Genomic DNA, 452,817 nt, shown 5'->3' with positions numbered 1-452,817 from the left:
GCGTGGCGGTCAGCCCGAACATGGCCATGCCCACGGCGCGCTTCGATGGTGGCAGCTTGGTCATCACCAAGGTCAGGGCCATGGGGATCAGCGCCCCCCCGGTGAACCCCTGCATCATGCGGAACACGATCATGCTCGGCAGGTTCCAGGCCGCGCCGCACAGGGTTGAGCAAACAAGGAACAGCGCCGTGGTGCCGACCATGTAGGTGCGCAGGCCCAGCACACGCGCCATCAAGCCGGTCAAGGGGATGACGACGATCTCGGCGCACAGGTAGGCCGTAGAGATCCACGAACCTTCCTCTTGCGTGGCCGACAGCGAGCCCAGGATGTCCTTCAGCGATGAGTTCGTGATCTGGATGTCCAGCACCGCCATGAAGGCACCGAGCAGGCCGGCCGCCACGGCGAACCAGGTTCGCAGGTCGATGCGCTGGCTCGGATCCGCCAGGGCGGGCACGAAGGGCGCTGGGGGTGATGCGGCGCGCGACATGGTGCGCAGCTCAGCGTTGCGCGTCAGGCGACTGGCGCAGGTCCACTTCGGCCAGGGCCGACATGCCGGGGGCCAAGCGGCCGGCCAGGCGCTGCAGGTCCGCGTCGGCCAAGGTCAGCTTGACGGGCACACGCTGCACGATCTTGGTGAAGTTGCCAGTGGCGTTGTCAGCCGGCAGCAGGGCGAACTGGTTGCCCGAGGCGGGCGAGAAGCTGTCCAGCCTGGCCTTCAGGTGCTGGCCAGGCAAGGCGTCGATGACCACATCCACTTCCTGACCAGGCTTGAGGCCCGCCAGTTGTGTTTCCTTGAAGTTGGCCGTGACCCACACCTTGTCTTCCACGATGGCGGCCAGTTGCTGGCCCGCTTGCACGCGCGCGCCGACTTCGACATTGCGCTTGCCCAGGCGGCCACTGACGGGCGCCACGATGCGGTTGTAAGTCACTTGCAGTTGGGCATCCTTGGCCTGCGCCTGCAGCACCTTGATCTGAGCCTTGAGCACCTCGCGCGCCGCCTGGGCCGCGCCCACCTGCGCCTGGGCGGCCAGGGCCGCGTCCTTGCGGGCAGCGACATCGGCCAGGGCACCCGTGCGGGCCGCGTTGGCCGCGTCCAGCTCGGACTTGGCCACGGCCTTCATCTGCGTGTTGTAGAGCTGGCCATAGCGCTCGGCATCCTGCTGGGCGCGCAAGGACAGTGCTTGCGCTTGGGCCACCTGGGCCTGCGCGGCACTGGCCGAGGCGCGTGCCTGCGCTGTCTGAGCATCGGCCTGCAACACCTGTTGCTCGACCGAGGCGATCTGTGCGCGGATCTGTTCCAGCTTCACGCCTTGGTCGGCCGGGTCGAGTTCGGCGATCACCTGGCCCTCTTTCACGATCTGGTTGTCATCGACCAGCACCTTGGTGACCACGCCCGAGATCCGCGCCGAGATGGGATGCACGTGGCCAGCCACGTAGGCGTTCTCGGTCTCGACAAAGTTCTGGCTGCGCCAGTACATGCGACCACCGAAACCCAGGCCGGCCAGGATCAGCACGCCCAGTACACCAAAAACGCGCACCTTGGAGGGCGGCTTCTCGGCGGGCTGCACAGCCGCGGAGCCGGCCGGGTTGGTGGCAACGAGGGTGACGGGTTCGGTCTTGGCCGGGTTTTGCATGGCGCGCACTCTCTGGCAATGAAATGGAGTCAGCGCATTATTTGCCTCGCCCTGCCCACTGTCAAGAAATGAAACGCTTTCATTTCATTAAATTGTTGGGTAAAGTGCGGGACATGTCCAAAATGACCGATTCCCCCAGGCCACGCCCCGCCTCCGCCGCCAAGAAGGTGCCCAGCAAGGGCGCGGGCCGCCCGCGCGCCGCCGAGGTGGAAGCGCGTTTGCACGACCTCAAGCAGACCGCTGGCCGGCTTTTCCTCGACAAGGGCTACGGCAATGTGAGCCTGGAAATGATCGCCCGCGAAGCGCGCGTGGCCGTGCGCACCATCTACATCAAGTTCGGCGGCAAGAACGGCCTGTTGAGCGCCCTGCTCCAGGACAAGCGTGCGCAGTTTTTCGCCGACATGGACCTGGACAAGGACCAGCGCCCCATCCGCGAGGTGCTCGACGATTTGGCGACCCGGCTTTACAGCCTCTTGACCTCGCCCGAGGCCGTGGGCCTGCAGCGCATGTTGGCCGCCGAGGCGCGCAGCAATCCCCAGTTGGTCGACACCTTCTTTGCGATGGGTCCGAACGTCACGCGCGATGCCATCGCGCGCTTCCTGAAACGCCCGGACGTGCGTGACCAATTGCTCGATGATCTGCCCGAAGACCAGCTGCCCGTGCACCTGATCAACTGCGTCTTGGGCGACCAGCTCTCGCGCGTGCTGCGCGGCCAACCGGAAGGCACGCCCGAGCAATGCACCGCAGCACGGCGCAAGCGGATGGAGCTGTTCTACCGAAGCGTGCTGCGCTGAGCCCTCAGGCAGCTTGCCCGCAATCGTTGCAACCCGCACTGTGCACATGGTTTGACAAGGCGGGGTTGATGGCCGCCCCGGTCCGCGGCGCCAGGCGCAACCAGGCGTCATCGCCCTGCTCGCCAATCTTCAGGCGCAGGGCCTTCGCCGCCTTGACCATGTTGGACAGGGCCGCCTCGGTCTCGATCCAGCCACGGGTCTTCAAACCACAATCGGGGTTCACCCAAAGGCGTTGCGGGGGGATGACTTCGCAGGCTCGCTCCAACAGCTTGAGCATCGCCTCCACCCCCGGCACACGCGGCGAATGGATGTCGTACACGCCCGGCCCGATCTCATTGGGGTAGTCGAAGGCGCCAAAGCCATCCAGCAACTCCATGGCCGAGCGCGAGGTCTCGATGGTGATCACATCGGCGTCCATGGCCGCGATGGACGGCAGGATGTCATTGAACTCGGCGTAGCACATGTGGGTGTGGATCTGCGTTTCGTCTTTTACGCTGGCGGCCGAGATCTTGAAGGCGCGCACGGCCCACTCCAGGTAGGCGGCCCAATCGCGCTGGCGCAAGGGCAGCCCTTCGCGGATGGCGGGCTCGTCGATCTGGATCACCTTGATGCCGGCCTTCTCCAGGTCGCTCACCTCGTCGCGGATGGCCAGGGCCAATTGCAGCGCGGTGGTCTCGCGCGGCTGGTCATCGCGCACAAAAGACCACTGCAGCATCGTCACGGGGCCGGTGAGCATGCCCTTCATCAGGCGATCGGTGAGCGACTGGGCATAGCGCGTGGTCTCCACCGTCATGGGTTCGGGACGGAACACATCGCCATAGATGATCGGCGGCTTGACGCAGCGTGAGCCATAGCTTTGCACCCAGCCGTTCTCGGTGAAGGCGTAACCCCACAGCTGCTCGCCAAAATACTCGACCATGTCGTTGCGCTCGGCCTCGCCATGCACCAGCACGTCCAGGCCCAGATCCTCTTGCTTGCGCACAGCCAGCTCGATCTCACTGCGGATGCGTTGCAGGTAATCCAGCGCGCTCAGCTCGCCGCGCTTGTGCGCCGCGCGGGTCTGGCGGATGGCCGCGGTTTGCGGGAAGGAGCCGATGGTGGTGGTGGGCAACGGCGGCAGCTGCAAGGTCTGGCGTTGCTTTTCGATGCGCTGGGTAAATGGGCTGGCGCGGTGGGCCATGCTGGTGGTGACCGCCGCCAGGCGCTTTTGCACCAGGGCATTGACCACGCGCCCTGACTGCCGGCGCGAGGCTTGCGCCGCATCCGAGGCGGCCAGCTCGGCGGCCACGGCGGCCTCGCCTTCGTTCAAGGCCCGGCCCAGCACCGTCAACTCGTGCAGCTTTTCGGTGGCAAAGGCCAGCCATGACTTGATCTCGGCATCCAGCTTCTGTTCGCTGGCCAGCGACACCGGCGTGTGCAACAAGGAACACGATGGGGCCACCCAGAGGCGGTCGCCCAGCTCGGCGTGCAGAGGCTGCAACAAGGCGAGCACGCGGCGCAGGTCGGTGCGCCAGATGTTGCGGCCATCGACCACGCCCACCGACAGCACCGCATCCTTGGGCAGCACCTGGCGCCAGGCATCGAGCTGCTGCGGCGCCCGCACCAGGTCAATGTGGAAACCCTGCACCGGCAACTGCGCCGCCAGCACCGCGTGGTCGGCGGCCGTGTCGAAGTAGGTGGCCAACAAGAGCTTGACGCCCGTCCCTGCCAGATCGGCATAGGCGGGTGCGAAGGCTGCGCGCCAGTGGGCGTCCAGGTCCAGGCACAGCGCGGGCTCGTCAATCTGCACCCAGGCAATGCCCCGGTCGGCCAGGCGAGCGAGGATGCGCTGGTAGGCCGCCACGATCTTGGGCAACAGGCTCAAGCGGTCAAAGCCCGCCACGTGCGACTTGGCCAACCACAGGTAAGTGATCGGGCCGATCAACACGGGCTTGACGGGCAGGCCTTGCGACAAGGCTTCGTCGATGTCGTCAAAGAGCCAATCCACGCCACCATCAAAGGTGGTTTGCGCATCAAGCTCGGGCACCAGGTAGTGGTAGTTGGTGTCAAACCACTTGGTCATCTCCATCGCGGGTTGGGCTGTGTTGCCGCGTGCGAGTTCAAAGTACTGGCCGAGGCTCAGGGCCTTGGCATCAAAACCAAAGCGCGAGGGCAGGCAGCCCAGCAAGGCGGAGGTCGACAGCATCTGGTCGTACCAGGCAAAGTCGCCGGCGGCCACGGCGTTCAGGCCGGCGACTTTTTGTGCCTGCCAGTGGCGTTGGCGAAGTTGCACGCCCACCTGGCGCAAGGCAGCTTCGCTCAACTCACCGCGCCAGAAAGACTCTTGCGCGGTCTTGAGTTCGCGTTGGGCGCCAATGCGCGGAAAGCCAAGGATGTGGATGCGGGCCATGAAAGCTCTCTGAAGAATGAGTGGGAATGCCACGCAGTCTGCGCAAGGCCTGCATTTGAATCAAGCGATGAGTTTTCACTTTGACATGAATATCATTCATGTCAATGCGAATTCAGGGTCCGGTCGATTGTGCTGCAGCATTTGCTGACCATGATGGGAAAGTTACCCAAAGGCCATTGCTCAAGCGTGAGCCGTGGGAACGCGCATTGCCACTGCGTAAGGGTCCCATCAACTACCTGAGGAACATACCATGAGCAAACTGAGCAAAGGCTTGACCATCACCGCCGTGAGCGCTGCTTTGGCCGGCAGCATTGGCTTCGCGTACGCACAATCTTCATCCACGGGCCAAGGCTCCGCGGCCAACCCCAGCGCCACCACCAATGGCACCGTGAGCACGCCACCGGCCTCGGGCATGAGCACCACCACCGACACCACGCGCTCGGCCCCAATGAACACGCAGAACAACAGCACCGGCACCACCTCCAGCCCCAACCTGGAACGCGGCACGGGCGCCAACGCCAATGACGGGCTGAACACCATGCCTGCCACGGGCGCCGGCAATGAAACCTCGGCACCCGCCCCTGTCAGCCCTGACCGCCCTCCTCGTGCTGACCGCAACTGAGTGAGTAAGCAAGTGAAGTGACCGCCTCGGTGGTCACTGCGGCAAACCGGGTCACGAGCCCGGTTTGTTCGTTTTCAGGGCAGAAAACACATCACGTCCGGACGGCGTTTCTGGCAACACGTACATCACACCGCGGCGAGCCTGGAAGGTGAGTTTCACCACCGTGTCAAAAAATGCCACCGGCACATTGATGCAGCCATACGAGATGCGGTTGTCGGCAGGCGTGGCCGTGGCCAGCCGCTCCAGGCGGCGCTCCTTGGGGTTGGTGGCCCGCACGCGGTGCATCGAGACCGCCGCGTCATAGTCGATCCAGAAGATGTCTTCACCTTGGGCATTGCGGCCAGGCTCAATGGCAAACCGTCCGGCTGGCGTGGTGCGCTCGTCGGGCCGGATGTCGGCGATCTTGCGCTGCCCGATGCCAGGCACCGAGGCATCGCCCCGCGCACTGCCCAACAGGACGGGCGAAGACCCCTGCACCCGCCCGTCGGGCTGGAACACGAACAGGCGTGCCCGGGCCTTGTCGATGATGGCAAAAGGTTGGCCCTGGGTGTCCCGTGTCTGCGCCACCGAATCGGCCAACTGCTGAACAGGGTCTGCGCTGGCGGCTGCACTGCCGATGGCCGGGATCAAGGCCAACGTGCAGGCCAGCCCGCACAACAATGTGTGGGTTTTGGTCATGCCCGCCACGAGCAATTGGCGCTCCCAGCCAAGCCAGTGCACCGGCACATTGTTCAGAAAAAAATCCCGATCGGCAGCCAACTGCCAATGTGGCCTCGGGTACGCCGATTGCTCTTGCAGTGCAACACCAAGAAAAAACCATGGAGCGCACCCCAACGTGTTGACCGACCAAGATCTGTACCTGTTTGGCGAAGGCACCCACGCACGCTTGCACGACCAGATGGGCTGCCATCTGACAGGCGGGCAAGAAGGCGCGCATTTCAGAGTTTGGGCGCCCAATGCGATCAGCGTGTCGGTCATCGGCGACTGGAACCACTGGGATCCCCACGCCAACCCCATGCAACTGCGCCACGACCACAGCGGCGTTTGGGAGGGGCAGGTGCCGCAGGCACGTCATGGCCACGCCTACAAGTACCGGGTGCATGGCCACGGCGGCTTGTACGTGGCCGACAAAGCCGATCCCTTTGCCGTGCATGCCGAGGTCTCACCCGCCAAAGGCAGCCGCGTCTGGTCGCTGGAGCACGAATGGCAGGACGGCGAATGGATGCAAACACGCCACGTCAAGAATGCGCTGGATGCCCCCATGTCCATCTACGAGTTCCATGTGGGCTCATGGCGGCGTGGCGGCCAAGGCCCTGTGAACTACCGGGAACTGGCGCATGATCTGGCCGACTACGTGGTACAGATGGGCTTCACCCATGTGGAGCTGATGCCCATCACCGAACACCCCTTCTATGGTTCATGGGGCTACCAGACCACGGGGTATTTCGCGCCCACATCGCGCTACGGCACGCCCCAGGATTTCATGCATTTCGTGGACCACCTGCACCAGCGCGGCATTGGCGTGATCCTGGATTGGGTGCCCTCGCACTTTCCGACCGACGAGCACGGTCTGCAGTACTTCGACGGCACCCACCTGTTCGAACACGCCGACCCACGCCAGGGCTTTCACCCCGAGTGGAGCTCCAGCATCTTCAACTACGGGCGCGGCGAGGTGCGCAGCTTTCTCATCTCATCGGCCATTTTCTGGCTGGAGAAATACCACATTGACGGCCTGCGCGTGGATGCCGTGGCCTCCATGCTTTATCTGGACTATGCGCGCAAGCACGGCGAGTGGATTCCCAACAAACATGGCGGCAAGGAAAACCTGGAGGCGGTTGACTTCCTGCGCAAGCTCAACGAAGCCGTGTACCGCGAGCACCCTGACGTGGTCACGATTGCCGAAGAATCCACCGCCTGGCCCATGGTCTCGCGGCCCACATCGATGGGCGGCCTGGGTTTTGGCATGAAGTGGAACATGGGCTGGATGCACGACACGCTGGCCTTCATGCACGAAGACCCGGTCCACCGCAAATACCACCTGGGCAAGCTGACCTTCTCACTCGTCTACGCCTTCAACGAAAACTTCGTGCTGCCCTTGTCGCACGACGAGGTCGTCTATGGCAAAGGCTCGCTGCTGGGCAAGATGCCAGGAGACCAGTGGCAACGCTTTGCCAACCTTCGCGCCATGTACGGCCTGATGTGGACACACCCCGGCAAGAAACTGATGTTCATGGGTGGCGAGTTCGCGCAGGTGCGCGAATGGACGCACGAAGGGCAACTGGACTGGGGACTGACGCAGGAGCCGGCACACCTGGGCGTGCAACGCATGGTCAGCGAACTCAACCGCATCTACCGCGAAGAGCCGGCCTTGCACCAGATCGACTTCACCGAGGCAGGGTTCGAGTGGATCGAAGGCAATGACGTGAGCACCACCGTGGTGGCTTTTCTGCGCAAGGGCCGACCAGGCACTGCGCCCCTGCTGGTGGCCGTCAACCTCACCCCTTTGCCCCGCGAGCACTACCGCACCGGCGTGCCCCTGGCCGGCCATTGGCGCGAGGTTTTCAACAGCGATGCCAAGGAGTTTGGCGGCTCTGGCTGGGGCAATTTGGGCGGCGTTGACTCTTTGCCTGAAGAATCACACGGCCGGCCCCATTCCCTTCAACTGATCCTGCCTCCCTTGTCCACCATCATCCTCAAACTGGAAACGCATGGCCACACGGACACCCTCTGACGTCGATGGCCTGCAACGCGCGGTGATCGATGCGGTGCTGCCCGTGGTGGACGGCGGCCGCTTTGCCGTCAAGGCCATCGCGGGCGAGCCCATGCGCATCCAGGCCCACTGCTTCACTGACGGCCACGACGTGCTGCGCGTAATGCTGCGCTGGCGGACCGAGGGCGACACCGCCGTGCAAGAGGTGGAGATGGCCCTTGAGGGCAATGACGAATGGTCCGCGGCTTTCACGCCCCCGGTGCCTGGCCGTTACTTCTACACCGTGGTGGCCTGGGTCGACCACTTCGAATCCTGGCGCCACGAGTTGACGCGCCGTGTCGATGACGACGACATCCGCATTGCCGCCCTCGTGGGGGCGGAGCTGATCGAAGACGCCGCCAAACGCGCCAAGGCCGCTGACCGAATCCAGCTCGCGGCCTGGGCGAAACAGTTGCGCAAGCACCAGGGTGATGCACCCGCGCTGAAGGCCCTGGCCCTGGACGAAGTCCCGGCGGCCCTGGCCCGGCGCTACCCCGACCGCCAACGGGCCACCTCGTTTGCCACCGAACTGCCCCTGGTGGCCGACCGCGAACGCGCCCGCTTCAGCACCTGGTACGAACTCTTTCCCCGCTCGGCTTCAGACCAGCCGGGAAAGCACGGCACCTTCAAGGACGTCGAGCAACGCCTGCCCTACATCGCCGAGATGGGCTTTGACGTGCTGTACTTTCCGCCCATCCACCCCATCGGCCGCGTCAAGCGCAAGGGCCGCAACAACGCCTTGACCGCCGAGCCCGGTGATGTGGGCAGCCCCTGGGCCATCGGCGCGGCAGAAGGCGGCCACAAGGACATCCTGCCCGAGCTGGGCACGCCCGAAGACTTCCGTGCCTTGGTGCTCAAGGCCCGCGAGCTGGGCCTTGAAATCGCGATGGACATCGCCTTCCAGTGCGCGCCCGACCACCCTTATGTCCAGGCCCACCCGGAGTGGTTCCGCTGGCGCCCGGACGGCACGGTGCAATACGCCGAGAACCCACCCAAGAAGTACCAGGACATCTACCCCTTCAACTTCGAGACCGAAGACTGGCGCGCCTTGTGGCAAGAGCTCAAAAGCGTGTTCGACCATTGGATCGGCCAAGGCGTGACCATTTTCCGCGTCGACAACCCGCACACCAAGGCCTTCCCTTTTTGGGAATGGGCCATCACCGCCATCAAGCGCGAGCACCCCGAGGTGCTGTTCCTGGCCGAGGCCTTCACGCGCCCGAAGGTCATGCATCGACTGGCCAAGTTGGGCTACTCGCAGTCCTACACCTACTTCACCTGGCGCAACACCAAGCAAGAGTTGACGGAGTACTTCACGGAGCTGTCGCAAGGCCCAGGCAAGGATTACTTCCGCCCCAACGCCTGGCCCAACACGCCCGACATCCTGAGCGAGCATCTGCATGCGGGTGGCCGCCCCATCTTCGCCTTGCGCCTGGTGCTGGCCGCCACCCTGTCGTCCAACTATGGCCTGTATGGCCCGGCCTACGAGCTGCTGGACAACGCCCCCCGCAGCCCCGGCAGCGAGGAATACCTCAACTCCGAGAAATACCAACTGCGCCATTGGGGCGAGTGGGACGTGGCGCGGCCCGACAGCCTGGCCCAGTTCATCGCCAAGATCAACGGCATCCGCCGGGACAACCCCGCCTTGCAGTCCAACCACAGCCTGCGCTTCGTGGGCACCGACAACGACCAGCTCATCGCCTACGCCAAACAAACCGCCGATGGCGACAACCTCATCCTGAGCATCGTCAACCTGGACCCGCACAACACGCAATCCGGCTGGGTCACGCTGGACGCCAGCATCTTGAGCCTCAACCAAGAATCACAGTACGAAGTGCACGACCTGCTGAGCGACCAACGCTTCACCTGGCAAGGTTGGCGCAACTTCGTCATACTCGATCCACGGCAATCACCGGCCCATGTTTTCCGTGTGCGCCGCCGGCAGCACAACGAGCAAAGCTTTGACAACTTCGCCTGAGAGCGCCTTGATGAACGCACCGCGAACACCGCACCTGGAAGAAGCCGAACAAGGCGCCACCACCCCGGTGACCGACGCCGCCCTTTGGTACAAAGACGCGGTCATCTACCAGCTCAACGTCAAGGCCTTCTTTGACAGCAATGACGATGGCATGGGCGACTTCAAAGGCGTGGCCGCCAAGCTGGATTACGTGAAGGACCTGGGCGTCAACACCATCTGGCTGATGCCTTTCTACCCCTCGCCCTTGCGCGACGATGGCTACGACATCTCGGGCTACGACGATGTGCACCCGCAGTACGGCACGCTGGACGACTTCAAGCTCATGCTCGATGAGGCCCACAAGCGCGACCTCAAGGTCATCACCGAGCTGGTCATCAACCACACCTCCGACCTGCACCCCTGGTTCCAGGCTGCGCGCAAAGCGCCGCCTGGCTCGCCCGAGCGCGACTTCTACGTGTGGAGCGACACCGACCAGAAGTACCTCGGCACCCGCATCATCTTCACCGACACCGAGACCTCGAACTGGACTTGGGACCCGATCGCCAAGGCCTACTACTGGCACCGTTTCTTCAGCCACCAGCCTGATCTGAACTTCGACAACCCGCTGGTGCTGGAGGCCATTTTCAAGACCATGCGCTTCTGGCTGGACATGGGCGTCGATGGCTTCCGCCTGGACGCCATCCCCTACCTGATCGAGCGCGACGGCACCAACAACGAGAACCTGCCCGAGACGCACAACATCATCAAGCAGTTGCGCGCCGCCATCGACGCCAGCTACAAAAACCGCTTCTTGCTGGCCGAAGCCAACCAGTGGCCTGAAGACGTGCGCGAGTACTTCGGCGATGGCGACGAATGCCACGCCGCTTACCACTTCCCCCTGATGCCGCGCATCTACATGGCCATCGCCCAGGAAGACCGCTTCCCGGTGACCGAGATCATGCAGCAGACGCCGGACATCCCCGACAGCTGCCAGTGGGCGATCTTCTTGCGCAACCACGACGAGCTCACGCTGGAGATGGTGACCAGCAAAGAGCGCGACTACATGTACAACACCTACGCGGCCGACCCGCGTGCGCGCATCAACCTGGGCATCCGCAGGCGCCTGGCGCCGCTGATGGAAAACAACATCGACACCATCAAGCTGATGAACAGCCTGCTGCTGTCGATGCGCGGCTCGCCCATCATCTATTACGGCGACGAGCTGGGCATGGGCGACAACGTCTTCATCGGTGACCGAAACGGTGTGCGCACGCCCATGCAATGGAGCCCCGACCGAAACGCCGGCTTCTCGCGCGCCGACCCGCAACGCCTCTACCTGCCGCCCATCATGGACGCGGTGTATGGCTACCAGGCCGTCAACGTCGAGTCGCAGATGCGCGATCCCTCGTCGCTGCTCAACTGGATGCGCCGCATGCTGGCCGTGCGCCAGACCAGCCAGGCCTTCGGCCGCGGCGAGCTCAACTTCCTCAAGCCCGGCAACCGCAAGGTGCTGGCCTACCTGCGCGAGCACGGCGACGACGCCATCCTGTGCGTGGCCAACCTCAGCCGCTCGGCCCAGCCTGTCGAGCTGGACCTGTCCCGCTTCAAGGGCCGTGTGCCGGTCGAGATGCTGGGCCGCACCGCCTTCCCTCCCATCGGCGAGTTGCCCTACCTGCTCACCATTCCCGCCCACGGCTTCTACTGGTTCAAGCTGAGCACCGATGTGAGCGTGCCCAGTTGGCACCGCGAGCAAACGCCGGCCGAAGAGTTGCCCGTGCTGGTGCTGTTCGATGGCTGGCTCAGCCTGTTCCGAGACCAGGTGGTGCCCTGGCGCATTGGCCTGGCCGTCAAGACCCGCGCGCAGTTCGAGAACCAGATGCTGCCGCGCTACATCGAGACACAACGCTGGTATGCCGCCAAAGGCGCTGCCATCAAGAGCGCGGTCATCGTGGACTCGGCCGTGTGGGAAGAAGGCCGCCACAGCTGGTTGCTGCCCGTGGTGGACATCGACGGGGCGGGCCAGGACGGCTCCGCCTACTTCCTGCCCTTGGCCATGGCCTGGGAGGACAAGGACGAAGAACGCATGCGCGGCCTGGCCGTGTCCGCCGTGGCACGGGTTCGCCAGCAAGCCAGCGTGGGCCTGATGGCCGATGCATTCGCGGACGAAGTTTTCTGCCGCGCCCTGCTGCAAGCCATCGCCACCAACAAGACCTTGGAGACCGACAAGGGCCAGCTGCGCTTTCGCGCCACGGCGGTGTTCCATGCCCTGGTCGGTGATGAGCTCGCCACCCTGGCCATCGGCAAACCACAGGCGCAAAGCAGCAACACGATCGTCACGGTGAACGAGCGTCTGTTCCTCAAAGGCTACCGCCGCGTGCGGGCAGGCCTGAACCCGGAAGTCGAGATCGGCCGGCACCTGACCGAGGTGGTCAAGTTCCCGCATTGCGTGCCCGTGGCCGGTTTGCTGGAGTACGCCGCCAACGATGGCACGGTCATGACCTTGTCGATCGTGCAAGGCTATGTGCCCAACCAGGGCGATGGCTGGGCCTACACCACCGGCTACCTGCAGCGCTACCTGGAGATGCGCCGCACCAGCCTCGAGTCGGTGCCCGAAGGGGTGCACGGCGCTTACCTGGCCCTGGTTGAAACCCTGGGCCTGCGCACCGCCCAACTGCACCTGGCCCTGGCCCAGCGCACGGGCAATCCCGCCTTCGAGCCCGAGCCTCTGACCCCGATCGACCTGCAGGCCTACCGCCAGCACGTCAGCACCGATGCGCGGTCCGTGCTCATGCTGCTGGAAAACAGCCTGGGCCAGTTGGACAGCGTTGAAGCGCAGGCAGAAGCGCACCAGGTGCTGGCCGCGCGTCACGAGATCCAGCAGCGCATTGAACGCTTCACCACTGGCACGCCCCATGCCCTCAAGACGCGTTTCCATGGTGACTACCACCTCGCGCAGGTCTTGCTCACCAAGAACGACTTCGTCATCATCGACTTCGAAGGTGAACCGGGCCGCGGTTTCGAAGAGCGGCGTGTCAAGCAATCCCCCCTGCGCGACGTGGCCGGCATGCTGCGATCCTTCAGCTATGCCAGGGTGAGCGCCCTGCGCGGCTCGGCCGTGAACGATGAAGAGCTGAACACCCTTGCCCCCTTTGCCACCGAGTGGGAGACCCAGGCCCGAGCCGCCTTCCTGACGGCGTATGCGCAAGCCACCCAGGGGGCGGGCCTTCATGAAGCCCTTGAGGCGGGCCAAGGATTGTTAGGTTTGTTCGAACTTGAAAAAGCGCTGTACGAATTGCGCTATGAGCTGAACAATCGCCCCGACTGGGTGCGCATCCCGCTGCAGGGCATCCTCGGCATCCTCAAAATGCCAGGCTAGGAGAACAAATCCATGGAAAGAGTCGACGTGTACCTGGAACCCGTCCGGGCCTTCCTGTTCGAGCTGGGGGCCTTCGTGCCCCGGCTGGGCGTGGCCATCGTGGTCATGCTGCTGGGCATCTTGCTGGCCAAGGCCGCGCGTTTTGCCATCCAGCGCGGTCTGCGCGCCATCAATTTCCACATCCTCACCAAACGATCGGGCATGGACAGCTTCCTGAAAAAAGGCGGTACCCTGATCGACACGGTGGACTTGTTCGGCCTGCTGGCTTACTGGCTGGTCATCCTGATCGCGCTGGTGGTGGCCTTCAATGGCCTGGGCCTGACCCACGTGACCGAATTGCTGGGCCGCGTGATGTGGTTCGTGCCCAAGGTGATCGTGGCGCTGCTGATCCTGGCGTTTGGTGCCTACTTCGCGCGCTTTGTGGCCAATGCCGTGTACACCTATTGCGAGAACGCCGGTATCCGGGATGGCGATTCGCTGTCCCGCCTGGCCCGATACGCCATCATGGCCTTCGTGGTGATGATCGCGCTGGACCAGATGGAGGTGGGCGGCACCATCATCCGCGATGCCTTCCTCATCGTCTTGGGTGGCATCGTCCTGGCCATCGCCCTGGCTTTTGGCCTGGGGGGCCGGGAATGGGCCGCTGCGCGCCTGGAAGAATGGTGGCCCACCAGCAAGCGTGACAAGATCCCCTGATCGCCGGGTGTTCCGGAGAACGGCCTGGCGCGATTGGTGTCAACATGCCGTCAGATGTTGCGATGGAGACCGCCATGAACAACCACGCCGCCCTCGTTGAAGAATCGCTGGTCCAGCTCTGCACCACCGAATCCCTCGAACTGTTGCGCCGCAATCTGACGCCCCGCGGCATCCTGGCGGCCAGCCGCACCGATGCCGCAGAAGCCCGCAGCTACACCCGCGTGTTTGGCCGCGATGCCGCCATTTGCGTGCTGGCCATGGCCGGCAGTGGCGACGCGGCGCTGGAACAAGGCGCGGTGGACAGCCTCGACTCCCTGGCCAATCTGCAAGCCCGCAACGGCCAGATCCCCAAGTACGTGGACCCTGAAGGGCAAGACGCCGACTTCTGGTACCTGGGCTGCATCGATGCCACGCTGTGGTGGCTGATCGCCGTGGACCACGTGCGGCGCCACGGCCGGGTGCCTGGCATGGCCGAGCGCTGGCAGCCCCAGGTCGATCTGGCCATCAACTGGCTGATGGCGCAAGAGCACCAGAAGTTCTTTCTGCTGCAGCAAAACGAGGCCAGCGACTGGGCCGACATCATGCCGCGCTCAGGCTTCGTGCTGTACACCAATGCGCTGTGGTACCGCGTCAAGCTGCTGTTCGAGCTGCCCTGCCTGGAAGAGACGCACTACCACTTCAACCACCTGTTCCACCCCTTCAAGCGCGACCTGCCCGAGTACCGGCGCGGCCGCCTGCTGAGCCACTACGCGCGGCGCGGCCAGCGCAACCCCGGCCTGTACCTCAGTTTCGTCAACCTGTCGTTCGTGGGCGACGAGGGCGATGTGTTCGGCAACGTGCTGGCACTGCTGTATGGCTTGGCCAACGACTCGATGGCGAAGGACGTCATGAAGACGCTGCAGACGGCGGAGGTGGCCAACCCCTACCCGGTGCGCGCCGTGACCACACCCATCGACGTCGACCATGAGCTCTGGCGCGCCTACATGGGGCGCCACCAGCAGAACCACCCACACCAGTACCACAATGGCGGCATCTGGCCCTTCATCGGCGGTTTCTGGGCCCTGGCCCTGGCCAAGCTGGGCAAGAAGGCCCAGGCCGAGCAGGAGCTGGCCAAGCTGGCACATGTCAACAGCCTGGATGATTGGCGCTTCACCGAGTGGTTCCACGGGCAGACACTCAAACCCATGGGCATGGCGGGGCAGAGCTGGAACGCGGCGGCGTACCTGATGGCGCAGAAGGCTTTGAACGGGGCGTAAGGCCGCAAAAGGACTTGCCCTCGTGTGGCCGGCTGGTCAGGGGCGTCCGCCTCGAATACGAACCGTCATCCGGCTGGTCCATAATCCAGCCCGATACCCATTTCTCGGGCGCAGCCTGCCAAAAATGGCTGCCCGCCATCTTCATCCCAAGGATTCACCATGACCGACCAAGCCAACAACGGCCAACCCTCCTTCAACATCCAGCGCATCTACCTGAAGGACCTGTCGCTGGAGCAGCCCAACGCGCCCGCCATCCTGCTGGAGCAAGGCCAGCCGCAAGTTGACGTTCAGCTCAACCTGAACGCCGAAGAAGTCAAGGACGGCCTGTTCGAGATCACCGTCACCGCCACCGTGACCACCAAGGTCAACGACAAGGTGCTATTCCTGGTCGAAGCCAAGCAAGCCGGCCTGTTCGAGATCCGCAACGTGCCGCAAGAGCAGATGCAGCCCATCGTGGCCATCGCCTGCCCGCAGATCGTGTACCCCTACCTGCGCGCCACCGTGGCCGACATCATCAACCGCACCGGCTTCCCGCCCGTGCACCTGACCGAAGTCAACTTCCAGGCCATGTACGAAGCCCAGTTGCAGCAAGCGCAAGCCGGCGCTGGCCAAACCCTGAACTCCTGATCTCGGTTTTACCCGCATGAACCTGACGGTTCTGGGCGCGGGCGCCTGGGGCACGGCGCTGGCCATCAGCGCCGCCCGCCACAACCCCCACGTGCTGCTCTGGGCTCGCGACGAGTCCCAGGCGCGCGACATGCAGGCCGCGCGGCGCAATGACCGCTACCTGCCCCATTCGCCTTTCCCCGACGCCCTGCGCATCACCCACGACCTGAACGAGGCGGTGGCGCATTCGCGTGCGCAAGGTACCCAGGGTGGCCTGGTCATCATCGGCACGCCCATGGCGGCCCTGGACGGCGTGCTGCAGTCCCTGCCTGAAGACGTGGCCGCGCTGTGGCTGTGCAAGGGCTTTGAAAAAGGCACCGGTCGGCTGGGTCACGAGATCGCCCTGGCCTTGCGCCCGCATGCGCGCTGCGGTGTGTTGTCGGGCCCCAGCTTCGCCAACGAAGTCGCGGCCAATCAGCCCACGGCGCTGGTGGCGGCCAGTTTCGACACCACCCTGGGCGACCAGGCGGTGGCGGCCTTCCACAGCGACACCTTGCGCGTGTACACCTCCAACGACCCGATTGGCGTGGAAGTGGGCGGCGCTGTCAAGAACGTGCTCGCCATTGCCACCGGCATCGTCGACGGCATGCAACTCGGCCTGAATGCGCGCGCCGCGCTGATCACCCGAGGCTTGGCCGAGATGACGCGCCTGGGCGTGGCCCTGGGCGCGCAAGCCGACACCTTCATGGGCCTGTCAGGGTTGGGCGACCTGGTGCTGACCGCCACGGGCAACCTGTCACGCAACCGCACGGTGGGGCTGAAGCTGGCCGAAGGGCTGCCGCTGGCGCAGATCCTGACCGAGCTGGGCCACGTGGCCGAGGGCGTGTACAGCGCAGCCACGGTGCTGCAACGGGCCAAGGCCCTGGACGTGGCCATGCCCATCACCGAAGCCGTGGTGGCCGTGCTGGAAGGCCGCATCACGCCGGCCAAGGCCGTGGGTGCGCTGATGAGTCGCGAGGCCAAGGCCGAGATCGACGGCGCACGCGTTCAGACCCCGTTCGAATAACCGTTCTGGCGCCAGGCTTCGAACACGGCCACGGCCACGGCATTGCTGAGGTTGAGGCTGCGTTGCTCCGGCAACATGGGCAGCCGCACGCGTTGATCCGAGGGGAATTGCTCGCGCAGCGCAGGATCAAGGCCGCGCGTCTCGCAGCCAAATACCAGCCAGTCGCCAGGCTGCCATTGCAAGTCACCCAACAGGCGGCTGCCGCGCGTGGTGAAGGCAAACATGCGCGAACGATCAGGCTGCACGGCATCGACGAAGGCCTGCCAGTTGGCATGGCGGCGCACTGGCGCGTGCTCGTGGTAATCCAGGCCGGCGCGGCGCAGCAGCTTGTCGTCCATAGAAAAACCCAGGGGCTCGATGAGGTGCAACTCGCAGCCGGTGTTGGCCGCCAGGCGGATCACGTTGCCGGTGTTGGGCGGGATTTCAGGTTCGACGAGGACGATGCGGAACATATGCCCGCGATTATCCCCCGGTCGTTTGCTTGAAGGCCATCACGGCCTGGTTGCGCAGGGTGCGCAGCAGCGACAGGTCTTTCTCGCTGATCTGGAGGCTGCCGGCCTGGGCCTTGTCGGCGTAGATCAGGCCCAGCACCATGTCCTTGCCCTGGTGTTTCATGGTCATCGGCAACAGCAAAAACGTGGGCGCCTGAACGCGGTCGCGGAACCAAACGGGCAGGCGGCTCAGGATGGGCTCGGCACTGGCATCCGAGATGAGCGTGTCGGCGCCCTTGAGGCTGACGGCGGTGAACAGGTCGGCCTGCGCGCCAGGGGCCAGCTTCAAGGGGATCTGGAAAGCGGCCTTCATGCCATCGGCGCCGTGGCCGAGGCCAATGCGGCCAATGAGCTGCATGGTCTTGGCATCGCGCATGCAGAAGATCACGCGGCGGCAATCGAGCGCGCGGTAGATGGTCTCCAGGATCATGCGCAGGATGTCGTTCAGCTTGAAGGAATCAACCATGGTGTTGGTGATGTCCTGGATGCCACTGGTGAGCACATCGGCAGAGTTGGTCGCCATCACCACCTGGTCGCGGTCCAGCTCGCCGTCGGAGTCCGTGTGGGCCAGGCCCAAGGCCTCGGGGCCGGGGCCTTCGGTCTGGCCAGCGTTGGGCGCGTCCACGTAGAAGTGGTCCAGCAGGCGCTCGGCCTGGGCGTTCTTGGGCAAATCCAGCTTGAGGGCCTTGGTCAGCTCGGTCAGGCGTTTGCGGGCGCGCGCCGCTGCCTCTTGCACGGCGTCGGGCTTGAGCTCCAGCGAGGCGGTGTATTTCTGGTTGAGCACGGCCAGGCGCTTGCCCAGCTCTTCGGGGGGCGAGAACAGCATGGCGTCGGCCGCCGCGTTGGCCAACGTGGCCAGCCAGGCCTGGTGCTCGGGCTTGCCCAGCATTGATCGGTTGGGCACGGTGCCCGTGGGCGCCTTCATGGTGTTCAGCAGGCGATCGGGCAAGGCCCAGGTCTGGCCCACGGCCTGGCCCAGGTCCTCGAACGGCATGCCCAGCACCTGGGCGGAGGCCGCGGCCTCGGTCATGCCGGCGGGGGTGCCATCGGGCGCCGGGCGGGCCAATTCACGCACCTCCACGGCCTCGTCGGGCAGGTAGAACTCGGCCAGCAAGCGGCCCAGATTGCGGAACAGTGAGCCGATGAACGCGTCCTCGGCCTCGCGCGAGCTGGTGCACAACTCACTGGCCAGGGTACCCGCCATCACGGTGCGCAAGAACTCTTCCTTGAGCTGCTGCGCGTGCTTCTTGTCCTCCATGTGCTCGACCAGCATCAGGGACAGCGCCAGGTTGCGCACGCCCGCCAGGCCGATCAGCGACACCGCGCGCGAGACGGTGCTGATGGCATCGCCACCCCCACGCCGGTAGTGCGGCGTGTTGATCAGGCGCAGCAGCTTCTGGGTGAGCGCGACGTCCTTGAGGATCTCGTCGCACAGGCCGCCCAAGCTTTCGTTTTCGGATTCGGACAAGGACTGGATGCGCGACACCGACGCCGACAAGGTCGGGAAATCGCTTTTGTGGCGCATGCGCCGCAGCAGGTAGTCCAGGGTGACTGCGGGATTTTCACCAGAGACTTCAGGGGCAGACGGGGTGGCCGACATGGGTGCGCGCAATCTTCAAGAGGATTTGCCTCATTGGACCCCAGCGCGGCCGACGCTAAACCTTGAAATATCGGACAGCCGGGGGCTTATTTCGCATCTACCCCATGACTTGACCTGAGCGCCGCCTTGCCGTCAAGTGCAAGGCGGCGGATCCTCACGCCGCTGTGGCAGTCAGGTGCGCGCCGTGCAGTTCCTGGGCGCGCAGGCCCAGCATGGCGCGGGCTTCCTGGGGCGACGCCACCTCGCGGCCAGCGCGCTTGGCGCAGGCCGCCAGGGCTTCGATCAGCGGGCCATTGCCGGTGGTGCGCTCACCGCCAGGCAGGTAGAAGGTGTCTTCCACGCCAGTACGCAGCATGCCGCCCAGGTCGGCGGTGGCCTGGTGAACGGCCCAGATTTCTTCGCGGCCAATCAGCGTGGTCTGCCAGACGGTGCCGGGCTCGCGGTACTTGACCAGCAGGGCCAGCAGCTCGGCATCCACCGGCATGCCCGAGGCCACGCCCATCACGAAGTTGTACTCCAGGTGGTCGGTCATGCCGGCCTTGCGGAACATGCCCACCGACCGCACGATGCCCACGTCGAAGCACTCGAACTCAGGCCGGGTGTGCGTTTCATGCATGACATCGAGCATGCCCTTGACCTTGTCGACCGTGTTGTCGAAGAGCATGGGCGGCCAGGCCCACTGCCCGTTCTCCTTGATCTTCAGGTAGTTCAGGCTGCCAGCGTTGCAGGCCGCGATCTCGGGGCGCACGCGGCGGATGCAGGCCACCGGGCCGGAGATGTCTTGCCCGACCACGCCAGTGGTCAGGTTGATGATGACGCCAGGGCAGGCCTCGCGGATGGCCGTGTCGATCTCGGCGGCCACTTCTGGGTCCCACGAGGGGAAGCGGCCCATGCCGGGCGTCTGCTGGCGCAAGTGCACGTGCATGATCGAGGCACCCGCATCGAAGGCCTCGCGAGCGGCCGCGGCCATCTCAGAGGCTGTGACGGGCACAGGGTGTTGCGCGGGGTCGGTCAGCACGCCGGTCAGCGCGCAGGTGAGGATGGCTTTGTCCATCATGATTCCTTTGAAGGGGTAACGGTCAGGTCCAGCTCACCGAGTTCGAGCTCGATCAACAGGGCCTGGGATTGCACTTGCTCGCCCACGGCAACGTGGACGGCCTTGACCACGCCCGGCGCCTGGGCGTTGAGCCACATTTCCATCTTCATGGCCTCGACGCTGAGCAGCGGCTGGCCCTCGGCGACGGTGTCCCCGGGCTTGACCAGCACCTGGGCCACCACACCGGCCACGGGCGAGACCGCGCGGCTGGGGTCATGGGCCGAGTCCTTGCTGGGCCAGGGTGACACCTCGGCAAACACGAAGGTCGCGGCCTGGATGACGAGGTGCAGGGCACTGTCCACCCACACCGCGAGCACACACTTGCGCACGCCGTCGATCTCGTAGCGCAGGACACCATCGGTGTGGGCAATGACGCGCAGGCTGTGCTCGGCGGGGTCCTTGTCAATGTTCAGCGTGATGGCGCCTTGGGCACCGGGGCGGACGTGCAGGCAATGCTGCAGGCCATCGCAGACCAATTTCAGTTCGTAATCGGTGACGCTGGCTGAACGCAGGGTCCTGGCAACGGCATCGTCGCGGCCTTTCAGGGCATGTGCGGCGGCGGCAATCAGCCAGGCCTCGGTGCTGGCCAAAGGCCGGTCCAGGATGGGCTGCTTGTCCAGGCCCCATTGGTCGATCAGGGCCGTGGTCATGGCGCCGTCGCGGAAGGCTTGGCTGTCAATCAGGTCACGCAGAAAGCGGCTGTTGTTGCGCAGGCCCAGCAGGGGCGCGTCGTCCAGCGTGGCGATCAGGCGGCGGATGGCGTCATCGCGGTCTCGGCCATGCACGATGAGCTTGGCCACCATGGGGTCGTAGAAGGGTGTGACTTCGCCGCCTTCGCGGATGCCGCCATCGATGCGCACACCTTCGTGCAAAGCGCGCTCGGGCCGCCACCAGCGGATCGGGCCGGTCTGCGGCGCAAAGTCGGCGTAGGGGTCTTCGGTGTACAGGCGGGCTTCGATGGCGTGACCCCTGAGTGTGATCTGCTCTTGCTTGAGCGGCAAGGGGTGGCCCGCGGCCACGCGCAGTTGCCATTCCACCAGGTCCAGACCCGAGATCATTTCGGTGACCGGGTGCTCGACCTGCAAGCGCGTGTTCATCTCCAGGAAGTAGTAGTTCAGGTCGGCATCGACGATGAACTCGATGGTGCCGGCGCCCCGGTAGCCGATGGCCAGCGCCGCAGCCACGGCATCGCGGCCCATGCTCGCGCGCATGGCCGGGCTCACGATGGGCGATGGCGCCTCTTCAATCACCTTTTGGCGGCGGCGTTGCGCGCTGCAATCGCGCTCGCCGATGTAGACGGCGTTGCCGTGCGCATCGGCAAACACCTGGATCTCGATGTGGCGACCATTCTCGATCAGGCGCTCCAGCATCAGCGTGCCATCGCCAAAGGCGCTTTGCGCTTCGCGGCGGGCGCTGACGATGGCTTGCGCGAGCTCATCCTTGGCGTGGACCAGGCGCATGCCCCGGCCACCGCCGCCGCTCACGGCCTTGACCAGCAGCGGGTAGCCCAGCGTCTCGGCTTCGTTGATGAGGTGCTGGTCGTCCTGGTTCTCACCGAGGTAGCCGGGGGCGGTCGGCACTTTGGCCTCGATCATCAGCTTCTTGGCGCGCGCCTTGTCGCCCATGGCGTGGATGGCCGATGCCGGTGGGCCGATGAAGGTCACATTCGCATCAAGGCAGGCCTGTGCGAAGGCCTCGTTCTCGGACAGGAAGCCATAGCCAGGGTGGATGGCATCAGCGCCGGTTTTCTTTGCAGCATCCAGGATGGCATCGATGCGCAAATAGGATTCGCTGGCGGCCGAGCCCCCGATGTGCACGGCCTCGTCGGCCAGGTCCACATGGGGCGCTTGCGCGTCGGCATCGCTGTAGACGGCCACGGTGCGGTAGCCCAGCTTGCGCGCGGTGCGGATCACGCGGCAGGCGATTTCCCCGCGGTTGGCGATGAGGATCTTATTCAGCATGGTGTCCTCGCGGGGAATTCGCCTGCAGCTCGCTGCGCGAGCCCATTCGATTTGGCTTCGCCGCAAGGCCTGCGGCCTTGCCTCCGCGGTTGGCGATGAGGATCTTATTCAGCATGGTGTCTCGATCGATGACCTGTTCAACTCGCTTGCGGAACCCAGCTGGGCTTGCGTTTGTGGATGAAGGCGGTCGTGCCTTCCACGCCCTCGGGCCCTTGCACGGCGCGCGAGAACATCGCGGCAGCGTCCTGGATCAGGTCCTGTGGGGGTTCGAAACGCGTGCGGGCCAGCAAGACCTTGGTGGCCGCGATGGCACTCGGCGCGCAACCCATGATGCGGTCGATGACCTGGCGCAAGGCCGCGTCCAGCGAGGCGGCGTCGCCATGCACCTCGTGCACCAGGCGGATCGCCAAGGCTTCAGCGGCTTCGACCTTGCCGCCGGTCACCGACAGTCGCTTGGCCTCGGCATAGCCGATGCGCTCGACCAGGAAAGGCGCGATCTGCGCGGGAATCACGCCCAGCGAGGTCTCGGGCAAACGGAACACCGCGTTGCCCAAGGCCAGGGTCACATCGGACACGCAAGCCAGGCCAAAGCCACCGCCCATCACGGTACCCTCCAGCACAGTGATGATGGGCAGGCTGGAGCGCGCATAGGCCAGGCACAAACGCCCGAACTGCGCGTTGACCTCGGCAGCGGCGTCCACGCCTGGCTGAGGCAAGGCCATGCGGGCCTTGGCCATGTCTTGCAGGTCACCGCCGGCGCAGAAGTGGCCGCCCGCACCGCGCAGCACCACCACACGCACGCCAGTGTCACGCTCGGCCTGGGCCAGTGTCTGGATCAACTCGTTCACCATCGCCATAGACATGGCATTGCGCACTTCGGGCCGGTTGAGCGTGATGCTCAGCACGCCGCCCGATTGCTGCAACAGCAAGGTGTTCATCGTGGATGAAGACGTCATGGCTTACTTGGCCTTCTTGGGCAAGGTGCCTTCAAGCTTGGCGATGATGCCCAGCATGATTTCGTCGGCGCCGCCACCGATGGACACCAGACGGCCATCGCGGTAAGCCTGCGAGACCGGGTTGTCCCAGGTGAAGCCCATGCCACCCCAGTACTGCAGGCAGCTGTCGGCCACTTCGCGGATCAAGCGGCCGCACTTGAGCTTGGCCATCGAGGCCAGGCGCGTCACGTCCTTGCCCTCGATGTACTCGTCCACGGCGCGGTAGGTGAGCGAACGCAGGCATTCAACTTCCGTGCGCAGCTCGGCCAGGCGGAAATGGATGACCTGGTTGTCGATCAGGGGCTTGCCAAAGGTGTTGCGCTCCTTGCAGTACTCGATGGTCTGGTCGATCAGCTTGTCCAGCATCTTCAGAGAGTTGGCGGCGCCATACAAGCGCTCCTCCTGGAACTGCAGCATCTGCATCATGAAGCCCGTGCCTTCCACGCCGATCAGGTTGCGCTTGGGCACGCGCACGTTGTCGAAGAAGATCTGCGCGGTGTCGGACGAGTTCATGCCGATCTTCTTGATCTTCTGCTTGTCGATGCCCTTGGCGTCCATCGGCACGATGATCAGCGACTTGTTGGCGTGGACCTTGCCCTCGGAGGTGTTGGCCAGCAAGCAGCACCAGTCGGCCTGCATGGCGTTGGTGATCCACATCTTGCTGCCATTGATGACGTAGTCATCGCCATCGCTGCGGGCCGTGGTCTTCAGGGCCGCCACGTCGGAGCCGCCACCGGCTTCGCTGACGCCAATGCAGCCCACCATGTCGCCTGCAATCGCAGGGGCCAGGTATTCCTTCTTCAACTCGTCAGAGCCGAAGCGGGCCAGGGCCGGGGTGCACATGTCTGTCTGCACGCCAATGGCCATGGGCACGCCCCCGCAAGGGATCTCGCCCAAGGTCTCGGCCACCACCATCGAGTATGAGAAGTCCAGCCCCATGCCGCCATAGGCCGGGTCGTACTTCACGCCCAGCAGACCCAGCTTGCCCATCTTCTTGAAGACCTCGTGCGCCGGGAAGATCTCGGCGGCCTCCCATTCTTTGACGTGGGGGTTGATCTCTTGCTCGCAGAAGCGTTTGACGGTGTCGGCCAGCTGGATGTGTTCGGGGGTGAATTTCATGGTGGGTCTTTCGTTTTAAAGGCGTGCCACGCCAAAGGTGTTCGAGTTCAAAGTGCGTTGCGCGGCTTCCTTGACCAGGTCCAGGCACATCGACAGCACGCGGCGTGTATCGCGTGGATCGATGATCCCGTCGTCCCACAAGCGGGCCGTGCCGAACAGGGCGGCCGATTCCTCGTCCAGCCGGTCGCGCAGGACATCGGACATGCCCTTGAGCATGTCTTCGTTGACCGGGTGGCCGGCGCGTTCCAGCTTGCTGCGCGTCAGGATGTCCATCACTTTGGCGGCCTGTGCGCCGCCCATCACCGCCGTGCGCGCCGATGGCCACGAGAAGATGAAGCGCGGATCAAAGCCCCGCCCGCACATGCCGTAGTTGCCCGCGCCAAACGAGCCACCCAGCACGATGGTCAGCTTGGCCACGCGCGCATTGGCCACCGCCTGGATCATCTTGGCGCCGTGCTTGATGGCACCGGCGCGCTCGGCCGCCGAGCCCACCATGTAGCCGGTGGTGTTCTGCAAGAAGAGCAAAGGCGTGCCGCTCTGGTCGCACAGCTGGATGAACTGCGCGGCCTTGGTCGAACCATTGGGTTGAATGGGGCCGTTGTTGCCCAGGATGCCCACCAGGTGACCATGGATGCGGGCATGGCCGCACAAGGTCTCGGGCGCCAAATTGGCTTTGAATTCCAGGAAGTCGGAGCCATCGACGATGCGGGCGATGACCTCGCGCGTGTCGAAGGGCTCGCGGTCGTCGGCGGGGATGCAGCCCAGCAGCTCTTCTTCGTCGAACAAGGGCGCGGGCACCGCAACGGCAGCAGGGACCGTGTCCCACTGCAGCTTGTCGACCAGCTCGCGGCACAGGGCCAGCGCGTGCGCATCATCCTCGCTCAGGTACTCGCCCAGGCCCGTCACCTCGGCATGCATCTGCGCGCCACCCAAAGCCTCGTCGGTCGTGTCTTCGCCAATGGCCGCCTTCACCAGCGGCGGCCCCGCCAGGTAGATGCTGGAGCGATCACGCACCAGGATCACATAGTCCGACAAGCCCGGCAGGTAAGCACCGCCCGCCGTGGAAGAACCATGTACCACGGCGATCTGCGGGATGCCCATGGCCGACAAACGTGCCTGGTTGGCGAAACTGCGCCCGCCTTCCACAAAGATCTCGCTCTGGTACATCAGGTTGGCACCGCCGCTTTCCACCAGGCAGATGATGGGCAGCTTGTTCTCGCGGGCGATTTCTTGCGCGCGCAGCGCCTTCTTCAAACCCATGGGCGAGATCGTGCCGCCCTTGAGCGCGCTGTCGCTGGCGCTGACCAGACAGCGCTTGCCGCCCACCACACCAATGCCAATGATGGTGCCGCCACCCAGCACATTCTTCTTGCCGTCGTCGTCGTGCATGCGCAGGCCGGCGAGCGTGCTCAACTCCAGGAATGGCGAATCACGGTCAAGCAAGCGCGCCACGCGCTCACGCGGCAGCAACTGCCCGCGCTTGTCGAACTTGTCGCGCTTGGCGGCCGATTCGCGGCGCACCTGCGCTTCCAGCGCCTGCACCTCGGCCAGGCGCTCGCTCATCCGCTTCACATTGTTCTGAAAGGCCTCGGACTTGGAGTTCAAGGCGGAACGCAGAGCTGGCATGTCAGGCTTTCCCGTTCTTGGATTGATCTTGGGCGTCTTGCGCGGCGATGTCCTGCAGCACCTTGGGCACGCTGGACCGGTGGAAGCCATCGAAGGCCGGTGCCGGCTGGCCGCCCATGGAGGGCCAGGTGGCACTGTGCAAGGGCGCACCACCATCGATCGGCAAGGTGATGCCCGTGATGAAGGTGGAGCCCGGGCTCAGCAAAAAACAGATGGCCGCGCTGACCTCGGCCTCCAGGCCCATGCGGCGCATCGGCAGGTTGTCTTTCAGGCCACGGATGACGGGCGCCATGGCCGGACCATACGCGTCCATGCCGCTCGATGCAATCCAGCCTGGCGCCACGGCATTGACGCGCACCCGCGCGCCCGCCCATTCAAAAGCCGCCGTTTTGGTCAGGTTGACCATGCCCGCGCGCGCCGCGCCCGAGTGCGCCATGCCGGGCATGCCGTTCCACATGTCGGCGGTCATGTTGACGATGGCCCCACCGTGCTTCTGCATGGATTGCAGATACACCTCGCGCGCCATCAAAAAGCCGCCGGTCAGGTTGTTGGCCACCACCGCCTCGAAGCCGCGCTTGGAGATCGCCTCCATGGGAGAAGGGAACTGCCCGCCCGCGTTGTTGACCAGTCCATGGATGCGGCCATGCTTGGCCACGATCTCTTTCACCGCGGCCTTCACGGCCTCGTCGTCACGGATGTCAAAAGCGATGGAATCGACCTTGCCGCCGTCTTCCAGGATCTCGGCCGTGACCTTGGCCAGCTTTTCAGGGCTGCGGCCCGTGATGACCACGGTGGCGCCCAAGGCCGCCAACTCGTGCGCCACACAGCGCCCGATGCCGCTGCCGCCCCCGGTGACGATGTGCACCTCGCCCTGGAACAAACCAGGCTTGAGAACGCTGTCGTAATGAGAGGACTTGGAAGAAGGGGCTTCAGCGGATGGCGTCATGACCTGAGCGGATGTTGAAAGATCAACACAAACTGTAGGCCAACATGACGTTAACGTCAACCAATTACACCTTTGGGTAATCCCTCGAACCCATGGGGAAAGCATCATCCATAATGCGCGGATGACGGAAGACAAGACCCCTGGCGACAGCGAGGCCCTCATGGGCATCGCCGAGATGTGCGCGGCCTTCGAGGTTTCGCCCCGCACACTGCGCTTTTACGAAACCAAGGGCTTGCTGGCGCCGCGCCGCCTCAATGGCACGCGGGTGTATTCCAAGGTGGATCGGGCCCGTTTGTCGCGCATCCTGCGCGCCAAATCACTGGGCATGCCATTGTCTGAGGTCAAGGCCTACCTGGACATGTATGGCGACCAGGGCGAAGGCCGCGTCCAGCAACTCACCTACGTGATCGAGACCACGGATGCCGCCATCCGGGACCTGGAAGCCAAGCGTGCGCAGATCGACACGTCCTTGGCTGAACTGCGGCTCATCAACGAGCGCAGCCGCCAGATGCTGGACAGCAAGCGCTCGTCAAAAACCAAGCCGCGCTGATCATCCCGATCAGCAGCCTTCAGAGCACCGCGCCCGGGCCAGGATGGTGCGGGCCATCACTTCGGCATCCGAGCTGGCTTGCAAAGGCGAGCGGCACAGGCCGGCGCGCTCGTAATTCACGTTCTCGTACAGCTCGGCCGTGGCGGGAAAAGCGTCCAGCAGGGGTTGCAAAGACACGCCTGGCCCCACGGTGCGCAAGGCCTCGCTCAAACGCGCCGTCAATTGGCGGTATTGCAGCGGGCTGACCGAACTGAAGCCGCGCTCGACGCGCTCCAGGGCATAAGCCAATGTTTCGATGATGGACAGCTGGGCAGAGCCGGCCTGGGGAGAGGATTGAGTCATGACGGGCAACTCCTGTTCACTGACAACTTGCGAAGGCACCACCAGCATATAGGGACGGGTGGCCCAGGATCAAGACCCCAGCGCCACCCGTAAACCCGTGTGTAAATGATGCAGATCCGGCATGCTCAGTACGCCTTCACATCGAAAGCCTTCACCGTGGTGAAGGGGACCTTGGGCGCCGCCTGGAATTTCCAGACCGCATCTGGCTCGATGTTGCTGGCGCGCGTCTCGGCGTTGCCCACCAGATTGCCCTGCGCGTCGTACAGGTTGAACTGAATCACCGCCTCTTTGATGACGCGGCCTGCGACGTTGCGCGCCTCACCGGTGAATGAACTGGTGGGCGCGCCCTGGATCACGTCAAGTGACCGGATTTGCAAGGACTCGTTGCTTTGCGATATCGCGGCCATCGTGGTCAGGGCGAGCGTTGCGATGGCCATCCTGCTTTTCATCATCATGATTGACCTCGTCAATTGCTGTGATGAACTTGCAGCGCAATCCACGTGCCCGCCCTGGTTCGCCGGTCAAGGCAGGGTGTAGATCGAGTCGGTGTACGCCTTTTCAAGCACGCCCTTGGCACCGCCGCCGCCCGTGATGTTCGAGTTCAGGAACAGCACACCCGGCAAGCGAGGACCGACCACCGGACCAAACAAGGCCACCGACGTGCTGATGTTGTCGCACACATTGGCGCCATTGCAGTTGGCACCCCAGCCACCGTTCTTCTCCAGCTCGGTGTTCAACACCACATCCCAGCCCAGGCCGCGCTTGCGCATCGTGTCGAACAAATCCTTGGTCGGCGTGGCCGCCAGGATCTTGCCGTCCTTGGCATTCAGGCTCAGCATCACCTTGGCCAAGTCTTCAGTCGACAGGTACCAACCCGCGGCACCGCAGATCAGCGAGACATCGCCAAAGTCGGTGCCCGCCACGTTGAGGCCCGCGCTCTTGTAAGCATAAGCATGGTTGTTGGAAACGGGCGGCTTGCAGGTCACGCCCGTTTGGCCCACGCGGTCAAACACATTCTGCTGCACCAGCTTCACGTACTGGTTGGCCAGGGTCAATGGGCGTGTCAGCAGGTTGATGTCCTCCGCGTAACCCGCCACCTTGGGCAACAACACCCGCATGATGGCGAAGTTGTAGTTGCTGTAGCACCAGCCCATGTCTGTCATGTTGATCGGGTTGGCTGGGTTGACCACGCCTGAACCTTGGCAGGTGGTCGCGCCCTTGGGGTTCACGCTCGCCGTGAAAAACTTCTTCAGTTGTGCATAGTCTTGCGAGACATTGCCATAGTCCTTGATGCCGCTGCGTTGACCCAGCAGTTGCGAGAAGGTGATGTTCTTGACATAGTTGCTGGCCGATGACCAGTCTGCTGGCAGGTAAGGCCCGATCGGCGCGTCCAGGCTGACACCGGCCTGGTCCAGGATGCGAACCGCCGCCACCGCCGTCACGAACTTGCTGACACTGGCCACCGTGATCTTGGTGGACGAAGTGAAAGGCAATGCACCATCCGCCGTGACACGTGCCTGGCCCCCGCTGCCGAACTTGGGGTAGTTGCCCACGAAGAAGGAGTAGCCAGTGACCTTGCCATCCAGCTGGGCACGCAGCTTCTTGTCGATCTCGCAGACCGAGACGCAAGCCTTGCCATTGCAGACAGGCACGCTGGGTGGCACCTTGGCATAGTCGCTCCAGCCCTCTTTGACCAACAGCGATTCCAGGTGCTCACCAATCGGCGTGTCCGCCACCGGGCCGCGCCAATCCAGCACGCTGCGCAGTTGGATGCCGCAGGCCGCGCGGTACTGCTGATTCCACAACGAGTACTGCTGGTCTTGAGGCAATTGCGATTGGGCCGGTGGCAACACCGCGTCCAGGTGCACTGAGACGGTTTGCGAAGTCCACGGCGCCAGCGCGGGGATGGCGATGCTCGACGTGGTCTGCCGCATCAGCACATTGAAGTCCTTCAAGGACAACCACATCGGATCGGTGGCTTGATTGGTCTTGTTGCTCACCCGCAAGGTCACGTCGGCACCGGCATAGTGGATCTGCGTGAGCGGCACCACGCCGATCTTCTCGTCGTAGTTGATGATCTCGACCTTGGGAAACTTGGCCACATCACCCAAGACGATGGGCGGCTGGCTCACATCAGGCACCTCGGTGACCATGACGGTGGGCGAGGCCGAGCCCAAGGGTGCATTGGCCGCGTTGTGCGGGGTGATCTTGATGTAGAACTTGGTGGGCGCGGCCACCGTGGGCGAGACCAGGAAGGCCGTGGCTGGCAGGCTGAAGCGCTGGAAGTGCCCGGCCGTGGGCGCCACAGACTCACCACTGGCCACGACCTGGCTGGCCGCGTTGGTGACTTGCCAGGTGCCGCCGGTGGCCACCTGGTCAGTGGTCCACTGCAGCGTCACGATCTGGGGCTTGACCACGGTGATCGCGCTCTGCAGGAACTGGAACTCACCGCTGCCTTCCACAATTTGCAGGGTGGCGGCCGCGATGGCGCTGGTGGGGATGAGGGCGGCGGCCAGGCCGCTGACGAGGAAGGCGCCTGCACCGAGCAGGGCGTGTGATGCTGATTTCATGGGATGTCCAATCAAAGGTGGAAGAAAAAACTGGGCGGTGTGTGTTCCGATGAAATGAAGTTTGCGCAAGCCTCGTTTCAACAGCGCTTCAACCCAGGTCCGCCTTTGTTGCAATTGTTTCGAGCCCGAAGAAGGCGGGCTTCATGCTTAAACTGGCGCTCGTCATCCACCACAAAGAGGATTCGCATGAACAAGCTTCTTGGCGTGCTGCTGAGCACCCTGGCCATCGGGGGGGCAGCCTCGGCCGCCCCGGTCAACTACACCATTGACCCCACCCACACTTTCCCCAGCTTCGAGGCCGACCACATGGGCATCTCGGTCTGGCGCGGCAAGTTCAACAAGACCAGCGGCCAGGTCACCCTGGACAGGGCGGCGGGCGCGGGCACGGTTGATGTGGTCATTGATGCCGACAGCGTGGACTTTGGCCTGGGCATCATGAATGACAAGGCCAAGAGCGCGGAGTTGTTCGACACGGCCAAATACCCCCAGGCCCGCTACAAAGGCAAGCTGGATGCTTTCGTCAATGGCGCGCCCACCCAAGTGGTCGGCGAGTTGACGCTGCATGGCGTGACCAAGCCGGTGGTGCTCAAGGTCAACAGCTTCAAGTGCATCCCGCACCCCATGCTCAAGCGCGAGCTTTGCGGTGCCGATGCTGCAGCGACCATCAACCGCGATGAATTCGGCATCGATGCCGGCAAGCCCTATGGCTTCAAGATGGACGTGACTCTGCGCATCCAGGTGGAAGCGGTTCAAACGCCCTGACGGCCAAGCTCACACTGGCTCGGTCGACGACTGGGCCAGGTAATGCAGGATCAGCCTGTCGCGCTGCGACACGGTCTTGAACGACATGCCCACGTGGACCCCGTCGCCCGCCTCGGCCTTGTGGCTGTGGCACAAGGCGGCAGGGATCTCCAGATTCACCGGCTCCCCCTCGAAGTCCACCGTCACCGCCAGGTTGACAAGGTCGCCAATCGCCCCCACGGTGCTGGGCGCGTGCACCATGGCCCCAAAGGGGCTCACATCGACCAACGTGGCACCGATGGCACTGCTGCCACCCGGCAAGGACACCTTGGCCGGCAGGGATGTTTTCATGCGCAACGAGCGCCGCACCTGGCGCGCCTGGACCACCTTGGGATAAACCAGCAGCGCGTACACGAAAGGCACCTCGAAGGTCTGGATGACCTGGGCCTTGAACGAGAAGTCGTGCTGGCCTGTGAAACCCTGCACGGTGTACTCATCGCCCGCCTTCAAGGGCGACTTGCCACTGGACGCGGCATGCGGCCCCACCATCACGCCCTTGCCTTCAATGGCGGCCAGGAACTGCGCCTCCAGCTTGGGCGAACCAGGCTTGACACCTTGCGTCTGCAAGGCCACGCCGGGGCGCAGCTTGAGTGATCGCAAGCCCACCTCAGTGACGGGGGCGTGTTGGGTGTCGTTTGGCATAAGCCCTCTCTCAGTATTGAAACCGCCGGTTGGCATCGGGCTTATTTTGGGCGCATTGACCCAAGTGGTGTGTTGTATGTCAGCGCAACACCTTCATGCGCCAATGGTGGAAGCCGAAGTCTCAGGCGCCGCCACCCAGCAGGTGCTGGACCAGGGCCATGGCATCAGCGCCCTTCTCGGTGAAGATCAGGCCGATGCGAAAACACTTGGGCCCGCTGTAAGAGGAGTAGACCGCCTTGGCGGCAATCTCGACCGACTTGGGTGCCGCACCCGTGACCCACTCCACCCGCACCTGGCATTTGCTGCCGGGGGCGATCGGCTTGTCCGTGGTCAGCGACAAGCCCAACTGGCTGACATCGACCGTGGTGCCAGAACGGACACGGCCGTCGCTCATGGTCAGCGAAACCGGCCGCCTGACCGCCAAGCGGGCATGGGTGCGGCGACTGGCTCCCGAACCAGTGTCTTCGGTTGAGTCAGAGGTGTCATTGGCCAGATGGGGCAAGCGACTCATGGGTTGACCCTTTAAAGCGAAGGCAAGCACTCACATTTTATTCATGAAACGCCCGGCTTGACGAGTCCCCAGCGCTCACGGTCACCTCGACCAGGAAAAGTACCGCCGCCGGGCCCCTACTCAGGCAGCGACATCGCCCGCCACAAGATGTTGAAAAGCTCGTCGAACTGATCGATCAGGGAGCGATCCTCGCGCCGCACGATGTGCATCAGCACCACGCGGCCGACGATGCCCATGAACACGTCCAGCAGGATCTTGCTGGACACCCGATTGTTGAGCACCCCGCGCTGCTGGCCATCCTTGAACACCCCCAGGAAGGCGCTCATCAGCTCGGGGCTTTCGTAGATGCGGATGTTGCGGTGCCGCGAAACCGGCACGGCGGTGAACAGCAACAGCATCACGGCCGGGTGCTTGTCCATGTAGTCCAGCGTGACCCAGCAGGTCTTGCGCAGGCGCTCGCGTGCGTCGTCGATGCCCTGCAGGTGGTCAATCATGCGCTCGGCCAGGCGGCCCAGCATCACATCCAGCATGGCGTAGACCAGGGTTTCCTTGCTGCCAAAGTACTTGTAGATGGTCTGCAGCGACACATTGGCGGCCTTGGCCACATCCAGCAGGCTCACGTCGTGAAAATCCTGCAGCGAAAACAGGTCGAGCACGGCTTTCTCGATGCGCTTGAGCGTGTCAGGCCGCATGGTGGCCAGGATCGCCTGGCGGTCGTCGGCAGCGGGGTTGCGGGCGGGCGAAATGGCGGTTGAACTCATGGATCAGGCGGTTTCCAGCATGGAAATAAATATTACCAAATGATGCCTGAATGAGGCTGCAAAGTCACTTTTACTTGCCAATGCAGCGCCATCCCGCCAATATCTCCCGACTTTGCGCGCATCACCAACTACGGTAATTTAAATTACCTTTTTGTCTGACCAAATGCCGCAGCGCAGCAATTTGGCAAGAGAGATACCGAGGACACACACGATGGCGATTCAAAACTTCCCTGCGACCTGGATGACCGACGAACACAAAATGGTGTTCGAGTCGGCCAAGCGTTTCATGACAGAACAGTGGGGCCCCAAGGACGAAGCCTGGCGACATGCCGGCGTGATGGACCACCAGGCCTGGCGCGATGCCGGCGCCAACGGCTTCCTGTGCGCCTCGACACCTGAACAGTATGGCGGCGGCGGTGGCGACTTCGGCCACGAAGCGGCCTTGGTGCTGGCCCAGGGCGAGGCCTGCATCGGCGGCTTTGGCGGCTCGCTGCACTCGGGCATCGTCGCGCCTTACATCTTCCACTACGGCACCGAGGAGCAAAAGAAGCGCTGGCTGCCGCGCCTGGCCACTGGCGAGCTCATCAGCGCCATCGCCATGACCGAACCCGGCACCGGCTCCGACCTGCAGGGCGTTCGCACCCTGGCCCTGAAAGAAGGCGACACCTACAAGATCAACGGCAGCAAGACCTTCATCACCAATGGCCAGTTGGCCAACCTGGTGATCGTGGTCGCCAAGACCGACAAGGACAAGGGCGCGCAAGGCATCTCGCTGTTCGTGGTCGAAACCGACGAGGCGCCAGGCTTCCGCCGTGGCCGCAACCTCGACAAGATCGGCATGGACGCACAGGACACCTCCGAGCTGTTCTTCGACGATGTGATCGTGCCCGCCTCCAACCTGATCGGCGGCGTCGAGGGCATGGGCTTCTTCCAGCTGATGGAACAGCTGCCGCAAGAGCGCATGCTGGTGGCCCTGGCCGGCATCGCCGCGATGGAGCTGGCCATGAAGGTCACGCTGGAGTACACGAAGGAGCGCAAGGCCTTCGGCAAGCCGATCTTCCAGTTCCAGAACACGCGCTTCAAGCTGGCCGAATGCCAGGCCCTGCTGCTGGCCTCCCGCGCCCTGGTCGATGCCGCGATGGTGGAGCACCTGCAAGGCAAGCTGGGCGTGGACCGCGCCGCGTTGATCAAGTACTGGATCACCGACAACCAGTGCAAGCTGGTCGACGAATGCCTGCAGCTCTTCGGTGGCTATGGCTACATGAAGGAATACCCGATCGCCCGCCTGTGGGCCGATTCGCGCGTGCAACGCATCTACGGTGGCACCAATGAAATCATGAAAGAGCTGGCTTCGCGCTTCCTCTGACCCTCACTCATTTTTCTCAAGGAGCTTCCCCATGACCGAAGCCTACATTTTCGACACCGTGCGCACACCGCGCGGCAAAGGCAAGAAAGACGGCAGCCTGCACCAGGCCACGCCCGTTTGGCTGCTGCGCACCCTGCTGCAGGCGCTGCAAAGCCGCAATCAGCTGGACACCTCGCTGGTCGATGACCTGGTGCTGGGTTGCGTGACGCCCGTGGGCGAACAAGGCGCCGACATCGCGCGCACCGCCGTGCTGGATGCCGGCTGGGCCCAGTCCGTCTCGGGCGTGACGCTGTCGCGCTTCTGCGCCTCAGGCCTCGAAGCCGTCAACCAGGCGGCCCAACGCATTGGCTCCGGCATGGAAGACATGATCGTGGCCGGCGGCGTTGAATCCATGAGCCGCTGGCCCATGGGCAGCGACGGCGGTGCCTGGGTCATGGACCCGCGCATCAACAGCGGCACTGCTTTCGTGCCACAAGGCATCAGCGCCGACCTGATCGCCACGCTGGAAGGCTTCAGCCGCGCCGACCTGGACGCCTACGCGTCCGAGTCGCACCGCCGTGCCGCCCTGGCGCAGGCCGAGGGCCGCTTCGACAAGTCCATCGTGCCGGTGAAGGACCTGAATGGTTTGCTGATGCTGGGCCGCGATGAAACCGTGCGCCCTGGCACTTCCGTGGAATCGCTGGCCAAGCTGATGCCCTCGTTCGAGATGATGGGCACCATGGGCTTCGACGCCACCGCGCTCGACAAGTACACCACCATCGAGAAGGTGATCCACAGCCACCACGCCGGCAACTCGTCCGGCATCGTCGACGGCGCCGCCCTGGTGCTGCTGGGCAGCAAGGAAGCGGGCATCAAAGCTGGCCTCAAGCCACGGGCGCGGGTGCGCATGTGCTCGGTCATCGGCTCCGAGCCCACCATCATGCTGACAGGCCCCACACCGGCCTGCGTGAAAGCCCTGAACAAGCTGGGCATGACCGCGGGTGACATCGACCTGTGGGAAATCAACGAGGCCTTCGCCACCGTGCCCATGAAGACAGCCCGCGACCTGGGCGTGCCCCTGGACCGCGTGAACGTCAACGGCGGCGCCATCGCCCTGGGCCACCCGCTGGGCGCCACCGGCGCCATCATCCTGGGCACCGCCCTGGACGAACTGGAGCGCACCGGCAAGTCCACCGCGCTGGCCACCTTGTGCATCGGTGCCGGCATGGGCATCGCCACCATCATCGAACGCGTCTGATCACGGAGGCACACACCATGACTCAATCACAAGCCTTCACATTCGACATCGACGCCGACGGCATCGGCCTGGTCACCATCGACATGCCCGGCCGCGCGATGAATGTGCTCAACCCGACCTTGGTCGAGCCCTTCGCGGCCTTGGTGCAGCAACTGGAAACGGATGCGAACCTCAAAGGCCTGGTCATCACCTCGGGCAAGCCGACCTTCATCGTCGGCGCCGACATCGACCAGCTCACACAGATCACCAGCGCTGAAGAAGCCTTCAAGCTGTGCGAAGACCTCAAGGGCATGCTGCGCCGCATGGAAAAATGCGGCAAGCCCGTGGTGGCTGCGCTCAATGGCACGGCCCTGGGTGGCGGCCTGGAGCTGGCCCTGGCCTGCCATGCCCGCATTGCGCTGGATGATCCCAAGCTCAAGCTGGGCCTGCCCGAAGTCAAGTTGGGCCTGCTGCCCGGCGGTGGCGGCACGCAACGCCTGCCACGCATGATCGGCATCCAGAAGAGCTTCGAGCTGATCACGCAAGGCAAGGAGCTGACCGCCGCCAAGGCCAAGGAGATGGGCCTGGTGACCGAACTGGCATCCAGTCGCGACGAGCTGCTGGCCAAGGCGCGTGCCTGGTGCGCCGCCAACCCAAAGGCCTCGCAGCCCTGGGACAACAAGGGCTTCCGCATCCCCGGCGGCGACAGCAAGAGCCCGGCCGTGGTGCAGGTGCTGGCCATCGCGCCGTCCATGGCCAATGCCAAGGCGCATGGCAACTACCCCGCCATCACGCACATCATGAGCTGCCTGTTCGAAGGCTGCCTGCTGGACTTCGACGCCGGCTCGCAGGTCGAGTCGCGTTACTTCGCCGCTTGCGTTGTGTCGCAGACCTCGAAGAACATGATCGGCACGCTTTGGCACCAGCTCAACGCCATCAAGAAGGGCCAATCGCGCCCCAAGGGCGTGGCCGAGACCAAGGTCAAGAAGGTTGGCATCCTGGGCGCCGGCATGATGGGCGCGGGCATCGCTTATGTGTCGGCCAAGGTCGGCATCGATGTCGTGCTGCTGGACACCACGCAAGACAACGCCGACAAGGGCAAGGCCTATTCGCAAGGCCTGTTGGACAAGGCCGTGGCCCGTGGCCGCAGCACGCCGGACAAGCGCGACGCGCTGCTGGCCCGCATCAAGCCCACCACCTCGTATGACGACCTGGCCGGTTGCGACCTGGTGATCGAAGCCGTGTTCGAAGACCGCGCCATCAAGGCCGTGTGCACACAGAAGGCCGAGGCGGTGATCCCCGCCAGCGCCGTGTACGCGTCCAACACCTCCACCTTGCCCATCACCGGCCTGGCCACGGCCAGCGCCCGCCCGCAGAACTTCATCGGCTTGCACTTCTTCTCACCGGTGGACAAGATGCCCTTGGTCGAGATCATCGTCGGCAAGGAAACGTCTGATGAAACCCTGGCGCGCGGCTTCGACTACGTGCTGCAGATCGGCAAGACGCCCATCGTGGTCAACGACAAGCGCGGCTTCTACACCTCGCGCGTGTTCACGACCTACATCATGGAAGGCATGGCGATGCTGGCCGAAGGCGTGCACCCACGCTCCATCGAAGTGGCCGGCATGAAGGCGGGCATGCCCATGCCGCCGCTGGCTTTGCAGGATGAGGTCTCGCTGAGCCTGTCGCTCTACATCGCCGAGACAACGAAGAAGGACTTGATCGCCGAAGGCGGCCCGTTGCCCGCCGTGCACCCAGGCTTTGCCGTGGTGCAGAAGATCGGAGGCGAGCACGAGCGCATCGGCAAGAAGGCCGGCAAAGGCTTCTACGACTACAACGGCAAGGAGAAGTCGCTGTGGCCGGGCCTGCTGGAGGTCTACCCGCCCGTGGCCAATCAGCCTTCGCAGCAAGAGCTGGTGGACCGCATGCTGTACGCGCAAGCCAACGAAGCGGCCCGCTGTTATGAAGAGAAGGTCGTGCGTTCGGTGGCCGACACCAACATCGGCTCGATCTTCGGATGGGGCTTCGCACCCAACCAAGGTGGCGCCTTGCAGTTCATCAATGCGGTCGGTGCCAAGCAATTCGTCGAGCGCGCACGTGAGTTGGCCGCGAAGTATGGCCCGCGCTTCGAGCCCGCGGCCATCGTGGTCAAGCAGGCGCAAGAAGGCGGTCGCTTCGAAGACGCCAGCGCATGATCGGCACCACGCTGCTGAAAGGCTTGCGCGTGATCGACATCACGCGCAACCTGCCCGGTCCCTTCGCCACGCGCATGCTGGCGGACCTGGGGGCCGAGGTGATCAAGGTTGAGCCGCCCGAAGGCGATCCGGCGCGCGCACTCGGGCCCTTGTTCAAATCATTGAACGATGGCAAAGAGTGCCGCACGCTGAATTTCAAGTCTGACGCCGATCTCGCGCAGTTGCGCGATTGGTTGACGAACGCCGACGTGCTGCTCGAAGGCTTCCGCCCCGGCATCATGGCCAGCATGGGCCTGGATTTCGACAGCCTGAAGGCATTGAACCCCCGCCTGGTGATGTGCTCGATCACGGGCTATGGCCAGCAAGGCCTGTGGTCCCACCGAGCAGGCCATGACCTGAACTACATGGCCATGTCCGGTGCGCTGGACCAGATGCGCAGCGCACAGGGTGAAGCCACCCTGTCCAATATCCAGTGGGGCGACCTGGCTGGCGGCAGCGCCATGGCCTGCATCGCCACGCTGGCAGCGGTGTTCAGTGCCAGGCAAAGCGGCGCAGGCTGCCATGTCGATGTCAGCATGACCCACGGCCTGTGGGCGCACCAGGTCATGCCGCAGGCCACTGGCGCCATGCTCGCGCCCATGCTGGGCAAGCTGCCCGGCGCGCGCGAAGACCTGCTCAACGGCGCCCTGCCCTGCTACAACCTCTACACCACGCAAGATGGCCGATCGCTGGCCATCGGCTCGCTGGAACACAAGTTCTGGAAAGCCACCTGCGACGTGCTGGGCCGACCCGCCTGGGTCATGCAGCACTGGCAACGCGGCCTCATGCCCAACTCGCCCGAATCCAACGCACTGCGCGATCAGGTCGCGGCCCTCATCGCCACGCAACCCTTGTCACAGTGGGCCGACCGCTTTGCCGAGGTGGATGCCTGCGTCACCCCCGTGCTGACCCTGGCCGAAGCGCAACAACACCCATTGTTCACTGGCAACCAAACCCGCCAGCCCTGGACCATCACACCATGACCGCAGACTCTTCCCTGTTCGTCGATTACTTCAACGACACGCACCGCCAGGCCCGCGAAGCCACCAAGCGCTTCGTCGACCAGGCCATCAAGCCGCACATCAATGACTGGGAAGAAGCCGGCACCTTCCCGCGCCAGTTGTACAAGCAACTGGCCGAGTTGGGCATCCTGAGCATTGGGCACCCCGAAGTCTGGGGTGGCGCTGGAGAGCACGATGTTTTCCTCAAGCTCGCGGTCAGCGAAGAGCTGATGCGCAGCGGCTCCGGCGGCCTGGTCGCCAGCCTGGGCTCGCTCGACATCGGCCTCCCCCCTGTGTGGCGCGTGGGGTCGAAAGAACTGCAGCAGCGCGTCGTGCCCAGCGTGCTCAGCGGCAACAGGATCGCCGCCCTGGCCATCACCGAACCCAGCGGCGGCTCCGACGTGGCCAACCTGCGCACCCGCGCCGTCAAGGATGGCGACCACTACATCGTCAACGGCGCCAAGACCTTCATCACCTCGGGCACGCGCGCCGACCACTACACCGTGGCCGTGCGGACCGGCGAGGCCGGCTACGCGGGCGTCTCGTTGCTGCTGATCGACCGCGACACGCCCGGCTTCACCGTGGGCCAGCCGCTCAAGAAGATGGGCTGGTGGGCCTCCGACACGGCCGAGCTGTTCTTCAGCGATTGCCGCGTGCCCGTGGGCAACTTGCTGGGGCCCGAGAATTCCGGCTTCTTCACCATCATGATGAACTTCCAGGCCGAGCGTTTGGCGCTGGCCGTGATGGCCTACATGACCGCGCAACTGGCCTTCGAAGAATGCATGGCCTACGTCAAGACACGCGAGACCTTCGGCAAGCCCCTGGCCAAGCACCAGGTCATCCGCCACAAGCTGGCCGAGATGGCCACGCGCATCAACGTCGCCCGTGAATACGCGTACCGCTGCGCCGCGCAGATGCAGGCGGGCAAGCCGGCCATCACCGAAGTGTCCATGGCCAAGAACTTCGCCACCGACACGGCCGACTTCGTCACGTACGAAGCCGTGCAAATCTTCGGCGGCATGGGCTACATGCGCGAGTCACTGGTTGAGCGCCTGTACCGCGACAATCGCATCCTGTCCATCGGCGGCGGCACGCACGAGATCATGAACGAGATCATCGCCAAGCAACTGGGCCTGTGATGATGAACACCGCCACCGAACACCCCATCGTTCCGCGCGAAAACCTCGACTTCGGGCTCGAGGGCGACATCCCCCGCTTCTGGCTCGACAACGACCCCTTCAAGTCGCGCTTCTTCGACGCCATGTCCACATTCTTCCCCGAAGGGGAGCGCTTCTTCATCTCCTGCGTGCGCGATTTCCGCGACCAGATCACCGACCCCAAGCTGCTGGCCGAGGTCAAGGATTTCACGCGCCAGGAAGGCCAGCACGGCATCGTGCACCGCCAATTCAACAACCGCGTCAAGGCGCAAGGCGTGGACGTTGACTTGATCGAAAAGCTGACCGTGTTCGTGCTGTTCAAGGTCTTGCGGCAATACCTGCCCAAGTCGCACACCCTGGCACTGACCGCCGCTTTCGAGCACATGACCGCGCTGATGGCTCACGGCTTCGAAGCCGCCAAAGTCATGGCCAAAGCCGACCCACGCATCCGCGCCATGTACACCTGGCACGCGATCGAAGAGGTGGAGCACAAGGCCGTGGCCTTCGACGTGATGCAGAAGGTCGCCAAGGTGGGCTATGTGCACCGCGTCTTCGCGCTGATCCTGGCCACCATCGGTTTTCCGATCGGCACTTTCCTGGTCATCAACCGCATGCTCAAGGCCGATGGCTTCGGCATCTTCAAGCGCGCTGGCCTGATGGCCAAGGGCCTGTGGTGGCTGTACAAGCCAGGCGGTTTGTACATGCCCATCCTGGGCCACTTCATGGCCTACTTCAAACCTGGCTTCCACCCCTGGCAAACCGGCCAGATGGCGGGCTACGCGGTCTGGCTGGACACGTTCAACCGCACCGGTGACCCGATCGCCGCAGGCAACGCGTCCATCCAGGCGCAGCGCTGAGCGCGCGCATCGTGCCCAAGGCGGGCTCGCGCTTCAGCGCCCGCCGACGAACATCTTCCAGCGGCGCTCGTTCTGCTTCTTGGCGTCATACAGCGCCTGATCAGCCTGCGCCAGCAAAGACCTCACCGACTCCACCGAGTCGTTGTAAGCCGCGATGCCCACCGATATGCCCACCCCCACCGCGTCGCCCGTGGGCAAGGTGATGGGCTGGCACACCGATCGCACGATGCGCTTGGCCAGCACCTCGGCCGAATCCTGGGCGCCATGGCGCATCACCACACCGAATTCATCGCTGCCCAGCCGGGCCAGCACATCGCCCAGGCGCACTTGCTGGCCCAAACGGCGCGACACCTCGCACAGCACCGCATCGCCCGCCGCGTGGCCAAAGCCATCGACGATTTCCTTGAAGCCGTCCAGGTCCATGCACAGCACCGTGAACGGCTCACCCGTGCGCATGGAATGGCGCATCTCCACGTCCAGCGCCAGGTCGAACTGGGCGCGGTTGGCCACGCCCGTGAGGTGATCCGTCTTGGCCAGGTGACTGAGTTGGCGCGCATGTTGGCGCCCCAGCAGCAAAGCCATGGCCAAGGAGGCCAAGTCTTGCAAGGCGGTTTGCTGCGCCTCGGACCAAGAACGCACCTGCGTGTCGCCCACCGCCACGGTGCCGAGCACATGGCCCTGCGCGTCGACGATGGGGGCACTGGCTTGAAAGCACAGCCCGGGCTCGCTGGCGCTCAGGTCCAGGTCGCGAGGCCACTCGGCGTCTTCCAGGCCCACGCTGGCTTTGCACCAGACGCGGCCTGTGTCCACGAAGCCCACCCAGGCCAGCGGGGTGCCACACAAGCGGGCCGCCAGGCGGGCCACGGCGTCGAATTCAGCCTCGGGCGCCGTGTCCAGCACTTCATGGGCGCGCAGCGCAGCCACGCGTTCGGTTTCTTCGCTCGACATCACATCACCTTCATCCACATGAAAGGGATATCGGATGGTTTGGCGAAATATCGAGGCCCCTCAGATGGGGTGGGCCGAATCCGCCTTCACGCCGGGCCGTCGGCGCCCCCACAGACCCAGCATCGCCAGGCCGGCCAGCGCCAAGGCCAGGCTCTCCGGTTCGGGCACCGGGATCAGCAAGTAACCATGCGCGTGATTTGTCGCGGCATTGAAGGAGTCGCCCACGATCCAGCCCTGCGCGTTGATGGCATTGGCCCTCAGCAAGGTCCAGTCCGTGCCCGTCGCGAAGGTGTCCAGGTCGATCACATTGGTGCCGTCCCACAAGGTCGCGTGGGTCTCGTCGGAGGCAGGGTCAAGTTCGCTAAACCCCACCACCAGGCCAGCGCCGTTGATGTCGAGGGCCCGGCTGTCCACCCCGCCCAAGGTCCCCAGATCGATCGGGGACGCCCCGTTCCACAACGTGGCGTGAACGGCCCCGGAAGGCCCGGCGACGTCACTGTGCCCCACGATGTGCCCAGCGTTGTTGATGCTGCGGGCCTCGCTGCCGGCCCCACCCAAGGTGCCCAGATCAATGGTATTGCCCCCACTCCACAAAGTGGCCTGTGGTCCGGCAGCCCCTTCGACGTACCCCACCACCTGCCCCGCATCATTGATGCCGTGAGCGTAGCTGGCCACATCGGGCGAACCCAGCGTGCTCGCTGTGCCACCGGTCCACACCGTGGCCTGCGGAGGGCCGCTCGACGAGCCTGCGCCATACCCCACCACCTGCCCCGACTGGTTGATGCCCGTGGCGAAGTTGCTCCTGGCCGACGAGTACAGGAAGGTCGCGGTGCCGCCGGTCCACACGGTGACCGTGCCACCGACATTGCCGGCGACCTGCCCGGCATCGTTGATACTGACGGCTGTGCCATCGCCAAAGGGCGTGGTCAACCTGACAAGACCACCATTGCTCCACACCGTCACCGGCGTACTGGGATTGCCTGCCGCGGTGATGACACCCAGCACCTCCCCCACGTTGTTGACGTCCACGGCGGAGCTGTAAGTGCCGCCCAACGTGCCCAAGTCAAAAAAGCGATAGCCCGGGGCGGCCGCACTGGCGTTCGCCCCCAACAGGCCAGAAGAAACGACCAACACCGAAGACACGAGCAGCCCGAGCGGGCGCAACCGATGTGCCGATTTCATGACATTCCCCTTGATTTGATTGAAGGGGAACGATTTCAACACCGGGGCAGAAACCTCGTCAAATCGCCCGATGTTCTCCTCCAGACACACTGGTCATTCAGAGAAGCGGGTGGTGCGCCCGGCTGGGATCGAACCAGCAACCCCTGCCTTCGGAGGGCAGTACTCTATCCATTGAGCTACGGGCGCAACGCAGGGGCAGATTCTAACAGTGGCCCAACGGCAAGCCCCCCTATAATCCGGCCTTTGTGGCAGGATTTTCTGCCATGTCCAGCAGCCGCAAGGCCTGCGCCCACGATAACAGTGCCCCTGAGGATCCCATGAGCCAAGCGCCCAATTCTCACGACAACGATCACGAAGGTCCGATCAAGACGCCCAAGCAACTGGCCGTGGCCGTGGGGCTGGCCTTTGTCGTGCCGGTCATCATCATCATCCTGTTGGTGTCCTTCGTGGCGTCTGGCGGCACCGGCTCTTCGGGCAGCGATGCCCTGTCCGAGCAGGCCACGGCCCAACGCATCAAACCGGTGGCCTCGGTCGAGGTCAAGATGGTCTCGGCCAATGCAGGCCCACGCTCTGGCGAAGAGGTCTTCAAGGCCCAGTGCGCCACCTGCCACGCCTCCGGCGCCCTGGGCGCGCCCAAGCTGGGCGATGCCGCGGCCTGGGGCCCACGCATTGCCACCGGTCTGGCTTCTTTGATCCAGTCGGCCCTGAAAGGCAAGAACGCCATGCCGCCACAAGCGGGTGGCGAATTCAGCGACCTGGAAGTCAGCCGTGCCGCGGCTTACCTGGCCAATGCCGGCGGTGCCAAATTCACGGAACCTGCGGCACCTGCCGCCGCGGCCTCAGAAGCATCCGCACCAGCCAGCGACGCCAAGTAAGTAAAAAGCACGCCAAGCGTGGCTCCCATCAAAAAGCCGGCCCTGTAGCCGGCTTTTTTCATGCCTGAGCGGCTGCAGCCGGCCGAGGGTGCAAGCAATAGGCAAACCGTTGCGGCAACTCCGCGAACGCGATGTCCTGCGGATCCCACACCCCGGCCTCGACCGCGCTGGCCGCCGCGTCCATGTCCATCGAGCGCACCACCCCCAACCCCAGCTCCGTTTCCAGGAACAGGCGCCCCTGCTCGTCCAACCAGGCACCGCGCACCTCGCTGACCACCTGGCGAGTGTGCGTGTCCACCTTGAACGACTCGCCCTCGCGCTGCACGCCCAGCACCCAAGGCGCGGCCTCCAGCTCCAGATACACCCGCTGCGGGCCATTCTGGAAGAACCAGGCCCCGTGCTCGTCGGCCTCGTAATTGCGGTTGATGAAGTCGATCAACTTGCCATGCGTGATGCGGCTGCCCTTGACTTGCGGAAATGGCCCGGCCGCCTGGGCCTGGTCATCGCGCATGTACCAGTCACCCCGGGCATCCAGACCCAGCCAGCCGTGGCAGTTGGGCACATTGGGCCATTTCTTCAAAGCGGCCTTGACGATGTCGTCCATGCGATCCCCTGTTGGTCGGTCAAAGATGCTGCGCCAGCCAGGGCCCGACAGCCTCGGGCAAGGTGGTCACGTGGCCGGGCATGGGCCCAGCCGGAAAGCCCACATGGCCTCCCTCTTGAGGCTGCCACAAAGTCACCCATTTGCCCACCTCATCGGGCCGCGGCAAGCTGGCGCCGGGGATGAAAGGATCATTGCGGGCATTGAGCACCAGGGCAGGCACGCCTGTGATCAACTTCAAACGCGGCTGAGCAGAGCACCGTGCCCAATAGTCCGGCGTCCCCGTGAAACCGTGCAAAGGCGCCGTGAACACATTGTCGAACTCGAACAGATCCCGAGACGCCCGAAGGGCCTGCTCATCGAACAAGCCCGGAAACTGCGCCAGCTTGGCCATGGCTTTGGGCTTCATCGAGTTGAGGAACATGCGTGTGTAAACCTGCCGGTTGAAACCTCGCCCAATGGCCTCGCCCGCGGCCGCCAGGTCCAGGGGGGACGACACCGCCGCCACCGCCTTGGCCACTTTCACGGCTTCCGTGCCCGACTCCTGGGCCCACCGCAGCAAGGCATTGCCGCCCATCGAAATGCCCACAGCCACCATCGGGGCACCATGGGTGGCCAGCAGGCGCCGCAAGATCCAGTCGATCTCCACGAAATCACCCGAATGGTAAGAACGCGGCCCCAGGTTTAACTCGCCAGAGCATCCCCTGAAATGCGGCACCGCGTATGACCAGCCCCGCGCCCGGGCCCAATGGGCAAACGCCAGCGCATAGTGGCTGCGCGATGAGCCTTCCAGCCCATGGAACAGCACCAGCAAGGGCGAGGCTTCAGCGCCAACACTGGGCGCGGGCAGCAAGTCCACATCGATGAAGTCTCCGTCGGGCGTGTCCCAGCGCTGCCTTTGGTAAGGCACATTCGAGGGTGTCGGGCTGGTGTGTGGCCGCGAAAACAGCGCGGGCCAGATGGTCTGCACATTGCCGCCCCAACTGCCTTGCCCTGCCAACCAACGCGGCGCCCTGTATGACTGCATGGTGTTGCTGACCCGGGTCAATGCAAGGTGGCAGCCGGCTCGGCCAGCTCCTGCAGCTCGTGGGCCTGACCCGGGCTGGCATGGTGCAAGACCATGCGCCACCCCAACGTGGTCCGCATGTACACATTCGTGGCCAGAACAAAGGCGGTTTGCAAGCCCTCCGGGGTCAAGGCCTGCACTTTTTCCAGCACGTGGTGGACTTCGCAATGGTCGCTTTCAAGGCGCCGCACCTGCTGCAAGCTGACTTGCACAGGGCCATTCGCGAAGATGGCTTCGAAGGTGCCACGGATGGCCACCTCGCCCACCACGCGGGGCCCTCCCGGGTGCACACAAGCGATTTCGTCATCGTCGGACCACACCGACATCAAACGTTCCAGGTCGCCTTGCTGCAAGGCCTCGTAAAAGGTGGCTTCCGTGTCGTCCGCCGACGCCATGAGCGCGGCCTGAGAAGCTTTGCGGGCACGGGGATCACTCATGGTTGTCAAGCGTCAAACAGGGTTGAACACAACGATTCAGGGCTCAACGAAACACCACCGTCTTGTGGCCATTCATCAGCACCCGGTGCTCCACATGCCACTTCACGGCACGCGCCAACACCACGCATTCCACATCTCGGCCAACGGCGGTGAAATCCTCGGGGCTCAAGGTGTGGTCCACACGTTCCACATCCTGCTCGATGATCGGACCCTCGTCCAGATCCGCCGTCACGTAATGCGCCGTTGCCCCGATCAGCTTCACACCCCGATCATGCGCCTGATAGTAGGGCTTGGCCCCTTTGAAGCTGGGTAAAAAGCTGTGGTGGATGTTGATGGCCCGCCCCTTGAGGAAGGCGCAGAACTCGGGGCTCAGGATTTGCATGTAGCGCGCCAGCACCACCAGGTCAACGCCCTCTTGTTCGACCAGCGCCTCCACCTGTTGCTCTTGGGCGCGTTTCACCTCGGGGCCCGCCCCGGTGGGCAATGGCAGGTGGTGAAACGCAATGCCATAGCTGGCGGCCAGCTCGGCATAGTCGGGGTGGTTCGACACGATGGTTGGGATCTCCACCGGCAACTGCCCAGACTTCCACCTGAACAGCAAATCATTCAGGCAGTGCCCATGTTTGCTGACCATGATCATCACGCGTGGTTTGCGCGACTGCACGCGAATCGTCGCCGTCATCGCGAATTGCTCGCGCACATGGCCAAACAGGTTGGCCAACGTGGCTTCATCCGCCAAGTGCTCGGGCGCCTCGAAATGCACGCGCATGAAGAACAGACCCGTGCTGTCTTCGTTCTGCACATCGCCAAATTGCTGCGAGTCGATGATGTTGCACCCGGCCTGGTAAAGCAGGCCGGCCACGGCATGGACGATGCCCTTCGTGTCGCGGCACGACAGGGTCAGGACGAATTCGCGCTTGATATTCATGATGGCCGGGATTGTAGGGGGCGGCCACCGGTCTGGGTGAAAGCATTCCCAGAATGCAGCATCCAAACAGGAGGCACAGCCTCAAGCCAGGGACATTTTGCAAGAGGTCTGCACAACGTGAGCGGTCAGCGCAGAACTTCAACCCCGCTCCATCCAGGGCCCTTGGGCCGCAAGCCAGCAGCGCACGGGCGCTCCGACAGGCCGACCATCTCCGCGGGCCAGAGCAACCCAGAAGTCAGCGCTGGCGCGGTCGATCAATGGCCGTGGCCAACTTTCTCACCGGCTTTAAGCTTGTAGACCGTGCCGCAATAGGGGCACCGTCCACCTTCGGCTGCCGCCGTGACCACATCAATGTAGACACGGGGGTGGTTGCTCCACAAAGGCATCTTGGGGTTGGGGCAGAACACCACCCCCGGGCCTTGCAACTCATGCGCGGTCACCTCAACCAAGGCTTGGGCTTGTGCAGTCGTGCTCATGGCGTGTTGCTCCTCAGACCTTGGTCAGCCACTCGGCGTACTTGGGGTTGCGGCCGTTGACAATGTCGAAGAACGCGCTCTGGATTTTCTCGGTGATGGGCCCACGCGAGCCCTCACCGATCTCGATGCGGTCCAGTTCGCGGATGGGCGTCACTTCGGCGGCGGTGCCCGTGAAGAAGGCCTCGTCGCAGATGTAGACCTCGTCGCGCGTGATGCGCTTCTCGCGAATTTCCAGACCCAGGTCCTGGCAAATCGCGAAGATCGTGTTGCGGGTGATGCCATTGAGCGCGCCGGCCGACAGGTCGGGCGTGTACAGCTTGCCGTTCTTCACAATGAAGATGTTCTCACCGGCGCCTTCGCTGACAAAGCCGCTCGAGTCGAGCAGCAGGGCCTCGTCGTAGCCCTCGTCGGTGACTTCCAGATTGGCCAGGATCGAGTTGGTGTAGTTGCTCACCGCCTTGGCCTGCGTCATCGTGATGTTGACGTGGTGGCGCGTGTAGCTGGAAGTTTTGACGCGGATGCCGCGCTTGAGACCATCCTCGCCCAAATAAGCACCCCAAGGCCAGGCTGCCACCATCAGGTGTACCTTGGCACCCTTAGGGCTCACGCCCATCTTCTCGGACCCCAGCCATGCCAGCGGACGCAGGTAGCAGCTCTCCAGCTTGTTCTCGCGGACCACGTCCAATTGCGCCTTGACCACCTCGTCGAAGCTGAAGGGGATCTTCATGCGCAGGATCTTGGCGCTGTTGAACAAGCGCTCGGTGTGCTCCCGAATGCGGAAGATCGCCGGCCCTTGGGTGGTGTTGTAGGCACGCACGCCTTCGAACACGCCGCAGCCGTAGTGCAGGGTGTGGGTCAACACATGGATCTTGGCATCGCGCCACTCCACCATCTGGCCATCCATCCAGATTTTGCCGTCGCGATCGTCCATCGACATGGGAAGTCCTTTCGGGGAATTGTCTAAATTATTCGTTTTGCAGCCAGCCCTGCGACACCAGGCATGGTGCCACCGCCGGAAAACCTTCGATTGTAATCGCGCGGCGTTTGATTTGGCTCGGGCTGCACCCTGCCCGGCGCATGAAGCCACAAAGACAAAAGCCGACCCTTGGGTCGGCTTTTGCTTCTTATTTTGGTTGCGGGGGCAGGATTTGAACCTACGACCTTTGGGTTATGAGCCCAACGAGCTACCAGACTGCTCCACCCCGCGACAGAGAATTAGACTATAGCACGCTTTTTATATTTGTCACGCTTTTTGTGCAGATCGTGCACCACTGGCTCCAACATGCACCGACAGAAGGCAATGCGTGCTTACCAAACGGGTCATGCGCCCGGAATGCAAAAGGGCCAGCAATGCCGGCCCTTTGTTTGCAACCGCCGCGTGAACGGCGTTTGGTGGCAAATGCTTACGCGTTATTGCCTTGGTCGTCGGCAACCGCATCGGCTGCTTCAGTGCGCTCAACCAGCTCAACGTAAGCCATGGGGGCGTTGTCGCCCACGCGGAAGCCCATTTTCAGGATCCGGGTGTAACCACCGGGACGCGCAGCGAAACGAGGGCCCAGCACGTTGAACAGTTTGACCACATTGTCGCGGTCGCGCAGGCGGTCAAACGCCAGGCGCTTGTTTGCCAAGGTAGGGTTCTTGGCCAGGGTGATCAGGGGCTCGACCACGCGGCGCAATTCCTTGGCCTTGGGGACGGTGGTCTTGATGGCCTCGTGCTGGATCAGCGAGTTGGCCATGTTGCGCAGCATCGCCAAACGGTGTGACGAGGTGCGGTTCAGTTTACGGAGTCCGTGTCCGTGACGCATGGTGCTTTCCTTTCTTACTTTATAAAAACCGGCGGCCGGTTCAAGGTACCGCCGGGTGCACCGGGCAGCGGTCTGGTGCCAGACTCACCACCCATTTCTTCTTCAATCAATCAACGCTTGTCGAGACCTTGGGGAGGCCAGCTTTCCAGGCGCGAACCCAGAGCCAGACCACGCGAAGCCAGGACTTCCTTGATTTCGTTCAGCGACTTGCGACCCAGATTCGGGGTCTTGAGCAGCTCGGTCTCGGTGCGCTGGATCAGATCGCCGATGTAGTAGATGTTTTCGGCCTTCAGGCAGTTGGCCGAACGCACGGTCAGCTCCAGCTCGTCGACAGGGCGCAGCAGGATCGGATCGAAGTTCTGAGCCGACTTGGCGGGCGCATCGAACGCGGCGATCTCGCTGCCTTCCAGTTGCGCGAACACCGCGAGCTGCTCCACCAGGATCTTGGCCGAAGCACGGATCGCTTCCTCGGGCGAAATGGCGCCATTGGTTTCGATTTCCATGACCAGCTTGTCCAGGTCGGTACGCTGTTCAACACGGGCGCTTTCGACCGTGTAGCTCACGCGGCGAACCGGCGAGAACGACGCGTCCAGCACAATGCGGCCGATGGCCTTGGTGCTTTCGTCGCCATAGCGGCGGATGTTGCCAGGCACATAGCCACGGCCCTTTTCCACCTTGATCTGCATGTCCAGCTTGCCGCCGTGCGACAGGTGAGCGATCACGTGGTTGGGGTTGACGATCTCAACGTCGTGGGGGGTCTGGATGTCAGCAGCGGTGACAGGGCCTTCGCCGTCCTTGCGCAGCACCAGGGTCACTTCGTCGCGGTTGTGCAGACGGAAGACCACGCCCTTGAGGTTCAACATGATGTGAACGACGTCTTCTTGAACGCCGTCAACGGTCGAGTACTCGTGCAGCACGCCCGCGATGGTCACTTCTGTTGGAGCAAAACCCACCATTGAAGACAACAGGACGCGGCGCAAGGCGTTGCCCAGGGTATGGCCATAGCCACGCTCGAACGGCTCGAGGGTCACTTTGGCACGGTGGCCGCCCAAGGGCTCCACCTGAATGGCTTTGGGTTTCAGCAAATTGGTTTGCATGAGCTCTTCCTGTCAATACCCTCGGCTCGTTACACCGATAAGGCTGCTGGACCAACCGGAGCAACATGCTCCGGTCTTGAAAACAAAACGCACAAAGCCGCGCGACACGACCCAAGGCCGTGAAGCGCAGCTGATGTGCGAATCAACGCGAATACAGTTCGACGATCAACGATTCGTTGATGTCGGCGCCGAATTCATCGCGGTCCGGGGTCTTCTTGAAAACACCTTCCAGCTTGGTGTTGTCCACTTGCACCCAAGCTGGCATGCCGATGGACTCGGCCAGCTTCAGTGCCTCCAGAACGCGAACCTGCTTCTTGGCTTTTTCGCGCACGCCCACCACATCGCCGGTCTTCACGTTGTACGAGGGAATGTTCACCACTTGACCGTTCACGGTCACACCCTTGTGCGACGTCAATTGACGTGCTTCGGCGCGGGTGGAGGCAAAGCCCATGCGGTAAACGACATTGTCCAGGCGCGATTCCAGCAGGAACAACAGGTTCGAGCCCGTGTTGCCCTTGCGGCGATCGGCTTCGGCGAAGTAGCGGCGGAACTGACGCTCCAGCACGCCGTACATGCGCTTGACTTTTTGCTTTTCGCGCAGTTGCAGACCGAAGTCCGAGGTGCGCGAACCAGACGTGCGGCCGTGTTGGCCGGGTTTGGTGTCGAATTTAGCCTTGTCGCTGATGGGGCGACGAGCGCTCTTCAAAAACAGGTCGGTGCCTTCACGGCGGGCCAGTTTGGCCTTGGGTCCGAGGTAACGTGCCACGTGCTTTTCCTTGGGGTCTGTCTGACGTCAGTTTGAGGACCGGAAGTCCATCAATGGCCGACGCGAGTCTGGCGGATATTGTTCGAATCGCTCAGACGGTGGGCTTCGATAACCTGCCTGCGCACGCCTACGTGCCAAGGACCTTGATGGCCCACCAACACAAAGCGCACCCAGTCAGGTGCAGAGAACTCGCGAGTATAACAGTTGCAAAAAAATACTCAAGAAGCTGCGAACAGTTTCATTGAGCATTTTCTGCAACATTGCTTGGGGTGAACGCCCCAAACAATGAGACCTCGGCCGCGCCCTGTGAACAGGACACGCACGAGGCCCGATGTCACATCAGATACGACGACGCTTCTGAGGACGGCAGCCGTTGTGGGGCACTGGCGTCACGTCAGAGATCATGTTGATCCGGATGCCGAGAGCGGCCAAAGCGCGGACCGAGGATTCGCGACCAGGACCGGGGCCCTTGATCTCGACGTCCAGGTTCTTGATGCCTTGTTCTTGGGCAGCACGACCAGCCACTTCAGCGGCCACCTGGGCAGCGAAAGGAGTGGACTTGCGCGAGCCCTTGAAACCCTGACCACCACTCGACGCCCACGCCAGGGAATTACCTTGGCGGTCGGTGATCGTGATGATCGTGTTGTTGAACGACGCATGCACGTGAGCGATGCCGTCCGCGATGTTCTTGCGGACCTTCTTGCTCACACGACGTGCTGCCGTGTTGGCAGGTGCTTTAGCCATGGTTATCTTCTCTCATCTTAATGAACGGCGACACCCAGACGATCACTTCTTACCAGCGATCGACTTGCGCGGGCCCTTGCGGGTACGTGCATTGGTGCGGGTGCGTTGACCGCGCATGGGCAAGCCACGACGGTGACGGAAGCCGCGGTAGCAGCCCAAGTCCATCAAACGCTTGATGTTGATCGAGATTTCGCGACGCAGGTCACCTTCAATGGTGATCTTTGCCACTTCGTCCCGGATTTTTTCCAAATCGCCGTCCGTCAGGTCTTTGATCTTCTTGTTGAACGGGATGCCGCTCACCGTGCAGATTTTCTGCGCAGTGGTGCGACCGATGCCGTAAATAGAAGTCAAACCGATTTCGGTGTGCTTATGCGGCGGAATGTTGATGCCAGCAATACGTGCCATAACTGTCCTCTGAAGGCGTGTGTCGTCGCTAAACCAGGATCAACCCTGGCGTTGCTTGTGGCGGGGATCCGTGCAAATCACACGAACCACACCCTTGCGACGGATGATTTTGCAATTGCGGCACATCACTTTGACGGAAGCCGAAACTTTCATGATCTTCTCCTGGACCGTTGAAACTCAACGGAAATTCGCCCACGTTTCCGGGGTCAACAAAAACTCAACTCACTTCGCCCGGAATACGATGCGAGCACGACTCAAATCATAGGGCGTGAGCTCCACGGTCACTTTATCGCCTGGCAGGATGCGGATGTAGTGCATGCGCATTTTGCCGGAAATGTGACCGAGAACCACGTGCCCGTTCTCAAGCTTCACGCGAAAGGTGGCATTCGGGAGATTTTCCAGAATTTCACCCTGCATCTGGATGACGTCGTCTTTCGACATGTTTTCCTAAGTTGCATTGACCTGCGTCACCGCGATCAGCTCGATTTAAAGTTTGCCTTTTTCAGCAGCGATTCATACTGCTGAGACATCAGATAAGACTGAACCTGGGCCCAGAAGTCCATCGTGACCACCACGATGATCAAGAGCGAGGTCCCGCCGAAGTAGAAAGGGACGTTGTACTTGAGCACGAGGAACTCGGGCAACAGGCACACGGCCGTGATGTAAACCGCACCCACCAGGGTCAAACGCGCAAGAATCTTGTCGATGTAACGCGCCGTTTGATCACCCGGGCGGATACCGGGAATGAATGCACCACTCTTCTTCAGGTTGTCTGCAGTTTCACGGCTGTTGAACACCAGGGCCGTGTAGAAGAAGCAGAAGAAGACGATGGCGACAGAATACAAAATCACGTAGATCGGTTGACCAGGTGACAACATGCCAGCCAGGTCCTTCAACCAACGCATGCTTTCACCAGTGGCGAACCAACCCACTGCCGTGGTGGGCAGCAAGATGATCGACGAAGCGAAAATCGGTGGAATCACACCGGCCATGTTGACCTTCAACGGCAGGTGCGACGACTGTCCACCGTAAACGCGATTGCCGACTTGACGCTTGGCGTAGTTCACCAGGATCTTGCGTTGACCACGTTCAACGAAAACCACGAAATAAGTCACCAGGACGATCAGCAGCACGATGAAGATCGCCGCAGGGATGCTCATCGCACCGTTGCCAACCAATCCGAACAAACCAGCGATGGCGCCAGGCAAGCCTGCAGCGATACCGCCAAAAATCAGTATCGAGATACCGTTGCCCAGACCGCGCTCGGTGATCTGCTCACCCAGCCACATCAGGAACATCGTGCCTGCTGTCAGACTCATCATCGTGGTGAAACGGAACCCCATGCCTGGACTGATGACCAGGCCAGCGGTTCCTTCCAAAGCCACGGCAATGCCGAAAGACTGGAACAAGGCCAAACCAAGGGTGGCGTAGCGTGTGTACTGCGTCGTCTTGCGCCGACCAGCCTCGCCTTCCTTTTTCAAGGCTTCGAGGGCGGGCACCACGTAGCCCATCATCTGCATGATGATGGACGCCGAGATGTAGGGCATGATGCCCAGCGCAAAGACGGTGAAGCGCGACAACGCACCGCCCGAAAACATGTTGAACAGACTCAGGATGCCGCCTTGCTGGCCCTTGAACAACTGTTGCAACTGGGCCGGGTCGATACCAGGCACGGGGATGTGCGCCCCGATGCGGTAAACGACCAGCGCCAGCAGCAGGAAAACCAGACGACGTTGAAGGTCGCCGAATTTTCCGCTTTGAGCCAGTTGATTGGGAGAAGTCGCCACGCTTGAATCCGTTCAGTCAGCCAACATCACTCGGCGATCGCGCCACCAGCAGCCTCGATGGCCACCTTTGCAGCTGCAGTCGCGCCGATGCCCTTGAGGGACACCTTCTTGGTGAGTTCGCCAGTCTTGATCACCTTCACGACCTTGGCAATTTGCGGCACCAGACCGGCTTGCTTCAGGGTGAGGATGTCAACTTCGCCGACGCTCAGCAGTTCCAGATCGGTCAAAGTGATCTGCGCGTTGTACTTCAGCAGATGCGACTTGAAACCGCGCTTGGGCAGGCGACGTTGCAAAGGCATTTGACCGCCTTCGAAACCAACCTTGTGGTAGCCACCCGAACGCGACTTTTGACCTTTGTGACCGCGACCTGCGGTCTTGCCCAGACCCGAACCGATCCCGCGGCCGACACGGCGCTTGGAATGCTTCGAACCCGAGGCGGGCTTGATGGTATTGAGTTCCATTAGATCACCTGAATCAGATAGCTGACCTTGTTGATCATGCCGCGAACGGCAGCGGTGTCCTCAAGAACAGCGGTGCTGTTCAAGCGACGCAGACCCAAGCCGCGCACGGTGTCACGGTGATCCTGACGGGTACCGATGACGCTGCGAACCAGCTTGACTGTGACTGTTTTCTTTTCGCTCATGACAGTTCTCCGGCGATCAGTTGAAGATGTCTTCAACCGACAGGCCACGCTTTGCAGCGACATTGGCCGGGGTGGTCGACTTGTTCAAGGCGTCAAACGTGGCGCGAACCATGTTGTAAGGGTTGCTCGAACCGAAGCTCTTGGCCACGATGTCGGTCACACCCATCATCTCGAACACAGCACGCATGGGGCCACCAGCGATGATGCCGGTACCAGCAGGCGCGGGAGCCAACATGACGCGAGCCGCGCCGTGTTCGCCGAACACCGTGTGGTAGACCGAACCATTCTTCAGGTTGACCTTGACCATGTTGCGGCGAGCTTGTTCCATCGCCTTGGACACGGCCAATGGCACTTCACGCGCCTTGCCTTTGCCCATGCCGACTTTGCCGTCGCCATCACCGACCACGGTCAACGCGGCGAAACCCATGATCCGACCGCCCTTGACCACTTTGGTCACGCGGTTCACCTGGATCATCTTTTCTTTTAAACCGTCGTCACGACCTTCGTCAGCGACCTTGGGTTGAAACTTAGCCATTTGAATTCCTTCCGGTTGCCAGACGCGGCTTAGAACTGAAGACCGGCTTCGCGAGCCGCTTCAGCCAATGCCTTGACACGGCCGTGGTAGGCGAAGCCCGCACGGTCGAAAGCCACCTTCTCGACGCCAGCAGCTTTCGCCTTTTCGGCGATGCGCTTGCCAATCAGCGTGGCGGCGTCCACATTGCCACCCTTGCCAGTCGCGCCCAGTTGAGTGCGGATTTCTTTTTCGGCGGTTGAGGCCGAAGCGATGACGGTGTTGCCGTCGCCGGAGATCACGCTGGCGTAAATGTGCAGGTTGGTGCGGAACACCGTGAGACGCACGGCGCCCTGGAGCGCGATGCGTGCACGGGTTTGACGCGAGCGACGCAGGCGCTGTTCTTTCTTGTTGGTAGACATGAATCAGCTCCTTACTTCTTCTTGGTCTCTTTCAAGACCACGCGCTCGTCGGCATAACGAATGCCCTTGCCCTTGTAGGGCTCGGGCGGACGGAAGGCACGCACTTCTGCGGCGATCTGGCCGACGACCTGACGATCCACACCCTTGATCAGCACTTCGGTCTGAGACGGGGTCTCGACCTTGATGCCTTCGGGCATGTCCTTGACGACTGGGTGAGAGAACCCGATTTGCAGGTTCAGCTTCTGGCCTTGGGCTTGGGCACGGAAGCCCACACCGACCAGGGTCAGCTTTTTCTCAAAGCCCTTGCTCACGCCGTTGACCATGTTGTTCAACAGGGCGCGAATGGTACCCGACATGGCATCAGCTTCAGTGCTGCTGTCAGCCGGGGACACCGACAACACACCGGCGTCGTTCTTGACGGCGACCAGGCGGTGCTGAGGGCGGCTCAAGGTGCCCAGGGCGCCCTTGACGGTGATTTGTTCTGCAGAGATCTGCACGTCCACACCCTTTGGGACGGCGATCGGCATTTTTCCTACGCGGGACATTGCGATGCTCCTAAGGGTTAGGCGACGTAGCAGAGCACTTCGCCACCGATACCGGCAGCACGTGCTTTGCGATCGGTCATCACACCCTTGGGCGTCGTCACGATGGCAACACCCAGGCCGTTTTGGACCTGAGGGATGTCGTGGCGACCCTTGTAGATGCGAAGGCCGGGACGGCTGACTCGCTCGATGCGCTCGATGACCGGGCGACCGGCGTAATACTTCAGCGAAATTTCAAGCGCAGGCTTGGTAGCCTCGCCTGCAACGACGTAAGAGTCGATGTAACCTTCGTCCTTCAGGACCTGGGCGATCGCGACTTTTAACTTTGATGACGGCATCGTGACGCTGGTCTTTTGGACCATTTGTGCGTTGCGAATGCGAGTCAGCATGTCGGCGATGGGATCACTCATGCTCATGGAATAACTCCTGTTCGTGCCCTAGCCGATTACCAGCTTGCCTTGGTGACACCGGGGATGTCGCCAGCGAAAGCCAATTCACGGATCTTGGAACGACCCAAGCCAAATTGGCGGAACGTACCGCGTGGACGACCAGTCAGACCGCAACGATTGCGCAGACGGGTCGGGTTTGCATTGCGGGGCAACTTTTGCAGCTCAAGACGAGCGGCATAGCGCTCTTCGTCGGACTTCTTGGCATCGTTGATGATGCCCTTCAGTTCGGCGTACTTCTTGGCGTATTGCGCCACCAGCTTTTCGCGCTTTTCTTCGCGTTGCTTCAGAGACAGTTTTGCCACGGTCTACCTCAGTTCTTGAAGGGGAACTTGAATGCCGTCAACAGGGCCTTGGCCTCGTCGTCGGTATTCGCGCTGGTGGTGATGCTGATGTTCAGACCACGGATCGCGTCGATCTTGTCGTACTCGATTTCCGGGAAAATGATCTGTTCTTTCACACCGACGTTGTAGTTGCCACGGCCATCGAATGAACGACCCGAGATACCGCGGAAGTCACGGACGCGGGGCAGCGACACAGTGACGAAGCGGTCCAGGAACTCGTACATGCGGACACCACGCAGGGTGACCATGCAGCCGATGGGCATGTTTTCGCGGATCTTGAAACCGGCGATGGCCTTGCGCGACATGGTGACCACGGGCTTTTGGCCGGCGATCTTGGTGAGGTCGCTGACAGCGTGTTCCATCACCTTCTTGTCGGACACCGCTTCCGAGACACCCATGTTCAGGGTGATCTTGGTCAGGCGGGGCACTTCCATCACGGACTTGTAGCCAAACTTTTCAACGAGAGCCGGAACGACCGTCTCGCGGTAAAAGTCTTGCAGGCGTGCAGTTTGTTGAGTCATCGTGAACCTCAAGCCTTGATTTCTTCGCCGCTGGACTTGAAGACGCGAACTTTCTTGCCGTCTGCCAGGAGCTTGATGCCAACGCGATCAGCCTTGCCGGTGGCGGCATTGAAGATGGCAATGTTGGACTGATGAATGGGCATGGTTTTGTCAACGATGCCACCGGTGGTGCCCTTCATGGGGTTGGGGCGAACGTGCTTTTTAACCACGTTCACGCCATCGACCACCAGATGGCTGTCGTCAACGCGGACCGAAACGGTGCCGCGTTTACCTTTGTCACGACCGGCCAAAACGATGACCTGGTCGCCTGTGCGAATCTTGTTCATGGGCTGTGTGTCCTTTGCGGTTGCGCCGGAGGTTCAGAGAACTTCAGGAGCCAGGGACACGATCTTCATGAAGCGCTCGGTACGCAGTTCACGCGTCACGGGGCCGAAGATGCGGGTGCCGATGGGCTCCAGCTTGGCATTCAACAGCACAGCTGCATTGCCATCAAACTTGATGAGCGAACCGTCTTGACGACGAACACCCTTGGCGGTGCGGACGACCACAGCGCTGTAGACTTCGCCTTTTTTGACGCGACCACGAGGAGCAGCTTCTTTGATGCTGACCTTGATGATGTCGCCAATACCGGCGTAACGACGCTTGGAGCCACCGAGCACCTTGATGCACATGACGCTCTTGGCACCCGTGTTGTCAGCGACGTCAAGTCGCGATTGCATTTGAATCATGGTGTACTTACCCCAACTTGGCTTTTCGGCTGCGCAAAAGCTGCACAACAACGAACAGTCAGTCTTGGGCCCGTAGAACGGGCGGATCTGAAATAAAGCCTGAGCCCTTGATTTACCCGCCGCAGCAACCGAACCCGATCTGCATCAGGTCAATCGAGGGACTTGGGCTGGAACTCAAACCTTGTTTCAGCGAAGAAATCGATTATGCACCTGTTTTGGCACCAACGTCAACCTTTGCGTGATTTTTTCTTCAGAACCAGGCCCAACCCTGCCAGCCCGAACAACCAGAAGGTCGATGGCTCCGGCACCGCACCCACATCTCCATCTCGAACCAGCCAAGCGTATGAGCCGTCCCAGCGTGGACCATCGTTCGGGCCCAGGGCAAATTGGCCATCGTCTTCGAAATCAAAGACCCAGTGGGCGCCGGGCTCCGGCTCGAAGGCCTGCGCCGCCCAGTACTCGCCGTGCACGGGCCCCAAGTTACGGATGAAACCACCAGGCACCTGGTTCAGTGCCAGCGCGCTCACCCCTTGCGGACGACCGAAGCCCGACTGCTCTTGACCTTGCTCATCGTAATAAGACAGCAAACCCAGGTTCTCGTAGAACATGTAGCTCATCTCGTTGCGAGGGCTGCGGATGCCATAGCCCAGGTCGGAGCTGCCATCGTAGGCACCACGGTAGTCGTAGCTCTGCCCGTGGATGGGCAACACATTGGGCAGGCGCCAACCCGAAAGACCAAGAACCGTGACATTGGCCGCCCACGCTGAAGCATCCTCCCAAGTCATCTGACCACTTGCACTGTGGCCAGAGGTCTTGGCAAAGTTGGCATCGGCCAACCAGGTGATGTTCAACACGGTGTCGTAGAAGGCCTCATAGCCATCGACGGCGGCGTCAAGATCCCGGCCTTGCAACTCGGCGTGAGCCAGGGAAGCAGACAAGGCTACGCACGCAGCCAGGGCGGCCATGGTCAGGCGGGTGAACAATTTCTTCAAAGGCATGCGCCACTCCCTGTGTTTTTTGAACAAGCAGTGAGCTTATCCAAAATCCAGGGGACGCTGCCCCCTCGATCAGGCGGTGCCGCCGACCGTCAATCCATCGATGCGCAAAGTGGGCTGCCCCACGCCGACGGGCACGCTCTGACCCTCTTTGCCACAGGTGCCCACGCCGCTGTCCAACTCGAGGTCATTGCCAATCATGCTGATGCGGGTGAGCGCGTCAGGGCCATTGCCGATCAGGGTCGCGCCCTTGACCGGGTACTGGATCTTGCCATCCTCGACCCAATACGCCTCAGAGGCCGAGAAAACGAATTTGCCGCTGGTGATGTCGACCTGCCCTCCGCCGAAGTTGACGGCATACAGACCACGCTTGATGGAGGAGACGATTTCTTGCGGGTCTTTGTCGCCAGCCAGCATGTAGGTGTTGGTCATGCGGGGCATGGGGACGTGGGCGTAGCTTTCGCGGCGGCCGTTGCCCGTGGGCTTGGTCTTCATGAGGCGCGCGTTGGTGGCGTCTTGGATGTAGCCACGCAGGATACCGTCTTCGATGAGGACGGTGCGCTCGGTGGCGCAGCCTTCGTCATCCACGTTCAAGGAGCCGCGGCGGTCCGGGATGGTGCCATCGTCGAGCACTGTGACGCCCTTGGCGGCCACGCGCTGGCCAATGCGGCCCGAGAACACGCTGGAGCCCTTGCGGTTGAAATCGCCTTCGAGGCCATGGCCGACGGCTTCGTGCAGGAGGATGCCGGGCCAGCCATTGCCCAGGACCACGGTCATTTCGCCCGCGGGGGCGGGGCGGGCTTCCAGGTTGACGGAAGCCGCGTGCACGGCTTGGTCGACGTAGCGTTGGAGCATGTCGTCGGTGAAATAGGCCAGGCCGAAGCGGCCGCCACCGCCAGAGGAGCCGACTTCACGGCGGCCGTTTTGCTCGGCGATGACGGTGAGTGACAGGCGCACCAGTGGGCGCACGTCGGCGGCCAGGGTGCCGTCGGCGCGGGCCACCATCACGACGTCGTATTCGCAGCCCAGGCCGGCCATGACCTGCACGACGCGCGGGTCCTTGGCGCGGGCACGCTTTTCGATGTTCTCAAGCAGGGCGACCTTGGCGGCGCTGTCGAGCGAGGCGATGGGGTCGAAGGCGGGGTAGAGGCTGCGACCGCCTGCCACGGAGTGGGCTCCGACCTTGACGCGGCGGCTTTGCCCGGCTGCGGCGATGGTGCGCACCGTGCGAGCCGCGTCAAGCAAGGCGGCCTCCGAGATGTCGTCGGAATAGGCGAAGGCGGTTTTCTCGCCTGAGACGGCGCGCACGCCCACGCCCTGGTCGATACCGAAGCTGCCGGATTTGACGATGCCTTCTTCGAGGCTCCAACCTTCAGAGCGGGTGTATTGGAAGTACAGGTCCGCGTCGTCGACACGGTGCTCGGTGATGACCTTGAGGGCCTTGAGCAAGGTGGATTCGTCCAGACCGTAGGGTGCGAGCAGCAGTTCGCGGGCGGTGTGGAGGCGTTCGATGGTGGCGTCAACAGCAATCATGGGGTCATTGTAGGAGTCTTGCCAGAGGCCATGTGGTCACAGGTGCAATCACAGATGCAAAAGGGCCTGCACGCGAAGTTGTTCATCGGCCGGGAAATTGGACTTGACGTAGGCGCTCATCTCGGCCTTGCGCTGGGCGTCGGACAGGTTGGTGGCCTTTTGCAGGCGCTCCCATTCGACTTTGGCGGCGCTCAGGCGGCGCTCCCAGTCGGCCCATTCAGCATCGGCCTTGTCCAGGCGGTCGGCGGCGGCCTCTCCATAACGCGCCACGCGCTCGGCGCGAACGGCGGCAGGATCTTTGCCTGGGGCCATTTGGGGCACAGGCTCGCCAGGATCAGGCGGGGGCGGCTGGCCGGATTCAAGTTGGGCGTAGTACTCCTGGAAATGCTGCTCGTCTTCCTTGAAGAAGGCTTCGGCCCACGGCTGGCCGAGGATTTGCCGGCGCACGGAGCGCTGCTCTTCGAACACGGGCATCCAGGTGCTGCGGTCAGCCTGGACGAACTTGTGGCGCCACGCGTAGGTGCGGACCTGCCAGTACTTGTCCCAGATGGCCATGATCTGCGCGGCCATCGCATCGCCGTTGGCGCGCTTGGCTTCGTCCTGGATCAGGCCGCGGATTTCCTCGATGGTGACCTCGCCAAGGCCGAGCACGTAGTACTCGAAGCGGCTGCGCAGCTCCGGACAAGGCTTGAGTTTCTGCTCGCTGACGCACCAGTTGCCAGCCGGCTCGGTCCCGGCGAAAGAGCCCTCTTTGAACAGGCGCACGCGCACCTGGTCGGGGGTGCGCACCTGCGCCGCGACGGCCGCACCGCTGGCGGGCGCCTCTTTGGCGCCGCCGATGAAGCCCCAGCCCTTGGTTTCAGGCGTGGCGCCCGGCTGCCCGGACGCCGAGGTGTCGTTGGACGAGCGCTGCCAGAGCACGACGCTGCCCACCCCAATGACGACGGCCAACAGCCCCGTCGCCCACATTCCACGCACTTGCATCACACATGTCCTGTCAAAGCCAATGGAATTCCCCGGCTGCCCGCATTATTCGGGCAAGTCGTGCGCACCGCACCCGGGAAACCTATGACGCCAAACGGCAACAAGGGTCGACCTCTTGTGGAGGCGACCCTTGTGCAACCCCTGGGCTGAAGTGCGCAAGCCCAGAGTATCAACCCATCACAGGAATGCCCACTTCAGGCGGTTGGCGTGCTGCTTGTAGAAGGCCGCGGGTTCCGGGGCACCCTTGCCAATGCCACCCAAAACCTGGTTGATTTCGTCCAGGTGATTCCAGGGGTAGTTGTCTTTGACCACCTTGCCCCAATGGCTGGAACAGCGCGAAACCAGGCCGTCGTTGGCCTCGCCCTTGAAGTAATCGCCGGTGTAGGCCAGCAGCGCGTCGGAGATGTCGCTGGAGTTGGTCTTGAGCGAGGTGCCCGAGAAGGAGTAGAAGAGGATGCTGTTGCCAGCCACCTTGGCGCTGCTGGGGCCTTGACCGCAGACAGTGGTGGGGGCGCCAGCGGGGTACTTGGCGTTGAAGGCGGCGGCACCAGGGGCGCTCAGGGCGTTCAAGGCGGTCAGCAAGTCGGTGTCGCTGGTGGTCTTGTTGCCGGTCAGCCAGGAGATCAGCTTCAGGCCAGCTGTGGCCGTCTGGTCAAAGGTGCCACCGGGGGTGGTGCCAGCCAGGATGTCATCGGCGACCTTGCTACCAAAGTGCGTGCCAGCCACAGTGGACACGCTGGCCACCATGTTGGGCACGGTGCCGGCGGCGTAGCGCACGGTCGGGCCGCCATGGCTGTGGCCAATCAGGTTGAATTTCGTGACGCCGTCTTTGGCGGCCCATTGCTTCATCTGCTGGATCAGTTCTTCACCACGGAACTCGGTGGTTTGCGAAGGGTTGACCGAGGCGATGTAGACGGTGGCGCCGTCATCGCGCAGGGCGCCAGGGATGGTGTAGAAATACTGGATGCCCAGGATGTTGTCGAAGCCGATGAAGCCGTGGACCAGCACCAAGGGGTATTTGGTCTTGGAGGCCGTGCCGGCGTGGGCAGCGGGGGCCATGACAGCACCTGTCAGGGCCAAGGCGGCGCACACGGCGCGCAAGGTGAATCCGAATTTCATGCAAATCTCCTTTGGAAATCACTCGCACCGTGATGCGGTGCAGTCAAGTTATGACGCAAATCGTTATATGAACGATGGCGCGAGTATTCCGTTAAAAATTTGGCAAGTTGCCCGGGTTAGCCCTTGAAACCGGGGTTTGCCCGCCCCGCGAAAACAGTGTTCTGGGAATAAACGCTGTCAGGACTGCTCGTCAGCCTGGCGCCAGCTCAGGGCTTTCTCGTAGAGCGCCTTGCGGGGCAGGCGCGTGACATCGGCCACCAGGCCGGCCGCCTGTTTGATGGGCAGGTGTGAAGACAGCGCCTGGAGCAGGGCCAGCACTTCGGTCGAGAACTCGTCCGAGGCGGCCACCGCACCAGCGGCGTGAACGACCACAACAAACTCCCCTCGGTCACGGTGCGGCTGAGCCTTGATCCACTCCGGCAACTGGGCCACGCCCAAGGTGGCGATTTCTTCGAATTGCTTGGTCAACTCACGGCACAAGGTGACCTGGCGATGCGCGGCATGGGCTTGCAGGTCGCGGGCGAGGTCATCGATGCGGTGGGGGGCCTCGAACAGGACCAGGCTGCCGGGCCAGGCCAGGGCCTCGTCCAAAGCCGTGGCGCGTGCGGCGCCTTTGGCCGGCAAAAAGCCCATGAAATGGAAGCCGGTGCTGGCGGTGTCGCCCGCGACGCTGAGCGCGGTGGTGACGCTGCTCACTCCGGGGATGGGCACGGCGCGCAGGCCGGCGGCCTGAACGCGGGACACCAATTGCGCGCCAGGGTCGGACACGGCGGGCGTGCCGGCGTCACTGACGTAGGCGACGCGCTGGCCTTGCTGCAATGCTTCGATCACCTGGTGGGCCGCGGCGGCTTCGTTGTGCTGGTGGACAGCCATCAGGCGCTTGTCCAGGCCCAGGTGCCGCATCAGGCCGCCGGTGACGCGGGTGTCTTCGCAGGCCACGACGTCGACCAAGGACAGGACCTGGATGGCGCGCAGGGTCATGTCGGCCAGGTTGCCGATGGGGGTGGCGACCAGGTAGAGCGCCCCTTTGGGATACTGCTGACCGGCGGCGGCATGAGAAGCGGCCTGGAGCAGCACATTGGCATCGAAGGTCACGACGAAATCCCGGGGAGATGAGGCGGAGGGCCGCGCCCTGGCCTATTTGCAGGCGCAGGGTCTGGAGCTGGTTGAGCGCAATTATCGGGTCGCACGGGGCCCGTCGGCACGCGGCGCAGAAGTGGACCTGATCATGCGCGACAAGGACGGCACTTTGGTGTTCGTGGAAGTGCGGCAGCGCAGCAGTGCGGACCATGGCGGTGCGGCGGCCAGCATCGGGCGCGGCAAACAGCAGCGTTGTATCCGGGGCGCAAGGCATTACCTGCTGCAACTGAATCCCTGGCCGCCCTGCCGCTTCGACGTGGTCGCGATTGATGGCGATGCGCTGGAATGGATCGTGGCCGCCTTTGACACCTCGGCATAGCCCTTATCATCGACCTTCATGTCGGACCCTCAATTTCAACAGCCCTTTTCGCAGCAGCCCTTTCTGGAAACCGCCGATGTGCTGTACCAGTCGGCGGATCGCCTGGCGCTGCACCTGCACTACGCCGCCCAGGCCATCACGCACGCGCTGACCGCTGGTGGCAAGGTGCTGTGCGCAGGTGTGGCCGAGGCCGAATGGCTGGCGCAGCAGACCGCTTCCCTGCTGGTCCAGGGCGTGAGCCGCGAACGGCCACCGCTGGCCGCCCTGGCCTTGCCGGGCAAAGACGACAACCTGGTCGCGCAGGTGCGCGCCTTGGGTCACCCTGGCGACATCTGGCTGGCGTTTTCGCTGGAACGCGATGAGCCCGCGCTGGTGGCGGCCACCGAGGCGGCACGCGAACAAGATCTGACTTTGGTGCTTTTCACGGGCGAGGCCGCTTCGGTGCTGGGCCCGTTGCTGAGAGACACCGATGTCTGGGTACCCTTGCCCGGACACCAGGCGGCCCGGCTTTTTGCCGTGGCCTGGCTGGCCTTGCACAGCCTGTGCGAGGCCGTGGACACCCATTTGCTAGGAGACGTGGCTTGAAAAAGAAAATCAACACATTGCAGAACCTGGGACGCTTGGGCCGCTGGACGGCGCTCGCGCTGGCCTTGAACCTGACGGCCGGCTGCGCGCCGCTGGTGCTGGGCTCGGCCATTGGCGGGGCCTTCATGGCTTCGGACCGCCGCACTTCGGGCACGCAGCTTGAAGACCAGGGCATCGAGATCAAGGCCTCATCGCGCATCCGCGACTTGGTGGGCGAGAGCGGCCACGTCAACGCGACGTCCTACAACCGTCTGGTGTTGCTGACGGGCGAAGTGGCCTCCGAGGCGGACCGCACTGCCGTCGAGCAAGCCGTGGCGCGCGTTGACAACGTGCAATCCGTGGTCAATGAACTGGCGGTGATGGGGGCCAGTTCGCTGGGATCACGCTCCAGCGACGTGCTGATCAAGGGCAAGATCAAGGCGAGTTTCGTGGACGCGCGCGACATGTTTTCCAACGCCTTCAAGATCGTGGTCGAGCGTGGCGACGTCTACCTGATGGGCTTGGTGACCGAACGCGAAGCCAACCGCGCGGCCGAGCTGGCCTCGGGTGTCAGTGGCGTGACCAAGGTGATCAAGGTGTTCCAACTGATGTCGGAAGACGAGTTGGCGCGCAAGTTGCCGCCACCCAAGCCAACTGAACCCGCGGCTTCCAACCCTTGAGGATTGACCGCGCCAGAGTCAGCGCAGACGGCGGATGAGGCTGGAGGTGTCCCAGCGGCCGCCGCCCATGCCCTGCACATCGGCGTAGAACTGGTCGATCAAGGCCGTGGCAGGCAGACGGGCGCCCAGGCGCCTGGCCTCGTCCAGGCACAGGCCCAGGTCCTTGCGCATCAGGTCAACGGCGAAACCGAAATCGAACAGGTCGTTGACCATGGTGGGGCCACGGTTCTGCATTTGCCAGCTGCCGGCCGCACCTTGCGTGATGACACCGAGCACGGCCTGCATGTCCAGGCCCGCAGTCTGGCCGAAAGCCAAGGCTTCAGACAGGCCTTGCAACACCCCGGCCACGCAGATCTGGTTGACCATTTTGGCCAACTGGCCAGAGCCGCTGGCGCCCAAGTGGGTGGCCGCGCGGGCATAGGCCTGCATGACGGGCTGAACGCGGCTGAACGCGTCGGCGTCGCCACCGCACATGATGGTCAGCACGCCGTTGATGGCGCCCAGATTGCCGCCTGAAACAGGCGCATCGATGAAATGCAGGCCTTGGTCTCGGGCGATTTGAGCGAGTTCGCGGGCAACCTCGGCCGAGGTGGTGGTGTGGTCCACCAGCACGCTGCCGTCCGGCATGGCCCCGAAGGCGCCTTGGGGCCCCACGGTGACGCTGCGCAGGTCCTCGTCATCGCCGACGCAGGTGAACACGATCTGGGCTTCACGCACCGCCTCGCGCGGTGAGACCGCCCAGGCGCCGCCATGCTCGGCCACCCAATCCAGGGCCTTGGACTGCGTCCGGTTGTAGACGGTGACCTCGTGACCGGCCTTGAGCAGGTGGGCCGCCATCGGCGCGCCCATGGTGCCCAAGCCCAGGAAGGCCACTTTGCACGGCGCCACGGCCTCGTAGGTTTTGCTCACGGTCATCAGACGATCTTGAAGTGCTCGGTGCCGGAGGCCAGGTCAAGGCTGCGCGCGCGCTGGCTGTGCAGCTTGATCTGCAGGCGCAGGTCGTTGACCGAATCGGCGTTGCGCAGCGCGTCCTCAAAGGTGATGTCGTTGTTCTCGAACAGGTCGAACAGGGCCTGGTCGAAAGTCTGCATGCCCAGCTCGCGCGACTTCTTCATGATCTCCTTGATCTCGCCGACCTCGCCCTTGAAGATCATGTCGGAGATCAAGGGGGTGTTGAGCAGGATTTCTACCGCGGCCGCGCGGCCCTTGCCTTCCTGGCGGGGCAGCAGGCGTTGCGACACCAGCGCCTTCAGGTTGAGCGACAAGTCCATCAGCAGTTGCGTGCGGCGCTCTTCGGGGAAGAAGTTGATGATCCGGTCCAGCGCCTGGTTGGCGCTGTTGGCGTGCAAGGTGGCCATGCACAAGTGGCCGGTTTCGGCGAAGGCCACGGCGTGTTCCATGGTCTCGCGGTCGCGGATTTCGCCCATCAGGATCACATCAGGGGCTTGGCGCAAGGTGTTCTTCAGCGCCATTTCCCAGCCGTCGGTGTCGATGCCGACCTCACGCTGCGTGACGATGCAGTTCTTGTGCGGGTGCACGAATTCGACCGGGTCTTCAATCGTGATGATGTGCCCGTAGGTGTTCTCGTTGCGGTGGTCGACCATGGCCGCCAGCGTCGTCGATTTGCCCGACCCCGTGCCACCCACCAGGATGACCAGGCCGCGCTTGTTCATGGCCACTTCTTTGAGGATCTGGGGCAGGCCCATGGCGTCGACCGTGGGCAGTTGCTGGGGAATGGTCCGAAGCACCATGCCCACGAAGCTTTGCTGCACGAACACGTTCACACGGAAGCGCCCCACCCCGCCTGGCGAGATGGCGAAGTTGCACTCCTTGGTGCGCTCGAATTCGGCGGCCTGCTTGTCGTTCATGATCGAACGGGCCAGGGCCATGGTGTGCTGTGCCGTCAGGGGCTGGGGCGACACCTTGGTGACCTTGCCATCGACCTTGATGGCCGGCGGGAATTCGGCCGTGAGGAACAAGTCGGAGCCCCCACGCGCGATCATCAGCTTGAGCAGATCGTTGATGAATTTGGAGGCCTGATCGCGTTCCATGGCGTGAATCCCAGTGAATGTTTTGAACGTGTGTGTGGACTGTAAATCAACCAGCCGTGAGCAGGGCGCCCAGGCGTGCGCTGAGTTGGCGCATGCGCAGCGACAGGCGGCGGGCCACGCCCGCCATCAGCGCAAAGCCCAGCCGAGGCTCTTCAATGGCGAACTCGTCGAGCGCGCTGCGCGTGATGATGGCGAGAGAGCAGCGGCTCAGCGTCTGGCAGGACGCAAAACGCGCCCCGGCATCCAGCAAAGACATTTCACCCAAGACATCCCCTTCGCGCAATTCGGCCAGGCGGGCACGCTCGCCCGTGGGCTGCACGCGGTCGACCGCCACCAGGCCTTCGAGTATCACCAAGGCATAGTCGCCTTTTTCGTCCTGGACGATCAACTCTCTTCCGGCCGGAACCGTGACGAATTCGAGGTGAGTGCGCAGTTTCTCGTGCTCGGCCTCGCCCAGCAGGGTGGTGAAGGTGTCGTCGTGCCAGGCTTTGAGCAACAACTCAACGCCCATCGCGGGATCAAGGCCCTGGGCGCCCACGGCCAGCGCACGCGACGTCCAGGCCGAAGCGGCCCGGGACAGCTCGGGGCGTTCCATGAACTGGGTGGAGAAGAACCCCTCGTCGTCGGCCTCGCGCTCCTCGGTGGCGTTGTCGCCCGGGCCTGCGATCTTGAATCGGTCCAGCAAACGTCTCATGTCAGCCCGGGAAGTTTTCGGGCGACTTCGCCCTGGAGCGGGCTTCAGCGGGCGAGATCAGGTTGCGGCGGACCAGGTCGGACAGGTTCTGGTCGAGCGTCTGCATGCCGGCGTTGTTGCCGGTCTGGATGGCGGAGTACATCTGGGCGATCTTGTTTTCGCGGATCAGATTTCGGATGGCGGCATTGGCGACCATGATTTCATGGGCGGCCACGCGACCCGAGCCGTCTTTCAGCTTGCACAGCGACTGCGAGATCACGGCCACCAGCGATTCGGACAACATGGCGCGGACCATGTCTTTTTCAGCGGCCGGGAAGACGTCGACCACCCGGTCGATGGTCTTGGCGGCGCTGGACGTGTGCAGGGTGCCGAAGACCAAGTGGCCGGTTTCAGCGGCGGTCAGGGCCAGGCGGATGGTTTCCAGATCGCGCATTTCGCCCACCAGGATGCAGTCCGGGTCTTCACGAAGCGCCGAGCGCAACGCGTTCGAGAAGCTCATGGTGTGCGGCCCGACTTCGCGCTGGTTGATCAGGCATTTTTTCGACTCATGCACGAATTCGATCGGGTCTTCGACCGTCAGGATGTGGCCGTATTCGGACTCGTTCAGGTGGTTGACCATGCCGGCCAGCGTGGTCGACTTGCCCGAACCGGTCGGGCCGGTGACCAGCACCAGGCCGCGCGGACGCAGCGCCAGGTCGGCGAAGATCTTGGGCGCGTTGAGCTGCTCCAGCGTCAGGATCTTGGACGGAATGGTCCGGAACACAGCGCCGGCGCCCCGGTTCTGGTTGAAAGCGTTGACCCGGAAACGCGCCAGGCCCTGGATCTCGAACGAGAAGTCGCACTCCAGCGTTTCTTCGTACATCTTGCGCTGGGCGTCGTTCATGATGTCGTACACCATGTCGTGGACCTGCTTGTGGTCCAGTGCATCGACGTTGATGCGCCGCACGTCCCCGTGAACCCGGATCATGGGGGGCAAACCCGCCGACAAGTGCAGGTCAGACGCTTTGTTCTTGACCGAGAAGGCGAGAAGTTGGGTGATATCCATGGATGATTGGGGCCGGGATTTCTTGACAGACCATTATGGCGACGATCACCAGCAAGCTACAACTCGTGCAAAGCCGAATAGAGCAGGCGTGTTCAAAAGTGGACCGTCCGGCCAATGGTGTCACATTGCTGGCGGTCAGCAAGACCTTTCCGGCGGCCGATGTGCGCGAGGCCTTTCAGGCCGGACAGCACCGCTTTGGTGAAAACTACGTGCAGGAGGCCGTGGACAAGATGGCCGAGTTGGCCGATTTGCGCGCTCAGATCGAATGGCATTTGATTGGCCCGCTCCAGAGCAACAAGACCCGCGTGGTGGCCGAGAACTTCGATTGGGTTCACACGGTAGACCGCCTGAAAATTGCCCAACGCCTGAGCGAGCAACGGCCAGCGCACTTGCCACCCTTGCAGGTGTGCATCCAGGTCAACACCAGCGGCGAGGACAGCAAAAGCGGCGTCGAGCCGGCGGGTGCCTTGGCCTTGGCGCAGGCGGTGGCCCACCTGCCCCACCTGCAACTGAGGGGGGTGATGGCGCTGCCCGCCCCCAGCAACGACGCATGCACCCAACACCAGGCCCTCAAAAAAATACGAGAAGTGTTTGATGATCTGCGTGATCACGGGTTAACACTGGATACTTTGTCCATGGGCATGAGCGCCGACCTCGAAATGGCCGTGGAACAAGGGTCAACCATGGTACGAATCGGGTCCGCCATCTTTGGACAACGCTGACGGCCCAGATAAGATCACGCCCTGAAGAAGGCGCCATGGATCACCAATCTCCGCATTACCTGTTAGTTGATGATCACAGCCTCATCCGGGAAGGGATGATGCACGCCATCCGCAGCCTGCAACCGCTGGCGCGCTTCTCGCAGGCCAACACCTGCCGCAGCGCGCTGTCGCACTTGGCCAGCTCGGCCGCCGACCCGATCGACGCCGTCTTGCTGGACCTGGGCCTGCCAGACAGCAGTGGCGTGGACACGCTCAAGCACGTGCGCCAGGTGGCCACCACCCAGCGCATCGGCATCATCACCGGCAGCACCGACGCGCAGCTGGCGTTGGAATGCATTCACCACGGCGCCTCCTGCTTCATCCCCAAGCTGGGCGAACTGGACGGCTTCATGACGGCGCTGCAAGCCCTGGTCGAAGGGCGCCTGCATTTCCCGGCCGACCTGTTGTCCAGCCCGGCGGCCACCCTGCCCGATTCTTCCGACTTGCTGCCCAGCACCAAGCTCACACCCCGCCAGAAGGACGTGCTGACCTGGATCACGCGTGGTTGCTCCAACCCGGTGATCGCCACCGCGCTGGGCATCAGCCCCGAGACCGTGAAGCTGCACGTCAGCGCCATCTTCCGGGCCTACAAGGTGCACAGCCGCACGCAGTTGGTCTTGCTGTGCTCACGCCAGTTGCCCGCCGAGGAGCAGCTACCGTGAGTTGGTGGCGCGGCTCCCTCAAGGGGCTGGCGCCCATTGAGTCCCGGATCGATCTGCAATTGCTTCAAGACAGCTGGCGCATCACGCCCGGCTCCGTTTTGCCGCAAATCCCCGCGCTGCTCCTGCTGGCCTGGATGGTGAAGGATTCGCCCTTGCCACGCTGGCACTGGGTGACCCCGGCCATTGGCCTGCTCCTGCTTTGGGCCACCGTGGGCTTGATGAGCCGGCGTTTTCAGCGCTTTGGCATCGCTGCTTCGGGCTACCGCACGTGGCGCGCGAGCCTGGTGGGCTGGCATTTGCTGCAAAGCTTGTTCTGGGGTTTGATGGGCGTGGCGCTGCTGAGCGTGGCCACCGCTGGCTGGAAGATGAGCCTGGTGGCGGCCGTCGTGGTCTACGGCTACACACTGATGCTGGTGCTGGTGCATGACTGGATCGTCGGCTTCTTTGGCAGTTTTCCGCTGCTGCTGTTGATCAGCGCGCGCCTGCTGGTCGACAACGAAGACAGCTCGGTCTACCTGGCCGTGGTGCTGATGTTGTCCATGGTCACCTGCATGTTCATCTCGTCAGGCATCAGCCGGCGATTGCGCGAAGGCGCCTTGCTGCGCCACGAAAACGCCGCCTTGGTGCTGCAACTTCGCCACGAGATCAACCAGGTCACCCTGGCCAAGGCCCTGGCCGAAGGCGCCGACCGGCAAAAGAGCGAGTTCTTCGCCGCCGCCAGCCACGACCTGCGTCAGCCCTTGCACGTGATGATGCTGCTGACCAATGCGCTCAACCCGTGGGTGACCCAGGCCGAGGGGCAGGACTTGCTGTCCAAGATCAGCACCTCGCTGCGTTCGCTGAGCACCTTGTTCGAGCGCATGTTCGACGTGGCCAGCATCGACGCCGAGCGGGTGGAGCATCAGCCCCAGGCGCTGGCCTTGTCGACCTTGTACCGTCGCCTGGAGCACGAATTCGCGGTGCTGTGCGCCAACAAGGGCCTGAGCTGGCAGGTGGATGCCACCGACGCCTGGGTGCAGGCCGATCCGCACATCACCGAACGCATCTTGCGTAATTTGCTCAACAACGCGGTGCGCTACACCCACCAGGGCCAGGTCCGACTGCGCGCCCGGGTACGGGGCCGTTGGGTCATCTGCCAGGTGTGGGACAGTGGCGTGGGCGTGGCCCCTGAGCACCGCGAACGCATCTTTGACGACTACTTTCAGGCGCACAGCACGGCACGCCGCTCAGGCGAAGGCCTTGGGTTGGGGCTGGCGGTGGTGCGCCGCCTGGCCCGCCTGGGCCGGGTTCAGGTCACCGTGAGGTCCAGACTGGGGCGCGGCTCGTGCTTTTCATTGCGGCTGCCACTGCGCGAGGCCATCGCCGCACCATCGCCCAACGCCGGGACCCTCAATCAGGATGATCACAAAGACCCGCATCAACGTGGCGTGGTGGTGGTGATCGACGACGAGCCCCAGGTGCTGGACAGCATGGCGCTGGTACTGCGCCAGAATGGCTGGCAAGCGGCCACCGGGCACACCCCGGAAATCGCGGTGGAGGCCGTGGCCGCCCTGCAGACCAGTGGCGAGATGCCTTTGGGCGACCTGCCCGTGGCCGTGATCAGCGACTACCGCCTGGGCTTGAGCATCACCGGGCTGGAAGCCATTGCCCAGTTGCGCTACGAGTTTGGAGAAGACCTGCCCGCCTTCTTGCTGACCGCCGATGCCACAGCCGACTTGGGTTCGCGCGCGGCCGGGGTGGGCGTCACGCTGCTGCGCAAGCCACTGAACCCCAGCGAGCTGATCCGCATCCTGAATGCGGCATGATCACGCCCCATGAGCACCCCATCTTTTGACATCGCATTCATTGGCGGCGGCAACATGGCCACCGCCATCATTGGCGGCCTGTTGCGGCAAGGCCGCGCGGCCAGCAGCATCCTGGTCATCGACCCCAGCGAAGACCAACGCTTGCGCCTTCAGCAAACCTTGGGCGTGACCGCCCTGCCCTCGCCCGATGCGGCGTTGACCACCGTGTCCACGGTGGTCTGGGCGGTCAAGCCGCAGCAGTTCAAGGACGCGGCCGCGGTCTGCGCCACCCACACGGGCCAAGCCTTGCATTACAGCGTGATGGCCGGCCTGCGCACCACGGACATGGCCCGCTTGCTGGGCACCCCGCGTGTGGTGCGCGCCATGCCCAACACCCCGGCTTTGGTTGGCCAAGGCATCACGGGGCTGTTTGCCCGGCCTGAGGTCAGCGAGACGGAAAAACAAGCCGTGCAGGACATGGTGGCCACCACAGGACAGTGGCTGTGGGTGAAACAGGAAAGCGACCTGGATGCCGTGACCGCACTGTCGGGCTCGGGCCCGGCTTACGTGTTCTATTTCATCGAGGCCATGGTGCAGGCTGCGGCAGACATGGGCCTGGACGCCGAGCAGGGTCGCGCCCTGGCCTTGGCCACGTTCGCGGGGGCCACGACTTTGGCGGCGCAATCGACCGAAGCGCCATCGGTGCTGCGTGAGCGGGTTACGTCCAAAGGGGGCACCACGTATGCGGCGTTGAGCAGCTTGGAAGCCAGTGGTGTGAAAGCCGCCTTTGTGTCGGCCATGCGTGCTGCGCAAAAGCGAGCAGGCGAGCTGGGCGACGAATTCGGGCGCTGAGGTCCGAGGGGGCTCACAGCGTTCACTTTTTGGAAGCAGCGCGGGGCGAGGGCTGGGTCAGCATCCATAGGGGCTTCAGCTTGGTGGTCCCGCTTTTCAAGCGGGACCACCAAGCCAGGTGCCCCGCCGGATGCCGCCCCAGCCCTTGTTTCGCCCCGCTGGTGGCGCAGCACGGTTCTTTTTCGTGGCACGCCACCAGCGAGGCGATCAGGGATGAGGCGGAGGCTGGCAGGGCGACTTCGGGGGCGTCGAGGAGCGCAGCCTGGGGCGGAAAAAGGATCGTCCGTTGTTTGAGCCGAAGGCGAGTTTCGGACGATCCCCGCCCCGGGCGAGCACCGCAGAGCAGTCCGCCGCAACGCGGTGGACCGACACCATAGGAGCCCTGCCAGCCACCGGCTCATCCCCGCCTCGCGCTCCCAGCCAAAGCTCTCCAACTCAGCCTGCCAGCGCAGTGTCCAGCACCAACCCCAAGAACACGCTCAAACCCAACCAGTGGTTCAGCCGGAAGGCCTTGAAGCAACCATCGCGGTCACGCCGGCGGATCAACCAACTGTGCCAAAGAGCCTGCATACCCGCCGCCGCCAAGCCCGCGAAATACCAGACGCCGCGCCCCGCTTCATGCCCCACCATGGCCCAGCAGGCGATGCACAGCGCATAAAAGCCCATCACGCCGATGACGTCAAAGCGGCCCAGCGTGATGGCCGACGTGCGGATGCCGATCTTGAGGTCATCATTGCGGTCGACCATGGCGTACTCGGTGTCGTAGGCCAACACCCAGCCCAGGTTGCCCAGCACCAACCACCAGGCCTGTGCCGGCACATGGTTGCTGACAGCCGCATAAGCCATGGGGATGCCGAAGCTGAAGGCCACGCCCAGCACCGCCTGCGGCATCGACACAAAACGCTTGGTGAAGGGGTAGATCACCGTGACGGCCAGCGCCGCGAAAGACATCGCGATGGTCAGTGCATTGGTGGTGAGCACCAAGGCGAATGCGACCAGCGCCAGCACCGCGCCCACGGCCAACGCTTCCTTCACCGACAGCTGCCCGCTGGTCACCGGCCGCTGGGCGGTGCGTTGCACGTGGCGGTCAAAATCCTTGTCGGCCACGTCATTGACGGCGCAGCCAGCGCTGCGCATCAGGACGGTGCCCGCGGTGAACACCAGCAGCAGATGCCAGCCTGGGAAACCGCCGGCGGCCAGCCACAAGGCGGCCAAGGTGGGCCACAGCAGCAGCAGCCAACCCTGGGGGCGATTCCAGCGGATCAGGTCCAGGTAGAGCGACAAGCGCGACCGGTGAAGGGGCAGTGCAGGGGTGTTCACGGATTGGGATTATCGCGACACTTGGCCGTCATTGAAACTGCCCATAATCGGCCATGGGCTGATCCTGGCCCCACGGAAAGGGATGTGCCATGAAAACTTTGTTGATGTACGACAAGCTGGTGCCGGTCAACCGAGAACAACACCGCCAGTTGCGCGTCAAGGCCAGCGACAAGAAGCTGAACTTTGCGCGTGAAACCAATTCGGTATTGCTGGCCGCGACCGAGCTGCCCTTGGCTGCCCTGGATTTTCCGTGCGTGTTCGTGGCCTCGGGCGACCAGCACACCCTGGTGTCGGTGGTGGGCCTGCGCGACAAGGAAAACCTGCTGGTCGACGACCATGGTGGCTGGGACACGCACTGCTATGTGCCCGCCTTCATCCGGCGCTACCCATTTGTGCTGGCCGAACAACCGGGCAGCACGCAGTTGACGGTGTGCGTGGACGAAGCCTTTGACGGCCTGAACGCCAGCGACGGCGAGGCCTTGTTCGATGCCGAAGGCAAGGACACGGCCTACCTGCAGCAGTTGCAAAAGTTCTTGCTGGATTTCCACAACGACATGCAGCGCACCACGGCCTTTGCCAAACGCCTGGTCGAGCTGGACCTGCTGGTGGACCGCAACATCGACTTCAAGCTGGCGGATCAGCACATCACGCTGAACGGCTTCAAGGTGGTCGACGAAGAAAAGCTGCACAAGCTGGCGCCAGAGGCTGTGCAGGAGTTGTTCAGCACCGGCGCACTGGGCTGGATCCACGCCCACTTGCTGTCCTTGAACAACGTCAACAAGCTGGGCGCGCGGCTGATCCGGAAGTTAACGAACTGACGCCGTCGTCTCCGGTGGCGTCCAGCCACCGCCCAGCGCCTTGTACAGCGTGATGTGCGCCTGCTGGCGCGCCAGTTGCGCCGAGATCAAGGCCTGCTGTGAAGCGAACAGGCTGCGTTGCGCGTCCAGCAAATCCAGCTGGCTGGCCACACCACTGCTGTAGCGCAAGGTGGCCAGTCGCAGGCGTGCCGCTTCGGCATCCGTCTGGTTCTGCTGGGCTTGTGCCTGGTCTGCAAAGCTGCTGCGCGCCACCAGGGCATCGGCCACTTCACGGAAAGCGCTTTGCAGCGCTTTTTCGTACTGGGCCACGGCGATGTCGCGCTTGACCTTCGAACTCTCGACCAAGGCCAGGTTACGACCAGCGTCAAAAATCGGGAGGACGACCTGGGGCGCGAAACTCCAGGCGCTGCGCCCATCGCTGAACAGGCCCGACAACGAATCGCTGACCACGCCCGCGCTGGCCGTCAGGCTGATGCGCGGGAACATGTTGGCCCGGGCCGCACCAATGTTGGCGTTGGCAGAGATCAGCTGTTGCTCGGCCTGCGCGATGTCAGGCCGCTTGAGCAAAGCCTCGGAGGGCAGGCCCACGGGCAGCTCGCTCAGGCCTGGCCACAAGGCATCGCGCACCAGGGCGGACACGGCTTGCGGATCCTGCATGGCACTGGCGGTGGGCAGCACCGGCGCGGGCGGCAAGAGGTCGGCCGGCGCGGTCTCGCCCAGCAACAGGTTGAGGGCATTGGTGTCCTGCGCCAGCTGACGCTGCGCCTGTGCCCGGCTGATGCGTGCTGCTTCCAGCACCGATTGCGTCGAACGCAAATCGAGTTCGTTGAGCACGCCGTTGTCGAACTTGAGCTGCTGCAAGTTCATCGAACCCTGGCGCGCCTGCAAGGTTTGCTCGGCCAAGGCCAGTTGCCAGCGGTCGGCCCAAATGGCGTAGTAGGTGTTGGCCACCGCAGCCACCAGGCTGATGTGCGCGGACTTGCGAGCCTCTTCCGTGGCCAGCAGTTGTGCGCTGGCCGCGTCGCTGAGGGCACGAAGGCGACCGAACAAATCGAGTTCGAACGCCGTGATCGTGATGCCCCCCTGTGCCACCGTGGTGACCTCGTTGGGCGGGATGCTGGATGGCCCCCGCGTGCCGCTGATCGCTGCATTGACGGTGGGGAACTGGTCAGCACGCGTGACGCGGTACTGGGCCCGCACCTGCTCGATGTTGAGCACCGCCACGCGCAGGTCCCGGTTGTTGTCCAGCGACTTGCGGATCAGGCCCTGCAAACGGGCATCGGGGAAATAAGTGGCCCAGGGCAACTCCGCCGCATTGGCGGAGTTGGCCGACGACGCCGCGGAGGCTGCCGAGCTCGGCGCCTGAGGCCAGTCGGTGGCCACGGGCGCAACAGGGCGCTGGTAGTTGGGTGTCAGCGAGCAGGCACCCAGGGCCAGGATGGCCGCCAGGGCCACGGTGGATTTGACAGCAGTGAATTTAGTCATGAGAGACGACCTCTGCCTCGGAGGCGTTGGGGGTCTGGGGGCGTGCAGGGCCTTTGTGAAGCCACTTCATCACCACCACGAAAAACACCGGCACGAAGAACACCGCCAGCAACGTGGCCGCGATCATGCCACTCATCACGCCAGTGCCAATCGCGCGCTGCGCGGCCGACCCGGCACCGTTGGCCAGCACCAGGGGCAGAACGCCCAGGATGAAGGCCAGCGAGGTCATGATGATGGGCCGGAAACGCAAGTGACAGGCTTGCAGCGTGGCCTCGATCAGGCCCATGCCCTTCTCGTGCAACTCCTTGGCGAACTCGATGATCAGGATCGCGTTCTTGGCCGACAAGCCCATGATCGTGATCAGGCCCACCTTGAAGTACACGTCGTTGGGCAGATCGCGGAACGATGCGCCCAGCAACGAGCCCAGCAGGCCCAAGGGCACCACCAGCAACACGGCCAAGGGGATGGCCCAGCTTTCGTACAAAGCGGCCAGGCACAGGAACACCGCCAGCAGCGAGAAGCCCAGCAGCAGGGTCGCTTGCGAGCCCGACAGCTTCTCTTCGCGCGACAAGCCGGTCCACTCGATGCCGATGCCTTCGGGCAACTGCTTGGCCAACGTCTCGATCTCTTCCATGGCCTGGCCAGTGCTGAAGCCCTTGCCGGCATCGCCCGAGATGCGCATGGCGGGGTAGCCGTTGTAGCGCACCGCCTGCATCTGGCCGGTGATCCAGCGCGTGCTGGCGAACGACGACAGCGGCACGCTCTGCCCTTGGTTGTTGGTCACGTTGAGCTGCAGGATCTGGTCGGCCTGCATGCGGTCCTTGGCCTCGGCCTGCACCACCACGCGCTGCAGACGCCCTTGGTTGGGGAAGTCATTGATGTAGCTGGAGCCCAGGGCCGTCGACAAGGTGGCGCTGATCGCATCGAAGCTGATGCCCAGGGCATTGGCCTTGTCGCGGTCGATGTCCACCTGCAATTGCGGCGCGTCTTCCAGGCCATCAGGGCGGGCCCCGGTGACCTTGGCGTTCTGCGCCAGCATGCCCAGCATCTGGTTGCGCGCGGCCAGCAAGGCGGCAGGGCCCAGGCCGGCGCGGTCTTGCAGACGCAGCGAGAAGCCGGTGGCATTGCCCAACTCGCGGATCGGAGGCGGGTTGAGCGGATAGATGAAGGCGTCGCGGATGCCCATCAACGCGCCAAACCCCTTGCCCGCCAGGTCTTGCGCCGAGTGCCCCGCACCCTTGCGCTCATCCCAATCCTTCAGGGTCACGAAAGCCAGGGCGGCGTTCTGGCCCGAGCCCGAGAAGCTGAAGCCCACCACGCCCACCACCGATTGCACCTCGGGTTGTTTGAGGAAGTAGTTCTCGACCTGCGCGATCACGGCCTCGGTGCGGTTGGAGGTGGCACCCGGGGGCAACTGCACGTTGACGATCAGGTTGCCCTGGTCTTCGCTGGGCAGGAAGGACGAGGGCATGCGCACATACAACCAGCCCACCACACCCACCAGAACCGCATAGACGATCAGCATGCGGCCACCACGCTTGACCAGCTTGGCGATCGAGCTTTCGTAGCCGTGCGTGGTGGCGGTGAAGCGGCGGTTGAACCAGCCAAAGAAGCCGCGCTTTTCATGGTGCCCTTCGGGGATGGGCTTGAGCAGCGTGGCGCACAAGGCCGGCGTCAGCGACAAGGCCAGGAAGGCCGAGAACAGCATCGACGACACCATCGACAGCGAGAACTGGCGGTAGATGTTGCCCACCGACCCACTGAAGAAAGCCATGGGGATGAACACCGACACCAGCACCACGGTGATGCCGACGATGGCACCACTGATCTGGCCCATGGCCTTGCGCGTGGCCTCCAAGGGTGACAGACCTTCCTGCGCCATCAGGCGTTCGACGTTCTCGACCACCACGATGGCATCGTCCACCAGGATGCCGATGGCCAGCACCATGCCGAACATGGTCAGCACGTTGATCGAAAAGCCCGCCACCGACATCACCCCGAAGGTGCCCAGCAGCGCCACGGGCACCACCAAAGTCGGGATCAGGGTGTAGCGCAGGTTCTGCAAGAAGATGAACATCACCACGAACACCAGCGCCACGGCTTCGATCAGCGTTTCAACCACCTGACTGATGGAGATCTTGACGAAGCCCGAGGTGTCGTAAGGGATGGAGAAGTCCACGCCCTTGGGGAAATACTGCTTGAGCTCGGCCATGCGCTTGCGAACGGCCTCGGCGGTTTGCAGGGCATTGCCGGTGGGCGAGAGTTGCAGGCCGATGCCGCTGGCGGGCTTGCCGTTCAGTCGGGCATAGGTGCCATAGGTTTGCGCACCCAGCTCGATGCGGGCCACGTCGCGCATGCGCACCACCGAGCCATCCGTCTTGGCGCGCAGCACGATGTTGCCGAACTGCTCGACATTGGCCAGCTGGCCGGTGACCACCACGGTGGCCGCCACGGTTTGCTCAACGATGTTGGGCCGGTCGCCAATGCCGCCCGCGGGCACCAGGGCGTTCTGCGCCCTGATGGCGTTGTTGACATCGGCCGCGGTCAGGCCAAAGGACACCAGCTTGGCCGGGTCCACCCAGATGCGCATGGCACGCTCGGTGCCGAATAGCTGCGCCTGGCCGATGCCGGGCACGCGTTGCAACTCGGGAATCACGTTGCGCGAAGCGTAGTCACCCAGGAAGACGGGGTCCAGTTCCGGATTGGTGGACGACAACATCACGAACATCAAGAAATTGCTGCGCGATTTGTCGACCTTCACACCCTGCTGCGTCACGGCCGCGGGCAAACGCGGCGAGGCGCGCGACAGGCGGTTTTGCAACTCGACCTGGGCCAGGTCGATGTTGGTACCGGGCTCGAAGGTCACGGTGATGGAGCCCGTGCCATTGGCCTGACTGACCGATTCCATGTAGGCCAGGCCGGGCGCGCCATTGAGCTCCTGCTCGATGACGCTGACCACGCTGTCGTCCAGCGTCTTGGCCGAGGCCCCTGGGTAAGTGGCGCTGATCACGATGGACGGCGGTGCCACCGTGGGGTACTGGGCAATGGGCAACTGGGTGATGGCCACGCCACCAAACACCAGGATGAACAAGGCGATCACCCACGCGAAGATGGGCCGGTCGATGAAGAAGCGAGGCATGTCAGGCTCCTTCAGCGCGAAGCGGCTGCATCAGGCGCGGCAGCGGGGGCCGAGGCCGGCCCGGACGCAGCCGTGGGCTGCCAGGGAACGGCCTTGACCGGCGCCTTGGGGTTCATCATCTTCTGGAACCCATCCACCATGACTTGCTCGCCCGACTTCAGGCCGCCCAGCACCACCCACTGGTTGCCCCTGGCACCGCCCAGCTTGACGGGACGAGGCTTGACCATCCCATCGGCGCCCACCACCATGACGGTGTCGCCTTGTGTCGATCGGGTCACGGCCTGCTGAGGCAACAAGATGCCGCCATCGACCTGGGCTTGTTCCAGGCGCACGCGCACATACAGTCCGGGCATCAAGGCCCCATCCGGGTTGGGCACTTCGGCGCGCAACGAGACCTGGCCCGAGGTGCTGTCCACGCTCAGGTCAGAGAACAGCAGCTTGCCGGGCAGCGGGTACTCGGTGCCATCGTCCAGCAGCACGCGCACACTGGCGGCCTGCCCACCGGCGCGCTTGAGCTTGCCCTGCGCCATGGCCTGCCGGAGCTTGAGCACCTCGGCCGCCGACTGCGTGAAGTTGACGTACAGCAGGTTGGTTTGCTGGATCAGCGCCAGTTGCGTGGCATCGCCCTGCCCCACCAGCGCACCTTCGGTGACCAGCGCCCGGCCGATGCGGCCAGAGATGGGCGCGGTGACCGTGGCATAGCCCAGGTTGATGCGCGCGGTTTGCACTGCGGCCTTGGCAGCGGCCACATCGGCTTGCGCCTGGCTTTGCGCCACCTGCGCGTTCAAGAACTCTTGCGGGCTGATGGCCTTGGCCGCCTGCAAAGGTTGATAGCGGTTGACCAATGCGGATGCCTGGTTCAGATTGGCTTCAGCCTTGGCCTGCGACGCCAGGGCACTGTCCAGCGCTGCCTTGAAGCTGCTGGGATCGATCTGGAACAAGACCTGCCCGGCCTTCACATCGGAGCCTTCCACGAAGTTGCGTTGCTGCACGATGCCCGCCACCCGGGCGCGCACCTGCGCGATGCGCGACGCTTCAAGGCGACCTGGCAGCTCGGTGATGATGGGCACCGTTTGCGGCTGCACCGTGACCACGCCCACTTGCGCGGGGGGCATGCCACCGCCAGGCGCGGCAGCCGGCGCCGCGGCCTTCGGCCCGCAAGCGGCCAGCAGGGAGGCGGTCAAGGCCAGCACGGCCCATGCGCTGTGTCGCGAAATCATTCCCTTGTCATGGCTGGCCATGGATCACCTCTTCAAAAATACTTGTCTGGTCAATCAATTTGGCAACTATACATACATTCCTGTATGTATGAAATGAAATCGGTGACAATCAGGCACATTGACCCGATCGACCTGATGAAACCGGACATCCTCCATGCGCCGCACCAAAGAAGACGCCCTGTTGACGCGAGAGCTGCTGCTGGATGCCGCCGAGCTGGTCTTTTCAGACAAAGGCGTGTCGCGGACCTCCCTGCAAGACATCGCCCAGGCGGCGGGCATGACCCGTGGCGCCATCTACTGGCACTTCAAGGACAAAGCCAGTCTTTTTAACGCGATGATGGACAGGAGCACCTCGCCCATTGAAGAGACCATCGGCCGAGTAGGACAAGAAGCGAGCGACGACCCGCTGGCCCAGGTTCGCGCGGCCATGATGGACGCCCTGACCCGCATCGCCACCGAGCCGCGCACTCGCCGCGTGATCGGCATCGCGGTCAACAAGGTCGAGTACGTGGACGAGCTGAGCGATGTGCGCGCACGCCACATCAGCGTGCACCTGAACTGCCAGGCCCACCTCGAAAAAGCCTTGAAGCGTGCGCAGAAGCTGGGCCTGGTGGCCAGCCAACCCAGCGCCCGGGTGATGACGGTGGGTTTGCAGGCATTGGTGAGCGGCCTGATCAACACCTGGATGCTGGACGACAAGCTCTTCCACTTGACGCGCACCGGGGCCCAGGCCATCGACCTTTACTTGTCCGGGCTCAAGGCCACGTCGCCATCGCTGGTCTCGTCCAGGCTCACGTCATCGTCCAGATGCCGCGTGTCGGCCCAGCCCAGCAGGCTGAAACCTTCGGGGCTGTAAAGCAGCCGGTTGATGCTGACATTGCCGATGGTCCAGGTGCGTGGCGCCTGCAAGGGAATGTGGTTGGCGGCGCGGTAAAAACAATCGAGCACGCCGCCATGGGCCACCAGGGCCACGGTCTGCCCAGGATGCAATTGGGCCAGGCGCTCGGCGGTGTCCACGCAGCGTTGGTAGAACGACTGCAAGGTCTCGCCCTCTTCCGGGCCATAGGTGGGATCGCGCTCGCGCCAGCGACGGCCTTCCTCGGGCCACTGCAAAGCGACCTGGTTCTGGGTCATGCCCTCCAGGCGCCCAAAGTTGCGCTCACGCAGGCCCTGGTCCAGCTGCAGCGTCAGGCCGGTGGCGCGGGCCACGGCCTGGGCGGTGTCGCGCGCACGCTGCAGGTCGCTGGTGTAGATCGCGTCCAACCCTTCATCAGCCAAGGCCAGAGCCAGGCGCTCGGCCTGCCAGCGGCCATGCTCGTTCAAAGGAATGTCGGTGTGGCCCTGGATGCGCGCCTCCAGGTTCCAGGCCGTTTCGCCATGGCGAATGACCAGCAGGCGGGTGATGTGATCGCTCATGCCACCCATGATGCCTGAGTTGGCCGCTCAAACACCCCAGACGATGGGCTCCTTCGCCGCCTGCGCAGTTTCGATCATCTGGATGAGGGGCCAGGCGCGGCGGCGCAGGTCCACCGCATTGACGTCGGGCTGCTGGTCATCGTCGTCTTTGGCCGCGGCCACGTCCTCCGCCACGGGCTCATCACCAGGCAGGGATCGAAGCGCCGCCAACGCAGCCGGCATGTCCTCCGGCGTCAGGATGCCCTTGGGGTCGGGCGATTTACCGATGTGGTGCAGCAAGGCGTGCGCGTGCGCGGTCAACATCAACAGCTCGCCCGTGGCTTGGGATTTGAATTTGAATGTCATGGGATACCTCCGGCTTCATTGTGCGCCCCACCGACAAAAACCCTGGCGGGCACATGCCGACGCAAGCCATAAATCTCCATCGCCTTGATGAAAGATTCGGCGCTGCGCTCAATCAGGAAGCGCTGGTTGAAGCACGCCGACGCGTCCCGCTTCATTTGCGCCCAGACCGTCGGATCGGCCTGGACCCACCGGTCCAGCAGCCGCTGGGTGCCGGGCAGGTCGTCGGAATCCACCCAACCCGCCCCGGCCTGCTGCACTTCACGCCAGATGTTGACCTGGTTGGACATCAGCACCGGCACAGAGCAGGCCAGCGCCTCGGCCACGGCAATGCCAAAGTTCTCCTGGTGCGAGGGCAGGATGAAGGCATCGGCGCTGTGGAATGCGCCCCACTTGAGGTCGCCAGACACCATGCCTGTCCAGGTGATGTGGCGCTGCAAGCCCAGTGAGGTGGCCAGGGCTTTCATCTCCGCCCCATAAGCATCATCGGCAGGGCCGGCCATGACGACATGCAGGTTCCCGGCCTGCTCGGCAGGCAGGCGTTTGAGCAAGGCGGCAAAGGCGTTCAGCAGGAGGTCGGGGCCCTTTTTGACATGCACCCGTCCCAGGAATAACAGGCAACGTTTGCCCGCCAAGTGCGGAAAGCGTTGGAGGAACACCCGGCGTTGCGCCTCGGCATCACCCACAGGGGCGCTGGTGCCGTAATTCACCACGTACTCGTCGCACTTGTAGAGCCAGAAGGACTGGCGGGCCAGGCGCCGCTCGTCTTCGCAGGTGAAAAGCACCGCAGTGGCATCGCGCAGCACGCGGTACTCGGCCCAGGGCCAATAGAGCCACTTCTTCAAATGCTTGAGCGGGTAGGTGCGCTTGAACCAGGGGTCCAGCATGCCGTGGGTGTACACGAAGTAAGGCGTGGGCGAACCCCGCAGTGCCCGCCAGGCGCCAAAGGAGTGGTACTCCCAGATGCCATTGATGATGACCACGTCGTAGTCGCTGCGGTGCTGGCGCAACCAGGGCACCAGCTTGGAGGTGTAGCGGTAGCGCACGGTTGGCGGCCCCATGGCGTGGCACTTGATGGGGCAGCTCTTGACCCAGGGGCTGTCGGGGTCGTCGAGCGAGACCACCTCCACGGTGTGGCCCTGGCGCTGGTTGACGGCGGACAACTGCTTGACGCCTTCAATGGGCCCGCCACCAACGGGGTTGACCGATGAAATGCAATGAAGGATGCGGAACGACATGAAGCAAAAGCCAGTTGTCAGCGATGGGAGGTGCGATCGGTGAAGCCTGCCATGGCGTAACTCTCGCGGGCACAGTCAGGACAGACCTTGGGCATGGGCGGCGTGCCCGCGTGCTCGCAGAGGTAGCTTTCAAGCCTGTGCCAATGACCGTCTTTGGCCGCGATTCGGTGGCATTGGGTGCACACAGGCCAGGGCCTGGTCAATGTCCCCCAGCGCCGGGATTCGGCACCCAGCGCCGCGCGCGCGTAGTGAAAGCCCAGCGCCACACACAGGAAGAAGACGAATCGATGCAGCGCGTTCCAGTAAACCACCCACCACTGCCCATAGAGGTGGCCGGCCACCACATCGGCGGCGATCCACACCGCCGAGCACAAGAGCGCCGACAGGCACCCGCCCATGAGCCCAAAAGACCGCGTGCTCAAGATGAGCGGCAAGGCATACACGGCGAACACGGACACCTCGTAACCGGTGACGTAATCCACCCACCCGCAGAAAGCCGTGGCGGCCAGCACCAGCAGCAACTGGCCCATCCGCGATGAGTGATGGACCGATGGGGAAGTGGGACCGTGTGACATGGACACCAAGCCTATCCGCCAACTGTGACAACACGGTGATCCGTCCCGGCGTCCTCAGCGACCAAAACCAGAAGAACTGTCACAGAAGATTTCTAAACTCCGCCCGACCACTTCGATTGATTGCCATCCATGCCGCACGCCGCCTCTCTCGTGATCATTGGAGCCACCAATGACATTTGAGCAAATCTTTGCCATCCTGAAAGCACGCTGGATCATCGCCTTGAGCGTGTTCGTGGTGGTGCTGGGCGCGGTCACCGCCAAGACCCTGCTCAAGGCCAAGGACTACACAGCCGAGGGCTCGGTGATCGTTGACATCAAGTCCCCCGATCCCATCGCCGGCATGGTGCTGGCGGGCGCCGCATCCCCCAGCTACCTCATGACCCAGATCGACGTCATGACCAGCCAGCGGGTGGCCTTGAAAGTGGTGTCCGACCTGAAGCTCTATGAGGTTTCGTCTTTGCGCGAGAACTGGATGAAGTCCACCAAAGGCGTGGGCGATTTCAGAGGCTGGCTGGCCGACATGTTCCGCCACTCATTGCAAGTGCACCCATCGCGCGGGTCCAACGTGATCAATGTGGCCTTCACCGGCGCAGACCCTCAATTTGCCGCGGCCATCACCAACGCCTTCATCAAGGCCTATCTGGATGTGAACTTGCAGTTGCGCACCGAGCCGGCCAAGCAGTACACCCGATTTTTCACCAGCAACGGCAAGCAACTGCGCGAAGACTTCGAGGTGGCGCAGGCCAAGTTGTCGAAGTTCCAGCAAGACCAGGGACTGGTGGTCACTGATGAGCGGCTGGACGTCGAAATGGCCCGCTTGACGGAGCTGTCTTCACAGCAAGTGCAGATGCAAGCCGCCGTGGCCGATTCAGGCAGCCGGCAGGCCGCCGTCAACGCACAGGGTGACAAAACCCAGGACGTGATGATGAACCCGCTCGTCAGCGCGCTCAAGACCAATCTGACCCAGCAAGAGAACCAGCTGCAGTTGCTCACCACCAAGCTGGGCGATGAACATCCTCAGGTGAAGGAGCTGGCCAACAGCATCGCCGACATGCGCAAGAAGCTCGACATGGAAGTGCAGCGTGTCAGCAAGAGCTTTGGCATCAGCAACTCGGTGAATGTGTCCAGGGAGAGCCAGGTCCGCCAGGCGCTGGAGGCCCAACGCCGCAAGGTGCTTCAGATGAAGGCCGTGCGCGACCAGGCCGCCATGCTGCAGCGCGACGCGGACAACGCGCAACGCGTCTACGAGCAAGTGGTGCTTCGCCAGAACACCACCAACCTGGAAAGCCAGGCCTTCTTGGACAACGTGGCGGCCCTGGAATACGCGACGGCACCTTCCGTTCCCTCGGGCCCGCGCATCCTCAACAACATCGGCCTGGGCGGTCTGGCGGGCGCCCTGCTGGCCTTGACGGCCGCGCTGCTGATGGAGCGCAAGGACAGGCGCCTGCGCACACTCAACGAGATCGAGGCGCTCACGAACCTGCCCGCGGTGGGATCGATCCCTGCCTTCAAGAGCCGAAAAAAGGCCACGGCCTTGCCACGTCGACTCCACCTGCCGCACGTGTCCACACCATGAATGCACCTGAACGCGAAGTCAAAGTTGAGGCCTCACTGGGTGACATCCTGCGCACGACCAAGGGGCTCACGACCAGCCAGCTCACCCGGGCACTGGACTATCAGCACGAGCACAAAATTCGCTTTGGCGATGCCGTCGTCGCCTTGGGCATGGCCCGACCAGAGGACATCGCCTGGGCCTTGTCCCAGCAGTTTCACTACCCGTACAGCCCGACCAAGGAGCAGGCCCTCAACGACGAACTGGTCGTGGCCAACGACCCGTTCAGCGAAGAGGTCGAGTCTTTCCGAGACTTGCGATCACAGCTTCTGATGTCGGTGATGAGTGGGCAGAACGCACGCAGCGCCCTGGCCCTGGTCAGCCCCGATGTGGGCGACGGCAAGTCCTTCATCGCCGCCAACCTGGCCGTCGCGTTCAGCCAACTGCCCGGGCGCACCTTGCTGGTCGACGCCGACTTGCGGGCAGCCCGCCTTCACAAGCTCTTCGGTGTGGAGTCCGGCTCTGGATTGACCAGCATCCTGGCGGGCCGTGCCGAACCCAATGTGATCAAGCCCGTGGGCCACCTGCCCAACCTCTACTTGCTGCCAGCAGGCGTGGGTGCGCCCAACCCTGTCGAACTGTTGCAACAATCGGCCTTTAGCCTCTTGCTCTGCGATCTGCAAGAGAAGTTTGACCACGTGCTGGTCGATACCCCGGCAGCCTCGCACGGGTCTGACGCACGAATCATTGCCACGCACTGTGGATCCGCTTTGGTCATCGGGCGGAGGAACCGAAGCTCCGCCCCGCACTTGCAGAAGTTGGTCAAGCAGCTCACCAAGGGATCGGTGCAGCTCGCTGGCGTTTTGATGAACGAGTTTTGAATGATGAGCACCATGGTCCCCAAAAAACGCGTTGCACTGATCACTGGCGTCACCGGCCAGGACGGTTCTTATCTGGCTGAGTTCTTGTTGAAGAAGGGCTACGAGGTGCACGGCATCAAGCGCCGCTCCAGCCTGTTCAACACCGACCGCATCGATCACCTGTACCAGGATCCGCATGTTGACAACCGCAACTTCATCCTGCACTACGGCGACCTGACCGATTCCACCAGCCTGGTGCGCATCATGCAAAAGGTGCAGCCCGACGAGGTTTACAACCTGGCCGCGCAGTCGCATGTGGCCGTGAGCTTTGAAGAGCCCGAGTACACGGCCAATGCCGATGGCATCGGGGCACTGCGCCTGCTGGAGGCCATCCGCATCCTGGGGCTGGAAAAGAAAACGCGCTTTTACCAGGCCTCGACCTCCGAGCTGTATGGCCTAGTGCAAGAGATTCCGCAAAAGGAAACCACGCCTTTCTACCCCCGCAGCCCTTACGCGGTGGCCAAGTTGTATGCCTACTGGATCACGGTGAACTACCGCGAGGCTTATGGCATGTACGCCTGCAATGGCGTGCTGTTCAACCATGAAAGCCCGGTGCGTGGCGAGACGTTCGTGACGCGCAAGATCACGCGCGCCATCAGCCGCATCGCGCTGGGCCTGCAAGAGTGCCTGTTCCTGGGCAACATGAGCGCGCTGCGCGATTGGGGCCACGCGCGCGACTATGTCGAGATGCAATGGCTGATGCTGCAGCAGGAGGTGGCCGAGGACTTCGTCATCGCCACTGGCGTGCAGTACAGCGTGCGCCAGTTTGTGGAGTTCTCGGCCAAGGAGCTGGGCATCACGCTGGCTTTTGAGGGTGATGGTGAACGCGAGATTGGGGTGGTGGTCAATGTGCAGCCGGTTCACGGTCACATGTTGGCCTCTTGCAAACCTGGCCAAGTCGTGGTCAAGGTGGACCCGCGCTACTACCGTCCCACGGAAGTCGAGACCTTGTTGGGCGACCCCTCCAAGGCCAAGGACAAGCTGGGCTGGACGCCTCAAACCACGCTGATGGACATGGTGGGCGAGATGGTGCGCAGCGATTATGAATCGGCCAGAAGGGACAGCCTGGTCAGATCAGCCGGCTTTCAAACCTATGACTACCACGAGTAGCCCGCCTGCCGGCGGCCACCATGCCACCTCGGGCATTTCGCTGTCCATGCCACAGGACCTGCTGGTGCTGAGTCTGGGCCTGCTGGCCATGTTCACCCTGACCTTGTGGGACCTGCTGCAGGACAACGAAGCAGGCCTGTGGGCCAAGGGTGAACACAGCCACGGCCCGATCATGCTCAGCATGGCGCTGTGGCTGTTGGTCACCCGTTGGCGCGAGCACACCGCACCGCCCGGCACGCCGCCGCGCCAAGGCTGGTGCTGGCCAGCCTTCGCCGCGGGCTGCCTGTTCTACGTGGCAGGACGAGCACTGGGCATCATCTACTTCGAGGTTTTCGCCTTCATCCCCATGATGATCGGCGTGGTCCTGCTGGCGGGTGGCACGCCTTTGCTCAATCGGCTCAAGTTCCCGCTGTTCTTTCTGCTGTTCATGGTGCCCATCCCTGGGTTCCTGCTCGACCCGATCAGCCAGTTCATCAAGCTGCACATCTCGATCGCGGTGACCAATGTGCTGTGGGCCATGGGCTACCCCATCACCCACACCGGCGTGGTCATCAACATCGGCCAGTACCAGTTGCTGGTGGCCGACGCCTGCGCCGGCATGCGCACCTTGTTCATGCTCGAAGCCATGGGCATCTTCTACCTCAACGTCGCGCGCCACTCCTCCTTGCTGCGCAATATCACCTTGGGCTTGCTGATCCTGCCGATCTCGTTCACCGCCAACATGATCCGCGTCATCTTCCTGGCCCTGCTCACCTACCACTTCGGCGACGAAGTCGGCCAGGGATTCCTGCACGGGTTCGCGGGGGCGGTGCTGTTCCTGGTGGCCTTGGTCCTGATTGTTTCCATCGATGGCTTGATGCGCTGGACTGCGTCCCGCCTGCCATCTTCCACCAGGTGAACGCATGTTGCTCAGCCCCCCTCACATCAAGATCAGAACCCTGTTGTTGGCGGTGACCATCATGGTGGGCTCGGTGGTCGCGGCCGAGCTTCTCAAGCCGCGCAAACCCTGGGCCGATGTCATTGGTGAACCTCACTACGCCGCGTTGGTTCCCGCGCATTTTGGTGACTGGCAAGAACTGCCCTACGCGCAGAAATCGGTGGTCAACCCCGTGCAGGAAGAGAACTTGATGCGCCTGTACAGCGAGACCTTCGCACGCTCCTATCTGCACCGGCCCACCGGGCGCCGGATCATGCTGTCGATTGCCTATGGGCGCGAGCAGTCGAACGACACTCAGCTGCACACCCCCGAGGCCTGCTATCCCTCGCAAGGTTTCAAGGTCGAAGCCCGGACCGAGCACACGGTCAGCTCGCCGTTCGGCGGCATTGATTCCGTGCGGATGATGACCACGCTGGGGCCCAAGCGCACCGAACCCCTGACCTACTTTGTCCGCGTGGGCGATGGCGTGGCACGAGGATCCCGAGACCGCAACATGGCCCGCGTGATGATGGCGTTGCGGGGTTATCGGGTCGACGGCATGCTGTTCCGCATCTCCGAGATCACGCGGCGAAGCGATCCCTTTGAGCTGCAAGACCGCTTTATCCAGGATCTTTTGAATGCGCTGGGCCCGCAAGCCCGCCGCAGCCTCATTGGCAGCAAGAGCGCGGTGTGAGCCCCTTGCTTCAACGGATCATGGCGGCGCTGGGAGCCAATGCTTTCGGCCAGGTCACCAACATCGTCATCCAACTGGCCTCATTGCCACTGTTCCTGCACCGCTGGGATGTGGCCACTTACGGCACCTGGCTGATGTTGTCCGCCATTCCAGCCTATCTGTCGATGGCCGATGTGGGCATGGTGGCCACCGCCGGCAACCGCATGACCATGGCCATCGGGCGGGGTGATGCCCGGCAGGCCAACGCCATCTTTCAAAGTGCCCTGTTGTTCATGCTGCTGGCCTGCGGTGGTCTCGCGGCCATCGCATTGCCCGTGGTACTTTGGGCGCCCGTCCCAGGCCTGGTTGGATGGGACGAACGCCTGGCCTTGGCCGCCCTGGTCTTGACCGTGCTGCTGGCCTTGTTTGGCGGACTGGCCGAGGCCATCTTCAAATCGACCGGCCGATACGCGCAAGGCACCATGCTGGCCAATGGCCTTCGGCTGGCTGAATGGCTGGGCGGGATGATCGGCTTGTTTGCCGGAGGAAGTTTCGCGGCCGTCGCGATCGCGGCGCTGCTGGTTCGTGCCGCGGGCATCTTCTGGATGATCTGGTGGTCGGGCCAAGGCCCGCATCCCTTTTCCTGGGGTCTGAGAGCAGCGCACACGGCCGAGGTCCGCGCCATGGCCACGCCAGCGGTTTCCTTCATGGCCTTTCCCTTGGCCAATGCTTTGAGCTTTCAAGGCATCACCCTGGTGGTGGGCCACCTGTTTGGTCCAGCCATGGTCGCGGTGTTCAACACCTACCGCACCCTGGCCCGCGTGGCGGTCCAGGTCACCGGCACCTTTGGGCACGCCCTGTGGGCCGAGCTGTCACAGCTGTATGGACGAGGTGGCGCCCAAGCGGTGGCGGGGCTTTACCGGCGTTCCGCCTGGATCGGCGCAGCGCTGTCCGTGGGGCTGAGCCTGATTCTGTACCTGCTGGCGCCGTGGCTATTGCAGCTGTGGACCCATGGCCGCATCGGCGTTCAACCCGCCCTGATCGGGATCTTGCTGGTGTACGCGGCCGCAGGCGGCGTGTGGCATGTTCCCAGGGTGCTGCTCATGGCCACCAATCAGCACGTGGGCCTGGCGCAATGGACTTTGCTGGCCGCCACCGGGTCCTTGGGTCTGTCCTGGGTGTTGGGCCAGTGGCTTGGCTTGGAAGGCGCAGCGCTGGCCATGCTGCTGTCCGAGCTGGGCATTGCCGGGGTCTGCCTGGTTCTGGCCCAAAGAATGACCTCGCCTCACAACCCCACCCCACAGCCCATTGCATCATGAAAATCGCGCTGTCCACCATGGGGACGTTCCACGCTTTTGACCTGGCTCGGGAGCTTCACACCAGCCAGTCATTGGCCGCCATCTTCACGGGCTACCCGCGATTCAAGCTGAAGACCAGGCAACTGCCCCCCCAGCTGATTCGGACTTTCCCGTGGATCCACACCCCCTACATGGCCTTCAAGCGCAAGGATGCCTTGGGGGCCAGTGTCGTGCGCGCCTGGGAACACCTGGACCGCACCACCTTTGACCGGCATGTGGTGCACAACCTGCCCGACTGCGATGTGTTCGTGGGCATGTCCGGCTCGGCGCTCCACAGTGGCCAGGCCGCCAAACGCCGAGGCGCGCGCTATGTGTGCGACCGAGGCTCGTCACACATCCGCGTGCAAGACCGCCTGCTGCGCGAGGAAGCCGACCGCTGGGGGCTGGCTTTCGATGGCATTGACCCACGCGTCATCGAGCGCGAAGAGGCCGAATACAGCGAGTCAGACTGCATCACGGTGCCTTCCAGCTTCAGCCTGGAGTCCTTTGTTCAACGTGGCGTGCCCAGGCAGAAGATGCGCCTGCTGCCCTATGGCGTCAACCTCGATCTGTTCAAGCCCCATGGCCAACCGATGCCCGGGCGGTTCGATGTGCTTTACGTGGGGGGCATGAACCTCAACAAGGGCATCCCTTACCTGCTGCAGGCCTACCGCGCCTTCCAGCATCCCCGCAAATCGCTCAGCATGGCGGGCACACCCTCTCCGGATTTCATCGCCAAGATGAAGCGGCATGGCTTGTGGGACGACTCCATCCGCGTCATGGGCCACGTGCCACAGACGGAACTCACATCGCTGATGAGCCGCAGCCATGCCATGGTGCTGGCCAGCGTGCAAGAGGGCTTGGCACTGGTGCAAGCGCAAGCCCTGGCCAGCGGCTGCGTCGTGATCGGCACCGAGAACACCGGTGCGCGCGATCTGTTCAATGAGGGGCAGGAAGGCTTCATCGTGCCCATTCGCGACCCTGCGGCCATCACCGCGCGATTGCAACAACTCGCCGACGCTCCCCTGTTGCGGGCCGAGATGAGCCGCAGTGCCGTCGTTCGCGTGCAGAGCGCGGGCGGCTGGCGCGACTATGGCGTGAAAGCGCAGGCCATCTATCGGGAGTTGATGGCGTGAGCCGTTTGCGCATCCTGTACCTCGGCACGGTCAGCGGAACTTGCCTGGACCGAGCCCATGCCTACCGCCGCCTGGGACATGAAGTCGTCCACTGGGACATGCGCCAGTGGTTGCCCCGAACCGGCTGGGTGGACAGGGTCACGTGGCGCATCGGGGGCCATGCATTTGCGCCTTGGCTGGCGCACCGCATGAAAGCCGAGCTGCGCGGCCTGCACTTCGATCTTTGCCATGTCGACAATGGCGAATGGGTGACCCCGGCCATCATCGCGGCACTCAAGGCGCACTGCCGGCACGTGATCAACTACAACATCGATGACCCGACCGGACCACGTGACCGCAGGCGCTTTTCGGCCTACCGCATGTCCGCGCCACACTACGATTTGCTGGCCGTGGTGAGGCAGGAGAACGTGGCCGAATGCCTGGCGCTGGGGGCTCGCCGGGTGACCCGCGTTTGGCGGTCTGCCGATGAGCTGGCCCACGCGCCACGCGCCATCACGCCGGACCTGGCATCGCAATGGCGATCCCAAGTGCTTTTTCTGGGCACCTGGATGCCTGAAAGAGGCCCCTTCCTGCTGGAGTTGATCCAGCGCGGCGTGCCGGTGTCGATCCGTGGAGCGAACTGGCACAAGGCGCCCGAGTGGCGCCAGCTCCAACCTCATTGGAAAGGCGGCGCCATTGGCGGCCACGACTATGCCCATGCCATCCAATGCGCCAGCATCAACATCGGCATGCTGTCCAAGGGCAACCGAGACTTGCACACCACCAGGTCATTGGAGATCCCAGCCTTGGGGGGCCTGTTCTGCGCCGAACGCACGACAGAGCACAGCGCCATCTACCAGGAGGGGGTCGAGGCGATTTTCTGGCGCGATGCCCAGGAGTGCGCGGACCAATGCCTCGCATTGCTCGCTCAGCCCGACAAAGCGGCCGCCATTGCCGCCGCCGGACACCGCCGCTTCCAGGCCAACCGGCACGGCAATGAAGACATCCTCAAGGCGGTGCTGAACCAGGCCACATCGGGCACCACACCATGACCAGGTTTCAACTGTTTGCACGGGCCATGCAGTTGGCTTGCGTGGTTTGCGGCCTGCTGCAACTGGTCATTGACCGCTCCCATGACAACGGCCTCTCGGTCCTGCTCATCGTGGCGTCGACCCTGTTGATCTACCAATACCTGGACCGCAGCCGGGCCACGGTGGACTACCCGGTGTCGTCCCTGGCCATCATCGGTTTCAACGTGACCTCGTCACTGGCTTCGCTGGTGGCGCAGACCACGTCCTGGGTCCCGGTGTCTCAGTTGCTGCGGGCGCCCGTTCTCACCTTCTCTGTTCTGGCGGCCGTGTCGATCATCGCGGTGTTGGTCCATTGGATATACCGCCACCTGGCCGCGACCGTCAGCCTGCGCGACGGCTTGGCCATGCACGTGTTCAGGCCCTTGGGGGTGCTGGACGCACCGCCCATCGCCACCTTGTGGGCCATGGCGATGCTGGGCGCCTTGTCCACCCTGCAAGGTGGCGCCGCGTTTGGCGACGCTGGTGGAAAGTTCTTTCAAGCCCTGAGCTTCTTGCAGTGGCTGCCCTTTGCCATCCCGTTGTACTACAAGAAGTATGGCCACCGGTATTGCGACATCAAGAAGCAGATCCCTTTGCTGATCGCTTTCACGATCGTCTTGATGGGGATTGGCCTGCTGCGCAATGCCCGTCAGCTCATGCTGATCGGCCCGGTGCAAGCGGCCCTGGTCTATTTCATCTGGGCCATGCAAGACCCCAGCGCCGTGCGCAAAAGCACCTTCGTGAAAGCCGGCGCTGGATTGGTGGCGGTGCTCCTGGGCATCACCTTGTTCACCGATGTGGCGGTGGCCATGGCCTTGGCGCGGGACAAGCGGGAGACCCTGACACCTTGGCAAATGGCCCAAGAGACCTACCAGCTGCTGGGTGAACGCGACAAGCTGGCTGAATACCGCATGAACGGAACGCTGGACGCCAGCCTGAAGACTTACGACGAGGCCTACCTCAGCAACCCGCTTCTGGCGCGGTTCTCAGAGACCAAGTTCCACGACAACATGCTCAACTTTGCGTTCAGCTTCAATGCCAAGCAGCGGGGTGAAGTGCTCGACACCAACGTGGACAAGCTGCTGATGACCTTGCCCCAGCCGGTACTGGACATGCTGGAGATCAAGCTGGACAAGCAACGCAACGCCTACTCCATGGGCGATTTCTACCGGTACCAGAACGAGGGATCGCAGCCTTTGGGGGGCTTTGCCACCGGGTCCATGTGGGCCGATGTCATCGTCATTGGCCAGGATTTCAGCCCTTTCCTGGTGGCCATCCTGTTCCTGCTCTTGTTCCTGTGCTTTGACTCGCTGTCGCTGCGGGGCGAGATCTTCATGGTGTCGCCCATCATGCTCGGCGGCACCTGGGGCATCCTGTTGTACGGGCTGGGCAGCGAATCGCTGGCCTCCAAGCTGGCCTTCCTGCTGCGGGACATGCCGCAGAAGGTGCTGATCTACGCGGCGCTGGCGTTCATGCTCAACATGGTGTTCAAACGCACGCCAGGTGGCCCGCTCAGCCGTTCTTGACGGCAGGCAAGCCCTGTTCGGTCACTTTCAGCACGATCATGTATTCATAAATGGCACGCAGCACCGCATAGACGAAACCAGCCCGTCCATCCAGAAAGCCGCGCTTGCCCACATACAAGCCCAGAAACATCACCAAAGGGCGCAAGGGCAGCTGGTAGTAAATGCCCTTCTGGTGCATGCGGCGCTCGTTGATGTCCTTGGCGAACAAGGCTTTGGCCCAGCTGAACTTTTGATCGCTCAAGCGCTTGCTCACAATGTGCTTGGCCTCGAAGGTGCTGTAGTCGTTGTGTTTGGCAAACCAGTGACTCATGCCCTTGCTGAACGGGAAGTGGTCAAAGTGGGCGTCCATTTCACCCACCGCACCATCCACCACCGTGATGGGGTTGATGATCCGCTCATAGTGCACCGCAGCCGGCTTGATCAGGCGAATGTTGAAGGGTGACGGCGTCACGTGCTTGATCCAGGTACCCAGGAAGTAGTCACGCCGGTGAACCCGGTAGGCGGCGCAATGGCCTGGGGCCGACAACATGGCCTGGATGCTGGCGACCAGCTCGGGGGTGGCCCGCTCGTCGGCATCCAGGAGCAGCAACCACTGGTGCTTGAAGGCAATGTTGCGCAGCCCCCAGTTGCGGTGCGCGGCTTCATCGCCCCCAAAGGGCGCGGCGCTGCCTGGGTAGCTGCGCACCGTCACCGTCGCGCCTTGCGCCTGGGCCAATGCCACCGTGCTATCGGTGCTGCCGGAATCGAGCACATGCACGTCGTCGCTCCAACCCACACTGTGCAGGCAGCCCGGAAGATCGTGTTGCTCGTTCTTGGTGAGGATGAGCACGGAGACATTCGTGCTGCCCTGGATCACGGCGTGTCCTTCCGCGCCATGGTGCGGTCTTTGATGCGGACGCACGGATTCCCGGCATACACCGACCACGGGATGTCCAGGCTTTTGCTGACCACCGATCGAGCTCCCACCACCACGCCATCGGCCACCGACACGCCGGGGCAGACGAACACGCCCGCCGCCACCCAGCTTCCGCTGCCAATGCGGATGGGGCTGTAGACCAAGGGCATGCTGGGCTGGCTGAAATCGTGCGATCCCGTGCACAGGTGCGTGTCCTGAGACACCACCGTCTGACGGCGAATTTCGACCAGGGCGAAGTTATAGATATCGACCCCGCGCCCAATGGCCACGTGGTCTTCCAAATGCAAGTTCCAGGGCATCAAGACCTTGATGCCAGGCATCAGCAGGCAATGGGGCCCGACGCTGGCGCCCATCAGCCGCAGCGCCATCACGCGCACAGGACTGCAGGGCTTGGGCAACCAGCGAACCAGCGGCTCCAAGCCCCACGTCCACAGAACCCGACGCAGCTTGATGCTGTTGGACCATTCGGTCTTGCTGGCCGCCAGGTCGATCATGCGGCCACTCGAAAGCGCAACCAGCGGTAGACGCCCGGAAAGTGGTCATTGAGCACCGACGTCAACAAGTAGGTCAGGCGCGTGGCCACGCGTCTGACCAGCGGCACGCCCAGCACATCCCGCTGGACCTGCCAGTTCTCGGTGCGGCCTCTTGCCTTGTTCTGAACCGAGGTGCCCGTCAGGTCAAAGATGCTCAGCGCGGTGTCCAGCCTGACGATGCGCGCGGTCTTCCTGAGGAAGCGCGAGGTGAACTCGTAGTCGCCAGCAATTTTGAACGCTGGGTTGAACCGCATGCTGCCAATCAAGGCGCGGCGGTAGTACATGGAGGGGTGGCAGGCGAACATGCCGTAACCCAATTTGAGGTGCCCTCGGGCGACCTTGTGGATCAAGTGGTCACCGGCGTATTGCTGGAGCGTGTCCCCATAGAGAAAGTCCACCACGCCGGATCGCAAGGCCTTGGCCACCGTTTCGAGGGTGTGCTCATCCTTGAAGGTGTCGCCAGCGTTCAGGAACACGACAAACTCTCCTTGTGCCCGGCCCAGGCCCTTGTTCATGGCATCAAAGATGCCTTTGTCAGGCTCGCTGACGACGCTGGTGCGGGGTCCGACCAGCGCGAGCGCGTGGCCGGCGGTGCCATCCGTCGAGGCACCGTCCACGATGATCCAATCGTGGTCTTTGCAATGCTGGCTGAGCACACTGGCGTGCGTCTTCCTCAAGCCGTTCAGGTCATTGCGGACAATCGTGATGATCGATACCAAGGCCATGGGGCCACACTCCGGAGCTCATTCACCGGCGATTGAACCTCTGGCGTGTGTCATGCGCGTGGCAAAGCGGAACACCCCCATGAATTGGGGGTCAGGCTTTTCTCAGGCCTTCATGAATCCCAGGTCCGCCTGGCCCGAAAAGTTGACCAGGTTGGGAAAGACCTCCCCGAGTTGCGTCGGGCTCAGCCCGAACCAACGCCCCAAGGTCGCCCCATATTGGTCCACCGAAATCCTGGGCAGCAAGATGCCGTTGTGGATCTGGTCGGGGCTGCCATCAAAGCCGTTGTCTCGGCTGTTCTTGCGGGCCAGCACGGGGAAGGCACCATGGACATCGCCCCCCTGAACCGCGCCCCCCATGACCAGGTGATGACCACCCCAGCCGTGGTCGGACCCATCACCATTGCTGGTGAACGAGCGCCCGAAGTCGGACGCGGTGAAGGTGGTGACGTTTTGCGCCATCCCCATCGCCGACAAGGTGGAGTCGAAGTACTGCAAGGCATGGTTGAGCTTGGCCATGAGATCGGCGTGGGCCAGGTTCTGCTTGTTGTGGGTGTCGAAGCCCCCCAGGCCCACGAAGAACACCTGGCGCTTGACCCCCAGCTTGCCCTGCGCCGCGATGGTCCTGGCCACCACTTGCAACTGCTGAGCCAATGGGTTTTGCGCGCGCGCCCCGGCCACGGTGGTGTATTGCAGGACCGAGGCTGGCCCAAACGGTGCCACGGCGTCGCTCGGCAAAGCCGCGGACAAAATGCGCTCGGCCTGGATGCTGCGTTGGTTCGTGGCGGCCATGTCCAGCGCCATGACATGGGGACTGCGCGAGCCGGTCACGATGCGTTCAAGGGCCGCCCCGACCACGTCGGAGCCATACACCCGGCTGACGCCCAGGGAGTCCGGCTCGGTGCCCATGCGCACTGGCCCGGACGGGCTGACTTGGTACTGCCGCACGGTTTTGCCGGTGAGCCACACGGACTCTCCGCTGGCCGAAATGGCAGTGAACAGGCTGCTGTTGTCGGCCGAGACCAAGGCATCGGCCAGTCGCCCACCCCATCCCATGGCGGTGCCTTCCGGGGCCAGGGCCATCCAGGTGCTTTGCTGGTCGTTGTGCGAAAACAGCTTCTTGGGTTTGCGCTTCAGGTTCTGCAGGTAGTCGGTCTTGCTCAAGGGCTCGGTCAGCGCTCCCACATTGGCCACCACCGCCATTCGTCGGCTGGTGTTGAACAGGCCTTGAAGCCCACCAAGCATCGGGTGCATCGCGAAGCTGCGCCCGGTTTGGGTGGACGCTGCCGAGATCGGCAGCACGCCCCCCAACCACTCGGGCGATCCCACCCTGGCACTGCGGTTGGGCGCCACGTTGCGCAACAGCGCAATCGACTCCGGCTGCTGATTGCGCACCGCCGTGTAGTTGGACCAGGAGGGATCATCGGTCGCGAGCACGGTGTTGAAGGCGTCGTTGCCGCCATACAGGAACACGCAGACCAGGGCCCGGTAGTCGGCGGCAGCGGGTGCGGCCAAAGCGCTGGCGGCGGCCAGGTTCATGGCCAGGGGCGCGGCGGCCCCCATAATCGAAAACGCACCGGATTGTTTCAAGAACAAACGGCGAGAAGCGTTGTTGCCGTGATCACGCATGATGCCGCTCACTTCTGTACCTGGAATTCGGGGGAGGCCACGGTCAGCAGCAAGGCCGACCACAAGCGGTATTTGCGGGTGCCCGCGATCTGGTCAGCGGTGGGGGTGGGCTTGGCCCGGAAGTCCACCGCCATCACGGCCTGTGTGATCTCTGTCTTCAGCGCCGCAGGCATCGTGCCGTACATCAGCCTTTGGTTGAGCTCCTCCACCAGCGTCGTTGGCTCATCTGCCCTGGCCAGCCAGGGGCTGTTGGGGTTGACGTTGAAATCAAGCTGCACATCGCCCCGGGTGCCTTTGTTGTCCAGGCCTGCACGGCCGGTTCCGGCCCAGATGAAGCTGGTCATGAAGTTGACATACGCGGCGGCGGTGGTCTCGGTGGCGATCTGCAACTCGGGCGTCACCAGCTTCGCCGCCGCAGACGACGAGCCGGGCTTGACATAACCGGGCCGAAAGAAATTGAACACCGAGGGAGAGGCCAAGGCCGATTGGCCCAGGGACTCGGCCGTCGAGTTGATCAGGTACAGCCCGCTGTCAGAGCGTGCATCCATGGCGCGCAACAGGGCCGAGAAACGCAAAATGGGCTCGCGCACTTTGCCAAAGGTGCTGCTGTTCAGCGCTGCTGTGTTCCGCGCCTCGGTGTCCAGCAAGATGGCCGACACCGTGGTGCGCAAACTGCCCCCTGAGGCCTTGAAGGCCGACGCCACCCGGGCCACGTAGGCGGGGCTGGGATTGCTGGTCACCAGGCGCTGGATCAATTGCTTGCCAATGAACGGCCCCACATTGGGATGGCTGGACAAGGTATCGAGCGCCGCCTTCAAGTCCGCCTCGGGCGTCGACAGCAGGTTGGCCGGCACCACGGTCCCCAGAAAACTTTTCTCGGCGGTGGAGTGGTACAGCGCAAAGCCACGCATGTCCGCGGTGAACTGCTCCGGAATGCTGGGGTTGGAGAAGAAGCAACTGGCCGTGAACCCTGTCGAGCAGTTCAGGCCCCAGCCTGTGAAGACCTTGGCCAGGTCGGACACATCGGCCGCCGTGTAGGTTTCCAATGGTTGCTGCCTGGCATCGGTCTTGACGCTGCCATCCAGGTTGAGCTGATACAGGCCAATTGAAAACAGCTGCATGACCTCGCGTGCAAAGTTCTCGTCGGGCACCCGCCCGGTGCTCAGGTCTTCTTTCTGGTTTTGAAAGTACGACAGGTAGCAACCCATCACCGGATGCAAAGCCACGGACTCCAGCAGCTCGCGGTAGCTGCCGAACGCCTGGCGTCCCAACATGTCCAGGTAGCCGGCGGCGCCCCGGCTGTAGGCGTTGCTGCCACAGCTGTCGGCGGTGGACACCACGAAGATCTCCGACAAGGCCAGGGCGACACGCTGCCTCAACTGGTCAGGTCCGGTCACCGCCTGGCGCCAGAAGCTGCTGGTCACCTCACCACTGCTGGCCCGTTGTCCCGCGTCGATCTTCATGATGGCGGCGTTGCTGGCATCCCAGGCGGCCACGTGCGATGTCGATGACATGGGCACGGCGAATTGTTCGTCCAGCCAGGTCTGGTAGCCCACCGCCATCAGGTGATCGACCTCCGCCTGCGTGGGCCCAAAGGTGGCTTGCGTCAGGAACCGAGTGGCCTGCTGGCGCGTGATGGGAGCGCTGGTCGACAAGCCATTGCTCTGCGCCAGCAGCTCACTGGTCGTGACTTGCTGAGCAGGCTCGGCAGGTGGCGCGCTCACCACACAACCGTCACAAGCGCCACCACCGCCACACGCGGCCATGGACCAGGTCGCGACGGCCGCCAATGCCATGCTCCGCACACTGGCCAGGATCGACAAGCAGCATCTCTTCCACATGCTCAGTTCCATTGACAACCACGCACCCACTTTTGAACAACATCCATGATCAGGCCTGGCCCTGCGGTGAGGAAAGGAGAAAAGGCACAGCCGGCCAGGCTATTACGCCTGCTTACGCAGATGTCCGCGTCGTCATGGCGTCACATGCCTTGTTCAAAATCAGGCGGCATGAAGCTTGTGTTTTTCTGCCACCCCTCGTTCATGCGCTCGCAAAGCATGCCGCGCTTTGCCAGGATGATTGGCGGCGCCATGCAGGCCAAAGGGTGCGACGTGGCTTACTGGGCACCGCAGGCGTGGGTCCATGCCTTGTTCGACAACACCCGGCTGGCCAAATGGGCCGGCTATGTGGACCAGTACCTGCTCTTTCCCCTGCAGGTGAAAGCCCGTCTGCGAAGGCAGCCACCGGGCACCTTGTTCGTGTTTTGCGACCAGGCCCTCGGCCCATGGGTTCCCCTGGTCAAGCACCTGCCTCATGTGGTCCACGCCCATGACCTTCTGGCACTGCGCTCGGCCCTCGGGCACATCCCCCAAAACCCGACATCCAGCACAGGCCGGATCTACCAACGCTACATTCGGCGCGGCTTCAGGCAGGCCCGGCATTTCATCTCGGTGTCCAAACGCACCCAGAGCGATCTGGTGGAGCACGGCCAAGTTCAGCCCCAGACGTCGTGCGTGGTCTACAACGGCTTGAACTACCCCTACAAGCCCATGCCCCGCGCCCGGGCCTTTCAGAAGCTGAGCATGGCGGGCCTGCCTGCCAATGACGATGGCATGGTCCTGCATGTGGGCGGCGGCCAATGGTACAAAAACACCGCCGGCATCATCCACCTGTATGCACGGTACGCCGCCCGGCACGAGCACCCGCTGCCACTTTGGATGATCAGCCCCCACCCGTCCAACCCTGAGGTTGTTGATGCTTTGAAGCAAGTGCCCGCGCAAGGCCGCGTCTTGTTCTACCAGGGCATTGACAATGTGGCGCTGGAAGCGGCGTATTCAGTCGCACGGGCATTCTTGTTCCCCAGCCTGGCCGAAGGCTTTGGTTGGCCCATCGTGGAGGCCCAGGCCTGCGGCTGCCCGGTCATCACCACCGATGACTCGCCCATGAACGAGATTGCCGGACCGCTGGCCAGCTACCTGCCCATTCTTCAACCGGGTGAGGACATCAGCGCGTGGGCCGAGCAAGGTGCTGATGTGCTGGAGGCGGTGCTTCAAGCCGATGCGAACGAACAGGTCGCTCAGCGCCAACGGCGAATGGCCTGGGCGGCGCAGTTCACCACGCAAAAAGCCATTGAAGGCTACCTCTCAATTTACCGCACGGTGCTCGCACTGGACTCTTGAGTTGCAAGCTTGACCGACACCCTGGCGCGGCATTCGGCACTCCCCCGGTTCACGAAGGTGACAACTTGAAACGTCACCATTCGTTCAGAACTCAGGGCGCTTAGCGACACAGCCCCAAGAGTCAATAGACCTCCAACACCGACAGATGCATCGCGTGATCCATGCGGATCACGCGGCGGCCTTGTCACGCCTGTTGGATTCACCAGAACAGTTGCCAGCGCTGAAGAAAGAACACGCGTGAAGATCCTCATTTACAGCGCCAATTTCGCCCCCGAGCCCACAGGCATTGGCAAGTACTCTGGCGAGATGGCGGAGTGGCTGGTGTCGGAAGGGCACGAGGTTCGCGTGGTGGCCGCACCACCTTACTACCCAGACTGGAAGATTGCCGAAGGCCACGTGTGGCCACCTTATCGCCAAGAGGTCTGGAAAGGCGCACGCGTTTGGCGCGCCCCGCTGTGGGTGCCGGCCAAGCCCAGCGGGCTCAAGCGCATCTTGCACCTGCTGACCTTCGCGGCCTCTTCATTGCCCGTGATGCTGCGGCAAGTGGGCTGGCGGCCCGACGTGGTGTTGACGGTGGCACCCGCCTTTGTGTGCGCACCCGCGGGTTGGCTGACCGCCCGGTTGTCAGGCGCCCAGGCCTGGTTGCATGTGCAGGACTTCGAGATCGACGTGGCCTTCAAGATGGGCCTGATGGAAGGCCGCCGGGCGCGCCAGGCCCTGCTGTGGCTGGAGCGCCGCATGCTCCGACGCTTTGACGTGGTGTCGTCCATCTCGGTGCGCATGGTGGAGCGCTTGCGCAACAAGGGCGTGGACGGCGATTGCGTCCGGCACTTCCCCAACTGGGTGGATGTGGACAAAGTGCGCCCGCTGGGCCATGTGAGCGCCTACCGCGAAGAACTGGGCATCTCCCAAAGTTCCATGGTGGTCTTGTTCTCGGGCACGCTGGGCAGCAAGCAGGGTTTGATGATGATCCCGGAAGCCGCCAGGTTGCTGGCGCACCGCACAGACGTTGAATTCGTGATCTGCGGTGATGGGGTGATGAAGCCACAGCTTGAAGCCGCCTGCATGGACTTGGACAATGTGCGCTTGTTGCCTTTGCAACCCGTCGAACGCCTTGGTGAGTTGCTGGGCCTGGCCGACATCCACTTGCTGCCGCAATGCCCCCAGGCCGAAGACCTGGTGCTGCCCTCCAAGCTGTCGGGCATGCTGTCCAGCGGCCGGCCCGTGGTGGCCACCTGCCACGAGGGCACGGAGATGGCGCATGTGGTGTCCCGCTGCGGCATCGTGGTGCCGCCCAACGACCACCCGGCTTTGGCCGATGCCATCGAATCATTGGCCAATCAACCGGATGCCCGCCATGAGCTGGGCCTGCTGGCACGCAGGTTTGCGGAAGACCACCTTGCGCAGAAGTCAGTTCTGGGCAAGTGGATTCAGCAACTGGATGAATTGCTGGCGCCGGATCCGATCACCATTGACTCCTGACCCTACTCTTTGAAGCGCGCTTCCTCCAGCCTGTCCAACCAGGCTTCTGCCATGTTTTCCAGGGTGACCTCGCCCATGCCCAATACGGGCACTTGGCGCGCCAAGGTATCGGCTGGCTTGCGGCTGCGGTACATCTCCACCACCGACACTCCGACTTGGTAGAGCTGCTGGTTGCGCACCTCCAACACCCTCTGGGCCTGGGTACTGCGCTCCAACAGGGCCGTGACGGCCGCCACGCGTGACTGGCTTTCCTGAAGCTTTCGACTTTGCTCCTCGTGCTGCGTCTTGAGCGTGTCCAACTCGGCCTTGGCGGTGGCGAGTTCGGACTCCAGCTGAGCTGATCGCGTCTGCGCCGCACGGGCCTCCGCTTGGGCGGAACTCACCTTGGACGCCGTGCGCTTGAGCTCGCCATCCAGCCTGCCCATGTCCTGAGACAGGCTGTCCTTCTCAGCGGCCAGCTTGGCCTTGTCTCGCTGCAAGGTGCTTTGCTCATCCTGAGCGGCGCGCAGTGCTTGCTGAACGCGTCGCAAAGCCTCGCGCTCCCGGCTGGCCTTGTCCTGCGCTTGTGCCGGAAAGACCGCGGCCGCGAGGGCCAGGGTCAACGCCACCATCACTGGGGTGCTCTTGTTCAACAGCTGATTCATGGTCGTGTCCTTGGTTTGCCGGTTCACTCAAAAGCGTGAGTTCAACTCCAACTGGATCACGTCGATTTTCAAGGGGGCGCTGCTCACATTGGGCACGCCACCGATCAAGGCACCGTCCTCCAGGTTGCGGGTGCTGGTCACGCGCAAGCCAGCCGACGTGCGGGGCCCCACGTAATAGGCTCCGCCGATGGACCACCCCGAGTAGTTGGTGCCACCGAGGTGCCAGGTCGTGTCGGTGAACGCATCCACCCACGCATCGCGCTCGAACTTGCGCCAGGCGGCGTATGCCATCCAGTCACCGCGCAACTCCTGCTTGGGGCTGCCAAGCTGTGCCCGCACTTGCAGGGCCGTGGTTTTCTCGGCCAAGGAAATTGGGGCGGCCGTTCGGCGGTTGATCTCGGCCAAGTCAAAGCCGGTGTTCTTGATCAGGTCCAGAGATGTCTTGAAGGTCACCGATTCCATGGCAGTGGTTTGGTAGCCCAGGTTCAACACCAGGGGTCGGAACTTGGAAGCCAAGCCCCAGACAGGCGCAGGCAATCCGGTCGATGTGTTCAATCGGATGAGGGTGTTGCCCTTCTGCCTGACCGAAGTGGGGTACTGCGAATTCAAGTAGCCACCGCTCTTGGCCACTGCGCCCGTCGGGGCCGGATCGGCACCGTCGTAGACGCCCTCCACGCCTTTGAAGTCATACAAGGCCAAACCCAGGCTGAACTTGTTCTTCGGATCCAGGTCCAGGTTGGCGCCCATCTGCACGCCATACAACCACTTGTCGGTGCTGGCCACCTCGAACTCCTGCAAAGGGAAGGCTCCCGCGGTTGCATAGACCCGGTTGGTGTCATTGAGCTTGAGCTGGTAACGGGCCGACACACCATCAAAGTTCAGATCGTCCGGCCAGGCCAGGTCAGAACCCGCGAATGGATTGGCCATGCGCCCTGCGGTCAAAGTCACATCCGGCGTGTTGGCATCCCATTGCAAAGAGGCGCGGTCTACCCACACCGCGTATTTGCTGAAGTTGCCGTCGCTGCCGCCCAGGGTCTGCGATGTGGACACAGGCCCTGCATTGCCGGTGCTCAGGCGCAAAGCCGTCTTGAAGCCGAACTTGAGGTCGCTGGTGATGCCGAGGCGGGCGCGCAGGGTCAAGCGGTTGCGGTTGCCGGTCGTGTTGACCAGATCCGGCGCCCAGGCCGGCGAATCGGCCTGCGAGTAGAAGGTGAACGGCGAGGCATTGTCATTGGCCCAGTCTTCGTACTGCCAGCGCACCCGCACGTCGCCCTCCAGGGCAATGCGGTTCAGCCACGACGGCAGGGCGCCGGGCTCCCCCCAGCGCTCGGTACGAGCCTGGGCCAGCACTTCGCGCTTGACCTCTTCACGCATTTCGGCCTTCAAGGATTCAGGCACATAAGGCACGCGGATGACCGAGCGCTTGGCGCCCTCTGCGACGGCAGCCGTGCCCCCAGGGGTCACCGATTGGGCGGGCGCGGCCTGGGCCTGCTGCTTGGCGGCCAGCAGCAAGGCATCGGCCTTCTCCTTGGTGAGCAGGCCAGCGTCGATCAAGGCCTGGATCAGGCCATAAGTGGTATTGCGCAACTGCTCAAGCTGCGCCCTCTCGTCCGTGTTGGACTGGGCTTGCGCGGTGCCCATCGAGCAGGTCAAAGCCAAGGCGATCATTGCTGCCACGGACGACCGAGGGAGGGGGCAGATTGGGAAAACGTTCATGAAAATTCTCTGATTAGTGCAAAGTGAGTCAGGCCTGGATCAACCGCCTTGCGGCATCACGGTCATGCTCAAGTTGATGGGTTGCGGCATGCCCGTCGGTGGGCGGCTGCGCAAGCTGGCTTTGGCTTTGTCCAGCGATTCGCGGACCTCGCGGTCAAGCTCCGGGCGGCTGAGGCCGCTCATCTCATAGCGGGAAATCTCGCCAGAAGCGTCCAGCCAGAGCTGGAGGGAGAGCTTCATTCTTGGCAACTCCGAGCCGCCCAGATGCCGCTCCAACTCCGACTGCAGCCGGCGTGTCAAGCCATCGGCAAACAAGCGGAACTTCTGGCGGTCCACTGGTGCCGAGGGCGCGCTGGCGCCGCCGCCACCCGGTTTGCCCTCCGTGTAGTCTTTGCTCACACTGCCGGCCGCGAACGGACTGCCGCCCTCGCCTGCCGCACCTTCGGCCTTGAGCTGCTGCCCAGGTGGCGCCGGGGTGGGCGTGGGCTGTGGCCGGTTGAGCTGCACGGTCTCCTTGGGCTCTTCTTTGGGTGGCTCTTTCTTGGGCTCTTCCTTGGGGGGCGGTGGTGGGGTGTCGGGCATCAGGGCCACTTTGGCGGTCTGCCGCTTGGGGGCTCCATGGCCAGACCCCGCCTGGCCCATGCCCCACCACACCAAGGCGGCCAAGGCCAACAGCACTGCCAGCCCGATGACGATGGTTCGCCAGTCTCGGGTGGACGACACCGTGGCGGCCGCCTCGAAATGCGGACTTTTGAGTGTGGACTCGTTCATGCTGGCCTCACTCACGTGCCGATGCGGGTGGTCACCAACGCCATGTTGACCTCCAGCTTGTTGCACAGGTCGATCACCGCCACCACCTTGTCGTAGTGCGCCTTGGCGTCACCTTTGATGGCCACCGTCATCTTGGGGTCGGCCGCCTTGGCCTGGCCCAACTGGCCTTCCAGCTCGGACAGGCTCACGCCCACGCCATTGACCGTGACGCCACCATCCGCCAGCACTTGCACGATCCGCAGGTCGTGCTGTTCAGTGACGGGCTTGTTGCTGGGCTTGGGCATGCTCACGTTCAAACCTTGCACGGACGCCGTGGTCATCAGGATGAACACCACCAGCAGCACATACGCCAGGTCCAGCATGGGCGTGACGTTGATCGTGTCGTAAGGTTTGGTTTCGTCTTGAACTTTCATCGCCTGCGCTCCTTACTGCGCGCGCTTGGTGACCAAGCCGATTTCGGTGATGTCCAGGCTTTTGGCCACGTTCAACACGTCCATCACCTTCTCGTACTGGGCCGAGGCGTCGGCCTTCAACACGACGGGCAGGTTGGGATTGGCTGCCTTGTACTGGGCCAGACTGCTGCGCAGCTGGTCCATGGTCACGGGATACGCGTCCAGGTAGACCTGCCCATCGGTGGTGATGGTGATCCCGCGTGTTTGCGGCTTGGCCAGGTTGTTGGCGGCCTGCGTGACGGGCGACTTCACCTTCACGCCTTGCACCGAGGCCGTGGTCATGATGATGAAGGTGACCAACAGCACATACGCCAAGTCCAACATCGGTGTGATGTTGATGTCGTCGTAGGCCTGCAGATCGCCCTTGATGTCAGCAGACATCAGCGCGCTCCGTGCACTTCGGCCACGCGGGTCACGAACTCATCGATGAAGATCTGCATGTCGGATGAGATGTTCTTGATGCGCGAGGCCAGGTAGTTGTAGCCGAACAAGGCCGGGATGGCCACGGCCAGGCCCGCCACGGTGGCCAGCAAGGCCGACGCGATGCCTGGGGCAATCGCGTTGACGTTCACATCGCCCGCCGCCGCGATGGCCGCGAAGGTGATCATCACGCCCACCACGGTGCCCAGCAGACCCAGGAAGGGCCCACCGGCGATGGCGATGGTCAGCAGCACGATGCCCGAGTTCAACTCCTGGCTTTCGCGGACCAGGTCGGCATCGATGGCGGCCTTCACCGCATCGATCGAGGCACCAGACAAGGGCTTGGCCTCGGCCTGGCCCACATCGCGCTTCTTCAACTCATGCAAGCCAGCAGCGTACAAGCGGGCCAGCGACGAGTGCTGGTAGGCGCCGTGCACTGCCATCACATCCTTGGCTTCGCGGAACTTCAGCAAGAAGGCGCGGTTGCCTTTGTCGGTGCGTCCCACCAACATGGATTTGCTGATCATCACCCAGAACGCCAACACCATCATGATGCCCAGGATGGCAATCACCACCCAGGCATCGACGGTGAGGTTGCTCACCAGGATGCCCATGTGGCTGGGCTCTCCACCCTCTCCAGATTCCGCGGTTTCGGCGGTCTCAGTTTTGGTGGCGACCAACTTTGCATCGGCGCTTTGGGCGGCATGGGCCAGCTTGACCCATTCAGCGCTGCGCACGGTGGTGTGCACCTGTACCTCGTCCACCAAGCCCTGCAAACCAGCGCCCACAGCCACATCGCCTTCGATGGCGGCCATGCTTGCTGCGGCATCAACTTGGGCCGCCTGGGCGCCATTGACGTACAAGGTCCACTTGCCACCGCCCAAGGTGGCGGCAATGTGGGCCCAGGCGTCCACCGGCACTTGGCCGCCGGATGCCTGCACATTGCCGACCGAGGCCTGCACCTGCCCATTGGCCAGCGCCACCTTGACGGGGCCCTGCTGGAACAGCACACCATTGGCATTGGAGGCCTTGACCCACAGGCTCACGCTCCAGGGACCGGCCGCTGGCGCGCGGGTCTTGTCTGAGGCGGGCCACAGCAGGGCCTTGCCGCTCAGGCGAGCCGCCGAAGCCATCAAGCCATTGGGATCGCGGTCAGCGGAAGCGGCGGGACCATCTTTCTCAGAGAAGTGCACCGCCAGGGCGGTCGATGCGTCCAGCAAATCGGCACCACTGGATTCGGCGGCGGCTTTCTCGTTGCCCGCATAGACGTGAATCTCGTTCTTGTCGGTGCCCGGCAGGATGGAGGGCACTTGCACCCAGACCAAGGCCAGCTCGTTGGTGCCGTCGAAGCGCTCCACCCAGAACTTCAAAGGTGTCTTGTCGTCGCCCGCCACCACGCGCAGGTCGCTGCCATCGGGCTTGGCCGCCAGGAAGTCGAAGTTGCCAGAATGCAGGCGCACCGGCACCACCGTGGCCGTCACGGCCTCCTTGGTCTCCACGCCCTGCGCAGTGGTGTTGAGGGTGACGCGCGTGCGTTGGGTCCAGTCAGGGTTCCACCAGGCGTGGGCAGTTTGCGGTAACAAGGCTGGCGCCAGGGCCGCCCAAGCCAGGGCCATCGTCAATTTGCGCATGGTCATTTCAATCAATCATCAAATCAAAAGGAGAGAAGTCGGCGATGAGCCGATTGGCTCACTTCGCAGAGTCAGCACAATCGCCCTTTTGCGTGACACCATCACGACAACCGGCCGCTGGATCGGGTAGTTCGCCACCGAAACCCAACAACTCCAGCAGAACCTGGCGTCGGTTGCGTCGTTTGGAGGCGCTGTTTTCGCCAGCGTCGTTGCCAGCCGCGGTGGCGGATTGACCCAGGGAGCCAACGTTGGTGGCGGCGTTGCCGACGGGAGGGGCTGCAGGCACGCCGATGGACGGGCCGCCTGCGGCAATGTTGTCGGCACCGACAACGCGGATGGCGCCGAGGGTCAAAGCGCCATTGGCCTTGATGCCGGCATCGCCCGCGTTGATCTCACCGCGCGGTGCAAACAGATCAAGCGCGCTGTCTTTGTCCAATGCGGCAATGCCACTGCCCGAGAACGATCCAGAGGTGTCCACCACGAAGTTCCCGCCTTCCAGCCGGAAGACCGGCGGCGGTGCCCCCGTCACGGTCTTGGCACCACGACCCGCGTCAATGTTGCCCTTGGAAGACCACAGCAACAAATCGCCCTTGGCCACCGTGAAGATGCGGGATTGATTGATGTCGATGTTGTCACGCGCCAAGGTCGTGATGTTGCCGCCCGAGGTGGTGACGATGCCCAGTTCAGCCGCTGCGCTCAAGTCGCTGCCGCTCAATTGCCCGACGTTGACGCCGCCGCCGGGCGTCATCACCGTGACCGTGCTGTTCTGCAAGGTCTTGACCTGACTGGCGCCCATCATCAGATTGGCCGTGGCCTTGCCATCGGTCAACCCCGGGAACACGGCCTCGATGGCCTGGTAGGCCGGCGCATAGGCCAATTCCTTGGCCGATGCCGTGGCCGCCACCGCAGCGGTGCGCCCCGCTTGGCGCACGTCGGTTGTCAGCTTGCGGTTGATGAACAGCAGCTTCTGCTCCACTGGCATGGCATCGAAAGCCACCAAGGCCTCGGCCAGTGTCGGTGCCCCTGCCAGCGTCAGCCGGTGTTGGACAAAGGCCCGCAGTTCGGCACCGTCCAGGCCCTTCTCCGCTGCCATGGCCAAGGCCTGCGTTCGCCGCTCTTCAGCCGTTCCCGACAGCTTGCCGATGCCGGCCACGCCCAGCAATTCGTAGTGGTCTTGCGCGGCCTTGCCGTAGTTCTGCGCGGAGGCCAAGTCCACCCCGGCGAGCAAGGTGAGGTTGGCACTGCCTTCGGGCAGCAAATCGTTCTCGCGGTTGCCCAGGGCGGTGATGCCCGGCACCGTGAGCACGTTCAGGTTCCGGCCTGCGGCCACGACCACGTCACCTGGGCCATGCGTCTTCAAGCCCGTCACGCTGGTGATGAGGTTGACATCACGTCCGGCCTGGATCAATGACAGCTCCAGATCCGATTGATGCTGCAAGACCACCGACCCTGCGGTGATGTCTTTGGCGGCCACCACCCGGACCGGGTTGCTCACCAGCGCCTCGTTCAAGGACACGGACCCGGTCTCGGACAGGATCCTTACCGGCTCTCTCGACCCGAGCTCGAATGCCTTCTGCAGGAACACCGAGGTCAGATCGGAAGGGCCATTGCCATCTTTTACGTTTCGCACAAGGAGGACGATCGGCGCAGCGCCAGAATCAAGGACCTTGACCCGCAGCTTGTCTACCTGAAGCGCCCCCTGCGCCAACAGACTCAAGTCGGCGCCCGTGCCGCTGGCCTGGTTCAACGTGGCCACTTGCAAGGCGCCCTCGGGCGCGGCCACCTGAGTGACCTTGGGGAACAGGTGCGCCACGCCAAGGTCCGTGCTCTGCATTACCTCGTCGTTGGCCGGCAGTTCAGCACTCAACAAGACATCTCCGCCAGAAGACAGCACGGCCATGCTGGCATTCGGCGCCAGGCCCACCACTTGAGAGCTCGCCTTGGACTTGTTCTGCCTGGCCGCGTTCACGGAGCCCACCTCGGTGATCGCGCCCAGCTTCAACATCTGACGAGACCAGATGCTGGCCGAGGTGTCCTGATAGTGGATTTGTGGTGCCGCCCGCGTCGGGCTGGCTTTGATGTCCCGACCTGCGGCCACGTTCAGGCTGGCCCCACCGGCGTGGATGAACACGCCTTCGACGTCGTCGGCGGCCTTGATCGCCACCGCGCCACCTGCAAACTGCGTGGTGGTGCCAGTTGCAGCGCTCACGTAGCCGCTGCTGGCCGACGACACCCCGATGTTCCTGACACTGCCACCCGCCTGCACACGAACATCACCGCCGCCGAAGCTGGCGATGCCTTGCTGGAACTTGTCGTAGCGGCTGAACCAGGTCAAGTCGAATTTCTCGTCCACAGTGCCACCGGCGCGCCACCACCATTCGGTGCCGTATTGGGCCGCGCCCGTCGCCAACGATTCAACATCGCTGCCCGCCGTGAGCTGCACGCTGCCGGCATCCGTCAGGTACAGGCCCTGGCGCACCAGGTTGAAGCCTGAGCCTTCACCGATGAACAAGCCATTGTTGAGCGAACTCACCGGCGGCGCGACCGGGCTGCCCACTTCGGCGTCCGTAGCCACACGGCCCGTGGTGTAGACCACCGCCCGGTCGTTGAGCAGTTGCACCTTCTGGCTCGCGGCCACCACGATGTCCCCGGTGGTGGTGCGAACCAGCACGTCCTTGTTGGTCGCACCGATGATGACGTTGCCCTTGGCATTGGTGGCATCGTCCCCCGTCAAAACAGGCTGGGTGGCGGTGACGTCGGATGAACCCAAGTCCGCACCAGCCACCAAGGTCAGGTCGGCGCCATCGCCAGGGGTGATCAACCCCAAAGGGGCCACCTTGGCCGCCGCCGTGGCACTGGTGCCCGATGAGCGGAAGCCATCGCTCAAGCTGGCCTGAACCTTCAGATCACCCTGCGCCCGCAAGGTCAGGTTCATGGGTTGGCCGTTGCCAGTGGGCTTGACGGTGCCATTGGCATTGAAGCTCAGCAGATTCCAATCGGCCGAAACGGTCATGTCGCCCGTGCTGCGCACCTCGGCGCCTGATCGCACCGCGAGCTTGCTGGCCAGGTCATGGTTGACCGAAGCCAGACGGTCCACGATCTTGCTGGCGTTCTGGCCCGTGGCACCGATGAACAAGGTGTTGTCGGCTTTGACCTTGTCGATGAAGGTCTGGTTGATCGTGCTTTGCTGGTAGACCTTGACGCCTTCCACCGTGATGCGGTCAACACCCGTCATCTGGCTCGCGATGGCTTCGATGGGCACCTCGTTGCCCGCTGTGCGCACGGCCCGCAAATCCAACTGACCACCCTGGCCCGCTGCACCGCCGCTCAGGTTCACCCCGGCGTCCTCACGAAGGCCAATCGACCCACCATCGCTGTGAATGGTCAGCTGGCCACCTTTGGCGCCAGCCTGCGTGGCGTTCGCCTTGATGGCAGCCAGTTGGCCCTCGCTGCCGGCCAGGATCACGTCGCCCTTGGCCGCCAGCTTGATCGATCCGGCCTGGGCGCCACTGGCGTCCAATTGCCCGTTGATGGTCAAGGCACCGCCATCGCTGACCAGTTTGATGTCCGCCGCCTGGAGGGTGGTGCCCGAGCCCACCGTCATGTCGCCAGCGCGCTGCCGCACGCTCAAGGCCTGGCTGAAATTGCGCTGCTGGGCTGTTTGCTGCGCCGCGATGCTACTGGCCAGTTTGGCCAGGTCCACGGCCTCCAGGCTGTCAATCGACAAGCTGCCACCGGTTTGCCCCACCCCTGCCAAGGCCTTGATGGTTCCGTCCAGGCTGACCTGTCCTGTGGGCGCGCTCAGGTTAACGCTGCCGGCGCTGATGCCTGCAGCACCACCCCCTGCAGAGACATCGATCACGCTGCCTTCGTTCAAGCGGATGTGCCCCGCGGCCGCCGTGGCGCTCAAGTCCCCGCCGGGCGTGGCCACCGTGATGCCGTCCATCACCTTGCTGCGCCCCGCCAGGTTGGTGATGGATCCAGCTCCAAAGGTGATGGCATCTTGGCCGTCGGCGCCACCGGCTTGCAAACGCAAGGCCCCTGATGACAGCTCGACCGTGCCCGCTTGCTCAATGCTTTGGCCTTTGAGGGTCAGTCGCCCTCCCGAGCCAGCAGTGGCCGCCAGCTTGCCCGCGGCATCACCAGGTCGCTCAATCCGCAAAGCCCCCTGGGCCGCGATCTCACCGTTGTCACCCGTGCGCGTGGTGATGGACTTCGCCTGCAAGGTGAGGTTACCCGTGCTGCTGAGCTGCGTGACCACCGGCGTGGTGGAGACCACCTGATCTTGCGCGTTGGTCACCGCCTGGCGCCGGCTTTGCAGCACGACGCTGCCTGCCGCTTCAATGCGGTTGGTTTCAGCGCCCGACATGGCCAGCGTACCGCTGCCCAAACGCACATGGCCATCGGCACCACCGGCGCCAGTGGCTGACAGTGTCAAGCGGCTGCCCCCGGTGGCCGCATCTGCCGCGACTGCGTTGCTGCCGCTGGTATTGGTCCAACTGACACTGCCGGCCTGGACATGTGCCACCGAAGGCTGACCACTGGGGCCATCCAGCACGCGCAAGGCGGCCGAATCCAGGGTCAGACGGCTTTGATTCGCACTTCCCAACTGAGCCTGCCCGATGAAGTCGATGCCATCGAAGCTGCGCAAGGTCAACGCTTTGGCCTGGGCCAACTGTGCGGCCAAAGTCGGGTTCAACAGCAATGTGCTGGTATCGCCAGCATCGGCCAGCGACTGCGCCGCGCCACCGCCCACCGCCATGCGGCCGGCCCCCAAGGTCACGCTGTCACCCGCGAGCTTGGCGGTACCGGCCACCTCTGTGCGTTGGGTCGCCTCCACGGTCACGGCCCCACCTGTCAGGACGGCGCCCTCACCCAGCACCACCTCGCCTTTTTCGCGGAGGGTGTTGGTGCGTGCGCTGATGGCGGAACTGTCCGCGCTGACGCGAACCAAGGCACCGTCGCCATCAAAGGCCAGGGCTTCCGAAGTCCCAGCACCCTTGGCTTCGATCTGGGCGCCATCCGCCACCAAAACCCTGCCGTTGGCGGCCAGGATGATGTCCGCGCCCGCATGCAAACTCACGTTCTGGTCAATGACCACGTCCGAGGCGGACACCAAGGTCTGGCGCGCCCCGCCCGAGGCATCGCCGCTGGCCACCGTGGTGCTCTGCCCTTGGCGCGTGCCGCCCAGCATCAGCGAACCGACACCGGTGGCATTGAGTTGATCCGCAGTCAGGATCAGCGCATCGGGGTGATCGGCGGTGGCCGCGCTGGCCGCTGCGCCATCGCTCACCACGCGAATCTTGTCCGAGGCAATGTTCAACTCCCCACCGCTCTTGAAGAGCGCGCGGCCCTCCAGGCTCAAGCGCGTGGCTGCCAGGTTGAGCGTGCCGCCTTGGGCCGTGCCCCGCGGTGCGGCCTGGTCAGCGGCCGCCGCCTTGCCCGCGAAGAAGGTGTCGGCACTGGCTTCGCGCACCTCGCTGGAACGTCTGGCCACGGCTTGGGACATGACCTCGTAGGTGGTGGCCGGGGCTGAAGAGGCCCCGACGCCCAGGGTGCTCAGTGTCGCGCCCACCAAGGTCGAGCCGATGGGCTGCGCCACGCTCTGCCCCACGGCCAGGTTGGCTTTGCTGCTCGGCTTGATCAGGAAGGCCCCCGGCAGCAAGGCGTAGCGAGCGGGCAGGACGGTGTAAGTGCCCGCCGGCAAAGGCCCACCAGCCCCAAAAGTGATCTGGCGCGCGGTGTTGAAGCCCAGCAAATCGTTGACCCCGGCGGTGTCGCTCAGCAGTTGGGCGTCGACCGGGGCGTAGCCCTTGACCGTCGGCACCACGGCAAAGGTGCCGGTGGTGTCGAAGCTGCCCGTGAAGACATCCTTGGAGCCGTTGGGCCCGGCCACGAACTCCCACGCGACAACTTTGCCGCCGGCGGAGAGGTCCAGCGTGGACCCCGCCTTCAACTCCACCAGCTGACCGGGCGCCTCCACGGTGATGGTTTTCTCGGGCAAGCGGTCAATGGTCTGACCGTTGACCTGCCAGGTGTCCTGGCCGCCCGTGGTGCTGCCGTAGGGTGCGGTGATCCCATCGCCCGACACCGAGGTCACGCTGCCTTCGTGCAAGGTCACACGCTCAGTGGCGCTCAAGGTGATCTGGCCGAAGGGCGCCTGGATGGTGCCTTTCTGATCGATGGTGGCGGCCTTGAACGTCAGGCTCGCCCCCACGGACAAGGGCGCCGCGGCCGTCGAACGGCCACCGTCGATGGTCAGGTCATGGCCCGATGCATCCAAGGTGTAGTTGACGCCGGTGCTGCCTGCCACTTGCTGGGTCAGGATCGTCACATCAGCAGCCGTGCTCAGTCCACCATTCGTCAACCCAGCTCCCGATGGCCGCAAGCGGACCTCTTCGTCGCCTATCAAGATTAGCTGACTGACACCATCCGTCGCCACGTGACCCGACAAGTCCAGCAGGGAGCCCTGCAACGCCAGTTGGGCCCCCGATCCTTCACCGGCCGCTGGCTGCCCGCTACTGACGTTGGTGTTGGTCCAGGACAGCACCGAGGCCGCCTTCAACAAGGATTGACCGGCATCCTTGGCCATCAGCACTGGCGCATCAAGCACCAGGTTGCGGCGCATCGTCAGATCAACGCGGCCCTTCAGTTCGATGTGATCCTTCGCCTGAAGCTTGAGGTCGGCAAAACCACCCTCCCTAACCATGTCGGCCGACACCGCGATGACGCCCAAATCTGGCGACTGTTGGCCATCAACCAGACCGGTTTGAAGGCGCACGGTCTCCGTGCTGCTCACCGACAGGGCGCCGCCCATGGCAGTGGCGCCACCCGCCTTGGCTTGCAGATCGCCAGCCAACACGCCTCCGCCGATGCCGGCGGTCACGCTGATGGCGCCACCATCGCTGGCCACAATCTGCCGCTGGGTGACAGTGCCCCCGCTCATCGAAGGCAATGTCACGTCCAGGCCGTCTACCGCTCCATTGGCCTTGAGCTTCGCACCCTCGGCCACAATCACGACACTGCCCGTGCCGGTGGTGAGGCCCAAGCCGATGCTGCCTCCGTTCAGGACCTCCCCTTGGCGCAACCCGCTGCTGGAGGGCTTGAGCACCGTCGCACCCGAGACATCAAGGCTGGCTTTGCTGCCGACCTGATACCGCCCGACATATTCCACGGGTCTGGTGAGGGTCTCATTGGGCAGTCCAGCCAGATCCAAGGCGATCTTTCCACCCGCCGAATGCACGCTGCCATTGACGAGCAACTCGTTGCCCCCTGTCAGCATGACCACGCTCTTGGGCCCAAGCTTGATCTGGCTGCCAGCGTTCAACCTCAAGCTGCCATTGTTCTGCATGCCGGTCGCATTGTTGTTCAGGTAGCCCCTGGACATCAAATTGAGGTTGACGGACGGAATTTGACCCTGTGGATCTACCACCGAGCTCGCCACGTTGTTCATGGAGCTGCCGGTGGCGGCCCAAGCGGCGCTGGCCTTGGGCGTCCACTGTCTGACCCGCGGCTCAATGACGGCGTTGCCCGCCACATCCAGATTCTTCACACCTTCCAGGTCGAAGTTCCGGAAGCCGCCCTGCGAGAACAGGTCCGTGGTGACGGTCACGCCATCCTTGCTCACACCTCCACGGATGGTGGCAGGACCACCATCGGCCGCAATCACCCGAATGTCGCCCACCTTGATGCGCAGCTTGCCGCTGCCCGCATCGCTGCGGCCAGCATCGTTCAAGGACTTGGCCGTGTTGACCATTTGCTGGCCCTGCAGGGTAGCCCCAAGATGGACATCACTGAACACGCCCTGCTGCGGGCCAACGGAATTCTGCGATTCCAGCACGATGGCACCCGCGCGGGTGCCGGTCATCGCACCTGCGGACGACACCGTGGCCCCCCCCGACACGTTGATGGCACTGCCATCCTGGAGGTTCAAACCGCCCGACGAGGCCAGCGTGACATTCCCGCCCGCCCAGGCGGCCTGCTGGCTCGCACCACCGACCTGGCGGTTGACGAAGTTGCCGGAAACGTCGATGGCTTTGCCCGCCTTGAGCGTGATACCGCCCAAGGGCATCACGCCCCCCTCCAGCGCGGACACCGCGGCGGCCGTGCTGACGTGAACATTGGCACCATGCCCCGTGATGTGCCCCCCCAGGACGATGCCATCGCCGAGGTCCACCGCCCTGGAACGCAAGGTCAACTGGGCCGCATCGGCCAGATGCAAATCGGTGCCATCGGCAACGGTGATGCTCCCCTCCGAGGCCACTTCGATGAGACCCGCGGCACTGGCATTGAGCGCCGAGGCCGACACGCGATTACCACCGGTGATGCTGCCCTCTATCGCGTCCTTCCAGAAGTCAGGAGACAAGGCCTGCGCATCCTTGCTGATGGTCATGCCCCGCAAGATGGCATCGCCAACACCCAGGGTCGCCATCTTGAGAGAGCCCAGCCTGATCGCCGATGCTGTAGCCAGCTTGTCCTGACCACGGATTTGGCGCTCACCAGCCACAGTGTCCGCCTTGACGTGCCCGAGGGCCACGACCGTGGGCGCATAGACGGCAAATTCACCACCGGCGCGACCCTCGACATAGCCAGCCTCAAGCCGCCCCTGCAAGCTGGTGCCCGGGGCCACGACCGTGCCAAAGCGCGTATCGTCGGCGTCGGCCTTGCTGAGCACCTTGGTGATCAGCACATCCTTGGAAGCCGTGTTGGCGGTGTAGACCTTGCCATCAGCACCCAGCAACTGCGTGGGCTTGACCACGGCACTGGTGTAGTTGACCTGGCCACCTGACACGTTGACCAAGCTGTCCTGGTGCGTGACCACAGCCCCCGTCGAAGCCAGGATGACGCTGCCCGCATCCGCCAGGCGTTCGCCCGCCGTCTTCTTCACACCAAGCAGGTAACTGCTGCCGACATCGTCCTTGGTGTGGCCGATCACAGCGGCCGATTCGCGAATGTCGAAGGTGAGTTTGGTTTGCGCCTGTCCGGGGTAGAGCGCTCCGCCCTTTTGCAGAGGTGCATCCTTCAGGTCCGTGGCACCGAGCAACTCGGTGGTCACGAAGTTGCGGTCCACGCCCACGGTGGTACCCTTGGTGCCGGACACGTCGATCAACACGTCCTTGCCCAACACGATGCGGGCGGTGGTTGAAGGAGCGGCCCCCGCGCCGATGAACGGATCAGCCCCGTCATCTCCCAACGCGCCTTGGAACGCGATGGATCTGTTGGAATAGCTTGGCCTGTCCTCAGCACGCACGTCGACGATGCCTCCCTGGGCCACGATGGCGCTCCCTTGCTCCAGAGAGATGGTCTGGCCAGACAGGTGAACGCGCGATTTGGTGAAGGTGCTGTTGCTGTCGTAGGCCTCACTGTTGTCGGGGGTGATCTCGATGCGGCTGCCTTCCGCCAAGGTCAATTGCCCACCCTGGTTTGCCATCACCGGCTTGTTGGCCGCGGGCGTTTCGGTCACCCGACGTGCTTGCAGAAACACCGACCCGTTGGACGTGGCCGAGGTAGTGGCCTGCAACTTGCCCGCATTGCGCACGGCATAGCCCACCAAAGTGATGTTGCCTTTCTCGGCCAGGATCTTGCCCAGGTTGCTGGCACTGCCCGCGCCAGACACTTCCACCAACAAGCCGCGCGTGGCCGTGAACTTGGGATTAGCCTCCGATGCGTAAATGGCGTCACGGTCGGGCGACTTCAGCCAGACCTTCTCCCCCCCCGCCAGCACGGTCTGCCCACCCGGCGTGGTGATCTCTCCCTCGTTCTCAACCTTGGGCGCCATCAGGAACACCCGCCCCCCGGACGCCGTGGTGATCTCCGCACCCGCTTCTACCCTCACAAAGTTGTCCTCTGGCGCATAGGTGGCCACGCCCTCGGCATCCTTCCACTCAAAGGTCGGGCTGGTGGTGTCGATGGTCGTCAGTCCTCCCAGGAACACGTCGTCATTGATGTCCAGCGTCGATGCGATCAAGCCCTGCACATTGACCTGCGCCGTCTTGCCAAAGATGATCCCGTTGCGGTTGATCAGCAGCACCTCGCCATTGGCATTGAGCTTGCCGAAGATCTGGCTGGGGTTCTGATCGTGGATGCGGTTCAAGGCGCTGGAGCCGGCCCCGCCCTGCATGTCGAAGTTGACGGTGGCATTGGCGCCGATGTTGAACGACTTCCAGTTGTAGATGGCGCGTCTGCTCGTTTGCTGTACCGTGGCCGTCACCGAATTGAGGCCCTGGTTCACCACATAGCTGCCGGCACCTTGCCCAGGCTTGATCCAGACATCGGACTTCACTGGGATGTCCAGTGCGCCGGGCGCAGCCCCCCACGCCGAACCCATCAAGACCGCTGCGGCCCAGGCCAACGGACGCAGGCGAGGCAAGGTGGCGGGCTGGGTACCAGGGCGAAGGCGGCGTGAGGTGGTCATGGCAAATCTCTGGTCAACGGCAAACAACGGGCAAACTGCGGAGAGGCTTAGAAATCGAGGCCCAAACGGGCATGAACACGGGGATCGTTCTTCTGCGTGGCGTCGGTGGCGCGCAGCGGCCAGGCCACGTCCACCTGGGCGTTGAAAACCTTGCGGGCCCTGAACTTGAAGCCCACCCCGGCCGAGGCCAAGCCGGTTCGCGCCCTGGCAAACCCCGGGTTGAAGGTGCGCACCAAGCCCCCTTCCACAAAAGCCAGGCCCTGCAACTCGTCCAGGTCGCTGAGCCCATACCCCTCTCGCTTGGCCACATTGGGCGTGCGCAACTCAACACCCGTGTGCACCCCCACGTCGCCAATGGCCTCGGCCTCGTAGTAGCCGCGCACCGAGTCCGTGCCACCAATCGAGAACTGCTCGCCACCCACCAGCGGCTGGCTGGTGATCTGGGCACCCAGTCGCCACCGGGTCTGCCAGCCTTCCAGCGCCCCACGCCACAAGGGGCGAGTGTGGGTCGCATCAATCGTCATGGCCGCAAAGCTGCCATCCCCACCTTCGCGCTTGCAGGCGAACTGGTCCACCGCGCCCGTGTCGGCGCAATCCAGGGACTGCCGCACCACACCGCGCAAGGCAAACACCCCGCCCAAGGACAAGGTCGAGCTGGTGTCCTCGGTTTGCACGTTGGCGTTGTAATCCAGCTTGATTGGCACATAGCGCAATGGGCTGGACAACTCGCTGCCATCAGCCTTGATGCGCTCTTGCGAGTCTTTGTAATCGACCCCGAAGGCCAGTGTGTGTTGCAAGGTGCTGCTGCCCGGCAAGCCCCAGATGCGTTTCACGCCCAGCACAAAGCCCTTGCCCACCACATTGGCCGAGCCCAGCGGCTCGACCAGGCTGTCGGACAGCACGGCGTAACCCAGCCAGGCGTCGCTGCCTTGCAAAGGGATGGTGTACGACGTTGCCAACACCTTGCTTTGGTCAAGGTTCTGAGGGGTGGTGATGGCCGTGATCGACAGCGAATGGTCGGCCTGCCACAGGTTGTTGTAGCGTGCCGTGGCCTGCAAGCGCCAGGGCTCGGTGAACTGCACTTGGCGGTTGTTCAACTCCACATTGAACTGCATGGGCAACTGGTCGATCACCTGCAACTCGATGTCCACCGTTTCGGGCACCTGGCCCGGCTTGACCACGGGTTGAACACGCCGCTCTTCAGTGCGGTTCAGATCAGCCAATTGCGCCTGGGCCAGCGTGAAGTTGGGCACCTTGCCGGGCTCCATCTCAGGCACCTTGTCGCGGATGTAAGCCTGGCTGTGATAGCGCGATCCGCTGACCTTGACGCGGCCAATCGTGCCTTCCACCACCCTCAAGCGCACGATGCCGTCTTCCGGGATGCGGCCACTGGCCTCCTCCACATAGACGGAGATGTAGCCGGTGTCCTGGTACAGCTTTTCCAGCGCAGCACGGGCGCCTTCCATGTCTGCCAGGGCTTTGTCGGGCCCCAAAAATGGCTGAACGGCCTTTTCAACCAAGGTGACGGGCAAGACGCTGTTGCCCTCGATCTCGAACTCCTGGATGTCGAAACGACTGGCCTGGATAACGTCGGGCTCTGCGGCCTGAACCAAAGGCACACAGCACAAGGCCAAGGCAGCGCAAAGCGGCTTTAGACGAAAGAGCACGTTAGGGAAAATGGACTTCATGGTGGCCGCGAGTCTGACCAACGGCGATGAAACTTCCACGCGCCAACATGAGCCGTACGGCTCATGCGTGTCGCAATGCGGCAGGCGCCCCGCGAATGGGTGTCACGAAAATGTCATGATTGCATTCAACCATTCAATTATTATTGAATAGTATCCAACACGGAGTGCGTCATGAACGACAAGCCATACAACGTTCTTTTCATCTGCACGGGCAATTCTGCCCGGTCCATCCTGGCAGAAGGCCTGCTCAACGACATGCGGCAGGGCCGCTTCAAGGCTTACTCGGCCGGCAGCCACCCCAAGGGTGAAGTCCATCCTTTGGCACTTCAAACCCTGCAGCACTGGAAGCTGCCCACCGATGGCTACCGAAGCAAAAACTGGGATGAATTTGCCCTGGCTGGGGCACCTTTGCTGGACTTCGTGTTCACGGTCTGCGACAACGCAGCGGGAGAAGCCTGCCCCGTCTGGCCCGGCCAACCCATGACGGCCCATTGGGGCGTCTACGACCCCGCCGCCGTGGAAGGCCCCGAGGACAAGCAACGCGCGGCCTTCATGGATGTCGCCATCATCCTGAAGCGCCGTATCGAGCTGATGCTGTCGCTGCCCGACAAGAGCTTGAACTCACTGTCGATTCAAAGCGACCTCAACACCATCGGCAAAGCCTGAGGCCACCATGACCACCAACGTCCTGATCCTGTGCACCCACAACTCCGCCCGCAGCGTGCTGAGCGAGGGCATGCTCAACCACTGGGCCCGAAAGCTGGGGTGCGATGTGCGCGCCTACAGCGCGGGCAGCGCGCCCAGCGGCCACCTCAATCCCTTTGCGCTAGAGGCGCTCACCAACGCCGGGATCGACACCACCGGCTACCGCAGCAAAAGCTGGGACGAGTTCGTGGCCGATGGCGCCCCCGAGGTGCACGTGGTCATCACCGTGTGCGACAGCGCTGCGGCAGAAACCTGCCCCTACTGGCCAGGCAGTCCGGTCAAGGTGCATTGGGGCTACGCCGATCCATCCAATGCGCCAGGTGGCGACGAGGGCAAGCGCCTGGCCTTTGAGCTGACACGACAAGCCATTGGCTACCGCATGCTGCAACTGCTTCAGCTGCCACTGGGCACGATGAGCCATGACGAGTTGCAACGCGCGCTGACCGACATCAGCCAGAACTGAGCACCAAGAAAAAGCCCCGCAGGACCGTGAGGCACTGCGGGGCTTGGCTTCAAGCTTGCATTGGCCCCCATACAGGGCCAATCAGTCATTAACGGAAGATGACCAGCACGTCGTCGACGCCAGGGCGGCTGACGCGTGAGCAGAACTTCTCGGCGGTGGAGCCAGGAGCGTAGCTGCCAAAGTCAGCGGCGGCGCAATCGGTCGCGGTGGGCAGTGCCATCACGCCATTTTGTGCAGCAACAGACAGCGAGCTCAGGTTGACCGACTTCTTGGAAGCATCGATCATGGCGTTCAGAAAGCTCTTCTGCGTGGCGGCAGCGGCATTGTTGATTTGCATGGTCGATTCAAACGCGTAGTGGTAGTGGCCCTTCTTGGCGTTGTCCCGGCTTGGAACGGCGCCGTCAACGGCTGCGAACTTCCACTTGGCGGTTTCAGCATTTTCCAGCGAGATGTGGCCAATGGCGAACGACGAGGTGTCGTTGGCCTTGTCCAGGCAGGAACGCACGTTGCCCGACGACGAACCTTCGTACACCATGATGGTGCCGGCGGAGCCGATGTTGGCCAAGTCGTTGGGGAACTCGGAGTTGTCGGCGTTGGTGGCGGGGATCAGGGCGTAGGCGCTGCGTGGATACTCAAGGAAGAAGGCGTTGGCCGAGGTTTGCGTACCAGAGCCGTTCACGCGGCGGCAGATGTTGATCTGCTGCACATTGACCGCTGGGCTGTTGGGCAGCAATGCCTTCCAGCTGATGCTGGGGTCAAACGCGTTGGACAGCATCGAAGCGATGACGGCCTTGGGCACGGTGGGACGAACGGTAGAAGCCAGACCTTGGTCAGCTTGCAGTGCGGCGTACAAAGGGGCACTGACAGCCAGACCGAACACGGTGTTCACCACGCCATCAACGCGGGCGAAGTTGGTGTTGGACACGTTGGGGAACAGGCTGGTGTTCGTGAAGTCCACGGGCACGGCAGGACGGTTCTTCTCGGGGTTGAAAGACGAGGGTGCCACGTCAGACACGCCGCCATCTGGCGCCTTGGAGAAACCATTGCTCTTGCAAACCAGACCGACGCAGTTGGCGGCCGTCAGGTTCAAAAATGGCAGTGCCTTGTTGTAGGCGACGGGGAACACGCCATTGCCCGAACCACCCTGGTCAGACTTCTGGAAAACCACGTATTTGCCGCTGAAAGCAGCACCAAAGTCATTCTTGACTGTGGCGGTGTCAACGATGATGCGGCAGCTGTAGGCCTTGACGGATTGGCCGTTGGCGGTGTCGCCAGCGAATGCTGCGTCGGTGAAGTCGCTCACATAGGTGTCGAGTGTGCCAGCCACGCAGTTTTGCGTGAACAGGCCACCGATGACGGCAGACAGGGCCGAAGCACCAGCGAAGTCGATTTCGATCAGCTTGTCAGGATTGGTGGTTGGCAAGGCACGCTTGGTGGCGATGTCTGCAATGGTCAGGGCTTGGGCTTGGCCAGCGATGACGGCCAGAGCGGCCAGGGTAACGATGCGCAGTTTCATGGTGGAATCCTTGAAAATTTCAGCGAGGGGGCGTGTTCAAGCAACCCCCCGAGCCAAAAAGGCCCAGGAGGTTGAGTCACGGATGCGAGTGGAGCAACAGGCCTGAAACGGCCTGTCAGGATTACTTGGCGCGGCGACGACGAGCGATCAGGCCCAGGCCACCCAGACCAACCAGGGCCAAGGCCATGCTGGTGGGCTCGGGGACAGCAGCCGCTGGGGTGCTGAAAGCAACGCTGTACTGGGTGTCGTTCAGCTGGCTGACCGTGAACGTGCCAATCTTGGTTTCGATGGCATCACCGCCCAGCGAAGTGCTGGAACGAACAAAGCTGTACACGTCCAGGCTGGTGCCCACGAGACCGTCGTTGCCGATGGGGAACTTGGTGAGCATCGTGGGCTTGTCATTCACATAGTAGTGGCCGGCGCCTTCAGACTGGGTGAAGTAGCTGGAACCGTTGGTGACCAGGCCTTGCTTGCCGTTCACGATGGCGATGTAGTTGCCCATCTGATTCATGCTGTCCACCATGTTGCCATTGGTGATGACGGAAGCATCGCCACCAGCGCGCACGGTGGAGACCATGCTGCGAGCAGCTGCAGTCACGCCACTGTTGTCGCCGCCCCAGAAGGCGAAGCTCAGGTCGGAAGCAGAACCAGCCACAGCCAGGAACGAGGCAAAAGCCGTGTCCGTCGCGGTGTCGAGTGTGGTGTTCCAGGTGTAAGGCGTGGTGGAAGGAGCTGCCTTGGCCAGCGCGGCCAAGTTGAAGTCCTTGAACAGAACGCCAGAGTCGAGCTGGTAGGTGACTTCAGCGGATTGGCTGAACAGGTGCAAGGACATTTCGCCGCCGTCGGTGGTGGCGGTGGGGCTGCCGATGCTGGCGAAGGCGGAACCAGTGACGGCAAAGGCAGCAGCAGCCACCAGGGTCTTGATCTTCATCATGCTTGTTTCTCCAAAAGGGTAGGGATAGGAAAGGTTGTGAACAACCGCCTGGTCGCGACCACTGGCAAGCGAAGCCCCCCCGTGTGAGGTCTTGTGCGGTGATGTCGTTGGGCGGCTTGCCCGCCAGGGCAAACTCATCAAAGAACGCGTGAAATTCAACTTCTTGTTAATTTCTCAACAACTCGGATTGTTCGATACGCAAGTGACACGCCATGCCGATTTCGGGGGTTGGTTCGTAGTCCGTTCGGACTATTTTTCAAGCAGCGGACAACAAGATCGCACTCAGTCGGCACGTCGGCGGTCCGCCAACGCACCAAAGGCCACCAGGCCGATCAGGGCCAGCACCATGCTGGAAGGCTCCGGTGCCTCCGAAGTGAGGGGGCGGAAGCCAAAATCAACGTCGTACTGATCGCGGCTGACTTGTCGAACATCCAGGAAACCCAACAGCGCTTCATTGGCGTCACCCAACGAACCCGTGCTGGACCGGGTGAACTGGTAAACCGCCGTCAGGGTGCCAAGTCGGTTGTCATTGCCAATGGCGAGATTGCCGCTCAGCGTATCGGTTTGCGCTGTGTAGTAGTGGCCATTGCCTTCGGCCTGGGTGAAGAAGCTGGACCCGTTGGAAAGCATGCCCGCCGGGTGCTTGCTGTTCACTCCGCTGATGCCATCCAGGTAGTTGGTCGTCATGGCCGACATGCCATTCACCAAGTTGCCATTGGTGATGGAATCAACATCACCGCCATGTCGCACCGTGGTGATCAATGACCGCGAAGCAGCTGTGACACCACTGTTGTCGCCCCCCATCAGCGAGAAACTGATGTCACTGGCCGGGCCCGTGGCTACCAGAAAGGCTGCGAAAGCAGCATCATTGGTCGCGTCAAGGCTGAATCGCCATAAAGTCCCAAACGAGTTGTTGGCCAGGGCGGGGAAGTCCATGACCAGAACACCGGTGTCCAACTGGTAGGTGGTTCCGGCACTTTGGCTGAACAGGCTGAAAAACATCTCGCCGCCGTCATGTGTTTCAACGGGCGTGCCAATTTTTGCAAATGCCGTGCCGGCCATGGCGATGGTGGCCGTGGCCAAGAAAGCGATCGATTTCATGTTCAATTCCTCCCAGAATTTTTTCTGATCCGATCGGAGTTGACGATCACGTCGTCCACTGCACCACGGGGGTTGAAGATGCCGCCTCTTGGCCCGACCCGAACAAGTTCATGGACATGGCCTTGGCCACCGCCTGCGCGCGGTTGGCGGCCGTGAGCTTGCGCAAGATCTTTTGAATGTGGTTCTTGACCGTGAGCGCGCTGATGTTGAGTTCTTCAGCAATGGCCTGGTTGCTTTTGCCATCTCGCACCCAACGCAAAATCTCGCGTTCGCGCTCCGTGATGGAGACCGCCGAGCGGGCACGGCCGGGTTCGGAGAACCCCCCACGCCCGGCCCGGCCTGGCACGGCCATCTCACGCTCAGTGGTGTGCACGCGCAGGTAAGTGGCGTGCAGGTAGGGCATCATGATGTTCAGCGCGTAGGCCGATTGCTCATCGGGCTTGGCACCCGGCAGACCAAACACAAAAAAGCTTTCCATGTCGTTGGGACGCCCGGGCCGGCTGGCGCCGTGGGTCAGCAAGCAACGGTAGCCGATGTCACACAAACCCGCGGCCACGGCGTCCAGCGCCGCGAAGTCGGTCAGGTCGATCCAGCATGCTTGCTGGCGTGACTTTCCCCACTCGGTCAACAAATAGGTCATGACAGGGGAATGCCCATCGGCCAAGGCCGCGATCAGCTCGGGGGGCAGCACCACGCTGTTGAGCACGTCAAAGGCCAGTTCGCGCATGCCAATGTCATAGGCACCGCAACTGGACAGCTTGTGCTGCATCAAGCGCTGCAGATCGCCTTGCGTCCACAAGTAGAACTGATAGCGTCGCGAAACCTGCACCGATGCCTCGATCAGGCGCAGCAAAGATTCGGATTGTTCAGGCGCAAGGGATTGGAGGCTCATGGGGTGGCGATGCTAGGCACATCCGGTGACGGTTTGTTGACGGTTGATTCATCTGCTTCAAATCGCCACTCCCGGTAACTGCTGATGCCCTGAGGTGCACGCAAGGGCTGCCTGTCTGATGTGCTGTACACACCTCGGATGAACCCGCCCTCGCGCACCAAACCCCAGGTCGTGGAACCCGTGATGGGGTCGGGCCACAGGTGCCGCAAATGGCGCTTGATGTCCGGGCCCCGCTGGTCCTCAATCAAATCCTCCAGGCGTGTGGGAAAAGTCTTGGGCAGCGTGGGCGAGGCCTCCTGGTAGGACAACAAGGCCGCCTTGATCTGCTCGCCGCGAAACACCAGTTCCATTTCACGCTGGCGACGCGCCTCAATGGCCCAGCTCTGGCCCAAAGCCGCCAGCAACACGCTGCTGACGGCCACCCACCACAGCAACATCAAGTAGGTGAACCCTGCGATGGAACGGGCTTGCCGGGGCACGGGCATGGTGCTCACCAATCGCTGTAAGGCGTGCCATCCTGGCCTTTGCCCGTGGCGCCGCTGCGCACATCGGCCATGCCGCCTTGCAAGGTGCTGTCGACCGGTGGTGGCAGCATTTGCCAGCTGTCGGGCCGCCCCGTGACGGGGTCTTGCGGAATCTGGCGGATGTAGCCGCGTTGCACCAGGTCGTCCAATGAGGCGGGGTAGGTGCCGCGGTCACCCAGGTATTTGTCGATGGCATCGCGCATCACGTTGAGGGAAGTTCTCAAGCTGGCCTCGCGGGCGTTCTCCACCGACCTGAAGTAGCGTGGGGCCGTGATGCTGGCCAACAGTGCGATGATGGCCAGCACCACGATCAGTTCGATCAAGGTGAATCCGCGTGCTGGCTTCATGGCATCTCGCTCACCAATCGCGGTAGGACGTGCCATCCATGGCCGTCCCGTCGCGCAAGGGATAGACATCGAACACGTCCTTGCCGGGTGCTGGCGCATCGGGCGGACTGGCGTAGCTGCGCAGTCCCCATGTGGCGGCTGCCGGCAGGCTGGGGTCGTCGGAGAATGGATCGCGGGGCAGGCGGCGCAAAAAGTAAATGCGCTCACCATTGGGGGCGGTGGCATCTGGAACGCCCTGCACCAGCACCTCCAGGTTGGGCGGGTAGCCGGTTTCATCGGCTTTCTTCTCGATGCGCCCTTGGTCCCAAGCGCGCTTGTAATCGTCAATGGCGGTGCGCACGGTGCGCAGGGCCAGGTGGAGTTCGGCCTCCTGGGTGCGGCGTTTGTGCAAGGCCGCCAGGGGCATGGCTGCGCTGGCCAGGATGCCCACCATCATCACCACCACGACCATCTCGATCAGGGTGAAGCCACGTTGCCGATGGGATTGCCGCGTGCCCATGTCAGCGGTCCGGGGTGGGGGCAGCCGGGGCCTCGGCTTCAGGCATGGCCTCGGCACCAGCAGGGCGGATGCGCAGCGACAAGGCCCCACCGCCGCTGGCCAGGCTCAGCGATGCCTCGCCCGGGGTGCGGGAAGGTTTGGCCGACAAGGTGAGCACCTGGCTGCCCTGCGGCGGGACCTCGATCGGGACACCGCCCTCGGCGCCGCCGGGCCCGACGAGCCACTGCGCGTCAAACAGCACGGTCGTCTGCAAAGCCTGGTCCGTGGGGTTGCGCACCGTGACCTGGAAGCTCGCACCAGGCATGACCTCTTCAGGCCCCGTGATCTCGGGCTGGGGTTGGGCCTTGGCGGCCGACGCTCCAGGCCGAAAGCGGTTCGGCACCACAGGGCGCGAGCCGGCCGACGAGCCCTGGCCAGCACCCGTGCCTGCCGTGCCCTCCTTGATCAGCAAGCGCGCCGCCCCCGGCTGGGCCTCGGTGCCCGACGGCATGGCCGACCCGGCGGTGTCGGGCTGCGGCAGGTTGCGCACGATGTGCGGCGTGACCAGCAGCACGATCTCGGTCTTGTTGTGCTCGTCCTTGGTGGTGCCGAACAGGCGCCCTGCGATGGGCAAGTCGTGCAGCCCTGGGATGCCGGCGGAGTTGCGGGTTTCATCGTCGTTGATCAGGCCGGCCAGGATCTGGGTCTCGCCATCCTTTAGTCGCAAGGTGGTGGTGGCCTGGCGCGTGCCCACCTGGTAAGCCGACGAGCCCGAGCCAGCGGGGCCCTCGACCCGGCCGGTGACGGTGCTCACCTCCAGCGCGATCTTGATCGTGACGTCATTGTCCAGTTGCACCTGGGGTTCGATGTCCAGCTTCAGGCCCACGTCCAGGTAAGTGATGGTGGTGGATGCGCCGCCACCCGTGCCCGCCACCAGGTTGGAGGTGAACACCGGCAGCTTCTCGCCCAGCATGATCTTGGCCTTCTCGCGGTTTCGGGCACGGATCTTGGGGTTGGCCAGCATGTTGGTGCTGCCGCTGGTGCCCCGCAAGGTCGCGATGGCCAGTGGGTTGGTCGTGCTCCACTGCAAGCCTTTGAGCGAGGTCAGCGTGTTGATGGTGCTGGGCAGCGCGCCATAGCTGGCCTTGTCGACCGGGGTGATGCCGATCTCGGTGAGCTTCTTGCTGGAGACCTCCATCACCTCGACCTCGAGCATGACCTCGGGGTCGGCCAGGTCCACGCTTTGCACCAGCCGCTCGACCAGTCGGATGACCTCGGGCGTGTCGCGCACGATCACCAGGTTGAGCCGATCGTCCACATAGACATCGCGGGACTTGGCCACCGAGCGGATCAGGGTCTGGACCTGCTTGGGGTCAGCGTTGACCAGGTAGAAACTGCGCGTGACCGTGTCCAGCAGATCGCGCTGCTTTTGCGAGGTGTTGGGGAACACCAGCATGGTGTTGTCATTGAGCAGTTTGGAGCCCAGTTGCTGCGTGCTCAGGATCACGCGCATGGCCTCGTCCACCGTGGTGTTGCGCAAGAAGAGGGTGACCTTGGCATCACCGCGCACATCCTTGTCGAACACGAAGTTGACGTTGGCGGCCCTGGCCAATGATTCAAAAACGGTGCGCAGGCTGGCCTCGCGGAATTCCAGCGTGATCGGCTTGCCCGCCGTGGCCAGTTGCACCGTGCTGACCTGGCGCGTCTGGTTGGCCCGCAGTTCTTCCACGCGTGTGAGCATGCTGCGGGCGGATGTGTTGCCCAGGTCTTCACTCAGGATGGCTCGCAAGGCGACCTCGGCGCGCTCGTAAGCGCCCGCATCAAAGGATTGCTGGGCTTCGCTCAAGAGCCGTTGGTGCCGCTTGAGCCGGTCCACCTCGCTGCGCAGCCACACGGTGCGCGGGTGTTCCGGCGCGGCAGCCTCCAGCCGCTTGAGCACGGCCTCGACCTCGTCCAGGCGCCCTGCAGCGCGGGCCCCATCGGCCTGGTAGATCAGGTAGGCCACGGTGGTGTCGATCTGCTTGAGCACGGCAATGCGCAACTCGCGATCGTCCTGCTTCAGCTTGAGGGCGGACTGCAACTGCGCCAGGGCTGCCTCGTGTTGCCCGGCCTGGCTCAAGGCCTGGGCATCGCGCAAAGCCGGGTTGGCGCAGGCGCTCAGCAGCAAGGCTGCCACGCAAGCCAGCGTTGGTAGGAAGTACTTCATGGTGCTTTCATGGCAACGGTCTGGTGCTGCTGCAGGGGCAGATATGTCAGGCTCATCTGTCGTTCTTGGATCTGGTCGACGCGCCACTGGCCATCGATGACGTCGCCCACGGCCACCACCCAGGTTGCATCCATGCCGGCGACGATGGCCCGGTTGGCCGAATCATTGAAACGGCCAACCCACGCGTGGGGGAATGGTGGCGCCATGGGAGGAGGCGGGGCGGCCGACACGGTGTCGACAGGCGGCGGTGGCGGCGGCCGTTGCGAGGCCCACGGCCCGGCGGTGTCCGTCGTCAAGGGCGGCAGAGGTTGGCGAGACTGCCATTGCGCCACGCTCCTCACCAGCCTCTGCGCCTGGTCATCATCCACTTTCATGGAGCGCTTGGCGGCAGGTGCACCGCCTCGGCGATCAGGGCCGGCGCCCTGGCGCGCGGGCTCCACAGTGCCATCGTCGCCTTGCAAGGCCACCCAGGCGGTCAATGCCAGGGCCAGGATCAAGCCGATCAACATGGGTGGACGCATCAGCGCACCGCCTTTGCAGGCAAAGGGGCCTGATGCCACCACAGCGACACACTCACCTTGGCTTTGACGGTGTCGCTCATCACATCGGTGCGCTGGATGTCCAGGGCATCCAGGCTCAAGGCGGGTTCGCCCAGCAACTGACCCAGCCACGACCGCACATCGGCGTAGCGGCCCTCAACAGGCAGGATCAAGCGCTGGCGCCACAAGCCCGTGGTGCCTTGTGCGGCGCCATTGAACTGCGCCGTCGTCAGGACCAAGCCACGCTCGCGGGCCGAGGCCATCACGCTGGCTTGCAAGGGTGTGCGCTGCGCCGCATCGGGCAGGCTTTGCCACAAGGTCTGCCAGGCCTGGGCAGGCGTCAGTGCGCTGGCTGCGCCCTCAGCCGCCTGGCCGGCCTTCAGCAGCTCGTGCCGAAGCTGGCGCGCTTTCGAGGCTTGCGCCTCGGCCTGCTCGCGCTGGCGGGGCAACCAGTCCCACTGGCACCAGGCCGCACCAGCCAGCAATAAGGTGCCGAGCAGTCCGGGCAGGCCCAGGCGTTTCAACAAAGTGCTTGCGGTCATGGCGCCGCCCCGGCGGGCCAGACGGCCTCTGCACGCAGGGCATAGTGGCCCGTCATGGTCTCGAAGGGCGCGCTCAAGGCGCTGCGTCCCAGCATCTGCGCGCCTTCACCATGCGCGGCCACCCACCGCAATGCCGAGGCATCGTCGCGCAGCGCGGCCTGCAAGCGGACGGGCGGAGGCGCATCAAGCTTGGCGCCAAGGCTGCCGATGTCCAGACTGAAGCCGGTCAACACCGCTTGCTCCTGCTGCGCCGATTGCTCCACTTTGGCGATGACCTCTGACCACGGGTAGGCCAGCCATTGCGCCACCTGGACGGCTTGGCGCGTGGATGCTTCGTCCAGCTTCTGGCTTGTGGGCTGGCTGGGCGCCGAGGCAGAGCGCGGTGCGGCGCGCGCCATGGTCAGCTGGTGCCTGGCACGTTCAAGCCGGTGCAGCGTGGCCTGGGCCTCGGCCTGGGCCACCACCCCCTGCTGCGCGCGCTCGGCCACGGCCATGCTGGCCGCCACGCCGATGATCAACAGCACCCAGGACCACAGCGCAGTGCGGACACGCGGCCCGACGAAATCCAAGGCATCCGCCCAACCGGGTTGCCAGGTTTTTGAACCCGGGTTGGGCCAATTGGCCAGCAACGTCTCAGCCGAAATCTCGATCGTGGATACCTTGGCATCCGTGGGGCCGCTGGCCTCTGAAACTTCGGACCAAACCTGGCGCAGGCAAAGCTGGCCTTGCTCGTCATGCCCCGCCGTGAGGTAGATGCACAAGCCCGGCTCCATGGCCTGCAGGGTTTGGTCATCCACGGACGAGTCTGACGCCTTGGCCAGTGCTGCCAGCCACCGCTGCGCATCGCGTGCCCACCAAGGTCCCACCCACCGCAGTTTCACCGAGTGCTCACGGGCCGTCTTCTGCAGGCCATCCACCAGCGCGCGGGGCGCGGCGCAACTGAGGTGCAAAGCCTTGGCCGGCACTGATCGCAGCACCCAGGCCTGGTCCAGCGCCGCCGCACTCAAACCCAGGTAGTGATCCCATTGCGCCAAGGCCTGCTCCGGCTCACCGGCACAGGTGATCAACCAGTGGCCTGACAAAGCCAGCTCACAATGGCTGCCCGTGTTGTGCTCGCACCATTGCGCCCAGGCTTTCAGCGCGGCCTCATGCCCTTCTTGCGCGCTCATGGGGCGTAGAAAAACCTGGTGGGGACGCCAGCTCGTCGTCAAGCGCATCATTCCGCCAAGGTCACGCGGTTGAGTTCGTCCAGCGTGGACTCGCCGCGCAGCACACAGGCCAGGGCCGATTCGCGCAAGAGGCGTGTGCCGCTGGAGCGGGCATGCGCCTTGATCTTGATGAGCGAGGCCCGGCTCACGATCAGGTCTCGCAGGGTGTCGTCCATCAGCAGGATCTCGGAGATGGCTTTGCGGCCGCGGTAGCCGGTGCCCCGGCATTGCGGGCAGCCCACGGCTTGGCGAAAGTGCCCATGCGTATCCAGCGGCAGCATGGCGGCCTTCAGGTCAGTGGCCTGCGGTTGCCACGGCCGCGCGCAATGGGTGCACAGCTTGCGCATCAGGCGCTGGGCCACCACGCCGTTCAGGGCCGACACCACGTTGTACAAATCCAGCCCCATGTGCATGAAGCGGCCCACCACATCGAACACATTGTTGGCGTGGATGGTGGACAGCACCAGGTGGCCCGTCAGCGCGGCTTGCGAGGCGATCTGCGCGGTCTCGGCATCGCGGATCTCGCCCACCATGACGCGGTCCGGATCGTGGCGCAAGATGGAGCGCAGGCCACGCGCGAAGGTCAAGCCTTTTTTCTCATTGACGGGGATCTGCACCACACCGCCCAGTTGGTATTCCACCGGGTCTTCGATGGTGATGATCTTGTCGCGGCCATCGTTGATCTCTTGCACCACGGCGTACAGGGTGGTGGTCTTGCCGCTGCCGGTGGGGCCGGTGACCAGCAGCATGCCGTAAGGCTTGCCCGCCAGGCGGCGCACCACCGCGCTGTCGTCGGCGTCGAAGCCCAGGCCTTCCAGGCTCAAGGCCTCGGCCTCGGTCGACAGGCGCGATCGGTCCAGAATGCGCAGCACCGCGTCTTCGCCAAAGCTGGAGGGCATGATGGACACGCGGAAGTCGACGTCGCGCAAGCCGCTGTCGGTGCTTTGCTGCACGCGCAGCTTGAAGCGACCATCCTGGGGCAAACGGCGTTCGCCAATGTCCAGCTCTGCCATCACCTTCAAGCGCGACACCAGTTGCTCGGCCACCTCGCGCGAGCCCACGTCGCCCACCTTCACCATCACGCCGTCCAGGCGGTGGCGGATCACCATGCCAGTGGCGGTTGATTCGAGGTGCAGGTCGCTGGCCTGGGCCTTGAGCGCGTCGAACAAGGTGGCGTCTAGCAAGCGCACCACCGGGCTGCTCTGGCGGCTGATGGTGTCCACCGACAGCGCATGGCCGGCGTCTTCCGCCCCCGGCTCATCGTGGCCCACATGGGCAAAGGTGCCACGGGCTTCGAAGCCCGCTTCACCCAGGGCCAGCAAGCCCGACAAGACCTCGTTGCTGACCTGCCGCCATCGCAATGATTGGGCCACTTGGCGGCCAACGGTATCGCGCAGCATCACATCATCGGGCGTGGGACTCAAGGCCCACAGGACCTGGTTCGCATCGCGGGCCACCACCACGCGCAAGCGCATGGCCTGCGCCAAGGACCAGCGGGACCAATCCGGCTGGTGATCCTGCGCAGGCACGGGCTCAGGCGCTTGATGGGGCACCGACTGCAAGACCGCACTCATTGAATCTGCTCCGCCACCTGGAAGATGGGCAGGTACATCAGCACCACGATGCCGCCAATCAACACACCCATGATCAGCATCAGCACCGGGCTGACCACGCGCCCAACCCAGTCGGTGAAACGGGCCAGCTCTTCGTCGTAGAAGGTGGCGGCCCGGTCCAGCATGGGCCCCAACTCGCCGGTGTGCTCGCCCACGCGCATCATGCGCAATGACACCGGCGTGGTCAGTTGGTGCTGGTGCAGGCAGTCGGACAAACGCGCGCCCTCGCGCACCCGCTGCGTGGCCAAGGCCAACGCTGGGCGCAATGAGGGGCTGACCAGTTCGGCAGAGACCTCCAGGGCCGCGACCACCGCCACACCGGCTTGCAGCAGCAAGCCCAGGGTGCGGTACAGCGCGGCCAGCTCGACCAGGCGCAGGCGCTCGCCCACATAGGGCACCTGCCACAAGTAATCAGCCACCGCTGCACGCACTGCGGGCGCGCGCCACGCAGCCGCCGCGGTAGCCACCAAGGCACCCAAGCCCATCAGCACCAACCAGGGGTGCTCACCCACGGCCTTTCCGGTGCTGAGCAACACGCCCGACAACCACGGCAGCTCGCCGCCCATGCCTTCGTAGATGTCGGCAAAGCGCGGCACCACGAACACGGTCAGGAATGTGATCACCAGAAAGCTGGCACTGATCAGAATGGCCGGGTAGATGGCCGCGCCCACCAGCTTGTCGCGCAAGCCACTCAACCAGGCCAGGTAGACCGCGTGCTGGCGCAAAGCCTCGGGTGTCTGGCCGGTGCGTTGGCTGGCTTCAATGGAGGCGATCAGCAACGAACTGAACGCCACCGGGGTCAGGCGCATGGCCTGCGACAAGGTCTTGCCCTCGGACAAGGCTTCGATGAGAGAACTGAGCACCTGGACCACCGGCTTGGCGGCCTCTTTCTCGCGCAGCGTGATCAAGGATTCCAACAAAGGGATGCCCGCATCCAGCAGCACGGCCAGCTCCTGGCAGAACAGACGACGCGGGAAGTCCTTGGCCCGCAGGGCAGGCGTGCGCGGGGCGAACAAGGCATTGAGTGAAAGGCGGCTCATCGTGGGGGCCCTGCATCACCAATTGGTGATGTCCTGGTCTTCGCCCTCACCGCCTTCGCGGCCGTCCTTGCCCAGCGAGAACACGTCGTAGTCGCCATGCTCGCCGGGTGCTCGGTATTGGTACTCACGCCCCCAGGGATCCTTGGGCGGGGCCTTGCGCAGGTAGGGCCCCCACCAACGTGTTTCGTCACCGGGTTTGACCCACAAGGCGCCCAGGCCCTGTTCGGTCGCAGGGTAATGGCCGGTGTCCAGGCGGTATTGGTCCAGGGCCTTGCCCAGCGCATCCAGCTGCGCAGCCGCCGTCTTCACTTCAGACTTGCCGATCTGGGCAAAAAACTTGGGGCCGACGTAGCCGGCCAGCAAGCCAATGATGACCAGCACCACCAGCAACTCGAGCAAGGTGAAGCCCGAGTGGCGATGCGTGGGGACGAGCTCGATCAACACCCTGCTTCGGGGCGTTTGGCACTTGTTCATCGGGGGGATCCTTCATGCCCCGCCAGACCTCGCGACGGGGAGAGCCATGATCCTATCGGGCCATTGCTGACAGCTTTGTGACAAGCCCTTTCAGCGAGCCGATTGTCTTCATGCTGACACGTGCCCTCCTTATCCTGCGCTCCACTCACATCCCCTGAACAGCCGGAGACGCAGCATGAAAGGCATCAACCACCCGACCAATGACCTGACACTCAACCCGTCAGGCAACGAGTCGATCCTGGACGTGGCCCAACGTGCCCACGCCAGCCGCCGCACCTTCATCAAGGGGGCTGCCTCGGCCTCCATGCTGAGCGCCGCCGGTGGCCTGACTTTGTCGGGCCTGGCTGGCACCGTTCAAGCCGCGGGCACATGCGGCGTGGCCAGCACCACCGTGGGCATCGGCTTTGACAACCTCTCGCCAGCCCTGGCCCCCGTGGTGGATGCCGTGCGCGTGGCCACCGGCCACCAGGCCGCCTTGCTGGTGGCCTGGGGCGACCCGATCATGCCCGGCGGCAACGCGTTCCGTGGCGACGCCTCCGAGACCGCCGCAGAACAGCTCAAGCAGTTTGGCGCGCACAACGACGGGATGCACTACTTCGGCTTCAACTCGCGTGGTGTCGAATCAAGCGAGCGCGGCCTGCTGTGCGTGAACAATGAATACACGCACGAAGCCGTTCTGCACAGCGATGGCTTGAACGCCAGCAACCAGACCGTCGCCAAGGCTCGCAAGTCACAGGCCGCGCACGGCGTCTCGATCGTTGAAGTGAGCAAAGCCTCTGGACGCTGGTCCGTGGTGGCCAACTCGGTCTATGGCCGCCGCCTGTCCGCCAACACACCCATGCGCATCTCGGGCCCAGCCGCCGGCCATGCCCTGCTCAAGTCCAAGAAGTTCGACATCTCCGCCAACGCTTCCACCGAGATCGGCCTGAACAACGGCTTCGAAGCCAACGGCACCATCAACAACTGCGCCAACGGCTACACGCCCTGGGGCACCTACCTGACCTGCGAAGAAAACTGGAACGGCAACTTTGGCAGCGACACCCCCTTGCCCGCCACCAGCACCGAGATCGGCAAGCTGCACAACCGCTATGGGGTGGTCGCCGCTGGCTTCAGCTACTTCTGGCACAAGGTCGACCCACGCTTCGATGCCGCCAGCAACCCGCTGGAACCCAACCTGTTTGGCTGGGTGGTCGAGGTCGATCCCTTTGACCCCTACAGCGTGCCCGTCAAACGCACGGCGCTTGGCCGCATCAAACACGAGAGTGCCCAATACGTGCTGGGCCCCAACAACGAGTTGGCCGTGTACATGGGCGACGACGAGCGCAACGAGTACATCTACAAGTTCGTGGCCCAAGGCCGCTACAACCCCACCAACCGCGGCGCCAACCGCAACCTGCTGGACAGCGGCGTGCTGTACGTGGCCAAGTTCCTGGACACGGGCATGGGCCAGTGGCTGCCTTTGCTGCCGGGCTCCATCGGCGTGGGTGGCGTGGCCCTGCGCGACAACCCCAACTTTGCCGGCGCCAATGACGTCGAGGTCTTGGCCAAGATCCTGATCAAGACCCGCATGGCCGCCGACGCCCTGGGCGCCACCATGATGGACCGCCCCGAATGGACCGGCGCCCGCCCCAAGGTGTGTGGCTTCGACGAGATCGAGGTGTACTGCACGCTGACCAACAACAACCGCCGCGGTTCGTCGGCCACGCCCAGCAGCAACAACCCCGATGGCTCGACCACCGCGGCCAGCGCCCGCCCCGCCGTGGACGCTGCCAACCCCCGCGCCGACAACATCTACGGCCACATCATCCGCTGGCGCGAAACCGGCAAGAACGTCACCGCCACCACCTTCGCGTGGGACTTGTTCGTGCAATGCGGCGACACGGCCACGGCCAAGACACCGGCCACGCGCTACGTCGGTAACATCAACGACACACCGAATGGCACCGCCGATTTCGGCGCCCCCGATGGCCTGTGGTTCGACCAGTTCGGCCGCTTGTGGGTGCAGACCGACCAGGTTGGCACGGCCACCGGCGATTGGGTCAACATCGGCGCCAACAGCATGGTCTGCGCCGATCCGGCCACGGGCGCCATCAAGCGCTTCCTGACCGGCCCGGTGCAGTCTGAAGTCACCGGAATCGCCATGACCCCGGACGGCAAGAGCATGTTCGTGGGCCTGCAACACCCCGGCGAAGAAGCCGCCAACCCCGCCAACCCCACGCAGTTCTCGAGCTGGCCCGCCAGCCAGTTCGCCACCAATTCAGCGGGCCAGACCGTGGTTGGCGGCCGCCCCCGCTCAGGCGTGGTGGTCATCACCAAGGCCAACGGCGGCATCGTCGGCAGCTGATTGATCCGCACCCTTCAAGGAGTATCCACCACATGCGTCATATTTTCACCATCGCCGCCCTGGGGTTGGCCTCGGTGGCCTTCCAGGCCCAAGCCGCGCTCATCAACCAGACCAGCCAGCTGCCCGCCCCCGCGCAAATCATCGACTTCAATGCGGAAGATGGCCTGTTCATCGGCATCGGCTCGTCTTACAGCACCAACCTTCCGCCCGTCACGCTCAGTTCGCTGGACGGCGACTTCACCGTCGGGCAGCGCATTGCCACCGATCTGGGCATCAATGGCAGCTGGGGTGCAGGCAAGTCCTTCCTGTCGTTCGACAAGATTGGCGACATGACCCTGCGCATCGACTTCAATGGCTTGAAGACCCGCGCCTTCCTGGCCGACTGGAGCATGTACGAAGAAGCCGGTGACGACCGCCTGACCACGGTCACGGCCTATGGTATCGACGGCAGCTCGGAAACCTTCACCCTGGGATCGTTCGCGACCTCGCTGGATGGCGTGGACCTGGATGACAGCCAGTTGATCTATTCCACCAACTTCTCGGTGACGCAAGGCATCCGCCTGGCCCATGCCGACATCGCCTACATCACCGTGCAAGGTGACGGCGTGGTGATAGACAACTTCGCCTACACGCAGGCCGTGCCCGAACCCGAAAGCATCCTGCTGGCAGCCCTGGGCCTGGGCACCACTGCCTTGCTGCGCCGCCGTCGCCAGGCATGACCCGACCCGCGTGTTGACCCACGCGCGGCTTGGCGGACTTGCAAGCATGCGTCTTGCTTAACCCGGCAGGTGTTCCCGGACACCTGCTGGGAATGCGCCACCATGCTTCTTCATTCACCCAATGCACTGGAGTAATGAACATGACCCTGCAAGTCTCTTCTTCACGCACCAATGTTGTCTACCGCCGCACCCAAAAAGGGCAAGCGGCGGCCATGCCATCGGTGACGCCCACCATGAACGACGAGCACCGCCGCCTGTTGCTGCTCGTCAATGGCTTCACGCCGCTGGACGCCCTGGCCCGCGTCTGCAAGTTCCAGCAAGGCCCGCAGGACATGGCGGACACCCTGCAATCGTCTGGCCTGATCGAAGAAGCCCGAGAGCGACGACACGAAGACGGCATGCGGGCGCCGTGGCTAACCACCGAACAGCCTCAGTGAGGGCCCGCTTCAGCGGCCCATGATCCCTCCGGCTGGCCACTGTCGCCGCCCTGTCAAACAAGGTTCCCATACTTGCCTGGCGCCAAAGCGATGCCCGCTTTGGCGCACTGTCAGCCAGCAAGGAAGGAAACGACATGGGCCGCCCACAACGCCAAACGCCACGCCCCCAAGGCACCAATCGCCGCGAGTTTTTCAAGCGTTCCGGATCGGCCGCCATGATCCTGGCCACGGCGCCAGCGCTGCCCATCAGCCAAGCCCTGGCTGCCACCAACGCCGGACCGCTGTTTCAGCATGGTGTGGCCAGCGGTGACCCACTGGCCGACCGCGTGATCTTGTGGACCCGGGTGTCATCCCCTCGCAACGCGGCGATCACCGTGAACTACACCGTGGCCACCGACCCGGCCTTGACACAGGTCGTGCTGCGCGGCAGCACCAAAACCAATCCGACCCGCGACTTCACCGTCAAGGTCGACGCCGGCCCGCTCAAGCCCAACACCACCTACTACTACCGCTTCAGCGCCGAAGGCAGCAGCTCGCCCATTGGCCGCACCAAGACCTTGCCCGTGGGCACTACCCACCGTCTGCGCATGGCCGTGGCCAGTTGCTCCAACCATGCCTACGGCTACTTCAATGCCTACCGCCACATCGCCGAACGCGCCGACCTGGACCTGGTCATGCACCTGGGCGACTACCTCTACGAATATGGCAACGGCCAGTACGGCAACGTGCGCCCCACCGAGCCCGCCACCGAGATCATCACCCTGAGCGACTACCGTGCACGGCACGCCCAATACAAGCGCGATGCCGACCTGCAGGAAGCCCACCGGCAGCACCCCTGGGTCATCATCTGGGACGACCACGAAACCGCCAACGACGCCTACAAGGACGGCGCGCAGAACCACACCGAAGGCGCCGAGGGCACCTGGATTGGCCGCCGCAACGCCGCCTTGCAGGCCTACTACGAATGGATGCCCGTGCGGCCGGTGGACACCTCGGACCTGACCCGCAACAACCGCGCGTTCCAATACGGCGACCTGGTCGACCTGGTGATGTTGGAAGAGCGCCTGAGCGCCCGTTCGCAACAACTTCAGGCCACGATCCCCGTGCCCGGCCTGGGCAACCTTTTCACACAGACCGGCGGCTTTACCGACCCCGCCCGAACTTTGCTTGGCACCACACAGGAAGCCTGGCTGGCCCAGCGCCTGCGCGGTGCAGCCACCCGCTGGCGCTTCCTGGGCCAGGGCGTGATGTTCGCCCAGCTCAAAGGCGTCGCGGCGGCCAATGCTGCGGGTGGCGGCCTGTTCCTGAACGCCGACCAATGGGATGGCTACCAGCCCGCCCGCAACCGCGTCTACGACATCCTCAAGGGTGCCAACGGGCTGGCCCCCGTCAATAACGTGGTCGTGCTCACAGGCGACATCCACAGCTCCTGGGCTGCCGACCTGAGCCAGGACCCCAACAACCCCATCGTGGCCGCCGGGGGCTACAACCCCTTGACGGGCGAAGGCTCGCACGCGGTCGAGTTCGTCGGCACCTCCATCACCTCACCCGGCATCCCCGACCCCACGGGCAGCACGGCCGCCTTCCTGCGTGGCGTCAATCCGCACTTCAAATACATCGACTTGAACCAGCGAGGCTACATGCTCATCGACGCCAACCCCAACCGCGTGGTGGCCGAGTGGTGGTACGTGGACACGGTGGCCAGCATCAGCCATGTGCAGACTTTTGGCACTGCATTCGAAGTGCAGAACGGCAGCAACCGCCTGGCGCCATCGACGCAGACCACGCCAAGCACCAACGCGCCGGCCCTGGCGCCTTGACCCACATCGGCCACCAGCCCAACCGACCCAAGGACAAGATGATGCAAGCCCTGTCACCATTCATTCGCTCTGCGACCATCGCCGCCGCGCTGACCTTCGGCAGCCTGCATGCCCAGGCCGCCAACTTCAGCTTCGCTGGCGACCTGTCCTACAACACCGACGTGGTCCATGTGGCCTTCAGCCTGCAGGCCGACAGCAGCCAGGTCCGCCTTTGGACCGACTCGTGGACCGACGGACTGAACTTCGACCCGACCCTGACCTTGTGGGTCAAAGAGGGCGGCAGCTACAGCTGGGTCGGCGACAACGACGATGACCACACCATCGACCCAGCTCAAGGCTTTTACGATGCCGGCTTGTCGCTGTCCAACCTGACTGCGGGCCAGTACCTGATCACCTTGGGTGCGGCACCCAACTACGCCAACGGCCCACAGTTGTCCCAAGGCTTCGCCTTTGACGGCAGCACACCCACCTTGATCACGCAATGGAACCAGCCCAGTTACAACATCAACGCCAATGACCAGAAAGGCACGTTCTGGCGCCTGAACCTGGCGAACGTGGACACGGCAGCCACCGTCCCCGAGCCAGCCAGCGCCGCGCTGATCTTGGCCGGCTTGAGCGCGATGTCGTTGTCGCGCCGACGCCGCTGAAGGGATCAACGCCCGAAGGCTTTCAACGTCTTCGTCGTGTTCTCCCGCTGCAGTGCTTTTCGGCGTGGCGTTGGGTGTCCAGCTCGGCTGAGCCTTGATCCGTTCAACCCACGTCCTTTGAACGAAGCGCGTCAGCGCCTGACACAAGCACCCGCAACACTGCTGCTTGTCGTCAACCACCCGAGATCCCTCACATGTCAGTTGCTGCCTCCTCGCGCGCCGTGCACCTGCTGAGCGCCGTCGCGCTCGCCACCTCCACCCTCATGGCGCAGGCTTCCACCAGTGGCGTGGTGATCAGCCAGGTCTACGGCGGGGGCGGCAACAATGGTGCCACCTACACGCACGACTTCATCGAGCTGTTCAATGCCGGCTCGGCGCCGGTCAGCCTCAATGGCTGGTCGGTGCAGTACGCCTCGTCTGGCGGCACCTCCTGGCAGAAGACGACCCTGGGCAACGTGACCTTGAACCCCGGCCAGTACTACCTGGTGCAGGAAGCCCAGGGCGCGGGCGGCAGCACGCCCTTGCCCGCGCCTGACGTGACGACCGTCAGCCCCAACTGGATCGCCCTGAGCGGCACGGCCGGCAAGGTCGCGCTGGTCAGTAACAACACCGCCTTGAGCAGCAGCGCCACGCCCACCAGCGCTGGCGTCGTCGACTACGTGGGCTTCGGCACCGCCGCCAGCGCCTTCGAAGGCGCCGGCCCCACCGCCACCCTGACGAATGCCACCGCGGCGATCCGCATCAACGCCGGTTGCACCGACACCAACAGCAACAGCGCCGACTTCAGCACGGGCGCGCCCACACCCCGCAACACCGCCAGCACCCTGAACGCCTGCAACGGCAACGGTGGTGGCAACCCAGGTGGCGGCAGCAACGGCGGCACCGTCAAGATCCACGACATCCAGGGCACGGGCCACACCAGCCCATTGGTCAATGCCGACGTGGTCACCACCGGCGTGGTCACCAAGGTCATCAACAACGGCTTCTACTTGCAAGACCCGGTGGGCGACAACAACCCGCTGACCTCGGACGGCATCCTGGTGTTCACCAGCACGGCACCCACGGTCAGCGCAGGCCAATCGGTGCAAGTCAGTGGCAAGGTCGTCGAATTCAACGTGGGCGCGGCCGGCAATGCCGAGACGGTGGCCCACACCGTGACCGAGATCACCGCGCCCACCATCACCGTGCTGGGCAGCGGCCAGAGCATCCTCCCCACGCCCATCACCCTGCCCGTGGCCAGCGATGCCGAGCTGGAAAGCCTGGAAGGCATGCTGGTCACCATCAACAGCCAGCTCACCGCCTCGCAGAACTACTTCCAGGGCCGCTACGGCCAGGTCACCTTGTCGGCCAACGGCCGCCTTGAGATCCCCACGAACCGCGTCCGACCCGGCTCTGGCGCACAGGCCCTGGCTGAGCAAAATGCACTGCGCAGCATCTTGCTGGACGATGGCACCTCAGTACAGAACCCCAGCCCCACGCCTTACTTCGCCGCCGACAACACCCTGCGCGCAGGCGACACGGTCGATGCCATCACCGGTGTGATCGACTACGGCTTGGCCACGGCCAGCAACACCGGCATCGCCGACTACAAGATCCACCCAACGCAACCGGTCACCTTCACCCGCGTCAATGAACGCACCACCGTGCCGGAAGCCGTGGGCGGCAACATCAAGGTGGCCAGCGCGAACGTGCTGAACTTCTTCACCACCTTCCTGGATGGCAACACCGCCGCCGGCCAGAGCGGACAAGGCTGCACCCTGGGTGGCGCGGTCTCGGCTTCGAACTGCCGGGGTGCCAACAACCTGGCCGAGTTCAACCGCCAGCGCGTCAAGATCGTCGAAGCCATCGCTGGCACCGGCGGCGACGTGGTCGGCCTGATGGAGATCCAGAACAACGTGCCCAACCCTGGTGGTTCGGGCGTCAACCCCGATGCGGCCGTCCAGAACCTGGTCACCGCCCTCAACGCCAAGCTGGGCGCCGGCACCTACGCCGTCGTGCCCGCTCCCGCAGCCGGCACGGGCACCGATGCGATCCGCGTGGCCCTGATCTACAAGCCTGCGAAGCTGAGCTTGTCGGGCACCGCGCTGTCCGACACCCACGCCATCAACAACCGCCCCCCGCTGGCCCAGACCTTTGCCGCACCCAATGGCGAGAAGTTCTCGGTCGTGGTCAACCACCTGAAGTCCAAGGGCAGCTGCCCCAGCAGCGCTGCTGATCCTGATGCCGACCAGGGCGACCTGCAAGGCTGCTGGAACGACACGCGCGTGCAGCAAGCCGCCCGTCTGCGCAGCTTCGTGACCACCGTGCAGACCGCCAGCGGCAGCGACGACGCTCTCCTGATCGGCGACTTCAACGCCTACGCCCAGGAAGACCCGATCGAAGAGCTGACCAGCCACGGCTACGTGGACCAGATCGGCCGCTTCAACACCTTCGGCTACTCCTACGTGTTCGACGGCGCGGCCGGCCGCCTGGACCACGCCATCACCACGCCCTCGCTGTCCACCAAGGTGACCCGCGCCATCGAATGGCACATCAATGCGGACGAGCCTTCGGTGATCGACTACAACACCGAGTTCAAGCAACCCGCCTGCGCCGCCTGCGGCCCCGACTACTACAGCGCCTCGCCCTATCGCTCGTCCGACCATGACCCGGTCATCGTGGGCCTGAACCTGCTCAAATCAGTCAACGGCACACCGGGCCGCGACACCATCACCGGCACGGCCGGCGACGACGTCATCACCGGCGGCGAAGGCAGCGACACCATCACCACCGGCGCGGGCCGCGACGTGCTGGTCTACACCAGCCTGCGTGATGGCCTGGACACCGTCACCGACTTCACGCCGGGCAGCGACCGCATCGACCTGAGCAGCCTGCTGGCCTCGCTGGGCATCTCATCCGCTCAAGCCATCAGCGGCGGCTTCGTGCGCATCGTCGACAGCGGCACTGGCGTGCAAGTGCAGATCGACACGGATGGCAGCGCCGGCACCACCACCTCCAAGGCCCTGGTCGTGCTGCGTGGCGTGAGCGCCAGCCAGTTGCAGGCGGCCCGCGACCTGGCCCTGTGATTCACCGAAGTACCCAAGGAAACCATTCATGCACGCAAGCTACACACGCCTCGCCCGCACCGCCGTTCTGGTGGCCGGCTTGATGGCGGGCTCCCTGGCCCACGCCAACATTGCCAACGGCAACTTCTCGGCCGGCCTCGCCGGCTGGCAGACCTTCGGCGACGTGGCCGCGCTGAGCAGCAGCCCTGCCGGCCTGGCACTGCCCATCAGCAGCAGCACCTTGGTGTTGAGCACCGCCACCCTGGGCTTTGACGACTACCCGCTGACCAGCGGCCACTACAACGTGTCTGGCCAGGAAGCTGGCGCCATCGGCAGCGCTGGCGGCCTGGAAGACTTCGTGGGCGTGACCATCGGCTCGCTGCACCCGGACCCGGTCAACTTCACCAGCATCCTGGCGGAAGGCTCGGGCGCCCGTCAGAGCTTCACCGTGCAGGCCGGCGACACACTGAGCTTCACCTGGAACCTGCTGAGCGCCGACCGCGATTTCGCCGACCGCGCTTTCGTGGTCATCGACACCCACACAGTCAATGGCCTGCAGGTGCTGGCCCTGGGCGATGCGGCCCAGGCCACTCAGTCGGTCAACGGCAACGGCCAATTGCTGCAGACCGGATCGAACAGCTTCAGCCACACCTTCACGAGCGCCGGCACGGTGACCCTGTCGCTGGCGGTGGCCGACCTGGACGCGGCCGACCAGACCTCGCTGCTGACGGTGAACGACGTGGCGCTGACAGCGGCCGTGCCCGAGCCCAGCACCGCGGTGTTTGCCCTGCTGGGCTTGGCCGCTGGCGGCGTGTTCATGCGCCGCCGCCAAGGCGGCCCGGCCCAAACTTCATTCACGTGAAATGACGATTCAACTAAGGTAAACCCCTCATTCGCGGGGTTGCGAATCGGCGCATGCTGGGGTGCTCACGAACAGGAGGCCCCATGTTGACCATTGCACTGATGTCTTTCGCCATGATCACCGCCGTCAGCCACCTGGCTGCGCGCAACCGGCAGCGCATGGCCCGGCTGTCAAGGCAGCGGCGCCACTGAGCACCCAGGCGCGGCCGCAGCTGTCATAGTGCAGGCCCATGACCACCACGCACCTGCTCTACCTGCACGGCTTTCGCTCCTCTCCGCGCTCCACCAAGGCGCAACAGATGGCCGCCATCGTTGATGCCTTGAACGCCCCAGGCCAGAGCGTCACCTGGGCCTGCCCTCAGTTGCCACCATCCCCGGCGCAGGCCTGGGCCGACATCCAGACGCAGGTGGCCGACTGGCCCCGAGACAGCATGGCCGTGATGGGCTCGTCCCTCGGCGGCTTCTACGCCACGGTGCTGGCCGAGCAGTTGGGCTGCCGCGCGGTGCTCATCAACCCCGCCGTGGCGCCCGCCCGTGATCTGGCCCGCTACATTGGCGAGTTGAGCAATTTCCACGACCCGGACGCCAAGTTCTTCTTCCGCCCTGAGTTCATCGACGAATTCAAGGCCATCTCGCCCTACCCCATCACCCGGCCCGAACGCTATCTGCCCGTCATCGCCAAAGGCGACGAAGTGCTGGACTGGCGCGAAATGGTGGCGCACTACCCCGGCACGCGGCTGACGCTCCTGGAAGGCGGCGACCACGCCTTGACTGATTTCGCGCCCCAATTGCCTCAGGTTTTGTGGTTTCTGGGCCTGAGCCAGCAGCCGTAGGACAATACGCGCTGCCCTTCTTCCTACCGAACCCTCATTGATGTTTGCCCTTTTTGACGACGCCGGAAAATTCCAGGCTGGCCGTGTGATGTCCGAAGCCGACAGCTCGATGCAAATCGAGCTTGATTCGGGCAAGCGCGTGAAGGCGAAAACCGCCAACGTGCTGATCAAGTTCGCCAAGCCCAACCCGGCCGAGGTGCTGACGCAGGGCGCGGCCCAGGCGCTTGAGATCGACCTGGACCTGGTCTGGGAGGTCGCGCCGGAAGACGAGTTCGGCTTCGAAGACCTGGCCAAGGAATACTTCAGCGACAAGGCCGACGCCATCCAGCAGGCAGCCATGCTGTTCCGCCTGTACGACGCGCCGCACTATTTCCACCGCCGTGGCAAGGGGCGCTTTCGCAAGGCGCCGGAAGACATCCTCAAGCAAGCCTTGCTCGCCATCGAGCGCAAGAAGCAAGTCGCCGCCCAGATCGAATCGTGGACCGAAGACCTGGTCAAAGGCAGCTGCCCCGCGCCCATCCGCGAACAGCTCTACAAGATCCTCTTCAAGCCCGACAAAAATGGTGCCGAATACAAGGCCGTGGTCGAAGCCTCCAAGCGCTCGCAACGCGCACCGCTCGACCTGCTGAAAGACGCCGGCGCCATCGACAGCCCCTACCAGTTCCACTGGCGGCGCTTTTTGTTCGAGAACTTCCCCAAGGGCACCGGCTTCCCTGCGCTCGACGCGCCGCCCATCAAGGACGAGCTGCCTCTGGCGCCCGTGCAGGCCTTCTCGATCGACGATTCCAGCACCACCGAGATCGACGATGCCCTGTCGGTGCAAGGCCTGGGCAGCGGCACCGTCATCTACGGCATCCACATCGCCGCGCCGGGCCTGGCGATCGCGCCCGGCACGCCGGTCGATGTGGTGGCGCGCAACCGCATGTCCACCGTCTACATGCCCGGCCACAAGCTGACCATGCTGCCCGACGAGGTGGTGCAGCGCTACACCTTGCAAGAAGGCCGCCACTGCCCCGCCGTGTCGCTCTACGTCACGTACGACGAGGCCACGCTGGAAGTCAAAGGCAGCGAGACGCGCCTGGAAACCGTGCCCATCGCCGCCAACCTGCGCCACGACAAGCTCGACGGCATCGTCACCGAAGCCACGCTCAATGGCGAGGCCGAAGCAACGTACGCTTTCGGCCCCGAGCTGACCTTCGCCTTCCGCCTGGCCAAGCATTTGAAGGCCCAGCGCGAAGTCGTGCGCGGCAAGCCCGAGAACTTCAACCGCCCCGACTACACCTTCAAGCTGGTCGAACCCGACGGCAGCGAGAACACCACGGAAGACCGCCAGGAACCCAGCGGCACCGAGCAGGTCGTCATCGGCACACGCCAGCGCGGCTCGCCGCTCGACCTGATCGTCGCCGAGGCCATGATTTTGGCCAACAGTACCTGGGGCGGCTGGCTGAACGACTTCGGCCTGCCCGGCATCTACCGCAGCCAGGCCAGCCTGCAACCCGGCATCAAGGTGCGCATGGGCACCAAGGCCCTGCCGCACGCCGGCATGGGCGTGGCGCAGTACACCTGGGCCACCTCGCCGCTGCGCCGCTATGTCGACCTGGTCAACCAGTGGCAGATCATCGCCGTGGCCAAGCATGGCCGCACGGCCGCCCTGGTCGCACCCTTCAAGCCGAAGGATGCCGACCTGTTCTCGATCATCTCCAATTTTGATGCCGCCTACAGCACCTACAACGGCTTCCAGTCCAGCCTGGAACGCTATTGGACGCTGCGCTACCTGGGCCAGCAGAACATCACCGAACTCGATTGCGCCGTGATGATCAACGGCCTGGTCCGCGCCGACAACCTGCCTTTGGTGTTCCGAGCCATCGGCGCCGACAGCCTGCCGCGCAACGCCCGCGTGCGCGTGCGCGTGACAGGCGTCGATGAGCTGACCCTGGACGTGCACGCCAGCGTCGTCGCCCGCATTGATGAAACCGCCAGCGCGGCCACGGATCAGGGTGATGCCGAGGGTGATGAGGCCGACGAAGCACTGGACAATGCGGGACCGCTGACCCTGGCCATCGACGTGACCGATGCCGATGCGCCGCCCCCGGCCAGCCCCGAGGCCTGATCACTTCCTTCAACCCATCCCCATGCTGCAACGCCTGCGCGCGGCCCTGAGCCACCTCACCCTGCTGCACAAAACGCTGATCGTCTCCGTGGCGGTCCACGCGGTGCTGATCACCGTGCGCTTCGTCGACCCCGAAGGCTTCAACCGCGTCTTCAAGGACACGCCGCTGGAGGTGATCCTCGTCAACGCCGGCAGCGAGCAGCGGCCTGAGAAGGCGCAGGCGCTGGCGCAGCACAACCTGCAAGGCGGTGGCGAAGGCGAAGGCCGGGCCACCTCGCCCCTGCCACCCGCCTTTCAAACCGAGGTGGGCGAGGCGCTCGACGAATCGCAGCGCATGGTCGAGATGATGCAGGTCGAGCAGCAGCAACTGCTCACCCAGATCCAGAACGAGTTGTCGAGCCTGCCGCCACCCCAACCGCGCCAAAAGCTGGAAAGCGCCCAGAACCGCGCCGACGAAGAGCGCCGCCGTCAGCTCACCGAACTGCTGGCCGAGATCGACAAGCGCATCCGGGCCGAGAACTCGCGGCCCAAGAAGCGCTACCTCAGCCCCGCCACGCTGAGGTCGAGCGATGCGATGTACTACAGCCACTTCCGCACCATCATCGAGCGGGCTGGCACCGAGCACTTCCCCACCGGCAACAATGGCAAGAAACTGTATGGCGAGCTGGTCATGGAGGTGTGGATCGACCGCAAAGGCCAGGTCATCGAAGCCATCGTGACCCAAAGCTCGGGCAACAAGCAGCTGGACAAGCGTGCACAGTCCATCGTCAAGAAGGCCGGCCCCTTTGGCGCCGTGCCTTTGGAAGTGAGCCAGGGCCGCGATTTGCTGCTGGTGTCGTCCCGATTCCGTTTCACCCGCGACGCCTCCCTCGAAGCCTCGACCCAGGCCGTCATGCCCAACGGAGAAAGCGCCCCATGATTGACCGCTACGCCGTGGCCGGCAACCCGGTGGAGCACAGCCGCTCACCCACCATCCACCAGCAGTTCGCCCAACAGACGGGGCAGCACCTGGACTACGGGCGCCTGCTGTGCCCCCTGGATGGTTTCAAGGCCACCTTGCAAGCCTTTGCCGACCATGGCGCACGCGGCTGCAACGTCACCGTGCCTTTCAAGTTCGAAGCTTTCGAGATGGCCGCGCGCCGCACGCCTCGGGCAGAACTGGCGCAAGCGGCCAACACCCTGCGCTTTGACGCCCCCTCGGAAGGCGGCTGGCTGGCCGACAACACCGATGGCGTGGGCCTGGTGCGCGACATCACCGTCAACGCCGGCGTGGCCCTGAGCGGCCAGCGCGTGCTGTTGCTGGGCGCCGGCGGTGCCAGCGCGGGCGTGCTCGGGCCCTTGATCGAGGCGCGCCCCGCAGAGATCGTGCTGGCCAACCGCAGCTTTGACAAGGCCCAGGCCCTGGTTGACCGGCACGCCGATTGGGCCGCAGAACACCAGGTGCGCCTCACCGCCCGATCGCTGGACAACGCCGGCCAGGCCTACGACGTCTTCATCAACGGCACGGCGGCCAGCTTGTCAGGCGGTGGCGTGCCCGTGGGCCCCGGCGTGCTGCGCCCCGGCACCCTGGCCCTGGACATGATGTATGGCCCCGCCGCGCAGCCCTTCCTGCAATGGGCGCGCGACCACCACGCCCTGGCCCGCGATGGCCTGGGCATGCTGGTGGAGCAAGCCGCCGAAAGCTTCGCCGTGTGGCGTGGCATCCGGCCTGACACGGCCCCGGTGCTGGCGTCCTTGCGTGCTCAGCTTGACGCACCCCTCAACCGCACACCTTCCCCCTGATGCGACACTTTTGGCGGATCATCGTTTTGACCGTGCTGGGCGGTCTGTCCCTGCAACTCTACTTCGCGGCGCGCATCGCCCTGATGGCCGTGGTCGATCCGCAGTCCACCACCTTCCAGCGCAGCGAGGTGTTCCGGTTGGCCCGAGACAAGCACGAGGTGCTGTGGAGCCAGGAGTGGCGGCCCTATGCCGAGATCTCCGACAACCTCAAGCGCGCCGTGATCGCCTCAGAGGATGCCAACTTCGCGGACCACAGCGGCGTCGAATGGGATGCCCTGGAAAACGCCTGGAAACGCAACAACCAGGCCCAGGCCAAGATGGACAAGGCCCGCGCGCAAGCCCAGGCCCGCTATGAACGCGCGGTGGCTCGGGCCCAATCACGCGGACGCAAACCGCCTGAGGCGCCAGCGCGTGCCCTGAGCGCCACGCCCAAGGTCATCGGCGGCTCGACCATCACCCAGCAACTGGCCAAGAACCTGTTCTTGAGTGGCGAGCGCAACTTCCTGCGCAAAGGCCAGGAGTTTGTGATCACCTTCATGCTGGAAGGCCTGCTGAGCAAGGAGCGCATCCTGTGCATCTACCTCAACAATGTGGAATGGGGCGAAGGCATCTTTGGTGCACAGGCGGCCGCGCGCCATTATTTCCGGGTTGATGCCAGCCAGCTCAGTGCCACGCCCGCGGGCAGGTTGGCGGTGATGCTGCCGGCCCCCAAGCGCTTCGAGAAGAACCCCCATTCGGCCTATGTGTCGGGCCGGGGCGCCACCATCGCCGCGCGCTTGCAGGGCGTCGAGTTGCCCTGATCAGCGCCGCCGCAAGAATGGCAGCCAACGCGGCATCAGCCAGGCGTCCAGCGCCAGCCGGCCCGGCCCGAACAGCACCAAGGCCAAGCTCAGCACGGCCCACAGCACGTGGTCCTTCAAGCCCGCGACGCTGATGTCCGGGTAGCTGCAGGCCGCCACGGCATTCAGGAAGAACACGCCCAAGGCAGCAGGGCGGCTGAACAATCCCACGGCCAGCAACACCGAGAAGGCCAGTTCGCCCCCCGTGCCCAACCAGGCGGCCAACTCGGGTGGCAAAACCGGCACGTGGTATTCCTCGGCGAACAGGAAGAGCGTCGCGTCCCAATCCTGCAGCTTGGTCAGGCCCGATTTGAAAAACACGTCCAGCAGGTACAAGCGCGCAGCCAGCAGGGCCAGGGATTGCGCCCAAGGCTCGGCCCGCTGGGCCTGTTGCGCGGCTGGTTCGATCCAGCGTTCGATGAGAGAGGTCATGGCAAGCTCCTGATGATCTTGTTCATGAGTCGCCCGGACCGGCGAGTTCTTACACTCGGCCCATCGGGGGATCCTCGTCATCGTCGTGGCGCTGCGCGAAGGCGGCCATGGCCTGGCGCAAAAATCCCACCTGCCTTTTGAAGTTGCGGCAACCCACGCAGGTCCAGGTGTGGACCTCCAGGACGGTGCGCTCACCGGCCGTCAGCAGGCGGTCCTGCGACTCGGAGATCAGTCGGGTGGCTCGATCGCAATTCATCGACGTCCCTTCTTCTTTGGCGCATCGGCGGCGTCGAACCAACGCTGGCCCAGGCACTCTTGCAAGCGCAGGCGCGCCCGGTGCAGCATCACGAACAGGTTGGCCGAGGTGATTCCCACCGTCACGCAGATCTCGTCGGTTTCAAAGCCCATGAACTCGCGCATCATGAACACGCGCGAATGCTGGGCCGGCACGCCATCCAGGCAGGCCTCGAACACCAACCAGAACTGCTGTTGCGCCAGGCAGGCCTGCGGATCGTCCCAGGCGGTGGGACGGCTGTCTGCCAACCAGTGACCACGCTGGTCGAACAATTCATGGGTCGCGTCTTCTTCGTTTTCCTTGCACAGGCTGCTGGCGTCCACCATGCGCTGCTTGTGGCGCAAGACATCGGCTACTTTGTTTTTGAGGATGGCGAACACCCAGGTCTTGAGGGCGGCACGGCCCGCGAAGCGCTCGGCGCCCACCAAGGCACCGGCCAGGGCTTCCTGCACGGCATCTTCGGCCAGGTGCGCATCGCCCAGGTGCAGGTGGGCGAACTTCACCATCTGCTGCCGCAGCACGCTCAGGTAGCCCGAATCGAGCAGGTCGTCATCCGGGACTGCGGCGGCGGAAGTCATGGTGGGCGCAGGTCTGAAAACCCGAGGGGTGGCGTCAAACCACCACTTTACAAGCAGATCAGGTGTCCAGCACCTCGAAGTCAACCCCCAAGCGCTTCAAGAAGAACCCCCATTCGGCCTATCAGGCCTTGCGACTGGACCTTCGGCGCCGCACCAGCGCTGCCGCCACCAAGCAGGGCAGGCCACCGGCCAGTTCCATGAGCAGGATGTTGGCCTCGGGCACCGCACTGCTGATCGAACCACCACCCACATTGGTCGTCATGCGGTCCACGCTGGCATGGATATAGGTACCCAGGTTGTCCAGGCCACTGCCCACGAAGCCGAATTGGACAGGGCTGAACGACAAAGCACCTGCCTTGATGGCGGCGTTGGCGGACCACAGCGGCGGTTCACCGCGAGGAGAGCTGGGGATGTTTCCGGCGAAATGCCACGCATGGGCCACGCCCGGGGTTTGCGCATCGCCGCCCTGCAAGGCGCCGTAGCCATAACCCAGATCCAGCCCTCCCAGCCCGACCGTGATGCCATTGCCGATGAAGCCGAGTTGGTAGGTCAATCCGGCCTGCTTGAACTGGATGCTGCTGTCCCGGGCGTACGCGAATTGAGACCCCTCATCCGACACGGCATCCAGGTCGACCTTGAAGGTGGCCACGTAGTCCTGTCCAACCGCGAACTTCTCCCACAGATCGGCGAAACTGGGGTCCGCCGAGACGTCGATGCTGGTGATGTGCCCCTCGATCTTCCAGACGGCGGGATGACCCGCGTGAGCCAAACCACCCAGGCCCATGGCCAGGACCACCAGTGTGTTCTTGAACGCTGACATGCTCGCTGCCTCTCGGTGTGCATGCCCACGGCATGCGGCGCCTGCCAACTTCCAGGCCATTTCATTCTGCGAGAAATCGATGGCATTGTGTGTAAGCGTAAATCCCTGCCCAAGCCTGCACGCCAGAGCTCGGCTCAGTTTTCCAGCACCTCGAAGTCAACCTTGTCGCGCACGGCGCACGAAGGGCAAGACCAGTCGTCCGGGATCAGTGACCAGGCTGTGCCGGGCGGAAACCCCTCGTGGGGCTCGCCTTTGTCTTCGTCGTACACATGGTCGCAGTTGGGGCAGCGGTATCGCATAGTTTCACTCACGCCTGCTCAGGCACCGGCCTGCTGGCCAGCCTCATGGTAGCGCGCCAGCAACTCGGCGCGCTTGGAGGGCTGCAGGTTCATCAGGCTCATGTCGCCTTTGTAATGCGCCAGCACACGCTTGTTCATCACCGCAAACCACAGGGGTGGGATGTAGGCCAGCACGATCATGCCGGCATAGCCTGAAGGCAGTTGCGGGCTGTTGTCGAAGTGACGCAGGGACTGGTAATGCCGGGTGGGATTGGCATGGTGATCAGAGTGGCGCTGCAGGTGGTACAGGAACAGGTTGGTGACGATGTGGTTGCTGTTCCAGGAATGCTCGGGCTCGCAGCGCACAAAGCGGCCATCCTTGCCCTTCTGGCGCAGCAGGCCGTAATGCTCCAGGTAGTTCACCACCTCCAGCAATGAGAAACCATACACCGCCTGGATGATCAGGAAAGGCAGCACGGCCCAGCCCAGCACGGCCACCATCGCGCCGAACAGCACCACCGACATCGCCCAGGACTGCAAGTTCTCGTTCTGCCAGCTCCACACACTTTTGCCCAGGCGCCCCAGGCGCTCGGCCTCCAGTTGCCAGGCCGAGCGGAAGCTGCCAATCACGGTGCGGGGCAGGAAGGCATAGAACGACTCGCCAAAGCGCGAGCTGGCGGGGTCGTCTGGCGTGGCCACGTTCTTATGGTGTCCACGGTTGTGCTCGACAAAGAAGTGCCCATACAAGGTGGGTGCCAACGCGACGCGGGCCAGCCAGCGGTCGAACTTGGATTTTTTGTGGCCGAGCTCATGGGCTGTGTTGATGCCGATGCCATTGATGATGCCCACGCTCAGGCTCAGGCCCAGCAGGTGGTACCACGGCAGATCGTGGGTCACCGCCAGCCAGCCACCCAGGCAAAGCGTGGCCATCTGCATCGGCACGAAAGCGTAGGTGACCCAGCTGTAATAGCGGTCAGCCTCCAGTGCGGCCAAAGCCTCGGCGGGTGGGTTGTGGCGGTCTTCGCCAATGAGCCAGTCCAGTGCCGGGATCAGGCCATACAAGACCGCAAAGCCAATCCACAGCAACCAGGTCTGCTCGTACTTCCAGAAGCCCAGCAGGCCCGCGCCCGCGATCAGGGTGACGGCCGGGCTGAGCAGCCACAAGTAGCGTTTGGAATCGACCCAGGGGGTCGCAAGGGTGGTGGGCTGTTGCACGGTGAACTCCTGTGAGGATGAGCGCAGTGTCAAACGAAGCGACCTCGGCGTGAAGCGCCAGAAAGCCGCGTCACTTCACTGATACGCCGCCCACGAACCCACGTTAACCCTGAGCCTCACCAAGGCAGGTGGATCACACCAACTTGGCGGCGGATCACCACTTGCAGAACATGGCATGCTGACGCCATGGACCCACTCAGCCTGATCCTCGACGACATGCATTTCAACGGTGTCGTGTTCGCGTACACCGAGTTGACCGCGCCCTGGTCACTGCACATGCACACCCCAGGCCTGGCGGCCTTTCACACGGTGGGCGCTGGCCAATGCTGGCTGATCCGCGAGGGTGAAGAGCCTTTGCTGATGCAAACCGGCGATCTGCTGGTGCTGCCGGCCGGCAGTGCGCACAAGGTGCAGGACAAACCCCATACCATGGCGCAGACGGAAGACCTCCTGCCCCACCTGAGCACCTCCGACCTTGATGCGCTCAAGCTCGGTGGCGGTGGCCCCGTGTGCCGCCTGATCAGTGGGCATGCGCGCTTTGACATCGACATGGCCGCCCCCTTGATCGCGGCTTTGCCCCCCTTGATGCACCTGCGCGGCTTGGGCGAGGCACCGCCGCTGTGGCTGGGCATCGGGCTGCAGTTCCTGGCGCAGGAAGTGTCGGCCCGCCGGCCCGCGCAACAAGCCATCATCAACCGCCTGGGCGACATCCTCTTCATGGAATGCCTGCGGGACTACGTGGAATCGATCCCCGAGGATTCGGGCAACTGGCTGGCCGCCTTGAAGGACCGGGCCTTGTCGGTGGCCCTGGCCCAGATGCACCAGAACCCGCGCCACAACTGGACCGTGCCTGAGCTGGCGCAGCATGCCTGCCTGTCCCGATCAGCCTTCGCCGATCGCTTCAGCCAGGCCCTGGGCGAGCCGCCCTTGACCTACCTGACACGCCACCGCATGCGGCTGGCCGCGCGGCAACTGGGCAACCACGGCGGTTTGTCGATCAGCCGCGTGGCCGACCAGGTGGGCTACGCCTCGGAGGCGGCATTCAGCCAGGCCTTCAAGCGCGAATACGGGGTGTCGCCCTCGGTGTGGCGACAGCAGCGCAACCGCGCCCTGTCGCCCGAGGAGCCATCAGCGGCAGAGTGAGCCGGGGCCGCCCAGCAAGGCCGCGACCTTGCGCTTGGGCTTGATGAAACGCGACACGCTGCTGGTGCCGCCGGCCGGCGTGGCGCTCTTGTCTTCCCAGACAGGATCGGCGTTGGCGGCGGGCTCGTAGGGCTTGTTGAAGAATGGGTCGACGGGCTCGGACCGGCGGTAGGCCGGACGCACAGGACGCGCGGCGGAACGGCCCGCATCACGGTCACGCGACGAGACATCACGGTCGCCAAACGACGATGCCGGCGACGCGACCGATGAAGAAGGCTCGGAACGCTCTTCGCGGTCTTCGCTGTAACGCGATTCGCGGCGTGGACGCCGATCGTCTTGCAGCTCGAACGACTCGACCTCGATCTTCTTCTTGATCAGCTTCTCGATGTCGGCCATCAGACGTGTGTCGGATGACGTCACCAGTGACACGGCCAGGCCAGAGGCGCCTGCGCGGCCGGTGCGGCCGATGCGGTGCACGTAGTCTTCGGCGCCAAACGGGATGTCGAAGTTGAACACCGCCGGCAGGGCCGCGATGTCGATGCCGCGCGCGGCCACGTCGGTGGCCACCAGCAGTTCGATCTCACCGGCCTTGAAGGCGGCCAGCGCTTTCAGGCGTTCGTCTTGCGACTTGTCGCCGTGCAGGGCCGAGGTCTTCAGGCCATCGCGCTCGAACGAACGGGCCAGGCGGGACGCGCCCAGCTTGGAGTTCACAAAGACGATGCTCTGCGTGATGTTGCGTTCGCGCAGGATCTGGCGGATCACATTGCGCTTGTCGTCATCGGTGGTGCGGTAAAAGCGCTGCTCGACATTGGTCGCGGTTTCGTTCGGGCGGGCCGTCTCGACCAGGATCGGGTCTTGCAGGTAGCTTTGCGCCAGCTTCTTGATCTCGGGCGAGAAGGTCGCCGAGAACAACAGCGTCTGGCGCTGCTTGGGCAGGTAGCTCAGGATGCGCTGCAGATCGGGCAGGAAGCCGATGTCCAGCATGCGGTCGGCTTCGTCCAGCACCACGTATTCAACCTGACCGAGGTTGCAGTTCTTGGCCTCGATGTGGTCCAGCAGGCGGCCCGGGGTGGCGATCAGCACCTCGACGCCGGCTTTCAGCTCAACCGTTTGTTCTTTCATGTTCATGCCACCGAACACCACGGCCACGCGCAGATTGGTCTGCTTGGCGTAGTTGGTGACATTGGCGGCGACCTGCACGGCCAGCTCACGCGTGGGGGCCAGCACGATGGCGCGCACCGGGTGGCGGGCGGGCGACATGCTGGGGTTCTCGTGCTTGAGCATCTTCTGCAGCAGCGGGATCGAGAACGCGGCCGTCTTGCCGGTGCCGGTCTGGGCAGCGCCCATCACGTCACGGCCTTGCAGCACCAGGGGAATCGCCTTGGCCTGGATGGGCGTCATGGACAGGTAACCCTGCGTCACGATGGCGCGCAGCAGTTTCGGGTCCAGGGGCAGCGTGTCGAACCGTTGTGGCTCTTCGGGTGCCACCTCGGCGGGCAATGCGCTGGGGATGGAAGCGGCCTCTGCGGAAACTGTCTCTGGGACGGTCGAGGGCGTGGGCGGCAACTCAGCCGCAAGGGGGGTGTTTTGATTCATCAAGTCGAACATTATCCCCTCTGCGTACCCCCAGCGCAAGCCAGCGGCTAGAAGGTGTAACCCACGGTTCTCTGGATGCCCATGGTGCTGGCCTCAGCCGCTTCCAGAAGCTTGGCCAATGGACCCAATCCTTGATAGCGAGTACACACTTTGTGGGCGTGCGTCCAGACGCGGGGGATGTCAGCCAAATACCCCTGTTTACCGTCGCGCAAGGCCAGGCGGGCAAAGATGCCCAGCACTTTGAGGTGGCGCTGCAACCCCATCCAGTCCAGATCACGCCAGAAATCGCCGAAGTCGGCGGGCACAGGCAGGCCCTGTTTGCGGGCCCGCTCCCAGTAGCGCACAGCGTGGTCCAGCTGGGTTTCTTCATCCCAGAACACGTAGGCGTCGCGCAGCAGGGACACCAGGTCATAGGTCAGGGGGCCAACCACGGCGTCCTGGAAATCGATGACGCCAGGCCGGGCCTGGGTGTCGTCAACGTTCACCATGAGGTTGCGGCTGTGGTAATCACGGTGGACCAGCACCGTGGCTTGCCCCAGCACTTGCGACTTGATCAGGCCGAACGTCTTGGCCAGCATGGCCTGCTGGATTTCGTCAAGCTTCTGGCCGCGCAACTGCGTGAGGTACCAGTCGGGGAACAGGTCCATCTCGCGTTGCAGCAGGGCGTCGTCGTAAAGCGGCGTGCCTTCTGCGGGCTTGACCGCCTGCAGCAGCAGCAACTCGTCCAGGGCCGCCACATAGCGCGCCCGGCTGTCGGGGGTCTCCAGGTTGCCCACTTCCACGCCAGCGTTCAGCGTGGACAGCAGGGTGTGCTCGCCCAGGTCGGTCAGCAGCATGAAGCCTTGCGCTTCGTCCCAAGCCAGCACCTCGGGCACGTTCACGCCACCGGCATGCAGCAGGCGCGCGATCGACACGAAGGGGCGGCAATCTTCCTTGGCCGGTGGCGCGTCCATGACGATGAAAGACGCTGATGCACCCTGCGCGTCAACCCGGAAATAGCGGCGAAAGCTGGCATCGGCGCTGGCCGAACGCAAGGTCTCGGGCAACAGGCCGTGGGCGGGCACCAGCCCGTTCAACCATTGGTGAAACGCCGTTTGGCGATCGGCTTCAAGCCAGACAATGGAGTCAAAAGAAGGCATGGGTGTGAGCGCGTGAAATAATCCCCCGATTGTAGGCAAGGCCGCTGCCAAAGCGGCGCCCCTTTCACCCAGGACAGCGCCCGCCCCACACCGTGACCCGATCCACCGCCCGCCCCCTGTCCGCCCGCTGGACCCCGATTGCCCTGGCCGCCGCCCTGGTGGCTGCCCCGCTGGGTTTCTCAACCACCGCGCATGCGCAGGCGGCACCGGCGAACGCGCCCCCCGCTTCGGCGCCCGATCCGCTGCGCTTTTCCTTCAACCTGGACGTGCCCATTGCCGGCCCGGGCAACCCCGCCCTGCCGCTGTTTTTCGAAGCCGACCACCTGGAGGGCCAGCCCGACGACCGCATGCGGGCCACCGGCTCGGTGCGGCTCAAGCAAGGCGACCTGGTCGTGCGCGCGGACGAAGTCACCCACACCTACGCCGACAACACGGCCAAGGCGCTGGGCAATGTGCGCATCACCCGGCGCGGCGATTTCTACAGCGGCCCCGAGCTCACGCTCAAGCTGGACACGTTGGAAGGCGAGTTCATCAACCCCAACTACCGTTTCGCCCGCACCAACGCCGGCGGGCACGCCGATCTGGTGGAGTTCCTGGGCAACAACCGCCTGCGCGCCACCAACGCCACTTACAGCAGCTGCACCCCCGAGAACACGGCCGATGGCAGCCCGGGCGAGCCCGATTGGGTGCTGAGCACGCGCAAGGTGACGATGGACATCGACGCCAACGAGGGCCGCGCCGAAGGGGCCGTCATCCGTTTCCTGGGCGTGCCCATCCTGGGGGCGCCCGTGCTCACTTTCCCCTTGTCGGACGCGCGCAAATCCGGCTGGCTGCCGCCCAGTTTCGATGTGGACAACAAGAGCGGCTTCGAGCTGGCCGAGCCTTACTACTGGAACATCGCGCCCAACCAGGACGCCACCCTGACACCCACCCTGTCGACGCGACGGGGCGCGGGGCTGGACACCGAATACCGCTACCTGCTGCGCGGCGATTCGGGCACCCTGCACGCCTACATGCTGCCCCACGATGACGTGGCGGGCCGATCGCGCGGCCTGGTCGATTTCAGGCACCAGGGCGACCTGAACACCAGCGGCAACCCGACGGTGACCAACTACGAACTGCGCTGGCGCCGAGTCTCGGACGACGACTACTGGAAAGACTTCCCACGCAACCTGCCCTCGCTGACCCCGCGCCTGTACGACAGCCACGCCAGCATCGAACGCCAGCTCAACACGCGCAACTGGGGCCTGGGCAACAGTCAGACCTCGCTGTACGCCAATGTGCAGACCTGGCAAACGCTGCGCGACCTGTCGTCCACCGCCGACGCCGCCACCCAGGTGATCTCGCCCTACCGCCGCGAACCGCAGCTGGGTGTGCACAGCCGCAGCACCTCCGAGACCGGCTGGGCCTGGAGCATGACCGGCGAGTTCAACCGCTTCACCAATGAAGACCGCACCCGAATCAGCGGCGACCGCGTGCACGCCATCGCCAAGCTGGAGCGCCCCATGGGCGACAGCGGCATCGCCATCACGCCCCGGCTCACGCTGCACGCGGTCAGCTATTCGCTGGACCGCACCTTGGCGACGGGCCAGAAAGAAGCGTCCCGCTTCATCCCCACCTTCAGCATCGACAGCAGCGCCACGCTGGAGCGTCAGGCCAACTATTTCGGGCAGGACCTGATCCAGACCCTCGAGCCGCGGGTGGAGTATGTCTACACGCCCTACCGCAACCAGTCGGACCTGCCCTTGTTCGACAGCGCGCCGCGTGACTTCAACCAATACTCCAGCTTCGACGAGAACGCCTTCACAGGCGTGGACCGGATCTCCGACGCCAACAAGGTCAACCTGGGCCTGACCACCAGGCTGGTGAACCCGCTGACTGGCGCCGAAGCCCTGCGCCTGGGCGTGGTGCAAGGCGTGCTGTTCTCCACCCAGCGCATCACCCCCAATGACGAGGCCCCCGTCCGGCAAAAGCTGTCGGACCTGCTGGTGCTGGGTTCCACCACCGTGGCACCCCACTGGACCTTGGGCGGCACCGCGCAGTTCAGCGCGCAAGGGCACCGCAACGAACGCTCGGTGATCGGTGTGCGCTATTCGCCCGGTGCCTGGCGCACCATCAGCGCCGACTACCGCTACACCCGCGACAGCAGCGAACAACTCGCGATTGGCTGGCAATGGCCCATCTTTGGCAAGAAGCCACCGATGGACGACTCCATGGCCCGCCAGGCCATCGCCCAGACCACCGCCCTCAACTTCGACAAGCCCACCTCAGGCGGGTCCAGCTGCAAAGGCACCTGGTATTCCGTGGGCCGACTCAACTACAGCTTGCGTGACAGCCGTTTCGCCGACACCCTGTACGGTTTCGAATACGACGCTGGCTGCTGGATCGGCCGGATCGTGGCCGAACGCCTGTCGGTGGGCCGCGACCAGGCCAGTACCCGTTTCATGTTCCAACTCGAATTGGTCGGCCTGTCTCGCCTGGGTTCCAGCCCGCTGCGCGCCTTGAAGGACAATATCCCTGGCTACCGGCTGCTGCGCGAAGACAACAGTGTGCTGACGGCCCCGAGCTCCTTGCCCACCTCCTCTGATGACTGACCACTCCACGCACCCCTTCCGCACAGCCCCCCGCCAGCCCCGTCGCCACCGGCTTGTTCCAGGGCTGTGCCTGGCCTTGGCCCTGCTGACGGCCGGCTCCCAAACCCAGGCCCAGGGATTCAAGCGCAGCGACGCCCCCTCGGTGTCGCCCCGCATCTTGGGCAACCGGGGCCTGAGTACCGAGCTCAAGCTGGCTGGCGTGCAAAGCACCGCCGACTACATCGTGGCCGTGGTCAACCAGGAGCCCATCACCCACCTGGAAGTGGAAAAACGCGTCAGCCGCATCCAGGAGTCGGCCCCCGCTGGCGCCCGTCTGCCATCGGGCGAGGCACTGCGCCAACAGGTGCTGGATGCCCTCATCAACGAGAAGGTGCAGTTGTCGTTCGCCAGAACCTCCGGCATGGATGTGCCCGAGGCCGAACTGGACGCGGCGATCGAAAACATCGCCACGCAGAACAAGATCACCGTGGCCGACCTGAAAGACCGCATGCGCGCCGACGGCCTGGATTACCAGCGTTACCGCGACAGCCTGCGCGAGCAGATCCTGCTGGAGCGGGTGCGTCAGCGCGAAGTCAACGCGCGCATCCAGGTCAGCGATGCCGATGTGGCCGAGTTCTACGCCAAGGGCGCCGAGGGCCTGGGCGAGACTTCCTACAACATCGCTCACCTGCTGATCGCCGTGCCCGAAGGCAGCAGCCCGACCCAGGTGCAGGCCCTTCAAGCCAAGGCCCTGGAGCTGCAACAGCGCGCCAGCAAGGGCGAGAACTTCGCGCAACTGGTCAAGGCCAATTCGGCCGACACCAACACGCGCGACCAAGGTGGCACCGTGGGCATGCGCCCGGCCAGCCGCCTGCCCGACCTGTTCGTCGATGCCGTCAAAAACCTGCCAGTGGGCAAAGTGGCCCCCTTGGTCCGCTCAGGCGCCGGCTTCCACGTGGTCAAGCTGATCGAGCGTGAAAACTCGGGCAAGGCCACCTACACCCAGCAACGGGCCCGCCACATCCTGATCCGCACCACGCCGCAGCTCGACGCCCGGGCCGCTGCCAAGCGCATGGACGACATCCGCAAGCAGATCGTGGGCGGACAGGCCAGCTTCGCCCAGATGGCCCGCCAGTACTCTGAAGACGGCAGCGCCATGCGCGGTGGCGACCTGGGCTGGACAGCGCCCGGCCAGTTCGTGCCCGAGTTCGAGAAAGCCTTGCTGGCCCTGCAACCCGGCCAGGTCTCCGAGCCCGTGGTGACCCGCTTTGGCGTGCACTTGATCCAGCTGATCGAGCGCAAGGAAGTCGAGTTGAGCGAACAGCAAAAGAAGGAAGCAGCCCGCAGCGTGCTGCGCGAACAGCAGTTCGAAGCCGCCTACGAAGAGTGGGCCAAGGAACTGCGCGCGGCCGCTTACGTGGAATTGCGCGATGCCCCCTGATCGCAAGAGCAGCCACAAGGGCCACTTCGCGCGCAAGCGCTTTGGCCAGCACTTCCTGGCCGATGTCGGCGTGATCGAAGACATCGTGCGCGCCATCAAGCCCAAGCCCGGCCAGGCCCTGGTTGAAATCGGCCCCGGCCTGGGCGCCATGACGGACCCGGTCGTGGCCGAGTGCGAACACCTCACCGTGATCGAACTGGACCGTGACCTGGTGCAGCGCCTGCGACAGCGCCCCGAGCTCACCGTCATCGAGTCTGACGTGCTCAAGGTCGATTTTGGGGCGCTGGCATTGGAACGCGCGCCGCGAAAGCTGCGCGTGATCGGCAACCTGCCGTACAACATCTCCACGCCGATCCTGTTCCACCTGCTGCCCTGGGCCGACCACGTGGAAGACCAGCACTTCATGCTGCAAAAGGAAGTCGTGGACCGCATGGTGGCCGGGCCAGGGTGCAAGGACTACGGCCGACTGAGTGTGATGCTGCAGTGGCGTTACCACATGGAATCGGTGGTGGACGTGCCGCCCACCGCCTTTGACCCGCCGCCCCGCGTGGATTCAGCGGTGGTGCGCATGGTGCCCTTGCCGCCCCCGGAAGGCATCAACCAGAAGCTGTTGGGCGAGATCGTGACCGTGGCGTTTTCTCAGCGGCGCAAACTGCTGCGCCACACGCTGGGCGCCTGGCTGACCACGCGCGGCGTCGACGTTGACTTCAACGTCACCCGCCGCGCCGAAGAGGTGCCCGTGGCCGAGTACCTGGCCTTGGCCAAACACTGTCAGGCCTGAACGGCCTGACAGTGTTCAGCGTTCGTCGTTGTCACCGCTGCGGCGACGGCGCATCAACGTGCCAATCGCCCCCAGCCCGGCAAGCGCCAAGGCATAGCTTTGCGGCTCCGGCACGGGCGACAGGTACCAGTTCACAGAGTACAAGCCTGAGCCGCTGCCAGCCACTTGGAAACTGTAGTCGTTGCCTGCCGCCAAGCTCAAGCCCGAGAAACTGATGCCCGGCCCAGCCAACAGAGTGCCCCCTTTGTAGATGGACAGCGACAAGGATCCCGCGGCCGGGATGATGTAGCCCAGGTTCAGCGTCTGACCCTGCACGGCAAATGCGGCCATGGTGGGCGCCGACAGTGAGAAGCCGATGGTGTCGTTGAACGAGAACTGGCCCAGAAACATCGCACTGCCTGGACTCACCTGCGCTTGCAGGTCACCAATCGAAGTGGTGAAGGCATGGGCGGAAGAACACACTGCCAGGGCCGCCATCGCGCCCACCACCGTTGACCGGATTCGCACTGGAACTTTGAGAGTTGTTGTCATGACAGACCCCTTTGAAGACGACGGACCAAACTACAGTGCTAACCCTTAGGCATGAAGTGTGCCAAGCGCCCGGGGGCCCTTGAGCCCTGAAAGGGGCCCGATGCGCACTGCGATGGCACACCTGCTCCCCAAATGGCGCCCACTCCGCACCACCTGCGTTCAGGCGCTCGCCCAAAGCTGTGCGGTCCGCGCCGATACACTGCACCCATGAAGCGCTTTTTAGTGGGTGGTGCCGTTCGCGATCGTCTCCTGGGCCGGCCTGCCGGCGACCGGGACTGGGTGGTGGTGGGCGCCAGCCCCGATGAATTGGTCAAGCTGGGCTACACCCCGGTGGGCCGCGATTTCCCCGTGTTTCTGCACCCTGAGACCAAAGAAGAATGCGCGCTGGCCCGCACCGAGCGCAAGACCGCGCCAGGCTACCGGGGCTTCGTCGTCCACGCCGCCCCGGATGTCACGCTCGAAGAAGACTTGGCCCGGCGAGACCTGACCATCAACGCCATCGCCCAGGACGAATCCGGGCAGTTGACGGACCCTCACGGTGGTCAACGCGATCTGAATGACAAGGTGCTGCGCCACGTCTCGCCCGCCTTTTCCGAAGACCCGGTGCGCATCCTGCGCCTGGCCCGCTTTGCCGCTCGCTTTGACGACTTCACCGTGGCCCCCGAAACCCTGGCCCTGATGCGGGACATGGCTGAGGCGGGCGAGGTGGACCACCTTGTTCCCGAGCGCGTGTGGCAGGAATTGTCGCGCGGGCTGATGGAAAGCAAGCCTTCGCGCATGTTCGAGGTGCTGCGTGACTGTGGCGCATTGGCCCGCTTGCTGCCTGAAGTGGAGCGCCTGTGGGGCGTGCCGCAGCGCGCCGACCACCACCCCGAGGTCGACACCGGCGTGCACCTGATGATGGTGCTGGACATGAGCGCCCGCCTGAACGCCGACCTGCCTGTGCGCTACGCCTGCCTGTGCCACGACTTGGGCAAGGGCACCACGCCCGAACACGTGCTGCCACGCCACATCGGGCACGAGGAGCGCAGCGCCCGGCTGCTCAAAGGCATGAGCGAACGCCTGCGTGCCCCTGTGGATTGCCGCGAGCTGGCCGACGTGGTGGCGCGCGAGCACGGCAACATCCACCGCAGCGGGGATCTGAAAGCGGCGCCCACCGTGCGGCTGCTGGAACGCTGCGATGCCATCCGCAAGCCCCAGCGGTTCAAGCAAGTGTTGCTGGCCTGCGAGTGCGATGCACGCGGCCGCTTGGGGATGGACGAGCAGCCTTACCCTCAGGCCGTGCGCCTGCAGGCGGCACTGGACATCGCTCTGAGCGTGGACACGGCCAAGGTGGCCAAAAAATGCATGGAGGCGGGCAAGCAGGGACCGGCCGTTGGCAAGGCGATCCAGGATGCGCGCGTCACGGCCATCGAGATCGCGTGGGCGAAATCCCGGGCTGAAAACGACCAATGATTCGGTGCGCCATGGACTCAAGGCGCCCTGCACATTCGCAGGGCGCCTTGGAGTTCACTGGACTTCGGTACGACTGACTATCTAAGCAACGTAGAGATCAGTCCGCCTGCTTGCGCAGGAAAGCGGGGATCTCGATCTCGTCCATGCCATTGCTGGCCAGGGCATCCACCTTCGCAGCCGCCTGGGTGCGACCCGAGCGCCACACGCTGGGCGTGTTCAGACCGCTGAAGTCGTTGTGGCCCGAGGTGGCGCCCATGCCCAGGCCGGACGAGCCACCATGCACCTGGTGGTTCAGCACCGGCAGGTTGTCCGTGCCCGTGCGGGCAAAGACCTGGCCATGCGCTTGCGCGGCGCTGTGCACCACCGACATCGGCGCCTGCTGGCGGCGGCCGGCGCTCAGGCCCGTGGCGATCACGGTCACGCGCAGTTGGTCGCCCAGGCTTTCGTCGTAGGCGGTGCCGTAGATGACATGGGCCTCTTCCGCGGCATAGCGGCGGATGGTGTTCATGGCATTGCGCGATTCACTCAGCTTGAAGTTGCTCTTGCCCGCGGCAATCAGCACCAGCACGCCACGCGCGCCCGACAGGTCGATGCCTTCCAGCAGTGGGCAGGCCACGGCCGATTCAGCCGCCTTGGTGGCGCGGTCCGGACCCGACGCGGTGGCCGTGCCCATCATGGCCTTGCCAGGCTCGCTCATCACCGTCTTGACGTCTTCGAAGTCGACGTTGACCAGGCCGGGAATGTGGATGATGTCGCTGATGCCGCCGACGGCGTTCTTCAGCACATCGTTGGCCTGCTTGAAGGCTTCTTCCTGGGTGATGTCATCGCCCAGGACTTCCAGCAGCTTCTCGTTCAGCACCACGATCAACGAGTCGACGTTGGCTTCCAGCTCGGCCAGGCCAGCGTCGGCCTGCTTCATGCGGCGGCCACCTTCGAACTCGAAAGGCTTGGTCACCACACCAACGGTGAGGATGCCCATCTCCTTGGCCACGCGCGCGATCACAGGCGCCGCGCCCGTGCCCGTGCCACCGCCCATGCCGGCGGTGATGAAGACCATGTGCGCGCCATCGAGGGCAGTGCGGATCTGGTCCACGGCTTCTTCAGCCGCCACGCGTCCGGCTTCCGGCTTGGAGCCGGCGCCCAGGCCACTGTTGCCCAGCTGCATCTGCATGTCCGCGCTGGAGCGGTTCAATGCCTGTGCATCCGTGTTGGCGCAGATGAACTGCACACCCTGAACACCCTGGGCGATCATGTGGTCGACCGCGTTGCCGCCGCCACCACCCACCCCGATCACCTTGATCTGGGTTCCCAGGTCGAAGTTTTCAATCATTTCGATTGCCATGTCGTACCTCCAAATATTTCAAGCAGTTGCCAGTGAATAAGAAAAGTCGAGCCAGTGAAGCTCTTCAGAAATTACCAATGAACCAATCACGCACGCGTCCGAACAAGGTCGTGACCGACCCTGCCTTCTGCGCCGCTTTCATCCCGCGCGTTCGCGCGAGTCTTGCCTCTTCGAGCAAGCCCATGACGGTGGCCGAGCGCGGGCTGGCCACCATGTCGTGCAGTGCACCCGAGTACAAGGGGATGCCCTTGCGCACGGGTTTCAAGAAGATGTCTTCGGCCAGCTCCACCATGCCCGGCATGACCGCCGAGCCGCCGGTGAGCACGATGCCCGATGACAGCAGTTCCTCGTATCCAGACTCGCGGATCACCTGGTGGACCAGCGAGAAAATCTCCTCCACCCGCGGCTCGATCACGCCGGCCAAAGCCTGGCGCGAGAGCATGCGCGGGGCGCGGTCGCCCAGGCCGGGCACCTCGACCTGTTCGTTCGGATCGGCCAGCATCTGCTTGGCCACGCCGTGGTCGACCTTGATGTCTTCAGCGTCTTTCGTGGGCGTGCGCAGGGCCATCGCGATGTCGCTGGTGATCAGGTCGCCAGCGATGGGGATGACGGCGGTGTGGCGCACCGAGCCATCGGTGAAGATGGACACGTCGGTGGTGCCGGCGCCAATGTCGATCAGGGCCACGCCCAGTGATTTTTCGTCTTCGGTCAGCACGGCGGCGCTGGACGCGCTGGGATTGAGCACCAGTTGCTCGGCTTCCAGGCCGCAGCGGCGCACGCACTTGACGATGTTCTCGGCCGCGCTTTGCGCACCGGTCACGATGTGGACCTTGACTTCCAGGCGGCCACCGCTCATGCCGATGGGCTCTTTCACCTCGTGTCCATCGATGATGAACTCTTGCGGCTCGACCAGCAGCAAGCGCTGATCATTAGGGATGTTGATGGCTTTGGCGGTTTCCACCACGCGCTGCACGTCGATGGGCGCCACTTCCTTGTCACGCACGATGACCATGCCGGTGCTGTTCTGGCCACGGATGTGGCTGCCGGTGATGCCGGTCCAGACGCGGCTGATCTTGCAGTCGGCCATCAGTTCGGCTTCTTTCAAAGCCTGCTGGATGGACTGCACCGTGGCGTCGATGTTGACGACCACGCCGCGCTTGAGGCCATGGCTGGGCGCCACGCCCAGACCGGCCAGACGCAGCTCGCCACCGGGCATGACTTCGGCCACCACCGCCATCACTTTGGCGGTGCCGATGTCGAGTCCGACAACCAGATCCTTGTATTCCTTGGGCATGGTGTGTGCTGTGTTCGGTTAACGTTGTGGTTGCTGCTGCTGTTGGCGTTGGCGCGCGGCCCAGGCCGCGTTTTGTGCCGCCAGCTTGGCCTTGAGCGCCGCCTTGCTGGCCGCCTCCTGCAGGGTGGACACGCCGCGCAGCTTGACGGCGTAGCCTTCGGGATAACGCAGGTCGGCCTGCTGCAATGGGGCGGGGTATTGGCGGTGCAGTTCGGGCACCGTGCGCACGAAACGCTCCAGGCGCTCGGCCACTTCATCCTCGGTGCCACGGCCCAATTCGATGTCGGCGCCGCTGTCCAGCTCCAGGCTCCACGAGCCGCGGTCGGTCAGGCGCAGGGTCTCGATCTCGCCTTGCAGTGGCGCCACCAGCGGTTGCAGGCGGCGCAGCATGTCCAGCATCACACGGGCCTGGTCGGGCGCGGGGTGGGCCGGGGCCGACAAGGTGGGCAAGGGCTCGTCCTCCACGTCGCCCAGGTTGGCGTCGAAGACCTCGCCAAAGGTGTTGACCAGTTGATCATCGCGGTCTTCGTGACGCCAATAAGCGGCAGGGCGGTGTTCTTCCAGGGTCACGCGCAACTGGTTGGGCCACACCCGGCGCACCACCGCACGGCGCACCCAGGGCACGGCTTCAAAGGCATCGCGGGCCTTGAACAAGTCTTGGTTGAAGAAGCCGCCGCTGAGGTGGGGCAAGGCGTTGGCGCGCACCGTGGCCAGGTTATTGCGCTGCAGCTCGCCATCGATCTGCAGTTGGTTGATGTTGAAGAAGGGCAGGCGCGACAGCTTGACCAGGCCGGAAGCCAGCACCACGGCCAGCGCCAACCCTGCCAGCGCGGCGGTCGCGGCATTCATCCAGCGGATGTCTTGCGGCATCTCGCTGGTGTGGGGGTTGAGGGCGGCGTTGGCCAACATGGTCAGGTCTTGGTCTTCAGCGGGCGGAATCCAGCGTGGCCGAGGCCAGCAGGGTCAGGCAAAGTTGTTCGTAGCTCAGGCCGGCCGCCTGGGCCGACATCGGCACGAGGGAGTGGCTGGTCATGCCGGGCGAGGTGTTGATCTCGAGCAGGAAGGGCTGGCGGTCGGTGTGGCGGATCATCACGTCGGCGCGCGCCCAGCCCCGGCAACCCAGGGTCTTGAAGGCGCGCAAGACCTGGTGGCGGATCTCGACTTCTTCGTCCGCGCCAAGCTGGCTGGGGCAAAGGTATTTCACTTCGTCGGTGAAATACTTGTTCTGGTAGTCGTAATTGCCACCCGGCGCCACGATGCGGATCACTGGCAGCGCCTGGGCCTGGCCTTGCACGAACAGCACCGGGCAGGTGGTTTCTTCGCCTTCGATGAACTGCTCGCACAGCACTTCGGGGTCGTGTTGAGCGGCGGCAGCGTAGGCGGCAGCGCACTGCCCAGGGTCGGTCACCTTGGTCAAGCCGATGGACGAACCTTCCCGCGAAGGTTTGACGATCATGGGCGCGCCCAGCACGGCCAGTGCTTGCGAACATTCTTCGGCACTGGAGACCATGCGCCAGTCGGGCGTGGGCAAGCCTTCGAAGCGCCAGATGCGCTTGGTCATGATCTTGTCCATGGCGATGCTGGAGGCCATCACGCCGGAGCCGGTGTAAGGGATGCCGAGCAACTCAAGTGCGCCCTGCACCGTGCCATCTTCACCACCGCGCCCGTGCAGGGCGATGAAGCAACGGTCAAAGCCCTCGGCCTTCAGGTCTTGCAAAGGCCGCTTGGCAGGGTCAAAGGCGTGCGCGTCCACACCTTGCGATTGCAAGGCCTTGAGCACGCCCGAGCCGGACATGATGGAGATGTCGCGCTCGGCCGAGGTGCCGCCGAACAACACGGCGACCTTGCCCAGCGACTTGACGTCGATGGTGGGGGTGGGCAGGCTCATCAGGCTCATGTCGTCTTCCTCAATCCTTCAGCAGTTCAACGACCTTGGCCGGCACGCCGCCCATGGAGCCCGCGCCCATGCAGATCACCACATCACCGCCGCGCGTGCTTTGCGCGATGGCGGCGGGCAACTCGGCCATGTCGTCGATGAACTGGGGTTCGACCTTGCCGGCCACGCGCACGGCGCGGGTCAAGGCGCGGCCATCGGCGGCCACGATGGGTTGCTCGCCAGCGGCATAGACCTCGGTCAGCAGGACGGCGTCGGCCGTGCCCAGCACTTTGACGAAGTCTTCGAAGCAATCGCGCGTGCGGGTGTAGCGGTGTGGCTGGAAAGCCAGCACCAGGCGCTGGCCGGGGAAGGCCCCGCGCGCGGCGCTGATCACAGCGGCCATCTCGACCGGGTGGTGGCCGTAGTCGTCGATCAAGGTGAACTGGCCACCATCGGCAGCGCGCCAGTCGCCATAGCGCTGGAAGCGGCGGCCCACACCGGTGAACTCGGACAAGGCCTTGGCGATGGGCTCGTCGGGCAGCTCGATCTCGGTGGCCACGGCGATGGCTGCCAGGGCGTTGAGCACGTTGTGCACGCCAGGCAGGTTCAAGGTCACGGGCAGATCAGGCATGACAGTGCCGTTGCGGCGCTGCACGGTGAAGCGCATCTGCCCGCCAGGCAAGGCCTCGACATCGACCGCGCGCACTTGTGCGTCTTCGCCGAAGCCATAGCTGATGACGGGGCGAGAGATCAGCGGGATGATCGAGCGCACACCCGGATCATCGGCACACAGGATGGCCGCGCCGTAGAAAGGCATGCGGTGCAGGAAGTCGACGAAGGCCTGCTTCAGCTTGGCGAAGTCATGGCCATACGTGTCCATGTGGTCGGCGTCGATGTTGGTGACGACCGACAGGATGGGCAGCAGGTTCAGGAAAGAGGCGTCTGATTCGTCGGCCTCGACCACGATGTAGTCGCCCTTGCCCAGAGCCGAGTTGGCGCCGGCGCTGTTCAGCTTGCCGCCGATCACGAAGGTCGGGTCGACCCCGGCCTCGGCCAGGATGCAGGTGACCAGCGAGGTGGTCGTGGTCTTGCCGTGCGTGCCGGCAATCGCAATGCCGCGCTTGAGGCGCATCAGCTCGGCCAGCATCACCGCGCGCGGCACCACGGGGATGCGTTTGGCGCGCGCGGCGATGACTTCGGGGTTGTCGCCCTTCACGGCGGTCGACGTGACCACGGCTTCGGCGCCCACCACGTGCTCGGCATCGTGCCCGATGAACACCTTGATGCCGAGGGAGGCCAGACGGCGCGAAGTGGCGCTGTCGCTCTGATCGGAGCCCGACACCGTGTAGCCCAGGTTGTGCAGGATCTCGGCAATGCCGCTCATGCCTGCCCCGCCAACGCCAACGAAGTGGATGTGTTTGACGGCGTGCTTCATGCGGACGCCCTTTTCTTCGAACTGGTGGTCACAAGTTTCTCGATTTCATTGGCGACGGCGGCAGCGGCGTTCGGTCGGGCCAGGGCCCGGGCCCGGGTGGCCATGTCCTGCAGGCCTTGGCGTGTCAAGGCCTGCAGGTGCTGGGCCAGGGAGTCGGCCGTCAGCTCGGATTGCGGCAAGTGCACGGCCGCGCCATGCTCGGCCATGTAGGCGGCGTTGTCGCGTTGGTGCGAGGTGGTCGACACCACCAGTGGCACCAGGATGCTGGCCACGCCCGCGGCGCACAACTCGCTCACGGTGATGGCGCCAGCGCGGCACACCAGCACATCGCATTCGGCCAGCCGCTGCGCCATGTTGTTGATGAAGGGCACGACCTCGACGTCGCGCACGGTGTCGATGCCCAAAGCCGCGTAGTCGGCCTTGACGTCGTCGAAGTTGGCCATGCCGGTCTGGTGCGTGACCTTGGGGCGTTGATCGGCCGGGATCTTGGCCAGCGCTTGCGGCAGCACCTTGTTGAGCGTGACCGCACCCAGGCTGCCGCCGACCATCAGCACGCGCAACGGGCCGGCGCGGCCCCGGAAACGTTCGGCCGGCACGGGGATGGCTTCGATCTCCGCGCGCACGGGATTGCCGGTGACGCGCGCCAGCTTGGTCGAGTTGGCAGCCGGGCCATCGAAACCGAAGGCGACGATGTCGGCCACGGGCAGCAAGGCACGGTTGCTCATCAGCATGGCCGCGTCGGCGTTGACCAGCACCAGAGGCAAGCCGCGCGCCGACGCCATCATGCCGCCAGGGAAGCACACATAGCCGCCCATGCCCAGCACGGCATCGGCCTGGCGCTTGCCCAGGATGTTGAAACATTCGGCGAAGGCCTTGAGCAGGCGCATGCCGCCAGTCATGGTGTGCAGCATGCCTTTGCCGCGCAAGCCGTTGAAAGCGATGGTGTCGAGCGGGATGCCGGTGGGCGGCACCAGGCGGTTTTCCATGCCGCCTTCTGTGCCCAGCCAACTGACGGTCCAGCCACGTTGCTGCAACTCCTTGGCCACCGCCAGGCCGGGCATGATGTGCCCACCCGTGCCGGCCGCCATGATCACGAGGTGGCTCATGCGCGGCCTCCGCGCATCAACTGCCTGTTTTCGATGTCCACCCGCAGCACGATCGCGAGCGCGATGCAATTGAGCATCACGCCCGAACCACCGTAGCTCATCAACGGCAAGGTCAGGCCCTTGGTGGGCAACACACCCAGGTTCACGCCCATGTTGATGAAGGCCTGGCCACCCATCCACACGCCCACGCCCTGCGCCACCAGGCCCGAGAACACCCGGTCAAGCGCGATGGCTTGGCGGCCGATGTGGAACAGGCGGCGCACCAGCCAGAAGAAGGCGCCGATGACGATGGCCACCCCCACGAAGCCCAGCTCTTCGCCGATCACGGCCAACAGGAAATCGGTGTGGGCTTCGGGCAGGTAGTGCAGCTTTTCAAGGCTGGAACCCAGGCCTTCGCCGAAGATCTCGCCACGTCCGAAGGCGATCAGGGAGTGCGTCAACTGGTAGGCCTTGCCCAGGGCATTCTTCTCGTCCCACGGGTCCAGGTAAGCAAAGATGCGCTCGCGGCGCCAAGGGCTGAGCGACACCATCAGCGTGAAGGCGCCGATCAGCACGGCCGTGATCAGGAAGAACATGCGCCCGTTGACACCGCCCAGGAAGAGGATGCTCATGGCGATCACGGCGATCACCATGAAGGCGCCCATGTCAGGTTCGGCCAGCAGCAGCAAGCCCACCACAGCCACGGCCACCGCCATCGGCGCCACGGCGCGGAAGAAGCGCTCTTTCACTTCCATCTTGCGGACCATGTAGTCGGCCGCGTACAGCGTGATGGCCAGCTTGGCCAGTTCAGACGGCTGGAAGTTCATGATGCCCAATGGCAACCAGCGGCGCGCGCCGTTGACGCCCTTGCCCACGTGCGGGATCAGTACCAGCATCAGCAGCAGCAGCGACAGCACGAACAACCAGGGCGCCACGCGCTCCCAGGTCGACAGCGGGATCTGCGTGACCACGGCCCCGACCATGATCGACAGGATCAGGAAGAACAGGTGCCGGTTGAAGAAATAGGTGGGCGTGTACTTGGCGAACTTGGGGCTGTCGGGCAAGGCGATCGAAGCAGAATAGACCATGATCAGGCCCAGGGCCAGCAGCGCCAGCACCACCCACACCAGCGACTGGTCAAAGCCCATCACCTTGGAGGGCTGAGCCAGGATGTTGATGCGGTCGCGCACCGGCAAGGCGCCATGGCCATCGCCGCCTTGGCCACGCCAGTTCGACACGCGATCGCGCAGGCCGCCCAGCCAGGACATCGGATTGAAGGCGCTGGCGTTCATGCGACCTCTCCCCGCTCGATGGCCAGTTCGCGCACGGTGTCGATGAACACCTGGGCGCGGTGGCCGTAGTTGCGGAACATGTCCAGGCTGGCGCAGGCGGGGCTGAGCAGCACGGCATCGCCAGGCCGGGCCTGCTCGAAAGCCCAACGTGTGGCCGCTTCCAGGCTGTCGTGGCCTTGCAAAGGCAGGGGCTCGCCGTTGGCACCGCCCACGCTGGACAGGACCTCTTGCAAGGCGGGACCATCGCGGCCAATCAATGCCACGGCGCGCGCGTAGTGGCCCACAGGGTCGACCAAGGGCGCGAAGTCCTGCCCCTTGCCATCGCCGCCCAGGATGAGCACGAGCTTGCCCGGCGACAGGTCGGAGCCCAGGCCGTGCAGCGCGGCCACGGTGGCACCCACGTTGGTGCCCTTGCTGTCGTCGATGGCGTCGATGCCACCGACGCTGGCCACATGCTCAACACGGTGAGGTTCGCCCCGGTATTCGCGCAGGCCATGCAGCATGGGCGCCAAGGGACACCCGACCGCCGTGGCCAGGGCCAGGGCTGCCAGGGCGTTGGAGGCGTTGTGGCGGCCGCGGATGCGCAAAGCATCGGCCGGCATCAAGCGCTGGAGGATGATCTCTTCCTCGTCACCCTTCTTGCGCTTGATGGTGGGGTCGGCCTCCAAGGCGCGCACCAGCCAGGCCATGCCGCTTTCCGTGACCAGGCCGAAATCACCCGGGCGCCGTGGTGCATCCAGGCCGAAATACACCAAATCGCGGTGCACGACCTTGGCCGGGCGGCCGCGGACACCGGACTTGATCACCTCGGGCTCGGGCACCATGGCCAGCACGGCCGGGTCATCGCGGTTGATGACCATGGTGGTGGTCTTCTTGCCGTAGATGCGGGCCTTGGCATCGGCATAAGCTTTCATCGTGCCGTGCCAGTCAAGGTGGTCCTGGGTGATGTTCAGCACCACGGCCGCGCTGGGCTCGAAGTTGCTCACGCCATCCAGCTGGAAGCTGGACAACTCCAGCACCCAGACTTCGGGCAACACCTCGAACACGGGAGCGGGTGGTGGGGGCGGGATCAGGGCGATGAGGGGCGCGTCGGCATCGTCGGGGATGGCGGTGGGCGCGGGCTCTTCGGGGGCGACCTCAAGGGCAAGGTCTTCGGTGGCGTCATCCACAGGAAGCTCGCCCGACAGGGCCTCGTCCGCGGCGACCACATCGTCCGCAGGCACAGCTTCTGGTACATCCTCTTCGGCTTCGACCACACGCTCGGGCTCCAGGTCCAGCGCGGTGCTCAAGGTGTCCAGCAAGGTCGGGCCGATGTTGCCGGCCAACCCCACGCGTTTGCCGGCCCGTTCGATCAACTGCGCGGTCAGGGAGGTGGTGGTGGTCTTGCCATTGGTGCCGGTGATGGCGATCACCTTGGGCACGTAACCCCGGTCGGCCTTCAGATCGGCCAGGGCCGAGGCAAACAACGACAGCTCGCCGCGCACGGGAATGCCCAGTTCATCGGCTTTGTCGATCAGCGCGGCCACGTCAGACGAGGTCGGCGCCAGGCCCGGGCTCTTCAGCACCAGGTTCACGCCGTCCAGCAAGTCCAGACGCAAGCCCACGTGCAAGGTTGCGCCTGGCACATCCTTCGCCAGCGTGGCGGCTTGAGGCGGCGCCTCGCGCGTGTCGGCCACACGCACGGTGGCCCCGCAGCGTGCACTCCAGCGCGCCATGGCCAGGCCGGAGTCGCCCAGACCCAGGATCAGCACGGTGATGTCGCGGAGGTAGTGCATGTGGTCGTATTGGCGCGGCTCAGCGCAGCTTCAAGGAGGACAGGCCCAGCAGGCACAAGAGCATGGTGATGATCCAGAAGCGGACCACGACCTGCGTTTCTTTCCAGCCGGATTTTTCAAAGTGGTGGTGCAAGGGCGCCATGAGCAGGATGCGGCGGCCCTCGCCAAATTTCTTCTTGGTGTATTTGAAGTAGCCGACCTGCACCATGACCGACAGCGCTTCGAGCACGAAGACGCCACCCATCACGGCCAGCACGATCTCTTGCCGCACGATCACGGCGATGGTGCCCAACGCGCCACCCAAAGCCAATGCCCCGACGTCGCCCATGAAGACCTCGGCCGGGTAGGCGTTGAACCACAGGAAGGCCAACCCCGCCCCCGCCATCGCGGCGCAGAAGATCATCAACTCGCCCGCCCCGGGAATGTGTGGCAGCAGCAGGTATTTGGAGAACACCGCGTTGCCCGTGACGTAGCAGAAGATGCCCATCACCGAGCCCACCATCACGACCGGCATGATGGCCAGGCCGTCCAGACCATCGGTCAGGTTGACCGCATTGCTGGTGCCCACGATCACGATGTAGCTCAGCACGATGAAGCCCCACACGCCCAACGGGTAGCTCACCGTCTTGAAGAAGGGCACGATCAGGTCGGCCTTGGGCGGCAGGTCGTTCGAGAAGCCCGACCCGATCCAGCGGAAAAACAACTCGAGCACGCGCAGGTTGTTGGTCTCGGACACGCTGAAGGCCAGGTACAAGGCCGCAATCAGGCCAATGATCGATTGCCAGAAATACTTCTCGCGCGAGGGCATGCCTTCGGGGTCTTTGTGGACCACCTTGCGCCAGTCATCCACCCAACCAATGGCGCCAAAGCCCGTGGTCACGATCATCACGATCCACACGAAGCGGTTGGACCAGTCAAACCACAACAGGGTTGACACGCCGATGGCCAGCAGGATCAAGGCGCCGCCCATGGTGGGGGTGCCGCGCTTGGTCAGGTGGCTCTGCATCGCGTAGTCACGGATGGGCTGGCCGATCTTGAGCTCGGTGAGCTTGCGGATCAGCGTCGGGCCCAGGGCCAGGCCGATCAGCAAGGCGGTCATGGCCGCCATCACGGCACGGAAGGTCAGGTACTGGAAGACGCGCAAGAAGCCCCATTCGGGGTGCAGCACTTGCAGCCACTCGGTCAGGCTAAGCAGCATGGGCACCTCCCAACAGCACGGCAACCACTTGTTCCATCTTCATGAAGCGAGACCCCTTGACCAGGACCGAGGCGGCTTCAGGCACCCCGGTCTTTGTGTTGAGCGCGGCCACGATGTCGGCGGCGCTGTTGAAATGGCGGGCGTTGGCCCCAAAGGCCTGGGCCGCGTGCGCGCACAAGGTGCCTGCCGCCCAGAACTGTTCAATGCCACGCTCACGGGCGTAATGGCCGACCTCATCGTGGAAGGCCGGGCCTTGATTGCCCACCTCGCCCATGTCGCCCAGCACCAGCCAGTGCGGGCCCGGCAGGCCGGCCAGCATGTCGATGGCGGCGCGCACCGAATCCGGGTTGGCGTTGTAGCTGTCGTCGATCAAGGTGACAGCGCGGCCTTGGCGCTGGATGCCATGCAGTTGTGAGCGGCCTTTGACCGGCTCGAAGGCCTGCAGGCCAGCCACCACCGCCGTCAGCGGCACACCGGCCGCCAATGCGGAAGCGGTGGCGGCCAGCGCGTTGCGCACGTTGTGGGCACCGGCCATGGGCAGCTTGACGCTGGCCTGGCCCGCTGGCGTGTTCAGCGCGATCACCCAATGCGGCGAGGGCTGCCCCTGCCAGGTGGCTTGACCGGTCACAGCCGCGGGGCCTTCAGTGGCAAAATCAATCACGCGGCAGCCATTGGCCAGCTTGCGCCAGATGGGCGCATGTTCGTCGTCGGCCGGGAAAACCGCTACGCCGCCGCGCGACAAGGCCTGCAGCACCGCACCGTTCTCGCGCGCCACGGCCTCGACCGTGTGCATGAACTCCTGGTGTTCGCGCTGAGCGTTGTTGACCAGGGCCACGGTGGGCGCCGCGATGGCGGACAGCTGCGCGATCTCGCCGGAGTGGTTCATGCCCAACTCGACCACGGCGCAGCGGTGCTGGCCTTCGCGCAGGCGCAGCAGCGTCAGCGGCACGCCGATCTCGTTGTTGTAATTGCCCTGTGTGGACAAGGCTGCTTCGGGCAGACCTTGTTCGGTCACCCAGGCCCGCAGGATCGAGGCAATCATCTGCGTGACCGTGGTCTTGCCATTGCTGCCCGTGACCGCGATCAGCGGGATGTTGAACCGCGAACGCCAGCCAGAAGCCAACCAGCCCAGCGCCGCGCGCGTGTCGCTGACGGTCAGGCCAGGCAGGCCCGAGCTGTCGAGGCCTCGCTGAACCAGGGCCGCCACGGCACCCGATTCCTTGGCCTGCGGCAGGAAATCATGCGCATCGAAACGCTCACCGCGCAGGGCCACGAACAGGTCGCCCCGTTGCAAGGTGCGGGTGTCGGTGTGGGCGCGCAGCAATGGCGTGGCCGGATCGCCCGACAAAGTCGAGCCGGGCAAAAGCTGGTGAGCCAGCCCCAGGGTCATCATGGGTGTGTTGCCTTGAACAGCTGCGCCAAAACGGCGCTCCAGGGCCTGAATGGCCTGCTCGGTGTCGGAAAACGGCGTCTTGACGCCGGCCACTTCCTGGGTGGTTTCGTGGCCTTTGCCAGCGATCAGCACCACATCACGGGGGTCGCAGCGCGAGATCGCATCGGCGATGGCTGCGGCGCGGTCGTCCAGCACGTCGACGTCGTCGTGGCGCGCGATGCCCGCCATGATCTGCGACAGGATGAAGCAAGGCTTTTCATCGCGCGGGTTGTCGCTGGTCAGCACAAGGTGGTCGGCGAACTGCTCGGCGATTGCGCCCATCAGTGGGCGCTTGATGGGATCGCGGTTACCGCCGCAACCGAACACGCACCATAGCTGGCCACCACGGGCCTTGGCCAAGGGTGACAAGGCGCACAGCGCTTTTTTCAAGGCATCGGGTGTGTGCGCGTAGTCCACCACCACCACCGGCTGGCCTTCGGGCGCCAGGTGAGGCAAGGCCACCCGCTGCATCCGGCCGGGCACGGGCGTGAGACCCTCGCAAGCGGCCACAGCCTGGCTCAAGGGCACACCCAGAGCGCGCAAGGCACCGATCACCGCCAGCAGGTTGGATGCGTTGAAGTCACCCACCAGATGGGTGTTGACTTCAACGTGGTCGAGCGTGGCGTCCAGGTCGGCATCGCGCTCGACCAGGGTGAAGCCCATGCCATCGGCGTGGTGCGTCAGGCCCGTGGCCTGCAGGCGCGCGGTGTGGACCAAGCCGTAGGTCCACAGGTCCAGGCCGCGTGCGCTCACGCCGTCGGCCAGCGAACCGCCCACGGGGTCGTCCAGGTTGACCACCGCAGCACGCAAACCGGGCCAATCGAACAGGGCCCGCTTGGCTTCCCAGTAGGCGGCCATGCTGCCGTGGTAATCCAGGTGGTCCTGCGTGAAGTTGGTGAACTGCGCCACGTTGATGCGCGTGGCTCCCAGGCGTTGCTCTTCGATACCGATGGACGAGGCTTCGATCGCGGCGGCCTGGCAGCCTTCATCCACAAAGCGACGGAAGGTGGCGTGCAAAGTGATGGGATCGGGCGTGGTCAAGCCGGTGGGGACGAAGTCGCCCGCGCCTGGCTGACCGACCCCGAGGGTGCCAATGACACCGCAGGTCCGGCCCACGGCGCTCAAGGCCTGCGCAGTCCACCACGAGGTCGAGGTCTTGCCATTGGTGCCCGTGACGGCCACCACATCCAGTTGCGCGCTGGGCTCGTCAAAGAAGCCATGGGCGATCTCGGCGCTGGCGGCTTTCAAACCCTTGAACGCGGCCACGCGGGCATCGCCGAAGCCAAAGGCCTGAACACCATCGGCCTCGACCAAGCAGGCACGGGCGCCGTCCTGCAAGGCTTGTGTCACGAAAGCCCGGCCATCACGCGCCGCACCAGGCCAGGCAATGAAGCCCACGCCTTGCCGGGCTTGTTCGGCCACCGCGCGGCTATTCACGGTGAGCGACTTGACGCCCTGCTGGCGCAGCCACGCCAAGGCCTCATCCACGGAATTGAGGATCAGCAATGAGGCGCCCATCAGAAGCTCTCCTCCACGCTTTGCATGGCCGTGATGTCGGGACGCACGTCCAGGTCGGGCATCACGCCCAGGCGGTTCAAGGTTTGCTCGACCACCTGGCTGAACACGGGCGCGGCCACATCACCGCCAAAGTAAACCCCGTTGCCCGGCTCGTCCACCATCACCGCGACCACGATGCGGGGATGGCTGATGGGCGCGATGCCCACGAACCACGAGCGGTATTTGTTGCCGGAATAGCCCTTGCCTTCTTGCTTGTGCGCGGTACCGGTCTTGCCGCCCACGCTGTAGCCCATGGCCTGGGCCTTGGGTGCGGTGCCTCCGTTGGCCGTGACCATGGCCAGCATCTTGCGGACTTCGCGCGCGGTCTCGGGCGAGAACACGCGCGTGCCACGCACAGGCACCATGTCGTCGGTCGACGCGCCCAGGCCCGGCTTGTAGTCGGTGCGCAGAGCAAGCTTTTTGGGCGTGGCGGTTTCATCGCCGTCATCGCGCTTGAGCAGCGTGATCGGGATCAGCTCGCCATCGCGCGCGAACACGGTGTAGGCCTGCGCCAACTGCAGCAGGCTGGCCGACAAGCCATAGCCATAGCTCATGGTGACCTGCTCGATGCGGCGCCAGCTTTTGTAAGGACGCAAGCGGCCCGTGACCACGCCGGGAAAACCGATCTGCGGCTTCTGGCCCATGCCCACCGCCGTGTACAGCTCCCACATCTCCTTGGGCTGGAACTGCAGCGCCAGTTTGGCCGTGCCGATGTTGCTCGATTTTTGAACGACCTGCTCGACCGTCAGGTCGCCATGCGGGTGCGAATCGGTGATGGTGGCGCCGTCGATGGTCATGCGCCCATTGCCGGTGGAGATGACCGTGTCGGGCTTGACGCGGTTGGTCTCCAGTGCCCACGAAATGATGAAAGGCTTCATCGTCGAGCCGGGCTCGAAGGTGTCGGTCAGGGCGCGATTGCGCAGTTGCGCGCCCGTCAGGTTGCGCCGATCCGAGGGCGTGTAGCTGGGCACGTTGGCCAGGGCCAAAATCTCACCCGTCTGTGCGTCCAGCACCACCACGCTGCCGGCCTTGGCCTTCTGCGCGGCCACCGCATCGCGGATGCGCTGGTAGGCGTAGAACTGGATCTTGGCGTCGATCGACAGGCGGATTTCGCGGCCGTCATCGGCGGGGACCAAATCACCCACGGATTCGACCACGCGGCCCAGGCGGTCCTTGATGACGTGGCGCACGCCATCGCGGCCAATCAACTGCTTCTGGTAAGCCAGCTCGATGCCTTCCTGGCCTTCATCTTCGATGTTGGTGAAGCCGACGATGTGCGCGGCCGCTTCACCTTCAGGGTACTGGCGCTTGGTTTCCTTGATCTCGTGCACACCCTTGATGTCGAGCGCGGCCACTTGCTGGGCCACGCTGTCGTCCACCTGCCGGCGCAGCCAGGCAAAGTTCTGGTTGCCATCCAGGCGTTTTTTAAGCTCGGCCGATTTCATGTTCAGCAGCTTGGCCAGAGCCTTGAACTGCGCGGGCGTGGCTTCGAAGTCCTTGGGGATGACCCACAGCGAGGGCGAGGGAACGCTGGACGCCAGCAATTCGCCATTGCGGTCCAGGATGCGGCCGCGGTTGGCTGGCAGCTCGATGCGGCGCTCGTAGCGGCTGGCGCCTTGCTGCAAATAGAAATCGTTGTGGATGATTTGAATCCACGCAGCGCGACCGACCAGCACGGCAAAGCCCAGGCCGATGGCGCCGATCAGGAACTTCACGCGCCACGGTGGCGTGCGTGAGGCCAGCAGGGGGCTGGTGGCGTAGCGCACCGTGGGCATGGCCGAAGCGTTTTGGCGGCGCGGCAGGCGGCGCAGCTTGCGGATCAGGTCACCCACGCGGCTCATGGCGCGACCCCCGTCGGCGCCGAGGCCGCTTCGTTCACATAGTGCGTGACGGCGGGGGTGGCGCTGAACATGCGCAGCTTTTCGCGCGCGAGTTTTTCAACGCGCAAAGGCGTGGCCTGCGCACGCTTGTCCAACAGCAGCCGCTCGCGGTCGCTTTGCAATTCATGCTCACGGTTCTGGGCCTTTTCAAGCTCAACGAACAAATGCCGCGACTCGTAGCTGGAGCGGATCAGCCAGACGCAGCTGAACAGCAGCATCGCCACGAGGAGCAGGTTGAGCCGGGCCATCACTTGCGCCCACCCTTGTCGCGCTTGCCACGCGCCTTGGCCGCGCCTTCAGGCTGCGCCAGCTCGTGCGACCAGGGCACCTCAGAGCGCTCAGCCACGCGCAGCACGGCGGACCGCGAGCGCGGGTTGCCATCGACCTCGTCGTACGAGGGTTTGATGCGGCCCAGCGAATGCAGCAACTTGGCCTTGGGCGGCGCGAAGGGCGCGCGGCGATCGACCTCATCGCGGCTGTGCTTGGCGATGAAGGTCTTGACGATGCGGTCTTCCAGCGAATGGAAGCTGATCACCGCCAGGCGACCGCCAGGGGCCAGCATCTTCAAGGCTGCCTCCAGCGCGTCCTGCAATTCCCCAAGCTCGCGGTTGACGTGAATCCGTAGAGCTTGAAAGGTGCGCGTGGCGGGGTTTTGGCCGGCTTCACGCGTTTTGACCGCACCAGCCACGACGTTGGACAGCTCGGCCGTGGTTCGCACGGGCTGTCCTGCCTCGCGGCGAGCCACAAGCGCCTTTGCAATCGGGCGAGCAAACCGTTCTTCTCCATAGGTCTGAATCACCTCTGCCAGTTCATCAATGGAAGCGTGGGCCAGGTAGTCGGCCACGCTCTCGCCCTGGGTGGTGTCCATGCGCATGTCCAGCGGCGCATCGAAGCGGAAGCTGAACCCGCGCTCCGGGTTGTCGATCTGCGGAGAGGACACGCCGATGTCCATCAGCAAACCATGCACCGGACCCAGCCCCAACTCGCTGACCACTTCGCCCCAACGGGAGAAGGCCGCATGCTCGATGCGAAAGCGCGGGTCGCTGATGGCCTGGGGGCCGGTGGTGGCATGGGCGATCGCATCCGGGTCGCGGTCCAGCGCCAGCAAACGGGCCTGCGGCCCCAGCCTGGACAGAATCAGGCGAGAGTGGCCACCACGCCCAAAGGTGGCATCCACATACAAACCTTGCGGATGCGGGCCCACCTCGGGATCCCACAAGGCATCGACCGCCTCGGTCAGCAGGACGGTGGTGTGCTGCCAAGGTGTTTGCTCCTGGTGCATCGCGGTCAGAAGGTGAAGTCTTGCAGGGCGTCGGGCATGGCCTGGGCCATGACTTCAGCCTCGTGCGCGGCGTAGCGCTGGGCATCCCACAGTTCAAAATGGCTGCCCATGCCCAGCAACATCACTTCCTTGCTCAAACCGGCGGCGGCGCGCAGTTCTGGCGAGACCAGGAAGCGCGAAGCGCCGTCGATCTCGACGTCCATGGCGTTGCCCAAGAAGATGCGCTTCCAGCCGGAGGCGGACATGGGCAAGGCGGCGACCTTGTCGCGGAAGGTTTCCCACGCAGGACGCGGGAACACCATCAGGCAGCCCTCAGGGTGCTTGGTCAGGGTGAGCTGCCCTTCACACAGCGCCTGCAAGACGTCACGATGCCGCGCAGGCACGGCCAACCGTCCCTTCGCATCCAACGCCAACGCTGAGGCACCCTGAAAGACCAGACTCACACAAAACTCCACAAAAGTGCACTAAATCCCACTTTAACCGATCACCTCCCCCGAAACAAGGGGAGAAGTGAAAAAATCTTCAATGAAATCAAAGACTTAGGAAGCTTTTGAGAGACAAGGCTCAGAAAAAAAGTCCTTATGAAATAAGGACTTGCAGAGGGGTGTGGAAGTGAAGAATGAAGAATTTCCCCAGAATGGGTGGGGTTTCCACGTTCTGACACACATTGGGGCTTGTTCGGCCGAATCGATGTTTTCTAAGATGCGACGGCCCGTTCAACGGGACCCGCTCCACAACCACTGAGGAATTTGCCATGCTGAACAAACTCGCTTCATCCACCTTGGCCTGCCTGGTGCTGAGCGGCACCGCCCTGGCCCAATCGGGCCCCATCATCAGCCCGAATCTCTTTTCCAGTCACTACATCGTGACGCGCCCTGATCTGCGCAAATGCGCCTATCCGGTGTGCGGAGGCTATTTCGTCAAGGCCGTGAACCGCGCCTTGACGCGCTGTGCCAATGGCAGCCTGCAAAAGGATTGCCATGTGGCGACCCTGGATGACCGCGCCCTGGGCTGGTCGAGCGAAGACCGAGCCGCCTTTGAGCAATCGTTCCTTCCTGGCCAGGCGCTGGCCGGCGGCAAATTGATGGCCGTGAGCAGCGGCGCCACCAAAGTCGACACCCTGGTGCTCAGCCAAGCCTGGGTGGGCCAAGCCCAAAGCAAACCAACTGGCGTGTTTTACGCCTTGAAGAACAACGGCACCGTGTGCATCACCACCCCCTGCCCCTCCATCCAGGAGACGGTGCTCAATTACCCCATCAGCCGCAACATCCACGGACTGGACCTGAGCACCTCCGGAGCCAAACCGGACCGGGTGGATGCCGGCTTGCAGGCCTTGGGCGGCACGGGCCTGCTGGCGGCGGGCGACCACAAGACCATCACCGGGCCTGCTGGCAAAGGCCAGCAACTGGTGGCCACCGAGTTCTATTTGCCGTTCACGCCGGCCAAGGCGCGCTGAGCGCCTTGGCCGGCGAAGGGCAGTTATCCCGTCAGAAAAACTGGCGGGGTTTCACCCACACCGTGGGTTTTCCAACCCCCAGAATCAAGGGGGCCACCCACCCCAGGTGCGGTTTTTGGCGGAAAACCCTTTGGAAAACTGCTTGGTCTCTTTGTCAGACTACATGAATGCATTAACCGATTCTTGATAACCGGATCGCGTTTTTTGCTACCGATTCCCTGACAGACCCTGGAGAGACCATGAATTACACCTTTTTGCGCCAATCGGCCATGACCCTGCCGCTGGCCGCTTTGACCATCGCCATGACGGCCGCCCACGCCGCGCCCACCGTGGGCCCCGCTGGCATCGCCTTCTACACCGCCCCGTCGTCCGCCACGAGCGGCGTCCATGGTGACCTGATTTCCTACCGCACCACCACGGTCAACCTGGGCGCCAACGCCCCGGCCACCAAGGCCTGGGCCGTGATGTACAAATCGACCGACTCCCTGGGCGCTGCCAATGTGGTCACGGGCACTGTGCTGGTGCCCACCACCGCCTGGAGCGGCACGGGCACACGCCCCACCGTCTCCTACGCCGTCGGCACACACGGTCTGGCCCAAAATTGCGCACCTTCGCTGCAAATGGTGGGTGGCAGTGACTACGAGGCCGCCAACATCGCCGCCGCCTTGAAAGCCGGCTACGCCGTGCTGGTGTCCGACTACCAGGGCTACACGACAGGCAGCACGCCGACCTACCTGGCCGGCGCTTCGCAAGGCAATGCTGTGCTGGACATCGTGCGCGCCGCCACCCAGATCCCGTTTGGCGGCATCAGCGCCACCACGCAAACCGCCGTTTGGGGTTACTCGCAGGGTGGCCAAAGCGCCGCCTGGGCTGCCCAACGCCACGCCAGCTACGCACCCACCGTGAACCTGGTGGGCGTGGCCGCCGGCGGTGTTCCCGCCGACTTCCTGCGCACGGCCAAGTACCTCGACGGCAGCGCAGGTGCTTCCTTCCTGTTCGGCGGCGTGATTGGCCTGGCCCAACAGTACCCCACCGCCATCCCGCTGGACACCCTGGCCAACGCTGCGGGCCAAGCTGCGATCGCCAAGGGCAAGACGCAGTGCGTGTTCGAGTCCCTGTTCGAGCTGATGAACGACAACTTGTCCGAGTACACGACGGGCAACCAGACGCTGGACCAGTTGACGGCCATCCCCGCCATCAACGCCACCCTGAAAGCGCAAGATCTGGGCGGCGACAAGGTCTCTGTGCCGCTGTACCAGTACCACGGCAAGGCTGACGAGTTCATCCCGATCGACCAAGCCGTCGTGCTCAAGAAGGCTTACTGCAGCAAGTTCTCGAACGTCAGTTTTGACGTGTACCCCAGCGAGCACATCGTGACCCAATTCCAGGCCGCACCGACCGTGCTGACTTGGCTGGGCGAGCGCTTCGCGGGCAAGGCTGCCACCAGCACCTGCAACACCTTGTCGGCCGAGCCACAATCCACCGCCAACCCAGGTGGCGGCAACTTCGTGGTCACGCTGGACAAATGGCCACTGACCGCCACCGTGGGCCTGAAGACCCTGGCACAAACCGTGACCTTGCCGGCGACGTCGACCTTCTCGGCCAACGCCGACATCACGGCCAAGCGCCTGACGGGTGACCTGGTCGTGCCCGACTTCAAGCAATCGCTGAAGATCCTGGGCATTGGCTCGGCCGTCGGTCTGCGGATCACGCCCGTGGGTCAAGCCACAGGTACTGTCGCTCTGGACAACAACGGTCAGCTGAACATTGACGGCGTCGTCTACGCCGACATCACCGTGACATCACTGTCGGGCATCTCGTTCGGCGAGTGCAAGACCGTCACGCCAGTGGCCTTCCCCATCAAGTTCACAGGCCCCGTCTCGTCGCTGGGCAATGGTGGACTGAGCTTCACTGGCACGACGACTTTCCCGCAGATCAAGGGTTGTGGCATCTCGGCCATCCTGTCGGCCTTCATGTCCGGCCCTGGCCAGACCTACTCGTTCGCCGTGAAGCCTCCTGCTCCCGTGAAGTATTGATCTCTTGACGACCTCTTGCTGACTTAGCCGTCGGCCCTGGCCCCTCCGTGATGGAGGGGCTTTTTTTTGGGGCTCATGCCGATTTGACGGCCGACAGCAAGCGGCGAATGGTTTGCAGCAACTGCGGCGTTTCCACCGGCTTGACCAGGCGCTCCCGGAAACCGGCTTGCAGGGCACGGGCCAGGTCCGACTCGGCGCCGTAGCCCGTCACCGCGATCAGGGGAATGTGGCGCGTGCGCTCGTCCGCTTGCAAGCGGCTGGCCAGCTCGTAGCCATCCATCGAGGGCAAGCCGATGTCGAGCATGGCCAACTCGGGCACAAACTCGTCCAGCACGGCCAAGGCGGCCAGGCCATCGTGCGCAGTGCGAACTTCGTAGCCCACGTCGCGTAAAACGAGCGCGACGGTTTCAGCGGCATCCTGGTTGTCGTCGACCACCAGGATGCGCTCCTGGCCTTGCAGGGCCGCATCACGCACATCGTCCGCCTGCGACCAGGCGATGATGGCATCCAGAGGCAACAAGCTGATCGTGAAGGTGCTGCCCAGACCAGGCCCCGGGCTGACCACGCTCACGCGACCACCGTGCAACTGCACCATGGTCTTGACGATGGCCAGGCCCAGCCCCAATCCGCCCGATCCGCGGTGGATGGCCTGCTTGCCTTGCGTGAAAAGGTCAAACACCTGTGGCAGCAACTCTGGTGCGATGCCATTGCCCTCGTCGCGAACCGACAGCTCCACGGCATCCGGGCCTTGGGACAAGCTCACCTCGATCAGGCCATCGGGCGGGGTGAACTTGGCGGCGTTGCTGAGCAGGTTACCCACCACCTGCACCAGGCGGATCCAGTCCCCCCAGACCATCACGGGCCGCTCAGGCATGTTGAATTGAACTGGCCGCGCGCGCGAATCCAGCAATGGCTTTGTGAGCTCCACGGCCTGGTCCACCACGGCTTTCAGATCCACCGCCTCGCGCCGCAGCTCGATCTTGCCCTGGGTGATGCGCGAGACATCCAGCAGGTCGTCCACCAGCCGGACCATGTGCTTGACCTGGCGCTCGATGATGCGCCTTTCGAACTCGTGGGCGTGCGCATCGCGGCGCGACATCAGGTGCAGCGCGGTGACGATGGGCGACAGCGGATTGCGCAACTCGTGGCCCAGCATGGCCAGGAACTCGTCCTTGGCCTGGTTGGCCGTTTGCGCCTGCAGCATCGCCGACTGGGCCTCGGCGTGGGCCACCCGTTCGGCGGCGAGCAGGCGTTCGCGCTCGGCCTCGCTGTGGGCGCGCTGATGGGCGGCGTCAAACAAGGCATCGCCCACCTCCTGGATCTCGCTGATGTCGCCTTGAGGCACCTGCACCGCCTGACCCATGCCCAGCGCCTGCGCCGCGTCACGCAATTGCCCCATCGGCTCGTTGATGCGCCGGGCCATGGCCAAGGCGGCCACCAGGCCAATCACCACCGACAGAACCACCCCGCCGCCATAGGCCAGCAGCGATTGGGTGGCGCCCACGGCCATCTCGCTGGCGGGCACAGCGACCGACACCGTCCAGCCGAACTCGCGCTGGTGCGTGAACGCGGTGTAGACGTCTTCGCTTTCCAGGGTGTGGGTGGGCCCGATGCCTTCGGAGCCGCCTTTGGCGAGCAACACCTGCAAGGTGGGCGATGGCGGCGAGCCGAGGAATTTTTCGTGGGCACGTGAACGGGCCACGCGCTTGCTCTGGGCATCCCACACCGACACCAACCAGTTGGGAGGCACCTGCTGGCGTTCGATCAAGGCCCTCAAGGCCTCTGGTTGCAACACGGCGGTCAACACGAAGAGCAATTGGCCATCGCGCATGACCGGCACGCGCACCGGCACGCCCCAACGGTCCCCATAGCCCTTGGTGAGGTAACCCACGACGGGCTGGCGGTTGTCCACCAACCATTGAAAACTGCGCGGCTCGGCGGTTTTGAGCTCGGACAGTGCCTGCGCAGACGGCTGCGGTTTGCCCAAGGCCACCACCGCGCCATCCGGCCGGGCCAGCATGATTTGCAGCCATTCGGGCCGAGTTTTCAGAACCTCGCGGGCCACGGCCTCGAAGCTGGGGGCATCAAGCTGCGGGCCCAAGCCCGTTGTCGTGGCCAAAGTTTCAAGGGCTGAAATGCTGAGGCGCAACTCACCGCCCACGGCAATGCTCAGGGCGCGTGCCAGATCAATGCTGGCACGCTCGGCTTGCAAACGTTGCTGGGTGACCAGCGCCTGCAAGCCGATGCCCGAAGCCACGGCCAGGGGCAAGATGGCCCCCAGGGCCAGCAAAAAGAGGCGTCGCTGAAGCGGAACGCGGCGTGCCGGGTCGACCGGGGGCATGGAAAGTGGCTTGGAAGGGTCGTGACAACTGTGTGCACGCATGATAGTCAACTTTGCATCGGCCCGGCTGAACCACAATGCACCACGGGCACTCTAATTGCCCACCGAAGCACTCATCCCATGGGAAACCAACGCTGACATGAATTCACCACTGCGCCAGACCCTGATCTGGCTGATGTTGGCCACCACGGCCCTGGCCGTCGCGGCGGCCGTGTTCGTGGGCTACCAGGTCACGCAGGCGCCCGCCGTCACCGAACTCAAAACCACCCAGGTGCCGCAACCCAGCGTGATCCTGTCGGCCGATGGCAAGACCATCGGGCGCTTCCAGGAGCAAAGGCTGCAGCCCGTGACGCTGGCCCAGGTCTCGCCCTATGTGACGCAAGCCCTGATCGCCACCGAGGACCACCGCTTCCGCGAACACCACGGCGTGGACTGGCTGCGCAGCATCAAGGCCATTTTTCGCACGGCCACCGGCCGCATGGAAGGCGGCTCCACCCTCACGCAGCAACTGGTGCGCAATCTTTTCCCGGAAGACATTGGCCGATCGCGCAACTTGGGCCGCAAGGTCAAGGAAATCGTCACCGCGCTGCGCATCGAGCGCATCTACACCAAGGACCAGATCCTGGAGGCCTACCTCAACACGGTGCCTTTTTTGTACAACGCCGTGGGCATCGAGGCCGCCGCCCACACCTATTTCGACAAGCCCGCCATCGAGCTGGACGCGGCCGAAAGTGCCACGCTGGTCGGCATGCTGAAAGGCACCAACTACTACAACCCGGTTCTGCACCCTCAGCGCGCCAAGGCCCGGCGCAACCTGGTGCTGGCGCAGATGCTCAAGCGGGGCGTGCTGTCACAAGCAGATCACGACGCGGCCAGGCAGGAAGACCTTCAAGTCAGCCTCACCCACCAGGCGGTGGACCTGGACCTGGCGCCGCACTTCGCCGCCCAGGTGCGCCGGTGGCTGGACGATTGGGCCGACCAGAACGACCGCGACCTGTCGCGCGAAGGGCTGATCATCCACACCACGCTCGATTCGCGCCTGCAGGAAGCCGCCGTGAAAGCCGTGGAGCGCCAAACTGAATCCCTGCAGCATGTGGCCGACGTGGAGTGGAGCGCGGCAGCGATGCCGGTCGTCTCCCGCTCGCTGGACAGTTACGCGCAAGCCAGCAAGGCCAAGGCCTTTGAGCACTTCTGGCGCCAACACCCCAAGCTGCTGGCCGAGGCCGCGCGCCGAACGCCCGACTACCGCAAGCTGGTCAAATCGGGCCAGCCCCCGGCCCAGGCCTTGAAGACCGTGATGGGCGATGCCGAGTTGATGGCCAAGGTGCGTGCCGACAAGACCCGCCTTGAAGCCGGCTTCGTGGCCATGGACCCGCGCAGCGGCGCGATCAAGGCCTGGGTGGGCAGCCGCGACTTTGGCGATGAGCAGTTCGACCACGTGGGCCAGGCCGCGCGCCAGCCGGGCTCCACCTTCAAGCCCATCGTGTATGCGGCCGCCCTGGAGGCCGGCATCCTGCCCACCCGCACCTACGTGGACACGCCCATTGAAGTTCGCCTGGGCAATGGCAAGGTCTGGCGACCCACCGACATGTCGGGCAGCACGGGCGAGTCCATGACCATGTGGCAAGGCCTGGTCTTGTCCAAGAACACCATCACCACGCAGGTGATGCAGGACGCCGGCCTGCCGCGCATCACCGCCCTGGCCAAGACCATGGGCATCACCGACAGCAAGTTGGACCCCGTGCCCTCGATGGCCCTGGGCACCAGCCCCGTCACCCTGCTGGAGATGGCCACGGTGTATGCCACCATCGCCAGCGGTGGCGAGCACAAGCAGCCCTACTTCGTCGAACGCATCACCGACAAGCAGGGCAAGGAGGTGGCGGTCTTCGGCCCCAACAAAGTGGACCGTGCCCTGAGCGTGGACACCGTCAACAACCTGATCGACATGATGCGCGGCGTGGTCACCTACGGCACCGGCACCATGCTGCGCACGCGCTTTGTGCCCGAAGGGGATCTGGCCGGCAAGACCGGCACCACGCAGAACAACACCGATGGCTGGTTCATGGTGATGCACCCGCAGCTGGTGACCGGCGCCTGGGTGGGTTTCAACGACCAGCACGTCACCATGCGCGGCAGTTATTGGGGCCAGGGTGGGCACAGTGCCTTGCTGCTGGTGGGCGACTTCTTGCGCACCGCTTTCAAGCAAAAACTGATGGATGTCCAGGCCTCGTTCCCCAGCCCAAGGCGCCCTCCGGTGACCGGGAACGGTGAATGGAGCCCCACCAACGACGAGGTCGATGAAAGCGCGCCACTGCTGGATTCGGAAGGCAACCCGATCACGGCCGATCCGGCCGGCGAGCAGCCGCGCAACCCCGCCATGGACGAGGGCGAGGCCGACACGGACGCCCCCAAGACCTCGGACGAATTGGACCAACTGGTGAACAGGCTCGGACGCTCGTCGGACAACCGGCCGGCCATCAGTCCGCCACCCTTTCCAGAGCGGCCCCAGGAGCCTGCCAGGCCCTGACAGCGATGGGCCTGATGCCCAAACTTGCAGAGGCGGCTTGGTGACTGTATATTTATACAGTGATTATCCAGCAAAAACTCACCATCCTGGCCGACGCCGCCAAGTACGACGCCTCGTGTTCGTCCAGCGGCACCAGCCAGCGTGATTCGGTCAGCGGGCGCGGCATCGGCTCGACCGAAGGCGCCGGCATTTGCCACAGCTACGCGCCCGATGGCCGCTGCATCTCGCTGCTCAAGATCCTGCTGACCAACTATTGCCAGTACGACTGCCTGTACTGCGTCAACCGCGTGACCAGCAATGTGCCGCGCGCCCGCTTCACTGTCGACGAAGTGGTGCGGCTCACACTGGATTTTTACCGCCGCAATTGCATCGAGGGCCTGTTCCTCAGCTCAGGCATCATCCGCAACCCTGACTACACGATGGAGCAGGTGGTGCAGGTGGCCCGCGTGCTGCGCGAAGAGCACGATTTCCGCGGCTACATCCACCTCAAGACCATCCCCGATGCCAGCCCCGAATTGCTGGCCCAGGCGGGCCGGTTCGCCGACCGCCTGAGCATCAACATCGAGCTGCCCACGGTCGAAGGCCTGCAAACCCTGGCCCCTGAGAAAGATGGCGCCGCCATCCGCCGGTCCATGGCGCGCCTGCGCGTGCACATCGACGAGGCCAAGGAGGCTTCAGCGCCCTCGCCCATCATTTCGCGGCCACGCTCGGCACCGCTGGTGGCCTTGCCACCGCGCTTCGCGCCCGGCGGCCAAAGCACCCAGATGATCGTGGGTGCTGACGCCACCAGCGACCGGGCCATCCTGGGCACCAGCGCCACGCTCTACGGTTCATACCAGTTGCGCCGCGTGTACTACTCGGCCTTCAGCCCCATCCCCGACGCGCCACGTGCCCTGCCTTCGCAAGCGCCGCCCCTGATGCGCGAACACCGCCTTTACCAGGCCGACTGGCTGATGCGCTTTTACGGCTTCGCGCACGACGAGATCGTGCCGCCAGGCGACGGCATGCTGTCGCTCGATCTCGATCCCAAACTGGCCTGGGCGCTGGCACACCGCGAACGCTTCCCTGTCGACCTGAACCGTGCGCCGCGCGAGATGCTGCTGCGCGTGCCCGGCCTGGGCGTCAAGACCATCGAGCGCCTGCTGCAGACCCGCCGAGCACGCCGAGTGCGTTGCAGCGATCTGGCGGTGCTGCGCGTTTCGCTCAAGAAAGTGCTGCCCTTCGTCATCGTGGCCGACCACCACCCCGGCCGCCGCCTCGATGCACTCGACCTGGCCCAGCAACTGCGGACCCAACCCCCGTTGCAAACCGACCTGTTCAACCCCGCGACATGCTGAGCCGCACCACCGAGCTGGCCAGCCCCACCGACCTGGCTGGTTTCAGGCAGGCCGCGCGCCACCTGCTGGCAGCGCAAGTCCCGCCCGAAGCCGTGACCTGGACACTGGCCTATGCCCGCGACGGCGACCTGTTCGCGCAAGACATCACGGCGCCGGCTCAGACCACGCCCTGCCCGCCGCCCCAGGTGCCTGCCTTCTTCCCGCCCTTGTGCCAGACCGCCATCCTGCACCGCGAGCCCCGCCGTTTCGCCTTGATGTACCGGCTGCTGTGGCGCCTCCAGCACCAGCCGCAGTTGCGCCACGACACCCTCGACCCCGACCGTAGCGCGCTGGAAGACCTGGCCCGCGTCGTGCGCCGCGACATGCACAAGATGACCGCCTTCGTGCGCTTTCGCCCGGTGGCCGATGGGCAGGGGCCCACGCCATTGCACATCGCCTGGTTCGAGCCTGACCACCACATCGTCGAAGCCACCGCGCCGTTCTTTCAGCGCCGCTTCACCAACATGCGCTGGGCCATCCTCACGCCCGACCGCTGCGTGCAGTGGGATGGCACCCGGCTCACTTTCCAGCCTGGGGCGCATCGCGACGACGCGCCGCCGGCCGATGCCGGCGAACCGCTGTGGCTCACCTATTACGAGCACATCTTCAACCCGGCGCGGCTCAAGGTGAAGATGATGGAGCGCGAGATGCCCCGGCGCTATTGGCACAATTTGCCCGAGGCCGCCCTGATCGCGCCGCTCGTGGCGGCGGCCCACCAACGCAGCGGCGCCATGATCGAACAAGGCCCCCAAGACATGGCCAAACGCTTGCCCAAGTCCCTGCCTCTGAAGGTGTCCGCGCCCGGCCCTGAACACCACATGGCCGAGTCGCGCGCCACGATGAGCTTGCCGCAACTGCGCGCCGCCTGCCAGCATTGCCGCGACTGCCCCATCGGCGAACACGCCACCCAGGCCGTCTTCGGCGAAGGCCCGGCGCACGCGGCGCTGATGGTGGTGGGCGAACAACCTGGCGACCAGGAAGACCTGCGAGGCCACCCTTTCGTCGGCCCGGCCGGCCAGTTGTTCAACCGCGCGGTGGCCGAGCTCGGCTGGGACCGGCAGCAGTTCTACGTCACCAACGCGGTCAAGCACTTCAAGTACGAGGTGCGCGGCAAACGCCGCATGCACAAGACCGCCTCGCAGGCCGAGGCCGATGCCTGCCTGCCCTGGCTGCAAGCCGAGATCGCCCAGGTCAAGCCCAAGGCCATCATTGCGCTGGGCGCCACCGCCGCACGCCAGCTGATGGGCCGGCCCGTGTCCGTCACCAAAATGCATGGCCAGTGGCTGCGCCGCGACGAAGATGGTCTGCCGGTGCTCATCACCCTGCACCCCTCCGCCTTGCTACGCGCGCAGGACGACGCCCGTGCTGCTGCCTACAAACAATGGCTGGCCGATCTGAGCCACGCCACCGAGCACATCCCCGCTTGAGCTGGCGCTGTAGGCCGCAGCCTACGCCCGCGCTTCCGCTTCACCGATGGACGGCGTCACCCTGCCCTCCGACACTGAAGGCCTGTCCCTGCAGTCATGATCGGATTCAGCCATGCTGAAGCAATGGTTCAAGCTTGTGGCCCTGCTGGGCCTGTTGGCCGCCCTGGCTGGCTGCTCGGCCACCCGTGCCATCAATGCCCTGGTGCCCAGTGACACCTACCGGCTCACGCCTGATGTGGCCTATGGCCCGCAAGCGCGCCAGTTGCTGGATGTGTACCAGCCCAAGGGTGAACCGCCCGAAGGCGGCTTCCCGGTGGTGGTGTTTTTGTATGGCGGCAACTGGCACATGGGCGAACGCCACCAGTACCGCTTCATGGGCGAAGCCCTGGCCGCCCACGGTATGGTCGCCATGGTGGCCGACTACCGCCTTTATCCGCAAGTCAGCTACCCCGATTTCCTGCCCGACTGCGCCAAAGCCGTGGCCTACGCCCTGAGCGAATCCGCGCGCTTCAGTGGCAACCCACGCCGCGTGGTCGTCATGGGCCACAGCGCCGGCGCCTACAACGCCGCGATGATCGCGCTGGACCCACGCTGGCTGGACCAGCAAGGCCACCGCGTGTCGGAGCTCGCCGGCTGGGTGGGCCTGGCGGGGCCTTATGACTTCATCCCCATCATCAACCCACAAACGCGCGAAACCTTCGGCCACCCCAACGTGCCGCTGGAGTCGCAACCCATCGAGCATGTCAGCGCCAAAGCGCCCCGCACCTTTTTAGGCGTGGCCAAGGAAGACAAGGAAGTCGATCCCAAACGCAACAGCGCGCGCCTGGCCGAGCGGCTGCAAGCCGCGGGCGTGCCGGTGGAGTTCAAGCGCTATGACCACGTGGGCCACGTGTCCCTGGTGGGCTCTTTCGCGCAACCCTTGCGGTGGTTGTCACCCGCCCTCAAAGACGTGAGCGCCTTTGTCAAAGGCTTGCCGCCAGTGCCCGCCAAAAATCATGTGAACGTCACACCCGACGCGGGACCACCATCTTGACCACCAGCACCTGCACCGCATCGCCGTGCTGGTTGAGCGTTTCACCGCGCACCGTCATCATCCCCTGCTGAGGTTTGGAACGCGAGGGGGTGATCGACACCACCTCGCTTTCCACGCGCAGCACATCGCCCGGGCGGGTCGGCTTGGGCCAGCTGATGTCGCCGCCGGCGCCGATGAGCCCGCCTTCCACCGGCATCCCGCCTTGCACCATCAGCCGCATGGTGATGGCCGCGGTGTGCCAGCCACTGGCCGCCAGGCCGCGGAACAAGGTGGATTGGGCCGCGTCATCGTCCAGGTGAAACGGCTGCGGATCGAACTGCGACGCGAAGGCCTTGATCTGCGCCTCGTCGATCAGGTGCTCGCCGCTCACGAAGCGCTGGCCCACGGTGAAGTCGTCCAGGAAAAGGTTCTCGCTCATCGTCGTCTCTCTTCGATCACACGCGTTCCAGGATGGTGGCGATGCCTTGACCGCCACCAATGCATTGGGTGGACAAAGCATAGCGCCCGTTCTCGCGCACCAGCAAGGCCGCTGCCTTGCCGGTGATGCGCGCGCCCGTGGCGCCCAGCGGGTGGCCAATCGCCAGGCCACCACCGTCCAGGTTCACCGTGGCGGGGTTCAGGCCCAGGTCGCGGATGCAGGCCAGGGCTTGCGACCCGAAGGCCTCGTTGATCTCGACCACGTCCAGGTCGGCCACTTGCAACCCCGCACGGGCCAGGGCCTTGCGTGTGGCCGGGACCGGACCGATGCCCATCACGGCCGGGTCCACGCCCACCGAGGCAAAAGACTTGATGCGGGCCGTGGCCTTCAGGCCATGCCGAGCCGCGAACTCATCGCTGGTCACCAGCACCACCGAGGCGCCATCGGTCAGCGGCGACGAGGTGCCCGCCGTGACCACGCCCGTGGGGCGGAACACCGGACGCAGCGCGGCCAAGGCCTCCAATGACGTTGAAGGCCGGATGCAACCATCGGCCTCGATCAGCTCGCCCGAGGCCGTGCGGATGGCGATGATCTCGTCCTTCAAACGCCCGCCTTCACGCGCGGCGGCGGCCTTCTGGTGCGACTGCATGGCCAGCAACTCCTGATCGGCACGCGCCACGTTCCAGCGCTCGGCCACGTTCTCGGCCGTCTCGCCCATGGTGATGTAGGCGTCCGAATGCTCGAACAACTCGGGGCTGGGTGAGAAGTTGAAGCCCCCCTGCGGCACCATCGTCATCGACTCCACGCCCACGCACAAGAAGGCCTCGCCCATGCCTGCCTCGATCTGCGCGGCCGCGATGTGGATGGCCTGCATGGACGAGCCGCAGAAGCGGTTCACCGTCATGCCCGGCACCTCGTGCGGCAAGCCGGCCAGCAGCCCCACGATGCGCGCCAGGTTGTTGCCTTGCGAAGACTCGGGATAAGCGCAACCCAGGATCACGTCCTCCAGCAAGGCCGGGTCCAGGTCGGTGCGTTGCAGCAGCCCCTGGACCACCTGGGCGGCCAGGTCGTCGGGGCGCACCTTGGCCAGCGCGCCCTTGTTGGCGAAGTGGAAGGGTGAGCGGGCGTAGCCAGCGATGACGGCTTTCATGACAATCTCCTTCTACCATCCAGTAGGTAGTTTTCAGGGGCAAAAAAAGGGCTGGCCTATTCCGGCAAGCCCAACAGCGCAAAGGCGGGCGCCACCGCTTGGTCAAAATCCGTGGCCTGCCCAGTGGCCCGGGCGGCGATCAAGGCCCCCTGTCCCAAGGCGAAGACATGGGCTGCGATGCCATCGGGCGAGGCCACCTGGGGCATCAGCCGCAGTATGCCCGTCAACCACTGCACCTGCCCGGCGCGCAACTGGCGCACGGCCTCGCGCATCTCTTCGTTCATGCAATCCCATCCGGGCACCACAGAACCGGCGGGGCAGACGCGCGAACCCGCGCCCAGGCCATTGCGCAGCATCTTGAAGTAGGACTTCAGTTGGCGCTCAGGGGGGCCTTCGCGGGTCGCGGCCCAATCGCGGAAACCTTGCGTGGCCTCCACCAGCACCGCCACACCCAGCGACTCTTTCGAGGGGAAGTGGTGGTACAGGCTGGCTTTGCGGATGCCCACGCGCTCGGCGATATCCTGGAAGCTGAAGCCCAGGTAGGAGCGCGTCTGCATCAATTCACGCGCCACTTGAAGGATGTGGCTGCGGGTGCTGACTTCGGCGGTGAGGGTGGGGGCGCTCATGACTACCTACCATAAGGTAGTTTAAAAGCTTTGTCAAGGAGGCGACGAAGCGACACCTGTCACGTGCACAGCCAAGCCGCCCAACTGCTTCGATGCCTCAACCTGCACCTCCAGGCGGTGCGCCTGGGCAATGCGCTGAACAATGGACCAGCCCAGTCCACTGCCACTTTCCTGGTTGCCCGGCACCCTGAAAAACCGTTCACCCAGGCGTTGGCGATCGGCCTCGGCCAAGCCAGGACCACTGTCCTCCACGCTCAGCACCACGCGCCCGGCCGCTTGACGCAAGGCCACGGCGACGCGTGCCGACGGCGGGCTGTACCGCACCGCGTTGTCGACCAGGTTGCGCAGCAACACCGCCAGCAGCGTCTCATTGCCGGGCAGAAAGCAGGGTTCGGGCGACTCAAACTCCAAGATCTGGTGCTTGCCCAGCGCCTTGGGGGCCAGTTCGGCCAACACGCTTTGGGTCAATGCGCGCAGCTCCACCACCTCAAGCGCCGTGGCATCGGCCGCCTCCAAGCGGGACAAGGTCAGCAACTGATCCACCAGGCGGGTGGCCCGGTCACAACCCTGAACGGTGTTGAGCAGCGCATGACGCCGAGCCAGCTCGTCGGCCTCGGCCAAGGCCACCTGCGCCTGGGCTCGGATCGCGGCGATCGGGGTGCGCAGCTCGTGGGCAGCGTCCGCGGTGAAGCGTCGTTCCGAGGCCAGCAGTTGGTCGATGCGCGCGAACAAGGCGTTCAAGGCTTCGATCATCGGCAACATCTCCAGCGTCGCCCCCGCCACCGCCACGGGATGCAGGGCCTGCGGCTCGCGCTGCGCCAGCACCAGGCCCAAACGGCGCATGGGCGACACGCCCAGACGCACAGCCCACCACACCGCCAACGCCAACAGCGGCAGCGCCACGGCCATGGGCCACAAGGTGCTGCGCAAAACGGCCCACAGGATCTCCAAACGCGAGCTCATCTGCTCACCCACGTAGACCCGCACATCCTGCTCACCGCCCTCGGCGGCGAAGACCCGCCAGCTCAGGCCATCGATCTGCACGGTGTCAAAACCCGTGCGGAAGGACTGCCCTGGCGCCGCCAGGGGCACGGCGGGCGCGTTGGCCGAACGCAGCGCCAGGCGCCCCTCATGGAACACCTGGAAGGCCACTTTGGGCGCATAGCGGTGCAAGGTGGGTGCGTCAAGGTCATGGCGATCGTCTTCGATCTCGCCTTGCTGCTGCACCACCAGCAAGGCCGCGGCCTGCGCCAGGTGGCCATCGAGCAACTCCTCCAGCTCATGACGCGCGTCAAACCAGGTGATGACCGCGGTGCTCAGCCACACGGCCACGACCATCCCCAGCACCCACGCCAACAAACGCCCCTGGATGGAACGCGGTGCGCTGATCATGGCGAGGTGGGCGCTTCGCGCAGCAACAAGTAGCCCACGCCCCGCACGGTCTGGATCAGACTGCTGCCCAGCTTGCGGCGCAGGTGGTGGATGTGGACTTCGACCGCATTGCTGTCGACCTCATGCCCCCAGCTGTAGAGGTGCTGCTCGATCTGCTCGCGAGACAGCACCCGGCCCGCGTTGAGCATCAAAGCCTGCAGCAAGTCGAACTCGCGCGTCGACAAGGTGACCAAGGTGCCCGCCTGCCTCACCGTGCGGGCGGCCGGGTCCAGCACCACGTCCTGGGCCTGCAGACATTCCTGAGGCTGGCCATGGGCACGGCGCACCAGGGCGCGCAGGCGGGCCGCCAGCTCTTGCAGGTCCACCGGCTTGACCACGTAGTCGTCGGCCCCCACGTCCAGCCCCTGGATGCGGTCGGGCACCGCGTCACGCGCGGTCAGCACCAGCACCGGCGCCGAGATGCCATCACGGCGAACCGCGGCCAGCACCGCCAAGCCGTCCTTCAAGGGCAAGCCCAGGTCCAGCACGGCCACCGCGTAGGCCTGGGTGCGCAGCTCGCGCTCGGCAGCCAGGCCATCTCGCACCCAATCGACCTGGAAGCCCAGTTGCCGCAGGCCAGCCTGCAAGCCATCGCCCAGCAGGGGGTCATCCTCGGCAAGCAGAAGGCGCATGGCACAGGGGGCTTTCAATCGTCGTCATGGTCGGCCTGGCGCTCATGGTGGGACAGGGTTGGGTTGGCGTCGGAGGGAGAAGCACCGGGTGCCCCGTTCCATTGCCAGAGCCAGAATGCCACAACCGCGCCGACCAGGGCGAGTGCCAGCCAACCATGGTTGCGCGGAGCCACATCGGCGCCGGGGCCTGGCCCGCGGCCGGTGAGCATGGGCAAGGCCTGGTTCTGGCGACGCCACAGGCTCAGCAGCACAATCAGCCCGATATGCAGCAGCACGACGGCCAGCAGGGCATTGCCGAAGAACTCATGCACCTCCTCCAGCCATTCGCCGCCCCATTCGTCCCACACGGCATAGCCGCTCAAGGTCAAAGGCAGGATCAGGCTCAGGATGAGCGCCACCGCCAAGGCCATCAGCACGTTTTGCCCCAAACGGGCGTTGGTGGGCGCGGCCAGCCAGGTGGGCAGGCTGCGCAGCTTGCGCCACAGCACCGACAAGCGCACCTGGCGTGGCCCGAACAGCCCCCACAGCAAGCGGGCCACCAACAGACCGCCCAGGGTGTAGCCCAGCGCGACGTGCACCAGGCGCCAACGCTCGCCATCGGCGGTGAGGTAAGCGCCGGTGAAGCTCAGCGCCATCAACCAGTGCAAGGCGCGGGTGGTGGCATCCACCATGCGCCGACGGGCGGGCGCGGTGGTGGGCCGGGAAGAACTCAATGGCGTGGTGGTCATGATGGTCTCACTTGGGGATGCGGATTCGGTCTTCGTCGAATTCGCCCCGGTTGGCGCCCGCATGGCAGGCCATGCAGTTGGCCGGGCTCTTGATGGCAGGGCGGCGCCAGGTGGCCGCGGGCACCTCGTCGTGCTCCCTCAGGAACCAGGCCGAGCGCGTGATGCGGTCTTGCGCTGGCTCCTCGCGCACGCGGCGGTGGCTGCCCGCATTCGCCGTGAGCCAGTCGGCCAATTGCTTGACCGTGGCCGGGTCCAGCGAGGCATCGGTGCCGAAGTGCTTGGGCAGGCCGTTCATCAAGCGCCGCCACGACGCCGCTGGCAGCATCCCCGGCGGGTAGGCCAGGTGGCAAGCGGCGCATTCCTGCTGGTACTTGGGCAACAAGGGAACGCGCTTCATGCGTTCGCCGTCGTCGTCGGCGATGGCCGCTTGCAGGCAACACAGGGCGATGAGCAGCCCCCACAGAACTCGGATTGACGTCATGATTTCTCCTGGTCAGGGTTTGAGCGTGATCAACCAGCCCAGCACATCCGCTTTTTCAGCGGCGCTGCATTCGCGGCCCAGCACATCGTTGCAATTGCGGCGAAACCACTTCTCGGTCTTGGCCGGGTCCGTGAAGCGTTCCGGATTGAAGGCAGGGGCCAGTGGCTGGATGACCTTGCCGGTCGAGGCATGCCGTGCGGCCTGGGTGGGCACGGCGCCATGGCACGAGGCGCAACTCCATTCACGCCCGTGGCGGGCCGTGAAAAACGCCTGCCCGCGACTGGGCACGGCCGGTGCCCCCGCCTGGGCGGTGTAGCCGGCCAGTTGATCGGCGGGCGTGGCCGCCAGCGCCGGATTCATGACCAGGCACGCCGCCACCCCGGCCGCGCAGGCGGTCATCAGTACACGGAAGGGCATCTGGAACGCAGCGGACAAGTTCATGGGTGACTCCTTGGAACTCATGATGCCGGCGGCGTCTTAGGGCTTTCTTAAGCCATGGCTAAGATGCGCCCATGAACTTCAATGACCTTGCCGACGACTCCGAAGACGACCAGCACAGCCCGGCGGAGCGCGCCGCCGCGGCCTCGCGCAGCACCTGGGTCAGCGTGGGCGTCAACCTGGTGCTCACCACGGCCCAGATCGCGGTCGGCATCCTGGCCAAGTCCCAGGGCCTGATCGCCGATGGCGTGCATTCGCTGTCCGACCTGGTGGCCGATTTCGTCGTGCTGTTCGCCAACCACCACAGCCAGAAAGACGCCGACGAAGACCACCCCTATGGCCACCAGCGTTTCGAAACCGCCGCCTCATTGATCCTCGGAGCCTTGCTGCTGGCCGTGGGCGTGGGCATGCTGTGGTCCGCCGCCCTCAAGCTGCAGTCACCCGAGACGGTGCAGACCGTGCACGTGGTGGCGCTGTGGGCAGCGGGCGCAGCCCTCATCGCCAAGGAGCTGCTGTTCCGCTACATGCTGGCGGTGGCCAAACGCGTCAAATCCAGCATGCTGGTGGCCAATGCCTGGCACGCCCGCTCGGACGCGGCCTCTTCGCTGGTCGTGGGGCTGGGCATCGTGGGCAACCTGGCCGGCTACCCCATCCTGGACCCGATCGCCGCGCTCATCGTCGGCTTCATGGTGGCGCGCATGGGGTGGGGTTTCGGCTGGGACGCCTTGCATGACCTGGTCGACCGCTCGGTGGACGAGGCCGAAGTGCAGGCCATCCGCCAGACCCTGATGGACACGCCCGGCGTGAGCAATGTCCACGATGTGCGCACCCGCAAGATGGGCGACATGATCATCGTGGACGCGCACATCGAGGTCGATGCCCTGATCACCGTGGAAGCCGGCCACGACATCGCCGTTGAAGCCCGCCAGCGGGTGCTGCAACGCCACCGCGTGCTCAACCTGATGACCCATGTGGACCCCTGGCGCCGCCCTGACCTGGACCACCCCGCGCTTGAAACCGCGCCCGGCGGCCCCAACTGCTGAGCCAGACCCGCCAGGCCGAAGGAGGCCCCCTTGCCCATGCTCATCGTCACCGTCCTGGGCCTCATGCTGGTTGCGTGGTTCATCGGACAACCTTGGCTGACCGAGCAACGTCGGCGCCGATGGCGCGCCCAGCCCTTTCCGCCCGCCTGGCGCGCCATCCTGAAAAAGCGCGTGCCCTACCTGCGCGCCTTGCCAGCCGACCTGCAGCTTCAGCTCAAGCAACACATCCAGGTCTTCGTGGCTGAAAAGGCCTTCATCGGGTGCGCGGGGCTGGTCATCACCGACGAGATCCGCATCACCATCGCCGCGCAGGCCTGCCTGCTCATCCTCAACCGGCCCCACACCGACTACTACCCCGAGCTGCGCCAGATCCTGGTCTACCCCGGCGCCTTCATCGTCGACAAGGTGCACACCGATGAGACCGGCGTGCTGCAAGACCACCAGCGGCAGGTGTTGTCGGGCGAGTCGTGGTCGCAGGGCCAGGTGATCCTGTCGTGGCAGGACACGGTGGAGGGCGCCGCGATCCCGGACGATGCAAACAACGTGGTCATCCACGAATTCGCGCATCAACTCGATCAGGAAACAGGCCTGGCCAACGGTGCGCCCAACCTGCCTGGCCCCGCACGCTACCGGCGCTGGTCGCGCGTCATGCACGAAGCCTTTGAAGAGTTGCAAAACCAGGCCGACCGCGGCGAGGCCTCGCTGTTCGACCACTATGGCGCCACCAATCCCGCCGAGTTTTTCGCGGTGGCCTCCGAGACCTTTTTTGAACGCCCCCACCCTTTGGCCGAGCAGCACCCCACCCTGTACCATGAGCTGTGCGACTTCTACCGCGTCAACCCCTTGAGCTGGTGATGGATTGGGCCCTCGAACTCCAAGGCAGCGAAGTGCAGTTCACCGAGGTGCTGGGCGAGCACCTGTGCCTGCGTTTTTCAGCCGCGCTGGTGCGCCAAGGCAGCAACGCTCTTCATGCCGAAGTAGGCCATGTCAAAGGCGTGGAGTTGCGGCTCATGCAAGCCATGTGGGTCGGCGAGCTTGCGCTGTGCACCGGGGCGCTGTCAGACAGCTTGGTGATCGTGGACGGTGTGGTGCGCCGCGAGCTGCCCGTGGGCTGGTCAGCCCATGGTGACATCCAGGCCGAGCTCAACTTCCGATCTGGCACGACGCTGACGGTGTCGGCCCAAGCCGTGCATTGCGAGGCCCCCGCCGATCCCCACTTCCAGACCTCGTACGCCTGTTAAGGCGGACATTCAGTACGGGCGCTTGGCCGGCAGCTCGATGCGTTCCTGGTCATCGCCCGGCACGCTCTTGAACAGGCCGTTCTCCCAATCCTGGGCGGCCTGCGTGATGCGCTCTTTCTGGCTGGACGCGAAGTTCCACCACATGAAGCGGTGGCCATCCAAAGGCGCTCCGCCAATGATCACCAGGCGCACTTCGGTGTCGGCGCCATTGGCCAGCACACCGCCGTCATCCAGCACCACCATGGTGTGGGCCGCCACCACCTCGCCATCGAGGGTCAAAGCCTGGTCCACGGCGTAGAGCGCCGCCTCTTCGGCCAGCTTGGGCAAGGTCAGGCTTTGCCCGGCCGCCAACCTGATGTCCAGGTACAGGGTGGGCGACAAAGGCTGCACCGGCGAAGTCACGCCCCAGGCCGACCCCACCAGCACGCGGATGGCCGCGCCTTGCTCCGTCACCTCGGGGATGTCGGCGGCGGGGGTGTGGGCAAAGGTGGGCGCGGATTCCTCGCGCGCTTGCGGCAGGGCCACCCACAACTGCAAACCATGTGTGCGGCGGTCCGCGTGTTTCAAGTCATCGGGGGTGCGCTCGGAGTGGACGATGCCGCGCCCCGCGCTCATCCAGTTGATGGCGCCCGGCTCGATGCGCTGCACCGTGCCCAGGCTGTCGCGGTGCATCATGGCGCCCTCGTACAGGTAGGTGACCGTGGCCAACCCGATGTGTGGGTGCGGCCGCACATCGCTGTTCATGCTGGGTGTCTGCACCACCGGTCCAAAGTGGTCAAAGAAGATGAACGGCCCGACCGACTGCCGCGCTGCCGCCGGCAACATGCGGCGTACCACGAAGCCGCCACCCAGATCGGTCTGGTGGCCTGTCAATGTCAGTGTGATTCCCATGGCACTTGTTCCCTCAATCCAGTTCTCATTGTGACCTGACTCGGCAAAAAAAATGACCCGGCCAGGTTGCCCTGGCCGGGTCAGAGTCAAAGCTCAATCAGAAAGCTTGTCGCCGATCAGCGGGGCGAACCCACGGCTTCGATGATCACGCGGCGATCAGGTGCCAGGCACTCGATCAGCTTCTTGTTCTTGCTGTTGTCCTTGCCTTGGCAATCGGTGCCGGTCACGGGCTGGCTTTCACCACGGCCTTCGATGTAGACGCGGTCAGCCGGCACACCCTGGCCCACCAGGAAGTCCTTGACGGACTGCGCACGGCGTTCCGACAGCTTCTGGTTGTATGCCTCGGAACCGATGCGGTCGGTGTGACCCACGGCCACCACGGCTTCCAGATTCAGCGTCTTCACCTTCTCGGCAAAGTCGGTGAGCTTTTCCTTGCCTGAGGCCGACAAAGCGGACTTGTCGAACTGGAACAAGGCATCGGCCGGGATCGTCACCTTTTGCGAGGTGGGCACAGGGGCCGGCGGCGGGGCCACGGGCTCAGGCGGCGGCGTCACCACCGCCACAGGCTTGGGCTCGCAAACTGCTTTGGGCATCAGGGGCTTGTCGCAAATGCAACCGGCGGGGAACTCGCTGCCTTCCACGGGCGTGCTCTGGGCCAGCTCCACCGACCAGTAACCGGTGCGCCAGCACTCACCCGTCGAATTGCGCACGATCATCCGCTGCGAATCGAGCAGGTAAGGTGTATTGGTGGACGCGGGCGGTACCGTGATCGACGGCAAGCTCTGTGCGCGGGCACCGTTCGTTGCACCAAACGCGGCACACACCACCAGTGCAGCCACCATCAATTTGCGATTCATGATCAATTCCTTTCAACACTAAAAACCGAGACATTTGCAGCGATTGTGTCGATGAGGGCGGGCACGCTCTGTCGGGCATGCCCTAGAACCCTGTAGGACGATGCCGATATGCGTGTCAGCGGACGCCGACTTTTGCTCACTGCATGAACCAGCCATGGCTGACCACCAGCGACTGGCCGGTCAGCGCATTGGTGGGGAAAGCGGCGAACATCAAGGCCACCTGGGCCACGTCCTGCGTGGTGGTGAACTCGCCATCCACCGTCTCCTTGAGCATCACGTTCTTGATGACCTCTTCTTCGGTGATGCCCAGGGTCTTGGCTTGTTCGGGGATCTGCTTGTCCACCAAAGGCGTGCGCACAAAGCCGGGGCAGATCACGTTGGCACGCACCTGGTGCTTGGCCCCCTCTTTCGCCACGACCTTGGCCAGGCCGACCAGGCCATGCTTGGCCGTGACATAAGGCGCCTTCAACATCGAAGCCTCCTTGGAATGCACCGAACCCATGTAGATGACCGAGCCGCCACGGCCGGCCGCGTACATGTGCTTCAGGCACGCCTTGGTGGTCAGGAAGGCGCCGTCCAGGTGGATGGCCAGCATCTTCTTCCAATCGGCGAACTCGAACTCCTCGACCGGGTGCACGATCTGCACACCCGCGTTGCTGATGAGGATGTCCACCGCGCCGAATCGGTCCACCGTGGCTTGCACGGCCTGGTTGACCTGGTCTTCCTGGGTCACGTCCACGGCCACGCCGATGGCCTGCGCCCCACTGGCCACCAACTCGGCGGCCGTCGCATCGGCCGCCGCCTTGTTCAGGTCCGCGATCACGACCTTGGCGCCTTCTTTGGCAAACAAGGTGGCGATCTCTTTGCCAATGCCACTGGCCGATCCGGTGATGAAGGCTGTCTTGTCTTTGAGCAACATGTGAGTGTCCCGTGAAGAGTGAGGTTGAAGCAGGTGCACAACAGATTAATCCCCTTTGAATACCCAACCTGTCGGCGTTGTCTGACAACAGGCTGTGGCGTTGACTGATGCCGGCCCGCCATACCCCCACCTATTCTGAGATCACCGGTTGACACCTCCAGTCGTCAAACCCTCAGACCCATTGAACACGGAAGGAACGCCCATGAACCACCAACTCATCCTGATCGCCCCACTGACCGCCGGCCTGCTGGCCCTGGCGGCTTGCGACAACAAAACGCCCACCACCGAAACGGCGGGGCAGAAGCTGGACGGCGCCATTGCCACCACTGAACAGAAGACCGACCAGCTCAGGGCCGACGCCAAGGTGAACGCGGCCGAAGCCAAAAAGGACACCTCTGAGGCCCTGAGCGACGCTGCCATCACCACCCGCGTGAATGCGCAGCTGGCGGCCGACCCCGCGCTCAGCGCCATCAAGATCGACGTGGACACCAGCAATGGCCGCGTCCGCTTGAGCGGCACCGCACCCGATGACCAAGCGCGCGACCGCGCCACCACCATGGCCTCCGCCGTCAGTGGTGTGGTCAGCGTGGACAACCAATTGAAGGTCGAGAAGAAGTCCTGATCCCTCATTGACCGCAGCCCACACCGCTGCACAACCAGGAGCACCTCATGCTGCACTACGCCGTTGTCTTTTTCGTGATCGCAATCATCGCGGCCCTGTTTGGTTTTGGTGGCATTGCCGCCAGCGCTGCAGGGATCGCCAAATTGCTGTTCGTGGTTTTTGCCGTGCTGGCCGTGGCCAGCTTCCTCGTCAGCCTGATCAAGAAAACCTGACCCCCGTCAGTTGACCTTGCATTGCTGTTGATAACCCTGAAAGGAACTTCCCATGACTACCATCAAGTCCGTCCAACAAAGCGCCTCGCAAGCGGCTGACAACGCCACCCAAACTGCTGACGACGCCATCAAGTCCACGCAGCGCGCCGCCAACAATGCACTCGACAACCTGTCTGACAAAGTGCATCAAGCCAGCGAACAAGCTGCGCCGCTGATTGGCCGTCTGAGCGCCCAAGCTGAAGCACTGAGTCGCAAAACGGTGGACGCTGTGCGCGAGGGCTCCAAGCGCGCTCGCCTGCAGGCCACCAACGCGGCCAACTCCACGGTCAGCTACATCAAGGAAGAGCCCGTCAAGTCGGTCCTGATCGCCGCCGCCGCTGGCGCCGCGCTGTTCGCCATCGCCAGACTGGTGAGCCGCAACCGCGACCGCGTGTAAGCAAAAAGCATGAAACCAGGCCCTGAGGAGTTGTCCACATGATGCGTCCAATTCTTCAACTGATGGCCACCGAGCCAGAGCTGCTGACCGACCATTTGCAGTCGTACGCGGAGTTGTTGGGCGAAGAGGTGGGCAGCTTCCAGGGCCAGTTCAAACGCCACTGGATCATGTTCGCGGTGCTGGCCTTGCTGGCCACCGTGACCTTGATCCTTGGGGGCGTTGCACTCATGCTGTGGCTGGTCACACCCCATGCCCAATTGCAGCAGCTTCAAGTGCCCTGGGCACTGTGGCTGGTGCCATTGGGCATGGGGGCGTTTTGCGCCATCATTGCCGTGATCATGAAACAAGAAGAGCGCACACCCGGCTTCCAGGTGCTGCGCCAGCAAATCGCGGCCGACTTGGCCATGCTCAAGCAAGCGACCTCCTCATGAGCAAACAAGCCCGTCCACCCTTGCCGGCCGAAATCCGCCTGGCACAGTCTCGCGAACGCATCCGCCTGTGGCTGACGCCGCCTGAGGATGACGACACCGACGATGAGGCATCGTCTGGCAGTGCTCTGCCCGAACAACTTCAGGCCTGGATGCGCGAGTTGCGCGAACACCCCATTTTCTCGTCCACCTTCAACGCCTTGCATGGCTGGTGGGAAAGCCACCCCTGGCGGCCCGCCACCCATCTGGCAGGCGGCTTGTTCAAGGAAGCGCTCCAGCCCCTGGCCTCCAAACATCCTCTGGGCTTGGTGCTGGTGGCTGCCGCGATCGGTGGCTCGCTGGTCTGGTTCCGACCAGGACGCGGCTTGGTCAAATCACTGCTGCTCAAGGGCGTGGTTTCGCAATCCGTGTTGGGCCTGGCCAAGCAACCCTTTGTGGGCACACTGGCCAACAGCGTGATCAGCTGGATGCACCAGCTGTCCACCCCCCGTCAACGCTCTTCTTCCTGAACAAGCAAAGCAAAGCGCCTGCACCATTCAAACGGTGCAGGCGCTTTGCTTTGCCTGGCCGGGGAGGCCCCGAAGGGGCCGCCTCACTTACTTCTTGTAGTGAGCCTTGGCGTTGTCCATGCAGGCGGACTTGGCATCACCCGACAGGGCATCGCACTTTTCCTTGGCCACCTTGTAATCGGCGCCCATCTTGTCTTCAACGGCATCCTTGGAAGCATCGCCCACTTCCTTGTTCAGCTTGGCTTCGGCCTTGGCCTTCGTTTCAACGGCCTTGGCTTCCTTCACGCAGACGTCCTTGTCATTGCCAGTCTTGTCATCGCACTTTTCCTTGGCCACGTCGTAAGCTGTTTCAGCCTTCACGTCGGCCAGGTGCTTGCGATCGCTGGCCTTGCCGGTGTAGTTGTATTCCAGCTCAGCCTTGGTGACCTTTTCCTTGGCCTTCGCTTCGGCCACGCAGATGTCCTTGGCGTTGTCGGTCATCTTGTCACAGGCTTCCTTGTCGGCCTTGTAGGTGGCGGTGGCGGCGTCCTTGCCAGCACGGTAGTCGGCCTTGGTGATCGTGCCGGCTGCGTTCGCATACGACACAGCGCTCAGACAGGCGGCCAGAACAGCGGCTTGGATGGTGGTGGTTTTAGACATGGTGAATTCCTTGCGAGTAGTTAAGTTATGACCCGCCGTTTCCGACAGGCTGAACGCCAGTGTCCAAAAGTGGCCGCATTTCCCCAACCGGACGGTGCCGCAAGCTCGCGTAGTTTTTGTCCTACGCAAACGGAGACCTGGGTGACCTCGTCTTGAAGCTGTAGGTGGGCTCCTACAAACAGCTAGGAGATCTTCCAATGGCGCGCCCCATGGGCAAGGGCGATAATTCAAAACAACGGAAGGTCTCTCGAGGTGGCGTGCACACGAGTTTCATCACCCGTGCTGAGACGACACTTCACACACCGCACCCACAGACCGAGCAGTCCATGACGCCCCTGAAAGCCTTCATTGTTGAAGACAGCCCGGTGATTCGCGAAAACCTCATCGCGACACTGGAAGAGATGGTGTCGCTGCAAGTGGTGGGCACGGCCGAAGACGAGGCCCATGCTGTGGCCTGGCTCAACGACGGCAACAATGCTTGCGACCTGGTCATTGTCGACATCTTCATCAAACGGGGATCAGGGCTGGGCGTGTTGCAAAAAGCCGGTTCAGGGCGCTCGGCGCGCAAGCACGTGGTGCTCAGCAACTACGCCACGCCCGACATGCGCCAACGCTGCCTGGAACTGGGCGCCGACCAGGTCTTTGACAAATCGAACGAGATCGACCACCTGATCGACTACTGCGTGGCCTTGGTCAACCGCGACGCTCACTGACACCGATCACTGGATCAAGCCGTTCTTGAGCGCGTAATAGGTCAGGTCGCTGTTCGAGGCCAGGTTCATTTTTTCCATGACACGCGAGCGGTAAGTGCTCACGGTCTTCACGCTCAGGGACATGCTGTCGGCCATGTGGCCAATGGTTTCGCCCTTGGCCAGCCGCAAGAACACCTGGAACTCGCGTTCAGACAGCTGTTCATGCAGTGATTTCTCAGGGTCACCGCCCAGGCCATCGGCCAGCATCTCGGCCACGCCCGCGGTGATGTACTTGCGGCCACGGAACACGGTGCGGATGGCCTTGACGATCTCTTCGGGGTCGCACTCTTTGTTGAGGTAACCACTGGCGCCCTGCCGCAGCAGGGTCAAAGCGTAATGCTCTTCGGGGAAGCCACTGAGGATCAGCACTGGCAGGTCGGGCGCGCGAGCACGGATGGCGGCCAGCGCATCGACGCCGCTCTGGTCGGGCATGGACAGGTCCATCACCAGCACGTCGACGTCGCCCGCGCGCACCAGCTCCAGGGCCTCCCGGCCTGTGGAGGCTTCGCCCGTCACCTTCAGGTCGACCTGATCGGAGAAGAACTGGCGCAGTCCGGCGCGAACGATGGCGTGGTCGTCAATGATGGCAATTCGAATCATGGTCGACGGTCGATCAGTTGGAAGTAGGATGTCCATGATGATAAGCCTGACACAGATCAAACGCAGCGCCTACGCTTTTCCCTTGGCGGCATTGGCCGCGCTGGCGATGCTGTTCATCAGCGAGACCTCATATTGGCAGGCCACGGACTCGATGGACGACATGGGCATGATGGCCCAGGCTCGCACACAGATCAACACCTTGCTGCGCCGGCTGGTGGATGCAGAAACCAGCCAGCGCGGCTACCTGCTGACCAGCCGCAAGGAATACCTGACCCCGCTGAACGGCGCCATCGATGACAGCAACGCCGCCCTCAAATGGCTGGTGCAGTACTACGCCAAAGACGCAGCCAACCAGAAAAGTGCCCAGGAGCTGCAAGTCCTGACGCAACGCAAGCTGGGCGAGGTGGCCATCACCCTGCGCCTGCACGACGAAGGCAAGGAAGAGGCCTGGCGGGCCATGGTGCTGTCCAACATCGGCCAGCAGGACATGGAGTCAGTGCGTTCCGTGGCCACGCGCTTGCTGCAAGGCGAAACCACCAAGGTCACCGCCGGGCGCGAAGACGTGCACAACACCTTGATGCTCAACCGCATCGGCGTGGCCGCCATGACTGCCATCAGCTTCCTGGCCCTGACCATGTTCCTGGCACAGACCAACGCGCTCAATGCCCAGCGCCTGGCCCAGAGCCAGGCCATCCAGGCCGAGCGCGACCAGCTGGAGTTCGAGGTCAAGCGGCGCACCATGCACCTGACTGACCTGACCCGCTATTTGCAGACCATCCGCGAGGACGAGCGAGGCCGCCTGGCCCGCGAACTGCACGACGAGCTGGGCGCCCTGCTGACCGCCGCCAAGCTGGACGCCGCCCGCATCAAGTCACGTCTGGGGCCGGAGCTCACGCCCGAGTTGGCCGAGCGCATTGCACACCTCAACGACAACCTCAACGAAGTGATCGCGCTCAAGCGCCGCATTGTGGAAGACCTGTGCCCCTCATCCTTGAGCACCCTGGGCCTGGTGGCCGCCCTGGAGATCCAGTCGCGCGAGTTCGCCACGCGCTCGGGCCTGCAGGTCGATTGCCATCTCAACGCCGTGAGCCTGAGCCCCTCGGCCGCGCTGACGGTGTACCGCCTGGTGCAAGAGGCCTTCACCAACATCGCCAAATACGCCAAGGCCAAAACAGTGACCGTGGACCTGGACACCCAGGACGGCCGGGCCTGCGTCACCGTCAGGGATGACGGCGTGGGGTTCGACCCTTCGCAGCAACCCAGCTCGGCTCATGGCCTGCTGGGCATGCGCTACCGCGTCGAGGCCGAAGGCGGTGAGCTGGTGCTCGAGTCATCGCCCGGACAAGGCACGCGCATCGGCGCCACGGTGCCCCTGGCCCAAACCAGCTGAAATCAGCTGAACACCCCCTTCGACGACAGTTCGACGGGGCGTCGTCCTACATGGGAATGCGCGGAACGCTGATGTCTGCCTTGATCGTGGAAACCTAAAGTTTCTACATCGACAGACCTCAATTTCCTGGAGATTGCCATGCTGAAGTGGGCACTGATCTTTGCACTGATTGCCTTGGTGGCCGGCCTGTTCGGGTTCACCGGCATCGCCGCCAGCGCCGCCGGGATCGCCAAGTTCTTGTTCGTGCTGTTCCTCGTCTTGTTCATTGTCGTCGTCGGCCTGGCCTTGCTGGGCATCGGCGCGGTCAAGAAATAGCCAAGACGATTCAATTTTGTTTCCAGTCCCAAAAAGGAGAATTTCCATGTTTTTCAACAAACGCACCGCCGCTGTCCTGGCTCTGGCCGCCTCTTCCCTGATCATCATCCCCGGTTGCGCCGTGACGCGCGACCAGTCCACGATGGGCGAGTACATCGATGACGCCGCCATCACCACCAAGATCAAGGCCAAGTTCGTGGACGCCAAGTCGGTGGACGCTGCCTCGATCAAGGTCGAAACCTTGAACGGCACCGTGATGTTGTCCGGCTTCGCCAAGAGCCAGAACGAGAAGGATTCCGCCGCCGCCATCGCCCGCGATGTCAAGGGCGTGAAGTCGGTCAAGAACGAAATCGCTGTTCGTCCTTGATTTGAAAACCTGAAGAAACGTGGCGTCATCCTGACCAGCTTCAGGGTGACGCCGCCATGACAGGGAGGATGCCCATGCAATCGAACCCCCACGACCTGGACGGTGTCGACTTGTGGTTTTTCGGTGGCACACCGGGGCCCGATGACCTGGACGAGGCCTGCACCCTCGGCCAACGCTGCAACACGCCGATTGATGAAGATGACACCAGGATCGCTTCATTTGCGCACCGATGTCATTGCGGCCAGCGCGCTTCGCGATTCGCCCGCGCCGCCAAGGTGATTCAACCGCCGTCCATCCAAGAACAGGATTGCCTGATGGCAGTTCATGTTTGAGCTGCGTCAAACCGTGCAAGAAAAGAAGTTGCGAATCGTTCGCATTTGAATCTAGAATGGGCAGATGAACGCTGCTCACGCCACACCTGCCTCTTCGTCCCTCACCCTGGACACGCTGCCTGTGCGTGCGGTGGCCATCATCCGTGACATCCGCACCGCCACCAAAGATGGCGCCGCCCTCAAGCGTCGCCTGATGGAACTGGGCTTCGTGCCCGGCGAGCGGGTTGAGGTTTTGCGACGCGTCTTCGCTGGCAGCGGCCCACTGGCGGTTCGCGTGGGCACCAGCACCTTTGCCATGCGCACCCTCGAATCCTCTCTGATCGAAGTGGTCCAGGCCTGATCTTCGAACCGGCAGTTCCGTCATGTCCGATGCGGCCTTTGCGCCTGTCCCCACCTCTCCCTTGACCGCCCCGCTGATTGCCCTGGTGGGCAATCCCAATTGCGGCAAGACCGCCCTGTTCAATCGGCTGACCGGTGCGCGCCAGAAGGTCGGCAACTACGCAGGCGTGACGGTGGAGCGCAAGGAAGGCCAGTTCGTGTCGCCCGCCGGCCAGACCTGGCGCGTGCTCGACCTGCCCGGCGCCTACAGCCTGCTGCCTGCCACCCCTGACGAAGCCATCACCCGCGACGTGATCGCCGGCACGCGGGCGGGCGAGGCCAGCCCGGTCGGCCTGGTCTGCGTGGTCGATGCCACCAACCTGCGCTTGAACCTGCGCATGGTGCTGGAGCTGCAATCGCTTGACGCGCCCATGGTCCTGGTCATCAACATGATGGACCTGGCCCGCAAACGCGGCATCCACATTGATGTGGCCAGGCTGCAGGATGAATTGGGCGTGCCCGTGATCGAAGCCGTGGCCGTGAAGGCTGGCGGCGAGCAAGCCTTGCTGACGCAGCTGGACCGGCTGGACTGGACCCGCCTGCCCAGCCAGCCCGCCATCCGCCCGGTGGAGCGCATCGCCGCCATCCCGGTTGAAGCCACCCACCAGCGCGTGAGCGAGTTGCTGTCGCGTTGCGTGGTGATGCCCGCCGCCGGCCCCAGCCTCACGGCCCGGCTGGACCACTATGCCTTGCACCCGGTGCTGGGCCCCGTGATCCTGGCCGTGTTGATGTTCCTGGTCTTCCAGGCCGTGTTCAGCTGGGCCGCCACCCCCATGGAACTGATCGACACCAGCGTGGGTGCGCTGGGTGAATGGGTGGGCGCCCACATGGGCGAAGGCATGCTGCGCGGCCTGCTGGTCGACGGCATCATCAGCGGCGCAGGCAGCGTGCTGGTGTTCCTGCCCCAGATCCTGATCCTGTTTTTCTTCATCCTGGCCCTGGAAGACTCTGGCTACCTGCCCCGCGCCGCCTTTCTGCTGGACCGGGTCATGGGCAGCGTCGGCTTGTCAGGCCGCGCCTTCATCCCCTTGCTGTCCAGCTTTGCCTGCGCCATCCCCGGCATCATGGCCACGCGCACCATTGCCAACCCGCGCGACCGCCTGGTCACCATCCTGATCGCCCCCTTGATGACCTGCTCGGCCCGACTGCCGGTGTATGCGCTGCTGATCGCCGCTTTCATCCCCAGCCGGACCGTGGGCGGCATCTTCAACCTGCAGGGCCTGGTGCTGTTTGCACTTTACGCCGCGGGCATCCTGGCCGGCTTGATCGTGGCGCTGGTGCTCAAGCTGTTCATGCGCCAGTCGCATGCGCAACCCTTGCTGATGGAATTGCCGGACTACCACTGGCCGCACCTGCGCAACCTGGCCTTGGGTTTGTGGGAGCGGGCGCAGATTTTCATATCGCGCGTGGGCACCATCATCCTGGCGCTGATGGTGATCCTGTGGTTCCTGTCCACCTACCCGGCCCCGCCGCTGGACGCCACCGGCCCCGCCATCGAATACAGCCTGGCGGGTATGGCTGGGCGCGCGCTGCAGGTGATTTTTGAGCCCATCGGTTTCAACTGGCAGATCTGCATCGCGCTGGTGCCAGGCCTGGCCGCGCGCGAAGTGGCGGTCAGCGCCCTGGGCACGGTCTACGCCATGTCGCAAACCGGCGATGCCCTGTCGGGCGCCCTGACCACCGTGATCGGTCAGGCTTGGTCGCTGCCCACAGCCCTGTCGCTGATGACCTGGTATGTGTTCGCGCCGCAATGCTTGTCCACCATGATCGTGGTCAAGCGTGAAACCAACGGCTGGGCCGTGCCACTGGCCATGACCGCCTACCTGTTCGTGCTGGCCTACGCCGCGTGCTGGGTGGTCTACCGCCTGGCGCTGGCCTGGGGAGCCTGAGACATGAACGGCAGCCCGCTCTGGCAGGAACTGGTGGCCTTGGGCGCCGTGCTGGCGGCCGCCATCTACCTGGGGCGCCGTTGGTGGCCCGCCCTGGCCTCGCTGCTGGGCCTCAAAACCAAGGCTGGCACCACAAAGGCCGCCTGCGGCCAGGGGGGCGGGGCGTGCAAGCAATGCGGGTCAGCGGGCGCCACGCCCCAACGAGACCACCGCATCACCATCGTCCGACGCCGCCAATAACCCCCGCCGGGGCATGGCAACCCCCTGCCTTAGGGGTGTGCATACCTTGCAATGGGGGGTGACAGCCCGACAAAGCGGGCTATACACTTGGCTCCAACAACTTCATATCAGGTTTTCTACCAATCCTATGCGCCCCCTGTTTGCCATCGCACCACTGGCTCTGGCGTTCGTCCTCCTCGGGCCGACCACAACAGACGCCTCGTCCGCCGCCAGCCCCTCGCTGGCCGCGAAGGTGTGGCAACTGATTTTTGACCGGGATGTCACTCCCGCCCAGGTCAAACCAGCGGGCAACCTGGCCACGACGACCTCGGCCCTGGCCCAGTAAGCCAACTTGGCACTACACTAGGCCCTGCTCCGGGGTGTGCCTCGCGATGAAACTCTGTTCGTCGCGCTGCGCTGAGATGGTCCAAGACCGAACCCGCTGAACTTGATCCGGCTCATACCGGCGAAAGAAGAGCTGTACCTGATGAGGACCTCGCCTGCCAAGGCCCAGGGTCCCCGACGATGGAAGCATTCCGTCTCGCCCAGGCACCCCTCGGAGCATGTGATCACCACTGCCACCCGAGGACCCGCCCATGAACGCTCCCGATCCTGCTGTCACCCTGGCCAGCTTCAGCGAACTCACGCGCCTGACGCGCGAACCCCTGCCCGCGTCCCGCAAGATCTACGTGGAAGGCAGCCAGCCTGGCGTGCGCGTGCCCATGCGCGAGGTCTCGCTGACCAATGGCGAAGCGGTCACCTTGTACGACTGCTCCGGTCCTTACTCCGACCCCACCGTCGAGATCGATGTGACGCGCGGCCTGCCCCCCGTGCGCGAGGCCGCCATCCTGGCGCGTGGCGACACCGAGCCTTACCCCGGCCGCAGCATCCAGGCCGTGGACGATGGCCTCAAGCCCGATGAGCGACACGACGAACGCATGGCCGCCCTGCGCCAAGCCGCCGCCGCTTTGCAACGCACACCGCGCCGCGCCAAGTCCGGCCACAACGTCACGCAGATGCACTATGCACGCAAGGGCATCATCACCCCTGAGATGGAATACGTGGCCATCCGCGAGAACCAGCGCCGCCTGGAGATGGCCGATGGCGTGGGTGATTGGCGCACCGCGTACAGCCAGGATGCCGAGCGCGAAACGCGCCTGCGCGGCAACCCCATGGGCGCCATGATCCCGCGCGAGATCACGCCCGAGTTCGTGCGCTCGGAAGTGGCTAGAGGCCGCGCCATCATCCCGGCCAACATCAACCACACCGAGCTGGAACCGATGGCCATTGGCCGCAACTTCCTGGTCAAGATCAACGCCAACATCGGCAACTCGGCGGTCACGTCGAGCATTGAAGAAGAGGTTGAAAAACTGGTGTGGGCGATCCGCTGGGGCGCCGACAACGTGATGGACCTGTCCACCGGCAAGCACATCCACACCACGCGCGACTGGATCGTGCGCAACAGCCCCGTGCCCATCGGCACCGTGCCCATCTACCAGGCATTGGAAAAGGTGGGCGGCGTGGCCGAGGACCTGACCTGGGCCATCTACCGCGATACGCTGATCGAGCAGGCCGAACAAGGCGTGGACTACTTCACCATCCACGCCGGTGTGCGTTTGCCCTTCATCCACCTGACGGCGGGGCGGCGCACGGGCATCGTGTCGCGCGGGGGCTCGATCCTGGCCAAGTGGTGCATCTCGCACCACAAAGAGAACTTCCTGTACACGCACTTCGAAGAGATCTGCGAGATCATGAAGGCCTACGACGTGAGCTTCTCGCTGGGCGATGGCCTGCGCCCGGGCTCGTTGAGCGATGCCAATGACGAAGCGCAATTCGCCGAGCTGCGCACCCTGGGCGAGCTGACGCAGATCGCCTGGAAGCACGATGTGCAGACCATGATCGAAGGCCCCGGCCACGTGCCCATGCACCTGATCCAGGCCAACATGGACGAGCAGCTCAAGACCTGCCACGAAGCGCCTTTCTACACGCTGGGCCCGTTGACCATCGACATCGCGCCAGGTTATGACCACATCGCTTCGGCCATCGGTGCCGCGATGATCGGCTGGATGGGCACGGCCATGCTCTGCTACGTGACACCCAAGGAGCACCTGGGCCTGCCCAACCGCGACGACGTCAAGCAGGGCCTGATCGCCTACAAGATCGCCGCCCACGCGGCGGATGTGGCCAAGGGGCACCCGGGCTCGCGGGCCCGTGACGATGCGCTTTCGCAAGCACGCTTCGACTTTCGCTGGCAGGACCAGTTCAACCTGGGCCTGGACCCGGAAACGGCGCGCGATTTCCACGACGAGACCTTGCCCAAGGACGCCTCCAAGGTAGCGCACTTCTGCTCGATGTGCGGCCCCAAGTTCTGCTCGATGAAAATCACGCAGGAGGTGCGCGAGTTCGCGGCGGCACAAGGTGTGGCCGACGGCGATGCCATCACCCAGGGCATGCAGGCCAAGTCCGCTGAGTTCAAGCAGGTGGGTGGCGAGCTGTACATCCCCATCAAGTCCGTGGCACCACAGGCCTGAAGGGCACCCGCACCATGCAAAGCTTGAGCATCGGCATCGCAGGCGCGGGCCTGCTGGGCCGGCTGGTGGCCTGGACGCTGGCGCATGCCGGCCACCGGGTCAGCGTGTTCGACCCGGCGGCGGGCCCTGCTCCCAGCTTTGATGGCCAAGGCGCGGCCGGCTTCACCGCGGCTGGCATGCTCAGCCCGCTGGCCGAGCGCGAGACTGCCGATGCCGACCTGGCCCAACGCGGTTGGCAATCCATCGACCGCTGGCAAGCCATCACTGATCGGCTCGGCCAAGCCCAGCCAGGTCAGCCCAAGTTGTTTGAGCGGCAAGGCAGCTTGCTGGTGGCCCACGGCAGTGACCAGGGCGCGGCCCGCCGGGTGCTGGCCCGACTGGTCGATGGGACGACATCGCCTTCAAGCCCCGAGGCGCAACCCCAGGCCCTGGACATCGCCGCCCTGGTGCAACTTGAGCCCTCGCTGCACAGCACCATGGGCCGCCTGCACGCCTGGCTGCTGGCCGGCGAAGCCCACATCGACACGGTGCGCACCTTGCAGTGCCTGCACGATGATGCCCCGGCCGTGACCTGGCATTGGGCGCAAGCCGTGTCAAACATCACCCCTGGTCACCTGGACGGCCGGCCGTTCGACTGGGTGTTCGACCTTCGCGGCGTGGGCGCCAAGACCACTTGCGCAGTGCGTGGCGTGCGCGGCGAGATGGTCTGGCTGCACGCCCCCGGCCTGGGCTTGAAGCGACCCGTGCGCCTGCTGCACCCGCGCCACCGCGTCTATGTCGTGCCGCGCCCGGGCGACGTGGTGCTTGTGGGCGCCAGCGAGATCGAGACCGAAGACCGCTCGCCCATGTCCTTGCGCAGCGCGGTCGAACTGATGGCCGCCGCCCACAGCGTGCTGCCCGCCCTGGCCGAAAGCCGCATCGTGCGCCTGGATGTCAACCTGCGCCCCGCCCTGCCCGACCACCGGCCCGAGTGCCATGTCGAGCCTGGCCTGGTCCGCATCAACGGCCTGTACCGGCATGGCTGGTTGCTGGGCCCGTCCCTGGTGGACGAGGCCTTGGGCCAGACTGGCCTGCTGACGCCCACACCCATTGAAGGATGAACCAAGCATGAGCTTCATCACCGTGCACACCGACCAAGGCGCCCAGCAGTTGCCCACCGGCAGCACCGTGGCCGACCTGCTGGCCCACCTCCACCAGTCACACCGCCTGGACGACAACGCTGTGGCCACCGCCGTCAACGGCGAGTTCGTGCCGCGCAGCGAACGCGCGCAACACGCCTTGCACGACGGCGATGCGGTGCTGTGCTTCACCGCCATCACAGGAGGCTAGAGATGGAACCCCCACGCTCATTGCATTCGCTGCCTGCCGCCACCTGGCGCATTGGCGACACACCACTCACCAGCCGCTTCCTGCTGGGCACCGCCGGCTACCCGTCGCCCCAAACCTTGCGCGAAGCCATCGTCGCCAGCGGCAGCCAGGTGCTCACGCTGGGCCTCAAGCGCACCCTGGCCGTGCAGGGTGGCGATGACAACGGCTTCGTCGACATCATCAAAACCACGGCCCGCGAGCAAGGTGCCCACCTCTTGCCCAACACCGCCGGCTGCCGCAGCGCCCGTGAGGCCATCACCCTGGCGCACATGGCGCGCGAGCTGCTGGGCACCCACTGGGTCAAGCTGGAAGTGGTGGGCGACGAGCAGACCCTGCAGCCCGACCCGTTCGAGCTGGTCGCTGCCGCGCGCCAACTGGTCAGCGATGGCTTTGAGGTGCTGCCTTACTGCACGGATGACCTGGTCACCTGCCAACGCCTGGTCGATGCGGGCTGCCGCGTGCTGATGCCCTGGGGTGCCCCGATCGGATCGGGCCTGGGCCTGCTCAACCCCTGGGCCTTGCGGACTTTGCGCGCACGCCTGCCCCACACCACCCTGATCGTCGATGCTGGCCTGGGTGCCCCCTCGCACGCCACGGCCGCGATGGAGCTGGGCATGGACGCCGTCCTGCTGAACTCGGCGGTGGCGCACGCGGTGGACCCGGTGCGCATGGCCACGGCGTTTCGCCACGCGGTCCAGGCCGGACGCACCGGCTTTGAAGCTGGCCTGATGCCCACCAGCGATGTGGCCGTGGCCACCACGCCCGTGGGCGGACAACCCTTCGTGCTCTTGTGATGCCCATGACCGACCACCCGCCCATCATCTGGAGCATCGCCGGCCATGACAGCAGCGGCGGCGCCGGCCTGAGCGCCGACCAACGCGCGGCCGATGCCTTCGGGGTGCACCTGTGCCCGGTGGTCGCCGCCGTGACAGCGCAAAACTCGCAAGGCGTGCAGGCCGTGGTGCCGGTGGATGCCAGCACCCTCGAGGCCCAGCTCGCGGCGCTGGCCTTGGACCTGCCACCCCGCGTCATCAAGACCGGCCTGCTGGGCAGCGTGGCTGCAATCAAAGCGGTGGCACGCTGGGTCGATCACTTGCGCGCCGCCACGCCATCAGGCCAAGACCCCCACCGGCAACTGGCCTTGGTCGTTGATCCCGTGCTGGGCGCCTCGGCGGGCGGGGCCGCCTTCGCCGATCCGGCCCTACTGACCGCCTACCGCAAGTTCCTGATCCCCCGTGCCACGGTGATCACGCCCAATCGCCTGGAAGCTGCGCGCCTGCTGGCCTGGCCTCAGGCCAGCCACGGTGTGGACACCGGCCACGTGCCCGACATGGCCCGGCAGTTGCAACAACTTGGCGCACGCGGCATCGTCATCACCGGTGGCGATGCCTCGGCCCTCGGGGCGACCGCATCCACCATGGGCCAGGTGATTGATTGGCTGCTGGCGCCACAAGCCACGGGCTGGTTGTCGGCCACCCGGGTCGACACCATGCACGGCCACGGCACCGGTTGCACCTTCGCCAGCGGGGTGGCGGCCGCCTTGGCCCTGGGCCATGTCGAGGCCGATGCCGTGGTGCTGGCCAAGATGCTCACGCACCATGCGCTGGGCCGTGGGCGTGCCGCCGGGCAAGGCGCGGGGCCGGTGGTGGCGGGCCCGGGCTTCGCCGCTGGCCCTCGCCACGGCGGTGCGCCCTTGCCCTGGCTGGGCCTGGACGAGCAACTGCCCTGGGCACTGCAAGGCACGCGCTTTGCGCCTTTCACCGCGCCGGCCGATGGCCTGTACGGCATCGTCGACAGCGCCGACCGCATCAAGGACGGTGTGAGCGCCGGCCTGCGCCTGCTGCAGTTGCGCCGCAAGCTGAAGGGGGCTGATCTAGGCCAGCAACTGGCCAGCAGCCTGGATGCCTGTGCATCGGCACAAGCCACGCTTTACGTCAACGACCACTGGCGCGAGACCCTGGCCTTGAACGTGCGGCCCGACGTGTCGCTGGGCCTGCACCTGGGCCAGGAAGACCTGCTGGCACTGAGCCCGCCAGACCAGGCCTTGCTGCGCCAGCACAGCGGGCGCTTGCAACTGGGTCTCAGCTCGCACAGCCTGTGGGAACTGGCGCGCGCGGCCGGTTGCGGCGCCAGCCTGATCGCCTGTGGGCCGGTCTTGCCCACCACCACCAAGGACATGCCCTGGCGACCGCAAGGCCCTGACAACCTGTGTTGGTGGGTGGCTTACAGCCCCGCGCCCGTGGTGGCGATTGGCGGCCTGCTGACCGCGGAAAATGTTGAGCAGGCGGCCCGTTGTGGCCCCGCCGCCGTGTGCGTGGTGCGTGGCCTGGGCAGCACTCTGGCACAAACGCAAGCCGCTTTGCCAGCCTTGCAAAAGGCGGTGGCCGCAGGGCGGCAGACACAGCAAAACCACGCCCTGCCCCTGCCCCACCCGGTGCTTTAACTCAAACCCGCTCCAGCACCACCGCGATGCCTTGGCCCACGCCAATGCACATGGTGACCAGGGCATGGCGCCCGCCAATGCGGTGCAACTGGTTCACCGCCGTCAGGGCCAGCCGCGCCCCCGAAGCGCCCAAGGGGTGCCCCAGCGCGATGGCCCCGCCATTTGGATTGACGCGCGGATCGCCATCGTGCAGGCCCCACTGGCGCATCACCGCCAGGCCCTGCGCGGCAAAGGCTTCGTTCAATTCGATCACGTCCATCTGGTCGATGCTCATGCCCAGCCGGGACAGCAGCTTGAGCGAGGCAGGTGCCGGGCCGATGCCCATGATGCGCGGCGGCACACCGGCCACACCCATGCCCACGATGCGCGCCAGCGGCGTCAGGTGGTGCTCGCGCGCGGCCACCTCCGAGGCCACCAGCAAGGCGCAGGCACCGTCGTTGATGCCCGAGGCATTGCCCGCCGTCACAGTGCCATCGGGCGTGACCACGGGCTTGAGCCTGGCCAGCGATTCAAGGGTGGTCTCGCGCGGGTGCTCGTCTTTCGACACCACGAGGGCATCGCCCTTTTTTTGCGCGATGCTGACCGGTGTGATCTCGGTGTCGAAGAAGCCCGCCAGCTGCGCCGCCACCGCCTTGCGTTGCGAAGCCAACGCGAACAAATCCTGGTCTTCACGGCTCACGGCAAACTCGCGCGCCACGTTCTCGGCCGTCTCGGGCATGGAGTCGATGCCGTGTCTGGCCTGCATCAGCGGGTTCACGAAACGCCAGCCGATGGTGGTGTCAAACGTGGCCACGTTGCGGCTGAAAGCGCTGTCGGCCTTGGCCGTCACGAAAGGCGCGCGGCTCATGTTTTCCACCCCCCCGGCGATCACCAGGTGCGCCTCGCCCGAGCGGATGGCGCGCGCAGCCGTGCCCAGCGCGTCCAGGCCCGAACCGCACAGGCGGTTGATGGTGGCCCCCGGCACATCCATCGGCAGGCCGGCCAGCAAAGCCGCCATGCGGGCCACGTTGCGGTTGTCTTCGCCAGCCTGGTTGGCGCAGCCATAAAGCACGTCGTCGATCAGGGCCGGGTCCAGGTTGGCGTGGCGCGCCAGCAAGGCCCGCAGAGGCACCGCCGCCAGATCGTCGGCACGCACCGACGACAAGGCCCCGCCGTAGCGGCCAAAAGGCGTGCGCAGGCCGTCGCAGATGAAAGCGTCGTTCCGCATCGTTCGTCTCTCCTACAGTTCCTACAGTCCTTCGTCTACCAACCACTGGCGCAGCGTGCGCACCATGTCGCGGTCGTTGTGCAGCCAGGCGTTGTGGCGGTACTCATTGAAGTAGGCCTCTTCGGCCGACAGCTCGCTCAGGCTTTCATACACAAAGCGCAGCACCATCTGGCCGGCCTGGGGCTCTTCGATCGTGATCGTCAGGCGGATGGGGGTGGTGTCGCCATGGGGTTGGGGCGTGAATTCCAGCTTCTGAAAAGCCTCGGTCTGCACCTCGTCCTTCATGGCATTGGCGCCAAAGTTCACGGTGCGTTGGATCACGCCTGGCTCGACCTCGCGCCAGGCGCAGCTGTCCGGCCCCAAGGGAAAGCGCTGCGGCGTGTGCACACGGGCCATCAGGCCGCGCCAAAGCTGTTCGCGCGTGAATGGTGGCACCACGGTCTGGGTGGCCACGCTGGCGGCATTGATCTCGATCAGGTGTTCAAAACGCATGGCCTGAGCTTAGCGCAATGGCCATTCCCGACGCGCCGCTGATCTGACGCAAAAATCGCTGGCGTCAGCCCCTGCCAGTGGTCGATTTTCAGGGCAACCGCCTCTGGCGGGCCGCTTGGCGCTCTCGCCGGGTCTGGCCTACACTGGGGCCTGTTTTGACCGTTTTCGAACTGCTTTGTCCGCAGTCCAGCCCATGCCTTCCAGCACCCTTGCCAACCCCTCGCCCACCCAGACCACCAGCCAGCCGGTTCAATGGCTGCCCAAGGCCGTGCTCAACGCCCATGGCTGCGGCGGCGACTGCACCACGCCGGAAGACGACGCCAACGCCCGCTGGCCCCGCGCCGAGGTGCTGGCCCTGTTCAACCTGCCCTTCAACGACCTGATGTGGCAGGCCCAGCAGGTGCACCGCCAGCATTGGGACGCCAACGAGGTCGAGCACGCCACGCTGCTGTCGGTCAAGACCGGTGGCTGCGAAGAAGACTGCGGCTACTGCCCGCAAGCCGCCCGCTACGACACCGGCGTCAAGGCCAGCAAGCTGATGTCGCCCGAGCAGGTGCGCGATGCCGTCGTGGCTGCCAAGGAAGCCGGTGCCAGCCGCTTCTGCATGGGCGCCGCCTGGCGCGCCCCCAAAGACCGCGACATCGAGAAAGTGGCCGAACTGATCGGCGTGATCAAGGAAGAAGGCCTGGAGGCCTGTTGCACCTTGGGCATGCTGACCGCCCCGCAGGCCGAGTCGCTCAAGAACGCAGGCCTGGACTACTACAACCACAACCTGGACACCGCCCCCGAGCTGTACGGCGACATCATCACCACCCGCGACATGCAGGACCGCCTGGACACGCTCTCGCATGTGCGCTCGGCCAGCATCAAGGTGTGCAGTGGCGGCATCGTCGGCATGGGCGAAACGCGCGAAGGCCGCGCCGGCCTGATCGCCCAACTGGCCAACCTGCCCACGCACCCCGAGTCGGTGCCCATCAACGACCTGGTGCGCGTGCCCGGCACGCCCCTGGCCGACACACCGCCGCTCGACCCGCTGGAGTTCGTGCGCACCATCGCCGTGGCCCGCATCACCATGCCCACGGCGCGCGTGCGCCTGTCGGCCGGCCGCCAACAGATGAGCGAGGCCGTGCAGGCCATGTGCTTCCTGGCCGGCGCCAACTCCATCTTCTATGGCGACAAGCTGCTGACCACCGGCAACCCCGAGGTCGAGCGTGACCGCGCCCTGCTGACCAAGCTGGGCCTGCGCAGCGGCAAGGCCGTCACGGCGCGCATCGAAGCGGCTTGAGGGCATCGGCGGCGGGGGTGACCGCAGCGCCACACCACGCGCGAACTTTCACGCACGGCATGGACCGCGGCACCATAATCACCTGAGCCCCACAGGGTGGTGCAGGAGCGCATTGATGCCGATTTCCCGTCGGAAGCGATTCAGCCTTTGGGCGACGCTGGGTTACGCCGTGTTCGCGGCGTTGTGGATATTCCTGTCTGACCGGGTACTGGCCACCTTCAGTGACGTGACCTCCATCACGCACTACTCCACCCTCAAAGGCTTTCTCTTCATCCTGCTGAGCGCGTTGATGCTCTGGTTCACGCTGCAGCATGTGCCGGACGATACCGAGGCCAGCCTGTACGATCAACCGCCGCCCAAAGGTCCCTTGGCCAGTGTGCTTTGCGGCCTGGCCACGCCCCTGGTGGCCGCCACCATCCAGTGGGCCTTCTGGTCAGCCATCCAGCCCATCGCCCTGCTGCTGTTTTACCCGGCCGTGTTCGCGGCATCGTGGATCGGGGGCGGACTGGCGGGCCTGGTGGCCACCGCGCTGTCGGCCGCGCTGGCCTGGTTCGTCTTCATGTCGGCGCAGAACACCTCGGTGGTGGCCATCGGGGTGTTTTTCGTCATGGGCATCCTCATGAGCCGGGTCATCGAATGGCTGCGGCAAGCGGAGCAGCAGGTGGGCAACAACCGCTTCAAGGCCCTGGTCGAGCAATCGCTGGCCGGCATCTACATTGTTCAAGGCGAGCACCTGCGTTACGCCAACCCCGAGTTCGCGCGGATGATGGGCTATGACCACCCCGAGCAGCTCATGAACAAGGTGCCTTGGCGTGACCTGGTGATGCCCGAAGACCAAGCTGAGGTGGTCAAGCAAATGCAAAGCCGCCTGGATGGCCTGGACCAGGAGTTGCGTCAGGCCTTTTCAGGGCGCCGCCGCGATGGCAGCGCGGTGCAGTTGGAGATCCATGGCCGGGGCGTGCCCACGCCCACCGGCACCGTGGTGATCGGCCTGGCCCTGGACGTGAGCGAGCGGCACCGCACCGAGGCGGCCTTGCTGCGCAGCGAGCAACTGCTGCGCGCCGTGATCGACGGCACCACCGACGCCATTTTCGTCAAGGACCAACGCGGCCGTTACCTCATGGTCAACCAATCGGCCGCCAACTTCCTGGGCCGACCCATCGACCAGACCATCGGCCGCACCGACCACGACCTGTTCTCGCCCGAGTCCGCCGCGCTGATCCTGGCGGGCGACGAAGAGATCAGGCGAAATGGCGTGACCGTCACCACGGAAGACCCTCTGACGATGCGCGACGGGCGCCGATTGACCTTCCTGGTCACCAAGGGCCCTTTGTTCGATGCGCAGGGCCAGACGGCCGGCATGTTTGGCATCGCCCGCGACATCACTGCCAACGTGGCCGTCCAAGAAGCCCTGCGCGAGAAGCAGGCCTTGCTGGACCGCATGAGCACCCTGGCCAAGGTGGGCGGATGGAGCATCGATGTCACCACCATGCAGGGCACGCGCACCGATGGCGCAGCGCGCATCCTGGACCTGGACCCCAGCCTGCCCGAATCGATGTCCATCACGGATGGCCTGCGCTACTTCCAGGGCGACGAGCGCCGCAAGATTTCCGAGACAATGCGCCGCGCTGTCGATCTCTGCCAGTCCTACACCCTGGAGCTGGAACTGGTCAGCGACAAGGGCGTGCGCAAATGGATCCGCAGCCAGGGCGAGCCCATTTTGGAGAATGGCAAGGTGGTTCGCGTGGAAGGCGCCATCCAGGACATCAGCGAAGTGCAGCAGGCCCGGCTGGCCTTGCAGGCGCACCAGGAGCACCTGGAGCAAACCGTGCGGCAGCGCACGGTGGAGCTGGAAACCGCGCGCCAGGAGGCCGAACGCCTGAGCCAGATCAAGAGCGAGTTCCTGGCCAACATGAGCCACGAGATCCGCACGCCGCTCAATGGGGTGCTGGGCCTGGCGCAGATCGGCCACCGCGACCACGGCGGATCGGCCCACCAGATCTTTGCGCAGATCATCGACTCGGGGCGCTTGTTGCTGGGCATCATCAACGACATCCTCGACTTCTCGAAGATCGAGGCGGGCAAGTTGCACATCGAGACCCTGCCGGTCAACCTCAAGGAGTTGCTGTCGCGCGCCACCGCGCAGTTCCAGGACCGCGCGCAGGCCAAGGGCATTGGCTTGCACACGCACTTGAGCCCCGAGCTGCCCGTGCTGTGCAACAGCGACCCTTTGCGGCTGGAGCAGATCCTGTTGAACCTGCTGTCCAACGCGGTCAAGTTCACGATGCAGGGCGAGGTGAGCGTGTCAGCCTCGGCGCGGGATGGGCAATTGGTGCTGACCGTGGCCGACACCGGCATTGGCATGAGCGCCCAGCAATTGAGCGAACTGTTCCGGCCTTTCGAGCAGGCCGATGGGTCCACCACGCGCCAGTACGGTGGCACGGGGCTGGGCTTGTCGATCACCAAGCGGTTGGTGGAAATGCTGGGCGGTGAAGTCCACGCGCGCAGCGAACCCGGGCAAGGCACGCAGTTCGAGGTGGTGCTGCCACTGACTGCCGCGCCCCCTGCTGGGCTGCGCACCCTGTCGGCCAACGAGGGTGCGCCTGCCAGGCCCGACGAAGAACGGGCCGTGCCGCAGGTCGGGCAACGGCTGGCGGGCTTGCGGGTGCTGGCGGCTGAAGACAATCAGGTCAACCAATGGGTGCTGAACGAGTTGCTGCAGATCGAGGGGACGCTGGTCACGATGGTGGACAGTGGTCAGGATGCCTTGGCGTGCCTGGCGAAGAATGGAGAGCAGGCTTTTGACGTGGTGTTGATGGACATCCAGATGCCGGGCATGGACGGCTACGAGACCACGCGCCGCATCAAGGCGATGGCGCCAGATCTGCCGGTGATCGGCCAGACGGCGCACGCCATGGCGGAAGAGCGCGGCAAATGCATGGCAGCGGGGATGGCGGACCTGGTGGTCAAGCCCATCAACCTGGAGGACCTGGTGAAGACGGTTGGGCGCCATGCCAGGGCGCGCGGCGCGACTTAGTGTGCTTTTGGGGGAGCGCGGGGCGAGGGCTGGGCGGGTCTCCGGCAGGGCTTCGTGTTGGCAGTCCCGCTTTTCAAGCGGGACTGCCTTGCGGTGCTCGCGCCGAGGTGATGTCGCCGAAACTCACTTCGCGCCTTCCAGGCGCTGCGTTCAAACATCGGCGACAAGTCAGTTGACGATGCGCGCTTCGCGCGCCCACCTCGCCGCTCCGCTCCTCAGCACCAACAAGCGCCCTGCCGGAGACCCACCCAGCCCTTGTTTCGCCCCGCTGGTGGCCTGCCACGGCCCCATTTCGTGCTGCGCCGCCAGCGGGGTGGATCAACGCTTCTTCGGCACCCAAGCCCAAACCATCTCGCACTGAATCGGCTCACCGCCCGACTCGTCCGTGATGCTGACCGGCACCGTGACTTCACCCTTGTCCTGCGTGCGGATCTGCTGGATCTGATCAGGCCGCAACTGGGCCACGGCCTTCATGTCACCCTGCGCGCGCTTGAGGTAGTCCACCTTCATGGTCTTGATCAGGGGCAGCTTGTCGTCGGGCACATTCATGCCCACGCAAAAGCCGGTGGCGGTCTCGGCCAGCAAGGCCATGGCCGCCGCGTGCAAGCCCTTGATGTGGTTCTGCACCTTGCGCCGATTGCGGATGGTGACCACCACGCGCTCGTTCGATATCTCCTCGAAACGCAGGCCGGCCGAGCCAACCATGGGGACCACATTGCCAAGCATGAAGCTGGTCAGCCAGGGGCGCAAACCGGCGGGCAAGCGCTGGAAGCGGGCGATGTTGCGGCTGAGTTGATTAGGCTTGGTGCTGCTGCTCATGCGGACTCCAGGTGAACACGAGGCCGCATGGTAGCCGCATCAAGGTGCTGCGGCATCAAGCGGTGAGCAGGCTTGACAGCGTGCCGGCGTTGAAAGCACCCAGGCCAGGATTGATCGTATTGAGGTCAGTGGACGACACCCCCATCCAGCGGCCCAGCGCACCCGCCAACTGCTGCACGCCCATCGTGGGCAGCAAGCGACCCTGGCCGGTGTCGTTCTCGCCGCCCAGGCCCGCGCTGGGCAACTGCCCGTACAGGCTGGCGCCACGCACGGCGCCGCCCATGACCAGGTGGTGCCCGCCCCAGCCGTGGTCCGAGCCATCGCCATTGCTGCTGAGCGTGCGGCCAAAGTCACTCGCGGTGAAGGTGGTCACGTTGGGCGCCACGTTCAACTCGTCCAGCGCCCCCTGGAAGCTCACCAGCGCCGAGGCGAGCTGGCCCAGCAAAAGGGCGTGACGGCTGAGCAGGTTGTCGTGCAGGTCAAAGCCGGACAGCGACACGAAGAAGACCTGGCGGCGCATGCCCAGGCGGCTGCGCGCGGCGATCAACTGGGCCACCATGCGCAGCTGTTGGGCCAAGGGGTTGGCCACATCAAAAGCCGTGGCCAAGGCAGGCGTGGCGGCCAGGGCCGTCTGAAGCTGGGCATTGACCTCGATGGCGCGGGCCATGACGCGGGCGTGCTCGCTGGCCATCACATGCGCTTGCGAGGTCTGGGTGACCAGCTGCCGGAAAGCGGCCTCGCACGCGGCCGATCCGAACAGGCCGCCATTGAGCGCGTAGAGCGAAGGCACCCCTGCCGGGTTGACCATGTAAGGCACGGCCGAGCGGCCCGACAAATAGACCGCGTTGCCCGCCGTGTTGATGCAGGTCAGCGATGCCCGGCCATTGCCCGACATCACCGCATCGCTGGACAGCCCACCCCAGCCTGCCAACGTGCCCTCAGGCCCGTAGGATTGCCAGGCCGATTGCTGGTCGTTGTGCGAGAACAGCTTGGCGGGCAAGGGCACGGACCGGGCCTGGTACTGCGCCAGCGTGGTCGGCTGCACCAAAGGGCCGATGTTGAGCAACCAGGCCAGGCGGCCCGATTCGTACAAGGGCTTGAGGGGCGCCAGGCTGGGCGCCATGGCCAATTGCCGTCCGCCCAGCGTGGTGGACAAGGCCGTGGCGGCCAGCCCTTCACGCGCCAGGGCGACACCGCCCCGTGCCGCGGCATAGCCCGCGTAGCTGCCGTCGTCGAAAGGGATCAGCGTGTTCCCATGGTCATTGCCGCCTTGCAGGAAGACGCAGACCAGGGCCTTGTAATCGGCGCCGCCAGAGGTTTGCGCGGCGGCTTCGGCCAGGGTGGCCAGGTTGAGGGCGAAAGGCGCGGCGGTGCCGGCCAGCGACAAGGCGGCACCACGTTGCAGGAAAGCGCGGCGGCTGATGGAATCGGAAGTCATGGTCACACCGTTCAGCGCTGCACGAGGTATTCGGGGCAGCACATGATGAGGAAAAACGCGGCCACCACGCGGTTGAGCCGTTCATTGGGCGAGGTGCCGAGGATCGAGTTGACGCCCACCACCACCGTGTCCACCGTGGTGGGCGACAGCACACGCCCGGTCAGGTGCAGGTTGAGCTGGTCCACCAGGCGGGCGGGTTGGTCGGCCATGGCCAGCCAGGTGTCGTAGTTGGGCAAGATGCCGTTGCCGCCGAAGGGCATGATGCGCAACAGGAAATTGGCATAGCCCATCACGCTGGATTCGTTGGTGACCTGGAACTCAGGCGCGACCAGGCCCTTGGCGGCCATGGCGGTGTTGGGCGGCACGTAGCCAGGGCGGAAGAAGTTGAAGACCGAAGGCGAACGCAGCGGGGCCTGGCCCAGCTGGTCGCTGCCCGACAGGTCCGGGAAGCGCCATTGCCCATCGGTGGACGTGACGTTCACCAGGCGCAGCCATTGCAACAGGCGCAGCACGGGCTCGCGCAACTTGCCATCGGTCTGGGTCGGCTGGGTGGGGGCGGGCTGGCTGGCCGCGGGCAGGATGATCTCGGGCCGGGCTTCAGGGTCGGCCAGCACGGCGCGCACCACGGCGGCCATGTCACCGCGCACGGGCATGGGCGCCCCATTGCTGTTGAAGGCCATGGCCACCCGCCAGACGTAGTCCTTGCTGGGGTTGCTGGTCACCAGGCGCTGGATGAGCTGGCGCGCGATGAAGAAGCCCACATTGGGGTGGTTGAACACCGCGTCCAGCGCCAGGCGCATGGACTCCGGCCCGGGCGTCTGGCCGGGGATGTTGACGCCCAGCACACTCTTGTCGGTGTCGGCGTGGCGATCGGCGTGGAAGCCCATGGGCACACGCAAGTAGTCGAAAGGGCCTTCGGGATCGAAGGGGTTGAAGCCATCGACGTCCCAGCCGGTGAACACCTTGGCCAGTTGCGAGACCGTGTGCCCGTCGTAGGTGTCTTTGGGTGGCACCGTGGGTGAGCCATCGGGCTGCAAGGTGTTCAGGCCGATGGTGAACAGCTGCAGCAACTCGCGCGCATAGTTCTCGTCAGGGTGGCGGCCACGGCCGTCGTCCTTGCTGCTGCCGCGCATGCTGAGGTACACGCCCATGGCGGGCGACAAGGTGATGTGCGTGAGCAGATCGCGGAAGTTGCCAAAGCAATGCTGCTCCAGCAGCTCCCACCAGGCCAGGCAGGCAAACTGCTTGTAATAGGCCACCATGTTCAAAGGCGAGACCACGAAGATCTCGCTGAGCGCGAGGACCACCCGCTGGCGCAGCACATCCTTGGCCGTGCACAGGCGCCACCACAAAGCCTGGTCCAGGCCGAAGTCGCCTCGCGCATAGGCGCGGTTGTCAAAGCCTTGCGCGCGCGCCCAGTCCCACACGGAAGGCGACAGGGGCATGGCCAACTGGGCCGTCACCCAGGCATCGGCGCCATCGCGCACCAACACCGCCACTTGTTCGGGGGTGGACCCCAACCCGCCCTGGTTGAGCAAGCGGGCCGCGCGGGCCTCGGTCATGGGTTCGAAAGGTTGCGCACCGCCCCCGCAGGCCACCAGCGATGCCGAGGCGGCCACTGACAGCGCCAAACCGGCGCCGCGCCAATCAGGTGCTGAAGGAAGAACGGTGGAATCGCAGGGTTCAACTTCTAGGGCGGCCATCAAATGTCTTGTATCGAATGCGGAAAGACAATGTATCGGGATGCGGGCCCATAACTCAACGTGCGTTACCTCTCGCAATCTTTGACACCGCTTGCTTCGATAAAGATCTCACCAAGCGTCCACAAATGGGCGTTTTCGTCCGGCACGGTGCGGGGTGGCGGGCATGGCGGCCAGCCCACGCACCAACCAGCGGCGTGTGTCGGCCGGATCGATGACGTCGTCCAACTCCAGGTGACTGGCCATGTTCAGGCCTTTGCCACGCTGGTAGGCGGCGGCCACCAACTGGTCGAAAGCTTGCTGGCGTTGCGCAGGGTCTTCAATGCTGGCGAGTTGCTTGCCAAAGCCCAGGTGCACCGCACCTTCAATGCCCATGGGGCCAAACTCGCCAGTGGGCCACGAGACGGTGAAGTCCGGCGCCAGCAAACTGCCCGCCGTCATGGCCTGTGCGCCCAGCCCATAGCCCTTGCGAAGAACCACGGTGAAGAAAGGCACCGTCATGCTGGCCGCCATCAGGAACATGCGCGAGAAGTGGCGCACCGTGGCGGTCTGCTCGGCATCGGGTCCCACCATGAAGCCGGGCGTGTCGCACAGCGACACCAAAGGCACGTCGAAGGCATCGCACAGCTGCATGAAACGCGCGGCCTTGTCGGCGCCGTCCGCATCGATGGCCCCGCCCAGATGCCGAGGGTCGTTGGCGATCACCCCCATGGGCCGGCCTTCCACGCGCACCAGCGCGGTGACCATGCCGGGCGCGAAATCGCGGCGCAACTCCAGCACTGAATCGGTGTCAAACAAAGTGTGGATGGCCGCCCGCATGTCATAGACACGGGTGCGTTTTTCAGGAACCACGTGGCGCAGCAGGCGCTGATCGGCACATTGCCACTCGGTGGTCTTGCCTTGGAAGTAAGACAGGTATTGGCGCGCCACGCGCACGGCGTGCGCCTCGTCGTCCACCACCACGTCGATGACGCCATTGGGTGCCTGCATGCTGACCGGGCCCACCTCTTCCGGCGTGAACTTGCCCAGGCCGCCACCTTCGATCATGGCGGGGCCGGCCATGCCGATGCTGGTGTCCTTCGTGGCGATGATGACGTCGCAGCAACCGGCCAGCGAGGCATTGCCCGCGAAGCAGCGGCCATTGACGATGGCCACCAACGGCACCAGGCCGCTCAGGCGCGCCAGGCCCAGGAAGGTCATGTTGTCCAGCAGGCTCACGCCGGGGTACTCGTCGTTGGGCCGGCCACCGCCACCTTCGGCCCACAGCACCAGCGGCAGCTCGCGCTGCAAGGCCAGGTGCAGCATGCGGTCGGTCTTCTTGTGGTTGATGATGCCCTGCGTGCCGGCGAACACGGTGTAGTCGTAGGCCAGCACCATGCAGCGCGCGGCCTGCTCGCCGAACTGCGCGGCATTGACGGTGCCCAGGCCAGCGATCAAGCCATCGGCGGGACTGCGTGCGATCAGCTCAGGCTCTTTCAAGCGGATGCGCTGAGAGGCCAAGGCCAGACCGCCGTATTCCAGGAAGCTGCCTTCGTCCAGAAAGTCGTCGACGTTTTCTCGGGCGGTGCGGTGGCCCTTGGCGTGGCGCCTGGCGACGGCATCGGAGCGCCGGGCATCGAGCGTGACGGCATGGCGCTCGATCACTTCGGCCAGGTCGGGACGGATGTGGTCCAGGTCGAGCGTGTGGTCGGTGGTGGCGTGGGCCTGGCCATCGTCGCCAGCAGGGTCCAGGGCCAACAGCGCCTGGCCCTCGGCCACCACATGGCCCACTTCGGCCAACACCGCCGCCACCCGGCCGCCTTGTGTGGCGTTGATCTCGAACTCCATCTTCATGGCCTCGATCACGGCCACGCGTTGGCCGGCCCGCACGGTGTCGCCAGGCTGGACGTGCAGGCTCACCAGCGAGCCAGGCACGGAGGCGCTCACCGAAATGCAGCCCTCGGGAACGCCCGCCAGCTTGACTGCAGGGCCAGCATGTTGATCCCCATGCACCAGCTCGCGCGGCCGGTGTTGCTGCGGCATGGCCGCCAGCAAGGCAGCCACGTGCAGTTGCAACCAACGGGTGTTCACCTGGTAGGCCGCCAGGTCGGGATGGCCCAGCAGGGCCTGCAGAAAGGCGATGTCGCTGTCGACCCCGTCCAGCCTGAACTCGCCCAGCGCCCGGCGGCTGCGCTGCAAGGCCAAATCAAAGCCCGCCGGGTGGTGCACGATGAGCTTGGCCAGCAAGGTGTCGAAACCAGGGTGTGGCCGCAGGCCGATGTGGCCATGGCCATCCACACGGATGCCCGGCCCGCCCGGTGGTTCGTATGCACGCACGGTGCCGCCTGCCGGCATGGCACGGCCATCGGGCCCCATGCGCTCGACATTCACGCGCACCTGGATGGCAGTGCCGCGGGGTGGCGCGATGTCGATCTGGGTCGCGTGCAACTCGGCCAGCGTGGCGCCTTGCGACAAACGCAATTGCAGTTGCACCAGGTCCAGGCCGGTCACGGCCTCGGTCACCGTGTGCTCGACCTGCAAGCGCGGGTTGGCTTCCATGAAAAAGTAGCGGCCAGGGTGGTCCAGGTCAAGCAGGAACTCGAAGGTGCACAAACCGCGCAGCTTCACCGCTTGCGCCAGCGTGAGGGCGTCGTCCAGCAGGCGCTGTCGCACAGTAACGTTAAGGTTCGGCGCGGGGGCGATCTCGACCAGCTTCTGGTGGTTGCGCTGCACGGTGCAATCGCGCTCCCAGGCATGGCTGACCGTGCCGCTGCCGTCGCCCAAGGCCTGCACCTCGATGTGGCGCGCGCGGCGCACCAGTTGTTCCACATAGACATCGGCACGCCCAAAGGCGGCCTGGGCCTCGGACCGACAACGCTCGAAGGCAGCCGGGATGTCTTGCTCGGCTTCAACGACACGCATGCCACGGCCACCGCCGCCGGCCAGCGCCTTGATCATCATGGCGCCGCCCTGCCCCAGCTCCGCGAAAAAGGCCTGCGCCTCGGCCAGGGACACGCCATGGTCGATGCCCTGGGTCACTGGCACGCCGCAGCGCTGTGCCAAGGCGCGGGCTTGCGCCTTGTCGCCCAACAGGTCCAGCACCTCGGGGGTGGGGCCCACGAATGTCAAGCCCGCAGTGGTGCAGGCGCGGGCAAAATCGGCGTTCTCGCTCAACAGGCCGTAACCGGGGTGCACATGGGTGCAGCCCTCGGCCTGGGCCGCTGAGACCACGTGGTCAATGCTCAGGTAGGCCGGCACGCCCTTGCCAGGCAAGACCTGAAGCGCATCCACGTGGAAGGCGTGCTGCGCCGATTGATCGTCTTCGGCCACCACACCGATGGTGCGCCAGCCCAGTTCACTGGCAGCACGCGCAATGCGGATGGCGATCTCGCCGCGGTTGGCGATGAGGAGGACCGGCTGGACGGTTGGCGGCATGGCGCAAGAGGATGAGAAAGCCGAAGATCGGCGAATCCTGCATCCTAGCGGCTAGGCCTTGGGCACCACCAGGCGAAGGTCGAACTCGCGCAGCATCACCGGCTCGATCGACCCCTGTGCCACCCGACGCCGCACCACCTCATCAATGTCGGCCGAGTGGCTTTTATAGGTTTCCAGGGGATCTTCACCACGGCCATCGGGCCGATACCGGTGATGCAAGGCTTCACGGCTGACGCTGGCCCCCACCAATGCGTTGTTCACCATGACCCAGAACCTGACGGCCCCGGTCGCTTCGTGGAAAAAGGGGGGTTGCGACATAGGGACTCCAAAGGATGAAGCCAGAGTATCCGCCTAATCGGCCGGAAAGCGCTCGGCGAAGGCCTGGCAAAAGGCAGCGCCGCCGCTGAGTAGCAAGGTCACCGTGTGCAGCGTGGTGGACTCCTGCTGCACTTGCAGGTCATGGTCCCATTCGAAGCCTTGGTCCAAGGGGCCATGGGCGTCGGTGAAGGTGGCAAAGGCCCAGGCCAACACTGATGTCACTTCGGCATGGACCGCATCCAGGCGGTCCGCCGTGACCGAGGCCATGGCCTCGAAGGTGCCGATGCCCTCGGTGTCCTCACTGTGGTCAAAAATCAGGTAGTCCAAAGCCATGGCCGGCCTCCGCGCATCAGGCCATCAGCTCGGCGATCCGGACCTTGAGCATGGCGTTCTCAGTGGTGAGTTCAGCCACGGTTTTCTTCAGGCGGGCGATCATGGCATCAGGTGATTCAGAAGCCTCGCCTTCGTCCGTGGATGTGTCGGCTGGCGCATTCGCCGCACGTGCTTGGGCCTTGGCTTCGCGCACCTGCCGGGCCGCCTGGCGCAACTCCTTCTTGCCGCCAGCCACGGCGGCCACTTGCTCGTCCACCGGCAGCGAAGCCACGGCCGCGGCCGCATTGATGGAGATGTCACCGGCCTTCACGGCCGCCACCAGTTCGGGCGCGGCCTCCTTCTGGATCTTCTCGATCTGGCTGACTGTGCTGCTGCTGATGCGCGCGGCCCTGGCGATGGCCTCGCGGGTGGGCAAAGGGTCGACATCCCAAGGGGGCGTCGAAGCCTGATCAGCAGCGGCCGCATCGCCAGGCGCAGCAGGCTCCGGTGAGGCGGCCTTGCTGGCCTGCACCCGGGCGCTCATGATGTCTTTCTTGCGCAAGGCCAGCACGCCGCGCTGAAAGTCTGAAACGCTGCGCCGCCCCAGGTGCTGGTCGATCATCCAAAGGTGCACATCATCCATCGACTTGAAGCTGGCGTTCTGCACGGTATTGAAGGGGATACCGTGCTTTTGGCAGATGCCGTGGCGGTTGTGGCCATCGACGAGCACATCGCCCCACAATACCAGCGCGTCACGGCAACCTTCGGCCAGGATGCTGCGCTCCAGCGCGTCGTGTTCGTCCGGGGTCAGTGGGTCGATGTAGACGCGCAGTTCTTCTTTGACGGTGATGTTCATCGGGGCGGGCACTGCAGAATAAAGCGAAGCGGGGCGCCATTCTAGGCGCCACCGGTTTACTTCAGTTCTGCCGAACTCTTGCCCAGCAAGCGCCGCGCGATGATCAACAGCTGGATCTGCTGCGTGCCTTCGAAGATGTCCAAGATCTTGGCATCGCGAGACCACTTCTCGAGCAACGAGGTCTCGGTGTAGCCAATGCTGCCGGCCAGCTCCACGCACTTCAGGGCCACATCCACGCAGGTGCGGCCAGCCTTGGCCTTGGCCAGCGAAGCTTCCAGCGAATTGGGCCGCGCGTTGTCGGCCATCCAGGCGGCTTGCAGCGTCAGCAAGCGTGCAGCCTCGTAGTCGGCCTGCATGCGCACGAAGTCGGCCACGGCCGAAGGCTGGCGGTGCAGGGGACGGCTGTAGTCCACGGTCAAGCCGCAGTCCTTCAGGATCTGACCCATCTCTTCAATGCAGGCGCGCGTCAGGCCCACGGCCATCGAGGCCACCAGCGGGCGCGTGTTGTCGAAGGTCTGCATCACGCCGGCAAAGCTCTTCTCGGGGTTCACCTCGGGGTCGCCCAGCAGGTTCTCCTTGGGCACGCGGCAGTTGGTGATCATGAAGTGCGCGGTGTCGGAGGCCCGGATGCCCAGCTTGTGCTCCAGGCGCACCAGCTCGAAGCCGGGTGTGCCTTTTTCGACCACGAAGGACTTGATGGCAGCGCGGCCCAGACTTTTGTCCAGCGTGGCCCACACGACCACCAGGTCGGCGCGGTCCCCAGCGGTCACATAGATCTTCTCGCCATTGAGCACGTAGTGGTCGCCATCGAGCTTCGCGCTGGTTTTGATGGCAGCCGAATCAGAGCCGCAGCCCGGTTCGGTGATGGCCATGGCGGCCCAGCGGCCCTTGAAGCGTTTGAGCTGCTCGTCGTTGGCGACGGACGCGATGGCCGCATTGCCCAGGCCTTGGCGCGGCATCGACAGCAGCATGCCCACGTCGCCCCAGCACAGTTCCATGATGGACAGGCAGGTGGAGATGTTGGTGCCATTGCGGTTGCCTTGGGCACCATCGGCCGCATCACGGCGCACGCCCGTGGCGCCCGTGCCGCCCACATCGCTGTTGCCTTCGTTCATGCCGTCGATCACGGCGGCCATCATGTCGAGCTCGACCGGGCGGCTGTGTTCGGCGCGGTCGTACTTGCGCGAGATGGGGCGCAGCACTTCGGCGGCGGTTTCGTGGGCCTGGCGCACCAGGGGCTTGAACTTGCGGGGGATTTCGAGGTTGATCATTGCGTGAATCTCATCAGTAAGCCAGTCTCATCCAGCGAACACCGTGGATCCGGCTTTGCCGGGCCGCTGGTGTTGCCCCCTTGAGGGGGCGCGCGAAGCGCGCAGGGGGTGGGTCAAATCAGCAGCCCACCCTCCATCACGCCCACAGCGCGCAGATCGCGGTACCAACGCTCCACCGGGTATTCGGTGACGAAGCCATGCCCGCCCAGCAATTGCACGCCGTCGCTGCCGATCTGCATGCCCTTGTCGGTGCACAGCCGGCGCGCCAAGGCGGCTGCCTCGAAGAAGTCCACATCGGCATCGACCAGGCTGGCCGCGCGCCACGTCAACAAGCGCATCGCATTCAGTTCGATCGACATGTTGGACACGGCAAACGCCACCGATTGCCGGTGGCTGATCGGCTCGCCAAAGGCCTGGCGCTCGTTCACATACGGCACGATGAAATCGAGCACGCCTTGCGCGCAACCCGTGGCCAAGGCACACCAGGCCAGGCGTGACAGCTGGATGCATTCGCGGTAAACCTCCGCAGCACCCTCGGCCAGCAAGGCCTTGGCGGACACCGACACCGCGTCCAGCTTCAAGCGCGCAGTGCCGGCGGCGCGCAGCCCCATCGCGCGGTCTTCCTCGATCGACAGGCCCTTGGTGGACGACTCGATCACGAACAGCGCCGGGCCCTTGCCCTCGATGTGCGCGGCCACAATGAACAGCTCGGCGCTGGCGGCCAAGGGCACCATCGACTTCACGCCGTTGATCACATAGCCGCCGCTTTGCGCCACCGCGCGCGTCTTCAGTTCAAACGGGTCGAACAAAGGCGTGGGCTCCTGGATGGCCAGGGCCGCCGCCGGCACGTTCTCGCCGGTGAAGGCGCCCAGGTAGTCGGCCTGCTGCTCGGCATTGCCCCACAACACCAAGGCCGTGCTCACGGCCGAGGGCGCCAGCGCGGCAAAGGCCAGGCCCATGTCGCCTTCGGCCATGGCTTCGGCGATCAGCACGTTCGTCACGGCCGAGCGCTCAGTGCCCATGCCGCCGAGCGCCTCGGGGATGCCCAGCGACGTGATGCCCAGTTCGGCGCATTGCGCCAGCAGCTCAGGCGGCGCGGCATAGGCCATGTCGGCCTTGCCGGCGGCCTCGCGCAACTGCTCCATGGCGAAGGTGCGCGCAGCTTCCTGCAGCATCTGCTGATCTTCGGTGGGCGCCAGGTCGAAAAGATCGCCCGTGCCGCGCTTGGGCAGGCGCTGCGGCGAGCCCAGGTTCTTCACCGATTTGAAAGCCCGGTTGGCCGCCGTCACGGCCTTGAAGCCTGCTTTGGTGCCGTGGTACAGGACCTGCTCGGTCGGTTTGCGCAGTTTGAGGGCGTCCAGCTTGGTCGAGCCCGCCATGCGGCTCAAGGTCCGCAGTCCGATTCGTGTGAGCGATGTCATGTGGCCACCTGAAGTGAGCGTGAAAAGAGGAATCCGCCCATCTTGCGCCCCCGCCGTCGCCGATACTTGCCCTTTTGCGCCAATCGACTTGACCCCGTCTGCCTCGCCCCGCCCCTTGCATGAGCTCCCTGCCCCCCTTGACCCCGCCTGCCTCTGACGCCTCGGCCCTGCGCAGTTGGCTGCTGGCCGCCAAAAGCGCGGTGGAGCGGCGCGGTGTGGACGCCGACGCCCTGCTGCGCGAGGTGGGCCTGGACCTGTCGACCCTGAGCGACCCCATGGCGCGCTATCCCGCCCACCTGGGCCTGGCTTTCTGGCAGAAAGCCCTTCAGGCCACGGGCGAAGAGCTGTTGGGCGTGGACCTGGCCCTGCAGTTCATGCCCCTGAACTTCAGCGCCCTGGGTTACGCCCTGATGGCCTCTGACAACCTGGCCCAGATGTACTTGCGTCTTGCCCGCTACGCCCACGTGGTCACCGACGCCGCCGACGTGCGCTTTCAATTGGACGACGGCGCCGGCCGCCTCACCATCACGGGCGACCAGGCCCTGCTGGGCACCGCCGAGCCGGCCACCGTCTGGAGCATCTACGACTACGCCATGCTGACCCTGGTGCGCGGCTCGCGCATGCTCTATGGCCGCGACTTCATGCCACTGGAACTGCGCCTGCAACGCCAGCGCCCCAAGGACCACGCCAAGTTCGAAAAGGTGTTTCGCTGCACGCCCGTCTACGGTTGCGAGGACAACGCGCTGGTGGTCGACCACGTCACGCTGCACAAGCCTCTGTCCTTCGCCAACCTGGAAGTTGTCAAGGCCAGTGAAGAGGCCATGGACCGCTACCGCTCGCACTGGCCCGACCGCGGCCTGCCGCAGCAACTGGCCGCCGTGCTGAAAGAAATGCTGCCCAGTGGCGAACCCCGCCAGGAAGACGTCACCCGCCGCCTGGGCACGACCCTGCGCACCCTGCAACGCCGCCTGGCCGACCAGGGCACCAGTTACCGCGACGTGCTCAACCAGACGCGCCACCAGCTCGCCTTGGATTACCTCACTTCTGCGCGGTACTCCGTCGGCGAGATCTCTTTCCTGCTGGGTTTCTCGGAGGTCAGCGCCTTCACCCGCGCCTTCAAGCGCTGGACGGGCTCATCGCCCAGCACCTGGCGGCAGGCCGCGCCTACACTGCCACCCCATGCGCATTGACGACATCCGCCAGCGTTTGCGTGCCCACGGCGCCAAGCCCTGCCACGAAGACAAGATCCTGCGGCTGTGGTCGCAGGCCTTGCCCATGGACAGCGGCAAGCGCCGCCCGGAAGACTTCCTGCCGCTTGGCGTGCGCAACGTCCTGCCCGCCTTGCTCGCCGACCTGAACGCCCTGGCCCACGTGCGCTCCGAGCACCCCGGCGAAGACGGCTCGTCCCGCCTGCTGATCGGCCTGAACGATGGCCAGACGGTGGAAAGCGTGCTGCTGCCCCGCGATGGCCTGTGCGTGTCGTCCCAGGTGGGGTGCGCCGTCGGCTGCGTCTTCTGCATGACCGGCAAAGATGGCCTGCTGCGCCAGGTCGGCAGCGCCGAGATCGTCGCGCAAGTGGCACTGGCCAGAGCCCGACGCCGCGTCACCAAGGTCGTGTTCATGGGCATGGGCGAGCCTTCGCACAACCTCGACAACGTGCTCGAAGCCATCGAACTGCTGGGCACCTGCGGCGGCATCGGCCACAAGAATTTGGTCTTCTCGACCGTGGGCGACCCGCGCGCCTTCGAGCGCCTGCCTCAGGGCGAGGTCAAGCCTGCACTGGCCCTGTCATTGCACTCCACCAAGCCCGAACTGCGCGCGCAACTGCTGCCCCGCGCCCCGCGCATCGACCCGGCCGACTTGGTCGAGATGGGCGAGCACTACGCCCGCAGCACCGGCTACCCCATCCAGTACCAATGGACGTTGATCGATGGCCTCAACGACAGCGAGGAAGAGCTCGACGGCATCGTGCGTCTGCTCAAGGGCAAGTACGCGCTGATGAACATGATCCCGTACAACACGGTCGACGAACTCGACTTCAAGCGCCCATCGTGGGAGCGCGCCACCGAAATCGCGCGCAGCCTGCACCGGCGCGGCATTTTGACCAAGCTGCGCCAATCGGCCGGACAGGATGTGGACGCCGGCTGCGGCCAACTGCGCGCCCGCGATGCCGCCGCCGTGCTCAACAAACCCAAGCCCGTGCGCATCGTGCGGCCATGATCGAAGTCCGCCACCTGAAATCCCTGGTCGCCATCGCCGACACCGGCAAGCTGGCCACCGCCGCGGAGCGCGTGCACCTCAGCCAGTCCGCCCTGTCGCACCAGATCCGCGCCCTGGAAGAACACCACGGCCTGGCCCTCTTCGAGCGCACCCGCCAGGGCCTGCGCTTCACCCCCGCGGGCGATCGGCTGCTGGCCCTGGCCCGCACCGTGCTCGCCGACATCGGCGCCGCCGAACGCGACCTGCAGCGCCTGCAAGGCGGCGCCAAGGGCGAGCTGCGCATCGTGCTCGAATGCCACACCTGCTTCGACTGGCTGATGCCCGTCATGCACGAGTTCCGCCAGCGCTGGCCCGAGGTCGAGGTCGACTTGGTGGCCGGCTTCCACGCCGACCCGCTGGCCCTGCTGAAAGAGGGCCGTGCCGACCTGGTCATTGGCTCCAAGCCCAAAACCCAGCGCCCCTGGTCGGTCTCGCCCTTGTTCCGCTTCGAGATCCTGGCCGTGGTCGCCAACGAGCACAAGCTGCGCCACAAGCGCCACCTCAGCGCGCAAGATTTCGATGGCGAAACCTTGATCACCTACCCCGTGCCCGAACAGCGCATCGACCTGATCCGCGAAGTCCTCAAGCCTGCGGGCATCGAACCTGCGCGCCGCACCGCCGAGCTCACGGTGGCCATCGTGCAACTGGTGGCCAGCCGCCGGGGCATCGCCGCCCTGCCCAGTTGGGGCCTGCAAAGCTACCTGGAGCACGACTACGTCAAGGCCGTGCCCATCGGCCCCAAGGGCCTGTGGAGCGAGCTGCACGCCATCTGCCCCAAGGCCCTGGCCACGCAGCCCTACATGCAGGACATGGCCGAGATCATGCGCCAGCAGTGCGCCAAGCTGCCCGGCATCGAGTGGCTGGCCTGAAGCACACGCCAAGGGTCAACCCGTGGCGTTAAACGCGCGAACCGTCAGGCGATTGACAGTTGGCGACCCCTGATTCCAGGGGGGCGGCGAGCACCCAAGGGGAATGCCCAAGGCTTGAAAAAACACCGTGTTTCAAACTCCATGTCATTGGAAGACACCTTTCATCCACGGAGCGTTGACATGAATTTGAAATCACTGATGGTGGCCACGGCAAAGGCCGTTGGCGTCACCTTGCTGACCAGCCTGGCCGCGCACGCCGCCTACTTCAAGTGGGAAATGGTTGAGCTGCCCGCGTCCAGCGGCGCCACCTGCGGCAACGGCACGCCTTACCGTTTCTTCGTCAACCGCACGCCCTTCAACAGCAAGGCCGTGGTCATGTTCGAAGGCGGCGGCGCCTGCTGGGACCAGGCGGCGTGCAAGGGCGGCTCGCTGCTCAACGCCGTCAACCCCGATGGCATCCCCACCAACTACATGAGCGACTGGAACCGCCAGGCCCACCTCGGCCTGGTGACCCCCTTCACCGCCCGCATCCATCCCCTGCAAGCCGTGCAGACCCAAAGCTGGAACATCGTCTACCTGACGTATTGCACCGGCGACGTGCACACCGGCAACAAGGTCAACGTGTACAACAACACCGACCCGGCCAACCCCATGACCTACTTCCACCGCGGCGCCATCAACGCGCAAGCCGTGGCGAACTGGATGGCCAAGAACATGCCCCAGCCCGACCACCTGCTGCTGACCGGCTTCTCGGCCGGCGGCGTGGGTTCCACAGCCAACTACGCCGCCTTCCGCACCACGCTCAAGCCCAAGAAGATGGCCCTGGCCGCCGACTCCGGCCCGCTGTTCAACGTGCCGCGCACAGCCACACCCGAGCAAGCCCCGTCCGTGCTGCTGCACAACAAGATCCGCGAAGTTTGGGGGCTGGACGGCCCTGACGGCCTGGTCACCCAGTTGATCACCAAATACCCTGGCGCTGGCGATGCGAACAACATGGGCTCGATCACCGCCGGCCTGGGCAAGATCTTCCCGAATGACCGCATCGGCTACACGATGTTCCAGGAAGACACCAACTTCTCGGCCTTCTCGTACCAGAAGTTCTACCCCGAGATCGCCAACGCCGCCACCAACGAAGAGCGCCTGAAAATGCTGAACGTGAAGTGGCGCCAGGAGATCGAGCCTTGGATTGCCCAGATGACACCGACCAATGTGGGCTACTACATCCCCAACAAGCGTGACATCAACGGCTCGCATTGCACCACCATCGTCACCTTCGGTGGCACCAGCATCGTCGAGAAGAAGCTCAACCACGTGGGCGAGTTCGTCGACAACCTGCTGGACGGCAGGGGCCCGGTCATGCGCGCCTACGAAACCAAGCCCACCACCCAGCGCGTCTTGCTGAGCGACATGTTCGCCGACTGGCTGGCGCCCCTGATCCCCTGACAAGCTGAGACCCAATGAAAAAGCGCCCCGAGGGGCGCTTTCTTTTTAACCAGTCTGCTGAAAAATCAGACCGCTTGGCGGCGACGAGCCACCAGGCCCACCACACCCAGACCTGCGAAGATCAGGGCCAGGGATTCTGGCTCAGGCACAGCGGAAGGCGTGGAATACACACTGCCGATGTAGGTGTAGATGCTTGGGAAAGCGCCTTCCACCTTCAGGGTGTGTGAACCCGACGACAAACCGGTGAAGCTGAACCCGTAGCCCGTCGTGGTCGACGTCAACGAAGTGGCCACACCATCGATCAGCACGGAACTGAAGGTGGCGCCATAGCCACCAATCGAACCGATCAGATCGCTGTTGCCGCCCACCGAGAAGGTGTACGTGTCAGCGATCGTGCCGCCAGTGGCGAATGCACCAGTGCCCAGGAACAGAGCGGGCGTGGGTGTCAGAGCACCCAGATCGCCGCCGGGCAAAGCTGGCGCACCAGCCATTGCCGAACCTGCCACCACGAGGGAAGCAGCAGCTACCAACATTTTCAATTTCATAAGCAACCTCCAATAGTTATCTAACGGATCGCTGACCCAAAAAGCTTCAGGACCGCGACCGCTCTTTTATATGTCCATGTGCTGGCATGTCATACCCCCTGTCTTGGGGGGTAAAGGTAACAACCCTAGGTCACTGGGGTTACAAATGGAGTAAATGGCGCACGGCGCGTGTCACAGAAACGAAAAAATGGCCCCGAAGGGCCATTTTTCTCGTCAGCCAAAAAATCAGGCGGCCAGGCGCTGCTCGATCTTGGCTTTGGTGGCGGGCATCTCGGCCGGCAGGTGGTACGACAATTGTTGGAACAACTCGTCGTGCAACTTCAGCTCTTGCTGCCAGGCGGCGGTGTCGATGCCGATCACCGACTGGAACTGCTCCTTGGTGAAGTTCAGGCCGTTCCAGTTGATGTCTTCGTAGGTGGGGCTCAGGCCAAAGGCGTTTTCCACGCCTTTGGTGGTGCCGGCGATGCGGCCCAGGATCCATTCCAGCACCCGCATGTTCTCGCCGTAACCAGGCCACACGAACTTGCCGTCGGCACCCTTGCGGAACCAGTTCACGCAGTAAACCGGCGGCACCTTGTGGCCAGCGGCTTGCAGCTTGGCGCCCACGTTCAACCAGTGCTGGAAGTAGTCGCTCATGTTGTAGCCCATGAAAGGCAGCATGGCGAAAGGATCGCGGCGCACCACGCCTTGCTGGCCGAAGGCCGCGGCGGTGGTCTCGGAACCCATCGTGGCGGCCATGTAGACACCTTCGGTCCAGTCACGGGCTTCGGTCACCAGGGGCACGGTGGTGGAGCGGCGGCCGCCGAAGATGAAGGCATCGATGGCGACGCCAGCGGGATTGTCCCACTCGGGGTCGAGCGCCGGGTTGTTGGTCGCGGCCACGGTGAAGCGGGCGTTGGGGTGGGCAGCCTTGGCGCCGGTTTCTTTGGCGATCTGGGGCGTCCAGTCCTTGCCTTGCCAGTCGATGAGGTGGGCCGGGGGCGTGTCGGTCATGCCTTCCCACCACACGTCGCCATCGTCGGTCAGGGCGACGTTGGTGAAAATGGTGTCGCGCAGCACCGATTGCATGCAGTTGTGGTTGGTCAGGTCGTTGGTGCCGGGTGCCACGCCAAAGTAGCCGGCTTCTGGGTTGATGGCGTACAGGCGGCCATCGGCTCCGGGCTTGATCCAGGCGATGTCGTCACCGATGGTGGTGACCTTCCAGCCCTTGTAGCCCTCAGGCGGGATCAGCATCGAGAAGTTGGTTTTGCCGCAGGCGCTGGGGAAAGCCGCCGCGATGTGCGACTTCTTGCCATTCGGGTCGGTCACGCCCAAGAGCAGCATGTGCTCGGCCAGCCAGCCTTGGTCGCGGCCCATGGTGGAAGCAATGCGCAGGGCGAAGCACTTCTTGCCCAGCAGCGCATTGCCGCCGTAGCCGGAGCCGTAGGACCAGATTTCGCGCGTGGCGGGGTAGTGAACGATGTACTTGACGGTGGGGTTGCAAGGCCAGACGCTGTCCTTTTGGCCCGCTTCGAGCGGGGCGCCCACGGTGTGCACGCAAGGCACGAATTCGCCATCGGCGCCCAGCACGTCGATCACGCCCTTGCCCATGCGGGTCATGAGCTTCATGTTGACGGCCACGTATGCGCTGTCGGACAGCTCAACGCCGATGTGGGCGATGGGCGAGCCCAGAGGGCCCATGCTGAAAGGCACCACGTACATGGTGCGGCCCTTCATGCAGCCCTTGAACAGGGCGCCTTCGCCGGTTTGCAGCTTGGCGCGCATCTCAGCGGGCTCGCACCAGTTGTTGGTGGGGCCGGCGTCTTCCTTGCGGTCGGAGCAGATGAAGGTGCGGTCTTCCACGCGGGCCACGTCCGACGGGTCGGTCACGGCCAAGTAGCTGTTGGGGCGCAGTTCGGGGTTCAGCTTCTTGAAGCTGCCGGCTGCAACCAATTGGTTGCAGAAGCGGTTGTATTCTTCTTCAGTGCCATCGCACCAGTAGATGTCCTTGGCTTGCGTCAGGGCGGCGATTTCGGCCACCCAGGCGATCAGCTTGGCATTCTTGACGTAAGCGGGGGTATTCAAAGGTACCCCCTGCGAGACGGTTTGGTTCATGACAATGGCTCCAAAAGTAAAAAACAGGGTCTCGACAGCGCGGCAACAGCTTGCGGGCTGCGCTCTCGACACCCTGCCGGTTGGCACGAAAGCCAAACAGCGAAACCTCGTAGTTTAGTCCAGCACTTTCGGTTTGAGTTCCCCCCCTTTCCGAGGGGTTTCCGCCAGGGTGCCAACTCCATCACACAGCAAACACCGCGCCAGCCCGATGGCAAGCCCTGGATTCCACTACGCGACAATAGGCCAGGCCCTTGATAAGGTGGAACGATGAATCGACGGGATTGGATGGGATGGACCGCCGCATGGCTGAGCTTGCCGGGGTCGGTGTGGGCACAGACCGCCGAGCCGGTGCGCCTGGGGGTCGATGGCCTGCTGCAGGACACCGGCTTGGCGGTGCGCTGGAAAGCCGCCATGGGCCGCGACCTGGGCCTCGCCGCCAATTGGGTTCGCGAACCGTCCGGCACCATTTTGCGGCAGCTGGAATCTGGCGAGTTGCCCATCGGGCTGTTCCTGAGCCACCCGCTGGCCGATCGCCTCGAACAGCAAGGCCTGATCCATGACCGCCACACGCTGGCCCGCACCCAGGTCCTGCTGGTAGGGCCGGCCTCCGACCCGGCTGGCGTGCGGGGCGAGCGCGACGTGGTCCGCGCCTTGCATCAGATCCTGGCCGGCCAGGCGGCGGGCGCTTGCCGTTGGTCACCCGCACCCAAGGATTCGGCATTGGCCGGCCTGAGCGACACCCTGACCAGCACCCTGGGCGCCCAGCATCTGCCTGCCCGCGCCGCCAGCACGGGCACGTCGTCGGCGAGCGCCGCACCACTTCCCTATCAATGGTTGACCTTGGCTGATTGGCAAAAAATGTCCCGCGCTGAACGCAATGCCCGCAAGGTCCTGGTTGACCAGGATCCTCGCCTTTGGCTGAACTGCCAGGTGGCCCGTTCGTTCAAGACGCCCCACCCCGCTGGCAAGCTGCTGGTGAAGTGGCTGCAAGGTCCGTTGGGGCGACAAGCCGTCACCGCCCCCGGATCCGTGTGGCAAAAAGCGCAGGGCTGAGGCCGTGAGCGCCTGGGAGCTCGACGCCATCTGGCTGAGCGGGCAGATTGCCCTGCTCACGCTGTTGGTCAGCACCCCGCCCGCGGTGGTGCTGGCCTCGGTGATGGCCAAGGCCAGGTGGCATGGCCACTGGCTGCTGAACACGGTCGTGCTGCTGCCCATGGCTTTGCCGCCCGCAGTGGTCGGTTTCGCCTTGCTGATGGGCCTGAGCGACGATGGCGAGCTGGGCAACCAGATCGGACACCTGACTGGCTGGACCCTGAGCTTCTTCCCCAGCGGCGCGGTGCTGGCTGCCACCTTGGTCACCGTGCCCCTGATGGTGCGGGTGCTGCGGCCCGCGTTCGAGGCCATTGACCCCATGATGGCACCCCTGGCACAGACGTTGGGCGCCTCGCCCTGGAGTGCCTGGTGGAGCATCACCTTGCCCCTGGCCACCCCGGCCGTGCTGTCGGCCATGGCCCTGGGGCTGGCGGCGGCCTGGGGCGAGACCGGCGCCACCTTGGTGCTGTCAGCGGCCTTGCAGCCCAATCCCCGCGTGGGCCACCCAGAGCACAGCGTGCCCCTGGCGCTGATCCAGGCCTTGCGCTCGCCCGACAACCTGGGCGCCGCCACCCGCCTGGCCCTGGTCTCGGTGGGCGTCGCCGTGGTGGCGGTTTTGCTGAGCGAAGCCGGACGCCGCCACTGGCAAGGCCGCTGGACGGCCACCACCCAGCAGCCCCGGGGATCGCGCCCATGAACGACACAAGCAAGCCGCCCAAGGCCCTGCCCTCGCCCCTGAGCGTGGAATTGCGCGTGCAGCAACCCGGCTTGGACATCCAGGCCCAGTTCCGCGTCCTGCCGGGGCGTGTGTGCGCCATCGTGGGGCGTGGTGGGGCGGGCAAATCGGCCTTGCTGAAAGCCGCGGCCGGGCTTCACCCCGCCCTGGGTGGGCGGGTCGCGCTGGGCCACCAGGCCATCTACGACTCGTCATCGGGCGTGAACCTGCCGCCGCACCAACGCCGCCTGGCTTGGCTGGACGGCCACGCCCACCTGTTTCCCCACCTGAGCGTGCAGGGCAACCTGGAATACGGTCTGGCCCGCGCGCCCAAACCCGTGAACGGCCCCACCTTCGACGCCGTGACCCAGTGGCTGGACCTGCGCTCGCTGTTCAAGGCCCGTCCAGCGCGCCTGACGCCATCGCAACGCTTCAAGGTGGCCTTGGGCCGGGCACTGCTGTCGGCGCCCCGGGCCATCCTGCTGGACGACCCCTTGAGCGGAGTGCCCGAACACGACCAGCCCCCTTTGCTGGACTTGCTGGCCCAGATCCCCACGCGCTCCAAACTCCCGGTGGTGCTGATCAGCCCGCGCATGAACGAGGTGATCCGCATGGCCGACGACGTGATCGTGCTGCACGAAGGGCGCATGACCAGTGGCGGCACCGTCTCCCAGATCTTGTCGGACGTGTCCCTGTCCACCTTCCTGGAGGGCCTGAACGCGGGCAGCGTGATCGAGGGCGAAGTCAAGCGGCATGACATCGAATGGCTGCTCAGCGAGGTTGACGTGGCCGGCCAGCGCGTGACGGTGCCCGCCGCGCTGCACGCCGTCGGCCGCAAGGTGCGCCTGAAGATCCGCGCCCGCGACATCAGCCTGCACCCCGACGTCCTGGAGGGCAGCAGCGCCAGCAACCAGCTGCGTGGCCGCATCACCCAGATCATGCTGGCCGGCGAGAACGGCTCTTACGGCGCCGTGGGGGTCGAGCTGGACCACGTGCGCGAAACCGGCGATTTCTCCATCCAGCCCGGTGTGCAGATCTGGGCCTTGCTCACCCGGCGCTCCATCCAGCAGATGGACCTGGCGCCGGGCCAGCCTTGCGTGGCCAGCTTCAAGGCCATGTCCGTGGCGGTCTCTTCCTGGCGCTGAAGTTGATATGCTTGGATGGCTCACATCACTTTGCCACCCTCCAGGAGTCACCCATGTCTGCCGTTGTTGATCGCCGTGTCTTGTCCGTCAACACCGCGCAGGCCCAACCCCTTCTCATTGACGGCAAGTCCGTGCTCACGGCCATTGGCAAGCGGTCGGTCAGCTCGCTGGCCTCACCCCAGCGCATCGAGGTCAAGGCCATGGGCCTGCACCTGGACGAGCAAGCCGACCCCACCGTGCATGGTGGCCTGTCCAAAGCAGTCTACGCCTACCCTCACGAGCACTACCCCTTCTGGCAAACCGTGCGCGCCCAGGCCCAATCGCAAACCTGGGACGAGACCCTGCCCCACGGCATGCTGGGCGAGAACCTCACCATCACCGGCCTGCTTGAAAGCGACGCCTACATTGGCGATGTGCTGAAGTTTCCGGATTGCACCTTGGCCATCAGCGAGCCGCGCCACCCTTGCTTCAAGTTCGCGGCGGTGATGGGCTTCAACCAGGCGGTCAAGATGATGGCGCAGTCTGGTTATTGCGGCTTCTACCTGGCCGTGCGGGCGCCCGGCACCATCGCGGCGGGTGAAGGCTATGAGCTGATCCCCGGCCCACGCCAGGTCAGCATCGCCGAGCTGTTCAAGTCCCACATGCGGCGCAAGTCCTGATCAACCCAGGGTCTCGATGATGGCGTTGGACACGCCACTCATCACATGGCCAGCAGGCACATGGGGCGCCGCCCCGTCCACATGACCAGTCTGGTCGTCGAAGAAGAAATCGGGCTCGAACTCGCGCAAGAACTCGCCCTTGGGCAAGCCGCCCAGGAACATCGCCTCGTCCACTTCGATGTCCCAGTCCATCAAGGTACGGATGGCGCGCTCGTGCGCCGGTGCGCTGCGCGCGGTGACCAGGGCGGTGCGGATGCGCATGCCGCCCTGGTCTTCCAAAACCTGACCGCGTTGCTGCAAATCATGCAAAGCCTGCAAAAGCGGCTTGAAGGGCCCGGCCGGCAAAGGCTTGGCGGCGCGCTCCTGCTCGTGCAACTGGAAAGCATCCAGGCCCGAGCTTTGGTACACCTGCTCAGCCTCGTCCGAGAACAGCACCGCGTCACCGTCAAAGGCAATGCGCACCTCCCGCGGGTGGGCTTCGCCAGCATGGGCTGAATGGGGCAGCACGCGCGCGGCGGGCACGCCTTCCAGCAAGGCCGAGCGCACATCGGCCTCGTTGGCCGAGAGGAACAGATGCGCCCGCAACGGCCGCAAATAGCGGTAAGGTGATTCGCCCCGCGTGAACACCCCGCGCTGGATCGGCAAGCCATAGTGCCGCGCCGAGCGGAACACCCGCATGCCCGACACCGGGTCGTTGCGCGACAGGATGACCACCTCGACGCGCGGTTGATCAGGCGAATTGAAAGCCAGCAGCTTGCGCACCAGCGAGAAGGCCACGCCAGGCTTGGCGGGCTCGTCGAGGCGCTTGAGCTGGTGTTTCATGTAGGCGCGGTCGCCCGCGCCCTGGTCGAACAGCAGGTTCTCCTGCTCGAAATCGAACAGCGCACGCGATGAAATCGCCACCACCAACTGCCCTGACAAACTGACGGCCATCTGGATGCACCCTTGCAATCATTGGAATTGAAGGGCCCAGTATCGCCGAGCGGCGCGCCATCAGCTTGTCGTCAGTGCACCGTCACTGCGTGAACCCCATCGGCGTGCGGCGACCCTGTGCATCGGGCAGGTCGCGCGTTTCCAGGCGGTGCCGGCCATCCAGCTTGGCATTGCCGAACGCCGTCATCAAGGCGCGGCGCATCTCACGCGGCGCCAGGTGGCTCAGGCTGGCCAGCACGGCCTCGCTCAAGTCGGGGTCAAACCGCTGCCCCCAATCATGGTCGGCGCGGATGCTGCGGTACAGCTTCGACGCGATCTTGCGCGCCGCCTCTTCGCTGGGCATCTCGATCTCGAACACGTTCATGCGGTTCAGGATGGGATCGGGGATGCCGCGCGCCTCGTTGGCCGTGGCCACCCAGATCACCTGGCTGGCATCGATGGGCACTTCGGCGAACTCGTCGGTGAAGTGGCCGGCGGTGTCGTGCTCCAGCAGGCTGTAAAGCGAGCCCAGCGGATCATAGGCGTGCTCGCCTCCGCTCTTGTCGATCTCGTCGACCACCATGACCGGGTTGGCGTACTGGCCCTCGACCAGGGTTTCAAAAACCTTGCCGGGCCGCGCGCCCTTCCACTGACTGGACGAGCCCGACAGCACCCAGCCCGCCGTCATGGAACTCATGGACACGAAGCCCATGCCAGTGCCCAGCAGCTGCGACACTTCACGCGCGAAGTGCGTCTTGCCCACACCGGGTGGCCCCAGCAACAACATGGGCGTGATCTCGAGCGCGTCGCGGCTGTCGGCGCACAAAGCCAGTTGGCGCTTCAGGTCATCCAGCGCTTCGTGAAAATTGGGAAGGTCTTCGTACAGGTAGTCCATCGCTGGCAACCCGGAGGGCTTGACCTGGAAGCGGTCAGGTCCCATCTCCAGCATGCGCTCATAGGTGGCGCGCAGGGTTTCGTGTTCGCGGGGCGGCAGCTTGCCCAAACGTTTTTCGACTTCGGCAAGCCGATAGACATGGCGCATGTGCGCGATCGGGATGCGCGGACGCGCTCCCTCGTTTTGCACCGTGACCAGTTCACAACCAGTGTTCATGCTCAACCTCCGACAACGAAGACGCTGAGCCCATCATGCAACAAACGCACCCGCTTGCGAGGCCCCGAACAAGGGGTATCCCCAGCCGTATATCGTGTTTACTTCACCCAGGTGTTCATTTGCATGATCGGCATCATGACGGACATGACGATGAGCATCACCATCAGGCCCATGAACACGATCAGCAAGGGCTCGAGCACCGTCGCAATGGCCAGGGCCTTGCGCTGCACCTCGGTGCTGAGCTGCTTGGCCGCGCGTTGCAGCATCACCGGCAACTGCCCGGTCTGCTCGCCCAGGCGCGCAAACATCGACAGCAAACCCGGAAAGCGCTTCTTGGCGGCCAGGGCCGAAGCCAGCGGCGCACCCTCGCGCACCTGCACCAGGGCTTCCATGGCATCAGCCCGCATGGCGCGGTTGGACAAGGTTTCAGCGGCCGCCTGCAAGGCTTTCAAGATGGGCACGCCCGATCCGGCCAGCATGGCCAAAGTGCCGGCAAACCGCGCGGCGTTGTAGCCACGGATCAGCCGCCCGATCACGGGCACGCCCAGGGTGAAGCTGTCGAACTTGCGGCGGAAGGCCTCACCGCGCAAGGCAAACACCAGGGAGGTGAAGCCACCGATCATCAGCAAGATGAGCAGCCAGCCCCATTCGCGCATGAAGGCGCTCAGGCCCAGCATGACGCGGGTGAGGATGGGCAAGGCCCGCTTGCTGCTGCTGAACACCTGGGCCACCTGCGGCACCACGAACACCAGCAAGGCCACCACCACCACGATGGCGAACACCGACACCACCGCCGGGTACAGCGTGGCGCCAATCAGCTTGGATTTGAGAGCGCCCTGCTCTTCCAGGTCGTCGGCCAGCTTTTCAAGCACGGTGCCCAACTGGCCACTTTGCTCGCCGGCCGCCACCACACCTCGGTAGACCTCGTCGAACTCTTTGGGCGAGCCTGACAGCGCACGCGCAAAGGGCGAGCCGGCATTCACCTCGGAGCGCAGGTGCGCCACCAATTCGCGCTGCTGCGGGTCTTCGGACTCATCGGCCAGGGCCGTGAGCGCACGCTCCAGCGGCAAGCCCGCCGACACCAGGCCCGACAGCTGCCGCGTCCAGATCGCCAGCGAGGTCGAGTTGAAGGCCCGCCGCGTGAACATGCTGCGCTGCTGGCCTTGCTCTTCGGTGACCTGCACCGGCTCGATCTTCAGCGGCACCAACTGTTGCGAGCGCAATTGCGCGCGCGCGGTCTTGGGGTTGTCGGAGTCGACCAGACCGGTGACGGTCTTGCCACTGGTCTCCAAGGCTTCAAAACGGAAGGCGGGCATGGTGCGGTCTCTTCGGCCTTATTCGCGCGTGACGCGCAACACTTCTTCCAGCGAGGTGACGCCTTCGGCCACCAGGCGGTCACCGTCTTCGCGCATGACCTTCATGCCGTTCTTGGCCGCGGCCTCGAACAACTGGGCTTCGGAAGCCTGGGCGTGGATCAAGGCGCGGATGTTGTCGTCGGCCACCAGCAACTCGTACACGCCGGTGCGGCCCTTGTAGCCAGTCATGCCGCAAGCGGCGCAACCCACGGGGTGCCAGCGGTGGTATTCGTCTTCGCGCTTGCAATGCACGCACAGCTTGCGCACCAGGCGCTGCGCCATCACGCCCAGCAAGCTGGAACTGAGCAGGAAGGGCTCGATGCCCATGTCGGTCAAACGCGTGACGGCACTGGCCGCGTCATTGGTGTGCAGGGTGGCCAGCACCAAGTGACCCGTCAGCGAAGCCTGCACGGCGATCTGCGCAGTCTCGAAGTCGCGGATTTCACCGATCATGATCACGTCCGGGTCTTGCCGCAGGATGGCGCGCAAGGCCTTGGCGAAGGTCAAATCAATGCGGGCGTTGACCTGTGTTTGGCCGATGCCATGCAGCTCGTATTCGACCGGGTCTTCCACCGTCAGCACATTGGTGGTGGTGGCGTCCAGCGTGCTCAAGCCCGCGTACAGCGTGGTCGTCTTACCCGAGCCGGTGGGGCCGGTGACCAGCACGATGCCGTGCGGCTGGCGCAGCAGGCGTTTGAAACGGTCCAGCGACTCGCCGCTCATGCCCAAGGATTCGAGCGTGAACTTGTTGGCGTCACCCTTGTCGAGCAGACGCAGCACGGCGCGCTCGCCATGGGCCGAGGGCAAAGTGGACACCCGCACGTCGACGGCGCGGCCGCCAATGCGCAACGAGATGCGGCCGTCTTGCGGCATGCGCTTCTCGGAGATGTCCAGCTCGGCCATGATCTTCAGGCGCGAGATCAAAGCGGCGTGCAGGGCCTTGTTGGGCTGCACCACTTCGCGCAGCGTGCCGTCCACGCGGAAGCGCACGGCCGATGAGCGTTCATACGGTTCAATGTGGATGTCGGAGGCACCATCCTTGGCCGCCTGTGTCAGCAGCGCGTTCAGCATCCGGATGATGGGCGCGTCGTTCGAGGCTTCCAGCAAGTCCTCGACCGCCGGCAGGTCCTGCATCATGCGCGACAGGTCGACGGCGTTTTCCACCTCGCCCACCACAGCGGCAGCACTGCCCTCGCCACCCGCGTAGGCTGCCGCGATGCGCTGGCCCAGCGACTCGGCGGGCTCACGCTCCAGGGTGTCGATCACGAACAGCCGCATCACCTCCGACAAGGCCGAGCGCGACACCTGTTCACTGGCCCACAAGGTGGCACGGTCGCCATCGCTTTCCAGCAACAGGCTGTGCGCCTTGGCGAAGGCGTAGGGCAGGGGATGGCGGACGGCCATGGCTCAGTTCTCCACGCCGCTGGCAGCGGGCTTGGCGGGTGACAGCTTGGGGGCAAAGCCGGATTCAGCGGGCATCACCACCGTGGGCGCAGGCGCATTGGCATCATCCAATGGCTGTCGCACCGAAGGCATCGTCAAGTTGTTGGACAGCTTGAGCGGGTCCAGCACGGGCACTTCGTTGATGCGCATCAAGGAGCTTTGAGGCGGCGTGCTCTCGATCTGCTTGTTGCGCATGTAGTCGTAGCGGTCCAGGGTGAAGGCGTTGGCGGCCTCCTGGGTGCGCATCACGATGGGCCGCAAGAACACCATCAGGTTGGTCTTCTTGCGGGTGCGTTCCTGGCTCTTGAACAGGTTGCCCAAGTAAGGGATGTCACCCAGCAAAGGCACCTTGCTCGCGTTGTCGGAATACTCGTCCTTGATCAGGCCGCCCAGAACCAGCACCTGTCCATCGTCGACCACCACAGTGGTTTCAATGGAGCTTTTCGCGGTGGTGGGGCCACTGGTGCCGCTGGTGGACTTGACGCTGGAGTCTTCCTGGAACACCGTCATGCGGACAGTGCCGCCCTCGCCCACTTGCGGGCGAACGCGCAAGGTCAGGCCCACGTCCTTGCGGTCGATGGTCTGGAAAGGGTTCACGGTGCCACTGGAACTGGTCGTGGCATTCGAGTAAGAGCCCGTCACGAAGGGCACGTTCTCACCCACCACGATCTTGGCTTCTTCGTTGTCCAGCGCCACCATGTTGGGCGTGGACAGCACATTGCCGCCCAGCTCGGTTTCGAGGAAGGTGGCCAGCGCGGCCAGGTTGTAGCGGCCGTTACCCAGGGCACGTGCAAAACCAATGTTCAAGCCACTGGCCAAGCTGGAGATGCCATCGCTGCCCAACAGGCTCACCAGCCCTGGCGACGAAGTGGTGGGCAGGTTGGTGCCCGCCCCAACAATGTTCTTGGTGCCCGTGGCGCCCGCCCATTGCACGCCCATCTGGGCAGCCTTTTCGGCATCGACCTTCACGATCATCGACTCGATGTAGATCTGCGCACGGCGACCATCCAGCTGGTCAATCACAGCACGCAGTTGCCTGTACAGGGCATCGGTCGCTGTGATGATGAGCGAATTGGTGCTGGGGTCAGCCTGGATGAAGCCGCCCGTGGAGGGCTGAGCCGACCCGGCCACCGGGGTGGTGGATTGGGTGGAGGCCGTGCCGCTGGAGCTGCTGTTTTGGCTGCTGGGCGCGGTTGGGATGGGCGAAGCACTGGCGGAACTGCCACTGCTGGACGAGGACGAGCCGCCACCCGACGAGCCACCCGCCCCAGGGAAGGAGGCGCGCAACACCTGGGCCAGCTTCACGGCATCGGCATTCTTCAGGTAGATCACGTGGATGCCGCTGCCACCCAGACCGGCCGTGCCGGGCCGGTCAAGGCGCTGGATCAGCGTGCGCACCAGCGCCAGTCGCGCAGGATTGGGTGCGCGGACCATCAAGGTGTTGGTGCGCGGATCGGCCATGACGATGGTGGCCTGACCGCCACCCACGCCAGGAACCGACGCGCCGCCACCGCCATCGGCCATGCGCTGCACCATGGGCGCCAGATCAGACGCGATGGCGTATTGCAAGGGCATGGCCTCCATGTCGGTTGACGAGGGCACGTCCATGGCCGCGATCATCTGGCCGATGCGCTTGAGGTTGTCCGCGTAGTCCGTGATCACCAGGGTGTTGGTGCCCGGATTGGCGTTGATGGTGTTGTTGGGGCTGATCAGCGGCCGCAGCACCGTCACCAGGCTGTTGACGTTTTCATACTGCAGGCGAAAGATCTGCGTCAGGATCTGGTCACCCGAGCGCTTGACCGCACTGCCCACCTCCACCGTGCCGGTTTGCAACTTGGCATCGGCTTCAGGCACCACCTTGAGCAGGCCGGCCACTTCAACCATCGCAAAGCCCTGGCCACGCAAGGCCGCCAGGAAGTTCAGGTAAGCCTCGCGCGGCGTCAGCGGCTGCTCGCTGTACAGCGTGATGGTGCCCTTGACGCGTGGATCGACCAGGATCTGCTGGTCGACGATGGCCGCCATGGCCCGCGCCACGCCTTCAATCTCGGCATTGACGAAGTTGAGCGTGACGGTGGGACCGCCCTTCTTGACGGGCGCCGCCTGGGCCGCACCGGCCAGCGCCGAAGGCATCAGACAACCCGGACCGAAGGTGAAGGCCAAAGCCGTGGCCAGCGCAACTGCGCGGGGACGAGACAACAGAGGATGGGTCGTCATGACTTATCCGATCGAGATTACGGAACGGTCGCCCATGCGACGACCGATGATGTTCAGGAAACTGTCGAGCGCACCGCGCTCGCTTTCATTGGCCCGCGCTTCACCCCGGAAGCGCAAACCATTCAAACCCATTTGCCCTTGACCAGACAGCTGCAAGGCGCCATCCAAGGTCATCAGCGACACATTCACGCGCCCTTGCGGGTCGCCCAGCAAATCAAGCCGGTAGGACCCCAGTCGGTCCAGCGTCGTGACGCTGGAGGACACATCGTTGAAATCGACTTGCGCCTGCCCTTCGAAGCGAACCCTGCCATGAACCCATTCGACCACCAAGGCGTTGCTGCTCACGCGCACCACACCGCCCAGTTGCAAGGTGTTCCAGGGCGTGCCCAAACCGGTCAACCAGGCCGCTGGCCAGTGGCCGATCGGCCCCGTGGGCAACAAAGGCGCCGAAGCACTGCTTTGGCTGAACACCGCGATCCGCGCGCGGCCAAACCCTGGTTGCACATGAACCACCACCGGTGTGGGCATGCAGCAGTCCTGCTGCACCGTCAGGCTCAGACCCGTCAGGCGCGGCCGCAGCTTCCAGGCCAGACGGCCTGGCAAGGCCCGGGCGTCCCGGCTTCCGGGCCCGCCGGTCAGCACCACCACGGCGTCACCATTCCACACGGTACCCTGAGATTCGGCCAACAACAAGCGGCCTTCGCTCAGCACCACCACGCCCTGGGCCAGCCAACTGGCCGGCGCATACAAGATGAAGCCCAGCAAGGTGCCCAAAACCGCGCCCCACCAACCCCAACGCCGCCCGGCCTTGCGCATGTTTTCCCAGCGCGCGACCTCCAGCGTGGATTCCATCCAGCGCGTGGTCGCGGCCATGCCGCCAGACCACCAGGCGGCGGGGGATTTCAGGTTGGCGAGGATCGACATGCGCGGCGTGTTCCTGCTCAGCGAGGCGAAGCCTGCCCGGGGGCCAGACCCAGCACCACGGTGCCCGAATAATGGCCTGGTTCCGATTGCGCCAAATTGGCCTCAAGGGGCCTGGCGCGGGCGGCCACACGGACCTCGGCCAGCCAATCGGCCAACGCCCCGCCACTCACTTTGGTGAATTCGACCGTGGCCCGATCAGCCTGCAAGCTCATCCGGGCGCCCGTGCCCAGGCGCTCGGTGGCCGCCTTCAAGGCGGCTTCGGCCTGCACGGGCGGCACGGGGGGTTGCTGGCGCAGAACCTGGGCCTCGTCCGCCAAGGCGCGCATGCGGCCCACCTGGGTGCTGATTTCGCGCAATTGCACCGGCGTTTGCTGCATGCTTTTCAAGGCAGGGCGGATGAACACCAGCACCAGCACAGTCAGCAACACCAGGGCCGCGGCCGCCTGCGCCATCTGGCGTTCACGCGGCGCCATCGCGGTCCAACGCGCCAGCCACTGCTGCCGCAGGACGTTGAAGGAGGTGGCTTCTGATTCAGTGCTCATAGGTCTGTGTCAATGTCGATCGGCTCAACCGCGGGAGCCGCGGCGCACGTTCAGGCGGCCATCGGCCACCTCCACCTGGGCGCCCGTGGCCGACAGCTTGCTGCGGAACTGGTCGATGTCTGCGGGACCCCAGGCCGGCGGAGGCGCCAGGGTCAGGCTGGTGCCGTCGTATTGCAGGTTGGTGGAAGGCATCTCGTTGGGCCAGGCGCTGGCCACGAGAGACATCAAGCCCTCCAGGTCGTTGTCGCCCGGCTGCCCCGCGACGGCGCGCAAGGCTTCGGTCTCGCGCTGCATCTGAACGGCCGGGTCCAGGATCACGGTGACCTGCGGGTAGGCCTGCTTCAGAATCGTGGTCATCTCGGCCTTCTTGAGCTTGAGCTGCCGCTCCTGCTGCAAGGCCCACAGGTTCAAGCCCAGAAGCTGGACCACCACCAAGGCCGCCATGCCCACCCGCACCGGGCGCCACTGCGGGCTCAGGAACTGGCGCCACCGGTCGGAGACCGCGTTGAAGCCTTTGCTGTTGGGGGTGAGGTCAAATTGCAACAGGTTCCACAGCGAGCGGTTGGCCTGCAGCAAATGCTCAGACTGCGTTTGCACAGTCACGGCCTGGCCTAACCAGCGCTCAGCGGGCGAAGCCACCTGCGGTGTGGCAAAGAAACGGGTTTGTGGCGGCAAGGCTTCGGGCACCAGGGCGCGCGACAAGCCGCCGGTCAATGGCCAACTGGCCACGCCGTCCAGGGTCGACCAGGTCAGGACGATTTCCAGGCCGCGATCGGGCGCGGCACCGCTGCCGGCTTCGTGAACTTCATGGAAATAACCCGTGGCGGGCTCATCGGGCCACACGGCAGGGACCACGCGGTCCACGCGCAGTTTGGCTTTTTCCAGCAGCATCAACTGGCTGGTGAGCCAGGTCAGGTCGCAGGCCGCGATCCAGGCGGGCTGGCCGGCCTTGGCACCGGGCGCCAGGGCCAGGTGCATGTCTTCGGGGTCGGTCAGCATGGCCTCTTCCAGCATGCTGGCCAGGGCGGCGCGCAGGCGCGCGGCCGGGGCCTTCGGCACCGTCAGGCGGTGCCAGCTGATGTCGGTCGGCGCCAACACCGCCACCACCGTGTCGGCGCGCGGCACCATGGACAAGGCACAACGCCCTTGCCGCGCCACAGTCTGCCCATCGGCGCTCAAAACGTACGCGTATTCCTTGGTCGCCTGCGCGGCAGACGAGGTCGGCTCCGCCACGGCCAGGTCGGCATTCAGGCGCGAACGCGCGGGTAATTGAAGGATGAGGATGCTCATGCCCGGCAGTCAAAGGGGTCGAAAAGGGAACAGCACATCAAGGGTAGATGCCTTGGCATTGTAGGAGGCGCGAAATAAGACACGTTTAAGGATAGATACTGTCTTGTCAGTTGCCAGGATCAACGCCGGAAAAGCGCTCCTGATTCATCACAATCACGTCAATTTGCCTGGCTTGGCCTGAGCGCTTGACCAGGTGCCGGTTCTTCATGATCTGGTTTTCGAGGCGCAGTATGCCGGTCACCTCGAAGTACTCGGAGGTCACCTGGATGGCGTCGGCGGGGATGGGCACGATGGGCACTTGCTTCTGGGCCTCGGCCACGTCTTCAAAATAGTGGCTTTGCCGGGTCCGCACGATGCGCTCGGCAGTGGCGGTGTCGATGCCCCACACCGCCGCGATGACTTCCTTGGGGGCGGTGTTGACATTGATGGCCGTGATGCCCCCCTGCGGCACGTTCAGGTAAGGCAACAACGCCACGTAGGGGCGCATGCGCTCCACGGTGTCCGCGCCCAGCTTGGGCAACAGCCAGGTCAATTGATCCAGGCGCTGGGGCATCAACGGCGCGGCTGCCCGGCCAGACTCCCCACCCAAGGCCGCGAAGGATTGCGTCGTGTCCATGGCGGCCAAGGTCGCTTTTCTCAGGGCTTCGGCGATCTGCGGCGCCAAATCGGGCGGCAAATTGATGTTGGTGAACAAGTCGCGCAGCACCTTCACCTGCTGCGGATCCACATCCACCAAGCCTGGGTTGGGACTGATCAGCAGCAAATTGCGCAGGTTGTAGCGCGCATTTATGTCCGACACCTTGCCCGACAGAAACGCGTCAGGCGCATCGTCGGTGTTGTCCTTGTCCACAGCCAGAAAAGTGGACAAGCGCATTTCCTTCAAATCCTGAGCCCACTGCTGCGCCAAATGGGTCGGTTCTGGCTGCCCCCCCGTCTGCACGCGGCGCCCGTCTTCCTTCAGCACCAGTCGCGCAAAGTCGAGGGCGCCCACCAGCAGCCATTCCGATTGTTGGCGACCGCGCTCGGCCGACTCTACCTGAACCGCGCGCCATTGCTGCCACACCATCGACGAGGCGATGGTGGCCACCACGGTCACGATGACCATGGCCATCAACAAGGCCGCGCCGCGTTGTCGCACCAGCAGCCTGGAAGGTTGGGAGCGCTTCATGTCATCGCCTCAATGAGCAGCCAGGAAGGTGTCGCGCATGGCCACGCCCTCAAAGCCACTGGCCGGTCCCAAGGTCAGGATTGAACGCACGGCCACGGGCAGCTGGTTGTTGCCTGTGGACTGCGGGTTGGTGGGTTCGAGCCTACTGCCGCTCACCCCAATGTAGTAGTACATCTGCCACTGCAGAGCGCCTTTGAGCATGGTCAAGGTGCCCGGCTCGGTGCCTTTCAACTGATCGGCCTGCGTCCACTGGGCCTCAAGTTGACCCACTGTGGAAACGGGTGGGCCAGCCCAACGCTCCCACCGCCCATCGCGCAAGCTCCACGCCACCACCTGCACGCCACCCGGCGCCTGCCGGGTCAAGCGCAGGTAACTGCCATTGAACAAGAACGACCTTTGCCCCTGAATAGCGCCGGTCTTCAGGGTGGGGATGTCGATCACCGAGGCCATGTCGGCATCCCATTGGGTCATGACCGACTGCAAACGCAGGGTGCGCTTGAGTTTGCCCTCGGCCACCTCGCGGGCCCGGCTGATGCTGTCCATGCCCTTGAAAGCCGTGGCTGCCATGACCGACAGGATCACCAGGGCCACGAGCACCTCGATGAGCGTGAAGCCTGTGCTGATGCGAAGGCGCTTCATGGCCTAGGCAGCACGGTGATCACCTTGACCACCGACTGCCCCTCCTCGTCCAGCACCTGCACTTCAACGCGCCTGAAGTTGGCCGCATTGACGGTGGGCCGCACGGATTGCTTGCCCTTGAACTCACGCCCCAATTGCTGGCACTTGAACTCGCTGTCGCCCACGTCCGGGAAGGTGGCGCTTGCCTTCAAGACGAACAACTGGTTTTCGATGCACCACTGGCCCACGGTCAGATCGGTCACGCGCTGGGCGTTCAATGTCAAGCCGCCCGCGGCCTTGATACCAGCCGACAAGGTGATCGCCACGATCGCCAGGGCGACCAGCACTTCGATCAGCGTCATGCCGCCCATGGACTGCGGCTCATCAAGCTGGCGCACGGTCACCCCCCTCCTGATCGGCCTCGCCGGGCGCACCCGTGATCACGTCAAAGGGATTGAGCCCATCGGTGCCAATGATGATCTGCCGATCTTCCAGGCGCAAGATGATGCTTTGGGCACCGATCACGGGCTCGGGCCCCAGGACGATGCTTTTCTTCATGCCGATGCCGATGCCGCCGTTCACCACTTCGGCCTTGATCTCGCGCGCATCCCATTTCAGTGGGGGCATGAAGGCCTCGGGCAAGCCGATGAACTGGTAGTCGTCGCCCTTGCCGTTGGGCTCGGGCACCCAGCGGATGGTCATGGCGCCGGCACGCGCCTGCACCCGCGCCGATTCCAGGATGGCGGTCAGGCGCGCGGCCTCGCGCTCCAGGCGGGTGGACGAGGGATCAGGGACCGCGAAAGCCACGACGGCCGTGGTGATCGCGATCAACGCGACCACGACCATGAGTTCGAGCAGCGTGAAGCCGCGCGCCGATGGGGGCCGGTAGGGCAACTTACTGCCAGGATCCGATGTCGGCATCCTTGCCTTCACCACCGCTTTGGCCGTCGGCGCCAAAACTGAAAACATCGACCGTGCCTTTCACGCCCGGGTTGACATACTGGTAGTTTGCGCCCCAAGGGTCGTTGGGGAGCTTTTCGAGGTAAGGCTTCCAGTTGGACGGAACAGGGGCGGCGGTGGGCTTGGTCACCAGGGCCTGCAGGCCTTGTTCGCCCGTGGGGTAGCGCTGGTTGTCCAGGCGGTACAGCTTCAGCGCCTGCATCAGGTTGCTCACGTCGGTTTTGGCGGCCGTGACGCGGGCGTCATCGGCGCGCTCCAGCACATTGGGCACGATCAGGGCGGCCAGCAGGCCGATGATCACCAGCACGACCATCAGTTCGATCAGGGTGAAGCCCCGCGACAGGGCCCGGGCCGCGCCCCGGAGGTGGTGCTGGGTGGGTCGAGCAAACATCTTCATGCGGAGATCCGTGTGGTGACTTGACTGAGAGATTAGAGCCCAGAACGCCAGGGAGGTTCCCCGGCGCGGACGAGGTCGCAAGCATGCCCGAGCTTGAGGAGCATCCTATGCGGGATCAACCCGAGGTCTTGGGCCCTGTTTTCACGCCTCGGACTGATCAACAACGATGATAATGGCCGGAATATGGCATCTCGCATCCTAGCCCTCCTCATTTGGGCCGCCGTCGCGGCCAGCCTGGCCTATTGGGGCCTGCGCTGGCTGGCGCAGCCCACGGCCGTTCCGACCAACGCCACCGCGGTGTCCCTCGACAACGCGGCCCGTGGCGACATGCGCAAACTGCTGACCGGCCCTGCCGCGGCGGCCGACCCTGGGCAACCCGATCCCACCGCCGCCTCCATGTTGGCTGAGCGCATCAAGTTGCTGGGCGTGGTCGCTCCGCGCCACGATGGCGACAAGGGCGGCCTGGCCTTGCTGTCCGTGGACGGTAAACCTGCACGCGCCGTGCGCGCTGGCGGCTCCGTCGATGGCGACATGGTCCTGCTCACCGTCAACCAGCGCGGCGCCGAAATCGGCCCTGCCGCGGGGCCTGCCACTGTCAGGCTCGATCTACCCTTGCTGCCTGCCGCCGCCACCGGATCCTTGCCACCCCCCACCGGGTTCACGGCCGAAGCGCCAGCGCCACAGCAGATGCCAGGCGCGCGGCCCGACATCAACTCCGGCATGGCGGGCGCCCCCGAAGGCATGCCCATGCCATCGCAAGACCAGCCCCAGATGAACAACAACGGCGGCAACCGCCCGGTTCGTCCAGGCGGCAACCGCCCGCTCTGATCGCTCAGCGCAGGAACAAGCGGTAGACCGGGTTGCGCGTCTCGTCCGCGTAAACATAGCCCAGCGCGTCCAGCAAAGGCTTGATGGCCTTGGTGTCCTGCTTGGGCACCTGCAAACCCACCAGGATGCGGCCAAAATCGGCGCCCTGGTTGCGGTAATGGAACAGGCTGATGTTCCAGCCCGGTGGCAAACTGGTCAGAAACTTCATCAGGGCGCCCGGGCGCTCCGGAAATTCGAAGCGGAACAGGCGCTCGCCTTCGGCCAGGCTTGAACGCCCCCCCACCATGTGGCGGATGTGCGTCTTGGCCAGCTCATCCTGCGTCAAATCGACCGCGGCAAAACCGTGGGATTCAAACTCGTGCGCCAGGCGGCTTGATTCGCCCTTGCCTTTGACGCTGACCCCCAGGAACACATGCGCCTCCTGTTCGTCCGAAATTCTGTAGTTGAACTCGGTCACGCTGCGTGGGCCAATCAGCTCGCAAAAGCGCTTGAACGAGCCACGTTCTTCAGGGATGGTGACCGCCAACAGGGCCTCGCGTTGCTCGCCCACTTCGGCACGCTCGGCCACGAAGCGCAGGCGGTCGAAGTTCATGTTGGCGCCGCAGTTGATGGCCACGTAGGTGCGCCCCTGGCCGCCGTGGCGCGCCGCGTATTGCTTGAGGCCCGCCACGCCCATCGCCCCTGAGGGCTCCACGATCGAGCGGGTATCCTGGTAAATGTCCTTGATGGCCGCGCACACCTCGTCCGTCGTCACAACGACAAACTCGTCGACCAGCTCGCGGGTCAGACGCAAGGTTTCCTCGCCCACCAGTTTGACCGCGGTGCCATCGGCGAACAGGCCCACGTCGGCCAGCGTGATGCGCTTGCCCGACTTGACCGAGCGCGTCATCGCATCCGAATCGTTGGTCTGCACACCGATGACTTTGATCTCCGGCCGCACCGCCTTGATGTAGGCGGCCACGCCGCTGATCAAGCCGCCGCCGCCAATGGCCACGAAGACCGCGTCAATGGGGCCGGAATGCTGGCGCAGGATCTCCATGGCCACGGTGCCCTGGCCTGCGATCACGTCCGGGTCGTCGAAGGGGTGGACAAAGGTCAGACCCTTTTTCTGCTCCAGCGCCTTGGCGTGCAGGGCCGCGTCGGAGTAGCTCTCGCCATGCAGCACGATCTGGACGTTGTCGCCGCCAAAGCGCGCCACCGCATCGATCTTGACTTGCGGAGTGGTCACCGGCATCACGATGATGGCCTGGCAACCCAGGCGCCGGGCCCCCATGGCCACGCCCTGCGCGTGGTTGCCCGCCGAGGCACAGATCACGCCCTTGGCCAGGGCCTTGGGATCGAGCTTGGCCATTTTGTTGTAGGCGCCCCGCAGCTTGAAGCTGAACACCGGCTGCTTGTCTTCGCGCTTGAAGAACACGTGGTGCCCCAGGCGCAACGACAAGCCGCGCGCCTCGTCCAGCGGGCTTTCAATGGCCACGTCGTACACCCGGCTGGTCAGGATCTTTTGAAGGTAGTCCTGAATGCTCAAGGGCGCGGCGGTTTTCTTCGAGGGGGTCTTCTTGACGCTGGACTTGGTGGCGGCGGGGCGCGCGGTGGACATCGTGGGGTCTCCGTGGGATAGCCCTACAGTCTAGGGCAATGCTCCCGCGGCTGGTCACCACCCATTTCCTGGCGCCAGTAGGCCAACTGCGTTCGCCGAATGCGGGCGGCCCGTTCACCCAGCGATCCAGGCAGCAGGCGCGGCAGCCCCGATACAACCAACAGAGGCAGGAACGTCAGCAGCGGGTACCAGGGCAAGACCACGGGCAAGCCCAGGTGCCCCATGCCCTCACGGCTCACGAACCAACGGATCAGGCTGAGGTGGCGCGCCTTGTCGAAGTGCCCCCGCCAGGCACGTCCCCAGGCATAGTGCCGTTGCAAGGGCTCGTCCATCAAGGCCCGACCCAAGGCCACGCTGCTGGCATCAGGGGGTGCCTGGCTGATGACATTGTGGTACAGCTGAATGCGCCCCTTCATTTCGTCATCGCAGAGCCAGGCCTCGTCCACCCCCATCAGCCAGCCGATGTAACGCCACAAGTGCATGACGGCGCGCGCATCCGACTTCGTCACCACGAAGCCCGTGGTGCGCAAGGCCAGCAACTGCACCACACTGAACGCCAGGTAGGTGGCCTGCAGGTCAAGCTGGTTGATGGGCAGGCCCAAACTGGCGGCATCCCAGGTGGGACGCTGGCGCACATTCTGGCGCACCAGCGCGTGCATCACGCGCACATGCATCGTGGCCTTCCAGCCTGGGCCATGGGGTGCCAACCCGCCATCGGCGGTGCAGTCGAGCCACCACGACGTGGTCTCGGACACCCGCTTTTGCGCGCCCCGGCTCAAGGCCCCGGTCTGCACCAGGGTCTGGTTGATGGCCGAGGCCTGGTAGCCGGCCATCAGACCCGCGTCGCGCAGAACGCGCATGCCGTGCAAACCGGTGCTTTGCAAGAACCGCGCGCCCTGCGCCATCAACACCGGATCCACCCAATCCGGCACGGTCTGAACCTGCTCGATCAGGCGCCGCAAGGCGGGCGGCGTGCCATCGCCTTCGGACACGCCTTGTGCCATGGCGCGCTGCAACTGCCCGCGCCCTTCGTTCATGCCTACCTCGTGCAACCACCGCGCCACGTCATCGGCCAGCGGATCGCCGCGCCACAAGGCCGCGCCCATGGCGGCCCATTCAGCCTCGCTTGGCTCGCAAGGCCCGGAAATCGTCATCTTCAAACGCGCAGCCATGCGGCGGCTGACGGCCAGGTCTGCCCCATGGCGGCTGGGGGGCTGGACTGGCAAAGGCGAAGCGGACAGGGACTGCGGAGACGACATCATCGGGTAGACCTTGGGGCGTGAAACTGTCTCTGGATGTTGATGCGGCAACGCCAGCCCGTCACTGACCGCAGACACCACCGCAGTGGCCGCACAAGCCGCCACGACCCGCTAACATCGGCAACCCATGAGCACCGCAGTCACCCCTTCTTTGATCCCTGGCAGCTCGACCGGGTCCGGCTTCAGCGCGTCGTTTGTGCGCGTGTTGGCGGACTACATGCAGGCGCAGGGCCAGGATGCCCAGGCCATCCTTGACATCCTGGCACTGCCCAGCTCGCCCGCCCAGGACGAGGGGCGGCGTGTGCCCGCATGGCGTTTGAGCCAGGCCCTGGCCAAGGCGTCCCAACGGCTGAGCGATGACCACGTTGGACTGCATGTGGCCAGCCTGGTGCGTCCCACCCATCTCGGATCACTGGGCTACGCCCTCATGAGCTGCAAGCTCGGTGGCGATGGTCTGGCCTTGTTCGAGCAATTGCAAAGCCTGCTGTGCACCGAATTGCGTGGCCACTTCAGCGTGGCCGGATCCCACCTGGAGGCGCGCCACGAGCCATTGGGGCCCTTGCCCGATGACTACCATTTCTGGTCTTTTTTCACTGCCTCGCGCTTGGGCTTCGCTCGCTGGGTGTCTGGCCGCGAGCTGGTGCCGGCGCTGGTCGAACTGCCCTGCGAGCCGCCAGCGAACGTCCGCCCATTCCAGGACTTCATTGGCGGCCCCGTGAATTTCCGCGCCGCCCAGTGCCGGGAGTTGATGCCCGCCGATTGGCTGGGCTGGGTCAACCCGAACGCCGACCCGCCGATCCACGACCTCATGAGCACCATGGCACGGCGGCAGTGGCAGGCCCGCACCCAGGATGCAGATGCCCTGAAAGCCTGGGTTCAGCAGGCCATCTTGCTGGCGCTGGACCGCGGTGAAAGCCCCACCCTGGACCTCATTTGCACGGGGCTGCACGAAAACGGACTCAGCCCGGGCCCGGCCAGGCATGTGCAGCGGCAGTTGGCCGCTCAGGGACTGAACTTCAAAGGCCTGGTGGAAGAGGCACGCAAGGAGCGCGCCTTGATGCAACTGCGCTTGACCGACCTGCCCCTGGCCCGCATCGCGGCCGAGGCCGGCTACGCCGAGACCAGCTCTTTCCACCGCGCCGTGCGCCGCTGGACGGGCATGACGGCCATGGCCGTTCGCGAAGCCGGCAACGGTGCTTCCAGCAAGCCCCCGCGCCCATGAAAAAAGCCCGCACAGTGGCGGGCTTTTGGCGGGCAATGTAGCGCTTTTTCAGATCACTTCTTGCGCAGGCGCTGAAGGGCCGCCAACTGGGCAATCATGATCTGCAATTCGCTCTGGGCCTTGGCCAGGTCCAGGTCGCCCTTGGCGTTCTGAACGGCTTCTTGCGCCAGGCGCTTGGCTTCGTTGGCCTTGGACTCGTCGAGGTCCTTGCCGCGGATGGCCGTGTCGGCCAACACCGTCACGGTGCCAGGCTGCACTTCCAGGATGCCGCCAGCCACGAAGACAAATTCTTCTTCGTTGTTGTCGGCGCGCTGGATGCGCACGGCGCCTGCCTTGATGCGGGTGATCAAAGGCGTGTGACGGGGCAGGATGCCAAGCTCGCCGGACTCACCGGGCAGCGACACCAACGTGGCTTCGCCAGAGAAGATGGACTCTTCTGCCGAAACAACGTCAACGTGAATGGTGGACATAACGGGCTTTCTCGAAGGGGTGAAGCGGATCAGGACCGGAGATCAATCACTGAATGCCCTTGGCCTTTTCAACGGCTTCGTCGATGGTGCCAACCATGTAGAACGCTTGTTCCGGCAGGCTGTCGTATTCGCCAGCCACGATGCCCTTGAAACCACGGATGGTTTCAGACAGGGGCACGTACTTGCCAGGCGAGCCCGTGAACACTTCAGCGACATGGAAAGGCTGCGACAGGAAGCGCTGGATCTTGCGAGCACGCGAGACGATCAGCTTGTCTTCAGGGGCCAGCTCGTCCATGCCCAGAATGGCGATGATGTCGCGCAGTTCCTTGTAGCGCTGCAGCGTGCCTTGCACGGCGCGGGCCACGTTGTAGTGCTCTTCACCCACCACGTTCGGGTCCAGCTGACGCGAGGTCGAGTCCAGCGGGTCCACGGCGGGGTAGATGCCCAGCGAAGCGATGTCACGCGACAGCACCACGGTGGAGTCCAAGTGGGCGAAGGTCGTGGCAGGCGATGGGTCGGTCAAGTCATCCGCTGGCACGTAGACGGCCTGGATGGAGGTGATCGAACCGACCTTGGTCGAGGTGATGCGCTCTTGCAGGCGGCCCATTTCTTCGGCCAGCGTGGGCTGGTAACCCACGGCGGAAGGCATGCGGCCCAGCAGTGCGGACACTTCGGTGCCGGCCAGGGTGTAGCGGTAGATGTTGTCCACGAAGAACAGCACGTCCTTGCCTTCGTCGCGGAACGACTCGGCGATGGTCAGGCCGGTCAGGGCCACGCGCAAACGGTTGCCCGGGGGTTCGTTCATCTGGCCGTAGACCATGGCGACCTTGGACTCGCCCAGGTTCTCCAGGTTCACGACGCCCGAATCGGCCATCTCGTGATAGAAGTCGTTCCCTTCACGGGTACGCTCACCCACACCAGCGAACACCGACAGACCGCTGTGGGCCTTGGCGATGTTGTTGATGAGCTCCATCATGTTCACGGTCTTGCCCACACCGGCGCCACCGAACAGACCCACCTTGCCGCCCTTGGCGAACGGGCAGACCAAGTCGATCACCTTGATGCCGGTTTCCAGCAGCTCTTGCGATGGCGACAGTTCGTCGTACGCAGGGGCCTTGCGGTGGATGGAGGCGGTTTGAGCCTGGTCCACGGGACCACGTTCGTCGATGGGCGCGCCCAGCACGTCCATGATGCGGCCCAGGGTCGCAGGACCCACGGGCACGGTGATCGCTGCATTGGTGTTGAACACCGTGATGCCGCGGCGCAGGCCGTCGGACGAGCCCAGCGCAATGGTACGCACCACGCCGTCGCCCAGCAGCTGCTGGACTTCCAGGGTCAGTGCCGAACCGTCCATCTTCAAGGCGTCATACACCTTGGGCATCTGGTTGCGTGGGAACTCCACGTCCACCACGGCGCCAATGCACTGAACGACCTTACCTACAGCTTGAGTGTCAGCCATTTTGGTTCCTTCAATCAATTAAATCTGGGTCAGACCGCAGCCGCACCGGCCACGATTTCGGACAATTCTTTGGTGATCGCCGCCTGGCGGGTCTTGTTGTAGATGAGCTTGAGCTCAGCGATCACAGAACCAGCGTTGTCGGTTGCGGACTTCATGGCCACCATGCGCGCCGATTGCTCGGACGCCATGTTCTCGGCCACAGCCTGGTAGATCAGTGCCTCGACGTAGCGCAACAACAGGTCATCGATCACCGACTTGGCGTCGGGTTCATAGATGTAGTCCCATTGGTGGGCAGGCGCGGACGCCAGCGTCTCGGCCTTCAAAGGCAGCAACTGCTCGACCAGGGCTTCCTGCTTCATCGTGTTGATGAAACGGGTGTAGCAGATCTGTACCGAGGCCAGCTCGCCCGCCGCATACGCGTCGAGCAGCACCTTGACGGGGCCGATCAGCTTTTCAAGGTGAGGCGTGTCACCCAACTGGGTCACGTGCGCCACCACCTTGGCACCGATGCGGTTGGCAAAGCCGAAGCCCTTGTTGCCGATCGCCACGATCTCCGCGGTATTGCCCTGAGCGTCGAGCTCTTTCAGCGTTGTCGTCACACCACGCAGCACGTTGGTATTGAGACCACCGCACAGGCCTTTGTCCGTGGTCACCACGATCAGCCCGACCTTCTTGGCGCCAGTGTTGGCGACCAGGAAGGGGTGGACGTACTCGGGGTTGGCCTTGGACAGGTGAGCCGCGATGTTGCGCACCTTTTCAGCGTAAGGGCGGGCGGAACGCATGCGTTCCTGCGCCTTGCGCATCTTCGAAGCCGCGACCATTTCCATGGCCTTGGTGATCTTCTTGGTGTTCTCTACGCTCTTGATCTTGCCGCGTATTTCCTTGCCTGCCGCCATGACGTGCTCCTGATCAGGCGAACGACTTCTTGAACGCCACGATGGCCGACTGAAGCTCGGCTTCAGCGTCCTTGTCGAGCGCCTTGGTCTGTTCGAGTTTGGCCAACAGCGGGGCGTGGCTGGTCTTGAGGAACTGGTGCAGACCAGATTCAAAAGCCAGGACCTTCTTGACGTCGATGCTGTCCATGAAGCCCTTGTTCACGGCGAACAAAGTGGCACCCATCAGCGAGATCGGCAGCGGCGAGTACTGAGCCTGCTTGAGCAGTTCAGTCACGCGGGCACCACGGTCCAGCTGTTTGCGGGTGGCTTCGTCCAGGTCGGAGGCGAACTGCGCGAAGGCGGCCAGTTCACGGTACTGGGCCAAGTCGGTACGGATACCACCGGACAGGTTCTTGATCAGCTTGGTCTGGGCAGCACCACCGACGCGCGACACCGAGATACCGGCGTTGATGGCGGGGCGGATACCGGCGTTGAACAGGCTGGTTTCCAGGAAGATCTGGCCGTCGGTGATCGAGATCACGTTGGTGGGCACGAAGGCCGACACGTCACCGGCTTGTGTTTCGATGATGGGCAGTGCCGTCAGCGAACCCGTCTTGCCCTTGACTTCGCCCTTGGTGAAGGCTTCAACGTAATCGGCGTTCACGCGGGCTGCACGTTCCAGCAGGCGCGAGTGGATGTAGAACACATCGCCAGGGAAAGCTTCGCGGCCTGGAGGACGGCGCAGCAGCAGCGACACTTGGCGGTAAGCCACGGCTTGCTTGGACAGGTCGTCGTACACGATCAGGGCGTCTTCGCCACGGTCGCGGAAGTACTCGCCCATGGCGCAACCCGAGTAGGGCGACACGAACTGCATGGCGGCCGATTCGGAAGCCGAAGCAGCGACAACGATGGTGTATTCCATCGCGCCAGCGTTTTCCAGTGCGCGCACGACGTTCTTGATCGACGAGGCCTTCTGGCCGATCGCGACGTAGATACAGGTGACGCCTTGGCCCTTCTGGCTGATGATGGCGTCGATCGCGACGGCCGTCTTGCCGGTCTGGCGGTCACCAATGATCAGCTCGCGCTGGCCACGGCCCACGGGCACCATCGAGTCGATGGACTTCAGGCCGGTTTGCAGAGGCTGCGACACCGACTCACGGGCGATCACGCCAGGGGCGATCTTCTCGATGGGCGAGCTGATCTTGGCGTTGATGGGGCCCTTGCCGTCGATCGGTTGACCCAGCGCGTTGACCACGCGGCCAACCAGCTCGGGGCCCACAGGCACTTCCAGAATGCGGCCCGTGCACTTCACGGTGTCGCCTTCGGAGATGTGTTCGTACTCGCCCAGGATCACGGCGCCGACGGAGTCGCGCTCGAGATTCAGGGCCAGACCGAAGGTCGGGGTGCCAGCGGCGGTGGAAGGAAATTCCAGCATTTCGCCCTGCATCACGTTGGACAAGCCATGGACGCGGACGATACCGTCGGTCACCGACAGAACGGTGCCTTGGTTGCGGAGGTCCGCCGATGCGCTCAGGCCCTCGATGCGGCTTTTGATCAGTTCAGAAATTTCGGCGGGATTCAATTGCATGCTTAGCTCCCAGTTGGGTCAATCTGTCTCAAGTGCACACCTGAGACAACCCGACGGATAAGGTCGATCCAGTTGTGTCGATGCGGCGCAGTCATCAGTCAATCAGACGCAATCAGGCGATCAATGCAGCCTTCATGCGTTCCAGTCGGGCTTTGACCGAGGTGTCCAGTGCTTCGTCACCGACGACCACACGGATGCCACCGATCAATTCGGGCTCGACTTCCACGGTGGCGACCAGCTTGCGGCCAAAGCGCTTTTCGAGCGCGCTGACCACGTTGGTGAGCTGAGCCTGATCCAGCGGGTAAGCGCTGAAGATCTTGGCGTCGGACACACCGGAACTGGCGTTCACCAAGGCGTGAAACTGCCCGATGATTTCAGGCAACGCGGCCAGCCGGCCGTTGTCGATCACGACACGCAGGAAGTTCTGCATGTGGGGATCGAACGACTGGTTGGCAGCGGCCGTCAACACATCGAACACCTGCGCGGGCAGGGTCTTGGGGTTGTCAGCGAACTCTCGCAGCTGAGGATCAGCCGCGACGTTGGCCAGCGCCTCCACCTGCCCAGACCAGCTCTTCACGTCGCCTTGTTGGGCGACCTTGAAGAGGGCTTCGGCATAGGGGCGCGCGATGGTTGCCAGCTCAGCCATGTCAGAGCTCCGTCTGGAGACGGTTCAACAACTCGGCGTGAACGCCAGCGTTGACTTCTCTTTGCAGGATTTGCTCAGCGCCCTTGACAGCCAGTGTGGCCACTTGCTCACGCAGCGATTCACGGGCCCGGACCACTTGCTGTTCGGCATCAGCCTTGGCAGCAGCGATGATCTTGGCGCCTTCGTCTTCGGCACGCTTTTTGGCGTCTTCGACGATGGCCTGGGCACGCTTTTCAGCGTCAGCAATGCGCTTGGTGCTTTCTTCGCGGGTCTGGGCGAGCTGCTCTTCGACACGCTTGTTGGTCACGGCCAATTCGGACTTGGCCTTGTCGGCCGCAGCCAGACCGTCAGCGATCTTGCGAGCACGTTCGTCCAGGGCCTTGGTCAAAGGCGGCCAGATGAAGCGCGTGGTAAACCACACCAGGATCGCAAAAACGATGGCCTGGAGGAAGAGTGTTGCGTTGATATTCACGGCGCGAGCCTTTCAGTCGTGAAAGGTTCGGGGTGACTCAAGCCAGCACGAACGGGTTGGCGAAAGCAAACAGCAGGGCAATGGCCACGCCGATCAGGAAGGCCGCGTCGATCAGACCAGCCAAAATGAACATCTTGGTTTGCAGTTCGTTGATCAGCTCAGGTTGACGAGCCGACGACTCGAGGAACTTGCCGCCCATCAAAGCGATACCGATCGAAGCGCCGATAGCGCCCAGACCAACGATGATGCCGCAGGCCAGTGCCACGAGACCGAGAACATGTTCCATGATGACTCCTAAGTAGAAAAATGAAAGAGAACGAAAGGGAAAGGGAAAACCGAAATACCGCTGACAGATCGATCAGTGATGATCGTGCGCCTGACCCACGTAGATCAGCGTCAGCATCATGAAGATGAAGGCTTGCAGCGTGATCACGAGGATGTGGAACAAGGTCCAGATGGTGCCGGCGGCCACGTGGCCGATGCCCAACCAGAAATAACCTTCAGTGGGGTTGAACTGCCAGGACCAGACACCACCCATCAAAGCGATCAGCATGAACACCAGCTCGCCAGCGAACATGTTGCCGAACAACCGCATGCCGTGCGAAACGGTCTTGGCGGTGAACTCGATGAGCTGCATCAGGAAGTTGATGGGGTAGAGCAGGAAGTGGTCGCCGAAAGGCGCGGCCACGAGTTCGTGGGACCAGCCGCCCACGCCCTTGATCTTGATGTTGTAGAACAGACAGATCAGCAGCACGCTGGTGGACAGACCCAGGGTGGTGGACAGGTCGGCCGTGGGCACGACGCGGAAATACTGGTCATAGCCCAGCGCAGGACCAGCGTGGTGCCAGGCTTGCGGCAGCAGGTCGACTGGCAGCATGTCCATGAAGTTCATCAGGAAGATCCAGACGAACACGGTCAAGGCCAGCGGCGCAACGATCTTGCGGCTGTTGGCGTTCTTGATGATGCCCTTGGCCTGGTTGTCGACCATCTCGAACAGCATTTCAATGGCGGCCTGCGCACGACCGGGCACACCCGATGTGGCGCGACGCGCGATCGACCACAGCACAAACGAACCGATCACACCGATGATCAGCGACCAGAACAGGGAGTCGATGTTGAAGACCGTGAAGTCAACAATCTTGGCCTGCTTGACGTTCGCCCAGTCAAAGTTCTTTTGCAAGTGCTGCAAGTGGTGCGTGATGTAACCACTGGCGGTCAGGGCGTGCTCTTCTTGTCCTTCAGCTGCCATCGTTGATCTCAGTTAGCGGTTGTCGCTCGCGACGTTTTTCTTCACCCGACCTTGCATGAACAAGGCCAGCCAATTCAGCTTGATGCACACCACCAGCGCCACCAGAAAGGCAGGCCAACTCAGTTGCGGCACCACTTTGATGGCAGCCACCAACATGATGACTGCCACACCAATCTTCACAAACTCCCACAGCATGAAGCCGAAGACGGCCACACCGGGATTGATTGCAGACACCTGCCGGCTCATTCCGTAGGCGAACAGCGCACCAGGCACCACCACACAGGCCGCACCGTATAACGCTGACCAAACCACATTGCTGCGGTACCCACCAAGCCACCAGGACACCAAAGCGAGCAGCAAGCCCATCAGCGCCTGGATTGCAAGCACCCGCCACAAGGACACCGCGGGCTGCCGGGCCTTCAGGGCCACGACTTCATCGCGCGTCCATTGCCTGATCGGAGGTTCCGAATCCTCGGTGGAGTCTTCAAAGACGTCCTCGATTTTCCGGTTGTCATCCAAGGCTGACGGGTTCATGGTGTCGACAAAACCTAAAGATTATACGCGCTTACTTATGTCGAATCCAGTCTTACGTCATACACAAGACAAGAACCCCTCAAGCGCGGGTCGAAGCACACCAGGAGATTGCAGACTCAGTAGCGGCTGACGACGCCGTCCAGATCTGCGCGGAAGTAATGGGCACCTGGCAGTGGATTGAAGTAGTAGGGCTCCGTGGGCTCAAAGCCCAGGCTGGTGTACAGCTCGCGGGCCGCCTCCATGTCGCTCAAGGTGTCCACGAACATGGTGCCGAAGCCGGACTCACGGGCGCGCTGCATCAAGGTTTCGACCAACATGCGGCCCAAGCCAAAGCCACGGAAAGCGGGGCGCACATACAAGCGCTTCATTTCACAGGCGTTGGCTTCGCTCGCATCCAGCAGGGAGCGCAAGGCGCAACAGCCCGCGACAGCGTCATCGACCGTGGCCAACAAGAAAACCTCGCCGCCGCCAGCGTAGGCCGCCGCCGGGTCAGCCCGCTCCCAGTCGAACGCCTGGAACGACAAGTCCACACCCAGTGAATCACCGTACTCGGCAAGGATGGCCGCAGCCTGCTCCCAGTCTTGCGGCGCCTGCGCCACGCACAGCGAAATCGAAGGGGTGTAGTCGTCCATGTGTGATGGTCAGTGTATATCGGCACACCCCCTGATTGGGGGGGCTCCTCGGGCAAGCCCCATGCTCGATTTTGGACAAGACCGGCATCCTGATCAACAGGCAAGTAATTGCAACATTTTGTTTTTCAGCCAACCCATTCAACGCTCCCCATTTCGGAGGGTTGCCGGGTTTGTTGTCCAGGCCTTGGGCGCCCCGGTGGAGTATTTTTATGTCTGCAACTAGCAAAAAAGAGAAGGTGAGCACCTTCTTCCGGCCCATCAGCTCCGTGACGGTCACCAACATCAAGCAGATGTATGACTTGTACGCCAAGTATTACGAAAACACCTCGCTGGACATCTTCCTGACCGACCTGTCGAAAAAGTCTGGCGTGATCCTGGTGACCCGCGCAGTGGACGACCAGATCGTGGGCTTTTCGACGCAAACGTTTTTTGACCTGAAGGTGGACGGCAAGCGCGTGCGCGGCATCTTCAGCGGTGACACCATCATCGAGCAGGCTTACTGGGGCAACAATGCCCTGGCCAATACGTTCTACCGCCGCCTGATCATCGAGCGCCTGAAGCGCCCCTTCGTGCCCTTCTACTGGTTCCTGATCTCCAAGGGCTACAAGACGTACCTGTTGATGACCAACAACTTCTACAACTACTACCCCAACGTGAACGGCAAGGACGACCAGTACCGCCGCGTCACCGAGGCGTATTGCCAGCAGTTGTTCCCCGACGCGTTTGACCGCGAGAAGATGCTGCTGGACTTCGGCGAAACCTATGTGCGGCTGAAGGGCGACGTGGCCACCATCACACCCGAGCTGGTCGCGGCCAATCCGCACATCGCCTTCTTCGAGAAGGTGAACCCCAGCTGGCGCCGTGGCACCGAGGTGCCTTGCCTGGCGGCCTGCGATTACGAGAGCTTGTTCCGCTCGATCGTGGACGTGCCCTGGAAGTGGATCAAGAAACACATCCTGGGCACGCACCGCCCAGAAGGCCTGGAACTGGCCAAGCGTCAAGCGACATCGAACGTGGACCACAACAAGCAGGCATGGCTGGACGTTGACGCCGACGAGGCGATCGAACGGACCAAGGCCTCCTGACATGGGGGCCAGTCATACCCTAGGACACCACCTTCTCAAACTGCTGGTCGCCCCGGGCCGGCGCCGTTTTGAACGGCATCTTGGTGAACTGGAATCGATCCAGCGCGCCAGGCTGTCGCGCTGGCTGTCCGCTGCTTCCAATTCACCTGAAGGACAACGCCGCGGCATCCGCGCGGACTGGTCGTGGGAAGAGTTCGCGCGCCAGCAGCCGGTGACGGCCTATGGCGACTACGCCGACCTGCTGCTGCAACAACGCGAGCGCAAGCAGAACCTGCTGATCGATTCGCCGGTGATGCGCTACCAGCCCACCAGCGGCTCGACCTCCGCGGTGAAGTGGATCCCCTACACCAAGATGTTCCTGGATGAGCTGGACCAGGTGATCACGGCGTGGGTGGGCGACTTGTACCGCCAGTTCCCGGGTCAGGCCAATGGCACGCACTACTGGTCACTGTCGTGGATCCCCACCGACATGCGAGGTCAGACCGCAGGCGACATCAACGACGACATGAAGATGCTGTCTTGGGGCAAGCGCCTGCTGGCCTACCTGACCCAGGCCGCACCTCAAGAGATCGCGCTGGCCGAGACCTCAGACGACTCGTTGTTCGCCACGCTGGCCTACCTGGTGGCCGACGAAGCACTGGGCTTCATCTCGGTATGGAGCCCCACGTTTGGCCTGGGCCTGCTGGAGCAGATGGGTCGCTGGCGCGAAGAGCTGGCCGAGGCCTTGTCGCGTGGCCAGTGGGGCAGCCGCACCTCGCACATGGCCGGGCTGCCCTGCCCCCAATCACCGCGTGCCGCACAGCTGCTGCGCGAGTGGGATGGCACGATGAATTCCGGGTTCTTTGCCAAGCTTTGGCCACAGCTGGCCGTGCTCAGCGCCTGGGACACGGCCGCCGCCGCGCCCTGGGCCCAAAAGCTCAAGTCGCTGATGCCGCATGCCAACTTCCAGGGCAAGGGCTTGTGGGCCACCGAAGGCGTGGTGACCTTCCCGTTCCAAGGCCGGTATCCGCTGTCTTACCTTAGCCACTTTTACGAGTTCCAGGATGCGCAGGATGGCCGCGTGCTGGCGCCCTGGCAATTGCGCGAAGGCCAGGACGTGATCCCGATCATGACCACCGGCAGCGGCTTCGCGCGCTACAAGATGAGCGACGTGATCCGCGTCGATGGCCACCTTGGGCAGGTGCCTTGTTTCACCTTCCTGGGCCGCAATGACGGCGTCGACCTGGTGGGCGAGAAGATCAGCGCCACGACCGCGCAACAGGCGCAAGATGGCTTGCCCCTGGGCAACGCCTTGCCGGTGACCTTGCTGGCGCTGGACCACAGCACGCACCAGTCACCCGGCTATGTGCTGCTGGTGGAATGCGCCCCGGAGGCGAACCGCACTGCCCTGCAACAGACTTTGTCGGCGCATTTGGAGAAAGCCCTGCTGGGCAACTTCCACTACAAGCTGGCGCGCGAGTTGGGCCAGTTGCAGCCCGCCGCCTGCATTGCCCTGCCCCACATGCGCGAGATCTACCTGGACCAGTGCCGCCTGCGCGGCATGATCGAAGGCAACATCAAGATCGAACCCTTGCGCCATTGGCGTGGCGAAGTACCGGCCGTGCTGCGCGATGTGCTGGACTCCGTTTCCGTCTGACCACCGCTTGCTTCAGAATCGTCTTCACCCGAACAACCACTTTCACCGACCATGGCCATCACTGTAAGACTGGGCACACCTGCCGACAACGCCAAGATGCAGGACCTGATCACCAAGATCACGATGCCGGGTGTGGCGCAGATGTGTTTTCAGCGCGCCCCGGACTTCTTCGTGGGCGCCAAGGTGATCGGCGATGAGTTTGTGCTGACCGTGGCCGATGATTCCGAACGCCCCGATGTGCTGGCCGGCCTGACGGTGATCTCGGGCCGCGAGCTGTTCATCAGCGGCAAGAAGCGCCGCGTGTATTACTCGGGCGACACGCGCGTGGATCCGTTCTACCGCCGCCGCGGCATCGCCTCCAACCTGTTTGTCGAGCAGAAGAAGTTCCGCTCGACCGAGGACCTGCTGCAAGGCATCGTGCTGAAAGAGAACACGGCCCCGCTGGACGCCGCCGCCAATTCGGCCGATGGCGTGCTGTTCCGCTACTGGATCAGCCACGCGATCGAGACCAGCTTCATCTTCACGCGCAAGATCAAGCCGCGCATCCCCAATGGCGTACAGATCCGTGCGGCCACCACGGCCGATGTGCCGGCCATGCAGGCATTCTTCGACCGCGAGGCACCGCGCCGCAATGGCTACCCGGTGTACGACTTCAGCAAGCTGGTGGCGGGCGATCCGTATTACGCCGGATTGTCGATCGGTGACTTCGCCCTGGCCACGCGCAATGGCGAGATCATTGGCTTTCTGGCAGGCTGGAACCAGAAGGCTTACAAGCAAACGCGCATCGTGGGCTTCAAGCCCATCGTCAAGGTGCTGCGCCCGCTGTACAACCTGTACGTGGGCCTCACAGGCGGCTTCAAGCTGCCCGCCATTGGCGGCGAGTTGAACTACCTGTCGCTGTACAACATCCTGGTGGCCAAGGACGACCCCGAGGTGCTGCAAGGCCTGATTGACTGGATCATGGCCCACCAGGGCCAGAAGTACGACGCTCTGGCCATTGGCATCACGCAGACCGATCCGCTGGCCGAGGTGCCGCGTCGCTACAAGCGCCAGAAGCTGTTCTCCAGCCACTTCTGGCTGAGCTACGGCGAAGACCCGCGCCCGGGCATCGATGACCGCCCGCTGTACGTGGAGCTAGGCCGCCTGTAGGCCTGCCGGGTCGATGCCCGCCTCTCGCACCAGCCGGATGAAGGTCTGGTCCAGGCGCGCGGTGTAAGCGTCGATCTCTTCGACCGTGTTGTCGCTGCGCTGCCAGGACACGGGCATGTAGAAGACGCCGTCCAACTCGGTCATCACCATCAGCAGCGCGATGCTGGTCACGATGGGGATGAACTCGGTGGCCTTGATGGCAGCGCCCGGCGCGTTGATATAGCTGACATCGCCCAAGCTGGTGCAGTGGCAACTGATCTTGGGCAACTTGTTCTTGCGCTTGAGCTGGTGGGCGATGTGGCCAATCAGCGTGCGGCCCAGCAAGGGCATGGATTCTTCAAGCAGATAGGTCCAGAACATCTCTCGCCGGGTGAACCGGTCCAGGCCTTCCTTGACGTGCGCACCCACCGAGCGCACACGGTCGGGCAGCGACTTGCGCGGGTCGTCTTCGGTCACCAGGAAGGCGCCGACATGGTTGCCCCACAAGGGGCCGAAACCGCGTGACTCTGGATAGTGCTTGCGCAGATCGACCGAGATGCGGATCACAGCGGCGGCTTGGGGATCATCCACGGCCAGGTCCAAAAAACTCTGGGCCACGGCCGACACCATGAAGGTGTTGAGCGACACGCCCAGCTTGCGCGCGGCCTGCCGGAGCACTGCGGAACCGACGCTGACCCGGTAGTGGCGCATGGCGTTGACCGAAAAATGCGGTGTGACGCGCATCGGCAACTGCTGGATGTGCAGGCCCGCCTGGCGCTTGGCTTCGGTCACCTTGTGCTGGCGCGAACGCCAGATGTGCGCGGGCCATTGCCAGCAGTGCGGTGGCGCCACGGCGCCCACCATCGATGGGGTCTCGACCGACTGCATCTCGATGGCCTGGCCATTCAGCAGCTTGAGCAGATCGGCCACCAATTGCATGCAGGTGCGCCCATCGCCAAACAGGTGGTGCAGGCAGATGAACATGACCGGCGCGGAAGCGTGCGGGAGGAAGCGCATGTGGAAGTTCAAGCCGCGCTCCATCGGCATGACTTCGTTGAGCATCTGGTTTTGGTAAGCCTCCAGCGCGGCACCGTCCAGCGCATCGATGTGCGCCTCGACCCGGTACGCCACATTGAAGAGTTGGTCCACCAGTTCATCGTCCGGCAGGATGCGCAGACGATAGAAGTATTTGCCGGGCGCCACCACGCCACGCAAGCGCGGGTGGTGCGTGACCAGCGAGCGCATCGCACGCCGCACCTCGGCCTCGGCCACCGGCGTGTTGAGGCGGATCAGGTAAGGCTGGACCATGGTCCCGGCAGCGCCATCGATGGCGGCGTAGGCGTGCTCGGTCCGGTTCAGGGGATGAGTGGTGTTGTCAAGTGCATGACTCATGACTTAATCGTGCCAGAAGGAGGCCGCACCCGCCTCATGGCTTGTGCGGAGATCCGCCCGCATTCATGGCGCCGGGGTTGTGTCTGCGCCCCCAGGGCACTGCCTACAATACACAGATGACATCCGCCACGCCCAAGCTCCCCTCCCTGGCCAATGACCGCTTCCTGCGGGCCTGCCTGCGCCTGCCCACCGACGCCACCCCCGTGTGGCTGATGCGCCAGGCGGGCCGCTATTTGCCCGAGTACCGCGCCACGCGCGACAAGGCCGGCAGCTTCATGGGCCTGGCCACCAACCCCCAGGCCGCTTGCGAAGTGACCTTGCAACCCCTGGCCCGCTACGATCTGGACGCTGCCATCCTCTTCAGCGACATCCTGACCGTGCCCGACGCCATGGGCCTGGGTCTGAGCTTCGCGGCCGGCGAAGGGCCGAAGTTCGCCCACGTGGTGCGTGACGAAGCCGCCGTGGCCAAGCTGGCCGTGCCCGACATGGACAAGCTGCGCTATGTGTTCGACGCCGTGCGCACCATCCGCCAGGCCCTGAGCGATTCAAACGGCGTGGGCCGCGTGCCCCTGATCGGTTTCTCAGGGAGCCCGTGGACGCTGGCCTGCTACATGGTCGAAGGCGGCGGCTCGGACGATTACCGCCTGGTCAAGACCCTGATGTACCAGCGCCCTGACCTGATGCACCGCATCCTGGCCATCAACGCCGATGCCGTGGCCTTGTACCTCAACACCCAGATCGAAGCAGGCGCGCAGGCCGTGATGGTGTTCGACTCGTGGGGCGGCGTGCTGGCCGACGGTGCCTTCCAGGAGTTCAGCCTGGCGTACACCAAGCGTGTGCTGTCTCAACTCAAGAAGGAACACGAGGGCTTTCGCATCCCGCACATCGTGTTCACCAAGGGTGGCGGCCTGTGGATCGACCAGATCGCCGATGCGGGCAGCGATGTCGTGGGGCTGGACTGGACGGTGAACCTGGGCCAAGCCCGTGCCCAGGTGGGCGACCGCGTGGCCCTGCAAGGCAATCTGGACCCCAATGTGCTTTTCGCCCAGCCCGATCAGATCAAGACTGAAGTGATCAAGACGCTGGACAGCTTTGGTGTACCGGGCGCAGGCCATGGGCACATCTTCAACCTGGGGCACGGCATCAGCCAGTTCACGCCGCCCGAACATGTGTCGGTGCTGGTGGACACGGTGCACGCCTATTCGCGCCAGCAGCGCGGCTGAGCCGCACCAGCTCAGGCCGATTGCGTGGCCGCGCCTTCACGGGCGGCGAGAACGGCGGCCAGCAGAATCAGCCCACCACCCGCCATCACGATGGGGGTGAGCACCTCGCCACCCCACCACACCGCCGACCCGGCCGCGAACACGATCTCGGTCAGCATCACCACCGAGCTGATGTTGACAGGTACGCGCGAGGCACCGTATTGCAGCGCCATGTTGCCGCAGAACATGGCCAGGCCCAATCCCAAGGCCCCCAGCAACCAGCGCGCATCGAACGCCGGCAAAGGCGGGATGATGCCCTGGCTTGACAAGGCCACCGCCAGCAAGCCCGGCAGGAAGACGCCGCCCATGAACATCGCCAGCGCGCGCGCGGCCGTGTCCTGGTGAGCCTGCTGCCGCAGGATCACGTTGTTGGCCGCGAAACCGAAGCCGCCCACCAAGCCCAACACATCCGGCAGCCCCGCGAACACGGGCCAGGGCGCGTCGTTCGGCTTGAGCACCAGCACGGCACCCAGCAAGGCCAGGACCACCCGAAAAGCCGCAGCAGAAGTAGGCCGCTCGCCCAGCGCCAGCCAGGCCAGCAAGGCGGCCCACACCGGCATCAGGTAGAACAGCAGCACCACCCGGACCACCTCGCCAATGCTCACGCCCCAATTGAAAGCGGCATTGGTGCTGCCTGCCGCCAAGGCCAGGCACCACAGCGCAGGCGAGCGCAGCAGCAGGGCCAAGGCCGTAGGCCGCCACGCCATGATCAAGGCCGTGCTCAACACGAAGAAGATCGACGTGGTCCACAAAGGGTGCAAGCCCATGGCCTGCAACTGGCGCAAGGGCCACCAGGACAGGCCCCAGATCATCGCGTTGCACACCAGCGCAAGGTAAGGCATCAGCGCCGCTCGATCACCAAGGGTTTCAAGGCGAGGACTTCGCGAATGGAACGCGCCACGCCCTGCGCCTGCTCACGGCTCTCATAAGGACCCACCTGCAACCGGAACAAGGCGGCTTCCTTGAACACCGCCATCAGGGGCGTCAGGGAGGCCAGTTCGGTGTTGACCCGCTGCTGCAACTGGTCGACCCCTTCTCGCTTGCCCAAGGCGGCCAACTGCACCCAGAAGCCACGGGCAGCCGGGGTGTAGGCCCGGCCAGGAGCCTCGGCAGAAGGCGCCGTGGCCGTGTCGTTGTCAGAGGCGCCGGTCGTGGCCGAAGGCAGCACGGGCGGTGACGCGGCCTCGCCCACTGGCGCGGTGCTTGCGCTCACTGCGGCCAAAGTCGCGATGGGGTCGTTGTCCGTGCCGGGTTCCGGGTTGCCAGCAGGCTTGCCACGCCGCCAAGCCCCGGTTCGGATGTCGTCAAACGTCAGGCGCTCCAACTCCACCTCGGCGCTGCCCATGGACACGATGCCCAGCTTCAGCGCGGCCGCGTAGCTCAAGTCCAACACGCGGGCCGAGTGAAAAGGCCCGCGGTCGTTGACCCGAACGATCACTTCCCTGCCCGACGCGATGTGGCGCACCCGCACATAGCTGGGGATGGGCAAGGTGCGGTGGGCCGCGGTCAGTCCATAAAGGCTGAAAAGTTCACCACTGGCGGTGCGCCGCCCATGGAATTTTTGACCGTACCAGGAGGCCAGGCCACGCTGCCGCCAGGGCACATCAGTGGACATGGGCTCGTAACTTTGACCCAAGACCGTGTAGGGCTTGTTGGGCCCGCCCTGGCGAATCGGCTCGACCCGAGGCTCGGGATCGGGCACCTTGGCCAGGTCGGCCGGGGTTGCCGCTGGTGGACCATCGCGCTCCCCTGTCGGCGACCGGGACCCCGGCCCCGAGGCGCACCCGGCCAATATCGACACGATCAAAAGGGCGGCAGGCAGCCGCCAAGGTGAGCGAAAGGCAAAAACAGACATGGCCCGCACCATACACGACTTGCTTCTGGCGCCCCGTACTGGCACGGCAAATGCACCAGAGGGGTTTTCATCAGGCGCGAAATCGGGGCCAAGCGCGGCACAATTCACGCACAGAACTTTGAAATGCGACCCATGTCCTCCGCTCTCGAACACCCTTTCGATCACCCTTTTGAAAGGGGCATGCGCAACCGCCGAGCCGCCCTGGGCGATGCCTGGGTGGACAAATCGGTGGCCAAGGCCAACGCTTTCACGGCCGAATTTCAGCACTTCATCACCGACTACGCCTGGCACGGCGTGTGGGGCCGACCAGGCCTGGACTGGAAAACCCGCCGCATCATCGTGCTGGCCGTGACCAGCGCACTGGGCCGCTGGGACGAATTCGAGATCCACCTGCGGGGGGCGCTGACCCCAGGCAACGCCCACACCCTGAGTGTGGAAGAAGTGCGCGAAGCCCTGATCCAGATCTCGATCTACGCCGGCGTGCCCGCTGCCAACACCGGCTTCGCGCGGGCGCTGGGCATCATGAAAGAATTGGGCATCGAGCCACCGCCACACCCCGCCACCGAAGCCTGGCATCCGGGCGTGGGCCGCTCCGTCTTCACCAGCACCCGCCCCAAATTGCACGCCACCGTGCGCGAACCGCGCAATGGCAACGAGGAAGCCCACACCGTGGTCCTCAGCCACGCCCTGGGCCAGGACAGCAGCATGTGGGACGCCGTGGCCAACGATCTGGCGGCGACCTGCCGCGTGATCTGTCCGGACACCCGCGGACATGGCCGTTCGCAAATCCCCAATGATCCTTTGAGTCTGGCCGAACTGGCCGCCGACGCCGCCCGCCTGATCGACGAAGTGGCGCAAGAGCCGGTGATCTGGGTCGGCCTGTCCATGGGCGGCATGATTGGCCAGGAATTGGCCATCCGGCATCCCGACAAGGTCAAGGCGCTGGTCTTGTCCAACACCACCAGCGCCTACCCTGAATCGGGGCGCACGGCCATCGGGCAACGCATCGCCACGGTCGAATCCCACGGCCTGAGCGCGGTCAGCACCAACACGATGACGCGCTTTTTCAGCGAATCATTCCGCCAGACGCACGCTGCCACCGTGGCGCGCCACCAGCGCCTGCTGGAGGCCACCGACCCGGAAGGCTACATCGCCTGCGCCGTGGCCATCTGCGAGATCGACACCACCGCGCAGCTCAATCAGATCCGCGTGCCCACCTTGGTCATCGCGGGTGAGCGGGACGAGAGCACACCCCTGGACATGGCCTCGGTGCTGGCACGGGGCATTGCCCGATCGCAGTTGGTGACCCTGAGCGGTTGTGCACACCTCAGCGCGGCCGAGGACCCTTCGGCCTTCTCTGACCTGGTGGGCGAGTTTGTGGCCAGCCTTTGAGCTGTTGGCCCGCAAATGCCCAGGCCCCAATGAAAAAACCCCGCGGAAGCGGGGCTTTTTACCGAGCGGGCGAACCCGCCGGACCTGCTCAATCAGACAGCGCGACGAGCGCGGCGGCTGACCACGGCCACACCCACCAGGCCGAGACCCATCAGCACGTACGTGCCTGGCTCAGGGACATTGGTGACAGAGCCCACGAAGGACACTTTGCCACCCGAGAAGAAGGTGTTGTAGATGCCACCAACGTTCGAGAGCTCGATCATGGGCACATTGCTCGACTTGGCAAAGTTGTAGGCAGAGACGCCTGTGCCTTTGATCGTGAAGGTGGTTGAACCGCCTTCAATCAGGCCAGAACCCGAGAAATTGATGCTACCGTTGTAGAGGTAACCGCCATCCCTGAAGATGGTGGGCAGGCTCAGGAACGTTGCACCGCCGGAAACACCGCCGCCAGCGACTGTGCCCCAGTTGCCGTTCAACCACAGACCGTCCAGCAAGGTGCCAGAGGTGGTTTTGGCAGGGAACAGCGTGCTGTTCTGCTTCATCGAAATCTCAACACCACCCGTGACGTCCTTGATGGTCATCGTGGCCACTGAATAGTTCAGCGTCTTGGTGTCGAAGGAATTGGCGATCGTGGACGTGTCATAGAACGTCTTGAAATCGTAGACATAGCTGGATTGCTGTGTCACGGCAGCGTTTGCCGAAGAGGCAACCGCCAATGCCGCCAGCCCCGTCGCCACTGCTATTTTTCGCAGATTTTGTATCATAAAAAAGGCTCCTCTCCTCGCGGAAGATGTCGGAAGCGGTGACTGGAATCGTTTCGTGATAAAGGCCCCGACTGTGTAAATATTAGCTGTGCAACGCCCGGCAACCAAGAGGGTTTTGCCGACCCCCTGTTCAAGGGGAGCCAAGAGGCAAACCAGGGCCTGCGAGCGAACATTCACCGCCAAAAGCACCACCGCCACTCTGCACTATGCTGTGTGGCCTGTGTCTCCCGAGAATCAGTGTTTTTGTGTCCGCATCCCCTAGCCCAGCTTCCACCCTCAATCCGGCCCAGATGGCCGCCGTGCTGCACCTTGATGGACCGTGCCTGGTTCTGGCCGGCGCCGGTTCGGGCAAAACCCGCGTCATCACGCAGAAAATCGCGCGGCTGCTGCAGCCAGGACACGGTGCCGATCTGGCGCCCTCTCAAATCGCGGCCATCACCTTCACCAACAAGGCCGCGCTGGAAATGCGCGAGCGTGCCAAGGCACTGATCGGTGGCAAGGCGGCCAGCAAACTGCTGGTCTGCACCTTCCACTCGCTGGGCGTGCGCCTGTTGCGCGAAGACGGCGAGGCCCTCGGCCTCAAGCCCAAATTCTCGATTCTGGACAGTGACGACGTGCTGGGCATCATCCGGGACGCGGGCGGCACCACCGACCCCAAGCAGGCTCGGAACTGGCAATGGACCATCAGCAGCTGGAAGAACGCGGGCCTGAACAGCGCCCAGGCGGAAAGCGTGGCCGAGAACGACGACGAGCGCATTTGTGCCCGTGTCATGCGCCTGTATGAAGAGCGCCTGATGGCCTACCAGGCGGTCGACTTCGACGACCTGATCGGCCTGTCGATGAAGCTGTTGGCCGACCACGAGCACGTGCGCGCCAAGTGGCAGCGCAACCTGCGACACGTGCTGGTCGATGAATACCAGGACACCAATGCCACGCAGTACGACCTGCTCAAACTGCTGGTGGGCGAGCGCGGCATCTTCACCGCGGTGGGCGACGACGACCAGTCCATTTATGGCTGGCGCGGCGCCACGCTGGACAACCTCAAGCGCCTGCCGCAGGATTTTCCGCAGCTGAAAGTGATCCCGCTGGAGCAGAACTACCGCTCCACCAGCGCCATCCTGCGGGCAGCCAACAACGTCATCGCCCTGAACCCCAAGCTGTACCAGAAGACGCTGTGGAGCGACCTGGGCGAAGGCGAGCCGGTGAAGGTGGTGGAGTGCGACAACGAAGAGCACGAGGCCGAGCGCGCCGTGGGCCGCATCCTGGCTTTGCACGCGGGGGCCACCGGCTCGACCGTGGCCGCGCCCTGGAGCGATTTCGCCATCCTGTACCGCGCCAACTTCCAGGCCAAGGCGTTTGAGAAAGCCCTGCGCAAGGCCAACATCCCCTACAAGGTGTCGGGCGGGCAGAGCTTTTTTGACCGCGCCGAGATCAAGGACCTGTGCGCCTGGCTGCGCCTGCTGGTCAACAACGACGACGACCCGGCGTTCTTGCGCGCCGTGACCACGCCCAAACGCGGCATCGGCCACCAGACGCTGGGCACGCTGGGCGAGTTCGCCGGCAAATGGAAGGTCAGCCTGTACGAGGCTCTGTTTGCGGAGTCCTTGTCAGCCTCCTTGAATGCCCGGGCGATCGGCTCGCTGCACGAGTTTGGCCGCTTCGTGAACGAGCTGGACCACCGCGCCCGCACCACCTCGGGCAGCGAGGACGCCAAGGTGCTGCTGATGGAATGGCTCAAGGACATCGGCTACGAACAGCACCTGTACGACGAGGCCGAGAGCGAGAAGATCGCCGCCAGCCGTTGGGCCAATGTGCTGGACTTCATCGACTGGATCGCCAAGCGCTGCGGCGGTGAGATCGAGAACGATGGCGGCATGACGGTCGAGACCGAGAAGAAAAGCGTGATCGAGGTAGCCCAGACCATCTCCCTGATCACCAGCCTGGCTGACCGGGGCGGCGACCCCAATGTGGTGACCTTGTCGACCCTGCACGCCTCCAAAGGGCTGGAGTGGCCGCACGTGGTGCTGGCGGGCGTGAATGAAGGCTCGCTGCCCTTCAACAACGAAGAAAACGAGATCACGCCCGACCGCCTGGAAGAAGAGCGTCGCCTGATGTACGTGGGCATCACGCGGGCCCGGCTGAGTTTGGCCGTCAGCACGCTCAAGCGCCGCAAAAAGGGCCGCGAGCTGATCGTGGCCATTCCCAGCCGCTTCATCGCCGAGATGAAACTGGGCGAAGGGGGCCCTGTGGAGAACCCGCGCGAGAAATTGCGGCGCCAGCGCGAGGAATTGGCAGCCAAATCGGCAGCGGCCAAGCCTGCGGCGCCTTGATCAAGGAAAAGCTAGCGCACAGACAAAAAAAACCCGGGATCATCGATTCCGGGTTTTGAAATCCGCCAAAAAATGGAGGAGTGGAGGAGACAAATGAAACAAGCTGGGTATGAGACTGGTTAACAGGTAAAAAGTTCCACGCCCATGCGTCAAATTGTATTCTTTACCAGGAAGTGACACAAGAGGTTTCCCGATAAATTGTTTCCTTGTGCAAAATGCACTCCTTTCGAGACCTTTGGACCCAATTCATGGAATGCACCATTCACTGGCAGCCCTCGGCGGGCATGGCTTTTCTGGCGGAAACAGGCAGCGGCCACGTGCTGACCATGGATGGCGCCCCTGACGGTGGCGGCCGCAACCTGGCGCCCCGCCCCATGGAAACAGTGCTGGCAGGCACCGGCGGCTGCACCGCTTATGACGTGGTGTTGATCCTGAAGCGCGGTCGCCATGACGTGCGCGGCTGCCAGCTCAAGCTCACCAGCGAGCGGGCCGACACCGATCCCAAGGTCTTCACCAAGATCCACATGCACTTCGTGGTGACGGGCGTGAACCTGACCGAAGCCGCCGTTCAGCGCGCCATCCAGATGTCGCACGAAAAGTACTGCTCGGCCAGCATCATGCTGGGCAAGACCGCCGAGATCACGACCAGTTTCGAGATCGTCGCGGCCTGAGCTGGCTGGCGGTTCTGCGTCAAATGTGGTGCGCCGTGGTCGTCATGACCTTGGCCGCCAGACGCATGAGGCCCCGCACCGGCGCCGGCAAGGCCACCGCGCCCGCAGCAAGTGCGGCGCGGGCGTGTTCGGCCTCGTCGTCGCGCATCTGGGTCACGATGGCGCGAGATGGGTGGTCGCCCGCCGGCAGCGAGGTCAAATGGCTGTCCAGGTGCTGCTCGACCTGGCGCTCGGTCTCGACCACGAAACCCAGGCTGGTCTTGTCGCCAGCCCGCGCGGCCAGCAGGCCCAGGGCAAAGGAGCCGGCGTACCACAGGGGGTTGAGCAAGCTGGTGCGGCCACCCAGTTCACGCAAGCGCTGCTCGGTCCAGGCCAGATGGTCGGTCTCTTCACGGGCCGCGGCCTCGAACTGGGCTTTCAAGGCCGGGTCTCGGGTGCCCAGCGCCTGCGAAGCATAAAGCGCCTGCGCGCACACCTCGCCCACGTGGTTGACGCGCATGAGGGCCGCCGCGTGGCGCTTCTCGGCTTCGGTCAGGGGCGTGGTGTCCACCACCTGAGGCTGCGGGCAGGGGCGCGAGGCGCTGTGGTCCGCGAAAACGGTGCGCAGGGCGGAGTCCAGGGCCATCAGAACCTGGTCGACCGCAGAGTGGTCACGGCCCACGGTGGCCGACGAAGCTTGGGCTGAAGTAGGTGTCATGTTGGCCATGTTAGCGCTGCATCAATCCACGGCTCTTGGCAATGGACATGAGCATGCCCAGGGCCAGGCCCAAGGTGACCATGGCCGTGCCGCCATAGCTGATGAAAGGCAGCGGCACCCCCACCACGGGCAGGATGCCGCTGACCATGCCCATGTTGACAAACGCATAGGTGAAGAAACTGAGTGACATGCTGCCCGCCAGCAAGCGCGAGAACAGCGTGGGCGCCTGCGCCGCGATCATCAGGCCCCGGAAGATGAGCGCCAGAAAGGCCGCCATCAGGACCAGGCAGCCCACCAGGCCCTGCTCTTCCGAAAAAGCGGCAAAGATGAAGTCGGTGGTGCGCTCGGGGATGAACTCCAGGTGGGTCTGGGTGCCCTTCATGAAGCCCTTGCCGGTGATGCCGCCCGAGCCGATGGCGATCATGCCCTGGATGATGTGGAAGCCTTTGCCCAGCGGGTCGGTCGTGGGATCGAGCAAGGTGCAGACGCGGTTCTTCTGGTAGTCGTGCATCCCCACCCATTCGACGCCTGGCTGGCAGATCTTGTCTTCGGACAAGACGAGCGTGGTGATGCCCGCCGCCGCCAGCAGCACGACCGGCACAATGAGCTTCCAGTTCAGCCCTGCGAAGAAGATCACGTACAGGCCACCCGACAGCACCAGCAGAGACGTGCCCAGGTCGGGCTGCTTCATGATCAGGCCCACGGGGATGGCCAGGAGCAGGCCCGCCACGGCGAAGTCCAGGCCGCGCAGCTGGCCTTCACGGCGCTGGAACCACCAGGCCAGCATCAGCGGCATGGCGATCTTGAGGATCTCGCTGGGCTGGATGACCATGCCCACATTGAGCCAGCGCGTGGCGCCTTTCTTGGTGATGCCCACGTGCGGCAAGGCCGTGATGACGAGCAACAGCACACCGGCCACATACAACGGCACGGCCAGGGCCATCAGGCGCTGCGGCGGCACCTGCGCCGCCACGAACAGCACGACAAAGGCCAGCGCCATGTTGCGCGATTGGTCGATGAAGCGCGTGCCATGGTCATAGCCCACCGAGTACATGGTGAACAGCCCCAGCCCGCACAAGAAGAGCACCGCCAGCAACAGCGGCAGGTCAAAGCCCAGGAAGATGGGCTTGATGCGTTGCCACAGGGAGGGCTGACCAAACGATCCATTCATGGCGCACTCGCGGGTGAGGAAACGGCTGCAGCCGGGGCCGGGGCCGAGGCGGACACGGGCATGGGCACATCGCCGCCAAAGGCATCCTGGCCGTGGGGCATGGACACTTCATCCACCTTGCGCGGCACGCCAATGGGCGGGCCACCCTTGCCTTGGCGCACAGCTTCGATGTCTTCTTCGCTGGGGTACTGGCCCAACAGCAGGTAATCCAGCACACGGCGGGCGATGGGCGCGGCGGCCTCGGCGCCAAAGCCGGCGTTTTCCACAATCACGGTCAAGGCGATGCGGGGCTGGTCGACCGGCGCAAAGGCTTCGTACAGCGAGTGGTCGCGCTGGTACTCGTCCATGCGCGAAGCCACGTACTTTTCGTTCTTCCTCAGGCCCACGGCCTGCGCCGTGCCGGTCTTGCCTCCGCTGGCATAGGGTGCGCCGAGGAACACACGCGTCGAAGTGCCCTCTTGCGTCACGCCATGCATGGCTTCGCGGATGAAGGCGGTGTGCTCGGGCTTGAAGGCCAGCGGGGTCAAGGCCTGGCTGGAGACCACGCGCTTTTCGCGGGTGAGCACGTCTTCGATCTCGCGCACCAGGCGCGGCTCGTAGCGCCGCCCATCCGACACCACGGTGGACAAGGCCGTGGCCATCTGCAACATGGTGAAGCTGTTGTAGCCCTGGCCGATGCCCAGCGAGATGGTCTCGCCCGCGTACCAGCGGCGCTGCTCCGGCTTTTTGTAGGCGCGGCGCTTCCATTCGGTCGAGGGCAGCAGGCCGGTCACCTCGCCCTTGAGGTCAATGCCCGTCAGCCGCCCGAAACCCAGAGGGCTCATCTGGCTGTGGATCAGGTCCACGCCCAGCTCATTGGCCAGCGAATAGAAGTAGACATTGCTGGAGCGGACGATGGCGCGGCGCATGTCCACCATGCCCGTCTGCTCGTTCTCGGGGCTGCGGAACTTGTGGCCGCCAAACATGAACACGCCGCTGTCATACATGGTCATCGAGGCGCTGCGCTTGCCAGTGTTCAGCGCGGCCAAGGCCATGAAAGGCTTGTAGGTCGACCCGGGTGGGTAGGTGCCGCGCAAGGCCCGGTTGAGCAAGGGCTTGTCGGGCGATTCGTTCAGCTCTTTCCAGTTGTCGCTGTCGATGCCGTCGACGAACAGATTGGGGTCAAAGGTGGGTTTGCTGACGAAGGCCAGCACTTCGCCATTGCGCGGATCAATCGCCACCAGGGCGCCGCGGCGGGCGCCATACAGGCGCTCGATCAGGGCCTGCAGCTTGATGTCGATGGACATGTGCACCGTGTTGCCGGGCGTGGGTGGCTTGGAGCGCAGTCGGCGCACGGCCCGGCCACCCGCGCTGGTCTCGACTTCCTCAACACCGGTCAGGCCGTGCAGCTCGCGCTCGTAGTTCTGCTCGATGCCCAGCTTGCCGATGTAATCCGTGCCCCGGTAATTGGCCTGCTCTTCATCGGGCCATTCTTCGATGGCTTCTTTCTCTTTTTGATTGATGCGGCCGATGTAGCCCAGCACGTGGCTGGCCAGCTCGCCATAAGGGTAGTGGCGGAACAGGCGCGCCTGGATGTCGACCCCCGGGAAGCGGAAGCGCTGCGCGGTGAAGCGGGCCACTTCGGTGTCGGTCAGTCGCGTGCGGATGGGGATGGATTCGAAGCTCTTGGATTCTTCGCGCAGGCGCTTGAAGCGGCGTCGGTCGCGCGGGGCCACTTCGACGATCTTGGCCAGGGCCTCGATGGTGGCCTCGACGTTGTCCACCTTGGAGGGCGTGATCTCGAGCGTGTAAGCCGAATAGTTGTTGGCCAGCACCACGCCGTTGCGGTCCACGATCAGACCACGGTTGGGCACGATGGGCACCACCGCGATGCGGTTGTTCTCGGCCTGGGTGGACAGCTCTTCGTGGCGGTTGACCTGCAAGACCACCAGGCGCGAAGCCAGCAGGCCAAAGCAGAACAGCACGAACCCCACCGCAGCCCACAAGCGGGTGCGAAAACGGCCCAGCTCCTGTTCCAGGTTCTTGATTTCAGTCATGAGGGCGTCAGCTCAGCCGAACTCACAGCGGGCGGTTCTTGTCGCGGTCGGGGGCGCGGCGCTGCGGTGCCAGCAGCAGGAAGGTCACCACCGGCCACAAGGCAGACTCCAGCAAGGGCGCGACCATCAAGGTCCAGCCCGGGAAGCCCGCGCCCGCGATCAAGCGCACCATCAGCGACACCATGTGCGCCGCGATGAACAAGGGCAGGATCTGCACAGCCTGCGAGCCCACTGTGAACCACAGCAGGCGCCGGTGCACCGCGATGGCCGAGTAGCTGAGCAGCGTGTAGGCCAGCGCGTGCTGGCCCAGCAGGGCCCCCTGGTGCACGTCCATGAACACGCCAAACGCGAAGGCCACGCCCACACCCACACGGCGCGGCTGGTGCACGTTCCAGAACACCAGCGCAACAGCCAGCAGGTCTGGCACGGCGCCTGTGCGCCCCATGGGGACCAAGTTGAAGGCGAATGCCAGCAACAGGCTCACCCAGATGAACACCGGGTTGACCGGCATCAGCAGCGGACTGCCACGCCGCATCATGGCTTGGCTCCTGAAGCGGCGGGGTGGGCGTGGTGCGCGCTGGCGGCAGAAGCCGGCGCGGAAGCGCCGCCTGCCAGGGCTTCGGCCTCGGAAGGACGATCGGGCAACTGGTCGGCCACCGGGTGCAGCAACAGCACGTGGCGCGAGTTGTCGGGCTCGGATTTGGGCGTCAGCACGATGCGCGCGAAGGCGGAATCCGCGCGGCGGTCCACCCTCGCCACCTTGGCCACCGGCAAGCCTGCCGGGTACACGCCGTCAAGGCCTGAGGTCTGCAGTTCGTCACCCACCTGCACGTCGGCGTTGCCGGCCATGAAGCGCAGCTCCATGCCCAGCACCTGCGGCGTCCCGTAGGCCACACCACGCTGGCGGGTGCGGCCATTGACCACGGGCACGGCCGCGTCCTTGTCGGTCACCAGCGTGACCTCGGAGGTGAGCGGGTAGACGCGTGTGACCTGCCCCAGCACCCCGGCATCGTCGATCACGGGCGACCCCAAAATCACGCCATGGCGGCTGCCCTGGTCGATGACCACCTTGCGGGTGAAGGGGTCGGGCGCGTCGTACAGGACTTCGGCCGCCTGGGATTGCACATTGACGCGGGGCCGCAGGGCCAGCAGCTCGCGCAGCCGGGCGTTTTCGCGCTCCAGTTGGTCGACGCGCATGACGCGCTCGGCCTGGGCCGCGGCCTTTTTCTGGGATTCATGCTGATCAATGCGGGCCGCTTCGAGGCCGGACATGTAGTGCCCGGCATCGGCCCACCAGGCCTGAGGCGCCAGCAGCACGCTTTGCACGGGTTGCAGCATGGTGGCCACCACGGCGCGCAGGGGCTGCGTCACCTTCCAGCGTGTGTCGGCCACCATCAGGAAGATGGCCAGGGCCGAGAAGAACATCAGCCGCGTGAACGCCGACGGCCCTTGCTTGAAGAAGGGCGGTGGTGAGCGATCCAGTGTGACCAGGGGCATGCAGCGTTCCCGCGCAAAAAGGCAGGCACCGCGCTAGCCAGCGGTGCTCACCGTGTCACCAGCTTATTCCGATGTGAAGATGCTGCCCAGGCGGTCCATGCGCTCCAGGGCCATGCCGCAACCGCGCACCACGCAGGTCAGCGGGTCTTCGGCGACCAGCACCGGCAAGCCGGTTTCCTCGGCCAGCAAGCGGTCCAAGTCACGCAACAGCGCGCCACCGCCGGTCAGCATCATGCCGCGCTCGGCGATGTCGGCGCCCAGCTCGGGTGGGGTTTGCTCCAGCGCGTTCTTGACGGCCGACACGATCTGGTTGAGCGGATCGGTCAGGGCTTCGAGGATCTCGTTGCTGGAGATGGTGAAGCTGCGGGGCACGCCTTCCGACAGGTTGCGGCCCTTGACTTCCATTTCCTTGACCTCAGAGCCGGGGAAGGCGCTGCCGATGCTCTTCTTGATGGCCTCGGCCGTGGGCTCGCCGATCAGCATGCCGTAGTTGCGGCGAATGTAGTTGATGATGTGCTCGTCGAACTTGTCGCCGCCGACGCGCACACTGCCCTTGTAGACCATCCCGCCCAGCGAGATCACGCCGACTTCGGTCGTGCCGCCGCCGATGTCGACCACCATGGAGCCGGAGGCCTCGGACACTGGCAGGCCGGCGCCAATGGCCGCGGCCATGGGTTCTTCAATCAGGTACACCTCGGAAGCGCCAGCGCCCAAGGCGGACTCGCGGATGGCGCGGCGCTCGACCTGGGTGGAGCCGCAGGGCACGCAGATGATGATGCGAGGGCTGGGCTTGAGCACCGAGCGCGGGTGCACCATCTTGATGAACTGCTTGAGCATCTGCTCGGTGACAGTGAAGTCGGCGATCACGCCGTCCTTCATCGGGCGGATGGCCTCGATGTTGCCAGGCACCTTGCCCAGCATGGCCTTGGCCTCGGTGCCGACGGCCTGGATGGTCTTCTTGCCATTGGGCCCGCCCTCGTGGCGGATGGCGACCACCGAAGGCTCATCAAGCACGATGCCCTTGTCACGCACGAAGATCAGCGTGTTGGCGGTGCCCAGGTCGATGGCCAGGTCGGTGGAAAAATACTTGCGAAACGTACCGTACATGCGACAACTCTCCGGCTAGCTCATCAGGTGAAAGACCACCCGCCGTGCCGCATGACCGCACGCGCCGAATCGCCCCAAACCCGAGAAAAGCCTTTGTGCAAATTTTGCAAACAAGATGCGCCGCGCAGCGACACAGCACCGGCGACGATCAGAAATGGTGTTCAACCCACCACAGCAACATGCCCAATTGTTGTGCATTCACCAGTGATGGATAACCTAGGATAATACCCCAAGCCCCGGTGAAATCTCCCTGGGCACCGCCTTTGCTACCCTTGGATGGAACCCATGGCCCTGACCCCCGCTGACGTCAGCCGGATTGCCCAACTCGCGCGCCTGGAACTGCGCAGCGAGGAGCAAACCGCCATGCTGACCCAATTGAATGACTTTTTCGCCATCGTCGAGAAGATGCGCGCCGTGGACACCTCCGGCGTGGAGCCCCTCTATACCCCCCTGTCGGCCATCGAAGACGTGACCCTGCGCCTGCGTGAAGACGCCGTCAGCGAATCCAACGATCGCGACGCCAACATGCGCAACGCCCCGGCCCAGGAAAACGGCCTGTTTCTGGTGCCCAAGGTGATCGAATGAGCGCACAGTCTTTACATGATTTAACCTTGGCCCAGTCCGGCCAGCAACTGGCCTCAGGCCAGACCACCAGCGTGGCCTTGACCCGCCATGCCTTGGCGCGCATCGAGGCGCACCATGCTTTGGGCGCCTTTCTTCACGTGGACGCGGACGGCGCACTGGCCCAAGCCGCTGCCGCCGATGCCCGCCGCGCCGCTGGCCAGGCCCTGGGTCCCCTGGACGGCATTCCCATCGCGCACAAGGACATCTTTGTGACGAAGGACCTGCCAACCACGGCCGCCTCGAAAATCCTGCACGGCTATGTCAGTCCGTTTGACGCCGCTGTGGTGGCCCGTCTGAAAGCGGCCGGCACCGTCACCGTGGGCAAGCTCAACTGCGACGAGTTCGCCATGGGCGGCGCCAATGAGAACTCGGCCTACCAACTGGCGCGCAACCCCTGGGCCACCGACCGCATCCCGGGCGGCTCATCAGGCGGCTCGGCCGTGGCCGTCTCGGCGCGCCTGGTGGCTGGCAGCACAGGCACCGACACCGGCGGCTCGATCCGCCAACCTGCGGCGCTCACCGGCATCACCGGCATCAAACCCACCTACGGCCGCTGCTCGCGCTACGGCATGATTGCTTTTGCCTCGTCACTCGACCAGGCTGGCCCCCTGGCCCGCACCGCCGAAGACTGCGCCCTGATGTTGCAGGCCATGAGCGGCTTCGACGAGCGCGATGCCACCAGCGCCCAGCAAGGTGTGCCCGACTTCGTGGCGGGCCTGCGGGCACCCCGCACCCACGCCACCGCCGAGCAACCACTGCAAGGCTTGCGCGTGGGCGTGCCCAAGGAGTTCTTCGGCGAGGGCGTGGCCCCCGGTGTGCTCGATGCCACCAAGCAGGCCCTGGCCCAACTGCAAAAGCTGGGCGCCACCCTGGTGGACGTCAGCCTGCCGCGCACCGAGCTGTCGATCCCGGTGTACTACATCATCGCGCCGGCCGAGGCCTCGTCCAACCTGAGCCGCTTCGATGGCGTCAAGTTCGGGCACCGCGCCAAGCAGTACACCGACCTGGCCGACATGTACCGCAAGACCCGCGCCGAAGGATTCGGCCCCGAGGTCAAGCGCCGGATCATGATTGGCACTTACGTGCTGTCGCACGGTTATTACGACGCCTACTACCTGCAAGCGCAAAAGTTGCGCCGCATGATCGCCGACGACTTCCAGTCGGCCTTCCAGCACTGCGACGTGATCGCTGGCCCGGTGGCGCCGAACGTGGCCAGACCCATTGCCGCCGACGGGGGCCGCCAGGCCGACCCGCTGGGCGAGTACCTGGCCGACATCTTCACACTGCCCGCCTCGCTGGCCGGTCTACCCGGCATGAGCGTGCCCGCCGGCTTTGGCGAACATGGCCTGCCCGTGGGTCTGCAGTTGATCGGCAACTACTGGCAGGAAGGCACCTTGCTGCACACGGCGCACGCCTTCCAGCACACCACCGACTGGCACCAGCGCGTGCCCGCGAGCCTGGCCTGAGCCGACCATGAGCACCGCCACCGCGTCACCGCATGACATGACCATCCGCCACCTGGACATCGATTTGAGCCAGGGCTTCGAGCCACACTGGAACGGGGGCGATGCCTACCGTTCGCAGGTGTTCAACGCCCTGTCCTTCATGTTCCCGGTGGGTGAGCAGTTTTTCATCGACGCGGTGCGCCATTTCCTGCCCGAAGTAGAACGCCAGGGCAACACCCAACTGGCCAAGGACATCAAGCTGTTCGCTGGCCAGGAAGCCACGCACCGCCACCTGCACCAGCAGTACAACGACCACCTGCTGGCCATGGGCTACGACGCCTGGGTGGAGCGCACGCTTCAGCGCGTCATGCACCTCACGCGCCACTCGTCGCCACGCTTCAAGCTGGCGATCACGGTGGCTTACGAGCACTTCACCGCCGTGCTGGGCGATGGCCTCTTGCGGCGCGCCAGCTGGACCGAACGCATGACGCCCATGATGCGCGCCCTGTGGACCTGGCACGCGGCCGAAGAGTCCGAGCACAAGGCCGTGGCCATGGACACCTACAACGCGGTCGGTGGCGGCTACCTGATGCGCGTGTCGCTCTTCCTGCTGATCTCGATCGAGTTCAACATCTGGGTGGCCATCCAGACCGGCAAGATGCTGCGCCGCGACGGCGTGCTCTTCAAGTGGTCCACGCACCGCAGCGCGCTGGGCTTCTGGTTCGGACGCGATGGCGTGGCCTGGCACACCCTGCCCCACTGGCTGGCTTACTTCAAACCCCGCTTCCACCCCTGGCAACACGACAACCAGGCCCTGCTCGAGCGCTGGCGCCAGCAAAACGCCCAGAGCTACCGCACCGTCGGCAGCCGCCCCTGAACCTGAATCCATTCTTCACGCTGAACGCCCCATGACCCCACCTGCCCTCATCCGCGGTTACGAAGTCGTCATCGGCCTGGAAACCCACGCCCAGCTGTCGACGCAATCCAAGATCTTCTCGGGGGCCGCCACCGAGTTTGGCGCCGCTCCCAACACCCAGGCCTGCCCCGTGGACCTGGCTTTGCCCGGCACCCTGCCCGTGATGAACCGTGGCGCCGTGGACCGCGCCATCGCCTTCGGCCTGGCCGTGGGCGCCACCGTGGCCCCGCGCTCCATCTTCGCGCGCAAGAACTACTTCTACCCCGACCTGCCCAAGGGCTACCAGATCAGCCAGTACGAGATCCCCGTGGTGCAAGGCGGCTCGGTGCGCTTCTTCATCGGCGATGTGGAGCACACGGTGCAGCTCACGCGCGCCCACCTGGAAGAAGACGCGGGCAAGTCGTTGCACGATGACTTCGTCGGCTTCAATGGCGAGAAGTCCAGCGGCATCGATTTGAACCGCGCCGGCACGCCGCTGCTCGAGATCGTGACCGAGCCGGACATGCGCTCCAGCGTGGAGGCGGCCGAGTACGCGCGCGCCCTGCACGCCCTGGTGGTGTGGCTGGGCATCTGCGACGGCAACATGCAGGAGGGCTCTTTCCGCTGCGACGCCAATGTGTCGGTGCGCAAGCCTGGTGCGCCCTTCGGCACGCGGCGCGAGATCAAGAACCTGAACAGCTTCAAGTTCATCCAGCAGGCGATCGATTACGAGATCCAGTGGCAGATCGACGAAATCGAGGACGGCCGGCAGATCCAGCAGGCCACCGTGCTGTTCAACGCCGACACCGGCCAAACGCGCGCCATGCGCAGCAAGGAAGACGCGCACGATTACCGCTACTTCCCAGATCCTGATCTGCCACCCCTGGTGATCGCGCCAGAGTGGATTGAACGTGTGCGCGGCGAGATGCCCGAGTTGCCGCGTGCCATGGCCGCGCGCTTCCAGGCCGACTATGGCCTGCCCGCTTATGACGCGGCGCTGATGACGCAGTCCAAGGCTGTGGGTGCTTTCTTTGAGTCGGCTGCCAAGGCTTGCGGCCAGCCAAAGCTGGTGTCCAACTGGGTGATGGGCGAGGTCTCGCGACGCTTGAACGCGGCTGAGCAGAGCATCGAGCACAGCCCGGTGAGCGCCGAACTGCTGGCCGCCCTCATCGCGCGCATCGCCGATGGCACCATCGCCAACAATGGCGCCAAGCAGGTCTTTGACGCGTTGTGGACGGAAGGGGCGTCGGCCACTGCGCCCACTGCGCGCATCGACGCCATCATCGAGGCCAAGGGCCTCAAGCAGATGAGCGACACGGGCGAGCTGGAACGCATCCTGGACGAAGTGCTGGCCGCCAACGCCAAGTCGGTCGAGGAGTTCCGCGCCGGCAAGGAAAAAGCCTTCAATGCCCTGGTCGGTCAGGCCATGAAGGCCACCAAGGGCAAGGCCAATCCCGCCACGGTCAACGAACTGCTGAAGAAGAAGCTGGAGGGCTGAAGACTGCTGCGGCTCAGCGCGGTGCCGAGGTTGGCGCCGTCGCTTGCGAGCCCAACGGCGCGCCAGCCCACAGGCGCCGCAAGCGGGCCAGTTCAGCGTCGTACAGGGCGTTGATGCGCACCATCTCGGCCTTCTGGTTCATGATGATGTCGCGCTGGGCCTGCTGGGTCGCTTCGTTGTCTTCGATGCGCTGGCGCAGCTTGAATGGCAGCTGCTTGCCCTTGAAAAACTCGGCCTCGGTCATCAGGCCTTTGCGGTCGGCTTGCAGTTCGGCCACGCGCTTTTCAGAAATGGCGATGGCCTTGCGCAAGTCATCCAGTGCCGCGACACGGCCCTTGTTGTGCGCGGGCTCGTTGGGGAAACGGAGCATCAGGTTGCGGTCACGGCGGATGGCGTCCTTGCGGGCGGACTCTTGCGCGGCTTTCACCCGTTGCTGCTCTTCGTACACCGCCATTTCCTCGGCCGTCATGCGCGGCGGCACAGTTTCGCGGTGCGAACCGTCCTTGTTGAGCAAGCGCTGCTCGCGGTCCAGGCACTCCTGGATCGGCCGGTCCGAGGTGAGCTTGTGGCCCTTGCCGTCGTCGCAGGAGTAGATGGCGGGCGCGGCCAGCGCCGAGGCGGCGCCCCACATCGCGAGCGCGCCCAGCAGGGCCACGCCCCAGGATGTCGGCTTCAAGCCGATGTCAGCAACCCGCATCACGCCACGCCTTTGCGGCTGCTTGCCGCTGTCGATTGTTGGACTCGGTCTGTTCGCCGCCCATCTGCCCCTTCAACACTTGACAGAGATTAGCCAGGGCGCCGGGACCCTTGGAAGACATGCAATCGGATTCGACCGCCTGGCGAACCTCCAGGGAGGAGCCGCGCCGGTTGAAGACATCGGCGATCAGGCGGCGGTCGTCGTCGGTGGTCGCGGCGGCCAGTTGCACCTCCGCCGTCCGGCCCGACTCCTTGGCCCACACGACCTGCTTGGCGCGGTTGCCCAGGGCGGCGCATTCAGCATCGACCTTGACCGCCGGAGTGGCCACCGACGCCGGCACCAAGGCCGGCGAGGTGGATGGCGCGGCCACCGGGGGTGCCTGATCGCGGGCCACGCCGCTGCTGTTGATCACCTTGGCGGGCTGGCCCGCGTCGCAAGGGCGGTCCTGGTAGGAGCTGCCACAGCGGAACATGGTGCCCCCCGCGAACACTGGCGAAGTCAAGGTGCCGGCCAAAGAGGCCAGCCAGAACAGGTGTCGCACTGATTGCTGCATGGGTGCTGTGTGAGCCAGGTGGTGCGCCGCCTCAGACCCCGTAGCGCTGGCGATACGCGGCCACCGCAGAATGGAATGAGACCAGCGCCGGGTCCGATTGATGACTCAGATATTGCAACAGGTCGGCCAGGCTCGCAATGGAAACAACCGGCAGTTGGTAGTGCTGTTCCACCTGTTGAACGGCACTTTCCGGACATTCTTCACCATTCAGGGTGGCCTTTTCCTGGCGGTCGAGCGCGATGGTGACGCCGCAAGGGGTGGCGCCCGCCCTGGCGATCAGGTCGATGGACTCGCGCACCGAGGTGCCTGCCGAGATCACGTCGTCGATGATCAGCACACGGCCTTTGACGGGTGCACCCACCAGCGTGCCACCCTCGCCATGGTCTTTCGCTTCCTTGCGGTTGTAGGCAAACGGCACGTTCTTGCCCAGGCGCGCCAACTCGATCGACACGGCGGCGGCCAGCGTGATGCCCTTGTAGGCCGGCCCGAACAGCATGTCGAACTGCAAGCCCGAGTCGATCAGCCGCTGTGCATAGAATTGCGCGAGGCGGCCCAACTTGGCGCCATCGTCAAACAGGCCGGCATTGAAGAAGTAAGGCGACAGGCGCCCGGCCTTGGTCTTGAATTCCCCGAACCGCAACACCTGCGATTGAACCGCGAAGGCCACGAAATCCTGTGCCAGCGCGCTGTTGGAAGGGGTGTTGCTCATCTTGAAAGTACCTCTTGTTTCGACTCGTCTCACTCAACCTGAACGGCATCCGGTCAGCCGCCAACAAGGGCCTGATCCCCTGGGCTGAAGAGCTTGCGGCCGATTGTATGGGCGTGCAGGAACTCAAGGCGCAGGCCGCCGACCTGACCCCTAACTTGTCGGCCATGGCAGGCATGCAAGGCTATTTTCACCATGCGGAAAAGAAGGGTTATTCGGGCGTGGGCCTGTACAGCAGGCATACCCCGTCCGACGTGCTGATCGGCTTGGGCACGCACGACACCACCACCGAGTTCGACGCCGAAGGCCGCTGGGTGGAGGTGCGCTTCGACAAACCAGGCCGCAAGCTGTCGCTGATCAGCTGCTACTTCCCCAGCGGCTCCAGCTCGGAAGACCGCCAGCAGGCCAAGTTCCGCTTCCTGGGCATGATCGCACCGCACCTGGCGCGCCTGAAGGCCGAGCGCGAGTACATCCTGGTGGGCGACGTCAACATCGCGCACCACGAGAAGGACTTGAAGAACTGGAAGGGCAACCTCAAGAACAGCGGCTTTTTGCCCGAAGAGCGTGCGTGGATGACCACCCTGCTCGACCCGGACAAGGGCATCGGCCTGGTCGACGTGTACCGCCGCTTGCACCCCGAGGCCACCGACGAGTGCTACACGTGGTGGAGCAACCGGGGCCAGGCGCGGGCCAAGAACGTGGGCTGGCGCATCGACTATCACCTGGCCACGCCGGGATTGGCCCCACTGGCCCGGCATGCTTCGGTCTACAAGGGGCAATGGTTCTCGGACCACGCGCCCTTGATCGTGGACTACGACTTCAAGCTCTGACTCAGGCCGCCGTCTTGATCCGCTCACCGGACTGCTGCCTGGCCGCCATGGCCATCATCTCTGGAATACCGCTGGCGGCATTGGCCTCGGCGGCCAGCTGGCGTTCGCGGGGGCTGGCGTAGTCGCGGTCCCAGGCCAGCACTTTGGGGGTCATCAGCTTGTGCCACAGCGGCGGCAGCATGGCCACCATGATGGTGGTCAGGTAACCGTTGACCATCATCGGGGCATCGGGGAAAGGCTTGAGGTCCTGATACGGCACTTCGCCTTGGGCGTGGTGGTGCGAGTGGCGGGTCAGGTTGAACATGGCCCAAGAGCTGATGCGCTTGTTGGTGTTCCAGGAGTGGCGGGGCTGCACTGGCGTAGCCGGGTCACGCACCATGCCGTAGTGCTCCATGTAGTTGACGATCTCCAGCAGCGACTTGCCCCACAGCGCACAGGCCACGAAGAAGCCCGCACCGGCCCAGCCACCGATGGCATAAGCGGCGGCCACCAGCAGCAGGCTCATGCCGTGGCCACGGATCACGGCGTTGTGCCATGAGAACAGGCCCTGGCCAGCACGCTTGAGGCGCTTGGCCTCGATGTTCCACGCGCTGATGTTGCCCTTGATGGTCGACGCCACGATGTGGGTATAGACATTGCGTCCGCGCGGCGCCGTGGCCGGGTCTTCCTTGGTCGACACGTAGCGGTGGTGGCCATACACATGTTCGATCGCGAAGATGGTGTCGAAGCTGAAGGCCAGCAGCCAGCGGCCGATGAACATCGAGACCGGGTCCCAGGTGCGGTGCGTCAGTTCGTGGGCAGTGATCGTGCCGATCATGCCGATCATCAGGCCAGCGCCCAGCCAGATGGAGATGCGGTGCGCCCAGAAGGTGGCATCCCGCGCGGCAATGACGTCATAGCCGGTGAGCTGGGTGACGAAAGCGCCATACCCGAAGGGATCGCCAGCACTGACGGACCAGACGGCCGTGAACACGATCAGCGAGAGCAGTGGCAAAGCCATCCACAACTGCACGGTCAGGATGCCGGGGTGCTTGAACTTGGGCGTGGAGGTGTCGTCGCCCAACAGGCCATCGCCAATCAGGTAGACGGCCAGCACGACAAACACACCGGCCGTGATGTAGGCGCCGCCCGCGAGCAGCAAGGCGAGCGAGAACAAGCCGATCGCGTGGAAGAGGAAGTACTTGAGGTAGTGAAAGAACATCATGGTGGTGGTGCTTTCAGGCGGTGACGAGAACGTCTTGCTGGGTGGTGAATCGGTCTGCGTGGATGTGGTCGCGCGGCACGCCGTGGTCACGCAGGATGTTCACGGCGCTGTCGATCATGGCGGGTGGGCCGCACAGGTAAGCATGGGCCCCCTCCTGGAGGTGCGTGGCGACCTGGCCGGTCACCAGGCCGCGCAGGCCTGGCCAGCTGGAGCCCTCAGGCTCTTCCGACAACACCGGCACGAAGCGGAACTCCGCGGGCCATTGGCGCGCGATGGTCTGGATCGTGTCGAGGGCATAAAGGTCGCCCTCGCGGCGGGCGCCAAACAGCAGGGTCACCGGGCGGCTCACACCGTTGTCCAGCGCGTCTTGCAACATGGCCAGCACAGGGGCCAGGCCGCTGCCACCCGCGATCAGCAACAAAGGGGCCTCGGCCGGGCGCAACCAGAAGTCGCCCATCGGGCCTTCGATGCTCATGGCCTGGCCCAGCACATTGGCGTCATTGATCAGGGACGAGAACTGGCCGTCGGGCACCTTGCGCACGAAGAAGCTCACTTGCGCATCGGGCTGAACCGCGGTGGCGAACGAGTAGCTGCGGCTCACGCCAGGCTGGGAAGCGATGCCGATGTTGGCGAACTGACCCGCCTTGTAGGGCAAGGATTCGTCCAGCTGCACACGCAGGCGGACGATGTCGCTGGTGAGCCGGTCCTGGCCGATGACCCGGCCCTCGACACGGCGCTTGGCGGCCTGGGCGGACAGGTCCACCTCGATGCGCACATCGCCCTGTGGCACGCTCTGGCAGGCCAGGATGTAGCCCTGGTCCAGGTCTTCGTCGGACAGGATGTAGCTGGTCTGGGTCAGCTCCTTGACCTTGCCTTCGACCAGCTTGCACTTGCACGAGGCGCAGCCCCCGACCCGGCAGCTGTGCGGGAAGTCGATGCCCTGGCGCAATGCGGCCTGCAGCAGGGTCTCCTTGGGGTTGACCGTGACCGGCACCGCGTTGATGTGCGCGGTGACCGGGCCTTTGCGTGAGAAAAATGAAAACATGGTTCCTCGGCGGACACTGGGGTCGGCACCATGGCTGACGATGGGTGGATGGTAAAAATCCCACGCCTTTCGCACGAGGTTGCGGATTGACATTCACAGGTCATTTATTGACAATTCGCCGGTGCCAGATTTCTCGCTCCCCGTTCACTACGTCCGACTCATCGCCGAACTGGTGGCGGGGATGAACATCGACGTCCCGCACTGGCTGGCCCAGGCTGGCCTGACCGAGGCCGATCTGGCCGACTCCACGCGGGGCCTGAGCTACCAGACCTTCCAGCGCCTGATGAGCGAGGGCTTGCGGATCACGAATGAACCGGCCCTGGGCCTGCTGGTCGGCGAACGCCTGCGCATCAACACGCACGGCATGCTGGGTTATGCCGCGATGAACAGCGGCACCCTGCGCCAGGCCATGGACCTGTTCGAGCGCTTCATTGGCGTGCGGACCACGCTGGTGTCGGTCAGTCACCGCATCCGGGATGGCGAACTGGAGCTCATCTTCGAGCCGACGCACCCCATGGGCGAGATCGAAACCGCCGTGATGGAGGCCATCGTGTTGACGGTCAAGAACCTGCTCGACCACATCACCATGGGCCAATGCCAGGTCACGCGGGTCTGCTTCAGCATCCCCGAACCTGAGCATGCGTCCCTGGCCAGGGACATGTTCAAGTGCGAAGTTCACTACGGCCAATCATGGACCGGCTTCGCGGTGCCCGTGCACGTGCTCGATGAGCCGCTGAGCACGGCCGACCCGGCCAGTTTTGAAGAAGCCGCGCGCATCTGCCAGCGTGAGCTCGACAAGCGCGCCGAGCAAACGTCGATGAGCGCCCGAGTCCGGCGCATCCTGCTGGAGCGGCAGAACGGCTTCCCTTCGCTGCAGGTCACGGCGCGGCTCTTCCACCTGACGCCGCGCACGCTGCACCGGCGGCTGCTGGATGAAGGCAGCTCCTACCACGACCTCCTCGAAGAGGTTCGCCACATGCTGGCCGTGCAGCACCTGAAAGGCCAGCAACTGTCGATCCAGGAGATCGCCTACAGCCTGGGCTACAACGACCAGGCCAACTTCCGGCGCGCCTTCAAGCGTTGGGAGGGCGTGGCCCCCTCGGCTTACAGAGACCAGTGCAGCGCCTGAATCCTTGACTCTCGGGATAAGGCCTGTTTTTGCACGAGTTCAGCGGCGTTGGCCGGATGCAGATCCTGCCTACATTAGCAGGCTAGGTTGACAACACACAGGACGAGGCCCCATGACCCTGACCCGCCGCTTGACTTTGGCATTGATCGTCACACTGCCCACCCTTGCGGCGGGCCTGAGCACCACCACCGCCCACGCTGGCGAGTCTTACGCCAATGTGGGCGTGCCGGGCGTGATGCTGGGTTACGCGCACACGGTGAACAGCCAATGGGGACTGCGCGGCGACGTGGCCACGTTGGGCAGCCTGAACCGCCAGTTCACCGAATCGGGCATCACCTACCAAGGCACGATCAAGGCGCAGCGCCTGGTCTTGTTCGCCGACTACTTTCCCATGCAAGGCGGCTTTCGCCTGAGCACCGGCCTGACCTTCAACCGCACCAGGCTCAGCCTGAAATCACAGTTTGACGGCACCACCCCGGTGACCGTGGGCAGCCAGACCCTCGTGCCCACAGCCGCTGACTACTTCAACGCCGAGCTGAAGTTTCCCCGCGTCATGCCCTACCTGGGTGTGGGTTGGGGCCACCAAGCACGCGAGCAAGGCCTGGGCTTCGTGGCCGACCTGGGCGTGATGATCGGCAAGGCCAAGCTCACCACCACACAGAACGTGGTGGCCAACCACCCCGGCGTGGTGACGCAGGCCGACGTGGACGCCCAAACCCAGAAGCTGCGCGATGACGTGGGCGACATCCGCTTCATCCCCCAACTCAGCGTGGGCGTGAGCTACCGCTACTGACCGTTTCGAGCAAGGAATGGCCAGCCCGCTTCACCGCAGGCTGGCACCGCCCCGGCTTTTCATCGGACACCGATAAAGGCCTTCACAAGGGCAGGGTGTGAACCCCGGTGCCGACGATGGATTTCATCGTCGGCATTTGTCGTTTTGGGGAACACAGGCCGACTTGCAGGCGATCAACAGCCGGTCCATACTGGTGGACCAACACGCGCTTGGCGCGGTGCCTGATGACGACGGACCTGGGGAGAACACCAGCATGGATTCAGCAGTTCACCTGGAGGCGGCAGCCTCTGCGCAACAACTTCAAGCCACGCTGGAACAACTCACCGAACGCAAGCGACAGCTGCGCTCCATCCTGGACGGCATCCCGGGCCGTGTCAGTTACTGGGACCAGGATCTGTGCAACCGCTTTTGCAACCGCGCCTATCTGGACTGGCTGGGCCCGTCGCGTGAAGACATCACCGGCAAACGGCTGACCGAAGTCATCGGCGAAGAAAGCTTCGAGCTGGACCGACACCACATCGAGGCCGTGCTGCGGGGTGAGCCCCAGCGCTTTGAACGCGTGGTGCGCATGCCCAATTCGGTGGGCGACCAGTACGTGCAACTGCACCTGGTGCCCGACATGGTCGAGGGCCAGGTCAAAGGCTATTTCGCCATGATCTTCGACATCACGCAGATCAAGCTGGCCGAGGAAAAAGCCGAGGCGGCCAGCCAGGCCAAGAGCGATTTCCTGGCCAGCATGAGCCACGAGATCCGCACCCCGCTGCACGCGGTGCTGGGGCTGGCCCAGGTGGGCGAACGGGCCACCACCGACCCGCGCGCAGCCCAGACCTTCAAGGACATCCTGGAGTCGGGCCAGCACCTGTTGGCATTGGTCAACGACGTGCTGGATTTTTCCAAGATCGAGGCCGGCAAGATCGTGCTGGAAGCTGACCGCGTCGATTTGGCCCAGGTCATCGAGCAGGCCATGAACATGGTGGCGGCACGAGCGCGGGCCAAGGGCCTGACCTTGCGCATGGAACAAGGGCTGCGCGTGCCCCACTCGTTTCAAGGCGACGAACTGCGCATCATGCAGTTGCTGATCAACCTGCTGAGCAATGCCGTGAAGTTCACCGAGCATGGCAGCGTGACCTTGCGCGTGGAGGGCCAGGCCCAATGGTTGGTCCTGCAGGTGAAGGACACCGGCATCGGCATGTCGCCCGAGGTGCAGTCCCACTTGTTCCAACCTTTCGTGCAAGGCGATGGCACCCGCACCCGCACGCGCTGCATTGGCGGCACGGGCCTGGGCCTGTCGATCTGCAAGCGTCTGGTGGACATCATGGGTGGCCACATCCGCGTCCAGAGCGCGCCCGGCCAGGGCAGCACGTTCGAGATCAACCTGCCCGTGGTGGGTGCGCTGCATGACGGCCAACCCTTGCGCACGATCGCCCCCCCGGCGCAAGTGCCAGAGCAGACCGCTGCCAGCGGGCCCCGGCTGTCGGGCCTGAGGGTGTTGGTGGCAGAAGACCACCCGGTGAACCAGATGGTGCTGAACGACTTGCTGGCCGCGGAAGGCGCCCTCATCAACTGCGTGGACAACGGCGCCTTGGCCGTCGCGCAGGTGCGCGCAGGCCAGGTGTTTGACGTGATGCTGTGCGACATCGAAATGCCTGTCATGGACGGCTACGAGGCCACGCGCCAGATCAGGGCCATGGCCCCCAACCTGCCCATCATCGGTCTGACCGCACACGCCTTCGAGGTGGCGCGCCAGCAGGGCATGGCCGCGGGCATGACCGACTACCTGACCAAGCCCTACATGATCGACCAATTGGTCAAAAACATTGCCAAGCATGCGCAGCAGCCGTCGCCAGCCGCACCCGAACGGCGCAGCGCACCCGCCACTGGTTTCAGCATCGATCGGCAGGCGCTGATCAACCACTACCCCCAAGGTGCGCAGTTCATCGACCGCCTGTTCGTGACCATCCGGGAGACCAGCCAGGATCTGCCGCGCCAATTGCGCGAAGCCGCGGCCCGGCAAGATGCGAGCCGCTTGCGCGCGCTCGCGCACAACACCAAGGGCATGGCCGCCAATCTGCTGGTCAATGACCTGCGTTGGTTGGCCAGCCATGTGGAAGAGCGCTGCCTCACCCAACCCGAAGCAGCCTTTGGCGCGGCCGAGTCACTGGCCAGCGCGGTCGAGTCCATGATCAGTTCGCTGGGACTGGGGTGATCATCGCGAGCACGCGCGCCAACTCGTCGAAGGCATAGGGCTTGCACAAGATGTGGTTGACGCCGGCGGCCCGCCACACGGCGTGGCTATCGAGACTGACCTCGCCACTGATCAGCACGATGGGCAGCTTGGGGCCGCCATGCTCGGCCTCGTGCTGGCGGATCGCGCGGGTGGCGGCCAGACCATCCATTTCGGGCATCTGGTAATCCATCAACAAGAGGTCGAAGCGCCGGGCCTTCACCGCCTTGACCGCTGCCAGGCCCGTGCCCACCAGCTCGGCCGTCGCCCTGCAATGGGACAGCATTTCACGGAGCAAGGTGCGGTTGAGCTCGCTGTCTTCGGCCACCAGCACTTTCAGGGCCGCGCTCGGCCGGGTGCTGGGCAATGGATCGGCCGTGGCGGCCAAAGTCCCGTTGAGCCAATCGGCCAAGGCTTGGCCGCGCAAGGGCTTGTACAGGTGAAGCACCTCGGGGGGCAAACGCGCGGGAGCAGTGTCCATGGCCGAAGAGACCAGGGCTTTGGGCAGCGCCGGAGCGCCCCAGGACCAGGCCGCAGCAGCAGGGGCACCAAGGGTCCCCACCGCGGCGTCGACCAACACGGCGTCCACCTCGGCATCGCTGGCATCCTCAGGCGCCAGCACCAGGCCCAGCGCAGCGCACAAGGACTGGACTTGCCGGCGCAGACCCAGGCTGCCGGTCACCAGGCGCAGGCGCAGGCCCGCCAGAGGGGAGGCCTCTGGCGGCTCGTCGGTGATGGCCTCGGCCAGGCCCATGGGCACCCGGATCACGAAGCAACTGCCCACGTCGACGCGGCTGGACACCACGATGTCCCCGCCCATGCAACGGGCCAGCTCGCGGCTGATGGACAAGCCCAGCCCGGTGCCACCGTACTGCCGCGTGGTCGATTGGTCGGCTTGGGTGAAGGGCTGGAACAGGTTGGCCACCTGGGCCGAGTTCATGCCGATGCCGGTGTCCTGCACCCCGATGCGCACCCACACGCGGGCGTCCTGCGGGGTGGGCGAGGGCTCGGTGGCGAGGTGCACATGCACGCCACCCTGGCGGGTGAACTTGACGGCGTTGGAGACCAGGTTGTTGAGTGTCTGGCGCAAGCGCATCTCATCGCCCAACAGCAAGGACGGTACGCCAACCTCGAAGCTGTAGGTCAGCTCCAGCCCCTTGTCGAAGGCGGTGACGGCGAACAGCTCGGCGCTGTCCACGACCAGGTCGCGCAAGCGCACCGGCTCCTGGCGCACATCGAGCTGTCCAGCCTCCAGCTTGGCCCAGTCCAGCACATCGTCGAGCAGGCTGCGCAGCGTCTGGGCGCTGTGGTCCAGCAGGTGCAGCATTTGCCGCTGTTCGGAGGGCGCCATGTTTTTTTGCCGCAGCAGGGAAGCCGTGCCCACGATGCCATTGAGCGGCGTGCGGATCTCGTGGCTCATGATGGCCAGGAAGCGTTGCTTGGCCTCGCTGCCGCGCTGCGCCTGCTGGTGCGAGGCTTCCAGCACCTGGTGCACCTGTGATCGCCAGCGCACCGCGATCCAACCAAAGGCGGAGAACAACATCACCGAGCCCACGGTAGACACCAGGGCTTGCGCATGGGCATTGGGCAACACCATGGGCCGCAGGGTGGCCAGGTAAGGTGGCTCGTAAAAAGCCATGACGAGGATTTGCACGACGAAGGCCACGCAGAAGCCCAAGCCCAGGCGCAGGTTGCCGGCCACGATCGCGATGATGGGCAGCACGGCCAGCCAGCGCAAGGCGGGCGCCTGCAGGCCACCTTGCATCCAGGCCACCGCCCCCACCTGCAGGTACATGATGGTCAGGCCCACGCCCAGAAAACGCGCGGCCCCGGTCTGGCTGGTCCAGACCCGCCACGAGCACCACAGCACAGTCACCAGCTCCAGGATGCCCAGCAAGCCCACCACGCGCCCGCCTTGCAGCAACCACGACAACTTCACCGGGATCAGGATGAGGACACTGCAAACGGCCAGGAACCAGAACGTTCGGCGCACCAGCGCCTCTTCCAGCGCTTGCGCCGTGACCAAGCCCTTGCCCCCTGGCGGCCCGAAGGTCGACTCACCATCTCTCGCAACCATTCATCCCTTCCACATTCGACACCCGGTCAGTATCGGCGAAAGAAACTCACTTCAAGGAGCAGGCGACCTGAGAGTCCACGGCGGCCGGGGACGTGGCCACGGAGGCCACGATGCGGTCACGCCCTTGTCGCTTGGCGATGTACAGGTTGTCATCGGCCACGCGCATGGCGCCATCACCGTCCCCATCACAGGCTTGGGCGATGCCCACGCTCTGGGTCACGCTGAACTGCTGGCCATCGAAGACGAAGATCTGGGAGCGCACCCCTGAGGACATCAACTGCGCCACGCGTTCGGCCTGCTCCAGGCCGGTCTCGGGCAAGAGCACGGCGAACTCCTCACCACCAATGCGCGCCGCCGTGTCGATCTGCTCACGCGTGGTGTTCTTCAGGATGCGACCCAGCTCCACCAGCACGGCATCGCCGGCCGGGTGGCCCCAGGTGTCGTTGATCTTCTTGAAGTGGTCCACGTCGCACATGACCAGGCAGAAGGGGCGCTTGCTGCGCGCGTGCCGGTGGGATTCGATTTCCAGCTGGGCCATGAAGGTCCGGCGGTTGGCCAGGCCAGTCAGCATGTCAGTGCGGACCAGGCTCTCCAGTTCGCGCCGGCGTTGGCCCAAGGTGCTGAACAGAAAGAACGCCATGGCCGAGAACGACAGCAAGCTGAAGTCGAGCACCGCACGGCACCAGATCTGCCACCACCAGGCCAGCTCGCCGCCAGAGAATACTGGCGCGGTGAGCAAGGGCGCATAAGGCACCACGCCCTGGATGACCAGCACCTCGTTGACCAGCACCATGGCAGCACCGATGGCCAGGCTGGGCTTGAGCGTTTTGAAATCGAACAGGGCACGGGCCAGCAGGATCGCGGTCAGCACCGCCACGCTCACGGGCGTGTCCTTCAGGCCATAAGCGATGGCCAGGCCGATCAGTGTGATGACGGTGGGCGTGACCGTGAGCATCGGCAGCCAGTGGCAGGCCGACTCGGTCTTGCGGCGCTGCCAGCAGTACAGGCTCACGCCGGCCAGGCCCGCCACCACGGCGGCCAGCAAGGCCTGCATGGCCATCAAGGCGGCCGGTTGATAAAACGCACCTGCCGCAGCGTGGGCCTGCGCAAAGCCCTGCAAACCCAGGAACAACAGCAGCATGGGAATGCCCGCCGCCGCGAACAGCAGGCAGCTGATGACGGGCCGGCGCGCAAGCAACTGCTCGGCCAGCCAGGCTGTGAGCCTGCTCAGCTTCTCGGCCCAGCTCATCGCGCCACCTCCGTGGCCATGGAATAGATGGCCTGGTCGCGGCCGCCTTGCTTGGCCTTGTAGAGGTTGCGGTCCGCTTGCTTCAAGGCATCTTCGATCGGCTCGCCGCGGCACTCGACGACCCCCATGCTGATGGTCAGGTGGAAGCTTTGGCCGTTGACCGAGAAGGTGTGCTGGCGCAACACCTCGGCAATGCGCCGGCAGACAATCTCGGTGGCGGCCAGCGAGGTGTCGGGCAACAGCACGGCGAACTCCTCGCCCCCAATGCGGGCAGATTGGTCGGTGGGCGTGCGCACGCCTTCGATCAACACCTGGGCCAGGCGGCGCAGCACCTCGTCGCCAGCGTGGTGGCCATGGCGGTCATTGATGCTCTTGAAGTGGTCCACATCGATCAGGATCAGGCTGTACGGAGTTTTGGCGCGAACGTAGCGGCGCGCTTCGGCGGTCAGGCGCTCCATGAAATAGCGGCGGTTGGCCAGGCCCGTGAGCACATCGGTGTACGACAGCTTGGCCAGCTGCTGGTGCAGCCCATCCAGCCGGGTGAACAGCTTGAAGATGAGGAACAGGATGATGGCCCAGCCCACATAGAACACGGCGCTCTGCCACAAGGACCACCACCAGGTGGGCGCGCCGCCCACGTCAAAGGCATGTTCGTTCAGCAAAGGCGCATAGGGCAACCAGCCCAGCAGCACCAAGCCGTCCTGGCAGGCGTGGATGAGCACGCACACGATGAAGACACGCAAGATGGTGCCCACGCTGAACAGCAACAGGCCGACGGCCAGCACCCCCAGCAGCACCAGGCTCATGCCGGTGGTGAAGGCGCCGGCGGCCACCACCAGCGCCAGGTAACCCAGGCCGATGTTGAAGGTGACCAACAGGGTCGCCCGTGGGATCCGGTCCGGCAAACCGCGCCGTGGCCACAGCCAGGTGCCCATCACGGCGCTGATCAGCAGCACCACGCTCAGAAACGCCTGCAAGGCGAGCAACACCCCTTGCTGCACGCCCCGCGCCACTTCCGCATTGAGGAAGGCGACGCCATTGGCCATCCAGAACACGCCGAAAAACGGCACGGACAAGCCCACTGCCAACAGGCACCGGTTGGCAGGCGTTGAGCTGTCCAGCAGACGGTCAAGCGTGATGCGCATACGGTGCTATCGGCCGCCCACGTCAAAGCTTGAGCGCGCAGCCCGCGAGGTCAAGCATTCGCCAACTGCGTCACGCTTTGTCGGGAATGGCAGCGGCGCCTCGGGTCACGCTCTCGCCGTCACTGGCGCGCAAAGTCCAGAACGACAGCGACGACAGGATCGTCAGCACCCCCAGGGTGAGGAAGGCATGGTGCAAGGCACCGGTGACAAAGCTGCGTTCGGTTTGCGGCAGATCGCCCAGGTACCAGGCGGTGATGATGGAGCCGCACGCCAGGCCGAAGCTCATGGACAGTTGCTGCAGCGAGCTGGCCAGGGTGCTGGCCATGCTCGAATCTTTGGACTCGATGTCGGCATAAGCCATGGAGTTCATGCTTGAAAACTGCAGCGAGTTGAAGAAGCCCAGACTCAAGCTCAAGGCCACGATGGCGGCCAATGGCGTTGATTCGGTGATCAGGGCATACAGGCCAATGGTCAGCCCGATCATGACGGTGTTGCTCACCAGCACGCGCCGGTAGCCAAAGCGCCGCAGCACCCGCGGAGCCACCAGCTTCATGCCCATCGCGGCCAGCGCCGTAGGCATCATCAACAAGCCAGATTGCCACGCAGGCAAGCCCATGCCGAGTTGGTAAAGCAAAGGCAGCAGGAAAGGCAGGCCCCCGATGCCCAGGCGCGTGATGAAGCCGCCCACCACCGAGACGCGGAAGGTGCGCACCTTGAACAGGTCCAGGCGCAACAAGGGAAAAGCCGATTGCCGGGCGTGCAAAAAATAAGCACCCAGCAAACTGAAGGCCAGCAGAAACAAGACGCCAGCGGAGGTGGCGTCCAGGCGGTGGTCGCCAAAAACCTCGAGCAACCAGGACAGCAGGGCCGTGCCCGCGCCGAACAGAACCAGACCGACCACATCGAGCGGGCGTGGCGCCTCGCCCCGGTAGTCGGGCATGTGCCGGTGGATCAGGTACAAGGCCAGCAAGCCCACCGGCACGTTGACGAAGAAGATCTCGCGCCACGACAGCCAATGCACGATCAGCCCACCCACCGTGGGGCCGAGCAGCGGCCCGATCAAGGCCGGGATGATCACGAAGTTCATCGCCTTGAGCAGCTCTGATTTGGGAAAGGTGCGGATGATGGCCAGGCGCCCTACCGGCATCATCATGGCCGCGCCGATGCCCTGCAGGATGCGCGTGGCCACCAGCATGGGCGCATTCACGGCCAGGCCGCACAGCACCGAGGCCACCGTGAAGGTGCCCACCGCCACCATGAACACCCGCCGTGTGCCAAAGCGGTCGGCCACCCAGCCACTCATGGGGATGCACACGGCCAGCGCCAGGATGTAGCTGGTGACCACCGCCTTCAGGCTCAGCGGCGTGACCTGCAGGCTCACCGCCATCGAGGGGATCGCGGTGTTGACGATGGTGGAATCCAGCTGCTCCATGAACAGCGCCGTGGCCACCACCCAGGGCAGGAAGGTCTTGACCTGGCTCGACATCCGCGAGGCGGTCGTCTTCACCATCACCGCTTGAGCTTGTAGCCCGTCTTGAAGATCCAGGCCACGATGGCCAGCGAGACGGCCATGAAGCCCAGGGTCATGGCCAGGCTGATGCCCACGTCCACATCGGCCATGCCGTAAAAGCTCCAGCGGAAACCGCTGATCAGGTAGACCACGGGGTTGAACAAGGTCACGGTTTGCCACACCGGCGGCAACATCTTGATCGAGTAGAAGCTGCCCCCCAAAAAGGTCAGCGGCGTGACGATCAGCAGCGGCACCACCTGCAGCTTTTCAAAGTTGTCGGCCCACAGGCCAATGATGAAACCCACCAGGCTGAAGGTGACCGACGTGAGCACCAAAAACAGCAGCATCCAGAACGGGTGTGCGATGTGCAACGGCACGAACAGCCCTGCCGTGGCCAGGATGATCAAGCCCAGCAGGATGGACTTGGTGGCCGCCGCGCCCACGTAGCTCAGCACGATTTCAAAGTACGAAATGGGCGCCGACAGCAGCTCGTAGATGGTGCCCGTGAACTTGGGAAAGTAGATGCCAAACGACGCGTTGGAAATGCTCTGCGTGAGCAGCGACAGCATGATCAGCCCCGGCACGATGAAGGCGCCATAGCTGATGCCATCGACCTGCTGGATGCGCGTGCCAATGGCCGCGCCAAACACGACAAAGTACAGCGAGGTGGAGATCACGGGCGAGATGATGCTTTGCATCAGGGTGCGCCGGGTTCGCGCCATCTCGAACGCGTAGATGGCCTTGACGGCGTGCCAGTTCATGCGTGGTCCTTCACCAGGTTGACGAAGATGTCTTCCAGCGAGCTTTGTTTGGTCTGGATGTCCTTGAACTTGATGCCGGCTTGTTGCAGGCTGGACAGCAAGGCGGTGACATCGGTGCGCTCGTCCAGCGAGTCGTAGGTGTAGGTCAGCTCGCGGCCCTCGTTGGCCAGGGTCAAGGCCTGGCCTGCCAGCTCAGCGGGCAGCTGCTGCAAGGGCGCTTGCAACTGCAAGGTCAACTGCTTCTTGCCCAGCTTGCGCATCAGCTCGTCCTTGTCTTCCACCAGCACGATCTCGCCCTTGTTGATCACGCCGATGCGGTCGGCCATCTCCTGGGCCTCTTCAATGTAGTGCGTGGTCAGGATGATGGTCACGCCCGACTTCTGCAACTGGCGCACCAGGTTCCACATGTCGCGCCGCAAATTCACGTCCACCCCGGCCGTCGGCTCGTCCAGGAACAAGATTTGAGGCTCGTGCGACAAGGCCTTGGCGATCATCACTCGGCGCTTCATGCCACCCGACAAGGTGATGATCTTGCTGTCCTTCTTGTCCCACAGCGACAGGTCTTTCAGCACCTTCTCGATGTAGGCCGGGTTGGCCGGCTTGCCGAACAGCCCCCGGCTGAACGACACCGTGGCCCACACCGTCTCGAAGGCATCGGTGGTCAATTCCTGGGGCACCAGGCCGATCAGATCGCGGGCTGCCCGGTAATCGGACACGTTGTCGTGGCCATCGACCACCACGGTGCCGGCACTGGCGGTGACGATGCCACAAATAGCGCTGATCAAGGTGGTCTTGCCCGCGCCATTGGGGCCCAGCAAGGCCAGGATCTCGCCGCGGCGGATGTCCAGGGTGACGTCCTTGAGCGCCTGAAAACCGGAGGCGTAGGTCTTGGACAGCTTGTCGACTTGGATGATGTGAGGCATGGCGGCCACGATACCCGATGTGGCCGCGCCCCTCATTCGAGGGTGGATAAACCTGCATTCCGTCATGATCCTGGCCCCGGTGTGCGGGCAATTCCCGACGCAAACCCCCGACAGACAGCGACACTGGACGCTGAGTTAGTTGCACCCCATACCGACCGCTGTCCCTGATGTCGACCTCCGCCCTGTCACCCATTGCCACGAACGCTGTGCCCGACCCTGAAATGGAGGCGCGACTCAGAGAAGGCCTGCACAAGGCCCTGCACGAAAGGCTGCCCTTCTCGATGGCCTTTGGCGTGGTGACGGCCGCCGGTGTGGTCGCGGTGCTGCAGGACAAGGTGCCGCACCGGCTGCTGGCGGCCTGGTTCGCCGCGCGTTTGCTGATTTCCATCGCCCGCGTGGCCCATTCCCGCTTGCGCAGGTCGGCGTCGGGCCCCTCAAGCCGGCACGATCTGCACATCTACCGGTTCCTGGCCGTCCTGGACAGCATCGCCTGGAGCGCGCTGGGCTGGGCTGTGACCCCCATCCAGCAGTTGGACGTTGCCGTCGTCAGCATCAGCGTGCTGATCGGGGTGGCGGCCCTGGCCACCTGCATGCTCCACGTCGATTTCATCACGGCCGCGCTGTTCATCGTGCCCATCTCCTTGCCCAATGCCGTGTACGCCTCGACCCGCCACGATGGCCTGGGCTGGTTTTGCGCCCTGGCGGTCAGCGGGCTGATGGTGGCCTTGATCATGGAGGCGCGGCGCTCCAATCTGCGCATCGTTGAACTCCTGCGGCTGCGGTTTCAAAGCGAGATGGTGGCCCGGGCGCAGGCCCAGGCACTGCAGCAGGCCCAGATTCTGAGCGACACCAAGGGGCGCTTCCTGGCCACGATGAGCCACGAAATGCGCACCCCCTTGCACGGCATGCTTGGCCTGGTCCGCCTGCTGCGCCAGCGCGAGCAGGATGCGCAGGCCGTGCACCGCTTGGACCTGGTGCGCAGTTCAGGCGAACACCTGGTCAGCGTCATCAACGACATCCTTGATTTCTCCAGCATGGAAGCGGGCAGCCTGCCCTTGCACGAGCGCCCCTTCAAGCTGCGCGCCTTGTTGGCGGAGGTGGCGGACGCCACGGCCGTGAGCGCCACCGAAAACGGCCTGGCCCTGAAAGTGCAACTTGAGCTGGACCGCGACGAGTTCGTCATGGGCGACCCGGTCCGCATCCGGCAGGTGCTCCACAACCTGCTGGGCAACGCGGTCAAGTTCACGGGCAAGGGCTTCGTGCGCCTGCACGCCAGGCGCGATGCCGCCAGCGGCCAGGTCACCATCCAGGTGCAGGACACCGGCATTGGCATCCCGTCTCACGAACAGGCCCGCGTGTTCGACGCCTTCCACCAGGCCGAAGGCACCTACCAACGCCGCTATGGCGGCACCGGCCTGGGCCTGGCCATCTCACGCGAGCTGTGCCGCGCCATGGGCGGTGACCTGGATTGCCGCAGCGAAGTCGGCGTGGGCTCCCTGTTCACCTTCTCGTTGCCCTTGCCCATCGTGCACGACGAGCGGACCACCCAGGCCGTGGCGATCGAGGGGGGCAACGCCAACGGCCAGCCCGCCTGGGCCGACCACCTGCCCGAGCCCCACGTGCTGCTGGTGGAAGACAACCCCGTGAACGCCCTGGTGGCGCAGGCCGAACTGCAGTTGCTGGGCGTCAAGGTGACCATGCTGGGCAATGGCCGCGAAGCCGTTGACTGGCTGGCCCACCAGCGCGCAGACCTGGTGCTGATGGACTGCGAAATGCCCGTGATGGATGGCTTCGAGGCCACGCGGCAAATCCGCGCCCGCGAACAACTGGAAGGCTCCGGCCCCATCAGCATCGTGGCGCTGACGGCCAACGCCCCTGACCTGTGCGGCGACCGCTGCCGTGATGCCGGCATGAACGGCCAACTGTCCAAGCCCTTCCGTTCGGAGGATCTGGCGCAGACATTGGCCCTGCACCTGCCCCGGGCTACCTTGCCGGCCTGAGCGCGCGAAGGCCTGCGGGCCTTATGCTGCGCTCCATCGCAGCAGCACCCGGAGCCTCACCCATGTTGATCAACTGCGTGGCCTACCAGGATGGCAAACGCCTGGCTGACATCGAGCCCGACGCCATCAGCGACTACCTGGCGCGGCCCGACTGCTTTGTCTGGATCGCCCTGCGCGACGCCACCGATGCCGAGCTGGCCAAGGTCCAGGAAGAATTCGGCCTGCACGACCTGGCCATCGAAGATGCCCGCCATGGCCACCAACGGCCCAAGGTCGAGGAGTACGGCGACATGGTGTTCGCCGTGATCCAGACCGTGGAGTTCACCGCCACCGACGAACTGCAGATCGGCGAGGTCGATGTCTTCGCAGGGCCCAACTACGTCATCTCCATCCGCAACCGCAGCCAGCAAGGCTTGCTGGGCGTGCGCGACCGCGCCGAGCGCGAACCGCAACTGCTCAAGCTGGGCGCCGGCTTTGTGTTCTATGCCTTGATGGACGCGGTGGTGGACCGCTACTTCCCGGTCATCGATGCGCTGGAGGGCGAGCTGGAGGCCATCGAGGCGCAGATCTTCGAACCTGGCACGGCCCGGGGCAACGTCGAGCGCCTTTACGCGCTCAAGCAGAAGATCATGGTGGTCAAGCACGCGGTCACGCCTTTGCTGGAATCCACCGGCAAGCTCACCAGCGGACGCGTGCCCATGGTCTGCACAGGCACGCGCGAGTATTTCCGCGATGTCTATGACCACCTGGCCCGCATCAATGCCTCGCTGGATACTTTCCGCGAAACGATCGGCACGGCCATCCAGGTGAACCTGTCGATGGCCACCATCGAAGAGTCGGAAACCACCAAGCGCCTGGCCGCCTGGGCCGGCATCTTCGCCGTGGCCACGGCCTTTGCCGGCATCTGGGGCATGAACTTCGCCAACATGCCCGAATTGCAATGGCGCTGGGGCTACCCCGCGGCGCTGGGCCTCATCGCCGCGACATGCACGGTGCTGTACTGGCGTTTCAGGCGCGCGGGCTGGTTGTGATTTTGACAAGGCGGTGACGCGTCAACGCGACGCCCATCGGGGTTAATTGGCGACGGCGGGATCAACATCTGACAAACTGAACTTCCAAACTTCCCATTTTAAGGGTATCTCCTCCGCTGATCTGAAGGATCGCCAGGGATTCCCCGACATGGGAACCCTGAACGATCATCATTAAATTCCTCATGTGCCCTGCAAAGGCACGTTCAAAAATCCATTGAAACAAGGAAAAAACATGAAAGTTCTGAACACCCAGGAAGTGTCCCAAGTCAGCGGCGGCGAAAGCCTCATCGACGCGATCCACCGCGCCGAGTACAACTCTTACGGCGTGCCCCTGATCAACGCTGGCATCTTCGCGATCAATTTGTTCTCGACCACGAAGATCCCTTACGTGACGAAGAAGGCTGCTCCCTGAGCCGCTTGAAGGTTTGACAAGCCCGCCCGGCCACGCAGCCAGGCGGGTTTTTTTCATGTCCAGACGCCCGGATCCCGTTCCCTCCATGCCCGTCCTCCGCGATGAACCTCGCGGGCTTGGCCATGCCCGCCCGGCCACGGCGGTCCAACTCGCGCTGGCATTGAGCCTGCTGCTCACCTCGCTGCCAACCCTGGCCTCGGGCGCCTTGGCATTGCACTGGGCCACATCCCTGGGCATGCAGCAGGATCCCCTGCCTGCCGCCTCGCGCGACGCTTCAATGCCAGCGCCAGCCGCGGGCCAGCAAGCCGGCAAGGGCCCCACACCCTGGCCCCTGATGCTGCTGGCGGCCGACCAGCAAGCGGCTTCCAACCGCGCCTTTGACGCTGGTGCACGGGCCGCGCAGGCCATGAGCCAACAAGCCTGGGCCACCGCCTGGATGCCCCGGGCCGATGCCAGCGCCAGTGCCAGCCGACGCCACCAGCAGATCAACGAGACCACGGTGAACACCCCCGCCACCGCTTTGTCCATGTCGGCCACCTGGCCGTTGTGGCGCGCCGCCGAGCAGGCCAACGCCCGGGCCCAGGCCGCCCAGGCCGACCAGGCGCAATGGCAGGCTAGAGGCAACCGGGCCAACGTGGCCCGCGAACTCAGCGTGGCCTACCTGAGCGCCATCGAAGCGGCCGAACAGCGGCGCCTCACCCTGGCTCAGCAAGACTTGCTGCAAGCACAATGGCGCATCAACGACCGGCGCCTGCAAGCTGGTGCCGGCACCATCCTGGACGTGCTGGAAACACGCACCCGCATCGACCAGACCCGCGCCGCCGTGCAAGAACTGGACACGCGGCTGGCCACGCAGCACCTCACCCTGGAGCGGCTCAGCGGCCAGACCGTGGTGCTGCCCGCCGGCCTGCGAGGTGAGGAGACCCATTGGCCCGCCGTGGTGACCACGCTGGAAGAAGCACTGCTGCTGGCCCCCAGCCGCCATCCACCCTTGCGCGACGCCCTCGCCCAGATCACCACGGCCACGGCCACCGACCAGGCTCGCACCGCCGAGCGCTGGCAACCCACCGTGGACGCCGTGGCCAGCGCCAGCCTGGTCCGGGAAGTGCCCCAGCTGGACGGCTTCAGCCAGCGCCAGACCACCCGGGAACGCGCCATCGGCGTGCAGTTGAACTGGGCCTTGTTCACGGGCGGTGTGCAGCAGGGCCGCACGCGTGAATCCGCCGCCCTGCTGATCCAGGCCCAGGCCCGGCGTGATGAAGCGCAAGCCCAGGTCGAAGCCGCCCTGCGCGATGCCTACCAGACCTTGTCGCAGGCCCGGCAGGTGATCACGCTGCAGCGCCAGGTCGAGCAAACCGCTTCGGCCACGTACGAGGCGCTGCGCAAGGCCTTTGTGGCCGGCCTGCGCACCAACCTGGACCTACTCAACGCCCAGCAGCAGATCTACACCGCCAGGCAAAGCCTGGTCACCGCGCGCATCCATGCCCTGTCGGCCCAAGTGAACATCCTGGCCTTGCTGGACCAGTTGGACGCCGACCATGTCGCGCCGCTGACACCCCTGTTCGACACAGCCCCCTTGCCCTTGCTGGCAGAGAGCACGCCATGAGCCCCCCCGCCCAATCCCTGTTCCGCCAGGAGGTTCTGGACGCGCGTTCAGACACCTCATCCGGCCCCTCCATCGACATCCGCCCGGTGGGCGCTGGCCGCCTCACTTTCTTCTTCCTGTGCCTGGCCGCGCTCGTGCTGGCGGTGCTGGTCTTCGGCCACTACACCAAGAAGGAGCGCGTGCAGGGCGTGGTGCAACCCCGCGATGGCGTGGCCATGGTGGTGCCCCTGGAGCCCGGCATCGTGCAGCGTGTGCTGGTCACCGAAGGCCAGGCCGTGAAGGCCGGCGACGTGATCGCCGAGATCAGCAACGAGCGCTTCAGCGACGCGGGCAGCACGCAAGCGCTGTTGCAGCAGAACCTGGAAAGCCAGCGCAGCCAGATGCGCAATCAGGCCGAGGGCCAGGCCCAGGCGAGCACCGCCTCCCTGGCCGCGCTGGAGCAGCGCGTGGCCCAAAGCCGCCGCGACCTCTTGACCCTGGCCGAGGAAATCAAGCTGCAAGAACAGCAGATTGCATCGGCCCGCAAGCTGGTGGACCAGTTCAAGCCCCTGCTGGACGAACGCATCATCTCCGACCTGCAGTACGAGCAGCAACGCCAACTGCTGCTGGACCAGACCGCGCGTTTGCAAACACTCAAGCGCCAGCGCAGCGCGGCCGAGGCCGACCTGGCTTCATCACAGGATGAGCGCCAACGCCTGCAAGCCCAGCACCGCATCGACCAGGCTGGCCTGGACCGCGACCTGCTGGGCTTGCAACAAGAAGAGGTGCAGCGCCATGGCGCCAGGCGCGTTCTGCTGAAGGCCCCGGTCGATGGCGTGGTGTCGGGCTTGTTGGCCACACCGGGCCAAAGCGTCAACGCCAACGTCACACTGGCTTCCATCGTGCCGACGCGCTCGGCCTTGGAGGCCACCCTTTACCTGCCGAGCACGTCGGTCGGCTTCATCAAGGCGGGCCAGCGCGTGCGCATCAGCTATGACGCCTTTCCCTATCAGCGCTTCGGGCAGTACCAAGGCACGGTGCGCAGCGTCTCGCAAACCGACGTGCCCCTGGCCAGCGGCAATGGTGGCACCGACCGGCGCGCGGTCTTCATCGTGCGCGTGGCCCTGGACCAGGCCAAGGTGCGCGCTTATGGCACCGACATCGCCCTGAGGCCGGGCCACACGCTCACGGCCGACATCGAGATCGACAGGCGCCGCCTGGTCCGCTGGATGCTCGACCCCCTCTTCGCCTTCAGCGGAAAACTGTGATGCGCACCAACCTTCTTTCCCTGTGGCCGCGCAAACAAGCACCGCTGATCCTGCAATCGGAAGCGGCCGAGTGCGGCCTGGCCTGCCTGGCCATGATCGCCAGCGCCCATGGCCACGAGACCGACCTGCTGACCTTGCGGCGCCGCTTCGAGCTGTCATCGCGTGGTGCCACGCTGGCCCGCCTGATGAACATCGCCGAGCACCTGGGCTTTGCCAACCGGGCCGTGCGCCTGGAGATGGACGAGCTGCCGCAGCTGCAGACCCCCTGCCTGCTGCACTGGAACCTGAACCACTTCGTGGTGCTGACCAAGGCCGACTCGCAACGCATCACCATCCTCGACCCCGCCCTGGGCGAGCGCACCCTCACCCTCAAGGAAGCCAGCCCGCACTTCACCGGCGTGGCGTTGGAGCTGTCGCCCAGCACCAGCTTCGAGAAGAAACAAGAGAAGACACCCTTCGACCTGCGCCTCTTGTTCACCGGCCAGCGCGGCCTGTGGCGCGCCTTCGGTCAGATGGCGCTTCTTTCCATCGTGCTGGAGGTGTTCGGCATCCTCATGCCCATGCTCAGCCAGTGGATCATCGACGACGTGGTGGTCACGCGCGATGCGCCGCTGCTGGCCGTGCTGGCCATCGGCATCTTCCTGCTGGCGGTGATGTCGCTGGGCACGCGCCTGGTGCGGACCTGGATCGTGCTGGGCGCCAGCCTGTCGTGGCGCGTGTCGTCCAGCGCCAACGTGTTCCGCTACATGCTCAAGCTGCCGCTGGCCTATTTTGACAAGCGCCACACGGGCGATGTGCTGTCGCGCTTCGGCTCGGTCCACACCATCCAGGACACCATCACCAACCACCTGGTCGAGGTGGTGCTCGATGGCGCGGTCAGCCTGATCACGCTGGGCCTGATGTTCTTCTACAGCCCCACGATGGCCATGGTGGTGCTGGCCGTGGCCGTGCTGCAGACCATCGTGCGCTTTGCCGTCTTCAAGCCCTACCGGCAAGCGACCGAAGAGACCATCGTGCGTGAAGCCAACGCGCAGACCTACCTGCTGGAGACCCTGCGCGGCGTGGCCGCCATCAAGTTCTTCGCCAAGCCGGGCTGGCGCGTGGGCGGCTGGATGAACCAGCAGGTGGCCATGGTCAACGCCTCGGTCAAGCAGCAGCGCATCAGCCTGCTGTACCAGGGCGTCAACGGCCTGATCAGCGCGGTCGAGCAATCGCTGGTGATCTACCTGGCCGCACGCATGATCCTGGACGAGCAGTTCTCCATCGGCATGCTGGTGGCCTTTCTGGCCTACAAGAGCCAGTTCCTGCAGCGGGCCTCCGAGCTGCTGGAGCGGGTCATCAACCTGCGCCTGTTGAAACTGCAAGGCGAGCGCCTGGCCGACATCGTGCTGACCGAGCCCGAACCGCCCTCGCCTGCCCAGGCTGAAGCGTCTTTGAAGACCGATGGCCCGATGACCTTGTCACTGCGCAACGTCACCTTCCGCTACGCGATGGGTGAAGCGCCGGTGCTGGACGACATCAGCATGACCCTGCACAGTGGCCAGGCCATCGCGGTGGTGGGCCCGTCAGGCTGCGGCAAGTCCACCTTGCTGAAGGTGCTGTCGGGCCAGGTCACGCCTGAATCGGGCGAGGTGCTGGTCAATGGCGTGCCCATCAGCCGCATCGGCTCCGAGGCCTTCCGCTCGGTGCTGGGCACCGTGTTCCAGGACGACCAGTTGTTCACCTGCTCGGTCTACGACAACATCGCCATGAACGACACCGAGGCCACGCCCGAGAAGGTGATGCTCGCCGCCCAGCAAGCCTGCATTCACGAAGACATTCAGCGCATGCCCATGGGCTACCAGACCCTGGTTGGCGGCATGGGGGCCACGTTGTCGGGCGGGCAAAAGCAACGCCTGCTGCTGGCCCGGGCGCTTTACAAGCAGCCTCGCTTCTTGCTGCTGGACGAATACACCAGCCACCTCGATTTCGAGACCGAACGCCATGTGCAAGAGGCCATCAACCACCTGGGCTGTGGCCGGTTCATCATCACGCACCGGCAGCACAGCCTGAGCGAAGGCGACGAGATCCACGTGCTGTCGGGCGGCAAGCTGGTCAAGCTGGTGGAGCAGACCCCGCCAGAAGACGATGAGCCTGACGCCGGTCGCATGAATGTGACGCCACTGCTCACGCCAAAGGCAATGTGACGACGAACACCGAGCCCTCGCCCAGCTTGCTGTCCACGCTGATGGTGCCCTGGTGCGCCTCAACCAGCTGCTGGGTGATGTACAGCCCCAGGCCCAGGCCACGGTGGGCGGCCGGATCGGCCACGCGAACGAACTGCTCGAAGATGCGCCGCTGCGCATCGGGCGCGATGCCGATGCCCCAGTCGCGCACCTCGATGCGCGCCACATCGGACGAGGCCGTGAGGATCACCTCCACCGGCTTGCCTGCACCGTAGCGCATGGCATTGCTCAAGAGGTTGGTGACCACCTGCTCGATGCGGAACTCGTCCCAGAGGCCCGTCACGCCCGGCTGGATGTTCAGGCTGATCACGCTGTCGCTGTCCAGCCTGGGGAAGTCGCCCACCAGGCGCTCCAGCAAACGCGACAGGTCGGTGGTGGAGGGGCGGATGGACAGCTTGCCATTGCGGATGCGCGACACATCCAGCATGTCCTCGATCAGGCGCGTCATGCTCTGTGATTGGCGCCGGTACTTGGCGAACATGCCCGACAGCTGCTGGGGCCCGAAGAAGTCCGCATTGCCTTTCTCAAGGTGCTTCTGGCGCACCTGAATGTCGATGGACAAGGCGCTCAAGGGTGTGCGCAATTCATGCGCCACCAGCGACATGAAGTCGTCGCGCATCCGCAAGGCATTCTGCAACTCCTCCTTGGTGGCCTGCAGCTCGGTCAACAGCGCTTGCTGCTGGCGGCGGCTTTCTTCCAGCGCTTCAACCTGGCGCTGCACCTGCTGGCGCTGGCGGTGCAGGTCCACGAACACGCTGACCTTGCTCTTCACGGCAAAACTGTCCAGAGGCTTGTACAGAAAATCGACCGCACCGTTTTCGTATCCCTTGAAGGCGTGGTTGCGGTCGCGGTTGGCCGCCGTCACGAACACGATGGGGATGTGGCGGGTCTTCTCGGTGCCACGCATCAGCTCGGCCAACTCGAAGCCCGTCATGCCGGGCATCTGCACATCCAGGATCGCCAGCGCGAACTCGTGTTCCAGCAACAGCCCCAAGGCTTCTTCGCCGGACGAGGCCTGGTAAACCAAGTGGTCTTCATGCTGGATCAGGGACTTGAGCGCCAGCAGGTTTTCCGGCAAGTCGTCCACGATCAGCAGCTTGGTGCGGTCGTCGGTCATGATTTTTCTCGTCCCAGTTTAAGCAGCAATGCGTGGATGTCGCTCAGCGACAGGATCAGGTCGGGCGCCTGCTTTCGGATGGCGGCCAGGGGCATGGTGTCGGATTGCGCCTGATCGGGGTTCTGCACCACCGTCCAGCCGCCACGCGCCTTGATGTGCGCCATGCCTTGCGCGCCATCGTGGTTGGCGCCAGTCAGCAAGATGCCGACCAGGCCCAGGCCGTAGGCATCGGCCGCTGAACTCATCAGCACATCTATGGAGGGCCGCGAGTAATTGACCGGCTCTTCGCCACTGAGCGAGAGGGTGAGGTCGCCCTCGACCGACAGGTGGTAGCCGGTGGGCGCCACGTACACCGCGCCGGGCTCGATGGGTTGCTTGTCCATCGCCTCGTGCACGGGGATCTCCAGCCGGTAGGCCAGGATCTCGGGCAGGCGGCTGGGCCGGTCTTCGGGCAGGTGCAGCACCACCAGGATGGGCAAGCTGAACGAAGCGGGCAAGCCCACCAGCACCTTCATCAAGGCATCGACGCCGCCCGCCGACGCACCAATGGCCACGGCCCGGATGGCCGGCGACTCGGGATCGAATGATGGGCTGGGGTGCGGCGTCATGGTGGCGCTCCTCAACGCTTGCGGAACAGGCGCTCGGCCTTGACCACGGGCTCGAACCGGTCGGCGAACGCTGAAAAATCCAGGCTCTCTTTCGACCCCAGGCCCAGGAAGCCCCGGTGGCACAGCGACTCGTGGAACAGGCCCAGGGCCCGGTCCTGCAGATTGCGCTTGAAATAGATCAGCACATTGCGGCAGCACACCAGGTGCATCTCCGAGAACACGTGGTCTGTGGCCAGGCTGTGGTCGGCAAAGGTGATGTTGTCGGTCAGCGTGCGGTCAAAGCGCACGGCGTTGTAGGCCGCCGTGTAGTAATCGGAAAAAGCCGCCGTACCGCCCGCCGCCTGGTAATTGGCGGTGAAGGCTTGCACATTGGCCAACTGGAAAATGCCCTGGCGCGCTTTCTCGAGCGAGGCCGGGTTGATGTCGGTGGCATAGACCATGGTGCGCTCGAGCAGGCCTTCCTCGCGCAACAGGATGGCCATGGAGTAGACCTCTTCGCCCGTGCTGCACCCGGCGATCCACACCTTCAGAGACGGGTAGGTGCGCAACACCGGCATGACATGCTGGCGCAAGGCCAGGAAGTAGCTGGGATCGCGGAACATCTCGCTGAAGGGGATGGTCAGGATGTCCAGCAGCTTCTGGAAGGCCGTCGGGTCGTGCAGCACCTTGGATTGCAAGGTGGAGATGGTGTCGCACTCCAACTGCTGCAAGGCATACAGCACACGGCGCTTTTGCGACGACCCGGAGTAGTCGCGAAAGTCATGGCTGTACTTGGCGTAGATCGCCTCCATCAGCAAACGCAGTTCAAGGTCGACGTGCGGCATGGTGGGTCAAAGCCTTTGCATGGCGGGCATCCAGACCCGCAAGAGCGAGAACAGGCGTTCCAGCTCCACCGGCTTGGCCAGGTAGTCGTTGATGCCCGCGCGGCGGCATTGCTCCTGGTCATCCTTCATGGCCTTGGCCGTGATCGCGATGACGGGCAGCTTGGCGAACGCGGGGTTGGCCCGCAGGCGGCGCGTGGCCTCCAGACCATCCATGCCGGGCATCATGATGTCCATCAGCACCAGGTCGATGTCGCCCACTTCGTCCAGCTTGGCCAGGGCTTCGAAGCCATTGCGGCCCACCTCGACCAGCAGGCCGCGCTGCTCCAGGGCACTGGTCAGGGCGAATATGTTGCGCACATCGTCATCGACCAGCAGCACCTTGCGGCCTTCCAGCACCTTGTCGCGGTTGCGCGCGGTCTTGAGCATGGTCTGGCGTTCGGCCGACAGCTGCGACTCGACGGTGTGCAGGAACAGCGTCACTTCATCGAGCAGACGCTCGGGCGAACGCGCTCCCTTGATGATGATGGAGCGCGAATACTTGTTCAGCTCGGTCTCCTCCTGGCGGGTCAGGTTGCGGCCGGTGTAGACGATGACGGGCGGGAAGGAGCAGATGTCCTCGCGCGTCATGCGCTCCAGCAACTCGCTGCCATCCATGTCCGGCAGTTTCAGGTCGATGACCATGCAGTCGAACACCGTCTCGCGCAGCAGGTCCAGGGCCTGCTCGCCGCGCTCGACGGCCGCGATCTCGATGTCGTCGTCGCCGATCAGGTGCACGATGCTGTCGCGCTGACGGGCATCGTCTTCCACCACCAGCACGCGCTTGACCTTCTTGGCGCTTTTTTCTTCCAGCTTGTTGAAGACCTCTTTCAAGGCTTCACGTGTGGTGGGCTTCATGGCGAACCCGATGGCCCCCATGTGCAGCGCCACCTCGCTGACATCCTCGGCGGCCACGATGTGCACTGGGATGTGGCGCGTCTGCGGGTGGTCCTTGAGCTGCTGCAACACCGCCAGGCCCGAGTCGTCTGGCAGGCGGATGTCCAGCAAGATGGCGTGGGGCAGGTGCCGCGTGGCCAGCTCGAATCCTTCGGCCGCGCCGTGGGCCACCAGGCACTGGTAATTCATCTCGTGGGCCAGGTCGAACAGGATGGCGGCGAATTGGGGATCGTCCTCGATGACCAGCACCAGGCGCGCTGCCGCCGAGATGGCCTGCCGGTCGTCGGCAAAGCTTGGGATGGTCTCGCTCTCGGGCGGAGGGTTGGCCACGACAGGGGCAGCCGGCAGCGCGCGCGCGCTGGCAGGCGCGGGGCGCGGGGTGGGCGCGGGCGGCGGCGTGGTGTCGGCGCCGCTGGTGTCCACCCACCGCTGCGGCAGGTCCAGCGTGAAGGTGCTGCCCCGCCCGGGCTCGCTGTCCACGTAGATGGCGCCGCCCAGCAAGCCCGCCAGTTCGCGTGAGATGGACAAGCCCAGGCCCGTGCCACCGTACTGCCGGTTGATGGTGCCATCGGCCTGGCGGAAGGCTTCGAAGATGACCTCTTGCTGTTCCGGTGCGATGCCAATGCCCGAGTCCGACACGGCAAAGGCCAGGCGGCCATCGGCACGGCCCTGCACCGTCATCGAGATCTTGCCCTTGTCGGTGAACTTGATGGCGTTGGACAACAGGTTCTTGAGGATCTGCTCGACCCGCTGGCGGTCGGTGAAGATCGACACGGGCGCATCGGCCGCCACCTGGATGTCGAACGCCAGGTGCTTGTCGTCGGCCAGCGGCGTGAAGGTCATGCGCAAGGACTCCACCAGGCTGTTCAACGACACCGCCTGAGGCGTCAGCTCCAGCTTGCCAGCTTCGACCTTGGAAATGTCCAGGATGTCATTGATCAGCGTGAGCAGGTCATTGCCCGCGCCATAGATGGTCTTGGCGAACTTGATCTGCTCTTCGTTGAGGTTGCCCGCCTTGTTGTCCCACAAGAGCTTGGCCAGGATCAGCGAGCTGTTCAGCGGCGTGCGCAACTCATGCGACATGTTGGCCAGGAATTCGGACTTGTAGCGGCTGGCTCGCTGCAGCTCGTCAGCCCGGTTCTCGAGTTCGCTCTGCGCCTGCTTGAGGGCTTCGTTCTTCCGATCGACCAGCAGGGCCTGCTCGGTCAGCTGCACATTGATCTGCTCGAGCTCGGCCTGCTGGTGCTCCAGGTTGGTCTGCGATTCATTCAGCACCCTCGACTGCTCTTCCAGCTCTTCGTTGGCGGTGCGCAGCTCTTCCTGCTGGGTCTGCAGCTCTTCATTGAGCTGATGCGTTTCTTCGAGCGCATCCTGCAGTCGCTGCCGGTACTGCGCCGCCTCGACCGAGGCCCCGACGTTGGTGGCCAGGATGCGCAGCAGCTCCAGATCCCGCTCCACCACGGGCCGCATGAAGCCCAGCTCGATCACGCCATTGACCTGCCCATCGTTGCTGATGGGCAGCAGCACCACGTCGGTGGGGGCGCCCGTGCTCAGGCCCGTGGTGACCTGGAAGTGGTGATCGGGCACCTGCGGAATATGCTTGAGCTGCCCATCCTTGGCCACTTGACCCACCAGGCCGTGGTCAAGGTCAAGGCTTTGCTCTTGCGCTTCCAGCTCTTTGCTGAAACCATAGGTCCCCACGCGGTGCAGCTTGCCCGCGGCGTTTCGCACGTACAAGGCGGCCACGGCCACGCCCAGGTAGCCGGCCATGAACTCCAGCACCTGGCGGCTGAGCACCGGCAAGGCCAGCTGCCCCAGCAGGCGCTCGGCCAACTGGGTCTGGCCGATGCGAAACCACGCCTTCTCTTGCAAAGCCTTGGTGCTGAGCACATGCTGGCGCAGCGCATCGCCGTAGTTCTCGGACAGGGTCATGATCTGACGACGCCCACTCAGCGCGATGAGCCCGCTCAGGATCAGCACCAGGCTCACGTACGACACAATCACCCAAAAGGTGGTGCTGCGCGCGATTTCATTGCGCTCTTGCAGGAGCTTGTCTTCCTCGTTGAGGAAGTCGCGCACTTCACGGCGGATTTCGTCGAACAGCTGCTTGCCAGTTTCCGCCCGGATGATGCTCAAGTAGTCGCCCTGGCTTCGCCGCAGCTCGATGATGCGCTGGGCAAACTCGTCCCATTGCCTTTGCAGTGCCTCGATGCGGTTGAGCCGGTCCAGCTGATGCTGGTTGTCTTGCACCAGCGCTTTCAAGCTCGCCAGCTCGGAGGCCATCTTGGGCTTGGCCAGGTTGTAGGGCGACAGGAACTTGTCCTCGCCCGTGAGCAGGAAGCCGCGTGTGCCGGTCTCCTGGTCCACGATCACCGTTTTCAGCTCGTTGGCATTGCCGATGACGCGCTGTGTGTGCTCGACCCAATTGAGCTGCGAGAGCAGGAAAAAGATCAACCCGATGAACACCATGGCGCTGAACGCGCCTACAGCCAGGGGCAAGGCAAGGTGCCGCTTCAGAACACGTTGGAAATGCGCTGTCTCAAGGGAAGTCTTTTCGGGCATCTGGGAATCCGAGTGAAAGGCAAGAGGAAGGCCTTGGAATTGTCGGACAGTTGCGGCCATTCCTGGCGTCCTGAGTGCAAGACGCGGCAATGTCCTACAAGATCCGGGGCGGCTGTCCGGTGGTCGCCCGACCCATCGTGCGCCACAGTGGAGTGCAGTCACGAGGTCAGGTCAATGGCGAGGCGATCACCACAATCCATCTGGAGCCGCTCCTTCCAGCGGGCGGTCGGCGCCCTCACCCAGCGCACGGTCAAGGCCGGGAGTCAGGCCTTGAAGCGGTCGCTGCGCCCCACCGCCAAGGCCAAGGCACCACGCGGCCAAGCGCAGGGCGACTGGATCCCCGGGGTGGCGCTGTCGCCCATGGGCGCGCGCCGCTACCATCTGTTCAAACCGCACGGCGTTCAATTGCATGAACGCCTGCCCTTGCTGGTGATGCTGCATGGCTGCGGCCAGGATGCCGAATCGTTCGCGCTCAGCACGCGCATGAACCGCCTGGCCGCGCGTGAACGCTTCCTGGTGCTGTACCCCGAGCAGGACCGCCGGGCCAACCCCCAAGGCTGCTGGAACTGGTACGGCACGCGCACCAAAGTGGCCTATGGCGAGGCGGCCATCCTGATGGCGGCCGTGCAGCAAGTGCGCTTGCTCTACCCGGTGGACCCCGAGCGCATGGCCATCGCGGGCATGTCGGCGGGAGCGAGCATGGCCGCCCTGATGGTGACGCGTTACCCCGATCAGTTCAAGGCCGTGGCCATGCACTCGGGCGTGCCGCCCGGGGCGGCCGAATCCTCGGTGTCGGCGCTGGCCGCGATGCGGGGCCGGGGCGCCACGCAGGCCTTGTCCACCCACACCCACTGGCCCGCGCTGCTGGTCATCCACGGCGACCGCGATGCCATCGTGGCGGCCAGCAATGGCCAGGCGGCCGCCAAGCTGTGGGCCGAGGCGGCTGGGCCCCACGTGGAGAAAAGCCGCCAGGTCAGCCGGGGACGACGCCACCCCATGACGGTCACCGACTTCAAGGTGCGTGGCGGCCGCACTGTGGCCACGCTGTGCAGCATCGGCGGCCTGGCACACGCGTGGAGCGGAGGCCATGCACGGCAGGCCTACAGCGATGCCCAAGGGCCGGATGCCTCTCGCATGATCTGGTCATTCGTGGCCAAACAGTTTGCAGGCACGCCGTTTGCCAACGCCTGACAGATCAGTTTTTTCCTTGACCACCATGACAAAGTCTTACCACCATTCCAAACGGCCGCGCCAACGCCCCCAACCCCTCAGCGATGACCAGTACCTCGCCAGCAGCCTGGCCCTGGTGGCCCAGCTCTCGCGACGCGTTCGCGGGGGCCCCCCGCTCCGCCGTGCCGAGCGCACATCATGAGCATCACGCCACGGTTGTTCAACGTCGACTGCAAGCTGTCTTACAAACTGGCCCAGACCACCGACTTCGTGTTCCAGATCCACGTGCTGGAGGGGGCTGACCAACACATCCAGTCTGAATCTTTCAAGATCACGCCCAGCGCCCACTACCGGATCTATGAAGACCCGCATGCGGGTCAACGCTTCCTGCGCGTGCAGGCCAAGGCCGGCACGCTGACCTTGCGCTACAGGGCCAAGGTGGCGGTCAGCCGGCCGCCTCGCCGGCGCAAGGCCCCCGAGCTGCCCATCGCCGAGTTGCCGGACGAGGTGCTGCACAACCTGATGCCCACGCGGTATTGCGAATCCGACCTGCTGGCCTCGGCCGCGGTCAAGCTGTTTGGCGCCATCCCACCGGGCTGTGCGCGGGTGGAGGCCATCTGCGAATGGATCCATCAGAACATCGAGTACCGCACGGGCTCGACCGACAGCACCAGCACGGCCTGCGACGTGTTCCTGAAGCACGCCGGCGTGTGCCGTGACTTCGCGCACTTGGGCGTGACCTTCTGCCGCGCGCTCAACATCCCGGCGCGGCTGGCCGTGGGCTATGCCATGTTCGACACGCCGCCTCCCGACTTCCACGCCATGTTCGAGGCCTATGTGGGCGGGCGCTGGGAGTTGTTTGACCCGACGCGCATGTCGGAGCCCCGTGACCTGGTGCTGATCGCCACCGGCCGCGACGCCAAGGACGTGGCCTTCGCCACCATCTTTGGCCCTGCTCAAACGCTGGCGATCCTGCCCGAGGTGGAACGGGCTTGAACGCCTGAGCGGGACGTGCCCGCTCAGGGCACGTTGATGGCGGCGTTGTCCTTGGCGGGCTCGATCCCGCCCATCAACTCACCCACCGCCTTGAGCTCGTCCACCCGGTCGCACACGGCCTTGATGGCCATCAGGATGGGCGTGCCCAGCAGCAGGCCCCACACGCCCCACAACCAACCCCAGGCCAGCATGCCCACGAACACCACCACGGTGTTCAGGCGGCTGGTGCGGCTGGTGAGCCAGGGCGTGATCATGTAGCCGGAGATCACGTGCAAGAGCACCGACACACCGGCCACCAGCACGGCCTTGTCGATCGAGCCGAACTGCGTCAGCGCCACGATGGCCGACAACACGCAGATGGCGATCGAGCCCAAGTAGGGGATCAGGTTGAGCACCGCCGCGGCAATGCCCCACACCGCCACGTGCTTGAGGCCAATGGCCCAGAAGGCCAAGCTGGTGGCCAGGCCCACGCCGATGCTGGTGACGATCTGCACCACCAGGTAACGCCGCACCTGTTGCGTGATCTCGTTGAGGGCCTGCACCGTGATCTTGCGTTTGGCGAAGTTCGGCCCGGCGATGTGCGCCAGCTTGCGCCGGAAGATGTCGCCCGAGGCCAGCATGAAGTAGGTGATGAAGCACACGGCCGTGAACTGGCCGATCATCTCCACGATGCTCAAGGTGCCCACCACCACGTAGTCATTGATGTTGAAGGCTGGTTTCTCGATCCGCACGCGGGTGATGCCCGCGCCGCCCGAGGCGTTGACCTGGCTCAACTGCTCGGCCGCCAACTGCAACTGGTTGGCGGCTTTCTGCATCTTGTCCATGTTGCTGTCGGTTTGTGCGTGCGTGCCCCGGATGGCTTTGCGCAAGGTGCGCGCCGCCTCCGGCATCGACTGGATCATGTTGTCGACATCGTCCTGCAAGGTATAGGCCCCTGCGCCAATGGCCGACACCAGCCCCAGCATCAGCACAGCAGCACTCAACGAGCGGGGCAGGCGCCAACGGCACAAGGCGTCCACCACGGGCGTCAAGGCGTAAGTGAACATGATGGACAGCAACAAAGGAACGAACACCGCGCGGGCCCAGTGCAGGGCGAACAACCCCAGCAAGGTGGCGATGACGGCCAGCGAGGCGCTGCGCACATCCACCGGCATGTGCAATAGCACCCGCTCCGGTTCAGAGCTGAACGTTGTTGGAGTTGGTTCGTCGGCTTCGCCAGCAATGCGCATGAATGTCAAAACCTTGTGAACGAGATGGATCATTGGGCCCAGGACTCTGTCCGATATCCAGCAGCGTTCACCGCGAAGCGTTGTCAGCGCTGTCCTACTCAAAGGCGACCCAACGTCGCGCTTGCACCATCCACTTGGATGGTGATAGGATGGCACCATGCCTCCTCTCAGCCCCTCCGCCACCTCCAGCAAACCACTGGATGAAAAAATCACCATCAACGTCGGCGTGGTCGATCTGGGCCAGATCGACCTGCTTGTGCAGGAAGGCTTTTACGCCAACCGCACCGACCTGATCCGCACAGCCATCCGCAACCAGTTGTCCGCGCATGCCGAGGTGGTGCGGCAAGTGGTGGCGCGGAAGATGCTGGTACTGGGCATCCAGCACTTCAGCGCCGATGACCTGCGTGCCGTGCAGGCCGCTGGCCAGACCTTGCAGATCCGCGTGCTGGGCCTGGCCACCATTGCCCCAGACGTCAGCCCCGAACTGGCCTTGGCCACCATCGACTCGTTGACGGTGATGGGCGCCCTGCATGCCAGCGCAGCCGTCAAAGCCGCGCTGGCCGATCGACTGCGCTGAACCGCGCCTTACCCGGACACCACGAATGAATCCTCTTTTCAAACAACTCATGGGCCAGGCCTCACGCCTGACACTGACGGGTGACCTGGGCGCGGCCACCGCGGCCATCCAGGACGCACTGGCCCAACGGACGGCCAAGGCTGACCCCACCGTCATCGATGTGGTGGCACGGGAGGTTCATGGACCTGGCCAGGCACCACCCACCGCACCCGCCGCCGGGCGTTTCTTGCGCGCCACCCACGCAGAGACCATCGGCACGCGCGATTACAAGCTCTACGTGCCGCCCACCTACACCGGGCAGCCCTTGCCACTGGTGGTGATGCTGCACGGCTGCACACAAGACCCGGACGACTTTGCGGCCGGCACCGGCATGAACGACGCGGCCTTGGCCGACGGCTTTTTCGTGCTCTACCCCGCGCAATCGCAGCAGGGCAATCCCCAGCGCTGCTGGAACTGGTTCAAGCACAACCACCAGCAACGCGACCGCGGCGAGCCCGCCCTGATCGCCAACATGACGCGCGAAGTCATGAAGCAATACAACATTGATCCGGGTCAGGTCTATGCCGCGGGCTTGTCGGCTGGCGGCGCCATGGCCGCCATCCTGGGCGAGGCCTATCCGGACCTGTTCATGGCTGTCGGGGTTCACTCCGGCCTGCCCGTGGGCTGCGCCCGGGATGTCAACGGCGCCTTGATGGCCATGAAGAACGGCGCGCCGCGCACGGCCTCCCGCAAGCAGACGACGCCTGCACCCACCATCGTCTTCCATGGCGACCGCGACACCACGGTGCACCCGGTCAATGGTGAGCACGTGGTCGCCACCTTGGCCGCCGGGACGGTGGTGGAACAAGAGCACGTGCGTTCGATCCGTGGCCACGCCTACACGCGCCGCCAGCACCGCGATGCCCACGGCAAGGTGGTGGCCGAGCACTGGGTGGTTCACGGTTCGGCGCACGCCTGGTCGGGCGGCCGCGCGCAGGGCTCTTACACCGACGCGCGGGGGCCGGATGCCACCCGCGAGATGCTGCGCTTCTTCAAGGGCCACGCCCGCCTGGGCCGGCGCTGACACCGGCAGCCTGGGCTGGCCACCTTCAATGCAGGTGGCTCATCAACTTGAGCAGCAAGGCCGTGTCACACGGCTTTTGAAGGTACAGGTCGAAGTCCGACAGCAACTCAGGCCGTGATGAATGATCCAGCGCCGTCAGCGCGACCAGGACCAAATGCCGATTCGGCAAAGTCTGCCGCAATTCGCGCGCGGCCTGGGGCCCGTCCATCACGGGCATGTTGATGTCGAGGATGACCGTGTCGGGCTCAAAGTGCTTGGCCACCTCCACGGCCTGCGCCCCGTTGTAGGCCGTGGCCGTCTGATAACCGGCAGAATCCAGCAGCATGGCCAGACTTTCAGCCCCATCCCGCCAGTCATCCACCACCAAGACCTTGCCCATGACTGCAGCCTGGTTCATAAGTTGCTCCTGATTGAAAATCAGCGGGTTCATTGAACCAGCGTCCACGTTCGGAGCAGGCAAACCGCAGACCTGCTGTGAAAGAATGACCGGAGGCACCGGTCTTGCTGGAGAACAGATGAGCATTCAGGCACGCAACAATGTGCGAACAGTGGGGCGTGGCCCCGCCACCATGGTCTTTGGCCATGGCTTCGGCTGCGATCAACACATGTGGCGCCTGCTGGCACCCCAATTCGAAGGCCGATTCAAGACCGTGCTGTTCGACCTGGTGGGCAGTGGCCGCTCCGACCTGTCGGCCTACGACACCGACAAGTACGGCACCTTGCAGGGCCATGCGGCCGACCTGATCGAGGTCATCGACGAGTTCGCCGAAGGCCCCGTGGTCTTCGTCGGCCATTCAGTGAGCGCATGCATTGGCATGCTGGCGTCCACCACCGCCCCCGAGCGCTTCAAAGCGCAGATCATGGTCGGCCCCTCGCCGTGCTACATCAACGATGGCGACTACATCGGCGGCTTCACCCGCCCCGACATCGACGACTTGCTGAACACCCTGGAGCGCAACTACCTGGGCTGGTCCAGCACCATGGCGCCAGCCATCATGGGCTCGCCCGAACAACCTGAACTGAGCGTGGAGCTGACCAACAGCTTTTGCCGCACCGACCCGGAAATCGCCAAGCATTTCGCCCGCGTCACCTTCCTGTCCGACCACCGGGCCGAACTGAGCCAGGTCACCACGCCGTCGTTGATCCTGCAATGCAGCGACGACATCATCGCGCCCCAGTCCGTGGGCCAGTACATGCACCGCACCATGCCACGCAGCACCCTGCGCATCATCGACAACGTGGGGCATTGCCCGCACTTGAGCGCGCCCAGCGCCAGCGCCGACGCCATGGGCGAGTTTTTGCGGCAGCTGGAGAGCTAGTCGATGCCCGCCAGCCCGTCGCCGATGCTGCCCAGCGCAGAGACGCTCTTCGAGCAAGCCGCTTCGGGCCTGTTGCTGACGAACCCCGATGGCACGATCTTGCGCGCCAACGCCACCTTCTGCCGGTGGATTGGCCAGGACGCCGACGACCTGGTGGGCCAGCGCCGGGTGCAGGAACTGTTCACCATGGGCGGGCGCGTTTTCTACCAGACGCACTGGTTGCCCTTGCTCCAAATCCAGGGCTCGGTGGCCGAAGTCAAGCTGGACATGGTGCACCGCGATGGCAGCCACGTCCCGATGCTGCTCAACGCCATCCGCCGGCAACACGGCGACACCACCTACCATGAGCTGGCTGTCATCGTGGTCCGCGACCGCCACAAGTACGAGGACGAACTGGTCCAGGCTCGCAAGAACGCCGAGGCCGCACTGGCCGCTCAACACGAGGCCCAAAGGGCCTTGCAGGAAACGGCCGATGTGTTGGGCCTGGCCATGCGTGGCGGCCAGATGGGCGCCTGGTCACGCAACCTGAGCACCAACCAGGTCTGGTGGAGCAGCCAGCTCGAAGTCCTCATGGGCCTGCCCACCGACGGTTTCGCCAGCACAGAAGCCGACTTCTTCGACTTCGTGCACGAAGACGATCTGCTGAAAGTTCGCCAGGTGGTCGACCAGGCCATCAGGCTGGGCACAGACTACAGCGTCGAGTTCCGTTTTCGCCATGCTGGCGGACAGTGGCGCTGGATGGAAGGCCGAGGGCGCGCAGCTTACGATGCCCAGGGCAAACCGACCACCCTGTACGGCCTGGGCATTGACATCACCGAGCGCAAGCATTCGGAAGACCAGTGGCAGGAGATCAGCGAGCGGCTGGCACAAGCCGACCGCCGCAAGGACGAGTTCCTGGCCACCCTGGCCCACGAGTTGCGCAACCCCTTGGCGCCCATGCGCAATGTGGTCGAGTTGCTCAAACGCCAGGCCCTGAACGCCAACCAATTGCGCTGGACACGCGAAGTGCTGGAGCGCCAGTTGCAGCACATGACCCACCTGGTGGACGACTTGCTCGAGGTCTCGCGCATCACCCAGGGCAAGCTGGAGCTGCGCCGACAACCCGTGGAACTGGTCCAAGCGGTGAACAGCGCGCTCGAAGCCGCCACGCCCCTGGTGCAAGCAGCCGGCCATGAGTTGACCGTGGACCTGCCCGAGCAACCCATCCTGCTGGACGCCGACCCCACGCGGCTCACGCAGATCATCCTGAACCTGCTCAACAATGCCACCAAGTACACCCCGCCCGGTGGCCGCATCTGGCTGGGCATCCAACAAGCGGATGAGCGCGCGACCGTGACCGTGCGCGATTCGGGGCTGGGCATCCCCCGCGAGCAGCTGACCAACATCTTCGAAATGTTTTCGCAACTGACACCGGCCTTGGACCGCTCACAGGGTGGCCTGGGCATTGGCCTGGCCTTGGTGCGCGGCCTCGTCGAGCTGCACGGCGGCACAGTGGCAGCGCACAGCGACGGGCCCGGCATGGGCAGTGAATTCATCGTCACACTGCCCTTGGCTCAGGGCACCAGCACCCTGCCCATGAAGGCGGACAAGCCGGACGACGATGCCAGCCGCGCCAAGCGCATCCTGGTGGTGGATGACAACGAGGATGCCGCAGAAAGCCTGGAGATGCTCCTCGGCCTGCAAGGGCACGAGGTGCGCAGCGCGGGCGACGGCATGGCGGCCTTGCGCCTGGCCGGCGAGTTCCTGCCCGAGCTGACCTTGCTGGACATCGGCCTGCCCAAGCTCAACGGCTACGAGGTGGCCAAACTGATCCGACAACAACCTTGGGGCGCGAACATGCTGCTCGTGGCCGTGACCGGCTGGGGCCAGGCCCAGGACAAGCAGGCCGCGGATGCCGCCGGCTTTGACAGGCACCTGACCAAGCCCGTGAACCCCGAGGATCTGAGGTCCATCTTGAGTGGCATGGCATGAACGCGCGGCGCTGGACCCAGGTCATCGCCTGCGCGCTGGCAGGCTGCCTGAACACGGCACACGCCCAGCCCGCGCCGCCTTGCGAGGTGGCCAAACCTGTGGTGTTCGCGGGCCTGGATTGGGCGTCGAACGCCTTCCACACCGCGGTGGCCCAACGCATCATCCGCGATGGCTACGGCTGTCAGGTCGACACCGTGCCCGGCAGCACCGTGGCCTTGATCAATGGCGTGGCCCGGGGCGAGCTGCACGTGGTGATGGAGGTCTGGAAGGCCAACACCCCGCCCAGCTGGACCACCGCGCTGGCGTCCGGCAAGGTGCTGGAAGCCGGCGTGAATTTCGCCGACGCCACGCAGGGCTGGTACGTGCCACGCTACCTGGTTGAAGGCCCGGCGGCCCTCGCGCCCGGCCTCAAGTCGGTGACCGACCTGCCGCGTTTCAAGGCCCTGTTCAAAGACCCGGAAGACCCGGGCAAAGGCCGCTTCTACAACTGCCCCGCTGGCTGGCAGTGCGAGCTGTTCAACACCAAGAAGCTCGCGGCCTACGGGCTGGATGCCAGCTACAGCAACTTCCGGCCGGGCACCGGGGCCGCGCTGGACGCGGCCATCACCGCCAGCCTCAAACGCAAACGCCCCATCCTGTTTTATTACTGGGGGCCCTCGTGGCTGCTGGGCCAGTGGGGCAAGGAGCTGGTGATGCTCCGCGAGCCCGCCTTTGAAGCGGCCACCTGGCAAGCCTTTGAACAGGCCACCGATCCCCGCGTGGTCAAGGCGGCCACGGCTTACCCGGCGGTGCAGGTGGTGGTGGGCGTCAGCAAGACCTTTGCCGACCGGGCGCCCAATCTGTACGCGTTTCTAAAGCGGTATCACACGTCCGCCCCGCTGGTCTCGCAAGCCTTGGCCGGCATGCAGGCCAGCCAAGGCACGGCCGACGAAGCCGCCCGGCAATTCCTGCGGACCCATGAAGAAGTCTGGGGCTCTTGGGTTACGCCAGTGGTGGCAGCCCGCGTCAAGGCTGGCTTGTGAACCAAGCCTTCACCCTGCCCGCCTTTCCGGATTGGGGCACGCCTTTGCGCGACGGCGCCAACGCCTTCATCGACCAGTTGGTGACCCGGCATGGCGAGCAGTTCGAAGCCGTGTCGCAAGCCTTGCTGAACGTGCTGGTGCCATTGGAACAGGCCTTGCGCGGCGCCCCGGCCTGGTCCGTGATGCTGGCCCTGGCCGCGCTGGCCTGGTGGCTGAGCCGGCGCTGGACCTTCGCGTTGGCCGTGAGTACGGGCTTGTGGTTCATCGGAGCGCTGGGCCAATGGGACCAAGCCATGCAGTCGATCGCCTTGGTTCTGGTTGCGGTGCTGCTGGCCCTGGTGCTGGGCCTGCCCCTGGGTGTGCTGTGCGCCAGGTCGCGGTGGCTGCGCCGCCTCACCACGCCGCTGCTGGACCTGATGCAGACCATCCCCAGCTTTGTCTACCTGATCCCGGCCGCGATGCTGTTCGGCCTGGGTAAAGTACCCGCCATCCTGGCCACGGTGGTCTATGCCGCGCCACCCCTGGTGCGCCTGACCGACCTGGGGTTGCGCCAGGTGCCGGTTGACGCGGTGGAAGCCGGCCGCGTGCTGGGCGCCACGCGCTGGCAGATCTTGCGCCGCATCCAGTTGCCCATGGCCTGGCCTTCCATCCTGCAAGGCCTCAACCAGACGGCAATGATGTCGCTGGCGATGGTGGTTGTGGCCTCCATGATTGGCGCGCGGGGCGTGGGCGAAACGGTGCTGATCGGCCTGCAGCGCAACGATCCCGGCACAGGCCTGGTGGGTGGCCTGGTCATCGTGGTACTGGCCATCATCCTGGACCGGTGCCTGCAAGCGGGCGGGCAGCGCCGTCGGCCTGGGGCCTGAAGCCCAGCGCCTTCATCGCCGCGCTCAGCGTTTGCTTGTGTGTCCAGTAATCGGCCCACGGGTCGTCCTTCTGGAAAGACAGGCGATCACGCGCCGTGGCGACCGTCCAGTGGGCACCGCTTTTCAGCGTGGGCAACTCGTCCCAGGCCACGGGCATCGAGACACCCAAGCCGGGCCGGGCCCGGGCTGAGAAGGCCACCGCCGTGGTTGCGCCATGGCCATTGCGCAGGTAGTCCACGAACAGCTTGCCCACCCGGTTGGCCGGCCCGCTCTTGGCCACGAAGCGCGAGGGGATGGTGGTGGCCAGGTGCTGCACGATCACTTTGGAAAAGGCTTTCACCGTGTCAGCCGTCAAGCGCGGCGTCAAAGGCACCACCACGTGCAGGCCCTTGCCCCCACTGGTCTTGAGCCAAGAGGCCAGGCCCAATTCATTGAGGAAAGAATGCACCAGCGTGGCCGCTTCCTGGACATGCGCCCAGGGCGTGCCCTCGCCAGGGTCCAGGTCGAACACCATGCGGTCGGGCTTGTCGATGTTGCGGCTGCGCGAGTTCCAGGTGTGGAACTCGATCACGTTCATCTGCGCGGCGCTCAGCAAGGCGGCCACGCTGGCCACTTCCATCAAGGCCTCGTGGCCAGGCCACAGCGCGGGGTCAAGCTCGCGCACGCCCGCGATGCCAATGGTGCCGCCGTGCTTCTGAAAGAAGAGCTGGCCACCCACGCCCTCGGGCCCGCGCACCAGCGAGCAGGGCCGCCCTTTGAGGTGCGGCAGGATCCAGTCGGCCACCGACTCGTAGTAACGCACCAGCTCCAGCTTGGTGGTGCCTGAGGCTTGATCGATGACGCGCTCGCCATGGCTGATCTTGAGCTTGCCCAGGGCAGAAGGGGGTGCGGTCGAAGAAGAAGGCATGGCGGCTGAATCCTCCACAGTTTTGGGCACCTCGCGCACGATGGCCTTCGCGGGCTTGTCGCTTCGCAAGGCTACGTACGAGGCATGCCTGATCTGGCCATCGGCGGTCCACTCGGCGAACTCGACCTCGGCCACCAAGCTGGGCTGGACCCAGCGCTCACTGCCCAACACCCGCCGAGACCAGCGACCCGGTTTGCTCACGCCCGCCTTGAACGGCGGCTGGGGGCTGTGCAGCTTGGCCAGCGCCACCTTCAGCGCTTGCGCCTCTTGCGCGCTCCAGCCAGTGCCCACGCTGCCCACCGACACCAACTCCCCCTGGTCATCGTGCACACCCAGCAGCAGGCTGCCGATCTGCGCGCGGCCATCGCTGCGGTCGGTGTAGCCACACACCACGAACTCCTGACGCTGCTTGCATTTGAGCTTGAGCCAGGTCTCGGACCGGGCAGAGGTGTAAGGCGCGTCTGCCCGTTTGGCGATCACACCCTCCATCTTCAAGCGGCAGGCCGATTGCAGGATCGAGGCCGGGTCTGCTTCGAAGTCGGCGCTGAACCGGATCGGCTCCTGGCCATGGCTGTCGATCAGGTCCTTGAGTTGCCGCCGCCGTTCTGACAGGGGCAAGGGGCGCAAGTCCTGGCCATTCAAGAAGGGCACATCGAACAGAAAGTAGATGATCTTGTCAGCATGCGTGTGGTGGGTGAAGGCACTTTGCAAGGCGTTGAAATTGGGAGCGCCGTCTTCGCCAAGCACCACGATTTCACCATCGAGCCAACCCGATTTGAGGCCCAGGCGCTCGATGCCTTTGACCAGGCGGGGCATCTTGTCGGACCAGTCATGCCCGCCCCGGGTGATGAGGCGGGCCTTGCCGCGCTCAATGCGCGTGAGCAGACGGTAACCATCAAACTTGAGCTCGAACAACCACTGGCCCGTGGCCGGCACACCCGTGGCCAAGGTGGCCAGTTGCGGGGCCAGCATGGCCGGCAACTCAGCCTTGCGCGCTTTTGGCCGGGCCGATGGCGCGGCGGGTGACACGGCCGGTAGCGCGGCCGCGATGGGCTTGCCCACCACGCTGTCAGGCAGTGCGGTCACCACGTCGTAATCGGCCCGTGGCCTGGCAAACTCGTCGCGCTTTTTGAAGAGCAGCCAGGCTTCCTGTCGCTCACCCGGCTTGGCAATCTTCACCAGCTCCCACAGCCCCGCCAGCTTCTGCCCATGCAAGGCGAACACCAGCTTGCCTTGTGCCAGGCCCTTGTGCGGATCACCCACCGGCTCCCAGCGCCCCTTGTCCCACACGATCACGGTGCCCGCGCCATATTGCTTGGGCGGGATGGTCCCTTCGAAATCGCCATACGACAGCGGGTGGTCTTCCACATGGATGGCCATGCGCTTGTCGCTCGGGTCAAAGCTGGGGCCCTTGGGCACGGCCCAGGACACCAGCACGCCGTCCAGCTCCAGCCGGAAGTCGTAGTGCAGGCGCGATGCCGCGTGCTTTTGAATGACGAAGGACCAGCCCTGCTGCACCTTGGTCGCACGCCGCCCACGGGGCTCGGCGGTGATGGCGAAGTCCCGCTTCTCCCAATAGCGTGCCAGGGGCTCGGTCCTCATCGCCGCGGATCCCACACCGGGTAGAACACCAGCGACGGCCGCGGCATGGCGCCCACGCCCTGGTGCCGACCCACGACCACATAGACACGGCCGCCAAATGAGAACTGCACCCGGGATGCATCGACACTGGCCGGGTCAACCGCGTCGAAGTACTGGGCGTCCACGCCATGCATGGCCTGCAACTGGCGCCACAGCAGGTGCTCAAAGAGCAACTCGCTGCCAATGGGGTGGCCCTTGAACAAGGCGGCAAAGCAGGCGCCATGTTCATCGTCCGATTGGGCCAGCTCGTGGGCAAATTCGTACAGGTCGTGGCACACCGCCAAGGCTGATTCGGGCGCGCCCAGCTCGGGGTACAAGCCCATGCGCACCAGCGATCGCCCAGCCACCCGCCGCAGCGGCAGCTCACTGCTCAAGCGCGAGGCCTGGGGATGCAGGTGCAGCGGATTCCAGGGCCGCTGCGCCGATCGATCCGGCACGCGTCCCAGCGCTTGCTGTCGTCCCAGCCGCGCATGCCGGTCAAAGTCCTGGACCGCGGCCAGGAAGTCTTGGGTGGGCAGGGCATGGATCATGGTCGGTCCTGGCGCGCGTCAAGCGTGCTTGCGGGCGGGCGCACGGGCCGCGGCCTTCTTGACGGCAGTTTTCCTGGCTGCGGCTTTCTTGGCCGGTGGATTGGTGGCCGTGGCCTTGCTGTCTGATGCCCCACCCTTGTTCAGGCTGCGTTTGAGCAACTCGGTCAGGTCGATCACATTGCTGCTGGTACCGGTGTCCGCCGATTCCAGCGCCTTGACCTCGCTCAACTCCCCGGCCTGCGCCTTGGTTTCGATCAGGGCCATCACGGCATCGCGAAACTTGTCGCTGTACAGGCCCGGGTCAAAGTTGGCCGACATGTCGTCCACCAATTGTGCGGCCATGCTCAACTCGCGCTCGCTCAGCCCGGCCGCCTTGGCGCCTTCAGCGGGCAGTTTGAGCTCGTCCCACGGGCGGATCTCGGACGGCCACCGTAAGGTGTTCAGCATCAGTGCCGGCCCCACCGGGATCAAGGCCGCCAAGTGCTCCTTGGTCTGGATGACCACGCGGGCAATGCCGATGCGCTTGGAGGCCAGCAGCGTTTCGCGCAGCAGGGCATACACCTTTTCACCTTTGGCGATCGGGGCCAGGTAGTAGGGGCGCTCCAGGTGCACGAACGGGATGTCCTGCGCCCTGACGAACGCCTCGATCTCGATGGTCTGCGTCGTCTTGGGGTAGGCGCGCTTGATCTCGTCATCGCTGAGAACCACGTAGCGGTCATCCTCGACCTTCACGCCCTTGACGATGTTTTCCTTGGTGATCTCCTTGCCCGTGCGCTTGTTGATGCGCTTGTAGCCCACCGGGTCCATCGACCGGCTGTCCAGCCAGTCAAAATCGATGGCATCCTCGCGCGAGGCAGGGTGCAGCGCGACCGGGATGTGGACCAGCCCGAATGAAATGGCGCCTTTCCAGAGACTGTGCGGCATGGCAGGCAAGGCGAAGCCTTGACGGAAGTGGTGGTTCCTGCTGCCAGCAGTTGGCGTGCCCGTGGTGCCTTGATGTCGGTGCCTTGATAATGGGGCTTCACCCATTCCAGTGCCACCCCATGCTTCACAACCTGACGCCGTTCCTGATCCACTGGGGCATCACCGCCCTGTCGCTGTGGGCGGCCAGCCACCTCTTCAAGGGCCTGCGGTTTGACAACACCTCGTCGCTGCTCATATCGGCGCTGTTGCTGGGCTTCGCGAACGCGATCGTCAAGCCGCTGCTGATCTTGCTCACCCTGCCCCTGACCTTGCTCACCTTCGGCCTGTTCCTGCTGGTGATCAACGCCTTGATGATCATGCTGGTGGCCTCGCTGGTCAAAGGCTTCAAGGTCTCCAGCTTCTGGACCGCCTTTTTCGCCAGCATCTTCATTGCCCTGCTGAGCGTGTTCATCGGCTCGTTCATCACCGACGGCAGCCCGGACAACGCCATCCAGATGCCCCAGGGCGCCGGCACCTGGCTTTGAGGACGGCAAAGCCTAGAGGCGGCCCAGAAGCTCCGACTTCTTGGCCGCGAACTCTTCGGCGCTGATGATGCCCTTGGCCTGCAAGGCCGCCAGCTTTTCGATCGTGCCGAAAATATCGGATGGGTCGGCAAGGTTGGGCGTTGGTGGCGCCTCAAAGCGCTGCGGGGCGGTCCGTGGCCCGCCTTCGCCCGACACCACGGGCAGTGAGGCCACGTCGATCAGGCCGTGTTGGCTGGTGAAGCTGATCGAGCCGCTGCCCGATTGCTGCTGAGAGAAGCCCCCGATCTGGTGGTCCAGCGTGTCGTAGACCGTGACGCGCCCGCCTACATCAATCGCCAGGCGCCGGGCCTGCGCGAAGTAGGCATAGCGCACGCCATTCTGGGCACCGGTGCTGTTGGGCCAGCGCAGATCGGCCGGCCACCAGTCGCTGGACGTGCCGGGCACGAACAGGCTGGCCGACTCCTGGTAAGCACCGCCGCCTTGCGACTGCGTGCTGTACCCCTGTTGATGGTGTTGCTGCTGCCCGTGCGCGCCCTGCCCACCCTGGCTTTGCGACTGGAAGCTGCCAGTCCGGATCAGATCGGGTTGGCTGGCGATCAGGTTGGACAGCTCGAAGCACAGCCCGTCAACCCGGCCCTTGAGCTGGTTGTTGAACATGTCGGACACCATGGTCATGCCACCGCGCATCCGCTGGCCATAACCACCAAACTCAGGGTGGTTGAACTGGGCCAGGCCGCCATTGCCATTGATGACCGAGTCGAGCATGCTCAACACCGCGTCGGGGCTGAAGCCGGTGCGGTAAGCGATGTCGTTGATGGCCTGCTGGCCGCTGTGGGAGAGTTCGCGCATGGGCACACCTGCTTGCATTGATCGGGAAAGAGCAGCAATTCGCATGCCGATCACCGCAGGTTAACCCAGCGGCGCCAAACCCACGGGCGCCCGGTCAAAGGCCCTCAAGACCAGGGTGAGCACGATGGCGGCCACCGGCATGGCCAGCGGGTTGACCAACCCGGCCACGATGGGCGCGAGGAACAGGAACAAGCGCAGGCCCCAGCTGTACAGCACACCCGCACGGCGCACGTAATCCACGGCCATGGGCGTGCGGCGCAGGCGTTCTTCCGAGCCCACCGGCAGCGACATGATGAAACTGCCATGGCTGAAATAGCGCATGGCGGTGGCCGAGCACACATAAGAAGCGAACAAAGTCGCCAACAGCAGCAACTCCAGCGCCAGGCGGGTCGACATTTGCCGCATGCCGAACAAGGCCATGTCCTGGGCCACGGTGGTGGAGGTCACCGTCAGCGTGCCCATCAAGGCCAGCGCCGCGGTTGAGGCCGTGATGGTGGCCGACATCAGCGAATTACGGAGCGCCTGCACGGCGACGATTTCAGAGCCCGCCTGCCGGGACAGGGCCTCCACCCACTCCACGCGCAGCAGGGCATGGGCCGAGCGGGCCGTGGCGTGCGGTTGGCGACGGGAAAGCACCGACAGGTGCAATTCATAGCTCGCCAGGATGGCCAGAGACAGGAGGAGCGAAAGCCAGGGGATGGTGCTGTTCATGCCCCAGGTTTACCACATCAAATGAACACCAATGAGTGCTTGCGCGCCAATGAACAGCGTGTCCAGCAGAAGCAGCGCGGGAAGTTTCCAACCGGCCTCGAACAATTGCTTCAAGGAGGTCCGCAAACCCATCGAAGCCATGGCCACCAGGATGAAAAACTGCGATGCCGTGATCAGACCTGTCTTCACGGCAGGGGACAGCCAGCCCCCAGAGTTCAGCACCACCAAGGCTGCAAAGCCGGCCAGAAACCAGGGCCGGGGCGCCGAGACCGCCGAAAGATGCCCGGCCGGATTGCGGAAAAACCACCCAATCAGCAGCACAGCCGGCACCAGCAAGGCCACGCGCATCATCTTGGTGACCGAGGCCACATCGCCTTCTTCCGGTCCCATGTGGTAGCCCGCGCCCACCACCTGGGCGACATCGTGAACCGAGGCCCCCAGGAAGACACCCGCCTGGACGCCTTCCAGGTGCATCGCGTGCAGCATGGCCGGGTACAGCACCATCGCGCTGGTCGACAGGCAGGTCACGGTCACCACCACCAACAAAACCAGCGCGGGCTTGACGCGCCTGGGGGTCAATGCATCGGCCACGGCCAACGCCGCGGATGCACCGCAAATGGCCACCGCGGCCCCGGCCACCACCGAATCGGCCAAGGGCGTGCGGAACCAGCGGCCGATCACCACGCTGACCAAGATCGTCGAGACCACACACAGCGTCAGCAGGGCCAGGGTGTGCCAGCCCAGTTCGGCGCATTGGGCCCAGGTGATGCGGGCCCCCAGCAGGGCCACGCCGATGCGCAACCCGCGTGATCCGCAATGCAGGCAAGCCTGCTGGATGTGCGGTTGCTCGTGCAGGAAGTTGAGCACCATGCCCAGCAGCAAGGCGTACAGCAAGGCCGGTCCGCCCTGGTGGTCGGTGAGAAACCGCGCCGCGATCGCAATCGTGACGGGCAGCAAGGCACCTCGCGCCGTGGCACCCCAGCGCAACCACCAGGATGGCGGACGAGCCAGGGCCAGGCCGGTCATGGCGCCGTGGGCAGTTCGGCGGCCTGGGCCTCGGCCAAGGTCAGCAGATAGGGGTAGGGGTAGATGCCCCGCGCGTGGCCATCCGAGAATTTCAGGTGGATGGCCGCACCCATGGACTCCCAGCCCACAATGTGCGTGCCTTCGGCCACCAGCGGCGGCTCGCCCTTGCGACGCCCCGATTCGCAGAAGGCGCATTTGCAGGAAGCCCGCAGCACCGAGTCCGGCAGGTCGATGCACCGGCCATCCTCCAGGCGCAAGGTGAGCACCTCGCGCTGCTGGTCGATCAGGAGTTCTTCAATCATGGTCTGATCCCGTCTTCTTCAATGCATGAGGCCTTCGACCCCGGTGGGGCCGATCTCGGTGCTCAGGCCCTGCAAGGCACCATCCTTCAAGTCCCCGCCCATGGCGCTCAGGCTTTCTTCGCGGATCAACTGCTTGATCTGCTGCACGATGCGCAGGAACTCCGGCGAGCTGGTCATGGCGGGCGTGCGCGGGCGGGGCAGTGGCACGCGGATCTCGGCCTTGATGCGCCCGGGTCGCGCGGTCATCACGTAGATGCGGTCCGACAGGAACACGGCCTCGTCGATGTCATGCGTGATGAACAGCACGGAGATGCGCAGGCGTTGCCACATGTTGGTCAGGATCTCCTGCATGACCACGCGCGTTTGTGCATCCAGTGCACCAAAGGGCTCGTCCATCAACAGCACCTGTGGCGACGTGGCCAGAGCCCGCACGATGCCCACCCGCTGCTTCATGCCGCCCGAGAGCTGGTCGGGGTAATGGTTCTCGAAGGCCAGCAGGCCGGCCATCGACAGCAAAGTGCGCGCCGTGGACACGCGCGAGGTCCGGTCCACCCCCTTCATCTTCAAGCCAAACTCGACGTTCTTGCGCACCGTCATCCATGGGAACAGCGAGTACTGCTGGAACACCACGCCCCGGTCGGCGCCCGGCCCCTTGACCGCGCGATGGTCCACTTGCGCGCTGCCCGACGAGGCCTGCAAGAAGCCCGCGACCACATTGAGCAGCGTGGACTTGCCGCAGCCCGACGGCCCGATGATGGAAACGAACTCGCCGGGCTGCACCTGCATGGACACGTCGTCCACGGCCTGCACCAGGCGGCCCTGCGCTTCGAAGCTCACCTCCAGGTGATCGACCTGGATCAGGCCCTTGACGTCACTGTGCGGATGTCGGTCCATGGTGTTTCTCCTTCAATCGTGGTTGGCGGCACCGTAGGCCATCCAGGGCATCACCGAGCGCCCCACCAGGCGGATCAGGCCGGAACACAAGAGCCCCAGCACACCGATGACGATCATGCCGAGTGCGATCTCGGAATAGCGCACCAGCGAGTAGGCTTCCCAGGTGAAGTAGCCGATGCCGAACTGGCCCGAGATCATCTCGGCCGCGATCAGCGACACCCAGGCCACGCCCATGCCCAGGGCCAGGCCGGTGAACACGTGCGGCAAGGCGCCCGGCAGGATGACCTCGAGGAACATGGCCCGCTGCGTCACGCCCAGGCTTTGCGCGGCGCGGACCAGCACCTTGTCGACCGCCTGCACGCCCTGCATGGTGTTGAGCAAGATGGGAAAGAAGGCCCCCAAGAATGTGATGAACACGATGCTCACCTCGTTGCTGGGCCACAGCATGATGGACATGGGCACCCAGGCGATGGCCGGGATGGGACGCAGCACCTCCAGCGCGGGAAAGACCAGTTCACGGGCCGCCCGAAAGCGCCCCAGCAGCAGGCCCAGCCCCACGCCCACCACCGAAGCGATCACAAAGCCCAGGAAGATGCGTTGCAGGCTCAGGTAGATGTGTTTTTGAAAGCGCGCATTGCCGAACAGCGTCTGCGCGTCCTCCCACACCGCCGCGGGCGCGGGGATGTTGTTGAAGCGGATGTAGAAGTCGAGGCGGTATTTCACCGCCAAGTGCCAGGCCAGCAGCAGCGCGCCCAACGACACCGTCGCGCTCAGCGCGGTGCGCAGCATGCGCCAGGGCAGGCGCCGCGCTGGCCGTTGGGCGGTGGACACTGGTGCAGGCGGCACGATGACCAAGGTGGGGGCCTCGGAGGCGGGGCCTTTGGCCGAGGGGGCCATCACAGGTTCGGCGATGCGCATGGCGGACTCCTGTTTCAGTGGTTCACTTGATGAGCGCGAGCACCTGCTCGTAAGCCAGCACCTTGCCCTTGAGCTTGGCAGCCATCTGCTCGGCATCCTTCTTGAGCAGGAAGGGCTCGATCACCAGGGCCTTCGGGTCCTGGTCGTTGACCGCGAAGAAGGCCTTGTCGGCGAAGAGCTTGATGTTCAGGTTCTGGTCAAACAAGTAAGACGCGCCCACGGCCTTGCCCTGCCCCATGAACTGCTTGATGGCACCCAGGGTGCAAGCCGCGCTGCTGTAAGCCATCAGGTCGCCCGACTTGAGCCAGACCTCGCCCGCCTCGATCGACTTGGCAATGGGCTTCTTGCAGAAGGCGTCCTGACCCGCGATCTCGCTGCCCGCGAAGCTGGCCTTCTGCGCTTCATAGTCCTCGCCGCGCTCCTTGAAGGCCGCGCGCACATAGCTGTCATCCACCCAGGCGTTGACGTCGAATTGCTTGACACGGCCCAGGCGCTGCAGCACGCCGGTGTCGTACTTGATGGTCTCGACCCACTTGGGTTTGATGCTTGGGTCCAGCGTGTGGATGCCGGCCGGGCCCAGGAACATGTAGACCACTTCCTTGTCGATCTTGGTCCATTCGGCGATCTTCTCGGCGGCCAGCTTCGGGTTCTTGCGCACCCAGTCGTTGGCCTCCATCACGGCCTTGAGGTAGCCCACGACGAACTCCGGGTACTGCTTGGCAAAGTCCTCGCGCACCACCACGCCGTGGAAGGTCGGCAGCTTGGTCTCGACCCCGTCGAAGATCTTGCGGGCAAAGCCCTTGTGCGGCAGCAATTCCATGAAGGGCACGAAGTCGGCGTGCGCGTCCAGCTTCTTTTCCTGCAGGTTGGTGGTGCCCACCTCGGGGCTTTGCGAGGACAGGTCCCAGAAGTCGTCCTTCCAGCCCCGGTCTTCCATGGCTTTGAGCAGCATGCCGTGCGCGGCCGAGCCGAAGGGTGCGGAGATGCGCTTGCCCTTCAGGTCGGACAGCTGGTAGTAGGGCGAGTCCTTGTGCACCACCACGCCATTGCCCGCTCCAAACTGGTTGTAGGCCAGGATGGCGATGAGCTTGCTCTTGGTGTCATTGCCCGCCTGGAAGGTGGCCCCGTTCACCAGCAAGGGGTAGTCGCCCATCATGCCGATCTGCAGCTTGCCGGCCATCATGCCGTTGGTCACCGGCGGGCCCGAGGTGAAGTTCTGCCAATCGATGATGAACTTGATATTGGCGTACTTGCCGGTCTTGGGCAGGTTCTTTTCCAGCAGGCCCAGCTTGTCCAGCACGATGCCGCCGGTCACGGTGTTGGTGGTGGTGTTCTGGGTGCCGATGCCCACGACCACTTCTTGCGGGGCGGCATGGGCCACGGCGGCCATCATCCCCCAGGCCGCGCCCAGAGCCCAGATGAACAAGCGTTGATTCGATGAACTGCGGATCATGAAATACTCCTGATGCAATGCGTTGAAACTGGTCTTGGCTTGTCATGACATCTGCATGACGCGTGCCATGGCTGCGGGCTCGTTTCAGTCGAACACGGGGGTCTCCACGCCCAGCACCTGGTGCAACTTGGGGCTGGTGGTGGTGTACTGAAGGTGGATGCGCTTGTCAGGGAAGATCAGCGGCGCCGCGGCGAACGCGGCGAGCGCGGCTTCGTGGAAGCCACTGAGGATCAGCTTCTTCTTGCCGGGGTAGGTGTTGATGTCGCCCACCGCGAAGATGCCCGGCACATTGGTGGCAAAACGCTCGGTGTCGACCTCGATCTGCTTGCGGTCCAGGGCAATGCCCCAGTTGGCGATGGGCCCCAGCTTGGGGCTCAGGCCAAAGAAGGCCAGCACCGCGTCGCAGGGCATGACCCGGGTCACGCCATCGCTGCCGGTCACCTTGACCGCGCTCAATCGGCCATCGGTTTCCTGAAAGCCCGTGACCTGGCCCACCTCGAACTGCATCTCCATCGCGGCACAGTGCTCACGCATCTTCGCCACGCTGGCCGGCGCGGCGCGGAATGCATCGCGGCGGTGCACCAGCACCACGCTCTCGGCTTGCTGCGGGCCGGGCTGCACAAAATTGAGCGCCCAATCCAGGGCCGAGTCGCCGCCACCCAAGATCACCAGGTTTTTGCCAGCGAAGTCGGTCGGCTTCTTCACGCGGTAGAACACCTGCGTGCCCTCGAAGCGGTCCAGTCCATCGACACGCAAGGTGCGTGGCTGAAAAGAGCCCACGCCACCAGCGATGAAGATCGTCCGCGCCAGGAACTGCGTGCCCTTCGAGGTGGCCACCAGGTGGCGGCCATCGGCCTGCGGGATCACCTCGACCACCTCCTGCCCCAGGTGGAAGGTGGCACCAAAGGGCTCGATCTGTTGCAGCAGCTTGTCCGTCAACTCTTGCCCGGTGCACACGGGCACGGCGGGGATGTCGTAGATGGGCTTGTCGGGATACAGCTCCATGCACTGCCCGCCCGGGTGAGCCAGTGAGTCGATGATGTGCGCCTTGATTTCCAACAGGCCCAGCTCGAACACCTGGAACAGGCCGACGGGGCCGGCGCCAATGATGAGCGCGTCGGTCTCGATGGGTTGCTCGATGGGGGTGCGTGCATTCATGGCTCAGGCCTCCGCGATGAGTTGGTCATGCTTGCCCTGCACATCGCGCCAGTCGTCGGCATCGGGCAGTGGCGATTTGCTGGACGTGATCACGGGCCAGGTCCTGGACAACTGCTCGTTCAGCGCCAGGTAGATCTGCTGGTCGGCCGGCAGATCACCTTCATCGACGATGGCGTTGGCTGGGCACTCGGGCACGCACACGCCGCAGTCGATGCATTCGGTGGGATTGATGACGAGGAAGTTCGGGCCTTCGTGAAAGCAATCAACGGGGCAGACTTCCACGCAATCGGTGTACTTGCATTTGATGCAGGCTTCGGTGACGACAAAGGTCATGACACGCTCCTTGAGGTGGTCAGGCGGCCAGCCGCGACAGCGCCAGGCGCGCCAGCTTGCGCACATCGGGGTCGGGGTCGTTGGCGGCGTTCTCCAACGCGGGCCTGGCCTCGGGATCGCCCACCTCGCCCAATGCCACGGCGGCCTCCTTGCGCAGGTTGCTGACCTCGTGGTTCAAGGCTTCGATCAAGGTCGGCAAGGCCGTGCGTGCTTTCAACTTGCCCAGGGCGCGGGCACAGGCCACGCGCACCTGCCAGTAGGTGTCGGCCATGCTCTGCATCAAAGCAGGCACACACCCTGACAGTTGCAGCTTGCCCGCCGTGTTGGCCGCTTCCTGGCGCACTTGCCAGGACTCGTCGGTCAGCGCACGCACCAGGGCCGGGCTGGCGTCGGCGCCGCTGGCAAAGCCCAGGCCGCCCACCGCCACACGGCGCACTTCCGCGTCTGGATCAGACATGGCCGCCTGCGTCAGCTTGTGCAGCGCACCGGGGTTCTTCAGGTAGGCCAGCACCCCCAGGGCTTCGCGCCGCACGGCCGCGTCGCTGGATTCGGTGGCGATCATGGCCGGCTCAAAGGCCGCTTCCACCCGCAAGGCGCGCAAGGCCTTCAAGGCATTGGCCTGCACCTGGGGCTCGGGGTCGCTCACCATGCCCAGCAGCAGGCCGCCCCATTGGGGCTCCTTCAGCTCGGTCAGGGTTTGCGCCACGGCCTGGCGGACTTCCGGGCTGTCGTCCTTGAGCATCGGCACCAGCACCGAGACCACGTCTTCCTGCTCGATGCCCTCCAGGGCCAGGGCCGCGTCGGCCCGAACACCCGGGTGCGCATCGCCGAGCGCGGTGGTCAGCAAGGGGATGTAGTCGTCCTCCTCGCTGTAGGGCAGTTCGCGGATGGCCACGCGGCGCACTTCGGGATCGGCGTCGACCAGTTGCTGCCTGATCAAACTGGGCTGCGCGAATGGATGAGAAGCAGTCATGGCAAGCCTTTCAACGCAGCAGGTAAGGGATGCTGACCTCGACCGCGCCGGTGGGACAGTCGGTCTCGCAGGGCATGCAGTACCAGCACTCGTCGTACTTCATGTAGGCCTTGCCCTTGACCATGTCGATGGCCAGCACGTCGAGCGGGCACACATCCACGCACACGGTGCAGCCTTTCTGGGCAATGCATTTCTCTTCATTGATGACCACCGGAACGCTGGTGGGCGCGAGGGCTTGGGGCATGGTGTTCTCCTGAGGGATGACAGGTGAATGAGAAGGCTCAGGCGGCTTCGGCCTGCTTGACGACGCGCAGGCGGTCGTAGGCCTGCTTCTCGTCGTCGTCCAGCTTGAACAGGTAGGGCTCGACCGGGCGCTTGAGGCTTTCCATGCCGTTGGCGCCCTTGCGCAAGTGGCAGTGGGCGAACCATTCGGCATCGTTGCGCTCGGGGTGGTCGGCGCGGAAGTGGTACAGGCCCCAGCGGCTTTCCTCGCGGAACAGCGAGGCGCGCGCGGCCATTTCGGCACAGTCGATGATGTGGTGCACCTCCATGCAGCGCATCAGCTCATGCGGATTGCGGGCATGCATTAAGGGCAGGTCGGCGCGCACCTGGGCCAGGCGGTCCAGGCCGATTTCCATCTTGCGGGTCACCTTGGGGGGCTGCAGGTAGTCGTTGACCAGGCGGCGGATCTTGTATTCGACCTGGTTGGCAGGCAGCCCATCATCGCGCTTGAAAGGCGCTTCGATGCGGGCCTTCTCGCGCTCGATCTGGCCTTCGTCGATGCCCACCGCGCCCTTGGTGGCCACGTAGTCCGCCGAGTTCTCGCCGCAGAACCAGCCATAGGTGAAGGCGCCGAGCATGTAGTTGTGCGGCACGGCGGCCATGTCACCGGCCGAGTACAGGCCAGGCACCGTGGTTTCGCCGCGTTCGTTGATGTACACGCCCGAGGCGCTGTGGCCGCTGCAGAAGCCGATCTCGGAGATGTGCATCTCCACCATCTTGTGGCGGTAGTCGGTGCCGCGCCCTTCGTGGAAGCGGCCGCGGCTGGGTCGCTCGTTGGTGTGCAGGATGGTCTCGATGGTCTGGATGGTCTCCTCAGCGAGGTGGTCCATCTTCAGGAAGACCGGGCCATTGCCGCTTTGCAGCTCGTTGTAGAACTCCATCATCATCTGGCCCGACCAGTAGTCGCACTCGATGAAGCGTTCGCCCTTGTTGTTGGCCGTGTAGCCGCCGAAGGGGCCGGTCACGTAGGCGCATGAGGGGCCGTTGTAGTCCTTGATCAACGGGTTGATCTGGAAGCATTCCAGGTTGGCCAGCTCGGCCCCCGCGTGGTAGGCCATGGCGTAGCCATCGCCCGCGTTGGTGGGGTTCTCGTAGGTGCCGAACAGGTAGCCCGAGGTGGGCAAGCCCAGCCTGCCGGCCGCGCCACAGCACAGGATCACGGCCTTGGCCTTGATGACCACGAAGTCGCCGGTGCGGCAATCAAAGCCCAGCATGCCCGCGGCCTCGCCGTGCTCGTCCAGCAAGATGCGCGTGGCGATCACACGGTTGGTGACCTCGACGCGGTGGCGCTTGAGCTGGCGGTACAGCACCTTCTTCATGTGGTGCCCTTCGGGCATCGGCAACACATAGGTGCCGATGTGGTGCACCTTGCGCATGGCGTAGTCGCCGGTCTCGTCCTTCTCGAACTTCACGCCCCAACGGTCCAGCTCTTCGATGGTCTTGTAGCTGTTGGCGGCATAGGCGTAGACGGCGGCCTGGTTGACGATGCCGTCATTGGCGATGGTGATCTCCTTGACGTACTGCTCGGGCGTGGCGTGGCCGGGCACCACGGCGTTGTTCAGGCCGTCCATGCCCATCGAGATCGCGCCACTGCGCTTGACGTTGGCCTTCTCCAGCAACATCACCTTCAGTTGCGGGTTGCGCTCCTTGGCTTTGACAGCGGCCATCGGGCCGGCCGTGCCGCCACCGATCACCAGGACATCGACTTCGTATTGCACCGTGTTCATGGTTGGGCTCCGTGAATCAAGATTGGGGTTGAGACTGGCGATCGATCCGCAGGCGGTACTGGAAGGCATCGCCGCGGTAGTAGAGGAATTCGTAGTCGACGGGGCGGCCGTCCTGCGTGAAGGTCAGGCGCTCCATCTTCAAGACGGGCGAGCCTTCTTCCACCTTCAGCAGCTCGGCCAGGCCTTCGTCGGCCAGGATGGCTTCGATGCGCAGCTCGGCCTGGCCCAGCGGCAAGGCCATCTGGTTCTCCAGGATCGAGAAGATGTCGCGCTGGGCCAGGTCGGCACGCTTGAGCTGCTCGCCGATGCTCTTTTCAAAGTAGCTGACGTCCAGCGAGATGGGTTCGCGGTTCAGCAAGCGCACGCGGCGGATCTCGGTCACCGCGCTGCCCGTGGCCAGGCCCAGGCGCTCGGCCACTTGCCGCGTGGCCTTCTGCGTGCGCACACTGATCAGGCGGTTGTAGGTTTCGTGGCCGTGGCGGCCCATGGCCTCGCCAAAGCCTTCAAGCTGGCCCAGCTCTTGAAACGCCTTGGGCTTGGACACGAAGGTGCCTTTGCCATGGATCTTGAAGATGAGGCTCTCGCTTTGCAGATCGCCCAGGGCCTGGCGCACCGTGATGCGACTGACGTTGAAGGCCTCGATCAACTCGCTCTCGGAGGGCAGTTGCTGGTGCGGCTGGTAGGTGCCGTCCAGGATGCGGCGCCGCAGCTCTTCCTTGATCTGCGCGTACATCGGTTGGGGCGACAAGCGCAGGACCGGTGCGATTTTTTGGGGCTTGGGCGTCATCTTGGGGCGGGCCGTGTCGGGTTTTGGGGCAAGACGGTCAGATCACACTTGTTCTGACTCGTCATGACAAGTTCATTGCAAACCCTGTGCCAGAAAGAAACGCGCAAGCGCAATCAAGCCCGCGTGGACGCCAAGCGGGCTTGATTAATTAACTGCCTGAAAACTCTGAATGGGGTTGGCCACCTTGCACGGGCCTGCAGCAAGCCGAACGTGCATCACCTGGATCCCAAGAGGGACCCAGTGGCCGGCGGCTCAGCTGGCGGCCGAGGCCACCAGGCGGCGGGCTTCCACCTCAGCCCGCTTCTTGCGTTCCTGCTCGTTGCTCACGGCATCTTTCAACAAGGAGGCCTGCAGCTTTTGCGCTTCAGGCTTGTCCAGGTCGGCATTGGCCACGCGTTGGGGCAGGTCGTCCAGCAACTGCTCGGCCAGCACCCGGCGCTTGGCCATGTCGTTGGAATGCTCCATCGATTGCCACAGCTCCAGCTGCTTCATGAAGCGCAGCTTGTTGACCAAGCGCGTGAGTTCCACGTCTGGCGTGGGGTTTTGCTGCGCGACGCCTTTCAGCATCGACCATTCCATCTCGGAGACGAACTCGGGACGCTCGGTGATCGGGCCCGTGATGGGCTTCATGCCCGGCGTGCGGGCCACGACCTCGGCCGCCGCCGTTTGTTGTGCCACCAGGCCCGCCTCGGTGGTGGGCATGGCCGCCGTTTGCGGCGCCAGGGCGCCAGTTTTGACCAGGGTCACGGCATCGGCGGGCGCCGGCGCGGTGGCCGCCACAGGTTCGCTCATGGCGGCGTCGTCACGGTGAGACCACCACCACAGCACGGCCACCATCGCCGCGCCAATCAGGGCCAGCAAGGCGAACCACTGTTTGCCCGCACTGCGTGCCACTTGAACTTGTGCCATTTTCGAATCCTTAGCTTGTTGCGCCAAATCGTTGGCGCAGAACAGTGTGCACACGCTCGGCCCACTGCACAGTCCGATGAAACCCGAACGAGAAAAAACCCGCACTCAAGGTAAGAGGCCGGCCGCCTGTCTTGCAGGGGCCGGCCTCGATTCAGTTCACACCCGGAAGATCAATACTTCTTGGGAGCGGGCGGTGCCACGGTGAACGAGTAGGTCTGGCCAGGGCCGGACATCACGGCCGACAGGATCGCCGACACGCCGCAGCCCTTCAATTGCGGGAAGGTCGTCGTGCCCGTGAAGGTCAGGTTGCCATTGCCCAGCGACGACACGGGGCCGTCGAAGTTGATGGGGAACTCGACCGGCGTCACCGTCTTGCACTCGCCGATCGGCAGGCCCGACAGCGAAGTGACCGAGATGTTGGCCTTGGCCATGCCATGCACATGCAACTGACCCGCGTTGTCCAGCGTGACCGTGCCCGTGGCGTCGCCCACCGGGGTGATCTTCAGGCCGACCTGCGAGCCAATGCCCAGGATCTTGATCGACTGGCTGAAATTAGGCACTGACAGGCTGCCCGTCAGGCGCTGGGCGGTGATGTCGGTCTCGGCCGAGAAGGTCGAGGTGGTCGGCAGGTACACGGTTTGCGCCAGCGTCTTCAGGCCCACGGTGGCCGTCAAAGGCCAGCTCTTGAGCGAGACGACGAAGTTGCCCTTGTTCGGGTTGGCCGTCGACTTGGGTTCGGCGTTGAACGTCAGGCAGGTGCCCAGCGTGGACTTGCCGGCGAAGCGGTCGCCCAACCAGGTCAGCACGGTCGGTGCAGCCTGGAACTGGGTCACGATGTGCTCGCTGGGGTACACGTCGAAAGTCACATTGCTGAACTTGCTGCAATATTTCTTCTTCAGGTCCACGTGCTGCTCGATCGGGATGAACTCGTCGGCCTGGCCGTGGTACTGGTACAGGGGCACGGGGATCTTGGTGGCACCCAGGTTCTGCGCCTTCAGCGTGGCGTTGATGGCCGGCACGGTCAGCAGTTGGTCCAGGCTCTGGTTGCCCACCGTGTATTCGGACAGGCTGTGGTTCATCAGGTCGAACAGCGACTCGAACACGCACTGGTTCTTGCCACGGGCGACAGCGGCCTGGCCGTTGGCATTGGCCAGCGTGTCCAGGGGGATGGCCGTGGGGTATTGCTCGGCCAGGCCAATCACGCCGCCGAACAGGAAGGAGGCGCCGTTCGAGCCATCCAGGTACTTGGCGGTGGTGATGAAGTCAGCAGGCGTTCCGCCGGCCGCGACGGCCACCAGGTTCAGGCTGGGCGCGTAAGTGGCCTTGCGTTCAGCGGCCCACGAGGCGCTCTGGCCGCCCTGCGAGTAGCCCCAGATGGCGGTCTTGGCGGTGGCGCTCAGGCCCACTGAAGGGACTTGGCTGGCGGCGCGGACGATGTCCAGCACGGCATTGCCTTGCGAGGCGCCGGCCAGGTAAGTGGGCGTGCTGCCCGTGGTGTAACCGGCGTAGTCGGTGACCAACACGGCATAACCGGCCTTCAGGGCAGCGGCGATGTTGGCGGTTTCATAGTCGGTGCCACCGGCCAGCTGCAGCGAAGGCGCGCAAGGCTGGGCCAGACCATGGGTGCCCACGGCGTAAGCGATGATCGGACGCTCGCCCGTGCCGGCCCATGTCGTGGTGGGGACGATCACGGTGCCCGTGACCACATTGGCCGCGCCCACCGAGTCGGTGGACTGGTACATCACGTTCCAGGCCTTGGTGGCCGGGGCATTGGCGCCCAGGTTGACCGTGGCCGTGCGGTAGGAAATCAAGTCGCCATGCACACCCGTGGTGCTGGCGGGCGCCGTGTAGAAGGCGATGCCCGAAGGGCCGACAACGGGGGCTGCGCAGGCCGAGGTCACGGCGAACGCCAGGGCGGCCAAAGGCAAGGCCAGGGCAGGCTTGCGCAAGAATTTTTGGGTCATGGCTCTCTCTCCAATTTGAATTGCCGAGTCAACCATCGAACGGTTGACGGCGATCGGTAATCGCGTGAGCCGAGTCTGACAAATTGATCACGCAGTTTTGCAGAGGGTTTTCCTGCGGATTCCTGGGCGTCCCCCATGACTGCGGGACCCCGGAGCCGCCACGGGGTTTTGGACGACAAGCCGCCACGCGGTGGGCCTGTCATCCTCGTGTAAGCTTGGTGAACAACACTCTTTGCCCTCACCGCAATGTCTTTGCAGCCCTCATCGCCAGACTTGCTGAAACCGCGCATGTACTCCGGCGTGCCCCAGGAAGAGCGGGCGAGGCTGCGCCGTGAGCGGCTGATCGAGGCAGGCATCGATGTGTTCGGGCGGCTGGGTTTCGCGCAAGCGACCATGCGCGACCTGTGCGCCCATGCCCGCTTGAGCGAGCGCTACTTTTACGAGTCGTTCCGCAACACGCAAGATGTGTTCGACACGGTGTGCAAGCAGCTCATCCAGGGACTGATGGACACCATCCGCAATGCCATCACCCAGGCGCCCCTGAACGAGCGCGCCATGCTGGAAGCGGGCCTGCGCGCATTTCTGCAGTTCATGAAAGACGACCCGCGCAGGGTTCAGATCGTGCTCATCGACTGCGTCTGGATGGAAAACCTGAAGATGCGCGATGGCCGATCGGAGCTGCTGACCTACCAGCACGTCATCCAGACACTGACGCAGGGCTTCTACCCCCAGTTGAGCGCCGACATCGACGTGAAGCTGGCCGCCAGCGGGCTGGTGGGCACCGCCATCCACACGGCCATCGCGTGGTCACACGAGGGCTTCAAGGCCGACCTGGAGTCGGTGCTCAAGCACAACCTCTCGGCCTGGGCTGGCCTGCGGCACTGGATGAAGTTGTCCACGACGGGCAAGAATGCCACGCCCAACCAGGCCGAACTGGTGGCACACGTTCGCAACGTGTTCAAGACGGACTGATCAGCGGCGGGCTCAACGCACCAGCAGCACGGGCACCTTGCTGCGCGCCAGCACCCCGGTGGCCACCGACCCCAGCACCACGTTGCCAAATGCCGAACGCCCATGGGTGCCCATCACGATCAGGTCCATCGGGTGCTCTTCGGCGAACTGGGCGACCACATCGGCGGCATGGCCCCGGCGGCTGACCATCTGCACGTTCCAGCCCTTCTGGTCGATGAAGGCCTTGATGGGGCGCAGCACTTCCTGGGCGCAATCTTCGTAATAGGTGTCGGCCATGGCTCGGTCCAGAAAGCCGGTCACGCCAGCGGGCAGCAGGGGCACCACCGTCAGCACGGTGAACTCGTGCTTGGACCCCAGCAACTCATCGTGCGCGGCGATGTAGCCCAGCATGCGCTTGGTGTAGTCGCTTCCATCGACAGGCATCAGGATCTTCATTGCAGTGCTCCAAGGCGTTGAGGATGGGTGATATTACGGCCCCGCAGGCCGTGCGGGTTGACGTGAATCAAGCGCCCTGACCGCCATCAGCGCGGGCCACAGCACGACGCCCACCAAGGCGCAGGCTGCCGCGGCCTGCGCCCCGGGCCAGGCCAGTCCAAACAGGCCGCGCAGCCAAGGCCAGGACAGGATCAGTGCCAACACCAGGCCGGTGCCGCCGACCACGGCCCACATCGCATGGTTGGCCTGCCCACCGGCACGGCGGCCCAGGATCAACGCCATGTTGCCCAGCACCAGCGTGGAAAAGCTCAGGGCCCGGACCTGCGCCACATCGTCGCTCTGGTGTTGGGCCCATGCATGGACCGACAGCACCGCCGACAACAAGAGCAAGCCCTGGAACACCCAAGGCCAGATGCCCGAGGCGCCAAACAAGGAGGTGGGACCGCGCCGAGGCGGCTCGCGCATGGCCCGGGCTTCTTCGGGCTCGGCCTCGAAGGCGATCGAGCAGGCCGGATCGATCATCAGCTCCAGGAAGGCGACGTGGATGGGCAACAGCATCAGCGGCCCGCCCGTCAGCACGGGGAACATGGCCAGGCCCGCGATGGGGATGTGCACTGCCACGATGTAGCCGCTGGCCTTGGTCAGGTTGGCGTAGATGCGGCGGCCCAAGCCGATCGCCTCGACGATGGACGAAAAACGGTCATCGGTCAGGATGAGGTCGGACGCCTCGCGGGCCACGTCGGTGCCCCGGCCGCCCATGGCGATACCGATGTCCGCCGCGCGCAAGGCGGGCGCATCGTTGACCCCATCGCCCGTCATGGCCACCACCTCGCCGCGGGCCTGCAAGGCCCGGACGATGCGCAGCTTGAGTTCCGGTGTGGCCCGCGCGATGACGTGCGTGGCCTGCATCGCCTCGCGCAACTGGACATCGTCCATCTGGGCCACCTCGGCACCGGTCAGGCAACCCAAGGTGCCATCAACCGTACCAATGCCGGCCTGGTGGGCAATGCTGCTGGCCGTGGCCGGGTAGTCGCCGGTGATCATGATGATGCGGATGCCCGCTTGGCGACATTGCGCCATGGCGTGGGGCACCTCGGCCCTCACCGGGTCGGCCAGGGCGATCAGGCCAACGAACTCGAAGTCAAAATCGTGCACTGACTCGGCCAATGGGCCCAAGGGCGTCCGGGCCCGCGCCACGCCCAGCACGCGCAAGCCTTGTCCCGCCATGCGCTGCACCTGGGCCAGCAGCGCCTGCACCTGATCGGGCGGCAGGTGGCACAGGCTGGCGATCGCTTCGGGGGCGCCCTTGGTGGCGATCAATTGGTGATCGGCGCCCGGGGCTTGCCAAACCCGCGAGACGGCCAGCAGCTCCGGCGCCAAGGGGTACTCTCGCGTCAAGGTCCAGTCTTCGCGAAGAGATCCTGCCGGCTTGACCGCGTGGATCGCCACTTCCATGGGATCGAAGGGCTCGCGGCGGCTGGCCAGCACTGCCAGGTCCACCAGTTCTGCAAACCGAGGTGGCCACTGGCCTGTGTCGTCCAGGGTCCATTCCTGGTCCAGCGCATCGGTCAAGGCCAGCCGGACCACGCGCATGCGGTTTTCGGTGAGGGTGCCGGTCTTGTCCACGCACAGCACCGTCGCCGCCCCCAAGGTTTCCAGGGCCGGCATGCGCCGCGTGAGGACATGGCGGCGCGACATGCGCCAGGCGCCCAGGGCCAGGAAGATGGTCAGCACCACCGGGAACTCTTCGGGCAACAAGGCCATGGACCAGGCGATGGCGGCCAGCGCAGCCTGAACCCAATCGCCACGGGTCAGGCCCATGATCAGCAGGACCGCCACGCCCAGCACCAGCACACCGGCCGCCACGCCTCGAACCATGCGGCGGGTGGCTTCCTGCAAGGGCGTGCGCCCGGTCTCAATCAGACTGAGCGCGCCGCCGATGCGGCCAATCTCGCTGTGGGCGCCAGTTGCCAGCACCTGGGCGAAGCCCTGGCCCTGCACCACCAGGGCGCCAGAGAACACGCAGCAGGCACTGTCATCACCGAGGGGTGCCATGGACCAGGGCCCTGGCAGGGTGGTGGCCTGCTTGTCCACCGGCACGGACTCGCCAGTGAGCAGTGATTCATCGGTCTGCAGGTTGTTGGCCTGGACCAGCACGCCATCGGCGGGCACGCGGTCACCTTCGAGCAGCACCATCAGATCGCCGGGCACCAGCGCCTGGGCATCGATGCGCTGCCGCTGGCCATCGCGGATGACCAGGGCCCGGGGGCTGGCCAGGTCCTTGAGTGCATCCAGGGCCCGCTCCGTGCGCCGCTCCTGCACCAGGGTGATGCCCATCACGGCCACCACCGACACCATCAGGGCCAGGCCCTCCTGCCAATCACCGATCAGGAAGTACAGCACCAGGCAGGCCATGAGCAACAGGAACATGGGCTCGCGCGCCACCTCCAGCGCCGAACGCCACAGTGGCCGCGTCTGCTGGATGGCCAGCGCATTGGGGCCATGGGTCTGGCGCAGCGCCAGGGCTTGCTGGGTGCTCAGGCCGCCCACGAGGCCAGCGGGGGGCTCACCGGCCATGGCTAACGCACCCGCACGTATTGCCCCGGCGCATCCCCCAACGGCGGCAACCCCTTGGAGACATTGCCCATGGCAGGCGGCTTGCCCAGCTTGCCGGAATGCGCCACCAACCAGGCCTGCCAGGCCGACCACCACGATCCCTCATGGTGCCCGGCCGTGTTCAGCCAGGTGTCGGGGTCCATGTATTTGTCGCCCTCGGGACGGGTGTGCAGCTGGTAGGTGCGGCCCGCGTGGCCGGGCTCGCTGACGATGCCGGCGTTGTGCCCACCGCTGACCAGCGCGAAGGTCAGGGACGCCCCTGTGAGCAAATGCAGCTTGTAGACCGAGCGCCAGGGTGAGATGTGATCCTTCACGGTGCTCACCGAGAAAATGGGCACGCGGATGTCGGACAAGGCCACCGGCCGGCCCTCCACCTCGTAACTGCCATGGGCCAGGTCGTTGTGCAGGTACAGGCTGCGCAGGTATTCCGAGTGCATGCGGTACGGCATGCGGGTGACGTCCTGATTCCACGCCATCAGATCATTGAGCGGCTGGCGGGTGCCCAGCAGGTAGTCCCGCACCAGGCGCGACCACAGCAGATCACGCGTGTTCAGGTAGGTGAAGCTGCCACCCATTTGCGGCCCTTCCAACACCCCTTGCTCCCACATGAGGTCGTCCAGGTAGGTGAGCTGGCTGTCGTCGATGAACAGGGACAACTCGCCCGGTTCTTCAAAGTCAGTCTGCGTGGCCAGCAGGCTCAAGGTGGCCAGGCCATCTTGCCCATCGCGCGCCCAGGTCGCGGCCGCGATGGACAGCAGGGTGCCGCCCAGGCAATAGCCCACGCCATGCACCTTGCGGCCCGGCATCAGTCGCTGGACGGTTTTCAACGCGGCCACCGGCCCCAGCTGCAGGTAGTCGTCCATGCCCAGCGCGCGGTCGGCGGCCGTGGGGTTGCGCCATGACAGGATGAACACCGTGTGCCCCTGCCCCACCAAGTAGCGCACCAGCGAGTTGTGTGGCGACAGGTCCAGGATGTAGTACTTCATGATCCACGAAGGCACGATGAGGATCGGCTCGGGGTGGACCTTGGCCGTGGTGGGCGCGTACTGGATCAGTTCGATGAGATCGTTGCGGAACACCACCTGGCCTGGCGTGACCGCCACATGCTGGCCCACGGCGAAATCGGCCGGCTCGCTGGTGCCGTGATCACGCTTGAGCGCCCGCGCCAGGTCTTCGGCGGCGTTGAAAGCGCCGCGCCACAGGTTGAGGCCCAGCTCATTGCAGGTGGCATCCCAGGCCTCGGGGTTGGTGGCCAGGAAGTTGGACGGCGCGAGCATGTCCAGCGCCTGCCGGGCATTGAAGGTCACCACGTCCTGGTGGTGCTGGGTCACGCCGCGCACGTCGGTGGTGGCGTTGTGCCACCACTGCTGCGTCAACAAAAAGCCTTGCGCTATCACGTTGAAAGGCCACTGGCACCAGGCCGGGTCGTCAAAGCGGTGGTCTTGGGGCAAGGGCTCGATGCAGGGCTTGGCGGGGCCCGTGGACGGCAAGGCCAGCTCGGCCAAGCGCAGCCATTGCTGGACAGCCTTGCGCACCAGCGCCTGCTGCTTGCCCGGCGCGATGGCCAGGTGCACAGCCCAATCAAGGTAAGCCAACAAGAACGAGGCCGGTGACAGGCCCTGGGTGAGGCGGCCCAAGACCGCGTGGGCCGCCCGGTCCAGGTCCAGCACCGGCGAAGGGGGGTGGGGATCTCTCATGCTCATCAATGAAGGCTTTCCGTCAAGGCGTGATCGCCACCTTGAGCACGCCATCCCGCTGGTGGCCAAACAACTCGTAGGCCGCTTCGATGTCATCCAGCTTGAAGCGGTGCGTGACCATGGCGCTCAGGTCGACCCGGCCCGTCTCGATCACCGACATCAAACGGCGCATGCGCTCTGAACCACCCGGGCACAAGGAGGTGATGATCTTGTGGTCGCCCAGGCCGGCCGCGAAAGCGCCCAGCGGGATCTTGAGGTCGGTGGAATACACGCCCAGGCTGGACAAGGTACCACCGGGGCGCAGCACTTTCAAGCAAGCCTCGAAGGTGGCTTGCGTGCCCAGAGCCTCGATGGCCACGTCCACACCACGCCCGCCCGTCAGCCGCATGATTTCGTCCACCGGGTCCACGCGCGTGCTGTCGATCACGTGGTCGGCGCCCATGTGGTGGGACACCACCAACCTTTGGGCCAGGCGGTCCACGCCAATGACGGTGGTGGCCCCGCTCAACTTGGCGCCCGCGGTGGCGCACAGGCCGATGGGGCCTTGCGCGAACACCGCCACGGTGTCGCCAATGCGGATGCCTGCGCGCTCGGCACCACTGAAACCGGTGGACATGATGTCCGGACACATCAGCACCTGCTCGTCGCTCAGGCCATCGGGCACGGGGGCCAGGTTGGCCATGGCATCGGGCACCAGCACGTACTCGGCCTGGCAGCCATCGATGGTGTTGCCGAACTTCCAGCCGCCCATCAGCTTGAAGCCATGGCGCGTGCCCGCGCCGTCTTGCGAACCCACGCCGCATTGGCAGGCACTGCTCCAACCACTGGGGGTGATGGCCCCGGCGATGACACGTTGCCCCTCCTGGAAGCCGCTCACCGCCGAGCCCAGCTTGTGGATGATGCCGACGGGTTCGTGGCCAATGGTCAGGCCGCGCGCCACCGGGTATTCGCCCTTGAGGATGTGCACATCGGTGCCACAGATGGTCGTGGTGGTGACCTTGATCAAGGCGTCCAGCGGGCCCACATCGGGCACCGGCTTGTCGTCCAGCACGATGCGGCCGGGCTCTACAAAGATCGCTGCTTTCATCATCGTGGCCATGGTCTGCTCCTGCCCAGTTCAAGGAAAAGCCAGTCTAGGCAGGCCCGGCCAGATCGTCCAGGGCTAAGGTGCCCGGGCTTGACCAGCGTCAAGGCTGGCGTTCAAAAGCAGCGTCAGCGCCTCGCTGCAGTCGAGCTCCAGCTTGGCCGACAACAAGGGATCGGCCCGCGTGGCGCCCTGGTTGAAGGCCACCACGGGCTTGCCCAGGCGGTGCGCCTGTTCGGCGAAGCGAAAGCCCGAATACACCGACAACGAAGAACCCACCACCAGCAAGGCCGATGCGCCTTCCAGGGCTTGGCTGGCCGCCGCCACGCGGTCGCGCGGCACGTTGTCGCCAAAGAAGACAACGTCGGGTTTGAGCACCCCCTGGCAGGCGGGGCAGGCCGGCACCTGGAAGGCAGCGTAGTGCTGGTCTTCCAGGTGGGCATCGCCATCGGGCGCGGCCTGGACAACCGCCGGCGGCATGGGCTGGAAAGCCGGATTGTGGGCTTGCAGCAGCGCCTGCACCTGGGCCCGGGGATAACACTGCTGGCACAACAGGCACCGCACGCGGGCAATGCTGCCGTGCAGCTCGATCACCGCCTGGCTGCCGGCATGGTGGTGCAGGCTGTCCACGTTCTGGGTGATCACCGTGCTGATCAGGCCCCGCTTTTCAAGCTGGGCCATGGCCTGGTGGCCGGCATTGGGTTCGGCCCGCGACATGGTTGGCCAACCCACGAAACTGCGGGCCCAGTAACGGCGGCGCGTGGCCTCACAGGCCAGGAATTCCTGGTGCTGGATGGGCTTGGAATGCAGCCATTGCCCGTGTCGATCGCGGTAGGCCGGGATGCCGCTGCCGGTGCTGAGCCCCGCGCCCGTGAGCGCCACCCAAGGACCTGCGCCCAACAAGGCGAGCATGGTCGCGGTGTCGGGCGCAGAAGCCGTCAAGGGGACGGCGGTTGAAGCGGTGGCGGGCATCCGCTCAGGATACCCGTTCAGCCTCCTCAGGCAGGCAAGGCCGGGTAATCGGTGTAGCCATGCGCGCCCACGCCACCATACAGCGGCGCGTCCTTGAACAACTCGTTCAGCGGCGCGTTTTCCTTGAAGCGGCGCGGCAGGTCGGGGTTGGTCAACATCAGGCGGCCAAAGGACACCAGATCCGCCTTGCCCGAGGCCACCACGTCCACGGCCATGGCCTTGTCGTAGCCGTTGTTCAGCATCCAGACGCCGTCGTACAACTTGCGCAACGCTTCGTAGTCGAATGGGGCGATGTCGCGCGGGCCACCGGTGGCCCCTTCAACGATGTGCAGGTACACGGGCTTGAGCTTGTTCAACTCGCGCACCACGTGCTCGAACAAAGGCTGCGGGTTGCTCTCGCTGGAATCGTTGACGGGCGAGACCGGCGACAGGCGCACGCCCACCTTGTCGGCACCGATCTCGTCGATCACGGCGGCCATCACCTCGACCAGGAAGCGGGCGCGGTTCTCGATGCTGCCGCCATAGCGGTCGGTTCGCTTGTTCGAGCCATCGCGCAGGAAGGCGTCGAGCAGGTAGCCGTGGGCGCCGTGGACCTCGATGCCGTCAAAGCCAGCTTCGATGGCGTGGCGGGCCGCCGTGCGGAAGTCGTTGACGATGCCCGCGATCTCTTCGGTTTCCAAAGCGCGGGGCACGGACGTGTCGACATAGCCTTGGCCGGGGATGTAGGTCTTGGCGTTGGCGCGGATGGCCGAGGGCGCGACGGGGGCCTTCTCACCCGGCTGGAAGGCCGTGTGCGACATGCGGCCGGTGTGCCACAGCTGCACGAAGATGCGGCCACCACGGGCGTGCACTTCATCGGTCACTTTCTTCCAGGCGGCGATCTGCTCGGGGCTGTGCACGCCAGGGGTGGCGTTGTAGCCCTGGGCCTGCGCAGACACCTGGGTGGCCTCGGCAATGATCAGGCCGACCGAGGCGCGCTGGGCGTAGTACTCGACGGTCAGGGGGCCGGGCACGTTGCCGGCTTCGGCGCGGTTGCGCGTCAAGGGGGCCATCACCATGCGGTTGGCCAGGCTGATGCCGCCCAATTGGAAAGGCTGGAACAGCGCGGCATCAGGAGAGGTGTGATCGGGGGCAGACATGCAATGGACTCCTAAATGGAAAGCGGGAAAAGCCCGTGTGGTCAGGGCAGGAAGAATTTGTCGAGCAAGAGGTGGCGCACCTCGTGCAAAGGCCGCACGCTGTGCTCGACCTTGCTGCGCAGCACGGCGCCCTCCCAGGCATCCCAGAAGAAATTGGCCAGCGCCTGGGCGTCCACGTCATCGCGGACCTCGCCGGCCTGCTGGGCTGCCAAGATCAAAGCGGCCAGGCGGTCACGCCAATCGCGCAGCACGTCCGACAGCACGGCGCGGCAGGTCTCGCTGGCCTCAACGACTTCAGCCGCGAAATTGCCCACCAGGCAGCCTTGGCAACCCGTCCGGTCGTGGTGCTGGATGAATTGGCCAAACACGTGGTGGATGGCGGCCACCGGGGTGGGTGGCGCATCTTTCAGCGCCGCGCTCCAGGCGTCGCCCGTCCATTTGGCGTAGTTGCGCAGGATCTGCGCGGCAAAGGCTTCTTTGCTGTCGAAGTGGTTGTAGAACGAACCCTTGGGCACCCCGGCCTTGTCGGTGATCTGCTGGATGCCGGTGGCGTTGTAGCCCTGCAGTTGGAACAGGGCGTAGCCCGCGTCGCTCAAGCGGCGGGGGATGTCGGTGGGGTCTGCAGTGCGGGCCATGGACAAACTATATGACCGGTCGTCTTGGAATGATGGGCGCGCGATTTAAGCCCTTTGACGAGCAAGGGATTCACCGCAGCGCTTTTTTTAGGCCCTCCGTGCATCCGTTCACGAATTGGCGGCGTAAGGGATGCAGCAGTCATTCGTCCACCCCTTCGTTCAGGAGCCTGTCATGCCCATCAACCCACGCCCTGCGCTGTCCCTGCGGCCCACCCTGGTCGCCTGCGCTCTGTCGCTGCTGGCCCCCGCCGCCATGGCCTCCAGCCATCGCGAAGCGCCCTTCATCACCACCGTGCCCAAGATCGACGCCACCGACTTCTACATGTTCAACAGCTACGAAGGCGTGGCCAGCGATGGCTCCGGAGGCAAGAGCGCCTTCGTGACGCTGATCGCCAACTACCTGCCTTTGCAGGACGCCTATGGCGGCCCGAACTACTTCTCGCTGGACCCGAACGCGCTGTACGAGATCCACGTGGACAACAACGGCGACGCGGTCGAGGACATCACCCTCCAGTTCCGCTTCAAGAACACCTTGAACGCCTCGGGCGCCGGCATCACCCTGCCCATCGGCGCAGCAGGCGCCAAGAAGAACGTGGCCATCCCGCTGCGACAGGCGGGGGGCATCTCTGGCGTGGCCGGCGACCCCGTGAGCTTCGCCGAGACCTACGAGATGTTCATCGTGCGGGGCGATCGCCGCACGGGTGCGCGCCAGCAAATCAGCATCGCCAGCGGCAGCCCCACGGGCGCGTCGGGCACCACCTTCACCAAGCCGATCGACTACATTGGCGAGAAGACCCTGGGTGATGCCGCCGCTTACGAGGCTTACGCCAACAAGTACATCTACAACATCACCATCCCTGGCTGCAGCGCGCCTGGTCGCGTCTTTGTGGGCCAGCGCAAGGAAGCCTTCTCGGTCAACCTGGGCCGCATCTTCGACCTGGTCAACGCGCCCGCCAGCGTCATCACCAACGAGGCCAATGCCAAGGCCCTGAATGGCACCAACGACATCAACGAGTTCGGCGAGTTGTCGGACAAGAACGTGACCTCGCTGGCCGTTGAGATGCCCGCCAGTTGCCTGACCGCCTCGACCACCGACAAGGTGATCGGCGCCTGGACCACGGCCAGCCTGCGCCAGGCCCGCTTGCTCGATGGCAAGCCCAAGTCAGGCCTGCAGACCAGCGAGCGGACCGGTGGCGCCTGGACGCAGGTCTCACGCCTGGGCATGCCCCTGGTCAACGAGGTGGTGATCGGCTTGAAGGACAAAGACAAGTTCAACGCCTCCAAGCCCAAGGACGACGCGGCCAACTTCGCGGACTACGTGACCCACCCGACCTTGCCCGCGCTGATCCAGGTGCTGTTCCCCACCGCCGTGGCGCCCACCAACTTTCCCCGCAAGGATTTGATGACGGCCTTCCTGACCGGCTTGCCCACGCTGAACCGCCCCGCCCACATCACCGACCTGACCGGAGCGGATGCCAACCGCCGCGGCCCGCTGGCCGAGATGCTGAGGCTGAACACGGCCATCGCCCCAAGGCCGCTGGCTTCTCAAAATCCCCTGGGCGTGGCGGCGGGTGACAACGCGGGCTTTCCCAATGGCCGCCGCCTGGGCGATGACGTGGTCGATGTGTCGCTGCGCGTGGCCATGGGCGCGCTGTGCACCCTGACGGGTTCAGGCGATGCCTTGAAGGTGGGCTGCACGCCCAGCGATGCGCCTGTGGGTGGCCTCGGCTTCAACGACGCGGTGCGCGCCAACCCACTGCACTTCAAGAACGCCTTCCCCTACCTGAACGCGCCGCTGCCTGGCGCGAAGAACCTGTGAGGAGCCTGACCATGACTCGCCTGCACCAACTGCTCTTGGCCACCGCGGCCGCCACCATATTGGTGGCCTGCGGTGGGGGTGATGATCCCAACCGCCCCACCACCACCCCGGCCGATGTCACCGCACAAGTGCCTCCGGCCGCCGTCACCTCACCTGACGTGGCCACGGCGTATGTCGGCGATCTGTCGGCCGTGCCCCCGGCCACCTCGGACGCGCTGGAGCCGGTCGCCGTGCCCGAGGTGCTGGCATCCGACGACACGGCCGAGCCCACCATGGTGAACTGATCGGCCGCCCATGAAGCAGGGGGTGTTCATGGCGCTCATGCTCGTCACCTTGGTGGCGGGCCTGGCCCATGGCGCCCCCTTTGTGCCCCAGGCCGACAGCGAGGTGATCGAGACCCTGCGCGAGCGCCCCTTGTCGGATGAAGAGCGCGCTTGGCGTGGCCTGCGCGCCCAAGCCCGCCAGAACCCGAACGACGTTGCCTTGGCCGCCCGGCTGGCACGCCAGGCCATCGAGGTCTCCCGTCGGGACGGCGACCCCCGTTGGATGGGCCAAGCCCAAGGCGCCCTGCAAGTTTGGTGGAGCTTGCCCGCACCACCCGTGCCGATCCGCCTGCTGCGCGCCAGCATCTTGCAGAACCAGCATGACTTCGAACCCGCCCTGCGCGACCTGGAGGCCGTGCTTCGGCACGACCGCGCCAACGCCCAGGCCTGGCTGACGCGCGCCTCCATCCTGCAGGTGCTGGGCCGCTACGAAGAGGCCCGAACCTCGTGTGATGCCTTGCTCGGCATCGGCGCACCCTGGCATGGCCAGGCTTGTGCGCTGGAGCTGTCCAGCCTGCAAGGACAAGGCGAACAAGCCCGACTTTCCTTGCAGGCCTTGATTCGCCAAGCCCCGCCCCACCTGCACCCCTGGCTGAACCTGATCCAAGCCGAGCTGGCCGAACGCCTGGGCCGCCGCGCTGAGGCCCAGGCCTTGTATCGGCACTTGCTCAGCACCGCGCCAGACGCCTACACCGAAGGGGCCTATGCCGACCTGTTGCTGGACCAGGGCCTAGCGCGCGAAGTGATCAAGCGCCTTGAAACACAGCAACGCAACGATGGCCTGCTGCTGCGCCTGGCGCTGGCTTATGCCCAGACCCAGGACACGCGCCTGGACGCCACCGTGCAAGCCCTGCGCGCCCGCTTCAACGCCGCGCGCGAACGGGGTGACTCGGTGCACCGCCGCGAGGAAGCGCGCTTTGCCCTGCACCTGCTCAAACGCCCCGACACCGCTTTGCAGCTGGCCCAGGCCAACTGGGCCGTGCAGAAGGAACCCGCCGATGCGCGCATCCTGCTGGAAGCCGCCCATGCTGCTGGGAAAGCCGCCGCCGCCCAGCCAGTGCGCGATTTCATCGCCCAGGCGTGCTGGGCCGACCAGCGCCTGAAACCCTGGCTGCGATGAAGAACTTCAAATTCAAGCTGTTGCTGCTGGCCCTGGCCTTGCTGCTGCTGTGCAGCCTCGCTCAAGCGCACAAGCCCAGCGACAGCTACCTCACCTTGACCCTGCGGGATACCGGCCAGGTGGATGTGAACTGGCACATTGCCCTGCGTGACCTGGACACCGAGTTGAGCCTGGACCACGACGACGATGGCCAACTCACCTGGGGCGAAGTGCGCCCCCGCTGGTCCGAGCTGATGAACTTCGCCCGCCCCACCTTGAGCTTGCGCCATGAAGGCCAAGACTGCACCCCCCTGGCCGCCCCGCTACCCGAACCCCAGATCGACACCCACACTGACGGCCGCTACGCGGTTTTGCGCTGGACCGTCCAATGCCCTTTGGCGCCAGGGCATGCCTGGCACGGCCTGGACATCGACTACCGCCTGTTCGCCCTCACCGACCCCACGCACCGGGGCATCGTGCATTGGGCCGCCGCCTCCGGCGAAGCAGGCACCCTGGTGCTGGGCACGCCCAGGCCTAGGCAAGCGCTGGCCTTCCACGGCAACTCACCGCCATCGTTCTGGCCCAGCCTGTGGCGCTTCGTGCTGGACGGCATGCACCACATCGCGATCGGCACCGACCACATCCTGTTCCTGATGTCGCTGCTGCTGGTCTCGGTGTGGCAGCGTCCGGGGCCAGCGCGCTGGTGGCCACCGATGGCGGGCTGGCGCCCCCGCCCAAGCTGGGGCGCCTCGATCGGCGAAGTGCTGCGCCTGGTCACCGCCTTCACGGTGGCCCACTCCCTCACCTTGGGGCTGGCCGCCTTCGGGGTCTTGTCGCCGCCCTCGCGCTGGGTCGAATCGCTGATCGCGCTCAGCGTGCTGCTGGCCGCGCTCGACAACCTGCTGCCCTTGCTGCGCGCGCCGCGTTGGACCGTGGTGTTCGGCTTTGGCCTGGTGCACGGCTTTGGCTTTGCCGGGGCCTTGCAGGACCTGGGCTTGTCGGGCAGCGACCTGGCCGCGCCGCTGTTGGGTTTCAACCTGGGTGTTGAACTGGGCCAACTGGCGCTGGTGTCGGTGACCTTGCCGATCATCGGACTGCTGCGCCGCACCCCGTTATACCGCTGGGTACTCGTCGGGGGCGGCTCCATGCTCATCGCCGCCATCGCCACCGTCTGGTTGATCGAGCGCGTGTTCGACACCACACTGAACATTGGGGTCCTGGGCTTTTAACGCTATCGTTGCACCCAATGACCTCATCCCCCTCTCCCGAGTCAGACGCGGCCACCCAAGAGCTGGGCCGGCTGCTCAGCCGCATCGCACTGGGCGATCGTGTGGCGTTTGCCACGCTTTACCGCCTCACCTCGGCGCGTCTGTTCGGCGTGGTGCTGCGTATACAAGCTGACAGAAGCGCTGCCGAAGATGTGCTTCAGGAGGTCTACGTGAACGTCTGGCGCGCCGCGCAATCTTTCAACCCCACGCTCAGCCAGCCTTTGACCTGGCTGCGCAGCATCGCGCGCAACCGGGCCATCGACAGCCTGCGCCGCAGCCAGACCTCGCCGTCAACCGTGACCGCCTACGTGGGCGCCGATGGTGAAGAAACCAGCCCACTGGACAAACTGCCCTCGGATCAACCCGGGCCCCTGGCTCTGCTGGAACAGGTCGCGGAGCAGCGCCAGCTGGCGCATTGCCTGCAAGGCTTGTCACGCGAGCAACGCCAAAGCCTGGCCCTGACCTACTACCAGGGCCTGTCGCACACCGAAGTGGCGCAGCACCTGGTGCAACCGCTGGGCACCGTCAAGAGCTGGGTGCGCCGCGGCCTGGCCGCGCTGAAAGACTGTCTGGAGCGGGCCTCGACGGCCCTGCGCTGACATGGACTACGCCCGCCCCTCATTGGCTGATCGCCTGGCCGCCGAATACGTGCTGGGCACCCTTCGGGGCCCGGCCCGCCGCCGCTTCGAGACCCTGCTGCTGGCCCACCCGAACCTGCGCGCGTCGGTGGCCGACTGGCAGCGCCGACTCGCGGTGCTGGAAGAGCCCATCGCCGAGCAGGCGCCTCCGCCGCACGTGTGGCGGTCCATCGAAACAAGGCTATTTGCCCAACCGGACGCATCGCCTTGGTGGCGGCGCCTGGGCCTGTGGCAAGGCCTCACCGGCGCGTTCGGCGCCGCCATCCTGGCCTTGGCCTTGCTACTGGCCACGCCTTCAAGCCAAGCGCCCCCCTTGCTGGTGGTGATGGGCGGTGAAGCGGGCCCGGCCAGCTTCGTGGCCAGCGTGAGTGCCGATGGTGCAAGCTTGGTGCTCAAGCCCGTGAACGGCGTGGCGCTGCAGCCTCAGCGCGTGCTGGAGTTGTGGTCCGTGCCGGACAAGGGTGCGCCGCGCTCACTGGGCGTCGTGGCTGCCGACAGGGCCACCACCGTCTTGCGGGCTCGGCTCCTGCAGAACACCGAGGCCTTGGCGGTGAGCGTGGAGCCCCTCGGCGGTTCGCCCACCGGCGCGCCCACCGGGCCGATCGTGTCCGTGGGCAAGTTGCGCACCTGAGGCACCGCACAATGCGGCCCATGCACTATGCCCATTTGCTCAACCTGACGCGCCGCCACCCTTCCGCCATCCTGCTGGTGGTGCAACTGGCGGGCTTGCTGCTCTACCCGTTCCTGGAGGACACGCCCGGCGCCCCCATCGCCTTGGGCGCATTCGGGATCTGCGTGCTGGTCATCACCACGCGCATGGTGCGCCGCACCCCAGGGCTGACCTGGATCAGCGTCTGCATCGCCCTGCCGGCCATCGCGATGCTGGCCCTGCAGGCCCTGCGCAACGACATGGACTGGCTGCTGCCTTGGTCAGCCGGGCTGGAGGCCGTGTTCTATTTCTACGCGGCCGGCAGCCTGATCGCCTACATGATGGAAGACATGCACGCCACGACCGACGAGCTGTTCGCGGCGGGCGCCACCTTCACCCTGCTGGTCTGGGGCTTCACCTACCTGTTCGTGATGCTGCAGGTTTTGCAACCGGGCAGTTTCCTGGCCGCGGTCAACCCCGATCAGCCCCGCAGCTGGACCGAGCTGATGTTCCTGAGCTTCGCGTTGCTGTCCAGCACAGGCATCGGGGATGTGATCCCCGTCAGGCCACCCGCGCGGGCGCTGGCCAGCATCGAGATGTTCACCGGCGTGATGTACTTGGCCGCCGTGGTGTCGCGCCTGATCGGGCTGACCTTGATCCGGCGCTGATCGCCCCACAGTGCAGAGCAGGGCAGGTTGTCGGGCAATTAAATTGGAAATGCGCAAGAATCGGTGCCCCGAGGAGTGATCATCCGTCACAAAAGGGAGGCTCGATGGTCCGATCATTGTCCGACGCCATTCGCCGCACTGGTTCGCAAACCAAAGTCGGCGTCGCCTTCTTTGTGCTGGCGCTGGTGCTTTTTTCCATCACGGGCGGGCTGTCCGGCCTGTCCGCCCGCCGCGAGGCCGAGCGCGCCAGCGGCGCGATGCTGGCCCAGTTGGCCGCGGCCATGGCGGCCCGCCTCGACGCCGATGTCGCCGAGCGCTTTCGCGAGATCCGCCGGCTCACCGAGATCGAAACGACGCTGGCACTCGACATGACGCCAGACCGCTGGCGCCGCACCCTGGAGCGTCTGCAAGCTTCGACCAAACATTACAGCTGGATCGGCGTGACCGACCTGGATGGCACCGTGCTGGCCTCGACCGGCGGGCTGTTGCAAGGGGCGAGCGTGCAGCAACGCCCGTGGTTCAAAGCGGGCCTGAACAAACCGTCGGTGCTGGATGTGCACGACGCCAAACTGCTGTCCAGCCTTTTGCCTGCCACAGCCACCGGCGAGCCCTACCGCTTCATCGACGTGGCCGCCCCACTGCGCGATCAAGGGCGCCAGCACAAGGGCGTGCTGGGCGCCCACTTGAACTGGGATTGGGCCGAGCAACGGCGCCGCGCCATGCTGGCCACGCTCGATGCCCGCCTGGCCCTGGACATCGTGATCGTGAACCGTCAAGGCCAGGCCGACCTGGGGCCCAAGGAACCTGCGCTGCGCGGCGTGTCGGCAGCCGAGCTGAGCTTGGCCCCGGTGGTGCGCACCTGGTCTGATGGCCGGCGATACCTCACGGCGGCCGGCTCCAGCCAGGCCGCGGACGACTACCCGGGCATGGGCTGGACCGTGGTGGTCCGCCAGCCGGTGGACATCGCCTTCGAGGCCGCGAACAGCTTGCAACGCCGCATCTGGATCTTTGGCGGCTTTGGCGCGCTGATATTCGGCGTGCTGGGTTGGTGGCTGGCGGGTGTGCTGAACGAGCCCCTGCGGCGGATCGCGGTGCGGGCCCGCGTGCTCACACCGTCGCCATCGACACTGGATCGGCCACCGGTCGGCGCCAACGAAGTGGACCAGGTCGCGGATTCGATCTCCAGGTTGATCGAGGAGCTTCGAAGCCGGGAGCAGGAGCTGCGCGAGTTCAACGAGCGCCTCGAACACATCATCCGCCAGCGCACCAGCGAACTCGAACAAAGCAACGCGGACCTGCAGAGCTTCACCAACAGCGTGTCGCATGACCTGCGCAGCCCCTTGGGCCAGATGGCGGTTCTGTTGCGCTTCATGTTGCAGCACGAAGGCGCCGACCTGCCGGCCGGGGTGAGCCGCAAGATCGAGATGGTGGCCGCCGAATGCGATCGCCTGCGACAGCTGTGCGAGGAGTTTCTGGACCTGGCCTTTGCGCAGCAGCGCAAGCTGGAACTGACCACCGTCGACATGGAGCAACTGGTGCAGTCCCTGGTGGCCGAGATCCAGTCCGCCTGGGAAGGCCACGCCCCGCAGGTGGTCGTGGGGCCCCTGCCCTCGGTCAAGGCCGACCCGGTGCTGTTGCGGCAGGTGTGGGCCAACCTGCTGTCCAATGCCTTCAAGTATTCATCCAAGGTGGCCGAGCCGCGGATCTTGGTCAGCGCGGTAAGCGAGGGGCCGAACGTGGTCTACACGGTGAAGGACAACGGGGCCGGCTTCAACGCCCAGGAGGCTTCGCGCCTGTTCGGCGCTTTCCAAAGGCTGCACGACAACCGCGATTTCAAGGGCGTGGGCATCGGCCTGTCCATCGTCAAGCGGGTGGTGCAGCGGCACCAAGGCCAGGTCTGGGCGGAGTCCGAACCGGGCCAGGGCGCTCGGTTTCACTTTTCCCTGCCGGCGGGCGAGGTGGGGGCCGCCTGAGGCTTGGCTTGGTGGCCTTGCTCAGCCCGCCAAGCCCGCGAACACGTTCTGCACGTCTTCGTTGGCGTCCAGGGCAGCCAGGAACACCTCCACCTCTTCGAGCGCCTCGGCGCTCAGGCTGGCCGGGTTGACGGGGTTTTTGGGTTTGTAGCCCAGCTTGGCCGACAGCACCGTGAAGCCCTGCGCCGGCAAGGCGCGGCTGACCAGGTCCAGGTCGGTGGGGTCGGTCAGGAACACCGTCACGCCCTCGTCCTCGCCGGGCTCCAGATCCTGTGCGCCAGCTTCGATGGCCGCCACCTCGGGGTCGGCGCCTGGGGCGGTGGGCTCGGCCTCGATCATGCCGACGTGGTCAAAATCCCAGGCCACCGAGCCCGAGGTGCCGAGCTGGCCCTTGCGGAACAGCACACGCATCTCAGACGCGGCGCGGTTCACGTTGTCGGTCAGGCATTCGACCATGACCGGCACGCGGTGCGGTGCAAAGCCTTCGTACACCACATGCTCGAAATGAACGGCCTCACCGGTCAGGCCGGCGCCCTTCTTGATCGCGCGATCCAGGGTGTCCTTGGGCATGGAGACCTTGCGCGCCTGCTCCACCACCAGGCGCAAGCGCGAGTTGGCGGCCGGGTCGGCGCCATGGCGCGCGGCGATCATGATGTCCTTGGACAGCTTGCCAAACAGCCTGCCTTTGGCATTGGCGGCCAGGTCCTTGTGTTTTGCTTTCCATTGCGCGCCCATGTCTCGTCGTCCTTTGCTTGCTGGGTGTTCGGACCGACATTGTCCACCTCAGCGCAGCAAGGCCACCATCTGCTTGATCAAATTCAGGGGACGCAGTGGCTTGGGGCAATGGGCATCGAATCCCGCCTTGATGGCCTGGGCCCGATCGCTGTCGCGCGCAAACGAGGTCAAGGCGATGGCCGCCAAATGCTGTGTGGGCATGCCAGATTCGCGCCTGCGCACCTCCCGGATCAGCTCGTAGCCATCCTTGCCAGCCATGCCGATGTCGCTGATCAGCACATCGGGCTTGAAGCTCTCCAACATCTCCAGCGCCTGATCAGCATGGTTGGCGGCGCACACGGTGGCACCCCGGTCGCCCAGGATGATGTGGAGCATGGCAGCGGCATCTGCGTCATCGTCAACGATCAGGACCTTGATTTGGCGCAGGGGCAGGTCGTCATGGCCGGTCGGTGCGCTCGGCTCATCGTCGCCCGCGGTCGTGGGCTCTTCCGCGGGATGAAGGGGCAACCACACCTCGAAGGTCGCGCCATGGCCCAGCCCTTCGCTGCGCACCGACAGCTCACCGCCATGGGCCTCCACCACCTGTTTCGCGATCGAGAGCCCCAGGCCCAGGCCGCCACGGTGCCGGTTGCTGGCCGCATCGCTCTGGGCGAATCGGTCAAACACAAAAGGCAGGAAATCCGCCGCGATGCCTTGCCCTGCGTCGGTGACCAGGATCCGCAAGCCGGTATCCAACTCGTCCAGCGAAACGCTCACGGTGCTGGCGCGGGGCGAGAACTTGATGGCGTTGCTGAGCAGATTCCAAACCACCTGCTGAAGCCTGGACGCGTCCGCTTGAATGGTGCGGTAAGCCGGGGCCAGGATCAGATCGACGTGGATGTCCTTGGCCTCGAAGGCGGGCCTCATGGCGTTGATGGCGGCGTCTATCTCCTGGACTGGGTCCAGCAACGACAGCGACAGCGGCAACTTGCCCAGGTTCAGGCGCGACATGTCCAGCAGGTCGGAAATCATGCGCGCCTGCGTGGCGCCGTTGCGCTGGATCACGGCCAAGCCACGCATGGTCTCGTCGGTCCCGCCCCGTTTCAGAAGAACGTGCGTCCAACCCATGATCGCGTTCAGCGGTGTTCGCAGTTCATGAGACAGCACCGCGATGAAATCGTCCTTCAGGCGGCTGACCTGCTCCGCTTCGCCCCGGGCAACACGCTCGCTGTCGAACAACTGCAAACGTTGTGCTTCCAACGCCACCCGCTCGGAAATGTCGGTGGCCAACATCATCGCGATCCCCGGCTCGATCTGCGTTGGCACGCTCCATTCCAGGTGCACGAGTCCACCCTGCGGCAACTGCATCGGCACCTTCTGGTTTTGCGATTCGGTGTCGCGGTTCAGCAAGAAGCCATCAAGCAGCGCCGCCCATTCCGGCAAACTGAACCCGCTCATTTTCTTGCCGACAACCTCGGCCATCCCTCGCTGCAAAAGCCTGAGCATGGCGGGATTGGCCCCGATCACCGTGCCGTCATCGCCAAGCAGCACGATCCCGATGGGCGCCTGAGAGTAGATCGTGTGGAACTTGGACTCACTGCGCTCGGAGGCCTGCCTGAGTTGTTCGGCCTGCATATCGAGTTCGGCATACAAGGCCACCACACCGGTGTTCGTCTCGTTCAGCTCTTCCCGAAGTTCCGCCAGTTCTTGGGTCTTCTCGGCCAAGGCATCCAGGGCTTGCTGGTACAGGTCAAGGTTAACGTCACCCATGGTCAAGCCCGCTTGACCACCACAACCGTCACATCGTCCAAACCCCGTGTGTGGTCGCGGATCAACCACCCGGCAATGACGGCGGGATCGCAACGGAGCAAGCCGCCCAGCCCGTCCAGCTTCCAGCGCGTCTGCAATCCATCGGAATGCATGACCAACAAGGCATGCTCGGGCCAGGCGTAGGTGGCGTCTTGCAATGTCCGCACCTTCAGTCCCAGCGTGCCATGCTGGGACAACAGCGATCGATCGGACAAGCCGGAAATGATCCGGCCGGAGACATTGCCGGCACCGGCCGCCACCACCGTGTTGGCCAGCAAGTCGAGCGTTGAAATCGAAACCGCCGCTCCCCGCGTTTGACGCATCAGGGGATGCGCTTGCTCCAGGACGGCGCGTGGGGAGCCGCGTGCATTGCGGAACACGGCCACCGCCACTTGTGCCGCTTCAGCCGCCTCGGGTCCATGGCCCAGTCCGTCGGCGACGATGACGCTGGCCTCGCCGTCCTCGATGCGGATGTCCCAGGCGTCGCCACTGACCACCTCGCCTGGCGCACAAAGGCAGATGCCCGCATGAACGAACTGGCTGTTCACCAACGCCGCGCGCGGCGTGCTTGATCGCCCCTCGGAGACCCGGATGCGCGACAGGATCACGGTGCCGCAATCCACCTTTGAATACACGGAAAAGTCTGTCGACAGGCGGCGCACGGCGCCAAACCCCGTGCCGGGCGTGGTGCCGGTCGAGTAACCATCAAGCAGGCACTGATTGACATCTTGCATGCCGGGCCCGCTGTCGATCGAAATCACTTCGAAATGCGCGCCGTGCTCAGTCGCCTTGCACGCCATGAGGAGCCTCCCTGCCTGGGCATGCCGGACCAGGTTCGTGCCCAGTTCGGTCACCACCAGGGCGATGCGGCCGCAGACGTCTTCGCCCAGTTCATGGCCCGAGGCAAGGCGCAACGCCATGCGGCGGGCTTCGCCCACTTGCGATGGTTCGTGGACGTGGATGTCGACATGCGGCGTCATGTCACAACTTCCACCGTGTGATGGTGACGCAGGTTCCTTGGCCCACGGCCGTCCGCAAGTCGAACTCGTTGACCAGCCTGCGGCTGCCCGACAACCCCATGCCCATGCCGGAGCCTGAGGTCCAGCCATCGGTGAGGGCGAGTTGGGTGTCGGCAATCCCGGGGCCGTGGTCCTCGAAAGCCAGGCGCAAACCCATCTGGTGGTCCCGCTCGACGATCTCCCAGCGCATTTCACCGCCCCCTCCATACACCAGGGTGTTGCGGGACAGCTCACTCGCCGCCGTGATCATTTTGGTCTGATCGACCAGCGTGAACATCAACTGCCGCGTCAGTTTGCGGACCATCTGCCGGCTGCGAACGATGTCGCTTTCCATCTCGATGGTGATGACGCCCGTGGGGCCTTCAGGCGCCGAATTCAAGGTCACCCCCACCTGCATGGCGCAGCAGCGCCATGCCTCGTTCGACATTCAAGGCGGTGCGCACACCTTCGAGGGAGAGCCCCAATTCGACGAGCGTGATGGCCACAGCGGGTTGCATGCCGACCACCACCGTCGTGGCCCCGAGTACCGCCGCAATGCCAGAGATGCTGGCCAGCATGCGGCCGATGAACGAGTCCACAATCTCCAGCGCGGAGATGTCGATCAGCACCCCTGTGGCGCCGCTGCTGGCGATCTTCACGGCCAAGTCATCCTGCAGCAGGATGGCCGTTTGATCCTGCATGTCCAACTGGATGGTGACGAGCAGACATCGGCCCATCTTCAAAACGGGGATGCGTTCCATGAGCGGCCTAGCCGAGCGCGCGCGAAACGATCCAGCCCGATTGCTTCATCGCCAGTGACAGGGCGTCTGCCAGCGTCGCCTTCGTGGTGATGCCCTGCAGGTCAATGCCCAGGTGAACGATGGTTTGTGCGATCTGTGGCCGGATGCCGCTGATGATGCAGTCGGCACCCATCAACCGGATGGCGGTGACTGTCTTGAGCAGGTGCTGGGCCACGAGCGTGTCGACCGTGGGCACGCCAGTGATGTCGATGATGGCCAGTTCCGAGCCCGTCTCGACGATGCGTTGCAACAGGGACTCCATTACCAGTTGGGTGCGGCTTGAATCCAACGTGCCGATCATGGGTACCGCCAGCACGCCTTCCCACAATTTCACGACCGGGGTGGACAACTCCAGCAGCTCCTGCTGCTGCCGCTTGATGACTTGCTCGCGGCTGCGTTGGTAGGTCGTTGCCGTCCACTGGGCCATCTTGTCGACCAGGTTGGAGGCGGCCCAGACGGTGTCGAAGACCTGCTGAGGATCGGTGGAAATCATCTGCTGCAGCCCGGCGAAGAGCGGCTTCTTGAGGGCCATCACGAAATAACTCGTCTCGCCAGCGCTGGCGCCCTGCGCGGCACGGGACTGCGACAGCTCCGCCAGCACCGTCCGCGTCTTGCTCCAGGCCTCACTGCCAAACTGCGCCAGGTCTGCATCGTTGCGCACGGCATCTTGCAGCGCGCTCAGCAGTTCCCGGGCTTCGTTTTGCGCCACCCGGGCTGTGGCGCCCGAAGAGCCTTCGCCGGACTGCGCCACCTCTTCAATCCAGGATTTGAGGAAGTCTTCGGGCGACGCCTTGAGCACATTGTCAAAAGCGGTATTGACGGGTTTCATCGGAATCCTGGTGGCACGACAAGCAGCAGCACGACATGCTGGATCGGAGGGGAAGGGCCGCTTCAGCATGGGTGACAAGGGATCGGTGCCAGCAGATGCGCTATCCGACATGAGGGACGAATCACACGGACCCGTCGTGACTCAGTATATCTGGCTGCTCGGCAACAGCACGACAAACGCGCTGCCCAGGTTGCGCCCCGCACTCGTGGCCACCACCGTGCCGCCATGGGCCTCCACCAACTCGCGCACCACCGCCAAGCCAATGCCCAGGCCCTGGCTGGTCTGGGCGTAGGCCGACGCCGTGCTGTCCTGCACGAAGAGGTCAAAGATATAAGGCAGGGCCGAGGCAGTGATGCCAATGCCGTTGTCCGTCACCTTGACCATCTGCATGGACCCCTGATTTTCCAGGATCAGCTGGATTTCTCCATCGTCGGGGGTGTACTTGGAAGCGTTGTCCAAAAGGTTGCTGAAGACCTGCGCCAGGCGCACGGCATCCCCCTCGACACAGGCCGGCCCCACAGGCAGGTGCACCACCAGGCGCTGGTGCCTTTTGTCCATGGCCGGCTTGCACATCTGCACCGCGGCCTCCAGCACATCGGCCAGTTCAGTGACCTGTCGCTTGAGCTGGAACTTGCCCGCGCTGACCCTGGAGCCGTCCAGCAGATCGTCAATGAGCCGCGAGATGTGGGTCACCTGCCGCTCGATGATGCCTTGCAGACGCGTGAGCTGCAGCTGGTCCAGTCCCGCGTGGTTGAGCAGCAAAGAGACCGTTTTGATGGGCGTGAGGGGGTTGCGCAGTTCATGGGCCACCATCGCCAAGAACCTGATCTGCTGAGTGTGGGCATGCTCGGCCTTGGCCTCCAGCTCCTGGGCTGTCAGGGCCGCGATCACCAGCTGGGCATTGGCTTCGCGAAGATCGCGCCAGCGCGGATCGATCGCAGGGCCGAGTTCCTCCTGAAGATCAGGCATGGCTCGGGCCGGTAGGCTCCTCACGGAACGTCGGGCTGCGACTCGGGGCACCTCCCAGCAAGCCCTCCTGGCCCAGCAGCATGTGGCCTACCTGGATGCCCTCGTCGTCGATCGTGAACGAGCGCAGCTCATTGGAGTGGGCACTGCCGCGCACCTTGACCACGGCCATCACGCGCTGCAAGCGGCTGTCCACCTCCACATAGCGCTGCAACACGATGGCATCGGTCAGGAAGGCCGTGCCATAGGGGCTGAAACGCAGGTCAGCGTACCGGTCTTCCAGCTCCGAGGTCATCAGGACGGTGACCCCCGTGCTGGCCAGGGCGGCCACCATGCGCGACAGCGATTCCCGAAAATCTTCGCGGAAGGTGGGGGCCAGGGCCAGCTCAAACCCCGACAGCGAATCGATGACCACCCGCGTGGCCTTGAGCCGGCGAATCTCGTTGATGAGCAAGGAGGCGATCTCATCCACCGACAAGGCGGCGGCCCGGGTGTCGATCACCCCAACGCGGCCGCTTTCAATCAACTCGGCCATCAGGCCGCCCCGCGACTTGTTGGGACGCTGCTCGAACGCCGCGATGACGCCGGTCTCGCCATGACGGGCACCCTCGGCCAGGAAGGCCATCGCCAGGATGCTCTTGCCAGAGCCGGACGGCCCGGCCACCAACAGGGAGTAGCCTTTGGGCAGGCCCCCTCCCATCATCTCGTCGAGCACGGGCACGCCGGTGCGCAAACGCGGGCTGTCGCCAGCCACTGGCACCGGGTGTTGGCCTTGGGCCAGTTGCGGTGGCGCAAAAACATGGATGCCCGCTGTGCTGATGCGGAAGGTGTGCAGGCCCGGCTGGGTGGGCTGGCCACGCATCTTCATGATTTCCATCTTGCGAACCACCGAGTTGCGCTGCACGCTTTGGCGCAACCAGATCAGGCCATCGGCCACGGTGAAGATGGGGTTGGGGTCGTTGTCGGTGAAGTACTCGCCGATCAGGAAGGTGGTGGCCTGCCAGCTCGTCATCAGCACGCCCAGGTTCTGGATGAACTGCTGCAGGCTGATGAAGGAATGTCCTTGGCTCTGGCTGGCCAGCACCACCGAGCGGAAGGAGTCGATGAAAACCAGGCCTGGCTGGCGCGACTCGACTTCGGCCACGATGCGGTTCAAGACCTTGTCCAGGTCGCCGGTGGCGGTGTCGTCAGCCAGGTTGACAAAGCGGATGGAGCGGTTGAGCTTGTCCAGGTCAAAGAAATCAAACTGCTGCTGGTAGCGCAGCATCTTCAAGGGCGGCTCACCCAGCACCGTGAAATACAAGGCGGGCCGCTCTGGCGTGGCCATGGCGAACATCATCTGGTGCGCCAGCGTCGTCTTGCCGCAGCCCGGCGTGCCGGCGATCACATTGAACGAATACTCGGGCAAACCGCCGCCCAGCACCTCGTCCAATCCTTGCACGCCAGTGCGCAGGCGCGTGATGGTTGCTTTACCGAGGGTGTTCATGGCGAGGTGTCCTGTGCGGGGCGACCGCTTGAAGTTGTTTCGCAGACGGGTCTGAGCAGCCGGTCCGTGAGGGATTGGCCAATGAGCGTGGTCAGGAGGTCGTGGAAGCTTTCCAACAAGGCTGCGCTCGCAGCCGCGGCGGTGGCACTGGGTTGTTGGGCCAACACAGCATGCAGCACTGAAAACTCGGCCAACTGCAGCACACCATCCTGAACAGCGGCCAAGCAGGGAAATTCAACCCGGGTGAGCTGCAGGCTGCGCTTGTAGAGCGCGGCAAACCCACGTTGCCCGATGATGGGCGACAAGGCCGCATCCATGGCGGACCAGGTGGTCACGGCAATGCTGGCCGCTTGCGCTGCATGTGCACCGTTGGCAGCCAATTGCGCAAGTATTGCTTTCGTGCCTGGCGCCTCGTTTGGCATGTTGGGTCCGGTGACGACCCGCCCGCGCGGGGTGGTTGATGGTACGCCCTGTTCCGGCACTTTCAAAGCCAGGCGCTGCCGGGAGGGGGCCGCTGCGGCGGTCACAAGACCTGGGTCGGTACTGCGGTCAGGCATGTCGGATCCCCTGATGGGCGTCAAGGAATGACAGCACGGTGGCGGTGAAGGTGGCCACGTCAATGGGCTTGGCGATGTAGCCATCACAGCCCGCTTCGCGCATCTTGGCCTGGTCGCCATTCATGGCGTAGGCCGTGAAGGCCACCACGACGATGCCTTGCGTTGGCGGCGCGGCCTTCAGTCGGCGCATCAACTCCAGGCCGTCCATCCCAGGCATCTGGATGTCCATCAGGATCAAGTCTGGCTCAAACGAAGTGATCTGGTCCACAGCCTGGTGGGCATCGACCGCGCAGTCCACGGCCACCCCTGCGGCCTGCAACACGACACGGGCCAGCTCCAGGTTCAGCGCGTTGTCATCCACGATCAGCACGCGTGGTGAGTTCATGCGGCGCCTCCCCGCTGGACCTGGTGCACGCGGTTGAGCACCACGTGGAACACGCTGCCCACCCCAAAAGTGCTGCGCGCGCCCACGCTGCCGCCCTGGGCCTCCACCAAGCGGCGCGTCAGGGCCAGCCCCAGGCCCGTGCCTTGGTGAAGCTTGCTGAAGCCAGCATCCAGTTGCTGAAAATCCACGAACAGGCGAGGCAGGTCGCCCGGCGCAATGCCGATGCCGGTGTCCTCGACTTCCAACCTGAATTGATCAGGCCCTTCCGCGCAGGCGCTGATGGTCACCTGAACGCCTGAGGGCGTGAACTTGATGGCATTGGACAGGTAGTTGTAGAGCACTTGCTTGAGACGAGCGGTATCGATGACCAGGCTGGACACGTCCGCGTCGATCCTGATGGCGAGCTGAATGGATTTGCGCTGCAAGGACGTGTGCATCACATCGCCCAGCTCCGACACCAGCTGCTGGAGGTTCGCCGGCTCGGGGAAAAACTCGAATTTGCCAGATTCGACCTTGGACATGTCCAGCACATCGTTGATGAGGTGCAAGAGGTGGCGGGCGCAACTCATGCGACATGTTGGAGATGAATTGGCTCTTCAACCTGCTGGCTTCCTGCATCTGGCGATTTTCAAGCTCCAGGCCTTCCAGCTTGTGTCGCGAGGCCTCGGCCTGCCTGGCGGGCGTCACGTCGGTGATGATGCCCAGCAGGCGCGCAGGGTGCCCGCTTTCATTGAAGATCCCACCCCGGATGCTGACCCAGTGGGTGCTGGCATCGGGCCACACCACGCGGCAAACCGCCTGCCAATCGCTCAGCTGTCGGGTGGACTGGGCCAACCCCTGGGCCACCTCATCGCGGTCTTCCGGGTGCACGTGCTTCAAAAAGATGTCGACACTCCACTCGAGTTGCCGCTCGCCATGCCCGAAACACATGTCATGCCGCAGCGAATGGATCATCGCACCGGTACTCAGATCCATCTCCCACTCGCCAATATTGGCCGAATCAATCGCCAACCTCAGCAGGGCATCGCGCTGGCTCGCGCATTGCAGCTCGCCCAGGTCGCTCACCGCGGTTTCGGCCACGGTTTCGGCGCGCAGCACGGCCATCACCAGGTTCTCATTGGCCTCCAGCATGCGCGCGCCGTGGGTTTCGCTGAACTCGCTCCGCACTTGGGCCATGTCTTGCCGCAGGTGGCGCAGTTCCGCGCGCATGTGGTCGGTCTGCCGGTGCAGCTGCGCCACCAGGCTGAGCGCGCCGGCCACGTCCGAGTCAGTGCGTGGCGTGTTCATCTTGAGCGAACACAATCTCTACGCGGCGGTTCATTTGCCGTCCTGCCGCGGTGCCATTGCTGGCGGCGGGCTGCTCCTGCCCATGCGCCCGCGTGGTCAACAGGTCGGGTGAGACGCCCAGCTCCAGCAAGGCCGACAACACCGCGTCGGCCCGCCGTTGAGACAAGGCCAGGTTGGCCGCGCCCGAGCCCGTGCTGTCGGTGTAGCCTTCGACCGAGGCCCGGCGTTTCGGCGGGGTCTTGAACACGGCCGCCAGCTTGGCGATGTGGCCGGCACTTTCGGGGCGAAGCCGGGAGGCGCCCGTGTCGAACAGCACATCACCCAAGGTCACCACCAGGCCGCGGTCGGTCTGTTTGGCATTGAGGTCTTTGAGTTGCATCTCCAGGCTGTTGACCTTGGCCTGGCCGCGTGCCAGGTCGGTGTTCTTCTGGGCATTGCTTTGTTGAGCCAGGGCCAGCTGTTGCTGGGCCTGGTCGGCCTCCTGGGTGCGCAGCGCCAGGCGTGTTTTGTCGCGTTCACTGGCCGCGCCCGCCACCACTGCGTCAGAGGCTTTGTGCGACGCGGTCTCTTGCGCAATGACAACGCGCTGGGCAGTCATGTAAGCCAGGTGGTCCACCGCGGAGAGCGTGCCGCCTTCGGCCCAGGTTCGGTCCGCGGCGGCCAGCGCGTCTTGCGCCATCTTGAGTTCATCAGGCGCCAGGGCCATGACCTGGGCATCGCGCTGCGCCATGTTGACGCCCTGGCGGGCTTGCTCCAGCGCGGTGTTCGGCTCGCGGGTGGTGCCACAGGCGGTCAAGGTGGCGGCGATGGCGGTCAAGGCAATCAATCGGATGTTCATGAAAATCTCCTGTATTTTTTGAGTGGGGCGCCTCAACGGGCGGTGTTGCGGTTGATCTCGTCGCGCAGCACGCGGGCGGCATCTTGGGACTCTTGGGCGGCCTTGCGCGAGCGTTCCGACTGCGCGTGCAGTTCGGCCACTTGGGCATCCACCTGGGCCTGCTCGGCCAATTGCTTGGCCCGTTCAAAATCTTTGGAGGCCATGGCCTGGCGTGCGCTGGCCAGCTTGCCTGTGGCCACCTGCAGTTGCACGGCGGCATCTTCACTGGTGCCGGTGGTGCTGGCACGCTGCACCGCCGCGTTGGCCACCGCCATTTCGGCTTTGGGGCCGGGCTTGCTGGCGCATCCGCCCAAGTACAGGGCACACGGCCCCAACACGGCCAAGCTCAAGATGGCGTGGGAACGGCGAGATAAAGTGAATTTGGTCATGACGATTCCCGGTTTGAATGATCGACACGAGGTGTCGTATCAGGCAAGCCTAGGGAGGCCCCTGGCTGGCGTCTGTCTGCCAGCGCACATTGGGGGAGTCAGGTGGCCACGGTACTGGGCAGCAGTCGGTCGTACTCTGTCTTGACCACGGCGTAGCATTCGCAGGTGCGCTGCTCCAAGCCCGGTCGGTCCAGCACGGAGATCCGTCCTCGCTGGTAGCTGATCAGGCCGGCTTTCTGGAGCCGGCCTGCCGCTTCCGTCACCCCCTCGCGCCGCACACCCAGCATGTTGGCGATCAGTTCCTGCGTCATGAAGATTTCACTGGAGGGCAATCGGTCCAGGCTCAGCAGCAACCACCGGCACAGCTGCTGGTCCAGGGAATGGTGGCGGTTGCACACCGCCGTTTGAGACATCTGGGTGATCAAGGCCTGCGTGTAACGCAGCAGCAGGTGCAACACGGGCCCCGCGCGGTTGAACTCCTGCATCATCATCCCCGCCTTGAGCCTGAAAGCGTGGCCCGCGCTTTGCACCACGGCACGGCTCGGCGTGGATTCTCCGCCCATGAACAGCGAGATGCCCACGATGCCTTCGAAGCCGACCATGGCGATCTCGGCAGAGCCGCCGTCCTCCATGACGTAAAGCAAGGACACGATCGAGTCGGTGGGGAAGTAGACGTGGCCCAGCCGAGTGCCGGGCTCATAGAGCACCTTGCCCAGCGGCATGTCCACCAGCTCCAATTGTGGGAGCCAACGCACCCACTCGGCCTCGGGCAAGGCCGCCAGCAAGCGGTTCTGTCGGGGATCGGCGGCCAGGGTCATGCGGTCCTCCAGGGGATGTCGGCCTGAGGGTGCGCCTTGCATGGCGACCTTGAAGGCACAGCATGCGTCAGCCAAACCATGGTCGATGGAAGGTTCGCTGAGAGCGTTGAATCCTGACGAGCCAGTATAGGGGTCCACACCGAGCCGCGCAGGGGCCTGTGCCGTTCAGCACACTGTGTGCGCCAGCGCACAGACAGCCAAGCGCCTGGGTGGCATTTTTCTTGAAAAGCAGGGCGGGTGCGCGGATGTGACCGCGTTCGGAGGCGGTTATCCAAGGACCTGACGCCAGCGCCGGGATCGACCATGGGGGATGAATAGAAAATTGCCCACCCTGTTCGCCTCGGCCGCGCTTTTGACCTGTGCCGTGACCTCGGCCAACGATCTGCCCAACGGCGGAAAGATCACCGCAGGCTCAGGCAGCATGGCCACCGATGGCACCACCCTGACCATCACCCAGACTTCCGCCGCGATGTCGGCCGACTGGCAGGGCTTCTCGATTGGCCAGGGGCACGCGGTCAACTTCATTCAGCCGTCTGCCAGTGCCGTGGCCCTGAACCGTGTGTTGGGTGCCGACGTGTCGGTGATCCAGGGCGCACTGACGGCCAACGGGCTGGTCTTCATCCTCAACCCCAACGGCGTGCTGTTCACGCCCACGGCACAGGTGAATGTGGGGGGGCTGGTGGCCTCGACCTTGACCCTGAGCACGGCCGACTTCATGGCGGGGCGCTACCAGTTTGCCGGCATCAGCAGCAATGCCATCGTCAACCAGGGTCGCATCACGACGGCACAGGGCGGCACCATCGCCTTGATCGCCGCCAGGATCACCAACACCGGCAGCTTGGTGGCCCGCCAAGGCCAGGTCCTGATGGGCGCCGGCAGCCGGGTCACGCTGGACCTGGGTGGGCCCGTGAAAATCCAGGTGACGCAAGGCGCGCTCAATGCCTTGATCACCCAGGGCGGGGCCATCCAGGCCCATGGCGGCCTGGTCTACCTCACCGCCAAAGCCGCTGGCGACCTGGCCGCCACCGTGATCAACCACACCGGTGTGACCGAGGCGCAAACACTGGCCAGCGGCGAGACAGGCCAGATCTACCTGATGGGCGGCATGGACAGCGACCGCATCGTTGTGGGCGGCATGCTGGATGCCAGCGCCCCACAGGGCGGCGATGGCGGCTTTGTGGAAACCAGCGCGGCCCATGTCACCTTGGCCCCTGATCTGCAGGTCAGCACCCTGGCCAGCCACGGCCACACCGGCACCTGGCTGATCGACCCGCAAGACTTCACCATCGCGGCCAGCGGCGGCGACATCACCGGCGCGCAACTGACCAGTTTTCTGGCCAGCACCAACATCGTCATCGAGAGCAGCAGCGGCGGCACCGCGGGCCAGGGCGACATCCATGTGAACGACGCGGTGAGCTGGTCGGCCCATGACCTGACCCTGACCGCCGCGCGCGACATCAACCTGAACGCGGTGTTGACCGCCAGCGGCACCTCCACGCTGAGCCTGAACACCGGCACCACCAATGGTGGCGATGGTGGGGACGGCAACGGGGCCGTGAAGGTGGGCTTCGCACCGGGCGAGGCCAATGGCTTTGCCGGCCGGGTGGATTTCGTGGGTCGCGCTGGCACAGGTTTGCTCACCATCAATGGCAACGCCTACACCGTCATCAACACCGCCAGCGCCCTGCAAGGCATGCAGGGCGACCTGAGCGGCTTCTACGCGCTGGGCAGCGACATCGATGCAAGCGCCACCGCGGCCTGGAATGGCGGGCTGGGCTTCACGCCCGTGGGCGACGGCACCAACGCCTTCGCCGGGCAGTTGGATGGCCTGGGCCACACCATTGATCAACTCACCATCAACAACCCTTCATCCAACAACCAGGGTCTCATCGGCAAGGCGGTTGGGGCGGTGGTTCGCAACGTGGGTGTGACCAATGCCCAGGTGAGCGGCAACGACCAGGTGGGCGCGCTGTTGGGCGAAGCCGTGGTGGGCCTGGTGCACAACAGCTACGCCACGGGCGGCCAAGTGACGGGCCATGACCAGGTGGGCGGCCTGGTGGGCGCCAACAACACCACGCGGGTGGACGACAGCCACGCCTCCAACACGGTGAGCGGCAACAGCATGGTGGGCGGCTTGATGGGGTGGACCAATGGCGGCACCAACTCCTTCCGCAACCACGCCATGGGCAATGTGAGCGGCACCGGCGTGTACGTGGGCGGCCTGGTCGGCCACAACGACTTCGCCTACAACCTCTTGTCCAGCCATGCCTCGGGCAACGTCACGGGCGCGGAAGCAGTCGGCGGGCTGGTAGGCTACAACACCAATGGCGAGATCCGCGACAGCCATGCTTCGGGCACGGTGGTATCCACCGGCAACCAGGCGGGTGGCCTGGTGGGCCTGAACCGCGGCACGATCGACGCCAGCCACGCCACCGGCCATGTGTCAGGCGACAACAACATCGGTGGCCTGGCCGGCATCAACGAGTACATCGTCTCCAACAGCTACGCCACCGGCAATGCCACCGGCACCGGCATCCTGGTGGGTGGGCTGACCGGGCAGAACAACGGCCACCTCCTCAACAGCTACGCCACGGGCGCGGTGTCCGGCGCCGGCTATGTGGGCGGCCTCACCGGTTACAGCAACAGCATCATCATCAACACCTACGCCACCGGCTCAGTGACCTCGACCGGCGAACAAGTCGGCGGCCTGGTGGGCCACTTTGGTGGTTCGATTACCAGCAGCTACTCGACCGGCGCCGTGAGCAGCCCAGGTGTTTTCGTGGGCGGACTGACCGGCTTCGCCGACAGCAGCGCGGCCAACAACAACTTCTGGGACGTGACCACCTCGGGCCAAAGCACCAGTGCGGATGGCAGCGTGGGGCTGACCACGGCCCAGATCAAGCAGCAGGCCTACTTCAACAATGCCAACTGGGATTTCCCCAGCGCCTGGGTGATGTACGAAGGGCACACTGCGCCCCTGTTGCGCACGTTCATGACGGCCTTGACGGTCAGCGCGGGCAACGCCACCAAGACCTACGATGGCGCCGCCTACAGCGCCAGCCCTGGTTTGAGCTACTCGGCGATCGCCGACATGAGCAAGCTGCTGGGCACCCCGGTGTATGACGGTACCTACCAAGGCGCCACCGACGCCGGCACCTACACCATCACGCCGGGTGGGCTGTACTCCGGGCAACAAGGCTACCTCATCAGCTATGGGGCAGGCACCGTGACCATCGACCCGCGCCCCATCACGGTCACGGCAGACGCTCAAAGCAAGACCTATGGCAGCGCCGACCCCGCCTTGACTTACCAGATCACCACCGGCACCTTGGTGGATGGCGATGTGCTCAGCGGCAGCTTGAGCCGCGCCCCTGGCGAAGACGCAGGCAACTACGCCATCAGCGCAGCCAGCCTGAGCAACGGCAACTACCTGATCACGGCCCACGACGGCACGCTGACCATCCTGCAGCGCCTGTTCATGCAGGCACCCGAGCAACAGGCCGCCGTGGCCACCGTCCAGGCCGCGGTGCTGCAGGTCACCACACCCGGCACCCCCACCGCCAGCATTCCTATGAACTTCACCAGTGCCGCCCCACCCAGCCCCGCCAAACTGGCCGTCATCGCCGGGGGCATCAAGCTGCCGCCACAGGCCGATGCAGCCTTGGCGGGTGACAAGGGCAACGCCCAGGAAGGCCAGTGATGAAGCGCGCACCCCTGCTCCTGACAGCCCTGTGTGCCGCGGCACTGCCCGCCTTGGCCCAGCAGGCCCCCGACGCCGGGCAGACGCTGCAGCAGCAGCTTCAGCCCACCGCGCCTTCGCCCAAGCCAGCGCGCGGAGTCGACATCCATGTGCCCGCCGCCGCGCCCACCCTGCCAGGCGGCATGCAGGTCACGCTGCAGGCGGTGCGCTTCTCGGGCAACACCGTGTTCACCGACGCCGCGCTGCAAGCGGTGGTGGGTGATGTGGCCGGCAAGCCCTTCGACATGGCCCAGTTGCGGGCCTTGGTCGAGGCGGTGACCCAGCATTACCGTCGCCACGGTCATCCCTTCGCGCGGGCCTTTTTGCCGCCCCAGGCGCTGAACGATGGAACCCTGCGCATCGACGTGGTGGAAGGCCGTTACGGCCAGGTCCGGGCCCTGGGCGACGACGCCAGGCTGACCGCCCAGGCGCAAGCCTTCCTGGCCCCGCTCAAACCAGGCGCCTTGATCGAAAATGCTCCCCTCGAGCGCGCCAGCTTGATCCTGAATGACCAGCCCGGCATCGTGGCCAGCCCCACCTTGCGCCCTGGCCAGACGCTGGGCACCGGTGACCTGGACGTGGCCATTCAACGGGGCCAGCGCTACAACGCCGAACTGGGCCTGGACAACCATGGCAACCGCTACACGGGCCAGACCCGCGCGCGCTTGGACCTGGACATCAACAGCCCATTCCTCCTGGGCGACCAAGCCATTTTGCGCAGCCTCGTCACGACGCAAGGCCTTTGGTTCGGCCAGCTGGGCTACAGCCTGCCTTTGGGGGCCTCGGGCCTGCGCGGGCAGTGGGGCCACGCCCACACCACCTATGAACTGGGGCAGGAGTTCTCAGCCCTGCGCGCCCATGGCACGGCCGATGTCAGCTCCCTGGGGCTGAGCTACCCCTGGTTGCGATCACAAGGCGCCAACCTCTCGGTGAGCGCCACCTACCAGTACAAGACACTGGCCGACCAGCAAGAGGCCACCAGCACGCGCAGCGACAAGTCCAGCCAGAGCTTGCCCATGGCGCTTGACTTCGACTGGCGCGACGGCCTGGTTGGTGGCGGCATCACGCAAGGCTCACTGAGCTGGACGCCAGGCCAGTTGCGCCTGGCCGGCCCACTGCGAATCGCCGATGCCAGCACGGCCCGCCAGCATGGCCGCTTTGACAAAGCCAACCTCGATCTGGCGCGTTTTCAAGCCTTGCCCAAACGCTTGAGCCTGTTCGCGCGCGTGTCCGCCCAATGGACCCGCGGCAACCTGGATTCCTCAGAAGGCTTTGGTCTGGGCGGGCCCAGCGGCGTGCGCGCCTACCCCGTCGGCGAAGGTTATGGCAACCGCGGGTGGATAGGGCAGCTGGAGTTGCGCTACACGGCCGGGGCTTGGGGCCCTTATGTCTTCCATGACGCCGGCTCGGTGACCCAGAACGCGCGCCCCTGGACGGTGGGGAACAACGAACGGCACATCTCAGGCCACGGCGTGGGCCTGCGCTTCCAGCAGGGCGCCTGGCGCGTCGATGCATCGGCCGCCTGGCGTGCACAAGGGGGCAATGCCCAGTCCGACACCTCGCAGCGCAACCCGACCGCCTGGCTGACCGTCAGTCACAGGTTCTTCTGAGCCCCCAGCCGGCGCAACTGAGCGCGCAGATCTTCGATCTGGTCCAACAGGTCCAACACCAGGGCCGTGCCCTCCACGCCCAACTGCAGGTCACGGCTCATGCGCAGTGCCGCGCGCGCGCGTCGCAGGGACGCGCCGCTGAACAACCAGTCTTGCGGCCCACTGCCGCCTGGTTCCAACACGCCCTCTTCGACCAGCAAGATCAGCTGAGCATGGTCGGCTCCGCATGCTCGGCTCAAGTCCTCCAGCGTGAAGTGGATGTCCTCTTCCACGATGACACCGGTGACCACGGGGATGGGGTTGCTGCTGCTCGTCATCATCATCCAGCCTTCAGAACACTGCGTGGGTTGAAGTGGGGAAAGGTGCGGGCCAGGGCCTCATAGGCCTGGGTGGACGCTGGGGTGTCCGCAGGCGGCACCGTGATGCCCACGACCGCGTAGAGGTTGCCCGGCGGGTCCCCCGGCAGGCCGCGTCCCTTGAGCCTGAGCTTGCGACCCGATGACGAACCCGCTGGCACGGTCAGTTGCACCGGGCCACCTGGCGTGGGCACGGTCGCCGTGGCGCCCAGGGCCGCCTCCCAGGGCGCGATGGGCAGGTCCAGGTACAAGTCCCGGCCATCGACCCGGTAATGCGCATGGGGCTTGAAGCCCACCTCCAGGTACAAGTCCCCGGCCGGGCCGCCCGGCTCACCCGCCAGGCCCTGGCCTGCCAAGCGCAGATGCTGCCCCTCGCGCACGCCCTTGGGGATGTTGACCTCCAGCTGCCGCGCCTGCAGGGTGACCTGGCCTTGCGCATCCACCACCGGCACGCGCAGGGAGATGTTGCGGCGTGCGCCATGGTAGGCATCCTCCAGGTCGATCAGGATCCTGGCATGGTGGTCCTGCGGGGTGGCGCGCGCTCTGCGCTGGAAAGACGCGCCACGGACCGACTTGCCAAACAGCGATTCGAAAAAATCACTGTGGTTCATGCCCTCGCTCGGATCAAAGCCGTGGTCACCTCCACCGAAATCAGGCATCGGGGCCCGTTGCGGACGAGCGCGTGCCTCATCGTAGGCCGCGCGTCGCTCGGGGTCGTTCAAGGCCTCATAGGCTTCGGCGAGCTCCTTGAAACGCGCCTCGGCATCGGCCTCTTTGCTGACATCCGGGTGGAACTTGCGCGCCAGCTTGCGGTAGGCGCGCTTGATCTCATCCTGGGTCGCGGTGCTCTGCAGGCCAAGCGTGGCGTAATAGTCCTTGAACTCCATGGGTCGTTCCAGCGATGCCTGTTGAACTTGCACAGTAGACCCAGGCGGATAACCATCGCTTGACCACGGTCAAGGAAGGCGATCCGATCGACCTCACTTGGGCAGGATGTTCGGCACCAAAGGCCGCTCCAGGCGCGTGACCCACCACTTCAAGGCCTCGCCCATGCGGCCCGGCTTCCAGGCGAGCCAGAAGGTCTCGTCCGGCCGGGGCTCATCGCAGGGCAGCTGCACCAAGGTGCCACGCGCCAATTCCGCCTGCACGCACGCCAAAGGCAAGAAGCCATGCCCGATGCCCGCCACCTGGTAGGCGATCTTGGCCGCCATTGAAGGCACCGTGATGCGCTTTTGGCCCATCAGCAAGCCCACGGTGCGCTCTGACAGCGAACGTGCGCTGTCACCCACCACGATGGCGGTGTGCAGCAGCAAGTCGTCTCGTGTCACGGGCCGCTTCAGCAAAGCCAACGGGTGGGTCGGCGCCACGCAAAAACCAAAGGCCAGCGACCCCACGCTGACCGCCTTGTAGCCACCGCCCGCCGGCCCATCCCCCGCCGCCACGATCACATCGGCACGGCCATCGCGCAAGGCCTCCCAGGTGCCCGTCAAGGTCTCGCAGGCGATGCGCAGGCGCGTGCCGCACTGCAGGTCTTCAAACGCGCAGATGTCGTCGGCCAGGGCGCTGGTGGGGATCAGCGAATCGTGCACCAGGCGCACCTCGGTCTCGAAGCCGGTGGCGATCTGGCGCAGGCGCGATTCCAGGTCTGCGGCCGCGCTGAGCAACCACCGCCCCTCCTTGAGCATCTCCTGGCCCGCCGGGGTCAGGCTCACGCGGGGGCCGTTGCGCACGAACAAGGCGAGGCCCAGGTGCTCTTCCAGCTTGCTGACCGCGTAGGAAATGGTGGAGGGCACCTTGTGCAGGCGCTCGGCCGCGGCGGCGAATGAGCCGTGGCGCGCAATGGCATCCACAACCTCGATGGCTTCCAGGGTGATTTTCAGCATGATCGAAATTATCGATCATAGAGGCGCGAAAGTTTCAAGCTGGCAGGCATTGAGAACGCAGACACTGGATCCATGCCAACGACACACCCCATGAAAAGCACAGCGGCCGGGGTGCATCAGGCCAGGAAGACGATCATGAATGCCGTCGAAAGACGCACCAACCAGGAGCCCACCATGCAAGAACTTCGCAAATCCACCGACCGCGGCGCCGCCAACCACGGCTGGCTCAACTCGCACCACACCTTCTCGTTCGGCAGCTACCGCGACCCACAGCACCAGGGGTTTTCGGACCTGCTGGTCATCAACGACGACCGCGTGCAGCCCGCGCAAGGTTTTGGCACCCACGGCCACAGCAACATGGAGATCTTCTCCTACGTGCTGGAAGGCGCGCTTGAGCACAAGGATTCGCTGGGCACTGGGTCGGTCATCCACCCCGGTGACGTGCAGTTGATGAGCGCAGGCACCGGCGTGCGCCACAGCGAGTTCAACCACTCGGCCACCGAGCCCGTGCACTTCCTGCAGATCTGGATCGTGCCCAACGTCACGGGCGTTCAACCCAACTACCAGGAGAAGGGCTTCAGCGCCGCCGACAAGCGGGGCCGCCTGCAGTTGATCATCTCGCCCGATGGCGCCGAGGGCTCGCTCACCATCCGCCAGGATGCCCGCGTGTACGCAGGCCTGTTCGACGGCGCAGAGCAAGCCACCCTGGAGCTGGGCCCCGACCGCCATGCCTATGTGCACGTGGCGCGCGGCAGCGTCGAGCTCAATGGCCAGCGCCTGAACGAAGGCGACGGCGTGAAGCTGCGCCGCGAGCAGGTGCTGAGCTTGTCAGGCGGCCAACAGGCCGAGGTGCTCGTCTTCGACCTGCGCCCCCAAGAGTTGCCAACCCTGTGAACTTCAAGGAAACCACCATGCCCATCACCGCCACCCCCACGCCCGGCGCCAAGCTGCTCACCCCCAACGATCACGCGCTGATCCTGATCGACTTCCAGTCGCAGATGGCCTTCGCCACGCACTCGATCGACGCGGTGAGCCTGCGCAACAACGCCGCCCTGGTCTCGCGGGCCGCCGCTGGCTTCAAAGTGCCCACCATCCTGACCACCGTGGCCGAGAAAAGCTTCTCGGGCCCCATGTTCGATGAGGTCACCTCGGCCTTCCCGGGCCAGGCCCTGCTTGACCGCACCTCCATGAACACCTGGGAAGACGCCAACGTGATCAAGCAGGTCAACGCCATCGGCAAAGACCGCCTGGTGTTCGCCGGTCTGTGGACATCGGTCTGCATCGTCGGCCCCACGTTGTCGGCGCTGGACCAAGGCTACGAGGTCTACGTGATCGCCGATGCCTGCGGCGATGTCTCGGATGAAGCCCATGAACGCGCCATGCAGCGCATGATCCAGGCCGGTGTGCGCCCCATCACCTCGGTGCAATACTTGCTGGAGCTGCAGCGCGACTGGGCCCGCGGCGACACCTACGAGCTCACCACCGGCATCGCCAAACAGTTTGGCGGCGCCTACGGTTTGGGCATCACCTACGCCAAGACCATGTTTGGCGCACACGAAGGCTGAACACCATGCGCAGCAGCACTGCCCCTGACCTGATCCTGCACCACGGCCGCTTCACCACGCTGGACCGCGCCAATCCCAGTGCCAGCGCGGTGGCCATCCAGGGTGGCCGCTTCACGCACGTCGGCCCAGATCATGAGGTGCTGCCCCTGGCCGGCCCCGCCACCAAGGTGATCGATCTGCAGGGCCAGCGCGTGCTGCCCGGCCTGATCGACAACCACCTGCACATCATCCGTGGCGGCCTGAACTTCAACCTGGAGCTGCGCTGGGATGGCGTGCGCAGCCTGTCTGATGCGATGGGCATGCTCAAGCGCCAGGTGGCCATCACGCCCCCGCCGCAATGGGTGCGCGTGGTGGGCGGCTTCACCGAACACCAGTTCGCCGAGAAGCGCCTGCCCACCATCGACGAGCTCAACGCTGTCGCACCCGACACGCCGGTGTTCATCCTGCACCTGTACGACCGCGCACTGCTCAACGGCGCCGCCTTGCGCGCCGTGGGTTACGACAAGACCACCCAAGCGCCACCGGGCGGCGAGATCCTGCGCGATTCGGCCGGCAACCCCACCGGCCTGCTGCTGGCCAAACCCAATGCCGCCATCCTGTACGCCACCCTGGCCAAGGGCCCCAAGCTGCCGCTGGAATACCAGCTCAACTCCACGCGCCACTTCATGCGCGAGCTCAACCGCCTGGGCGTCACCGGCGCCATCGATGCCGGCGGTGGTTTTCAGAACTACCCGCAAGACTACGAGGTGATCCAGAAGCTGGCCGATGCCAAGCAGCTGACCATCCGCCTGGCCTACAACCTCTTCACACAAAAGCCCAAGCAAGAGAAAGATGACTTCCTGAACTGGACGGCCACCTCGCAATACAAGCAAGGCGACGACTACTTCCGGCACAACGGCGCGGGCGAGATGCTGGTGTTCTCGGCTGCTGACTTTGAAGACTTCCGCCAACCCCGACCCGACATGGCGCCCGAGATGGAAGGCGAGCTTGAAGGGGTGGTCAGCCTGCTGGCGCAGAACCGCTGGCCCTGGCGCATGCACGCCACTTACGACGAGACCATCAGCCGCGCGCTGGACGTGTTCGAGCGCGTGAACCAGACCATCCCCTTGCAAGGCCTGAACTGGTTCTTCGACCATTGCGAGACCATCTCCGAACACTCCATCGACCGCATCGCGGCCCTCGGTGGCGGCATCGCGGTGCAACACCGCATGGCCTACCAGGGCGAGTACTTCGTCGAACGCTATGGCATGGGCGCCGCCCAAGCCACGCCGCCTGTGGCGCGCATGCTGGAGAAAGGCGTCAAGGTCTCGGCCGGCACCGACGCCACCCGCGTGGCCTCGTACAACCCCTGGGTGTCGCTGGCCTGGCTGATCACCGGCAAGACTGTGGGCGGCCTGCAGCTTTACCCGCAGCGCAATTGCCTGGACCGCGAAACGGCCCTGCGCATGTGGACCGAGAACGTCACCTGGTTCTCCAACGAGGTGAGCAAAAAAGGCCGCATCGAAGTGGGCCAACTGGCCGACCTGGTCGTGCCCGACCGCGACTTCTTCGCCTGCCCGGAATCCGACATCGCCGACACCACCTCGGTGCTGACGATGGTGGACGGCCAAGTGGTTTACGGCGCCGGCCCCTTCAAGGCCCACGACGATGCCGCGCCACCGCCCGCCATGCCCGATTGGTCGCCCGTGCGCACCTTTGGCGGCTATGCCGGCTGGGGTGACGAAGGCGCGCCTTTGCAAGCCACGCTCAAGCGCCAGGCCGCCGCGGCCTGCGCCTGCGATGCCCGTTGCGGCGTGCATGGCCACGACCACGCCACCGCCTGGAGCCGGCAGCTGCCCATCGCCGACCTCAAAGGTTTCTGGGGCGCGCTGGGCTGCGCCTGCTGGGCAGTGTGATGGTGATGCACACGCCCTGGGTCCACTGGCTGGCCTTGCTGGCGCTGTGCGCCGCCTACCTGCAAGGCGGCTTGCAAAAAGCCATGGACTTTGGCGCGGCCGTGAGCGAGATGCGGCAGTTTGGCCTGGCCCCCGCCGCACCTTTCGCGCTGGCCACCATCGCTCTGGAACTGGGCGCCTCCGCCCTGATCCTCACCGGCTACCACCGCTGGTTGGGCGCCCTGCTGCTGGCCAGCTTCACCCTGGCGGCCACCTTCTTGTCCAACCGCTTCTGGGCCATGCCCTCCCCACAGCGAGCCAGGGCCACCAACACCTTCTTTGAACACCTGGGTTTGGTCGGCGGCCTCGTGCTGGTGGCCTGGCACGACCTGCACCTCACCGCCACCTGGGCCCCTGCACCATGACCACCTCCAACCCGCCCATCCCTGGCGCCTTCGCGCCCTTGCGTCAACCCATCTTTGCGGTGCTGTGGGCCGCCACCGTGCTGGGCAACACCGGCAGCTTCATGCGCGATGTGGCCAGTTCCTGGATGGTGACCGAGCTGACCCCCAGCCCGGCCGCCGTGGCCCTGATCCAGACCGCCGCCACCCTGCCCATCTTCCTGCTCGCCATTCCCGCCGGGGTGCTGTCGGACATCCTTGACAAGCGCCGCTTCCTGATCTTCATCCAGCTCATGCTGGCGGTGGTCAGTGGCAGCTTGCTGTTGCTCACCCACACCGGCCAGCTCACCGTGGAGTACCTGGTGGCGCTGACCTTCGTGGGCGGCATCGGCGCAGCCCTGATGGGGCCCACCTGGCAATCCATCGTGCCCGAGCTGGTGCCACGCGCTGACCTCAAGAATGCCGTGGCCTTGAACTCGCTGGGCATCAACATCGCCCGCGCCATTGGTCCGGCGGCAGGTGGCTTGCTGCTGGCCAGCTTCGGTGCCAGCATGGCCTATGGCGCCGACCTGATCAGCTACTTTTTCGTGGTGGGCGCCTTGATCTGGTGGCGCCGACCCCAGCGTGGCGACGATGCGTTGTCAGAGCAGTTCTTTGGCGCGTTCAGGGCGGGCCTGCGTTACACCCGCGCTAGCACTGAACTCCACGTGGTGCTGTTGAGAACCGCTGTGTTCTTCCTGTTCGCCAGCGCCGTGTGGGCCTTGCTGCCGCTGGTGGCCCGCCATCTGCTGCACGGCAGCGCCAGCTTCTATGGCGTGATGCTGGGCGCGGTGGGTGCAGGCGCCATTGCTGGCGCCCTGATGCTGCCCCGGCTGCGCCAGCGCCTGGATGCCGATGGCCTGGTGCTCACCGCCTCCGTCGTGGCGGCGGGGGTCATGGCTTGCCTGGCCGCGTCACCACCGCAATGGCTGGCCGTGGTGTTGATGGCGGTGCTGGGTGTAGGCTGGATCATCGCGCTCACCACGCTCAATGGCGTGGCCCAATCGGTGCTGCCCAACTGGGTGCGTGGCCGCGGCCTGGCGGTTTACCTGATGGTGTTCAACGGTGCCATGGCCGCTGGCAGCTTTGGCTGGGGCCTCATCGCGCAAGAGGCCGGTGTGCCCATCACCTTGCTGGTCGGTGCCAGTGGTCTGGTCATCGCGGCCCTGGTCTTGCATCGCGTCAAACTGCCCGCTGGCGAAGCCGATCTGCAACCCTCCAACCACTGGCCCGAACCCCTGCTGGCCGAGCCCATCGAGCACGACCGAGGCCCCGTCATGATCCAGGTGGAGTACCGCATCCGCAAGGCCGACCAGGCCGACTTCCTGAAGGCACTCAAACACCTGTCATTGGCACGCCGTCGCGATGGCGCTTATGCCTGGGGCATCACCGAACACAGCAGCGAACCGGAACGGGTCATGGAATGGTTCCTGGTCGAGTCTTGGGCCGAGCACCTTCGGCAGCACCGTCGCACCTCGCACGCCGGCGCCGACCTGCAGGCCGAGGTCACCCGCTTTCACATCGGCCCCGACAAGCCTGTGGTTCACCACTTCCTGGCGCTGAGCCTGCCCCGCACCTGATGCCACTCCGCAAGCTGTCGCGTCAAGCACGGGCCAACCAATAGACGAAGGCGCCCGTGCAGGCCAGCCAGATGGCCACAACGAACACGGCGGCGATGACGCTGCGCGGCCGCTTCAATGCGGCTGCCGCCTGCGCTCGGGACGATGCAAGCACATGAGGCGGCAGCAAACGAAGCACGATGACCAAGCCGATTGGAACAATGAGCAAGTCATCCAGGTAACCCAGCACCGGGATGAAATCAGGGATCAGATCAATGGGGCTGAGGGCGTAAGCCGCCACGGCCAACGCCAGCAGGCGAACGAGCAAAGGTGTGTCGGGGTGACGCCACACATGGGCTTCAGGCGCAGCGGGCACAGCGATTGCCAAAGAAGGGGCAGGCCGGCGTCGCCGGCTACAACACTAAGGAGAGCCCTCTCATGACTTCATTCAGCCTCAAAGCCCTCATCGCCAGCACCGCAGCCGTTCTGAGCCTGTCCGCCATGGCCGCCGACCCCACGGTCGATCCCACCAACAGCCGCACGGAACCGACTCCGCAGCAGCAGGAAAAGCGCGCCCTCAAGACCGAAAGCAAGGCCGAGTACAAGGCCCGCAAGGAGATCGCCGAAGTCAACAAGGACCTGGAGATCGCCGATTGCAAGACCTCGGGCATGGAAAGCAAGGACGTTCGCGATTGCAAGCGCGAAGCCAAGGACAACGCCAAGGCCGCCAAGCACGAAGCCAAGGAAATCTACAAGGAAGACAAGGCCCACATCAAGGCCCACACCGAGTAATTTCCAGCCGAGTTGACGCCTTCGGCGTCAACTCACCGTCTTGGCCAACGCACCGCCTGATCGCAGGCCGATGTTGTCGGCGAGGCGGGCGCCCCGTTTGGCAAAGGGCACCTCGATCCAACGGTAAAGCCATTGGCTCACCGGGATCACCAGCACCACCGCCACCACCACACAGATGATGGTCAGGGCTTGGCTGCTTTCACCCACGAGCATGGTCCCCACCCACACGGTCAGTGACATCAAGGGTGTGTGCACCAGGTAGCTGGAGTAAGAGGCCTTGCCCAAGGTCTTGAACACACGGTTGCCGGCCACCAGCGCCATCAAGGTCTGCAGCAGCGTCTTCCTCTCGGCGCCCTCAAAGGTCAAGGCCACCACGAAGAAGGTCCAGATCCAGGCTTCGCACCCGTAGTTGGCGCCAAACAATGCACCCACCCCACCACCGGCCAGCAACATCACCCAGGGGTTCACCTTGGACAGCAGCGGCAAGTGAAGGCGAGTGAGCATACCCACCAGGAACAAGGGCATCGCCAGCAGCAGCATGGATTGAAAACGCCAGAACACCGGCAGGTGCCGTGACCCCACACACGCGGCCACAAACAAGACACACGTCACCAGGCGCACCGCCGTGGACCGGCACAGCAACCAGACCACGAACGGCGCCACCAGGTAAAACTGCCACTCCAAACTCAAGCTCCAGGCCGGTCCAATGAAGGTCCACGCCGCGTAAGGCAGCCACGTGTCAGGCACGGCCCCATGCAGCAAGGAAGCGTGCAAGAGCAAGTGCGTCCAGAAGTGGTCCGCTTGCGCCTGAAAGCCGGGCACCCACACCTCGGCCTGCTTGGCCCAGGGCGCTCCGTGAAGGGCCAGTTGCTGGTCCGCGAGAAGGATGCCGACGGCCAGCATCACGTAGTAGATCGGCAGCAGCCGGAACGCCCTTCGAACCAGGTATTGCGGATAGCCTTCGCGCCGGGACAAGCCCAGGTGGGTGATCACAAAACCGCTGAGGATGATGAACACATGGACAGCCCGGTCACCGCGCATCAGGAAGCCGGTGAAACGCGGCAGTTGTGCTTCCAGGCCGGTGAAACCCAATGCATGGGTGATCACGACCCACCAAGCCATGTAGCCGCGCAGGCACTCCAGGCTTTCAAAGCGATGCTTGCTGAACTGGTCCGCCATCTCATGGGCCTTTTCGGGAAGATCGGGCCGGGAAGTATGGGCGGATTTTCAGCAGCAGGTGGGCGCCTGCACACTTTGAAACTTGAGTTTGACTTTGATACGCTTTGCCTCATTTACCGGTTGACATGACGGGCAACCAGTTTTCGTAATGCACCTTCGCCTGCAAGGCCGGCACATCCAGGATTTCGACCTTGCCGTAAGCGATTTGCAAGATCCCTTCGGCTTTCAAACGTTGCAATGCCAGGCTCACCGTTTGACGTGACATGCCCAGCATGTCGGCCACTTCTTGCTGCTGGATGGTCACGCGCGATTTGACCGGGCCCGAGCCCGGCACGTATGACTGGGCGATCATCAACAGCGTGCGCGCCACCACCAGGTCATTGGAATCAAGCTTGCGCCCATCCAGGATGAACAGCGCCAGGCGCAGCTTCTGCGTCAACAGCAGGCCGAAGTGATGCCAGTGCTGCGGGCATTGCTCAAGGTGCGCACGCAGCAACTGGTCGTTCAGCCACAACACGGTCGAGACTCTCTCGGCACGGATGTGGTGGACCCGGGGCAGCCGGTCGTACAGGCCCATCTCGCCGAACCACGACACGGGATCCAGGTGCAGCTGAATCGCCTCACTGCCATGCTCGTTCACATCCAAGGCCGCCAGCCGCCCATCCAGCAAGGCGTACACGCCATTGGTTGGATCGCCGCGAGAGAACAGCCGCTGACCGGTTCGCAAACGCCGCACGACTCCGATCTGCAGCAAGGCCGATTGCAGCAAGGGAGGCACCTCCTTGAACCAGGGGTCCTTGCCCAGGATGTCCGCCACATTGAGGTTGCCTGCTGCTGTCACGTTGTAAGCCCACTGTTGAATGCAGCGCCATCATCGCAGCCCACCCCGGGATAGCCGCCACCGGGCGAACCCGGTGAATGCATAAAACCGGACAAACTTCCTCCATCCATTGCCAGACGATCAGCGCTTTACGAGACACCCCAAGGACAAGACATGACACGAGCACTTCTGGCCCTGCTGGCCACGCTGGCCCTGGCAAGCACGGCGGCGCAAGCCCAAGAGGCCTACCCCGCACCCGCCTCACCCCCGCCTTTGCCTCAAGAAGATGCCTTCTACCAATCACCCACCGAACAGGCCCTGGGCAGCGTGGCACCAGGCACGGTGCTCCGCTACCGCGAGGTCAGCGCCAAGGCCTACTACCTGTTCCCGGTCAAGGGCAAGGCCTGGCAGTTGATGTACCGCAGCACCAACCACAAGGGCCTGCCCGTGGCCATGGTCGGCACAGTACTGGTGCCCGAGAACGCACCGGCCCAGCAACGCAAACTCCTGTCGTACAACGTGGCCTATGACGCGCTCACCCTGCGCTGCGCGCCTTCTTACGAGTTCGTCAAAGGCACGGCGCTGGAGCAGGCCTTGATCCAGTCCGCGCTCAAGGAAGGCATGGTGGTCATGTCGGCCGACTACGAGGGCCTGCAGTCCTTGTGGACGGTGGGCGTGAACTCGGGCAATGGCGTGCTGGACGGCATCCGCGCCGCCGAACGCTTCACCCCCGCGGGGCTGGATGGCGTGAACACCCCGGTGGCCATCACCGGTTACTCGGGTGGCTCCGTGGCCGCAGCCTGGGCCAACGAGCTTTACCCCAGCTATGCCCCCGAGCTGAACATCAAGGGCGTGGCAGCCGGCGGCATCCCGGTGGACCTGGGCAACGTCGCGCGCAAGATCGACGGCAAGCTGTTCGCGGGCGTTTACTTTGGGGCCGTGACCGCGCTGACACGCGCCTATCCCGAGATCGATGTCGCCACGCTGACCAACGACAAGGGCAAGGCCATGCTGGTCAAGGCCAGCGAGATGTGCCTGGGCCAGTTCCTCACAGGCGCCCCCGATCCGCTGGTGGCGTTTGCCTTCCAGAAGATGAGCAGCCTGGTGACGGTGCCCGACCTGCTGCAGGTGCCCGGCGTGAAGGCCGTGATCGCCGAGAACCGCCTGGGTCAGCGCACACCCGGCGCGCCGATGTACATCTACCAGGGCACGCTGGATGAAATGATGCCCATCGCCGATGTGGATGGCCTGGTCAAGAAGTACTGCGCGGCTGGCGTGAAGCTGACCTACAAGAAGTCCTTCAACGACCACATCCTGCTGGCCATCACCGGCTATGGCAATGCCTTCTCGTTCTTGAAGGACCGACTGAACGGCAAGCCGGCGGCCAGCAACTGCAATTGATCAGCGGGCCTGGCCCATGGCCAGCGTGAGCTCTTGCCGGCCCTGCTCGGCCCCACTGGCCGGCACGCTCGCGCCATCCAGGGTCGCCAGCGTGGCCAGGTGCTGGGACAACTGCTCGGGCACATCGCTGCCCACGCCCAGGTGCACACCAGGCGTCATCGCGATGTGGGCGGCCGCGAAGGTGCCCGCCCCTGCGCCCAGGATGGTCCGGTTGGGCGCGCTTTCATGCGCCAGCACCAGCATCGCGGGCACCACGGCCTCGGGCTTGAGCAGATCCAGCATGGCTTGAGGAAAGAGGCCTTCCGTCATGGCCGTCGCGGCCGTCGGCGCCAGGCAATTCACGCGGATGTCGTTCTTGGCGCCTTCAATGGACAAGGTCTGCATCAAGCCGACCAGCGCCATCTTGGCCGCGCCATAGTTGGCCTGCCCGAAGTTGCCGTACAGGCCGGACGACGAGGTGGTCATCACCACGCGCCCGTACTTCTGCTCGCTCATCAAGGGCCACACCGCCTTGGTGCAATGCACCGCACCCATCAGGTGAACTTCGACCACCAGCCTGAAGTCATCCACCTCAAGCTTGGCGAAGGATTTGTCACGCAGGATGCCGGCGTTGTTGATCAGGATGTCAACGCGGCCCCAGGCCTCTTTCACCTGCTGCACCATGGCCTGCACCGCGGCAAAGTCGGTGACCGAGCAGCCGTTGGCCATGGCCTCGCCGCCCGCGGCCTGGATCTCTTCAACCACCTTCTGTGCTGCCGCGGAATGCCCCGCGCTGTCGCCCAGGTCATTGACCAGCACCTTGGCGCCCCGCGCCGCCAAGGCCAGCGCATGCTGGCGTCCCAGCCCACCGCCGGCACCCGTCACGATGGCCACTCGGCCGTTGAAGTTCAGTTCCATCAGGGGCTCGCTTTCTTGAATGAAAAGTGGTGGGGTGTTCACTTGCGGGCACGGCTTGACCGCGCGGGCTTGCTGTCCGTGAGCGTGTACTTCTGGTTCACCTGGTCCAACCAAAGCAAGGAATCGACCTGCGACATGAACTGCTGCAGGTAGTGGGGCGACAAGTCGCGCATCAGGCGCAGCGAGTGCAACACCAGCATGTGCGCATTGAGCGGGCCGGCGTTTTCCGGCCCACGGTCAAAGGCCTCGTTCACCTGCTTTTCAGCGGCAATGCGGGACCAGGTGTCCCTGAAGCGGCGGGCGCTCTTGATGTCGTCCACGGCATCCCGGCCTCGGCCTGCCTCGGCATCGCCCGGGTCCTGGGTCAGGCTGCGGATGTATTGGTTCAGCTGCGCCAGCGGCATCGCACTTGATGGAGTGCGAGTGGGCACCTTGCCCGCCACGCTGGGCGCCTGCGCGAGGCCTTGCTCATAGTCGGCACGGGCTCGGTCGAGCTTGTCTTGCAAGATGCGCCGCACCTCGCCCGAGGCCTCGTCCACACGGCGTGACAGCACCTCCAGGTAATGAAAGCGCACCGGGTCGAAGCGCTCGCTGCTCATGGGGCCGCCGTGGCTTTCGCATTGGCCGTCTTGGGCACCGGCGCCATCTCCACCCGGCGATTCAAGGCGCGTCCTTTTTCGTCCGCGTTGGAGGCCACCGGTTGCTCGGGGCCAAAGGCCGCCGCGAACACGCGGGACGAAGGCATGCCCTCCTCCATCAGCGCGCGCGTCACCGTCAAGGCACGCTGCGCCGACAGCTCCAGGTTGTCCGCGAAGCGCTTGCTGGCACTGTCGCGGATGCCCTTGTCGTCGGTGAAGCCGCTCACCATCAGCATCTCGTCGCGCTCGCCCAGGTAGACCAGCAAAGGCTGCACCAGGCCCTTCAGCAGCTGGCGCCCCTCGGGCCGCAACTGGTCAGAGTTGACGGGGAAGAGCACGCTGCCGCTGATGCCGATGCGCCCGTTGTTCAAGGTGACGCGGCCCGTGGCCAATGGAATGGCCAGGGCCTTCTCCAAGGCGATGCGGCGTTTTTCTTCCACCTGGCGCTTTTGCACTTCCGATTGCAGGTTGGCCACCAGGTCCATCTGAACCACCAGCACCCCCACCAGGATCAGTACGAAGGCGCCCAGCAAGCCCGCCATCAGGTCGCCAAACACGGCCCACACCGGGGCGGTGTCTTCGATGCCGTGGCCCTGCTCGTCAAGCTCGGACATCGGCGGCCTCACGGTGCAGTCGGCGCAGGTCTTCCACGATGCCCTGTTGCGACGAGATGCTCAGGTCAATCACTTCGCGGGCTTGCGCCACGTAATAAGCCAGCTGTTCATCGCTGCGCTCGGTGGAGTGCTTGATCGAGCTTTCAATGCGCGCCAGGCTGTCCAGCAGCTTGTCGTTGCTGGCGCTGAACAACTGCACCCCATGGCCAAAGGATTCGCCCAGGCTGGACAACTCGACCGCGCTGCCCGTGAGGTGCGCAGCCACATCCAGAGACTGGCCCGATTGCGCCTGCAGCGCTTGCGCGAACTGGCTGCTCGCCTGGTCCAGCACCTGGGTGGCCGAGGTCACCAAGGTCTCGATGGCCTCGCGTTGCTGCCCCGACGCCTGGCTCAGGCCCTGCAGCAGCACCGTGATCTTCTCCACCAGGCCGTTGCGCTCGGCCAGCGCCTGGTTGCCTTGCTCGGTGAGCTGGGCCATCTCCTGGCGCAGCTGTGCGATCACTTGCGCGGCCGCTTGCGGCACCTCGGAGGCCGTCTGCATCAGGCGGGTCATGGGCGCTTCGAGTGCCGTGCCCAAGGTGGCCAGGTGGCGGGCCATCACCGACTGCAACTCGTCCAGGCGCGCCACGGCCGCGTGCCCACGCGAAGCTTCGTCGTCGCGCAGCGCGCCCAGTTCGGTGCGCCACACCTGGGCCAGTTGGTCCATGCGTTCGCGGTGGTGCTCCATCCACTGCGCTTCAGACTCGATGCGCGAACGCACCAGCTCTTCCGATTGGTTCAGCAAACGCGCCACGTCATCCAGCGTCTGGCCGGCCTGCGCGCTGGTGCGCTCGGTGATGTCGCGGGCGGTTTTTTCGAGCGTCAGGCAGACCGCGTTCTGCTGGGCCAGCGTTTGGGCGCCCACTTGCTGCCACTCGCCTTGCAGCCTGGCGGCCATGGATTCCAAAGCGGCCGTCCAGGCTTGCAGGCGCAGCCCATCGGCCTCCGCCTGCTCGGCTTGCGATTGCGATGCGGCTTGCTGCACCGTGGCCAGCAGCGCCCCCGAGCGTTGTTCGAAGGTCTGCGTGAAAGCCGCCAGCGAACGGTCCAGGCCCTCGACCAGGTTTTCGCTGGTGCGCGCATGGGTTTGCAAGGCGGCGGTCCAGCCCTCGGACACCGTGCGGGCCGTGGCGCCCAATTGGTCCGACAGGCCATTCAATTGCGTCTGCGCCGCGTCGACCTGGCGCTGGTGCGCGCGGGTGGACTCGAGCGCGATCTGCGACATCGCGGCCTCGACGACCGGCTTGATGGTCTCGCCGGCCACCTTGGCGCTGCTCACCAGGCTGTCTTTCAGCGATTGCCCCACCTCGCCCGCCAGGCCGGTGTAGGCGGCAGTCACGTCGCGGTGGAACTGGGCCTGCTGGCCCAACAGCTGCTCGCTCAATTGCAGGTTGCGGCGCTCCAGCCCGTCCATCATGGCTTGCAGTTGCTTGACCACCTCGGGCAAGGCGTGCGCCTGCACTTGCAGCGCCTTGAAGCTTTCCTCGCGCTGGTGGGCGCGCGAGAAGGGCCGCAGTTCAGCGGCGATGCGCGCGTCCAGTTGCCGCGCCACGTCCAGCCGTTCGCGGCGGCTGATGGCCGAGATCAAGCCCAACATGGCGGACGCCGCCACGCCGGCCACCGAGGTGCCGAACGACAAGCCCAGACCCTTGATGGGGGCCGCCAAAGCCGAGCGGATGGCCTGCAGGTCGGTCGAGCCTTCCAGCGCGAACACGGCGCCCTTGAAGGTCACCACCATGCCCAGGAAGGTGCCCAGCATGCCCAGCATCACCAGCAGGCCCACCAGGTACGGCGTCAAGGCCGGCCCGGGCAAGGCCACCCGCTCGCCCTCCACCCGCAGGCGCACGGCGTTCTGCAAAGAGGGGTGCAGGCTGGCCAGCCAGGCGCGCAGATCGGACACGGGTTGCGCGAGCTTGCTCAGCGCCACCGCCAGGGACTCCGTGGCCTGGCGGAATTGCCGAAGCTCATACGCGCCCAGCACATACACAGCGGCGATCAGCACCGTCATCAGCAAGGCCAGCGGGCTGCTGCCCACGAACCCCACGCCCACCCAGCCCAAGACCATCAGGCCGATGGCGAAGGCGGCTGCAAAAACTATCCTGTTCATGGTGACTTCTTGACCTCGTTGCTGAATGCTTCCATCAATCCCACCACCGGCTGCAGGCGCACGGCCATCTCGGCCAGCAAGACTTCCTGCCAGGCTTGGCGGAACGTGTCCTGCCAGCCATCGTCCTGGGCCCGGCGCAGTTGCTCGTACCGCTTTTCAAGCAGCACGGGCACCGTGCCCATCAGCCTTTGCTCGCGGCCCCCGATCACCTGCTCCATCACGGTGTCCAGGTAGGCGAGTTGTTTGAGCCGGGGCGAGGCACGGGACAGGATCTGCCGCACGTGGGATCTCAATGAAGCAATCTTGGATTCAATGTGGCGCTGCTGCTCAAGGTAACGCTGGCGGTACGGCGCGTAGCCTGCGTCCGCATCAATGGCCTGGGCTGCACCGTTCGCCGTGATGCCCTGCACCAGGGCCGCGCGCACCCGCTGAACATCCTCTTCCAGGGGATGGCTGGTCGCGGCCCGCGCGTGCGCAGGCGTCTCTTGGGCAAACGCTTTGATCGACTGGTGAGCGGCATGGAGTTGGAGTGTGTCGAGCGTGCCCAGCCACAGACCCAGTTTTTCGGCCACATCCTGGCGGGACGCGTCCACGTCCACGGAGGCGGCATCACTGAGCAAGCGAACGAGTCTGGAGCTGCTGAAATTCCGGCGCAAATGCATTTCTTGGGTTTGCCACGCTGTGCTGTGCCGTGGCCAGGAGGGGATTAGACACGATCCCATCGCGAAGAGGGGCGATCGCACGTGCGGACGCTTGCGCGCAGGCCTGCATTTGAGGAAGTATCCGGGGCTGACCCCAAAACAGGAGACCCCCGCGTGAATCCATCGACCCGAAGCCGCCTGGCCGCCTTGACGCTGAGCTTGCTGGGCCTGAGCGCCCAGGCCGCCCCCACCCAGAAGGTTTGCGTCTACGACATGCTGGGCGCCTCGGGCGACCTGTTCAGCATGACCAAGGACTACGTGCTGGCCATGCAGAAATTTGGCGCGAACATCACGCTCAAGGGCTACACCGACGAGCGGCAAGCCACCGAGGACTACCGCGCGGGCCAATGCGATGCGGTCATCACCACCGCGTTTCGCGCCCGCCAGTTCAACCGCACCTCTGGGGCCATCGACACGCTGGGGGCCACCACCATCGTGCGCGACGGCAAGATCGACATGCCCGGCAGCTACGAAGTCGTCCGCAAGCTGATCCAGACTTACGCCTCGCCAGCGGCCAAAAGCCTGATGGTGGAAGGCGAGCACGAGGTTGGCGGCATCCTGCCCCTGGGCGCGGCTTACCCTGTCGTCCACGACCGGCGCATCAACACCGTCGAGGCCCTGGCCGGCAAGCGCATCGCCTCCTTCGACCACGACAAGGCGCAGGCCATCATGATCAAGCGCATGGGTGCCATCCCCGTGTCGGCCGACATCACCACCTTCGCCAACAAGTTCAACAGCGGCTTGCTCGACATGGTGGCCGCGCCCTCCATCGCCTACAAGCCGCTGGAGCTGTACCGGGGCATTGGCGACAGTGGGGCCATCACCCGTTTCCCGATCATGATCCTGACTTACCAGATGATCTTCAACAAGACCCGCTTTCCGGAGGGCATGGGCGAGCACTCCAGAACCTACTGGCTGAGCCAGTTCGACCGCGCGCTGCAGTTCATCAAGCAGGCCGACAACAGCATCCCGCCCACCACCTGGCAGGACTTGTCGGCCGAGAACGCTTACAAGTATTCGTTGATGCTGCGCGAGTCGCGGATCGACATCGCCCAGCAAGGCATCTACGACAAGCGCGGGCTCAAGGTCATCAAGCGGATCCGTTGCAACGTGAACCCGGCCGATCCGGAGTGCAGCACCAAATCCGAAGAGGAGTGGCGCTAGGGCAAGGCGGTGGCGTCAGCGCGTGAGCACTTGGGCGTCAAGCAACTGCTGGCGCGTGGGCACCCACATCTGGGCGAACGGCACGTTCACCACCTGGCGGGCAAACGCCGGGCTGACCCCAGCCTGCACATACAAGGCCTCTTCTTCACGCCGGCTGCCGCCTGAGGGACGCCGGCGGGTGGCAGGCTGGCGGTCTTCGCCAATGGCCCGCGCCTGGTGAAAGCCGACACGGGCGCCCTCATCGGCCGTGCGCTCATGGCCAGCCAGCAAGGCCAGGGTGCAGGCCGACATGCATTCTTGCGCCACATGGGTGTTCAAGTTGTGGGCCCGGATGACCTCGGCCATGCGCCGGCCCTCACCCATCCAGCCCCCGGGTGAATCGAGCACCACCGTGCGAACCACGCCCAGATGGGCCATCACGGCCTGGTCCAGCGCCTGGGCCGCGCCTTCGTTCACGCCACCGGCAAACACCAGCTCACGGTGGTCGCGGCTGAAGGTCAGGGTGAACGATTCGCCGGGTTGCTCGCCCATGGCCACCTCGAAGTGCGCGGTCATCGCCGGCCCCAGGGCGGCCAGTTGGCGGATCATGCCGATGCACCCCAAGGTCAGCGACAGGATCGCGGCCAGGGCCCAGAACCGGCTCCCGTCACCGCTGAACAGCTGCTTGATGGCCGACATGAAGGTACCCACCGTGGACCACACCCAGACCAGCAGGGCCAGCGGTTCCAGGGCCAACACGGCCATCGACACATAACGCACCGAGCCCACTGCCGCGATCTTGCCCACGGCCAGGCCGGCGAGGTACAGCAGCGCCCAAGCAACCAGGACCGAGTGCACCCAGTACGACCGGGCCAGCCCGTAGTCGCCCTTGAGGTGGCGGATGATCAACCCCGCCTGAGCGGGGCGCCTGTTCGGCCGGTTCAATCAGCAGGCAGCGCGGCGACGGCTGGCCACGCCCACCACGGCCAGACCAGCCAGGATCAGCGCCACGGATTCGGGCTCAGGCACGGCGGAGGTGTGAAGGCGGAAAGCGGCATCCGTCAGCCCAGAGACATTGACGCCGCCCTCGTACAGCTGAACGGCGTTGGCTTGACCCGAGCTTGAGGTGACATAGGTCCAGGGGTTGTCGGCGCTGAGGATGTGATTGAAGCCGATCCAATAGCTGCCGGCGTTCAGGCTGACGGCCAGCCCGGACACCGATGCCAGCGTGAAGCCGGCATCCTCGGTGATGGTGGCCACGGCATTGCCCGACGCGATGGTTTCGCTCAGGGATGTGGGTTGGTTCGCCCAGATGCGCCAGTTGGTGCTGACGTAAATGGCAGGCGCGCCCAGGTTCCAGTTTTCAAAGCCCGTCAGCACCGTCGCGGTGGTGAGGGTGAAGTTGTCGGCGATGGTCCAGCTTGCGCCGCCACACTGATTCACGCCAGACACGCACCAACTGGTGCTGGGGCCGATGCTGCCGTTGTCATAGGCCACTGCGGCATGAGAGACGCCGGCCAACATGGAAGCGGCCAAGGCGATGGAAGACAAGACGATGTGACGCATGAGAATGCTCTCCCTGAAAAATATAGATAGTTAACTTGAACAACGCACCAAGTGCGCGGCCAGTCTAATGACGACACATCGAGTTACAACCCCCGAGGCGCGGGGATAGGCAACAGATGAGGCGCCTTCAGCGCAGGTCAGGCGCCGGCACGGTGGACACGCCCTGCGCCAGGGCAGCGTCATGCTGTACGGCCAGGGCCCGCAGATAGGCTGGGCGCCGCTGCAGGCCTTGCCAGTAATCCTGAACCGCCGGCTTGAACCGCTCGGCCAGGCCCAGGTGGGTGGCCAGCAACAAGGCATAACCCACCGACACATCGGCCGCCGTGAAGCGGCCCGCGCACACAAACGCTTCCTGCGCCAGCAGCGGCTCCAGCGTGCGCAGCCGGGCCAGGAACCACTTGGCGTAGTCCTCGGCCACCTGTGGCTGGCGGCGTTCAGGTGATTCGAAGTGCGCATACCGCAGGATCAGGGTCTGCGGGAAGGTGAGCGTGGCTTCGCCAAAGTGCAGATAGTTAAGGTAGGCCGCATAAGCCGGCTGATCAGGCGCCACGTCCATGCCCGCGGCCGGGTAGCGCGCGGCCAGGTACTGGCAGATGGCCGCCGACTCGGTCATGCACGCGCCGCCATCGAACAGCGTCGGCACGGTGCCCAGCGGGTTGAGCTGCAAGTAGGCCGCGTCATGCACACGCGGCGGGAAGGGCAGCATTTTCAGTTCGTAAGACAAGCCCAATTCTTCGAGCATCCACAAGGGGCGGAAGGAACGGGCGCTGACGCAATGGTGAAGTGTGATCATGGGCATCCAGTATGCTTGACCAGACCCCTTCTTGAGCCCGCCATGAACAGACTGCACTCGGAGTTGCAACGCCTTTACCGCCTTGATGCCACGGCATCAGGGCCCGCCCCGGCCCAGGCTGATGAGCCCGTGCACGCCATGGTGCTGACCTTGTCCAAGCCTGCCGATTGGGCCACGCTGTCGGCGGTGTGGCAAGGGGTTCAATCCGAGCTGGACTTGCCCGCACCGGCCATCGCGGTCTCGGGTGTCGATGGCTACCAGCTGTGGTTCTCGCTGGCCCAGCCCCGGCCCGCGGCCCAGGCCATGGGCTTCCTGGAAGCCTTGCGCCGGCGCTACCTGCCCGAGGTGGCGCGTGACCGCGTTGGCCTGAGCGTGTCGCCACCCACGGTGCCGGCCCAACAGGCCCAGCCAGACCATTGGTCGGCCTTCGTGGCCCCTGACCTGGCACCCGTGTTCGCCGACACGCCCTGGCTGGACATCCCGCCCAACCCCGATGGCCAAGCCGACCTGCTGGCGCGCCTGCACAGCATCAAGCCAGCTGACTGGCAGCGTGCGCTGGCCGAACTTCAGCCGGTGCAAAAAGCAGGGGCCGATGTGGCTTCGTCAGCGAGCACGCGCTCACCGCACGCCTTCCTGCTGTCGGTGATGAACGATGAAGCCCTGGATCTGAGCCTGCGCATCCAGGCCGCGCAAGCGCTGCTGCCCTATGTCTCTTGAACCTCGCAGGGTTCTGCAGCGGTCAGTGGCGTCAATGGCCCGCGCCTGTTCGACGGCAGGCTCCGACATGGCCGCTTCAGGGCGCCTCACCACATCGAGGATCTGCCCACCCAACATGCGCGATGTCCCAGAGCCACCCGCCTGCGGCCGACCATTTGCGCCAGACGTCCGCCCGTGTCGTCCCCCGCCGCTCAAGCCTTCACTTCGACCACCTGTTCGAAGCCGCCAAAGATCATGCGTTTGCCGTCGAAGGGCATGGGCGGGTTGCCGGGTGTGGTCGGATCCATGCGCGGGTCTTCCATCATCTTCTTCATGCCTGCGTCGCGCGTCGCCTTGTCCGGCCATTCGACCCATGAAAAGGCCACCGTCTCCTCGGCCGTGGCCTGGACTGCACGGCGGAAATCGGTCACTTTGCCGTCGGGGACATCATCGCCCCAACCTTCGATCACACGGATCGCGCCCAGCTCGATGAACATCGAGTCGAAATGGCGCGCGTGGTCGATGAACTTCTGCTTGTTGGCGGTGGGGACCGCGATCACGAAACCATCGATGTATGACATGTCTTCACTCCTGTTAAGTTGAACAGTGGGTGCGCCCGTCTGAGAGCACCTCGCATCCCATCGACGAACGACGGGAAGCAAAATCGACATAAGCGTGCCCGGCGAGAAGGCATGTGCCCAGCGACGGGGATGGGGCGATTCAATGAACCCTCAATTGAGGCCCAGGTTGATGCGTGCGATCAGATGCGCATAGACCGTACTCACCCGACGCGAATGCCGCGACTCGGGATGCGCCAGCAACCACAGGTCCGTCTCGCATTCGGGCAGAACATCCGTCAGTTGCATAAGATCTGTACGCTCCGCTGTTAAGAACAAGGGCAGAACGCCCACACCCAAGCCTCGTGCCACGAACTCCAGCACGGTCAAGATGCTGTGCACCCGATACAGCGGTGTGATTTTGGGGAAATTTCGCTTGCGCCAAACCACGGAGGGGTGATCCGGCAACGCGTCATCTGGCGCCACCCACGGGCACTTTCCTGACGACACCTCGGAAAAGTGCTTCACCGGCCCCGACTTGGCGGCGAACACGGCCACTCGCAAAACGCCGAGGTGTTTGCCAATCAAGTGCTGTGGGGGCTGCTTGGTGGCCCGCACTGCAATGTCCGCATCCCGCCGCGTCAAGCTCACCAGTTCATTGCCCGTGTGAAGCTCATAGGCAAGCAGAGGATGCGCCACATGGAGATCGGCCAGCGACGGGGCGATCAAACCATGCAAGATGGAATCGGTGGTGGTAATGCGCACGTTGCCCGACACCTGCTCCGGCACGGTCTGAGCAACGGCGCGGGCTGACTCCAGCACGGTTTCCATCTGCTCGGCGTTTTCCACGAGCATCTGTGCCATCGGCAGCGGCACATAGCCAGCGCGAGAACGCTCGAACAAAGGCTGGCCCAAGCCTCTTTCCAAGCGCTGAAGGGCCCGAAATACGGTCGAAGCGTCAACCCCCAAACGCTCTCCGGCATTGGCCAACGTGCCCGCCCGCACGACGGATAGCACGAGCTCCAGGTCTACCGCGGTCAACTTGTATTGCAACGGTGCATTCATGGCTTGCAATTTCGCCTATTTATATTGCGCCAGCACAATCCTACACTGCGACCACTTCACCACCGCCGGAAATACCATGCCGATCCAACATGACATTCGCGTAAGCGGAGCGCCCATGGCTCAGTCTTTGGTCTTGGTCAGTCACAAGCTCTGCCCCTATGTGCAACGCGCAGCCATCGTGCTGCGGGAAAAGCAAGTCCCGTTCGAGCGCAGGGATGTGGACCTTGCCAACAAACCGGATTGGTTCAAACAGGCGTCGCCACTGGGCAAGACGCCGGTGCTGTTGGTCGATGGCGAGGCTCTCTTCGAATCGGCAGTGATCTGCGAGTACCTTGATGAAACGTGCCTGCCACACATCCACCCCAGCGACCCCTTGGAACGTGCCAGACACCGCTCTTACATGGAGTTTGGCTCGTCCATCCTGAGCGGCATCGCCAGCTTCTACAACGCGGTGTCGGAAGAGTCGCTGCAAAAGCAGGCGGAAGAAATCAAGGCCCGGTTCGCGCAGATGAACAGGGTGCTGGGTGACGGCCCTTTTTTCATGGGCGACCACTTCAGCATGGTCGATGCCGTGTTTGGACCCGTCTTCAGGTATTTCGACGTGTTCGAACAGATCGATGACTTCGGATTCTTCAACCAGATGCCCAAAGTGAATGCCTGGCGGCGGCAATTGGAGAGCCGCCCGTCGGTAAAGCAAGCAGTCAGTCCTCAATACCCAGCATGGCTGCGTACTTTTCTCATTGAGAGGAACTCCGCACTGTCCAAACGCATGGTCAGCAAATTCGAAATTAGATGAAGCCGAGGTAGGCAGTCGCTGTCCACTTTGGCACTCCCCTCGGGCAGGGGTTCACCTGGGCATCGTTGACTGCACTGGTCCGTGAATCTGTGAAGGCATCGACGCCGAGCCGCACCTCCGTCCTTGGATTGTTCGAAAGTGGCGCGACGCTTCCGGAAGAAGCGAACATGGTCAAAAGCCTTTTGAGGGTGCTGAGAGAAGCCCATCCCGAAATGGACATTGCAGTTGCGCTGAATCACTGACCGCGCTCAGCATGGCGCGGGCGCTCGACCCTGGACCCATCGATTTGGCAACAACTCGTCGATGTCGCAGGCTCGCTGAGTCGGCAACGGCATGGACGGCATCTTTGAAAAAAGGCGAGGCTGCGAATATGACTTGGCCGAAGGATCTCGTGGATCTCCTCCAAGCCCAGTGATCGGCCGCTGTGCGAGGCGCAGCTGACTAGGTGCTGCGGTTGGGCGGTATGCTGTTTCCTAGCGTGCAGCCAATGCTGATCATCTTCAGCCAGACTTGGAGTTGCCCCAACTGCCGGGCCCCGTATCAGAGGGCAGTCGGCCTAAGCAAATGGCGTCCGCGAACGCAGTTCTCGGCGATGCCATGACCCTGATGGTGTTCGTTACAGCGGAGATTCTGGGCGGGGCTCTTGATAGCCGCGATCATCCATTCATCGCGCGAGACATGAACGCCTGGTGCATCCACCGCGGTGTTGCCCACGTCAGGACCACCAGCGCTTTGTTCGCCCATCCAGCCACAATGCTGATGCGGCCGGCTTCCAAGGCGCGAATACCGGCGCGTACAACGGGGGCTGGCTGCATCATCAGCTGACTCAGCACCGGAGTGATCCTCTGCTTTGCTGCGGCTGCAAAGCCGGTATCCGACATGCCTGGGCACAGTGTCGTCACCGTTATGCCATCGCGCTTGAGCTCACGATGCAGCGCTTCACCCAGACGCAGGACGTAGGCCTTGGCGGCGGCGTAGACGGCGAAGTTCTGCACGCCCTGGTAAGCCAACAGGCTGGCCACCAGCAAGATTTTTCCGCGCCCGCGCGCCCGCATGTCTTGGGCGAACAAGTGGGTCATCGCCGTCAGGCTCGCGACATCAAGCTGCACCATCTCCAGCGTCGCCTCAAGTCGACTCTCGACAAACCGGCCTTGCAATCCATGGCCGGCGTTGTTGATCAGGATGTCAATGGCGACGCCTTGCTGCTGAAGGCGATCATGGAGTCGGCCGACAGCAGCCAGGTCCGAGAGATCGACCTGCTCCACCAAGACGTCAATGTGGTATTGGCCGCGCAGCGCCTCGGCGAGTGCTTGCATCCGGTCCAGCCGGCGCGCTACGAGGACCAGTGAGCGCCCTTGCTGGGCATATTGGCGGGCAAATTCCTCGCCAAAGCCGCTCGATGCGCCCGTGATGAGCACCCATGAGTTTTCAGTCGTGGTCATTTTTCCTGCCTGTCAATATTAAAAGGGCTGCGGAACCAACGCCAGGGTCAGTCCACTTCGGTGGCAACGGCGCATTCAGCGTTGACAGGGCTACCTGCGCAACGGGCCTTCTTGAGCATGTTCAAGGTGCGTTTGGCGTACAGCCCCTGCTTCGCCCCGATGAGTCGCCCCTCTTTCAATGACGCCACATAGCTCGCCAGGACGGCGGGTTCCACTTCTGTCCACACCTTCGCTGGAATGGATGCCTCGGCCCGCTGGATGTTTTGCATCTGGCGCTCAAACTGAGCCAACCAGAATTGCCTGGATGCCTCGCCAAAGCCCTGAGGCAGCTTGTCTGCGTTGAACAGCATCTGCACGGTTGGGAACATGGCCGGCACGCGAACCACCGCGCCTTGAGTTCCCATGCCCTTGGAAAGCTCAAATGGCCTGTAAGTCAGGGCTGGGAGGTGGATCATGTCAACCATGCCGTTGTTGAATTTGGTGCCCACGCTGGCGACATCGACGGATATCGCTTGAGCGCCCAATTGCTGAATCAGCAGGGCCTGTGGCTTGTCCTGATCGAACACGCCGATGCGCTTGCCCGCGAGCTGATCCAACCGGGTGCTTGTGCGGTCCTTGATCATCGGGTAGGCCGCACCAACGGGCAAGATGCCTCCCACTTCATGTGCGCCCTCTCGCATGAGCTTGGCCGCCTGAGGACTGGACAGAACCGTGATCACGCGCCGCAGGGCCTCATAGCTGCCCGCCATGTCGACTTTGCCCTCTTTGATGACAAGGGCCGAGCCCATGCTGTCGATCGAGCCGGAAATCCCGTTGAACGGCCTCACCCGAAAGCCCGTGGCGACCACGCCGACACACTGTCCAGCGCGGTAGTCTTCAATCGCCACGCGCTCGTCGGTATAGGCCCGCATCTCGAAAGGCATGCCCAGCTTGGCCATGTGAATGCTTTGGTCCAGCACCAGGTTGTAGACGTCGCCTGACTTGCCCAGAATGTCCCAGACGCAAAACAGCGGCTTGCCAGATTGGGCCTGTGCCGACAAGGTGAACAGCGCAAGCGTGAGCGCGAAGGTTTTCTTGATCATGAGGTTACTTTCTTGGCAGCTCAGTCACTCAAGCCACGATCAGGTCTGTTCGTCCAGCCTTGCGCAGTTCGGCCACATAAGCAGGGAACACCTTCATGGCCAAAGGCAAGGCGCGAATGACACCCGGAAGGTGGCCCTGAACCTTCACGGCCCCGCGCGTGATGGCGCCCAGCATGTTGACCTTGCCCTGCCAGAACCGGTTGGCGGTGTCGCCGCTCATGCGCATCGTGGCGTCTGCCTGCACATCGCCATGCACCAGGCTCACGGTCTGGTGGGCCATGTCCATCACCAAGACCGCGTCGGGGTTCGTGGTCACCACCTTGATGGTGATGGCGGCCTTCTTGACCTTCTCGACGAATTTCGGGTCCTGGAGGGTCAGCTTGAAAGCAGCATCGATGAAGTGGCAGATCTCTTCTGCGGTGGGGGTCTTGCTCATGGAGGTCTCCTGTTGCACCCTGAGGCGGGTGATGGTGTACAAGTGAAGTCAGGTCAAACAGCGGATCAAGCGCTCGGTCGTTCCGGGTGCTCCCAGGGCACGGCCCGGTTTTCTGCCGCCCACAGGCGCTCGGCCTCCGATTCGGGGGGCGGTGGTGTCATGCCCTGTGTTCGCCAGAGGTCGAACGGCGTTTCATCGATGTGAACCTCCCAATCCAATCCTCTGTCCTTGACAAAGGGCTCGATGGCGGCTTCGACGGCCTCCATGGTCATCAGCCTGAGCTCGGGGGTGTCGACCTGCCGGGCGATGTGGTCCACCACGATGCGCACAAAGTGGTTGGCAGGCTCACCGCCCACCCAGATGGTGTCGGCCGGTCGATCTTCGAACAAGACAACGACATAGAAGCGAGGCAGCTCGGCAAACTCGACGTAGATGTCGGTGATGGCCGTGCTCATCGCCTGCTTGTCTTCTTTGGTGTAAGTTCCTTCAGGTGAGTAAATCTTCCAGTAGGGCATGGTGCTTTCCTTTCAGTGAGGGACGGAGTGAGTAGGGGCGATGGCTGGCGCCGGGGGCGCGGGGCCTTGATGCATCGGCGGTTGAGGCCTCAAGCCTCAAGCCACCACAACTTGAGCTGCGGCTTGTTGACTTTGCCCACCGCAGTGCGCGGCAGCGCAGGCATGACGCGGATCTCGACAGGCCGCTTGTAAGGTGCCAGTGAGTTGGCACTGAAGTCCATCAACTCCTCGGGCGTGAGGGCATGGACAACCTCGACTGCGGCGACAACACGCTCGCCCCACAGGAGGTCTGGCAGACCGATCACCGCGGCGGCGCTCACAGATGGGTGATGGCACAGCGCGTCTTCCACTTCTTTGGGGTAGACGTTCTCACCACCTCGGATGATCATTTCCTTGGAACGGCCCACGAGGGCCAGGTAGCCATCGGCGTCCAGATGGCCCAGGTCGCCTGTTTTCAGCCAGCCATCAACCAGTGTCTTGGCAGTCTCTTCAGGGCGTCCCAGGTAGCCGCGCATGACCGTCGGGCCTTTGATCTGTACTTCACCGACTTCACCGACCGGTGCGGTCTGACCAGAAGCCAGCACGACGCGCACCTCCTGGCCCGGAAGCGGCAAGCCAACGGTGCCAGGCTTTTGGACGCCGCTCAAGGGGTTGAGCGTGCTGGCGCAAGTGGCCTCTGAAAGCCCATAGCCTTCCAGGATGGGCACACCAAATCGGTCCTGAAAGCCCGCAAGCGTGCCAGGTTGGGCTGGCGCTGCGCCACACAAGGCGAGTCGCAACGAGCGCGTCCACGATGCATCCTGGTCTGCCCTCGCCAACAGCATGGCGAAGATCGTTGGCACCCCGCTGAAGTAGGTGGGTTGGTAAGCCTGTACCTTGTCGAAGAAGGTGGTGGGAGAGAACTTGTCTGCAATGACCACGCTGCCACCGACGCACAGTGGCACCAGGGTGCTGACCACCACGGCGTTGACGTGGAACAGGGGCAGGATCAGGAGAGAGCGGTCAGCCTCCGACATCTCCAGTGCCTCGGCGCCGGCGCAGACCATGGCCTGCAAGTTTCCGTGGCTCAGCATGACGCCTTTGGGGCGGCCGGTGGTGCCGCTGGTGTAGATCAACAGGGCCAGGTCGTCCTCGTGCAGTTGCCGATCCGTGTGCCTCTCGCGCAGGCTCAGGGCACCGGCATCGCCCATGCACACCAGCACACGCGCCCCCGAGTCCTCCAACTGGTGGTTCAACTCCAGCTCGGTGCTGGCGGGGTTCACCGGGGTGACGGCTGCGTCCAGCTGCCAGGCAGCGAACAGGGTCACGACAAAGTCGATGTCGTTGGGCAACATGATGGCCACGACATGGTGCGCCGACACACCAAGCTCGCTGAGCGCCTCTGCGCGCTTGACAACGCGTTGATGAAAGGCCGCATTGTCGAGCGCCGTGACCTCGTCGGCCAGGCACCGCGCATGGGGCTGGCTGGCCATGCGGTCATGCGGCAAGGCAGTTAACTGGATGTAAGGGGGCCGCGTCTGTGTGGGTGCCGTGCTCATGGGTTCGTCGCCTTTCTTTGATTGGCAAAGAGGGTGTCGATCAGGAAGCGCGATTGGTCCACAACCAGTTGCTCGAAGGCCTTGCCGACATAAAACTCAAAGTGACCTGCGTGGTAAGTCTTGACCGTGCCCAGTGGTGCCTTGCGCACGTGCTTCAAAGTCACCTCAGAGGGCGCCACGGTGTCGTGGTCGCACACACAAAACAAGATGGGAATCCGGATGTCGCGTGCCCTGCGCCCGGGGGTGTGCATGATCAGGCGGGGAATGACGCGTGCGGGTGTCTGGTTGACGAAATTCACCCCCGGCGGCGTGATCATCTTGTAGCCAGGCAGTGCATCGTGCGCCGACATGAGCGCGGGCTTGCCAGGCTCGGCGGCGATGGCCAACATGCGCCCCTTGCCCAAGCCCATGGCCGCCAGCATGTCGATCAAGACGGTGGGCATCAGCTTCAGGCTTTCCAGCAGGCCCAAGGCAGAGGCGCTGGCACGCCCCTCCGTGAACGGGCATTGCGCAACCGCCGATGTCAAATCCCGTCGCTGTGAGGCGATGGTGATCACATGGCCGCCGCCGAAGGACGATCCCCAAATGGCCACCCGGCGCGCGTCCACACCCGGCAGTTGTTTACCGTGGTCGATCGCGGCATGCCAGTCTTGCTCTTGAGAGGCGATCGAAATGAGCTGGCGTTGCGCGCCACCACTGTCACCGAAGTTGCGGTAGGTGAAGGCCAGGACAGCGATCCCGGCCTGTGCGAACCGCCGCGCGTAGGCGTCCAGCCCCATTTCTCGCGTAGCTCCAATGCCATGGCCCATCACCACCAACGGCGCCAGTGCTGGACCTTCAGGCCTGTAGAACCAAGCCTTGCAGGTGTCCTGCCCTGATGTGAACGCAACGTCTTCACGGGTGAATTCACTGGTGGGCCTCAGCGCCTCGGTCGGTTCATCGTCTGTGAACTTGCCCTGCTGCAAGGCCTTGGCATAAGCCTCTGGCCGGTACAGTGGCAGTTCGCCGTGGCGGGCCGTACGGGCCAGATAGTCCTGCATCAATGACTGCGATTCCCGAAGGGGAAGTGCCGCCACAAACTCGCGACTCTCTCTCAAGAGCCCTTGCGGCAGCGTCTCTGACCCGCCCAGGTACACCGCCTGTTTGATGGAGGAAATGGCCCACCGTTGACGCCCCGCGAATCGCCCAGACAGCGCGATGGCGGCGTTGACCTCGGTGCCTGCCGGCACCAGCGCATCGACGATACCCAGCTTGAGCGCCTCTTGCGCCTGGAAGGGACGGCCCTCCAGCATGGCCACCAGTGTCTTATGCTCGCCGAGCAGGCGGGTCAATCGCTGAGTCCCCCCTGCACCCGGCGCAAAGCCGAGCAGCACTTCCGGGTGGCCAATGACGGCATCGTCGCGGTCGCGCATCACACGCAGGTCGCACGCCCAGGCGATCTCGGCACCCAAGCCGAGCGCAGACCCGTTCAAGGCCGCGATGTACACCACGCCGCTTCGCTGCATGAACGACAGCACGCCATGCAGGCGATGCAGTTGCACAGCACCGTGCAGTGGTGTGTAGCGCACCAGCGCTCGGCCCAGCCAAGTGCTTGCAGCGATGCCGGCCATGTGCATCACACCTTTGGACAGCGCCCTGCCCAGCGCCGGGATGGCGGCCCCTTCAGTCTGGAGCCAAGCCACGTCGGCATGGCTGATGAAACGGTCTGGATGCGCGCTGGTCAACACGACGCACTGAATGCCGGGATCGGCATCCAGGAGGCGAATGGTTCGATCAAACGGATCCAGCAGCTCGACGCCGAACAATGCCATCGCATCCCCAAAAATCTTCACGATGGCCACCGCGCCGCATCGTTCCACCTGGATCCGCGCGGCCGCAGTTGGCGGCTGAGCCGTGGCATAGGCACCCATGATCAACACTCCTCTTCAAATGAAGCTGTGCGGCGCCCATGTGTCGGACACCAACGAATGCGATCACTTTAGCATTACTGAACGGTTCAGTAAATATATATTTGCAGGGTAGGATAGACCCTATGTCCTTGCCATGACTTCCATTCTTGAAATGCCCGACTCCACCCCGCCAGCCTCGCGTCGAGGACGCCCCCGCAGCGCTGAGCGAATTCAGCGCGTGTTGGACGCCGCCGCGTCCCAGTTCCTTCAGCTTGGTTTCGACAGGACCAGCATGGAGTCGGTCGCCCAGGAGGCCGGGGTCTCAAAGGTCACGGTCTACACCTACTACCCGTCCAAAGATGAACTGTTCTCGGCTGTGGTCAGCACACTCAGCGACAAAGTCGCTGGCATGGCCGTTAGCCAAGACCTGGACGCGAACAATCCAGGAGACGCCTTGAAGCGCATGGGTGCTCAATTCCTTCTGCTCATGAGGGATGAGCAAGTGGTCGCACAGCAGCGAATGCTGTTCAACTTGGCAGGCAAGCAAGAAAAGGTATGCCGAACCTTTTATGACCAAGGCCCCGCTCGCATCATCCAGGGTGTTGCCAGCTACCTGGAGGCAGCCCACAAGGCCCAGTCGCTTCGGGTAGAGCAGCCACTGATCGCGGCGGATCAATTCCTCTCTTTGCTCCTGGGTGCGGCAAACTTCAAGCTGATGCTGGGTCTGCAGCGTGCAGATCCAGCGCAGGACTTGGCGCACATTGATGCCTGTGTAGACACCTTCCTGAGGGCGTTCGCACCAGCTAAAACTCCAGGTGGCGGATCGCCCCGGGTGTGAGGCTGGTTGGTTGAAGTCAGGCCCGATCTCGGCCTGATGGATATGAACGATGGGCTCAAGCAATCGATGATGGTTGAACAAGAGAGCCATTCAAGCGTGCACGTTCGACAGACTCCCTGTTCTTTCAAGGTGGCCATGGCTGGGTCGTAAGCTGCCACTGGTTGGCCGAGCGCTTCGCCAGATCACAATAGTCTCGGCCCACAAAAGTGCATGAACAGCACCTCATTGATCAAGCCCACCATGCAAGTTCGAAACCATGTTTTCAGCTTCCTATAATTCAAAGGATGTTCCACCGCCTCACCATCCCCGTCACCGCCTTCGAGCAAAACTGCTCCCTGGTCTGGTGCGATGAAACCAAAGACGCCGCCTTGATCGACCCCGGCGGCGACATCCCCAAGCTGATGAGCCAGGTCAAAGCACGCGGCCTGAACCTCAAGGCCATCTGGCTCACCCACGCCCACATCGACCACGCGGGCGCCACCGGCACCCTGGCTCGCGAGTACCAGTTGCCCATCGTGGGCCCGCACCCGGCCGACCAGTTCTGGATTGACGCCCTGCCCCAGCAATCACAAATGTTTGGCTTTCCCCAAGCCGAGCACTTTGCGCCCACGCGCTGGCTGGCCGATGGCGACACGGTTCAGATCGGCCACTGCACCTTGCAAGTGCTGCATTGCCCCGGCCACACGCCGGGCCACGTCATCCTGTTCGAGCCCACCACGCGCCACGCCTTCGTGGGCGATGTGCTGTTCGCCGGTGGCATTGGGCGCACCGACTTCCCGCAAGGCAACCATGCCCACCTGATCCACGCCATCAAACACAAGCTGCTGCCGCTGGGTGACGATGTCACCTTCACGCCCGGGCACGGCCCCGAGAGCACCTTGGGCGAAGAGCGCCTGTACAACCCTTACCTCAAATAATCATGAAGTCGATGGGCTTGAACGTGCCGTTGTTCGAGCCCTCGGCCGAGCAAGCGGTCAGCCCGCACACCATGTCCATCTCGGCCCGCAGGTCGATGAAGTCACCCGCCTTGGAGGTGGGCGCATCGACCGTCATGCGGCCGCCTTCGTGGATGTTCACGTTCATGAACACATTGAAGGTGGTGGAGATCTGGGCGTTGTCGATGCCAAAAGGTGCCAGTGCCCGGCTGAGGTTCTCAAAGCAACTGGGGTGGTGGCCCACGTGCTTGTACAGGATCTCGAACATTTCCTGGCTGCAGGGCGTCAGCAAGAAATCATGCTTGCCCACGCGGTCGTCCAGGATGGTGAACATGACGCGGCTGTCGTTGGCGTACAGCAGATCGCCCTTGCTGAGGTAGATCTTGCCGGCATAGTCCAGGCTGCGTCCGGATGAGAGGGTGCAGCGATGGTCATGCTCGCTCACCGAGAACAAATCGGCCACCTGCTCCCCCATGGGGTCGATGATCCTCAGCGTTTGGCCCTTCTTCAAGTGGAAGCCGGTGCCGCTTTGGGGCGCAATGCGCGCGTGGTGGTCGCAGGGGTGATCACTCATCGTGGTTGGAAAAGCTTTGCTTGAATGGACACTTCCATTGGCTCGGGACCAAACGCCCCGAGTACTGCCTTGATTCAGCCTGTTGACCAAAGTTCGTCAACACCGGATTGACCGACCCCTGGTAGGCCATCTCGCGCTGGCGAATGACTTGCTGCAAGCGCTCGTAGCCGCCCTCGGCCCGCAGGGTCTCAAACTGATCATGCGGATTGAAGACCAGGCAAGGTTGCGCCATTTTCCGCGCCAGCCGCGAGGCCCCCTGGTGCAAGCCCACGACAAAGAATGCCCGCCCGCCCACGCTGAATGAAAACTTCGGGTCGTCCGGGTCCTTGCTGACCGTGGCATCCCACTTGAAATGCCGCGCATCGACTTCGTGGATCAGCTGGAGTTGCCGCCACAGCAGGGCTTCAAACTCAAGCTCGGTTAGCTGCTCAAGCGGCCCGTCGAACATCGCGAAGAAGCTGGTGAACTGCGCCTGCCCTGGAGGCAGCTCGTGCGAGAACTCGTAAAGATCATGGCAAATGGCCAGGGCCGCTTCCGAAGATCCCAAGGCGCCGTAGCTGCTCAATCGATAAGTTTTACGGTTGATGACCGAACGTGCGGCAACACAAGGGAAGCCAGGGTCCATGATCTTGTGCTTCAACCGCGCGTGCGCGTGGTGGGGTGTGGTGGTGTAAGCCATGCCACCCCATGAGCACTTGGCGTACCCACGCCCCGCATGCCGGCGGGCGCCCGCTCACCGGTCAAAGCGCTGCGCAGGCTTGGCGGCCCTTTGGTACAGCGGCATCACCTTGGGCAAACTGGCCTGGATGTCCTGGATGCGCGTGCTGCTGGCCGGGTGGGTGGACAAGAACTGTGGTGGCGCGCCCTTGCTGGCCTCGCCCATCTTCTTCCACAAGGTCAGGCCCGCGCGGGGGTCGTAACCGGCACGTGCGGCCAGCTCCATGCCCACCAGGTCGCCTTCGGTCTCGTCCTTGCGGCCAAAGCTCAAGGTCAGCAGGCTGCGGCCGGCGTTCAGCACCATGTCACCGGTGCGGCCCAGGCCCAGCAGGCTGGACAACACACTGGCACCCAAACCTGTGGCGGCCGATTTGCCCATCTGCTCGCGGGCGTGTTCACGCAAGGCGTGCGCCATTTCGTGGCCCATGATCATGGCCACCTCGTCGTCATTCAGCTTGAGCTGGTCCAGGATGCCGGTGTAGAAAGCGATCTTGCCCCCGGGCATGCAAAAGGCGTTGATCTCTTTGGACTGCAACACATTGACTTCCCAGCGCCACTGGGCGGCCCGGGGGTTCCACTCCAGTGTGTAAGGAATCAAACGCCGCGCGATGGCGCGCACGCGGATCACCTGGGGGTGGTTGTCGGGCAGCAAGGCGTTCTGGGCCTTGGCCTGGGTGGCCAGCTGCACATACTGCTGCGCGGCCATCTGCTCCACCTGGTCTGCCGACACCAGGCGCGACAGACCTGACTGCTTGCCCACCTCCACGCCTTCGCGCGCTTGCGCGCCCGCACCCAAACCCACCAGGGACAGCAACACCGCCATCCGCACCAACCGACCAGCATTCATTCGTTTATCCATGTGATATCAACGCTCCTCCGAGCGATTCAGCATACGGCGCACCGCCGGCAGCAGCAAATATGCCGGAAACGACAACCAGAACGTCAAGAAGAAGAACGAGGCGTAGCCCATTTGCTCCACCCCCAGGCCGCCCGCCCAACCGGCCACCGCGCGTGAAAACGCGAAGATGGACGACAGGATGGCGTATTCGGTCGTGGCCCGTGCTTTGTGGGTGATGCCCATCAAAAAGGCCAGGAAGGCGCCCGTGCCCAAGCCGCCAGTGAAGCTTTCCAGCCCACTGGCCGCGTACACCACCAACTGGTATTGCGGATCGACCATGCCCGGCAAAGCGTGGGGCACGGTCCAGGCGGCCGCGGCGTAGCCCAGGTTGGACATGGCCTGGGCCAGGCCCAGCACCCACAAGCCCTTGAAGATGCCAGCGCGGTCCACGTACCAGCCGCCCACCAGCCCCCCGGCGATTGACAGCCCCAGGCCCACGTTGACGCTGACCAGGCCAATCTGGGCCGGCGTGAAACCGGCGTCCACCCAAAACGGCTTGACCATGAAACCCATGGCCGCATCGCCCAGCTTGAACAGCAAGATGAACAGCAGCACCGCCAGCATGCCGGGCCGCGCCAGCAGGCTCACCCAGGCGCCAAACACGGGACCATCGGCCAGGGCCTGGGCCTGCGGGCCTTGCGCGGCAGTCACCATCAGGCCCGCACCCGCGAACATCAGCCCCACCGGCACCGCCCCCTTGAACCACCAAGTGCCCGACACCGCCTGCACCCAGGCCCAATCCAAGGTTTTGCCCAGGGGCGCCAGGGCCGGCCACAGCAGGCCTGCCATCACCAGCCCCAAGGCCAGCAGCCACAGGGGTTGCTGGCGCAGTACCAGCCATTCACGCGCGGAAGCCCCCTCGGGCCGGGCCGCCCGGGGTGGTTGTTTGGGCGCCAGCAGCACCGCCACGCCGTTCATCAGCATGAGCACCGCCCCCAGGCCATAAGCCGCGCCCCAGTTGGGATGCCCGGGCGTGCCCATCCAGCCCGCGGCCACCAGCAAACCGCCCGCGGCCAACATGCCCACCCGGTAAAAGCCGATGCGCAGGCCGTTGGCCACGCCGTATTGCCCCTGAGCCAGTTGCTCGATGGTGTAGCCGTCGGTGGCGATGTCGTTGGTGGCCGATAAAAACGTGAACACCGCCAGCAGCACCCAAGGCCAGGTCTCGCCCTGCCCCAGGGCCTGGGGATTCATCGCCAATGCCGCCAGCACGGCGGCCATGCCCAGGTTGGCCGCCGACATCCACACCCGGTGGTGGCGCCAGGCGTCCACCAGGGGCGCCCACAAAAACTTCACGGTCCAGGCCAGGCCCAGCAAGCTCAGCAGCCCGATTTCTGCCGGCCCCACCCCGGCCTGCCGCAGGTGAACCGGGAACAGGTCGAAGAACAGCCCCAGCGGCAGGCCCTCTGAAAAATACAGCAGCGCAACCCAAAACATCAGGCGGCGGGTGGTGGGGGGCTTGGCAACGACGGCGGGAGAACTCATCCCCGGATTCTAGGGAGGGCTGAATGCAAGGAATGCACGCCAGGCCACCCATATTTTCGGCTTTTGCCACTTCAGTCCAGGCCACAAGATGCCGATAGCGTCATAGATCACCCATGAGTTGCGCCCATTAGCGGCGCATGCCCGGAGCAAAAGTAATGAATTTTCGTACCAAGATCTGGATGTTGCCGCTGAGTGCGGGCGCTGTGTTCGTCGTCGGCGTGGCGTTGAGCTTCTTCGTGGGTGAGCGAACCTCGCGCGGGCTTTCCGAGCTGGAAGCCGTCGACAGCCCCCACAGCGAGTACGTGCTGGCCGTGGACCGCAGCACCGAACAACTGCGGCTGACCTTGCAGACCGCCGCCGCGGAAGGCGATCCAGACCGCATCAAAGACACCGACCCGATGGTGGCCAGCGCGCAGGCCGCCCTGGCCTCGATGCAAAAGCTGGAGGGCAAGGAGGCCGTGGCCAAGGAACTGGCCGCCGCCTTCAACGCCTACCAGGCCTCGGCCATTGGAGCCACGCGCGCGCTGCTGACCAAAGCGCCCCCGGGTGACTTGGTCACGCAAATGCAATCGTCGCAAACCGTGCTGAGCAAGCTGCTGGACACCCGCAAGACGCAAGCCAAAGCCGCCATCATTGAAGCCCAGACCGACGCCAAGAACGGTGTCAACACCAGCTTGTGGGTGTCGGCCATCACCGGCGTCATCGTGCTGGGCGTGCTGGGCGTGGCCTCGGCGGCCATCGTCAAATCGGTGTGGGGCGATCTGGGCGACGAGCCCACCGTCCTGCGCGACCTGGTCGGCCGCATCGCGGAAGGCGACCTGGACCTGACCATCGCCCCCAATGCCGGCGACAGCACCTCGCTGCGCGCCTCGGTCGTCAACATGACGACCCGCCTTCGCGACACCATCACACTGATCCGCAACGCCACCGATTCGATCGCCACGGCATCCCAACAGATCGCCAGCGGCAACCTGGACCTGTCCAATCGTACCGAGAACACCGCATCGAACCTCGAAAAAACCGCGAGCTCGATGGGTGAGTTGACCGGCACCGTGCGCCAGAGCGCCGACTCGGCCCGCCAGGCCAACCAGTTGGCCTCGGGCGCCGCCACAGCCGCCGTGCGTGGCGAACAGATCGTCTCGCAAGTGGTGTCCAACATGTCGGAGATCAACGTGGCCAGCCGCAAGATCACGGAGATCATCACCGTGATCGACGGCATCGCCTTCCAGACCAACATCCTGGCCCTGAACGCCGCCGTGGAAGCGGCCCGTGCCGGCGAGCAGGGCCGTGGCTTTGCGGTGGTGGCGGGCGAAGTGCGCTCACTGGCCCAACGCAGCGCGCAAGCCGCCAAGGAAATCAAGACCCTGATCAACGCTTCTTCCGAGAAGGTTGATTCGGGCTCCAAGCTGGTGCAAGACGCTGGCAACTCGATGACCGAGATCATGACCAGCGTGAACCGCGTGTCGGACATCATTGGCGAGATCAGCGCGGCCTCGACCGAGCAAAGCACCGGCATCGGCCAGGTCAACCAATCGATCAGCGAACTGGACCAGATGACGCAGCAGAACGCCGCGCTGGTGGAAGAATCCGCCGCCGCCGCCGAGAGCCTGAAGGACCAAGCCGGTCGCCTGGCGCAAGCCGTGTCGGCCTTCAAGCTGGGCAGCCACCATGTGGTCACCAAACCCGCCATGGCCACCTCGCCCGTGGATGCACAGGTCGCAGCCAGCACGGTGATCGCCAAGGCCCAGACCACCGCCCGCCACACGCCCACCCCCGCGGTGCCCGCCCCCGCCAAAACCATGCCAGCGAGGGCCGCCTTGCCCAAACCCGCCACGCCCATCAGCGCACCGGTGGTCACGGCCAGCGCCAGCAAAACCGCCGCGCCGCCTTCCGACAGCGATTGGGAAACCTTCTAAAGCCCCCCTCAGTACGCTTCTCCCCACACGCCCCGCCACCGCTTAGCCGGTGGCGGGGCGTTGTCATCTAGGTGTTACCTCTAGCATCACCCCCCTAGCTTGCATATTGACTGCGCCCAAAATATCCAACCAGAATCGCCACTCATTGCGGACAGCAACGCCAAAGCGACAAAACTCAACAGCTTTTGCAAAGTTGTCACAGCAGGGCCTCCAATTCGTAGACACTCATGCTCCTCAGCAGTGAATTCAATAGGTTGACGAGATGAGTGAATCGGGAGACTTCCACCCATCCAGCACTGGCGAACGAACCATCGTGGACGACTGGTTCGAGCCGCTGCCCGATGCGGATGCCCCCTGTGGCCCAGACCTGGAATACGACAACACCTTCCTGGAGCTGGCCCAAGCCGCCACCGGCAAGCCCGAAACCCAGTTCGCACCGGCCGAGCCACCCGATTGGCGCCAGGTGCACGACATCAGCCAGTCGCTTTTCGAGCGCACCCGCGACCTGCGCGTGGCCATGCACTGGGCACGCGCGCACATCCAGATCAACGGTTTCCGCGCCTTGGCCGACGCCTTGCGCTTGCAACTGGGCCTGCTTGACCGCTTCTGGGACAAGCTCCACCCCCAGCCCGACCCCGATGATGGCGATGCCTATGCGCGCTTGAATGTGCTGGCCTTGCTGGGCGAGGTCGAAGGCATGGTGGGCGATGTGCGCAACGCGCTGGTCATCCAGAACCGCTCGATCGGCGAACTGCGCGTACGCGACATCGAAGTGATGATGGGCAAGTACCCGCCGCGCGAGGGCGAGACGCCCATGACCCGCCACCAGGTCGAGCAGATGCTGGCCGCGGCCACCGCTCAAAATGCCGAGCTGCCGGGCCAGGTCACGGCCGCGCTGGCCAACCTCAAGTCCCTGAGCAGCCTGCTCAACGAACATGTGGGCATCGAGCGTGCCCCGGATGTGCGCCCGCTGCACAACCTGATCAGCCTGGTGAACCAGGTCATGCCCACCGCTGGTGCGGGCGATGAAGCCGGTGCCAACGCCGACGAAGGCACCGACGCCTCGCCAGGCGAAGGCGGCGCCGCGCCACGCTCTTCGGGCAAGGGCCTGAGCGGCGCCGTTGATTCGCGGGCCGACGCGCTCAAAGCCATCGACATGGTCTGCGACTACCTCGAACGCACCGAGCCCACCAACCCGGCCCAGTTGTTGCTGCGCCGTGCCCGCCGACTGATCAACAAGAACTTCCTGCAGCTGATGCGCGAACTTGCCCCCGACGCCCTCAACGAGGTGGCCCGCATCATGGGCGTCGACCCCGAAAGCATCCAATCCGAAGACGTCGAATGATGACGCGCTTCGGACGATACCAACCCTTCCCCACCCAGATTGACCGGAGGTGATCATGAGTAGCCAGAAATTCATTGCGCGCAACCGCGCACCGCGCGTCCAGATCGAATACGACGTGGAGCTTTACGGCGCCCAGAAGAAGGTGCAGTTGCCCTTCGTGATGGGCGTGCTGGCCGATTTGTCGGGCAAGCCCGCTGATCCGCTGGCCCCCGTGGCCGACCGCAAGTTCCTCGAGATCGACGTCGACAACTTCGACTCGCGCATGAAGTCGATGAAGCCCCGCGTGGCTTTCCAGGTGCCCAACAGCCTGACCGGCGAAGGCAACATCAGCGTTGACCTGACCTTCGACAACATGGACGAGTTCTCGCCCGCCGCCGTGGCCAAGAAGGTCGATGCGCTGAGCAAGCTGCTGGACGCGCGCCAGCAGCTGGCCAACCTGGTCACCTACATGGACGGCAAGACCGGCGCCGAAGAACTGATCGCCAAGGTCCTGGCCGACCCCGCCCTGCTGGCCACTTTGGGCAGCGCTGAAAAGCCCGCCGAGTAACCTGGAGAACCTCATGGCAGAAACCCAACTGAACTCGGCCCTGGCCAGCGCCACGCTGGAAGGCAGCGACCTCGCTTCGCTGCTGCAAAAGGAATTCAAGCCCAAGACCGACGAGGCCAAGAGCGCCGTCGAGACGGCCATCCAGACCCTGGCCCAGCAAGCGCTGTCGCAGACCAAGCTGATCGGCAACGACGTCATCAAGTCCATCGAGGCCATGATCGCCGCGATCGACAAGAAGCTGTCCGACCAGATCAACCTGATCATGCACCACGAAGACTTCCAGAAGCTGGAAGGCGCCTGGCGCGGTCTGCATTACATGGTGAACAACACCGAGACCGATGAGCAGCTCAAGATCCGCGTGATGAACATCTCGAAGGCGGACCTGGGCAAGACGCTCAAACGCTACAAGGGCACCGCGTGGGACCAAAGCCCCATCTTCAAGCGCGTGTACGAAGAAGAATATGGCCAGTTCGGTGGCGAGCCCTTCGGCTGCATGGTCGGCGACTACCACTTCGACCACAGCCCGCCCGACGTGGAACTGCTGGCCGAGATGGCCAAGGTCTGCGCGGCTTCGCACATGCCCTTCATCTCGGGCGCCTCGCCCACGACCATGCAGATGGAATCGTGGCAAGAGCTGGCCAACCCGCGTGACCTGACCAAGATCTTCTCGACGCCCGAATACGCCGCGTGGCGTTCGCTGCGCGAGTCGGACGATGCCAAGTACATCGGCCTGGCCATGCCCCGCTTCCTGTCGCGCCTGCCTTACGGCTCGCGCACCAACCCGGTCGAAGAATTCGATTTCGAGGAAGACACCGGCGCCGCCGACCACAACAAGTACACCTGGGCCAATGCCGCCTACGCGATGGCGACCAACATCAACCGCTCCTTCAAGGAGTTTGGCTGGTGTTCGCGCATCCGCGGCATCGAATCGGGTGGCGCGGTGCAGAACCTGCCCTCGCACACCTTCCCGACCGACGACGGCGGCGTGGACATGAAGTGCCCCACCGAAATCGCCATCGCCGACCGCCGCGAAGCGGAACTGGCCAAGGCGGGCTTCATGCCTTTGGTGCACAAGAAGAACAGCGACTTCGCCGCCTTCATCGGCGCGCAATCGCTGCAAAAGCCCGCCGAGTACGACGACCCGGACGCCTCGGCCAACGCCAATCTGGCCGCCCGCCTGCCCTACCTGTTCGCCACCTGCCGCTTCGCGCACTACCTCAAGTGCATCGTGCGCGACAAGGTCGGTTCGTTCAAGGAACGCGACGACATGCAGCGCTGGTTGCAAGACTGGATCCTGCAGTACGTGGACGGGGATCCTGCGCACTCATCCGAGTCGACCAAGGCCAGCAAGCCTCTGGCCGCCGCCGAAGTGGTCGTCGAGGAAGTCGAGGGCAACCCCGGCTACTACTCGTCCAAGTTCTTCCTGCGCCCTCACTATCAGCTCGAAGGGCTGACGGTTTCCCTGCGCCTGGTCTCGAAGCTGCCCTCCGCCAAGGCGGGCTGATCGGGTCGCAGGCCATTTTCAAACGTTATTCACACCACTTGCAAAGTTAGGAGCACACCATGGCTGTAGACATGTTCATCAAGATCGGCGACGTCAAGGGCGAGTCGCGCGACAAGACCCACGCGGGCCTCATCGACGTTCTGGCCTGGAGCTGGGGCATGAGCAACTCCGGCTCGGCCCACGTCGGCGGCGGCGCTGGTTCCGGCAAAGTCAACGTGCAGGACCTCTCCTTCACGAAGTACATCGACAAGTCGTCGACCAACCTGATCCTGGCCTGCTGCAAGGGCACCCACTACCCAGAGGCGACCCTGATCGTGCGCAAGGCCGGCGACAAGCCGCTCGAGTACCTCAAGATCACCCTGACCGAAGTGATGGTCACCTCGGTGAGCACGGGCGGCAGCGGTGGCGAAGACCGCCTGACGGAAAACGTCACGCTGAACTTCGCCAAGTTCAAGGTGGCTTACCAGCCACAAGACAAGACCGGCGCCAAGGAAGGCGGCGAAGTGCTGGCCACCTACAACATCGCCGAAAACGTCGACGCCTGATCTTCGATCAGACCGCCGATTTCTTGAAGGGCAAGGGGTCAGCCCCTTGCCCTTCAATGGTTTGAATTCATCGCACGCCATTGGCAGAGGTTCCTTATGTCCCTGGGTGACATGTTTTTCAAAGTCGATGGCAGCCGCTCTGGCGCGGTCAAGGGTGAAGCCAACGACACCACGCACGCCGGTGAGATCGACATCCTCGACTGGTCATGGGGCATGCGCTCACCCTCCGCCATGGGCGGCGGCGGCGCTTCTGGCAAGACCGCGCTGGATGCGCTGAACATCACGAAGCGCGTGGACAGCGCCTCGACGGCCCTGATGTCCGTCATGCGCAACAACGAACTGATCAAGAAGGGCGTGCTCACCGTTCGCAAGTCCGGCAGCAAGCCCGTTGAATACTTCATCGTGACGATCGAGAACGCGCGCATCACGTCGTACGACGTGGCCACCGTGGAAGGCGCCGCCCACCAGATGGTGGAGAAGCTCAGCCTCAGCTTCCAGAAGATCTCGATCGATTACTACCCACAAGATGGCACGGGTTCGCGCAAAGGCGGCTCCAACTTCTCCACCGACGTGGGCCCCGCCTGACCGAGACCGACATGAACGCACCTTCCACCACATCCCCCGAAGACAGCCTGCGCGCGGGCGATCCGCAACAGGCGCTCAAGCTACTGCAAGACCTGATCCGCGGCAAGCCGGGCGATGCCAAGCTGCGCGTTTTCCTGTTCCAGCTGCTGTGCGTGCTGGGCCAGTGGGAGCGTGCGCTCAACCAGTTGAACGTGGCCACCGAGCTCGATGCCTCCACCCTGGCCATGGCGCAAACCTACCGCGAAGGCATCAAGTGCGAGCTGCTGCGCGCCGAGGTCTTCAAGGGCCAGAAGGTGCCGATGATTTTTGGCCAGCCCGAGCCCTGGTTGGCGCTGCTGATCGAAGCGCTGCTGCGCGAAGGCAAGGGCGAGCATGCCGATGCCAAATCGCTGCGCGACCAGGCCTTTGAGCAAGCACCGGCCGTGAGCGGCACGGTGGGTCAGGGCGATGATGCGCAGGCCTTCGAATGGATCGCCGACGCCGACATGCGCTTAGGGCCAGTCATCGAGGCCGTCATCAATGGCAAATACTACTGGGTGCCCTTCGCGCGCCTGAGCGCACTCACCATCGACCCGCCTGAAGACCTGCGCGACGCCGTGTGGATGCCTGCGCACTTCGTGTTCGAGAACGGTGGCGAATCGGTGGGCCTGATCCCCACGCGCTACGCCGACTCGGAGGCCAGCACCGACGGGCTCATCGCCCTGTCGCGCAAGACCGACTGGGTCGAGCCCCTGCCGGGCTTTTACACCGGTCTGGGCCAGCGCCTGTTCGCCACCAACGAGGGCGATTTTCCTTTGATGGACCTGCGCACCATCACCTTCAACGCGACGCCGTCCGACGCCACGGACACGGCCGCCGCGGCCGAGTAAGCACGCCACCATGGCCGAGCAGACGCCCCAAGAGCGCTTGCAGCCCGCGCTGCTGGACCGCTTGATGGACGACAACCCTGACGTCCAGGTCGAGTCGCGCGAGATGCGGGTGATGTCGCGCAACCGCATGCGCGAGGCCGTGCTGCGCGACCTGGCCTGGCTGTTCAACAGCACGCAGATGTCGGGCGACTTCAACTGGCCTGCGCACCCGCATGTGCAGCGCTCGGTGCTCAACTTCGGCCTGCCCACCTTGTCGGGCGAGACGGCCTCGACCCTGGACGTGATCGACCTGGAAGCGCAGGTACGCCAGGCCCTGCTGGATTTCGAGCCGCGCATCATGGCGTCCACCCTGCAGGTCAGCGCCCTGATGGACGAGATGACGATGGACCACCACAACGTCATCAGCTTTCGCATCACCTGCAACCTGTGGGCGCAGCCCGTGCCTTTCGAGCTGATGCTGCGCACCGAAGTCGATCTGGAGTCCGGCCAGGTTGAAATCAAAGAACTGACAAGGTAAGAAGAGCTTCATGGACCCGCGACTGCTGCGCTATTACAACCAGGAATTGCAGCATCTGCGCGAGATGGGGGCCGAGTTCGCCCAGCAGTTCCCCAAGATCGCAGGCCGCCTGGGCATCGATGGCATCGAGGTCAACGACCCGTATGTAGAGCGCCTGCTGGAGGGCTTTGCCTTTTTGACCGCGCGCGTGCAGCTCAAGCTGGACGCCGAGTTCCCGCGCTTCACGCAGCGCCTGCTGGAGATCGTGCACCCGCACTTTTTGGCGCCCACGCCGGCCATGCTGATCGCCCAACTGCAGCCCGACCTCGGCGACAGCAACCTGGCGCGCGGCGTGACCGTGCCCCGCGGCAGCCCCATGCGCGGCAGCCAGGTCGCCAAGGACGAAACCGCCTGCCAGTTCCGCACCGCCCACGACGTGACCCTGTGGCCGCTGGAGATCACTGGCGTCGAGTACTTCAGCTACGCGGCTGACCTGCCCTTGTCCACACTGGCCGTGGGCCGCAAAGTCAAGGGCGGCCTGCGCCTGAAGCTGCGCACCACGGCAGGCGTCAACTTCAACCAATTGGCCTTGAACGACCTGCGCCTGCACCTCAGCGGCAGCGACGACATCGCCTACAAGCTGCACGAGCGCGTGCTGGGCAGCACCATTGGGGCGCTCGTCATGCCGGGTGGCAAAGGCAGCACGCAGCACACCTTCCTGCCCGCCACCGCAGTGCAGCCCGTGGGCTTTGACGACGAGCACGCGCTGCTGCCCTTGAGCCTGCGCGGCTTCTCGGGCTACCGCCTGCTGCAAGAGTACTTCGCGTTTCCGCAGCGCTTTTTGTTCTTCGACCTGCAAGGTGTGGGCGATGCCTTGCGCGCACAAGGCGGCACCGAGGCCGAGATCGTGCTGCTGTTCGACCGCGCCGATGCCTCGCTGGAGAGCGTGGTCGATGCCAGTAACCTGGCCCTGAACTGCACCCCGGCCATCAACCTGTTCGAACGCCGCTGCGACCGCATCCATGTCACGCCCACGCAGAACGATTACCATGTGCTGGTGGACCGCACCAGGCCGATGGACTTCGAGATCTACGACCTGCTGGAGGTGAACGGCTATGGCGTGGGCATCGACAGCGAGCGGCGGTTTTTGCCCTTCTACGCGGCCTTCCACACCGAAGACCGCCAGCACAACGCCTACTACGCCATCCAGCGCGAACCGCGCCTGCTGTCGACCACGCAAAAGCGCAACGGCGCGCGCTCGTCTTACGTGGGCACGGAGATGTACATCTCGCTGGTGGACCCGCGCGAGGCGCCCTACCCCGGCGACTTGCGCCAACTGGGCCTGAGCGCCCTGTGCACCAACCGCGACCTGCCCTTGCTGATGCCCGTGGGCCTGGGCCAAAGCGACCTGACGCTCGACGACTCGGCACCGGTCAAGGCCATCCGCGTGCTCAAGGGGCCGTCCAAGCCATTGTCGGCCTTGCGCGAAGGCGGCATCGCCTGGAAGTTCGTCAACCAGTTGTCGCTCAATTATTTGTCGCTGCTCGACACCGATGCGCACCAAGGCGCTGCCGCCCTGCGCGAGTTGCTCACCCTGTACGCTGACAACGGCGACGGCGGCATGCTCAAGCAGATCGAAGGCCTGCGCTCGGTCAGCACGCAGCCCATCGTGCGGCGCCTGCCCATGCCCGGCCCCATCACCTTCGGGCGCGGCCTGGCCATCAACCTCGAGGTTGATGAAATGGCCTTCCAGGGCCTGAGCGCCTTCCTGTTCGGCGCCGTGCTGGAGAACTTCTTCGCGCGGCATGTGTCGATCAACGCCTTCACCGAAACCACGCTGCGCTCGCAGTCGCGCGGTGACATCAAGCGCTGGGTGCCGCGCGTTGGCACGCGGGCGATCATCTGATGGTGCCCGACGTGCCTCCCAGCGATCCGTTCGCGGCCCTGGCCGCCGAACCGTACCGCTACGACTTCTTCCACGCCTTGCGCTGGATCGAAGCCGCGCACCCCGGCAAGCCGCGCCTGGGCACGGCCCGCAAGCCCGCGGATGAGCCTTTGCGGCTGGGCCAGACGGCCGACCTGGGTTTTGCGCCCAGCACCTTGTCCTCATTCAAGTACGGCGTGAATGGCGCGATGCCCCGCCTGGAGGTGCGCTTCTTTGGTTTGTTCGGCCCCAATGGCCCGCTGCCGCTGCACCTGACCGAGCACGCGCGCGAGCGCATCCTGCACAAGGGCGACCACACCTTCTCGCGCTTCGCCGACCTGTTCCACCACCGGCTGCTGCTGCTGTTCTACCGCGCCTGGGCGCAGGCCCAGCCCACCGTCAGCCTGGACCGGCCCAACCAGGACCGCTTCGCCGATTACGTGGGCTCGCTGGTGGGCATTGGCGGCCCCACGTGGCGCCAGCGCGATGCCGCGCCCGATCACATCAAGCTGTACTTTGCCGGCCAGCTGTCGCGCCAGGTGCGCAATGCCGAAGGGCTGGAATCGCTGCTCAGCGGCTACCTGCGCCAACGCGTGCGCATCGAAACCTTCGTCGGCCACTGGATGACGCTGCCGGTCAGCGAACGCACGCGCATGGAACGCGGTGGCGGCATCAGCTCGCAACTCGGATCAGGCGCCGTGCTGGGCGGCAAGGTCTGGGACCGGCAGCACAAGTTCCGCATCCACATCGGTCCATTGAGCCTGGCCCAGTACGAAGCTTTCTTGCCCGATGGCCCGGCCATGGCCGGCGTGACCGCGCTGGTGCGCCAGTACTTCAGCATGGAGCTGGACTGGGACGTGCGCCTGCATTTGCGCAGCACCGACGTGCCCGCCACGCGCCCTGGTCTGAATGGCCGCCTGGGGTGGACGAGCTGGGTCGGCAAACGCCGCCAGACCGGCCACGCCGACTCGCTCACCCTGCACCCCGAATCCTGGCGACGGCCTTCCCAAGGCCCCCGCGCTACCGCCGCTTAAACACAAACGTTCTGACTGAAAGGATCCCCACCATGGGAGAAATCAACCGCGTCACCCTGTTCGGCAAACTCAACAGCACGGGCTACAAGGCCGTCGAAGGCGCCACCGTGTTCTGCAAGCTGCGGGGCAATCCTTACGTCGAGCTGGAGCACTGGGTCGCGCAGATCGTGCAGAACCCCGACAGCGACTGGCACCGCATCATCAAGCACTACGGCCTGGACACCTCGGTGCTGGCCAAGGACATCACCACCGCGTTGGACCGCCTGCCGCGCGGCGCCACCGCCATCTCCGACCTGTCGGACAACATCAGCCAGGCCGTCGAACGCGGCTGGGTGTATGGCTCGCTGATGTTCGGTGACAGCGCCGTGCGCACCGGCTACCTGCTGCTGGGCATGCTCAAGACCAGCTTCCTGCGCAACGCCCTGTTCGCCATCTCGCGCCAGTTCGAGAAGGTCAAGCCCGATGACCTGAGCGAGAACCTCGCCAAGATCATCGAAGGCTCGCCCGAAGATGGCCTGGGCGCCAGCGATGGCTCCGGCGTGGGCGGTGCGCCCGGCGAAGCCAGCGGTGCCTTGGCCCCCGCCCAGATGGGCAAGCAGGAAGCCCTGAAGAAGTTCACGGTGGACCTGACCGAGCAAGCGCGCAGCGGCAAGATGGACCCCATCGTGGGCCGCGACGACGAGATCCGCCAGGTGGTTGACATCCTGATGCGCCGACGCCAGAACAACCCCATCCTGGTCGGTGAGGCCGGTGTCGGCAAGACCGCCGTGGTCGAAGGCTTCGCGCAGCGCATCGCGCGTGGCGACGTGCCACCTTCGCTGAAAGACGTCGAACTGCGCTCGCTGGACGTGGGCCTGCTGCAAGCGGGCGCCAGCATGAAGGGCGAGTTCGAGCAACGCCTGCGCGCCGTCATCGACGAAGTGCAGGCCAGCCCCAAGCCCATCATCCTGTTCGTCGATGAAACCCACACGCTGGTGGGCGCGGGCGGTGCCGCCGGCACGGGCGACGCCGCCAACCTGCTCAAGCCCGCCCTGGCGCGTGGCACCTTGCGCACCGTGGGCGCCACCACCTTCGCCGAGTACAAGAAGCACATCGAGAAAGACCCCGCGCTGACCCGCCGCTTCCAGACCGTGACGGTGGACGAGCCCACGGAAGAGCGCGCGATTTTGATGATGCGCGGCGTGGCCTCGACCATGGAAAAACACCACAAGGTGCAGATCCTGGACGAAGCGCTGGAAGCCGCCGTCAAGCTGTCGCACCGCTACATCCCCGCGCGCCAGCTGCCTGACAAATCCGTCAGCCTGCTGGACACCGCCTGCGCCCGCGTGGCCGTGAGCCTGCATGCCACGCCCGCTGAAGTGGACGACTGCCGCAAGCGCATCGAGGCCCTGGAAACCGAGCTGGGCATCATCGGCCGCGAGAAGGCCATCGGCATCGACATCGGCAAGCGCGAAACCGACGCCACCGAATTCCTGGCCACTGAGCGCACGCGCCTGGCCAGCCTGGAAGAGCGCTGGAACAGCGAACGCACCCTGGTCGATGAACTGCTGGCCCTGCGCGCCAAGCTGCGCGCCGGCATCCGCCCGGTGGAAGGCACGGGCAGCCCGCTGGAGGCCGCGGCCGAAGCCGTGGCGGCCGTAGAAGCCCCGGTGCAAAGCGCCGAGCAGGCCGAAGCCGAACGCACCGCCCTGCTGGCCCAACTGAAAGAAGTGCAAGACAAGCTGACCACGCTGCAAGGCGAGACCCCGCTGATCCTGCCCACGGTGGATTACCAGGCCGTGGCCGCCGTGGTCGGCGACTGGACCGGCATCCCCGTCGGCCGCATGGCGCGCAACGAGATCGAAACCATCCTGAACGTGTCCTCGCTGCTGGCGCAACGCGTGATCGGACAAGACCACGCGATGGAGATGATCGCCAAGCGCATCCAGACCTCGCGCGCGGGCCTGGACAACCCCAGCAAGCCCATCGGCGTGTTCATGCTGGCGGGCACCTCGGGCGTCGGCAAAACCGAAACCGCGCTGGCCCTGGCCGAAGCCCTGTATGGCGGTGAGCAGAACATCATCACCATCAACATGAGCGAGTACCAGGAAGCGCACACCGTGAGCACGCTGAAGGGCGCGCCTCCCGGCTACGTGGGCTATGGCGAAGGCGGCGTGCTAACCGAAGCCGTGCGCCGCAAGCCCTACAGCGTGGTGCTGCTGGATGAGGTCGAGAAGGCCCACCCCGATGTGCACGAGATGTTCTTCCAGGTCTTCGACAAGGGCTTCATGGAAGACGGCGAAGGCCGCTTCATCGACTTCAAGAACACCTTGATCCTGTTGACGACGAATGCAGGCACCGACCTGATCGCGGGCCTGTGCAAAGACCCCGACCTGATGCCCGACCCAGAAGGCATGGCCAAGGCCCTGCGCGAGCCACTGCTCAAGATCTTCCCGCCCGCGCTGCTGGGCCGCCTGGTCGCGATCCCCTACTACCCGCTGTCCGACGCCATGCTGGGCGAGATCGTCAAGCTGCAACTCAAGCGCATCAAGAAGCGCGTCGAGGCCCGCTACAAGATCCCCTTCAACTTCAGCGAGGACGTGGTCAAGCTGGTCGTGTCGCGCTGCACCGAAGGCGAATCGGGCGGCCGCATGATCGACGCGATCCTGACCAACACCATGTTGCCCGATGTCTCGCGCGAGTTCCTCACGCGGATGATGGAGGGCCAGGAGATCAAGGGTGTGAACGTTGGCGTGACCAACGGTGAGTTCAGCTACGACTTCGCCTGAAAGGGGCTGTCATGCCTGAAATGCGCTTCCTCAAGACCAAGGACGAGCGGCTCACCGACACGCTTGACTACGTCAAGGCCAACTTGTCCACCGTCGACTGGCAGGAGATGGTGGACGAGGTCAACAAGCTGTCGGCCAACCAGCAATCGACCATCGGGGGCATGCTGTCGCTGGGGGCCACGGGCTCCTCGGCCGACCGCACCACCAACCGCGAACCCAGGCGCGCCAAACGCGCCTTGATGCTGGCGACCCGGCTGTTCCTCACCGACCCGGCCTTTCTGGCGATCGAGCTGGCCCGCGTCAAGGTCTTGCCTGAAACTTCGGAGCCGGACCTGCTGGCCGAAATGCGCAGCTGGTTCACCATCCCAGGCGTCACGCCCGGCATGGTGGCCGACGATGCCCTGGCCAACATCGCCTCCATGCCCAACTGGCAGAACGTGAACGTGCCGCCATCCCTGGCGGTGCGCGGGCAGTACAAGCAAGGCGCCGCCTACGAGTTCAACTGCTACAACGCGGTCGTGTTCTGGGCTTTCCAGGCGGGCGCCATCTCGCGCCGCTTCCTGTTCAACAAGCTGCATGGTCAGGACGGCAACCACTTCTTCCCGGTGTTTTCAAGCTGCGGCTGGTTGACCGACATCGAGTACAAGCTGGCAACGCCACCCGAACTGGTGACCAACAAATTCGGGACTGGCAAGTGGATCGTGCCCAAGGGCATGGCCGTTTACTTCGTCACGCCGCACAAGGTGTTCGGCCACGTGGCCTTGTCCTTGGGCGACGGCCGGATCATCAGCCAGAACGCCGTCATCCCGGCCTTCCCTGACAAGATCAAGGACGAAGACCGCGTGGCAGTGACCGAGATGAACCACGCCAAGACGCACATCATCCAGATCAAGCATTTCTGGGACATCCACTACAACCCCCAGAACGGTTACCACAAGCTGCAGCACACGGCGACAGGCTTCTGGGAAGCCTTCCTGGTGGCCGAGCGCTGATCCGAGCCCCTCCTGCAACCAACCGCCGCCTGGCGACCAACAGGATCCTTCATGAACGTCTTCACCGATGTCTACAACAAGTCGGTTGACCTGCTGAAATCCCCCACACTGGACGACAGCTGGAAAACCATCGAGGCCAACCTCAAGACCTTGCTGGAAGCCGACGGCCCCAATGCCGGCAAGGCCAAGGTGCTGGATGACTTGCGCGACCAGCTCAAGAAAGCCAGCAAAGGCAAGGCGGTGGCCAAGACCGCCATGGCCGAAGAAATCGCCAAGGCCAGCAAGACGGGCACTGCGGGCTACCAGGACCGCGCCGCCCTCATCAAGACCATGCAGCACTTCCACATGGTCGAGAAAAAGGGCGACCAAAGCATCTGGGTGGTCGATCCGCCCAAGGCCTTCGTCACCTGGCCCTACGACCAGTTGGCGGGCAAGAGCGAAGCCGACCTGAAGGCCGAGTTGCAGTCCGACACCGAGGTGTTTGGCAAGGGCAACCGCAAGATGATGTCGGACTCGCTGCAACTGGCCCGCAAGTGGTCGGCCGACGTCCAGATCAAGTTGGGCTCGCCCAACGCCAAGACGCTTGAAAAGATCAAGCGCTGGTTCCACGCCGAGGGCGCCTCGGCCGATGAGGTCGCGGCCACGGCCAAAACCCTGGCCGATGGCTTCAAGAAGATCCACGCCAGCTGCAATTCATCGCGCGTGATTTTCTCGGATCGGCCTCACCTTCGGGCCAGCGGTGAATGGGACAACGTGTACGCCTCGGTCAATGAGGCGGACGCCATGCCCGTCATCTACATCTTCCAGGTGTTCCTGACCGCGGGCAAGCGCAACGCGCTGGGCAGCATCCCCAAGCTGTGGCTGTGCGCGCTGACCGTGGTGCACGAGTTGTCGCACAAGCTGGTCAAGACCGACGACATCCGCTATGACGATGACGGCCTCAAGCCGGGAGACAGCTTCTCGGCCGAACAGGCCCTCAAGAATGCCGACAGCTGGGCCTACTTTGCCGCCGACATGGTGGGCGCCTTGACCAAAGGCACCATCACCAAGGTCCTGACATGAACGCCTGGCCCGCCGCGCTCTCAAGCATGCTCTGGCTGCTGAGTATGACGGCTTGGTCATGCCCCCCCACACACGCAGCCGCCCCTCCGGAGAAAACCATGGAAAGCCCCAAACGCCGAGTCCCCAGTGTTGCCCCCATGGTGGCGGGCAGCACCCGCTACGAAGTCGTGCGCGGCGCCCGCTCACGCGGCTTTGCGCAGAACGGCGGCGTCATCGCGGCCATCGACGTGGCCAGTGGCCAAGAGCTCTGGACGCTGATGCTCTATGAAACCACCTACGACGCCCAGGAAGAGAAAGACGTGCAAGACCGCTTCATCACCGAGATGAGCCTGAGCCCCGACCGCCAAAGCCTGCTGGTCAAAAGCGAGAACAAAAAGACCTACCTGGTCAAGCTGGTCGACCGCGCCGTCACCGTTCAACCCTGACACCCCCCATCAAGGCAGTAACACACCATGGCCACCACCACCCTGACACGCGCCGACTACATCGGCATGGGCGCGATCGCCAATGCCCGCCGCGACCTACTGCAACAGACCTTCAAGGGCACCCAGCTCAAGTTCGGCTCCACCGACAAGGTGGCCGCGGCCAAGAAGCTGATGGCCTCGGCCAAGAAGGCGCGCTCCTCAAGCAACAAGCTGGCAGGCCCGGCCAAGACCACCGCCAGCAGCGTCTCGGCCATCCCGGGCGTTGAAAAGGCGGTGAAGGAATTCATCGTGCAGTGCGCTGACCTGGAGGGCATCGAGGATGTGATCGAGGCCATCACTTCGGCCGTGCTGGCCGACATCATTGCCGAGATCGTGCCCGTGGTTGGGGTGCTGGTCAGTGGCGGCAAGCTCGCCAAGGCGGGCAAGGCCGTGGTCGAAGACGGCTACAACCTGTACCAGTGCCGCAACTACAAGAAGGGCTTCCTGCGGGGCGACCCGGTGGCTGCGGCCGAGGCGGTGCAGACCCTCATCCAGCGCGACCTGGCCCGGCATTCGGTCCAACTGGCGCAGCAGGCCACGGCCACGGGCGCCAAGATCGCCGGGCTGTTCGCCGACATGGGCACCGGTACCACGGCCGCCATCGGTTTGGCCAATGCCCTGGCCAGCCTGGGCCTGGAGCTGTTCTCGCTGGGCCTGTCCATCAAGGACATGCGCGCGGGCAACCGCCGCCTGGCCACGCCTGAAACGCTCGACCTCACGGTGTTCGAGGACTGCCCCATCCTGGGCTGCTACCTGCTGACCTGCGCCGACACCTCGTCGGTGGCCAACTTCTTCGTGGCCGACATCGGCCTGCCGGGCTGGATGGACAAGGTCGAGAAGATGAAGAAGACCCAGATGGACCCGCTGCTCAAGATCGCGCGCAAAAACATCGCGTCCTCGCGCATCCAGCTGGAAGGGTTGTCGCAGAACAAGGCCACGCACCAGAGCAAGGGCTTCTTTGCGTCGATCAAACGCAAGGCCGCCAAGCTGGTGTGAGCCACGCCATGCGCCTGGAATGCGTGGTGTGCGGCACAGGGCTCACCGCGCGGTCACCCGGCGCAACAGGGCCTTACCCCATCTGCCACGCGGTGCCTTGCCGCATGGTGCTGGATCAGCGCGCCACGATGAGCGAGGCGGCCTTTGCAAGGCACCTGCACTGGCGGGCCAGGAACACGCGCGAGCAACGCGCCCGCGCCCGCGCCGAGGACGAACGCCTGCGGGCTTTGACGGTGGCCGAGTCCGTGGAGAACCTGGTCCAGTGGGCTGCGGTCGAGGCCCATTTGCCCGGCCACCAAGCTGATCAATTCATCCGGCTGGCCCTGCCCAGTGGCCCCACGCGCCAACGAAAACTGGCGCAAGGCCGGCGCCACACTTACCGCAATCACTTGAAGGACATCATTGCCCAGGCCAACTTGGCCGGCGATGAAGCGCCACCCGCCGACACGGTGGCCACCGCGAGCAGGTCAACACTGCCCGGCCAGGTTTGCGCCCTGTGCCGTGGTGGCTGCTGCACCCGCGGCGGAGACACCGCCTACCTGTCGGCTGACACCATGCGCCGCGTCATGGCGCAACAGCCCCATTGGCGGCCTGAACAGGTGATGTCGGCCTACCTAGATCGCCTGGCCCCCAAGACGCAGGTGGGCTCGTGCATCAACCACACGGCCAGTGGCTGCGCCCTGCCGCGCGAGATGCGCTCGGACGTCTGCAACCGCTACCTGTGCGAATCACAAAAAGAACTGCAAGGCCGCCTGGACGAAGCCCCTGCCCTGCGCGGCGTGGTGGTGGTTCAGCGCCGCCAGGACCACTGGAGCCGGCACCTGCCGGACTGCGACAACGGCATCGTCGGCGCGACCAGCATCAGCGAATCAGGCCTCAACCCAGGGCCTGGAACCCCATGACGCGCACCGCATTGCGGTGTTTGTAGCTCAGCAAGGGCATGAGGCCCAAGGCCAGCAGGCGGTCGCCCACGGTCTCGCTCAGGTTGGCCTCGGCGCAAGGCAGCAAGTGCTTTTCGCCATCGCGCTCCAGCACATAGGCGGGCAGGTCTTCGACATCGCGCAGGTCGCCCACGCGCATGTCCCAGCCACGGTCCATGAAGGATTGGCCGATGAGCTGCGCGCAGGCCAGCGCGCCATTGCCCCACAAAGCATGCTCGTGCACGAAGGCGGGCGCCATCTCTTCAAAGGGCCCGGCCGCGATGGGGTCGGTGGCTTGGCCATAGGGCAGGCGCAACAGGATGCGTGGCCAGGCCAGGTGCACACCAGCAGCCTCGGGCGTGCGCCTGAAAGCGTCCCAACGCGCTTGCTCATCCGCAGCCATGCCAGGCCACTGCGAGGGGTCCACGGCTTCCGCCAAAGAAGGCACGCCCACCACGGCCGATTGAGCGGCGGCCATGAAGGCGCCCCCCACCTGGCGGGCCAAGGCGCCCAGCGCGGCCAGCAGGCGCAGATCCGCCTCGGACGGTCCGAAGGCTTGCAGGCCCACGAGCAGTGACACGGCGGCCAGGTCTTCATCCGGCTCGGCCAGGCGCTTGAGCGCGTTCGCCAAGCTGGTCGGGCCCGCGGCCGCATCGGCCTGCAACTCGGCTTGGCTCACGTCCAACAGGTACAACTGCAGGTCACCGTCCAGGTCCAGGCTGCGCACCAGTTGTTGCACGCCCAGCCACGCGGCTTCCAGCGCTTGAAAGGCCGGGTGGTGCAAGACCGCGCGCATCAGATCGGCCTGCGCGGCTTGCTGTGCGGCCACGGCCTGGGCATGGCCCGCTGGCGCCTCGGGCACCAGAGAGGGCGCCACGATTTGCTGGATCAAGGCATCCAGGCCCGTGCTGACCGAAGGCTCGGGCTTGCGGCCCAGCAGGCGCTCCAGTGTCGAGGCGTCGGTCTCACGGGAGGTGGCGGGCGCGGCCGCGCTCACCATGGGCAAGCGTCTGGCCAGCTGATCGGGGTGGAAGTCGTCCAGCGCGCCAAATGCCAGCGCCAGCCGGCCATTCTCGGCGCCTGGCAAGGGCAAGGACAAGGCGGGTGCCAGGCGTTTGAACACGGCCTCAAGGTTGTCGATGTCCACGCGCTGAGGCGCACGCTGCGCCAAGGGCTTGGGGTGGGCCTGCGCCCGCAGGCCGCGGCCGCTGAAGTCACCCAGCACCACGATCCGAAAAGGCCCATGGTGCAAACCAAAATCCAATCGTCCTGTCATGACCCCACCTCCGAAATAATTGCCGACATAATGGGACATGCCCGCCAAAAGACACTCAAGTTTGCCTGGAAAAGCGCTTCAACATGTCAGCTTGAAAGACGCCTTGCCCATCGCCATGCAGTTGCATCAAAACGGCCACTTGGAAGCAGCGCAACAAATGTACGAGCGCATTCTGCGGCTCACGCCAAGGCAAGCCAACGCCGTTCACTTCCTGGGGGTGCTGCACCACCAGATGGGCCGCAGTGAGCAGGCCGTCAAGCACATCCGCCGCTCGCTCGAACTCGATCCCAAGGTGCCCGACTGGTACAACAACCTGGGCAATGTGCTGCTGGAATCCAAGCAACTGGCCGAGGCCGCCGATGCGTACGAGCAAGCGGCCGAGATGTCGCCCGGCAACGCCACCATCCTGAACAACCTGGGCGCCCTGCGGCGCGCGCAAGAGCGCTTTGAAGAAGCCGAGGTGGCCTACACCAAGGCCCTGGCCCTGGACGCCACGCGCCCCGAGGCGCACAACAACCTGGGCAACCTGCTGCGGCTGCAGGGTCGCACGCAAGAGTCCCTGCAGCACTTCTGCGAAGCCCTGATCCTCAACCCCAAGCAGCACCACGCCCGCAAGATGCTGGGCATCGCGTACTACACGCTCAAGCGCTTCGACGAGGCCGCCAAGGTCTACCGCGAATGGCTGCTTGAGGAGCCCGACAACCCCGTGCCCAAGCACTACCTGGCCGCCTGCACCGGGCAGGACGTGCCCGACCGCGCCGACGATGCCTACGTGGCCAACACCTTCGACGAGTTCGCCGACAGCTTCGACGCCAACCTGGAAATGCTCACTTACCGCGCGCCGCAACATGTGGGCGACGTGGTCAAGCGCCTGGGCGGCACGCCGGCCAAGCAATGGCAGGTGCTCGACGCCGGCTGCGGCACCGGCTTGTGCGGCCCGCTGATCGCGCCCTATGCCCAGCGCCTGGTCGGCATCGACCTGTCTGGCCAGATGCTGGCCAAGGCCCAACCCCGGCAGGTGTACGACGAGCTGATCAAGGCCGAGCTGACCGCTTTTCTGCAGGCGCAACACCAAGCCTATGACCTGATTGTGTCGGCCGACACCCTGTGCTACTTTGGCAAGCTGGAAGCGGTGTCCGAGGCCGCACGGCGCGCCCTGGCCCCCGGCGGCTGGCTGGTCTTCACCGTGGAGAGCCTGGAAGGCGGCGATGCTTCAGAGCAGTACCACCTCAACCCCCACGGACGCTACAGCCACCGCAAGGCCCATGTCGAGTACGTGCTTGGCCAGGCGGGCTTCACGCACATTGGCGCCGAATCCATTCACCTTCGCAACGAAGGCGGCGTGCCGGTGCCAGGCTGGCTCTTCACCGCGCAACACCCTTAACCTCAGGACCCCACCATGCCCGTACCACCCCGTCTGATGGAGATCAGCACGCCGCTGGGCAACGACGTGCTGCTGATGCGATCCATGTCGGCCACCGAGTCGCTGGGCCAGCTTTACGAGTTCAACATCAGCGCGCTGTCTGACGACAAGGGCATCGCGGTCAACGACCTGCTGGGCAAGCCCATCACCGTCAAGCTGGAGCTGGCCGATGGCGGCAAACGCGAGTTCAGCGGCATCGTCACGCGCTTTGGCCAGGTGGGCTTTGTGGGCCGCCTGTTCGAATACCAACTGGTGGTCTGCCCCTGGCTGTGGCTGCTCACGCGCACCCACGATTGCCGCGTCTTCCAGAACAAGTCGGTGCCCGACATCATCAAGCAGATCTTCGAGAAGTACTC

At 64.4% G+C, this 452,817-nt stretch carries 424 protein-coding genes, 2 tRNA genes, 1 pseudogene and 1 riboswitch (2 of these 428 running past the window's edge); of the genes and pseudogenes, 168 read left to right on the top strand and 259 right to left on the bottom strand.

Annotation, left to right across the window (positions count from 1 at the left end; translation table 11 throughout):
• Both LQ232_RS11640 and LQ232_RS11635 read right to left on the bottom strand, forming a co-directional pair.
• Positions 1-487 carry the start of a DHA2 family efflux MFS transporter permease subunit gene (locus LQ232_RS11640; RefSeq protein WP_230180481.1) on the bottom strand. It extends 1,118 nt beyond the left edge of the window, so only the first 487 of its 1,605 coding nucleotides appear in the window; the start codon lies at positions 485-487; the stop codon falls past the left edge of the window.
• A gap of 10 nt (positions 488-497) precedes the next feature.
• A complete protein-coding gene (locus tag LQ232_RS11635; protein WP_230180480.1) occupies positions 498-1,634 on the bottom strand; it encodes an HlyD family secretion protein in 1,137 nt (378 codons plus the stop codon).
• Between the two features lie 113 nt (positions 1,635-1,747).
• Between LQ232_RS11635 and LQ232_RS11630 the strand changes: the two genes are divergently transcribed.
• Positions 1,748-2,428 carry a TetR/AcrR family transcriptional regulator gene (locus LQ232_RS11630; RefSeq protein WP_230180479.1) on the top strand — a complete coding sequence of 227 codons (681 nt, stop codon included), beginning with the start codon at positions 1,748-1,750 and terminating at the stop codon, positions 2,426-2,428.
• A 4-nt stretch (positions 2,429-2,432) separates the two neighbouring features.
• Here the strand turns inward: LQ232_RS11630 and metE are convergent, their stop codons facing one another.
• The gene (gene metE, locus LQ232_RS11625) at positions 2,433-4,817 is read right to left on the bottom strand and encodes a 5-methyltetrahydropteroyltriglutamate--homocysteine S-methyltransferase (protein WP_230180478.1); all 2,385 of its coding nucleotides are present in this window, start codon (positions 4,815-4,817) and stop codon (positions 2,433-2,435) included.
• Between the two features lie 250 nt (positions 4,818-5,067).
• On the opposite strand from metE, the gene LQ232_RS11620 reads away from it, so the two are divergent.
• Positions 5,068-5,439, top strand: a complete 372-nt coding sequence (locus tag LQ232_RS11620; RefSeq protein ID WP_230180477.1) for a hypothetical protein — start codon at positions 5,068-5,070, stop codon at positions 5,437-5,439.
• A 51-nt stretch (positions 5,440-5,490) separates the two neighbouring features.
• Here the strand turns inward: LQ232_RS11620 and LQ232_RS11615 are convergent, their stop codons facing one another.
• Positions 5,491-6,117, bottom strand: a complete 627-nt coding sequence (locus tag LQ232_RS11615) for a L,D-transpeptidase (protein WP_230180476.1) — start codon at positions 6,115-6,117, stop codon at positions 5,491-5,493.
• A 157-nt stretch (positions 6,118-6,274) separates the two neighbouring features.
• On the opposite strand from LQ232_RS11615, the gene glgB reads away from it, so the two are divergent.
• The 7 genes from glgB (at position 6,275) to LQ232_RS11580 (ending at position 17,142) form a co-directional block, all read left to right on the top strand.
• Positions 6,275-8,170: a 1,4-alpha-glucan branching protein GlgB gene (gene glgB / locus LQ232_RS11610; protein WP_230180475.1), complete on the top strand. Its 1,896-nt coding sequence runs from the start codon at positions 6,275-6,277 to the stop codon at positions 8,168-8,170.
• Positions 8,148-10,163 carry an alpha-1,4-glucan--maltose-1-phosphate maltosyltransferase gene (locus LQ232_RS11605; protein WP_230180474.1) on the top strand — a complete coding sequence of 672 codons (2,016 nt, stop codon included), beginning with the start codon at positions 8,148-8,150 and terminating at the stop codon, positions 10,161-10,163. The genes glgB and LQ232_RS11605 overlap by 23 nt, the downstream gene beginning before the upstream one ends.
• Positions 10,164-10,173: 10 nt before the next feature.
• Complete coding sequence (gene treS / locus LQ232_RS11600) at positions 10,174-13,518, top strand: maltose alpha-D-glucosyltransferase (protein ID WP_230180473.1); 3,345 nt, start codon at positions 10,174-10,176, stop codon at positions 13,516-13,518.
• A gap of 12 nt (positions 13,519-13,530) precedes the next feature.
• Positions 13,531-14,214 carry a hypothetical protein gene (locus LQ232_RS11595; protein WP_230180472.1) on the top strand — a complete coding sequence of 228 codons (684 nt, stop codon included), beginning with the start codon at positions 13,531-13,533 and terminating at the stop codon, positions 14,212-14,214.
• A gap of 74 nt (positions 14,215-14,288) precedes the next feature.
• Positions 14,289-15,470 (top strand): amylo-alpha-1,6-glucosidase, encoded by a 1,182-nt coding sequence (locus LQ232_RS11590; protein WP_230180471.1) that lies wholly within the window; start codon positions 14,289-14,291, stop codon positions 15,468-15,470.
• Between the two features lie 159 nt (positions 15,471-15,629).
• Positions 15,630-16,097 carry a protein-export chaperone SecB gene (gene secB, locus LQ232_RS11585; RefSeq protein WP_230180470.1) on the top strand — a complete coding sequence of 156 codons (468 nt, stop codon included), beginning with the start codon at positions 15,630-15,632 and terminating at the stop codon, positions 16,095-16,097.
• A gap of 16 nt (positions 16,098-16,113) precedes the next feature.
• Complete coding sequence (locus LQ232_RS11580) at positions 16,114-17,142, top strand: NAD(P)H-dependent glycerol-3-phosphate dehydrogenase (RefSeq protein ID WP_230180469.1); 1,029 nt, start codon at positions 16,114-16,116, stop codon at positions 17,140-17,142.
• Here LQ232_RS11580 and trmL read toward each other — a convergent pair.
• The 8 genes from trmL to LQ232_RS11540 all read right to left on the bottom strand — a co-directional run bounded on the left by trmL (position 17,124) and on the right by LQ232_RS11540 (position 26,976).
• Positions 17,124-17,594 carry a tRNA (uridine(34)/cytosine(34)/5-carboxymethylaminomethyluridine(34)-2'-O)-methyltransferase TrmL gene (trmL, locus tag LQ232_RS11575; protein ID WP_230180468.1) on the bottom strand — a complete coding sequence of 157 codons (471 nt, stop codon included), beginning with the start codon at positions 17,592-17,594 and terminating at the stop codon, positions 17,124-17,126. The genes LQ232_RS11580 and trmL overlap by 19 nt on opposite strands.
• Before the next feature lie 10 nt (positions 17,595-17,604).
• Complete coding sequence (locus LQ232_RS11570) at positions 17,605-19,233, bottom strand: HDOD domain-containing protein (protein ID WP_230180467.1); 1,629 nt, start codon at positions 19,231-19,233, stop codon at positions 17,605-17,607.
• Positions 19,234-19,387: 154 nt separating this feature from the next.
• Entirely contained in the window at positions 19,388-20,290 is a 903-nt protein-coding gene (locus LQ232_RS11565) for a 3-keto-5-aminohexanoate cleavage protein (protein WP_230180466.1), read from the bottom strand.
• On the bottom strand, positions 20,287-22,290 hold the full coding sequence (locus tag LQ232_RS11560) for an acetyl/propionyl/methylcrotonyl-CoA carboxylase subunit alpha (RefSeq protein ID WP_230180465.1): 2,004 nt from the start codon (positions 22,288-22,290) through the stop codon (positions 20,287-20,289). Before LQ232_RS11560 ends, LQ232_RS11565 begins: the two co-directional genes overlap by 4 nt.
• A gap of 137 nt (positions 22,291-22,427) precedes the next feature.
• Entirely contained in the window at positions 22,428-23,246 is an 819-nt protein-coding gene (locus LQ232_RS11555) for an enoyl-CoA hydratase/isomerase family protein (protein ID WP_230180464.1), read from the bottom strand.
• A 3-nt stretch (positions 23,247-23,249) separates the two neighbouring features.
• Complete coding sequence (locus LQ232_RS11550) at positions 23,250-24,404, bottom strand: acyl-CoA dehydrogenase family protein (RefSeq protein ID WP_230180463.1); 1,155 nt, start codon at positions 24,402-24,404, stop codon at positions 23,250-23,252.
• A 15-nt stretch (positions 24,405-24,419) separates the two neighbouring features.
• Positions 24,420-26,030: an acyl-CoA carboxylase subunit beta gene (locus tag LQ232_RS11545; RefSeq protein ID WP_230180462.1), complete on the bottom strand. Its 1,611-nt coding sequence runs from the start codon at positions 26,028-26,030 to the stop codon at positions 24,420-24,422.
• A 1-nt stretch (position 26,031) separates the two neighbouring features.
• On the bottom strand, positions 26,032-26,976 hold the full coding sequence (locus LQ232_RS11540) for an SDR family oxidoreductase (RefSeq protein ID WP_230180461.1): 945 nt from the start codon (positions 26,974-26,976) through the stop codon (positions 26,032-26,034).
• Between the two features lie 121 nt (positions 26,977-27,097).
• Here LQ232_RS11540 and LQ232_RS11535 point away from each other — a divergent pair, with 121 nt between their 5' ends.
• Positions 27,098-27,526, top strand: coding sequence for a MerR family DNA-binding transcriptional regulator (locus LQ232_RS11535; RefSeq protein ID WP_230180460.1), 429 nt, complete (start codon positions 27,098-27,100; stop codon positions 27,524-27,526).
• Positions 27,527-27,535: 9 nt separating this feature from the next.
• Here the strand turns inward: LQ232_RS11535 and LQ232_RS11530 are convergent, their stop codons facing one another.
• From LQ232_RS11530 to LQ232_RS11520, 3 genes are all read right to left on the bottom strand, one after another.
• Positions 27,536-27,868: a hypothetical protein gene (locus LQ232_RS11530; protein WP_230180459.1), complete on the bottom strand. Its 333-nt coding sequence runs from the start codon at positions 27,866-27,868 to the stop codon at positions 27,536-27,538.
• Between the two features lie 125 nt (positions 27,869-27,993).
• Positions 27,994-28,305 (bottom strand): FxLYD domain-containing protein, encoded by a 312-nt coding sequence (locus tag LQ232_RS11525; protein WP_230180458.1) that lies wholly within the window; start codon positions 28,303-28,305, stop codon positions 27,994-27,996.
• Between the two features lie 84 nt (positions 28,306-28,389).
• The gene (locus LQ232_RS11520; protein WP_230180457.1) at positions 28,390-30,438 is read right to left on the bottom strand and encodes a serine hydrolase; all 2,049 of its coding nucleotides are present in this window, start codon (positions 30,436-30,438) and stop codon (positions 28,390-28,392) included.
• A gap of 180 nt (positions 30,439-30,618) precedes the next feature.
• On the opposite strand from LQ232_RS11520, the gene LQ232_RS11515 reads away from it, so the two are divergent.
• Positions 30,619-31,200 carry a YceI family protein gene (locus LQ232_RS11515; protein WP_371820224.1) on the top strand — a complete coding sequence of 194 codons (582 nt, stop codon included), beginning with the start codon at positions 30,619-30,621 and terminating at the stop codon, positions 31,198-31,200.
• Positions 31,201-31,209: 9 nt separating this feature from the next.
• Here LQ232_RS11515 and LQ232_RS11510 read toward each other — a convergent pair whose 3' ends face one another.
• The 3 genes from LQ232_RS11510 to LQ232_RS11500 form a co-directional block, all read right to left on the bottom strand.
• Positions 31,210-31,881, bottom strand: coding sequence for a PilZ domain-containing protein (locus tag LQ232_RS11510; protein ID WP_230180455.1), 672 nt, complete (start codon positions 31,879-31,881; stop codon positions 31,210-31,212).
• Between the two features lie 121 nt (positions 31,882-32,002).
• On the bottom strand, positions 32,003-32,392 hold the full coding sequence (locus tag LQ232_RS11505) for a PilZ domain-containing protein (RefSeq protein WP_230180454.1): 390 nt from the start codon (positions 32,390-32,392) through the stop codon (positions 32,003-32,005).
• A gap of 116 nt (positions 32,393-32,508) precedes the next feature.
• Positions 32,509-33,153: a TetR/AcrR family transcriptional regulator gene (locus LQ232_RS11500; protein WP_230180453.1), complete on the bottom strand. Its 645-nt coding sequence runs from the start codon at positions 33,151-33,153 to the stop codon at positions 32,509-32,511.
• Positions 33,154-33,364: 211 nt separating this feature from the next.
• Between LQ232_RS11500 and LQ232_RS11495 the strand changes: the two genes are divergently transcribed.
• The 6 genes from LQ232_RS11495 to LQ232_RS11470 are packed head-to-tail and all read left to right on the top strand — an operon-like array spanning position 33,365 to position 40,984.
• Positions 33,365-34,519: an acyl-CoA dehydrogenase family protein gene (locus LQ232_RS11495; RefSeq protein WP_230180452.1), complete on the top strand. Its 1,155-nt coding sequence runs from the start codon at positions 33,365-33,367 to the stop codon at positions 34,517-34,519.
• A 31-nt stretch (positions 34,520-34,550) separates the two neighbouring features.
• Positions 34,551-35,756, top strand: coding sequence for an acetyl-CoA C-acetyltransferase (locus LQ232_RS11490; protein ID WP_230180451.1), 1,206 nt, complete (start codon positions 34,551-34,553; stop codon positions 35,754-35,756).
• A 17-nt stretch (positions 35,757-35,773) separates the two neighbouring features.
• The gene (locus tag LQ232_RS11485; RefSeq protein ID WP_230180450.1) at positions 35,774-37,930 is read left to right on the top strand and encodes a 3-hydroxyacyl-CoA dehydrogenase NAD-binding domain-containing protein; all 2,157 of its coding nucleotides are present in this window, start codon (positions 35,774-35,776) and stop codon (positions 37,928-37,930) included.
• Positions 37,927-38,952, top strand: coding sequence for a CaiB/BaiF CoA-transferase family protein (locus LQ232_RS11480; RefSeq protein ID WP_230180449.1), 1,026 nt, complete (start codon positions 37,927-37,929; stop codon positions 38,950-38,952). Before LQ232_RS11485 ends, LQ232_RS11480 begins: the two co-directional genes overlap by 4 nt.
• Positions 38,949-40,109, top strand: coding sequence for an acyl-CoA dehydrogenase family protein (locus LQ232_RS11475; RefSeq protein WP_230180448.1), 1,161 nt, complete (start codon positions 38,949-38,951; stop codon positions 40,107-40,109). The genes LQ232_RS11480 and LQ232_RS11475 overlap by 4 nt, the downstream gene beginning before the upstream one ends.
• Positions 40,109-40,984 carry a metal-dependent hydrolase gene (locus tag LQ232_RS11470; protein WP_230180447.1) on the top strand — a complete coding sequence of 292 codons (876 nt, stop codon included), beginning with the start codon at positions 40,109-40,111 and terminating at the stop codon, positions 40,982-40,984. Before LQ232_RS11475 ends, LQ232_RS11470 begins: the two co-directional genes overlap by 1 nt.
• 33 nt (positions 40,985-41,017) lie before the next feature.
• Here LQ232_RS11470 and LQ232_RS11465 read toward each other — a convergent pair whose 3' ends face one another.
• The 3 genes from LQ232_RS11465 to LQ232_RS11455 form a co-directional block, all read right to left on the bottom strand.
• Complete coding sequence (locus tag LQ232_RS11465; protein WP_230180446.1) at positions 41,018-41,932, bottom strand: GGDEF domain-containing protein; 915 nt, start codon at positions 41,930-41,932, stop codon at positions 41,018-41,020.
• Positions 41,933-41,992: 60 nt separating this feature from the next.
• Positions 41,993-43,114, bottom strand: coding sequence for a PEP-CTERM sorting domain-containing protein (locus tag LQ232_RS11460; RefSeq protein WP_230180445.1), 1,122 nt, complete (start codon positions 43,112-43,114; stop codon positions 41,993-41,995).
• Between the two features lie 110 nt (positions 43,115-43,224).
• A tRNA-Arg gene (locus tag LQ232_RS11455) sits at positions 43,225-43,300 on the bottom strand.
• 131 nt (positions 43,301-43,431) lie between these two features.
• On the opposite strand from LQ232_RS11455, the gene LQ232_RS11450 reads away from it, so the two are divergent.
• Positions 43,432-43,989 carry a cytochrome c5 family protein gene (locus LQ232_RS11450; RefSeq protein WP_230180444.1) on the top strand — a complete coding sequence of 186 codons (558 nt, stop codon included), beginning with the start codon at positions 43,432-43,434 and terminating at the stop codon, positions 43,987-43,989.
• 58 nt (positions 43,990-44,047) lie between these two features.
• On the opposite strand, the gene LQ232_RS11445 is transcribed toward LQ232_RS11450, so the two are convergent.
• The 30 genes from LQ232_RS11445 to rsmI form a co-directional block, all read right to left on the bottom strand.
• Positions 44,048-44,593: a DUF2946 family protein gene (locus LQ232_RS11445; protein ID WP_230180443.1), complete on the bottom strand. Its 546-nt coding sequence runs from the start codon at positions 44,591-44,593 to the stop codon at positions 44,048-44,050.
• Positions 44,594-44,612: 19 nt separating this feature from the next.
• Entirely contained in the window at positions 44,613-45,617 is a 1,005-nt protein-coding gene (locus LQ232_RS11440; protein ID WP_230180442.1) for a YheT family hydrolase, read from the bottom strand.
• A 17-nt stretch (positions 45,618-45,634) separates the two neighbouring features.
• Positions 45,635-46,093: a nuclear transport factor 2 family protein gene (locus LQ232_RS11435; RefSeq protein ID WP_230180441.1), complete on the bottom strand. Its 459-nt coding sequence runs from the start codon at positions 46,091-46,093 to the stop codon at positions 45,635-45,637.
• 43 nt (positions 46,094-46,136) lie between these two features.
• Positions 46,137-47,021 (bottom strand): formyltetrahydrofolate deformylase, encoded by an 885-nt coding sequence (purU, locus tag LQ232_RS11430; RefSeq protein ID WP_230180440.1) that lies wholly within the window; start codon positions 47,019-47,021, stop codon positions 46,137-46,139.
• A 254-nt stretch (positions 47,022-47,275) separates the two neighbouring features.
• Positions 47,276-47,497 (bottom strand): zinc-finger domain-containing protein, encoded by a 222-nt coding sequence (locus LQ232_RS11425; RefSeq protein WP_230180439.1) that lies wholly within the window; start codon positions 47,495-47,497, stop codon positions 47,276-47,278.
• Between the two features lie 13 nt (positions 47,498-47,510).
• Positions 47,511-48,434 carry a branched-chain amino acid transaminase gene (locus tag LQ232_RS11420; protein ID WP_230180438.1) on the bottom strand — a complete coding sequence of 308 codons (924 nt, stop codon included), beginning with the start codon at positions 48,432-48,434 and terminating at the stop codon, positions 47,511-47,513.
• Positions 48,435-48,627: 193 nt separating this feature from the next.
• Positions 48,628-48,704: transfer RNA gene (locus tag LQ232_RS11415), tRNA-Met, on the bottom strand.
• 196 nt (positions 48,705-48,900) lie between these two features.
• Positions 48,901-49,302 carry a 50S ribosomal protein L17 gene (gene rplQ / locus LQ232_RS11410; RefSeq protein WP_230180437.1) on the bottom strand — a complete coding sequence of 134 codons (402 nt, stop codon included), beginning with the start codon at positions 49,300-49,302 and terminating at the stop codon, positions 48,901-48,903.
• Between the two features lie 110 nt (positions 49,303-49,412).
• The gene (gene rpoA / locus LQ232_RS11405; protein ID WP_230180436.1) at positions 49,413-50,399 is read right to left on the bottom strand and encodes a DNA-directed RNA polymerase subunit alpha; all 987 of its coding nucleotides are present in this window, start codon (positions 50,397-50,399) and stop codon (positions 49,413-49,415) included.
• A 142-nt stretch (positions 50,400-50,541) separates the two neighbouring features.
• Positions 50,542-51,165: a 30S ribosomal protein S4 gene (rpsD, locus tag LQ232_RS11400; protein ID WP_230180435.1), complete on the bottom strand. Its 624-nt coding sequence runs from the start codon at positions 51,163-51,165 to the stop codon at positions 50,542-50,544.
• Between the two features lie 339 nt (positions 51,166-51,504).
• The gene (gene rpsK / locus LQ232_RS11395) at positions 51,505-51,909 is read right to left on the bottom strand and encodes a 30S ribosomal protein S11 (protein WP_230180434.1); all 405 of its coding nucleotides are present in this window, start codon (positions 51,907-51,909) and stop codon (positions 51,505-51,507) included.
• A gap of 42 nt (positions 51,910-51,951) precedes the next feature.
• Positions 51,952-52,314 (bottom strand): 30S ribosomal protein S13, encoded by a 363-nt coding sequence (gene rpsM, locus LQ232_RS11390; RefSeq protein ID WP_230180433.1) that lies wholly within the window; start codon positions 52,312-52,314, stop codon positions 51,952-51,954.
• Between the two features lie 39 nt (positions 52,315-52,353).
• A complete protein-coding gene (rpmJ, locus tag LQ232_RS11385) occupies positions 52,354-52,467 on the bottom strand; it encodes a 50S ribosomal protein L36 (RefSeq protein WP_058086633.1) in 114 nt (37 codons plus the stop codon).
• A 69-nt stretch (positions 52,468-52,536) separates the two neighbouring features.
• Complete coding sequence (gene infA / locus LQ232_RS11380; protein WP_011830996.1) at positions 52,537-52,755, bottom strand: translation initiation factor IF-1; 219 nt, start codon at positions 52,753-52,755, stop codon at positions 52,537-52,539.
• Between the two features lie 35 nt (positions 52,756-52,790).
• Positions 52,791-54,101, bottom strand: coding sequence for a preprotein translocase subunit SecY (secY, locus tag LQ232_RS11375; protein WP_230180432.1), 1,311 nt, complete (start codon positions 54,099-54,101; stop codon positions 52,791-52,793).
• A 26-nt stretch (positions 54,102-54,127) separates the two neighbouring features.
• Entirely contained in the window at positions 54,128-54,562 is a 435-nt protein-coding gene (gene rplO, locus LQ232_RS11370) for a 50S ribosomal protein L15 (protein ID WP_230180431.1), read from the bottom strand.
• Complete coding sequence (rpmD, locus tag LQ232_RS11365) at positions 54,562-54,744, bottom strand: 50S ribosomal protein L30 (RefSeq protein ID WP_230180430.1); 183 nt, start codon at positions 54,742-54,744, stop codon at positions 54,562-54,564. Before rpmD ends, rplO begins: the two co-directional genes overlap by 1 nt.
• A 16-nt stretch (positions 54,745-54,760) precedes the next feature.
• Positions 54,761-55,279: a 30S ribosomal protein S5 gene (gene rpsE, locus LQ232_RS11360; protein WP_230180429.1), complete on the bottom strand. Its 519-nt coding sequence runs from the start codon at positions 55,277-55,279 to the stop codon at positions 54,761-54,763.
• 29 nt (positions 55,280-55,308) lie between these two features.
• On the bottom strand, positions 55,309-55,677 hold the full coding sequence (rplR, locus tag LQ232_RS11355) for a 50S ribosomal protein L18 (RefSeq protein ID WP_230180428.1): 369 nt from the start codon (positions 55,675-55,677) through the stop codon (positions 55,309-55,311).
• 11 nt (positions 55,678-55,688) lie between these two features.
• Entirely contained in the window at positions 55,689-56,222 is a 534-nt protein-coding gene (gene rplF, locus LQ232_RS11350; protein ID WP_230180427.1) for a 50S ribosomal protein L6, read from the bottom strand.
• 17 nt (positions 56,223-56,239) lie between these two features.
• A complete protein-coding gene (rpsH, locus tag LQ232_RS11345; RefSeq protein ID WP_230180426.1) occupies positions 56,240-56,635 on the bottom strand; it encodes a 30S ribosomal protein S8 in 396 nt (131 codons plus the stop codon).
• A gap of 29 nt (positions 56,636-56,664) precedes the next feature.
• The gene (gene rpsN / locus LQ232_RS11340; protein WP_230180425.1) at positions 56,665-56,970 is read right to left on the bottom strand and encodes a 30S ribosomal protein S14; all 306 of its coding nucleotides are present in this window, start codon (positions 56,968-56,970) and stop codon (positions 56,665-56,667) included.
• Between the two features lie 8 nt (positions 56,971-56,978).
• Complete coding sequence (gene rplE / locus LQ232_RS11335) at positions 56,979-57,530, bottom strand: 50S ribosomal protein L5 (protein ID WP_230180424.1); 552 nt, start codon at positions 57,528-57,530, stop codon at positions 56,979-56,981.
• A gap of 8 nt (positions 57,531-57,538) precedes the next feature.
• Entirely contained in the window at positions 57,539-57,856 is a 318-nt protein-coding gene (gene rplX / locus LQ232_RS11330; protein WP_230180423.1) for a 50S ribosomal protein L24, read from the bottom strand.
• Between the two features lie 33 nt (positions 57,857-57,889).
• The gene (rplN, locus tag LQ232_RS11325) at positions 57,890-58,258 is read right to left on the bottom strand and encodes a 50S ribosomal protein L14 (protein WP_125241506.1); all 369 of its coding nucleotides are present in this window, start codon (positions 58,256-58,258) and stop codon (positions 57,890-57,892) included.
• A gap of 227 nt (positions 58,259-58,485) precedes the next feature.
• Positions 58,486-59,256 carry a PEP-CTERM sorting domain-containing protein gene (locus tag LQ232_RS11320; RefSeq protein WP_230180422.1) on the bottom strand — a complete coding sequence of 257 codons (771 nt, stop codon included), beginning with the start codon at positions 59,254-59,256 and terminating at the stop codon, positions 58,486-58,488.
• A gap of 69 nt (positions 59,257-59,325) precedes the next feature.
• Positions 59,326-60,786, bottom strand: a complete 1,461-nt coding sequence (tldD, locus tag LQ232_RS11315; protein ID WP_230180421.1) for a metalloprotease TldD — start codon at positions 60,784-60,786, stop codon at positions 59,326-59,328.
• Positions 60,787-60,834: 48 nt separating this feature from the next.
• Positions 60,835-61,770, bottom strand: coding sequence for a lipase secretion chaperone (locus LQ232_RS11310; RefSeq protein WP_230180420.1), 936 nt, complete (start codon positions 61,768-61,770; stop codon positions 60,835-60,837).
• A 177-nt stretch (positions 61,771-61,947) separates the two neighbouring features.
• Positions 61,948-62,889 (bottom strand): triacylglycerol lipase, encoded by a 942-nt coding sequence (locus LQ232_RS11305; RefSeq protein ID WP_230180419.1) that lies wholly within the window; start codon positions 62,887-62,889, stop codon positions 61,948-61,950.
• 177 nt (positions 62,890-63,066) lie between these two features.
• Complete coding sequence (gene rsmI / locus LQ232_RS11300) at positions 63,067-63,984, bottom strand: 16S rRNA (cytidine(1402)-2'-O)-methyltransferase (RefSeq protein ID WP_230180418.1); 918 nt, start codon at positions 63,982-63,984, stop codon at positions 63,067-63,069.
• On the opposite strand from rsmI, the gene LQ232_RS11295 reads away from it, so the two are divergent.
• From LQ232_RS11295 to LQ232_RS11285, 3 genes are read left to right on the top strand one after another with little or no spacing between them, the layout of a single operon-like run.
• Positions 63,968-64,348, top strand: a complete 381-nt coding sequence (locus tag LQ232_RS11295) for a YraN family protein (RefSeq protein ID WP_230180417.1) — start codon at positions 63,968-63,970, stop codon at positions 64,346-64,348. The two genes, rsmI and LQ232_RS11295, sit on opposite strands and share 17 nt — an antisense overlap.
• An 18-nt stretch (positions 64,349-64,366) precedes the next feature.
• The gene (locus LQ232_RS11290; RefSeq protein ID WP_230180416.1) at positions 64,367-64,933 is read left to right on the top strand and encodes an SIS domain-containing protein; all 567 of its coding nucleotides are present in this window, start codon (positions 64,367-64,369) and stop codon (positions 64,931-64,933) included.
• The gene (locus LQ232_RS11285; RefSeq protein ID WP_230180415.1) at positions 64,930-65,592 is read left to right on the top strand and encodes a BON domain-containing protein; all 663 of its coding nucleotides are present in this window, start codon (positions 64,930-64,932) and stop codon (positions 65,590-65,592) included. Before LQ232_RS11290 ends, LQ232_RS11285 begins: the two co-directional genes overlap by 4 nt.
• 18 nt (positions 65,593-65,610) lie before the next feature.
• Here LQ232_RS11285 and LQ232_RS11280 read toward each other — a convergent pair whose 3' ends face one another.
• Genes LQ232_RS11280 through LQ232_RS11265 form a run of 4 tightly spaced genes read right to left on the bottom strand, consistent with a single transcriptional unit; the run spans position 65,611 to position 69,382 of the window.
• A complete protein-coding gene (locus tag LQ232_RS11280) occupies positions 65,611-66,507 on the bottom strand; it encodes an NAD(P)-dependent oxidoreductase (RefSeq protein ID WP_371820192.1) in 897 nt (298 codons plus the stop codon).
• Positions 66,507-67,643 carry a PilT/PilU family type 4a pilus ATPase gene (locus LQ232_RS11275; RefSeq protein WP_230180414.1) on the bottom strand — a complete coding sequence of 379 codons (1,137 nt, stop codon included), beginning with the start codon at positions 67,641-67,643 and terminating at the stop codon, positions 66,507-66,509. Before LQ232_RS11275 ends, LQ232_RS11280 begins: the two co-directional genes overlap by 1 nt.
• A 46-nt stretch (positions 67,644-67,689) precedes the next feature.
• Positions 67,690-68,337 carry a Crp/Fnr family transcriptional regulator gene (locus LQ232_RS11270; protein ID WP_230180413.1) on the bottom strand — a complete coding sequence of 216 codons (648 nt, stop codon included), beginning with the start codon at positions 68,335-68,337 and terminating at the stop codon, positions 67,690-67,692.
• Position 68,338: 1 nt separating this feature from the next.
• Positions 68,339-69,382 (bottom strand): type IV pilus twitching motility protein PilT, encoded by a 1,044-nt coding sequence (locus LQ232_RS11265; protein ID WP_230180412.1) that lies wholly within the window; start codon positions 69,380-69,382, stop codon positions 68,339-68,341.
• Positions 69,383-69,417: 35 nt separating this feature from the next.
• Here LQ232_RS11265 and LQ232_RS11260 point away from each other — a divergent pair, with 35 nt between their 5' ends.
• Genes LQ232_RS11260 through proC form a run of 4 tightly spaced genes read left to right on the top strand, consistent with a single transcriptional unit; the run spans position 69,418 to position 73,441 of the window.
• Positions 69,418-70,104, top strand: a complete 687-nt coding sequence (locus tag LQ232_RS11260; protein ID WP_230180411.1) for a YggS family pyridoxal phosphate-dependent enzyme — start codon at positions 69,418-69,420, stop codon at positions 70,102-70,104.
• 35 nt (positions 70,105-70,139) lie between these two features.
• Positions 70,140-70,805 (top strand): response regulator transcription factor, encoded by a 666-nt coding sequence (locus tag LQ232_RS11255; protein ID WP_230180410.1) that lies wholly within the window; start codon positions 70,140-70,142, stop codon positions 70,803-70,805.
• A complete protein-coding gene (locus LQ232_RS11250) occupies positions 70,802-72,610 on the top strand; it encodes an ATP-binding protein (RefSeq protein WP_230180409.1) in 1,809 nt (602 codons plus the stop codon). The genes LQ232_RS11255 and LQ232_RS11250 overlap by 4 nt, the downstream gene beginning before the upstream one ends.
• Positions 72,611-72,619: 9 nt before the next feature.
• Positions 72,620-73,441: a pyrroline-5-carboxylate reductase gene (gene proC / locus LQ232_RS11245; protein ID WP_230180408.1), complete on the top strand. Its 822-nt coding sequence runs from the start codon at positions 72,620-72,622 to the stop codon at positions 73,439-73,441.
• A 435-nt stretch (positions 73,442-73,876) separates the two neighbouring features.
• Here proC and ubiA read toward each other — a convergent pair whose 3' ends face one another.
• Positions 73,877-74,761, bottom strand: coding sequence for a 4-hydroxybenzoate octaprenyltransferase (ubiA, locus tag LQ232_RS11240; RefSeq protein WP_230180407.1), 885 nt, complete (start codon positions 74,759-74,761; stop codon positions 73,877-73,879).
• Positions 74,762-74,850: 89 nt separating this feature from the next.
• Between ubiA and LQ232_RS11235 the strand changes: the two genes are divergently transcribed.
• Complete coding sequence (locus LQ232_RS11235) at positions 74,851-75,579, top strand: SapC family protein (protein ID WP_230180406.1); 729 nt, start codon at positions 74,851-74,853, stop codon at positions 75,577-75,579.
• Here the strand turns inward: LQ232_RS11235 and LQ232_RS11230 are convergent.
• From LQ232_RS11230 to LQ232_RS11220, 3 genes are read right to left on the bottom strand one after another with little or no spacing between them, the layout of a single operon-like run.
• Complete coding sequence (locus LQ232_RS11230; protein ID WP_230180405.1) at positions 75,568-77,064, bottom strand: efflux transporter outer membrane subunit; 1,497 nt, start codon at positions 77,062-77,064, stop codon at positions 75,568-75,570. The two genes, LQ232_RS11235 and LQ232_RS11230, sit on opposite strands and share 12 nt — an antisense overlap.
• Positions 77,057-80,203 (bottom strand): efflux RND transporter permease subunit, encoded by a 3,147-nt coding sequence (locus LQ232_RS11225; protein ID WP_230180404.1) that lies wholly within the window; start codon positions 80,201-80,203, stop codon positions 77,057-77,059. The genes LQ232_RS11230 and LQ232_RS11225 overlap by 8 nt, the downstream gene beginning before the upstream one ends.
• A gap of 11 nt (positions 80,204-80,214) precedes the next feature.
• Positions 80,215-81,423, bottom strand: a complete 1,209-nt coding sequence (locus tag LQ232_RS11220) for an efflux RND transporter periplasmic adaptor subunit (protein WP_230180403.1) — start codon at positions 81,421-81,423, stop codon at positions 80,215-80,217.
• Between the two features lie 154 nt (positions 81,424-81,577).
• Here LQ232_RS11220 and LQ232_RS11215 point away from each other — a divergent pair, with 154 nt between their 5' ends.
• Complete coding sequence (locus LQ232_RS11215) at positions 81,578-82,279, top strand: TetR family transcriptional regulator (RefSeq protein ID WP_230180402.1); 702 nt, start codon at positions 81,578-81,580, stop codon at positions 82,277-82,279.
• Here the strand turns inward: LQ232_RS11215 and LQ232_RS11210 are convergent.
• Genes LQ232_RS11210 through LQ232_RS11195 form a run of 4 tightly spaced genes read right to left on the bottom strand, consistent with a single transcriptional unit; the run spans position 82,165 to position 84,994 of the window.
• A complete protein-coding gene (locus LQ232_RS11210; RefSeq protein ID WP_230180401.1) occupies positions 82,165-82,839 on the bottom strand; it encodes a histidine phosphatase family protein in 675 nt (224 codons plus the stop codon). The two genes, LQ232_RS11215 and LQ232_RS11210, sit on opposite strands and share 115 nt — an antisense overlap.
• A gap of 27 nt (positions 82,840-82,866) precedes the next feature.
• Positions 82,867-83,184, bottom strand: coding sequence for a DUF1840 domain-containing protein (locus LQ232_RS11205; protein WP_230180400.1), 318 nt, complete (start codon positions 83,182-83,184; stop codon positions 82,867-82,869).
• A complete protein-coding gene (locus tag LQ232_RS11200; protein ID WP_230180399.1) occupies positions 83,181-84,419 on the bottom strand; it encodes a glycosyltransferase in 1,239 nt (412 codons plus the stop codon). The genes LQ232_RS11205 and LQ232_RS11200 overlap by 4 nt, the downstream gene beginning before the upstream one ends.
• 17 nt (positions 84,420-84,436) lie before the next feature.
• Positions 84,437-84,994, bottom strand: coding sequence for a hypothetical protein (locus tag LQ232_RS11195; RefSeq protein ID WP_230180398.1), 558 nt, complete (start codon positions 84,992-84,994; stop codon positions 84,437-84,439).
• Between the two features lie 169 nt (positions 84,995-85,163).
• Between LQ232_RS11195 and epsF the strand changes: the two genes are divergently transcribed.
• From epsF to LQ232_RS11150, 9 genes are read left to right on the top strand one after another with little or no spacing between them, the layout of a single operon-like run.
• A complete protein-coding gene (epsF, locus tag LQ232_RS11190; RefSeq protein WP_230180397.1) occupies positions 85,164-86,570 on the top strand; it encodes a chain length determinant protein EpsF in 1,407 nt (468 codons plus the stop codon).
• On the top strand, positions 86,567-87,427 hold the full coding sequence (locus LQ232_RS11185; RefSeq protein ID WP_230180396.1) for a polysaccharide biosynthesis tyrosine autokinase: 861 nt from the start codon (positions 86,567-86,569) through the stop codon (positions 87,425-87,427). The genes epsF and LQ232_RS11185 overlap by 4 nt, the downstream gene beginning before the upstream one ends.
• A 12-nt stretch (positions 87,428-87,439) precedes the next feature.
• A complete protein-coding gene (gene gmd, locus LQ232_RS11180; RefSeq protein ID WP_230180395.1) occupies positions 87,440-88,576 on the top strand; it encodes a GDP-mannose 4,6-dehydratase in 1,137 nt (378 codons plus the stop codon).
• The gene (gene xrtB / locus LQ232_RS11175) at positions 88,560-89,474 is read left to right on the top strand and encodes an exosortase B (protein ID WP_230180394.1); all 915 of its coding nucleotides are present in this window, start codon (positions 88,560-88,562) and stop codon (positions 89,472-89,474) included. The genes gmd and xrtB overlap by 17 nt, the downstream gene beginning before the upstream one ends.
• 4 nt (positions 89,475-89,478) lie before the next feature.
• On the top strand, positions 89,479-90,186 hold the full coding sequence (locus tag LQ232_RS11170; protein WP_230180393.1) for an exosortase C-terminal domain/associated protein EpsI: 708 nt from the start codon (positions 89,479-89,481) through the stop codon (positions 90,184-90,186).
• Positions 90,183-91,484 carry a lipopolysaccharide biosynthesis protein gene (locus LQ232_RS11165; RefSeq protein ID WP_230180392.1) on the top strand — a complete coding sequence of 434 codons (1,302 nt, stop codon included), beginning with the start codon at positions 90,183-90,185 and terminating at the stop codon, positions 91,482-91,484. The genes LQ232_RS11170 and LQ232_RS11165 overlap by 4 nt, the downstream gene beginning before the upstream one ends.
• Positions 91,481-92,638: a glycosyltransferase gene (locus tag LQ232_RS11160; RefSeq protein ID WP_230180391.1), complete on the top strand. Its 1,158-nt coding sequence runs from the start codon at positions 91,481-91,483 to the stop codon at positions 92,636-92,638. The genes LQ232_RS11165 and LQ232_RS11160 overlap by 4 nt, the downstream gene beginning before the upstream one ends.
• Entirely contained in the window at positions 92,635-93,669 is a 1,035-nt protein-coding gene (locus LQ232_RS11155) for a glycosyltransferase (protein WP_230180390.1), read from the top strand. Before LQ232_RS11160 ends, LQ232_RS11155 begins: the two co-directional genes overlap by 4 nt.
• A complete protein-coding gene (locus LQ232_RS11150) occupies positions 93,666-95,213 on the top strand; it encodes a hypothetical protein (RefSeq protein WP_230180389.1) in 1,548 nt (515 codons plus the stop codon). Before LQ232_RS11155 ends, LQ232_RS11150 begins: the two co-directional genes overlap by 4 nt.
• Here the strand turns inward: LQ232_RS11150 and LQ232_RS11145 are convergent.
• The 5 genes from LQ232_RS11145 to LQ232_RS11125 form a co-directional block, all read right to left on the bottom strand.
• Positions 95,200-96,069, bottom strand: coding sequence for a glycosyltransferase family 2 protein (locus LQ232_RS11145; protein WP_230180388.1), 870 nt, complete (start codon positions 96,067-96,069; stop codon positions 95,200-95,202). The two genes, LQ232_RS11150 and LQ232_RS11145, sit on opposite strands and share 14 nt — an antisense overlap.
• The gene (locus LQ232_RS11140; RefSeq protein WP_230180387.1) at positions 96,066-96,623 is read right to left on the bottom strand and encodes a putative colanic acid biosynthesis acetyltransferase; all 558 of its coding nucleotides are present in this window, start codon (positions 96,621-96,623) and stop codon (positions 96,066-96,068) included. Before LQ232_RS11140 ends, LQ232_RS11145 begins: the two co-directional genes overlap by 4 nt.
• Positions 96,620-97,387 (bottom strand): glycosyltransferase family 2 protein, encoded by a 768-nt coding sequence (locus LQ232_RS11135; protein ID WP_230180386.1) that lies wholly within the window; start codon positions 97,385-97,387, stop codon positions 96,620-96,622. The genes LQ232_RS11140 and LQ232_RS11135 overlap by 4 nt, the downstream gene beginning before the upstream one ends.
• A gap of 102 nt (positions 97,388-97,489) precedes the next feature.
• The gene (locus LQ232_RS11130; RefSeq protein WP_230180385.1) at positions 97,490-99,013 is read right to left on the bottom strand and encodes a DUF1501 domain-containing protein; all 1,524 of its coding nucleotides are present in this window, start codon (positions 99,011-99,013) and stop codon (positions 97,490-97,492) included.
• A gap of 8 nt (positions 99,014-99,021) precedes the next feature.
• Positions 99,022-100,854: a DUF1800 family protein gene (locus tag LQ232_RS11125; protein ID WP_230180384.1), complete on the bottom strand. Its 1,833-nt coding sequence runs from the start codon at positions 100,852-100,854 to the stop codon at positions 99,022-99,024.
• A gap of 168 nt (positions 100,855-101,022) precedes the next feature.
• Between LQ232_RS11125 and LQ232_RS11120 the strand changes: the two genes are divergently transcribed.
• Both LQ232_RS11120 and LQ232_RS11115 read left to right on the top strand, forming a co-directional pair.
• Positions 101,023-102,192: a glycosyltransferase family 1 protein gene (locus tag LQ232_RS11120; RefSeq protein WP_230180383.1), complete on the top strand. Its 1,170-nt coding sequence runs from the start codon at positions 101,023-101,025 to the stop codon at positions 102,190-102,192.
• A 237-nt stretch (positions 102,193-102,429) separates the two neighbouring features.
• Complete coding sequence (locus LQ232_RS11115; RefSeq protein WP_230180382.1) at positions 102,430-103,674, top strand: glycosyltransferase WbuB; 1,245 nt, start codon at positions 102,430-102,432, stop codon at positions 103,672-103,674.
• A gap of 2 nt (positions 103,675-103,676) precedes the next feature.
• Here LQ232_RS11115 and LQ232_RS11110 read toward each other — a convergent pair whose 3' ends face one another.
• The 8 genes from LQ232_RS11110 to LQ232_RS11075 are packed head-to-tail and all read right to left on the bottom strand — an operon-like array spanning position 103,677 to position 121,410.
• Entirely contained in the window at positions 103,677-104,318 is a 642-nt protein-coding gene (locus LQ232_RS11110; RefSeq protein WP_230180381.1) for a hypothetical protein, read from the bottom strand.
• Positions 104,319-104,345: 27 nt separating this feature from the next.
• Entirely contained in the window at positions 104,346-106,034 is a 1,689-nt protein-coding gene (locus tag LQ232_RS11105; RefSeq protein ID WP_230180380.1) for a putative porin, read from the bottom strand.
• A 39-nt stretch (positions 106,035-106,073) separates the two neighbouring features.
• Complete coding sequence (locus LQ232_RS11100) at positions 106,074-106,805, bottom strand: hypothetical protein (protein WP_230180379.1); 732 nt, start codon at positions 106,803-106,805, stop codon at positions 106,074-106,076.
• 11 nt (positions 106,806-106,816) lie between these two features.
• The gene (locus LQ232_RS11095; RefSeq protein ID WP_230180378.1) at positions 106,817-107,218 is read right to left on the bottom strand and encodes a biopolymer transporter ExbD; all 402 of its coding nucleotides are present in this window, start codon (positions 107,216-107,218) and stop codon (positions 106,817-106,819) included.
• Between the two features lie 12 nt (positions 107,219-107,230).
• Positions 107,231-107,638: a biopolymer transporter ExbD gene (locus tag LQ232_RS11090; protein WP_230180377.1), complete on the bottom strand. Its 408-nt coding sequence runs from the start codon at positions 107,636-107,638 to the stop codon at positions 107,231-107,233.
• On the bottom strand, positions 107,638-109,308 hold the full coding sequence (locus LQ232_RS11085) for a DUF2341 domain-containing protein (protein ID WP_230180376.1): 1,671 nt from the start codon (positions 109,306-109,308) through the stop codon (positions 107,638-107,640). Before LQ232_RS11085 ends, LQ232_RS11090 begins: the two co-directional genes overlap by 1 nt.
• Positions 109,309-109,366: 58 nt before the next feature.
• Positions 109,367-119,722, bottom strand: a complete 10,356-nt coding sequence (locus LQ232_RS11080) for a filamentous haemagglutinin family protein (RefSeq protein ID WP_230180375.1) — start codon at positions 119,720-119,722, stop codon at positions 109,367-109,369.
• 47 nt (positions 119,723-119,769) lie between these two features.
• On the bottom strand, positions 119,770-121,410 hold the full coding sequence (locus LQ232_RS11075) for a ShlB/FhaC/HecB family hemolysin secretion/activation protein (protein ID WP_230180374.1): 1,641 nt from the start codon (positions 121,408-121,410) through the stop codon (positions 119,770-119,772).
• 171 nt (positions 121,411-121,581) lie between these two features.
• Between LQ232_RS11075 and LQ232_RS11070 the strand changes: the two genes are divergently transcribed.
• Together LQ232_RS11070 and LQ232_RS11065 are read left to right on the top strand one after the other, a co-directional pair.
• Positions 121,582-122,076, top strand: coding sequence for an arsenate reductase ArsC (locus LQ232_RS11070; protein ID WP_230180373.1), 495 nt, complete (start codon positions 121,582-121,584; stop codon positions 122,074-122,076).
• Between the two features lie 7 nt (positions 122,077-122,083).
• Positions 122,084-122,578: an arsenate reductase ArsC gene (locus tag LQ232_RS11065; RefSeq protein WP_230180372.1), complete on the top strand. Its 495-nt coding sequence runs from the start codon at positions 122,084-122,086 to the stop codon at positions 122,576-122,578.
• Positions 122,579-122,666: 88 nt separating this feature from the next.
• Here LQ232_RS11065 and LQ232_RS11060 read toward each other — a convergent pair whose 3' ends face one another.
• The 14 genes from LQ232_RS11060 to gspG (LQ232_RS10995) form a co-directional block, all read right to left on the bottom strand.
• On the bottom strand, positions 122,667-124,094 hold the full coding sequence (locus LQ232_RS11060; RefSeq protein ID WP_230180371.1) for a hypothetical protein: 1,428 nt from the start codon (positions 124,092-124,094) through the stop codon (positions 122,667-122,669).
• A gap of 121 nt (positions 124,095-124,215) precedes the next feature.
• Positions 124,216-125,028: a PEP-CTERM sorting domain-containing protein gene (locus tag LQ232_RS11055; RefSeq protein ID WP_230180370.1), complete on the bottom strand. Its 813-nt coding sequence runs from the start codon at positions 125,026-125,028 to the stop codon at positions 124,216-124,218.
• Between the two features lie 282 nt (positions 125,029-125,310).
• Positions 125,311-126,129, bottom strand: coding sequence for a PEP-CTERM sorting domain-containing protein (locus LQ232_RS11050; protein WP_230180369.1), 819 nt, complete (start codon positions 126,127-126,129; stop codon positions 125,311-125,313).
• A gap of 46 nt (positions 126,130-126,175) precedes the next feature.
• Positions 126,176-127,021 carry a LuxR C-terminal-related transcriptional regulator gene (locus LQ232_RS11045; protein WP_230180368.1) on the bottom strand — a complete coding sequence of 282 codons (846 nt, stop codon included), beginning with the start codon at positions 127,019-127,021 and terminating at the stop codon, positions 126,176-126,178.
• Positions 127,018-127,515: a type II secretion system protein gene (locus LQ232_RS11040; protein ID WP_230180367.1), complete on the bottom strand. Its 498-nt coding sequence runs from the start codon at positions 127,513-127,515 to the stop codon at positions 127,018-127,020. The genes LQ232_RS11045 and LQ232_RS11040 overlap by 4 nt, the downstream gene beginning before the upstream one ends.
• A complete protein-coding gene (locus LQ232_RS11035; protein WP_230180366.1) occupies positions 127,512-127,892 on the bottom strand; it encodes a type II secretion system protein in 381 nt (126 codons plus the stop codon). The genes LQ232_RS11040 and LQ232_RS11035 overlap by 4 nt, the downstream gene beginning before the upstream one ends.
• 10 nt (positions 127,893-127,902) lie before the next feature.
• Positions 127,903-128,391 (bottom strand): type II secretion system protein, encoded by a 489-nt coding sequence (locus LQ232_RS11030; RefSeq protein WP_230180365.1) that lies wholly within the window; start codon positions 128,389-128,391, stop codon positions 127,903-127,905.
• A gap of 1 nt (position 128,392) precedes the next feature.
• Positions 128,393-130,576 (bottom strand): secretin N-terminal domain-containing protein, encoded by a 2,184-nt coding sequence (locus tag LQ232_RS11025; protein ID WP_230180364.1) that lies wholly within the window; start codon positions 130,574-130,576, stop codon positions 128,393-128,395.
• Positions 130,573-131,097 carry a hypothetical protein gene (locus tag LQ232_RS11020; RefSeq protein WP_230180363.1) on the bottom strand — a complete coding sequence of 175 codons (525 nt, stop codon included), beginning with the start codon at positions 131,095-131,097 and terminating at the stop codon, positions 130,573-130,575. The genes LQ232_RS11025 and LQ232_RS11020 overlap by 4 nt, the downstream gene beginning before the upstream one ends.
• Positions 131,097-131,657, bottom strand: coding sequence for a hypothetical protein (locus LQ232_RS11015; RefSeq protein WP_230180362.1), 561 nt, complete (start codon positions 131,655-131,657; stop codon positions 131,097-131,099). Before LQ232_RS11015 ends, LQ232_RS11020 begins: the two co-directional genes overlap by 1 nt.
• Positions 131,654-132,826, bottom strand: coding sequence for a hypothetical protein (locus LQ232_RS11010; protein WP_230180361.1), 1,173 nt, complete (start codon positions 132,824-132,826; stop codon positions 131,654-131,656). The genes LQ232_RS11015 and LQ232_RS11010 overlap by 4 nt, the downstream gene beginning before the upstream one ends.
• Positions 132,827-132,873: 47 nt before the next feature.
• Positions 132,874-134,439 carry a GspE/PulE family protein gene (locus LQ232_RS11005; protein ID WP_230180360.1) on the bottom strand — a complete coding sequence of 522 codons (1,566 nt, stop codon included), beginning with the start codon at positions 134,437-134,439 and terminating at the stop codon, positions 132,874-132,876.
• Complete coding sequence (locus tag LQ232_RS11000) at positions 134,436-135,518, bottom strand: type II secretion system F family protein (protein WP_230180359.1); 1,083 nt, start codon at positions 135,516-135,518, stop codon at positions 134,436-134,438. Before LQ232_RS11000 ends, LQ232_RS11005 begins: the two co-directional genes overlap by 4 nt.
• Before the next feature lie 15 nt (positions 135,519-135,533).
• Positions 135,534-135,992, bottom strand: a complete 459-nt coding sequence (gene gspG / locus LQ232_RS10995; RefSeq protein ID WP_230180358.1) for a type II secretion system major pseudopilin GspG — start codon at positions 135,990-135,992, stop codon at positions 135,534-135,536.
• A gap of 175 nt (positions 135,993-136,167) precedes the next feature.
• Between gspG (LQ232_RS10995) and LQ232_RS10990 the strand changes: the two genes are divergently transcribed.
• The 12 genes from LQ232_RS10990 to LQ232_RS10935 all read left to right on the top strand — a co-directional run bounded on the left by LQ232_RS10990 (position 136,168) and on the right by LQ232_RS10935 (position 151,389).
• Positions 136,168-138,336: a PhoX family phosphatase gene (locus LQ232_RS10990; RefSeq protein ID WP_230180357.1), complete on the top strand. Its 2,169-nt coding sequence runs from the start codon at positions 136,168-136,170 to the stop codon at positions 138,334-138,336.
• Positions 138,337-138,368: 32 nt separating this feature from the next.
• A complete protein-coding gene (locus LQ232_RS10985) occupies positions 138,369-139,055 on the top strand; it encodes a PEP-CTERM sorting domain-containing protein (protein WP_230180356.1) in 687 nt (228 codons plus the stop codon).
• A gap of 140 nt (positions 139,056-139,195) precedes the next feature.
• Positions 139,196-139,492, top strand: coding sequence for a hypothetical protein (locus LQ232_RS10980; RefSeq protein ID WP_230180355.1), 297 nt, complete (start codon positions 139,196-139,198; stop codon positions 139,490-139,492).
• 134 nt (positions 139,493-139,626) lie between these two features.
• Positions 139,627-141,312 carry an alkaline phosphatase gene (locus LQ232_RS10975; protein ID WP_230180354.1) on the top strand — a complete coding sequence of 562 codons (1,686 nt, stop codon included), beginning with the start codon at positions 139,627-139,629 and terminating at the stop codon, positions 141,310-141,312.
• Between the two features lie 41 nt (positions 141,313-141,353).
• Positions 141,354-141,959, top strand: coding sequence for a DVUA0089 family protein (locus LQ232_RS10970; RefSeq protein ID WP_230180353.1), 606 nt, complete (start codon positions 141,354-141,356; stop codon positions 141,957-141,959).
• Between the two features lie 194 nt (positions 141,960-142,153).
• A complete protein-coding gene (locus LQ232_RS10965; protein ID WP_230180352.1) occupies positions 142,154-145,024 on the top strand; it encodes an ExeM/NucH family extracellular endonuclease in 2,871 nt (956 codons plus the stop codon).
• Between the two features lie 28 nt (positions 145,025-145,052).
• A complete protein-coding gene (locus LQ232_RS10960) occupies positions 145,053-145,865 on the top strand; it encodes a PEP-CTERM sorting domain-containing protein (RefSeq protein WP_230180351.1) in 813 nt (270 codons plus the stop codon).
• 229 nt (positions 145,866-146,094) lie between these two features.
• Positions 146,095-146,697 carry a YqiA/YcfP family alpha/beta fold hydrolase gene (locus LQ232_RS10955; RefSeq protein ID WP_230180350.1) on the top strand — a complete coding sequence of 201 codons (603 nt, stop codon included), beginning with the start codon at positions 146,095-146,097 and terminating at the stop codon, positions 146,695-146,697.
• Positions 146,698-146,737: 40 nt separating this feature from the next.
• Complete coding sequence (locus tag LQ232_RS10950; protein WP_230180349.1) at positions 146,738-148,807, top strand: ribonuclease catalytic domain-containing protein; 2,070 nt, start codon at positions 146,738-146,740, stop codon at positions 148,805-148,807.
• Positions 148,808-148,829: 22 nt separating this feature from the next.
• A complete protein-coding gene (locus LQ232_RS10945; protein ID WP_230180348.1) occupies positions 148,830-149,726 on the top strand; it encodes an energy transducer TonB in 897 nt (298 codons plus the stop codon).
• Positions 149,723-150,589, top strand: coding sequence for a shikimate dehydrogenase (aroE, locus tag LQ232_RS10940; RefSeq protein ID WP_230180347.1), 867 nt, complete (start codon positions 149,723-149,725; stop codon positions 150,587-150,589). Before LQ232_RS10945 ends, aroE begins: the two co-directional genes overlap by 4 nt.
• A complete protein-coding gene (locus LQ232_RS10935) occupies positions 150,589-151,389 on the top strand; it encodes a transglycosylase domain-containing protein (protein ID WP_230180346.1) in 801 nt (266 codons plus the stop codon). Before aroE ends, LQ232_RS10935 begins: the two co-directional genes overlap by 1 nt.
• On the opposite strand, the gene LQ232_RS10930 is transcribed toward LQ232_RS10935, so the two are convergent.
• The 6 genes from LQ232_RS10930 to LQ232_RS10905 form a co-directional block, all read right to left on the bottom strand.
• Positions 151,390-151,860, bottom strand: coding sequence for a DoxX family protein (locus tag LQ232_RS10930; protein WP_230180345.1), 471 nt, complete (start codon positions 151,858-151,860; stop codon positions 151,390-151,392).
• A 49-nt stretch (positions 151,861-151,909) separates the two neighbouring features.
• Positions 151,910-152,116 carry a zf-HC2 domain-containing protein gene (locus LQ232_RS10925; protein ID WP_230180344.1) on the bottom strand — a complete coding sequence of 69 codons (207 nt, stop codon included), beginning with the start codon at positions 152,114-152,116 and terminating at the stop codon, positions 151,910-151,912.
• On the bottom strand, positions 152,113-152,733 hold the full coding sequence (locus tag LQ232_RS10920; protein WP_230180343.1) for a sigma-70 family RNA polymerase sigma factor: 621 nt from the start codon (positions 152,731-152,733) through the stop codon (positions 152,113-152,115). Before LQ232_RS10920 ends, LQ232_RS10925 begins: the two co-directional genes overlap by 4 nt.
• A 121-nt stretch (positions 152,734-152,854) precedes the next feature.
• Positions 152,855-153,553 carry a hypothetical protein gene (locus LQ232_RS10915; RefSeq protein WP_230180342.1) on the bottom strand — a complete coding sequence of 233 codons (699 nt, stop codon included), beginning with the start codon at positions 153,551-153,553 and terminating at the stop codon, positions 152,855-152,857.
• A gap of 134 nt (positions 153,554-153,687) precedes the next feature.
• The gene (locus tag LQ232_RS10910) at positions 153,688-153,864 is read right to left on the bottom strand and encodes a rubredoxin (protein ID WP_305878656.1); all 177 of its coding nucleotides are present in this window, start codon (positions 153,862-153,864) and stop codon (positions 153,688-153,690) included.
• Positions 153,865-153,870: 6 nt separating this feature from the next.
• A complete protein-coding gene (locus tag LQ232_RS10905; protein WP_230180341.1) occupies positions 153,871-155,046 on the bottom strand; it encodes an alkane 1-monooxygenase in 1,176 nt (391 codons plus the stop codon).
• Between the two features lie 186 nt (positions 155,047-155,232).
• Here LQ232_RS10905 and LQ232_RS10900 point away from each other — a divergent pair, with 186 nt between their 5' ends.
• Positions 155,233-156,189 (top strand): AraC family transcriptional regulator, encoded by a 957-nt coding sequence (locus LQ232_RS10900; protein WP_230180340.1) that lies wholly within the window; start codon positions 155,233-155,235, stop codon positions 156,187-156,189.
• On the opposite strand, the gene LQ232_RS10895 is transcribed toward LQ232_RS10900, so the two are convergent.
• Positions 156,175-157,785, bottom strand: coding sequence for a DEAD/DEAH box helicase (locus LQ232_RS10895; RefSeq protein WP_230180339.1), 1,611 nt, complete (start codon positions 157,783-157,785; stop codon positions 156,175-156,177). The genes LQ232_RS10900 and LQ232_RS10895 overlap by 15 nt on opposite strands.
• A 47-nt stretch (positions 157,786-157,832) precedes the next feature.
• Entirely contained in the window at positions 157,833-158,924 is a 1,092-nt protein-coding gene (locus LQ232_RS10890) for an aminoglycoside phosphotransferase family protein (protein ID WP_230180338.1), read from the bottom strand.
• Positions 158,925-159,016: 92 nt separating this feature from the next.
• Between LQ232_RS10890 and LQ232_RS10885 the strand changes: the two genes are divergently transcribed.
• The 3 genes from LQ232_RS10885 to rsmA are packed head-to-tail and all read left to right on the top strand — an operon-like array spanning position 159,017 to position 163,719.
• Positions 159,017-161,518, top strand: coding sequence for an LPS-assembly protein LptD (locus LQ232_RS10885; protein WP_230180337.1), 2,502 nt, complete (start codon positions 159,017-159,019; stop codon positions 161,516-161,518).
• Positions 161,511-162,938: a peptidylprolyl isomerase gene (locus LQ232_RS10880; RefSeq protein WP_230180336.1), complete on the top strand. Its 1,428-nt coding sequence runs from the start codon at positions 161,511-161,513 to the stop codon at positions 162,936-162,938. Before LQ232_RS10885 ends, LQ232_RS10880 begins: the two co-directional genes overlap by 8 nt.
• Complete coding sequence (gene rsmA, locus LQ232_RS10875; protein ID WP_230180335.1) at positions 162,928-163,719, top strand: 16S rRNA (adenine(1518)-N(6)/adenine(1519)-N(6))-dimethyltransferase RsmA; 792 nt, start codon at positions 162,928-162,930, stop codon at positions 163,717-163,719. Before LQ232_RS10880 ends, rsmA begins: the two co-directional genes overlap by 11 nt.
• 15 nt (positions 163,720-163,734) lie before the next feature.
• On the opposite strand, the gene LQ232_RS10870 is transcribed toward rsmA, so the two are convergent.
• On the bottom strand, positions 163,735-164,250 hold the full coding sequence (locus LQ232_RS10870) for an FxDxF family PEP-CTERM protein (RefSeq protein WP_230180334.1): 516 nt from the start codon (positions 164,248-164,250) through the stop codon (positions 163,735-163,737).
• A 207-nt stretch (positions 164,251-164,457) separates the two neighbouring features.
• Here LQ232_RS10870 and LQ232_RS10865 point away from each other — a divergent pair, with 207 nt between their 5' ends.
• The gene (locus LQ232_RS10865) at positions 164,458-165,705 is read left to right on the top strand and encodes a multifunctional CCA addition/repair protein (protein WP_230180333.1); all 1,248 of its coding nucleotides are present in this window, start codon (positions 164,458-164,460) and stop codon (positions 165,703-165,705) included.
• A gap of 97 nt (positions 165,706-165,802) precedes the next feature.
• Here the strand turns inward: LQ232_RS10865 and ftsZ are convergent, their stop codons facing one another.
• The 14 genes from ftsZ to mraZ form a co-directional block, all read right to left on the bottom strand.
• Positions 165,803-167,047, bottom strand: coding sequence for a cell division protein FtsZ (gene ftsZ / locus LQ232_RS10860; RefSeq protein WP_230180332.1), 1,245 nt, complete (start codon positions 167,045-167,047; stop codon positions 165,803-165,805).
• Between the two features lie 64 nt (positions 167,048-167,111).
• Complete coding sequence (gene ftsA / locus LQ232_RS10855) at positions 167,112-168,341, bottom strand: cell division protein FtsA (protein WP_230180331.1); 1,230 nt, start codon at positions 168,339-168,341, stop codon at positions 167,112-167,114.
• A gap of 18 nt (positions 168,342-168,359) precedes the next feature.
• The gene (locus LQ232_RS10850; RefSeq protein WP_230180330.1) at positions 168,360-169,250 is read right to left on the bottom strand and encodes a cell division protein FtsQ/DivIB; all 891 of its coding nucleotides are present in this window, start codon (positions 169,248-169,250) and stop codon (positions 168,360-168,362) included.
• Between the two features lie 16 nt (positions 169,251-169,266).
• Positions 169,267-170,229 (bottom strand): D-alanine--D-alanine ligase, encoded by a 963-nt coding sequence (locus LQ232_RS10845; protein ID WP_230180715.1) that lies wholly within the window; start codon positions 170,227-170,229, stop codon positions 169,267-169,269.
• A gap of 19 nt (positions 170,230-170,248) precedes the next feature.
• Positions 170,249-171,652 (bottom strand): UDP-N-acetylmuramate--L-alanine ligase, encoded by a 1,404-nt coding sequence (gene murC / locus LQ232_RS10840; protein ID WP_230180329.1) that lies wholly within the window; start codon positions 171,650-171,652, stop codon positions 170,249-170,251.
• Positions 171,649-172,758 carry an undecaprenyldiphospho-muramoylpentapeptide beta-N-acetylglucosaminyltransferase gene (gene murG, locus LQ232_RS10835; protein ID WP_230180328.1) on the bottom strand — a complete coding sequence of 370 codons (1,110 nt, stop codon included), beginning with the start codon at positions 172,756-172,758 and terminating at the stop codon, positions 171,649-171,651. The genes murC and murG overlap by 4 nt, the downstream gene beginning before the upstream one ends.
• Entirely contained in the window at positions 172,755-174,029 is a 1,275-nt protein-coding gene (gene ftsW / locus LQ232_RS10830) for a putative lipid II flippase FtsW (protein WP_230180327.1), read from the bottom strand. The genes murG and ftsW overlap by 4 nt, the downstream gene beginning before the upstream one ends.
• Positions 174,026-175,804, bottom strand: a complete 1,779-nt coding sequence (gene murD / locus LQ232_RS10825) for a UDP-N-acetylmuramoyl-L-alanine--D-glutamate ligase (protein ID WP_230180326.1) — start codon at positions 175,802-175,804, stop codon at positions 174,026-174,028. The genes ftsW and murD overlap by 4 nt, the downstream gene beginning before the upstream one ends.
• A 19-nt stretch (positions 175,805-175,823) precedes the next feature.
• Positions 175,824-177,002 carry a phospho-N-acetylmuramoyl-pentapeptide-transferase gene (gene mraY, locus LQ232_RS10820; protein WP_230180325.1) on the bottom strand — a complete coding sequence of 393 codons (1,179 nt, stop codon included), beginning with the start codon at positions 177,000-177,002 and terminating at the stop codon, positions 175,824-175,826.
• Positions 176,992-179,952 carry a bifunctional UDP-N-acetylmuramoyl-L-alanyl-D-glutamate--2,6-diaminopimelate ligase MurE/UDP-N-acetylmuramoyl-tripeptide--D-alanyl-D-alanine ligase MurF gene (murF, locus tag LQ232_RS10815; protein WP_230180324.1) on the bottom strand — a complete coding sequence of 987 codons (2,961 nt, stop codon included), beginning with the start codon at positions 179,950-179,952 and terminating at the stop codon, positions 176,992-176,994. The genes mraY and murF overlap by 11 nt, the downstream gene beginning before the upstream one ends.
• Positions 179,952-181,832 (bottom strand): peptidoglycan D,D-transpeptidase FtsI family protein, encoded by a 1,881-nt coding sequence (locus tag LQ232_RS10810; protein ID WP_371820189.1) that lies wholly within the window; start codon positions 181,830-181,832, stop codon positions 179,952-179,954. Before LQ232_RS10810 ends, murF begins: the two co-directional genes overlap by 1 nt.
• Positions 181,829-182,119: a cell division protein FtsL gene (gene ftsL / locus LQ232_RS10805; RefSeq protein WP_230180323.1), complete on the bottom strand. Its 291-nt coding sequence runs from the start codon at positions 182,117-182,119 to the stop codon at positions 181,829-181,831. The genes LQ232_RS10810 and ftsL overlap by 4 nt, the downstream gene beginning before the upstream one ends.
• Complete coding sequence (gene rsmH / locus LQ232_RS10800) at positions 182,119-183,153, bottom strand: 16S rRNA (cytosine(1402)-N(4))-methyltransferase RsmH (protein WP_230180322.1); 1,035 nt, start codon at positions 183,151-183,153, stop codon at positions 182,119-182,121. Before rsmH ends, ftsL begins: the two co-directional genes overlap by 1 nt.
• Before the next feature lie 5 nt (positions 183,154-183,158).
• Complete coding sequence (gene mraZ / locus LQ232_RS10795) at positions 183,159-183,590, bottom strand: division/cell wall cluster transcriptional repressor MraZ (RefSeq protein ID WP_230180713.1); 432 nt, start codon at positions 183,588-183,590, stop codon at positions 183,159-183,161.
• A gap of 317 nt (positions 183,591-183,907) precedes the next feature.
• Here mraZ and LQ232_RS10790 point away from each other — a divergent pair, with 317 nt between their 5' ends.
• Together LQ232_RS10790 and LQ232_RS10785 are read left to right on the top strand one after the other, a co-directional pair.
• Positions 183,908-184,609: a DUF6748 domain-containing protein gene (locus LQ232_RS10790; RefSeq protein ID WP_230180321.1), complete on the top strand. Its 702-nt coding sequence runs from the start codon at positions 183,908-183,910 to the stop codon at positions 184,607-184,609.
• 239 nt (positions 184,610-184,848) lie between these two features.
• Positions 184,849-186,645, top strand: a complete 1,797-nt coding sequence (locus tag LQ232_RS10785) for a lipase family protein (protein WP_230180320.1) — start codon at positions 184,849-184,851, stop codon at positions 186,643-186,645.
• A 73-nt stretch (positions 186,646-186,718) separates the two neighbouring features.
• Here LQ232_RS10785 and LQ232_RS10780 read toward each other — a convergent pair whose 3' ends face one another.
• Positions 186,719-188,986 carry an ATP-binding protein gene (locus LQ232_RS10780; protein ID WP_230180319.1) on the bottom strand — a complete coding sequence of 756 codons (2,268 nt, stop codon included), beginning with the start codon at positions 188,984-188,986 and terminating at the stop codon, positions 186,719-186,721.
• Positions 188,987-189,125: 139 nt separating this feature from the next.
• On the opposite strand from LQ232_RS10780, the gene LQ232_RS10775 reads away from it, so the two are divergent.
• The 4 genes from LQ232_RS10775 to LQ232_RS10760 all read left to right on the top strand — a co-directional run bounded on the left by LQ232_RS10775 (position 189,126) and on the right by LQ232_RS10760 (position 195,349).
• Positions 189,126-191,513 carry a penicillin-binding protein 1A gene (locus LQ232_RS10775; RefSeq protein WP_230180318.1) on the top strand — a complete coding sequence of 796 codons (2,388 nt, stop codon included), beginning with the start codon at positions 189,126-189,128 and terminating at the stop codon, positions 191,511-191,513.
• 59 nt (positions 191,514-191,572) lie between these two features.
• Positions 191,573-192,850 (top strand): putative DNA modification/repair radical SAM protein, encoded by a 1,278-nt coding sequence (locus LQ232_RS10770; protein WP_230180317.1) that lies wholly within the window; start codon positions 191,573-191,575, stop codon positions 192,848-192,850.
• Complete coding sequence (locus tag LQ232_RS10765; RefSeq protein WP_230180316.1) at positions 192,844-194,316, top strand: UdgX family uracil-DNA binding protein; 1,473 nt, start codon at positions 192,844-192,846, stop codon at positions 194,314-194,316. Before LQ232_RS10770 ends, LQ232_RS10765 begins: the two co-directional genes overlap by 7 nt.
• Positions 194,317-194,428: 112 nt before the next feature.
• Positions 194,429-195,349 carry an alpha/beta hydrolase gene (locus LQ232_RS10760; RefSeq protein ID WP_230180315.1) on the top strand — a complete coding sequence of 307 codons (921 nt, stop codon included), beginning with the start codon at positions 194,429-194,431 and terminating at the stop codon, positions 195,347-195,349.
• Here the strand turns inward: LQ232_RS10760 and LQ232_RS10755 are convergent.
• From LQ232_RS10755 to LQ232_RS10720, 8 genes are read right to left on the bottom strand one after another with little or no spacing between them, the layout of a single operon-like run.
• Positions 195,321-195,767, bottom strand: coding sequence for a MaoC family dehydratase (locus tag LQ232_RS10755; RefSeq protein ID WP_230180314.1), 447 nt, complete (start codon positions 195,765-195,767; stop codon positions 195,321-195,323). The genes LQ232_RS10760 and LQ232_RS10755 overlap by 29 nt on opposite strands.
• Before the next feature lie 16 nt (positions 195,768-195,783).
• Positions 195,784-196,917, bottom strand: a complete 1,134-nt coding sequence (locus tag LQ232_RS10750; RefSeq protein ID WP_230180313.1) for a thiolase family protein — start codon at positions 196,915-196,917, stop codon at positions 195,784-195,786.
• Between the two features lie 56 nt (positions 196,918-196,973).
• Positions 196,974-197,543 carry a TetR/AcrR family transcriptional regulator gene (locus LQ232_RS10745; RefSeq protein WP_230180312.1) on the bottom strand — a complete coding sequence of 190 codons (570 nt, stop codon included), beginning with the start codon at positions 197,541-197,543 and terminating at the stop codon, positions 196,974-196,976.
• Positions 197,544-197,576: 33 nt separating this feature from the next.
• Positions 197,577-198,932 (bottom strand): ATP-binding protein, encoded by a 1,356-nt coding sequence (locus tag LQ232_RS10740; protein WP_230180712.1) that lies wholly within the window; start codon positions 198,930-198,932, stop codon positions 197,577-197,579.
• Positions 198,932-199,606, bottom strand: a complete 675-nt coding sequence (locus LQ232_RS10735; protein ID WP_230180311.1) for a winged helix-turn-helix domain-containing protein — start codon at positions 199,604-199,606, stop codon at positions 198,932-198,934. Before LQ232_RS10735 ends, LQ232_RS10740 begins: the two co-directional genes overlap by 1 nt.
• A gap of 14 nt (positions 199,607-199,620) precedes the next feature.
• A complete protein-coding gene (locus LQ232_RS10730; protein ID WP_230180310.1) occupies positions 199,621-200,334 on the bottom strand; it encodes a cytochrome b/b6 domain-containing protein in 714 nt (237 codons plus the stop codon).
• Between the two features lie 7 nt (positions 200,335-200,341).
• The gene (locus LQ232_RS10725) at positions 200,342-200,815 is read right to left on the bottom strand and encodes a diheme cytochrome c (RefSeq protein ID WP_230180309.1); all 474 of its coding nucleotides are present in this window, start codon (positions 200,813-200,815) and stop codon (positions 200,342-200,344) included.
• A 12-nt stretch (positions 200,816-200,827) separates the two neighbouring features.
• On the bottom strand, positions 200,828-201,214 hold the full coding sequence (locus LQ232_RS10720; protein ID WP_371820222.1) for a DUF1924 domain-containing protein: 387 nt from the start codon (positions 201,212-201,214) through the stop codon (positions 200,828-200,830).
• Between the two features lie 113 nt (positions 201,215-201,327).
• Between LQ232_RS10720 and LQ232_RS10715 the strand changes: the two genes are divergently transcribed.
• The 3 genes from LQ232_RS10715 to LQ232_RS10705 are packed head-to-tail and all read left to right on the top strand — an operon-like array spanning position 201,328 to position 203,537.
• The gene (locus tag LQ232_RS10715; protein ID WP_230180308.1) at positions 201,328-202,296 is read left to right on the top strand and encodes a cation diffusion facilitator family transporter; all 969 of its coding nucleotides are present in this window, start codon (positions 201,328-201,330) and stop codon (positions 202,294-202,296) included.
• A 36-nt stretch (positions 202,297-202,332) separates the two neighbouring features.
• Positions 202,333-203,151, top strand: coding sequence for a zinc-dependent peptidase (locus tag LQ232_RS10710; protein ID WP_230180710.1), 819 nt, complete (start codon positions 202,333-202,335; stop codon positions 203,149-203,151).
• A complete protein-coding gene (locus LQ232_RS10705; protein ID WP_230180307.1) occupies positions 203,151-203,537 on the top strand; it encodes a hypothetical protein in 387 nt (128 codons plus the stop codon). The genes LQ232_RS10710 and LQ232_RS10705 overlap by 1 nt, the downstream gene beginning before the upstream one ends.
• Positions 203,538-203,546: 9 nt before the next feature.
• Here the strand turns inward: LQ232_RS10705 and LQ232_RS10700 are convergent, their stop codons facing one another.
• The 3 genes from LQ232_RS10700 to LQ232_RS10690 all read right to left on the bottom strand — a co-directional run bounded on the left by LQ232_RS10700 (position 203,547) and on the right by LQ232_RS10690 (position 206,204).
• Positions 203,547-204,428 carry a pirin family protein gene (locus LQ232_RS10700; protein WP_230180306.1) on the bottom strand — a complete coding sequence of 294 codons (882 nt, stop codon included), beginning with the start codon at positions 204,426-204,428 and terminating at the stop codon, positions 203,547-203,549.
• A 116-nt stretch (positions 204,429-204,544) separates the two neighbouring features.
• Positions 204,545-205,285: an OmpA family protein gene (locus LQ232_RS23605; RefSeq protein WP_305878651.1), complete on the bottom strand. Its 741-nt coding sequence runs from the start codon at positions 205,283-205,285 to the stop codon at positions 204,545-204,547.
• A gap of 136 nt (positions 205,286-205,421) precedes the next feature.
• Entirely contained in the window at positions 205,422-206,204 is a 783-nt protein-coding gene (locus LQ232_RS10690) for a 3-hydroxybutyrate dehydrogenase (protein ID WP_230180305.1), read from the bottom strand.
• Positions 206,205-206,406: 202 nt separating this feature from the next.
• On the opposite strand from LQ232_RS10690, the gene LQ232_RS10685 reads away from it, so the two are divergent.
• From LQ232_RS10685 to LQ232_RS10665, 5 genes are read left to right on the top strand one after another with little or no spacing between them, the layout of a single operon-like run.
• Positions 206,407-206,826: a BON domain-containing protein gene (locus LQ232_RS10685; RefSeq protein WP_230180304.1), complete on the top strand. Its 420-nt coding sequence runs from the start codon at positions 206,407-206,409 to the stop codon at positions 206,824-206,826.
• A 47-nt stretch (positions 206,827-206,873) separates the two neighbouring features.
• Complete coding sequence (locus tag LQ232_RS10680) at positions 206,874-207,038, top strand: DUF1328 domain-containing protein (RefSeq protein WP_230180303.1); 165 nt, start codon at positions 206,874-206,876, stop codon at positions 207,036-207,038.
• 52 nt (positions 207,039-207,090) lie between these two features.
• Entirely contained in the window at positions 207,091-207,474 is a 384-nt protein-coding gene (locus tag LQ232_RS10675) for a hypothetical protein (protein ID WP_230180302.1), read from the top strand.
• A 38-nt stretch (positions 207,475-207,512) separates the two neighbouring features.
• Entirely contained in the window at positions 207,513-207,905 is a 393-nt protein-coding gene (locus LQ232_RS10670; protein ID WP_230180301.1) for a hypothetical protein, read from the top strand.
• A complete protein-coding gene (locus tag LQ232_RS10665) occupies positions 207,902-208,411 on the top strand; it encodes a hypothetical protein (RefSeq protein WP_230180300.1) in 510 nt (169 codons plus the stop codon). The genes LQ232_RS10670 and LQ232_RS10665 overlap by 4 nt, the downstream gene beginning before the upstream one ends.
• Before the next feature lie 87 nt (positions 208,412-208,498).
• Here LQ232_RS10665 and LQ232_RS10660 read toward each other — a convergent pair whose 3' ends face one another.
• A complete protein-coding gene (locus LQ232_RS10660) occupies positions 208,499-209,050 on the bottom strand; it encodes a hypothetical protein (protein WP_230180299.1) in 552 nt (183 codons plus the stop codon).
• 326 nt (positions 209,051-209,376) lie between these two features.
• Here LQ232_RS10660 and LQ232_RS10655 point away from each other — a divergent pair, with 326 nt between their 5' ends.
• Positions 209,377-209,763, top strand: coding sequence for a response regulator transcription factor (locus tag LQ232_RS10655; RefSeq protein ID WP_230180298.1), 387 nt, complete (start codon positions 209,377-209,379; stop codon positions 209,761-209,763).
• 6 nt (positions 209,764-209,769) lie between these two features.
• Here the strand turns inward: LQ232_RS10655 and LQ232_RS10650 are convergent, their stop codons facing one another.
• Positions 209,770-210,402, bottom strand: coding sequence for a response regulator transcription factor (locus LQ232_RS10650; RefSeq protein ID WP_230180297.1), 633 nt, complete (start codon positions 210,400-210,402; stop codon positions 209,770-209,772).
• A gap of 28 nt (positions 210,403-210,430) precedes the next feature.
• Between LQ232_RS10650 and LQ232_RS10645 the strand changes: the two genes are divergently transcribed.
• The 13 genes from LQ232_RS10645 to LQ232_RS10585 all read left to right on the top strand — a co-directional run bounded on the left by LQ232_RS10645 (position 210,431) and on the right by LQ232_RS10585 (position 221,634).
• Positions 210,431-211,792, top strand: a complete 1,362-nt coding sequence (locus LQ232_RS10645) for a CHASE3 domain-containing protein (RefSeq protein WP_230180296.1) — start codon at positions 210,431-210,433, stop codon at positions 211,790-211,792.
• Between the two features lie 138 nt (positions 211,793-211,930).
• The gene (locus tag LQ232_RS10640; RefSeq protein ID WP_230180295.1) at positions 211,931-212,107 is read left to right on the top strand and encodes a DUF1328 family protein; all 177 of its coding nucleotides are present in this window, start codon (positions 211,931-211,933) and stop codon (positions 212,105-212,107) included.
• Between the two features lie 46 nt (positions 212,108-212,153).
• Positions 212,154-212,474 (top strand): BON domain-containing protein, encoded by a 321-nt coding sequence (locus LQ232_RS10635; RefSeq protein WP_230180294.1) that lies wholly within the window; start codon positions 212,154-212,156, stop codon positions 212,472-212,474.
• A gap of 74 nt (positions 212,475-212,548) precedes the next feature.
• On the top strand, positions 212,549-212,806 hold the full coding sequence (locus tag LQ232_RS10630; protein WP_230180293.1) for a hypothetical protein: 258 nt from the start codon (positions 212,549-212,551) through the stop codon (positions 212,804-212,806).
• Between the two features lie 64 nt (positions 212,807-212,870).
• Positions 212,871-213,146, top strand: a complete 276-nt coding sequence (locus LQ232_RS10625) for a FeoA family protein (RefSeq protein ID WP_230180292.1) — start codon at positions 212,871-212,873, stop codon at positions 213,144-213,146.
• Between the two features lie 22 nt (positions 213,147-213,168).
• Positions 213,169-215,073: a ferrous iron transporter B gene (locus LQ232_RS10620; RefSeq protein WP_230180291.1), complete on the top strand. Its 1,905-nt coding sequence runs from the start codon at positions 213,169-213,171 to the stop codon at positions 215,071-215,073.
• Between the two features lie 3 nt (positions 215,074-215,076).
• A complete protein-coding gene (locus LQ232_RS10615; RefSeq protein ID WP_230180290.1) occupies positions 215,077-215,313 on the top strand; it encodes a hypothetical protein in 237 nt (78 codons plus the stop codon).
• 127 nt (positions 215,314-215,440) lie between these two features.
• Complete coding sequence (locus tag LQ232_RS10610) at positions 215,441-215,638, top strand: hypothetical protein (protein ID WP_230180289.1); 198 nt, start codon at positions 215,441-215,443, stop codon at positions 215,636-215,638.
• Positions 215,639-215,658: 20 nt separating this feature from the next.
• Positions 215,659-215,784, top strand: a riboswitch (TPP riboswitch).
• Between the two features lie 104 nt (positions 215,785-215,888).
• The gene (gene thiC, locus LQ232_RS10605; RefSeq protein WP_230180288.1) at positions 215,889-217,823 is read left to right on the top strand and encodes a phosphomethylpyrimidine synthase ThiC; all 1,935 of its coding nucleotides are present in this window, start codon (positions 215,889-215,891) and stop codon (positions 217,821-217,823) included.
• Between the two features lie 14 nt (positions 217,824-217,837).
• Positions 217,838-218,923: an FAD-dependent oxidoreductase gene (locus LQ232_RS10600; RefSeq protein ID WP_230180287.1), complete on the top strand. Its 1,086-nt coding sequence runs from the start codon at positions 217,838-217,840 to the stop codon at positions 218,921-218,923.
• 7 nt (positions 218,924-218,930) lie between these two features.
• Positions 218,931-219,152: a sulfur carrier protein ThiS gene (thiS, locus tag LQ232_RS10595; protein WP_230180286.1), complete on the top strand. Its 222-nt coding sequence runs from the start codon at positions 218,931-218,933 to the stop codon at positions 219,150-219,152.
• Between the two features lie 2 nt (positions 219,153-219,154).
• Entirely contained in the window at positions 219,155-219,985 is an 831-nt protein-coding gene (locus LQ232_RS10590) for a thiazole synthase (RefSeq protein ID WP_230180285.1), read from the top strand.
• Between the two features lie 5 nt (positions 219,986-219,990).
• Positions 219,991-221,634 (top strand): bifunctional hydroxymethylpyrimidine kinase/phosphomethylpyrimidine kinase, encoded by a 1,644-nt coding sequence (locus tag LQ232_RS10585; RefSeq protein WP_230180284.1) that lies wholly within the window; start codon positions 219,991-219,993, stop codon positions 221,632-221,634.
• Position 221,635: 1 nt separating this feature from the next.
• Here the strand turns inward: LQ232_RS10585 and pcaF are convergent, their stop codons facing one another.
• Both pcaF and LQ232_RS10575 read right to left on the bottom strand, forming a co-directional pair.
• Positions 221,636-222,841 (bottom strand): 3-oxoadipyl-CoA thiolase, encoded by a 1,206-nt coding sequence (pcaF, locus tag LQ232_RS10580; RefSeq protein ID WP_230180283.1) that lies wholly within the window; start codon positions 222,839-222,841, stop codon positions 221,636-221,638.
• Between the two features lie 21 nt (positions 222,842-222,862).
• Positions 222,863-223,333 (bottom strand): AtaL-like protein, encoded by a 471-nt coding sequence (locus LQ232_RS10575; RefSeq protein ID WP_230180282.1) that lies wholly within the window; start codon positions 223,331-223,333, stop codon positions 222,863-222,865.
• Between the two features lie 193 nt (positions 223,334-223,526).
• Between LQ232_RS10575 and bioB the strand changes: the two genes are divergently transcribed.
• Together bioB and LQ232_RS10565 are read left to right on the top strand one after the other, a co-directional pair.
• The gene (gene bioB / locus LQ232_RS10570; RefSeq protein ID WP_371820185.1) at positions 223,527-224,618 is read left to right on the top strand and encodes a biotin synthase BioB; all 1,092 of its coding nucleotides are present in this window, start codon (positions 223,527-223,529) and stop codon (positions 224,616-224,618) included.
• Positions 224,619-224,733: 115 nt separating this feature from the next.
• Complete coding sequence (locus LQ232_RS10565) at positions 224,734-227,655, top strand: PAS domain S-box protein (RefSeq protein ID WP_230180281.1); 2,922 nt, start codon at positions 224,734-224,736, stop codon at positions 227,653-227,655.
• A 318-nt stretch (positions 227,656-227,973) separates the two neighbouring features.
• Here LQ232_RS10565 and LQ232_RS10560 read toward each other — a convergent pair whose 3' ends face one another.
• From LQ232_RS10560 to LQ232_RS10520, 9 genes are all read right to left on the bottom strand, one after another.
• Complete coding sequence (locus LQ232_RS10560; protein WP_230180280.1) at positions 227,974-228,474, bottom strand: DUF4442 domain-containing protein; 501 nt, start codon at positions 228,472-228,474, stop codon at positions 227,974-227,976.
• Between the two features lie 55 nt (positions 228,475-228,529).
• Positions 228,530-229,912 (bottom strand): DUF1501 domain-containing protein, encoded by a 1,383-nt coding sequence (locus tag LQ232_RS10555; RefSeq protein ID WP_230180279.1) that lies wholly within the window; start codon positions 229,910-229,912, stop codon positions 228,530-228,532.
• An 11-nt stretch (positions 229,913-229,923) separates the two neighbouring features.
• Positions 229,924-231,615: a DUF1800 family protein gene (locus tag LQ232_RS10550; RefSeq protein ID WP_230180278.1), complete on the bottom strand. Its 1,692-nt coding sequence runs from the start codon at positions 231,613-231,615 to the stop codon at positions 229,924-229,926.
• 108 nt (positions 231,616-231,723) lie between these two features.
• Positions 231,724-235,026, bottom strand: coding sequence for a carboxyl transferase domain-containing protein (locus LQ232_RS10545; protein WP_230180277.1), 3,303 nt, complete (start codon positions 235,024-235,026; stop codon positions 231,724-231,726).
• A 51-nt stretch (positions 235,027-235,077) separates the two neighbouring features.
• Complete coding sequence (locus LQ232_RS10540; RefSeq protein ID WP_230180276.1) at positions 235,078-235,344, bottom strand: DUF1488 family protein; 267 nt, start codon at positions 235,342-235,344, stop codon at positions 235,078-235,080.
• A gap of 33 nt (positions 235,345-235,377) precedes the next feature.
• The gene (locus LQ232_RS10535; protein ID WP_230180275.1) at positions 235,378-235,677 is read right to left on the bottom strand and encodes a hypothetical protein; all 300 of its coding nucleotides are present in this window, start codon (positions 235,675-235,677) and stop codon (positions 235,378-235,380) included.
• Positions 235,678-235,693: 16 nt separating this feature from the next.
• Entirely contained in the window at positions 235,694-236,512 is an 819-nt protein-coding gene (locus LQ232_RS10530) for a hypothetical protein (RefSeq protein WP_230180274.1), read from the bottom strand.
• Between the two features lie 56 nt (positions 236,513-236,568).
• The gene (locus tag LQ232_RS10525) at positions 236,569-237,783 is read right to left on the bottom strand and encodes an acyl-CoA dehydrogenase family protein (RefSeq protein ID WP_230180273.1); all 1,215 of its coding nucleotides are present in this window, start codon (positions 237,781-237,783) and stop codon (positions 236,569-236,571) included.
• Positions 237,784-237,896: 113 nt separating this feature from the next.
• Positions 237,897-239,204, bottom strand: coding sequence for an acyl-CoA dehydrogenase family protein (locus LQ232_RS10520; RefSeq protein WP_230180272.1), 1,308 nt, complete (start codon positions 239,202-239,204; stop codon positions 237,897-237,899).
• Positions 239,205-239,323: 119 nt separating this feature from the next.
• Between LQ232_RS10520 and LQ232_RS10515 the strand changes: the two genes are divergently transcribed.
• From LQ232_RS10515 to LQ232_RS10500, 4 genes are all read left to right on the top strand, one after another.
• On the top strand, positions 239,324-240,394 hold the full coding sequence (locus LQ232_RS10515; protein WP_230180271.1) for an AraC family transcriptional regulator: 1,071 nt from the start codon (positions 239,324-239,326) through the stop codon (positions 240,392-240,394).
• Positions 240,384-241,424, top strand: coding sequence for an RNA methyltransferase (locus LQ232_RS10510; protein WP_230180270.1), 1,041 nt, complete (start codon positions 240,384-240,386; stop codon positions 241,422-241,424). The genes LQ232_RS10515 and LQ232_RS10510 overlap by 11 nt, the downstream gene beginning before the upstream one ends.
• Positions 241,421-242,332 carry a LysR family transcriptional regulator gene (locus LQ232_RS10505; RefSeq protein ID WP_230180269.1) on the top strand — a complete coding sequence of 304 codons (912 nt, stop codon included), beginning with the start codon at positions 241,421-241,423 and terminating at the stop codon, positions 242,330-242,332. The genes LQ232_RS10510 and LQ232_RS10505 overlap by 4 nt, the downstream gene beginning before the upstream one ends.
• Before the next feature lie 180 nt (positions 242,333-242,512).
• Positions 242,513-243,775: a pectinacetylesterase family protein gene (locus LQ232_RS10500; RefSeq protein WP_230180268.1), complete on the top strand. Its 1,263-nt coding sequence runs from the start codon at positions 242,513-242,515 to the stop codon at positions 243,773-243,775.
• A 65-nt stretch (positions 243,776-243,840) separates the two neighbouring features.
• On the opposite strand, the gene LQ232_RS10495 is transcribed toward LQ232_RS10500, so the two are convergent.
• Together LQ232_RS10495 and LQ232_RS10490 are read right to left on the bottom strand one after the other, a co-directional pair.
• A complete protein-coding gene (locus LQ232_RS10495) occupies positions 243,841-244,320 on the bottom strand; it encodes an FxDxF family PEP-CTERM protein (protein WP_230180267.1) in 480 nt (159 codons plus the stop codon).
• Positions 244,321-244,545: 225 nt separating this feature from the next.
• Positions 244,546-246,414 carry a phosphoenolpyruvate carboxykinase (GTP) gene (locus tag LQ232_RS10490; RefSeq protein WP_230180266.1) on the bottom strand — a complete coding sequence of 623 codons (1,869 nt, stop codon included), beginning with the start codon at positions 246,412-246,414 and terminating at the stop codon, positions 244,546-244,548.
• A gap of 267 nt (positions 246,415-246,681) precedes the next feature.
• Between LQ232_RS10490 and LQ232_RS10485 the strand changes: the two genes are divergently transcribed.
• From LQ232_RS10485 to LQ232_RS10470, 4 genes are read left to right on the top strand one after another with little or no spacing between them, the layout of a single operon-like run.
• Positions 246,682-247,467: a substrate-binding domain-containing protein gene (locus tag LQ232_RS10485; protein WP_230180265.1), complete on the top strand. Its 786-nt coding sequence runs from the start codon at positions 246,682-246,684 to the stop codon at positions 247,465-247,467.
• 4 nt (positions 247,468-247,471) lie between these two features.
• Positions 247,472-248,203 (top strand): molybdenum ABC transporter permease, encoded by a 732-nt coding sequence (locus LQ232_RS10480; RefSeq protein ID WP_230180264.1) that lies wholly within the window; start codon positions 247,472-247,474, stop codon positions 248,201-248,203.
• Positions 248,200-249,366, top strand: a complete 1,167-nt coding sequence (locus tag LQ232_RS10475) for a molybdenum ABC transporter ATP-binding protein (protein ID WP_230180263.1) — start codon at positions 248,200-248,202, stop codon at positions 249,364-249,366. The genes LQ232_RS10480 and LQ232_RS10475 overlap by 4 nt, the downstream gene beginning before the upstream one ends.
• Before the next feature lie 53 nt (positions 249,367-249,419).
• A complete protein-coding gene (locus LQ232_RS10470; RefSeq protein ID WP_230180262.1) occupies positions 249,420-250,025 on the top strand; it encodes an MOSC domain-containing protein in 606 nt (201 codons plus the stop codon).
• Here LQ232_RS10470 and LQ232_RS10465 read toward each other — a convergent pair whose 3' ends face one another.
• The 13 genes from LQ232_RS10465 to gspG (LQ232_RS10405) form a co-directional block, all read right to left on the bottom strand.
• Positions 250,026-250,958, bottom strand: a complete 933-nt coding sequence (locus LQ232_RS10465; RefSeq protein WP_230180261.1) for a 5'-nucleotidase — start codon at positions 250,956-250,958, stop codon at positions 250,026-250,028.
• A gap of 82 nt (positions 250,959-251,040) precedes the next feature.
• Positions 251,041-252,048, bottom strand: coding sequence for an AAA family ATPase (locus LQ232_RS10460; protein WP_230180260.1), 1,008 nt, complete (start codon positions 252,046-252,048; stop codon positions 251,041-251,043).
• A gap of 98 nt (positions 252,049-252,146) precedes the next feature.
• A complete protein-coding gene (gene gspF, locus LQ232_RS10455) occupies positions 252,147-253,364 on the bottom strand; it encodes a type II secretion system inner membrane protein GspF (RefSeq protein WP_230180259.1) in 1,218 nt (405 codons plus the stop codon).
• 18 nt (positions 253,365-253,382) lie between these two features.
• On the bottom strand, positions 253,383-254,807 hold the full coding sequence (gene gspE, locus LQ232_RS10450; RefSeq protein ID WP_230180258.1) for a type II secretion system ATPase GspE: 1,425 nt from the start codon (positions 254,805-254,807) through the stop codon (positions 253,383-253,385).
• A gap of 3 nt (positions 254,808-254,810) precedes the next feature.
• Entirely contained in the window at positions 254,811-257,060 is a 2,250-nt protein-coding gene (gene gspD / locus LQ232_RS10445) for a type II secretion system secretin GspD (protein WP_230180257.1), read from the bottom strand.
• A gap of 3 nt (positions 257,061-257,063) precedes the next feature.
• On the bottom strand, positions 257,064-257,984 hold the full coding sequence (gene gspN, locus LQ232_RS10440; protein ID WP_230180256.1) for a type II secretion system protein N: 921 nt from the start codon (positions 257,982-257,984) through the stop codon (positions 257,064-257,066).
• Positions 257,985-258,001: 17 nt separating this feature from the next.
• Entirely contained in the window at positions 258,002-258,526 is a 525-nt protein-coding gene (gene gspM, locus LQ232_RS10435; protein WP_230180255.1) for a type II secretion system protein GspM, read from the bottom strand.
• 24 nt (positions 258,527-258,550) lie between these two features.
• The gene (gspL, locus tag LQ232_RS10430; RefSeq protein ID WP_230180254.1) at positions 258,551-259,816 is read right to left on the bottom strand and encodes a type II secretion system protein GspL; all 1,266 of its coding nucleotides are present in this window, start codon (positions 259,814-259,816) and stop codon (positions 258,551-258,553) included.
• Positions 259,817-259,922: 106 nt separating this feature from the next.
• Positions 259,923-260,984 carry a type II secretion system minor pseudopilin GspK gene (gspK, locus tag LQ232_RS10425; RefSeq protein WP_230180253.1) on the bottom strand — a complete coding sequence of 354 codons (1,062 nt, stop codon included), beginning with the start codon at positions 260,982-260,984 and terminating at the stop codon, positions 259,923-259,925.
• Between the two features lie 9 nt (positions 260,985-260,993).
• Positions 260,994-261,623: a prepilin-type N-terminal cleavage/methylation domain-containing protein gene (locus LQ232_RS10420; RefSeq protein WP_230180252.1), complete on the bottom strand. Its 630-nt coding sequence runs from the start codon at positions 261,621-261,623 to the stop codon at positions 260,994-260,996.
• Complete coding sequence (gspI, locus tag LQ232_RS10415; protein WP_230180251.1) at positions 261,620-262,000, bottom strand: type II secretion system minor pseudopilin GspI; 381 nt, start codon at positions 261,998-262,000, stop codon at positions 261,620-261,622. Before gspI ends, LQ232_RS10420 begins: the two co-directional genes overlap by 4 nt.
• Positions 261,987-262,523 carry a Tfp pilus assembly protein FimT/FimU gene (locus tag LQ232_RS10410; protein WP_230180250.1) on the bottom strand — a complete coding sequence of 179 codons (537 nt, stop codon included), beginning with the start codon at positions 262,521-262,523 and terminating at the stop codon, positions 261,987-261,989. The genes gspI and LQ232_RS10410 overlap by 14 nt, the downstream gene beginning before the upstream one ends.
• On the bottom strand, positions 262,498-262,959 hold the full coding sequence (gspG, locus tag LQ232_RS10405; RefSeq protein ID WP_371820182.1) for a type II secretion system major pseudopilin GspG: 462 nt from the start codon (positions 262,957-262,959) through the stop codon (positions 262,498-262,500). The genes LQ232_RS10410 and gspG (LQ232_RS10405) overlap by 26 nt, the downstream gene beginning before the upstream one ends.
• 183 nt (positions 262,960-263,142) lie before the next feature.
• Here gspG (LQ232_RS10405) and LQ232_RS10400 point away from each other — a divergent pair, with 183 nt between their 5' ends.
• The gene (locus LQ232_RS10400; RefSeq protein WP_230180249.1) at positions 263,143-263,787 is read left to right on the top strand and encodes a hypothetical protein; all 645 of its coding nucleotides are present in this window, start codon (positions 263,143-263,145) and stop codon (positions 263,785-263,787) included.
• Between the two features lie 4 nt (positions 263,788-263,791).
• On the opposite strand, the gene ilvA is transcribed toward LQ232_RS10400, so the two are convergent.
• Positions 263,792-265,387, bottom strand: a complete 1,596-nt coding sequence (gene ilvA / locus LQ232_RS10395; protein ID WP_230180248.1) for a threonine ammonia-lyase, biosynthetic — start codon at positions 265,385-265,387, stop codon at positions 263,792-263,794.
• A 23-nt stretch (positions 265,388-265,410) separates the two neighbouring features.
• Positions 265,411-266,649 (bottom strand): oxygenase MpaB family protein, encoded by a 1,239-nt coding sequence (locus LQ232_RS10390; RefSeq protein ID WP_230180247.1) that lies wholly within the window; start codon positions 266,647-266,649, stop codon positions 265,411-265,413.
• Between the two features lie 124 nt (positions 266,650-266,773).
• Between LQ232_RS10390 and LQ232_RS10385 the strand changes: the two genes are divergently transcribed.
• Positions 266,774-267,868, top strand: coding sequence for an AraC family transcriptional regulator (locus LQ232_RS10385; protein WP_230180246.1), 1,095 nt, complete (start codon positions 266,774-266,776; stop codon positions 267,866-267,868).
• 53 nt (positions 267,869-267,921) lie between these two features.
• Here the strand turns inward: LQ232_RS10385 and LQ232_RS10380 are convergent, their stop codons facing one another.
• From LQ232_RS10380 to LQ232_RS10335, 10 genes are all read right to left on the bottom strand, one after another.
• Positions 267,922-268,338 (bottom strand): F0F1 ATP synthase subunit epsilon, encoded by a 417-nt coding sequence (locus tag LQ232_RS10380; protein ID WP_230180245.1) that lies wholly within the window; start codon positions 268,336-268,338, stop codon positions 267,922-267,924.
• Positions 268,339-268,384: 46 nt separating this feature from the next.
• Positions 268,385-269,797 (bottom strand): F0F1 ATP synthase subunit beta, encoded by a 1,413-nt coding sequence (gene atpD, locus LQ232_RS10375; RefSeq protein ID WP_230180244.1) that lies wholly within the window; start codon positions 269,795-269,797, stop codon positions 268,385-268,387.
• Between the two features lie 29 nt (positions 269,798-269,826).
• Entirely contained in the window at positions 269,827-270,693 is an 867-nt protein-coding gene (gene atpG, locus LQ232_RS10370; RefSeq protein ID WP_230180243.1) for a F0F1 ATP synthase subunit gamma, read from the bottom strand.
• 13 nt (positions 270,694-270,706) lie between these two features.
• Complete coding sequence (atpA, locus tag LQ232_RS10365) at positions 270,707-272,260, bottom strand: F0F1 ATP synthase subunit alpha (RefSeq protein ID WP_230180242.1); 1,554 nt, start codon at positions 272,258-272,260, stop codon at positions 270,707-270,709.
• A 112-nt stretch (positions 272,261-272,372) separates the two neighbouring features.
• Complete coding sequence (locus LQ232_RS10360; protein WP_230180241.1) at positions 272,373-272,906, bottom strand: F0F1 ATP synthase subunit delta; 534 nt, start codon at positions 272,904-272,906, stop codon at positions 272,373-272,375.
• A gap of 1 nt (position 272,907) precedes the next feature.
• Positions 272,908-273,378 carry a F0F1 ATP synthase subunit B gene (locus tag LQ232_RS10355; protein WP_230180240.1) on the bottom strand — a complete coding sequence of 157 codons (471 nt, stop codon included), beginning with the start codon at positions 273,376-273,378 and terminating at the stop codon, positions 272,908-272,910.
• Between the two features lie 37 nt (positions 273,379-273,415).
• Complete coding sequence (gene atpE, locus LQ232_RS10350; RefSeq protein WP_230180239.1) at positions 273,416-273,664, bottom strand: F0F1 ATP synthase subunit C; 249 nt, start codon at positions 273,662-273,664, stop codon at positions 273,416-273,418.
• Positions 273,665-273,736: 72 nt separating this feature from the next.
• Entirely contained in the window at positions 273,737-274,627 is an 891-nt protein-coding gene (gene atpB, locus LQ232_RS10345; protein WP_230180238.1) for a F0F1 ATP synthase subunit A, read from the bottom strand.
• Between the two features lie 12 nt (positions 274,628-274,639).
• Positions 274,640-275,161, bottom strand: coding sequence for an ATP synthase subunit I (locus LQ232_RS10340; RefSeq protein WP_230180237.1), 522 nt, complete (start codon positions 275,159-275,161; stop codon positions 274,640-274,642).
• 116 nt (positions 275,162-275,277) lie between these two features.
• Positions 275,278-275,793, bottom strand: coding sequence for a GNAT family N-acetyltransferase (locus LQ232_RS10335; protein ID WP_230180236.1), 516 nt, complete (start codon positions 275,791-275,793; stop codon positions 275,278-275,280).
• A gap of 209 nt (positions 275,794-276,002) precedes the next feature.
• Here LQ232_RS10335 and LQ232_RS10330 point away from each other — a divergent pair, with 209 nt between their 5' ends.
• Genes LQ232_RS10330 through LQ232_RS10320 form a run of 3 tightly spaced genes read left to right on the top strand, consistent with a single transcriptional unit; the run spans position 276,003 to position 279,663 of the window.
• A complete protein-coding gene (locus LQ232_RS10330) occupies positions 276,003-276,878 on the top strand; it encodes a hypothetical protein (protein ID WP_230180235.1) in 876 nt (291 codons plus the stop codon).
• 1 nt (position 276,879) lies between these two features.
• A complete protein-coding gene (locus LQ232_RS10325; RefSeq protein WP_230180234.1) occupies positions 276,880-278,514 on the top strand; it encodes a GH3 auxin-responsive promoter family protein in 1,635 nt (544 codons plus the stop codon).
• A gap of 51 nt (positions 278,515-278,565) precedes the next feature.
• Complete coding sequence (locus LQ232_RS10320) at positions 278,566-279,663, top strand: hypothetical protein (protein WP_230180233.1); 1,098 nt, start codon at positions 278,566-278,568, stop codon at positions 279,661-279,663.
• Here LQ232_RS10320 and LQ232_RS10315 read toward each other — a convergent pair.
• Entirely contained in the window at positions 279,649-281,034 is a 1,386-nt protein-coding gene (locus LQ232_RS10315) for a hypothetical protein (RefSeq protein WP_230180232.1), read from the bottom strand. The genes LQ232_RS10320 and LQ232_RS10315 overlap by 15 nt on opposite strands.
• Positions 281,035-281,150: 116 nt before the next feature.
• Between LQ232_RS10315 and hemE the strand changes: the two genes are divergently transcribed.
• Positions 281,151-282,257 (top strand): uroporphyrinogen decarboxylase, encoded by a 1,107-nt coding sequence (gene hemE, locus LQ232_RS10310; RefSeq protein ID WP_230180231.1) that lies wholly within the window; start codon positions 281,151-281,153, stop codon positions 282,255-282,257.
• Between the two features lie 11 nt (positions 282,258-282,268).
• On the opposite strand, the gene LQ232_RS10305 is transcribed toward hemE, so the two are convergent.
• Both LQ232_RS10305 and LQ232_RS23600 read right to left on the bottom strand, forming a co-directional pair.
• Positions 282,269-283,138: a DMT family transporter gene (locus tag LQ232_RS10305; protein ID WP_230180230.1), complete on the bottom strand. Its 870-nt coding sequence runs from the start codon at positions 283,136-283,138 to the stop codon at positions 282,269-282,271.
• Entirely contained in the window at positions 283,138-284,151 is a 1,014-nt protein-coding gene (locus tag LQ232_RS23600; RefSeq protein ID WP_305878649.1) for a septal ring lytic transglycosylase RlpA family protein, read from the bottom strand. The genes LQ232_RS10305 and LQ232_RS23600 overlap by 1 nt, the downstream gene beginning before the upstream one ends.
• 180 nt (positions 284,152-284,331) lie before the next feature.
• On the opposite strand from LQ232_RS23600, the gene LQ232_RS10290 reads away from it, so the two are divergent.
• Positions 284,332-285,543 (top strand): alpha/beta fold hydrolase, encoded by a 1,212-nt coding sequence (locus tag LQ232_RS10290; RefSeq protein WP_230180229.1) that lies wholly within the window; start codon positions 284,332-284,334, stop codon positions 285,541-285,543.
• Positions 285,544-285,635: 92 nt separating this feature from the next.
• Here the strand turns inward: LQ232_RS10290 and LQ232_RS10285 are convergent, their stop codons facing one another.
• The gene (locus LQ232_RS10285) at positions 285,636-286,229 is read right to left on the bottom strand and encodes a PEP-CTERM sorting domain-containing protein (protein WP_230180228.1); all 594 of its coding nucleotides are present in this window, start codon (positions 286,227-286,229) and stop codon (positions 285,636-285,638) included.
• A 284-nt stretch (positions 286,230-286,513) separates the two neighbouring features.
• On the opposite strand from LQ232_RS10285, the gene LQ232_RS10280 reads away from it, so the two are divergent.
• Both LQ232_RS10280 and LQ232_RS10275 read left to right on the top strand, forming a co-directional pair.
• A complete protein-coding gene (locus LQ232_RS10280; RefSeq protein ID WP_371820180.1) occupies positions 286,514-288,637 on the top strand; it encodes an ATP-dependent helicase in 2,124 nt (707 codons plus the stop codon).
• Between the two features lie 248 nt (positions 288,638-288,885).
• Positions 288,886-289,308, top strand: a complete 423-nt coding sequence (locus LQ232_RS10275; protein WP_230180227.1) for an OsmC family protein — start codon at positions 288,886-288,888, stop codon at positions 289,306-289,308.
• Positions 289,309-289,327: 19 nt separating this feature from the next.
• On the opposite strand, the gene coq7 is transcribed toward LQ232_RS10275, so the two are convergent.
• From coq7 to LQ232_RS10245, 6 genes are all read right to left on the bottom strand, one after another.
• Positions 289,328-290,005: a 2-polyprenyl-3-methyl-6-methoxy-1,4-benzoquinone monooxygenase gene (gene coq7, locus LQ232_RS10270; RefSeq protein WP_230180705.1), complete on the bottom strand. Its 678-nt coding sequence runs from the start codon at positions 290,003-290,005 to the stop codon at positions 289,328-289,330.
• A 10-nt stretch (positions 290,006-290,015) separates the two neighbouring features.
• Entirely contained in the window at positions 290,016-291,176 is a 1,161-nt protein-coding gene (rodA, locus tag LQ232_RS10265; protein ID WP_230180226.1) for a rod shape-determining protein RodA, read from the bottom strand.
• On the bottom strand, positions 291,173-293,212 hold the full coding sequence (mrdA, locus tag LQ232_RS10260; protein ID WP_230180225.1) for a penicillin-binding protein 2: 2,040 nt from the start codon (positions 293,210-293,212) through the stop codon (positions 291,173-291,175). The genes rodA and mrdA overlap by 4 nt, the downstream gene beginning before the upstream one ends.
• A gap of 22 nt (positions 293,213-293,234) precedes the next feature.
• Positions 293,235-293,750 (bottom strand): rod shape-determining protein MreD, encoded by a 516-nt coding sequence (gene mreD, locus LQ232_RS10255; protein WP_230180224.1) that lies wholly within the window; start codon positions 293,748-293,750, stop codon positions 293,235-293,237.
• Positions 293,747-294,709: a rod shape-determining protein MreC gene (gene mreC, locus LQ232_RS10250; protein WP_230180223.1), complete on the bottom strand. Its 963-nt coding sequence runs from the start codon at positions 294,707-294,709 to the stop codon at positions 293,747-293,749. The genes mreD and mreC overlap by 4 nt, the downstream gene beginning before the upstream one ends.
• A gap of 63 nt (positions 294,710-294,772) precedes the next feature.
• Positions 294,773-295,816 (bottom strand): rod shape-determining protein, encoded by a 1,044-nt coding sequence (locus LQ232_RS10245; RefSeq protein ID WP_230180222.1) that lies wholly within the window; start codon positions 295,814-295,816, stop codon positions 294,773-294,775.
• Positions 295,817-296,101: 285 nt separating this feature from the next.
• On the opposite strand from LQ232_RS10245, the gene gatC reads away from it, so the two are divergent.
• From gatC to gatB, 4 genes are read left to right on the top strand one after another with little or no spacing between them, the layout of a single operon-like run.
• Positions 296,102-296,401: an Asp-tRNA(Asn)/Glu-tRNA(Gln) amidotransferase subunit GatC gene (gene gatC, locus LQ232_RS10240; RefSeq protein WP_230180221.1), complete on the top strand. Its 300-nt coding sequence runs from the start codon at positions 296,102-296,104 to the stop codon at positions 296,399-296,401.
• Positions 296,398-297,906 carry an Asp-tRNA(Asn)/Glu-tRNA(Gln) amidotransferase subunit GatA gene (gatA, locus tag LQ232_RS10235; protein WP_230180220.1) on the top strand — a complete coding sequence of 503 codons (1,509 nt, stop codon included), beginning with the start codon at positions 296,398-296,400 and terminating at the stop codon, positions 297,904-297,906. The genes gatC and gatA overlap by 4 nt, the downstream gene beginning before the upstream one ends.
• Positions 297,907-297,913: 7 nt before the next feature.
• Entirely contained in the window at positions 297,914-298,762 is an 849-nt protein-coding gene (locus LQ232_RS10230; RefSeq protein ID WP_230180219.1) for a metal-dependent hydrolase, read from the top strand.
• Between the two features lie 31 nt (positions 298,763-298,793).
• Positions 298,794-300,278 carry an Asp-tRNA(Asn)/Glu-tRNA(Gln) amidotransferase subunit GatB gene (gene gatB, locus LQ232_RS10225; RefSeq protein WP_230180218.1) on the top strand — a complete coding sequence of 495 codons (1,485 nt, stop codon included), beginning with the start codon at positions 298,794-298,796 and terminating at the stop codon, positions 300,276-300,278.
• Between the two features lie 13 nt (positions 300,279-300,291).
• Here the strand turns inward: gatB and LQ232_RS10220 are convergent, their stop codons facing one another.
• From LQ232_RS10220 to pyrE, 3 genes are read right to left on the bottom strand one after another with little or no spacing between them, the layout of a single operon-like run.
• Positions 300,292-300,975, bottom strand: coding sequence for a hypothetical protein (locus LQ232_RS10220; protein ID WP_230180217.1), 684 nt, complete (start codon positions 300,973-300,975; stop codon positions 300,292-300,294).
• Entirely contained in the window at positions 300,962-301,528 is a 567-nt protein-coding gene (locus tag LQ232_RS10215; RefSeq protein ID WP_230180216.1) for a hypothetical protein, read from the bottom strand. The genes LQ232_RS10220 and LQ232_RS10215 overlap by 14 nt, the downstream gene beginning before the upstream one ends.
• Positions 301,529-301,559: 31 nt before the next feature.
• On the bottom strand, positions 301,560-302,237 hold the full coding sequence (pyrE, locus tag LQ232_RS10210; RefSeq protein ID WP_230180215.1) for an orotate phosphoribosyltransferase: 678 nt from the start codon (positions 302,235-302,237) through the stop codon (positions 301,560-301,562).
• Between the two features lie 14 nt (positions 302,238-302,251).
• On the opposite strand from pyrE, the gene LQ232_RS10205 reads away from it, so the two are divergent.
• Positions 302,252-303,064, top strand: a complete 813-nt coding sequence (locus tag LQ232_RS10205; protein WP_230180214.1) for an exodeoxyribonuclease III — start codon at positions 302,252-302,254, stop codon at positions 303,062-303,064.
• A 1-nt stretch (position 303,065) separates the two neighbouring features.
• Here the strand turns inward: LQ232_RS10205 and LQ232_RS10200 are convergent, their stop codons facing one another.
• Positions 303,066-304,268 (bottom strand): alkane 1-monooxygenase, encoded by a 1,203-nt coding sequence (locus tag LQ232_RS10200; protein ID WP_230180213.1) that lies wholly within the window; start codon positions 304,266-304,268, stop codon positions 303,066-303,068.
• A gap of 13 nt (positions 304,269-304,281) precedes the next feature.
• The gene (locus LQ232_RS10195) at positions 304,282-305,313 is read right to left on the bottom strand and encodes a 2Fe-2S iron-sulfur cluster-binding protein (protein WP_230180212.1); all 1,032 of its coding nucleotides are present in this window, start codon (positions 305,311-305,313) and stop codon (positions 304,282-304,284) included.
• A gap of 181 nt (positions 305,314-305,494) precedes the next feature.
• Here LQ232_RS10195 and LQ232_RS10190 point away from each other — a divergent pair, with 181 nt between their 5' ends.
• From LQ232_RS10190 to LQ232_RS10180, 3 genes are all read left to right on the top strand, one after another.
• Positions 305,495-306,442: an AraC family transcriptional regulator gene (locus LQ232_RS10190; RefSeq protein ID WP_230180211.1), complete on the top strand. Its 948-nt coding sequence runs from the start codon at positions 305,495-305,497 to the stop codon at positions 306,440-306,442.
• Positions 306,443-306,554: 112 nt separating this feature from the next.
• Positions 306,555-307,235 carry a hypothetical protein gene (locus LQ232_RS10185; RefSeq protein WP_230180210.1) on the top strand — a complete coding sequence of 227 codons (681 nt, stop codon included), beginning with the start codon at positions 306,555-306,557 and terminating at the stop codon, positions 307,233-307,235.
• A 253-nt stretch (positions 307,236-307,488) separates the two neighbouring features.
• Positions 307,489-309,441: an ATP-binding protein gene (locus LQ232_RS10180; RefSeq protein ID WP_230180209.1), complete on the top strand. Its 1,953-nt coding sequence runs from the start codon at positions 307,489-307,491 to the stop codon at positions 309,439-309,441.
• Here LQ232_RS10180 and LQ232_RS10175 read toward each other — a convergent pair.
• The 6 genes from LQ232_RS10175 to LQ232_RS10150 all read right to left on the bottom strand — a co-directional run bounded on the left by LQ232_RS10175 (position 309,419) and on the right by LQ232_RS10150 (position 317,124).
• Positions 309,419-311,536, bottom strand: coding sequence for an ATP-binding protein (locus LQ232_RS10175; RefSeq protein WP_230180208.1), 2,118 nt, complete (start codon positions 311,534-311,536; stop codon positions 309,419-309,421). The two genes, LQ232_RS10180 and LQ232_RS10175, sit on opposite strands and share 23 nt — an antisense overlap.
• A 46-nt stretch (positions 311,537-311,582) precedes the next feature.
• Entirely contained in the window at positions 311,583-312,785 is a 1,203-nt protein-coding gene (locus LQ232_RS10170; protein ID WP_230180207.1) for a GGDEF domain-containing protein, read from the bottom strand.
• The gene (locus tag LQ232_RS10165) at positions 312,782-313,930 is read right to left on the bottom strand and encodes a GGDEF domain-containing protein (RefSeq protein ID WP_230180206.1); all 1,149 of its coding nucleotides are present in this window, start codon (positions 313,928-313,930) and stop codon (positions 312,782-312,784) included. The genes LQ232_RS10170 and LQ232_RS10165 overlap by 4 nt, the downstream gene beginning before the upstream one ends.
• A 70-nt stretch (positions 313,931-314,000) precedes the next feature.
• Positions 314,001-315,440 carry a DHA2 family efflux MFS transporter permease subunit gene (locus tag LQ232_RS10160; RefSeq protein WP_230180205.1) on the bottom strand — a complete coding sequence of 480 codons (1,440 nt, stop codon included), beginning with the start codon at positions 315,438-315,440 and terminating at the stop codon, positions 314,001-314,003.
• Positions 315,440-316,201 carry an ABC transporter permease gene (locus LQ232_RS10155; RefSeq protein WP_230180204.1) on the bottom strand — a complete coding sequence of 254 codons (762 nt, stop codon included), beginning with the start codon at positions 316,199-316,201 and terminating at the stop codon, positions 315,440-315,442. The genes LQ232_RS10160 and LQ232_RS10155 overlap by 1 nt, the downstream gene beginning before the upstream one ends.
• Positions 316,198-317,124: an ABC transporter ATP-binding protein gene (locus tag LQ232_RS10150; protein WP_230180203.1), complete on the bottom strand. Its 927-nt coding sequence runs from the start codon at positions 317,122-317,124 to the stop codon at positions 316,198-316,200. Before LQ232_RS10150 ends, LQ232_RS10155 begins: the two co-directional genes overlap by 4 nt.
• A 167-nt stretch (positions 317,125-317,291) precedes the next feature.
• On the opposite strand from LQ232_RS10150, the gene LQ232_RS10145 reads away from it, so the two are divergent.
• The 6 genes from LQ232_RS10145 (at position 317,292) to LQ232_RS10120 (ending at position 325,606) form a co-directional block, all read left to right on the top strand.
• A complete protein-coding gene (locus LQ232_RS10145; RefSeq protein ID WP_230180202.1) occupies positions 317,292-319,124 on the top strand; it encodes an ATP-binding protein in 1,833 nt (610 codons plus the stop codon).
• Positions 319,125-319,186: 62 nt separating this feature from the next.
• Positions 319,187-320,155, top strand: a complete 969-nt coding sequence (gene corA / locus LQ232_RS10140; protein ID WP_230180201.1) for a magnesium/cobalt transporter CorA — start codon at positions 319,187-319,189, stop codon at positions 320,153-320,155.
• A 232-nt stretch (positions 320,156-320,387) separates the two neighbouring features.
• On the top strand, positions 320,388-320,567 hold the full coding sequence (locus tag LQ232_RS10135) for a hypothetical protein (protein ID WP_230180200.1): 180 nt from the start codon (positions 320,388-320,390) through the stop codon (positions 320,565-320,567).
• A gap of 85 nt (positions 320,568-320,652) precedes the next feature.
• Complete coding sequence (locus LQ232_RS10130; RefSeq protein WP_230180199.1) at positions 320,653-322,173, top strand: TolC family protein; 1,521 nt, start codon at positions 320,653-320,655, stop codon at positions 322,171-322,173.
• Positions 322,170-323,420 carry an HlyD family secretion protein gene (locus LQ232_RS10125; RefSeq protein ID WP_230180198.1) on the top strand — a complete coding sequence of 417 codons (1,251 nt, stop codon included), beginning with the start codon at positions 322,170-322,172 and terminating at the stop codon, positions 323,418-323,420. Before LQ232_RS10130 ends, LQ232_RS10125 begins: the two co-directional genes overlap by 4 nt.
• On the top strand, positions 323,420-325,606 hold the full coding sequence (locus tag LQ232_RS10120; RefSeq protein WP_230180197.1) for a peptidase domain-containing ABC transporter: 2,187 nt from the start codon (positions 323,420-323,422) through the stop codon (positions 325,604-325,606). Before LQ232_RS10125 ends, LQ232_RS10120 begins: the two co-directional genes overlap by 1 nt.
• On the opposite strand, the gene LQ232_RS10115 is transcribed toward LQ232_RS10120, so the two are convergent.
• From LQ232_RS10115 to LQ232_RS10100, 4 genes are read right to left on the bottom strand one after another with little or no spacing between them, the layout of a single operon-like run.
• Positions 325,587-326,762 (bottom strand): hybrid sensor histidine kinase/response regulator, encoded by a 1,176-nt coding sequence (locus LQ232_RS10115; protein WP_230180196.1) that lies wholly within the window; start codon positions 326,760-326,762, stop codon positions 325,587-325,589. The two genes, LQ232_RS10120 and LQ232_RS10115, sit on opposite strands and share 20 nt — an antisense overlap.
• Positions 326,759-327,370, bottom strand: a complete 612-nt coding sequence (locus LQ232_RS10110; protein ID WP_230180195.1) for a chemotaxis protein CheB — start codon at positions 327,368-327,370, stop codon at positions 326,759-326,761. The genes LQ232_RS10115 and LQ232_RS10110 overlap by 4 nt, the downstream gene beginning before the upstream one ends.
• Before the next feature lie 11 nt (positions 327,371-327,381).
• Positions 327,382-328,194, bottom strand: a complete 813-nt coding sequence (locus LQ232_RS10105; protein WP_230180194.1) for a protein-glutamate O-methyltransferase CheR — start codon at positions 328,192-328,194, stop codon at positions 327,382-327,384.
• Positions 328,195-328,200: 6 nt separating this feature from the next.
• Entirely contained in the window at positions 328,201-331,689 is a 3,489-nt protein-coding gene (locus LQ232_RS10100) for a response regulator (RefSeq protein ID WP_230180193.1), read from the bottom strand.
• 174 nt (positions 331,690-331,863) lie between these two features.
• Here LQ232_RS10100 and LQ232_RS10095 point away from each other — a divergent pair, with 174 nt between their 5' ends.
• Positions 331,864-332,880 (top strand): PHB depolymerase family esterase, encoded by a 1,017-nt coding sequence (locus LQ232_RS10095; protein WP_230180192.1) that lies wholly within the window; start codon positions 331,864-331,866, stop codon positions 332,878-332,880.
• Between the two features lie 177 nt (positions 332,881-333,057).
• Positions 333,058-333,855, top strand: a complete 798-nt coding sequence (locus tag LQ232_RS10090) for a transglutaminase family protein (protein ID WP_230180191.1) — start codon at positions 333,058-333,060, stop codon at positions 333,853-333,855.
• A 23-nt stretch (positions 333,856-333,878) separates the two neighbouring features.
• Here the strand turns inward: LQ232_RS10090 and LQ232_RS10085 are convergent, their stop codons facing one another.
• The gene (locus tag LQ232_RS10085; protein WP_230180190.1) at positions 333,879-335,084 is read right to left on the bottom strand and encodes an AI-2E family transporter; all 1,206 of its coding nucleotides are present in this window, start codon (positions 335,082-335,084) and stop codon (positions 333,879-333,881) included.
• Positions 335,085-335,241: 157 nt separating this feature from the next.
• Between LQ232_RS10085 and LQ232_RS10080 the strand changes: the two genes are divergently transcribed.
• Both LQ232_RS10080 and LQ232_RS10075 read left to right on the top strand, forming a co-directional pair.
• Positions 335,242-335,661, top strand: coding sequence for a CopG family transcriptional regulator (locus LQ232_RS10080; RefSeq protein ID WP_230180189.1), 420 nt, complete (start codon positions 335,242-335,244; stop codon positions 335,659-335,661).
• 25 nt (positions 335,662-335,686) lie between these two features.
• Positions 335,687-336,724, top strand: coding sequence for a PHB depolymerase family esterase (locus LQ232_RS10075; RefSeq protein WP_230180188.1), 1,038 nt, complete (start codon positions 335,687-335,689; stop codon positions 336,722-336,724).
• A 25-nt stretch (positions 336,725-336,749) separates the two neighbouring features.
• Here the strand turns inward: LQ232_RS10075 and LQ232_RS10070 are convergent, their stop codons facing one another.
• Positions 336,750-337,121 carry a response regulator gene (locus tag LQ232_RS10070; RefSeq protein ID WP_230180187.1) on the bottom strand — a complete coding sequence of 124 codons (372 nt, stop codon included), beginning with the start codon at positions 337,119-337,121 and terminating at the stop codon, positions 336,750-336,752.
• Positions 337,122-337,239: 118 nt separating this feature from the next.
• On the opposite strand from LQ232_RS10070, the gene LQ232_RS10065 reads away from it, so the two are divergent.
• The 4 genes from LQ232_RS10065 to LQ232_RS10050 are packed head-to-tail and all read left to right on the top strand — an operon-like array spanning position 337,240 to position 341,902.
• Positions 337,240-338,043, top strand: a complete 804-nt coding sequence (locus LQ232_RS10065; RefSeq protein ID WP_230180186.1) for an alpha/beta fold hydrolase — start codon at positions 337,240-337,242, stop codon at positions 338,041-338,043.
• Positions 338,044-338,046: 3 nt separating this feature from the next.
• The gene (locus tag LQ232_RS10060; RefSeq protein ID WP_230180185.1) at positions 338,047-340,014 is read left to right on the top strand and encodes an ATP-binding protein; all 1,968 of its coding nucleotides are present in this window, start codon (positions 338,047-338,049) and stop codon (positions 340,012-340,014) included.
• On the top strand, positions 340,011-341,036 hold the full coding sequence (locus LQ232_RS10055) for an ABC transporter substrate-binding protein (RefSeq protein ID WP_230180184.1): 1,026 nt from the start codon (positions 340,011-340,013) through the stop codon (positions 341,034-341,036). Before LQ232_RS10060 ends, LQ232_RS10055 begins: the two co-directional genes overlap by 4 nt.
• A complete protein-coding gene (locus LQ232_RS10050; protein WP_230180183.1) occupies positions 341,033-341,902 on the top strand; it encodes a proline/glycine betaine ABC transporter permease in 870 nt (289 codons plus the stop codon). Before LQ232_RS10055 ends, LQ232_RS10050 begins: the two co-directional genes overlap by 4 nt.
• Here LQ232_RS10050 and ligD read toward each other — a convergent pair.
• The 3 genes from ligD to LQ232_RS10035 are packed head-to-tail and all read right to left on the bottom strand — an operon-like array spanning position 341,847 to position 345,904.
• Positions 341,847-344,411: a DNA ligase D gene (gene ligD, locus LQ232_RS10045; protein ID WP_230180182.1), complete on the bottom strand. Its 2,565-nt coding sequence runs from the start codon at positions 344,409-344,411 to the stop codon at positions 341,847-341,849. The two genes, LQ232_RS10050 and ligD, sit on opposite strands and share 56 nt — an antisense overlap.
• Positions 344,408-344,980, bottom strand: coding sequence for a YqcI/YcgG family protein (locus LQ232_RS10040; protein WP_230180181.1), 573 nt, complete (start codon positions 344,978-344,980; stop codon positions 344,408-344,410). Before LQ232_RS10040 ends, ligD begins: the two co-directional genes overlap by 4 nt.
• 18 nt (positions 344,981-344,998) lie before the next feature.
• Entirely contained in the window at positions 344,999-345,904 is a 906-nt protein-coding gene (locus tag LQ232_RS10035) for a Ku protein (RefSeq protein ID WP_230180180.1), read from the bottom strand.
• Between the two features lie 119 nt (positions 345,905-346,023).
• On the opposite strand from LQ232_RS10035, the gene LQ232_RS10030 reads away from it, so the two are divergent.
• A complete protein-coding gene (locus LQ232_RS10030; RefSeq protein ID WP_230180179.1) occupies positions 346,024-346,428 on the top strand; it encodes a phage holin family protein in 405 nt (134 codons plus the stop codon).
• 12 nt (positions 346,429-346,440) lie between these two features.
• Here the strand turns inward: LQ232_RS10030 and LQ232_RS10025 are convergent, their stop codons facing one another.
• From LQ232_RS10025 to LQ232_RS09955, 15 genes are all read right to left on the bottom strand, one after another.
• Entirely contained in the window at positions 346,441-347,277 is an 837-nt protein-coding gene (locus LQ232_RS10025) for an SHOCT domain-containing protein (RefSeq protein WP_230180178.1), read from the bottom strand.
• A gap of 60 nt (positions 347,278-347,337) precedes the next feature.
• The gene (locus tag LQ232_RS10020; RefSeq protein ID WP_230180177.1) at positions 347,338-347,988 is read right to left on the bottom strand and encodes a DUF599 domain-containing protein; all 651 of its coding nucleotides are present in this window, start codon (positions 347,986-347,988) and stop codon (positions 347,338-347,340) included.
• Positions 347,989-347,997: 9 nt separating this feature from the next.
• Positions 347,998-349,014 (bottom strand): YeiH family protein, encoded by a 1,017-nt coding sequence (locus LQ232_RS10015; RefSeq protein WP_230180176.1) that lies wholly within the window; start codon positions 349,012-349,014, stop codon positions 347,998-348,000.
• The gene (locus tag LQ232_RS10010; RefSeq protein ID WP_230180175.1) at positions 349,011-349,316 is read right to left on the bottom strand and encodes a DUF971 domain-containing protein; all 306 of its coding nucleotides are present in this window, start codon (positions 349,314-349,316) and stop codon (positions 349,011-349,013) included. The genes LQ232_RS10015 and LQ232_RS10010 overlap by 4 nt, the downstream gene beginning before the upstream one ends.
• An 18-nt stretch (positions 349,317-349,334) precedes the next feature.
• On the bottom strand, positions 349,335-350,210 hold the full coding sequence (locus tag LQ232_RS10005; protein WP_230180174.1) for an ABC transporter ATP-binding protein: 876 nt from the start codon (positions 350,208-350,210) through the stop codon (positions 349,335-349,337).
• Between the two features lie 12 nt (positions 350,211-350,222).
• Complete coding sequence (locus LQ232_RS10000; protein WP_230180173.1) at positions 350,223-351,128, bottom strand: ABC transporter permease; 906 nt, start codon at positions 351,126-351,128, stop codon at positions 350,223-350,225.
• 22 nt (positions 351,129-351,150) lie between these two features.
• The gene (locus LQ232_RS09995) at positions 351,151-352,581 is read right to left on the bottom strand and encodes an ABC transporter substrate-binding protein (protein WP_230180172.1); all 1,431 of its coding nucleotides are present in this window, start codon (positions 352,579-352,581) and stop codon (positions 351,151-351,153) included.
• An 84-nt stretch (positions 352,582-352,665) separates the two neighbouring features.
• A complete protein-coding gene (locus LQ232_RS09990; RefSeq protein WP_230180171.1) occupies positions 352,666-353,739 on the bottom strand; it encodes an NAD(P)/FAD-dependent oxidoreductase in 1,074 nt (357 codons plus the stop codon).
• A 3-nt stretch (positions 353,740-353,742) separates the two neighbouring features.
• Positions 353,743-354,072, bottom strand: coding sequence for a ferredoxin FdxA (fdxA, locus tag LQ232_RS09985; protein WP_230180170.1), 330 nt, complete (start codon positions 354,070-354,072; stop codon positions 353,743-353,745).
• 19 nt (positions 354,073-354,091) lie between these two features.
• The gene (locus LQ232_RS09980; protein ID WP_230180169.1) at positions 354,092-355,045 is read right to left on the bottom strand and encodes a HEAT repeat domain-containing protein; all 954 of its coding nucleotides are present in this window, start codon (positions 355,043-355,045) and stop codon (positions 354,092-354,094) included.
• Between the two features lie 10 nt (positions 355,046-355,055).
• Positions 355,056-355,289, bottom strand: a complete 234-nt coding sequence (locus tag LQ232_RS09975; RefSeq protein WP_230180168.1) for a ferredoxin family protein — start codon at positions 355,287-355,289, stop codon at positions 355,056-355,058.
• 37 nt (positions 355,290-355,326) lie between these two features.
• Positions 355,327-357,054 (bottom strand): fumarate reductase/succinate dehydrogenase flavoprotein subunit, encoded by a 1,728-nt coding sequence (locus LQ232_RS09970; protein ID WP_230180167.1) that lies wholly within the window; start codon positions 357,052-357,054, stop codon positions 355,327-355,329.
• Between the two features lie 16 nt (positions 357,055-357,070).
• A complete protein-coding gene (locus LQ232_RS09965; RefSeq protein WP_230180166.1) occupies positions 357,071-357,841 on the bottom strand; it encodes a GntR family transcriptional regulator in 771 nt (256 codons plus the stop codon).
• A 252-nt stretch (positions 357,842-358,093) separates the two neighbouring features.
• Complete coding sequence (locus LQ232_RS09960; RefSeq protein ID WP_230180165.1) at positions 358,094-358,750, bottom strand: hypothetical protein; 657 nt, start codon at positions 358,748-358,750, stop codon at positions 358,094-358,096.
• 170 nt (positions 358,751-358,920) lie between these two features.
• Positions 358,921-360,714: a lipase family protein gene (locus LQ232_RS09955; RefSeq protein WP_230180164.1), complete on the bottom strand. Its 1,794-nt coding sequence runs from the start codon at positions 360,712-360,714 to the stop codon at positions 358,921-358,923.
• A gap of 288 nt (positions 360,715-361,002) precedes the next feature.
• Between LQ232_RS09955 and LQ232_RS09950 the strand changes: the two genes are divergently transcribed.
• The gene (locus LQ232_RS09950; protein WP_230180163.1) at positions 361,003-361,686 is read left to right on the top strand and encodes a TetR/AcrR family transcriptional regulator; all 684 of its coding nucleotides are present in this window, start codon (positions 361,003-361,005) and stop codon (positions 361,684-361,686) included.
• 12 nt (positions 361,687-361,698) lie between these two features.
• Here the strand turns inward: LQ232_RS09950 and LQ232_RS09945 are convergent, their stop codons facing one another.
• The 7 genes from LQ232_RS09945 to LQ232_RS09915 all read right to left on the bottom strand — a co-directional run bounded on the left by LQ232_RS09945 (position 361,699) and on the right by LQ232_RS09915 (position 370,264).
• Positions 361,699-362,121 (bottom strand): universal stress protein, encoded by a 423-nt coding sequence (locus LQ232_RS09945; protein ID WP_230180162.1) that lies wholly within the window; start codon positions 362,119-362,121, stop codon positions 361,699-361,701.
• Between the two features lie 33 nt (positions 362,122-362,154).
• Positions 362,155-364,698, bottom strand: a complete 2,544-nt coding sequence (locus LQ232_RS09940) for a cation-translocating P-type ATPase (protein ID WP_230180161.1) — start codon at positions 364,696-364,698, stop codon at positions 362,155-362,157.
• Positions 364,699-364,700: 2 nt separating this feature from the next.
• Positions 364,701-366,434, bottom strand: coding sequence for an alpha/beta hydrolase (locus tag LQ232_RS09935; protein ID WP_230180160.1), 1,734 nt, complete (start codon positions 366,432-366,434; stop codon positions 364,701-364,703).
• A gap of 22 nt (positions 366,435-366,456) precedes the next feature.
• A complete protein-coding gene (locus LQ232_RS09930) occupies positions 366,457-367,533 on the bottom strand; it encodes an NAD(P)-dependent alcohol dehydrogenase (RefSeq protein WP_230180159.1) in 1,077 nt (358 codons plus the stop codon).
• 63 nt (positions 367,534-367,596) lie between these two features.
• Positions 367,597-368,490 carry an NAD-dependent protein deacetylase gene (locus tag LQ232_RS09925; RefSeq protein ID WP_230180158.1) on the bottom strand — a complete coding sequence of 298 codons (894 nt, stop codon included), beginning with the start codon at positions 368,488-368,490 and terminating at the stop codon, positions 367,597-367,599.
• A 26-nt stretch (positions 368,491-368,516) separates the two neighbouring features.
• Positions 368,517-369,629 carry an alkene reductase gene (locus LQ232_RS09920; RefSeq protein ID WP_230180157.1) on the bottom strand — a complete coding sequence of 371 codons (1,113 nt, stop codon included), beginning with the start codon at positions 369,627-369,629 and terminating at the stop codon, positions 368,517-368,519.
• 41 nt (positions 369,630-369,670) lie between these two features.
• Entirely contained in the window at positions 369,671-370,264 is a 594-nt protein-coding gene (locus LQ232_RS09915) for a TetR/AcrR family transcriptional regulator (protein ID WP_230180156.1), read from the bottom strand.
• 172 nt (positions 370,265-370,436) lie between these two features.
• On the opposite strand from LQ232_RS09915, the gene LQ232_RS09910 reads away from it, so the two are divergent.
• The 8 genes from LQ232_RS09910 to LQ232_RS09875 all read left to right on the top strand — a co-directional run bounded on the left by LQ232_RS09910 (position 370,437) and on the right by LQ232_RS09875 (position 378,701).
• The gene (locus tag LQ232_RS09910; protein WP_230180155.1) at positions 370,437-372,083 is read left to right on the top strand and encodes a DUF4331 domain-containing protein; all 1,647 of its coding nucleotides are present in this window, start codon (positions 370,437-370,439) and stop codon (positions 372,081-372,083) included.
• 11 nt (positions 372,084-372,094) lie between these two features.
• A complete protein-coding gene (locus LQ232_RS09905) occupies positions 372,095-372,367 on the top strand; it encodes a hypothetical protein (protein WP_230180154.1) in 273 nt (90 codons plus the stop codon).
• Between the two features lie 28 nt (positions 372,368-372,395).
• Positions 372,396-373,526 carry a hypothetical protein gene (locus LQ232_RS09900; RefSeq protein WP_230180153.1) on the top strand — a complete coding sequence of 377 codons (1,131 nt, stop codon included), beginning with the start codon at positions 372,396-372,398 and terminating at the stop codon, positions 373,524-373,526.
• Positions 373,523-374,734 (top strand): HupE/UreJ family protein, encoded by a 1,212-nt coding sequence (locus LQ232_RS09895; protein WP_230180152.1) that lies wholly within the window; start codon positions 373,523-373,525, stop codon positions 374,732-374,734. Before LQ232_RS09900 ends, LQ232_RS09895 begins: the two co-directional genes overlap by 4 nt.
• 17 nt (positions 374,735-374,751) lie before the next feature.
• Positions 374,752-375,372 carry a sigma-70 family RNA polymerase sigma factor gene (locus tag LQ232_RS09890; protein WP_230180151.1) on the top strand — a complete coding sequence of 207 codons (621 nt, stop codon included), beginning with the start codon at positions 374,752-374,754 and terminating at the stop codon, positions 375,370-375,372.
• A 1-nt stretch (position 375,373) separates the two neighbouring features.
• On the top strand, positions 375,374-376,042 hold the full coding sequence (locus LQ232_RS09885; RefSeq protein WP_230180150.1) for an anti-sigma factor domain-containing protein: 669 nt from the start codon (positions 375,374-375,376) through the stop codon (positions 376,040-376,042).
• A gap of 20 nt (positions 376,043-376,062) precedes the next feature.
• Complete coding sequence (locus tag LQ232_RS09880) at positions 376,063-376,728, top strand: ion channel (RefSeq protein ID WP_230180149.1); 666 nt, start codon at positions 376,063-376,065, stop codon at positions 376,726-376,728.
• A gap of 104 nt (positions 376,729-376,832) precedes the next feature.
• Entirely contained in the window at positions 376,833-378,701 is a 1,869-nt protein-coding gene (locus tag LQ232_RS09875) for an ATP-binding protein (protein WP_230180148.1), read from the top strand.
• A 21-nt stretch (positions 378,702-378,722) separates the two neighbouring features.
• On the opposite strand, the gene LQ232_RS09870 is transcribed toward LQ232_RS09875, so the two are convergent.
• From LQ232_RS09870 to LQ232_RS09805, 15 genes and pseudogenes are all read right to left on the bottom strand, one after another.
• Complete coding sequence (locus tag LQ232_RS09870) at positions 378,723-379,436, bottom strand: YebC/PmpR family DNA-binding transcriptional regulator (RefSeq protein ID WP_230180147.1); 714 nt, start codon at positions 379,434-379,436, stop codon at positions 378,723-378,725.
• Positions 379,437-379,484: 48 nt separating this feature from the next.
• The gene (locus LQ232_RS09865; protein ID WP_230180146.1) at positions 379,485-381,185 is read right to left on the bottom strand and encodes an ATP-binding protein; all 1,701 of its coding nucleotides are present in this window, start codon (positions 381,183-381,185) and stop codon (positions 379,485-379,487) included.
• 2 nt (positions 381,186-381,187) lie between these two features.
• Positions 381,188-382,204, bottom strand: coding sequence for an ATP-binding protein (locus LQ232_RS09860; RefSeq protein WP_230180145.1), 1,017 nt, complete (start codon positions 382,202-382,204; stop codon positions 381,188-381,190).
• Position 382,205: 1 nt separating this feature from the next.
• Positions 382,206-382,577 (bottom strand): anti-sigma regulatory factor, encoded by a 372-nt coding sequence (locus LQ232_RS09855; protein ID WP_230180704.1) that lies wholly within the window; start codon positions 382,575-382,577, stop codon positions 382,206-382,208.
• A gap of 28 nt (positions 382,578-382,605) precedes the next feature.
• Entirely contained in the window at positions 382,606-382,983 is a 378-nt protein-coding gene (locus LQ232_RS09850) for an STAS domain-containing protein (RefSeq protein ID WP_230180144.1), read from the bottom strand.
• A 7-nt stretch (positions 382,984-382,990) separates the two neighbouring features.
• Entirely contained in the window at positions 382,991-383,851 is an 861-nt protein-coding gene (locus LQ232_RS09845; RefSeq protein WP_230180143.1) for an STAS domain-containing protein, read from the bottom strand.
• Between the two features lie 141 nt (positions 383,852-383,992).
• Positions 383,993-384,820, bottom strand: coding sequence for a sensor histidine kinase KdpD (locus LQ232_RS09840; protein ID WP_230180142.1), 828 nt, complete (start codon positions 384,818-384,820; stop codon positions 383,993-383,995).
• The gene (locus tag LQ232_RS09835; RefSeq protein ID WP_230180141.1) at positions 384,813-386,303 is read right to left on the bottom strand and encodes an ATPase domain-containing protein; all 1,491 of its coding nucleotides are present in this window, start codon (positions 386,301-386,303) and stop codon (positions 384,813-384,815) included. Before LQ232_RS09835 ends, LQ232_RS09840 begins: the two co-directional genes overlap by 8 nt.
• Positions 386,300-386,860 carry a hypothetical protein gene (locus LQ232_RS09830; protein ID WP_230180140.1) on the bottom strand — a complete coding sequence of 187 codons (561 nt, stop codon included), beginning with the start codon at positions 386,858-386,860 and terminating at the stop codon, positions 386,300-386,302. Before LQ232_RS09830 ends, LQ232_RS09835 begins: the two co-directional genes overlap by 4 nt.
• Positions 386,853-387,245, bottom strand: coding sequence for a response regulator (locus LQ232_RS09825; protein WP_230180139.1), 393 nt, complete (start codon positions 387,243-387,245; stop codon positions 386,853-386,855). The genes LQ232_RS09830 and LQ232_RS09825 overlap by 8 nt, the downstream gene beginning before the upstream one ends.
• A complete protein-coding gene (locus LQ232_RS09820) occupies positions 387,242-387,814 on the bottom strand; it encodes a HAMP domain-containing sensor histidine kinase (RefSeq protein ID WP_230180138.1) in 573 nt (190 codons plus the stop codon). Before LQ232_RS09820 ends, LQ232_RS09825 begins: the two co-directional genes overlap by 4 nt.
• A gap of 136 nt (positions 387,815-387,950) precedes the next feature.
• Positions 387,951-388,175: pseudogene (locus tag LQ232_RS23645) on the bottom strand (PAS domain-containing protein); the annotation flags it as partial.
• Positions 388,176-388,512: 337 nt separating this feature from the next.
• Positions 388,513-389,370 (bottom strand): OmpA family protein, encoded by an 858-nt coding sequence (locus LQ232_RS09815; RefSeq protein ID WP_230180137.1) that lies wholly within the window; start codon positions 389,368-389,370, stop codon positions 388,513-388,515.
• A 32-nt stretch (positions 389,371-389,402) separates the two neighbouring features.
• Entirely contained in the window at positions 389,403-389,798 is a 396-nt protein-coding gene (locus LQ232_RS09810; RefSeq protein WP_230180136.1) for a DUF4398 domain-containing protein, read from the bottom strand.
• Positions 389,799-389,896: 98 nt separating this feature from the next.
• Positions 389,897-390,616 (bottom strand): Crp/Fnr family transcriptional regulator, encoded by a 720-nt coding sequence (locus tag LQ232_RS09805; protein WP_230180703.1) that lies wholly within the window; start codon positions 390,614-390,616, stop codon positions 389,897-389,899.
• A gap of 310 nt (positions 390,617-390,926) precedes the next feature.
• Between LQ232_RS09805 and LQ232_RS09800 the strand changes: the two genes are divergently transcribed.
• Both LQ232_RS09800 and LQ232_RS09795 read left to right on the top strand, forming a co-directional pair.
• Positions 390,927-394,316: a GLUG motif-containing protein gene (locus tag LQ232_RS09800; RefSeq protein WP_230180135.1), complete on the top strand. Its 3,390-nt coding sequence runs from the start codon at positions 390,927-390,929 to the stop codon at positions 394,314-394,316.
• Complete coding sequence (locus LQ232_RS09795) at positions 394,316-395,965, top strand: ShlB/FhaC/HecB family hemolysin secretion/activation protein (protein ID WP_230180134.1); 1,650 nt, start codon at positions 394,316-394,318, stop codon at positions 395,963-395,965. The genes LQ232_RS09800 and LQ232_RS09795 overlap by 1 nt, the downstream gene beginning before the upstream one ends.
• On the opposite strand, the gene LQ232_RS09790 is transcribed toward LQ232_RS09795, so the two are convergent.
• The 3 genes from LQ232_RS09790 to LQ232_RS09780 all read right to left on the bottom strand — a co-directional run bounded on the left by LQ232_RS09790 (position 395,950) and on the right by LQ232_RS09780 (position 398,204).
• A complete protein-coding gene (locus LQ232_RS09790) occupies positions 395,950-396,288 on the bottom strand; it encodes a chaperone modulator CbpM (protein WP_230180133.1) in 339 nt (112 codons plus the stop codon). The two genes, LQ232_RS09795 and LQ232_RS09790, sit on opposite strands and share 16 nt — an antisense overlap.
• Positions 396,285-397,208 carry a DnaJ C-terminal domain-containing protein gene (locus LQ232_RS09785; protein WP_230180132.1) on the bottom strand — a complete coding sequence of 308 codons (924 nt, stop codon included), beginning with the start codon at positions 397,206-397,208 and terminating at the stop codon, positions 396,285-396,287. Before LQ232_RS09785 ends, LQ232_RS09790 begins: the two co-directional genes overlap by 4 nt.
• A 93-nt stretch (positions 397,209-397,301) precedes the next feature.
• Positions 397,302-398,204, bottom strand: a complete 903-nt coding sequence (locus LQ232_RS09780; RefSeq protein ID WP_230180131.1) for a LysR family transcriptional regulator — start codon at positions 398,202-398,204, stop codon at positions 397,302-397,304.
• 174 nt (positions 398,205-398,378) lie between these two features.
• On the opposite strand from LQ232_RS09780, the gene LQ232_RS09775 reads away from it, so the two are divergent.
• The 5 genes from LQ232_RS09775 to LQ232_RS09755 are packed head-to-tail and all read left to right on the top strand — an operon-like array spanning position 398,379 to position 403,663.
• Positions 398,379-399,098 (top strand): pirin family protein, encoded by a 720-nt coding sequence (locus LQ232_RS09775; RefSeq protein WP_230180702.1) that lies wholly within the window; start codon positions 398,379-398,381, stop codon positions 399,096-399,098.
• Between the two features lie 17 nt (positions 399,099-399,115).
• Positions 399,116-399,769, top strand: a complete 654-nt coding sequence (locus LQ232_RS09770) for a hydrolase (protein ID WP_230180130.1) — start codon at positions 399,116-399,118, stop codon at positions 399,767-399,769.
• 5 nt (positions 399,770-399,774) lie between these two features.
• Positions 399,775-401,664, top strand: coding sequence for an amidohydrolase (locus LQ232_RS09765; protein ID WP_230180129.1), 1,890 nt, complete (start codon positions 399,775-399,777; stop codon positions 401,662-401,664).
• 5 nt (positions 401,665-401,669) lie between these two features.
• Entirely contained in the window at positions 401,670-402,068 is a 399-nt protein-coding gene (locus tag LQ232_RS09760; protein ID WP_230180128.1) for a DoxX family protein, read from the top strand.
• On the top strand, positions 402,065-403,663 hold the full coding sequence (locus LQ232_RS09755) for an MFS transporter (RefSeq protein ID WP_230180127.1): 1,599 nt from the start codon (positions 402,065-402,067) through the stop codon (positions 403,661-403,663). The genes LQ232_RS09760 and LQ232_RS09755 overlap by 4 nt, the downstream gene beginning before the upstream one ends.
• 22 nt (positions 403,664-403,685) lie before the next feature.
• On the opposite strand, the gene LQ232_RS09750 is transcribed toward LQ232_RS09755, so the two are convergent.
• A complete protein-coding gene (locus tag LQ232_RS09750; protein ID WP_230180126.1) occupies positions 403,686-403,994 on the bottom strand; it encodes a YkvA family protein in 309 nt (102 codons plus the stop codon).
• Between the two features lie 86 nt (positions 403,995-404,080).
• Here LQ232_RS09750 and LQ232_RS09745 point away from each other — a divergent pair, with 86 nt between their 5' ends.
• Positions 404,081-404,434 carry a hypothetical protein gene (locus LQ232_RS09745; RefSeq protein WP_230180125.1) on the top strand — a complete coding sequence of 118 codons (354 nt, stop codon included), beginning with the start codon at positions 404,081-404,083 and terminating at the stop codon, positions 404,432-404,434.
• A 27-nt stretch (positions 404,435-404,461) separates the two neighbouring features.
• On the opposite strand, the gene LQ232_RS09740 is transcribed toward LQ232_RS09745, so the two are convergent.
• Together LQ232_RS09740 and LQ232_RS09735 are read right to left on the bottom strand one after the other, a co-directional pair.
• Positions 404,462-405,613: an acyltransferase gene (locus LQ232_RS09740; RefSeq protein WP_230180124.1), complete on the bottom strand. Its 1,152-nt coding sequence runs from the start codon at positions 405,611-405,613 to the stop codon at positions 404,462-404,464.
• Between the two features lie 109 nt (positions 405,614-405,722).
• Positions 405,723-406,454 carry a Crp/Fnr family transcriptional regulator gene (locus LQ232_RS09735; RefSeq protein WP_230180123.1) on the bottom strand — a complete coding sequence of 244 codons (732 nt, stop codon included), beginning with the start codon at positions 406,452-406,454 and terminating at the stop codon, positions 405,723-405,725.
• Positions 406,455-406,607: 153 nt separating this feature from the next.
• Here LQ232_RS09735 and LQ232_RS09730 point away from each other — a divergent pair, with 153 nt between their 5' ends.
• Positions 406,608-407,834 carry a lipase family protein gene (locus LQ232_RS09730; RefSeq protein WP_230180122.1) on the top strand — a complete coding sequence of 409 codons (1,227 nt, stop codon included), beginning with the start codon at positions 406,608-406,610 and terminating at the stop codon, positions 407,832-407,834.
• Here LQ232_RS09730 and LQ232_RS09725 read toward each other — a convergent pair whose 3' ends face one another.
• From LQ232_RS09725 to LQ232_RS09705, 5 genes are read right to left on the bottom strand one after another with little or no spacing between them, the layout of a single operon-like run.
• Positions 407,835-408,731 (bottom strand): SDR family NAD(P)-dependent oxidoreductase, encoded by an 897-nt coding sequence (locus LQ232_RS09725; RefSeq protein WP_230180121.1) that lies wholly within the window; start codon positions 408,729-408,731, stop codon positions 407,835-407,837.
• A gap of 38 nt (positions 408,732-408,769) precedes the next feature.
• Entirely contained in the window at positions 408,770-409,330 is a 561-nt protein-coding gene (locus tag LQ232_RS09720) for a DUF2894 domain-containing protein (RefSeq protein ID WP_230180120.1), read from the bottom strand.
• A complete protein-coding gene (locus LQ232_RS09715; RefSeq protein ID WP_230180119.1) occupies positions 409,327-409,983 on the bottom strand; it encodes an OmpA family protein in 657 nt (218 codons plus the stop codon). Before LQ232_RS09715 ends, LQ232_RS09720 begins: the two co-directional genes overlap by 4 nt.
• Positions 409,970-412,129, bottom strand: coding sequence for a DUF802 domain-containing protein (locus LQ232_RS09710; protein ID WP_230180118.1), 2,160 nt, complete (start codon positions 412,127-412,129; stop codon positions 409,970-409,972). Before LQ232_RS09710 ends, LQ232_RS09715 begins: the two co-directional genes overlap by 14 nt.
• Positions 412,126-412,791 carry a DUF3348 family protein gene (locus LQ232_RS09705; protein WP_256450036.1) on the bottom strand — a complete coding sequence of 222 codons (666 nt, stop codon included), beginning with the start codon at positions 412,789-412,791 and terminating at the stop codon, positions 412,126-412,128. The genes LQ232_RS09710 and LQ232_RS09705 overlap by 4 nt, the downstream gene beginning before the upstream one ends.
• 153 nt (positions 412,792-412,944) lie before the next feature.
• Between LQ232_RS09705 and LQ232_RS09700 the strand changes: the two genes are divergently transcribed.
• Positions 412,945-413,994: a putative solute-binding protein gene (locus LQ232_RS09700; RefSeq protein WP_230180116.1), complete on the top strand. Its 1,050-nt coding sequence runs from the start codon at positions 412,945-412,947 to the stop codon at positions 413,992-413,994.
• Between the two features lie 15 nt (positions 413,995-414,009).
• Here the strand turns inward: LQ232_RS09700 and LQ232_RS09695 are convergent, their stop codons facing one another.
• The 3 genes from LQ232_RS09695 to LQ232_RS09685 all read right to left on the bottom strand — a co-directional run bounded on the left by LQ232_RS09695 (position 414,010) and on the right by LQ232_RS09685 (position 416,332).
• Positions 414,010-414,882 carry a hypothetical protein gene (locus LQ232_RS09695; protein WP_230180115.1) on the bottom strand — a complete coding sequence of 291 codons (873 nt, stop codon included), beginning with the start codon at positions 414,880-414,882 and terminating at the stop codon, positions 414,010-414,012.
• Positions 414,883-414,918: 36 nt separating this feature from the next.
• Complete coding sequence (locus LQ232_RS09690) at positions 414,919-415,539, bottom strand: PEP-CTERM sorting domain-containing protein (protein ID WP_230180114.1); 621 nt, start codon at positions 415,537-415,539, stop codon at positions 414,919-414,921.
• Between the two features lie 127 nt (positions 415,540-415,666).
• Complete coding sequence (locus tag LQ232_RS09685) at positions 415,667-416,332, bottom strand: glutathione S-transferase family protein (RefSeq protein WP_230180113.1); 666 nt, start codon at positions 416,330-416,332, stop codon at positions 415,667-415,669.
• Between the two features lie 42 nt (positions 416,333-416,374).
• On the opposite strand from LQ232_RS09685, the gene LQ232_RS09680 reads away from it, so the two are divergent.
• Positions 416,375-417,049 (top strand): hypothetical protein, encoded by a 675-nt coding sequence (locus tag LQ232_RS09680; protein ID WP_230180112.1) that lies wholly within the window; start codon positions 416,375-416,377, stop codon positions 417,047-417,049.
• Positions 417,050-417,240: 191 nt separating this feature from the next.
• Here the strand turns inward: LQ232_RS09680 and LQ232_RS09675 are convergent, their stop codons facing one another.
• Positions 417,241-417,609, bottom strand: coding sequence for a DUF1428 domain-containing protein (locus tag LQ232_RS09675; RefSeq protein WP_230180111.1), 369 nt, complete (start codon positions 417,607-417,609; stop codon positions 417,241-417,243).
• 150 nt (positions 417,610-417,759) lie between these two features.
• Positions 417,760-418,650 carry a LysR family transcriptional regulator gene (locus LQ232_RS09670; RefSeq protein ID WP_230180110.1) on the bottom strand — a complete coding sequence of 297 codons (891 nt, stop codon included), beginning with the start codon at positions 418,648-418,650 and terminating at the stop codon, positions 417,760-417,762.
• Positions 418,651-418,765: 115 nt separating this feature from the next.
• Here LQ232_RS09670 and LQ232_RS09665 point away from each other — a divergent pair, with 115 nt between their 5' ends.
• Positions 418,766-419,446, top strand: a complete 681-nt coding sequence (locus LQ232_RS09665) for a glutathione S-transferase family protein (protein ID WP_230180701.1) — start codon at positions 418,766-418,768, stop codon at positions 419,444-419,446.
• Positions 419,447-420,102: 656 nt separating this feature from the next.
• Here LQ232_RS09665 and LQ232_RS09660 read toward each other — a convergent pair.
• The 6 genes from LQ232_RS09660 to LQ232_RS09635 form a co-directional block, all read right to left on the bottom strand.
• Positions 420,103-420,888 (bottom strand): SDR family oxidoreductase, encoded by a 786-nt coding sequence (locus LQ232_RS09660; RefSeq protein WP_230180109.1) that lies wholly within the window; start codon positions 420,886-420,888, stop codon positions 420,103-420,105.
• A gap of 47 nt (positions 420,889-420,935) precedes the next feature.
• Positions 420,936-421,970 (bottom strand): putative solute-binding protein, encoded by a 1,035-nt coding sequence (locus LQ232_RS09655; protein ID WP_230180108.1) that lies wholly within the window; start codon positions 421,968-421,970, stop codon positions 420,936-420,938.
• A gap of 28 nt (positions 421,971-421,998) precedes the next feature.
• Positions 421,999-422,406 carry an SCP2 sterol-binding domain-containing protein gene (locus LQ232_RS09650; protein WP_230180107.1) on the bottom strand — a complete coding sequence of 136 codons (408 nt, stop codon included), beginning with the start codon at positions 422,404-422,406 and terminating at the stop codon, positions 421,999-422,001.
• Between the two features lie 65 nt (positions 422,407-422,471).
• A complete protein-coding gene (locus LQ232_RS09645) occupies positions 422,472-422,921 on the bottom strand; it encodes a tautomerase family protein (RefSeq protein WP_230180106.1) in 450 nt (149 codons plus the stop codon).
• 89 nt (positions 422,922-423,010) lie between these two features.
• Positions 423,011-424,459: a class I adenylate-forming enzyme family protein gene (locus LQ232_RS09640; protein ID WP_230180105.1), complete on the bottom strand. Its 1,449-nt coding sequence runs from the start codon at positions 424,457-424,459 to the stop codon at positions 423,011-423,013.
• A complete protein-coding gene (locus LQ232_RS09635; RefSeq protein WP_230180104.1) occupies positions 424,456-426,369 on the bottom strand; it encodes an alpha/beta fold hydrolase in 1,914 nt (637 codons plus the stop codon). The genes LQ232_RS09640 and LQ232_RS09635 overlap by 4 nt, the downstream gene beginning before the upstream one ends.
• A 133-nt stretch (positions 426,370-426,502) precedes the next feature.
• Between LQ232_RS09635 and LQ232_RS09630 the strand changes: the two genes are divergently transcribed.
• Both LQ232_RS09630 and LQ232_RS09625 read left to right on the top strand, forming a co-directional pair.
• On the top strand, positions 426,503-427,186 hold the full coding sequence (locus LQ232_RS09630) for a TetR/AcrR family transcriptional regulator (protein ID WP_371820168.1): 684 nt from the start codon (positions 426,503-426,505) through the stop codon (positions 427,184-427,186).
• Between the two features lie 284 nt (positions 427,187-427,470).
• Entirely contained in the window at positions 427,471-428,103 is a 633-nt protein-coding gene (locus tag LQ232_RS09625) for an MBL fold metallo-hydrolase (RefSeq protein ID WP_230180102.1), read from the top strand.
• Here LQ232_RS09625 and LQ232_RS09620 read toward each other — a convergent pair.
• The 4 genes from LQ232_RS09620 to LQ232_RS09605 are packed head-to-tail and all read right to left on the bottom strand — an operon-like array spanning position 428,096 to position 431,795.
• Complete coding sequence (locus LQ232_RS09620; protein WP_230180101.1) at positions 428,096-428,695, bottom strand: DUF1989 domain-containing protein; 600 nt, start codon at positions 428,693-428,695, stop codon at positions 428,096-428,098. The genes LQ232_RS09625 and LQ232_RS09620 overlap by 8 nt on opposite strands.
• On the bottom strand, positions 428,688-429,374 hold the full coding sequence (gene gntA / locus LQ232_RS09615; protein WP_230180100.1) for a guanitoxin biosynthesis heme-dependent pre-guanitoxin N-hydroxylase GntA: 687 nt from the start codon (positions 429,372-429,374) through the stop codon (positions 428,688-428,690). Before gntA ends, LQ232_RS09620 begins: the two co-directional genes overlap by 8 nt.
• A gap of 54 nt (positions 429,375-429,428) precedes the next feature.
• Complete coding sequence (locus LQ232_RS09610) at positions 429,429-430,259, bottom strand: M48 family metallopeptidase (RefSeq protein ID WP_371820167.1); 831 nt, start codon at positions 430,257-430,259, stop codon at positions 429,429-429,431.
• A gap of 18 nt (positions 430,260-430,277) precedes the next feature.
• Positions 430,278-431,795: an MFS transporter gene (locus LQ232_RS09605; RefSeq protein ID WP_230180099.1), complete on the bottom strand. Its 1,518-nt coding sequence runs from the start codon at positions 431,793-431,795 to the stop codon at positions 430,278-430,280.
• 155 nt (positions 431,796-431,950) lie between these two features.
• Between LQ232_RS09605 and LQ232_RS09600 the strand changes: the two genes are divergently transcribed.
• The 16 genes from LQ232_RS09600 to LQ232_RS09525 all read left to right on the top strand — a co-directional run bounded on the left by LQ232_RS09600 (position 431,951) and on the right by LQ232_RS09525 (position 449,744).
• The gene (locus LQ232_RS09600; protein ID WP_230180098.1) at positions 431,951-433,711 is read left to right on the top strand and encodes a methyl-accepting chemotaxis protein; all 1,761 of its coding nucleotides are present in this window, start codon (positions 431,951-431,953) and stop codon (positions 433,709-433,711) included.
• Positions 433,712-433,973: 262 nt separating this feature from the next.
• The gene (gene tssA / locus LQ232_RS09595; RefSeq protein ID WP_230180097.1) at positions 433,974-435,056 is read left to right on the top strand and encodes a type VI secretion system protein TssA; all 1,083 of its coding nucleotides are present in this window, start codon (positions 433,974-433,976) and stop codon (positions 435,054-435,056) included.
• Positions 435,057-435,111: 55 nt separating this feature from the next.
• Positions 435,112-435,603: a type VI secretion system contractile sheath small subunit gene (gene tssB / locus LQ232_RS09590; RefSeq protein WP_230180096.1), complete on the top strand. Its 492-nt coding sequence runs from the start codon at positions 435,112-435,114 to the stop codon at positions 435,601-435,603.
• 13 nt (positions 435,604-435,616) lie between these two features.
• Positions 435,617-437,107: a type VI secretion system contractile sheath large subunit gene (gene tssC / locus LQ232_RS09585; protein WP_230180095.1), complete on the top strand. Its 1,491-nt coding sequence runs from the start codon at positions 435,617-435,619 to the stop codon at positions 437,105-437,107.
• Between the two features lie 59 nt (positions 437,108-437,166).
• Entirely contained in the window at positions 437,167-437,652 is a 486-nt protein-coding gene (locus LQ232_RS09580; RefSeq protein ID WP_230180094.1) for a type VI secretion system tube protein Hcp, read from the top strand.
• A 111-nt stretch (positions 437,653-437,763) separates the two neighbouring features.
• Positions 437,764-438,237, top strand: coding sequence for a type VI secretion system tube protein Hcp (locus LQ232_RS09575; protein WP_230180093.1), 474 nt, complete (start codon positions 437,764-437,766; stop codon positions 438,235-438,237).
• Between the two features lie 11 nt (positions 438,238-438,248).
• A complete protein-coding gene (locus tag LQ232_RS09570; protein WP_230180092.1) occupies positions 438,249-439,106 on the top strand; it encodes a type VI secretion system accessory protein TagJ in 858 nt (285 codons plus the stop codon).
• A 10-nt stretch (positions 439,107-439,116) separates the two neighbouring features.
• Positions 439,117-439,623, top strand: coding sequence for a type VI secretion system baseplate subunit TssE (gene tssE, locus LQ232_RS09565; protein ID WP_230180091.1), 507 nt, complete (start codon positions 439,117-439,119; stop codon positions 439,621-439,623).
• A 10-nt stretch (positions 439,624-439,633) separates the two neighbouring features.
• Positions 439,634-441,508: a type VI secretion system baseplate subunit TssF gene (gene tssF / locus LQ232_RS09560; RefSeq protein WP_230180090.1), complete on the top strand. Its 1,875-nt coding sequence runs from the start codon at positions 439,634-439,636 to the stop codon at positions 441,506-441,508.
• A gap of 11 nt (positions 441,509-441,519) precedes the next feature.
• The gene (gene tssG / locus LQ232_RS09555) at positions 441,520-442,560 is read left to right on the top strand and encodes a type VI secretion system baseplate subunit TssG (RefSeq protein WP_230180089.1); all 1,041 of its coding nucleotides are present in this window, start codon (positions 441,520-441,522) and stop codon (positions 442,558-442,560) included.
• A gap of 32 nt (positions 442,561-442,592) precedes the next feature.
• A complete protein-coding gene (tssH, locus tag LQ232_RS09550) occupies positions 442,593-445,328 on the top strand; it encodes a type VI secretion system ATPase TssH (protein ID WP_230180088.1) in 2,736 nt (911 codons plus the stop codon).
• An 11-nt stretch (positions 445,329-445,339) separates the two neighbouring features.
• The gene (locus LQ232_RS09545) at positions 445,340-446,320 is read left to right on the top strand and encodes a hypothetical protein (RefSeq protein WP_230180087.1); all 981 of its coding nucleotides are present in this window, start codon (positions 445,340-445,342) and stop codon (positions 446,318-446,320) included.
• A gap of 51 nt (positions 446,321-446,371) precedes the next feature.
• The gene (locus LQ232_RS09540; protein WP_230180086.1) at positions 446,372-447,382 is read left to right on the top strand and encodes a M35 family metallo-endopeptidase; all 1,011 of its coding nucleotides are present in this window, start codon (positions 446,372-446,374) and stop codon (positions 447,380-447,382) included.
• Between the two features lie 98 nt (positions 447,383-447,480).
• Positions 447,481-447,807: a hypothetical protein gene (locus LQ232_RS09535; protein WP_230180085.1), complete on the top strand. Its 327-nt coding sequence runs from the start codon at positions 447,481-447,483 to the stop codon at positions 447,805-447,807.
• Between the two features lie 27 nt (positions 447,808-447,834).
• Positions 447,835-448,842 carry a hypothetical protein gene (locus LQ232_RS09530; RefSeq protein ID WP_230180084.1) on the top strand — a complete coding sequence of 336 codons (1,008 nt, stop codon included), beginning with the start codon at positions 447,835-447,837 and terminating at the stop codon, positions 448,840-448,842.
• Between the two features lie 8 nt (positions 448,843-448,850).
• Positions 448,851-449,744, top strand: coding sequence for a hypothetical protein (locus LQ232_RS09525; RefSeq protein ID WP_230180083.1), 894 nt, complete (start codon positions 448,851-448,853; stop codon positions 449,742-449,744).
• On the opposite strand, the gene LQ232_RS09520 is transcribed toward LQ232_RS09525, so the two are convergent.
• Positions 449,719-451,038, bottom strand: coding sequence for a type VI secretion system contractile sheath domain-containing protein (locus LQ232_RS09520; protein WP_230180082.1), 1,320 nt, complete (start codon positions 451,036-451,038; stop codon positions 449,719-449,721). The genes LQ232_RS09525 and LQ232_RS09520 overlap by 26 nt on opposite strands.
• 37 nt (positions 451,039-451,075) lie before the next feature.
• On the opposite strand from LQ232_RS09520, the gene LQ232_RS09515 reads away from it, so the two are divergent.
• Both LQ232_RS09515 and LQ232_RS09510 read left to right on the top strand, forming a co-directional pair.
• Entirely contained in the window at positions 451,076-452,422 is a 1,347-nt protein-coding gene (locus tag LQ232_RS09515) for a tetratricopeptide repeat protein (protein ID WP_371820166.1), read from the top strand.
• 15 nt (positions 452,423-452,437) lie between these two features.
• A protein-coding gene (locus tag LQ232_RS09510) for a type VI secretion system Vgr family protein (protein WP_230180080.1) crosses the window boundary here: on the top strand, positions 452,438-452,817 show its beginning. It continues 1,618 nt past the right edge of the window; 380 of the gene's 1,998 nt are visible here — the first part of the coding sequence; the start codon lies at positions 452,438-452,440; its stop codon lies beyond the right edge, outside the window.

It is taken from the genome of Aquabacterium sp. CECT 9606, assembly GCF_918741295.1.
Classification (GTDB): domain Bacteria; phylum Pseudomonadota; class Gammaproteobacteria; order Burkholderiales; family Burkholderiaceae_C; genus Aquabacterium.
This window is presented reverse-complemented; position numbering and strand designations above follow the sequence as displayed.

What these genes read in the sequence shown, in the direction of transcription:
- LQ232_RS11635 (WP_230180480.1), bottom strand. Translation starts at nt 1,634, where the DNA reads ATGCAAAACCCGGCCAAGACCGAACCCGTCACCCTCGTTGCCACCAAC.
- LQ232_RS11630 (WP_230180479.1), top strand. Translation starts at nt 1,748, where the DNA reads ATGTCCAAAATGACCGATTCCCCCAGGCCACGCCCCGCCTCCGCCGCC.
- metE (WP_230180478.1), bottom strand. Translation starts at nt 4,817, where the DNA reads ATGGCCCGCATCCACATCCTTGGCTTTCCGCGCATTGGCGCCCAACGC.
- LQ232_RS11620 (WP_230180477.1), top strand. Translation starts at nt 5,068, where the DNA reads ATGAGCAAACTGAGCAAAGGCTTGACCATCACCGCCGTGAGCGCTGCT.
- LQ232_RS11615 (WP_230180476.1), bottom strand. Translation starts at nt 6,117, where the DNA reads ATGACCAAAACCCACACATTGTTGTGCGGGCTGGCCTGCACGTTGGCC.
- LQ232_RS11605 (WP_230180474.1), top strand. Translation starts at nt 8,148, where the DNA reads ATGGCCACACGGACACCCTCTGACGTCGATGGCCTGCAACGCGCGGTG.
- treS (WP_230180473.1), top strand. Translation starts at nt 10,174, where the DNA reads ATGAACGCACCGCGAACACCGCACCTGGAAGAAGCCGAACAAGGCGCC.
- LQ232_RS11595 (WP_230180472.1), top strand. Translation starts at nt 13,531, where the DNA reads ATGGAAAGAGTCGACGTGTACCTGGAACCCGTCCGGGCCTTCCTGTTC.
- LQ232_RS11590 (WP_230180471.1), top strand. Translation starts at nt 14,289, where the DNA reads ATGAACAACCACGCCGCCCTCGTTGAAGAATCGCTGGTCCAGCTCTGC.
- secB (WP_230180470.1), top strand. Translation starts at nt 15,630, where the DNA reads ATGACCGACCAAGCCAACAACGGCCAACCCTCCTTCAACATCCAGCGC.
- LQ232_RS11580 (WP_230180469.1), top strand. Translation starts at nt 16,114, where the DNA reads ATGAACCTGACGGTTCTGGGCGCGGGCGCCTGGGGCACGGCGCTGGCC.
- trmL (WP_230180468.1), bottom strand. Translation starts at nt 17,594, where the DNA reads ATGTTCCGCATCGTCCTCGTCGAACCTGAAATCCCGCCCAACACCGGC.
- LQ232_RS11570 (WP_230180467.1), bottom strand. Translation starts at nt 19,233, where the DNA reads ATGTCGGCCACCCCGTCTGCCCCTGAAGTCTCTGGTGAAAATCCCGCA.
- LQ232_RS11565 (WP_230180466.1), bottom strand. Translation starts at nt 20,290, where the DNA reads ATGATGGACAAAGCCATCCTCACCTGCGCGCTGACCGGCGTGCTGACC.
- LQ232_RS11560 (WP_230180465.1), bottom strand. Translation starts at nt 22,290, where the DNA reads ATGCTGAATAAGATCCTCATCGCCAACCGCGGGGAAATCGCCTGCCGC.
- LQ232_RS11555 (WP_230180464.1), bottom strand. Translation starts at nt 23,246, where the DNA reads ATGACGTCTTCATCCACGATGAACACCTTGCTGTTGCAGCAATCGGGC.
- LQ232_RS11550 (WP_230180463.1), bottom strand. Translation starts at nt 24,404, where the DNA reads ATGAAATTCACCCCCGAACACATCCAGCTGGCCGACACCGTCAAACGC.
- LQ232_RS11545 (WP_230180462.1), bottom strand. Translation starts at nt 26,030, where the DNA reads ATGCCAGCTCTGCGTTCCGCCTTGAACTCCAAGTCCGAGGCCTTTCAG.
- LQ232_RS11540 (WP_230180461.1), bottom strand. Translation starts at nt 26,976, where the DNA reads ATGACGCCATCCGCTGAAGCCCCTTCTTCCAAGTCCTCTCATTACGAC.
- LQ232_RS11535 (WP_230180460.1), top strand. Translation starts at nt 27,098, where the DNA reads ATGACGGAAGACAAGACCCCTGGCGACAGCGAGGCCCTCATGGGCATC.
- LQ232_RS11530 (WP_230180459.1), bottom strand. Translation starts at nt 27,868, where the DNA reads ATGACTCAATCCTCTCCCCAGGCCGGCTCTGCCCAGCTGTCCATCATC.
- LQ232_RS11525 (WP_230180458.1), bottom strand. Translation starts at nt 28,305, where the DNA reads ATGGCCATCGCAACGCTCGCCCTGACCACGATGGCCGCGATATCGCAA.
- LQ232_RS11520 (WP_230180457.1), bottom strand. Translation starts at nt 30,438, where the DNA reads ATGAAATCAGCATCACACGCCCTGCTCGGTGCAGGCGCCTTCCTCGTC.
- LQ232_RS11510 (WP_230180455.1), bottom strand. Translation starts at nt 31,881, where the DNA reads ATGCCAAACGACACCCAACACGCCCCCGTCACTGAGGTGGGCTTGCGA.
- LQ232_RS11505 (WP_230180454.1), bottom strand. Translation starts at nt 32,392, where the DNA reads ATGAGTCGCTTGCCCCATCTGGCCAATGACACCTCTGACTCAACCGAA.
- LQ232_RS11500 (WP_230180453.1), bottom strand. Translation starts at nt 33,153, where the DNA reads ATGAGTTCAACCGCCATTTCGCCCGCCCGCAACCCCGCTGCCGACGAC.
- LQ232_RS11495 (WP_230180452.1), top strand. Translation starts at nt 33,365, where the DNA reads ATGGCGATTCAAAACTTCCCTGCGACCTGGATGACCGACGAACACAAA.
- LQ232_RS11490 (WP_230180451.1), top strand. Translation starts at nt 34,551, where the DNA reads ATGACCGAAGCCTACATTTTCGACACCGTGCGCACACCGCGCGGCAAA.
- LQ232_RS11485 (WP_230180450.1), top strand. Translation starts at nt 35,774, where the DNA reads ATGACTCAATCACAAGCCTTCACATTCGACATCGACGCCGACGGCATC.
- LQ232_RS11480 (WP_230180449.1), top strand. Translation starts at nt 37,927, where the DNA reads ATGATCGGCACCACGCTGCTGAAAGGCTTGCGCGTGATCGACATCACG.
- LQ232_RS11475 (WP_230180448.1), top strand. Translation starts at nt 38,949, where the DNA reads ATGACCGCAGACTCTTCCCTGTTCGTCGATTACTTCAACGACACGCAC.
- LQ232_RS11470 (WP_230180447.1), top strand. Translation starts at nt 40,109, where the DNA reads ATGATGAACACCGCCACCGAACACCCCATCGTTCCGCGCGAAAACCTC.
- LQ232_RS11465 (WP_230180446.1), bottom strand. Translation starts at nt 41,932, where the DNA reads ATGTCGAGCGAAGAAACCGAACGCGTGGCTGCGCTGCGCGCCCATGAA.
- LQ232_RS11460 (WP_230180445.1), bottom strand. Translation starts at nt 43,114, where the DNA reads ATGAAATCGGCACATCGGTTGCGCCCGCTCGGGCTGCTCGTGTCTTCG.
- LQ232_RS11450 (WP_230180444.1), top strand. Translation starts at nt 43,432, where the DNA reads ATGAGCCAAGCGCCCAATTCTCACGACAACGATCACGAAGGTCCGATC.
- LQ232_RS11445 (WP_230180443.1), bottom strand. Translation starts at nt 44,593, where the DNA reads ATGGACGACATCGTCAAGGCCGCTTTGAAGAAATGGCCCAATGTGCCC.
- LQ232_RS11440 (WP_230180442.1), bottom strand. Translation starts at nt 45,617, where the DNA reads ATGCAGTCATACAGGGCGCCGCGTTGGTTGGCAGGGCAAGGCAGTTGG.
- LQ232_RS11435 (WP_230180441.1), bottom strand. Translation starts at nt 46,093, where the DNA reads ATGAGTGATCCCCGTGCCCGCAAAGCTTCTCAGGCCGCGCTCATGGCG.
- purU (WP_230180440.1), bottom strand. Translation starts at nt 47,021, where the DNA reads ATGAATATCAAGCGCGAATTCGTCCTGACCCTGTCGTGCCGCGACACG.
- LQ232_RS11425 (WP_230180439.1), bottom strand. Translation starts at nt 47,497, where the DNA reads ATGAGCACGACTGCACAAGCCCAAGCCTTGGTTGAGGTGACCGCGCAT.
- LQ232_RS11420 (WP_230180438.1), bottom strand. Translation starts at nt 48,434, where the DNA reads ATGTCGATGGACGATCGCGACGGCAAAATCTGGATGGATGGCCAGATG.
- rplQ (WP_230180437.1), bottom strand. Translation starts at nt 49,302, where the DNA reads ATGCGTCACGGACACGGACTCCGTAAACTGAACCGCACCTCGTCACAC.
- rpoA (WP_230180436.1), bottom strand. Translation starts at nt 50,399, where the DNA reads ATGCAAACCAATTTGCTGAAACCCAAAGCCATTCAGGTGGAGCCCTTG.
- rpsK (WP_230180434.1), bottom strand. Translation starts at nt 51,909, where the DNA reads ATGGCTAAAGCACCTGCCAACACGGCAGCACGTCGTGTGAGCAAGAAG.
- rpsM (WP_230180433.1), bottom strand. Translation starts at nt 52,314, where the DNA reads ATGGCACGTATTGCTGGCATCAACATTCCGCCGCATAAGCACACCGAA.
- rpmJ (WP_058086633.1), bottom strand. Translation starts at nt 52,467, where the DNA reads ATGAAAGTTTCGGCTTCCGTCAAAGTGATGTGCCGCAATTGCAAAATC.
- infA (WP_011830996.1), bottom strand. Translation starts at nt 52,755, where the DNA reads ATGTCGAAAGACGACGTCATCCAGATGCAGGGTGAAATTCTGGAAAAT.
- rplO (WP_230180431.1), bottom strand. Translation starts at nt 54,562, where the DNA reads ATGGAACTCAATACCATCAAGCCCGCCTCGGGTTCGAAGCATTCCAAG.
- rpmD (WP_230180430.1), bottom strand. Translation starts at nt 54,744, where the DNA reads ATGAGCGAAAAGAAAACAGTCACAGTCAAGCTGGTTCGCAGCGTCATC.
- rpsE (WP_230180429.1), bottom strand. Translation starts at nt 55,279, where the DNA reads ATGGCTAAGTTTCAACCCAAGGTCGCTGACGAAGGTCGTGACGACGGT.
- rplR (WP_230180428.1), bottom strand. Translation starts at nt 55,677, where the DNA reads ATGTCTACCAACAAGAAAGAACAGCGCCTGCGTCGCTCGCGTCAAACC.
- rplF (WP_230180427.1), bottom strand. Translation starts at nt 56,222, where the DNA reads ATGTCCCGCGTAGGAAAAATGCCGATCGCCGTCCCAAAGGGTGTGGAC.
- rpsH (WP_230180426.1), bottom strand. Translation starts at nt 56,635, where the DNA reads ATGAGCATGAGTGATCCCATCGCCGACATGCTGACTCGCATTCGCAAC.
- rplE (WP_230180424.1), bottom strand. Translation starts at nt 57,530, where the DNA reads ATGACTCAACAAACTGCACGCCTGCAAGACTTTTACCGCGAGACGGTC.
- rplX (WP_230180423.1), bottom strand. Translation starts at nt 57,856, where the DNA reads ATGAACAAGATTCGCACAGGCGACCAGGTCATCGTTTTGGCCGGTCGT.
- rplN (WP_125241506.1), bottom strand. Translation starts at nt 58,258, where the DNA reads ATGATTCAAATGCAATCGCGACTTGACGTCGCTGACAACACGGGTGCC.
- LQ232_RS11320 (WP_230180422.1), bottom strand. Translation starts at nt 59,256, where the DNA reads ATGCCTTTGAAGAAATTGTTCACCCGCCTGACCATGGCCGCCCTGGCT.
- tldD (WP_230180421.1), bottom strand. Translation starts at nt 60,786, where the DNA reads ATGATTGCTGTTGACGCCACCATCGAACGCCTCCACACCGCCCGCGAA.
- LQ232_RS11310 (WP_230180420.1), bottom strand. Translation starts at nt 61,770, where the DNA reads ATGCAAGTGCGTGGAATGTGGGCGACGGGGCTGTTGGCCGTCGTCATT.
- LQ232_RS11305 (WP_230180419.1), bottom strand. Translation starts at nt 62,889, where the DNA reads ATGAAATTCGGATTCACCTTGCGCGCCGTGTGCGCCGCCTTGGCCCTG.
- LQ232_RS11290 (WP_230180416.1), top strand. Translation starts at nt 64,367, where the DNA reads ATGTCGGACCCTCAATTTCAACAGCCCTTTTCGCAGCAGCCCTTTCTG.
- LQ232_RS11280 (WP_371820192.1), bottom strand. Translation starts at nt 66,507, where the DNA reads ATGACCGTGAGCAAAACCTACGAGGCCGTGGCGCCGTGCAAAGTGGCC.
- LQ232_RS11275 (WP_230180414.1), bottom strand. Translation starts at nt 67,643, where the DNA reads ATGGAACGCGATCAGGCCTCCAAATTCATCAACGATCTGCTCAAGCTG.
- LQ232_RS11270 (WP_230180413.1), bottom strand. Translation starts at nt 68,337, where the DNA reads ATGAGACGTTTGCTGGACCGATTCAAGATCGCAGGCCCGGGCGACAAC.
- LQ232_RS11265 (WP_230180412.1), bottom strand. Translation starts at nt 69,382, where the DNA reads ATGGATATCACCCAACTTCTCGCCTTCTCGGTCAAGAACAAAGCGTCT.
- LQ232_RS11260 (WP_230180411.1), top strand. Translation starts at nt 69,418, where the DNA reads ATGGCGACGATCACCAGCAAGCTACAACTCGTGCAAAGCCGAATAGAG.
- LQ232_RS11255 (WP_230180410.1), top strand. Translation starts at nt 70,140, where the DNA reads ATGGATCACCAATCTCCGCATTACCTGTTAGTTGATGATCACAGCCTC.
- proC (WP_230180408.1), top strand. Translation starts at nt 72,620, where the DNA reads ATGAGCACCCCATCTTTTGACATCGCATTCATTGGCGGCGGCAACATG.
- LQ232_RS11235 (WP_230180406.1), top strand. Translation starts at nt 74,851, where the DNA reads ATGAAAACTTTGTTGATGTACGACAAGCTGGTGCCGGTCAACCGAGAA.
- LQ232_RS11230 (WP_230180405.1), bottom strand. Translation starts at nt 77,064, where the DNA reads ATGACTAAATTCACTGCTGTCAAATCCACCGTGGCCCTGGCGGCCATC.
- LQ232_RS11225 (WP_230180404.1), bottom strand. Translation starts at nt 80,203, where the DNA reads ATGCCTCGCTTCTTCATCGACCGGCCCATCTTCGCGTGGGTGATCGCC.
- LQ232_RS11220 (WP_230180403.1), bottom strand. Translation starts at nt 81,423, where the DNA reads ATGATTTCGCGACACAGCGCATGGGCCGTGCTGGCCTTGACCGCCTCC.
- LQ232_RS11215 (WP_230180402.1), top strand. Translation starts at nt 81,578, where the DNA reads ATGCGCCGCACCAAAGAAGACGCCCTGTTGACGCGAGAGCTGCTGCTG.
- LQ232_RS11210 (WP_230180401.1), bottom strand. Translation starts at nt 82,839, where the DNA reads ATGAGCGATCACATCACCCGCCTGCTGGTCATTCGCCATGGCGAAACG.
- LQ232_RS11205 (WP_230180400.1), bottom strand. Translation starts at nt 83,184, where the DNA reads ATGACATTCAAATTCAAATCCCAAGCCACGGGCGAGCTGTTGATGTTG.
- LQ232_RS11200 (WP_230180399.1), bottom strand. Translation starts at nt 84,419, where the DNA reads ATGTCGTTCCGCATCCTTCATTGCATTTCATCGGTCAACCCCGTTGGT.
- LQ232_RS11195 (WP_230180398.1), bottom strand. Translation starts at nt 84,994, where the DNA reads ATGTCACACGGTCCCACTTCCCCATCGGTCCATCACTCATCGCGGATG.
- epsF (WP_230180397.1), top strand. Translation starts at nt 85,164, where the DNA reads ATGACATTTGAGCAAATCTTTGCCATCCTGAAAGCACGCTGGATCATC.
- LQ232_RS11185 (WP_230180396.1), top strand. Translation starts at nt 86,567, where the DNA reads ATGAATGCACCTGAACGCGAAGTCAAAGTTGAGGCCTCACTGGGTGAC.
- gmd (WP_230180395.1), top strand. Translation starts at nt 87,440, where the DNA reads ATGGTCCCCAAAAAACGCGTTGCACTGATCACTGGCGTCACCGGCCAG.
- xrtB (WP_230180394.1), top strand. Translation starts at nt 88,560, where the DNA reads ATGACTACCACGAGTAGCCCGCCTGCCGGCGGCCACCATGCCACCTCG.
- LQ232_RS11170 (WP_230180393.1), top strand. Translation starts at nt 89,479, where the DNA reads ATGTTGCTCAGCCCCCCTCACATCAAGATCAGAACCCTGTTGTTGGCG.
- LQ232_RS11160 (WP_230180391.1), top strand. Translation starts at nt 91,481, where the DNA reads ATGAAAATCGCGCTGTCCACCATGGGGACGTTCCACGCTTTTGACCTG.
- LQ232_RS11150 (WP_230180389.1), top strand. Translation starts at nt 93,666, where the DNA reads ATGACCAGGTTTCAACTGTTTGCACGGGCCATGCAGTTGGCTTGCGTG.
- LQ232_RS11140 (WP_230180387.1), bottom strand. Translation starts at nt 96,623, where the DNA reads ATGATCGACCTGGCGGCCAGCAAGACCGAATGGTCCAACAGCATCAAG.
- LQ232_RS11135 (WP_230180386.1), bottom strand. Translation starts at nt 97,387, where the DNA reads ATGGCCTTGGTATCGATCATCACGATTGTCCGCAATGACCTGAACGGC.
- LQ232_RS11130 (WP_230180385.1), bottom strand. Translation starts at nt 99,013, where the DNA reads ATGCGTGATCACGGCAACAACGCTTCTCGCCGTTTGTTCTTGAAACAA.
- LQ232_RS11125 (WP_230180384.1), bottom strand. Translation starts at nt 100,854, where the DNA reads ATGTGGAAGAGATGCTGCTTGTCGATCCTGGCCAGTGTGCGGAGCATG.
- LQ232_RS11120 (WP_230180383.1), top strand. Translation starts at nt 101,023, where the DNA reads ATGAAGCTTGTGTTTTTCTGCCACCCCTCGTTCATGCGCTCGCAAAGC.
- LQ232_RS11110 (WP_230180381.1), bottom strand. Translation starts at nt 104,318, where the DNA reads ATGAATCAGCTGTTGAACAAGAGCACCCCAGTGATGGTGGCGTTGACC.
- LQ232_RS11105 (WP_230180380.1), bottom strand. Translation starts at nt 106,034, where the DNA reads ATGAACGTTTTCCCAATCTGCCCCCTCCCTCGGTCGTCCGTGGCAGCA.
- LQ232_RS11100 (WP_230180379.1), bottom strand. Translation starts at nt 106,805, where the DNA reads ATGAACGAGTCCACACTCAAAAGTCCGCATTTCGAGGCGGCCGCCACG.
- LQ232_RS11095 (WP_230180378.1), bottom strand. Translation starts at nt 107,218, where the DNA reads ATGAAAGTTCAAGACGAAACCAAACCTTACGACACGATCAACGTCACG.
- LQ232_RS11090 (WP_230180377.1), bottom strand. Translation starts at nt 107,638, where the DNA reads ATGTCTGCTGACATCAAGGGCGATCTGCAGGCCTACGACGACATCAAC.
- LQ232_RS11085 (WP_230180376.1), bottom strand. Translation starts at nt 109,308, where the DNA reads ATGCGCAAATTGACGATGGCCCTGGCTTGGGCGGCCCTGGCGCCAGCC.
- LQ232_RS11080 (WP_230180375.1), bottom strand. Translation starts at nt 119,722, where the DNA reads ATGACCACCTCACGCCGCCTTCGCCCTGGTACCCAGCCCGCCACCTTG.
- LQ232_RS11075 (WP_230180374.1), bottom strand. Translation starts at nt 121,410, where the DNA reads ATGAAGTCCATTTTCCCTAACGTGCTCTTTCGTCTAAAGCCGCTTTGC.
- LQ232_RS11070 (WP_230180373.1), top strand. Translation starts at nt 121,582, where the DNA reads ATGAACGACAAGCCATACAACGTTCTTTTCATCTGCACGGGCAATTCT.
- LQ232_RS11065 (WP_230180372.1), top strand. Translation starts at nt 122,084, where the DNA reads ATGACCACCAACGTCCTGATCCTGTGCACCCACAACTCCGCCCGCAGC.
- LQ232_RS11060 (WP_230180371.1), bottom strand. Translation starts at nt 124,094, where the DNA reads ATGAAACTGCGCATCGTTACCCTGGCCGCTCTGGCCGTCATCGCTGGC.
- LQ232_RS11055 (WP_230180370.1), bottom strand. Translation starts at nt 125,028, where the DNA reads ATGATGAAGATCAAGACCCTGGTGGCTGCTGCTGCCTTTGCCGTCACT.
- LQ232_RS11050 (WP_230180369.1), bottom strand. Translation starts at nt 126,129, where the DNA reads ATGAAATCGATCGCTTTCTTGGCCACGGCCACCATCGCCATGGCCGGC.
- LQ232_RS11045 (WP_230180368.1), bottom strand. Translation starts at nt 127,021, where the DNA reads ATGAGCCTCCAATCCCTTGCGCCTGAACAATCCGAATCTTTGCTGCGC.
- LQ232_RS11035 (WP_230180366.1), bottom strand. Translation starts at nt 127,892, where the DNA reads ATGAAGCCAGCACGCGGATTCACCTTGATCGAACTGATCGTGGTGCTG.
- LQ232_RS11030 (WP_230180365.1), bottom strand. Translation starts at nt 128,391, where the DNA reads ATGGGCACGCGGCAATCCCATCGGCAACGTGGCTTCACCCTGATCGAG.
- LQ232_RS11025 (WP_230180364.1), bottom strand. Translation starts at nt 130,576, where the DNA reads ATGAAGTACTTCCTACCAACGCTGGCTTGCGTGGCAGCCTTGCTGCTG.
- LQ232_RS11020 (WP_230180363.1), bottom strand. Translation starts at nt 131,097, where the DNA reads ATGCGTCCACCCATGTTGATCGGCTTGATCCTGGCCCTGGCATTGACC.
- LQ232_RS11015 (WP_230180362.1), bottom strand. Translation starts at nt 131,657, where the DNA reads ATGACCGCAAGCACTTTGTTGAAACGCCTGGGCCTGCCCGGACTGCTC.
- LQ232_RS11010 (WP_230180361.1), bottom strand. Translation starts at nt 132,826, where the DNA reads ATGAGCGCGCAAGAAGGGCATGAGGCCGCGCTGAAAGCCTGGGCGCAA.
- LQ232_RS11005 (WP_230180360.1), bottom strand. Translation starts at nt 134,439, where the DNA reads ATGAGTGCGGTCTTGCAGTCGGTGCCCCATCAAGCGCCTGAGCCCGTG.
- LQ232_RS11000 (WP_230180359.1), bottom strand. Translation starts at nt 135,518, where the DNA reads ATGAGCCGCCTTTCACTCAATGCCTTGTTCGCCCCGCGCACGCCTGCC.
- gspG (WP_230180358.1), bottom strand. Translation starts at nt 135,992, where the DNA reads ATGAACAAGTGCCAAACGCCCCGAAGCAGGGTGTTGATCGAGCTCGTC.
- LQ232_RS10990 (WP_230180357.1), top strand. Translation starts at nt 136,168, where the DNA reads ATGAAAGGCATCAACCACCCGACCAATGACCTGACACTCAACCCGTCA.
- LQ232_RS10985 (WP_230180356.1), top strand. Translation starts at nt 138,369, where the DNA reads ATGCGTCATATTTTCACCATCGCCGCCCTGGGGTTGGCCTCGGTGGCC.
- LQ232_RS10980 (WP_230180355.1), top strand. Translation starts at nt 139,196, where the DNA reads ATGACCCTGCAAGTCTCTTCTTCACGCACCAATGTTGTCTACCGCCGC.
- LQ232_RS10975 (WP_230180354.1), top strand. Translation starts at nt 139,627, where the DNA reads ATGGGCCGCCCACAACGCCAAACGCCACGCCCCCAAGGCACCAATCGC.
- LQ232_RS10970 (WP_230180353.1), top strand. Translation starts at nt 141,354, where the DNA reads ATGCAAGCCCTGTCACCATTCATTCGCTCTGCGACCATCGCCGCCGCG.
- LQ232_RS10965 (WP_230180352.1), top strand. Translation starts at nt 142,154, where the DNA reads ATGTCAGTTGCTGCCTCCTCGCGCGCCGTGCACCTGCTGAGCGCCGTC.
- LQ232_RS10960 (WP_230180351.1), top strand. Translation starts at nt 145,053, where the DNA reads ATGCACGCAAGCTACACACGCCTCGCCCGCACCGCCGTTCTGGTGGCC.
- LQ232_RS10955 (WP_230180350.1), top strand. Translation starts at nt 146,095, where the DNA reads ATGACCACCACGCACCTGCTCTACCTGCACGGCTTTCGCTCCTCTCCG.
- LQ232_RS10950 (WP_230180349.1), top strand. Translation starts at nt 146,738, where the DNA reads ATGTTTGCCCTTTTTGACGACGCCGGAAAATTCCAGGCTGGCCGTGTG.
- LQ232_RS10945 (WP_230180348.1), top strand. Translation starts at nt 148,830, where the DNA reads ATGCTGCAACGCCTGCGCGCGGCCCTGAGCCACCTCACCCTGCTGCAC.
- aroE (WP_230180347.1), top strand. Translation starts at nt 149,723, where the DNA reads ATGATTGACCGCTACGCCGTGGCCGGCAACCCGGTGGAGCACAGCCGC.
- LQ232_RS10935 (WP_230180346.1), top strand. Translation starts at nt 150,589, where the DNA reads ATGCGACACTTTTGGCGGATCATCGTTTTGACCGTGCTGGGCGGTCTG.
- LQ232_RS10930 (WP_230180345.1), bottom strand. Translation starts at nt 151,860, where the DNA reads ATGACCTCTCTCATCGAACGCTGGATCGAACCAGCCGCGCAACAGGCC.
- LQ232_RS10925 (WP_230180344.1), bottom strand. Translation starts at nt 152,116, where the DNA reads ATGAATTGCGATCGAGCCACCCGACTGATCTCCGAGTCGCAGGACCGC.
- LQ232_RS10920 (WP_230180343.1), bottom strand. Translation starts at nt 152,733, where the DNA reads ATGACTTCCGCCGCCGCAGTCCCGGATGACGACCTGCTCGATTCGGGC.
- LQ232_RS10915 (WP_230180342.1), bottom strand. Translation starts at nt 153,553, where the DNA reads ATGTCAGCGTTCAAGAACACACTGGTGGTCCTGGCCATGGGCCTGGGT.
- LQ232_RS10900 (WP_230180340.1), top strand. Translation starts at nt 155,233, where the DNA reads ATGGACCCACTCAGCCTGATCCTCGACGACATGCATTTCAACGGTGTC.
- LQ232_RS10895 (WP_230180339.1), bottom strand. Translation starts at nt 157,785, where the DNA reads ATGAATCAAAACACCCCCCTTGCGGCTGAGTTGCCGCCCACGCCCTCG.
- LQ232_RS10890 (WP_230180338.1), bottom strand. Translation starts at nt 158,924, where the DNA reads ATGCCTTCTTTTGACTCCATTGTCTGGCTTGAAGCCGATCGCCAAACG.
- LQ232_RS10880 (WP_230180336.1), top strand. Translation starts at nt 161,511, where the DNA reads ATGACTGACCACTCCACGCACCCCTTCCGCACAGCCCCCCGCCAGCCC.
- rsmA (WP_230180335.1), top strand. Translation starts at nt 162,928, where the DNA reads ATGCCCCCTGATCGCAAGAGCAGCCACAAGGGCCACTTCGCGCGCAAG.
- LQ232_RS10870 (WP_230180334.1), bottom strand. Translation starts at nt 164,250, where the DNA reads ATGACAACAACTCTCAAAGTTCCAGTGCGAATCCGGTCAACGGTGGTG.
- LQ232_RS10865 (WP_230180333.1), top strand. Translation starts at nt 164,458, where the DNA reads ATGAAGCGCTTTTTAGTGGGTGGTGCCGTTCGCGATCGTCTCCTGGGC.
- ftsZ (WP_230180332.1), bottom strand. Translation starts at nt 167,047, where the DNA reads ATGGCAATCGAAATGATTGAAAACTTCGACCTGGGAACCCAGATCAAG.
- ftsA (WP_230180331.1), bottom strand. Translation starts at nt 168,341, where the DNA reads ATGCCCAAGGAATACAAGGATCTGGTTGTCGGACTCGACATCGGCACC.
- LQ232_RS10850 (WP_230180330.1), bottom strand. Translation starts at nt 169,250, where the DNA reads ATGTTGGCCAACGCCGCCCTCAACCCCCACACCAGCGAGATGCCGCAA.
- LQ232_RS10845 (WP_230180715.1), bottom strand. Translation starts at nt 170,229, where the DNA reads ATGAGCCTGCCCACCCCCACCATCGACGTCAAGTCGCTGGGCAAGGTC.
- murC (WP_230180329.1), bottom strand. Translation starts at nt 171,652, where the DNA reads ATGAAGCACGCCGTCAAACACATCCACTTCGTTGGCGTTGGCGGGGCA.
- murG (WP_230180328.1), bottom strand. Translation starts at nt 172,758, where the DNA reads ATGAGCCACCTCGTGATCATGGCGGCCGGCACGGGTGGGCACATCATG.
- ftsW (WP_230180327.1), bottom strand. Translation starts at nt 174,029, where the DNA reads ATGAACGCCAGCGCCTTCAATCCGATGTCCTGGCTGGGCGGCCTGCGC.
- murD (WP_230180326.1), bottom strand. Translation starts at nt 175,804, where the DNA reads ATGCACTACCTCCGCGACATCACCGTGCTGATCCTGGGTCTGGGCGAC.
- mraY (WP_230180325.1), bottom strand. Translation starts at nt 177,002, where the DNA reads ATGCTGCTTAGCCTGACCGAGTGGCTGCAAGTGCTGCACCCCGAATGG.
- murF (WP_230180324.1), bottom strand. Translation starts at nt 179,952, where the DNA reads ATGGGCGCCTCATTGCTGATCCTCAATTCCGTGGATGAGGCCTTGGCG.
- LQ232_RS10810 (WP_371820189.1), bottom strand. Translation starts at nt 181,832, where the DNA reads ATGAGCCGCGTGGGTGACCTGATCCGCAAGCTGCGCCGCCTGCCGCGC.
- ftsL (WP_230180323.1), bottom strand. Translation starts at nt 182,119, where the DNA reads ATGGCCCGGCTCAACCTGCTCCTCGTGGCGATGCTGCTGTTCAGCTGC.
- rsmH (WP_230180322.1), bottom strand. Translation starts at nt 183,153, where the DNA reads ATGCACCAGGAGCAAACACCTTGGCAGCACACCACCGTCCTGCTGACC.
- LQ232_RS10790 (WP_230180321.1), top strand. Translation starts at nt 183,908, where the DNA reads ATGCTGAACAAACTCGCTTCATCCACCTTGGCCTGCCTGGTGCTGAGC.
- LQ232_RS10785 (WP_230180320.1), top strand. Translation starts at nt 184,849, where the DNA reads ATGAATTACACCTTTTTGCGCCAATCGGCCATGACCCTGCCGCTGGCC.
- LQ232_RS10780 (WP_230180319.1), bottom strand. Translation starts at nt 188,986, where the DNA reads ATGCCCCCGGTCGACCCGGCACGCCGCGTTCCGCTTCAGCGACGCCTC.
- LQ232_RS10775 (WP_230180318.1), top strand. Translation starts at nt 189,126, where the DNA reads ATGAATTCACCACTGCGCCAGACCCTGATCTGGCTGATGTTGGCCACC.
- LQ232_RS10765 (WP_230180316.1), top strand. Translation starts at nt 192,844, where the DNA reads ATGCTGAGCCGCACCACCGAGCTGGCCAGCCCCACCGACCTGGCTGGT.
- LQ232_RS10760 (WP_230180315.1), top strand. Translation starts at nt 194,429, where the DNA reads ATGCTGAAGCAATGGTTCAAGCTTGTGGCCCTGCTGGGCCTGTTGGCC.
- LQ232_RS10755 (WP_230180314.1), bottom strand. Translation starts at nt 195,767, where the DNA reads ATGAGCGAGAACCTTTTCCTGGACGACTTCACCGTGGGCCAGCGCTTC.
- LQ232_RS10750 (WP_230180313.1), bottom strand. Translation starts at nt 196,917, where the DNA reads ATGAAAGCCGTCATCGCTGGCTACGCCCGCTCACCCTTCCACTTCGCC.
- LQ232_RS10745 (WP_230180312.1), bottom strand. Translation starts at nt 197,543, where the DNA reads ATGAGCGCCCCCACCCTCACCGCCGAAGTCAGCACCCGCAGCCACATC.
- LQ232_RS10735 (WP_230180311.1), bottom strand. Translation starts at nt 199,606, where the DNA reads ATGCGCCTTCTGCTTGCCGAGGATGACCCCCTGCTGGGCGATGGCTTG.
- LQ232_RS10730 (WP_230180310.1), bottom strand. Translation starts at nt 200,334, where the DNA reads ATGACCACCACGCCATTGAGTTCTTCCCGGCCCACCACCGCGCCCGCC.
- LQ232_RS10725 (WP_230180309.1), bottom strand. Translation starts at nt 200,815, where the DNA reads ATGACGTCAATCCGAGTTCTGTGGGGGCTGCTCATCGCCCTGTGTTGC.
- LQ232_RS10720 (WP_371820222.1), bottom strand. Translation starts at nt 201,214, where the DNA reads ATGACCGCCTGCGCGGCCGGGGTGGCGGCGTGCCTGGTCATGAATCCG.
- LQ232_RS10715 (WP_230180308.1), top strand. Translation starts at nt 201,328, where the DNA reads ATGAACTTCAATGACCTTGCCGACGACTCCGAAGACGACCAGCACAGC.
- LQ232_RS10710 (WP_230180710.1), top strand. Translation starts at nt 202,333, where the DNA reads ATGCTCATCGTCACCGTCCTGGGCCTCATGCTGGTTGCGTGGTTCATC.
- LQ232_RS10705 (WP_230180307.1), top strand. Translation starts at nt 203,151, where the DNA reads ATGGATTGGGCCCTCGAACTCCAAGGCAGCGAAGTGCAGTTCACCGAG.
- LQ232_RS10700 (WP_230180306.1), bottom strand. Translation starts at nt 204,428, where the DNA reads ATGGGAATCACACTGACATTGACAGGCCACCAGACCGATCTGGGTGGC.
- LQ232_RS23605 (WP_305878651.1), bottom strand. Translation starts at nt 205,285, where the DNA reads ATGAATCGCAAATTGATGGTGGCTGCACTGGTGGTGTGTGCCGCGTTT.
- LQ232_RS10690 (WP_230180305.1), bottom strand. Translation starts at nt 206,204, where the DNA reads ATGTTGCTCAAAGACAAGACAGCCTTCATCACCGGATCGGCCAGTGGC.
- LQ232_RS10685 (WP_230180304.1), top strand. Translation starts at nt 206,407, where the DNA reads ATGAACCACCAACTCATCCTGATCGCCCCACTGACCGCCGGCCTGCTG.
- LQ232_RS10680 (WP_230180303.1), top strand. Translation starts at nt 206,874, where the DNA reads ATGCTGCACTACGCCGTTGTCTTTTTCGTGATCGCAATCATCGCGGCC.
- LQ232_RS10675 (WP_230180302.1), top strand. Translation starts at nt 207,091, where the DNA reads ATGACTACCATCAAGTCCGTCCAACAAAGCGCCTCGCAAGCGGCTGAC.
- LQ232_RS10670 (WP_230180301.1), top strand. Translation starts at nt 207,513, where the DNA reads ATGATGCGTCCAATTCTTCAACTGATGGCCACCGAGCCAGAGCTGCTG.
- LQ232_RS10665 (WP_230180300.1), top strand. Translation starts at nt 207,902, where the DNA reads ATGAGCAAACAAGCCCGTCCACCCTTGCCGGCCGAAATCCGCCTGGCA.
- LQ232_RS10660 (WP_230180299.1), bottom strand. Translation starts at nt 209,050, where the DNA reads ATGTCTAAAACCACCACCATCCAAGCCGCTGTTCTGGCCGCCTGTCTG.
- LQ232_RS10655 (WP_230180298.1), top strand. Translation starts at nt 209,377, where the DNA reads ATGACGCCCCTGAAAGCCTTCATTGTTGAAGACAGCCCGGTGATTCGC.
- LQ232_RS10650 (WP_230180297.1), bottom strand. Translation starts at nt 210,402, where the DNA reads ATGATTCGAATTGCCATCATTGACGACCACGCCATCGTTCGCGCCGGA.
- LQ232_RS10645 (WP_230180296.1), top strand. Translation starts at nt 210,431, where the DNA reads ATGTCCATGATGATAAGCCTGACACAGATCAAACGCAGCGCCTACGCT.
- LQ232_RS10640 (WP_230180295.1), top strand. Translation starts at nt 211,931, where the DNA reads ATGCTGAAGTGGGCACTGATCTTTGCACTGATTGCCTTGGTGGCCGGC.
- LQ232_RS10635 (WP_230180294.1), top strand. Translation starts at nt 212,154, where the DNA reads ATGTTTTTCAACAAACGCACCGCCGCTGTCCTGGCTCTGGCCGCCTCT.
- LQ232_RS10630 (WP_230180293.1), top strand. Translation starts at nt 212,549, where the DNA reads ATGCAATCGAACCCCCACGACCTGGACGGTGTCGACTTGTGGTTTTTC.
- LQ232_RS10625 (WP_230180292.1), top strand. Translation starts at nt 212,871, where the DNA reads ATGAACGCTGCTCACGCCACACCTGCCTCTTCGTCCCTCACCCTGGAC.
- LQ232_RS10620 (WP_230180291.1), top strand. Translation starts at nt 213,169, where the DNA reads ATGTCCGATGCGGCCTTTGCGCCTGTCCCCACCTCTCCCTTGACCGCC.
- LQ232_RS10615 (WP_230180290.1), top strand. Translation starts at nt 215,077, where the DNA reads ATGAACGGCAGCCCGCTCTGGCAGGAACTGGTGGCCTTGGGCGCCGTG.
- LQ232_RS10610 (WP_230180289.1), top strand. Translation starts at nt 215,441, where the DNA reads ATGCGCCCCCTGTTTGCCATCGCACCACTGGCTCTGGCGTTCGTCCTC.
- thiC (WP_230180288.1), top strand. Translation starts at nt 215,889, where the DNA reads ATGAACGCTCCCGATCCTGCTGTCACCCTGGCCAGCTTCAGCGAACTC.
- LQ232_RS10600 (WP_230180287.1), top strand. Translation starts at nt 217,838, where the DNA reads ATGCAAAGCTTGAGCATCGGCATCGCAGGCGCGGGCCTGCTGGGCCGG.
- thiS (WP_230180286.1), top strand. Translation starts at nt 218,931, where the DNA reads ATGAGCTTCATCACCGTGCACACCGACCAAGGCGCCCAGCAGTTGCCC.
- LQ232_RS10590 (WP_230180285.1), top strand. Translation starts at nt 219,155, where the DNA reads ATGGAACCCCCACGCTCATTGCATTCGCTGCCTGCCGCCACCTGGCGC.
- LQ232_RS10585 (WP_230180284.1), top strand. Translation starts at nt 219,991, where the DNA reads ATGACCGACCACCCGCCCATCATCTGGAGCATCGCCGGCCATGACAGC.
- pcaF (WP_230180283.1), bottom strand. Translation starts at nt 222,841, where the DNA reads ATGCGGAACGACGCTTTCATCTGCGACGGCCTGCGCACGCCTTTTGGC.
- LQ232_RS10575 (WP_230180282.1), bottom strand. Translation starts at nt 223,333, where the DNA reads ATGCGTTTTGAACACCTGATCGAGATCAATGCCGCCAGCGTGGCCACC.
- bioB (WP_371820185.1), top strand. Translation starts at nt 223,527, where the DNA reads ATGCCTTCCAGCACCCTTGCCAACCCCTCGCCCACCCAGACCACCAGC.
- LQ232_RS10565 (WP_230180281.1), top strand. Translation starts at nt 224,734, where the DNA reads ATGCCGATTTCCCGTCGGAAGCGATTCAGCCTTTGGGCGACGCTGGGT.
- LQ232_RS10560 (WP_230180280.1), bottom strand. Translation starts at nt 228,474, where the DNA reads ATGAGCAGCAGCACCAAGCCTAATCAACTCAGCCGCAACATCGCCCGC.
- LQ232_RS10555 (WP_230180279.1), bottom strand. Translation starts at nt 229,912, where the DNA reads ATGACTTCCGATTCCATCAGCCGCCGCGCTTTCCTGCAACGTGGTGCC.
- LQ232_RS10550 (WP_230180278.1), bottom strand. Translation starts at nt 231,615, where the DNA reads ATGGCCGCCCTAGAAGTTGAACCCTGCGATTCCACCGTTCTTCCTTCA.
- LQ232_RS10545 (WP_230180277.1), bottom strand. Translation starts at nt 235,026, where the DNA reads ATGCCGCCAACCGTCCAGCCGGTCCTCCTCATCGCCAACCGCGGCGAG.
- LQ232_RS10540 (WP_230180276.1), bottom strand. Translation starts at nt 235,344, where the DNA reads ATGTCGCAACCCCCCTTTTTCCACGAAGCGACCGGGGCCGTCAGGTTC.
- LQ232_RS10535 (WP_230180275.1), bottom strand. Translation starts at nt 235,677, where the DNA reads ATGGCTTTGGACTACCTGATTTTTGACCACAGTGAGGACACCGAGGGC.
- LQ232_RS10530 (WP_230180274.1), bottom strand. Translation starts at nt 236,512, where the DNA reads ATGAACATCACCGTCAAAGAAGAACTGCGCGTCTACATCGACCCACTG.
- LQ232_RS10525 (WP_230180273.1), bottom strand. Translation starts at nt 237,783, where the DNA reads ATGATCAACCTCGAAATCCCCCGCAAGTTCAAGCCCCTGGTGCGCCAG.
- LQ232_RS10520 (WP_230180272.1), bottom strand. Translation starts at nt 239,204, where the DNA reads ATGACATCGCTCACACGAATCGGACTGCGGACCTTGAGCCGCATGGCG.
- LQ232_RS10515 (WP_230180271.1), top strand. Translation starts at nt 239,324, where the DNA reads ATGAGCTCCCTGCCCCCCTTGACCCCGCCTGCCTCTGACGCCTCGGCC.
- LQ232_RS10510 (WP_230180270.1), top strand. Translation starts at nt 240,384, where the DNA reads ATGCGCATTGACGACATCCGCCAGCGTTTGCGTGCCCACGGCGCCAAG.
- LQ232_RS10505 (WP_230180269.1), top strand. Translation starts at nt 241,421, where the DNA reads ATGATCGAAGTCCGCCACCTGAAATCCCTGGTCGCCATCGCCGACACC.
- LQ232_RS10500 (WP_230180268.1), top strand. Translation starts at nt 242,513, where the DNA reads ATGAATTTGAAATCACTGATGGTGGCCACGGCAAAGGCCGTTGGCGTC.
- LQ232_RS10495 (WP_230180267.1), bottom strand. Translation starts at nt 244,320, where the DNA reads ATGAAATTGAAAATGTTGGTAGCTGCTGCTTCCCTCGTGGTGGCAGGT.
- LQ232_RS10490 (WP_230180266.1), bottom strand. Translation starts at nt 246,414, where the DNA reads ATGAACCAAACCGTCTCGCAGGGGGTACCTTTGAATACCCCCGCTTAC.
- LQ232_RS10485 (WP_230180265.1), top strand. Translation starts at nt 246,682, where the DNA reads ATGAATCGACGGGATTGGATGGGATGGACCGCCGCATGGCTGAGCTTG.
- LQ232_RS10475 (WP_230180263.1), top strand. Translation starts at nt 248,200, where the DNA reads ATGAACGACACAAGCAAGCCGCCCAAGGCCCTGCCCTCGCCCCTGAGC.
- LQ232_RS10470 (WP_230180262.1), top strand. Translation starts at nt 249,420, where the DNA reads ATGTCTGCCGTTGTTGATCGCCGTGTCTTGTCCGTCAACACCGCGCAG.
- LQ232_RS10465 (WP_230180261.1), bottom strand. Translation starts at nt 250,958, where the DNA reads ATGGCCGTCAGTTTGTCAGGGCAGTTGGTGGTGGCGATTTCATCGCGT.
- LQ232_RS10460 (WP_230180260.1), bottom strand. Translation starts at nt 252,048, where the DNA reads ATGAACACTGGTTGTGAACTGGTCACGGTGCAAAACGAGGGAGCGCGT.
- gspF (WP_230180259.1), bottom strand. Translation starts at nt 253,364, where the DNA reads ATGCCCGCCTTCCGTTTTGAAGCCTTGGAGACCAGTGGCAAGACCGTC.
- gspE (WP_230180258.1), bottom strand. Translation starts at nt 254,807, where the DNA reads ATGGCCGTCCGCCATCCCCTGCCCTACGCCTTCGCCAAGGCGCACAGC.
- gspD (WP_230180257.1), bottom strand. Translation starts at nt 257,060, where the DNA reads ATGACGACCCATCCTCTGTTGTCTCGTCCCCGCGCAGTTGCGCTGGCC.
- gspN (WP_230180256.1), bottom strand. Translation starts at nt 257,984, where the DNA reads ATGTCGATCCTCGCCAACCTGAAATCCCCCGCCGCCTGGTGGTCTGGC.
- gspM (WP_230180255.1), bottom strand. Translation starts at nt 258,526, where the DNA reads ATGAGCACTGAATCAGAAGCCACCTCCTTCAACGTCCTGCGGCAGCAG.
- gspL (WP_230180254.1), bottom strand. Translation starts at nt 259,816, where the DNA reads ATGAGCATCCTCATCCTTCAATTACCCGCGCGTTCGCGCCTGAATGCC.
- gspK (WP_230180253.1), bottom strand. Translation starts at nt 260,984, where the DNA reads ATGAAGCGCTCCCAACCTTCCAGGCTGCTGGTGCGACAACGCGGCGCG.
- LQ232_RS10420 (WP_230180252.1), bottom strand. Translation starts at nt 261,623, where the DNA reads ATGAAGCGCCTTCGCATCAGCACAGGCTTCACGCTCATCGAGGTGCTC.
- LQ232_RS10410 (WP_230180250.1), bottom strand. Translation starts at nt 262,523, where the DNA reads ATGCCGACATCGGATCCTGGCAGTAAGTTGCCCTACCGGCCCCCATCG.
- gspG (WP_371820182.1), bottom strand. Translation starts at nt 262,959, where the DNA reads ATGAAGATGTTTGCTCGACCCACCCAGCACCACCTCCGGGGCGCGGCC.
- LQ232_RS10400 (WP_230180249.1), top strand. Translation starts at nt 263,143, where the DNA reads ATGGCATCTCGCATCCTAGCCCTCCTCATTTGGGCCGCCGTCGCGGCC.
- ilvA (WP_230180248.1), bottom strand. Translation starts at nt 265,387, where the DNA reads ATGTCCACCGCGCGCCCCGCCGCCACCAAGTCCAGCGTCAAGAAGACC.
- LQ232_RS10390 (WP_230180247.1), bottom strand. Translation starts at nt 266,649, where the DNA reads ATGATGTCGTCTCCGCAGTCCCTGTCCGCTTCGCCTTTGCCAGTCCAG.
- LQ232_RS10385 (WP_230180246.1), top strand. Translation starts at nt 266,774, where the DNA reads ATGAGCACCGCAGTCACCCCTTCTTTGATCCCTGGCAGCTCGACCGGG.
- LQ232_RS10380 (WP_230180245.1), bottom strand. Translation starts at nt 268,338, where the DNA reads ATGTCCACCATTCACGTTGACGTTGTTTCGGCAGAAGAGTCCATCTTC.
- atpD (WP_230180244.1), bottom strand. Translation starts at nt 269,797, where the DNA reads ATGGCTGACACTCAAGCTGTAGGTAAGGTCGTTCAGTGCATTGGCGCC.
- atpG (WP_230180243.1), bottom strand. Translation starts at nt 270,693, where the DNA reads ATGGCGGCAGGCAAGGAAATACGCGGCAAGATCAAGAGCGTAGAGAAC.
- atpA (WP_230180242.1), bottom strand. Translation starts at nt 272,260, where the DNA reads ATGCAATTGAATCCCGCCGAAATTTCTGAACTGATCAAAAGCCGCATC.
- LQ232_RS10360 (WP_230180241.1), bottom strand. Translation starts at nt 272,906, where the DNA reads ATGGCTGAGCTGGCAACCATCGCGCGCCCCTATGCCGAAGCCCTCTTC.
- atpE (WP_230180239.1), bottom strand. Translation starts at nt 273,664, where the DNA reads ATGGAACATGTTCTCGGTCTCGTGGCACTGGCCTGCGGCATCATCGTT.
- atpB (WP_230180238.1), bottom strand. Translation starts at nt 274,627, where the DNA reads ATGGCAGCTGAAGGACAAGAAGAGCACGCCCTGACCGCCAGTGGTTAC.
- LQ232_RS10340 (WP_230180237.1), bottom strand. Translation starts at nt 275,161, where the DNA reads ATGAACCCGTCAGCCTTGGATGACAACCGGAAAATCGAGGACGTCTTT.
- LQ232_RS10335 (WP_230180236.1), bottom strand. Translation starts at nt 275,793, where the DNA reads ATGGACGACTACACCCCTTCGATTTCGCTGTGCGTGGCGCAGGCGCCG.
- LQ232_RS10330 (WP_230180235.1), top strand. Translation starts at nt 276,003, where the DNA reads ATGTCTGCAACTAGCAAAAAAGAGAAGGTGAGCACCTTCTTCCGGCCC.
- LQ232_RS10325 (WP_230180234.1), top strand. Translation starts at nt 276,880, where the DNA reads ATGGGGGCCAGTCATACCCTAGGACACCACCTTCTCAAACTGCTGGTC.
- LQ232_RS10320 (WP_230180233.1), top strand. Translation starts at nt 278,566, where the DNA reads ATGGCCATCACTGTAAGACTGGGCACACCTGCCGACAACGCCAAGATG.
- LQ232_RS10315 (WP_230180232.1), bottom strand. Translation starts at nt 281,034, where the DNA reads ATGAGTCATGCACTTGACAACACCACTCATCCCCTGAACCGGACCGAG.
- hemE (WP_230180231.1), top strand. Translation starts at nt 281,151, where the DNA reads ATGACATCCGCCACGCCCAAGCTCCCCTCCCTGGCCAATGACCGCTTC.
- LQ232_RS10305 (WP_230180230.1), bottom strand. Translation starts at nt 283,138, where the DNA reads ATGCCTTACCTTGCGCTGGTGTGCAACGCGATGATCTGGGGCCTGTCC.
- LQ232_RS23600 (WP_305878649.1), bottom strand. Translation starts at nt 284,151, where the DNA reads ATGTCTGTTTTTGCCTTTCGCTCACCTTGGCGGCTGCCTGCCGCCCTT.
- LQ232_RS10290 (WP_230180229.1), top strand. Translation starts at nt 284,332, where the DNA reads ATGCGCAACCGCCGAGCCGCCCTGGGCGATGCCTGGGTGGACAAATCG.
- LQ232_RS10280 (WP_371820180.1), top strand. Translation starts at nt 286,514, where the DNA reads ATGCTGTGTGGCCTGTGTCTCCCGAGAATCAGTGTTTTTGTGTCCGCA.
- LQ232_RS10275 (WP_230180227.1), top strand. Translation starts at nt 288,886, where the DNA reads ATGGAATGCACCATTCACTGGCAGCCCTCGGCGGGCATGGCTTTTCTG.
- coq7 (WP_230180705.1), bottom strand. Translation starts at nt 290,005, where the DNA reads ATGACACCTACTTCAGCCCAAGCTTCGTCGGCCACCGTGGGCCGTGAC.
- rodA (WP_230180226.1), bottom strand. Translation starts at nt 291,176, where the DNA reads ATGAATGGATCGTTTGGTCAGCCCTCCCTGTGGCAACGCATCAAGCCC.
- mrdA (WP_230180225.1), bottom strand. Translation starts at nt 293,212, where the DNA reads ATGACTGAAATCAAGAACCTGGAACAGGAGCTGGGCCGTTTTCGCACC.
- mreD (WP_230180224.1), bottom strand. Translation starts at nt 293,750, where the DNA reads ATGATGCGGCGTGGCAGTCCGCTGCTGATGCCGGTCAACCCGGTGTTC.
- mreC (WP_230180223.1), bottom strand. Translation starts at nt 294,709, where the DNA reads ATGCCCCTGGTCACACTGGATCGCTCACCACCGCCCTTCTTCAAGCAA.
- LQ232_RS10245 (WP_230180222.1), bottom strand. Translation starts at nt 295,816, where the DNA reads ATGTACGGTACGTTTCGCAAGTATTTTTCCACCGACCTGGCCATCGAC.
- gatC (WP_230180221.1), top strand. Translation starts at nt 296,102, where the DNA reads ATGGCCCTGACCCCCGCTGACGTCAGCCGGATTGCCCAACTCGCGCGC.
- gatA (WP_230180220.1), top strand. Translation starts at nt 296,398, where the DNA reads ATGAGCGCACAGTCTTTACATGATTTAACCTTGGCCCAGTCCGGCCAG.
- LQ232_RS10230 (WP_230180219.1), top strand. Translation starts at nt 297,914, where the DNA reads ATGAGCACCGCCACCGCGTCACCGCATGACATGACCATCCGCCACCTG.
- gatB (WP_230180218.1), top strand. Translation starts at nt 298,794, where the DNA reads ATGACCCCACCTGCCCTCATCCGCGGTTACGAAGTCGTCATCGGCCTG.
- LQ232_RS10220 (WP_230180217.1), bottom strand. Translation starts at nt 300,975, where the DNA reads ATGCGGGTTGCTGACATCGGCTTGAAGCCGACATCCTGGGGCGTGGCC.
- LQ232_RS10215 (WP_230180216.1), bottom strand. Translation starts at nt 301,528, where the DNA reads ATGCAGCAATCAGTGCGACACCTGTTCTGGCTGGCCTCTTTGGCCGGC.
- pyrE (WP_230180215.1), bottom strand. Translation starts at nt 302,237, where the DNA reads ATGAGCAACACCCCTTCCAACAGCGCGCTGGCACAGGATTTCGTGGCC.
- LQ232_RS10200 (WP_230180213.1), bottom strand. Translation starts at nt 304,268, where the DNA reads ATGATGTTCTTTCACTACCTCAAGTACTTCCTCTTCCACGCGATCGGC.
- LQ232_RS10195 (WP_230180212.1), bottom strand. Translation starts at nt 305,313, where the DNA reads ATGTTTTCATTTTTCTCACGCAAAGGCCCGGTCACCGCGCACATCAAC.
- LQ232_RS10190 (WP_230180211.1), top strand. Translation starts at nt 305,495, where the DNA reads ATGAACATCGACGTCCCGCACTGGCTGGCCCAGGCTGGCCTGACCGAG.
- LQ232_RS10185 (WP_230180210.1), top strand. Translation starts at nt 306,555, where the DNA reads ATGACCCTGACCCGCCGCTTGACTTTGGCATTGATCGTCACACTGCCC.
- LQ232_RS10180 (WP_230180209.1), top strand. Translation starts at nt 307,489, where the DNA reads ATGGATTCAGCAGTTCACCTGGAGGCGGCAGCCTCTGCGCAACAACTT.
- LQ232_RS10175 (WP_230180208.1), bottom strand. Translation starts at nt 311,536, where the DNA reads ATGGTTGCGAGAGATGGTGAGTCGACCTTCGGGCCGCCAGGGGGCAAG.
- LQ232_RS10170 (WP_230180207.1), bottom strand. Translation starts at nt 312,785, where the DNA reads ATGAGCTGGGCCGAGAAGCTGAGCAGGCTCACAGCCTGGCTGGCCGAG.
- LQ232_RS10165 (WP_230180206.1), bottom strand. Translation starts at nt 313,930, where the DNA reads ATGCGCATCACGCTTGACCGTCTGCTGGACAGCTCAACGCCTGCCAAC.
- LQ232_RS10160 (WP_230180205.1), bottom strand. Translation starts at nt 315,440, where the DNA reads ATGGTGAAGACGACCGCCTCGCGGATGTCGAGCCAGGTCAAGACCTTC.
- LQ232_RS10155 (WP_230180204.1), bottom strand. Translation starts at nt 316,201, where the DNA reads ATGAACTGGCACGCCGTCAAGGCCATCTACGCGTTCGAGATGGCGCGA.
- LQ232_RS10150 (WP_230180203.1), bottom strand. Translation starts at nt 317,124, where the DNA reads ATGCCTCACATCATCCAAGTCGACAAGCTGTCCAAGACCTACGCCTCC.
- LQ232_RS10145 (WP_230180202.1), top strand. Translation starts at nt 317,292, where the DNA reads ATGTCGACCTCCGCCCTGTCACCCATTGCCACGAACGCTGTGCCCGAC.
- corA (WP_230180201.1), top strand. Translation starts at nt 319,187, where the DNA reads ATGTTGATCAACTGCGTGGCCTACCAGGATGGCAAACGCCTGGCTGAC.
- LQ232_RS10135 (WP_230180200.1), top strand. Translation starts at nt 320,388, where the DNA reads ATGAAAGTTCTGAACACCCAGGAAGTGTCCCAAGTCAGCGGCGGCGAA.
- LQ232_RS10130 (WP_230180199.1), top strand. Translation starts at nt 320,653, where the DNA reads ATGCCCGTCCTCCGCGATGAACCTCGCGGGCTTGGCCATGCCCGCCCG.
- LQ232_RS10125 (WP_230180198.1), top strand. Translation starts at nt 322,170, where the DNA reads ATGAGCCCCCCCGCCCAATCCCTGTTCCGCCAGGAGGTTCTGGACGCG.
- LQ232_RS10120 (WP_230180197.1), top strand. Translation starts at nt 323,420, where the DNA reads ATGCGCACCAACCTTCTTTCCCTGTGGCCGCGCAAACAAGCACCGCTG.
- LQ232_RS10115 (WP_230180196.1), bottom strand. Translation starts at nt 326,762, where the DNA reads ATGACCGACGACCGCACCAAGCTGCTGATCGTGGACGACTTGCCGGAA.
- LQ232_RS10110 (WP_230180195.1), bottom strand. Translation starts at nt 327,370, where the DNA reads ATGACGCCGCACCCCAGCCCATCATTCGATCCCGAGTCGCCGGCCATC.
- LQ232_RS10105 (WP_230180194.1), bottom strand. Translation starts at nt 328,194, where the DNA reads ATGCCGCACGTCGACCTTGAACTGCGTTTGCTGATGGAGGCGATCTAC.
- LQ232_RS10100 (WP_230180193.1), bottom strand. Translation starts at nt 331,689, where the DNA reads ATGCCCGAAAAGACTTCCCTTGAGACAGCGCATTTCCAACGTGTTCTG.
- LQ232_RS10095 (WP_230180192.1), top strand. Translation starts at nt 331,864, where the DNA reads ATGGCGAGGCGATCACCACAATCCATCTGGAGCCGCTCCTTCCAGCGG.
- LQ232_RS10090 (WP_230180191.1), top strand. Translation starts at nt 333,058, where the DNA reads ATGAGCATCACGCCACGGTTGTTCAACGTCGACTGCAAGCTGTCTTAC.
- LQ232_RS10085 (WP_230180190.1), bottom strand. Translation starts at nt 335,084, where the DNA reads ATGCGCATTGCTGGCGAAGCCGACGAACCAACTCCAACAACGTTCAGC.
- LQ232_RS10080 (WP_230180189.1), top strand. Translation starts at nt 335,242, where the DNA reads ATGCCTCCTCTCAGCCCCTCCGCCACCTCCAGCAAACCACTGGATGAA.
- LQ232_RS10075 (WP_230180188.1), top strand. Translation starts at nt 335,687, where the DNA reads ATGAATCCTCTTTTCAAACAACTCATGGGCCAGGCCTCACGCCTGACA.
- LQ232_RS10070 (WP_230180187.1), bottom strand. Translation starts at nt 337,121, where the DNA reads ATGAACCAGGCTGCAGTCATGGGCAAGGTCTTGGTGGTGGATGACTGG.
- LQ232_RS10065 (WP_230180186.1), top strand. Translation starts at nt 337,240, where the DNA reads ATGAGCATTCAGGCACGCAACAATGTGCGAACAGTGGGGCGTGGCCCC.
- LQ232_RS10060 (WP_230180185.1), top strand. Translation starts at nt 338,047, where the DNA reads ATGCCCGCCAGCCCGTCGCCGATGCTGCCCAGCGCAGAGACGCTCTTC.
- LQ232_RS10055 (WP_230180184.1), top strand. Translation starts at nt 340,011, where the DNA reads ATGAACGCGCGGCGCTGGACCCAGGTCATCGCCTGCGCGCTGGCAGGC.
- ligD (WP_230180182.1), bottom strand. Translation starts at nt 344,411, where the DNA reads ATGAGGACCGAGCCCCTGGCACGCTATTGGGAGAAGCGGGACTTCGCC.
- LQ232_RS10040 (WP_230180181.1), bottom strand. Translation starts at nt 344,980, where the DNA reads ATGATCCATGCCCTGCCCACCCAAGACTTCCTGGCCGCGGTCCAGGAC.
- LQ232_RS10035 (WP_230180180.1), bottom strand. Translation starts at nt 345,904, where the DNA reads ATGCCGCACAGTCTCTGGAAAGGCGCCATTTCATTCGGGCTGGTCCAC.
- LQ232_RS10030 (WP_230180179.1), top strand. Translation starts at nt 346,024, where the DNA reads ATGCTTCACAACCTGACGCCGTTCCTGATCCACTGGGGCATCACCGCC.
- LQ232_RS10025 (WP_230180178.1), bottom strand. Translation starts at nt 347,277, where the DNA reads ATGCGCGAACTCTCCCACAGCGGCCAGCAGGCCATCAACGACATCGCT.
- LQ232_RS10020 (WP_230180177.1), bottom strand. Translation starts at nt 347,988, where the DNA reads ATGAACAGCACCATCCCCTGGCTTTCGCTCCTCCTGTCTCTGGCCATC.
- LQ232_RS10015 (WP_230180176.1), bottom strand. Translation starts at nt 349,014, where the DNA reads ATGACCGGCCTGGCCCTGGCTCGTCCGCCATCCTGGTGGTTGCGCTGG.
- LQ232_RS10010 (WP_230180175.1), bottom strand. Translation starts at nt 349,316, where the DNA reads ATGATTGAAGAACTCCTGATCGACCAGCAGCGCGAGGTGCTCACCTTG.
- LQ232_RS10005 (WP_230180174.1), bottom strand. Translation starts at nt 350,210, where the DNA reads ATGGACCGACATCCGCACAGTGACGTCAAGGGCCTGATCCAGGTCGAT.
- LQ232_RS10000 (WP_230180173.1), bottom strand. Translation starts at nt 351,128, where the DNA reads ATGCGCATCGCCGAACCTGTGATGGCCCCCTCGGCCAAAGGCCCCGCC.
- LQ232_RS09995 (WP_230180172.1), bottom strand. Translation starts at nt 352,581, where the DNA reads ATGATCCGCAGTTCATCGAATCAACGCTTGTTCATCTGGGCTCTGGGC.
- LQ232_RS09990 (WP_230180171.1), bottom strand. Translation starts at nt 353,739, where the DNA reads ATGAATGCACGCACCCCCATCGAGCAACCCATCGAGACCGACGCGCTC.
- fdxA (WP_230180170.1), bottom strand. Translation starts at nt 354,072, where the DNA reads ATGACCTTTGTCGTCACCGAAGCCTGCATCAAATGCAAGTACACCGAT.
- LQ232_RS09980 (WP_230180169.1), bottom strand. Translation starts at nt 355,045, where the DNA reads ATGACTGCTTCTCATCCATTCGCGCAGCCCAGTTTGATCAGGCAGCAA.
- LQ232_RS09975 (WP_230180168.1), bottom strand. Translation starts at nt 355,289, where the DNA reads ATGCCCCAAGCCCTCGCGCCCACCAGCGTTCCGGTGGTCATCAATGAA.
- LQ232_RS09970 (WP_230180167.1), bottom strand. Translation starts at nt 357,054, where the DNA reads ATGAACACGGTGCAATACGAAGTCGATGTCCTGGTGATCGGTGGCGGC.
- LQ232_RS09965 (WP_230180166.1), bottom strand. Translation starts at nt 357,841, where the DNA reads ATGACGCCCAAGCCCCAAAAAATCGCACCGGTCCTGCGCTTGTCGCCC.
- LQ232_RS09960 (WP_230180165.1), bottom strand. Translation starts at nt 358,750, where the DNA reads ATGGCACAAGTTCAAGTGGCACGCAGTGCGGGCAAACAGTGGTTCGCC.
- LQ232_RS09955 (WP_230180164.1), bottom strand. Translation starts at nt 360,714, where the DNA reads ATGACCCAAAAATTCTTGCGCAAGCCTGCCCTGGCCTTGCCTTTGGCC.
- LQ232_RS09950 (WP_230180163.1), top strand. Translation starts at nt 361,003, where the DNA reads ATGTACTCCGGCGTGCCCCAGGAAGAGCGGGCGAGGCTGCGCCGTGAG.
- LQ232_RS09945 (WP_230180162.1), bottom strand. Translation starts at nt 362,121, where the DNA reads ATGAAGATCCTGATGCCTGTCGATGGAAGCGACTACACCAAGCGCATG.
- LQ232_RS09940 (WP_230180161.1), bottom strand. Translation starts at nt 364,698, where the DNA reads ATGGCCGGTGAGCCCCCCGCTGGCCTCGTGGGCGGCCTGAGCACCCAG.
- LQ232_RS09935 (WP_230180160.1), bottom strand. Translation starts at nt 366,434, where the DNA reads ATGAGAGATCCCCACCCCCCTTCGCCGGTGCTGGACCTGGACCGGGCG.
- LQ232_RS09930 (WP_230180159.1), bottom strand. Translation starts at nt 367,533, where the DNA reads ATGGCCACGATGATGAAAGCAGCGATCTTTGTAGAGCCCGGCCGCATC.
- LQ232_RS09925 (WP_230180158.1), bottom strand. Translation starts at nt 368,490, where the DNA reads ATGCCCGCCACCGCTTCAACCGCCGTCCCCTTGACGGCTTCTGCGCCC.
- LQ232_RS09920 (WP_230180157.1), bottom strand. Translation starts at nt 369,629, where the DNA reads ATGTCTGCCCCCGATCACACCTCTCCTGATGCCGCGCTGTTCCAGCCT.
- LQ232_RS09915 (WP_230180156.1), bottom strand. Translation starts at nt 370,264, where the DNA reads ATGGCCCGCACTGCAGACCCCACCGACATCCCCCGCCGCTTGAGCGAC.
- LQ232_RS09910 (WP_230180155.1), top strand. Translation starts at nt 370,437, where the DNA reads ATGCCCATCAACCCACGCCCTGCGCTGTCCCTGCGGCCCACCCTGGTC.
- LQ232_RS09905 (WP_230180154.1), top strand. Translation starts at nt 372,095, where the DNA reads ATGACTCGCCTGCACCAACTGCTCTTGGCCACCGCGGCCGCCACCATA.
- LQ232_RS09900 (WP_230180153.1), top strand. Translation starts at nt 372,396, where the DNA reads ATGGCGCTCATGCTCGTCACCTTGGTGGCGGGCCTGGCCCATGGCGCC.
- LQ232_RS09895 (WP_230180152.1), top strand. Translation starts at nt 373,523, where the DNA reads ATGAAGAACTTCAAATTCAAGCTGTTGCTGCTGGCCCTGGCCTTGCTG.
- LQ232_RS09890 (WP_230180151.1), top strand. Translation starts at nt 374,752, where the DNA reads ATGACCTCATCCCCCTCTCCCGAGTCAGACGCGGCCACCCAAGAGCTG.
- LQ232_RS09885 (WP_230180150.1), top strand. Translation starts at nt 375,374, where the DNA reads ATGGACTACGCCCGCCCCTCATTGGCTGATCGCCTGGCCGCCGAATAC.
- LQ232_RS09880 (WP_230180149.1), top strand. Translation starts at nt 376,063, where the DNA reads ATGCACTATGCCCATTTGCTCAACCTGACGCGCCGCCACCCTTCCGCC.
- LQ232_RS09875 (WP_230180148.1), top strand. Translation starts at nt 376,833, where the DNA reads ATGGTCCGATCATTGTCCGACGCCATTCGCCGCACTGGTTCGCAAACC.
- LQ232_RS09870 (WP_230180147.1), bottom strand. Translation starts at nt 379,436, where the DNA reads ATGGGCGCGCAATGGAAAGCAAAACACAAGGACCTGGCCGCCAATGCC.
- LQ232_RS09865 (WP_230180146.1), bottom strand. Translation starts at nt 381,185, where the DNA reads ATGGGTGACGTTAACCTTGACCTGTACCAGCAAGCCCTGGATGCCTTG.
- LQ232_RS09860 (WP_230180145.1), bottom strand. Translation starts at nt 382,204, where the DNA reads ATGACGCCGCATGTCGACATCCACGTCCACGAACCATCGCAAGTGGGC.
- LQ232_RS09855 (WP_230180704.1), bottom strand. Translation starts at nt 382,577, where the DNA reads ATGGAAAGCGACATCGTTCGCAGCCGGCAGATGGTCCGCAAACTGACG.
- LQ232_RS09850 (WP_230180144.1), bottom strand. Translation starts at nt 382,983, where the DNA reads ATGGAACGCATCCCCGTTTTGAAGATGGGCCGATGTCTGCTCGTCACC.
- LQ232_RS09845 (WP_230180143.1), bottom strand. Translation starts at nt 383,851, where the DNA reads ATGAAACCCGTCAATACCGCTTTTGACAATGTGCTCAAGGCGTCGCCC.
- LQ232_RS09840 (WP_230180142.1), bottom strand. Translation starts at nt 384,820, where the DNA reads ATGCCTGATCTTCAGGAGGAACTCGGCCCTGCGATCGATCCGCGCTGG.
- LQ232_RS09835 (WP_230180141.1), bottom strand. Translation starts at nt 386,303, where the DNA reads ATGAACACCCTCGGTAAAGCAACCATCACGCGCCTGCGCACTGGCGTG.
- LQ232_RS09830 (WP_230180140.1), bottom strand. Translation starts at nt 386,860, where the DNA reads ATGCCTGACCGCAGTACCGACCCAGGTCTTGTGACCGCCGCAGCGGCC.
- LQ232_RS09825 (WP_230180139.1), bottom strand. Translation starts at nt 387,245, where the DNA reads ATGAACTCACCACGCGTGCTGATCGTGGATGACAACGCGCTGAACCTG.
- LQ232_RS09820 (WP_230180138.1), bottom strand. Translation starts at nt 387,814, where the DNA reads ATGAGTTGCGCCCGCCACCTCTTGCACCTCATCAACGATGTGCTGGAC.
- LQ232_RS09815 (WP_230180137.1), bottom strand. Translation starts at nt 389,370, where the DNA reads ATGAACATCCGATTGATTGCCTTGACCGCCATCGCCGCCACCTTGACC.
- LQ232_RS09810 (WP_230180136.1), bottom strand. Translation starts at nt 389,798, where the DNA reads ATGACCAAATTCACTTTATCTCGCCGTTCCCACGCCATCTTGAGCTTG.
- LQ232_RS09805 (WP_230180703.1), bottom strand. Translation starts at nt 390,616, where the DNA reads ATGACCCTGGCCGCCGATCCCCGACAGAACCGCTTGCTGGCGGCCTTG.
- LQ232_RS09800 (WP_230180135.1), top strand. Translation starts at nt 390,927, where the DNA reads ATGAATAGAAAATTGCCCACCCTGTTCGCCTCGGCCGCGCTTTTGACC.
- LQ232_RS09795 (WP_230180134.1), top strand. Translation starts at nt 394,316, where the DNA reads ATGAAGCGCGCACCCCTGCTCCTGACAGCCCTGTGTGCCGCGGCACTG.
- LQ232_RS09790 (WP_230180133.1), bottom strand. Translation starts at nt 396,288, where the DNA reads ATGATGATGACGAGCAGCAGCAACCCCATCCCCGTGGTCACCGGTGTC.
- LQ232_RS09785 (WP_230180132.1), bottom strand. Translation starts at nt 397,208, where the DNA reads ATGGAGTTCAAGGACTATTACGCCACGCTTGGCCTGCAGAGCACCGCG.
- LQ232_RS09780 (WP_230180131.1), bottom strand. Translation starts at nt 398,204, where the DNA reads ATGCTGAAAATCACCCTGGAAGCCATCGAGGTTGTGGATGCCATTGCG.
- LQ232_RS09775 (WP_230180702.1), top strand. Translation starts at nt 398,379, where the DNA reads ATGCAAGAACTTCGCAAATCCACCGACCGCGGCGCCGCCAACCACGGC.
- LQ232_RS09770 (WP_230180130.1), top strand. Translation starts at nt 399,116, where the DNA reads ATGCCCATCACCGCCACCCCCACGCCCGGCGCCAAGCTGCTCACCCCC.
- LQ232_RS09765 (WP_230180129.1), top strand. Translation starts at nt 399,775, where the DNA reads ATGCGCAGCAGCACTGCCCCTGACCTGATCCTGCACCACGGCCGCTTC.
- LQ232_RS09760 (WP_230180128.1), top strand. Translation starts at nt 401,670, where the DNA reads ATGCACACGCCCTGGGTCCACTGGCTGGCCTTGCTGGCGCTGTGCGCC.
- LQ232_RS09755 (WP_230180127.1), top strand. Translation starts at nt 402,065, where the DNA reads ATGACCACCTCCAACCCGCCCATCCCTGGCGCCTTCGCGCCCTTGCGT.
- LQ232_RS09745 (WP_230180125.1), top strand. Translation starts at nt 404,081, where the DNA reads ATGACTTCATTCAGCCTCAAAGCCCTCATCGCCAGCACCGCAGCCGTT.
- LQ232_RS09740 (WP_230180124.1), bottom strand. Translation starts at nt 405,613, where the DNA reads ATGGCGGACCAGTTCAGCAAGCATCGCTTTGAAAGCCTGGAGTGCCTG.
- LQ232_RS09730 (WP_230180122.1), top strand. Translation starts at nt 406,608, where the DNA reads ATGACACGAGCACTTCTGGCCCTGCTGGCCACGCTGGCCCTGGCAAGC.
- LQ232_RS09725 (WP_230180121.1), bottom strand. Translation starts at nt 408,731, where the DNA reads ATGGAACTGAACTTCAACGGCCGAGTGGCCATCGTGACGGGTGCCGGC.
- LQ232_RS09720 (WP_230180120.1), bottom strand. Translation starts at nt 409,330, where the DNA reads ATGAGCAGCGAGCGCTTCGACCCGGTGCGCTTTCATTACCTGGAGGTG.
- LQ232_RS09715 (WP_230180119.1), bottom strand. Translation starts at nt 409,983, where the DNA reads ATGTCCGAGCTTGACGAGCAGGGCCACGGCATCGAAGACACCGCCCCG.
- LQ232_RS09710 (WP_230180118.1), bottom strand. Translation starts at nt 412,129, where the DNA reads ATGAACAGGATAGTTTTTGCAGCCGCCTTCGCCATCGGCCTGATGGTC.
- LQ232_RS09705 (WP_256450036.1), bottom strand. Translation starts at nt 412,791, where the DNA reads ATGCATTTGCGCCGGAATTTCAGCAGCTCCAGACTCGTTCGCTTGCTC.
- LQ232_RS09690 (WP_230180114.1), bottom strand. Translation starts at nt 415,539, where the DNA reads ATGCGTCACATCGTCTTGTCTTCCATCGCCTTGGCCGCTTCCATGTTG.
- LQ232_RS09685 (WP_230180113.1), bottom strand. Translation starts at nt 416,332, where the DNA reads ATGATCACACTTCACCATTGCGTCAGCGCCCGTTCCTTCCGCCCCTTG.
- LQ232_RS09680 (WP_230180112.1), top strand. Translation starts at nt 416,375, where the DNA reads ATGAACAGACTGCACTCGGAGTTGCAACGCCTTTACCGCCTTGATGCC.
- LQ232_RS09675 (WP_230180111.1), bottom strand. Translation starts at nt 417,609, where the DNA reads ATGTCATACATCGATGGTTTCGTGATCGCGGTCCCCACCGCCAACAAG.
- LQ232_RS09670 (WP_230180110.1), bottom strand. Translation starts at nt 418,650, where the DNA reads ATGAATGCACCGTTGCAATACAAGTTGACCGCGGTAGACCTGGAGCTC.
- LQ232_RS09665 (WP_230180701.1), top strand. Translation starts at nt 418,766, where the DNA reads ATGGCTCAGTCTTTGGTCTTGGTCAGTCACAAGCTCTGCCCCTATGTG.
- LQ232_RS09660 (WP_230180109.1), bottom strand. Translation starts at nt 420,888, where the DNA reads ATGACCACGACTGAAAACTCATGGGTGCTCATCACGGGCGCATCGAGC.
- LQ232_RS09655 (WP_230180108.1), bottom strand. Translation starts at nt 421,970, where the DNA reads ATGATCAAGAAAACCTTCGCGCTCACGCTTGCGCTGTTCACCTTGTCG.
- LQ232_RS09650 (WP_230180107.1), bottom strand. Translation starts at nt 422,406, where the DNA reads ATGAGCAAGACCCCCACCGCAGAAGAGATCTGCCACTTCATCGATGCT.
- LQ232_RS09645 (WP_230180106.1), bottom strand. Translation starts at nt 422,921, where the DNA reads ATGCCCTACTGGAAGATTTACTCACCTGAAGGAACTTACACCAAAGAA.
- LQ232_RS09640 (WP_230180105.1), bottom strand. Translation starts at nt 424,459, where the DNA reads ATGAGCACGGCACCCACACAGACGCGGCCCCCTTACATCCAGTTAACT.
- LQ232_RS09635 (WP_230180104.1), bottom strand. Translation starts at nt 426,369, where the DNA reads ATGGGTGCCTATGCCACGGCTCAGCCGCCAACTGCGGCCGCGCGGATC.
- LQ232_RS09630 (WP_371820168.1), top strand. Translation starts at nt 426,503, where the DNA reads ATGACTTCCATTCTTGAAATGCCCGACTCCACCCCGCCAGCCTCGCGT.
- LQ232_RS09625 (WP_230180102.1), top strand. Translation starts at nt 427,471, where the DNA reads ATGTTCCACCGCCTCACCATCCCCGTCACCGCCTTCGAGCAAAACTGC.
- LQ232_RS09620 (WP_230180101.1), bottom strand. Translation starts at nt 428,695, where the DNA reads ATGAGTGATCACCCCTGCGACCACCACGCGCGCATTGCGCCCCAAAGC.
- gntA (WP_230180100.1), bottom strand. Translation starts at nt 429,374, where the DNA reads ATGGCTTACACCACCACACCCCACCACGCGCACGCGCGGTTGAAGCAC.
- LQ232_RS09610 (WP_371820167.1), bottom strand. Translation starts at nt 430,259, where the DNA reads ATGAATGCTGGTCGGTTGGTGCGGATGGCGGTGTTGCTGTCCCTGGTG.
- LQ232_RS09605 (WP_230180099.1), bottom strand. Translation starts at nt 431,795, where the DNA reads ATGAGTTCTCCCGCCGTCGTTGCCAAGCCCCCCACCACCCGCCGCCTG.
- LQ232_RS09600 (WP_230180098.1), top strand. Translation starts at nt 431,951, where the DNA reads ATGAATTTTCGTACCAAGATCTGGATGTTGCCGCTGAGTGCGGGCGCT.
- tssA (WP_230180097.1), top strand. Translation starts at nt 433,974, where the DNA reads ATGAGTGAATCGGGAGACTTCCACCCATCCAGCACTGGCGAACGAACC.
- tssB (WP_230180096.1), top strand. Translation starts at nt 435,112, where the DNA reads ATGAGTAGCCAGAAATTCATTGCGCGCAACCGCGCACCGCGCGTCCAG.
- tssC (WP_230180095.1), top strand. Translation starts at nt 435,617, where the DNA reads ATGGCAGAAACCCAACTGAACTCGGCCCTGGCCAGCGCCACGCTGGAA.
- LQ232_RS09580 (WP_230180094.1), top strand. Translation starts at nt 437,167, where the DNA reads ATGGCTGTAGACATGTTCATCAAGATCGGCGACGTCAAGGGCGAGTCG.
- LQ232_RS09575 (WP_230180093.1), top strand. Translation starts at nt 437,764, where the DNA reads ATGTTTTTCAAAGTCGATGGCAGCCGCTCTGGCGCGGTCAAGGGTGAA.
- LQ232_RS09570 (WP_230180092.1), top strand. Translation starts at nt 438,249, where the DNA reads ATGAACGCACCTTCCACCACATCCCCCGAAGACAGCCTGCGCGCGGGC.
- tssE (WP_230180091.1), top strand. Translation starts at nt 439,117, where the DNA reads ATGGCCGAGCAGACGCCCCAAGAGCGCTTGCAGCCCGCGCTGCTGGAC.
- tssF (WP_230180090.1), top strand. Translation starts at nt 439,634, where the DNA reads ATGGACCCGCGACTGCTGCGCTATTACAACCAGGAATTGCAGCATCTG.
- tssH (WP_230180088.1), top strand. Translation starts at nt 442,593, where the DNA reads ATGGGAGAAATCAACCGCGTCACCCTGTTCGGCAAACTCAACAGCACG.
- LQ232_RS09545 (WP_230180087.1), top strand. Translation starts at nt 445,340, where the DNA reads ATGCCTGAAATGCGCTTCCTCAAGACCAAGGACGAGCGGCTCACCGAC.
- LQ232_RS09540 (WP_230180086.1), top strand. Translation starts at nt 446,372, where the DNA reads ATGAACGTCTTCACCGATGTCTACAACAAGTCGGTTGACCTGCTGAAA.
- LQ232_RS09535 (WP_230180085.1), top strand. Translation starts at nt 447,481, where the DNA reads ATGGAAAGCCCCAAACGCCGAGTCCCCAGTGTTGCCCCCATGGTGGCG.
- LQ232_RS09530 (WP_230180084.1), top strand. Translation starts at nt 447,835, where the DNA reads ATGGCCACCACCACCCTGACACGCGCCGACTACATCGGCATGGGCGCG.
- LQ232_RS09525 (WP_230180083.1), top strand. Translation starts at nt 448,851, where the DNA reads ATGCGCCTGGAATGCGTGGTGTGCGGCACAGGGCTCACCGCGCGGTCA.
- LQ232_RS09520 (WP_230180082.1), bottom strand. Translation starts at nt 451,038, where the DNA reads ATGACAGGACGATTGGATTTTGGTTTGCACCATGGGCCTTTTCGGATC.
- LQ232_RS09515 (WP_371820166.1), top strand. Translation starts at nt 451,076, where the DNA reads ATGCCCGCCAAAAGACACTCAAGTTTGCCTGGAAAAGCGCTTCAACAT.